This is a genomic window from Agrobacterium cavarae (assembly GCF_004310285.1).
In the GTDB taxonomy this organism is placed as follows: Bacteria; Pseudomonadota; Alphaproteobacteria; order Rhizobiales; family Rhizobiaceae; genus Agrobacterium; species Agrobacterium cavarae.
On the sequence record NZ_SISF01000030.1, the window covers coordinates 1 to 405,477 of the forward strand.

Annotated in this window: 356 protein-coding genes, 3 tRNA genes, 3 pseudogenes and 2 riboswitches; of the genes and pseudogenes, 212 read left to right on the forward strand and 150 right to left on the reverse strand. The window is 58.6% G+C overall.

The features are described 5' to 3' along the window. A pseudogene (locus EYC79_RS11585) lies at nucleotides 1–400 on the reverse strand (catalase/peroxidase HPI); the annotation flags it as partial. Between the two features lie 389 nt (nucleotides 401–789). Between EYC79_RS11585 and EYC79_RS11590 the strand changes: the two are divergent. The 6 genes from EYC79_RS11590 to EYC79_RS11615 all read left to right on the forward strand — a co-directional run bounded on the left by EYC79_RS11590 (nucleotide 790) and on the right by EYC79_RS11615 (nucleotide 8,364). Continuing rightward, on the forward strand, nucleotides 790–1,575 hold the full coding sequence (locus EYC79_RS11590; protein WP_062427612.1) for an amino acid ABC transporter substrate-binding protein: 786 nt from the start codon (nucleotides 790–792) through the stop codon (nucleotides 1,573–1,575). 110 nt (nucleotides 1,576–1,685) lie between these two features. After that, nucleotides 1,686–2,366: an amino acid ABC transporter permease gene (locus EYC79_RS11595; protein WP_130978097.1), complete on the forward strand. Its 681-nt coding sequence runs from the start codon at nucleotides 1,686–1,688 to the stop codon at nucleotides 2,364–2,366. After that, nucleotides 2,363–3,121, forward strand: a complete 759-nt coding sequence (locus tag EYC79_RS11600) for an amino acid ABC transporter ATP-binding protein (RefSeq protein WP_130978098.1) — start codon at nucleotides 2,363–2,365, stop codon at nucleotides 3,119–3,121. The genes EYC79_RS11595 and EYC79_RS11600 overlap by 4 nt, the downstream gene beginning before the upstream one ends. 298 nt (nucleotides 3,122–3,419) lie before the next feature. After that, on the forward strand, nucleotides 3,420–3,977 hold the full coding sequence (locus EYC79_RS11605; protein WP_130978099.1) for a TetR/AcrR family transcriptional regulator: 558 nt from the start codon (nucleotides 3,420–3,422) through the stop codon (nucleotides 3,975–3,977). Between the two features lie 88 nt (nucleotides 3,978–4,065). Next, nucleotides 4,066–5,199, forward strand: coding sequence for an efflux RND transporter periplasmic adaptor subunit (locus EYC79_RS11610; RefSeq protein WP_472240649.1), 1,134 nt, complete (start codon nucleotides 4,066–4,068; stop codon nucleotides 5,197–5,199). 9 nt (nucleotides 5,200–5,208) lie between these two features. After that, nucleotides 5,209–8,364, forward strand: coding sequence for an efflux RND transporter permease subunit (locus EYC79_RS11615; RefSeq protein ID WP_130978101.1), 3,156 nt, complete (start codon nucleotides 5,209–5,211; stop codon nucleotides 8,362–8,364). A gap of 85 nt (nucleotides 8,365–8,449) precedes the next feature. Here the strand turns inward: EYC79_RS11615 and EYC79_RS11620 are convergent, their stop codons facing one another. Continuing rightward, complete coding sequence (locus tag EYC79_RS11620; RefSeq protein WP_112360686.1) at nucleotides 8,450–8,983, reverse strand: gamma-glutamylcyclotransferase; 534 nt, start codon at nucleotides 8,981–8,983, stop codon at nucleotides 8,450–8,452. A 48-nt stretch (nucleotides 8,984–9,031) separates the two neighbouring features. On the opposite strand from EYC79_RS11620, the gene EYC79_RS11625 reads away from it, so the two are divergent. Together EYC79_RS11625 and EYC79_RS11630 are read left to right on the forward strand one after the other, a co-directional pair. After that, a complete protein-coding gene (locus EYC79_RS11625; RefSeq protein WP_130978102.1) occupies nucleotides 9,032–10,033 on the forward strand; it encodes a DUF2125 domain-containing protein in 1,002 nt (333 codons plus the stop codon). A gap of 89 nt (nucleotides 10,034–10,122) precedes the next feature. Then, nucleotides 10,123–11,427, forward strand: coding sequence for a hypothetical protein (locus tag EYC79_RS11630; protein WP_130978103.1), 1,305 nt, complete (start codon nucleotides 10,123–10,125; stop codon nucleotides 11,425–11,427). 22 nt (nucleotides 11,428–11,449) lie between these two features. Here EYC79_RS11630 and EYC79_RS11635 read toward each other — a convergent pair whose 3' ends face one another. From EYC79_RS11635 to EYC79_RS11660, 6 genes are all read right to left on the reverse strand, one after another. Next, the gene (locus EYC79_RS11635; RefSeq protein WP_113326174.1) at nucleotides 11,450–12,028 is read right to left on the reverse strand and encodes a hypothetical protein; all 579 of its coding nucleotides are present in this window, start codon (nucleotides 12,026–12,028) and stop codon (nucleotides 11,450–11,452) included. Continuing rightward, nucleotides 12,018–12,581, reverse strand: coding sequence for a hypothetical protein (locus tag EYC79_RS11640; protein ID WP_113326173.1), 564 nt, complete (start codon nucleotides 12,579–12,581; stop codon nucleotides 12,018–12,020). Before EYC79_RS11640 ends, EYC79_RS11635 begins: the two co-directional genes overlap by 11 nt. Continuing rightward, nucleotides 12,578–13,174, reverse strand: coding sequence for a hypothetical protein (locus tag EYC79_RS11645; RefSeq protein ID WP_130978104.1), 597 nt, complete (start codon nucleotides 13,172–13,174; stop codon nucleotides 12,578–12,580). Before EYC79_RS11645 ends, EYC79_RS11640 begins: the two co-directional genes overlap by 4 nt. A 113-nt stretch (nucleotides 13,175–13,287) precedes the next feature. Further along, a complete protein-coding gene (locus tag EYC79_RS11650) occupies nucleotides 13,288–14,217 on the reverse strand; it encodes a prephenate/arogenate dehydrogenase family protein (RefSeq protein WP_130978105.1) in 930 nt (309 codons plus the stop codon). Continuing rightward, nucleotides 14,217–15,323: a histidinol-phosphate transaminase gene (gene hisC / locus EYC79_RS11655; RefSeq protein ID WP_130978106.1), complete on the reverse strand. Its 1,107-nt coding sequence runs from the start codon at nucleotides 15,321–15,323 to the stop codon at nucleotides 14,217–14,219. Before hisC ends, EYC79_RS11650 begins: the two co-directional genes overlap by 1 nt. Before the next feature lie 83 nt (nucleotides 15,324–15,406). After that, a complete protein-coding gene (locus EYC79_RS11660) occupies nucleotides 15,407–16,180 on the reverse strand; it encodes a class I SAM-dependent methyltransferase (protein ID WP_130978107.1) in 774 nt (257 codons plus the stop codon). A 103-nt stretch (nucleotides 16,181–16,283) separates the two neighbouring features. Here EYC79_RS11660 and gloB point away from each other — a divergent pair, with 103 nt between their 5' ends. Continuing rightward, a complete protein-coding gene (gloB, locus tag EYC79_RS11665) occupies nucleotides 16,284–17,054 on the forward strand; it encodes a hydroxyacylglutathione hydrolase (protein WP_130978108.1) in 771 nt (256 codons plus the stop codon). Then, a complete protein-coding gene (locus EYC79_RS11670) occupies nucleotides 17,054–17,485 on the forward strand; it encodes a cupin domain-containing protein (RefSeq protein ID WP_130978109.1) in 432 nt (143 codons plus the stop codon). The genes gloB and EYC79_RS11670 overlap by 1 nt, the downstream gene beginning before the upstream one ends. An 11-nt stretch (nucleotides 17,486–17,496) precedes the next feature. Here EYC79_RS11670 and EYC79_RS11675 read toward each other — a convergent pair whose 3' ends face one another. Further along, entirely contained in the window at nucleotides 17,497–18,270 is a 774-nt protein-coding gene (locus EYC79_RS11675; protein WP_062427749.1) for a DUF3108 domain-containing protein, read from the reverse strand. Nucleotides 18,271–18,520: 250 nt separating this feature from the next. Here EYC79_RS11675 and rpmB point away from each other — a divergent pair, with 250 nt between their 5' ends. Next, nucleotides 18,521–18,811 carry a 50S ribosomal protein L28 gene (rpmB, locus tag EYC79_RS11680; RefSeq protein WP_062427600.1) on the forward strand — a complete coding sequence of 97 codons (291 nt, stop codon included), beginning with the start codon at nucleotides 18,521–18,523 and terminating at the stop codon, nucleotides 18,809–18,811. Between the two features lie 191 nt (nucleotides 18,812–19,002). After that, nucleotides 19,003–19,638 (forward strand): queuosine precursor transporter, encoded by a 636-nt coding sequence (locus tag EYC79_RS11685; protein WP_113326569.1) that lies wholly within the window; start codon nucleotides 19,003–19,005, stop codon nucleotides 19,636–19,638. A 103-nt stretch (nucleotides 19,639–19,741) separates the two neighbouring features. On the opposite strand, the gene EYC79_RS11690 is transcribed toward EYC79_RS11685, so the two are convergent. Both EYC79_RS11690 and aspS read right to left on the reverse strand, forming a co-directional pair. Further along, nucleotides 19,742–20,185: an FUSC family protein gene (locus EYC79_RS11690; RefSeq protein ID WP_280956475.1), complete on the reverse strand. Its 444-nt coding sequence runs from the start codon at nucleotides 20,183–20,185 to the stop codon at nucleotides 19,742–19,744. Between the two features lie 135 nt (nucleotides 20,186–20,320). Next, nucleotides 20,321–22,108 carry an aspartate--tRNA ligase gene (aspS, locus tag EYC79_RS11695; RefSeq protein WP_062445346.1) on the reverse strand — a complete coding sequence of 596 codons (1,788 nt, stop codon included), beginning with the start codon at nucleotides 22,106–22,108 and terminating at the stop codon, nucleotides 20,321–20,323. Between the two features lie 287 nt (nucleotides 22,109–22,395). On the opposite strand from aspS, the gene rnd reads away from it, so the two are divergent. The 3 genes from rnd (at nucleotide 22,396) to EYC79_RS11710 (ending at nucleotide 26,328) form a co-directional block, all read left to right on the forward strand. Continuing rightward, a complete protein-coding gene (gene rnd, locus EYC79_RS11700; protein ID WP_062600243.1) occupies nucleotides 22,396–23,565 on the forward strand; it encodes a ribonuclease D in 1,170 nt (389 codons plus the stop codon). A 176-nt stretch (nucleotides 23,566–23,741) separates the two neighbouring features. Further along, nucleotides 23,742–24,764, forward strand: a complete 1,023-nt coding sequence (locus EYC79_RS11705; protein WP_111847387.1) for an adenylate/guanylate cyclase domain-containing protein — start codon at nucleotides 23,742–23,744, stop codon at nucleotides 24,762–24,764. A 202-nt stretch (nucleotides 24,765–24,966) separates the two neighbouring features. Further along, nucleotides 24,967–26,328, forward strand: coding sequence for an esterase-like activity of phytase family protein (locus EYC79_RS11710; protein ID WP_130978111.1), 1,362 nt, complete (start codon nucleotides 24,967–24,969; stop codon nucleotides 26,326–26,328). 95 nt (nucleotides 26,329–26,423) lie between these two features. On the opposite strand, the gene ppx is transcribed toward EYC79_RS11710, so the two are convergent. From ppx to EYC79_RS11730, 4 genes are all read right to left on the reverse strand, one after another. Continuing rightward, a complete protein-coding gene (gene ppx, locus EYC79_RS11715; protein ID WP_113179973.1) occupies nucleotides 26,424–27,947 on the reverse strand; it encodes an exopolyphosphatase in 1,524 nt (507 codons plus the stop codon). Beyond that, on the reverse strand, nucleotides 27,944–30,148 hold the full coding sequence (locus EYC79_RS11720) for an RNA degradosome polyphosphate kinase (protein ID WP_062445358.1): 2,205 nt from the start codon (nucleotides 30,146–30,148) through the stop codon (nucleotides 27,944–27,946). The genes ppx and EYC79_RS11720 overlap by 4 nt, the downstream gene beginning before the upstream one ends. Nucleotides 30,149–30,212: 64 nt before the next feature. After that, entirely contained in the window at nucleotides 30,213–30,926 is a 714-nt protein-coding gene (hdaA, locus tag EYC79_RS11725) for a DnaA regulatory inactivator HdaA (RefSeq protein ID WP_113175874.1), read from the reverse strand. After that, entirely contained in the window at nucleotides 30,926–32,080 is a 1,155-nt protein-coding gene (locus EYC79_RS11730; RefSeq protein WP_130978112.1) for an AI-2E family transporter, read from the reverse strand. The genes hdaA and EYC79_RS11730 overlap by 1 nt, the downstream gene beginning before the upstream one ends. A gap of 234 nt (nucleotides 32,081–32,314) precedes the next feature. Here EYC79_RS11730 and purM point away from each other — a divergent pair, with 234 nt between their 5' ends. Both purM and purN read left to right on the forward strand, forming a co-directional pair. Next, nucleotides 32,315–33,388 (forward strand): phosphoribosylformylglycinamidine cyclo-ligase, encoded by a 1,074-nt coding sequence (purM, locus tag EYC79_RS11735; RefSeq protein WP_062427588.1) that lies wholly within the window; start codon nucleotides 32,315–32,317, stop codon nucleotides 33,386–33,388. Further along, on the forward strand, nucleotides 33,385–34,044 hold the full coding sequence (purN, locus tag EYC79_RS11740) for a phosphoribosylglycinamide formyltransferase (protein WP_130978113.1): 660 nt from the start codon (nucleotides 33,385–33,387) through the stop codon (nucleotides 34,042–34,044). The genes purM and purN overlap by 4 nt, the downstream gene beginning before the upstream one ends. A 69-nt stretch (nucleotides 34,045–34,113) precedes the next feature. Here the strand turns inward: purN and EYC79_RS11745 are convergent, their stop codons facing one another. Continuing rightward, nucleotides 34,114–35,052: a phytanoyl-CoA dioxygenase family protein gene (locus tag EYC79_RS11745; protein ID WP_130978114.1), complete on the reverse strand. Its 939-nt coding sequence runs from the start codon at nucleotides 35,050–35,052 to the stop codon at nucleotides 34,114–34,116. A 281-nt stretch (nucleotides 35,053–35,333) separates the two neighbouring features. Between EYC79_RS11745 and EYC79_RS11750 the strand changes: the two genes are divergently transcribed. Continuing rightward, the gene (locus EYC79_RS11750) at nucleotides 35,334–36,035 is read left to right on the forward strand and encodes an AraC family transcriptional regulator (RefSeq protein ID WP_335625469.1); all 702 of its coding nucleotides are present in this window, start codon (nucleotides 35,334–35,336) and stop codon (nucleotides 36,033–36,035) included. A 51-nt stretch (nucleotides 36,036–36,086) separates the two neighbouring features. Here EYC79_RS11750 and EYC79_RS11755 read toward each other — a convergent pair whose 3' ends face one another. Both EYC79_RS11755 and EYC79_RS11760 read right to left on the reverse strand, forming a co-directional pair. After that, nucleotides 36,087–36,701 carry an NUDIX domain-containing protein gene (locus tag EYC79_RS11755; RefSeq protein WP_245495269.1) on the reverse strand — a complete coding sequence of 205 codons (615 nt, stop codon included), beginning with the start codon at nucleotides 36,699–36,701 and terminating at the stop codon, nucleotides 36,087–36,089. A 13-nt stretch (nucleotides 36,702–36,714) separates the two neighbouring features. Continuing rightward, the gene (locus EYC79_RS11760; RefSeq protein WP_165457018.1) at nucleotides 36,715–38,913 is read right to left on the reverse strand and encodes a molybdopterin-containing oxidoreductase family protein; all 2,199 of its coding nucleotides are present in this window, start codon (nucleotides 38,911–38,913) and stop codon (nucleotides 36,715–36,717) included. A gap of 17 nt (nucleotides 38,914–38,930) precedes the next feature. On the opposite strand from EYC79_RS11760, the gene EYC79_RS11765 reads away from it, so the two are divergent. After that, complete coding sequence (locus tag EYC79_RS11765; protein ID WP_062445377.1) at nucleotides 38,931–39,779, forward strand: 23S rRNA (adenine(2030)-N(6))-methyltransferase RlmJ; 849 nt, start codon at nucleotides 38,931–38,933, stop codon at nucleotides 39,777–39,779. Nucleotides 39,780–39,785: 6 nt separating this feature from the next. Here EYC79_RS11765 and EYC79_RS11770 read toward each other — a convergent pair whose 3' ends face one another. Next, on the reverse strand, nucleotides 39,786–40,742 hold the full coding sequence (locus EYC79_RS11770; RefSeq protein WP_111847377.1) for a lysylphosphatidylglycerol synthase domain-containing protein: 957 nt from the start codon (nucleotides 40,740–40,742) through the stop codon (nucleotides 39,786–39,788). Between the two features lie 204 nt (nucleotides 40,743–40,946). Between EYC79_RS11770 and EYC79_RS11775 the strand changes: the two genes are divergently transcribed. Beyond that, the gene (locus EYC79_RS11775) at nucleotides 40,947–41,675 is read left to right on the forward strand and encodes a ribonuclease T2 family protein (RefSeq protein ID WP_130978117.1); all 729 of its coding nucleotides are present in this window, start codon (nucleotides 40,947–40,949) and stop codon (nucleotides 41,673–41,675) included. A gap of 17 nt (nucleotides 41,676–41,692) precedes the next feature. Continuing rightward, nucleotides 41,693–42,286, forward strand: a complete 594-nt coding sequence (locus EYC79_RS11780; protein ID WP_130978118.1) for a glutathione S-transferase family protein — start codon at nucleotides 41,693–41,695, stop codon at nucleotides 42,284–42,286. Between the two features lie 73 nt (nucleotides 42,287–42,359). On the opposite strand, the gene EYC79_RS11785 is transcribed toward EYC79_RS11780, so the two are convergent. Continuing rightward, the gene (locus EYC79_RS11785; protein ID WP_062445385.1) at nucleotides 42,360–43,010 is read right to left on the reverse strand and encodes an outer membrane protein; all 651 of its coding nucleotides are present in this window, start codon (nucleotides 43,008–43,010) and stop codon (nucleotides 42,360–42,362) included. A 369-nt stretch (nucleotides 43,011–43,379) separates the two neighbouring features. Between EYC79_RS11785 and EYC79_RS11790 the strand changes: the two genes are divergently transcribed. The 5 genes from EYC79_RS11790 to EYC79_RS11810 all read left to right on the forward strand — a co-directional run bounded on the left by EYC79_RS11790 (nucleotide 43,380) and on the right by EYC79_RS11810 (nucleotide 47,595). Next, complete coding sequence (locus EYC79_RS11790) at nucleotides 43,380–44,147, forward strand: SDR family oxidoreductase (protein WP_062427577.1); 768 nt, start codon at nucleotides 43,380–43,382, stop codon at nucleotides 44,145–44,147. After that, nucleotides 44,144–46,186 carry an excinuclease ABC subunit UvrC gene (uvrC, locus tag EYC79_RS11795; protein ID WP_165457019.1) on the forward strand — a complete coding sequence of 681 codons (2,043 nt, stop codon included), beginning with the start codon at nucleotides 44,144–44,146 and terminating at the stop codon, nucleotides 46,184–46,186. The genes EYC79_RS11790 and uvrC overlap by 4 nt, the downstream gene beginning before the upstream one ends. Before the next feature lie 102 nt (nucleotides 46,187–46,288). Further along, nucleotides 46,289–46,876, forward strand: a complete 588-nt coding sequence (gene pgsA / locus EYC79_RS11800; protein WP_062427575.1) for a CDP-diacylglycerol--glycerol-3-phosphate 3-phosphatidyltransferase — start codon at nucleotides 46,289–46,291, stop codon at nucleotides 46,874–46,876. After that, complete coding sequence (moaD, locus tag EYC79_RS11805; RefSeq protein WP_062427574.1) at nucleotides 46,876–47,130, forward strand: molybdopterin converting factor subunit 1; 255 nt, start codon at nucleotides 46,876–46,878, stop codon at nucleotides 47,128–47,130. The genes pgsA and moaD overlap by 1 nt, the downstream gene beginning before the upstream one ends. 3 nt (nucleotides 47,131–47,133) lie before the next feature. Beyond that, nucleotides 47,134–47,595, forward strand: a complete 462-nt coding sequence (locus EYC79_RS11810; protein ID WP_130978119.1) for a molybdenum cofactor biosynthesis protein MoaE — start codon at nucleotides 47,134–47,136, stop codon at nucleotides 47,593–47,595. Between the two features lie 93 nt (nucleotides 47,596–47,688). Here the strand turns inward: EYC79_RS11810 and EYC79_RS11815 are convergent, their stop codons facing one another. Continuing rightward, nucleotides 47,689–49,986, reverse strand: a complete 2,298-nt coding sequence (locus tag EYC79_RS11815; protein WP_130978120.1) for a heavy metal translocating P-type ATPase — start codon at nucleotides 49,984–49,986, stop codon at nucleotides 47,689–47,691. A 230-nt stretch (nucleotides 49,987–50,216) separates the two neighbouring features. Here EYC79_RS11815 and EYC79_RS11820 point away from each other — a divergent pair, with 230 nt between their 5' ends. Beyond that, nucleotides 50,217–51,101, forward strand: coding sequence for a DMT family transporter (locus EYC79_RS11820; RefSeq protein WP_130978121.1), 885 nt, complete (start codon nucleotides 50,217–50,219; stop codon nucleotides 51,099–51,101). Here EYC79_RS11820 and EYC79_RS11825 read toward each other — a convergent pair. After that, entirely contained in the window at nucleotides 51,096–52,184 is a 1,089-nt protein-coding gene (locus EYC79_RS11825; protein ID WP_130978122.1) for an ornithine cyclodeaminase, read from the reverse strand. The genes EYC79_RS11820 and EYC79_RS11825 overlap by 6 nt on opposite strands. 13 nt (nucleotides 52,185–52,197) lie before the next feature. Continuing rightward, complete coding sequence (gene rocF, locus EYC79_RS11830; protein WP_130978302.1) at nucleotides 52,198–53,118, reverse strand: arginase; 921 nt, start codon at nucleotides 53,116–53,118, stop codon at nucleotides 52,198–52,200. 129 nt (nucleotides 53,119–53,247) lie between these two features. Here rocF and EYC79_RS11835 point away from each other — a divergent pair, with 129 nt between their 5' ends. Both EYC79_RS11835 and EYC79_RS11840 read left to right on the forward strand, forming a co-directional pair. Further along, complete coding sequence (locus EYC79_RS11835; RefSeq protein WP_130978123.1) at nucleotides 53,248–53,685, forward strand: Lrp/AsnC family transcriptional regulator; 438 nt, start codon at nucleotides 53,248–53,250, stop codon at nucleotides 53,683–53,685. A gap of 108 nt (nucleotides 53,686–53,793) precedes the next feature. Next, a tRNA-Gln gene (locus EYC79_RS11840) sits at nucleotides 53,794–53,867 on the forward strand. A 646-nt stretch (nucleotides 53,868–54,513) separates the two neighbouring features. On the opposite strand, the gene EYC79_RS11850 is transcribed toward EYC79_RS11840, so the two are convergent. Further along, complete coding sequence (locus tag EYC79_RS11850; RefSeq protein WP_165457034.1) at nucleotides 54,514–55,401, reverse strand: GNAT family N-acetyltransferase; 888 nt, start codon at nucleotides 55,399–55,401, stop codon at nucleotides 54,514–54,516. Nucleotides 55,402–55,637: 236 nt separating this feature from the next. Here EYC79_RS11850 and argE point away from each other — a divergent pair, with 236 nt between their 5' ends. From argE to EYC79_RS11880, 6 genes are all read left to right on the forward strand, one after another. Then, on the forward strand, nucleotides 55,638–56,762 hold the full coding sequence (argE, locus tag EYC79_RS11855) for an acetylornithine deacetylase (protein WP_130978125.1): 1,125 nt from the start codon (nucleotides 55,638–55,640) through the stop codon (nucleotides 56,760–56,762). 12 nt (nucleotides 56,763–56,774) lie between these two features. Beyond that, nucleotides 56,775–57,698 (forward strand): 2-hydroxyacid dehydrogenase, encoded by a 924-nt coding sequence (locus EYC79_RS11860; RefSeq protein WP_130978126.1) that lies wholly within the window; start codon nucleotides 56,775–56,777, stop codon nucleotides 57,696–57,698. A gap of 25 nt (nucleotides 57,699–57,723) precedes the next feature. Beyond that, complete coding sequence (locus tag EYC79_RS11865) at nucleotides 57,724–58,077, forward strand: cupin domain-containing protein (protein ID WP_062423758.1); 354 nt, start codon at nucleotides 57,724–57,726, stop codon at nucleotides 58,075–58,077. A gap of 164 nt (nucleotides 58,078–58,241) precedes the next feature. Then, a complete protein-coding gene (locus EYC79_RS11870; RefSeq protein ID WP_130978127.1) occupies nucleotides 58,242–59,705 on the forward strand; it encodes an aldehyde dehydrogenase family protein in 1,464 nt (487 codons plus the stop codon). Nucleotides 59,706–59,715: 10 nt separating this feature from the next. Then, on the forward strand, nucleotides 59,716–60,765 hold the full coding sequence (locus EYC79_RS11875) for a tartrate dehydrogenase (RefSeq protein ID WP_130978128.1): 1,050 nt from the start codon (nucleotides 59,716–59,718) through the stop codon (nucleotides 60,763–60,765). A 9-nt stretch (nucleotides 60,766–60,774) separates the two neighbouring features. Continuing rightward, nucleotides 60,775–62,232: an NAD-dependent succinate-semialdehyde dehydrogenase gene (locus EYC79_RS11880; RefSeq protein ID WP_130978129.1), complete on the forward strand. Its 1,458-nt coding sequence runs from the start codon at nucleotides 60,775–60,777 to the stop codon at nucleotides 62,230–62,232. A gap of 245 nt (nucleotides 62,233–62,477) precedes the next feature. Here the strand turns inward: EYC79_RS11880 and EYC79_RS11885 are convergent, their stop codons facing one another. Together EYC79_RS11885 and EYC79_RS11890 are read right to left on the reverse strand one after the other, a co-directional pair. Then, nucleotides 62,478–63,752 (reverse strand): NAD(P)/FAD-dependent oxidoreductase, encoded by a 1,275-nt coding sequence (locus EYC79_RS11885; RefSeq protein ID WP_130978130.1) that lies wholly within the window; start codon nucleotides 63,750–63,752, stop codon nucleotides 62,478–62,480. 42 nt (nucleotides 63,753–63,794) lie between these two features. Further along, complete coding sequence (locus EYC79_RS11890; protein WP_113175859.1) at nucleotides 63,795–64,463, reverse strand: haloacid dehalogenase type II; 669 nt, start codon at nucleotides 64,461–64,463, stop codon at nucleotides 63,795–63,797. Nucleotides 64,464–64,767: 304 nt separating this feature from the next. Here EYC79_RS11890 and EYC79_RS11895 point away from each other — a divergent pair, with 304 nt between their 5' ends. The 6 genes from EYC79_RS11895 to EYC79_RS11920 all read left to right on the forward strand — a co-directional run bounded on the left by EYC79_RS11895 (nucleotide 64,768) and on the right by EYC79_RS11920 (nucleotide 72,492). Beyond that, nucleotides 64,768–65,610 (forward strand): GNAT family N-acetyltransferase, encoded by an 843-nt coding sequence (locus EYC79_RS11895; protein WP_418122597.1) that lies wholly within the window; start codon nucleotides 64,768–64,770, stop codon nucleotides 65,608–65,610. A gap of 51 nt (nucleotides 65,611–65,661) precedes the next feature. Further along, nucleotides 65,662–67,035 carry an aspartate aminotransferase family protein gene (locus EYC79_RS11900; protein WP_130978131.1) on the forward strand — a complete coding sequence of 458 codons (1,374 nt, stop codon included), beginning with the start codon at nucleotides 65,662–65,664 and terminating at the stop codon, nucleotides 67,033–67,035. Nucleotides 67,036–67,248: 213 nt separating this feature from the next. Beyond that, nucleotides 67,249–68,850, forward strand: coding sequence for an ABC transporter substrate-binding protein (locus EYC79_RS11905; RefSeq protein WP_130978132.1), 1,602 nt, complete (start codon nucleotides 67,249–67,251; stop codon nucleotides 68,848–68,850). A gap of 201 nt (nucleotides 68,851–69,051) precedes the next feature. Beyond that, the gene (locus EYC79_RS11910) at nucleotides 69,052–69,981 is read left to right on the forward strand and encodes an ABC transporter permease (protein WP_376782286.1); all 930 of its coding nucleotides are present in this window, start codon (nucleotides 69,052–69,054) and stop codon (nucleotides 69,979–69,981) included. A gap of 2 nt (nucleotides 69,982–69,983) precedes the next feature. Then, nucleotides 69,984–70,835 carry an ABC transporter permease gene (locus tag EYC79_RS11915; protein WP_130978304.1) on the forward strand — a complete coding sequence of 284 codons (852 nt, stop codon included), beginning with the start codon at nucleotides 69,984–69,986 and terminating at the stop codon, nucleotides 70,833–70,835. A gap of 1 nt (nucleotide 70,836) precedes the next feature. Continuing rightward, a complete protein-coding gene (locus tag EYC79_RS11920; RefSeq protein ID WP_130978133.1) occupies nucleotides 70,837–72,492 on the forward strand; it encodes an ABC transporter ATP-binding protein in 1,656 nt (551 codons plus the stop codon). Between the two features lie 74 nt (nucleotides 72,493–72,566). On the opposite strand, the gene EYC79_RS11925 is transcribed toward EYC79_RS11920, so the two are convergent. Next, nucleotides 72,567–73,043 carry an Lrp/AsnC family transcriptional regulator gene (locus tag EYC79_RS11925; protein WP_062444238.1) on the reverse strand — a complete coding sequence of 159 codons (477 nt, stop codon included), beginning with the start codon at nucleotides 73,041–73,043 and terminating at the stop codon, nucleotides 72,567–72,569. A gap of 226 nt (nucleotides 73,044–73,269) precedes the next feature. Here EYC79_RS11925 and EYC79_RS11930 point away from each other — a divergent pair, with 226 nt between their 5' ends. Beyond that, complete coding sequence (locus tag EYC79_RS11930; protein ID WP_130978134.1) at nucleotides 73,270–74,595, forward strand: NAD(P)/FAD-dependent oxidoreductase; 1,326 nt, start codon at nucleotides 73,270–73,272, stop codon at nucleotides 74,593–74,595. A 129-nt stretch (nucleotides 74,596–74,724) separates the two neighbouring features. Further along, a complete protein-coding gene (locus EYC79_RS11935; RefSeq protein WP_062444006.1) occupies nucleotides 74,725–75,021 on the forward strand; it encodes a PRC-barrel domain-containing protein in 297 nt (98 codons plus the stop codon). A 198-nt stretch (nucleotides 75,022–75,219) separates the two neighbouring features. Here EYC79_RS11935 and EYC79_RS11940 read toward each other — a convergent pair whose 3' ends face one another. After that, nucleotides 75,220–75,474: a hypothetical protein gene (locus EYC79_RS11940; RefSeq protein ID WP_130978135.1), complete on the reverse strand. Its 255-nt coding sequence runs from the start codon at nucleotides 75,472–75,474 to the stop codon at nucleotides 75,220–75,222. Nucleotides 75,475–75,779: 305 nt separating this feature from the next. On the opposite strand from EYC79_RS11940, the gene EYC79_RS11945 reads away from it, so the two are divergent. The 7 genes from EYC79_RS11945 to EYC79_RS11975 all read left to right on the forward strand — a co-directional run bounded on the left by EYC79_RS11945 (nucleotide 75,780) and on the right by EYC79_RS11975 (nucleotide 82,242). Continuing rightward, nucleotides 75,780–76,250: a heme-degrading domain-containing protein gene (locus EYC79_RS11945; RefSeq protein ID WP_245495270.1), complete on the forward strand. Its 471-nt coding sequence runs from the start codon at nucleotides 75,780–75,782 to the stop codon at nucleotides 76,248–76,250. A gap of 145 nt (nucleotides 76,251–76,395) precedes the next feature. Then, nucleotides 76,396–77,232, forward strand: coding sequence for a transporter substrate-binding domain-containing protein (locus EYC79_RS11950; RefSeq protein WP_130978137.1), 837 nt, complete (start codon nucleotides 76,396–76,398; stop codon nucleotides 77,230–77,232). 23 nt (nucleotides 77,233–77,255) lie between these two features. Next, the gene (locus EYC79_RS11955; RefSeq protein ID WP_130978138.1) at nucleotides 77,256–78,002 is read left to right on the forward strand and encodes an amino acid ABC transporter permease; all 747 of its coding nucleotides are present in this window, start codon (nucleotides 77,256–77,258) and stop codon (nucleotides 78,000–78,002) included. Beyond that, a complete protein-coding gene (locus EYC79_RS11960; RefSeq protein ID WP_112520687.1) occupies nucleotides 77,999–78,781 on the forward strand; it encodes an amino acid ABC transporter permease in 783 nt (260 codons plus the stop codon). The genes EYC79_RS11955 and EYC79_RS11960 overlap by 4 nt, the downstream gene beginning before the upstream one ends. Nucleotides 78,782–78,793: 12 nt before the next feature. Beyond that, nucleotides 78,794–79,579 (forward strand): amino acid ABC transporter ATP-binding protein, encoded by a 786-nt coding sequence (locus tag EYC79_RS11965; RefSeq protein ID WP_130978139.1) that lies wholly within the window; start codon nucleotides 78,794–78,796, stop codon nucleotides 79,577–79,579. Continuing rightward, nucleotides 79,576–80,922 carry an MmgE/PrpD family protein gene (locus EYC79_RS11970; RefSeq protein ID WP_418122603.1) on the forward strand — a complete coding sequence of 449 codons (1,347 nt, stop codon included), beginning with the start codon at nucleotides 79,576–79,578 and terminating at the stop codon, nucleotides 80,920–80,922. Before EYC79_RS11965 ends, EYC79_RS11970 begins: the two co-directional genes overlap by 4 nt. 15 nt (nucleotides 80,923–80,937) lie before the next feature. Next, entirely contained in the window at nucleotides 80,938–82,242 is a 1,305-nt protein-coding gene (locus tag EYC79_RS11975) for an LLM class flavin-dependent oxidoreductase (protein WP_130978141.1), read from the forward strand. A 101-nt stretch (nucleotides 82,243–82,343) separates the two neighbouring features. Here EYC79_RS11975 and EYC79_RS11980 read toward each other — a convergent pair whose 3' ends face one another. Genes EYC79_RS11980 through EYC79_RS12015 form a run of 8 tightly spaced genes read right to left on the reverse strand, consistent with a single transcriptional unit; the run spans nucleotide 82,344 to nucleotide 89,373 of the window. After that, nucleotides 82,344–83,288, reverse strand: coding sequence for a LysR family transcriptional regulator (locus EYC79_RS11980; RefSeq protein ID WP_130978142.1), 945 nt, complete (start codon nucleotides 83,286–83,288; stop codon nucleotides 82,344–82,346). Beyond that, nucleotides 83,285–83,956 (reverse strand): aspartate/glutamate racemase family protein, encoded by a 672-nt coding sequence (locus EYC79_RS11985; protein ID WP_130978143.1) that lies wholly within the window; start codon nucleotides 83,954–83,956, stop codon nucleotides 83,285–83,287. Before EYC79_RS11985 ends, EYC79_RS11980 begins: the two co-directional genes overlap by 4 nt. Then, entirely contained in the window at nucleotides 83,956–85,413 is a 1,458-nt protein-coding gene (gene hydA, locus EYC79_RS11990) for a dihydropyrimidinase (protein WP_130978144.1), read from the reverse strand. Before hydA ends, EYC79_RS11985 begins: the two co-directional genes overlap by 1 nt. Nucleotides 85,414–85,427: 14 nt before the next feature. Next, nucleotides 85,428–86,354, reverse strand: coding sequence for an N-carbamoyl-D-amino-acid hydrolase (locus tag EYC79_RS11995; protein WP_130978145.1), 927 nt, complete (start codon nucleotides 86,352–86,354; stop codon nucleotides 85,428–85,430). 27 nt (nucleotides 86,355–86,381) lie between these two features. Then, on the reverse strand, nucleotides 86,382–87,047 hold the full coding sequence (locus EYC79_RS12000; protein ID WP_112953245.1) for an amino acid ABC transporter permease: 666 nt from the start codon (nucleotides 87,045–87,047) through the stop codon (nucleotides 86,382–86,384). A 2-nt stretch (nucleotides 87,048–87,049) separates the two neighbouring features. Continuing rightward, nucleotides 87,050–87,727 (reverse strand): amino acid ABC transporter permease, encoded by a 678-nt coding sequence (locus EYC79_RS12005; RefSeq protein ID WP_130978146.1) that lies wholly within the window; start codon nucleotides 87,725–87,727, stop codon nucleotides 87,050–87,052. Between the two features lie 5 nt (nucleotides 87,728–87,732). Continuing rightward, complete coding sequence (locus tag EYC79_RS12010) at nucleotides 87,733–88,476, reverse strand: amino acid ABC transporter ATP-binding protein (RefSeq protein ID WP_280956471.1); 744 nt, start codon at nucleotides 88,474–88,476, stop codon at nucleotides 87,733–87,735. A 51-nt stretch (nucleotides 88,477–88,527) separates the two neighbouring features. Then, the gene (locus EYC79_RS12015) at nucleotides 88,528–89,373 is read right to left on the reverse strand and encodes a transporter substrate-binding domain-containing protein (protein ID WP_112953249.1); all 846 of its coding nucleotides are present in this window, start codon (nucleotides 89,371–89,373) and stop codon (nucleotides 88,528–88,530) included. Between the two features lie 313 nt (nucleotides 89,374–89,686). Here EYC79_RS12015 and EYC79_RS12020 point away from each other — a divergent pair, with 313 nt between their 5' ends. Continuing rightward, nucleotides 89,687–90,553 carry a D-amino-acid transaminase gene (locus tag EYC79_RS12020; RefSeq protein WP_112953251.1) on the forward strand — a complete coding sequence of 289 codons (867 nt, stop codon included), beginning with the start codon at nucleotides 89,687–89,689 and terminating at the stop codon, nucleotides 90,551–90,553. Here the strand turns inward: EYC79_RS12020 and EYC79_RS12025 are convergent. Continuing rightward, the gene (locus EYC79_RS12025) at nucleotides 90,550–92,064 is read right to left on the reverse strand and encodes a serine hydrolase domain-containing protein (protein WP_130978147.1); all 1,515 of its coding nucleotides are present in this window, start codon (nucleotides 92,062–92,064) and stop codon (nucleotides 90,550–90,552) included. The genes EYC79_RS12020 and EYC79_RS12025 overlap by 4 nt on opposite strands. 110 nt (nucleotides 92,065–92,174) lie before the next feature. On the opposite strand from EYC79_RS12025, the gene EYC79_RS12030 reads away from it, so the two are divergent. The 6 genes from EYC79_RS12030 to EYC79_RS12055 all read left to right on the forward strand — a co-directional run bounded on the left by EYC79_RS12030 (nucleotide 92,175) and on the right by EYC79_RS12055 (nucleotide 101,301). Beyond that, nucleotides 92,175–93,212, forward strand: coding sequence for a dipeptidase (locus EYC79_RS12030; protein ID WP_130978148.1), 1,038 nt, complete (start codon nucleotides 92,175–92,177; stop codon nucleotides 93,210–93,212). Nucleotides 93,213–93,359: 147 nt separating this feature from the next. After that, a complete protein-coding gene (gene mprF / locus EYC79_RS12035) occupies nucleotides 93,360–95,960 on the forward strand; it encodes a bifunctional lysylphosphatidylglycerol flippase/synthetase MprF (RefSeq protein ID WP_113226639.1) in 2,601 nt (866 codons plus the stop codon). Beyond that, a complete protein-coding gene (locus tag EYC79_RS12040) occupies nucleotides 95,957–97,321 on the forward strand; it encodes a virulence factor family protein (RefSeq protein ID WP_130978149.1) in 1,365 nt (454 codons plus the stop codon). Before mprF ends, EYC79_RS12040 begins: the two co-directional genes overlap by 4 nt. 187 nt (nucleotides 97,322–97,508) lie before the next feature. Beyond that, the gene (locus EYC79_RS12045; protein WP_113265557.1) at nucleotides 97,509–98,651 is read left to right on the forward strand and encodes a M24 family metallopeptidase; all 1,143 of its coding nucleotides are present in this window, start codon (nucleotides 97,509–97,511) and stop codon (nucleotides 98,649–98,651) included. Nucleotides 98,652–98,740: 89 nt separating this feature from the next. Then, nucleotides 98,741–100,078 carry a telomere resolvase TelA gene (telA, locus tag EYC79_RS12050; RefSeq protein ID WP_113265558.1) on the forward strand — a complete coding sequence of 446 codons (1,338 nt, stop codon included), beginning with the start codon at nucleotides 98,741–98,743 and terminating at the stop codon, nucleotides 100,076–100,078. Between the two features lie 251 nt (nucleotides 100,079–100,329). Further along, on the forward strand, nucleotides 100,330–101,301 hold the full coding sequence (locus EYC79_RS12055) for a LysR family transcriptional regulator (RefSeq protein WP_113265718.1): 972 nt from the start codon (nucleotides 100,330–100,332) through the stop codon (nucleotides 101,299–101,301). Between the two features lie 155 nt (nucleotides 101,302–101,456). On the opposite strand, the gene EYC79_RS12060 is transcribed toward EYC79_RS12055, so the two are convergent. After that, nucleotides 101,457–102,125, reverse strand: a complete 669-nt coding sequence (locus EYC79_RS12060; protein ID WP_113265559.1) for a CHASE3 domain-containing protein — start codon at nucleotides 102,123–102,125, stop codon at nucleotides 101,457–101,459. 208 nt (nucleotides 102,126–102,333) lie between these two features. Then, nucleotides 102,334–102,436, forward strand: a riboswitch (TPP riboswitch). A gap of 71 nt (nucleotides 102,437–102,507) precedes the next feature. On the opposite strand from EYC79_RS12060, the gene EYC79_RS12065 reads away from it, so the two are divergent. The 3 genes from EYC79_RS12065 to thiD are packed head-to-tail and all read left to right on the forward strand — an operon-like array spanning nucleotide 102,508 to nucleotide 104,688. After that, nucleotides 102,508–103,245, forward strand: coding sequence for a hydroxyethylthiazole kinase (locus tag EYC79_RS12065; RefSeq protein ID WP_418122612.1), 738 nt, complete (start codon nucleotides 102,508–102,510; stop codon nucleotides 103,243–103,245). Beyond that, nucleotides 103,232–103,891, forward strand: a complete 660-nt coding sequence (gene thiE / locus EYC79_RS12070) for a thiamine phosphate synthase (RefSeq protein WP_130978150.1) — start codon at nucleotides 103,232–103,234, stop codon at nucleotides 103,889–103,891. Before EYC79_RS12065 ends, thiE begins: the two co-directional genes overlap by 14 nt. Continuing rightward, on the forward strand, nucleotides 103,888–104,688 hold the full coding sequence (thiD, locus tag EYC79_RS12075; RefSeq protein WP_130978151.1) for a bifunctional hydroxymethylpyrimidine kinase/phosphomethylpyrimidine kinase: 801 nt from the start codon (nucleotides 103,888–103,890) through the stop codon (nucleotides 104,686–104,688). Before thiE ends, thiD begins: the two co-directional genes overlap by 4 nt. 13 nt (nucleotides 104,689–104,701) lie before the next feature. Here the strand turns inward: thiD and EYC79_RS12080 are convergent, their stop codons facing one another. Then, nucleotides 104,702–105,178, reverse strand: coding sequence for an Lrp/AsnC family transcriptional regulator (locus tag EYC79_RS12080; protein ID WP_062423735.1), 477 nt, complete (start codon nucleotides 105,176–105,178; stop codon nucleotides 104,702–104,704). 127 nt (nucleotides 105,179–105,305) lie between these two features. Here EYC79_RS12080 and alr point away from each other — a divergent pair, with 127 nt between their 5' ends. Then, nucleotides 105,306–106,472 carry an alanine racemase gene (alr, locus tag EYC79_RS12085; RefSeq protein WP_130978152.1) on the forward strand — a complete coding sequence of 389 codons (1,167 nt, stop codon included), beginning with the start codon at nucleotides 105,306–105,308 and terminating at the stop codon, nucleotides 106,470–106,472. 7 nt (nucleotides 106,473–106,479) lie between these two features. Next, nucleotides 106,480–107,736 carry a D-amino acid dehydrogenase gene (locus EYC79_RS12090; protein WP_130978153.1) on the forward strand — a complete coding sequence of 419 codons (1,257 nt, stop codon included), beginning with the start codon at nucleotides 106,480–106,482 and terminating at the stop codon, nucleotides 107,734–107,736. A 37-nt stretch (nucleotides 107,737–107,773) separates the two neighbouring features. On the opposite strand, the gene EYC79_RS12095 is transcribed toward EYC79_RS12090, so the two are convergent. Beyond that, entirely contained in the window at nucleotides 107,774–108,484 is a 711-nt protein-coding gene (locus EYC79_RS12095; protein ID WP_112520672.1) for a GntR family transcriptional regulator, read from the reverse strand. Nucleotides 108,485–108,744: 260 nt separating this feature from the next. On the opposite strand from EYC79_RS12095, the gene EYC79_RS12100 reads away from it, so the two are divergent. From EYC79_RS12100 to EYC79_RS12125, 6 genes are all read left to right on the forward strand, one after another. Further along, a complete protein-coding gene (locus EYC79_RS12100) occupies nucleotides 108,745–109,824 on the forward strand; it encodes an ABC transporter ATP-binding protein (RefSeq protein ID WP_112953269.1) in 1,080 nt (359 codons plus the stop codon). 30 nt (nucleotides 109,825–109,854) lie between these two features. Then, nucleotides 109,855–111,144: an ABC transporter substrate-binding protein gene (locus EYC79_RS12105; RefSeq protein WP_130978154.1), complete on the forward strand. Its 1,290-nt coding sequence runs from the start codon at nucleotides 109,855–109,857 to the stop codon at nucleotides 111,142–111,144. 192 nt (nucleotides 111,145–111,336) lie between these two features. Continuing rightward, the gene (locus EYC79_RS12110; RefSeq protein WP_062443958.1) at nucleotides 111,337–112,248 is read left to right on the forward strand and encodes an ABC transporter permease; all 912 of its coding nucleotides are present in this window, start codon (nucleotides 111,337–111,339) and stop codon (nucleotides 112,246–112,248) included. 3 nt (nucleotides 112,249–112,251) lie between these two features. Further along, nucleotides 112,252–113,070, forward strand: a complete 819-nt coding sequence (locus tag EYC79_RS12115) for an ABC transporter permease (RefSeq protein WP_062423729.1) — start codon at nucleotides 112,252–112,254, stop codon at nucleotides 113,068–113,070. Nucleotides 113,071–113,080: 10 nt separating this feature from the next. After that, nucleotides 113,081–113,827 (forward strand): aspartate/glutamate racemase family protein, encoded by a 747-nt coding sequence (locus tag EYC79_RS12120; RefSeq protein ID WP_130978155.1) that lies wholly within the window; start codon nucleotides 113,081–113,083, stop codon nucleotides 113,825–113,827. Nucleotides 113,828–113,938: 111 nt separating this feature from the next. Next, nucleotides 113,939–114,421 carry a BA14K family protein gene (locus EYC79_RS12125; RefSeq protein WP_130978156.1) on the forward strand — a complete coding sequence of 161 codons (483 nt, stop codon included), beginning with the start codon at nucleotides 113,939–113,941 and terminating at the stop codon, nucleotides 114,419–114,421. Between the two features lie 46 nt (nucleotides 114,422–114,467). On the opposite strand, the gene EYC79_RS12130 is transcribed toward EYC79_RS12125, so the two are convergent. Together EYC79_RS12130 and EYC79_RS12135 are read right to left on the reverse strand one after the other, a co-directional pair. Then, nucleotides 114,468–115,823, reverse strand: coding sequence for a sigma-54-dependent transcriptional regulator (locus EYC79_RS12130; protein ID WP_062423726.1), 1,356 nt, complete (start codon nucleotides 115,821–115,823; stop codon nucleotides 114,468–114,470). A 1-nt stretch (nucleotide 115,824) separates the two neighbouring features. Next, entirely contained in the window at nucleotides 115,825–117,645 is a 1,821-nt protein-coding gene (locus EYC79_RS12135; protein WP_245495271.1) for a sensor histidine kinase, read from the reverse strand. Nucleotides 117,646–117,902: 257 nt separating this feature from the next. Between EYC79_RS12135 and EYC79_RS12140 the strand changes: the two genes are divergently transcribed. The 9 genes from EYC79_RS12140 to iolB all read left to right on the forward strand — a co-directional run bounded on the left by EYC79_RS12140 (nucleotide 117,903) and on the right by iolB (nucleotide 129,939). Then, a complete protein-coding gene (locus tag EYC79_RS12140) occupies nucleotides 117,903–119,237 on the forward strand; it encodes a dicarboxylate/amino acid:cation symporter (protein WP_111847345.1) in 1,335 nt (444 codons plus the stop codon). Nucleotides 119,238–119,358: 121 nt separating this feature from the next. After that, entirely contained in the window at nucleotides 119,359–119,796 is a 438-nt protein-coding gene (locus tag EYC79_RS12145) for an EamA family transporter (protein WP_111847519.1), read from the forward strand. A 91-nt stretch (nucleotides 119,797–119,887) separates the two neighbouring features. Continuing rightward, complete coding sequence (locus EYC79_RS12150) at nucleotides 119,888–121,420, forward strand: acyl-CoA carboxylase subunit beta (protein WP_111847344.1); 1,533 nt, start codon at nucleotides 119,888–119,890, stop codon at nucleotides 121,418–121,420. Between the two features lie 11 nt (nucleotides 121,421–121,431). Next, a complete protein-coding gene (locus tag EYC79_RS12155) occupies nucleotides 121,432–123,435 on the forward strand; it encodes an acetyl-CoA carboxylase biotin carboxylase subunit (RefSeq protein WP_130978157.1) in 2,004 nt (667 codons plus the stop codon). Between the two features lie 99 nt (nucleotides 123,436–123,534). Beyond that, the gene (locus EYC79_RS12160) at nucleotides 123,535–124,350 is read left to right on the forward strand and encodes a MurR/RpiR family transcriptional regulator (protein WP_111847343.1); all 816 of its coding nucleotides are present in this window, start codon (nucleotides 123,535–123,537) and stop codon (nucleotides 124,348–124,350) included. 115 nt (nucleotides 124,351–124,465) lie between these two features. Then, the gene (locus tag EYC79_RS12165; RefSeq protein ID WP_205654387.1) at nucleotides 124,466–126,391 is read left to right on the forward strand and encodes a bifunctional 5-dehydro-2-deoxygluconokinase/5-dehydro-2-deoxyphosphogluconate aldolase; all 1,926 of its coding nucleotides are present in this window, start codon (nucleotides 124,466–124,468) and stop codon (nucleotides 126,389–126,391) included. Continuing rightward, nucleotides 126,388–128,211, forward strand: coding sequence for a 3D-(3,5/4)-trihydroxycyclohexane-1,2-dione acylhydrolase (decyclizing) (gene iolD / locus EYC79_RS12170; RefSeq protein WP_111847341.1), 1,824 nt, complete (start codon nucleotides 126,388–126,390; stop codon nucleotides 128,209–128,211). The genes EYC79_RS12165 and iolD overlap by 4 nt, the downstream gene beginning before the upstream one ends. A gap of 2 nt (nucleotides 128,212–128,213) precedes the next feature. Continuing rightward, a complete protein-coding gene (iolE, locus tag EYC79_RS12175) occupies nucleotides 128,214–129,113 on the forward strand; it encodes a myo-inosose-2 dehydratase (RefSeq protein ID WP_130978159.1) in 900 nt (299 codons plus the stop codon). A gap of 16 nt (nucleotides 129,114–129,129) precedes the next feature. Then, nucleotides 129,130–129,939, forward strand: a complete 810-nt coding sequence (gene iolB / locus EYC79_RS12180) for a 5-deoxy-glucuronate isomerase (protein ID WP_130978160.1) — start codon at nucleotides 129,130–129,132, stop codon at nucleotides 129,937–129,939. A gap of 75 nt (nucleotides 129,940–130,014) precedes the next feature. On the opposite strand, the gene iolG is transcribed toward iolB, so the two are convergent. Then, nucleotides 130,015–131,007, reverse strand: a complete 993-nt coding sequence (iolG, locus tag EYC79_RS12185; protein WP_062600298.1) for an inositol 2-dehydrogenase — start codon at nucleotides 131,005–131,007, stop codon at nucleotides 130,015–130,017. Nucleotides 131,008–131,262: 255 nt separating this feature from the next. Then, nucleotides 131,263–131,646 carry a hypothetical protein gene (locus EYC79_RS12190; protein ID WP_130978161.1) on the reverse strand — a complete coding sequence of 128 codons (384 nt, stop codon included), beginning with the start codon at nucleotides 131,644–131,646 and terminating at the stop codon, nucleotides 131,263–131,265. Between the two features lie 159 nt (nucleotides 131,647–131,805). Between EYC79_RS12190 and EYC79_RS12195 the strand changes: the two genes are divergently transcribed. The 3 genes from EYC79_RS12195 (at nucleotide 131,806) to EYC79_RS12205 (ending at nucleotide 133,400) form a co-directional block, all read left to right on the forward strand. Next, nucleotides 131,806–132,024 (forward strand): hypothetical protein, encoded by a 219-nt coding sequence (locus EYC79_RS12195; protein WP_111847331.1) that lies wholly within the window; start codon nucleotides 131,806–131,808, stop codon nucleotides 132,022–132,024. Nucleotides 132,025–132,168: 144 nt separating this feature from the next. After that, the gene (locus EYC79_RS12200) at nucleotides 132,169–132,912 is read left to right on the forward strand and encodes a cytochrome c oxidase assembly protein (protein ID WP_165457021.1); all 744 of its coding nucleotides are present in this window, start codon (nucleotides 132,169–132,171) and stop codon (nucleotides 132,910–132,912) included. Continuing rightward, nucleotides 132,912–133,400, forward strand: a complete 489-nt coding sequence (locus EYC79_RS12205) for a CopD family protein (protein ID WP_245495272.1) — start codon at nucleotides 132,912–132,914, stop codon at nucleotides 133,398–133,400. The genes EYC79_RS12200 and EYC79_RS12205 overlap by 1 nt, the downstream gene beginning before the upstream one ends. Here the strand turns inward: EYC79_RS12205 and EYC79_RS12210 are convergent. After that, on the reverse strand, nucleotides 133,378–133,875 hold the full coding sequence (locus tag EYC79_RS12210) for a DUF2231 domain-containing protein (RefSeq protein WP_062423707.1): 498 nt from the start codon (nucleotides 133,873–133,875) through the stop codon (nucleotides 133,378–133,380). The two genes, EYC79_RS12205 and EYC79_RS12210, sit on opposite strands and share 23 nt — an antisense overlap. Before the next feature lie 81 nt (nucleotides 133,876–133,956). Here EYC79_RS12210 and coxB point away from each other — a divergent pair, with 81 nt between their 5' ends. From coxB to EYC79_RS12230, 4 genes are all read left to right on the forward strand, one after another. Continuing rightward, nucleotides 133,957–134,610, forward strand: a complete 654-nt coding sequence (coxB, locus tag EYC79_RS12215; RefSeq protein ID WP_113265572.1) for a cytochrome c oxidase subunit II — start codon at nucleotides 133,957–133,959, stop codon at nucleotides 134,608–134,610. Further along, nucleotides 134,607–137,102: a cytochrome c oxidase subunit I gene (gene ctaD / locus EYC79_RS12220; RefSeq protein ID WP_205654377.1), complete on the forward strand. Its 2,496-nt coding sequence runs from the start codon at nucleotides 134,607–134,609 to the stop codon at nucleotides 137,100–137,102. The genes coxB and ctaD overlap by 4 nt, the downstream gene beginning before the upstream one ends. Next, the gene (locus EYC79_RS12225; RefSeq protein ID WP_130978164.1) at nucleotides 137,102–137,434 is read left to right on the forward strand and encodes a hypothetical protein; all 333 of its coding nucleotides are present in this window, start codon (nucleotides 137,102–137,104) and stop codon (nucleotides 137,432–137,434) included. The genes ctaD and EYC79_RS12225 overlap by 1 nt, the downstream gene beginning before the upstream one ends. 128 nt (nucleotides 137,435–137,562) lie before the next feature. Next, nucleotides 137,563–138,330: a Crp/Fnr family transcriptional regulator gene (locus EYC79_RS12230; protein WP_130978165.1), complete on the forward strand. Its 768-nt coding sequence runs from the start codon at nucleotides 137,563–137,565 to the stop codon at nucleotides 138,328–138,330. Nucleotides 138,331–138,383: 53 nt separating this feature from the next. On the opposite strand, the gene EYC79_RS12235 is transcribed toward EYC79_RS12230, so the two are convergent. Both EYC79_RS12235 and EYC79_RS12240 read right to left on the reverse strand, forming a co-directional pair. Further along, nucleotides 138,384–138,986, reverse strand: a complete 603-nt coding sequence (locus EYC79_RS12235; protein ID WP_062443908.1) for a hypothetical protein — start codon at nucleotides 138,984–138,986, stop codon at nucleotides 138,384–138,386. Between the two features lie 205 nt (nucleotides 138,987–139,191). Further along, complete coding sequence (locus EYC79_RS12240; RefSeq protein WP_062444216.1) at nucleotides 139,192–139,920, reverse strand: Crp/Fnr family transcriptional regulator; 729 nt, start codon at nucleotides 139,918–139,920, stop codon at nucleotides 139,192–139,194. Between the two features lie 203 nt (nucleotides 139,921–140,123). Between EYC79_RS12240 and EYC79_RS12245 the strand changes: the two genes are divergently transcribed. Next, complete coding sequence (locus EYC79_RS12245; RefSeq protein WP_162236305.1) at nucleotides 140,124–140,864, forward strand: Crp/Fnr family transcriptional regulator; 741 nt, start codon at nucleotides 140,124–140,126, stop codon at nucleotides 140,862–140,864. Between the two features lie 16 nt (nucleotides 140,865–140,880). Here EYC79_RS12245 and EYC79_RS12250 read toward each other — a convergent pair whose 3' ends face one another. Beyond that, complete coding sequence (locus EYC79_RS12250; RefSeq protein WP_062443904.1) at nucleotides 140,881–141,411, reverse strand: DUF4142 domain-containing protein; 531 nt, start codon at nucleotides 141,409–141,411, stop codon at nucleotides 140,881–140,883. 126 nt (nucleotides 141,412–141,537) lie between these two features. Here EYC79_RS12250 and EYC79_RS12255 point away from each other — a divergent pair, with 126 nt between their 5' ends. The 4 genes from EYC79_RS12255 (at nucleotide 141,538) to EYC79_RS12270 (ending at nucleotide 143,228) form a co-directional block, all read left to right on the forward strand. Continuing rightward, on the forward strand, nucleotides 141,538–141,741 hold the full coding sequence (locus EYC79_RS12255) for a hypothetical protein (RefSeq protein ID WP_062600310.1): 204 nt from the start codon (nucleotides 141,538–141,540) through the stop codon (nucleotides 141,739–141,741). 115 nt (nucleotides 141,742–141,856) lie between these two features. Continuing rightward, nucleotides 141,857–142,096: a DUF6894 family protein gene (locus EYC79_RS12260; protein ID WP_111847322.1), complete on the forward strand. Its 240-nt coding sequence runs from the start codon at nucleotides 141,857–141,859 to the stop codon at nucleotides 142,094–142,096. A gap of 188 nt (nucleotides 142,097–142,284) precedes the next feature. Beyond that, entirely contained in the window at nucleotides 142,285–142,524 is a 240-nt protein-coding gene (locus EYC79_RS12265; RefSeq protein WP_111847321.1) for a hypothetical protein, read from the forward strand. An 89-nt stretch (nucleotides 142,525–142,613) separates the two neighbouring features. Further along, entirely contained in the window at nucleotides 142,614–143,228 is a 615-nt protein-coding gene (locus tag EYC79_RS12270; RefSeq protein ID WP_111847320.1) for a cysteine hydrolase family protein, read from the forward strand. Between the two features lie 46 nt (nucleotides 143,229–143,274). On the opposite strand, the gene EYC79_RS12275 is transcribed toward EYC79_RS12270, so the two are convergent. The 5 genes from EYC79_RS12275 to EYC79_RS12295 all read right to left on the reverse strand — a co-directional run bounded on the left by EYC79_RS12275 (nucleotide 143,275) and on the right by EYC79_RS12295 (nucleotide 147,879). Beyond that, a complete protein-coding gene (locus EYC79_RS12275) occupies nucleotides 143,275–143,793 on the reverse strand; it encodes a sigma-70 family RNA polymerase sigma factor (RefSeq protein WP_130978308.1) in 519 nt (172 codons plus the stop codon). Between the two features lie 300 nt (nucleotides 143,794–144,093). Continuing rightward, the gene (locus EYC79_RS12280; RefSeq protein ID WP_205654379.1) at nucleotides 144,094–144,990 is read right to left on the reverse strand and encodes a DMT family transporter; all 897 of its coding nucleotides are present in this window, start codon (nucleotides 144,988–144,990) and stop codon (nucleotides 144,094–144,096) included. A gap of 56 nt (nucleotides 144,991–145,046) precedes the next feature. Continuing rightward, entirely contained in the window at nucleotides 145,047–145,808 is a 762-nt protein-coding gene (locus tag EYC79_RS12285) for an ABC transporter ATP-binding protein (protein WP_130978167.1), read from the reverse strand. Then, complete coding sequence (locus EYC79_RS12290; protein ID WP_112358978.1) at nucleotides 145,805–146,824, reverse strand: FecCD family ABC transporter permease; 1,020 nt, start codon at nucleotides 146,822–146,824, stop codon at nucleotides 145,805–145,807. The genes EYC79_RS12285 and EYC79_RS12290 overlap by 4 nt, the downstream gene beginning before the upstream one ends. A 35-nt stretch (nucleotides 146,825–146,859) precedes the next feature. Continuing rightward, complete coding sequence (locus tag EYC79_RS12295) at nucleotides 146,860–147,879, reverse strand: ABC transporter substrate-binding protein (protein WP_130978168.1); 1,020 nt, start codon at nucleotides 147,877–147,879, stop codon at nucleotides 146,860–146,862. 181 nt (nucleotides 147,880–148,060) lie between these two features. Further along, nucleotides 148,061–148,276: riboswitch (cobalamin riboswitch) on the forward strand. Between the two features lie 303 nt (nucleotides 148,277–148,579). Here EYC79_RS12295 and nrdH point away from each other — a divergent pair. Genes nrdH through nrdF form a run of 4 tightly spaced genes read left to right on the forward strand, consistent with a single transcriptional unit; the run spans nucleotide 148,580 to nucleotide 152,361 of the window. Further along, nucleotides 148,580–148,804 carry a glutaredoxin-like protein NrdH gene (gene nrdH / locus EYC79_RS12300; protein WP_130978169.1) on the forward strand — a complete coding sequence of 75 codons (225 nt, stop codon included), beginning with the start codon at nucleotides 148,580–148,582 and terminating at the stop codon, nucleotides 148,802–148,804. Between the two features lie 8 nt (nucleotides 148,805–148,812). After that, complete coding sequence (gene nrdI, locus EYC79_RS12305) at nucleotides 148,813–149,211, forward strand: class Ib ribonucleoside-diphosphate reductase assembly flavoprotein NrdI (RefSeq protein WP_112520713.1); 399 nt, start codon at nucleotides 148,813–148,815, stop codon at nucleotides 149,209–149,211. Then, nucleotides 149,199–151,355: a class 1b ribonucleoside-diphosphate reductase subunit alpha gene (nrdE, locus tag EYC79_RS12310; RefSeq protein ID WP_130978170.1), complete on the forward strand. Its 2,157-nt coding sequence runs from the start codon at nucleotides 149,199–149,201 to the stop codon at nucleotides 151,353–151,355. The genes nrdI and nrdE overlap by 13 nt, the downstream gene beginning before the upstream one ends. A 16-nt stretch (nucleotides 151,356–151,371) precedes the next feature. Further along, the gene (nrdF, locus tag EYC79_RS12315; RefSeq protein WP_130978171.1) at nucleotides 151,372–152,361 is read left to right on the forward strand and encodes a class 1b ribonucleoside-diphosphate reductase subunit beta; all 990 of its coding nucleotides are present in this window, start codon (nucleotides 151,372–151,374) and stop codon (nucleotides 152,359–152,361) included. Nucleotides 152,362–152,602: 241 nt separating this feature from the next. On the opposite strand, the gene melA (EYC79_RS12320) is transcribed toward nrdF, so the two are convergent. The 6 genes from melA (EYC79_RS12320) to melA (EYC79_RS12345) form a co-directional block, all read right to left on the reverse strand. After that, a complete protein-coding gene (gene melA, locus EYC79_RS12320) occupies nucleotides 152,603–153,955 on the reverse strand; it encodes an alpha-glucosidase/alpha-galactosidase (RefSeq protein WP_130978172.1) in 1,353 nt (450 codons plus the stop codon). A 21-nt stretch (nucleotides 153,956–153,976) separates the two neighbouring features. Further along, nucleotides 153,977–155,632 (reverse strand): ABC transporter ATP-binding protein, encoded by a 1,656-nt coding sequence (locus EYC79_RS12325; protein ID WP_130978173.1) that lies wholly within the window; start codon nucleotides 155,630–155,632, stop codon nucleotides 153,977–153,979. Nucleotides 155,633–155,650: 18 nt separating this feature from the next. Further along, entirely contained in the window at nucleotides 155,651–156,772 is a 1,122-nt protein-coding gene (locus EYC79_RS12330; RefSeq protein WP_062443871.1) for an ABC transporter permease, read from the reverse strand. 2 nt (nucleotides 156,773–156,774) lie between these two features. Next, on the reverse strand, nucleotides 156,775–157,779 hold the full coding sequence (locus EYC79_RS12335) for an ABC transporter permease (RefSeq protein ID WP_130978174.1): 1,005 nt from the start codon (nucleotides 157,777–157,779) through the stop codon (nucleotides 156,775–156,777). 218 nt (nucleotides 157,780–157,997) lie between these two features. Continuing rightward, complete coding sequence (locus tag EYC79_RS12340) at nucleotides 157,998–160,079, reverse strand: ABC transporter substrate-binding protein (protein WP_130978175.1); 2,082 nt, start codon at nucleotides 160,077–160,079, stop codon at nucleotides 157,998–158,000. Between the two features lie 113 nt (nucleotides 160,080–160,192). Continuing rightward, the gene (gene melA, locus EYC79_RS12345) at nucleotides 160,193–161,647 is read right to left on the reverse strand and encodes an alpha-glucosidase/alpha-galactosidase (RefSeq protein WP_130978176.1); all 1,455 of its coding nucleotides are present in this window, start codon (nucleotides 161,645–161,647) and stop codon (nucleotides 160,193–160,195) included. 197 nt (nucleotides 161,648–161,844) lie between these two features. Between melA (EYC79_RS12345) and EYC79_RS12350 the strand changes: the two genes are divergently transcribed. Next, complete coding sequence (locus tag EYC79_RS12350) at nucleotides 161,845–162,732, forward strand: AraC family transcriptional regulator (RefSeq protein ID WP_130978177.1); 888 nt, start codon at nucleotides 161,845–161,847, stop codon at nucleotides 162,730–162,732. 205 nt (nucleotides 162,733–162,937) lie between these two features. After that, a complete protein-coding gene (locus EYC79_RS12355; RefSeq protein ID WP_130978178.1) occupies nucleotides 162,938–164,875 on the forward strand; it encodes a putative bifunctional diguanylate cyclase/phosphodiesterase in 1,938 nt (645 codons plus the stop codon). A gap of 32 nt (nucleotides 164,876–164,907) precedes the next feature. On the opposite strand, the gene EYC79_RS12360 is transcribed toward EYC79_RS12355, so the two are convergent. The 3 genes from EYC79_RS12360 to EYC79_RS12370 form a co-directional block, all read right to left on the reverse strand. Next, the gene (locus tag EYC79_RS12360; protein WP_165457022.1) at nucleotides 164,908–165,966 is read right to left on the reverse strand and encodes a D-alanyl-D-alanine carboxypeptidase family protein; all 1,059 of its coding nucleotides are present in this window, start codon (nucleotides 165,964–165,966) and stop codon (nucleotides 164,908–164,910) included. A gap of 136 nt (nucleotides 165,967–166,102) precedes the next feature. After that, a tRNA-Gly gene (locus EYC79_RS12365) sits at nucleotides 166,103–166,177 on the reverse strand. Nucleotides 166,178–166,394: 217 nt separating this feature from the next. Continuing rightward, nucleotides 166,395–166,469 (reverse strand) — tRNA-Gly (locus EYC79_RS12370). A 254-nt stretch (nucleotides 166,470–166,723) separates the two neighbouring features. Between EYC79_RS12370 and EYC79_RS12375 the strand changes: the two genes are divergently transcribed. From EYC79_RS12375 to EYC79_RS12400, 6 genes are all read left to right on the forward strand, one after another. Next, nucleotides 166,724–167,236, forward strand: a complete 513-nt coding sequence (locus EYC79_RS12375) for a prolyl-tRNA synthetase associated domain-containing protein (RefSeq protein ID WP_062443855.1) — start codon at nucleotides 166,724–166,726, stop codon at nucleotides 167,234–167,236. Between the two features lie 55 nt (nucleotides 167,237–167,291). After that, entirely contained in the window at nucleotides 167,292–168,260 is a 969-nt protein-coding gene (gene trxA, locus EYC79_RS12380; RefSeq protein ID WP_062423685.1) for a thioredoxin, read from the forward strand. 75 nt (nucleotides 168,261–168,335) lie between these two features. Then, on the forward strand, nucleotides 168,336–169,007 hold the full coding sequence (locus EYC79_RS12385; protein WP_062443849.1) for an LON peptidase substrate-binding domain-containing protein: 672 nt from the start codon (nucleotides 168,336–168,338) through the stop codon (nucleotides 169,005–169,007). Nucleotides 169,008–169,016: 9 nt separating this feature from the next. Next, nucleotides 169,017–169,205, forward strand: a complete 189-nt coding sequence (locus tag EYC79_RS12390) for a Trm112 family protein (protein WP_027674673.1) — start codon at nucleotides 169,017–169,019, stop codon at nucleotides 169,203–169,205. 151 nt (nucleotides 169,206–169,356) lie between these two features. Then, on the forward strand, nucleotides 169,357–169,536 hold the full coding sequence (locus EYC79_RS12395; RefSeq protein WP_062423683.1) for a hypothetical protein: 180 nt from the start codon (nucleotides 169,357–169,359) through the stop codon (nucleotides 169,534–169,536). A 305-nt stretch (nucleotides 169,537–169,841) separates the two neighbouring features. Further along, nucleotides 169,842–172,349, forward strand: coding sequence for a methyl-accepting chemotaxis protein (locus tag EYC79_RS12400; protein WP_130978180.1), 2,508 nt, complete (start codon nucleotides 169,842–169,844; stop codon nucleotides 172,347–172,349). Nucleotides 172,350–172,382: 33 nt separating this feature from the next. Here the strand turns inward: EYC79_RS12400 and EYC79_RS12405 are convergent, their stop codons facing one another. The 9 genes from EYC79_RS12405 to rsmI all read right to left on the reverse strand — a co-directional run bounded on the left by EYC79_RS12405 (nucleotide 172,383) and on the right by rsmI (nucleotide 180,024). Next, nucleotides 172,383–172,910 carry a GNAT family N-acetyltransferase gene (locus EYC79_RS12405; RefSeq protein ID WP_130978309.1) on the reverse strand — a complete coding sequence of 176 codons (528 nt, stop codon included), beginning with the start codon at nucleotides 172,908–172,910 and terminating at the stop codon, nucleotides 172,383–172,385. Between the two features lie 11 nt (nucleotides 172,911–172,921). Next, a complete protein-coding gene (locus tag EYC79_RS12410) occupies nucleotides 172,922–173,503 on the reverse strand; it encodes a helix-turn-helix domain-containing protein (protein WP_130978181.1) in 582 nt (193 codons plus the stop codon). A gap of 87 nt (nucleotides 173,504–173,590) precedes the next feature. Then, entirely contained in the window at nucleotides 173,591–174,694 is a 1,104-nt protein-coding gene (locus tag EYC79_RS12415; protein ID WP_062443840.1) for a sn-glycerol-3-phosphate import ATP-binding protein UgpC, read from the reverse strand. A 12-nt stretch (nucleotides 174,695–174,706) separates the two neighbouring features. Continuing rightward, entirely contained in the window at nucleotides 174,707–175,549 is an 843-nt protein-coding gene (gene ugpE / locus EYC79_RS12420) for a sn-glycerol-3-phosphate ABC transporter permease UgpE (protein ID WP_130978182.1), read from the reverse strand. An 11-nt stretch (nucleotides 175,550–175,560) separates the two neighbouring features. Further along, nucleotides 175,561–176,532 (reverse strand): ABC transporter permease subunit, encoded by a 972-nt coding sequence (locus tag EYC79_RS12425; RefSeq protein WP_130978183.1) that lies wholly within the window; start codon nucleotides 176,530–176,532, stop codon nucleotides 175,561–175,563. A 199-nt stretch (nucleotides 176,533–176,731) separates the two neighbouring features. Continuing rightward, nucleotides 176,732–178,030, reverse strand: a complete 1,299-nt coding sequence (locus EYC79_RS12430) for an extracellular solute-binding protein (protein ID WP_130978184.1) — start codon at nucleotides 178,028–178,030, stop codon at nucleotides 176,732–176,734. A gap of 141 nt (nucleotides 178,031–178,171) precedes the next feature. Further along, nucleotides 178,172–178,726 (reverse strand): sugar O-acetyltransferase, encoded by a 555-nt coding sequence (locus EYC79_RS12435; protein ID WP_130978185.1) that lies wholly within the window; start codon nucleotides 178,724–178,726, stop codon nucleotides 178,172–178,174. A 10-nt stretch (nucleotides 178,727–178,736) separates the two neighbouring features. Further along, a complete protein-coding gene (locus EYC79_RS12440) occupies nucleotides 178,737–179,105 on the reverse strand; it encodes a YraN family protein (RefSeq protein ID WP_130978186.1) in 369 nt (122 codons plus the stop codon). Continuing rightward, nucleotides 179,095–180,024 carry a 16S rRNA (cytidine(1402)-2'-O)-methyltransferase gene (rsmI, locus tag EYC79_RS12445; RefSeq protein ID WP_130978187.1) on the reverse strand — a complete coding sequence of 310 codons (930 nt, stop codon included), beginning with the start codon at nucleotides 180,022–180,024 and terminating at the stop codon, nucleotides 179,095–179,097. Before rsmI ends, EYC79_RS12440 begins: the two co-directional genes overlap by 11 nt. 259 nt (nucleotides 180,025–180,283) lie before the next feature. Here rsmI and dnaN point away from each other — a divergent pair, with 259 nt between their 5' ends. From dnaN to guaA, 23 genes are all read left to right on the forward strand, one after another. Then, on the forward strand, nucleotides 180,284–181,402 hold the full coding sequence (dnaN, locus tag EYC79_RS12450; RefSeq protein WP_062423674.1) for a DNA polymerase III subunit beta: 1,119 nt from the start codon (nucleotides 180,284–180,286) through the stop codon (nucleotides 181,400–181,402). 171 nt (nucleotides 181,403–181,573) lie between these two features. Further along, nucleotides 181,574–182,167, forward strand: a complete 594-nt coding sequence (gene pmtA / locus EYC79_RS12455; protein ID WP_062423673.1) for a phospholipid N-methyltransferase PmtA — start codon at nucleotides 181,574–181,576, stop codon at nucleotides 182,165–182,167. A 14-nt stretch (nucleotides 182,168–182,181) separates the two neighbouring features. Beyond that, nucleotides 182,182–182,763, forward strand: a complete 582-nt coding sequence (locus EYC79_RS12460) for a histidine phosphatase family protein (protein WP_130978188.1) — start codon at nucleotides 182,182–182,184, stop codon at nucleotides 182,761–182,763. A gap of 5 nt (nucleotides 182,764–182,768) precedes the next feature. Then, nucleotides 182,769–183,476 carry an orotidine-5'-phosphate decarboxylase gene (gene pyrF, locus EYC79_RS12465; protein ID WP_062600631.1) on the forward strand — a complete coding sequence of 236 codons (708 nt, stop codon included), beginning with the start codon at nucleotides 182,769–182,771 and terminating at the stop codon, nucleotides 183,474–183,476. 10 nt (nucleotides 183,477–183,486) lie between these two features. Beyond that, on the forward strand, nucleotides 183,487–183,774 hold the full coding sequence (locus EYC79_RS12470) for a DUF1330 domain-containing protein (protein ID WP_130978189.1): 288 nt from the start codon (nucleotides 183,487–183,489) through the stop codon (nucleotides 183,772–183,774). Between the two features lie 47 nt (nucleotides 183,775–183,821). Continuing rightward, complete coding sequence (locus EYC79_RS12475; RefSeq protein WP_130978190.1) at nucleotides 183,822–184,304, forward strand: hypothetical protein; 483 nt, start codon at nucleotides 183,822–183,824, stop codon at nucleotides 184,302–184,304. Nucleotides 184,305–184,453: 149 nt separating this feature from the next. Continuing rightward, nucleotides 184,454–185,434 carry a complex I NDUFA9 subunit family protein gene (locus EYC79_RS12480; RefSeq protein ID WP_111847294.1) on the forward strand — a complete coding sequence of 327 codons (981 nt, stop codon included), beginning with the start codon at nucleotides 184,454–184,456 and terminating at the stop codon, nucleotides 185,432–185,434. Nucleotides 185,435–186,303: 869 nt separating this feature from the next. After that, nucleotides 186,304–186,996, forward strand: coding sequence for a glutathione S-transferase family protein (locus tag EYC79_RS12485; RefSeq protein WP_062423668.1), 693 nt, complete (start codon nucleotides 186,304–186,306; stop codon nucleotides 186,994–186,996). An 82-nt stretch (nucleotides 186,997–187,078) separates the two neighbouring features. Beyond that, nucleotides 187,079–188,215, forward strand: coding sequence for a tRNA epoxyqueuosine(34) reductase QueG (queG, locus tag EYC79_RS12490; RefSeq protein ID WP_245495273.1), 1,137 nt, complete (start codon nucleotides 187,079–187,081; stop codon nucleotides 188,213–188,215). Beyond that, entirely contained in the window at nucleotides 188,216–189,094 is an 879-nt protein-coding gene (locus EYC79_RS12495) for an SDR family oxidoreductase (RefSeq protein WP_130978192.1), read from the forward strand. A gap of 380 nt (nucleotides 189,095–189,474) precedes the next feature. Continuing rightward, nucleotides 189,475–189,843 carry a septal ring lytic transglycosylase RlpA family protein gene (locus EYC79_RS12500; RefSeq protein ID WP_112359003.1) on the forward strand — a complete coding sequence of 123 codons (369 nt, stop codon included), beginning with the start codon at nucleotides 189,475–189,477 and terminating at the stop codon, nucleotides 189,841–189,843. Nucleotides 189,844–190,000: 157 nt separating this feature from the next. Next, the gene (locus tag EYC79_RS12505; RefSeq protein WP_130978193.1) at nucleotides 190,001–191,290 is read left to right on the forward strand and encodes an RsmB/NOP family class I SAM-dependent RNA methyltransferase; all 1,290 of its coding nucleotides are present in this window, start codon (nucleotides 190,001–190,003) and stop codon (nucleotides 191,288–191,290) included. Nucleotides 191,291–191,446: 156 nt separating this feature from the next. Further along, entirely contained in the window at nucleotides 191,447–192,724 is a 1,278-nt protein-coding gene (locus EYC79_RS12510) for an imelysin family protein (RefSeq protein ID WP_130978194.1), read from the forward strand. Between the two features lie 96 nt (nucleotides 192,725–192,820). Beyond that, the gene (locus EYC79_RS12515) at nucleotides 192,821–194,335 is read left to right on the forward strand and encodes a di-heme oxidoreductase family protein (protein WP_130978195.1); all 1,515 of its coding nucleotides are present in this window, start codon (nucleotides 192,821–192,823) and stop codon (nucleotides 194,333–194,335) included. Further along, nucleotides 194,335–195,456, forward strand: a complete 1,122-nt coding sequence (locus tag EYC79_RS12520; RefSeq protein WP_130978196.1) for an imelysin family protein — start codon at nucleotides 194,335–194,337, stop codon at nucleotides 195,454–195,456. Before EYC79_RS12515 ends, EYC79_RS12520 begins: the two co-directional genes overlap by 1 nt. Before the next feature lies 1 nt (nucleotide 195,457). After that, nucleotides 195,458–196,549, forward strand: a complete 1,092-nt coding sequence (locus EYC79_RS12525) for a DUF1513 domain-containing protein (RefSeq protein ID WP_130978197.1) — start codon at nucleotides 195,458–195,460, stop codon at nucleotides 196,547–196,549. Nucleotides 196,550–196,599: 50 nt separating this feature from the next. Then, a complete protein-coding gene (locus EYC79_RS12530) occupies nucleotides 196,600–197,055 on the forward strand; it encodes a TspO/MBR family protein (protein ID WP_062443797.1) in 456 nt (151 codons plus the stop codon). Between the two features lie 224 nt (nucleotides 197,056–197,279). Further along, nucleotides 197,280–199,163 carry a sigma-54-dependent Fis family transcriptional regulator gene (locus EYC79_RS12535; RefSeq protein WP_130978198.1) on the forward strand — a complete coding sequence of 628 codons (1,884 nt, stop codon included), beginning with the start codon at nucleotides 197,280–197,282 and terminating at the stop codon, nucleotides 199,161–199,163. A 154-nt stretch (nucleotides 199,164–199,317) separates the two neighbouring features. Then, nucleotides 199,318–200,391, forward strand: coding sequence for a 2,3-butanediol dehydrogenase (locus tag EYC79_RS12540; RefSeq protein ID WP_113326110.1), 1,074 nt, complete (start codon nucleotides 199,318–199,320; stop codon nucleotides 200,389–200,391). A 115-nt stretch (nucleotides 200,392–200,506) separates the two neighbouring features. Continuing rightward, a complete protein-coding gene (locus tag EYC79_RS12545; RefSeq protein ID WP_130978199.1) occupies nucleotides 200,507–202,309 on the forward strand; it encodes an NAD(P)/FAD-dependent oxidoreductase in 1,803 nt (600 codons plus the stop codon). A gap of 111 nt (nucleotides 202,310–202,420) precedes the next feature. Beyond that, nucleotides 202,421–202,879 carry a PaaI family thioesterase gene (locus EYC79_RS12550; protein ID WP_062423657.1) on the forward strand — a complete coding sequence of 153 codons (459 nt, stop codon included), beginning with the start codon at nucleotides 202,421–202,423 and terminating at the stop codon, nucleotides 202,877–202,879. Next, on the forward strand, nucleotides 202,869–203,507 hold the full coding sequence (locus EYC79_RS12555; protein ID WP_130978200.1) for a 5'-methylthioadenosine/S-adenosylhomocysteine nucleosidase: 639 nt from the start codon (nucleotides 202,869–202,871) through the stop codon (nucleotides 203,505–203,507). Before EYC79_RS12550 ends, EYC79_RS12555 begins: the two co-directional genes overlap by 11 nt. Before the next feature lie 82 nt (nucleotides 203,508–203,589). Next, nucleotides 203,590–205,167, forward strand: a complete 1,578-nt coding sequence (gene guaA, locus EYC79_RS12560) for a glutamine-hydrolyzing GMP synthase (RefSeq protein ID WP_062423655.1) — start codon at nucleotides 203,590–203,592, stop codon at nucleotides 205,165–205,167. A gap of 208 nt (nucleotides 205,168–205,375) precedes the next feature. Here the strand turns inward: guaA and EYC79_RS12565 are convergent, their stop codons facing one another. Both EYC79_RS12565 and EYC79_RS12570 read right to left on the reverse strand, forming a co-directional pair. Then, nucleotides 205,376–206,164: an SDR family oxidoreductase gene (locus tag EYC79_RS12565; protein ID WP_130978201.1), complete on the reverse strand. Its 789-nt coding sequence runs from the start codon at nucleotides 206,162–206,164 to the stop codon at nucleotides 205,376–205,378. Beyond that, nucleotides 206,161–206,490: a YybH family protein gene (locus EYC79_RS12570; protein WP_130978202.1), complete on the reverse strand. Its 330-nt coding sequence runs from the start codon at nucleotides 206,488–206,490 to the stop codon at nucleotides 206,161–206,163. The genes EYC79_RS12565 and EYC79_RS12570 overlap by 4 nt, the downstream gene beginning before the upstream one ends. 96 nt (nucleotides 206,491–206,586) lie before the next feature. Here EYC79_RS12570 and EYC79_RS12575 point away from each other — a divergent pair, with 96 nt between their 5' ends. From EYC79_RS12575 to EYC79_RS12585, 3 genes are all read left to right on the forward strand, one after another. Then, the gene (locus EYC79_RS12575; protein ID WP_130978203.1) at nucleotides 206,587–207,498 is read left to right on the forward strand and encodes a LysR family transcriptional regulator; all 912 of its coding nucleotides are present in this window, start codon (nucleotides 206,587–206,589) and stop codon (nucleotides 207,496–207,498) included. 152 nt (nucleotides 207,499–207,650) lie between these two features. Next, complete coding sequence (locus tag EYC79_RS12580) at nucleotides 207,651–208,478, forward strand: DUF1206 domain-containing protein (protein ID WP_130978204.1); 828 nt, start codon at nucleotides 207,651–207,653, stop codon at nucleotides 208,476–208,478. Between the two features lie 54 nt (nucleotides 208,479–208,532). Then, the gene (locus EYC79_RS12585; protein WP_130978205.1) at nucleotides 208,533–208,967 is read left to right on the forward strand and encodes a pyridoxamine 5'-phosphate oxidase family protein; all 435 of its coding nucleotides are present in this window, start codon (nucleotides 208,533–208,535) and stop codon (nucleotides 208,965–208,967) included. Between the two features lie 320 nt (nucleotides 208,968–209,287). Here EYC79_RS12585 and EYC79_RS12590 read toward each other — a convergent pair whose 3' ends face one another. Then, entirely contained in the window at nucleotides 209,288–210,064 is a 777-nt protein-coding gene (locus EYC79_RS12590; protein ID WP_130978206.1) for an IclR family transcriptional regulator, read from the reverse strand. Nucleotides 210,065–210,153: 89 nt separating this feature from the next. Between EYC79_RS12590 and EYC79_RS12595 the strand changes: the two genes are divergently transcribed. Genes EYC79_RS12595 through attM form a run of 3 tightly spaced genes read left to right on the forward strand, consistent with a single transcriptional unit; the run spans nucleotide 210,154 to nucleotide 213,625 of the window. Further along, nucleotides 210,154–211,608: an NAD-dependent succinate-semialdehyde dehydrogenase gene (locus EYC79_RS12595; protein WP_130978207.1), complete on the forward strand. Its 1,455-nt coding sequence runs from the start codon at nucleotides 210,154–210,156 to the stop codon at nucleotides 211,606–211,608. A 20-nt stretch (nucleotides 211,609–211,628) separates the two neighbouring features. Beyond that, entirely contained in the window at nucleotides 211,629–212,789 is a 1,161-nt protein-coding gene (locus tag EYC79_RS12600) for an iron-containing alcohol dehydrogenase (protein WP_130978208.1), read from the forward strand. Nucleotides 212,790–212,833: 44 nt separating this feature from the next. Further along, the gene (gene attM, locus EYC79_RS12605; protein ID WP_165457024.1) at nucleotides 212,834–213,625 is read left to right on the forward strand and encodes an AttM family quorum-quenching N-acyl homoserine lactonase; all 792 of its coding nucleotides are present in this window, start codon (nucleotides 212,834–212,836) and stop codon (nucleotides 213,623–213,625) included. A 152-nt stretch (nucleotides 213,626–213,777) separates the two neighbouring features. On the opposite strand, the gene EYC79_RS23455 is transcribed toward attM, so the two are convergent. Continuing rightward, the gene (locus tag EYC79_RS23455; protein WP_165457025.1) at nucleotides 213,778–213,945 is read right to left on the reverse strand and encodes a hypothetical protein; all 168 of its coding nucleotides are present in this window, start codon (nucleotides 213,943–213,945) and stop codon (nucleotides 213,778–213,780) included. 193 nt (nucleotides 213,946–214,138) lie between these two features. On the opposite strand from EYC79_RS23455, the gene EYC79_RS12610 reads away from it, so the two are divergent. The 4 genes from EYC79_RS12610 (at nucleotide 214,139) to EYC79_RS12625 (ending at nucleotide 218,563) form a co-directional block, all read left to right on the forward strand. Further along, complete coding sequence (locus tag EYC79_RS12610; protein ID WP_130978209.1) at nucleotides 214,139–214,489, forward strand: ArsC family reductase; 351 nt, start codon at nucleotides 214,139–214,141, stop codon at nucleotides 214,487–214,489. Nucleotides 214,490–214,494: 5 nt separating this feature from the next. Beyond that, nucleotides 214,495–214,971, forward strand: coding sequence for a Cys-tRNA(Pro) deacylase (ybaK, locus tag EYC79_RS12615; protein WP_130978210.1), 477 nt, complete (start codon nucleotides 214,495–214,497; stop codon nucleotides 214,969–214,971). Between the two features lie 85 nt (nucleotides 214,972–215,056). Further along, a complete protein-coding gene (locus EYC79_RS12620; protein WP_062443746.1) occupies nucleotides 215,057–216,295 on the forward strand; it encodes an aminopeptidase in 1,239 nt (412 codons plus the stop codon). Nucleotides 216,296–216,676: 381 nt separating this feature from the next. Next, nucleotides 216,677–218,563: an MFS transporter gene (locus EYC79_RS12625; RefSeq protein WP_062443744.1), complete on the forward strand. Its 1,887-nt coding sequence runs from the start codon at nucleotides 216,677–216,679 to the stop codon at nucleotides 218,561–218,563. A gap of 72 nt (nucleotides 218,564–218,635) precedes the next feature. Here the strand turns inward: EYC79_RS12625 and EYC79_RS12630 are convergent, their stop codons facing one another. The 8 genes from EYC79_RS12630 to EYC79_RS12665 all read right to left on the reverse strand — a co-directional run bounded on the left by EYC79_RS12630 (nucleotide 218,636) and on the right by EYC79_RS12665 (nucleotide 227,413). Beyond that, the gene (locus EYC79_RS12630; RefSeq protein ID WP_130978211.1) at nucleotides 218,636–220,042 is read right to left on the reverse strand and encodes a mannitol dehydrogenase family protein; all 1,407 of its coding nucleotides are present in this window, start codon (nucleotides 220,040–220,042) and stop codon (nucleotides 218,636–218,638) included. A gap of 2 nt (nucleotides 220,043–220,044) precedes the next feature. After that, nucleotides 220,045–221,241 carry a mannonate dehydratase gene (uxuA, locus tag EYC79_RS12635; RefSeq protein WP_130978212.1) on the reverse strand — a complete coding sequence of 399 codons (1,197 nt, stop codon included), beginning with the start codon at nucleotides 221,239–221,241 and terminating at the stop codon, nucleotides 220,045–220,047. An 18-nt stretch (nucleotides 221,242–221,259) separates the two neighbouring features. Further along, a complete protein-coding gene (locus tag EYC79_RS12640) occupies nucleotides 221,260–222,309 on the reverse strand; it encodes an L-idonate 5-dehydrogenase (RefSeq protein WP_130978213.1) in 1,050 nt (349 codons plus the stop codon). A gap of 74 nt (nucleotides 222,310–222,383) precedes the next feature. Beyond that, entirely contained in the window at nucleotides 222,384–223,790 is a 1,407-nt protein-coding gene (locus EYC79_RS12645) for a TRAP transporter large permease (RefSeq protein ID WP_062443734.1), read from the reverse strand. A 1-nt stretch (nucleotide 223,791) separates the two neighbouring features. Next, nucleotides 223,792–224,367: a TRAP transporter small permease gene (locus EYC79_RS12650; protein ID WP_113226572.1), complete on the reverse strand. Its 576-nt coding sequence runs from the start codon at nucleotides 224,365–224,367 to the stop codon at nucleotides 223,792–223,794. Between the two features lie 112 nt (nucleotides 224,368–224,479). After that, nucleotides 224,480–225,454: a sialic acid TRAP transporter substrate-binding protein SiaP gene (locus EYC79_RS12655; RefSeq protein WP_113226571.1), complete on the reverse strand. Its 975-nt coding sequence runs from the start codon at nucleotides 225,452–225,454 to the stop codon at nucleotides 224,480–224,482. 76 nt (nucleotides 225,455–225,530) lie between these two features. Continuing rightward, on the reverse strand, nucleotides 225,531–226,229 hold the full coding sequence (locus EYC79_RS12660) for a FadR/GntR family transcriptional regulator (protein WP_130978214.1): 699 nt from the start codon (nucleotides 226,227–226,229) through the stop codon (nucleotides 225,531–225,533). A 116-nt stretch (nucleotides 226,230–226,345) separates the two neighbouring features. After that, nucleotides 226,346–227,413: an Ldh family oxidoreductase gene (locus EYC79_RS12665; RefSeq protein WP_130978215.1), complete on the reverse strand. Its 1,068-nt coding sequence runs from the start codon at nucleotides 227,411–227,413 to the stop codon at nucleotides 226,346–226,348. A 124-nt stretch (nucleotides 227,414–227,537) separates the two neighbouring features. On the opposite strand from EYC79_RS12665, the gene EYC79_RS12670 reads away from it, so the two are divergent. Next, a complete protein-coding gene (locus EYC79_RS12670) occupies nucleotides 227,538–228,539 on the forward strand; it encodes a GntR family transcriptional regulator (RefSeq protein ID WP_113226568.1) in 1,002 nt (333 codons plus the stop codon). 54 nt (nucleotides 228,540–228,593) lie between these two features. Further along, complete coding sequence (locus EYC79_RS12675; RefSeq protein ID WP_130978216.1) at nucleotides 228,594–229,712, forward strand: mandelate racemase/muconate lactonizing enzyme family protein; 1,119 nt, start codon at nucleotides 228,594–228,596, stop codon at nucleotides 229,710–229,712. A gap of 16 nt (nucleotides 229,713–229,728) precedes the next feature. Here EYC79_RS12675 and EYC79_RS12680 read toward each other — a convergent pair whose 3' ends face one another. From EYC79_RS12680 to infC, 8 genes are all read right to left on the reverse strand, one after another. Next, nucleotides 229,729–230,244, reverse strand: coding sequence for a flavin reductase (locus EYC79_RS12680; RefSeq protein WP_130978217.1), 516 nt, complete (start codon nucleotides 230,242–230,244; stop codon nucleotides 229,729–229,731). Between the two features lie 302 nt (nucleotides 230,245–230,546). Further along, complete coding sequence (locus EYC79_RS12685) at nucleotides 230,547–231,536, reverse strand: Bug family tripartite tricarboxylate transporter substrate binding protein (protein ID WP_130978218.1); 990 nt, start codon at nucleotides 231,534–231,536, stop codon at nucleotides 230,547–230,549. A 211-nt stretch (nucleotides 231,537–231,747) separates the two neighbouring features. Continuing rightward, a complete protein-coding gene (pheT, locus tag EYC79_RS12690) occupies nucleotides 231,748–234,171 on the reverse strand; it encodes a phenylalanine--tRNA ligase subunit beta (protein ID WP_130978219.1) in 2,424 nt (807 codons plus the stop codon). A gap of 25 nt (nucleotides 234,172–234,196) precedes the next feature. After that, nucleotides 234,197–235,279 carry a phenylalanine--tRNA ligase subunit alpha gene (gene pheS / locus EYC79_RS12695; RefSeq protein WP_130978220.1) on the reverse strand — a complete coding sequence of 361 codons (1,083 nt, stop codon included), beginning with the start codon at nucleotides 235,277–235,279 and terminating at the stop codon, nucleotides 234,197–234,199. Beyond that, on the reverse strand, nucleotides 235,272–236,144 hold the full coding sequence (locus EYC79_RS12700) for a BUD32 family EKC/KEOPS complex subunit (RefSeq protein WP_113175845.1): 873 nt from the start codon (nucleotides 236,142–236,144) through the stop codon (nucleotides 235,272–235,274). Before EYC79_RS12700 ends, pheS begins: the two co-directional genes overlap by 8 nt. Nucleotides 236,145–236,270: 126 nt before the next feature. Further along, nucleotides 236,271–236,675, reverse strand: coding sequence for a 50S ribosomal protein L20 (gene rplT / locus EYC79_RS12705; protein WP_027674723.1), 405 nt, complete (start codon nucleotides 236,673–236,675; stop codon nucleotides 236,271–236,273). 40 nt (nucleotides 236,676–236,715) lie between these two features. Continuing rightward, nucleotides 236,716–236,919, reverse strand: coding sequence for a 50S ribosomal protein L35 (gene rpmI / locus EYC79_RS12710; RefSeq protein WP_027674722.1), 204 nt, complete (start codon nucleotides 236,917–236,919; stop codon nucleotides 236,716–236,718). A gap of 195 nt (nucleotides 236,920–237,114) precedes the next feature. Continuing rightward, a complete protein-coding gene (gene infC, locus EYC79_RS12715; protein WP_111847509.1) occupies nucleotides 237,115–237,651 on the reverse strand; it encodes a translation initiation factor IF-3 in 537 nt (178 codons plus the stop codon). Between the two features lie 179 nt (nucleotides 237,652–237,830). On the opposite strand from infC, the gene EYC79_RS12720 reads away from it, so the two are divergent. Both EYC79_RS12720 and EYC79_RS12725 read left to right on the forward strand, forming a co-directional pair. Further along, the gene (locus tag EYC79_RS12720; protein WP_130978221.1) at nucleotides 237,831–238,643 is read left to right on the forward strand and encodes an alpha/beta hydrolase; all 813 of its coding nucleotides are present in this window, start codon (nucleotides 237,831–237,833) and stop codon (nucleotides 238,641–238,643) included. A 205-nt stretch (nucleotides 238,644–238,848) separates the two neighbouring features. After that, entirely contained in the window at nucleotides 238,849–239,463 is a 615-nt protein-coding gene (locus tag EYC79_RS12725) for a transglutaminase-like cysteine peptidase (RefSeq protein ID WP_062423626.1), read from the forward strand. Nucleotides 239,464–239,499: 36 nt separating this feature from the next. Here the strand turns inward: EYC79_RS12725 and EYC79_RS12730 are convergent, their stop codons facing one another. Then, nucleotides 239,500–240,423, reverse strand: coding sequence for a DMT family transporter (locus tag EYC79_RS12730; RefSeq protein WP_130978222.1), 924 nt, complete (start codon nucleotides 240,421–240,423; stop codon nucleotides 239,500–239,502). A gap of 134 nt (nucleotides 240,424–240,557) precedes the next feature. Here EYC79_RS12730 and EYC79_RS12735 point away from each other — a divergent pair, with 134 nt between their 5' ends. Beyond that, nucleotides 240,558–240,995 (forward strand): Lrp/AsnC family transcriptional regulator, encoded by a 438-nt coding sequence (locus EYC79_RS12735; RefSeq protein ID WP_062423624.1) that lies wholly within the window; start codon nucleotides 240,558–240,560, stop codon nucleotides 240,993–240,995. 3 nt (nucleotides 240,996–240,998) lie between these two features. Here EYC79_RS12735 and mbfA read toward each other — a convergent pair whose 3' ends face one another. After that, a complete protein-coding gene (mbfA, locus tag EYC79_RS12740) occupies nucleotides 240,999–241,982 on the reverse strand; it encodes an iron exporter MbfA (protein ID WP_130978223.1) in 984 nt (327 codons plus the stop codon). A 389-nt stretch (nucleotides 241,983–242,371) separates the two neighbouring features. Between mbfA and EYC79_RS12745 the strand changes: the two genes are divergently transcribed. Further along, nucleotides 242,372–243,487 carry a Gfo/Idh/MocA family protein gene (locus EYC79_RS12745; protein ID WP_130978224.1) on the forward strand — a complete coding sequence of 372 codons (1,116 nt, stop codon included), beginning with the start codon at nucleotides 242,372–242,374 and terminating at the stop codon, nucleotides 243,485–243,487. A 102-nt stretch (nucleotides 243,488–243,589) separates the two neighbouring features. Continuing rightward, on the forward strand, nucleotides 243,590–244,201 hold the full coding sequence (locus EYC79_RS12750) for a flavodoxin family protein (RefSeq protein WP_130978225.1): 612 nt from the start codon (nucleotides 243,590–243,592) through the stop codon (nucleotides 244,199–244,201). 98 nt (nucleotides 244,202–244,299) lie between these two features. Here the strand turns inward: EYC79_RS12750 and EYC79_RS12755 are convergent, their stop codons facing one another. Then, a complete protein-coding gene (locus EYC79_RS12755; protein WP_130978226.1) occupies nucleotides 244,300–244,848 on the reverse strand; it encodes a cupin domain-containing protein in 549 nt (182 codons plus the stop codon). 148 nt (nucleotides 244,849–244,996) lie between these two features. On the opposite strand from EYC79_RS12755, the gene aptA reads away from it, so the two are divergent. Further along, on the forward strand, nucleotides 244,997–246,331 hold the full coding sequence (gene aptA, locus EYC79_RS12760) for an omega-aminotransferase AptA (protein WP_130978227.1): 1,335 nt from the start codon (nucleotides 244,997–244,999) through the stop codon (nucleotides 246,329–246,331). Nucleotides 246,332–246,461: 130 nt separating this feature from the next. Here the strand turns inward: aptA and EYC79_RS12765 are convergent, their stop codons facing one another. Continuing rightward, a complete protein-coding gene (locus EYC79_RS12765) occupies nucleotides 246,462–247,886 on the reverse strand; it encodes an FAD/NAD(P)-binding protein (RefSeq protein ID WP_130978228.1) in 1,425 nt (474 codons plus the stop codon). A 341-nt stretch (nucleotides 247,887–248,227) separates the two neighbouring features. Here EYC79_RS12765 and repA point away from each other — a divergent pair, with 341 nt between their 5' ends. From repA to EYC79_RS12785, 4 genes are all read left to right on the forward strand, one after another. After that, entirely contained in the window at nucleotides 248,228–249,442 is a 1,215-nt protein-coding gene (repA, locus tag EYC79_RS12770) for a plasmid partitioning protein RepA (protein WP_082479330.1), read from the forward strand. After that, nucleotides 249,439–250,452 carry a plasmid partitioning protein RepB gene (gene repB, locus EYC79_RS12775; protein WP_130978229.1) on the forward strand — a complete coding sequence of 338 codons (1,014 nt, stop codon included), beginning with the start codon at nucleotides 249,439–249,441 and terminating at the stop codon, nucleotides 250,450–250,452. The genes repA and repB overlap by 4 nt, the downstream gene beginning before the upstream one ends. 292 nt (nucleotides 250,453–250,744) lie before the next feature. Further along, complete coding sequence (repC, locus tag EYC79_RS12780; RefSeq protein WP_130978230.1) at nucleotides 250,745–251,998, forward strand: plasmid replication protein RepC; 1,254 nt, start codon at nucleotides 250,745–250,747, stop codon at nucleotides 251,996–251,998. A gap of 149 nt (nucleotides 251,999–252,147) precedes the next feature. After that, nucleotides 252,148–253,521, forward strand: coding sequence for a cytochrome P450 (locus tag EYC79_RS12785; RefSeq protein WP_418122682.1), 1,374 nt, complete (start codon nucleotides 252,148–252,150; stop codon nucleotides 253,519–253,521). A gap of 69 nt (nucleotides 253,522–253,590) precedes the next feature. Here EYC79_RS12785 and EYC79_RS12790 read toward each other — a convergent pair whose 3' ends face one another. Continuing rightward, a complete protein-coding gene (locus tag EYC79_RS12790) occupies nucleotides 253,591–254,073 on the reverse strand; it encodes a pyridoxamine 5'-phosphate oxidase family protein (protein ID WP_130978231.1) in 483 nt (160 codons plus the stop codon). Between the two features lie 120 nt (nucleotides 254,074–254,193). Between EYC79_RS12790 and EYC79_RS12795 the strand changes: the two genes are divergently transcribed. Continuing rightward, entirely contained in the window at nucleotides 254,194–254,637 is a 444-nt protein-coding gene (locus tag EYC79_RS12795) for a PPC domain-containing DNA-binding protein (protein ID WP_062600389.1), read from the forward strand. A gap of 359 nt (nucleotides 254,638–254,996) precedes the next feature. Then, on the forward strand, nucleotides 254,997–257,429 hold the full coding sequence (locus EYC79_RS12800; RefSeq protein WP_130978232.1) for a methyl-accepting chemotaxis protein: 2,433 nt from the start codon (nucleotides 254,997–254,999) through the stop codon (nucleotides 257,427–257,429). A gap of 672 nt (nucleotides 257,430–258,101) precedes the next feature. On the opposite strand, the pseudogene EYC79_RS12805 reads toward EYC79_RS12800, so the two are convergent. From EYC79_RS12805 to EYC79_RS12825, 5 genes and pseudogenes are all read right to left on the reverse strand, one after another. Continuing rightward, nucleotides 258,102–259,247, reverse strand: a pseudogene (locus tag EYC79_RS12805) (ABC transporter ATP-binding protein); the annotation flags it as partial. Nucleotides 259,248–259,346: 99 nt separating this feature from the next. Then, nucleotides 259,347–259,895, reverse strand: coding sequence for a sarcosine oxidase subunit gamma family protein (soxG, locus tag EYC79_RS12810; protein ID WP_130978233.1), 549 nt, complete (start codon nucleotides 259,893–259,895; stop codon nucleotides 259,347–259,349). After that, nucleotides 259,888–262,851 (reverse strand): sarcosine oxidase subunit alpha, encoded by a 2,964-nt coding sequence (locus tag EYC79_RS12815; protein ID WP_130978234.1) that lies wholly within the window; start codon nucleotides 262,849–262,851, stop codon nucleotides 259,888–259,890. Before EYC79_RS12815 ends, soxG begins: the two co-directional genes overlap by 8 nt. Next, nucleotides 262,848–263,123: a sarcosine oxidase subunit delta gene (locus EYC79_RS12820; protein WP_113179842.1), complete on the reverse strand. Its 276-nt coding sequence runs from the start codon at nucleotides 263,121–263,123 to the stop codon at nucleotides 262,848–262,850. Before EYC79_RS12820 ends, EYC79_RS12815 begins: the two co-directional genes overlap by 4 nt. Before the next feature lie 24 nt (nucleotides 263,124–263,147). Beyond that, nucleotides 263,148–264,398 carry a sarcosine oxidase subunit beta family protein gene (locus EYC79_RS12825; RefSeq protein ID WP_130978235.1) on the reverse strand — a complete coding sequence of 417 codons (1,251 nt, stop codon included), beginning with the start codon at nucleotides 264,396–264,398 and terminating at the stop codon, nucleotides 263,148–263,150. An 89-nt stretch (nucleotides 264,399–264,487) separates the two neighbouring features. On the opposite strand from EYC79_RS12825, the gene EYC79_RS12830 reads away from it, so the two are divergent. From EYC79_RS12830 to purU, 7 genes are all read left to right on the forward strand, one after another. After that, nucleotides 264,488–265,462 (forward strand): GlxA family transcriptional regulator, encoded by a 975-nt coding sequence (locus EYC79_RS12830; protein ID WP_130978236.1) that lies wholly within the window; start codon nucleotides 264,488–264,490, stop codon nucleotides 265,460–265,462. A 47-nt stretch (nucleotides 265,463–265,509) separates the two neighbouring features. Next, the gene (locus EYC79_RS12835; protein ID WP_162686492.1) at nucleotides 265,510–266,178 is read left to right on the forward strand and encodes a helix-turn-helix domain-containing protein; all 669 of its coding nucleotides are present in this window, start codon (nucleotides 265,510–265,512) and stop codon (nucleotides 266,176–266,178) included. A gap of 96 nt (nucleotides 266,179–266,274) precedes the next feature. Beyond that, a complete protein-coding gene (locus EYC79_RS12840) occupies nucleotides 266,275–267,180 on the forward strand; it encodes a class II glutamine amidotransferase (RefSeq protein ID WP_130978237.1) in 906 nt (301 codons plus the stop codon). Nucleotides 267,181–267,216: 36 nt separating this feature from the next. Then, entirely contained in the window at nucleotides 267,217–267,903 is a 687-nt protein-coding gene (locus EYC79_RS12845; protein ID WP_062600407.1) for a GltB/FmdC/FwdC-like GXGXG domain-containing protein, read from the forward strand. Between the two features lie 15 nt (nucleotides 267,904–267,918). Further along, nucleotides 267,919–269,247 (forward strand): FMN-binding glutamate synthase family protein, encoded by a 1,329-nt coding sequence (locus EYC79_RS12850; protein ID WP_062600408.1) that lies wholly within the window; start codon nucleotides 267,919–267,921, stop codon nucleotides 269,245–269,247. Between the two features lie 88 nt (nucleotides 269,248–269,335). Continuing rightward, entirely contained in the window at nucleotides 269,336–270,643 is a 1,308-nt protein-coding gene (glnT, locus tag EYC79_RS12855; RefSeq protein WP_130978238.1) for a type III glutamate--ammonia ligase, read from the forward strand. Nucleotides 270,644–270,727: 84 nt separating this feature from the next. Next, nucleotides 270,728–271,612, forward strand: coding sequence for a formyltetrahydrofolate deformylase (purU, locus tag EYC79_RS12860; RefSeq protein WP_130978239.1), 885 nt, complete (start codon nucleotides 270,728–270,730; stop codon nucleotides 271,610–271,612). Nucleotides 271,613–272,043: 431 nt separating this feature from the next. Here purU and EYC79_RS12865 read toward each other — a convergent pair whose 3' ends face one another. The 3 genes from EYC79_RS12865 to EYC79_RS12875 form a co-directional block, all read right to left on the reverse strand. Continuing rightward, nucleotides 272,044–273,168 (reverse strand): siderophore-interacting protein, encoded by a 1,125-nt coding sequence (locus EYC79_RS12865; protein ID WP_130978240.1) that lies wholly within the window; start codon nucleotides 273,166–273,168, stop codon nucleotides 272,044–272,046. A 121-nt stretch (nucleotides 273,169–273,289) separates the two neighbouring features. Then, nucleotides 273,290–274,264, reverse strand: coding sequence for an ABC transporter substrate-binding protein (locus tag EYC79_RS12870; protein ID WP_245495274.1), 975 nt, complete (start codon nucleotides 274,262–274,264; stop codon nucleotides 273,290–273,292). A 155-nt stretch (nucleotides 274,265–274,419) separates the two neighbouring features. After that, complete coding sequence (locus EYC79_RS12875) at nucleotides 274,420–276,564, reverse strand: TonB-dependent siderophore receptor (protein ID WP_130978241.1); 2,145 nt, start codon at nucleotides 276,562–276,564, stop codon at nucleotides 274,420–274,422. A gap of 142 nt (nucleotides 276,565–276,706) precedes the next feature. Here EYC79_RS12875 and EYC79_RS12880 point away from each other — a divergent pair, with 142 nt between their 5' ends. After that, nucleotides 276,707–277,369 carry a TetR/AcrR family transcriptional regulator gene (locus EYC79_RS12880; protein WP_245495275.1) on the forward strand — a complete coding sequence of 221 codons (663 nt, stop codon included), beginning with the start codon at nucleotides 276,707–276,709 and terminating at the stop codon, nucleotides 277,367–277,369. After that, complete coding sequence (locus tag EYC79_RS12885; protein ID WP_130978242.1) at nucleotides 277,339–278,211, forward strand: 4'-phosphopantetheinyl transferase family protein; 873 nt, start codon at nucleotides 277,339–277,341, stop codon at nucleotides 278,209–278,211. The genes EYC79_RS12880 and EYC79_RS12885 overlap by 31 nt, the downstream gene beginning before the upstream one ends. 72 nt (nucleotides 278,212–278,283) lie before the next feature. On the opposite strand, the gene EYC79_RS12890 is transcribed toward EYC79_RS12885, so the two are convergent. The 15 genes from EYC79_RS12890 to EYC79_RS12965 form a co-directional block, all read right to left on the reverse strand. After that, the gene (locus tag EYC79_RS12890; RefSeq protein WP_130978243.1) at nucleotides 278,284–285,429 is read right to left on the reverse strand and encodes a non-ribosomal peptide synthetase; all 7,146 of its coding nucleotides are present in this window, start codon (nucleotides 285,427–285,429) and stop codon (nucleotides 278,284–278,286) included. Between the two features lie 114 nt (nucleotides 285,430–285,543). Further along, complete coding sequence (locus EYC79_RS12895; protein WP_165457027.1) at nucleotides 285,544–287,025, reverse strand: aminotransferase class I/II-fold pyridoxal phosphate-dependent enzyme; 1,482 nt, start codon at nucleotides 287,023–287,025, stop codon at nucleotides 285,544–285,546. After that, nucleotides 287,018–291,181, reverse strand: a complete 4,164-nt coding sequence (locus EYC79_RS12900; protein WP_130978245.1) for a non-ribosomal peptide synthetase — start codon at nucleotides 291,179–291,181, stop codon at nucleotides 287,018–287,020. The genes EYC79_RS12895 and EYC79_RS12900 overlap by 8 nt, the downstream gene beginning before the upstream one ends. Nucleotides 291,182–291,186: 5 nt before the next feature. Beyond that, entirely contained in the window at nucleotides 291,187–292,554 is a 1,368-nt protein-coding gene (locus EYC79_RS12905; RefSeq protein WP_130978246.1) for a condensation domain-containing protein, read from the reverse strand. Then, on the reverse strand, nucleotides 292,551–295,019 hold the full coding sequence (locus tag EYC79_RS12910) for a condensation domain-containing protein (RefSeq protein WP_130978247.1): 2,469 nt from the start codon (nucleotides 295,017–295,019) through the stop codon (nucleotides 292,551–292,553). Before EYC79_RS12910 ends, EYC79_RS12905 begins: the two co-directional genes overlap by 4 nt. Before the next feature lie 19 nt (nucleotides 295,020–295,038). Continuing rightward, nucleotides 295,039–296,631, reverse strand: a complete 1,593-nt coding sequence (locus EYC79_RS12915; protein WP_165457029.1) for an amino acid adenylation domain-containing protein — start codon at nucleotides 296,629–296,631, stop codon at nucleotides 295,039–295,041. A gap of 497 nt (nucleotides 296,632–297,128) precedes the next feature. Beyond that, nucleotides 297,129–298,190 (reverse strand): isochorismate synthase, encoded by a 1,062-nt coding sequence (locus tag EYC79_RS12920; RefSeq protein ID WP_165457030.1) that lies wholly within the window; start codon nucleotides 298,188–298,190, stop codon nucleotides 297,129–297,131. Nucleotides 298,191–298,501: 311 nt separating this feature from the next. Beyond that, complete coding sequence (locus tag EYC79_RS12925) at nucleotides 298,502–300,154, reverse strand: (2,3-dihydroxybenzoyl)adenylate synthase (RefSeq protein ID WP_113273744.1); 1,653 nt, start codon at nucleotides 300,152–300,154, stop codon at nucleotides 298,502–298,504. Between the two features lies 1 nt (nucleotide 300,155). Beyond that, nucleotides 300,156–301,013: an alpha/beta fold hydrolase gene (locus EYC79_RS12930; protein ID WP_130978250.1), complete on the reverse strand. Its 858-nt coding sequence runs from the start codon at nucleotides 301,011–301,013 to the stop codon at nucleotides 300,156–300,158. Then, nucleotides 301,010–302,389 (reverse strand): salicylate synthase, encoded by a 1,380-nt coding sequence (locus EYC79_RS12935; protein ID WP_130978251.1) that lies wholly within the window; start codon nucleotides 302,387–302,389, stop codon nucleotides 301,010–301,012. Before EYC79_RS12935 ends, EYC79_RS12930 begins: the two co-directional genes overlap by 4 nt. 15 nt (nucleotides 302,390–302,404) lie before the next feature. Beyond that, nucleotides 302,405–302,650: an MbtH family protein gene (locus EYC79_RS12940; protein ID WP_113273741.1), complete on the reverse strand. Its 246-nt coding sequence runs from the start codon at nucleotides 302,648–302,650 to the stop codon at nucleotides 302,405–302,407. Then, nucleotides 302,650–304,029: a lysine N(6)-hydroxylase/L-ornithine N(5)-oxygenase family protein gene (locus EYC79_RS12945; protein ID WP_130978252.1), complete on the reverse strand. Its 1,380-nt coding sequence runs from the start codon at nucleotides 304,027–304,029 to the stop codon at nucleotides 302,650–302,652. The genes EYC79_RS12940 and EYC79_RS12945 overlap by 1 nt, the downstream gene beginning before the upstream one ends. Nucleotides 304,030–304,648: 619 nt before the next feature. Beyond that, a complete protein-coding gene (locus EYC79_RS12950; protein WP_130978253.1) occupies nucleotides 304,649–304,915 on the reverse strand; it encodes a DUF1488 family protein in 267 nt (88 codons plus the stop codon). Between the two features lie 957 nt (nucleotides 304,916–305,872). Next, complete coding sequence (locus EYC79_RS12960; RefSeq protein WP_130978254.1) at nucleotides 305,873–306,517, reverse strand: DUF1109 domain-containing protein; 645 nt, start codon at nucleotides 306,515–306,517, stop codon at nucleotides 305,873–305,875. Next, entirely contained in the window at nucleotides 306,501–307,052 is a 552-nt protein-coding gene (locus tag EYC79_RS12965; protein ID WP_130978314.1) for a sigma-70 family RNA polymerase sigma factor, read from the reverse strand. The genes EYC79_RS12960 and EYC79_RS12965 overlap by 17 nt, the downstream gene beginning before the upstream one ends. A 194-nt stretch (nucleotides 307,053–307,246) precedes the next feature. Here EYC79_RS12965 and EYC79_RS12970 point away from each other — a divergent pair, with 194 nt between their 5' ends. From EYC79_RS12970 to EYC79_RS13005, 8 genes are all read left to right on the forward strand, one after another. Beyond that, nucleotides 307,247–307,507, forward strand: coding sequence for a pentapeptide MXKDX repeat protein (locus EYC79_RS12970; RefSeq protein ID WP_113273736.1), 261 nt, complete (start codon nucleotides 307,247–307,249; stop codon nucleotides 307,505–307,507). A 78-nt stretch (nucleotides 307,508–307,585) separates the two neighbouring features. Then, nucleotides 307,586–308,440, forward strand: a complete 855-nt coding sequence (locus EYC79_RS12975) for a cytochrome b/b6 domain-containing protein (protein ID WP_130978255.1) — start codon at nucleotides 307,586–307,588, stop codon at nucleotides 308,438–308,440. Then, nucleotides 308,437–309,213: a molybdopterin-binding protein gene (locus tag EYC79_RS12980; RefSeq protein ID WP_113267670.1), complete on the forward strand. Its 777-nt coding sequence runs from the start codon at nucleotides 308,437–308,439 to the stop codon at nucleotides 309,211–309,213. Before EYC79_RS12975 ends, EYC79_RS12980 begins: the two co-directional genes overlap by 4 nt. A gap of 91 nt (nucleotides 309,214–309,304) precedes the next feature. Further along, the gene (locus EYC79_RS12985) at nucleotides 309,305–309,922 is read left to right on the forward strand and encodes a hypothetical protein (protein ID WP_130978256.1); all 618 of its coding nucleotides are present in this window, start codon (nucleotides 309,305–309,307) and stop codon (nucleotides 309,920–309,922) included. A gap of 871 nt (nucleotides 309,923–310,793) precedes the next feature. Beyond that, nucleotides 310,794–311,336: a sigma-70 family RNA polymerase sigma factor gene (locus EYC79_RS12990; protein WP_130978315.1), complete on the forward strand. Its 543-nt coding sequence runs from the start codon at nucleotides 310,794–310,796 to the stop codon at nucleotides 311,334–311,336. Continuing rightward, complete coding sequence (locus EYC79_RS12995; RefSeq protein WP_130978257.1) at nucleotides 311,333–312,046, forward strand: anti-sigma factor; 714 nt, start codon at nucleotides 311,333–311,335, stop codon at nucleotides 312,044–312,046. Before EYC79_RS12990 ends, EYC79_RS12995 begins: the two co-directional genes overlap by 4 nt. A gap of 72 nt (nucleotides 312,047–312,118) precedes the next feature. After that, a complete protein-coding gene (locus tag EYC79_RS13000; RefSeq protein WP_245495276.1) occupies nucleotides 312,119–312,532 on the forward strand; it encodes a DoxX family protein in 414 nt (137 codons plus the stop codon). A 131-nt stretch (nucleotides 312,533–312,663) separates the two neighbouring features. Then, entirely contained in the window at nucleotides 312,664–313,221 is a 558-nt protein-coding gene (locus EYC79_RS13005; RefSeq protein WP_027676880.1) for a fasciclin domain-containing protein, read from the forward strand. Nucleotides 313,222–313,514: 293 nt separating this feature from the next. Here EYC79_RS13005 and EYC79_RS13010 read toward each other — a convergent pair whose 3' ends face one another. Further along, nucleotides 313,515–314,126 (reverse strand): TetR/AcrR family transcriptional regulator, encoded by a 612-nt coding sequence (locus tag EYC79_RS13010; RefSeq protein WP_130978259.1) that lies wholly within the window; start codon nucleotides 314,124–314,126, stop codon nucleotides 313,515–313,517. Nucleotides 314,127–314,273: 147 nt separating this feature from the next. On the opposite strand from EYC79_RS13010, the gene EYC79_RS13015 reads away from it, so the two are divergent. Further along, a complete protein-coding gene (locus EYC79_RS13015; protein WP_130978260.1) occupies nucleotides 314,274–314,540 on the forward strand; it encodes a hypothetical protein in 267 nt (88 codons plus the stop codon). A gap of 326 nt (nucleotides 314,541–314,866) precedes the next feature. On the opposite strand, the gene EYC79_RS13020 is transcribed toward EYC79_RS13015, so the two are convergent. Beyond that, nucleotides 314,867–317,059 carry a sensor domain-containing phosphodiesterase gene (locus EYC79_RS13020; protein ID WP_130978261.1) on the reverse strand — a complete coding sequence of 731 codons (2,193 nt, stop codon included), beginning with the start codon at nucleotides 317,057–317,059 and terminating at the stop codon, nucleotides 314,867–314,869. 445 nt (nucleotides 317,060–317,504) lie between these two features. Beyond that, nucleotides 317,505–317,684: pseudogene (locus EYC79_RS13025) on the reverse strand (methyl-accepting chemotaxis protein); the annotation flags it as partial. A 220-nt stretch (nucleotides 317,685–317,904) separates the two neighbouring features. On the opposite strand from EYC79_RS13025, the gene ssuD reads away from it, so the two are divergent. The 12 genes from ssuD (at nucleotide 317,905) to EYC79_RS13085 (ending at nucleotide 331,897) form a co-directional block, all read left to right on the forward strand. Further along, nucleotides 317,905–319,071 (forward strand): FMNH2-dependent alkanesulfonate monooxygenase, encoded by a 1,167-nt coding sequence (ssuD, locus tag EYC79_RS13030; RefSeq protein WP_130978263.1) that lies wholly within the window; start codon nucleotides 317,905–317,907, stop codon nucleotides 319,069–319,071. 33 nt (nucleotides 319,072–319,104) lie between these two features. Continuing rightward, nucleotides 319,105–319,662: an FMN reductase gene (msuE, locus tag EYC79_RS13035; protein ID WP_130978264.1), complete on the forward strand. Its 558-nt coding sequence runs from the start codon at nucleotides 319,105–319,107 to the stop codon at nucleotides 319,660–319,662. Continuing rightward, nucleotides 319,659–321,092 carry an FAD/NAD(P)-binding protein gene (locus EYC79_RS13040; RefSeq protein ID WP_165457032.1) on the forward strand — a complete coding sequence of 478 codons (1,434 nt, stop codon included), beginning with the start codon at nucleotides 319,659–319,661 and terminating at the stop codon, nucleotides 321,090–321,092. Before msuE (EYC79_RS13035) ends, EYC79_RS13040 begins: the two co-directional genes overlap by 4 nt. A gap of 1,033 nt (nucleotides 321,093–322,125) precedes the next feature. Next, a complete protein-coding gene (gene msuE, locus EYC79_RS13045) occupies nucleotides 322,126–322,716 on the forward strand; it encodes an FMN reductase (protein ID WP_130978265.1) in 591 nt (196 codons plus the stop codon). Nucleotides 322,717–322,738: 22 nt separating this feature from the next. Continuing rightward, nucleotides 322,739–323,842, forward strand: coding sequence for a dimethylsulfone monooxygenase SfnG (gene sfnG, locus EYC79_RS13050; RefSeq protein ID WP_113227650.1), 1,104 nt, complete (start codon nucleotides 322,739–322,741; stop codon nucleotides 323,840–323,842). A 108-nt stretch (nucleotides 323,843–323,950) separates the two neighbouring features. Further along, a complete protein-coding gene (locus tag EYC79_RS13055; protein WP_130978266.1) occupies nucleotides 323,951–324,868 on the forward strand; it encodes an ABC transporter ATP-binding protein in 918 nt (305 codons plus the stop codon). Continuing rightward, nucleotides 324,868–325,764: a branched-chain amino acid ABC transporter permease gene (locus EYC79_RS13060; protein ID WP_130978267.1), complete on the forward strand. Its 897-nt coding sequence runs from the start codon at nucleotides 324,868–324,870 to the stop codon at nucleotides 325,762–325,764. The genes EYC79_RS13055 and EYC79_RS13060 overlap by 1 nt, the downstream gene beginning before the upstream one ends. Before the next feature lies 1 nt (nucleotide 325,765). Further along, on the forward strand, nucleotides 325,766–326,806 hold the full coding sequence (locus EYC79_RS13065; RefSeq protein ID WP_130978268.1) for a branched-chain amino acid ABC transporter permease: 1,041 nt from the start codon (nucleotides 325,766–325,768) through the stop codon (nucleotides 326,804–326,806). Nucleotides 326,807–326,933: 127 nt separating this feature from the next. Further along, a complete protein-coding gene (locus EYC79_RS13070; RefSeq protein ID WP_162739507.1) occupies nucleotides 326,934–328,268 on the forward strand; it encodes an ABC transporter substrate-binding protein in 1,335 nt (444 codons plus the stop codon). Nucleotides 328,269–328,337: 69 nt separating this feature from the next. Then, the gene (locus EYC79_RS13075) at nucleotides 328,338–329,114 is read left to right on the forward strand and encodes an ABC transporter ATP-binding protein (protein WP_130978269.1); all 777 of its coding nucleotides are present in this window, start codon (nucleotides 328,338–328,340) and stop codon (nucleotides 329,112–329,114) included. A gap of 26 nt (nucleotides 329,115–329,140) precedes the next feature. After that, nucleotides 329,141–330,388, forward strand: coding sequence for an SfnB family sulfur acquisition oxidoreductase (locus tag EYC79_RS13080; RefSeq protein WP_130978270.1), 1,248 nt, complete (start codon nucleotides 329,141–329,143; stop codon nucleotides 330,386–330,388). Between the two features lie 528 nt (nucleotides 330,389–330,916). Further along, nucleotides 330,917–331,897, forward strand: a complete 981-nt coding sequence (locus EYC79_RS13085; RefSeq protein WP_130978271.1) for a substrate-binding domain-containing protein — start codon at nucleotides 330,917–330,919, stop codon at nucleotides 331,895–331,897. Between the two features lie 149 nt (nucleotides 331,898–332,046). On the opposite strand, the gene EYC79_RS13090 is transcribed toward EYC79_RS13085, so the two are convergent. Genes EYC79_RS13090 through EYC79_RS13110 form a run of 5 tightly spaced genes read right to left on the reverse strand, consistent with a single transcriptional unit; the run spans nucleotide 332,047 to nucleotide 337,094 of the window. Next, on the reverse strand, nucleotides 332,047–333,318 hold the full coding sequence (locus tag EYC79_RS13090) for an ABC transporter substrate-binding protein (protein WP_111849725.1): 1,272 nt from the start codon (nucleotides 333,316–333,318) through the stop codon (nucleotides 332,047–332,049). Between the two features lie 30 nt (nucleotides 333,319–333,348). Next, entirely contained in the window at nucleotides 333,349–334,188 is an 840-nt protein-coding gene (locus tag EYC79_RS13095) for a carbohydrate ABC transporter permease (RefSeq protein ID WP_062423848.1), read from the reverse strand. After that, nucleotides 334,185–335,108 (reverse strand): carbohydrate ABC transporter permease, encoded by a 924-nt coding sequence (locus EYC79_RS13100; RefSeq protein ID WP_130978272.1) that lies wholly within the window; start codon nucleotides 335,106–335,108, stop codon nucleotides 334,185–334,187. The genes EYC79_RS13095 and EYC79_RS13100 overlap by 4 nt, the downstream gene beginning before the upstream one ends. After that, on the reverse strand, nucleotides 335,101–336,264 hold the full coding sequence (locus EYC79_RS13105) for an ABC transporter ATP-binding protein (protein WP_130978273.1): 1,164 nt from the start codon (nucleotides 336,262–336,264) through the stop codon (nucleotides 335,101–335,103). Before EYC79_RS13105 ends, EYC79_RS13100 begins: the two co-directional genes overlap by 8 nt. Beyond that, nucleotides 336,261–337,094 (reverse strand): metallophosphoesterase family protein, encoded by an 834-nt coding sequence (locus EYC79_RS13110; protein WP_130978274.1) that lies wholly within the window; start codon nucleotides 337,092–337,094, stop codon nucleotides 336,261–336,263. Before EYC79_RS13110 ends, EYC79_RS13105 begins: the two co-directional genes overlap by 4 nt. Nucleotides 337,095–337,650: 556 nt before the next feature. Here EYC79_RS13110 and EYC79_RS13115 point away from each other — a divergent pair. The 3 genes from EYC79_RS13115 (at nucleotide 337,651) to gshB (ending at nucleotide 341,508) form a co-directional block, all read left to right on the forward strand. Continuing rightward, on the forward strand, nucleotides 337,651–339,414 hold the full coding sequence (locus tag EYC79_RS13115) for a methyl-accepting chemotaxis protein (protein WP_130978275.1): 1,764 nt from the start codon (nucleotides 337,651–337,653) through the stop codon (nucleotides 339,412–339,414). A gap of 371 nt (nucleotides 339,415–339,785) precedes the next feature. Continuing rightward, a complete protein-coding gene (locus EYC79_RS13120) occupies nucleotides 339,786–340,400 on the forward strand; it encodes a biliverdin-producing heme oxygenase (protein WP_111849733.1) in 615 nt (204 codons plus the stop codon). 151 nt (nucleotides 340,401–340,551) lie between these two features. Continuing rightward, a complete protein-coding gene (gshB, locus tag EYC79_RS13125; protein ID WP_062423610.1) occupies nucleotides 340,552–341,508 on the forward strand; it encodes a glutathione synthase in 957 nt (318 codons plus the stop codon). 63 nt (nucleotides 341,509–341,571) lie between these two features. Here gshB and EYC79_RS13130 read toward each other — a convergent pair whose 3' ends face one another. From EYC79_RS13130 to EYC79_RS23615, 3 genes are all read right to left on the reverse strand, one after another. Further along, the gene (locus EYC79_RS13130) at nucleotides 341,572–341,775 is read right to left on the reverse strand and encodes a hypothetical protein (RefSeq protein ID WP_111849923.1); all 204 of its coding nucleotides are present in this window, start codon (nucleotides 341,773–341,775) and stop codon (nucleotides 341,572–341,574) included. A gap of 186 nt (nucleotides 341,776–341,961) precedes the next feature. Further along, the gene (locus EYC79_RS23610) at nucleotides 341,962–342,459 is read right to left on the reverse strand and encodes an AraC family transcriptional regulator (protein ID WP_205654381.1); all 498 of its coding nucleotides are present in this window, start codon (nucleotides 342,457–342,459) and stop codon (nucleotides 341,962–341,964) included. Further along, entirely contained in the window at nucleotides 342,399–342,848 is a 450-nt protein-coding gene (locus EYC79_RS23615) for a cupin domain-containing protein (RefSeq protein ID WP_205654383.1), read from the reverse strand. The genes EYC79_RS23610 and EYC79_RS23615 overlap by 61 nt, the downstream gene beginning before the upstream one ends. 102 nt (nucleotides 342,849–342,950) lie before the next feature. On the opposite strand from EYC79_RS23615, the gene EYC79_RS13140 reads away from it, so the two are divergent. Next, nucleotides 342,951–343,688, forward strand: a complete 738-nt coding sequence (locus EYC79_RS13140) for an SDR family oxidoreductase (RefSeq protein WP_130978276.1) — start codon at nucleotides 342,951–342,953, stop codon at nucleotides 343,686–343,688. 190 nt (nucleotides 343,689–343,878) lie between these two features. Here the strand turns inward: EYC79_RS13140 and EYC79_RS13145 are convergent, their stop codons facing one another. The 6 genes from EYC79_RS13145 to EYC79_RS13170 form a co-directional block, all read right to left on the reverse strand. Beyond that, on the reverse strand, nucleotides 343,879–345,810 hold the full coding sequence (locus tag EYC79_RS13145; protein ID WP_130978277.1) for a HAMP domain-containing methyl-accepting chemotaxis protein: 1,932 nt from the start codon (nucleotides 345,808–345,810) through the stop codon (nucleotides 343,879–343,881). A gap of 1,176 nt (nucleotides 345,811–346,986) precedes the next feature. After that, entirely contained in the window at nucleotides 346,987–347,907 is a 921-nt protein-coding gene (locus tag EYC79_RS13150) for an SMP-30/gluconolactonase/LRE family protein (RefSeq protein WP_130978278.1), read from the reverse strand. 33 nt (nucleotides 347,908–347,940) lie between these two features. Then, complete coding sequence (locus EYC79_RS13155) at nucleotides 347,941–348,888, reverse strand: ABC transporter permease (RefSeq protein ID WP_130978279.1); 948 nt, start codon at nucleotides 348,886–348,888, stop codon at nucleotides 347,941–347,943. Then, nucleotides 348,885–349,826 (reverse strand): ABC transporter permease, encoded by a 942-nt coding sequence (locus tag EYC79_RS13160; protein ID WP_130978280.1) that lies wholly within the window; start codon nucleotides 349,824–349,826, stop codon nucleotides 348,885–348,887. Before EYC79_RS13160 ends, EYC79_RS13155 begins: the two co-directional genes overlap by 4 nt. Further along, on the reverse strand, nucleotides 349,823–351,286 hold the full coding sequence (locus EYC79_RS13165) for an ATP-binding cassette domain-containing protein (RefSeq protein ID WP_130978281.1): 1,464 nt from the start codon (nucleotides 351,284–351,286) through the stop codon (nucleotides 349,823–349,825). The genes EYC79_RS13160 and EYC79_RS13165 overlap by 4 nt, the downstream gene beginning before the upstream one ends. A gap of 90 nt (nucleotides 351,287–351,376) precedes the next feature. Continuing rightward, a complete protein-coding gene (locus tag EYC79_RS13170) occupies nucleotides 351,377–352,390 on the reverse strand; it encodes an ABC transporter substrate-binding protein (RefSeq protein WP_062423601.1) in 1,014 nt (337 codons plus the stop codon). A 293-nt stretch (nucleotides 352,391–352,683) separates the two neighbouring features. Here EYC79_RS13170 and EYC79_RS13175 point away from each other — a divergent pair, with 293 nt between their 5' ends. Both EYC79_RS13175 and EYC79_RS13180 read left to right on the forward strand, forming a co-directional pair. Continuing rightward, nucleotides 352,684–353,922 carry a GAF domain-containing sensor histidine kinase gene (locus EYC79_RS13175; RefSeq protein ID WP_130978282.1) on the forward strand — a complete coding sequence of 413 codons (1,239 nt, stop codon included), beginning with the start codon at nucleotides 352,684–352,686 and terminating at the stop codon, nucleotides 353,920–353,922. A 1-nt stretch (nucleotide 353,923) separates the two neighbouring features. Next, the gene (locus tag EYC79_RS13180) at nucleotides 353,924–354,646 is read left to right on the forward strand and encodes a response regulator transcription factor (protein ID WP_130978283.1); all 723 of its coding nucleotides are present in this window, start codon (nucleotides 353,924–353,926) and stop codon (nucleotides 354,644–354,646) included. 47 nt (nucleotides 354,647–354,693) lie between these two features. Here EYC79_RS13180 and EYC79_RS13185 read toward each other — a convergent pair whose 3' ends face one another. Both EYC79_RS13185 and EYC79_RS13190 read right to left on the reverse strand, forming a co-directional pair. Beyond that, the gene (locus EYC79_RS13185) at nucleotides 354,694–356,130 is read right to left on the reverse strand and encodes an NAD-dependent succinate-semialdehyde dehydrogenase (protein ID WP_111849751.1); all 1,437 of its coding nucleotides are present in this window, start codon (nucleotides 356,128–356,130) and stop codon (nucleotides 354,694–354,696) included. 235 nt (nucleotides 356,131–356,365) lie between these two features. After that, entirely contained in the window at nucleotides 356,366–357,553 is a 1,188-nt protein-coding gene (locus EYC79_RS13190) for an acyl-CoA dehydrogenase (RefSeq protein WP_062423597.1), read from the reverse strand. A 97-nt stretch (nucleotides 357,554–357,650) separates the two neighbouring features. Between EYC79_RS13190 and EYC79_RS13195 the strand changes: the two genes are divergently transcribed. From EYC79_RS13195 to EYC79_RS13255, 12 genes are all read left to right on the forward strand, one after another. Next, on the forward strand, nucleotides 357,651–358,565 hold the full coding sequence (locus EYC79_RS13195) for a LysR family transcriptional regulator (RefSeq protein ID WP_130978284.1): 915 nt from the start codon (nucleotides 357,651–357,653) through the stop codon (nucleotides 358,563–358,565). Nucleotides 358,566–358,796: 231 nt separating this feature from the next. After that, nucleotides 358,797–359,852, forward strand: a complete 1,056-nt coding sequence (locus EYC79_RS13200; RefSeq protein ID WP_130978285.1) for a dipeptidase — start codon at nucleotides 358,797–358,799, stop codon at nucleotides 359,850–359,852. Between the two features lie 34 nt (nucleotides 359,853–359,886). Next, nucleotides 359,887–361,527: an ABC transporter substrate-binding protein gene (locus EYC79_RS13205; protein ID WP_112520580.1), complete on the forward strand. Its 1,641-nt coding sequence runs from the start codon at nucleotides 359,887–359,889 to the stop codon at nucleotides 361,525–361,527. A gap of 18 nt (nucleotides 361,528–361,545) precedes the next feature. Continuing rightward, a complete protein-coding gene (locus tag EYC79_RS13210; RefSeq protein ID WP_130978286.1) occupies nucleotides 361,546–362,613 on the forward strand; it encodes an ABC transporter permease in 1,068 nt (355 codons plus the stop codon). Continuing rightward, nucleotides 362,610–363,542 (forward strand): nickel transporter permease, encoded by a 933-nt coding sequence (gene nikC, locus EYC79_RS13215; RefSeq protein WP_113227237.1) that lies wholly within the window; start codon nucleotides 362,610–362,612, stop codon nucleotides 363,540–363,542. Before EYC79_RS13210 ends, nikC begins: the two co-directional genes overlap by 4 nt. Next, complete coding sequence (locus EYC79_RS13220) at nucleotides 363,539–364,387, forward strand: ABC transporter ATP-binding protein (RefSeq protein ID WP_062443627.1); 849 nt, start codon at nucleotides 363,539–363,541, stop codon at nucleotides 364,385–364,387. Before nikC ends, EYC79_RS13220 begins: the two co-directional genes overlap by 4 nt. Beyond that, nucleotides 364,384–365,133 carry an ABC transporter ATP-binding protein gene (locus EYC79_RS13225; RefSeq protein WP_113267643.1) on the forward strand — a complete coding sequence of 250 codons (750 nt, stop codon included), beginning with the start codon at nucleotides 364,384–364,386 and terminating at the stop codon, nucleotides 365,131–365,133. The genes EYC79_RS13220 and EYC79_RS13225 overlap by 4 nt, the downstream gene beginning before the upstream one ends. Before the next feature lie 94 nt (nucleotides 365,134–365,227). Further along, complete coding sequence (locus EYC79_RS13230; protein ID WP_062443625.1) at nucleotides 365,228–366,133, forward strand: LysR family transcriptional regulator; 906 nt, start codon at nucleotides 365,228–365,230, stop codon at nucleotides 366,131–366,133. A 236-nt stretch (nucleotides 366,134–366,369) separates the two neighbouring features. Continuing rightward, nucleotides 366,370–367,905, forward strand: coding sequence for an ABC transporter substrate-binding protein (locus EYC79_RS13235; protein WP_130978287.1), 1,536 nt, complete (start codon nucleotides 366,370–366,372; stop codon nucleotides 367,903–367,905). Between the two features lie 217 nt (nucleotides 367,906–368,122). After that, the gene (locus EYC79_RS13245) at nucleotides 368,123–369,073 is read left to right on the forward strand and encodes an ABC transporter permease (protein WP_130978288.1); all 951 of its coding nucleotides are present in this window, start codon (nucleotides 368,123–368,125) and stop codon (nucleotides 369,071–369,073) included. Next, the gene (locus EYC79_RS13250; RefSeq protein ID WP_062423587.1) at nucleotides 369,070–369,891 is read left to right on the forward strand and encodes an ABC transporter permease; all 822 of its coding nucleotides are present in this window, start codon (nucleotides 369,070–369,072) and stop codon (nucleotides 369,889–369,891) included. Before EYC79_RS13245 ends, EYC79_RS13250 begins: the two co-directional genes overlap by 4 nt. Nucleotides 369,892–369,945: 54 nt before the next feature. Further along, the gene (locus EYC79_RS13255; RefSeq protein WP_130978289.1) at nucleotides 369,946–371,343 is read left to right on the forward strand and encodes an amidase; all 1,398 of its coding nucleotides are present in this window, start codon (nucleotides 369,946–369,948) and stop codon (nucleotides 371,341–371,343) included. 132 nt (nucleotides 371,344–371,475) lie between these two features. On the opposite strand, the gene EYC79_RS13260 is transcribed toward EYC79_RS13255, so the two are convergent. The 3 genes from EYC79_RS13260 to EYC79_RS13270 all read right to left on the reverse strand — a co-directional run bounded on the left by EYC79_RS13260 (nucleotide 371,476) and on the right by EYC79_RS13270 (nucleotide 375,247). After that, nucleotides 371,476–372,396 carry an ABC transporter permease gene (locus EYC79_RS13260; protein WP_112952856.1) on the reverse strand — a complete coding sequence of 307 codons (921 nt, stop codon included), beginning with the start codon at nucleotides 372,394–372,396 and terminating at the stop codon, nucleotides 371,476–371,478. After that, nucleotides 372,389–373,399 (reverse strand): ABC transporter permease, encoded by a 1,011-nt coding sequence (locus EYC79_RS13265; protein ID WP_130978290.1) that lies wholly within the window; start codon nucleotides 373,397–373,399, stop codon nucleotides 372,389–372,391. The genes EYC79_RS13260 and EYC79_RS13265 overlap by 8 nt, the downstream gene beginning before the upstream one ends. Nucleotides 373,400–373,537: 138 nt before the next feature. Further along, on the reverse strand, nucleotides 373,538–375,247 hold the full coding sequence (locus EYC79_RS13270; protein ID WP_130978291.1) for a peptide ABC transporter substrate-binding protein: 1,710 nt from the start codon (nucleotides 375,245–375,247) through the stop codon (nucleotides 373,538–373,540). A 304-nt stretch (nucleotides 375,248–375,551) separates the two neighbouring features. Between EYC79_RS13270 and EYC79_RS13275 the strand changes: the two genes are divergently transcribed. From EYC79_RS13275 to EYC79_RS13320, 10 genes are all read left to right on the forward strand, one after another. Then, nucleotides 375,552–376,715 carry a M20 aminoacylase family protein gene (locus tag EYC79_RS13275; protein ID WP_130978292.1) on the forward strand — a complete coding sequence of 388 codons (1,164 nt, stop codon included), beginning with the start codon at nucleotides 375,552–375,554 and terminating at the stop codon, nucleotides 376,713–376,715. Nucleotides 376,716–376,762: 47 nt separating this feature from the next. Beyond that, on the forward strand, nucleotides 376,763–378,613 hold the full coding sequence (locus tag EYC79_RS13280; protein WP_130978293.1) for an ABC transporter ATP-binding protein: 1,851 nt from the start codon (nucleotides 376,763–376,765) through the stop codon (nucleotides 378,611–378,613). 104 nt (nucleotides 378,614–378,717) lie between these two features. Continuing rightward, nucleotides 378,718–379,671, forward strand: coding sequence for a sugar-binding transcriptional regulator (locus tag EYC79_RS13285; protein ID WP_062423584.1), 954 nt, complete (start codon nucleotides 378,718–378,720; stop codon nucleotides 379,669–379,671). 141 nt (nucleotides 379,672–379,812) lie between these two features. Beyond that, entirely contained in the window at nucleotides 379,813–381,126 is a 1,314-nt protein-coding gene (locus EYC79_RS13290) for an ABC transporter substrate-binding protein (protein ID WP_062443612.1), read from the forward strand. A 120-nt stretch (nucleotides 381,127–381,246) separates the two neighbouring features. Then, nucleotides 381,247–382,119, forward strand: coding sequence for a carbohydrate ABC transporter permease (locus tag EYC79_RS13295; protein ID WP_062423582.1), 873 nt, complete (start codon nucleotides 381,247–381,249; stop codon nucleotides 382,117–382,119). A gap of 11 nt (nucleotides 382,120–382,130) precedes the next feature. Next, nucleotides 382,131–382,955, forward strand: coding sequence for a carbohydrate ABC transporter permease (locus tag EYC79_RS13300; RefSeq protein WP_062423581.1), 825 nt, complete (start codon nucleotides 382,131–382,133; stop codon nucleotides 382,953–382,955). Between the two features lie 11 nt (nucleotides 382,956–382,966). Continuing rightward, a complete protein-coding gene (locus tag EYC79_RS13305; protein WP_130978294.1) occupies nucleotides 382,967–383,971 on the forward strand; it encodes an ABC transporter ATP-binding protein in 1,005 nt (334 codons plus the stop codon). A 96-nt stretch (nucleotides 383,972–384,067) separates the two neighbouring features. Continuing rightward, nucleotides 384,068–385,552: a mannitol dehydrogenase family protein gene (locus EYC79_RS13310; RefSeq protein WP_130978295.1), complete on the forward strand. Its 1,485-nt coding sequence runs from the start codon at nucleotides 384,068–384,070 to the stop codon at nucleotides 385,550–385,552. Nucleotides 385,553–385,556: 4 nt separating this feature from the next. After that, nucleotides 385,557–386,261, forward strand: coding sequence for an HAD family hydrolase (locus EYC79_RS13315; protein ID WP_130978296.1), 705 nt, complete (start codon nucleotides 385,557–385,559; stop codon nucleotides 386,259–386,261). A gap of 68 nt (nucleotides 386,262–386,329) precedes the next feature. Continuing rightward, complete coding sequence (locus EYC79_RS13320) at nucleotides 386,330–387,904, forward strand: FGGY-family carbohydrate kinase (protein ID WP_130978297.1); 1,575 nt, start codon at nucleotides 386,330–386,332, stop codon at nucleotides 387,902–387,904. Between the two features lie 34 nt (nucleotides 387,905–387,938). Here the strand turns inward: EYC79_RS13320 and EYC79_RS13325 are convergent, their stop codons facing one another. The 8 genes from EYC79_RS13325 to EYC79_RS13360 all read right to left on the reverse strand — a co-directional run bounded on the left by EYC79_RS13325 (nucleotide 387,939) and on the right by EYC79_RS13360 (nucleotide 395,828). Then, on the reverse strand, nucleotides 387,939–388,121 hold the full coding sequence (locus EYC79_RS13325) for a hypothetical protein (protein ID WP_207773752.1): 183 nt from the start codon (nucleotides 388,119–388,121) through the stop codon (nucleotides 387,939–387,941). Between the two features lie 182 nt (nucleotides 388,122–388,303). Further along, a complete protein-coding gene (locus tag EYC79_RS13330; RefSeq protein WP_111849782.1) occupies nucleotides 388,304–389,401 on the reverse strand; it encodes a pyridoxal-phosphate-dependent aminotransferase family protein in 1,098 nt (365 codons plus the stop codon). After that, a complete protein-coding gene (locus tag EYC79_RS13335; RefSeq protein ID WP_111849783.1) occupies nucleotides 389,394–390,179 on the reverse strand; it encodes an ABC transporter ATP-binding protein in 786 nt (261 codons plus the stop codon). Before EYC79_RS13335 ends, EYC79_RS13330 begins: the two co-directional genes overlap by 8 nt. Next, nucleotides 390,179–390,985 (reverse strand): ABC transporter ATP-binding protein, encoded by an 807-nt coding sequence (locus tag EYC79_RS13340; RefSeq protein WP_111849785.1) that lies wholly within the window; start codon nucleotides 390,983–390,985, stop codon nucleotides 390,179–390,181. The genes EYC79_RS13335 and EYC79_RS13340 overlap by 1 nt, the downstream gene beginning before the upstream one ends. Further along, on the reverse strand, nucleotides 390,982–391,812 hold the full coding sequence (locus EYC79_RS13345; RefSeq protein ID WP_111849787.1) for an ABC transporter permease: 831 nt from the start codon (nucleotides 391,810–391,812) through the stop codon (nucleotides 390,982–390,984). The genes EYC79_RS13340 and EYC79_RS13345 overlap by 4 nt, the downstream gene beginning before the upstream one ends. After that, nucleotides 391,809–392,798 carry an ABC transporter permease gene (locus EYC79_RS13350; RefSeq protein WP_111849789.1) on the reverse strand — a complete coding sequence of 330 codons (990 nt, stop codon included), beginning with the start codon at nucleotides 392,796–392,798 and terminating at the stop codon, nucleotides 391,809–391,811. The genes EYC79_RS13345 and EYC79_RS13350 overlap by 4 nt, the downstream gene beginning before the upstream one ends. 1 nt (nucleotide 392,799) lies before the next feature. After that, nucleotides 392,800–394,407: an ABC transporter substrate-binding protein gene (locus EYC79_RS13355; protein WP_111849790.1), complete on the reverse strand. Its 1,608-nt coding sequence runs from the start codon at nucleotides 394,405–394,407 to the stop codon at nucleotides 392,800–392,802. Between the two features lie 215 nt (nucleotides 394,408–394,622). Beyond that, nucleotides 394,623–395,828: an AGE family epimerase/isomerase gene (locus EYC79_RS13360; RefSeq protein ID WP_111849933.1), complete on the reverse strand. Its 1,206-nt coding sequence runs from the start codon at nucleotides 395,826–395,828 to the stop codon at nucleotides 394,623–394,625. 269 nt (nucleotides 395,829–396,097) lie between these two features. Here EYC79_RS13360 and bcsN point away from each other — a divergent pair, with 269 nt between their 5' ends. Next, the gene (gene bcsN, locus EYC79_RS13365; RefSeq protein ID WP_245495277.1) at nucleotides 396,098–397,078 is read left to right on the forward strand and encodes a cellulose biosynthesis protein BcsN; all 981 of its coding nucleotides are present in this window, start codon (nucleotides 396,098–396,100) and stop codon (nucleotides 397,076–397,078) included. Between the two features lie 109 nt (nucleotides 397,079–397,187). Next, nucleotides 397,188–399,380: a UDP-forming cellulose synthase catalytic subunit gene (gene bcsA, locus EYC79_RS13370; protein WP_130978298.1), complete on the forward strand. Its 2,193-nt coding sequence runs from the start codon at nucleotides 397,188–397,190 to the stop codon at nucleotides 399,378–399,380. Between the two features lie 28 nt (nucleotides 399,381–399,408). Here bcsA and EYC79_RS23820 read toward each other — a convergent pair whose 3' ends face one another. Next, nucleotides 399,409–399,546 carry a hypothetical protein gene (locus EYC79_RS23820; protein ID WP_245495278.1) on the reverse strand — a complete coding sequence of 46 codons (138 nt, stop codon included), beginning with the start codon at nucleotides 399,544–399,546 and terminating at the stop codon, nucleotides 399,409–399,411. Between EYC79_RS23820 and EYC79_RS13375 the strand changes: the two genes are divergently transcribed. The 4 genes from EYC79_RS13375 to EYC79_RS13390 form a co-directional block, all read left to right on the forward strand. Beyond that, nucleotides 399,545–401,896: a cellulose biosynthesis cyclic di-GMP-binding regulatory protein BcsB gene (locus tag EYC79_RS13375; protein WP_245495279.1), complete on the forward strand. Its 2,352-nt coding sequence runs from the start codon at nucleotides 399,545–399,547 to the stop codon at nucleotides 401,894–401,896. The genes EYC79_RS23820 and EYC79_RS13375 overlap by 2 nt on opposite strands. Continuing rightward, entirely contained in the window at nucleotides 401,896–402,942 is a 1,047-nt protein-coding gene (locus EYC79_RS13380; RefSeq protein ID WP_130978300.1) for a family 8 glycosyl hydrolase, read from the forward strand. The genes EYC79_RS13375 and EYC79_RS13380 overlap by 1 nt, the downstream gene beginning before the upstream one ends. Further along, complete coding sequence (locus tag EYC79_RS13385; protein ID WP_130978301.1) at nucleotides 402,939–405,203, forward strand: tetratricopeptide repeat protein; 2,265 nt, start codon at nucleotides 402,939–402,941, stop codon at nucleotides 405,201–405,203. Before EYC79_RS13380 ends, EYC79_RS13385 begins: the two co-directional genes overlap by 4 nt. 150 nt (nucleotides 405,204–405,353) lie before the next feature. Continuing rightward, on the forward strand, nucleotides 405,354–405,477 hold a 124-nt coding region (locus tag EYC79_RS13390), incomplete at its 3' end, for an Rrf2 family transcriptional regulator (RefSeq protein ID WP_205654390.1).

Genomic DNA, 405,477 nt, shown 5'->3' on the forward strand with positions numbered 1-405,477 from the left:
GACGCGCCTTGTCGAGGTTGGCATTGTCCGGCCAGCTGTTGAGGGGCGCAAAACGCTGCTGGCCCATGCCGGCACCGCCGCGGCCATCTGTGATGCGATAGGTACCGGCGCTGTGCCAGGCCATACGAACGAAGAGACCGCCGTAATGGCCGAAGTCGGCTGGCCACCAGTCCTGGGAGTCCGTCATCAGCGCATGCAGATCGTTCTTGACGGCATCGAGGTCTAGCGACTTGAACGCTTCGGCATAATCGAAGTCCTTACCCATCGGGTCGGACAGGCTGGAATGCTGGTGAAGCTTCTGGATATCCAGCTGATCGGGCCACCAGTCACGATTGCCTCTTCCACGTGGGGAAGAATGGGCGACGGGACACTTGCCCGCGGCTGCGTTGGGATTGTCCATGATGTTCTCCTGCTTTGCTCAATCAAGTCATCAAATTTAATGAAGCGCGGTTGCGGAAATAATATGAGCCGCTCGCTCGTCGCGCTATGATCCCATCTTCGAAGACGGAAGCAGCGCGGCGCTCCTCGCGGTTCATGTCTTAGCCAATAGATGTGATAGTTTTAAGTTGGATTTACCGATTGCATCGATAGGAAATGATTATCGACATCATCTTCCAGCCTGCTCAGGCGGCATTTCCGAGGGAGACCAGCAACAGAGGAAAGAAGCAGCAAAAATATTCTCCATCACCGCATCTTTTTGAACGTTTCTGCCGTTTAAGGCGTCACGCTTTGTGGGATGACACATCAACCGGAGCGATGTTATCCGGACATAGGGAAAAGGAAATACCAATGGGCTTGCTCAAGACAATCGTAACGACGGCCGCAACCACGATTGCGCTCCACGCCGTGCTGATCTCTCCTTCTGCCGCGGGAGAAAACCTCGATCAGATCAAGTCCGCCGGTGTCATCAAGATCGGCACCGAGGGTACGTACGCCCCTTTCACCTTTCATGATGCCAGCGGCAAGCTTGTCGGCTTCGATGTCGAAATCGGCCAGGCTGTTGCCGAGAAGCTTGGCGTGAAGCCGGAATTCATCGAAGGCAAATGGGATGGCCTGATCGCTGGTCTTGATTCCAAGCGCTATGATGCCGTTATCAACCAGGTTGGCATCACAGAAGCCCGCAAGCAGAAATACGCTTTCTCCGAGCCTTACATTGCTTCGAAAGCAGTGCTGATCGTCAGCGACAAGAACACCGACATCAAGGGCTTTGAAGACCTGAAGGGCAAGAAGTCGGCGCAATCGCTCACCAGCAACTTCGGCAAGCTTGCGACCGAAGCGGGCGCAGAACTCGTCGGCACCGACGGTTTCGACCAGTCGATCCAACTCGTCCTGACCGGCCGCGCCGATGCGACCGTCAATGACAGCCTGTCCTTCCTGGACTTCAAGAAGAAGCAGCCGCAGGCACCGGTGAAGATCGTCGCCGAAAAGCCGGATGCGGACTATTCCGGCATCATCGTTCGCAAGGGCGATGATGCACTGGTTGCCGCCATCAACAAGGCGCTGGAAGAGATCAAGGCCGACGGTACTTACAAGAAGATTTCCGACACCTATTTCGGTCAGGACGTTTCCAAGTAAGTTCTTTCTAAATAGCGAATGCGCCGCATCTGCTATATCCTCTCTTATAGATCATTCGCAGACGAAGTCCGGCAACAGCCGGGCTTCCTTTTTGTTTTGAGGGTTTCTTCGTGCCGCATTGGCTGCAATTGATGATGGATTCGCTCCCCACGCTTCTGTGGGCCGGGGTGAAGTTCACAATACCGCTGACCCTGCTCTCCTTCGTCCTTGGCCTGGCACTCGGGCTGGCGACAGCGGTCGCACGGCTGTTCGGTCCGGCGCCTGTTGTTCTCCTCGCACGCTTTTACGTTTGGGTGATCCGGGGAACGCCTCTTCTCGTCCAACTCTTCGTCATCTTCTACGGACTGCCGAGCATCGGCATTCTTCTCGATGCTTTTCCCGCAGCGCTCATCGGCTTCACGCTGAATGTCGGCGCCTATACATCCGAGATCATTCGCGCCGCCATTTCGTCCGTGCCCAAGGGACAGTGGGAAGCTGCTTTCTCGACGGGAATGAACTGGCGTCAGGCCATGCAGCGCACGATCCTGCCGCAGGCAGGGCGCGTTGCCGTGCCGCCTCTGTCGAACACCTTCATCTCGCTGGTGAAAGATACCTCTCTGGCGGCGGCTATCACCGTGCCGGAACTCTTTCAATCGGCCCAACGCATCGTTGCCACGACATACGAACCCTTGATCCTCTATATCGAAGCCGCTCTCATCTACCTGGCCCTGAGTTCCGTTCTATCGGCCCTTCAGGCGCGACTTGAAACCCGCTTTGCCCGATATGGCGGCATGATGGAGAGCAACCGATGATCGAACTCAACGCCATCGAAAAGCGCTTCGGCGATGCGGTGATCCTTAAAGACATCACGCTCGACTTTCCAGAAGGCAGCGTCACGGCTCTCGTCGGGCCTTCAGGCGGCGGCAAGAGCACGCTTCTGCGCTGCATCAACCTTCTTGAACTGCCAAGCGAAGGCACCGTACGGATCGGCACCGATAGCGTCTCCTTCCATAACGGTCGAAGGGTCGCGTGGCAGGAGATTCAAAAAATTCGCCGCCAGACGGGTATGGTGTTCCAGAACTTCCAGCTGTTCCCGCACAAAACCGCGATCGAGAATGTCATGGAAGGCCTGCTCGTCGTGCAAAAATGGCCGATGGAAAAGGCCCGTGCGAGAGCGATGGAGCTTTTGACGAAGGTCGGCATGGCGCACAAGGCGGATGCCTGGCCTGCAAACCTGTCGGGCGGCCAGCAGCAGCGCGTCGCCATCGCCCGCGCGCTTGCACCCTCGCCCAAGGTGCTGCTTTGCGACGAACCCACCTCGGCGCTCGATCCTGAACTGTCGGCGGAAGTGGTCGACGTCCTGGGCCAACTGGCGCGGGAAGGCACGACCATGGTCATGGCGACACATGATCTGCGCCTTGCGTCAAAGATCGCTGGCCTCGTCGTGTTTCTGGAAGCCGGCAAGGTGGTTGAGACAGGTAGCTCGGACGCGATTTTCCGCAATCCGCAGCAGGAGCGGACACGACGTTTCGTCTCGTCCATTAACGCGGCTCAGACGTTGTCATAAGCCTTCTCGAGCGCTCAGCTTCGCTCGACACGTTCCAGGTAGCAGTTAGACGCTCGAGATAACGCGCGCCCAGCGACAGCCTTGCGCGCCCGCTCGCCGTGTCAAATCTGCGTGAGCAGGACGGGAAGACGGGTGCACAGGCTGTGGTCATATTGCGGGGCAGCATTTTATAAGCATTTATAAAGAAACGCCTATTAGCCATCATTCAAATAATAAGGACCAAATCTGCGCGGGCGCGAGAAAACCGCTTGATTTTAAAAACGAACGTTCGTACTTAAATTCCCACAAAGGACGTTTCATGGCTAGAATCCGCAAGATCAGCACCGACGATATTCTCGACGCCGCCGAGCGCGTTGTCATGCGCGACGGCGCGGCGGGGCTTTCCATCGATGCGGTAGCGCAGGAAGCCGGCGTCAGCAAATCGCGCGTGGTCTATGACCACAAGTCGAAAAGTGCGCTTCTCGAAGCTCTGATCGATCGGCACATGTCCGCAGAGGAGGCCCGTATTCGCGACGCCGTCGGCTCGCACAGCGAGGCTCCTCACCCCGAGCTTTTCGGCCGGATCAGTCTTGCGGAAGAGGCGCCGGACGATATCGACCGCGCCGTTTGCCTTGCCATTTCAGCCGCCATGTCCAGCGAGGAAAATGTTCATGAGCGCATGCGGGCATGGACGAAGGCCGACCTCGAGGCGATGAAAGCCGGGCCGCGCCCGAAAGCAGCCCTTCTCACCTATCTTGCCCTCACGGGTCTTTGTTGCATGGAGCTCTTCGATTTCCACCGCTGGGAGACCAGCGAGCGACACGAGATTCTGGATGGCATCAAAGACATCTACGCTTCCTTACCCGATAAAAAATGACGATCGCTCGATAGCGATGAAGACAAGGATTGAAAAAATGCTGAGCAGAAAAGCTTTGCCCCGCCTTGCGAGCCTGTTCCTTGGTGGCATGATCGTGCTGTCGGGACCGTCGCTGCATGCGCAGGAAGGCGGCATGCAGATGCCCCCGCCCGCCGTTGGCGTTCTCGAGTTGAAGGCACGCGCCGTTCCTGTCGTCAACGAATTGCCAGGCCGCGTCGCCGCAACGCGCGTAGCGGAAGTGCGCGCCCGCGTTTCCGGCATTCTTCTGGAACGTGTCTTCCAGCAGGGCACCTTGGTGCAGAAGGACGACGTTCTCTACCGGATCGATCCGAAGCTCTTCAAGGTGCGGGTGGAGAGCGCGCAGGCCGCGCTGCAGCGCGCGCAGGCAACGCAGGCCAACGCCCGCCAGCAGCTGGAACGCCAGAAGAACCTGCGCGAACGCAATGTCGCGACCGGGATCGAATACGACACCGCCGCGGTAAACCTCGCACAGGCGGATGCCGATGTCGCGCTCCAGCAGGCGGCACTCGATGAAGCCAAGATCAACCTCGATTATACGGAGGTCCGCGCGCCCATTACCGGCATCATCGGTGCGGCACTGGTGACCGAAGGCGCGCTTGTGACAGCGGACGGCACTCAGAACCTCGCGCTGATCCAGCAGATCGACCCAATCTACGCGGATTTCACCCAATCGGCGCAGGACATGCTGGCGTTGAAGCGTGCGGTGGAAGACGGCAAGCTGGCAAGCCCCGCCCCGGATCAGGCGAGTGTCCGTCTCGTCTTCGATGACGGCACCGTCTATACCGATGCCGGCCGCCTGCTCTTTGCCAGCGCCAGCGTCGATGCCACCACCGGCCAAGTGACGCTGCGTGCGGAATTCCCCAATCCGAAGCGCAACCTGTTGCCCGGCATGTATGTGCGCGTGCGCATCGAACAGGCCGTACGCCAGGACGCAATCACCATTCCTCAACGCGCCGTTCTTCGCAACGCCGAGGGCAAGCCGATGGTCTATATCGCCAAGGATGACGGTACCGCCGAAGCCCGCCCGATCGAACTCGGACAGGCTGTCGATACCGAATGGGTTGTCGATAAGGGTCTGTCGGCTGGTGAGAAGATCATCGTCGACGGCGCACAGAAAGTTCAGCCCGGCGGCAAGATCGCAGCAGAACCCTGGCAGCCGCAACAGCCTGCCGATGCCGCAGCGCAACCGCCGAAGCAGTAAGGTCACCTCATGGCACAGCTATTCATCAGACGGCCGATCCTTGCCTGGGTCTTCGCGCTGTTCATCTCGATTGCCGGCATCATCGCCATCCCCTTCCTGCCGATCGCGCAGTATCCGAAGGTGGCGCCGCCGCAGTTGACGATTTCCACCAGCTATCCCGGCGCCTCGCCGCAGGAAATCTATCAGGGCGTGACCCGTCTCATCGAAGACGAGTTGAATGGCGTCGAAGGCCTGATGTATTTCGAATCCACCTCGGATACGGCAGGTCAGGTCTCGATCAACGCCACCTTCCAGGCTGGAACCAACATCAACCAGGCCTCGGTGGATGTGCAGAACGCCATCCGCCGCGTGGAGGCGCGCCTTCCTTCTGCCGTCGCCTCACAGGGCGTGACCGTCGAAGAAGCCTCCTCCGGCTTCCTGATGTTCATTACGCTTACCTCCACCGATGGGACAATGGATGAGGTGGCGCTTGGCGACTATCTCAACCGCAACGTTCTTGGCGAATTGCGCCGTATCGACGGTGTTGGCCGCGCCCAGCTGTTCTCCGCCCAGCGCGCCATGCGTGTCTGGATCGATGCCGACAAACTTGTCGGCCTCAACCTGACAGCCGCCGATATCAACAGCGCAATCACCGCCCAGAACGCCCAGGTGGCCGCAGGCCAGATCGGTGCAGCCCCCAATCCGGTCTCGCAGGATCTGACAGCGACCGTTCTCGTCAAGGGACAGCTGACCGACACGAAAGAGTTCGGCAATATCGTTCTGCGCGCCAACCCGGACGGCAGTTCCGTTCGCTTGAAGGACGTGGCCCGCATCGAACTTGGTGCAGAAACCTACAACTTCTCGAGCCGCCTGAATGGCCAGCCAAGTGCTGCCGTCGGTATCCAGCTTTCCTCCACCGGCAACGCGGTCGCCACCTCGAAAGCGGTGACGGCAAAGCTTGAGGAACTGTCGCGCTTCTTCCCTTCGGGCGTCGCCTACAGCGTTCCCTATGACACCAGCCCCTTCGTTTCCGCATCAATCGAGAAGGTGATGCACACGCTGGTGGAAGCCATCATCCTCGTCTTCGTGGTGATGTTCGTCTTCCTGCAGAACTTCCGCTACACGGTCATCCCGACACTCGTGGTGCCGGTGGCGCTGCTCGGCACCTGCGCCATCATGTATGCGACAGGCTTCTCCATCAACGTGCTGACGATGTTTGCCATGGTGCTTGCCATCGGTATCCTCGTCGATGACGCCATCGTCGTGGTCGAGAATGTCGAACGCATCATGGCCGAGGAAGGTCTGTCTCCCAAGGCCGCGACGCAGAAGGCCATGCGCCAGATCACCGGCGCCATCCTCGGCATTACGCTGGTTCTTTCCTGCGTCTTCATTCCCATGGCCTTCTTCCCCGGATCGACAGGCATCATCTACCGCCAGTTCAGCTTGACCATGGTGGTGTCGATCCTGTTCTCGGCCTTCCTCGCGCTGTCGCTGACGCCTGCGCTCTGCGCGACGTTCCTCAAGCCCATTCCAAAGGGACATCACGAAAAGCGTGGCATCGGCGGCTGGTTCAACCGCAAGTTCGACAGCCTGACAAACGGCTATACGAAGACGGCAACCGGCACGGCCAAGCGAGCAGGCCGGATGATGGTGATCTATCTGGCACTGGTCGCGGGTCTCGGCTATCTCTTCATCAACCTGCCAAGTGCCTTCGTGCCGGATGAAGACCAGGGCTTCCTGATCGTGGACATCCAGGGCCCACCAGAGGCCAGCGCCAACCGCACACTTGCGTCCATCAAGCAGATCGAGACGATCTTCGAGGCCGACCCCGCCGTGAAAGATATTGTCGCGATCCAGGGCTTCAGCTTCTCCGGCAACGGCGCCAATGCTGCTCTCGCCTTCGTGACGCTGAAGGATTGGAGCGAGCGTGGTTCCGGCAACTCGGCGCAGGATATCGCCAACCGTGCCAACATGAAGCTCTTCGGTCTGAAGGATGCGACGACGTTTGCCCTTTCGCCTCCACCGATCGAAGGCTTCGGCACCTCGGGCGGCTTCTCCTTCCGTCTGCAGGACCGTAACGGCATCGGCCAGGCTGCCCTCTCTGCCGCAGCCGCAGAGCTGATGCAGAAGGCCAGCCAAAGCCCGATACTGACGGGCATGCGTATCGAAGGTCTGCCGGACGCGGCCCAGGTGCTGCTGGTGATCGACCGTGAAAAGGCCAACACCTTTGGCGTGACCTTTGCGGATATCAACAACACCATCACCGCCAACCTCGGATCGTCCTATATCAACGACTTTCCGAATGCCGGCCGCATGCAGCGCGTCATCGTGCAGGCGCAGGACCGCGACCGCCTTCAGGTGGAAGACCTGCTGAAGCTGAATGTCCGCAACTCGAGCGGCGGCATGGTGCCTTTGAGCTCCTTTGCCATTGCTCAGTGGCAGAAGGGTTCGCCACAGGTCGTCGGCTATAATGGCTATCCGACGATCCGTATCTCCGGCGCTCCAGCTCCGGGCAACTCCACGGGCGCGGCGATCACCGAAATGGAACGCATCGCTTCGGAGCTTCCGGCCGGTGTCGGTTACGAATGGACGGGCCAGGCACTGGAGGAAATCAAGTCCGGCTCCCAGGCACCCTTCCTCTTCGGCCTCAGCATTCTCTTCGTGTTCCTGCTTCTGGCAGGGCTCTACGAAAGCTGGTCTATTCCGCTTGCGGTCATGCTGGTCGTTCCGCTCGGCATCATCGGCTCGGTCCTGGCGGTCATGGTGCGGGATATGCCGAACGACATCTACTTCAAGGTGGGTCTGATCGCGATCATCGGTCTCTCGGCTAAGAACGCGATCCTGATCGTCGAATTCGCCAAGGACTATTACGCGGAAGGCAAGTCGCTCCTGGATTCTGCGGTTCAGGCCGCACGCGTCCGCTTCCGCCCGATCATCATGACCTCGCTTGCCTTCACGCTTGGCGTGGTACCCCTGGCGATTGCGACAGGACCAAGTGCGGCAAGTCAGAACGCCATCGGCACCGGTGTTCTGGGCGGCATGATCTCGGCCACCATCCTTGCGGTCTTCTTCGTGCCCGCCTTCTTCGTCTTCGTGCTGACGCTGATGCGCACCAAGCGGCCCGTCACGGAGCACGAGGAACACCAGGAGCCACCGCCGCAGGCCACCCAAACCCACTCCTCCTGACGAAGATCGATTGAAACACGAACGCCGCGAATGGAAACATCCGCGGCGTTTTCGTTTGTCAGACAGGATGGATTTCGATGGAGCGCTACTTTGCCCCGGCATCGTCCTCGACATGAGCGGCAATCTTTTCCAGCAGGACATCGCGAATGCCGATGGCCTTGAGATGCTCGACCGTGTTGAAGACATAATCCGAGTTGGGGCCTGAACTGCCCTCCGCATTCCGGATGATCGAGGCGGCATCATCCACCTCCAGACCACCGACATATTGCGGGTGGCAAGGGTCGGCCACATAGGTCAGCGCATTCAGCCGTCGACCGTCCTCAAGGCTCACCATGATCAGGCGTTCCTTGTAGACGTTCGTCACCAGTTCGCGCTCCCGCAGATAATCGAGCACAGGCTTGCGGCCCGATGCCTTGACCCGAAACGCAACGCCAAGGCAGGACCCGCCGCGCTCAAGACCCAGCACCAGCCCGGGCCTTTCCTCCGTACCACGATAATGGTTGGAGCGGATGCAAAGCGCCCGGCGGTAGCCGAATAAGCGCGCCCGTTGACGCTCCTCAAAAGGGAAGCCGGGGTTCCACATCAGCGAACCGTAGCCAAAGACCCAAAAATCGTCCATATCGCACGCCAAATCACTATTATACGCTGCGCAGCATTGGAGATCATCATGGCAACGTCAAGCCAATCCCGTACAGGCAGAAAATTCCTTTTTCTCGGGCTCGGCATCGTGCTTGTCATCGCCATCTACACGGCGGGCTGGTTTTATGCCGCAAACAGGCTGGAAGAAACGGTGATCAAGGCGATTGCGCCCGGCGGCACGTCCAGCATCAAGGGTGAATGCACCGACATGGCCTTCCGCGGTTATCCCTTCCGCATTGGCCTCTTCTGCTCCAAGGTGAATGTGGAAGATACCAAAACCGGCGTGACCACATCCTTCGGCGCTCTACGCTCGGCAGCCCAGGTCTATGCACCGGGCCACATCGTCTGGGAACTGGATTCGCCAGCTGAAATCCGCACACCGCATGGCCTCACGGTCTCGGCGCAATGGGCGAACCTGCAATCGAGCCTTGTCACCAAGCTAAAGGGCATCGATCGCACCTCGCTGGTCATCGACGGATTGAAGGCGCAAGCCGTCTCGTCTGTCACCAACCAGACCATCGACTTCGATTCCGCCAAAACCGAGGTTCATCTGCGCCAGAACGGCGCCGATCTCGATGGCGCAGTAACGCTGAACGACGCCGCCACAGTCGTTCAGGGCTGGCCGGAGATCCTGCCACGCCTCAACGCCATCGCCGACGTCACCCTTGCCGGCAAGGCCGGTATGATCGACGGCAGCGATACGACCGGCCTTTACGGCGCAAGCGGCGAATTGCGCCGGGTGATGCTCGACATTGGCGATGGTCGCATCATGCGCATCAGCGGCCCGTTTGCTTTTGATGATCAGGGCTATCTGTCGGGCAAGTTCAAGTTGGAGATCGAAAAGCTGGGTGACTGGGCCGACAATGCCAAACAGGCATTCCCGCAGCTTCAGTCCACCATCGACACCGCCCGCAAGCTTCTTGGCGCGCTCGCAGGTGGCGGTGATCATACATCCGTCGATCTGGTGGTCGATCGCGGCCGCGCCACCGTCAGCGGCTTCATTCCACTCGGCAAAATTCCGCCGATCTGACAAACCAGCTGAGCACTACCGGCTCCCGTCATGCCGATTGATGGGCGCCGGTCAAAGTGTCCCGTTTTGAACCACACGCTGATAGGCAGATGCAGCAATCTCTAGAGTCGATGAAGCCGTCTGAAACCAACCCGCTGCGTGACTGCGCGGCGGCTCTACATCTCACGCTCGTGCTCTTCGCACGATTCTGGCCGCAACTCATGGCGCTGTGGTTGATCGGCTTCTCGGGAAGCCTCGCGCTGACTGATCTCGCCGCTTTTGTTGGTCGATGGAATGCGCTGGCGGGCCTGTCTCTGTTATCGCTGGTCGTTCTCTTAAAGTTGGTCATCATCGTCGCGCTGTTCGAGACCGTCCGGCGCGGCCTTCCAATGCTCCACGCCGCATCCGCTCAGAATGATCGGGGAGCGACAGAGCCGCGCGCGGCGACGAAGACGAACTTCGTCACCGCGCTGGCACTTACGCTCGTTCCCTTCTTCGCCTTCTATGCCGCCTGGGGTTTCCTCGCCGACACGCTGCGAGACTATGCACGGCTCTCCTTCGACCTCTTGCTTTCAGGCGAAACCGCCAAGCTGCTGGAGGTCACGGGGGGTGCCTGGCTCGTCGTTTCCGTCGCAATTGCCTGGGCCATTCGCCGCTTTGCCAAATTCATGAGCAAGCGATCGATGTCGCCCTTATGGCCGATTGTAATCGTTATCTGCGAAGCGAACTGGGCATTCATCGGTATCTTTGTCATTTCCGCTTGGCAGGACGATATTCGCAACTGGTTCACGCACCTGCCGGACGTCATCGGCAACCTCTTGACGACGCTAGACCCAGTGCCCACCGCCATCGCGCAGGATCTCCCTGCGCCCACTGAGTTTGCCGACGCCTCCTTCAGCCAACGTCTACAATCCGTCTTGCTCTATGCGCTCTATCCGGCTGTCTGGCTGACGCTCGCAGCACTGATCTATGGCTACGATATCAATGGCGAACATCCTCTGCCGGCACGCGGCCTTTCTGCCGCCATCTCCAGATGGCAGGCGCTCCCGAAGTTCTTGCAGGACTTCGTCGCTCACTTCATCGCGGGCACGTTGAAGCGTTACCGAACCCTGGCGGAGGGCGTTGGGCTGGCGCTCAGCTCCGGTTTCGCTTTGACCCTTTGTGCCATTCTCGTCTATCGCCTGCTTGATTTCGGTTCGGCATGGGCATGGTTCGGGATCTCACGATGGATCGGTCCGCAGGAAACGGCACTCTGGCAGGTCATCGCACAAGGGATCTCCTTGCTTTTCGGCACGCCCAGCGATCCCGGAGAGGGACTGCTGGTCTCACCGTTGAAAATCTGCCTGCTTGCCGCCACACTTGAAATCGGCTTTGCGCGGGGCCGCGAATGGCGGGCACGCACAATGGACGTCTAGGCCTGCTTTCGTCTGAGTGTCCCTATCGCGCACCAAGACGAAGCGGAATGGAAAGTGCGGCGGGGCGGGACGGGGCGAAACTGATGCGCGCCGACAACCGACCTGCAACCGGCGCGGGCACCAGGAATTTCTCCTCGATCAAGGTGTTTTCGCCTTTTGAAAGCGGTGTCAGCGAGGCGATGCCGCAGCCATTGATTGGTGTTGCCTTCGGATTGAGTTCGCGACTGACATTGTTAGAGAGTGTCACATCCAGCGGTAACCACCGGTGTCCTTCACCATCGACCAGACTGATCTGGCACTGGGACCAATCTTCCCCGATGTCTTTCACCGCCGTTGCGCTCAGCCGAAGGATGACCAGCCGTCGTTCCCCAGGAAGCCGAAGCGGCGTATCGTTGCCATCGCCCAGCAGACGGGCCGCCTCAACCTGCCATAGCGCTCCGGCGTAGATGCGATCGCCGGCATTGCCGACGATCTCGATTTCAGTACGGCGTTGATATTCCTGAAAGCTGCGCCAGGCGTTCAGCGAGAAAGCCAACACCACCAAGGCAGGCAGGCTGATAAACGAAATCCACCACAATGTGCGTTCGCGATCAGCGCCCATCACTGCCGATCTCCAATACCGCTTGGGAGACAATCTTGTCTGCATCGATCGAGAAATCGAGCTGGTCACTAAGTTGCGGGAAGTATTGCCTGGCCAAGAGTAGCGACATTCGTGAGGTCTCCGCCTCCGGCAACTCGAAAACAAATATCCCCGACGTCGGCAAGCCGGGTTGTATGGTCTTGGTCGACAGGGCGCCCGGCACACCGTCCACCCGCGTAGACTGTCTGTATGAGCGGCCGGATGCGCCGACGATCGTCGCGGCCTGTAGGGGCAAGGTCTCGGTCGATGCAGCAGCGTCCACTGTGACGACAAGCCAGACACCCGAGGTGCTGCGTTCCACCTTTCGTCCGAAGCTCTCATAGGAGAGCACCTTGGCCTTGCGAACCTGCGAAACTTTGCCGCTGAACGCGCGCCCGGAGACAGTCTCCCCCGCGTGTCCGCGTGTGACGATCGGACCTGTCAGCATGGCGTAGGACGGCGCCGTTTCCTTCAGCGCTATTAGGGCGACCACCGAAAGCGCGACGAGAGCGGCGTAGACGACCGCGCGGATCATGGTGCTCCCCCGGCGGATGCGCCAACGGACAGGGGTAGAACGACTTTCGCGACGGGGCCTTTAGGGAACCAACCCGGTGCCGCATAGAGGTTATCCCGCGGACGAAAAGCCTCACCCTGAACCGATAGGTCGAGTGAGGATGGCACCGGAGCATCGGCGGGAAGTTCCCACACGGCTGTAATCGTCTCCGGCATCACCGGCTGCAAGTCGCCCAGCAGATCACGATCGCGGTCGAGAAAGAATGTCGGTCGCGGCGCATCCTTGATGTTGTCGACTTTGATAAGGTCGCCATAGATGTTGGAGCTTTCTGCAGACGCGTTCTCAAGGCGCATTTCGAGAGCAATTGCCCTTTTCCCAAGTGTGACTTTCAGCCCGTTCGGCATAAGCGCGATGATGCTGGCAGATTCCAGCGCCACCTGCCAACGCCCGGCATCGATAGTCTCCCTAGCTTCCACCACCGGAACAAGCTCGCTCTCGCGCCGCTCATACATGGAATAACCAAGCGACAGGCCGGCGGCAACAAGACCGCCCGCCCCTGCAATCAGTTTCCGCAGACGCCCTCTTCGAGACTGTGTTTCAGTGTTCGCTACCATTGTCGATCAGCGATAGCCGCCCTTATGAAATCTACTCCAACAACCGCTGAAGACGCGGTACCCAAAGTCTTCAGCGCAATTTCGGCCCAAGGATGACGCCTAAAATCCAGATCCTATTTCTTCTGGTCCAGCGAATGACGACCAAAGTCCGGCGCGTCCACATCCTGACCCGCCTGAATGATGGAGCGTCGGACCGCACGGGTGCGGGTGAAAAGCTCGAACAGCTTGTCGCCCTCGCCCCAGCGAATTGCCCGCTGCAGATAGGCCAGATCTTCTGAAAACCGTGCCAGCATCTCAAGGATCGCATCCTTGTTGTGCAGGCAGATGTCGCGCCACATGGTCGGGTCGGACGCCGCCAGTCGGGTGAAATCGCGAAAGCCGGAGGCGGAGTATTTGATGACTTCCGATTCCGTTACCGTCGAAAGATCGTCCGCGGTGCCGACGATGTTGTAGGCGATGATATGCGGAAGATGCGAGACGATCGCCAGCACCTTGTCGTGGTGCTCGGGGTCCATCTCATCAACACGCGAACCAAGCGCCAGCCAGAAACCTTTCAGGCGATCGAGAGCGGCAGCATCCGTGCCGGGCAACGGCGTGAAGATGCACCAGCGGTCGCGGAAGAGACCTGCAAACCCGGCATCCGGGCCGGATTTTTCCGTCCCCGCCAAGGGGTGGCCCGGAATGAAATGCACATGTTGCGGCATATGCGGCGCCATCTGAGCAATCACGGATGCCTTGGTGGAACCGACATCGGTGACGATCGCGCCCGCCTTCAAGTGCGGCGCGATCTGCTTGGCCACGTCCTCCGATGCCCCGACGGGAACCGAGACGATGACGAGGTCGGCCTCTCTCACGGCATCGGCCACCGAAGCGGTGTAGGATGTCCCAAGCTCCAGTTCCTCGGCGCGCTTCAGCGTCTCTTCGCTGCGCGTCGAGACGACCACCTCGCGCGCAAGGCCAAGCTCCTTGATATCACGGGCAATGGACGAGCCGATCAGGCCGATACCGATCAGCGCGATGCGTTCAAACAGAATGTCTGCCATCACGCCTGACCCATAAACTCTTTGAGGGCGGCGACGACGCCGAGATTGGCCTCTTCCGAGCCGACCGTCATGCGTAGCGCATTGGCAAAGCCGTAACCCCGCACGGCACGTAAGATATAGCCACGACGGCTCAGGAATTCGTCGGCATCGGCTGCACGCTTTCCGTCCTGATCCGGGAAATGGATGAGAACGAAGTTGGTGACGGACGGCGTGACCTTGAGGCCAAGCTCGGTGAAGACCGAGGTCAGCCGGTCGAGCCAGTGCAGATTATGTGCCACGGCCTGCTGCATGAAGGCCTGATCGCGGATGGCGGCGGCACCCGCAGCAATGGCCGGCGCATTCATGTTGAACGGTCCACGCACGCGGTTCAGCGCATCGATGATGGCAGCCGGTGCATACATCCAGCCAACGCGCAGCGCCGCCAGACCATAGACCTTGGAGAAGGTACGGGTCATGACGACGTTGCCGTTACCGGAAACGAGCTCAAGCCCCGCCTCGTAATCGTTCTTGCGGACATATTCGGCATAGGCCGCATCGAGAACCAGGATAACATTTTTCGGCAAAGTCGCCTGCAGGCGACGAATTTCGGACACGGGAATGTAGGTGCCCGTGGGATTGCCGGGATTGGCAATGAACACCATCTTCGTCCTTGGCGTGACCGCGTCGATGATCGCGTCGACATTGACCGTGCAATCCGTTTCCTTGACGGTGACCGGCGTGGCGCCTGCGCCCATGATCTGGATCTTGTAGACGAGAAAGCCGTGTTCGGTGATGATCGCCTCGTCGCCCGCTCCAAGATAGACATGGCAAAGCAGCCCGAGCAACTCATCCGAACCGTTGCCGCAGATGATGTTGGCCGGGTTCAGGCCGTGAACATCGGCAATCGCCTGACGCAGCGCCACGGCCTGACCGTCCGGATAGATCTCCAGATTGGACGCAGCCGCCTTGAAGGCTTCGATGGCTTTGGGGCTTGGGCCGAGCGGCGTTTCATTGGAGGAGAGCTTATAGACCTTCGCCACACCGTCCACATGCTCCTTGCCCGGAACATAAGCGGCGATATCCAGGATGCCTGGACGTGGAACAGGTTGGTTAAGCTCTGCACTCATTTCATCGACCTTCGGAAAAGCACCGGGAAATCCGGCCTGACAATGCCGAAGGCATTAGACTGGAAGCAGCCCTTTGTCGAGTATCAGCGCGTCTTTTGCTGATCGAGATCATGCGTCAATTTCACCCGAGTGCTTGGCACGCCCTGCGGCGCCAGCACCGGCACGAAGACACGGCGGGACGCGCGCTGCGTCACGGGTAGCCCCTGATAGAGACGCTTTTGGGCTTCTACAATGATCACACCGGAAAAGACCGGCCAGAGCCTTCGCCCCATCGTTTCCAGATAGCGACGGAACTTCAGCACGGAGCGGACCTTGGACGGCGGGAAGAACAGCGCTTCGGAAGAGGCGCCGGGGGTGAAGTTTGTCTCGCGCAAAAGTGCCGTCAACTGGCTGCGGGAATAGGGTCGGCCTGAACCAAATGGCGTGTGCTCCACGCGTGCCCAGACACCGCGCCGGTTCGGCACCACGATGACCAGCCGCCCGCCAGGCGCCAACACTCTCCAGAGTTCCTTCAGCGCCTCACGCGGATTTTCGACGAATTCCAGCGAGTGGATCATCAGCACGCGGTCGATCGAGGAATCAGGCAGCGGCAGCTCCTCATCGAACACCAGCGCGGTGGAGGAAAGCTCACCCGCCGGCCAGTTCACCGCGCCCTGCCCTGCGGGCATGAAGGCAAAGGTGCGCTCGGTATCGTGGCGAAACCGGTCGAGAAACGGCACGGCATAGCCGAGCCCCACCAGCCGCTCATCCGGCAGCGAAGGCCAGAGCGTCGAAAGCGCCATGGTGATCGCCTGTTCGGCAGAACGGCCAAGCGGGGAATGATAGAATTCGCGCAGATCGACGATATCGGTGTTCATGGCTGGAATGTAGCGGCTCGCGAAAGGACTTCAAGCTTGGACTTCAAGCACGCGTCACCTAAATAGAGGAGACTGGTTTTGATACGAATAAAGGGAGCGAACCATGAAGCCGCTGGATATCGAGGTCTTTCCGTGCCGAAGCGACAATTTCGGCGTGCTGTTGCATGACAGCGAAAGCGGCACGACGATTTCCATCGACGCCCCCGAGGAAGCGCCGGTTCTCGACGCGCTTAACCGCCGCGGCTGGCAGTTGACCCACATCTTCACCACTCACCACCATCAGGATCATGTGGACGCCAATCTTGCTTTGAAAGAACGTTTCCACTGCGAAATTCGTGGACCGCATGACGAGGCTATCGCCATTCCCGGTCTCGACAAGACCGCAGCCGACGGCGACGAATTCGAGGTTGCCGGACGCCGCGTGCAGATCATCTCAACGCCCGGTCATACCGCAGGACATATCTGCTACTATCTTCCCGATGATGGCCTTCTCTTTGCCGCCGATACGCTGTTTGCCATGGGCTGCGGTCGCCTGTTCGAGCGCCCCGCCGCGGACATGTGGCACTCCTTCCAGAAGCTGATGGCTCTGCCGGTCGAGACGCAGGTCTATTTCGGCCATGAATACACGCTTTCGAATGCGCGCTTCGCGGTCACCGTTGACCCGGAGAATGAGGCATTGACGCGCCGCCTGAGCGAAGTCGAAGCGCTGCGTAACGAAGGCCACTTCACCATTCCAACGACCATTGCGCTCGAGAAACAAACCAACCCCTATATGCGTGTGGCTGACGCTAGCATTCGCACCCATCTTGGTCTGGAAGGTGCGACAGACGAGGATGTCTTTGCCGAGATCAGAGCCCGCAAGGATAAGTTCTGATGGCAGCAGAACCGTCCGCTGCCGCCATTATCGCCGCACTCAATCTCCAGCCGCATCCCGAAGGTGGCTTTTATCGCCAGACATTTCGCGATCCCGATGGAGAAGAGCGAGGCCATTCGACGGCGATCTATTATCTGCTTGAAAAGGGCCAGCGCTCGCACTGGCACAAGGTGATCGATGCGGTGGAAATCTGGCACTACTATGCCGGCGCGCCGCTATCGCTCCATTTGTCCGAAGACGGCAAGAGTGTCACGACCGTGCGACTTGGGCCTGCGGTGCTCGACGGTGAGCAACCGCAGGCGATCGTTCCGGCAAACTGGTGGCAGGCCGCAGAAAGCCTTGGCGATTTCACGCTCGTCGGCTGCACTGTAGCGCCCGGCTTCGTGTTCGACAGTTTCGTCATGGCCGAACCCGGCTGGGAGCCGGGCTAATCCTCGGCCCATCAGCCACCATATTTCGTGGCGGTGATATAGACCTGGCCGACTTTCGTAGGAATGCGGGCATAGACCGGCGCGTAGAGGTCCATATTGTTGGCCTTGGCAAACCACACTTCCATGGAGATCGACTTCAGATATTCGATATCCTTGCGGCCCTTGCGGAAGCCGGATTTCGGCACATAACGCATATTGCAGACAACGGCGTCGCCTGAATACCCATTGGTCTTGAACGGCTTCGTTCCGCTGGAACTCAACACCAGATCAAGACGCGACTCGCCGTCATAGATCGGCAGGCGGCTCGGGCAGATGCGCCCGCCGACCGGGAAGATCAGGCCGGAAATCGGATCAAGCACGGAGCGCAGGTCACGATCCTTCACATCCACCCAATTGTCCGGCCGGGATTTTGGCGCGGGATCGATGGTCGTGGACGTGACATTGCCGTTGCGGTACTGCACATCATAGGTGCGGGTGCGCTTGCCGTCCTTGTAGACCAGCGAATATTCATTGGCCTGCATGCGATTGCCGCGCTTTGCGCCCGACACGGTGGTCTTGCCGGAAATATCCTTCAGCACGCTGGCGATACCTGCGGAACTGAATGAGCCGGAAATCGAATAGGTCGAGCCATTCATCTTCGTCGAGAAGTTGGCGCGCGCGATCGGCAGCACTCCAAGCGCGATGGAATATTCGCTGTCATGGCGCGATTCGGCAGCGAAGGATGGCGTGAGGCCGCAAAGCACCAGCGCTGCGGCGGCAAAAAGTCTTTGTGCATTGACGATCATGAAGATAAACCTCGGCGGCACCAAAAGCCGCGCACTTCCGGCGATCATATACGCGCACTTGTGGCAATAAAAAAGCGGAAGCCACAGCAAAACCGGTGAAATCGCGCACAAAACGGCGCGAGCGGCTTGACTGCACGGGCAGGTCTGACTATAGAACCGCAACTTTCCAATCATCGGCTGTTGGATTGCAAACCGGATTTTGCCGGAGAGCAGACTGATAGCCATACAGTGACAACGAATAGGTGTACCCATGTCCCGTGTATGCGAATTGACCGGCAAGGGCGTCCAGACGGGCAATAACGTCAGCCACGCCAATAACAGAACCAAGCGCCGGTTCCTCCCGAACCTTTGCCAGGTTACTCTGATTTCCGATTCTCTCGGCCAGCGTTTCCGTCTGCGCGTTTCCGCAGCGGCTCTGCGTTCCGTTGAACATCGTGGCGGCCTCGATGCCTTCCTTCTGAAGTCTGACGAAAACGATCTCTCGATGCGCGCCCGTCTGCTGCGTCGCCAGATCGCAAAGAAGACCGCTGAAGCCGCTTAATCGCAGCTCAGACGTCTATCCTTTTCAAAAGGCTTGAATGGCTCTGCCGCTCAAGCCTTTTGTCTATTTTGGGATTGGCTTTTGCCTCGGCATTCGGCTTGCCCACTTCTCACGCAATGCTGCAAGATCTCTGAGACGCTTGCCGCTTGCATATGTTCGCTCCAACTGGTGGCATCACCCAGGATAAAAAAATGCCTTACCTGCGCCAAACGCTTATCTATGTGATCCTGATGACCCTCGTCGTCGTCGCGTCGAATATCCTCGTTCAGTATCCGCTGTCCGGCACGCTGTTCGGCATCAATCTTGGCGATCTGCTGACGTGGGGTGCTTTCACCTATCCTATCGCCTTTCTGGTGACCGATCTGACCAACCGGCAGTTCGGTCCCTCCATTGCGCGCCGTGTCGTGCTGGCAGGCTTTGTCGTCGGCGTCACGCTGTCCTTCTGGACCTCGCTGCCGCGGATCGCGATTGCATCCGGTACCGCCTATCTGATCGGCCAGCTGCTGGATATTTCCGTCTTCAATCGCCTGCGTCGCCAAAGCTGGTGGCGTGCGCCTCTGGCGGGCTCCATGTTCGGCTCCGTGCTGGATACCGCTCTGTTCTTCTCCATCGCCTTTGCAGCGACCTTCGCCTTCATTGGTCCCAACGATGCCTTCGCCATCGAGAACGCGCCGATCCTCGGCATCTTCTCAGCTGAAGCGCCACGCTGGATCTCCTGGGCGCTCGGCGACCTGTCGGTCAAGGTTCTTGTCGGACTCGTCCTCTTGCTGCCCTACGGCGCTCTGATGAACACGCTGAAGCCCATGCCGCCTGCACGCTCAGTCTAAACCGAGCGCCGCTCCATAAGGTCTGAGGTTGCGAAATGAAGCAGTGAAGGCTGATCGCCTCCGCTGCTTTTTGTGGTTTGCAGTCAGCAGCGCCAGAAATACTCTAAAACTTCAACCGCTCACGCAAGAACACGAGCGCGACAATGAGGCCTGTTGAGGCTCCAATCAGCACGTCGAGAAAACGGGCAAGGCCCGCGACCTGCGGCCCCATCAACAGCACCAGCATGGCCGACGCGCCCGCCTGTATCGGCACCACCGGGGCCACGCCGAAGGCGGCGGCGATCATCATGGCGACGAAGGTGGCTGACGCCATCCGGACCGCCGCAAGGTCTGCCGGAATCATCAGAGCAAGCTCGCCCACCAGAATGCCGACGGTAACGCCAACGATCAGGCCTAAACCCTGACGGATCTGGCTTGGGATGCCCGGTGCCAGGCATATCAGCGCGCTGATCGCAGCAAAAACCGGCTGCTGATGGCCGAGCATATGTCGAGAGGCCCAGAACGCAAAAGCGGCAGCTACAGCATCGGCCCGAAAATCATACTCGATTTTCGGAAAAGCACGATGCGTAGATTTTAAGAGATAGAGCGCCGTGCGTCCAACAGGACGCACGGCGCTCTATGGCTGCCGCAAATGCACGGGTGAAGCTGATCTGAGACGCTCGGCGATCTGCCTGAGCATCGATCAGTCCTTCTTGGACGGAACGACGCGCAGAGCCAGTTCGCGAAGCTGTGTCGGCGTTGCCGGCGACGGCGCGTTCATCAGAAGGTCCTGTGCCTGCTGGTTCATCGGGAACAAGGTGATTTCGCGCAGGTTCTTTGCACCGACCAGCAGCATGACCACACGGTCGATACCGAAAGCGCAACCGCCATGTGGAGGCGCGCCGTACTGGAATGCACGGTAGAGGCCGCCGAAGCGCTCTTCCACGTCTGCTTGGCTGAGACCAACCTTTTCGAACGCCTTGACCATCAGTTCAGGCGACTGGTTACGAATGGAGCCCGACGCAATTTCGAAGCCGTTGCAGACGGCGTCATACTGGTAGGCCTTGATCGACAGCGGGTCCTGGCCTTCAAGCGCTTCCATTCCGCCCTGCGGCATGGAGAAGGGGTTGTGGGCAAAGTCGATCTTCTTGTCTTCTTCGTTGTATTCGAAGAAGGGGAAATCGACGATCCAGCAGAGCTCGAAGCGGTCGCGATCGACGAGATTCAGTTCCTCGCCAGCACGGGTGCGGGCCTCTCCTGCAAACTTGTAGAACTTGGCAGGATCGCCAGCCACGAAGAAGCAGGCATCACCAGCTTCGAGACCAAGCTGCGTGCGCAGCGCCTCGGTGCGCTCCTCGCCGATGTTCTTGGCAAGCGGACCGGAGCCTGCGATCTTGCCGTCTTCTTCCTTCCAGAAGATGTAGCCGAGACCTGGCTGGCCCTGGCCCTGCGCCCAGGCATTCATGCGGTCGCAGAACGCGCGGCTGCCGCCGGTCTTGGCGGGAATGGCCCAGACTTCGACCTTCGGGTTCGACGCGATCATATTGGCAAAGACCTTGAAGCCGGAACCGGCGAAATGCTCGGTCACGGCCTGCATGACGATCGGGTTGCGCAGATCCGGCTTGTCGGAACCATATTTGCGGATCGCCTCGTCGTAAGGAATGCGCGGCCATTCTTTCGTGACCGGCTTGCCTTCGGCAAACTGCTCCAGAACCGACGTCATCATCGGCTCCATGGTTGCCCAGACATCTTCCTGCGTCACGAAGCTCATTTCCACGTCGAGCTGGTAGAATTCGCCCGGCAGACGGTCAGCACGCGGGTCTTCATCGCGGAAGCACGGCGCAATCTGGAAGTAGCGGTCGAAACCGGCAACCATCAGAAGCTGCTTGTATTGCTGCGGGGCCTGCGGAAGGGCAAAGAACTTGCCCTCGTGGATACGGCTCGGCACGAGAAAGTCGCGCGCGCCTTCCGGAGAAGAGGCCGTCAGGATCGGTGTCGTATATTCGGCGAAGCCAGCTTCGGCCATGCCGTTGCGCATGGCGGAGATGATCTGCGTGCGCTTTACGATGTTCTTGTGCAGCGTCTCGCGGCGGAGATCGAGGAAGCGATACTTCAGGCGAACGTCTTCCGGATAGTCCGGCTCGCCGAAGACTGGCAGCGGCAATTCCTTCGCAACGCCCAGCACTTCGATCTCTTGGGCGTAAAGCTCGATCTCACCGGTTGCCATCGCCTTGTTGACGGTGTCTTCCGAACGCGCCTTGACCTTGCCGTCGATGCGGATCACCCATTCGCCGCGCACCGTTTCAGCTGCCTTGAAAGCCGGGCTGTCTGGATCGGCAACCACCTGGGTAATGCCGTAATGATCGCGAAGGTCGATGAAGAGAACGCCGCCATGGTCTCGAACGCGATGCACCCAACCGGAAAGACGAACGGTCTCGCCGACATGAGACTTGCGAAGAGCGGCACAGGTGTGGCTGCGGTAGCGATGCATGATTGTATCCTGAAGAAGCGTGTCATGGCCTCGGGGGCCGACTTACGAAATTTGGCGGAAAAGCGCATGGCTGAACCGATTTGTCAAGGAAAAGCGCCATGCGCGAGGCTTTGCCGTCTAGCCTGGAAATTCTCGCGAAACTCGAAAGAGAGCCGGATCAAGGAGAAAATGCAGAAGAAGATCGACAATTGGAGGGTCAAAGCGCTCAGTAAAGCGGCCTCTCATATTGACATGTGGCCCCCAAAGAGAAAGTAAGACGGAGTGTTTTCCAGGACTGGCCGAACGTAATGATTGAAACGACTGCAGCACTCGCCGACGCCTGCAAGGAGCTGGCGAAATCGGAATTCGTCACCATCGATACGGAGTTTCTCCGCGAAACAACCTTCTGGCCGCAGCTCTGTCTCGTCCAGATGGCAAGCCCCACGCTCGAAGTGCTGGTGGACCCAATGGCGAAGGGTATTGATCTGACGCCGCTCTTCGAACTGATGGCGGATGCGAATGTCGTAAAAGTCTTCCACGCTGCCCGTCAGGATATCGAAATCATCCATCACCTCGGCGGGCTCATCCCCCACCCGATCTTCGACACCCAGGTTGCAGCCATGGTCTGCGGCTTCGGCGATTCGATCTCCTACGATCAGCTGGTGCAGAAGACCAAGAACGTCCAGATCGACAAGTCATCCCGCTTTACCGATTGGAGCCACCGTCCGCTCTCGGAAAAGCAACTGGATTATGCGCTGGCGGACGTCACCCATCTTCGCGATGTCTATCTGGCGCTGAAGGCGCAGCTTGAGCGTGAAGGCCGTTCGTCGTGGCTCAAGGAAGAGATGGATATCCTTGAGGCGCGTGAGACCTATGACATGCATCCCGACGATGCATGGCTGCGATTGAAGTCGCGCCTTCGCAAACCGACCGAACTTGCCATCCTGAAATTCGTCGCCGCCTGGAGAGAGCGCGAGGCGCGCTCGCGCAACGTTCCGCGTTCGCGCGTGCTGAAGGACGACGCGATTTTCGAAATCGCTCAGCAGCAGCCGAAGGACGCGGAAGCGCTATCGCGCCTGCGCACCATCCCGAAAGGTTGGGAACGCTCCACCTCCGGCGCGGCGATCATCGAGACGGTCAATGCAGCGCTCGCCCTTCCCAAGGCCGACATGCCGCAGGCGCCCCGCCACAGCCATTCTCCCGAAGGCTCTGGTGCCGCGGTAGAGTTGTTGAAGGTGCTTTTGAAGTTGACGGCGGATAAGCACGGCGTCGCTGCCAAGGTAATCGCCAATAGCGACGACCTCGACAAGATCGCCTCTGAAGGCGAGAAGGCCGAGGTTCAGGCGCTTTCCGGCTGGCGGCGCGAACTCTTCGGTGAACCTGCTTTGAAGCTCATCCGTGGTGAAGTCGCGCTTCGCTTTGCAGGCAAGAAAGTCGAGGCCGTCGAAATGCCAGCCCAGGATCAGGCCACCGAATAAGTCATCGGTAAAAACCGGGGTCGTGCAAAACTGCCACAACTGCGCCTCTTCCTGAGTGATCGCTTAAACATCCCTTTTGGCGGCACCTGATCCGCATTATTATCCCGCACCGGGAGGAATCGACCTGCTCACTTGGGAGGAAGTGGCACCCCTATCCCCTCAATTAAGGGCAGACGATGAGAAAAATTCTGGCGATGCTGGACTATGTCGTGCTGTTTCTGGCGGTTGCCGGAAGCGGCGTGGTCTATGCATTCCTCGAATATGGCGGCGGTGCATTCATCGGGGCAACCTACGCCCTGTTTGCTTGCGCGCCGATCCTTGCCTTCGAGCGTGGCCATATCCTGCCCGGCCTGTCGAAGAAGATCAGCATGCTGCCAACGCCCGCCTATATCGCGGTCGGCATGGTCGTTTATGTCATTCTCGTCTTTTGTGGCTTCGGTCTCGGCGGTACCATCCTCTGGGCCACCGGCGTTCTTCCCACGAGCTGGGCGCGCGCGGTGCATGCGGAACTGCAGACCATGGTGTTTACGCTCGGCGTGTGCGCCATCATCGTCTTCATCATGCGCGTGCGTGAGCTTTTGGGGCGCGATATTTTCATCGATCTCATCCTGGGGCGCTATCGCAGGCCGGTCAGCGAAGAGCGCGTGTTCCTCTTCATCGATCTCGTCGGCTCCACATCCTTTGCCGAAACCCATGGCGATCTCAAAGCCCAGGAATTTCTGGGCGCGCTCTTTTCCGCCTATGCCGCTCCGGTCAGAAAGCATGGCGGGATCATCGACGACTATATCGGCGATGCGGCCATCATCACCTGGCCCTATCATCTCGCGATCCGGCGTGCCGCCTGCATCAACTGCGTCTTCGACATTCTTTCGGAAATCGAAAGCAGCCGTGCCACCTGGATCACCAGTTTCGGCACTGTCCCGAAGCTCCGCTTTGCCATTCACGGCGGGCCGGTGATCACGGCAGAAATCGGCGTCGATCATCACAAGATCACCTATTTCGGCGATACGGTAAACACGACGGCGCGGCTGGAATCACTGAGCAAGATGCTCGGCCACCCCATTCTGATCTCGTCCGACCTCGCCCATCAACTTCTGCTGCCCAAGGGCATCAGGAGCCAGTATCTCGGCGAACACGCCGTCAAGGGTCGCGGCCAGACGCTCGGCGTTTGCGCGCTCAGCCGCCAGCCGGCCTTGTAAAAGAACACCGTCATCAAAGCTTCAAAGCGGTTTTGCGCGCCTGTCACAAAGCCCGCCTATCGGTCCATTGCTCCTCTACAGCATCGGCCCGAAAATCGGAATCGATTTTCGGAAAGCACGATGCGTAGATCCAAAAAGTTAGAGCGTCCTTTGTGCGTCCTAAAGGACGCAAGGCGCTCTATGCAACAGACAGGTATGTTCCATGAAAAAAATCCTGCTTTCTTCCGCTGTTTTCCTCACGCTCGGCACCCTTCACGCGATTGCCGCTGAGAAGGAGTTTCCGGCAAAGCTCGTCTCTCAAGCAGTTTTGCCAGCCAACACCATCATCCCGGCACCGGCGGATGCACCGGACTTTTTGAAAAGCGCAGGTAAGTTCACTACAGCCGACCGCAAGCGTGCCGAAGGCATCGGCACCGTGCCCGGCAAAGATGGCGTCCGCCCCACCGGCCTCTCCATGCCGTTTAATGGCCAGGCAATGCAGGGCTTTTCCGGCATTAAGGCTATGGAAGACGGCACCTTCTGGAGCCTGTCAGACAACGGCTTCGGCTCGAAGCTGAACTCCAGCGACGCCATGTTGATGCTGCACCATTTGAAGTTCGATTGGGATGCCGGCAAGGTCAACGCTATCGAGACGGTCTTCCTGTCCGATCCCGACAAGAAGGCTCCCTTCCCGATCGTCATGGAAGGCTCGGACAAGCGCTATCTGACCGGCGCGGACTTCGACGTGGAATCGATCCAGCCGGTTGCAGACGGCTTCTGGGTCGGCGAAGAATTCGGCCCTTACATTCTGAAGTTCAGCCGCGACGGCAAGCTGACGGATGTGATTGCGACCAAGGCCGGCGAGAGCGAGGTCAAGTCTCCAGACAATCCCACGCTGACCCTTCCCGGCAATCCCACCCAGAAGCTGCCCGCCTTCAACCTGAAGCGCTCCGGTGGTTTCGAGGGCATGGCGCTCTCCAAGGATGGCACAAAGCTCTACGGCCTGCTGGAAGGCCCGCTCTACACCGCAGATGGTCAGGTCGAAAAGACGCAAGACGGTGCGACGGGCCTGCGTATCATCGAACTCGACGTTGCCTCCAAGGCATGGACGGGCCGGACCTGGCTCTATCCGCTGGCAGAAGGCGGCGAGGCGATCGGCGACTTCAACATGCTGGACGACAGCACTGCGCTGGTGATCGAACGCGACAACGGCGCCGGCACGGCAGACAAGGCCTGCGCCGACCCGAAGAAACCGGAGGCCAACTGCTTTGCAGTTCCTGCCAAGGTGAAGCGCATCTACAAGATCGAGTTCAACGATGCGAATGTCGGCAAGGCTGCCCGCAAGATCGGCTATATCGACCTGATGAAGATTGCTGATCCCGACAAGAAGGCCCGTCAGGGTTCTGAAAACGGCATCTACACGATGCCGTTCGTCACCATTGAAAATGTCGACCGTGTCGATGCCAGCCACATCATCGTCGGCAACGACAACAACCTGCCCTTCTCGGCCGGCCGTGCGCTGGACAAGGCAGACGACAACGAGTTCGTCATCCTCGATGTGAAAGATCTGCTGGACGCAAAGTGATGCAAAGGAGCGTCGCCGTCTCGGCGGCGCTCTTTCCACCACGGCTGGATTATGATCCGTTACTCAACCAAATGACTGGGTCGGCGGTCTCAGACTTATTCGAAAATGAAAGCCAGCCGCTTGCCCGTGAGCTTCGCCAGTTGCTGCAGGCGTCCCTCAAGACGTTCGCCGGCAAAATCGCAGTACTCATGCGGTACCACGAATTCCAGATCGAGATCGGGATTCTCCGACACTCGGAAACGCAAGTGGTCAACGACGCCCGGCATGGAAGCCGAGAAAAGATAGACGACGCGCAGCAGTCCACCGAGAAGCTTTGCAAGTTCGAGCAGGCGGGGCCCGGCCATGTCGGCGAGCGACTGGGTGGTGCCGTTATCGTTCAGGCCTTCGAAGCGGTAGTAATTGGCAAGGGCGATGAAGGCGCGGCCTGGATGGGTGATCGAAACAAAGGATGAGTGGGCAATGACGTTCAGTGCCTGGAGCCCGCGGTAATCCGGATGGGCGCGCCAGCTGATATCTGCCAGGAGACAGGCCGCCTGTCGGTAGCGCCGCTCTTCTTCCGTTTCATCGATACCGAAAACTGGCACGGTTCTGCCGGTCCAATCCGCCAGCTCGCGCGCATGCTCGGGAGACCGGGCGCGCAGAACCGCCAGTTCATCGGCAGCAACCAGCAGCGGATCGGCAGCTTTGTCCGTCTCTGATAGCAGCGAATAGAGATAGCCCTCACGCACGCCTTGGGCCGAAAAAGCAATCTTTGCCGGCTTCATCACCTCGAGAACTTCGCGCATGGCAATCGCGCCGAAGGGAAGAAGCGACCGGCGGTTCTTGGAGACAGCCTGCCACGCCGGGTCCTTGCTGTCCTTCGAGGCAATGACCTCGTTCAGGAAGTTCAGTATCTCCTGCAGAGGAAGCTCATAGCCCTGCATCATATGCAGCGGATAATGGGTGATCTCCATATGGAGCTTGGCGATGTTGCGCCATGTGCCGCCGACGGCATAGAAGGTCCGGCCTTCCCCTGCTGACAGCAAAGCGGCGCTCTTCTTGACCTGCTTTTTGGCAAAAGCCGTGGCCTTTTCGAGCGAACCGCCTGCCTGTTCGGAGAGCCTCAAGCCGCCGAGCGGAAGAGTGATGCCCTTGCCGCAGGCATTGCCCTTGATATCGATCAGTTCAAGAGATCCGCCGCCCAAGTCGCCGGCAATGCCATCGGGGTCGTGGAAACCGCCAATGACGCCGTAAGCCGAGTAAAGTGCCTCGCGCTCGCCGGAAAGAACCTCGATCTCGCAACCGAGGATCGCTTCCGCATCGCGAATGAAGTCCGGACCATTTTCGGCTTCGCGTGCTGCTGCGGTGGCCAGCACATGCACCTGGGTGGCCTGTGCCTGATCGGACAGTGCCCGGAAACGGCGCAGGGTCATCAGCGCTCGCCGCACCCCTTCTTCGTCCATCCGCCCGGTCAGGGCCAGCCCTTTGCCAAGGCCGCAAAGAACCTTTTCGTTGAACAGCACCACAGGCGCGCGCGAGAGACCTTCATAAACGACAAGGCGAACCGAGTTCGAACCGATGTCGATGACGGAAACGGGGGCATGGCCGACGAGCCGCCCCTGTGCTTCTGATCGTGTCATTCAGCCTGTTTCTTGCGGGAAGAAATCAACCCGGCAATCAGTTTTGGCGCACTGGATTTCAAAGCTTCACCACGTCCGGACAGGCTGGGATTGGTCATGAAATAGTGCTGCGCGTTGAACGGTTCCTCGCCCTTGCGCACTTCGATACGCCTGGACGTTCCGTCGGGAAGTATCTCGTAGCTTTGCTGGTTGTCAATGAGATTGCCGAGCATGATCTGTGAAAGAACCTGCTCATGCACAGTCGGATTGACGAGCGGCACAAGGGTTTCGACACGGCGATCAAGGTTTCTCGGCATCATGTCGGCAGAGCCGATATAGACCAGCGCCTTGTCCGATGGCAGGCCGTGACCATTGCCGAAGCAGAAGATGCGGCTGTGTTCCAAGAAGCGACCGACGATCGATTTGACGCGGATATTATCCGAAAGTCCCGGCACCTGCGGGCGAAGGCAGCAGATGCCGCGCACCACAAGATCGATTTCCACGCCTGCGGCACTGGCGCGATAAAGCGCGTCGATGATCTCCGGATCGACCAGAGAATTCATCTTCATCCAGATCGCAGCCGGCGCGCCATTCTTGGCGTGCTCGATTTCATCATTGATGTGCTTGAGGATGCGCGGACGCAGCGTATAGGGCGAGACCGCCAGCTTCATGCCTTCTTCCGGCTCGCCATAGCCGGTGATGAAGTTAAAGATATTGGCCATGTCATGGGCAATCTTCGGATTGCAGGTGAAGAACGAAAGGTCGGTATAAATCTTCGCCGTGACGGGGTGGTAGTTGCCGGTACCAAGATGGCAGTAGGTGCGCAACTTGCCATCTTCACGGCGCACGACCATCGACATCTTCGCGTGGGTCTTGAGTTCGATGAAGCCGAACACGACCTGCACGCCAGCACGCTCAAGGTCGCGCGCCCAGCGGATGTTGGCTTCTTCATCGAAGCGGGCCTTGAGCTCGACCAGTGCCGTCACCGACTTTCCAAGCTCGGCGGCATCGATCAGCGCGCGGACGATCGGGCTGTCATTGGAGGTTCGGTAAAGCGTCTGCTTGATCGCCAGAACGTCGGGATCGCGGGCGGCCTGAATCAGGAACTGCACGACGACGTCGAAGCTTTCATATGGATGGTGAACCACCATGTCCTTTTCGCGAATGGCGGCAAGGCAGTCGCCCATATGTTCGCGAACGCGCTCCGGGAAGCGGGCATTATAGGCTTCGAACTTGAGGTCTTCTCTCGGCGCCTTGGCGAGTTCCGAAATGGTGTTGAGCGCCAAAAGACCAGGAAGAACCGCCACACGATTTTCCGGCACGTCGAGCTCGTGAACCACGAACTGGCGCAAGGAATGCGGCATTTCACTGTCAGTCTCGATGCGTATCACCGAGCCGCGACGACGGCGTTTCAGAGCGCTTTCGAAGTAGCGCACCAGATCTTCCGCCTCTTCCTCCAGCTCGATATCGCTGTCACGGATGATGCGGAAGGTGCCGAAGCCCCGAACGGTGTATCCCGGATAGAGCCTGTGGATGAAGAGACCGACCGAATCTTCCAGTGTGATGTAGCGGATCGCGGTCTTGTCGTCGGGCAGGCGAATGAAGCGGTCGAGCGCCGTCGGAAGACGCAGCAGCGCCGTCATCGGCTCGCGTCCATTGACGCTGTCCAGCTGCAGACCCATCGAGAAACCGAGATTGGGAATGAACGGGAAAGGATGCGCCGGATCGATGGAGAGCGGCGTCAGAACAGGGAAAATCCGTTCCTCGAACTCGTTCTCAAGCCAGGTGCGGTCCTCGTCCGAAAGCGCGCCCGGACGAACAATGTAGATATCTTCCTTGGCGAGATACTGCTGCAGAACGGCAAGCGAAGCCTGCTGCTCCATCTGGAGATTGTCGATTTCCTTGAGAATATCTTCAAGCTGCTCGGCGGGCGTCCTGCCATCCGGTGTCTTGATGGTGACGGACTGGCGTACCTGGCCTTCCAGGCCGGCAACGCGCACCATGAAGAATTCATCCAGGTTGGCGGCGGAAATGGACAGGAAGCGCAGTCGTTCCAGAAGCGGGTGCGCCGGGTTCAGCGTCTCTTCCAGCACGCGGCGGTTGAACTGCAGCCAGGAGAATTCGCGGTTCACAAATCGAGTGGGGCTGTCCCAGAGATTTTCAACCTCCGCTGCCTGTGCCGATTGACCGCCTGCCAATTCTTCCTGTACCGCCGAATCCATCAAGTCGCCCACCCTTTGTCAGTTTCCATGCCCGTATAACAGTTTGACGACGGAACTATGACAGTCAATCGTCCTGCGAAGCGGCACCCAATTCATTCAGCACCTCGGCCGCGAGCGCCCGACTGATGCGCGTCCCACGCGAAAGTGCCAGACGATCCAGCCGTTCCACGATGATCTGCGCCGTGTCCAGCGAACGCTCCATTCTGGCCACGATATAGCTGACAAGTTTGTCATCCATGTAAAGCTGCCGGTCGGCGAAGAGCTTCATCAGCACCTGCGCCAGAAGGTCCTCGTCCGGCTCGCCGATCTCCACCACCGTCGCCGCTTTCAAGCGCGAACGCAGATCCGGAAGCGTGACAGGCCACGCCGCAGGCCATTGCCGTGTCGTGATCAAAAGCGAAGTCCCGTTTTCACGCACGCTGTTGATAACATGGAAAAGCTCGGTGTCGTCGAATCCAACGCGATCGGCATCTTCGAAAAGAACCGACCCTTGCTCGGCAGCACGTGCGGCATCAGATCCCTTCTCAGGTTTGATCTCGACGGCACCGCTGGTGTTCCTCCAGATCGCAGCGAGATGCGACTTGCCCGATCCTGGCGGACCAGCCAGAATGACGACCGGAGACGGCCATTTCGGCCATTCGTCCACAATGCTGACCGCCGCGTCCAGCGGAGCGGCCACCAGCAAATCGTCACGGCCCGTCGCGCTGCTATGGGAGAAGGCAAGCGGCAACTGTTCGGCCTTTGGCCGGAACGGACCGGGCTTATCATTCTCGTTCATCAATCAGCTCTGGAGTCGATCTGCGCATCGATCTTCTGCGGTGGCACGATGTCGGGTTGCCACGGCAGATTGGCGGCGCGACCATGATAGAGATCGCTTTCCAGATATCGCGACAACGCGAAGCGAACCAGAACACCAACCGCGGCCGCGGCCGGCACAGCAACCAACAGGCCGACAAAGCCGAATAGCGCACCGAAGGCAAACAGCGCGAACATCAGCCAGACAGGGTGCAGGCCGACGCTGCTACCGACGAGCTTCGGCTGAAGGATATTGCCCTCGATGAACTGACCGGAGAAGAACACCGCCAGCGTCAGGATCACGTAGATATAGTCCGGCCAGAACTGGACGAGCGCAATCCCGATGGCAAGGACCAGACCTACCATCGAGCCGATATAGGGGATGAAGCTGATGGCACCGGCAAACATGCCGATGAGAAGGCCGAAGTTGAGGCCGACGAGCGAGAGTCCGACCGCGTAATAGACGCCGAGAATGATGCAAAGCGAGCCTTGGCCGCGGATGAAGCCGGCAATGGTCGCATCCATGTCACGCGCGATCTGGCGAACCGTCGCGACATGATCGCGCGGCACCCAGCTGTCGACCTTGTCGATCATCCGATCCCAGTCCAGGAGCAGATAGAAGGCGACAACCGGGGTGACGACAAGAAGCGAAATCACATCGATCAGCGACTTGCCGGAATTCCAGATCTGCGTCAGCAAGGTGCCGATAAAGCCTGCCCCTTCGGCGAGAAGCTTGGAGAAGTTCTCCTTCACCGTGTCGATCTGGGCGCTGACCCAGGCGGGCAGCAGGTTGGTATCCGCTCCGGCAATCAGATTCTGCAGCGACGAGATGTAGGACGGAATGCGGGTGATGAAGTCCGACGCCTGCGCGGCGATCAACGGAATGATGATGATCAACGATAGCGCGAACAGGAGCACGAAGGAAATCAGGATGAAGATGCTCGCCATCATGCGGCTTAAGCCCCAGCGCTCCAGCCAGTCGGCCACAGGATCGAGGAAATAGGCAAGCGCCATGCCTGCAACGAAGGGCAGCAGAATCGAGCTGAACACCATCAGGAAGACGACGAAGACGACAAGCGCGCCCAGCCAGAAGAATATCTGGCGTCTTAGATTGATGCCTCTGATGTGTGGCTGCATCTCATTTCCCTTCGCGGCACGTGACGCCTCATAACGCACTGCAACGAGATAGGATGCGCTGCTAGGAGAGGTCAAGGGTTGCGGCAGGTGGTCAGACACCTCAACAGCGCATTGCTCAATGCTCTGCCGCGGGTAAAATGGTACGAAAATCGGGGGCCGCAACGCTCTTACACTTGCATCAGCACCCATCTCATGCGAATGGCGAGCCCAAGAAAACCAGCGGAGACGAGAGCCATGAGCCAGTCGGGCAAGAACGGTCTTACCTACAGCGATGCAGGCGTGGATATCGATGCCGGAAACCTGATGGTCGAGAAGATCAAGCCAGCCGTTCGCTCCACCCGCCGCCCCGGTGCGGATGGCGAAATCGGCGGCTTCGGTGGCCTGTTCGACCTAAAAGCCGCAGGCTTCACCGATCCGGTTCTGGTTGCCGCCAATGATGGCGTCGGCACCAAGCTGAAGATCGCGATCGACGCCAACTTCCACGACACCGTCGGTATCGACCTTGTTGCCATGTGCGTCAACGATCTGGTCGTCCAAGGTGCAGAACCTCTCTTCTTCCTCGACTATTTTGCCACGGGAAAGCTCGATCCGGATCAGGGTGCAGCCATCGTCAACGGCATTGCCGCGGGTTGCCTGGAATCCGGTTGCGCGCTGATCGGTGGCGAGACGGCTGAAATGCCGGGCATGTATTCCGACGGCGACTATGATCTTGCTGGCTTTGCCGTTGGCGCTGCCGAACGAGGCCAGCTTCTGCCGGCAGGCGACATTGCCGAGGGCGACGTGATCCTCGGTCTTTCTTCGTCGGGCGTCCACTCCAATGGTTTCTCGCTGGTGCGCAAGATCGTGTCGCTCTCCGGCCTCGGCTGGGACGCGCCAGCACCCTTCGCAGACGGCAAGAAGCTCGGCGAAGCGCTGCTGACGCCAACCCGCATCTATGTGAAACCGCTCTTGAAGGCGATCCGCGAGACGGGTGCGTTGAAAGCACTCGCTCATATCACCGGCGGCGGTTTTCCTGAAAATATTCCGCGCGTGCTGCCGAAGCATCTGGCTGCAGAAATCGATCTCGAATCCATCGAGGTGCCTGCGGTATTCTCCTGGCTTGCAAAGACCGGCGGCGTTGCGGCAAACGAGATGCTCCGCACCTTCAACTGCGGCGTCGGCATGATCGTCGTCGTCTCCGCAGAGAATGCCAAGGTCGTCACAGACGCCTTGACGGCGCAAGGCGAGACCGTGTTCCCACTGGGGCGCATGGTTGCCCGTGAAGAGGGCGCGCATGGTACGATCTACAAGGGCACGCTCGCACTATGAGCCACAGCGCTCCCCGCAAGCGCGTCGTCGTCTTCATCTCAGGCGGCGGCTCCAACATGGTGGCGCTGGCGCAAGCCTGCCGTGAGCCGAATTTTCCCGCAGAGGTCGCTTGCGTCATCTCCGACAAGCCGACGGCCGGCGGGCTTACCAAGGCGCAAGGCTTTGGCATTCCGACGCTGGTCTTCGAGCGCAAGAATTATGCGAGCAAGGGTGAGCATGAAGCTGCAATCCTCGCAGCACTCGGAGAACTCGCGCCCGATATCATCTGCCTTGCGGGCTATATGCGCCTGATCTCTGGCGAGTTCATCGCGCCCTATGAGGGACGCATCATCAACATCCACCCCTCGCTTCTGCCACTCTTCCCCGGCCTCCACACCCATCAGCGCGCCATCGAAAGCGGCATGAAGATCACCGGCTGTACCGTGCATTTTGTCACCGAAGGCATGGATGAAGGCCCGATCATCGGCCAGGCCGCCGTTCCTGTTACCGCTGGCGACACGGCCGACAGCCTTGCCGCCCGTGTGCTTACCGTCGAGCACAAGCTCTATCCGCTTGCCCTCCGTTTGCTGGCGGAAGACAAGGTGCGGATGGACGGCGGGAAGGTCGTCCGGAACTCGGACGTCAGTTCCGAACTCCAATCGCTTGTTTCGATCTAATCCAGGACGCTAATCTACAATCCTGATGATCGGGTCGCCATCCTGTATGACGACGACGCTGCATCATCATCACCAGCGTTTCAGCCCGAGAAGCTTCTCCCCAAGGGGATTGAGTTCTGCGGTCTCCGCATTGTGCTTTTCCCACTCGCGAGGATCGCCGGGAAAAGCATCGCGGCGCGGATGATCGCGTTCTTTCCATAGCCGAATGCGCTCCTGGCGCTCAGCCTCGTTGTCGAACTCGGCGGGATGCATCGAGATATATTGCGCCATGCGCACACGATGATCGGAATGGTTCGGTCTGACGCCGTGCGCCAGCAGCGAGTTGAAGATCATCAAGTCACCCGGCTCCATATCGATATTGACGATGGAAAGACCGGCCATGTCCGGATGCATCGGATCACGATCGTCGGGCTGCGTTTTCACCCATTCGTCAAAGTGCTCGAAAAGATACGGCACGCATTGGAAGCCGCCGACGTCGCCATCTTGCTTCTGCAGGCTCAACACACCCTGTACGCCAATTGGCAATGGCCGAATGGAGGTATCGACATCCCAATGGATGAAGCCGTTCGGATTGCCCTTCACCTTCTTCGGCGGATTGAGATTGGCGCGATCGATAGTGACCCAAAGGTCCTCCCGATCCCAGATATCGACGAAGATATCGTAGACACGCTGCTCCATCCGATTGTCCCAGAGGTATTGGTGATTATAGATTTCCAGCATGCCTGTGTTGTTGAGTTCCTTCATCTTGTGTTCGCGTCGCTGCGGCGCGTACCATGTGGACGGGTCCATCGGGTCTTTCTCGTCAAAGCGCCAAAGGAGATCCACAAGCCGCTCTACATTGACCGCGGGCACTGCCTGACGGACAATGATGTAGCCATTCGTGATCCAGTGCTCCCAATCGGCCTTGGACAGAACCCGCAGCGGCAATGTCTTGCTGATCTCCTTGAGTTGCGTCGTGGCATTCGTCGTCGGGTGGCTGTCCCGTTTCATTGCGGCGGTGGATTGCATGTTCGTCTCCCATCGAAATCTCCCTGAACACCAAGGCGATGGGAAAAGAGTAGCCGACGCGACGCCTTCATGTTGTCGAAGGCTGGCAATTTCTGATACTATTCTGGCGTCCACAGCTCTCGGAATGCGCGATGCGATCTTATCTCGAACATCTTACCGTGTCTCCTGGGTGTTCATAGAGCCGGCTGAACAGGCGCCTTGAAGATGAAATTCCATTCGAATGGCATCACCATCCCGAATTCGAACTGACACTGACGCTCAACTCGCGCGGCCAGCGCTTCGTGGGCGATCATGTCGGTCGCTATGACGATGGCGACCTGGTTCTCATTGGGCCGAACCTGCCGCACACCTGGGCATCGAGAGAAAAGGTGCGTGAAGGCGAACCGCATACCGCGCTCGTCTTCTGGTTCAGTCGCGAATGGATCGAACAACTGACGACCGAAACCGCGGAACTGCGTCCTATTCACCGCCTCATCGACCGCGCCGCCAGTGGTCTTGCTTTCGACCGATCCGTTGGATTATCGCTCTCGGCGGATTTCGAAGCGATCTTTTCCAGAGCGCCAGCCCAGAGCCTGTTCAGCCTGCTCGACATTCTGCTGCGCCTATCCGAATTGGAGGCGCAACCACTGTCCGCAACCGCGCCAGCGCAGGCGGAGGCCGGTCGCGAGCGGATCGACCGGGTGTTGCAACACCTGCACCAATCCTATCAAGAGCCGCTGCGGATGGAAGATCTTGCCAAGATCGCCGCACTCAGCGTTTCCGGCCTCCACCGACTGTTCCGCAAACACACGCAGTCCAACGTCTCGGACTATCTGATCGGCTTGCGGATCGGCGAAGCCTGCTCGCGTCTGTCGGCGACCCGGCAGCCTATCCAACACATCGCGGCTGAGGTTGGCTACGCCTCGCTTGCAAACTTCAACCGGCAATTCCGGCGGCTGCGTGGGATGTCACCACGCGCCTACCGCGCTTCGTTTCAACGGTAACGCAGACCGGCGCGAAAGGCGGATCAAAGCCCTCTCGCCACGAACTCCCGATTACAGGCTCGCCCGGTTGAGCATGGCCCATTGCAGCATGATGATCGTCTTGGAATCGGTGATCTCGCCGGATGCGATCATGCCATAGGCGGCGTCGAGGGGAACGGTCAGGACTTCGATGTCCTCCCCCTCGTTTTCAAGGCCGCCACCCTCTCCCGCCTTCACATCGAGATCGACACGAGCGTAGAAGAGGCTGACCTTCTCGGTCAATGTGCCGGGGCTGGCATAAGTGTCGAAGAGATAGCGCGGCGCGCTGACGGCATAGCCGGTTTCTTCCATGGATTCACGGCGAATGGCCTCGTCTGGATGATCGCCGTCGGTCAGACCAGCGGGGATTTCCAGCATGAAGCTTGGGTCGCCATTCACATAGGCGCCGGGGCGGAACTGGCGAACCAGCACGACGTCCCCCCGTTTCGGATCGAAAAGCAGGATAGCAGCAGCGACTCCGTGATCATGCACCTCGCGATGGATGCGAAACGTGCGCCCGTCGCGGGCTTGCTGTTCGAAAATCATCGTCTGCAAGTGGATGAAGTTCTTCCAAACCGTCTGCTTTTCGATGAGCTTGACGCGCGACTCGTCATCGACCTGCGATACTGGACCAGCAGTGGACCGCATCATGAAACTCCCATCAGGCTTTCTTCAGCCACACCTTGTTATCGTGGAACGCCGCGCCGCCATAGGGAGCAACAGCATCGGCTCCCGTCAAGACGTTGATACCCTCACCGTCAAGATGTGCCTTGTTGGGCCAAAGACCTTCGGCAATCAGCACGCCGGGGCGAGCACCCTCGACGATTTTAGCATGAATGCGCACATCGCCGCGCGCATTGCCGATCTGGACCACATCCCCTTCTGCGATGTCGAGGCGCACCGCATCGACGGGGGAAATCATCAGTTCCGGGCGACCTTCCTTCTGAACCGAGGTCTTGGTTTCGGCGAAGGTGGAATTCAGGAAGTTGCGGGCCGGAGACGTGGCAAGCCGGAAAGGATGCTCTGCGTCGGCCGTTTCGATCACATCGACCTGATCCGGGAATTTTGGAAACGCGTCGGCAGGCCCCATAACGCCGACATTTTTAGGCGGCTTGTTGGGTGATGGGCCGTTCTGCCAGTCCGGACTGAAGCGGAACTTGCCGTCGCCATAGCTGAAGCCTTGCAGATAATGCGCGACCTCGAATTCCGGCTGCGCATCGATCCACTTCTCCTCAGCCAGATTGTCGAAGCTGCCCCAACCACTCGCTTGGAGAATCGTCTCGACATGCTCGCGCTCGCTCCTGCCAAAGCCCGGCATGTGATCGACACCAAGGCGCTTTGCGAGCTCCTCGATGACGAAGAGGTTTGTCCGCACCGTCTCCGGTGGCTCGACCAGCTTGGGACCGAGCAGAATATGGTTCTGTCCGCCGGCGCGGTAGAGATCGTCATGCTCGAGAAACATCGTGGCCGGCAGGACGATATCGGCAATCTCTGCCGTCTCCGTCATGAACTGCTCATGCACGGCGACGAACAGATCCTCACGGTGGAAGCCCTGGCTGACCAGCCTCTGCTCCGGGCAGACATTGGCCGGATTGGTGTTCTGGATCAGCATGGCCGTCACCGGTCCGCCGCCGCGCAGCGCCTCGGCATCGCCCGTCAGGATGCGGCCGACCTGCGACTGATCGAGCTGGCGGACATTCGGATCGGCATAGGCCGTTCCCATCAACTCCGCCTTGTTCAGCCGGAAGATATCGCCATTGTTATGAAACGCGCCACCGCCCTCATATTGCCAGGAGCCGAGAACGGTGGCGATCGACAGTGCGGCATGCATGGCGACCGCGCCGTTGCGTTGGCGGGCAAAGCCATAGCCGAGGCGGAAGAAGCTTTTTTTCGTCGTTCCGACGAGCTTTGCGAACGCCTCGATCTCCTCCACCGAAAGCCCGGTGATTTCGGCAGCCCATTGCGGGGTCTTGGACGCAAGATGCGCTTCGAGCCCGGCCGGATCGTCGGCAAATTTTGCCATATAAGCGCGGTCGGCATAACCATCTCGGAACGCGATGTGCATGACGGCGCAGGCAAGTGCAGCATCCGTGCCCGGTCGCACCACCAGCTTCATATCCGCCTGCTTCATCGTCGGATTGTCATAGATATCGACGACAACGATCTTCGCATCGCGTTCCTTGCGGGCCTTGACCGCATGGGTCATGACATTGACCTGCGTGGCAACCGCATTGGTCCCCCAGATGACCACGACATCGGCCTTTGCCATCTCGCGCGGGTCCGGTCCGCGCAAGGCACCTGTCCCCATCACATAGCCGGTCCAGGCCATATTGGTGCAGATGGAGCCGAAGAAGCCGGAATATTTCCTGGCGTGGCGCAGCCGCTCGATACTGTCGCGCTGCACCTGCCCCATCGTTCCGGCATAAAAATAAGGCCACACGGCCTCGGCACCATGCGCCGCTTCCGCCTTGATGAAGGCGTTGGCGATCTCGTCCAGCGCATCGTCCCAGCCGATCTCCTGCCAGTCGCCGGCACCCTTCGCGCCCTTGCGGCGCTTCGGCGTCAGCAACCGGCCTGGATGATAGATCCGCTCCGAATAGCGCGCCACCTTGGCGCAGATCACGCCAGCGGTGTAGGTGTTGGCGTTCGCACCACGCACCCGGCCAATACGGCCATCGGCGTTGATATCGACCTCCAGCGCGCAAGCGCTCGGACAGTCGTGCGGACAGACGGTATGGCCGACGCGGGTGGCATCGGTCACGGCTTTGGCGGAAATCGGGGTCGCAACGTTCATAGATTTTCTATATTGCATGTGCGAGATCGCCAAAAGGGCGAAGTGACGCACATCAAGATAATTCATAAAAGGCATCGCCCCCGATGAACTACCGGCACATCTACCACGCAGGCAACTTTGCCGATGTTCTCAAACATGCGGTCCTGGCCCGGCTCGTTCGCTATCTGCAGAACAAGGACAAGGCGTTTCGCGTGCTTGATACGCATGCCGGTATTGGACTTTACGACCTCTCGTCCGAAGAGGCGCAGAAGACGGGCGAATGGCAGACCGGCATCGGCAAGCTTCTGGAAGCCGATCTTCCGGCAGAGGTCGCTGAACTGATGGAGCCTTATCTCTCAGCCGTTCGGGAATTGAACCCGGAGGGCGGGCTCAAATACTATCCAGGCTCCCCGAAGCTTGCCCGGATGCTGTTTCGCCCGCAGGATCGGCTTTCAGCCATGGAACTGCACCCGGATGATTTTCGCGCGCTCTCACGCCTCTTCGAAGGCGATTATCAGGCGCGCGTCACCGAACTCGATGGCTGGCTTTCGCTTGGCGCCCATCTGCCGCCGAAGGAAAAGCGCGGCCTCGTTCTGGTCGATCCCCCCTTCGAGAAAGAAAACGAATATGAGCGCCTGGCGGACGGTCTGCACAAGGCCTATCGCCGCTTTGCCACCGGAACCTATTGCCTATGGTATCCGCTGAAGAAGAATGCGCCGATCAAGGACTTTCACGAGCGCCTGCAATCCTATGAGATTCCCAAAATGCTCTGTACCGAGCTGTCTGTCAGAAGCGACCGGCTGGAGGGCTTGAGCGGCTCTGGCCTCATCATCGTCAACCCGCCCTACACGCTGAAGGACGAGTTGCACGCGATGCTGCCTGTTCTGAAGGCGATCATGGCGCAGGACCGATACGCGTCGCATCGCGCCTTCTGGCTGCGCGGCGAAGAGTAAGAACGGCTACTTCTGCTGTAGCCGCCTCTCCTCCTGTTCGGCGGCTGCAAGCTGGGAGCGCTCGAAAAACAGGATGATGAACAGGCCGATGACGAACGGGATGATCAGGTAGAACAGGCGGAAGACGAGAAGTGCGGCGATGACGTCTGCGGGGTTCATATCCGGCAGACCCATGACGAAGACGAGCTCGAGCACCCCGAGACCGCCTGGCGCATGCGAAATCAGTGCGGCGGAAAATGAAATCAGGAAAATTCCCAGGATCACCATGAAGCCTGGATTGCCAAGCTCGGGCAGTGCAAAATAGATGATACCGGCCGCGCCGATCAATTCGATCGGACCAATGACCAGCTGCTGCACCACGAGCTTCGGCACCGGGTAGAACAGCGTGAAGGAGCCGATCTTGAGCGGCCTCAGCTTCATCAGACTCCCGAGAACGTAAAGCGCGACGATGGCAAGCAGCAGAATTCCTGTGGTGCGCGAGGCTTCCACCGGCAGAACATCGACAAAACGCTCCGTGATATCCGGCTCATAAACCAGGATGAAGCCGATCAGCATCAGCGTGCCGATGACGAAGGTGAAGGAGCAAAGCGCAACGAGAACGCCGACTTCCGCAGCACTCAACCCCTTGGAGGTGTAGGCACGGTAACGCACCACGGCACCGGAAAACACGGACGCGCCGACATTGTGGGATAGGGCGTAGGTGGTAAACGAGGTCAAGGTGATGAACCACCAGCCGACCTTGCGCTTCAGATGCTGCAATGCGATTCGGTCGTATCCGGCAAGTGCGGCATAGGCGACCAGCGTGCAGAGCCCCGACATCATCCAGTGATGCATGCTGATTGCGCTGAGGCTGTCCCAGACGTCATCGAGCGAGAGATGGCGCAATTCCTTATAGAGCAGCCACACCGAAAAGCAGATCGTCGCAATCCCGATGACGGGCCAGAGATACTTTTTCATTTTCATGCGGACATGCCCAGGCTCGATCCTCCCTCCGGCAAGGCGTCATGCCGGATTCGACAAGCTTATTCGTTATACTAACTCCGGTTCAACACGAAGGATGCCGGAGAGATGATTTTTCGGTGGTCTGTTTGCCATAGGCAGAAGATGGTATAAAACCCGAAGCCTGTTCAACAAATCGTCATCCTTGCCAGAAAGACAGCGCCCTCGATGAAACAGTATTTCGGTTTTATCGCACTCGGCGCACTGTCATTGGCGGCGGCTGGCTGGGTGTTTCTGGGCCAACCCCAGCCGGCGTCCGGTCCTACGGCGCCGCGAACCGGAACCCCTTCAGCGCCAAGCGCACAAGACACTGCTAAAACCTCGGAAACAGGCTTCGATTTCTACGTCCTGTCGCTCTCCTGGTCTCCAGCATTCTGTGCCAGCGACGCCGGACGCAGCAGCCGGCAGCAATGCGGCGCGGATCGAAAGTTCGGTTTCGTGGTTCATGGTCTCTGGCCTCAGAATGACCAAGGCTATCCGGAATTCTGCGGCGCGGACAAAAACGAGCGCGTGCCTGACAACCTTGGACGAAGCATGTTCGACATCATGCCCTCCATGGGGCTGATCGGCCACCAGTGGCGCAAGCATGGCAGTTGCAGTGGCCTGACCCAGAAACAATATTTCGACAAGACACGTGATGCCTATGACCGCATCAAGATACCCGCCGACCTCTCAGTCGGCGATCAGAGCAAGAAGCTTTCCGCCGACGCTATCGAAGCCGCCTTTGTGAGTGCCAATCCTGGCATGACAAAGAGCGGCATCGCTATCAGTTGCGAAGGTCCGCGACTGGAGGAGGTGCGGATCTGCCTGTCCAAGACCTTGTCCTTCCGCGATTGCCCCGAGGTCGATCGCCAGGGTTGCCGGTCGAATGCCGCAGAGATCATTCCCATCCGATAGTGAAACAGGAAAAACCAATGGAACTGCTTTATGCTCCTGCCTCCCCCTATTCCGCCAAGGTGCGCATGGCAGCGCGTTATCTGGATATTGGCATCACCGATGTCCGCGTCGATACCAATGCCGAACCCGCTACGCTGATCGACAACAATCCGCTCGGCAAGATTCCAGTGCTGCTGCATGACGGCGGGTCGGTCTACGACAGCGTCGCCATCATGCATTATCTCGATCGCGTGTCCGGCGGAAAGCTCTACCCGAAAAAGCATGCCAAGCGCACCGAGGCCGAAATCCTCGAAGCACTTTGCGACGGCGTGATGGATTGCCTGCTGGCGATCGTTTACGAAAAGCGCTTCCGCCCGGAGGAAAAGATTCACCAGGAGTGGATCGACAAGCAATGGCGCAAGGTGGTGAAGGCGCTCGATTACCTGAACGACAATCTGCCGAAAACCGGCAAGAAGCTGCATGGCGGCCACTTCGCCCTTGCTGCGATGGTCGGCTATCTCGATTTGCGCTTCAGCGGACAATGGGCGGATGGCCGCAAGCGGCTGGCGGACTGGCCGGAAAAATTCGGCAAGAAGTTCAAGCAGTACACGGAACTGAAATCGGCAGCCTGATCGCGGATTTTACTCGCTGTAGAAACAGAAAAGCCGGGGAGAACCCCGGCTTTTCCGCATATTGTCTGGCAGATTAGAACTTGACGCCGATACCAGCCTTGACGCTGTGGTCGTCGAAGCCGCGCGAGACGTTGCCACCGTTGATGGCGAAGTCCTTGTCCTGGTAATCGGTGTAACGATACTCAAGACGTGCCGTGATGTTGTCGGTGACGAGAGCTTCGACACCGGCACCAACCGTGTAGCCGAGAGCCGTCTTGTCGTCCTTGCTGCCGGTTGCAGTGTCACGAATTTCGTTGTTCGAAACTGCAAGACCACCCGTACCGTAGATCAGGAAGGGGTTCATGTCGTAACCGACGCGAGCGCGCAGCGAGCCGTTCAGCTTCTGCTTGCCTTCGAGGGTGCCGCCAGCGGAGCCCTTCTCATCGCCGTAAGCGAGGTCGGCTTCACCACCGTAAACGATCTGGCCGTTCTGCCAGTTGTAACCACCATAGAGGCCGCCGCCAAAACCGTCAGCGTCGCGACCGTTGTTGCTGCCGCTGAAACGACCCCAGTCGTAGTTCACGGTACCACCGAGATATGCGCCAGACCAATCCTTGATCGGTGCGGGCTGCTCAACTGCGACCGGCGCCTGCGGAACTTCATTTACCGCATCGGCTGCCTGTGCTGCCGAGAAAGCTGCCGCGGCCATGGTAGAAGCCAAAAGTGTTGCAACGATAGTACGCATGCCATTCTCCTTTTCAAACCCGCGGGGGCACTCAAACACTCGGTCCCAACGCGGTACAAAACAGTTAGTTCCCTGCCCGTCTGGAAATGCAAAATGATGGGGGAATGAGGAAATCACAGAGCCAAAATGTGAATTGATTGAGGCACAGCCGTGACGGAAATTGGACGTTGCCAAAAGGACACAGAAATCTATTAAGGATAATGGATCGTTAATTTAAGCAAAGTGCGTTTTTACTTGTGTTTACATCTAATTAAGCTGGCAAAACTTGTGCCTGATAAATCTGTATAACGCCATTCCGATGTGGGCAAACCTCACGGTTTCGATTTATATCTACAGGTAAATGTGGAATAAGCAGAGCACGGGTCCGCTTTGACAGAGACTATACCGAAGACCGTCTTGATCACGGGTGCAGCGCGCCGCATCGGCAAAGCCATCGCCGATTACCTTGCTTGCGAAGGGTTTGCGGTGGCGATCCACGCACGCTCTTCTTTGGCCGAAGCCGAAGAGTTCGCTAACGATTTACGGCAAAAAGGTGGCAAGGCGGTCGTCTTACAGGCCGACCTCATGGATTGCGCCTCCACCGCCGAATTGATGGAAAAGGCAACAAAAGCCCTTGGACCCGTGGGTGTTCTCGTCAATAACGCCTCTGTTTTTCATAAAGACGAGGCCGAAACCTTCGACGCCGAGACCTTCGATGCGCATTTTGCAGTGCATGTGCGCGCGCCGTCCATCCTCTCAGCCGCATTTGCAAAGCAACTGCCGCAAGAGCATTCCGGCCTGATCGTCAACATCATCGACCAACGCGTGTTGGCGCTCAATCCGCGCTTCTATTCCTACACATTGTCCAAGGCAGCGCTTTGGGCCGCAACGCAGACACTCGCGCAAAGTTTTGCGCCACGCATCCGGGTCAATGCCATCGGCCCTGGTCCGACGTTTAAAAACGAGAGACAGAGCCCCGAGGACTTTCAGGCGCAGGTCGACGCCCTTATATTGAAGAGAGGTCCGAAGCCCGATGAGTTTGGGCGGACGATTCGCTTTCTTTACGATACCCCCTCGATGACCGGCCAGATGATCGCACTCGACGGGGGCCAGCATCTTGGCTGGGAAACCCCGGACGTGGCGGAGATTAATGAATGAACGGAAAGAAGCTGCCGGATGGCGGTGTTCTCTTCGATGAAACCGACGACGATGAAGACGATGTTGCACTCTCCACCACCGATGTGGCCGTAGAGCGGGACAGCGCCGGCATCGACTGGAACGCCGGCTGGAAGAACGAGTCCGGCCTGAAGGGCATGGATCTGATTGGCGAATTTGTCAAACACCTGCCCAACAATCCCGGCGTCTATCGCATGTTCAACGAGGCTGGCGACGTTCTTTATGTCGGCAAGGCGCGCTCGCTGAAGAAGCGTGTCAGCAACTATGCTCAGGGACGTGTGCATTCCAACCGCATCGGCCAGATGGTGCGGCTGACGACTCATATGGAGTTCGTTACCACCCGCACCGAAACGGAAGCGCTGCTGCTGGAAGCCAACCTCATCAAACGCTTCCGCCCACGCTTCAACGTGCTGTTGCGCGATGACAAGTCGTTTCCTTATATTCTGATCACGGCCGACAACCGAGCGCCGGCGATCTTCAAGCATCGCGGTGCAAGAGCGCGCAAGGGCGCCTATTTCGGTCCCTTCGCCTCTGCCGGTGCGGTCGGTCGAACCATCAATTCGCTGCAGCGCGCCTTCCTGATCCGCACTTGTACCGATAGCGTGTTCGAGAGCCGCACACGGCCCTGCCTGCTCTATCAAATCAAGCGCTGTTCAGGCCCCTGCACCCATGAGGTGAGCGACGAGGCCTATGCAGAGCTGGTGCAGGAAGCCAAGGACTTCCTTTCCGGCAAAAGCCAGAGCGTGAAGTCGACGATTGCCCGGCAGATGAACGAGGCCTCGGAAGATCTCGATTTCGAGCGCGCCGCGATCTATCGCGATCGTCTTGCCGCGCTCTCGCACGTTCAGAGTCACCAGGGCATCAACCCTGCCGGGATCGATGAGGCAGACGTCTTTGCCATCCATCACGAAGGTGGCGTGTCGTGCATTCAGGTCTTCTTCTTCCGCACCGGCCAGAACTGGGGCAACCGCGCCTATTTCCCCAAGGCCGATCCATCCCTCCCGGGCTCGGAAATTCTCAACGCCTTCCTGGCGCAGTTCTACGATGACAAGCCGGTGCCGAGGCAGATTCTCTTGTCTGAAACTGTGGACGAGCAGGAATTGCTTGCTGCAGCCTTTAGCGAAAAGGCCGGTCACAAGGTCGTCCTTTCGGTGCCGCAGCGCGGCGAAAAGAAGGATATTGTCGATCATGTGCTGGGCAATGCTCGCGAAGCCCATGGTCGCAAGCTGGCCGAAACCTCTTCCCAGGCCCGGCTGCTGAAAGGCTTCGCCGAGACCTTCGGTATGCCTTACATCCCGCGCCGCATCGAGATCTACGATAACTCCCACATCATGGGCACCAATGCGGTGGGCGGCATGGTGGTGGCAGGGCCGGATGGCTTCGTCAAAAACCAGTATCGCAAGTTCAACATCAAATCGACGGACATCACCCCCGGCGACGACTTCGGCATGATGCGCGAGGTGATGACGCGTCGGTTTTCCCGACTGCTGAAAGAAGAAGGCAGGCCTGACCGGAGCCAGCCGGTGTCTCCGGAAGATGCCGCAGATATGCCGTTTCCGGCCTGGCCCGATGTGATCCTGATCGACGGCGGTCAAGGCCAGATGACGGCGGTGCGTGCCATTCTCGATGAACTTGGCATTCGTGATTGCGTCACCGCGATTGGCGTTGCCAAAGGTGTTGACCGAGATGCCGGTCGCGAGCGCTTCTTCACCGATACGCGCAGCGACTTTTCGCTGCCGCCGCGCGATCCCGTTCTTTACTTCGTCCAGCGCCTGCGCGACGAAGCGCACCGCTTTGCCATCGGCTCGCATCGGGCGCGGCGTAAGAAGGAGATGATCAAGAATCCTCTCGATGAAGTAAGCGGCATCGGGCCGGGCAGAAAGCGCGCGCTTCTGCAGCATTTCGGCACGGCGAAAGCCGTGTCGCGTGCAGCGCTCAGCGACCTGATGGCTGTGGGCGGCATTTCAGAAACTGTCGCAAAACAGATATACAATCACTTCCATGAGAGCGGCCGCGAGTGACGCGGCGGCTTTTACCGCCGCCCGCTAAAAAAACACAAAGAAGTGTTGACGCTTCCACCTCGGAGCGTCATCAACGCTCTGATATCGATAGACAGGTTTTCCATGGCTTCGCGCGCATACAACATCCCGAATCTTCTGACCTATGGCCGGATCTTGGCCGTACCGGTCATCGTTTTGTGTTTCTTCGTTGAAGGAAAACTCGAAAGTTCGGATTTTGCGCGATGGACCGCGCTCTGGCTGTTCATCATCGCCTCCATCACCGATTTTCTCGATGGCTATCTGGCACGCATCTGGAACCAGACCTCCAATATCGGCCGCATGCTTGACCCCATTGCCGACAAGCTGTTGATCGCCTCGATCCTGCTGCTTCTGGCGGCCGACGGCACGATTGCAGGCTGGTCGCTCTGGGCAGCCATCACCATCCTTTGCCGTGAAATTCTCGTCTCGGGCCTGCGCGAGTATCTCGCGGCCTTGAAGGTGTCCGTGCCTGTAACGCGGATTGCCAAGTGGAAAACCACGATCCAGATGGTAGCAATCGCTTTCCTTCTGGCCGGACCGGCGGGCGACACGATCCTGCCTTACACCACCGAGATCGGCATCGGCCTTCTATGGATCGCAGCAGCGCTGACGATCTATACCGGCTATGACTACTTCAAGGCTGGCCTGCGCCACATCGTGGATGAAGAGTGATGACCCATATCGTTTACTTCGCCTGGGTGCGCGAAAAGATTGGCAAGTCGGAGGAGGATATCGACCTTCCCGCGAATGTAAAAACGGCGCGAGAACTGATCCTTTACCTGAAAGGTCTTGGCGAAGAATACGAGGCGGCCTTCGAATATCCGAATGTCATTCGCGTTGCGGTCAATCAAGAGCATATCGAGCATCACGAAAGCATCGTCGGCGCGCGGGAGATCGGCATTTTCCCGCCCATGACAGGCGGCTGACCGATGGGCGTGACCCCGACCATCCGCGTGCAGGCGCAAGACTTCGACGCTGCCGCAGAAGCCAGGCTTTTAACGCAAGAGGACGCAGGGATTGGTGCTCTCGTCACCTTCACCGGCCTCTGCCGTGATGAAGGCGGCGCCCTTTCTGCACTGGAGCTTGAGCATTATCCCGGCATGGCAGAAGCGGAAATGACGCGGATCGCCAGGCTTGCCATCGAGCGCTTCGACCTTCGTGGCCTGACTGCGATCCATCGCTATGGCAAGATCGCCACCGGCGACAACATCGTCCTCGTCATCGCCGCCTCATCCCACCGCCAAGCTGCCTTCGATGGCGCGAACTTCGTCATGGACTATTTGAAGACCGCCGCCCCCTTCTGGAAGAAGGAGCACGGGACAAATGGAACTGCGGGCGGTTGGGTATCGGCCAAAGATGCCGATGAGAGCGCCAAGGAAAAGTGGCGCTGAGGATCTCGATCGTCTTCGCGTGACCACATGACCGGTCTCAGACTTCGCCGAAGTGAAGCCAGAGACACCGTCGCTGGTTGGTTGAGCTGCTCCCTATTTCGCCACCCTCAGCAAGCGCAGCGCATTCATGGTGACGAGTACCGTAGCGCCGGTATCGGCAAGGATTGCCGGCCACAGACCCGTGACGCCGATAATGGTGGTGACGAGGAAGATGGCCTTCAGACCGAGCGAGATCGCAATGTTCTGATAAATATTGCGCATCGTCCGCTTGGAAAGATCGATCATCCGGGCGACATCGCCCACGCGCCCATGCAGGATGGCGGCATCGGCCGTTTCCAACGCCACATCCGTTCCGCCACCCATCGCAATGCCGACATCGGCAGCGGCAAGTGCCGGTGCATCGTTGATGCCGTCGCCCACCTTGCCGACGACGAGACCCTGCTGCTTGAGTTCACCGACGATGCGCTGCTTGTCCTCCGGCAGAAGGTCTGCGCGCACCTCGATGCCCAGCGTCTTGCCGATGGCGCTTGCCGTGCGGGCATTATCGCCCGTCAGCATGACGATCCTGACACCCGCATCCTTCAGCGCCTTCAAACCATCTGCGGCATCGGCACGCGGCTCATCGCGCATGGCAATCGCACCGGCCAGCCTGCCGTCCACCACGAGGACAGAAACCGTCTTGCCTTCATCATTCAGCGCACTGATGACGGTCTGATCCGCAGCCGGAATATCCACCAACCCCGAGGCCGCTTTCGCCGAGCCAAGAAAAACCGACTGCCCTTCCACGGTAGCCGACACGCCCTTGCCGCCAAGCGCCTTGGCACCGCTTACCGCTGGAAGGGCGATCTGGTTCTCCGTGGCCCTTTCCAAAATAGCGATAGCAAGCGGATGGCTGGAGCCGGTCTCAAGAGCTGCTGCCAGACGCAAGGTTTCCGGTTCCGACAGCCCGAAAGATATAATATCCGTGACCTTCGGCTTGCCTTCCGTCAGCGTGCCCGTCTTGTCGAGGGCCACCGCCGTCAGACGACCGAGACCTTCCAATACAGCGCCACCCTTCAACAACAAGCCTCTGCGTGCACCTGCCGAAAGCGAGGCGGCGATGGCGGCGGGGGTGGAGATGACCAGCGCGCAAGGGCAGCCGATCAGCAGGATGGCAAGCCCCTTGTAGATCCACTCATCCCAGTTCGCCCCCCAGAGAAGCGGCGGTACAAGCGCAACCAGCGCGGCAACGACCACGACGCCTGGCGTATAATATTTCGAGAAGCGATCGATGAAGCGCTCGGTCGGCGCCTTGCTTTCCTGTGCCTCCTCAACCAGCTTCACCACGCGCGCGATCGTGTTGTCGGCTGCGGCCGCGGTAACGCGGACCCGCAATGCAGCGTCACCGTTGACAGTGCCGGCAAATACGCTGTCGCCAGCGCTCTTTTGAGTAGGTACGCTCTCCCCTGTCACCGGCGCTTCGTTGATCGCGCTTTCGCCGGACACGATGACGCCGTCTGCCGATATACGATCACCCGGGCGAACAAGAATGATGGAGCCGATCTCAAGGCTTTCTGCCGGCACCTCGCTGGTTTTGCCTGCCTCTTCCAACAGCGCGGTCTTCGGAACAAGCGCGGCGAGCGACTTGATGCTGTCACGCGCCTTGCCAGCGGCCACGCCCTCCAGCAACTCGCCCACCAAAAACAGGAAGACGACGGCAGCGGCTTCCTCCGTCGCGTTGATGGCGAGGGCGCCAACGGCTGCAATGGTCATCAGCATTTCGATAGAGAAAGGCGTGCCGGCGAGTGCTGCCATGAAGGCCCGGCGCGCAATCGGCACCAGACCCACCAGCATGGCGATGGCGAAGGCATAAAGCTGGATGGACGGCACAAGGTGGCCGATCACATAGGCCACCACCAGGGCTGCACCCGCAAACAGCGTTGCACGCCCCTTCCTGCTTTTCCACCAGGGGCCGTCACTCGGCCCATGGTCATGGCCATGCAATCCCTCGACAGCGGCGGCACGGTCGCGTCGGTCCTGTTTGCCATGTTCGTGGCTATCGTGGTGGTGGGCATCGTGATCGTGGGCCGGGCCGGAATGCGTGTGGCTGTCGCCATCCGCATGATCATGCGCATGACCGCCACAGCAGGCCGCACCATGGTTCGCCGATGTCGGGTTATCGACTTGGCGCCCAGCCAATCGCTCGACCGAATAGCCAAGGCCCCGAACCTTCTTTCCTATGGCATCGAGATCGCTCGTCTGATCGTGACGGATGCTCATCGTTCCCGCGGTAACGGAGACCGACACGTCTTCCACGCCCGGCATGCGCCGAACGGCAGTGTCGATCTTGCTGGCGCAAGAGGCGCAATCCATGCCGCCAACCCGAAATCTGGTCTGTAAATCCGTGCTCATCTCGTCGGTCCTCATTTTGCTGAACACGTCTTACGACCTCTAGCCACTAGAGCTACAAGAGCAAAATAAGATTTCTCGCGAAATTCAACGCGGCATGCGAGGCATATAAATTGGTGAAGGGAACGGAAGAGATTTGATCCGGCCTTTCGCTTCCCCCATTTTTCGCTAGATTGTTAGGTGATCAGACTATCGGCATATCCTCCCTCCCGCCGATATGCCGAGAGAGAGCGATGCCCAGCCAGTCAACCGGACTTCTTTACGCCCTTGGGGCGTTTTCGATATTTGCCGTGCAGGATGGCATTTCCAAGCATCTCGGCCAGTACTACCCGCCCGTCTTCGTCGTGATGCTACGCTATTGGGCCTTTGCGGTCTTCGCCGTGATTCTGGCCGCACGCTCTCACGATGGCCTGATGGCCACGATGCGCTCCAAGCGGCTGTTGCTGCAGATCAGCCGTGGCGTGCTGCTTGCCGCGCAGATCGTTCTGTCCATTTTCTCGTTCAAGCTCGTGGGCCTGGCGCACACGCATTCCATCTTCGCCTGCATCCCGTTGATCGTCGCAGCACTTTCCGTGCCGATGCTGGGCGAAAAGGTCGGCTGGCGGCGCTGGTGCGCCATTCTGGTCGGCTTCATCGGCGTGCTGATCATCATCAACCCCGGCGAAACGGGCTTCGATCTGACCTTCCTGTTGACCTTCGTCGCCGCCTTCATGCTGGCGCTCTATGGCGTGATGACCAGGCTTGCCAGCCGCACGGATACGGCCATGACCAGCTTCTTTTACACCGGCGTTGCTGGCGCCGCAGCGCTGACGCTGGTCGGTCCTTTTTACTGGGTGAACATGGCCCCGCATGACTGGCTGTGGATGGTTGCGCTCTGCATCACCGGCATGAGCGGCCATTACCTTTTGATCCGCGCTTTCGAACTGGCGGATGCGGCCTCGGTGCAGCCCTTCTCTTACTATCAGCTCGTGCTGGTCTCGATCGTCGGCGTCACGATCTATGGGGAAGTGCTGACCGCCCATATGGTTTTCGGCGCGGCGATCGTGATTGCAGCCGGCCTCTTCACCATTTGGCGCGAGCAACTGACCGCCAGAAGACGCCGACTTCAAGGACTATGAAAGCGCAGGCTGCTTCTGTGTGTCGGCAGCGGACATCGCCGCCTCGCATCGAAGCAACATGCCATAAAGATCGCGCGGCTCGTCGGGATCGGCGAGAAGATCGAGTTCTTCGAACAGACCCGTTTCCATCAGCTTGGAACGCACATAGCGCAGCGCTGAAAAATCCTCGATGGCAAAGCCGACACTGTCGAATAGCGTGATCTGCCGCTCGCTCGTGCGACCCACCGTCTTGCCCGCCATGACCTGCCACAGCTCGACGACCGGATGATCGGCATCCAGCTGCTGGATCTCCCCTTCGATACGGGTCTGCGGCGGGTATTCGACGAAGATATCCGAGCGCAGCAGGATATCGCGGTGCAGTTCCGTCTTGCCGGGGCAATCGCCACCAATCGCATTGATGTGGACGCCTGGGCCAACCATGTTGTCGGTCAGGATCGTGGCATATTGCTTGTCTGCGGTAACGGTGGTGATGATGTCTGCACCTTCGACAGCCTGCTCGGCGCTGTCGCATATCGTGATCGAAAAACCGAGCCCGCGTAAGTTTGCCTCGCATTTGCGGCTCGCTCCCGGGTCGATATCGTAAAGCCGCAAGTGATCGACGCCGAGAATTGCCTTGAAAGCGCGGGCCTGGAACTCGCTCTGCGCACCATTGCCGATGATCGCCATGGAACGTGCATCCGCCCGCGCCAGGTGTTTTGCCGCAACGGCAGAGGTGGCGGCGGTTCTAAGTGCTGTCAGGATCGTCATTTCGGACAGCAGCATCGGGTAGCCATTGCCGACATCGGATAGGACGCCGAATGCCGTCACCGTTTGCCGGCCGTCGCGCGTATTTTTGGGATGCCCGTTGACATATTTGAAGCCGTAAAGCGTGCCGTCACTCGTCGGCATCAACTCGATCACCCCTTCCTGCGAGTGGGAGGCCACCCGCGGCGTCTTGTCGAAGGACTCCCAGCGCAGAAAATCCTCTTCGATCACGTCGGCCAGTTCACGCAGGAAAGTGTCGATGCCAACCTTCAGCACCAGCTTCATCATATGATCGACGCTGACGAAGGGAACGATATTCAGTTTCGCAATGGCTGTCATGGTAAGTTCCCCCTCAACCTGCTCGTGTCGGACGGTCGAGAACGCGCTTGCCCATCAGGCTTGCGGTCAGATCTACCATCAGGGTCGCGGTGCGCCCACGTTCATCCAGAAACGGGTTCAACTCCACCAGATCGAGGCTGCTGACGAGACCGCTGTCATGCAGCATCTCCATCACCAGATGCGCCTCACGGAAAGAGGCGCCGCCCGGCACCGTCGTACCGACCGCGGGCGCAATCGACGGATCAAGAAAATCGACATCGAAGCTGACATGCAGCAACCCATTGGCAGCCTCGACCTTCGCCAGGAACGCCCGCAGCAGTGCGGCCACGCCATGCTCATCGATCATGCGCATGTCATGCACGGTGATCCCGGAATCCTTTAGCGCCGCACGCTCTGCCGGATCGACGCTTCGAATACCGATCATGCAGACATTGTTCGGATCGACGGGATGTGCGAGCGGCGGGAAGTAACCTGCAAAGCCATGTCTCCCTGTGTAATAGGCGACCGGCGTGCCATGCAAATTGCCGCTCTTCGTCGTCTCAAGCGTGTGAAAATCAGTGTGCGCGTCCAGCCAAAGCACGAAAAGTGGTCGCCCCTGCTCGGCAGCCCGGCGCGACAGCCCGGCAACCGTGCCGGCGGAGAGAGCGTGGTCTCCGCCAAGGAAGATCGGCATGGCATTCGCACTTTCGAGATACGCTGTCTCGATCAAGGCCTCGGTCCAGGCGACCGTTTCGGGAAGGTGATGCACCGCGGCGTTCGGATGCTGGAGATCGCGAAAAGGCGCCGGCGACACATTACCGAGATCGCTGACATGATGTCCCAGCTCTTCAAGCGCCACCTTCAGCCCCGCGACCCGAAGAGCGCTGGGCCCCATCTCGCATCCGAGCTGCCCTGCCCCGATCTGTAGCGGAACACCGATCAACTTGCAGTCCATCATGTCATCTCCAGTTCCCAATTTTTGATCATGAAACCACATTAAGATGGCAGATTGAATAGTACCGATTGGCAAGTTTCCTGATCAGGCTTATCATTCTGATCAATAGTCCTGCCAAAATGGTTTGCCATGGATCAACTTGACGAAAAGCTCATCACGCTTCTGCGCCACAACGGACGACGAAGCATATCGGATCTGGCAATTGAAACCGGCGCCTCCCGCGCTACGATCCGCACGCGCATGGAAAAACTGGAGCAAAACGGCACAATCATCGGCTACACCGTCATCCTGCGCGCCGACGCAGTGGAAAACGCAATACGCGGCACCATGATGATCGAGATCGAAGGCCACGTCACCGACCGCGTTATCCGCGCCCTCGGCGGCATTTCGGAGGTCTCCGAAATCCACTCCACCAACGGCCGCTGGGACCTGATCGTCGAACTGAGCGCCGCAACGCTCACCGAATTCGACGCAGTTCTCCGCCGCATCCGCCTCGTCCCCGGCATCACCGGCAGCGAAACCAGCCTGATCCTCTCGACACAGAGATCCACCAAAGCAAGGCTTTGACCCGAACCGAAAAACAAGCTTTGAAAAAATGCATTTTTCAGCTTGCATAGCCGACCAAATCATCTATATGACGACCCACCAAACGAAAGCGCCCGGCGCTTCTCGGATTGGGGAATAGTTCAATGGTAGAACAGCGGACTCTGACTCCGTCGATCTTGGTTCGAATCCAGGTTCCCCAGCCAATTCTCCGTAAATACCCTTAATTCCTTGATTTTCCAGTCGTGCCGGATATCGTTTTGGCATATTTGGCGACCTGATGCCCGGAACTGGCGCCAAGATGATGTCCATTCGACATAGGCTGAGGTTCATCTAACGCTAAGGCATGGTCAGTTCGTCACGAGCTTGAGAATCTTATGCGCAGGGAAAACATCTTTTATTGGCGAGCGCGCGTCCCAACAGCATTCGTTCTCCGCTTGCCCGGCAGGCGGTCTTCATTCAGCCCTCACCGTCAGGATCACAGAACGGCAGAGATCGCCAGGCGTAAGCTCAGTACGCGGCTGGCCGAACTAAAAACGCATCCGATAGAAAAGATGTCTGAGCGGCAGCTTCAGAAACTCAGAGCCCGCGCTGGCACCGAAACACTTCCACAGCCGCATCGACAAGGAGCGCTCCTCGCTTCCCTGGCAGGACCCCATAGCGCACCGCTTGAGGATGAGCGCTGTAGGCCAGAACTCCCTCCCATCGCTGAGAAACACTTCGAGTAATCGTCCTCGTAGACGATCCATATCGTCGACGGGTGCGCGCCTTTTGGAAAAGGATGCAAAGGTCATTGCTGAACGAAGAACAGTCATCACGATGGGTGAACTGCCGGCGAGGCCAGTCCCACCTCTAGCCGAGCGTCTGGCTGACGAGCGAATATGTGACAGGTGCATTCGCGTCACCGCAGGCGAAGTCCTTTAGCGTCTTGCCGTGCGACATTGTCAACACGGTATCGAACACCGAAAGCCCGCAGCGCGATACGACGGCTGCAAAATCGCCCGTCTCGAAATGGGTGTCGAGGCGGAGGAAACCGCCCTCGTGATCGCGGATATGCGGTGAGACCACTGCAATGGCGTCCTCGTCGGTCGCGGCGACAATGGGACCTACGACATGGCCACGCCCGAAGCGGCGGCAAAGTGCGAAGGCAGCAAGACGACCGTCACGGAAAACGCCGTAGCCGCGCGAAAGCTGGAAGAGTTTTCCCATGAGAGCTGACCGCCCGACGCCGAAGGCGACGGCATCCAGTGCGGTCACCGCAGTGAGATCATCATCCGTGAGTGGGCGCATTTCGCCGGAAACGGGATCTCCGGCGTGGGGCCCCGTGACGATGCCCTGACACTGATAGACCGTCTTCTCCGGGCGAAAACCCAGCGAAAGGTAAAGCCGCTGGGCGGCTCGTGTGGCATTGAGACGCAGATTGACGCCTTCAAGGTCCTTCAGCGCATATTCCATCAGCCAGAGACCCGTGCCCTGCGTCTGCAGGCGCGGCGAGGTGATGACCATGCCGATGGTAGCAAGTTCGGCCGACTGTCGAAACCACATGGCCGAACTCATGATACGGCCGATGTCGTCAAAGGCCACGACGCCCTTCCCGACCTCGCACAGGAATTGCCAGTCGACGCCCCGGTGCGGCCAACCCACGGAAATCGATAGCGCATGAAGCTGGTCAAGGTCGGCAGCGGCGACATCGCCGACCCGCATTGCAAAGGCGTCAATCTGAAGGCTTTCGCGCGGCATAACTGTCTTGGTCACCGATCAATCCTAGAAATGTTTGCGGTTCCTTTGCTGCGACAATGACGGGCAGCAGAACCAGCATAGCGCGGCGTCGCCGCAGATTTTGCTCGAAAATTCATACAAAGCGCAACATTCGGCCGAATGAACCGCAGGTTCGGCATCGAATCCCGCTCGAAACAACCATCCTGAAAACCTGCAGGACCATGTCACAAACGGCCGGAGGCCGCACCGGGGAATTCATGAACGCCACCGAAATTCTGGAAAAGCTGGTGTCATTCGACAGCGTCGTCGGTCGACCTAACGGCGCCATCGTCTCATGGATCTGCGACTACCTCGCCGCCCACGGTATCGAAGCACAGGTCATTGCCGGCCCTGAAGGCGATCGCAGTAATCTCTTCGCCACCATCGGACCGGCAGATGCAGGAGGCTATATCCTCTCCGGTCACATGGATGTCGTGCCGGCAGACGTCAGCGAATGGACCTCCAGCCCGTTTAGCCTCCGCCGTGAGGGCGATAAGCTTTTCGGGCGAGGCACCACGGACATGAAAGGCTACCTCGCCGCCGCACTTGCTGCCGTGCCCGAGCTTGCCGGGGCGAAGCTCAGGCGCCCGATCCATCTGGCCTTTTCCTATGACGAGGAAGCCGGCTGCCGAGGCGTGCCGCATCTGATCGCCCGCCTGCCGGCGCTCTGTGCGCCGCCTCAAGGCGCGATCATCGGCGAGCCGAGCAACATGCGCGCCGTGCTCGCCCATAAGGGCAAGGCGGCGGTGCGGGTCACGATCCGCGGTAGAGCCGGCCATTCCTCGCGCCCCGACCTTGGGCTTAATGCGATCCACGCGATGGCGGGCGTGCTCAATTCGGCGATCGGGGAAGCGACGCGCCTGACGCAAGGCCCGTTCGACACAGCTTTCGAGCCAGCCTATTCGTCGCTGCAGGCCGGCGTGATTTCCGGCGGCAAGGCGATCAATATCGTGCCGGACCTCTGCACGCTGGAGCTGGAGGCGCGGGCCATTTCCGGCATCGATCCCAGCGCTCTGCTGTGGCCGATCCGCGAGACGGCGGAGGGGTTGCGCGCAGCGGGCTTTGCAGTCGAGTGGGACGAAATGAGCGCCTATCCGGCGCTGGCGCTGTCGGCGCAGAGCCCGCTTGTCCATCTCGTTGCGGACCTGACTGGCAAGACCCCGCTCAGCGCGGTGAGCTATGGTACCGAAGCCGGTCTCTATCAGGCCGCCGGCATAGACGCGTTGATCTGCGGTCCCGGCGATATCAGCCGCGCTCACAAGCCGGACGAATTCATCCTGGAGAGCGAACTCGTCGCCTGCCAGCGCTTCATCGAAGCGCTCGGCGCTCACTGCGCGGTATAAGGACAAACTTCAATGACCTTTCTCTTCAATTCCGATGCGCGCCGTGGTGCAATTTTTGCCGATGCCTTCGCGAAGGCCCTGCCCGGTCTACCCTTCAGTATGGATGCAACACAGGTCGATCCGGACGCGGTGCGCTATCTCATCACCTGGACGGCGCCAGCCGATCTGGCGCGTTACCGCAATCTCGAAATCCTCTTTTCGATCGGCGCTGGCGTCGATCAGCTCAATCTGGCGGCCATTCCCGACCATGTGAAGGTCGTGCGCATGGTCGAGGACGGGACCGTGCGGATGATGCAGGAATATGTGCTGCTTGCCACGCTTGCCTTGCATCGCAATCTGCCCGCCTATCTCCACCAGCAGCGGCAGGGCATCTGGTCGCCCATGCCGCAAAAGCAGGCGGAGCAACGACGTATCGGCGTTCTTGGGCTCGGCATGCTGGCCCAGGCGGTTCTCGACCGGCTGAAGCCACTCGGTTTTCCGCTTGCCGGCTGGAGCCGCAGCCCGCGCGACCTCAATGGCGTCACCTGCCATCACGGCGAGGCCGGACTTCGCGCCATGCTGTCCGCGACCGACATTCTCGTCTGCCTGCTGCCGCTGACGCCGGAAACACGCGGCTTTCTCGACCGCGATCTTTTCGCCGCACTGCCGCAGGGTGCGGCGCTCGTCCATGTCGGACGCGGGCCGCAACTCGATCAGGCCGCATTGCTCGAAGCGCTCGACAGCGGGCACCTCTCGTCCGCCATGATCGACGTCACCGATCCGGAGCCGCTGCCGGCAGAGCATGCCTTCTGGACCCATCCGAAGATCATTCTCACCCCGCATATCGCCAGCGTCACCCAGCCGGAAAGTGCGGCCCAAGCTGTCATCGAAAATATCCGGCTGCATCTGTCCGGCCGCGACCCTATCGGCCTTGTCGACCGCACACGCGGCTATTGAACGGTAACCCCTCGAAAGGAACGCCATGTCTCTTCTCAAAACACTCGATCCGAACCCGACCTCACCCCCACGCGAATCCGGCCCGATGCCGGAGCGGCTGATTGCCGGTGCGCCCGCCTTCAAGACCTGGGCCATGGATGAGGCAAAGGACGGTCTTGTTCTTTCCGGCGTCTGGGAAGCGACGCCCGGCGAAACGAAGTCGATCAAGGGCGAGGTCTTCGAATTCTGCCACATCCTCTCAGGCGTTGTTGAAATCACGCCCGATGGCGGTGATCCTGTCATCTACAAGGCCGGCGATAGCTTCGTCATGAAGCCGGGCTTTGTCGGCGTCTGGAAGACGATCGAGACGGTGCGCAAGATCTATGTAGTCGTCAACTGAGGCGGCAGTTTCTCCGCCGGAATATCGCGCGGGTGGCACGGCAAAAGATTTGTCTGCAACCCCCTTCGAAAACGCAAGAAACGTCGGAGGAGCGGGGCTCGCGCAACCATTCGTGCTCGCCATTCCCTGTTAGTGTCCTGACGAGACTGAAAGGACCCGCCCTCATGAGCCCGAGCTTCGACCCAGATACGCTTGCCCTGCCGATCGGCCATTTCATCGGCGGCGCGCTGATCGAAGCAAAAGACGGGCTCGACATGCACCGCCCCTCGGACAGCAAGGCTTATGCACATTGCCCCATCGCCGATGCCGATCTGGTAGACCACGCGGTCGAGAACGCCAAGGCGGCGCTGAAATCCAGCAATTGGGGTGGCGTTCGCCCCCGCGAGCGCACCAAGGCGCTTCAGGCCTGGGCAGACCTGATCGAGGCCGAAGCCGAGACGCTGGCGAAGATCGAGGCGCTGTCCTCGACGCGGCCCGTCAGCCAGCTCGTCCTCGGCGATATCGCCGTAACCGCCGAGCAGATCCGTTTCTTTGCCGAATTTGCCGACAAGGAAGGCAGCGATGTCGTTCCAACCGACGACCAGACCTTCGGCATGACAATCAGCGAGCCCTATGGTGTCGTCGGCGCGATCACGCCTTGGAACTTTCCCATTTCCATGGCCGGATGGAAACTCGGACCGGCTCTTGCCGCCGGCAATGCGGTCGTTATCAAGCCCTCCGAAATGACGCCGTTTTCAACCGTCTACATGGCGCAACTGGCGATCAAAGCCGGCATTCCGGAGGGCCTCGTCAATGTTGTTCTCGGCGATGGCCTGACGACCGGCAATGCGCTGACGGGCCACGCTGATATCGCCAAGGTGAGCTTCACCGGCTCGACGCGCGCGGGCTCGGCCATCATGGGAAACATTGCCCGCACCGGCGTCAAGCCGATGACGCTGGAGCTGGGCGGCAAGAGCCCGCAGATCGTCTTCGCCGATGCAGATCTCGACAAGGCCGCCGCTGCGATTGCCGGCAGCGTCATCTTCAATGCCGGCCAGGCCTGTGTCGCTGGCACGCGGCTGATCGTTGAGAAATGCATCGCCGACCAACTCATTGCCTCGATCATCCTCCGCATGCAAGCCGCGCGTCCCGGCCCCACCTGGGACGCGGCCACACAGTATTCCCCGATCATTTCCGAGGGCCAACGCGGCCGTATCGCCAGCATCGTTGACGCAGCGAAAGCGGCCGGTGGCGAATGCCTCACGGGCGGCGACGACATGGAAGGCGCGGGCTATTTCTACGCGCCGACACTGATCGCTGGGGTAACCCAGGATAATCCGGCCATTGTTGAGGAAATCTTCGGACCCGTTCTGACCGTCCAGACCTTCGAGACGGAAGAGGAAGCGCTCGCTCTTTCGACCCACCCGGTCTACGGGCTTGCGTCCGGTCTTTTCACCTCCGACCTCTCCCGTACCCTGCGCTTTGCCCGCGCATTGGAGGCTGGCACGGTTTGGGTCAATCGCTACAGCCGCTCGCGCGACCACATCCTTCCCACTGGCGGCTACAAGCGTTCCGGCATCGGTAAGGACCTCGGCCGCGAGGCCTATGAGGCCAATCGCAAGACGAAAAGCGTCTTGATCAGTCTTTGAGGATAAGCAGATGAAAACCCACGAGATTGCCTTGATCCCTGGCGACGGCATCGGCAGCGATGTCACCGACGCCGCCTGGAGCGTGCTTCAGAAGGCGGCCGCACAGTCCGGCTGCGCGCTTTCCGGCACAGAATTCCCCTGGTCCTGCGCCTTCTATAAAGAAACCGGCAGGATGATGCCGGAAGACGGGATCGAGACGCTACGCAGCTTCGACGCCATTCTTCTCGGCGCCGTCGGGTGGCCGGCGGAGGTGCCGGATGCCGTTTCGCTACACGGACTGCTGCTGCCCATCCGCAAGGCCTTCGTGCAATATGCCAATATCCGACCGCACCGGTTGCTGCCCGGTGTGCAGGGCCCGCTGAAGGCGGAAGGCTTCGACATTCTCTGCATTCGCGAGAATACCGAGGGCGAATATTCGGGCGCCGGAGGGCGCGTCCATCAGGGGCTCGACAATGAAGTCGCCGTGGAAACCTCGATCTTCACCCGCAAGGGCGTCGAACGCATCATCCGCTTTGGCTTCGAACAGGCACGCGCGCGCCGCGGCAAGCTTGCTTCGGTCACCAAATCCAATGCGCAGAAATATTCCATGGTCTTCTGGGACGAGATCACCAAGGCACTCGCAGCCGAATATCCCGACGTCGAGGTCACGAGCTACCATGTCGATGCGCTTGCCGCGCGCATGGTGATGGCGCCGGAAAGCCTCGACGTTATCGTCGCATCTAACCTCTTCGGCGATATCCTCACCGATCTTGGTGCCGCCATTCAGGGCGGGCTCGGCTTTGCCGCCTCCGCCAATATCAACCCGGACCGCTCCGCCCCATCCATGTTCGAGCCCGTCCATGGCTCAGCCCCGGACATTGCCGGCAAGGGAATCGCAAACCCCATGGCCACGATCTGGTCCGGCGCGATGATGCTTGATCATCTGGGCGAAAAGGACGCCGCCGCCCGCGTGATGGCGGCGCTTTCCGCTGTCACCGCAAAGGGCATCGGCACGGTTGCGGGCAAGGACTCGACCGACACGATTACCGCTGCGGTCATCGCAGCACTCACCTCTGAATAGGACAAAGCAATGCTGAACCTCAAGGACCCGAGCCTTCTCCGCCAGGCCGGCCTCATCAACGGCGAATGGACTGCCGCCTGCTCGGGCAAGACCATCAATGTCATCGATCCGGCAACGCAGGGCACCATCGGCACCGTACCGGACATGGGCGGCGAGGAAACCCGTGCAGCCATCGTCGCGGCAGAGGCCGCCTTCAAGACCTGGAAGGCAAAGACGAATGCCGAGCGCGCGCTGATCATCGAAAAGTGGTTCGATCTGATGATCGAAAACCTCGAGGATCTGGCGCTGATCCTGACCTCCGAACAAGGCAAGCCATTGGACGAGGCGCGCGGTGAAATCCGCTATGGCGCCTCCTTCGTCAAATGGTTTGCCGAGGAAGCCCGCCGCATCAACGGCCACACGATCCCGGCGCCGTCGCGCGACCGCCGCATCATCGTCTTGAAGGAGGCGGTCGGCGTCTGCGGCATCATTACGCCCTGGAACTTCCCCAATGCGATGATCACCCGCAAAGTGGCACCGGCGCTCGCCGCAGGCTGCACGGTCGTCATCAAGCCCTCCGAATTCACCCCCTATTCGGCGCTGGCGCTCGGCGTGCTCGCCGAACGCGCTGGCATTCCGGCAGGCGTGATCAATATCGTCACCGGAATGCCCACCAAGATCGGCAACGAATTGATGGCCAGCGAGACGGTGCGCAAGATTTCCTTCACCGGTTCGACCCGCGTCGGCTCGCTGCTGATGCGCGGGGCGGCCGACAGCGTCAAGCGGCTTAGCCTCGAGCTTGGCGGCAATGCACCCTTTATCGTCTTCGACGATGCCGATCTCGACCTTGCCATTGAAGGCGCGCTTGCGTCCAAATTCCGCAATGGCGGCCAAACCTGCGTCTGCGCCAACCGCATTCTCGTGCAGTCGGGCGTCTACGACGCCTTCGCTGCCAAGCTGAAGGCCCGCGTCGATGCGATGAAGGTGGGTCCGGGAACAGAAGCCGGCGTCTCTATCGGGCCGATGATCAATGCCGCCGCCATCGACAAGATTAAACGCCATGTCGCGGACGCGCTTTCAAAGGGTGCAAAGATCATCACCGAAACGCCTGCCATGCCGAACGGCGGCCAGTATACGGCCCCGCTCGTGCTCACGGGCGCGACGACCGACATGGAACTCGCAACCGAAGAGACCTTCGGACCCGTCGCGCCGCTCTTCCGCTTCGAGACGGAGGAAGAGGCGATCGCGATTGCCAACGGCACGCCCTTCGGTCTTGCCTCCTATTTCTACACCGAAAGCATGAAGCGCGCCTGGCGCGTCGGTGAAGCGCTGGAATTCGGCATGGTGGCGCTGAACACCGGCCTCATCTCCATGGAAGTTGCCCCCTTTGGCGGCGTCAAGCAATCCGGCCTCGGCCGCGAGGGCGCGCAAGTGGGCATCGAGGAATATCTGGAAACCAAGAGTTTCCATATGGGCGGGCTTGTGTAAGGAAAGACTGGGGCAGTCGGTAGGCTGCCCCTTTTTATTTGACTACGGCAAGCACGGTCGCGAAGGCGTATACCAAATCTCTCTGTCACGCCGGGCTTGACCCGGTCTCCAATGTGCGATTGTCCGTCGCGTTGCAGGCTGTCTATAAGCCGAAGAACTCGAGACCTTTTCAGCCCGCAGATGCGGGCTGACGACATCCTGGCTGGAGGCCGGATGACGGGAAGCGGGGATGCCCCGCCGATCGCTCACTGAAACCTGTCGAGCATCTTGTAATACTGCCCCACCAGCGGCAGGAACCAGGGTTTGCCGAAATGGCCGGGGACGGCGGGCCACGGGTAGTCGCGCATTGGGTTGCGGTCCGCCTTGCCAAGAATGGCGTCGGCCACCATCATGCCGACATGGGTGGAAAGCTGAGCACCGTGGCCGGAATAGCCCATGGCATACCAGAGACCGTCATGGAAGCCGGCGCGCGGGTAGCGGTCGGCCGTCATGTCGACGAGGCCACCCCAGCAGTAGTCGATCTCGACGCCCTTCAACTGCGGAAAGATGCGCTCCATGCTCTCGCGCAGGATCGCGCCGCTTTTCTCGTCCGAGCGCTGGTCCGAGGTCGCGGAGAAGCGTGCGCGTCCGCCAAAGATCAGGCGGTTGTCGGGTGCCAACCGCCAGTAATTGCCGATATTCATCGTGTTCACGCAGGTGCGGTTGCCGGGCATGACGGCGGCAACTTCAGTGTCCGTCAGCGGTCGCGTGGCAATCAGGAAGCTGCCGACGGCAATGATGCGGCGGCGGAACCAGGTGAAGTTCTGCGTCGTGTAAGCACCGGTCGCCATGACGACATTGGCAGCGGTGACGCTACCGTGCGACGTTTGCAGCGCATGTATCCCATTCGTCTCGCGATGTTCGGTAACGGTCGTGCCTTCAAAGATCGTTGCGCCGTGGCGCGCAGCGGCCGTCGCCAATCCTGCGACATAGCGGCCCATATGCATCATGGCGCTCTTCTTCGACAGCATCGCGCCATAAAAGGGGGAGCCGACTTCTTTCCTCAGCTCCGCCGGCGACAGCAGCGCGGTGTCCGGATCGCATTCCTTGTTCAGCGACTCGAAATTGCGGGCAATGGCCTCGAAATGCTTGGGCTTGGAGGCGAGCTTCAGCTTGCCGGAGCGGCGGAAATTGCAGTCGATGCCCTCTTCGGCGATGAGCGCCTCGATGGTATCGATGGAATCGTCCAGCGCATGATAGAGCGCGATGGCGCGCTCTTTGCCGAGTTCCGCCTTGGCACCGAGGTAGCTATGTGCGAGCCCGTTGTTCAGATGCCCGCCATTGCGGCCGGACGCACCGAAACCGATGCGTTCCGCCTCCAGCACGACGACCCTAGCCCCCGCGCGTGCCAGCTGCCGCGCGGCTGCGAGCCCCGTAAAGCCCGCGCCGATGACGGCAACATCGTAATGTCCGCTGACCGGGCCCTGAACCGCACCGGTGAAGACCGGCGCCGTGTCATGCCAATAGGAGACGAATTTCATCGGCCTTGCCTCTGCTTGCATTGATCTGCGGCTTAAGCCTGGTCAGAGACCCACAACACCGGGAAGACCGGAAATGTCGGCGATTTCGGTATAGCCGTAATAGGGGTTGGCCGGCTCGTGGCCGCGATTGACCCAGACCTTGTTCTTGATGCCGAGATCGTGCGCCGACATCAGGTCATAGCGGAAGGAAGAGGAGACGTGCAGCATGTCTTCCGGGCCGCAACCAAGCATGTCGAACATGTATTCGAACGCCTGGAAGCGCGGCTTGTAGGCCTGCGCCTGTTCGGCGGTATAGACCTTGTGGAACGGCGCGCCGAGCTTTTCGACATTCGACATGATCTGCGCGTTCATGGCGTTGGACAGAATGACGAGCGGAATTTCCTTCGCGACCTTGGCAAGCCCTGCGGGGACGTCCGCGTGCGGGCCCCAGGTCGGCACGCGCTCATAGACCATCTGCGCATCTTCATCCTTGAAGGTCACCCCATTGGCCTTGCAAGCACGCGACAGCGAATTGTGCACGACGTCCGCATATGGCTTCCAGGCGCCCATGATCTCGTCGAGGCGATAGGCGGAAAAGTTGCGGATGAACTTGTCCATGGCCTGCGCATCGAGACGGTCGCCATAAAGGTCGCGGGCGGCACCCGCCATGTCGAAATTGATCAGCGTGCCATAGCAGTCGAAGGAGATGTATTTCGGGCGGATGGGAGCCATGATGTTCTTCCTCTGGCTTTCATGTTTCGTTGCCCCGATCATAAGCCGGTTTATCCCACCTCGATTGCGTGAATTCACCCATGTGGGAAGCACAAAGTTTCTAATCTGCCGTCCCGTTTGGCACACTATTGCACGGCGGAGCTTTGCCGCGTCCCTTTCCGGCGCCCTGCAAACGTCGCTCTGACCGGGCCGCAGCATAAGATGCGGCGCCGGCATTGCGCTTCGGCGAAAGATAGTGTCGCGACCTTGCCATTCAGACGAATAGCGTTCGCGTCCTCGCCGACATTTCATATCAGGAAAAGGAATGACCATGCAGAACCAGATCGACATCGTCGCCTTCGGGCCTGAACACATCGACGGAGCCGTGGAGCTGTCGCGCGCAGAAAGCTGGCCACATCGCCGCGAGGATTGGCAGCTGGTGCAACAACTGAGTGCCGGAATTGCTGCCGTGGATGCAGACCGCCGCCTCACGGGGACGACCCTGTTGACGCCTTATGGTCAGGATTGCGCCACCATCAACATGGTGATCGTTGACAAATCAATGCGCGGACTGGGGGTAGGGCGCAAGCTCATGGAGCGCGCCATGGCGCTGGCCGAAGGCCGACCGCTGCGCCTCGTTGCCACGAAGGAAGGGCTGCCGCTTTATGAGAAGCTTGGTTTCGTGACCACTGGCGAGATTCGTCAGCATCAGGGCGAGGTTCGCCCCCTCGACCGGCCGGACGGTGTCGAGGACATGCAAGCCGGCGATCTGGGGTCGCTGAAGGCGCTCGACAGGGAAGCCTATGGCGCGGATCGATCTGCGCTGATTGACGCTCTCGTCCGACACGGCAAGATCGCGGTTATCCGCAAAGGGGAAACAATCGAGGCCTGGGCGGCGATCCGCCCCTTCGGCCGTGGCGAGGTCATCGGTCCGGTAATTGCACCCGACGCCAAGACCGCCTGCGCACTGATTGCCTTTCACGCCGCATCACGCCCGGGCGCGTTCCTGCGTGTCGATACCGGAAGCGAAACGGGCATTGCCCCCTGGCTTTCCGAAATCGGACTCCCCCATGTGGGTGGCGGCATCGCCATGCGTCGCCCATCCAAGGACAATGCCGAACAGGCCCGCCGCAAAGTCTATGCACTGGCCAATCAGGCGCTGGGCTGACGCTGAACCCGCACCCCGATCTGGCTCACGAACTCATACCGGAGACCACCCATGCTCGCCAACTCCCTGATCGAACTCGATCGCGCCCACCTGATCCACCCTGTCGCGTCCTATCGCGGCCACGAGCGGCAGGGTGTGCGCGTGCTCAAATCCGCCTTCGGCGCGACTGTCACCGAGGCCAACGGTCACCAATTGATCGACGGGTTCGCTGGGCTATGGTGCGTCAATGCCGGCTACGGCCATGAGAGCATTGTCGAGGCGGCGGCGAAGCAGTTGCGCGAATTGCCCTATGCGACCGGTTACTTCGACCTCGGTTCGGAACCGGCGATCCGGCTGGCGGCGGAACTTGCCGAGCGCGCGCCGGGCGATCTGAACCGCGTCTATTTTACCCTCGGCGGATCGGATGCCGTGGACTCCACCATTCGCTTCGTCCGCTATTACTGGAATGCGAAGGGTGAGCCGCAGCGCGATCAGTTCATCTCTATCCAGCAAGGCTATCACGGTTCGTCAACGGTCGGTGCAGGCTTGACCGCCCTTCCAGCCTTCCATGCCGGTTTCGGTCTGCCTTTTGACTGGCAGCACAAGATTCCCTCCCCCTACCCATACCGCAACCCGGTCGGCGAGGACGACGTTGCCATCACGGTGGCCTCTCTCGCCAGCCTGAAGGCCAAGATCGAGGAGATCGGCGCCGATCGCGTGGCAGCATTTTATGCCGAACCGATCCAGGGCTCCGGCGGGGTCATCGTCCCGCCAAAGGGTTGGATCAAGGCCATGCGCGATCTGTGCAAATCCTATGGCATTCTCTTTATCGCCGACGAAGTGATCACCGGCTTCGGCCGCACCGGCCCGCTTTTTGCCTGTGCCGATGAAGACATCGTGCCCGACATGATGACGGTCGCCAAAGGGCTTACCTCGGGCTATGTGCCGATGGGTGCCGTCTTCATGGCCGATCATGTCTATGACGTGATTGCCGACGGGGCCGGCGACGCGGCCGTCGGCCACGGCTTTACCTATTCCGCCCATCCGGTCAGCGCCGCCGTCGCGCTGGAAGTGCTCAAACTCTACGAAGGCGGGTTGCTGGAAAACGGCATCAAAGCTGGCGCGCGTCTGCTGGCGGGTCTCGAAAGCCTGCGTGATCACCCTCTGGTCGGCGATGTCCGTGGCCGCGGGATGCTCTATGGCGTCGAACTCGTGACGGACAAGGCGAAGAAGACACCGCTTCCGGCAGCTAGCCAGCCAGCACGCCGTATCTTCGACCGGGCCTGGGGGAACGGTCTCGTTATCCGCGCTTTCCCGCAGGGCGTACTGGGCTATGCGCCGCCGCTTTGCTGCACGGACTCCGATATCGACGCCATCGTCGAGCGCACCCGCAAAACGCTTGATGAGACTCTGCAGGACCCGGAAATCCGGCAGGCCATGGCCTGAGGAAAAGACGGGAGCCGGCGGCATTTCACCGAAATGTCGCAGGGGAAGAAAGTTCGCAATTTTATGCCGTGGCCGGAGGCCAAATCGGACGATACGCCCCGGCAGGCATGCGACACTGCTAAGTAGAAAAGGCCGGAGACGCCACTATCCAACCAGGTCGGAAAATCCGCACGAGACGGATACCCACCGAGAGCAAAGCAAAAGGGGAATGACATGACCGATACTGTGACCAACTGGACGAACCGTGACGCCGCACAAGTCGAGGACGCCATCCGCCGCGGCGCTTCCCGCCGTGATCTTCTGAAGCTGATGCTGGCAAGCGGCGTCGCCCTTTCCGCTGGTGGTGCCCTTCTCGGCCGCGCCGAGAGCGCCGTGGCCGCAACGCCGGTTTCCGGTGGACATATGAAAGTGGCCGGCGTTTCTTCTTCCAACGCCGACACGCTCGACCCCGCCAAGGCTTCGGTGGCGACGGACTATATACGCTGCTGCTCGCTCTACAATCGTCTGACCTTCATTGACTCGCACGGCGTTCCGCAGATGGAACTTGCCGAAAAGCTCGACACCAAGGATGCCAAGACCTGGACCGTAACGCTGCGCAAGGGCGTGACTTTCCATGACGGCAAGGCCTTGACTGCTGACGATGTGGTCTTCTCCCTGAAGCGCCATCTCGATCCGGCCGTCGGCTCCAAAGTCGCGAAGATCGCGGCCCAGATCTCCGAAGTTAAGGCCACTGATGCCGGCACGGTTGAAATCGTGCTGAAAGCGGCCAATGCCGACCTGCCTTATATCCTGGGGCTCCACCACTTCATGATCGTACAGGATGGCACGACTGATTTCTCGAAGGGCATCGGCACCGGCGCTTTCGCGCTCGAAACCTTCGAGCCCGGCGTTCGCTCCATCGTCAAGAAGAACAAGAACTACTGGAAGCCAGGCCTGCCGCATCTCGACAGCTTCGAATTCTTCGCAATCGGTGACGACAACGCCCGGGTTAACGCACTTCTGGCCGGTGACGTCCAGTTCGCCTATGCGATCAACCCACGTTCAGCGAAGCTGGTAGAAGCTCAGCAGGGCTTCCAGATTTCGAAGTCGACGTCCGGCAACTATACAAACCTCAATATCCGACTTGACATGAACAAGGCCGACTTCGTGACCGGCATGAAACACCTCGTCGACCGCGAGCAGATCGTAACGGCGGCACTGCGCGGTTTTGGCGAGGTTGGCAACGACCAGCCGATTTCCCCGGCCAACTTCTTTCATGATGCCAACCTCAAGCCGAAAGCCTTCGATCCCGACAAGGCAAAGCATTACTTCGAAAAAGCAGGCGTTCTCGGCCAGTCGATCCCGGTCATTGCCTCGGATGCCGCCAACAACTCGATCGACATGGCCATGATCATGCAGGCATCGGGCGCCGATATCGGCCTGAAACTCGATGTCCAGCGCGTGCCCGCCGACGGCTACTGGGACAAGTACTGGCTAAAGGCGCCGATCCACTTCGGCAATATCAACCCGCGCCCGACGCCCGATATCTACTTCTCGCTGCTCTATTCGTCCGACGCGCCATGGAACGAAAGCCAGTACAAGTCGCCAAAGTTCGATTCCATGCTGCTCGAAGCCCGCGGCATGCTGGACCAAAACAAGCGCCGCGAGATCTATAACGAGATGCAGACCATGATCGCCGACGAAGCCGGCACGATCATACCTGCCTACATTACCAATGCCGACGCCGTATCCTCCAAGGTCAAGGGCCTTGAGACCAACCCGCTCGGCGGTATGATGGGCTTCGCAATGGCCGAATATATCTGGCTGGAAGCTTGAGCGGAGCGATCCGTGTCCGGGAGCGTCAGCCCCGGACCCCACGGCCGTTTTCAGAATGCCCCTTGGAACCCGGTACGCAGGAATTTCTGCGCACCGGTGACAGATTGATCTTATTTCCTAGGGCTTTTGATAAAAATCGGCATTATTGCCATCATCATACAAAGCTGCCGGAGGTCTCTCGTGAACTCTGAAATCGCACGCATGGTTGCAAAGCGGCTCGTGATCGCCGTCATCACATTGCTCATCGTCTCTTTCGCGGTCTTCTTCGCAACCGCCATGCTGCCAGGCGACACGGCCTCGATTCTGCTTGGTCAGTCGGCAACGCCTGAGGCAGTCGCCGGGCTGCGCCAGGCCATGCATCTCGACGATCCTGCGATGCTGCGCTTCCTGCGCTGGGGGCTTGGCTTCCTCACCGGCGATCTTGGCAAGTCCTACGCCAACGATATGCCCATCTCGGTGCTTGTCAGCGGACGCTTCGTCAATACGATGCAGCTTGCTGGAATTACGGCGCTGATCTCCATTCCCTTCGCGCTGACGCTTGGCATCACTTCTGCAGTCATGCAGGGTTCGCTCTACGACCGCATCGTCACCATCGTCACCATCGGCGTGATTTCCGTTCCGGAATTCATGGTTGCCTCCACTGCCGTGCTCGTCTTCGCCGTCTATCTGAAATGGTTGCCTGCCATATCCCTGGTCAATGAGGTCCACTCGCTCTACGACCTGTTGCGCATGTATGCCATGCCGGTCATGACGTTGACCTTCGTCGTCTCGGCACAGATCATCCGCATGACGCGGGCGGCCGTGATCGAGACGCTATCGACTCCTTACGTCGAAATGGCACGGCTGAAAGGTGCCTCCCGCAGCCGCATCGTCCTTCGCCACGCGCTGCCCAACGCGCTTGGCCCCATCGTCAACGCGCTGGCGCTTTCGCTCTCCTATCTTATCGGCGGCGTCATCATCATCGAGACGATCTTCAACTATCCCGGCATTGCCAAGCTCATGGTCGATGCGGTCGCTACCCGCGACCTGCCGCTGATCCAGACCTGCGCAGTGATCTTTTGCGCCGGCTACCTGATCCTGATCACGATTGCCGACATCATCGCCATCATTTCCAATCCGAGGCTCCGCTGATGATGCAAGGCGCTCCGTCGATCTCCGCCGCAACCGGCTTCTTCGGCTACAGGTTCAACCCTGTCGGCGTGCTTGCCTTCCTGGTCATCCTGTTGTGGACCGTCGTCGCCCTCTTCGCACCGCATATCGCTCCCCATCCGGTCGGCAAGATCGTCGACATGGACTATTTCGGCCCGATGAGTTCCAAGCTCTGGCTCGGCTCGGACTATCTCGGTCGTGACGTGCTGTCCCGCATCATCTACGGCGCACGTTATACGCTTGGCATTGCGCTTGCCGGCGTGCTGATCGCCTCCTCCTGCGGTGTGATCTTCGGCATGGCGGCCGCCGTCATCGGCGGCTGGTTCGATGCGGCGCTCAGCCGCTTCATGGATGCCATGATTTCCATTCCCAGCAAGCTTTTCGGCCTCGTCATCGTCGCCGCCGTCGGTTCCTCGCTGCCGGCGCTGATCCTGACACTCGCCTTTATCTATACGCCGGGTTCCTATCGCTTCGCCCGCGCGCTTGCCGTCAATGTCAACACGATGGATTTCATCACCGTCGCCCGCGTTCGCGGTGAAAACACGCTCTATCTCGCCGTCTCGGAAATCCTGCCCAACATCATTCGGCCGGTTCTGGCCGATTTCGGCATCCGTTTCGTCTTCATCGTGCTGCTGCTCTCCGGCCTGTCTTTCCTCGGCCTGGGCGTGCAGCCTCCGCTCGCCGACTGGGGCGCGCTGGTGCATGAAAATATTCAGGGCCTGTCCTTCGGCGCGGCGGCGGTGATTGCGCCATCGCTCGCCATCGCCAGCCTCACGATCAGCGTCAACCTGCTGATCGACAACCTGCCCCGCAAGATCCGCGATCGGAGCGCCTGACATGAGCAAGCTTGTCGAAATCAAGAACCTGCATGTCGAGGCGACCACCGATTCCGGCCGGCGCATCGAGATCATCAAAGGCGTCGATATCGAGATTGCCAAGGGCGAGATCGTCGCCCTCATCGGTGAAAGTGGTTCGGGCAAGACGACGATTGCGCTGACGCTGATGGGCTATACCCGCCCCGGCTGCCGCATTTCCGAGGGCGCGCTGCTGATCGATGGCAAGGACATGGCGACGCTTTCCGAGCGCGAACGGACCAAGGTGCGCGGCACCGAGGTCGCCTATGTGCCGCAAAGTGCCGCCGCCGCCTTCAACCCCTCGCAAACGATCATGGATCAGGTCATCGAAGTGACCCGCATCCACGGCCTGATTACCCCGGACAAGGCGCGTCAACGCGCCATCGAACTGTTCAAGGCATTGTCGCTCCCCTCGCCTGAAACCATTGGCGAACGTTATCCGCATCAGGTTTCCGGCGGGCAGCTGCAGCGGCTTGCCGCCGCTATGGCGCTGATCGGCGGCCCCAAGCTCGTGATCTTTGACGAACCGACAACAGCGCTCGATGTCACGACCCAGATCGACGTGCTGAAGGCGTTCAAGTCGGTCATGAAGGCCGGCGGCATTACCGGCGTCTATGTCTCGCATGACCTTGCCGTGGTTGCCCAGATCGCCGACCGCATTGTCGTCCTCAAGGGCGGCGAGGTGCAGGAAGAGGGCACGACGCAAGCCATCCTGTCGACGCCCGCGCATCCCTACACGCAGGAACTGCTCTCTGCATTCGAACCGCAGGAAACGCAATTTGCCGGCAAACGAACGGACAAGGCACAACCGCTCCTGGTCATCGAGAACGTCACCGCCGGTTACGGAAGGGTGCAGGAAGATGGCCTGCCTCTCGTCAAGGCCGTCCGTTCCGTCAGCCTCTCGGTGGAAAAGGGCCGCAATCTGGGCATCATCGGCGAATCCGGCTGCGGGAAATCGACGCTTGCCCGTTGTATCGCCGGCATCTTGCCAGCCAGCGCTGGTAACATCATATTCAACGGTAAGGAACTCGACCACGACGCCCGTCGCCGCTTCCGCGAGGCGTTGCGCGAAATGCAAATCGTTTTCCAGTATGCCGATACCGCGCTGAACCCCGCCAAGCCTATTGAAGACATTCTCGGCCGGCCGTTGACCTTCTATCACGGCCTGAACGGATCTGCCCGTAGTGCCCGTATCGATGAACTCCTCGACATGGTGCGTCTGCCGAAGGCGTTGCGCTATCGCCACCCGTCCGAACTCTCCGGCGGACAGAAGCAGCGCATCAACTTCGCTCGCGCACTCGCCGCCAATCCGAAGCTGATCATCTGTGACGAGATCACCTCAGCGCTTGATACCGTCGTCGCCGCCGCGATCATCGAACTACTGAAGGACTTGCAGCGCGAACTCGACCTCTCCTACATCTTCATCAGCCACGACCTCTCGGTGGTCGAGGCGATCTGCGACGAGGTCATGGTCATGTATCGCGGCGAGAAGGTGGAGCATCTGACGCGTGAAGATATGAAATCGCCCGCGCATCCCTATTCGAAGCTGCTCTTCTCCTCCGTGCCGAAACTCGACCCGACCTGGCTTGACACTCTAGTGCTGGAGCCGGAGTTGGTGCGGCAATATGGCCGGGCTTGAGGGCTGGTTGGCCGTTCGATGGGCTAAGCGCCTGTCCCGAAGGGGAAAGCGATACCAAACCCGCGGGACCAAAATCACACCGGAAACAAACTCGTCAGCGGCAGGTGCGACTTCACGATCGGTGATTTCAGCACGACGAAACTGAAATATTTGTCGATACCGATATCCATGTCGGTCAGTCGCTCCATGATTGTCTGGTATTCACCGATCCCGGCAGTGACGAATTTCATCAAATAATCGTAGCCGCCGGAGACCAGGTGGCATTCGATCACCTGATCGATCTTGTCCACGACGGCAAGGAAGCGGGCGAAATCGACCTGACGGTGGTTCTTGAGCGTGATTTCGGTGAAGACGGTCAATGTCTGGCCAAGCTTGCCGAGATTGATCTGGGCCGAATAGCCCTCAATATAGCCCTCCGCCTGCAAACGCTTGACACGCATCAGACAGGGGCTCGGCGACAAATGCACCAGATCGGCCAGTTCCACATTGGTGATGCGGCCATTCTTCTGCAACTCGTAGAGGATCTTGATATCCGTCCGGTCGAGTTTCATCATAGCTTGCCGCCTCCCCCGTTCTCGTCCAGCATAATATGCTGCTGGACAGCCGAAACAACGTTAGCACAGACTGATGCGTTGTCCATCAAGCCGGTAAATCGGAATTGGCGCAGAAGATTTCGATGCTTGTGCCGGGTCCGGAATTTTCTGCCGTCGTGAACGAAACTGCGGTTCCGCAGACGCGCGCTAAGCGCATACTGTCGTGGCAGAACTGGAGATTGCCATGCCCGCGCCGCTTGCCCTCATCGACACCCCCTCCGACCTGCCGCAGACCGCCGATGTCGTCGTGATCGGCGGTGGCATTGTCGGCGTCTTTGCGGCCTACTACCTGACGCAGCGCGGTCTGAAAACAGTGCTGATAGAAAAGGGCCGCATCGGCGCGGAGCAATCGAGCCGCAACTGGGGCTGGTGCCGCCAGCAGAACCGCGACGCACGCGAATTGCCGATCTCCACGAAAAGCCTCGATCTCTGGGAGCGGTTCGCCGCCGAGACGGGTGAAAATACCGGTTTCCGCCGTTGCGGTCTCCTTTATCTCTCCAACAACGAAGCCGAGATTGCCGGCTGGGCGCGCTGGCGCGATTTCGCCAAAACCGTCGGCGTGACGACGCACGTGCTCTCAGCCGCTGAGGCCACCGAAAAGGGCCGCGCGACGGGGCAATCGTGGAAGGGCGGCGTCTTTTCGCCGACCGACGGCATTGCCCACCCGGCAAGTGCTGCACCCGCCGTTGCCCGCGCCATCATCAAGCTGGGCGGTGCTGTCATCCAGAATTGCGCGGCGCGTGGAGTCGAAACGGAAGCAGGGCGCCTGAGCGCCGTCGTCACGGAAAAGGGCACCATCCGCACGAAGACGGCAATCCTTGCCGGCGGAGCATGGGCCTCGTCCTTCTGCCGGCAACTGGGCATCCGCTTTCCGCAGGCCTCGATCCGCTCGTCCATCCTGTCCGTTTCGGGCGGCGCGCAAGGCATTCCGCCAGCACTCCACACGGCCGGAATTTCTCTCACCGCCCGCGGCGATGGCGGCCATACGTTGGCGATCAGCGGGCGCGGGCGTGTCGATGTTACACCGCAGCAATTGCGCTTCTCACCGCAATTCCTCCCCATGTTTGCCAAGCGCTGGAAAAGCCTCGCGCCAGGCGGGTTCGAAGGTGTGAAGAGCGGCCATGAAACGCTGGCCCGCTGGCGCCTGGACCGGCCAACGCCGATGGAGCGGATGCGCATTCTCGATCCTCGACCCGATCAGGCCACCATCACACAGACACATGAACGCGCGCTGGCGTTGCTGCCTGAACTGAGGAAGACGAAGATCACCGCAAGCTGGGCCGGCTATATTGATTCCACGCCGGATGGCGTGCCGGCTATCGGCGAGGTCGAGAGCCTGCCGGGCTTCATCCTCGCCGCCGGATTTTCCGGCCACGGCTTCGGCATCGGTCCCGGGGCGGGTCATCTCATTGCCGATATCGCGACGGGGGCTGATCCGATCGTCGATCCAAAACCCTACCACCCCTCCCGCTTCAAGGCTTCGGCCTGGGGCAAGGTGGCCGACTTCTGAGGGTGGGGTCTACGCACCGACCTGTGTCATAAGATGCACCCTGTTTCCTGATCTGCCGCCCGCTTGAATTTCCTCGGAACAGGAGCGGAATCCATGAGTTATCTTGGTGCCAACAACAGGAGAAACATCATGGATCATAGCAATCACATCCGCCTCACCGTTGATGAACTGAGACCCTCCGTGCTCGCAGGAGCCGCGGTCTACGGAGCAGACGATCACAAGGTCGGGAAGGTTGACCACGTCCATGGCATCGGCGAGAGCAGCAGCGTCATTATCGATGTCGGTGGCTTTCTCGGGATCGGCGCGAAGCCAGTTGCGGTTTCCATCTCCGATCTGGACTTCATGCGTGACGAGGACGGCGATGTGCATGCCGTGACCTCCTGGACCAAGGATCAGCTCAAGGAGATGCCAGAGCATCGCGACTGATCTTTCGAAAAGTGGAGGCGGCCTCAGGGGCCGCCTCTCGCTTCGGCGCCGTGGCGACCTCATGTCTGCGGACTACAGCAAACTTTAAGCGCCATAAACTTTACAAAGACCGTGTCACTGGTGGCGGTGTTTTCATCTCCCGCCGTGTCGCTGTCCCATACCCACGATTGTATGAAAGCGTATCTCGACAGGCTCGTCTCACTTCAACTGGTTGAGCAGAGCCGAAATCTTGTCCGATTCCGGCAGGTGCGGCGCGTGCTCCAATTTGGATTTGTGCCGATAGCTCGGGCTGGTCGCATACCATTCGATAAGCGCCGAGGCGACTTCCTGTGCTCTTCCGTCAGTCTTGTCGACACCGTTTTCTTCGCACCAGGCGTTGAGGAAACGGTTGACCTCTTCCAGGTCATCTGACGAAAGGGGGACGGTGGAATAAGATGGAGACTGTGTGTTCATGGTGGCACCACGCATTAATTATATATGTTACAACTTCCGAATAAATTGTTTTGTTCCCATAAGTATTTGGGGCAGCTGATGATATTGCAAAAGCGGCCTCACTTTCAATATTTGCAGTAGAGGGTCGCGCCTTTTGCATGACGTGGAGCAAGCAGAAATATATGTGCTCCTCCTCATCCCGCACTCACCGAATTCTCAGGACAATCCTCCCGCCCGCGGTCGTCGAAAAGACTTGTGTGATGTGGTTGCTCCTCCTATTCAATCCCCCATCTTGAGCGCGAAAGCGTCGACCCGAGGACGTGATGATGCACAATAGCAAGCCGACGATCGAGAGCGTGAAGGCCGAAGAAGCGGCCCTGCAGGTTCCAACATTTCACTACGACTTTGCCTGGACGCTCGGAAGCCTGATCCGGCAGAAGGCGGCGGAGGAAAATCACCCTGTGGCCGTCGAGGTCAGGCACGGAAACGACGTGGTGTTTGCAACGCTTTTGCCCGGCGCAACCATCGATAATTTCGGCTGGACCCGGCGCAAATGCGCTGTCGTGCACCGCTTCCATCGCAGCTCTCTTCGCGTGCGGCTCGAGGCTGAGACCAAGGGCTATGACTTCAATGCGAAATTCGGCTTGCCCGTGACTGATTATGTGGCAAGCGGCGGCGGCTTTCCGCTGATCCTGCAGGGCGGCACGCTCGTCGGGTCCGTTGCCGTCAGTGGACTCCCCGATATAGAGGATCACGCCCTGATCGTGGAGAGCCTTCGCGAACTGCTGAGTATCTGACGGCAGCCGCTTGATTGGGGCAGCGTTGCCAAAGGCGCCGTACGAAGAAAGAACGCTTTTCTGCATTCTTGCTAAAATGAAGAATGGCGTTCCTCGTGAGGCCTTGGCCGTTCGATTATGTTTCGCGGCGAAATAGGAGCCTCCCATGTTCGTCAAAGCCTTAACCAAAGCTGTCTTCGCCATTTCCATCTCACTTGCGACACTGGCAGCAACTGAGGCTTCCGCGGATGCCACGCTTGATCGCATCAAGGGCCGCGGCAAGCTGACTGTCGGCGTCATCTTGTCCGGCGCGCCATTTGGCTACATCGATCCGGCCTCGCAGGAGCAGAAGGGGTACAATGTCGATCTCGCCAAGGCCCTGGCGGCCGATCTCGGCGTCGAGCTCGAAACCGTGACGGTGACACCGCCGAACCGCGTTCAGTTCCTGCAGCAGGGCAAGGTCGATATTCTGATCGCCAACATGCAGTACACGGAAGATCGCGCGAAGATCCTCGACTACGTTCCGACCCCTTATGATCGCGCTGGCGGCGCAGCGGTGGTGCGTAAGGATAGCGGATTGAAGGACTGGGCCGATTTGAAGGGCAAGCCGGTTTGCATTTCGCAGGGATCCAACTACGCACAGCCATTGGCGGAAGAATACGGCGCAATCGTCAAGGGCCTGCCAAGCCAGCCGGAATCGCTTCTGGCACTTCAGGGCGGCAACTGCGTTGCCGCCGTGCATGTGGGCGCAACCGTCGGCCTTCTTCTCGTGGACCGCGCCGATGAATGGAAGGATTACGCCATCCCCTTCCCAACCGAGCTCATCCCTTCCGACTCCGTTATCTGGCTGCGCAAGGGCGAAAGCGACACGCAGGCAGCTCTCGACAACAGCGTCAAGAAGCTTCACGCGTCCGGCAAGCTGCTTGAAATGGCCAAGGCGAACCGCCTACTGAACACCAAGTATCTCGAGGAAGAAAAGACCAAGCTTTCTGCCGCGCAGTAAGCGGAAGGCAGCGGTAGCGCTCCATGCAAGACATGAACCCGACCAGCCTGTTCGTCGATCTGACCGGCAGGCTGGGTCTCAATTACGAATTTCTCCTGACCGGCTATGAAGCGCAGATCTGGCGCGACGGCTTTCTGACGACCCTCTATCTCGTCGCCATCACTATTCCGGTCAGCCTGTTCTTCGGTGTTATCTTTGCCGCCTGCCTGACCTCTGGCAGGTCGTGGCTCTCGACGCCTGTGCGCGCCTTCGTGGAGCTTACCCGCAACACGCCGACGCTGGTGCAGTTGATGTTCAGCTTCCTCGTGCTCAACACCGTCGTGTCCAACTTGGTCGGCGGTGCGGTCAACAATCCTCTGTCACCATTCTTCTGGGTGGTTGCTGTGGTTGGACTGCATGTCGCCGCCCTGCACGCGGAAGCGATCCGAGGCGGTATCGAGGCGGTTCCCGCATCAATGATCGAAGCCGCGCGCGGCATGGGTTTCAGCCAGTTCGAAATTCTCCGCTTTGTCCAAATCCCGCTCGCGCTCCGCTCTTCACTGCCAGCGATCGTCAATGGCCTGATCAGCCTCGTCAAATCGACGACTGTCGGTAACGCGATCGCGGTCAGCGAAATCACCTACGCCTCCATCATGGTGTGGACGCAGCGCGACAATGTGGTCGAACTGATGATCGTGCTGCTGGCTTTCTTCAGCCTGATAAACTTCCTCATCGCCCGCCTCGGCACATGGGTAGAACGCAAGCTGGCGGTTCCGGGGTATGGGCTATGAGTGCAATCACCTCACAACAAACAAGCTCCAGCGGCGGCATTCTGCGCTATATCGGCTTCGTCGCCATGCCGCTTCTGGTGGTCATCTGGTCGCTGATCGATCCCACACTTGGTGCCGAGCTGGTGAAGTGGGTGCCCTATCTCGCTTCCGGCTTCTGGATGAACATCGTCATCACGTTCTCTGCTGTGACGCTGGGGACAATTGCGGGTGTGCTTCTTGGCCTCATGCAACTGGCGCCGCTTTGGCTCATCCGCTGGCCTGCGGCGATCTATGTGCAGATTTTCCGCAATGCGCCGGCACTCGTGCTGATCTTCGCTACCACCTACATCTTTCCCTTCGAGATCGTCGCCTTCGGCCACTACCTGCCCTTTCCAGATTGGATCAAGGCGGTGATCGGCCTCGGCATCCTGGCTAGTGCCTACATTGCCGAGATTACGCGCGGGGCAGTGCTTTCCATTCCGACAACGCAGTGGGAGGCAACCAAGGGGCTCGGCTTCTCGAGGTTACAGGCGCTGCGCTTCGTCATCCTGCCACAATGCATCAGACGGTCTCTGCCGCCCTGGATGAATGTCGCCTCTTCGATTGCCATGGGGACATCACTTGCGTCGCTCGTCGGTGTTCACGAACTCATGCACGCCGCGACCGATGCCAGCACCGCCGTGCGCCGGCTGGACTTCACCGTCATCGCCTATGTCGTGGTCATGGCCGCCTTTTTCACGCTTTGCTACCCGCTTTCTCGACTGACGCGCCGCCTCGAGCAGCGCTTCAATGCGGGTTGAAGGATTTCGATCATGACCACATCCACCGACACCGCGATCGTAAAACTGGAGGACGTTCATCTCGCCTTCGGACAGACCGAGGTTCTCAAGGGCATCGATCTCACCGTCAACAAGGGCGATGCCGTCTCGATCATCGGCCCCTCGGGCTCGGGAAAGTCGACGCTTCTTCGCTGCATCAACGCGCTCGTCACGCCGCAGAAGGGCCGCATCACCGTCGCTGGCACGCGCGTGGATGAGCTGACGAAGGAAAGCGAACGCATCGCGCTACGCAAGCGCGTCGGCATCGTCTTCCAGCAGTACAATCTCTTCCCGCATCTGACTGTGCTCGACAACATCGTGCTGGCACCTACCCGCATCTTAGGCGCGGACCGCGGAGCGACCGTCAAGCTTGCACGCGAGTTGCTGGAAAAGGTGCGACTTTCGGAAAAGGCCGACGCCTATCCAGGCCAGTTGTCGGGAGGCCAGCAGCAGCGTGTGGCGATCGCCAGGGCTTTGGCGATGAAGCCTGAGCTTGTGCTCTTCGACGAGGTAACATCGGCGCTCGATCCGGAAACGGTGGGCGAAGTTCTCTGGGTCATCCGCGACCTGATCCGCGATGGGATGACCAGCATTCTGGTTACGCATGAGATGCGTTTTGCCGAAGAAATCAGCGATACGGTCATCTTCACTGAAAATGGCCGGGTGGTGGACCAAGGCTCGCCGAAGCACATTTTCCACCAGTCGCAAAATCCCCGCATCCGTCAATTTGTTGGCGGTCTTTCCGGCGGGCGATCCGTTCGCGATGGCGAGGGCATTTGATCATGTCCAAGGCCCCCATCACCACAGCCTTTGCCACGGCAATCAGCGACGCCGATCCCCGCCAGGATAGTGCGGCCATGGAAGCCGCGCGGGTAGCGATTATCGATTTTCTGGCCTGTGCCATCGCCGGCGCCAATGACCCTACGACGGATATCCTCGCCAAGGCAGTGGGCGTCGATCTTCCAGGCAACGCGATCCTCATCGGCCGAGCCGCAAAGACGGACCCTCTCACGGCTGCGGTCATCAATGGTTACGCTGGCCACGTACTGGACTATGACGATGTTCATTCCAGCGTGCGCGGCCATCCGACCACCGTCATTCTACCAGCTCTGCTGGCATTCGCCGCCGATGAGAGCGTAAGGGCAGACGCCCTTGTTGCGTCTTACATCGTCGGGCTGGAAGCAATGGCGCGGCTCGGACTGTCTCTCGGTTCCAGGCACTACGAAAATGGCTTCCACGCAACCGCTACGCTTGGACCGATCGGTGTTGCCGCCGCCATCAGCCATCTCACCGGCGCGACCGCCGAAAAGACCGCGATCGCACTTGGGCTTGCCGCAACCCAGGCCTCCGGCCTGCGCCTGCAATTCGGCTTCGATGCCAAGCCCTACCATGCCGGAATGGCGGCGCGCTCCGGCCTGCTTGCTGCCCGGCTGGCGGCGGCTGGCTTCAGCGGCGCGCCGGATTTTCTCGACAACCCAACCGGCTTTTACTCCGCTTACGGCTTCGGAGCCTCTCGGCCGGAACTGGCGAGCGAAAACTGGGGCGCTCCGTGGCAGATCGCATCGCCCGGCCTGACGCTGAAAGCCTATCCATGCTGCACGGCAAGTCATCCGGTGGCATCCCTCGGCATCGAGCTTCACCGCGAAGGTCTGGTTGCGGATCAGGTGGAAGCCGTCACGTTCACCTATCCCCCAGGCGCGGACGCCGCTCTTGTGGTCACAAAGCCGGAAAACGGTATCGAAGCCCGTTTCAGTCCGGAATATGTGTTTGCTGCCGCCCTGCTGGATGGGGCGCTGAGACTTGATCATTTCGACGAAAGACCGGTCGAAGATCGCATTATGGCGCTTGCTGCCAAGGCCAGCCGCCGCCACGACAATACCGCGCCGCGTATGTCGAGCGATCCGAGCACGCGCTTCGTGCTTCTGGATGTCGCGCTCAAGGATGGCACGAAGATCCACCGTCGTTTCGACGGCTTGCCAAGCCTCACCGATCTCGAACAAAAATTCAAGAATGCGACTTCAGGGAGCTCGGCTTTCGCCGATATTCCCGAACTCGTTCGCAGCATGGAAAGCGAGGCCGATCTCGCCCGCCTTCTGTCCCTGCTCAACCAGACCTCCCTCTGACGAAAGACGTATGCCATGACTGCCAAGCGACAAATCCACCTCGGCCTGTTTCTCCAGGGCGCAGGCCATCACGTCTCCGGCTGGCGGCACCCGAAAGCGGAAGCAGGAAGCGAGAATTTCGACCTGCTTCGCCGCGTCACGCAAGCCGCCGAACAGGCGAAGTTCGACATGGTGTTTCTAGCGGATGGATTGACCAGTGGCGTCGATGCCCATCCGTCCACGATCGCCCGTTTCGAACCTCTGACGCTGCTTGCAGCACTTGCCCTCGTCACCGACAAGATCGGTCTTGCCGCAACATCCTCCACCACCTACGGCGAACCCTACCATACAGCTCGGGCCTTCTCCTCGATCGATCATCTGAGCCACGGGCGCGCCGCATGGAATATCGTCACGACCTCCTATGCCCGCACGGCCAACAACTTCTCGAAGTCGCATCCCGAGCATGATGAGCGCTATGCGGTGGCGGAAGAGTTCGTCGATGTGGTTCGCGGTCTATGGGACAGCTGGGATGATGACGCCTTCATCAAGGACAAGCAGAGCGGCATCTATGCCGATCCGAACAAGGTACATATGCTGGACCACCAGGGTAAATATTACTCGGTCAAAGGCCCTCTCAACATTCCCCGATCGCCACAGGGCCACCCTATCCTGATCCAGGCCGGCTCGTCGGGCCCAGGCCAGGATCTTGCGGCGCGCACTGCTGATGTCGTGTTTACGGCGCAGCAAAGCCTTGCGGAGGCGCAGGGGTTTTACAAGAGCCTGAAATCGCGCGTCGAGAAATTCGGCCGTCCTGCAGATGCCGTTGCCGTCATGCCGGGCTTTCTGCCGGTGATTGGGCGCACGTCGAAAGAAGCGGCGGAAAAACTGGCAGAGCTCGACCAGTGGACGGAGCTGAAAAGCGCCATGCCGCTTCTCGAAGAGCGCATCGGTCACAGCCTCGCAGACTATGATCCAGACGGTCCCTTGCCGGATCTGCCCATTTCCGATCAGTTGCGCAGCCGGGCCGAGCTTTTGACGGCACTGGCCAGACGCGAGAACCTGACGATCCGCCAGTTGGCCCTTCGCGTGGCTGCCGGACGTGGGCACCATATCGTGCTCGGCACGCCGGTCGATGTCGCGGACCGGATGCAGGAATGGTTCGAAACCCGGGCCGCCGACGGCTTTAACGTTATGCCGCCCTTCTTCCCGGAGGGCCTGGAAGACTTCACGCAATTGGTTGTGCCCATTCTGCAGGAGCGCGGGCTGTTCCGAACCGAATATACAGGCTCGACCCTGCGCGACCATCTTGGTCTGGCGCGTCCGGCACTCACCTCACAGTAACAGCAAGAGAAAGCGGATGAGGGCGTGAGCGGGGGGCCATATCCACCAAGCGGGCATAGCGGCTAAAACTGCCTCGCCCGCTCGGCATTGCATGGCAAGGATTACCGTGCGCCGAAGATCGCCTGCATGCCGCCTGCGCCGAAATCTGTCAGGGCTTTGCGCATTTCCGAGATGAAGGCATGCTGCAAGCGGGAGCGTGGAACACCTTTGCGGGTTATCATCACCGCCGGCACTTCGATGGGTGGGAGAAAATCACACTCCACCATACCCAGCCCTGCGTTGAAGGCGGCGGTATAGGGATCGATGATGGCGCACCCGATGCCAGCACTTGCCAGAACCGCTGCCGTGGCGCAGTAGCGGACTTCCACGCGAGGCTTGTACGGCACGCCGTCCCGGTCGAACGCGGCGCGTATCTCACGACCAAGGGTGGAGTCGATCTCAAGCCCGACGAAATCTCTTTTTGCCAGCGTTTCGGCATTGATCACGTTGCCAGAAACCGCCTCCCCTTTCGGCAGCACTGCCACCATATGGGTGCGCGCCAGGATTTCGATATGGACGGCGGGATGCCGCTCAAGGGCAAGCGCCAGACCGATATCCGCATTTCCACTTTGCACCGCTTCGACGACATGTTCCAGGCGCCGCACATCATAGGCGATGGAGACGTCTTTGCGCTCCTTGAGGAACCGGCGCATAGCAAGCGGCGCGACCGTGTGTCCGAGCGGCGGCGTTGCGATGACCCGCAATCGCCCGGATACGCCTTGACGCATGTCCTGCGCCCGCGATGCGAACCCTCTGAGAAGACCGAAGACAGGCTTGATATCCTCATGCAGCGCAACGGCTTCTTCCGTGGGCTGAAGGCGGCGGTGCAGGCGTTCAAAAAGCGTGACACCCGTCTGCGCTTCCAACTGGCGGATACCGTTGGAGACGGCGGGCTGGGAGATGCCAAGCTGCTCTGCAGCCTCCACCGTCGTCCCGCAACGCATGATCGCGTCGAAAATTTCCAGCAGACGCAGCGAAAGATCGGGCTTGCCGGAGGGATCGCTCATGGGCTCGCCGTTGCCAGCATGCCGAAGGCCATGGCAACCGCAGCCTGGGTCGGATCGATGACGGGGCAGCCGACCTCCTCCTCAAGCCTTTTGCGGTGTCCCGACATACCGGCGCATCCAAGCACGATCGCGCCAGCGCCAAGGTTCCTCAGCTTGGCTGCGGAGCGGATCAGCAGACCATAGCTTTCCTCGCCGTGACCGCTATCGGCAACACTGACGTCACCCTCCAGCGCAACTTCCCCTGCCAACCGGTGATCGACACCCAGACGACGCAGATTGCTCAGATGCCGCGGGATGGATGCTTCCGCAACGGCGATGACGCCGAACAGGTCGGCAAGCACCATAGCGGAAAGGACGCCTGCGTCCTGAATGCCGAAGACCGGGCTTTTGGTGATCGAGCGCGCAAGATCGAGACCGGGCTGCGAATAACAGGCCAGAACATAGGCCGCGGCATCGGGACGGGCATCGATCACCGCCGCCGTGTTAATCGCTGCTTCCGCGACATCTCTCTGGGTCGCCACGCCGGGCGGTCCGTGCTCGATGGTGACGCATTCTATGACCGGTCCACCGATCGACGAAAAGCCAGCAAGCGCCGATCTCAACCCTTGCGTGACCGATTCGGAACTGTTGGGGTTGATGACCAGGATGGTGCGGGATGCTGCATTCATCAGGGAGCCACCTCATGACCATAGCGGGCTGCGACTTCGAACTCCACGGCGCGGTGGCCGGGCATGGCGCCGGTATCGACCGGCTTTCTGGCAATGAACCGGCCTTCTCCTCGGCCGGCCTTGAGCACGCCCTTTTCAACGATCGTCCGGCCATTATTCATGACGAGTTCCGGCCACCCACGAATATCCATTCCCTCGAAGGGTGTATAATCCATATTGTCATGCTGCATGTGAAGATCGACCTTGCGGCTCTCTTCCGGGTTCCAGATCGCAATGTCGGCGTCGAAGCCTGGCGCTATCGCACCCTTCCGGTCGAGGCCAAAGACCCTGGCGGCGTTCGAACTCGACAGCCTGACGAAATCGCCAAGCGTGATCTTCCCTTTCCCCACACCTTCCGAGAAGAGATAGGGCAGGCGCATCGCAATACCCGGCATCCCGTTGGCAATTTTGGGGTATGGCGCGTCCAGACCGTTGAGGAACTTGCCGGACGCGTCTGCCCTGTAGGGCGCGTGATCGGAGGAGACACTTTCGAACGTGCCGGAACGGATATGTTGCCAGAGCGCATCCTGCGTCTCGTGGTCACGCAACGGCGGCGAGCAGATATATTTGGCGCCTTCCGTCCCCGGTCGATCAAGATCGGCGCGGGTGAGTGCCAGATATTGCGGGCATGTCTCTGCAAAGATCTTGCTGCCCGCGAATTTTTCCCGGCGAACGATCTCCGCCCCACCTCTGGTGGAAACGTGAACTATGAACAGCGCGGCATCCACGAGCTTGGCGAGCGAAATGGCGCGGTTGATCGCTTCTTCTTCCGCCAGTTCCGGCCTGCTCAGCGCGTGATAGCGCGGCTCGGTGAGACCCGCCTGCGCGAAGCGGCGGTTCATCCACTTCACCATCTCGTTGTTTTCAGCATGAACCATGGTCAGCGCGCCATGGGTCTTGGCAACCGTCAGGATGTCCAGCATGCCGGCATCGCCGATATTCATCAGGTCATAGGTCATGAAGACCTTGAACGAGGTGATACCCCTGGCGAAAACACCCGGCAGTTCGTCGAGGACCGCCGGCGAAGGATCGGAGATGATCAGATGGTAGGAGTAATCGATGACGGAGTTTGGGGCGGCACGTCCGTCATAGGTGGCGATGACATCGGCGATTGATTGACCACGATGTTGCGCGGCAAAAGGCACGAAACAGGAATTGGCGCCGAAGGCTGCCGAGACGGAACCGGAATAGTAATCATCCGCCGTCATGACGCCGGATGAACTTTCCTGGGCGATGTGGCAGTGCGCTTCGATACCGCCCGGCAAAACGAGCCGCCCACCGGCGTCGATGCGGCGCTCCCCACCAGGAATATGCTCCGCGACCGCGACGATCTTACCACCGGCGATCCCGACATCCGCCTTGAAGGTCTCGTGAGGCGTGACGACCGTACCGCCGTGAATAACCGTATCGTACTGCATCGTGCTTCCTATGCTCAAACGGCGATCACTGCGCCTGTCTGCGAGGTGATCCGGCCATAATGCTCTACGCGGCGATGGCGCGCAAAGTCGAAGATCGTCGACTTTCCGAAGGCGCATTTGGCAAAATCGCAATCGGCGAAGATCAACTCGTCCTCCTCCGTTTCGGCACGCGCAAGTACAAAGCCATCCGGATCGACGATGATGGAGCCGCCCATAAGTGGATGGCCGTCCTCGACGCCTGCCTTGGCGACGCCAACCACATAGGTGGCGTTCTGATAGGCACCAGACTGAAGCGAAAGGTCCGAGTGGAAGAGACGCTTCTCCAAGCCTTCGGCACTCATCTGGCTGTTCACAGACGGGGTGTTGTAGCCAATGGTGATCAACTCCACACCCTGCAGGCCCATGCAGCGATAGGTCTCAGGCCAGCGGCGATCGTTGCAGATCGCCATGCCCATGATCGCACCCTCGTTGCGCCAGACATTGAAGCCAAGATCGCCCGGTTCGAAGTAGCGCTTTTCCAGATGCTGGAAGGCGCGCTCCGTATCATATTCGACATGGCCCGGGAGATGAACCTTGCGGTACTTCCCGACGATCTCGCCCTTGCGGTTCGTCAGGATGGACGTGTTGAAGCGCCGGCCTTCCGGGGTCAATTCCGCGTAGCCGAAGGTCATCGCCATGCCCAGTTCCCGGGCGCGGTCGAACAACGGCATGGTCGCGCCGTTGGGCATTTCACGCTCGAACCAGGTATCCACCTCGTTCCAGTCCGGCATGTACCAGCGGGGAAAGAACGTGGTCAGCGCAAGCTCCGGATAGACGATCATTTGAGCGCCCTTTGCCGCCGCCTGCTCCATCAGGTCCACCATGCGGGCCACCACGACCTCACGGCTGTCGCTTTTCTGGATGGCGCCGAGCTGGGCGCCTGCAATGATCATTCGTGTCATGAGATTATCCTTCCTTAAAGTCACGCATCAGGCTGCAAGGCGACGTTGGAAGCGGCTGACCAGCCGAACCACGGGCCACAGGATGACGAGATATATGAGAGCCGCCAGAACCAGCGGCGAAGCGTTGTAGGTGATCGAACGCGCCATATTGGCGGCATAAAGCAGTTCCGAGAGAGACACGACCGAGGCGAGCGATGTGAGCTTCACCACTTCGATCGTATTGGACAAGAGATCGGGCAGCACGTTACGCACTGCCTGCGGCAGCACGACGTTCGTCAGCGTCTGTGTCTGACTAAGACCGGTAGACCGCGCCGCCTCCCATTGCCCCTTGCCGATGGAGAGGATGCCGGCCCGATAGACTTCCGCATAATAGGCGGAGTTATTGAGCAGGAAGGCCAGAACCACCGCGGCGAAGGGCGAGATTTCGATGCCGGCGAAGGGCAATCCGGAATAGATGAAGATCAGAAGAACCAGCGGCGGCAGCGCACGGAAAATATCGGTGAAGAGAATGGCAGGCACACGCAGCCATCCCCGTGGGCTCAGATTGGCGAGCGACAGAAGCAGCCCGCCGATCAGTCCAAGCAGAATGACTGCGGCGCACAGTTTGGCTGTCATCCACAGTCCCGACAGCATCAACGGCAGGGACTTGGACATGATCGCAATGTTGAAAAACTGGTCGATGAGGTTCTGCATGATCAGCGCCCCTGACTTTTGTCGCGACGGCTCTCGAATGTGCGCGCAGCCAGCACGAGCGGCATGAAGAGAACAAGATAGGCGATGGCTGCAAGCGTCAGCGGCGTCGCGCTCCCAGAAAAGCTCTGAGCCGTGGTTGCCTGCGACAGGATCTCCGAAACACCGATGACAGAACCGAGAGCCGTCATCTTGGTGATGGCAAGCACCCTGTTCACCAGCGGAGGAATGGCAAGCCGTACGGCTTGCGGCAGAGCGACGTAAAGCAGGGTGCCGTTAACCCCGAGCCCGGTGGAGATTCCGGCCTCCCACTGGCCACGCTCCACAGAGAGAAAACCTGCCCAGAAGATTTCTTCGGCAAAGGCAGCCAATGTCAGAGACAAAACGATGAACAGGACCATGGGTCCGGAAAGCTGCACGCCGACGCCTGGCAGGCCGAAGTACAAAAGCAGGATCAGCACCAGCGGCGGCAGCGCTCGAAATATATCGGCAAAACAGATGATCAGGACGTTCCAGAACCGCAGTCCATAGGTTCGAAGGCACGCGAGCGCGAGCCCGGTGAGAACCCCCGCAACGACGACCGCAGTACCGATCAAAACCGCGACCACCATTCCAGACAGGATATCCGGAAGATACCGCACCATGACGTCGACATTGAAGAAGGTGGTGAGGAAGCCGCTCATCGCTGTCACCGCGTCACGCGTGAGAGAAAGGCCTTGGTGCGCTCGGCCTTGGGAGCACCGAAAATCTCTTCCGGCGTGCCTTCCTCGACCACGACACCGCCATCCATGAAGATTACCCGGTCGGCCGTTTCGCGGGCAAAACCCATCTCATGACTAACGACCAGCATGGTCATGTCCTTGGTCTTCAGATCCTTCATGACCGCAAGCACGGAGCCGACCAGCTCCGGATCGAGTGCGGAGGTCGGTTCATCGAAAAGCATGACGAGCGGATCGAGAGCCAGTGCGCGTGCGATCGCGACCCGCTGCTGCTGTCCACCGGACAGCTCAGCCGGCATGGCGTCGGCCTTATGGGCGAGACCCACCCGGTCCAGCATATCGATCGAGCGAGCCCTCGCCTCCTCCGCTGAACGGTTCAATGCCTTGCGCTGCGCCAGCATGACGTTCTTTACCACGCTCATATGCGGATAGAGGTGAAAGCCTTGAAACACCATTCCCACCTTCAACCGCATTCGGTCGAGGTCGCGGCTCGTGCCGCTCATGATGTTGCGCCCATCGATGATGATATCGCCGCTGGAGGGCTGCTCCAGCCGGTTGCAGCACCGTAACATGGTGCTTTTGCCTGAGCCGGACGGGCCGATGATGAAAACCAGCTCACCCTTCGCCACCTTCAAATTGATATCGCGAAGGACGATGTTGTCGCCAAAGCGCTTCTGTAGCGAAACGATCTCCAGCATCGGACGATTTTTCATGGGGCGGCTCCTGCATGGGTGCGGCAGGCATAGACCTGCCGCCGGTCGCTATTATTTCAGGTCGCAGGACGGCGTATGATCATCATCCACATATCCCTCGAAGCCGGGGACGCCATAGCCCTTCGTCGGCGTGACGATCGTGGTGCCAGGCTGCGGCACGACGCCGAACCATTTCTCCGAAAGCTTCGCCAGCGAACCATCGATCTTCAGGCATTCGATGACCTTATCGACCTGATTTCTGCCCTCGACATCATCCTTGCGGAAGGCCAGCGACCAGACGAGGCCGGTCGGGTATTCATAAGAGAGCTTGACCTTGGGATTCTGCTTGACCGCCCATGCCGCCACCGTCGCGCCGGCGAGGTTTGCATCGGCGCGGCCCGCAACCACGGCTGCCACCGCATCGGTGTTGGTGCCGTAGCTCTCGATCTTCCAGCCATATTCGGCCTGATGCTCGCGCAGGAAGCTGTCATAGGCGGAGCCCTTGTTGACAGCGATTGTCTTGCCCTTGAAGTCATCAAGCGACTTGTACTCCGGCCCGTTGGCGGGAATGACAAAGGCGAAGTTGGTGTCCATGAAGCCTTCGGTGAACAGAAGGTTGGCGGCCCTCTCCTTATTGACGGTCACGGGTGCGGCCAGAAAATCATAGGTCTTGGCCTGCAATGCGGGAATGAGGCCGGAAAACTGCGCCGATGTCAGCTCCACCTTCTTACCGAGGCGCTCCCCGATGAGATTGACCAGATCGACATTGAAGCCCTCCACCTTACCGTCGAGCGTCGGCATGGCGTGGGGAGCAAAGGTACCATCAAGAGCAGTCTTGATCGTTCCTTCGGCGTGAGCACAGGAAAAGGCAAACAGAAGCGATAACCCGGCAAGGCCGGATTTCTTGAAAATAACCATCATCGTTCTCCACTGGAAGTGCCGTTATCGGCTTGTTATGGGGGCGATGATTCCACGCTGCCTGCTGCGCCGCAATATAATTTTTGATTATTATACGAATTGAATTATTCGATTTTCAAATACGAAACCTCCGCGATCGCCGCGAGCTTTGCGTCAATGTCGTAGTGAAATCAAAGCACTGCAAAGGGATGGCAACTCGCCCTTCGGAACAGGCTCTCTCTCCCCAGCGCGCCCATCTGAGGCTTGCATCCTGATAACGGCGGTGCAAGACAAGAGTGGGTTTGCAAGGCATATGACAGACAGAGGCAGGATTATGGACAGAACGGTTTATCTCAATGGCGCATGGGTTGCGGAAGGCGACGCGAAAGTATCGGTCTTCGATCGTGGCTTCCTTTTTGCCGACGCGATCTATGAAGTGACGGCGATTATTCACGGCAAGCTCGTCGATTATCCCGGCCACCTCGCCCGTCTGAAACGATCGCTCGATGCGCTCGGCATTGCCATGCCGGTGGCGGAAGCCGAATTGCTGGACCTGCACAAGGAAATCGCAAGACGGAACGGCATCGAGGACGGCCTGATTTATTTGCAGGTTTCCCGCGGCGTTCAGGATCGCGACTTCGTCTTTCCTGAAGCCATGGAGCCGACCTTCGTGATGTTCACCCAGACCAAGAAGGTACTGGACAATCCGAAGTGGAAGACCGGTCTTTCCGTCAAGACAGTGCCTGAGGGCCGCTGGTCGGACCGGCAGATCAAGACCGTCCAGCTTCTTTATTCATCGCTTCGCAAGACGGAAGCCAATCGCCAAGGTTATGACGACGTTCTGTTTGTCGAAAACGGTCACATCACCGAGGCAAGTTCTGCGAATTTCCATATCGTCACGCAGGAAGGCGTGCTGGTCACACGCGATCTGTCGAACGCACTGCTGCACGGCATCACCCGCGGCTCCATTCTTCATCTCGCTAGGCAGGCGGATCTCAAGGTGGAAGAGCGCGCTTTCACCCCGGAAGAAGCCAAAGCCGCTTCTGAGGCTTTCGTGACATCTGCAACGAGCTTCGTCACGCCCGTGGTCAAGATGGATGGCGTCACAATCGGCAATGGCGAAGTTGGCCCGATCAGCCGCCGTCTGCTGGATATCTATATTCGCGAGCAGCTCTCAGCCGGTATTCCTGTCGCTGATTAAAACCTGTCTCGCCGATACTCGATCATCCGGGCGCGGCTTGTCACAAGCTCCACATGGTCATCGCCGAGCATGTGGAGGCAGACGCGCTTCGTCCATGGGCCATCTTGGAGGGTGAAGAGATAGCGCCCGTTTCCGAGAGCCGTCAGCGGCATGCGTCGGCGAAGGGGCCCAATGCCCATGATAAGGGCGCCTTTGGCGATCTCGAACTCCGCACTCTCCTCTGAACGCCAGCGTCCATCAAGCGTTGGCGGAACGTCTCTGCCAGGCACGACGGGTAGAAACCGTCGCGGCGCATGGCCGACTTGGCCAGCAAGCGTTTCTCCATCAAGGCGAAGACGAACGGGCGAGGACGCTGAGCGGGACGAGACCCAGCCATCACCCTCGTCATAGAGCGTGTCTTCCGCATCGAGAAAGCTGCAGGTGCTGCCCTTGATCTCCAGCCACCAGGGACCCGTCTCTGTGACGTAGAGACCATCCGGCAGGAATGCTGCAGGTCTCGGCAGCGGCAAGCCCGTCAGTGCCGCCATGCTCTCAAGTGCAATCTTGAACCCGTTCGTGTCCTCCCGATTGGAGAGGACCACAAAGCCCGTACCACTCTGTGGATCGAGCAGGAAATAGCTCTTGTAGCCGGGATGCGATCCGCCGTGGCCGACGAAACGTCTTTTGCCGAGATGCGTCCACCGAAGACCCAGACCATACTCGCTCATCCTGCCATCGGCGAGCGGACGCGGAGCCGACAGTTGATCGAGCACGCCGGTGAAACCATGCTCGCCCTTCAACAGGCATTGCAGCCATGCGACGAGCGCCTCGGCACTTCCGGCAAGGCTTCCGGAGGCGGAGAGATGCAGACCGGCGGCGGACAATTGCCAGCCCTCATCGGATTTCCAATAGCCGGGTGCCAGACCGACAACAGGATCGTTCCAGACATCCGGCGCGAACAAGGGAAGTCTTACTTGCTTGGCGATCTCCTGCACGAAGTCGTCGAAACGCAAACCCTTTCGCGCCAGTGCAGCCTCGACCAGTCGGTAGCCGGTATTAGAGTAGGACACTTCCGTACCGGCGGGGAAATTCAGCCTCGTCTGGCGCGCAATATAGTCCAGTAAGGGCTGAGCCTTTGTCTCGCTGTAGACCGACAGGCCAAGCAGCGAGAGGCACTCACGCACATCGGGCAGACCTCCGCTCATGTCCAGCGCTTGACCAACCGTGACATCGCGTAACGGGGACTGCAGCTCCGGTAGGTGCTCACCGAGCGGATCATCGAGACCCATCACATCGCTATGGGCAAGAACCATGGCGCAGAACACATGTTTGGTCAGCGACGCATAGCGAGCCACGGTCCTGGATGAGAACGGCGCAAGGGTGGAGAGACTTTCAACGCCGCCAGCATGAGCGAAGCGAATGCCGGAAAGATCGAAGCCGACCACACAGCCGCCCGGCTCATCGTCGCGCCAATGCGAGACGAAATCTCCAGCTGTTTTCGAAGCGCCAGTCCAGTCCATCGTCGTTGTCATCACCCACGTCCTCTTTGTTCCACCAGGCGGCGGAAACCATTCTTGCATTGCATTTGCCCTGCTCTCGGGGATAGAGCAAAGACGCGATGACATCAGTTGGAAGCAATCCTATGACCGATCAAACCGTCCTGCCCGTCTTCGATGGGCATAATGATGTTCTGCTGCGATTGAAACTCTCCGGTTATTCAAACCCGGAAGAGCGTTTCATCGAAGGAGACAGCCTCGGCCATATCGACCTTCCCAAGGCCAAGAAAGGCGGATTGGCCGGCGGGCTTTGTGCCGTCTACATTCCCTCGCCGCGCGGAACCGATGCCAATGGCGATTTCCTGGCCCCGACCCAGCAGACAGCACTTGCCACCACGCTTGCAATGGCTGGTCTGCTGTTTCGCATCGAAGCGCAGTCGAAGGGCGGGCTTACGGTCTGCCGCAGCGCTGCGGATATCCGCAACGCCATGGCACGCGGCTCCTTCGCCTCCGTCTTCCACATCGAAGGTGTCGAAGCCTTCGACGCCGACTTGGAGGCGCTCTATGTTCTGCATCAGGCTGGCCTTCGCACGCTTGGTCCCGTCTGGAGCAGGCCCAATATCTTTGCCTATGGTGTTCCCTTCCGCTTTCCTTCCTCACCCGATATCGGCCCGGGGCTGACGGAGGCGGGGCAGCGCCTCGTCAAGACCTGCAATGAGCTGAAGGTCATGATCGATCTGTCGCACATGAACGAGCAGGGTTTCTGGGATATCGCCAAATTGTCCGATGCGCCGCTGGTCGCCTCGCACTCCAACGCCCATGCGCTCTGCAACCACAGCCGCAACCTGACCGACCGCCAGCTCGATGCCATTCGCGACACGGGTGGTCTGGTGGGCATAAACTTCGGCGTTCTTTTCCTGCGTCAGGATGGCATCAAGAACCCGGATACCGATATTCGCGAACTGGTCCGTCATGTGGATTACATCGTCGATCGTATCGGCATCGACCATGTGGCGCTCGGCTCCGACTTCGACGGCACGACCATTCCGGCTGCCATGCGTGACGCTTCCGATCTGCCGCTTCTTGTCGATGAACTGCGCAAGGCTGGATACGATCAGGCGTCGCTGGAAAAGATCGGTCACGGCAACTGGCTAAGAGTTCTGGAACGCACGTGGGGTGCGTAAGCCAATATTCTACCCAGCATTTCAGACGAACGACATATTGTAGATAATCTCAGAAAGATTATGAATTTTCGTATTTGTGAAACCACAACGAATTACTGTCATAATCCTGTGGTTGGCAAACTGCGCCTCGCTTTCGTGGAACATTAAATGACAGAGAAGAACGACGTGACGCCGATTGAAGAGGCCGAAGATGGCCTGAGCGGCTTTTTCGAACGTTACAAACCTCATCTGACATCGCTTGCGGTTATTGCCGTCTTCGTCATGATGACGGTGACGATCTATCGCCTCACCTCCGAGGTCCGCTACGATGACATCGTCGTCGCCCTTCTCGACACCAGCTGGAAGTCGGCGTTTCTGGCCGTCCTCTTCACGGCGCTGAGCTTCGCTGCACTGATCTGCTACGATCTGAACGCGCTCGAATTTATCGGCAAGCGCCTCAAAAAGCCTTCCGTCATCGCCACGGCCTTCATCGCCTATGCTGTTGGCAACACTGCAGGCTTCGGTCCCTTGAGCGGCGGCGCGATCCGCTTCCGCGCCTATTCGCGCATGGGACTGACGCCATCCGACATCGCCCGCGTCATCGCCTTCGTCACCCTGTCCTTCGGCCTCGGACTTCTGTCCGTCAGTGCGTTGGCAACCTTGATCGTTGCGCCGCGTGTCGCCAGCATCATGGGCGTGGACGCCATCTGGCTTCGCGGTGCCGCAGTCATCGTCATTCTCGTTCTGGCGACGCTGATCTATGTCGGTCGCAATGGGCGCGTCGTTCAGATCCGTCAGCTGAAACTGCGCCTTCCCGATAGCCGCACCTCGTCGCGCCAGTTCCTGGTGTCAGCGCTCGATATCGCGGCATCGGCTTCGGTGCTCTATGTGCTCTTGCCGGAAACCAATGTCGGCTGGCCAAGCTTCTTTGCCATCTACGCCACCGCCGTCGGCCTTGGCGTTCTCAGCCACGTGCCGGCAGGTCTTGGCGTTTTCGAAGCGGTGATGGTGGCGGGTCTCGGCAACGCGATCAGCCTCGATCAGCTTCTCGGTGGCCTTGTTCTTTACCGCGTCATCTATCACGTGCTGCCGCTTCTCTTCGCCATCATCCTGATGCTGATCACCGAGATGAAGCAGTTCGCCGCAAAGCCGGTGATGGCTGATATCGGCAATCTTGCCGGTCGGCTGGCGCCCTCGCTTCTCTCGGCCTTTGCCCTGATCCTGGGCGCGATGCTGATCTTCTCCTCCGTGACGCCGACGCCGAACAGCAACCTGGATTTCCTGTCCAACTTCGTGCCGCTTCCCATCATCGAAGCTGCGCACTTTCTCTCCAGTATCCTGGGTCTCGGCCTCGTCGTCGCATCCCGCGGCTTGAGCCAGCGTCTGGATGGCGCATGGTGGGTGGCACTGGTGGCGGCTGCAGGCGGCCTGTTCCTCTCGCTCATCAAGGCGATCGCCATCTTCGAGGCGATCTTCCTTGGTATCTTCATCGTCGCGCTCTTCTTCAACATGCGCGCCTTTACCCGCCACGCCTCGCTTCTGCGTCAGGCTCTTGGTCCCACCTGGATTGCCGCGATGGCGGTCATCGTCGCCGGTGCGGCCACCATTCTGCTGTTCGTCTATCGCGATACCGATTACAGCCAGACTCTGTGGTGGCAGTTCGAGTTTTCCGAGGAAGCGCCGCGCGGGCTTCGCGCCGTCCTTGGTCTGGTTCTCGCCTCTTCGACCATCGCCATCTTCAGCCTCTTGCGGCCTGTCACCTACCGGCCGGAAGAGATCCAGCCCGAAGACATCGAGAAGGCCACCGATATCGTCGCCAAGCAGGACGTGGCAGACGCCAATCTGGTGCGCATGGGCGACAAGCACATCATGTTCTCGGAAAAGGGCAATGCCTTCATCATGTATGGCATTCGCGGCCGCTCGTGGATCGCGCTGGCCGATCCTGTCGGGGACGAAAGCGAATTTTCCGATCTGATCTGGCAGTTCGTCGAGACCGTGCGTGCCAATGGTGGACGCGCCGTCTTCTACCAGATTTCCTCCGCGTCGCTTCCCTATTGCACAGATGCGGGTCTTCGCGCCTTCAAGCTTGGTGAGCTCGCAATGATCGATCTCAAGCGCTTCGAACTGAAGGGCGGCAAGCTCGCCAATCTGCGTCAATCGCTGAGCCGCGGCGCGCGTGACGGGCTGACCTTTTCTGTGGTCGATACGCCGGACGTCCCGGCCATCTATGACGAGTTGAAGCAAGTCTCCGATTCCTGGCTGGAGCATCACAATACGCGCGAAAAGACCTTTTCGCTCGGCTCCTTCGAGCGCGACTACATCCTGTCTCAGCCGGTCGCGGTTCTGCACAAGGACGGCAAGATCACTGCCTTTGCCAACCTGTTGATGACCGACACCAAGAGCCAGGTGACGGTGGATTTGATGCGCTTTGCACCGGATGCACCGCGTGGCTCCATGGACTTTCTCTTCGTCAGCATCATCGAACATATGCGTGAACAGGGTTATGCCCAGTTCAACCTCGGCATGGCGCCGCTGTCCGGCATGTCGAAACGCGATGCCGCCCCCGTTTGGGACCGTATCGGCGGCACATTGTTCGAGCACGGCGAGCGGTTTTACAATTTCAAAGGCCTGCGCGCCTTCAAGTCTAAATTTCATCCCAAATGGGAGCCACGTTACGTTGCCGTCTCGAACGGCACCAGCGCCGCGCTGGCTTTGATGGACACAACGGTTCTCATCAGCGGCGGCGTGAGAGGAGTGATCGGTAAATGAGATTTTTGAAACGGCTCACAGGCGCTTTGCTCACGGCAGCGGTCTTGCTGCCTTCACATGCGCCGGCGCAGGACGCTCAAAAATACGAAACTGGCATGATCCCGGCCGATCACATTCTGCTTCCCGATGGCGACATCACCTCGACTGTGTTCCTGGTGTCGGACGGCAATGGCTGGGATGAGACCGAACAGAAGGAGGCCGATGCCCTTCTCGAAAAAGGCGCTGCCGTCGTCGGCATCGATTTTCCAGAATACATCAAGTCGCTCGAGAAAGACGACGACGACTGCGTCTATATGATCTCCGACATCGAACAGCTTGCGCAGGAAATCCAGCGCAAAGCGGGTGTTTCCAATTACAGCCTTCCGATCATTGCCGGAACGGGCGATGGCGGCGCGCTGGTCCTGGCGATGATCGCACAAAGCCCGGCGGCAACCATTGGCGAGGCTGTCGCGGTCGATCCGGTGGCGAGCATTCCCCTGAAGAAGGTGCTCTGCACACCCGCAACCAAGGATAAGGACGGCGACCGCACCATCTACGGCCTAACGGACGGTGCACTTCCGGCACCCGTCACGGTGCTGTTCACGCCGAAGGCTGACCCGAAAGGCCGGGAACATGTCGACGCGCTTTTGAAGGCGCATGCGGACATCGACGTCAAGGATGTGACGGATGATGCGCAGCCCGCGCTTATTCAGGTACTGCAGGACCGGATCGATGCGGCCGCCAATTCCGACAGCCCGCTCGGCCTGCCGCTTACCATTCTCGAAGCCAAGCCGACCATGGATACGATGGCGGTCGTCTATTCCGGCGATGGTGGCTGGCGCGATATCGACAAGGATGTCGGCGACTATCTGCAAAAAGACGGTATCCCCGTCGTCGGGGTCGATTCACTGCGCTACTTCTGGTCCGAGAGGAAACCTCAGGACGTGTCCGACGACCTCGCGCGGATCATCGACACCTATCGCAAGGAATGGAAGGTCAACAACGTTCTTCTGATCGGCTATTCCTTCGGCGCCGATATTCTGCCTGCGACTTATAACGGGTTGCCGGAGAAGGATAAGGGGCGCGTGGTGCAGATGAGCCTTCTGTCGCTTTCCCACCAGGTGTCCTACGAGATTTCCGTCGGCGGATGGCTCGGGGTCTCCTCGGATGGAGCGGAGGATCCTGTCAACGATCTCGCCAAGATCAATCCAAAGATCGTCCAATGCGTCTACGGCACGGATGATGATGAAAGCGCCTGCCCTGCTCTCAAAGACAAGGGCATGGAACTGATCGGCATTGAGGGCGGCCACCATTTCGATGAGGACTATGAGGCGCTGACCCGCAAGATCGTCGCTTCGCTGAAACAGCGACTGCAAAAATAACGCCGTCTCAGGCGCTACCGTCATCTTGAATACAGTCTGCAGCCTTTGTACTGCTTCTGACGCTGCGTCGCGCGCAAGGATTTACCCCCAGCGCGCGACACCGCTCAAGAACAATGACCTGAAGCGTGACGCGCATCTGTAAGACATCGCGGACATGCTTTGGGTGTAACCACCAAAGTGTGTGACGATGCAATTTCCAGCCAAGCCCGCTGCCATTTCCGATGCCGAACGCCAGGAGAGGCTTCAGCGCTTGCGAGTGAAGATGGGCGAGCAAGGCTTAAGCGCCGTGCTTCTCGGCTCAACGGAAAGCCTGCGCTATTTCACAGGCCTTGTCTGGCACCAGAGCGAACGGCTGCTTGGCGCGGTCGTCACCCTGGATGCTCTTCACTACATCGTGCCAGGCTTCGAACAGAGCCGCGTTGACACACTTCCCCATATCGAGGGAGAGGTTCATCTCTGGCAGGAGGAGGAAAGCCCTTCGGCCCTCGTCGCAAGCCTTGCAGGCTCATCCGGCCTGATCGCTCTGGACGACGCCCTACCCCTCTTTGTCTATCACAGCCTTGCCGCCAAGGTCGGGCCTGATCGTCTGGTCGATGGCGGCCCAGTGATCCGCGGCCTTCGGCTTCTCAAATCCAGCGCTGAAATTGCCATCATCCAGTATGCGATGAACCTGACGCTGGACGTGCACAAACGCGCCCATGCGATGATGAAGCCAGGCGTGCTGGCGTCCGATGTCGTCTGCTTCATCGACGAGCAGCACCGCGAGTTGGGCGGCGAGGGTGGCTCTTCCTTCTGCATCGTCTCCTTCGGCGAAGCGACATCGTTGCCCCATGGCGCCGACGGGGAACAGACTTTACAGGCTGGCGACGTCATTCTGGTCGATACAGGAACGCGCATCGATGGCTATCACTCCGACCTGACGCGCACCTATGTGATGGACGAGCCAAGCGCTGATTTTGCTCGCGCCTGGGCTATCGAGCGCGAGGCACAGCAGGCGGTGTTCGATGCCGCACAGCTTGGGGCGCCATGCGAAAATCTCGATGCGGCAGCCCGCGCGGTCATGGCTCGACATGGGCTCGGACCGGATTACGCTCTTCCCGGCCTGCCGCATAGGGCGGGCCATGGTCTTGGACTGGAAATCCACGAAGGACCTTACATCGTGCGCGGCAACACGCAGCCGCTCGTGGCCGGCATGTGCTTCTCCAACGAACCCATGCTGGTCTATCCGCAAAAATTCGGCATCCGTCTTGAGGATCACATCTACATGGCCGCCGATGGCCCACGCTGGTTCACACAGCCTGCCAACTCACCCGTCCACCCTTTCGGTTAAATTCAGAAATCCCGCCCCTGTCGCCCCTACATTAGCCCTTGCGTAAAATTTATATATTTTCTATCCCAAGAGAACTTGAGGAGGAATCGATGTCCGTCGCGGAAAAAAGAAAAACAAAAACGCCCATTCTGGCCGATCGCATCGCCGACTTCGTTGAGAAGATCAAGACAACGCGCAAGGACGACGGCAGCTTCGACACGAAAGCAATCGGACGTCTTTGGGACGACGAGGTCCGTTTCCATTTCGAAAACGGCAGAACCGCCAAGACGCTTGAGCTTTACATCGTTAAGTACCGCTATGCGCTGAAAGACGCCTTCGGGCCGAAGACGACACCGCTTGCCATCTGCAACATGAAAAAGCTGCGCGAGCGTCTCGATACCTACATAGCGCGAGGCGATTACCCGCAAAGCGGGGTGGCGATGTCGATCGTGGAGAAGATCGAAAGAGCGGAGCACAATACGGCGGGCCGCAAACCCCGTTTCCTGCTGCGCGTTTCGGACTTCATCTCCGCTATCAATGGCGTCAGCACCAAGGGAGAGATGCAGGCGCTGTGGGACCGGGAAATGGACGCCATGACCGGCAGAACGCAGGCGACGGTCATCTCCTACATCACGAAATATCGCAATGCCATTCGCGAGGCATTTGGCGAGCAGCATCCCATGCTGCGCATTGCCGCCGGCACGCCGCAGCTCTACGATGACGCGCGCAAAGCCAAAATGGCGAAGATCGCCACCAAGCACGGCTCGCTGATCACCTTCGCACATTATTCCGAGGTGATGCGACGCTGCCGGCGCTTCCTTCACTCTGAGGACCCTTTGACGATCGGCATCGGCCTGATCGGCACCACCGGTCGGCGTCCCTTCGAAGTCTTTACCCAGGCCGAGTTCACGCCAGCGCCCTATGGCAATGGCGTCTCCAAATGGAGCGTGCTGTTCAACGGGCAGGCGAAGACGAAGCAGGGCGAAGGGACGAAATACGGCATCACCTATGAAATTCCGGTTCTAGAGCAAGCCAAGATCGTGCTCGAGGCCTATCGACGCCTGAGAAACAGCAGCGATGGCAAGCTCTGGCTCGGCATGAATGTGGACGAGTTTTCCACCGATGCGAGACTGCCGCTGCGCGATGCAATGATCGCGAAATTCGAGGACATCTGGCCGAAAGAAGAGCCGCCGAAGCCATATGGGTTACGTCACCTCTATGCCGAAATCGCTTATCGCAACTTCGCGCCCGCCAATGTCACGAAGAACAGCTATTTCGCCGCCATCCTCGGCCATAACAACAATGATCTGGAAACGTCGCTCTCATACATGACCTATGCTTTTCCTGAGGACGAGCATGAATCGAAAGCGCGGGCGGAGCGTGTGGCGGATCGCACGATACGGCAGATGATCACCGTCAATCAGATCCCCGGCATGGCGGGCGAGTAGGCCGCAGTAAGCCGCTTGGACTACGACGATCCCGCGTGTAAAGCGCTGTGTGTCCTATTGCACGCGTAGGACACTTTACCTTTTTGAATTGACGCATTGTGCTTTCCGAAAATCGGGTCCGATTTTAGCGCCGGTGCAGTTGCACGCGAGGTTGTAGGACTATTGTCCTTGCCACTTATAGCGTCATGACCTACCACTTGAAGAGCGCTTGCTGAGGGATGCTCAAGCGGGTTTGTCTTGTTGGGCCAATCATGATCGACAGCTATCTCGATACAAGGCAGTTGGAAGCCTTCGTGGCGGTGATCTCGATTGGCAGCATGACGGGAGCCGCCAAGGCGCTTGGAAAATCCCAGCCTGTCATCAGCCGGCTGATCCAGGATCTTGAAAAAGACATCGGATTTACGCTTCTTCATCGCAACGGCCCGAGGATTTCTCCGACGGCACAGGGCATCGCCTTTTTCTCCAAGGTCGAGCTTCTGCTGGGCGGTCTGCGCACCATCAGCCAAAGCTGCAGACATATCGAGACGGCAGCAGGCCGCGCGATGGAGATCACGGCGGTGCCGGAGCTTGCGGCAAGCCTTGCACCCCTGGCGCTGGCACGACTGCCGGAGCCGCTCTTTCCGAACGAGGTGCATATTCGCAGTACCAGCTGCGAGAACGTCATCGCCGCGGTGCTGGCCCGTACTGCCGATATTGGTTTGGTCACCCTGCCGGTCGATCATGCCGGACTGGAAACGCATTGGATCGGCGAGGTTTCTCACGTCGCCGTTCTAAGGCACGACGATCCGCTTGTTCATGCCGGACTCCTCACCCCGCAGCACCTTGCCGGCCGTAGCGTCATCGCACCCCCTCGCCCTCATCCGCTACGCGTCGAACTCGAACAATCCATGGGTGCCGAAAGCGTCGAGATCGGCGGCATCCTCAACAGTAATTCCGCCTATACGTCCATCGCCATGGCACGGGCGGGCCTGGGAATTGCGATAGTGGAATCGACGTCCATCCGAGCGCTTCCCATCAAAGACATCGCCGTGCTGCCTCTGTCCTTCCACATCCCGTTCCGATGGGCGGTCGTCACGGCACCGGGTCATCCGCTTCACACAAACGTGCTTCAACTCATCAACGCATTGGAGCAAGCGGCCTTCGCTTTGCCGGACTTCCGAAAGCTGGACGCTACTACACAGCACCGGCCCGAAAAATCGGAACCGGCCTTCGAAGAAGCATGAGGCGTCGGTTCGAAAAGGGAGACGCGTTCTTTGTAAGTCCAAATAGGAGCGCTTCGCGATCTTTCAGATGTGCTCTTGCGCTTTACGGTCCTGTTGTTCGCATGTCGTCGTCGGACCACCGCTGCACGGTTCTGCTTAGACCATGCTTTGGCGGCTCATGACCGGATCAGACGATACCGGCGAGCCAGGTACATCTCGACGCCAGCACGTGTGAGGAACGAAGCCAGGCCCACGATGATCGCCACAACCCTGATGCGGAATTCATCGGCCTCGACCTCAGCATGGCGGGTATCCAGCAATGTGTGTTCCGTAACGGTGATCTCCCCAATGATATCGCGGATGCGATCCATCGTTCCGACAGCCATGTAGCCAATTTCATTCGTGCGGGCGGCATCGGCACCGACGTCATCATAGAGCGATATGGAATGCTTCAGCTCTTCAAGCTTCTTCTCGATCAGTGCGTCGAGCGCTTTCACACGGGCGACCTGCCCGGAATTGTCCGATATCCTGGTCATCAAATCGTTCTGAAGCAGGTGAAGGCGCTCCATCGCCTTCTCATACGGCGCGAGATAGCGCTTGTCGCCGCTGACGAGATAGCCCCTCTGTCCCGTCTCGGCATCATCAAGCGCGATCAAGACGTCCTTGGTGGTATCGATCGCTTCATAGGTATGCACCACCATATCATAGTGGTCGCTTAAAAGGTCATGCGTCCATGAGGTGGCAAGGATACCGGCAGCCAAAACGACCCCGACCGGTATCGATCGCAGCAGTGTCGGGAATGTCAGATACTTGTGGCGCAGCGACGTTAAAGACCAGTCAGACATTTACGGGATCATCCAAGCAAGCGCAGTTCAACGTCTTATATCCGTCCGATGGCAAAAGCGCGAACAGGTTGGCATACACCGTGCCAGGCAGTTCAACGCAACAACAATCAGGAAGTTCAAAGTCGTTCGCCGAATTCGATTGCAGCCATGTGACGTGAACTGGTCTGTCAAACGCCTTGACACGAGGTGCTATTTCTCATTTAGAGTCAGCCATTCCGAGGGGAGCATCGAACGATGCTGAGATGGCGGTGAGCCGGACCCTTGAACCTGATCCGGCTCATACCGGCGTAGGAACGGAACGTTCGCCGTCAGGCACAGCTTTCTTTTCCATGCGTCATGCTTATCCGGGTCCGCTAACCGCGTGTCTGGAGATAAACAGCTGATGGCAAGCTTTCCCACCGCAGAAAAAGCGGCAGACCTTCTGGCTCTCGTGCGAGGGCGACGACCGCGTGTCCACTGCCTGATGAATACGGTGGTACAGAAGTTTACCGCTGACGGCATCACCGCAATCGGCGGCATTCCCTCGATGACATCGTCGGAAGAAGAGATCGAAAGCTTCGTGACGAAGACGGATGCGCTGACGATCAACCTAGGGACGCTGGACGAAGCGCGCCGCAAGGTCATCCGCATCGCCGTCACTATCGCCAATCGCCAAGGCAAACCCTGGATCGTCGATCCGGTCCATTGCGACTACTCCCCTTCACGGCTAGAATTCGCCCATGAATTGAGCCGGCTGCACCCCTCGATCGTACGTGGGAACGCGGCAGAAATGGCGGTTATCGGCGACGTCGGTGGTGCATTGCGCATTCAGACGGGAGCGGTGGATAGCTTGAGTGATGTCGACCGCAAGGTCCGGATCGTCAACGGCCATGCCCTGATGGCAAAGGTGACGGGAACCGGATGCCTTTCCGGCGGTATCATTGCCGCCTTCATGGCTGTCGAGCCGGATGCGATGCTGGCTGCAGCATCGGCTCTGACTGTTACCGGCGTTTCCGCAGAGATCGCGGCCAGACATGCCAGCGGGCCAGGATCGTTCGAAGTCGCCTTTCTGGACGCCCTCTTCAACCTGAAGAGCGAAGACATTCTCTCCCATGCGAGGATCGAACATGACGAAGATTGATTACCGGCTGAATGCCATTGTCGACGCCTCCCTCAGCGATATCGCGCCGCTTGCCGAACTTGCAGCTCTTGCAGCACATGACGGTGCAACGATCATCCAATATCGCGACAAGACCGCCTCCACACGCCAGATGATCGACCAGGCAAGAACCATCGTTGAAGCCCTGAAAGGCACCGGCGTGCCGCTGCTGATCAACGACCGGGTCGATGTCGCGATGGCAACGGGCGCAGATGGCGTGCATCTCGGCGCAGACGATATGGATGCAGAAACGGCAAGGCGGCTTCTCGGCCCGGACGCGATCATCGGGCTCACCGTCAAATCCATGGCTGATGCCCGACACGTCGCGCAAGCACCGGCCGATTATGCCTGCATTGGCGGGGTGTTCGAAACCACCTCCAAGGTCAATCCGGATACGCCTGTCGGCCTTGCAGGGCTAAAGCAAATCAGGACATACCTGCGCAACGAGCGACCAGACCTGCCGGTTGGCGCGATTGCCGGCATCACGCTTGAGCGCGTTCCCGACGTGATTGCAGCAGGTGCCGATGGCGTAGCGCTGATCTCCGCCCTATTCCGCACCGACGATATCGCGGCCACGGCCAGAGCGTTTCGCGATGCCGTGGACAATGCGATGGGAGCACGCCCATGACCGCCATTGCTTTGACCATCGCCGGTTCCGATAGTGGCGGCGGTGCCGGCATCCAGGCCGACCTCAAGACATTCTCCGCTCTTGGTGTCTATGGTGCGAGCGTCATCACCGCCATCACCGCACAGAACACCAAGGGCGTGACCGCGGTTGAAGATATTTCCGCCACGATCATTGCTGCGCAGATGGATGCGGTGTTTTCCGACCTCGATATCAAGGCGATAAAGATCGGCATGGTCTCGCGTATCGACACGATACGAACCATTGCCGAGAGACTGCGCAGCCAGCCCCAACCGGTCGTCCTCGACCCCGTGATGGTGGCGACCTCCGGTGACAGGTTGCTTCAGGAGGAAGCACTCGAAACGCTTCGAAGCGAATTGCTGCCGCAGGCGATACTTGCCACGCCGAACCTTCCTGAGGCGGCACTGCTGACCGGGACCGGCATCGCCACCGATCGTGCCGCGATGCTGAAACAGGCCGAGACGATCCTGGCGCTTGGTGCGAAGGCTGTCCTGATCAAAGGCGGCCACGGCACCGGATCAAAGAGCGTCGATCTTTTGATGGACGGCGAGAGGCACCAAGAATTTTCCATGCCGCGCATCGAGACGAAGAACGACCATGGTACCGGCTGCACGCTCGCGGCAGCAATTGCGGCCCATCTGGCGCTTGGCCTACCGCTGACGGATTCCGTCGGCCTGTCCAAAGACTATCTCCAGGGTGCGTTGGCCGCAGGCCGCGACCTCAAGGTCGGCCATGGTCACGGGCCGGTTCATCATTTTTACCGCTGGTGGGCTCCCTGACGGGCCTGCCCGATCAAGATTTGCGCTCCGTCGCCCGAGGCTTGGGGGCGGCGAGCGCATTGCGGATGGCGAAGCTCGAATGGATGCGTGAGACGCCCGGAAGCTTGGAGAGAATATCCTTGTGGACCCGCTCGAAATCGCCCGCCGTTTCCACTTCGACGCGTAGAAAATAATCCGAGCCGCCGGTCATGAGATAGCATTCTCGCACTTCCGGATAGCGTCGCACGGCATTTTCAAAGCGATTGAGAAAATCCTCCGTCTGCCGATCGAGGGTGATCTGGACGATGACCGAAATCACCTCTCCACCGGCAGCACTTCCGGTGATGGCCGTATAGCCGCGAATGACGCCTTCCCTCTCCAGAATATCCACACGACGCAGACAGGCGGACGGCGATAGCCCCACCTCAGCGGCAAGTTTGGCATTGCTGATGCGGGCATTCAGCCGAAGCAGGCGGATGATATGACGATCGGTGGCGTCGAGAGCAGACATGATTTCATTCCGATTGATCGCATGAAATTGCAAGAAAAACGAATTTATCGAATTTTCTTCGCCTCACCCTGCTTAAATTCAAGGATCATTGCAATACTCTGTTGCCAAAAGAACAAAGGGAACGACAATGGACATGACCCTCCAGCAGCAGAAAGCTCAAGGTGGCGCAAGCGGCTATCTGACGATCGATCTTGCAGCCCTTCGCGACAACTATCTGACGCTTGCCGCCAAGGCGCCGCATGCGCTGACGAGTGCCGTGGTGAAGGCAGATGCCTATGGTCTCGGTGCCGATATCGTCGCGCCCGTCCTTTACGACGCGGGATGCCGGCACTTCTTCGTCGCTCATATTGATGAGGCGCTGTCTCTTCGTCTGCACATAGCGCCCGATGCAAAAATCTTTGTTCTCAATGGCCTCCAGCCTGGAAACGAAACCTCCTGCTCTGCACTGAACATCATTCCTGTTCTCAACTCGCTGGAGCAGGTCGCCCAATGGTCGGCGCAAGCCGCCGTCCTTGGCAAGACACTGCCCGCTGCCCTGCAAATCGACACTGGCATGTCGCGGCTCGGACTGGCGCCATACGAGGTCGAAAGGCTGCTGGCGACACCAGCCATGCTCAAAGGCATCGATCTTGCCTGCATCATGAGCCATCTCGCCTGCGCCGACGAGCCGGACCACGAGGCCAATGCGCTGCAGCTTAACGTCATGCGCAAAACCACCGAGCAGTTTCCCGGCGTGCCGGTCTGCTTTGCCAATTCCGGCGGCATCTTTCTCGGCACGGACTATCACAACGCCCTGATGCGACCGGGCATCGCGCTTTATGGTGGCGCGCCATCGGCAGTTCATCCCAATCCGATGAAGCCAGTCGTCAGCTTGAGCGTTGCAGTGGTTCAAACCCGTACAGTGCCGGCTGAAAGCTTCGTCGGCTACGGCGCCTCGCTGCGCACAACGGCAGAAACCCGGCTAGCAACGATTGCCGCAGGCTACGCCGATGGCCTGCCGCGCTCTTTGAGCAGCCGAGGAGCCGCTTATTTCAACGGCGTTCGGCTTCCTATTGCCGGGCGCGTTTCGATGGACAGCATCACGCTCGATATTTCCGCCCTTCCCGAAGGCACGTTCACCCATGGCAGCCTCGTCGAAATCATCGGGCCGAACCAGACGCTCGAGGCGATTGCCGAGGACGCAGGCACGATCGCCTATGAGATACTGACGCGGCTGGGCCAGCGCTATCGCCGTCGCTATATCTATCCGGAAAAGCAGGCTGCCGCTTCTTCCACTATTGCTCGAAACCTGTGAGGCCAGCATGAACATCACCATTCTTGGAGCCGGCGTCATTGGCGTCACCTCAGCCTGGTACCTCGCCAAGGCCGGACATTCCGTGACCGTGATCGACCGGCAGCCGGCAGCGGCACTGGAGACCAGCTTCGCCAATGCCGGCGAAGTATCGCCGGGCTATTCCTCTCCCTGGGCAGCACCCGGCATTCCGATGAAGGCGCTGAAGTGGCTCTTCATGGAGCACGCGCCGCTGATCATTCGCCCCACCGCAGATCCCGCCGCCTGGCGCTGGATGATCCAGATGCTGAGCAACTGCACGGCTGCACGCTACAACGTCAACAAGAGCCGCATGGTGCGTATCGCCGAATACAGCCGCGACTGCCTGATGACGCTTCGTGACGAGACCGGCATTCAGTACGATCAGCGCATGCAGGGGACGCTGGAAGTCTTCCGCACCCAGAAGCAGTTTGATGGTATCGGCAAGGACGTAGAGGTTCTCAAAGCCGGTGGCGTGCCTTACGAAATTCTCGATCGTAGTGCCTGCGTTGCGGTAGAGCCTGGCCTTTCCTCCTCGCGGGACAAGATCGTCGGTGGCCTGCGGCTGCCAGGCGATGAGACGGGCGACTGCTTCATGTTCACCTCGGAACTGGCGAAACTGGCGGAGCAGGCCGACGTCAAGTTCATCTATGACACCGGCATCATGCGCCCTATCGTCGACGGCAACCGCCTCAAGGCCGTTGAGACGAGCAAGGGGCTGATCGAAGCGGATGTTTTTGTTGGCGCGCTTGGCAGCTACACGCCACGTTTTCTCAAGCATCTCGGTCTCGACCTGCCGGTCTATCCGGTCAAGGGCTACTCGATCACCGTGCCGATCGTCGATGCGGCCACGGCGCCGATCTCCACGGTCATGGATGAGGCGCACAAGGTGGCGATTACCCGCCTCGGCGATCGCATCCGCGTGGGCGGCATGGCGGAAATTGCCGGTTTCAACAAGGATCTGCCCGCCAAACGTCAGGCGACCTTGAGGCATTCGGTGGAAGACCTGTTCGGTGGTGCCGGTGATCAATCCCAGGCGAAATTCTGGTGCGGACTGCGCCCGATGACGCCGGATGGCACGCCGGTGATTGGCGCGACGCGCTATGCGAACCTTTACCTGAACACCGGACACGGAACGCTTGGCTGGACCATGGCCTGCGGCTCGGCGCGCGTGCTGGCGGATCTGGTGTCGGGCAACAAGCCGGACATCGACACCGCCGACCTCGGAATCAGCCGCTACGCGGCATAACACAACGGCCGTGCGGCGCTTGCGCGCACGGCTTTTGTTACAGCGCCAGCGCTTCCTTCAGCGCCAGGCCTTCCTTCACACGCAGATCGAGGTCGGCCTCGATGTGATCGATGTGATGCATCATCAGGCGATGGGCCTTTTCTCCATCGCGGGCTTCCAGCGCATCGAGAATGGCAGAGTGATCGCCATGGCCGCAGCTTGAAATTCCGGATCGGCCATAAAGGGCGATGACTAGCGAGGAGCGGGCGACGAGCTCGCCCATGAATTTTTCGAGAATGGCGTTACCGGCATGTGAGGCCAGGAGCAGGTGAAAATCGCCTGAAGCCTTGATCTCCGCTCGACGGGCGGAAGGCCCCCTCTCGAGCTGATATCGCGTTTCCTCTTGCAGATGAGCGCGCAGGCTGGCGATGCCCTCGGGTGTAATCCGTTCCACCGCTGCGGCAACGATGCCCTGTTCTATGAGGCGGCGAGAGGCAAAGACCTGACGAGCCTCATCCGGCGATGGATTGGATACGAAAGCGCCCCTATTTCGCTCCGTTCTCACCAGTCCCTCAAAGCTCAGCATCTGCAAGGCAGCGCGTACGACCGTGCGGCTGACATCGAAGAGCGCGCCGACTTCGGCCTCTGATAACTTCGTTCCCGGCGTGAGACGGCGATCTGCGATCGCATCGCGCAAGGTATCGCGGATCGCTTGCGCGCGATCCTCCGGCGCGTTGTCCATGTCGGGTTCGAGTTGCGAAAGTGTCATTGCTTTTTCCCGATTTATTTTCTTACTATCGCGAAAGTCGCGACGTGGAAACATCAAAGCGGCCATCCATCCCGCAAAATTGCATACAATCCTGCCCGCTATTGAAAACAATAGCTGCTTTTTTGTGCATGCAAGTGGCAGAGGCTGATCAAAGTCGCGCCAGCTAAAATAAAAGCGATGCCGTTTCAATCGGTTAGACATGCAAGCCTGAAATTGGCACGGCTTATGCAAGTTCATCTGCAACAAGCAGGGGAACATGCATGAGCAAAGCTGCCGAGATAGACATCGCCGCCGTTACCAAGGTCTATGGAAGCACCACGGCCGTTCACGCCATTAGCCTGAAAATACCGGCGGGCAGCTATTGCTGTCTGTTGGGTCCGTCCGGCTGTGGCAAGACCTCGACGCTGCGCATGATCGCAGGCCACGAGACCATTTCCAGCGGCGATGTTCGGCTCGGCAATACGGTCGTCACCGATCTGCCACCGGCCCAGCGCGGCACGGCAATGATGTTTCAATCCTATGCGCTTTTCCCGCATCTCGATCTCGTCGACAATGTTGCCTTCAGCCTCAAGATGAAGGGCGCAGACAAGGAGACCCGGCGGGCCAAGGCGCTCGAAATGCTGAAGCTGATGCAGCTTGAGCCCTATGCGACCCGCCGTCCTGCGCAGCTTTCAGGCGGCCAGCAGCAGCGCGTCGCGCTTGCCCGCGCGCTCATCACCGACCCGGAAGCGCTGCTTTTGGATGAGCCGCTCTCGGCGCTCGACCCCTTCCTCAAGATCCGCATGCGCGCGGAGCTTAAAAAACTTCAGACCTCGCTTGGCATTACCTTCGTGCATGTGACCCACAGCCAGGAAGAGGCCATGGCGCTGGCCGATATCATTGTCGTCATGAATGACGGACGCATCGAGCAGGCCGCCGCACCCCGCGAGGTTTTCGAGCGCCCCGCAACGGCTTTCGTCGCTCGCTTCATGGGCGATCACAACGTCATTTCCGGTCGCCTGAAAGAGGTTGAGGGCGAGACGGTGACGCTGGAAGTGGCAGGCGGTGGCATCTTCAAGGCCAGCGGCAAGACACCGCCGGATGATGCGGTCGATATTGCCGTGCGTACCGACCGCGTGCGCATCGGCGAAGGGGAGCCTGGCCTTGGTTTCACCGGCATCGTCTCCAACGTCGAATATCGCGGCGCCAGCGTCAAGCTCGCCGTCAACGGTGCCGGCATCGACGATTTCAACGTGATTTTGACCGACGCGGTCTTCTTCGAAAATCCCATCAAGGTTGGCGATGCCATACCTCTTTCCTGGAATGCGGACGATGCCATCGTGCTCGGACGGGTAGAATAACGACCATAAAACAACCAGAGGAGAACTGAAATGACCGATTCCAACAAGACGAAAAAGGGCCTGACCCGCCGCGGTCTCCTGAAGGCGGGCGCTGCCGCCACGGGTGCTGCCGTCGGCTCCGGCCTGATCACCGGCTTCCCCACCATCTGGGCGCAGAACCCGATCACGCTGCGCCAGTTCGGCACGGGCGTGTCCAACATCAATGCGATTGCCGAAAAGTGCAAGGCGGACCTCGGCATCACGCTTGAAATGACGGCAACGGATTCGGATGCAGCAGCACAGCGCGCCGTCACCCAGCCGAACTCCTACGACATCGCAGACATCGAATACTGGATCCTGAAGAAGGTCTATCCGGCCGGTGTGATCCAGCCGATGGAAATCAAGAAACTGAAATATTACGACAAGATCGTGCCGCTGTTCAAAACCGGCAAGCTGACGCCTGACAGCGTCATTGCCCAGGGCACGGCACCCCACACGGTGGGTTATGTCGAAAAGCCCAGCGACAAGAAGTTTGCCAAGAGCGAAACCGAATACTTCACCATGGTTCCGACGATCTACAATGCCGATACGCTCGGCATTCGCCCGGATCTCGTCGGCCGTGAGATCACCACCTGGGCCGATATCATGGACCCGAAGTTCAAGGGCAAGACCTCCATCCTGAACATTCCATCGATCGGCATCATGGATGCTGCAATGATCATGGAAGCCATGGGCAACATCAAATATGCCGACAAGGGCAATATGACGAAGGCGGAAATCGACAAGACCATCGATTTCCTCATCAAGGCCAAGAAGGACGGCCAGTTCCGCGCCTTCTGGAAAAGCTTCGACGAGAGCGTCAACCTCATGGCGTCGGGCGAAGTCGTCATCCAGTCCATGTGGTCGCCGGCGGTTGCCGCCGTTCGCTCCAAGGGCATCGCCTGCAAATACCAGCCGCTGAAGGAAGGCTATCGTTCTTGGGGCGGCGGTCTCGGTCTCGCCAAGCACCTGAGCGGCGCGAAGCTCGACGCGGCCTATGAATATATCAACTGGTACACTTCCGGCTGGGTTGGCGCTTACCTCAACCGCCAGGGCTACTACTCCGCTGCCATGGGTACCGCGAAGAACTACATGACCGCCGACGAGTGGGGTTACTGGGTGGAAGGCAAGCCTGCCCAGGGCGATATCATCGCTCCGGACGGCAAGGTCATGGAAAAGGCTGGCGCTGTGCGCGATGGCGGCTCTTTCGAAGAGCGCATGGGCAAGGTCGCCTGCTGGAACTCCGTCATGGACGAAGACCGCTACATGGTCCGTCGCTGGAACGAGTTCATCGCTGCTTGATGAGAACAAGAAGGCTGGCGGTTCAACGCCGCCGGTCTTCGGTTGCCGATACCTTCGGCACTTGCTTTTCGTCATCCTCGGACTTGATCCGGGGGCCGACCATGACGACGGGGAGGTTTCAATCCGTCGTTATCGCACCAGGACCGGCAGCGCGAAGCTGCCGATCATGACAACAATAAAGGGCTCCATTGAATGGCGACGGTCAGATTTATAGGCGTTGGCGAAAAGAAAGAAAAAGCGGGCAAGCCCTTCACCCTGCCGAAGGGACTTGTGTCTTACATCGAGGCAACGCCGTTGGCGCTGATCCTAGGCTTCTTTCTTCTCCTGCCGATCCTGATGATCGTGGTGGTGAGCTTCTGGGATTATGACTTTGCCCAGATGTATCCCGACTTCGTCACCTTCAACTATACCGAAACGCTCGGCTCCTGGGTGACCTGGCAGACATATCTCAATACGTTGAAATATGCCTTCCTTGTCTGGGCGATCACGCTGTTCCTCGGCTTCTGGGTGGCCTATTTCCTGGCCTTCCATATTCGCACCACCACCATGCAGATGGTCCTGTTCCTCATCTGCACCGTGCCCTTCCTGACCTCCAACATCATCCGCATGATTTCATGGATCCCGGTCCTCGGCCGCAACGGCCTGATCAACAGTGCGCTGGTGAATTTGGGAATTGTTCCGGCGCCCATCGAATGGCTGCTCTATTCCGACTTCGCCGTGGTGCTGGCCATGGTGCATCTATACACGCTCTTCATGGTGACGCCGATCTTCAACACGCTGATGCGCATCGACAAGTCGCTGGTGGAGGCCGCGCGCGATGCGGGCGCGTCCAGCTGGCAGGTGCTGTGGAACGTCATCATTCCCTTGGCGAAGCCCGGAATGGCCATCGGGACCATTTTCGTCGTAACGCTGGTCATGGCGGATTTTTCCACCGTGCAGGTCATGTCCGGCGGACAGAGTGCCTCTGTTGCCCTGATGATGAAGAACCAGATGTCGCTCCTACAATATCCGGCGGCGGCTGCAAATGCTGTCGTCCTTCTCGCCCTCGTTCTCCTGATGGTCGCAGGCATTCTGCGGGTCGTCGATATCCGTAAGGAGCTCTGATCCATGCATTCGGAAAAACGCGGTCGCGAATTCTACATCCTTGCCATCTTCTTCGCCCTCTTCGTGCTGTTTCTCTATGGCCCGCTCTCGGCCATCCTGATCCTGGCCTTTCAGGGACCGAATGGCGGCCTGACATTCCCGCTAAACGGCGTCTCTCTGCACTGGTTCGCCAACCTCTTCGAACAGCAGGCGGTCGGCGACTTTGGCGGCTCCTTCCGACGTTCCTTCATGCTGGGCGTGATGGTGATGATCGTCACCGTGCTTGTCTCGCTTCTGGCGGGCCTTGCCTTCCGCCGCAAATTCGTCGGCGCCACCCCGCTCTTCTATCTCTCGGTTGCAAGCCTTGTGGTGCCATCGATCATCATCTCGCTCGGCATCGGCGTGCTTTTCCAGCAGCTTGGCCTGGAGCCTGCGTGGTACAGCTCCGCCTTCGGCGCACAGCTGACGTGGACCCTGCCTTTCGGCGTCCTCATCATGTTTGCGGTCTTCAACCGCTTCTCGCCATCCTACGAAGAAGCTGCGCGCGATCTAGGTGCAAATTCCTGGCAGACCTTCAGCAACGTGGTGCTGCCGATGATTGCGCCAAGCCTGATTGGCGTCGGCCTGTTCGGCTTCACGCTTTCCTATGACGAGTTTGCCCGAACCCTGATGACGTCCGGCACATATAATACGCTGCCGCTCGAAATTTACGGCATGACGACGAACGTCACCACGCCGGTGCTCTATGCCCTTGGTGCCGTTACCACTTTCTTCTCTCTCATCGTCATCGGCGCAACGCTCGGCATCATTGCCGCCATGAACCGCCGCCGCTCGAAAGGCTGACCCGCACATCATGCGCATTCTCGTCGTCAATCCCAATACCACGCAATCGATGACTCAGACGATCGAGGCGGCGGCCAAGGCGGTCGCTTCCACCTCGACGGAGATCGTCGCTGTGACGTCGTCGATGGGACCGGTCTCGATCGAGGGTTATTATGACGAGGTCTTCGCCATACCGGGGCTTCTCCTGGAGATCGCCAAGGCGGAAAAGGGCGGGGCACAGGCCGCGGTCATCGCCTGCTTTGACGATACGGGCCTCGATGCGGCGCGCGCGCTTGCGACCATCCCCGTCATCGGCATCTGCGAGGCGGCCGTCGCGACCGCGGCTTTCATCGCGCAACGCTTCACCGTCGTCACCACCATGGAACGCTCCCGCCTGCCGCTCGAACATCTGGTGCATCGCTACGGCATGGGCGCTCGCGCCAAGGTGCGGGCCGCCGACATTCCGGTCCTGTCGCTGGAAGACCCGAGCTCAGACGCTCTGCCGCGGCTACGGGCACAGATCACAGCGGCGCTTCACGAAGACAAGGCGGAGGCCATCGTGCTTGGCTGCGCCGGCATGGCGGATCTTGCGGCAGAGCTGTCACATGAATTTGGCGTTCCCGTTATCGATGGTGTTTCGGCAGCGGTAAAACATGCCGAGACATTGATCTCGCTTGGGCTCACCACGGCCAAGCGCGGTGCCTATGCAAGCCCCGTCGAAAAGCCCTATCTAGGGCTGATGGAAGTGTTTTCGCCTACCCATATGGCGGCAGGTTAAGCGCTTCGATCCTGCCACAATTCATTCAGCGCCCGTTCAGCCTGCGGAATCTATTTTCTTAACCATCGGACAACAACTGGCGGGCAACTGCCGTTTTGATGGAAAATGAACATGGCTTCGATTGCAGCTAAATCTCTCCTGGCCCTTGCGGTATCTGCAACCGTCATGGCACCCTTGAACACGGCATCTGCTGGCGACTGGCGTCACAGAAATCGCGACGCAGCCATCATCGGCGGTGTTCTTGGCCTCGCAGCAGGTGTCGCCGTCGGCTCTGCCCTGTCGCAGCCGCGCTATGAGGAAGAGCCGGTCTATGCCGAGCCTCCTCCGGTTCGCCACTATCAGACCTATCAGCCCAGCTACACATATGATGATCCGGACTATCGCGAGTATCGTCCCGCACCTCGCCCGGTCTATCGCGCCCAGCCGGTTTACGAGCCCCGCCCCGTCTACAGACAGCGTCAGGTTTACCGCACGATCGAACCGTGGTCCCAGTCCTGGTATAACTATTGCTCGCAGCGTTACCGCAGCTTCAATCCGAACAGCGGTACCTATATCGGCAATGATGGAAACAGCCACTTCTGCGTCGCAGGCTGACCGCTAGAGCCTTGATTTTTAAGAACTTGAACCGCTCGGATCACCCTCATTTGGGGACGTAATCCGAGCGGTTTATGTTATGGCGCTGCAACTTGTCGTAAAAGGTCTTGCGCGCAATTCCTAGCGCCGCGATGGTTTCGGCAACGTCACCCTGATGCTTCTCCAGTGTTTCGCGAATGATGTCGGCTTCCTGCCGATCCATGCGTTCGGAAAGCGTCCCTGATCCACTCGATATCGCAGCCGGGCTGGAAATCTGCGGCTGCCCGCCCTCCAGTCCCAGCACCACGCGCTCGGCGAAATGTCCGAGTTCACGCACATTGCCCGGCCATTGATGTTCGTTGAGGTAGCGCGACACGGAGGCGCCGATCTGCGGCACCGGCATGCCGAAGCGGCTGGAAGCCTTGCTGACGAAATGGGAAAAAAGCAGCGGTATGTCGGCACGCCGCTCGCGCAATGGCGGGATGGAGAGCGTCACCACATTCAAACGGTAATAGAGATCCTCGCGAAAATCCTTACGCTGCTCTGGATCCCCGAGATCCACCTTGGCGGCGGCAACGACGCGAATATCGACTGAACGCTCCTCGTTTGAGCCGACTGGGGAAACCTCGCGCATTTCCAGAACACGCAGCATCTTCACCTGGAGAGCAGGCGGCATGCTTTCGATCTCGTCCAGAAACAGCGTGCCGCCGCTTGAATATTCGATGCGGCCGATACGCTTCTTCTGCGCGCCGGTAAAGGCGCCGGCCTCATGGCCGAAGAGCTCGCTTTCGATCACGGTTTCCGGCAAGGCACCGCAGTTCAACGCCACGAAGTTTCCGTGGCTGCGCTTCTTGCTCCAGCGGTGCAGGGCTGTTGCCACCACTTCCTTGCCGCTGCCGGTCTCTCCCGCCACCAGCACATCCACATCCGTATCGGCGATGTGGCGCAAGGTATTGCGCAGGCGCTCCATCGCAGGCGTCTGGCCAAGCAGCGGCATGTCGTCGATCGACTGATCAGCCGCCTGCTTCAACGCCCTGTTTTCCATCACCAGCCGGCGCTTCTCCAGCGCACGGCGCACACTTTCCACCATGCGCTCGGCGGGAAAGGGCTTGGCGATAAAATCATAAGCACCGTTTTGAAGCGCGCTGACGGCCATCGGCACATCGCCATGGCCGGTGATCAGAATGACCGGCAGATCCGCGTCGATCTTCCGAACATGCTCGAAAAACTGCAGGCCATCCATGCCGGGCATGCGCACATCGGTAACGATCACACCGTCGAAATTCTCCTCCAGAGCATCGAGCGCCAGCTCTGCCTTGGGGAAAGGCATCACTGTCATGCCTTCGAGTTCCAGCGTCTGCCGCATCGCCTTGCGAAGCTGCGAGTCGTCATCCACCAGATAGACCGTTCCCATCACCGTCATGTCATGCCCGCTTCAAATAGACTGAGAAACATGTGCCGCTTTCGCCGGTATCGACCTCGATCCGGCCACCATAATCCGAGGCGATATCGCTGGAGATGACGAGGCCGAGGCCAAGGCCCCCTTCCTTCGACGTGTTGAAGGGCGAGAAAAGCTGCTCGAGAATCGGCGCAGCGATGCCGGGTCCGTTATCGCGAACCCTTAGCACAACGTCGTCCTTGTCCTCCTCGACCCGCACGTCGACGCGACCGTCAGTCTTCTCCTCGACGGCTTCAAGCGCGTTCTGCAGGAGATTGATGACGATCTGCTCCAGGCGGATGCGGCTTCCCATCACCTTGACGCTCTCATCGGGAAGATCGAGATCGAGAATGTCCATGCGACCGGAAAAGCGGCTGCGCAACAACACCACCGCCCCTTCCACGACCAGACGAAGGCTGACGGGCTCGGCTGCGGTCCTTCCCTTGCGGGCGAGGATTTTGAGATCGCTGGTGATGACGCCAATGCGCTCGGTCAGTGCGGCGATATTCTCTAGGTTCTCATCCGCCTCTTCGGCGCGCTTTCGCTTCAAAAGTACACGCGCATTGTCGGCATAGGCGCGAATGGTCGCCACGGGCTGATTGATCTCATGCGCGACGCCCGCCGCCACCTGGCCAAGGATCGAGAGCCGGTTTGCCTGGACAAGATCGTGCTGAACGCTCTGCAGTTCCTTGCCCGTCTGTTCGTGTCGCAGAATTTCGGCCTGAAGCTTGTCGCGCGCCATGGTCAGATCGACGGTGCGCTCCTGCACGCGGCGCTCCAACTCTGCCCGCGCCCGCTCTGCAGCAGCCTGTGCCTGCTCCGCCTTTAACCGACGCCGAAGCCAGATTGCCGAGAGCGCAAAGAACGGCATGAGGGCGGCGAGAGCAATGATCCGGCTTTCGCGTATCGCGGCATTGGTCGTTGGCGTCACGGGCTGAAGATAATGCAATGACCATCTGGTCGTCGGGACGGGAAGTTCGAGACGAAGATAATCTCCTCTCAGCGCTGGCGGGGAGTTCACCTCCACCAGCGCCACATCCGGACCGAGTTTGGATCGCACAGTCACCGGCAAGGGAGAGAGCGCTTCCTCTCCGAATTGGAGACTAGCGGAAATCATCCGCCGTTTGGCTTCGTCGATCGGCGCCACCGTCTTGAACCGCCATTCGGGTATGCTTGTCATCAGCACCACGCCATTGGAATCGACGATATAAACGGGACGCCCGCCGATATTCCAGTCGGTCTCGAGCCGGTTGAATTCCACCTTGGCAATGACCACCCCGAGCGGCCTTCCATCTGCGCCATCGATCCGCCGCGAAATATAGAGCCCCGGCCGGCGGCTGACATTGCCAAGCGCGTAATGCTCCGCCATGCCCGTTTCCATGGCTCTGCGAAAATAGTCCCGGAAGGCATAATTGGAGCCGACGAAACTCTCGGGCGTCTGCCAATTGCTGGACGCGATGGTGACGCCCTTTGCATCCGTCACATAGATGACCGAGGCCTGCGTGCCCTCGATCAGCCCCTCCAGCTTTTCATCCAGACGCTGGACGGCCGCGCCGCCATTCTCCAATGCTTCGGTGATATCCCTGTCGCGGGAGAGGACGAGTGGCAGGACGCGCGGGCGCTCCAGTGCCACATTCAGCAAAGCCGTTTTCAGCTCGGCGTCCGTGGTGGAATCGGCAATCAACCGCTTCGTCGCTTGGACGCGCCCGATCTTGTCGGCAGCGACGAAGGCGCCGAAGCCAATGATGACCCACATCAGCGCAAAGGCCATCCAGCGGAAGCGGCTACTATTTAAGAAAGTGGACATTGTATTGCTCGAAACCCATCGCCCCAATGTGCGGGAATCCACACAAAAGACAAGAGATGTTGAGCGGGAAAACACACTTGTGAAAACGGTTGCTGATTCGACTCAAAATAAAATCCATGTTTTTCAGTCATTTAATTCTCCAAGATCGAACTGGCACGCTATTTGCTCTTGTATTTCCGAACGGCAGAGGGCCGGGCAAAACGCAAAGGCAAACCCGGGAGGCCGTCAGGGCAGGGTTAAGCCGAGGAGGAACTACAATGATTGACAGCACAGCCGTGGCCGAAAGCCACGCCAGACTGCCTTTTTACCGGCATCTCTATTTCCAGGTCATCGTCGCCATCGCCGCAGGTATTGCGCTCGGCCACTTTTACCCCGCTCTCGGCGAACAGCTGAAGCCGCTCGGCGATGGCTTCATCCGCCTGGTCAAGATGATCATCGCACCCGTGATCTTCCTCACAGTCGCAACTGGCATTGCCGGCATGAACGACATGAAGAAGGTCGGCCGCGTTGCCGGCAAGGCGATGATCTACTTCATAACCTTCTCCACCCTGGCGCTCATTGTTGGCATGATCGTTGCCAACGTCGTTCAGCCGGGTGCCGGCATGAACATCGATCCGTCCACGCTGGACGGCAAGGCCGTTGCCACCTATGCCGCCAAGGCGCATGAGCAGTCCATCACCGGCTTCCTGATGAACATCATCCCGACGACGATCGTCGGCGCTTTCGCAGAAGGCGATATTCTTCAGGTGCTGTTCTTCTCGGTTCTGTTCGGCATTTCGCTCGGCATCGTCGGAGAGCGTGGCAAGCCTGTCGTCGACTTCATGCATGCCCTGATGTATCCGATCTTCAAGCTGGTCGCGATCCTGATGAAGGCTGCTCCGATCGGTGCGTTTGGCGCCATGGCCTTCACCATCGGCAAATACGGCATTGCATCGGTCACCAACCTCGCCATGCTGATTGGCACCTTCTACCTGACGTCGCTGATCTTCGTGCTCGTCATTCTGGGTGCTGTCTGCCGCTATAACGGCTTCTCCATCCTGGCGCTGATCCGCTACATCAAGGAAGAGCTGCTGCTCGTTCTCGGCACATCCTCTTCGGAAGCAGCCCTTCCGGGCCTGATGAGCAAGATGGAAAAGGCTGGCTGCAAGCGCTCCGTCGTCGGTCTCGTCATTCCGACCGGCTACTCCTTCAACCTCGATGGCACGAACATCTACATGACGCTCGCTGCCCTCTTCATCGCACAGGCAACGGGTATCCACCTGTCCTTCGGTGAACAGGTTCTTCTGCTGCTCGTTGCCATGCTGAGCTCCAAGGGTGCTGCAGGCATCACCGGTGCTGGCTTCATCACGCTCGCGGCCACACTCTCGGTCGTGCCATCCGTGCCGGTTGCCGGCATGGCGCTGATCCTCGGCATCGACCGCTTCATGTCGGAATGCCGCGCGCTGACCAACTTCGTCGGCAACGCGGTCGCAACCATCGTCGTTGCCCGTTGGGAAGGCGAACTCGACCAGGAACAACTGGCGGCAGTGCTGAGAGGCGACGAGCCCAAAGTCGTTGACGATCCGACCGCGCTCGGGGTTCCGGCAGAGTAAGAAACGCCCTTAAAAGCAATGCACACAGAGGCCCGCTTCGATCATTCGAGGCGGGCCTCTTCTTTTCCGGCCCCGGCTTGGTAAGGATGAATACCACTCCTCTCCTCAACGGTGCTTGATGATGAAAAACCTGTTTCTGTCCTGGCAAGTCTGGGCTCTTCTTTCGGCCGCTTTCGCCGCGCTGACCGCCATCTTCGCCAAGATCGGCATCGAAAACGTCAACTCCGATTTCGCCACCTTCATCCGAACCATCGTCATTCTTCTGGCTGCAGGCTTGATGGTCTACGTTACAGGGAACTGGCAGAGCCCGGCGACGATCACACCGCGCACCTGGCTGTTCCTCGTCCTCTCCGGGCTGGCAACCGGTGCATCCTGGATCTGCTATTTCCGTGCCCTGAAGATCGGCGATGCCGCGCGCGTTGCGCCAATCGACAAGCTCAGCGTGGTCTTCGTCGCGGTGTTTGCGGTTCTCTTTCTGGGCGAACGGCTCTCTCTTCCCAACTGGCTCGGCGTGATCCTAATTGCCTGCGGGGCGGTGCTCGTCGCCTATCGCGGCTAGCTGGTGTATGTTCCGTCTGCGACGAAGGCCGACATTTCCATTTTGCGAATAAGGCTTTAAGACTTGTCGGCGAATGCGACAGGGAGGTCTTATGCGTTCAGTCCTTCAAGAACTGGAAAGCCGCCGCGCCGAGGCTCGTCTGGGCGGCGGGCAAAAACGTATCGATACGCAGCACGCCAAAGGCAAGCTGACGGCGCGCGAACGCCTCGACGTGCTGCTGGATGAAGGCTCCTTCGAAGAATACGACATGTATGTGACCCACCGGGCGGTGGATTTCGGCATGGCGGATCAGAAGGTGGCTGGCGATGGCGTCGTGACCGGCTGGGGCACGATCAACGGACGGCAGGTCTATGTGTTCAGCCAGGATTTTACCGTGCTTGGCGGCTCCTTGTCGGAAACCCACGCACAAAAAATCTGCAAGATCATGGATATGGCGGTGCGCGTCGGTGCCCCTGTGATCGGCTTGAACGATTCCGGCGGTGCGCGCATCCAGGAAGGCGTCTCGTCGCTTGCGGGCTATGCGGAAGTCTTCCGTCGCAACGCGGAAGTCTCCGGCGTGGTGCCGCAGATCTCCGTCATCATGGGACCTTGCGCGGGCGGCGCGGTCTATTCGCCCGCCATGACCGACTTCATCTTCATGGTGCGCGATACTTCCTATATGTTCGTCACCGGTCCGGACGTTGTGAAGACCGTCACCAATGAGATTGTCACCGCCGAGGAGCTGGGTGGCGCCACCACCCACACGAAAAAATCTTCTGTTGCCGATGGCGCCTATGAGAACGACATCGAGGCACTTGAAGCGGTGCGTGCGCTGTTCGATTTTCTCCCCACCAACAACCGGGAGAAGTCGCCGACGCGACCGTTCCATGACGACCCGGCCCGCCTTGAGGCGAAGCTCGATACCTTGATCCCGGACAGTTCCAACAAGCCCTATGACATGAAGGAGTTGATCCACGCGATTGCCGACGAAGGCGATTTCTTTGAATTGCAGGAGGCCTTTGCCAGAAACATCATCACCGGCTTCATCCGCCTTGAAGGCGAGACCGTCGGCGTCGTCGCCAACCAGCCCATGGTGCTGGCCGGATGCCTGGATATCGACAGCTCCCGCAAGGCGGCAAAGTTCGTCCGCTTCTGCGACGCCTTCAACATTCCGATCCTGACCCTGGTGGATGTGCCGGGCTTCTTGCCGGGTGTCGCGCAGGAATATGGCGGCGTCATCAAGCACGGCGCCAAGCTGCTCTTCGCTTATTCCGAAGCAACGGTACCGATGGTGACGCTGATTACCCGCAAGGCCTATGGCGGCGCCTATGATGTTATGGCGTCGAAACATATCGGCGCCGATATCAACTATGCCTGGCCAACGGCGGAGATTGCCGTGATGGGCGCCAAGGGTGCGGCTGAAATTCTCTACCGCTCTGAACTGTCGGACCCCGACAAGATCTCGGAACGGACGCGCGAGTATGAGGAGCGTTTCGCCAATCCCTTCGTCGCTGCCGAACGCGGCTTCATCGATGAAGTCATCATGCCGCATTCCTCGCGCCGCCGGATTGCCCGCGCCTTTGCGTCCCTGCGCAACAAGCAGGTGACGACGCATTGGAAGAAACACGATACGATTCCATTGTGAGGATGAAGCCTATGTTCAAGAAAATCCTCATTGCCAATCGCGGCGAAATCGCCTGCCGCGTCATTCGCACCGCAAAGAAGATGGGCATCGCAACGGTCGCGGTGTATTCCGATGCGGATGCCAATGCGCTGCATGTGCGCGAGGCCGACGAAGCGGTGCATATCGGCCCCGCACCCTCCAACCAGTCCTATATCGTGATCGACAAGATCCTCGAGGCCATTCGCAAAACGGGTGCTGACGCGGTGCATCCGGGCTATGGCTTTCTCTCTGAGAATCCGGCTTTCGCGGCGGCTCTGGAAAAGGAAGGCGTTGCCTTCATCGGCCCGCCGGTCAAAGCCATCGAAGCAATGGGAGACAAGATCACCTCCAAGAAACTTGCCGCCGAGGCAGGTGTCTCCACCGTTCCCGGCCATATGGGGCTGATCGAGACTGCCGATGAGGCTGTCCGCATTGCAGCCGAGATCGGCTACCCGGTGATGATCAAGGCATCGGCCGGCGGCGGCGGCAAGGGCATGCGCATTGCCTGGAACGATGCGGAAGCCCGCGAGGGTTTCCAGTCATCACGCAACGAAGCAAAAGCATCTTTCGGTGACGATCGGATTTTCATCGAAAAATTCGTCACACAGCCGCGTCACATCGAAATCCAGGTTCTCGGTGATCAGCACGGCAAGGTGCTCTATCTCGGCGAGCGGGAATGCTCCATTCAACGCCGAAATCAAAAGGTGATCGAGGAAGCGCCATCTCCGTTTCTGGATGAGGCAACGCGCAAGGCGATGGGCGAGCAGGCTGTCGCGCTTGCCAAGGCGGTCGGTTATTTCTCCGCTGGCACGGTGGAATTCATCGTCGATGGCGACCGCAACTTCTACTTCCTGGAAATGAACACCCGGCTTCAGGTGGAGCACCCCGTCACCGAACTTGTGACCCGCATCGATCTCGTGGAGCAGATGATCCGTGTTGCGGCAGGCGAGAAACTGTCTCTTTCCCAACCGGACATCAAGCTCAATGGCTGGGCCATCGAGAGCCGCCTTTATGCGGAGGACCCTTATCGCAACTTCCTTCCCTCCATCGGTCGATTGACCCGCTACCGTCCCCCAGAAGAGGGCCGACAGGAGAATGGCACGATCCTACGCAATGATACCGGCGTCTTTGAGGGCGGCGAAATCTCGATGTATTACGATCCGATGATCGCCAAGCTCTGTAGTTGGGGCGAGACACGGCTCTCCGCTATCGATGCCATGGGCGAGGCGCTCGATCGATTCGAGGTCGAGGGCATCGGGCATAACCTGCCCTTCCTCTCGGCGGTCATGCAGCATCCTCGTTTCCGTTCCGGTAATCTGACCACAGGCTTTATTGCCGAGGAATTTCCAGACGGTTTTTCCGGAGTGGAGCCCGAGACGCAAGCCGCTGAACGACTGGCGGCGATTGCTGCGGTCATTCACCATCAGGTGCAGAGCCGCGCAGCGCAAATCTCCGGCACCATCGGCAACCATCGCCGCATTGTCGGCAAGGACTGGGTGGTTCAACTCGGTAAAACCGAGCACCGGATTTCCCTTGATCTTGAGGGCGATCATATTGTCACTCAAGTCGAGGGCGGCGAGAGGCTGGCTGTCGAAACGGACTGGCTGCCGGGCCGCAGCCTCGGCATTTTCCGGCTGGGCGATGCGGTTCTGGCGGTAAAGATCGATCTTTCGCCATCCGCCATCCGATTGCGTTGGCATGGCATGGACATCGTCGCCCAGGTGCGCAGCCCTCGCGTCGCCGAACTTGCGTGTCTCATGCCGGAAAAGCTGCCGCCGGACACATCGAAGATGCTGCTTTGCCCCATGCCGGGCGTCATCACCTCGATCTCGGTCGCGGAGGGGGATGAGGTCGAGGCCGGACAGGCGCTGGCAACCGTAGAGGCGATGAAGATGGAAAACATTCTTCGCGCAGAGCGCAGGGGCCGCGTTGCCAGGGTTTGCGTGAAGGCTGGTGAAAGTCTTGCCGTCGATGAGGTGATCCTGCAATTCGATTGACGAGGGTGCCCCCGAGATTCCGCTTCCCTGTCCTGCCTTTTCTGGAATAGATATTCCAATCCAGGAGAGACGATTTCATTTTTGGGGGAGTGAAACGAGATGCAGGATCTTGCTGCACCGGCAACGGTGAAGGAGTTTGAGGAGAGACTTGTCGAGGTTGCGCCGAAACTGCCGAAGAGATTGCGGCAGTGCGCGGATTATGTGGCAGCCAATACCGACCGGATCGCCGTTTCCACTGTCGCGGAGATGGCGGAAGCGGCAGGAGTCCAGCCTTCCGCCTTCATGCGCTTCTGCCAGATCTTAGGCTTTTCCGGCTTCTCCGAAATGCAGCGACTGTTCAAGGAAAGCTATTCCGGCCGTTGGCCGGATTACGATACCCGGCTCACCAACTTGCGCGACAAGGGCGAAGACAGTGGTGGACGGCTTCTGGCAGAATTTGTCGAAGCCGGGCGTGCATCGCTGGAAAACCTGCTGAAAACTGTCGATCAGTCTGCTTTCGAAGCCGCAATCCAGGTGCTGGCCGAAGCGCAGATGATCCATATCGTCGGCTTGCGCCGCTCCTTCCCGGTCGCAAGCTATCTCGCCTACGCTTTCGAGAAGATGCAAGTGCCCTCCATGCTGCATGCCTCTGTCGGCCAGCTGCAGAGCGCCAATGCAATCCGCCAGGGCGATGTGGTTCTCGCCATCACCTTTGCGCCCTATTCGGCTGAAACGATGGAGATTGTTTCCTCAAGCCGTGCCCGCAAGATTCCGGTCGTGGCGATCACCGATACGGCCGTCAATCCGCTACGACAATTCGATGCCACAGTACTGACCGTGTCAGAGGTCGATTTCGGTGCATTCCGTTCTCTGTCGGCGACCCTCTGCATCGCGATTGCGCTGGCGGTGGGTGTGGGGACGCACCGACAAAACTGAATATTCGTGTTGAAAACCGAAAAAATAGAATTTATAGTCCAAATATAAATGAGGGAGAAAAGTGACGGATACTCAGCTCCGTCCTTTATAGCGCGTGACAGCGCGGAGGAGACAGATCGTGAAGACACTCGATCTCATCACGATCGGCCGCTCGTCGGTCGATCTTTACGGCGCGCAGATCGGCGGACGTCTGGAGGACATGTCCTCCTTCAACAAATACATCGGTGGCTCTCCCACCAACATTGCAGCAGGTGCCGCACGGCTTGGGCTGAAAAGTGCCGTCATTACCCGCGTCGGCGACGAGCACATGGGTCGCTTCATCCGCGAACAGCTGGTGCGCGAAGGCGTCGATATTCGCGGCGTGCAGACCGACAAGGAGCGCCTGACCGCACTCGTCATTCTCGGCATCCGCGACCAGCAGCAGTTCCCCTTGATCTTCTATCGCGAGAACTGCGCCGATATGGCGCTGAGCGAAGACGACATCGACCCTGCCTTCATCGCCGAAGCGAACTGCGTCTGCGCCACCGGCACGCATCTTTCGCATCCGCGCACGGAAGCGGCGGTCTTGAAGGCGCTGCGCCTGGCACGCGACAGCGGCGCGAAGACGGCGCTCGACATCGATTACCGCCCGAACCTCTGGGGTGTGGCTGGCCATGGTGACGGTGAAAGCCGCTTCGTAGAATCGGCGAAGGTGACGCAGAAGCTGCAATCCACCCTCAACCTCTTCGACCTGATCGTCGGCACCGAGGAAGAGTTTCACATCGCCGGTGGCTCCACCGATACTCTGGAAGCGCTGCGCGCCGTGCGGGCTGTCTCCAACGCGACGCTCGTCTGCAAGCGCGGACCGATGGGCGCAGTGGTCTTTCCAGGCGACATTCCAGGCAGTCTCGACGATGGCGAAAGCGGCGAAGGCTTCCCCATCGAAGTCTTCAACGTGCTGGGTGCTGGTGATGGCTTCATGGCAGGCCTCTTCCGCGGATGGCTGCGCGGCGAAGACTGGCCGACGACATTGAAATACGCCAATGCCTGCGGCGCTTTCGCCGTGTCGCGCCATGGCTGCACGCCGGCCTATCCAAGCTGGGAAGAGCTGCAATATTTCTTCCGCACGGGCATTCGCAACAAGGCGCTGCGCAAGGACGACGCGCTGGAACAGGTGCATTGGGCCACCAATCGCAAAGGCGACTGGAGCACCATGCGCGTCTTTGCCTTCGATCACCGCATGCAACTGGAAGCCATCGCAAAGGACGTCGGCGTTGACGACAAGAAGATCGGCTCCTTCAAGGAGCTTTGCCTGAAGGCTGCCCACCAGGTTGCCGATGGAAAGGCCGGTTACGGCATTCTCTGCGATGGTCGTCTTGGCCGCGATGCTCTCTATCAGGCCGCAGGCTCAGGCCTGTGGATCGGCCGCCCCGCGGAATGGCCGGGCTCGCGCCCATTGACTTTGGAACCGGATCTTGGACCCGATTGCGGCGGTCTGAACGAATGGCCGGCCGAACATGTGGTCAAGGTGCTATGCTTCTACCATCCGGACGATGACGAGGCGATGCGCGCCGAGCAGGAAGAGACGGTCTCGCGTCTCTTCACCGCCGCGCGCCGCAACCGGCTGGAATTTCTGCTGGAGGTCATCCCTTCCAAGGTGGCACCGATCGATGATGAAACGACTGCCCGCATCATAGACCGCTTCTACGAGATCGGCGTCTATCCAGACTGGTGGAAGCTTGAGCCTTTGAAGAGCGAGGAAGCCTGGCGTCAGGCGACCGATGCGGTAAAACGTCATGATCCTTACGTTCGTGGCATCGTGGTTCTCGGCCTGGAGGCGCCGCAGAGCGAGTTGGAGGAGAGTTTCAGGCTGGCGGCAGGCTTCGATCTGGTAAAAGGATTTGCCGTGGGTCGCACGATTTTTGCCGAGGCCGCACGCAACTGGCTTGCGGGCAAGGTGAGTGATGAGGAGGCGGTTGCCGACATGGCAGCCCGTTATGATGCGCTTTGCCAGATTTGGGACAAGGCGCGCGCCGCGCATGTAAAGGGAGAGGCAGCGTGAAGACGGTACGATTGACGGCGGCACAGGCGCTTGTGCGTTACCTGGCAGCCCAAATGAATGAGGATGGCGAGCCTTACATCGCCGGCGTCTGGGCGATCTTCGGCCACGGCAACGTTGCCGGCATGGGGGAGGCCCTTTACGGCATCCGCGAGGAACTGCCGACCTATCGCGGCCAGAACGAGCAATCCATGGCGCATGCGGCGATTGCCTACACCAAGCAACTTGGCCGCCGCCGGACGATGGCGGTTACCTCTTCCATCGGTCCCGGCGCATTGAACATGGTAACGGCTGCCGCCCTTGCGCATGTGAACCGTCTGCCCGTCCTGCTGATCCCCGGCGATGTCTTCGCCAATCGTGGGCCGGATCCGGTGCTTCAGCAGATCGAAGACTTCAACGACGGTACGGTCTCGGCCAATGACTGCTTCAAGCCCGTCAGCCGCTATTTCGACCGGATCATGCGCCCCGAACAGCTTCTGACCGCATTGCCACGCGCCTTCCGCACCATGACGGACCCCGCCGATTGCGGTCCTGTGACACTCTCTTTCTGCCAGGATGTGCAGGCGGAAGCCTATGATTATCCGGAAAGCTTCTTCGACAAAAAGGTCTGGCGCCAGCGCCGCCCCGAGCCCGACAAAGCCGAACTCAAAGAAGCGATCGTAGCCCTTAAGGCCGCGAAGAACCCGATCATCGTCGCAGGCGGCGGCGTGCATTTTTCCGGCGCGACAGAGGCTCTGAAAAGCTTCGCCGAGCGTCACTCCATTCCCGTCATCGAAACCCAGGCGGGCAAATCCGCGCTTGCCTGGGATCACGAGATGAATTTCGGTCCCGCCGGTGTGACGGGCGCGTCGAGCGCCAATGCGATTGCCGAAAAGGCCGATCTCGTCTTCGGTGTCGGAACCCGTTTTCAGGATTTCACCACCGGCTCCTGGGCGCTTTTCAAGAACCCGGCGCGCAAACTGCTCGCACTCAACGTCCAAGCCTATGACAGCGCCAAGCACGATGCGATCAGCCTGACGGCCGATGCGAAAGTCGGCCTGGAAAAACTGACCGAAGCCTTGGGCAGCCACCGCTTTTCCGCACCCGATGTAAGCCTGAAACAGGACTGGTTCGCCAAGGCCGACGCCGTGACCGCGGCACCGAAGGAGGCCAACAGCCAGCCGACGGATATGCAGGTGATCGGCGCGGTACAGCGCGCCTCGCGCGACAATACCGTCGTCATGTGTGCGGCAGGCACCATGCCTGGAGAGCTGCACCAGCTGTGGAAGGCGAAGCTGCCGCTTTCCTACCACATGGAATATGGCTTCTCCTGCATGGGTTACGAGATTGCCGGTGGCCTCGGCATCAAGATGGCAGAGCCCGAGCGCGACGTGATCGTCATGGTGGGCGATGGCTCCTACATGATGATGAATTCGGAGCTTGCCACTGCCGTTGCCATGGGCGTGAAGATCACCGTCGTCATCACCGACAATCGCGGCTATGGCTGCATCAACCGGCTGCAGATGGGCACCGGCGGGGCAGAGTTCAACAATCTCTACGCCCACACCAACCAGAAGAACCCGATCGCCATCGATTTCACCGCGCATGCAGCCAGTATGGGCGCGGATGCGCACAAGGTCTCGACAATCGCCGAACTCGAAACGGCACTCGATGCAGCCCGCAGCGCGGATGTTCCGACCGTGATCGTCATCGATACCGATCCCTATCCGACACCGGATGCCGGGGGATACTGGTGGGATGTCGCCGTGCCGGAAGTCTCCGAACGCAATGAAGTCAAACAGGCTCGTGTAGCCTATGAATCCGCACTGAAAGAAAGACGCTGATCATGATCCTTTACGGTACAAATCCCATCGCCTGGAGCAATGACGACGACCGCACGCTCGGCGCTCATATCAGCCTCGAGCAGTGCCTGGACGAAACCTCCAAGATCGGCTTCGACGGCATCGAGAAAGGCCACAAGTTCCCGCAGGAACCGGAAGGCCTCAAGGCCGTGCTGGAGCCCCGCAAGCTGCGCTACGTCTCCGGCTGGCATTCGCTCAACCTTCTGACCAATTCCATCGAAGACGAGAAGGCCGCCATGCAGCCCGCCCTCGACCTTTTGAAGGCGATGGGCTCCAAGGTCATCATCGTCTGCGAAACCTCCAACGCCATCCACGGCGAGGATGCAAAGCCGGTCAACGACCGCCCGACGCTCGCCGACAGCGAATGGAAGCGCTTTGGCGAAGGCGTGGAAGCGCTGGCGAAACACGCGGCCGATCAGGGCGTCGCGCTCGTCTATCACCATCACATGGGCACGATCGTCGAGAGCGAAGACGAGATCGACCGGCTGATGGAGAACACTGGCCCGCACGCCAAGCTGCTGCTCGATACCGGCCATTGCCTTTTTGGTGGCGGCAATCCGGAGCGGCTGGCGAAGAAACATATGGGTCGCGTCGGCCATATCCACGCCAAGAACGTGCGTCCGGTCATCGCCAAGCAGGTTCGCGACGAAAGCCTCTCCTTCCTCGAAGGTGTGCGCCGTGGCGTCTTCACCGTTCCCGGCGATAGCGAGGGTGGCGTCGATTTCCTTCCCGTTCTCAAGATTGCTGCAGAGCATGGCTACAGCGGCTGGCTGGTTATCGAGGCCGAGCAGGATCCGGATGTCCGCAATCCTTTTGAATATCAGAGCCTTGGCCTGAAATCGTTGCGCGCCTTCGCACGCGAAGCAGGCCTGGATAAAGGCTGAACAGAAAGGTCAAGACATGGCAGATCTGCTGCGCAAACCCACCGGCCCATCCGGCAAGGTTCATGACATCACGCCGGAAAGCGCCAATTGGGGCTATGTGGGCTTCGGGCTCTACCACCTGAAGCCTGGCGAAACCGCAACCGAACAAACCGGCGAGACGGAGGTCATTCTCGTTCTCGTCGAGGGCAAGGCGGAAATCTCGTCGGAAGACAAGAATTTCGGCGAACTCGGCGACCGCATGAATGTCTTCGAGCGCAAGCCGCCGCATTGCGTCTATATCCCGGCGGGCTCTTCCTGGACCGTTACGGCAACCACTGACTGCACGCTTGGTGTGTGCACGGCACCCGCAAAGCCAGGCCGTGAGGCGCAAGTCATTGGACCGGCGGGAATTACTCTGGCGGAGCGCGGCAAGGGCGGGAACACGCGTTACATCTTCCCTATCGCCATGGAAGATCGCGACGTGGCCGACAGCCTGCTGGTCACGGAAGTCTTCACCCCATCCGGCCACTGGTCCTCCTACCCGCCGCACCGGCACGACGAGGACAACTATCCGGAAATGACCTATCTGGAGGAGACCTACTACCACCGCCTCAATCCGGAGCGGGGCTTCGGCTTCCAGCGTGTCTTCACCGAAGACGGCTCGCTGGACGAGACCATGGCCGTCTCAAGCGGCGATGTGGTGCTGGTACCGAAGGGGCATCACCCCTGCGGCTCTCCCTATGGCTATGAGATGTATTATCTAAACGTCATGGCTGGCCCGATGCGCAAATGGCGCTTCCAGAACCACCCGGATCACGACTGGATTTTCAAGCGCGACAATCCATAAACGCGCAATCTCTGCCTGAAAAAAAACGCTCGCACCGAGACAACGATGCGAGCGTTTTTATTGGTCAAAATCCGATCAGACGATTTGAACAGGCTTGCCTGTTTGCCAGCTTTCGGTGGCGGCATCCGCCAATTTCTGCGCCTGCAGACCGTCGAAACCGCTGGGACGCGGCGCGGTATTGCCAGCATCGACCGCGTCGATGAAGGTGTTGATCTCGTTGGCATAGGCCTGGGCGTAGCGCTCGATGAAGAAGTTCTGCACCGGATCGCCGGCAATGCCGTTGGCGTTCCACAATTCGACGCTCGAATTCTGGATGTTGCGGGCCGAGAGCATGCCGGTCGAGCCATGCACTTCGATGCGCTGGTCGTAGCCGTAAGTGGCGCGGCGGGAATTGGTGATCACTGCGATCCGTCCCGATGCCGTCTGCATCTGCACGGCCGCGGTATCCACATCGCCTTCTTCGCCGATCGCCTTGTCCACCAGCGCGGAGCCGAGCGCGTTGACGACCACGAACTCTTCACCCATCAGGAAGCGGGCCATATCGAAGTCGTGGATCATCATGTCACGGAAGAGACCGCCGGAGGACTTCACATAGCTTGCTGGCGGCGGGTTGGGATCGCGGCTGATGATGGTGACGATCTCGATCTCTCCGACATCGCCATTGCGCAGGCGCTGCTCGACCATCGAGAAGTTGGTATCGAAGCGGCGATTGAAGCCGATCATCAGCGTGGATTTGTTCTGCTCGACCACATCCAGGCACTGATGGATGCGATCGACCGAAAGCGATACCGGCTTTTCGCACAGGATATGCTTGCCAGCTTTGGATGCCGCCTCGATCAGATCGGCATGGCTTGGCGTCGGAGTGGCGATCAGCACGGCATCGACATCCGATGCGGCGATAATCTCTTCAACGGATGCGACCCGCGCGCCCGTCTGTAGCGCCAGTTGCTCCGCCGCCGCAGGAAAGGCATCCGCGACATAGGCAAGCTTTGCCTTGGGATTGGCGGCAATCGTTGCCGCATGGACCTTGCCAATACGGCCCGCACCCAGCACACCGAACCTGATCATTTCATTTGCTCCACGCTAAACTCCTCCTTGGGACGGCCACTTCCGAAGAAGCAGGTCGCGCCCTGTCACCATCCGATCTTCTGTCGATGACGATCGATGAGACCCTAGCTCAAGCCAAGGCGAAATCAAGTGGAAATTCCATTAGAATCCTCAGTGAAATATTTATTCTATTCCTGCTTGGCTCGTGGTGTGTCGGACACTTATCGGATCACATGGAGAGCGCTGACTTGAGGGATCTAGGCACTCTATAGCGCCTCAATGTGTGGAGCCGCGGCTCTGGGCCGCAAGCGCGGAAACGATGTGCCTGATTTCAGCTTTAGCGTCCGAGAGCACAAACGAACCATGGTGGTGAGTGAGGGCGCTGGGGGGAACGAAAAAAATGTAAGGGATTGCTCTGCTGTCCAAGTCCGCCATCAAAGGCAGCATCAATTCGGCTCCGTATCGCGCATCAATGACTGCGCCGCTGAAATGCCAATCATGATCATGGACTGACGTCGCGGCGTAAGGACCTTGCAAAACCATCGACGCTTCAGACCATGCAGACTTGATTGCGGGCGTGAGCGTGTCGCTTTTGCCGAAGACGGCTATCGTCAAACGTCCGTTCGTCCCCAAGCGCTGCTCCGCGGTCGTTTTGGTCATATAGCAGTCCCTTGCATCCACCGATAATCGACTCGCCCTTCCGGCCCGTGGACGATCGTCATGTCCATCCGTCTTCCCGTCCCTTGAGGAACCGAACTGCGCAAACACGGTTTGGGCACATCACAAAATTGAATGTGAGCCTATCGGGAGGAAAAAATCATGAGCAATGACACGGTATTGATGCCCCATGAGCGCGGTTGGGCTGTGCTGCACAATGGCATGCTGACGAAGGTCTATCCAAGCCGTCATCTGGCAATGCAGAAGCTCAAGGACGAGATGAGCCGGCGCTCACTCAAGAACCAAAGGACGAATCAGAGCGAGCCCACCCATACCCCGCGGCGACAGGAAAGCGCCGTGCAAAGACGCGATCAAGCATAGAGCTTCTGATTGACCCTCCGTTCCAGGATGAGGACGAAAGCATTCCCTCATCTTAAAAAACAACGCCGGAACCTCATCCGCCCTCCAGCGTTCGACCCCTGATGCCTCTGCATCGCTTCAATGGAGGGCGGACGGATTTTTGGGGTGAACCAACCAGTTCCTTATTGCGGTCCTGCACCGCTGCCATCGCAAGTCTGGGGTGCTTGGAACTTAGACCCCTTTGCTCTGGCGGTCGTTGTCGCGCTGACGATGCTGTCGGCGCTTTCGCTTCATAGACACCGAATATGGATTGCGACGGCCGTTTTCGCCGTATCCACCCTTCTTTTGATTTCACCGCTTTGCGCTCTGACCACCGCGCTGTTTTCCGTGCGGGTGACCCATCACTTCATCTTGATGACAGTGCTTGCTCCGCTTCTCACCACGGTCTTCCGGACGAGAAGCGCTGTTTCCAGCCGCCTGCCACCGGAGATGGCGTTCATCTTTCACACTTTGATCTTCTGGTTCTGGCATATTCCGCCGGGCTATGCCTTCGCGCTGAATGGCATGATCCCCTATTGGATCATGCAGGCAGGCCTTCTTGCCAGTGCCATCTGGCTATGGGCGATCCTGCTGTCTCCGAGAACCAGTGTCTTCACTGCCGTTGCCCTGGCTCTTGCGACCGTTGCGCAGATGGGCATGCTTGCGGCGATCCTGACGCTCTCGCGCGCGCCGCTTTTCGCCGCACATCTCGATACGACACAAGCCTTCGGCCTCGAGCCGCTTCAGGACCAGCAGCTTGCCGGCGTCATCATGTGGACGGTGGGCCTGCTACCCTATCTCATTGTGGCATTGATCCGCCTTTATCGCGGTGTCGCTAGCCGGGATGGCAAGGGCAGCTGGCAATGGTGATGCTGCTGAAATTCATCCACATCGCAGCGATCTCCATCTGGGCCGCGACACTTCTCAGTCTGCCTGCTCTTTACGTCCAGCGCGCCCATGTCGGCAATCGACCCGCTCTTTACGCGCTCCAGCGCCTCGTGCGCTTCTGCTACGTCGTCGTCGCCTCGCCAGCGGCCTTCGTCTCGATCCTGACCGGAACGGCCCTGATTTTCTTTCAGCACACTTTCACGCTCTGGTTCACCATCAAGCTTGGGCTTATCGGCGTGATGGTGACAGTGCACATCGTCACTGGGCTCGTTATCATTCGTCTTTTCAACGAGGGAGAGGTCTATCCCGTGTGGCGCTTCATCGGCGCCACCGTGCTGACCGCCGCGACCGTGCTCGGCATCTTTTTCGTCGTTCTCGCCAAACCGGAGTGGAGCCTCGACATTATCCCGATCGAGGCTGGCGGGTTAAAAGAGATCGCGCGGTCGATCAGTCCTTGGGCGATACCATGAGACCGACGCCATGATCGAAAATCAACTTGCCGCCATGCCAGCCAGCCAGCCCCGTCAACCCCGACGCGATCAGCGACAGGACAAGGCCATGGGGCAGGACCTCGATGCTGGAAAAATAGCGACCGCCCCAATTGGCCCCGCAGACCGCAATCAGCGACATGCCAGCCACTGCATGCGCCCAGCTTGCAACACGCGCGCGGATGCCTGGAACGAGAAAGAGCTCGGCCGAGCCGATCAAACCGGCCGCAATGGCGCTGAAGAACGCAATGCCCGTCGTCCACAGCCCGACACGCAGCCAGAATGGATCAGCGCCCCACCAGTACATGATGTCCGCGCCGAGCGTCCCGAAGACAAGCGCAATCGGGAAATGCACCGTCATTGCATGAAGGGGATGGCCAGCAACGGCAACGGCCGAACTCGCATCCTTTTCCTCGAGCTTGGAGATGACCGGGTTTTTCTTCGGCGGTGTATCCAAAACACGTCTCCTCTTTCTCCGACAACCAGCGGGCCCGGGCAGAGGTTCCGCGCAATCGCGACGACGACCACCCTACCATTGATGCTGGCCGGCTGTTCCGGCGATCTTTCCACACTCGATCCGGCAGGGCCTGCATCCAGCGCCGTGGCGCAACTGTGGTGGATCATGCTCTTCGGATCGGCCGTCCTATTCGCTCTTGTGCTCGGCCTTTTCTTCCTGAGCCTCTTCTCTCGAAGGCTGGCGCACGTCCCTGCCTCGCGCTGGATTATTGGCGGCGGGATCATCATGCCCATCCCCGTTTTGACGGCACTTCTGGGTGTAGCCTTCCTCCAGGGCGAAGCTCTCTTCGGCGCAAGGGCAGATGCACCCGCCGACGTCATTCGCGTCCAGGCCAGCATGTGGAATTGGGATATTCGCTATGGTCCGGAAAACACCGGTCCTGGTAGTCGCAATATCCTTCACATCCCGGCTGGACAGACAGTCGAGATCGTCGTTTCCAGCACCGACGTGATCCACAGTTTCTGGGTGCCGCGCCTTGCCGGCAAGATCGATGCTATTCCAGGCCATGAGACGCGCATACGGCTGAAGGCGGACAAGGCCGGCACGTTTGGCGGGATCTGCGCCGAATATTGCGGCAACGGCCATAGCGCCATGACTTTCAGCGTGATCGCCCATGAACCGGAAGAATACCGGCGGGTGATCGAGACACTTCCAGATGCACAGGGATCGACGTGACGCAAAAGATTTCACCCATTCGCCTGCATCGGGAACTGGAAGCCGTCTGGGGTACAGGCAAGGGTTGGCGCCGCCTTGCCGCCGTCAATCACAACATCATCGGCGCGCGTTTCATGCTCACCGCCCTGGTCTTCTTCGGGATCGGCGGCTTTCTCGGCATGCTGATCCGCACACAACTTGCGACATCCGAAAGCCGCTTTCTCGATGCGGCAGAGTATGCGCAAGTCTTCACCATGCATGGGACTATCATGATGTTCCTCTTCGCCATCCCGTTTTTCGAGGGATTGGCGATCTATCTGCTGCCCAAACTGCTCGGCGCCCGCGACCTCGCCTTTCCGCGTCTCTCCGCTTACGGATACTGGTGCTACCTCTTTGGCGGCAGTATGCTGATCATCGCGCTCGTGGCCGGCGTCGCGCCGAATGGCGGCTGGTTCATGTATACGCCGCTCAGTTCCTCCACCTACAGCCCCGGCATCAACGCCGATGTCTGGTTGCTCGGCATCACCTTCGTCGAGATATCGGCGATGACGGCCGCGATCGAGATTGTCGTGACGATCCTCAAGATGCGCGCGCCCGGCATGTCGCTCGACCGGATGCCGATCTTTGCCTGGTACATGCTGGTGGTGGCGGGCATGATGGTGATTGGCTTTCCGCCGCTGATCCTGGGCTCGATCCTGCTGGAAGCGGAACGCGCCTTCGGCCTGCCCTTCTTCGACCCGACCCGCGGGGGCGATCCGCTCTTGTGGCAGCACCTGTTTTGGCTGTTCGGCCACCCGGAAGTCTATATCATCTTTCTGCCTGCAGCCGGCGTCATCTCCACCATCCTGCCCGTGCTCGCCCGCACGCCGCTTACCGGATACAAGATCATCATCGCCGGCATCCTGTCGATGGCCTTCCTGTCCTTCGGGCTTTGGGTCCATCACATGTATACGACGGGCATCCCGCATGTGGCCTTGTCGTTCTTCTCCGCGGCGAGTGCCCTCGTTGCTGTGCCAACGGCAACCCAGATCTTTGCGTGGATCGCAACGCTGAGCCAAGGCCGGCCATCCTTCACCATCCCGATGCTCCACATTTTCGGATTCTTCTTCGTCTTCGTCATCGGCGGCTTGACCGGCGTGATGCTGGCGATGGTGCCCTTCGATCAGCAGGCGCATGACACGCATTTCGTCGTCGCCCACCTCCACTACGTGCTTGTCGGCGGCTTCCTGTTCCCGATGCTGGCAGGCGCCTATTACTGGGTGCCTCATATCTCCGGTCGCCAGCCTATTCAGCACATGTCGCACGCAGCCTTCTGGATGATCTTTATCGGCTTCAACCTGACCTTCTTCACGATGCACCTGACAGGTCTCCTCGGCATGCCGCGCAGGGTCGATACCTACCCGGCGGAGTCGCCGTGGGAATGGCTGAACCTGATGTCGTCCATCGGCAGCTTCATTATGGCGATGGGCTTCGTACTGGCCGCAATCGATCTCTTTCTGGTGTTTTTCTTTGGCCGTCCGTTCCGGCGCAATCCCTGGAACGCCAGCACACTTGAATGGGCTATGCCGACACCGCCGCCATCCTACAACTTCGCCGCCCTGCCATCTGTCGACACACGGGCAGACAGGCTCGACATCAACCGCCTTGGCTCAAGCCTTGCGGCAGGCGATGGCTATCTCGGCTTCACCCGCAATGGCTGGATGGAAACGCTCGGGGTAAGCGCCGTTCATGCCAGGCCCAACCAGATCATTATCCTGCCACGCCAAACCTATCTTCCGCTCATCACGGCCCTGGTGACAGGGCTGTTCTTCGTCTCCCTGCTTGCAAAGCTCTACGTGATAGCGCCCTTGGCGCTTCTGGCGGTGATCGGTCTCTTCCTGAAATGGACGCCGAATGAGGCCGTGCAGACCACAGGCAGTGAACTTTACGCGGGCAAGGGGCTGGTCTTGCCACCGCATTTTGAAAGTGGAGATCCCCCGTCGCTCATGGCGATGCGCCTGACATTGCTGGTCACCGCCACACTCTTCACTTCACTTCTCTTTGGGGGCCTGTTCCTCTGGGTGTCGGCGCCTGGTTGGGAGAACCTTGCCCCCTCTTCCGTTTCATCCCTCTGGACGCTGTTAGCCTGCGCTGTCGCGATAGCAGCGGCAGTGCTTGGCTCACTGCCCGCGAAAGCTATGCTGCGCACGCCATTCCTGCGCCTTGCAAGCATGGCGCTATACGGCATCGCGATGGCGTTGCTCTTGGTGGACCTCGTCAGAACGTATGGAACGGAGTTTCACGCATCGGATGCCGTGATTTACGCCGTCAATATTTACGGGCTCATTCACATGGGTATCGGCGGGCTTTTGTCTGCGTTTTGCATCTGGAGAATCCAAACCGGCTACGTCACAGAAAACAGGCTGGTCGATCTGCTGATCATGGGACTTTGGAACAGATATGTGGCCGCAACGACTGCGATCGTGGCAGCCTATCCCTATCTTCTGTCGCTTCTGCAGGGTGGAGGAAGCTGATGCGATATGCGCTGGCCATCGCCCTTCTGCTGCCCTTCACGGGCTGGAGCCTCGGCTTTCTCCTTCTATATGGCGCTCAGGCCACCGGCTGCTCGCTGGGATGGCAGGACATGGCGATCGGCCCAATCTCTTCGCTGAGAGCGCTTCTCATTTTATTGTTCGCTGCCACGACCATCATCATAGCGACGACCGTCTTCGTTGCGCTGAGTTCTGAGAAAATCTCCTCGTCCATGAGCGGAACGATGCTCGCCGTAGCGCGCTACACGGCGGGTGCTGCGCTCTTCAGCACGGCTTACGTGTTTTCAGGCATTTTATGGCTGGACCTCTGCTGAAGCGTTTTGGCTGACCGCGAATACGAAGAGTCGCGAAGACAGAACTTTTCTTCCGCTCACGCATTCCCACACTGGTGGCTTGAAAATCTGCGCCATTGCCAAACAACTGTGCCGCGAGAGGAAGCAGAATGACTGAGGAACACGAGAAGCTTGCAGGCCAGAACCAATTGATCTCGTTCCTGCCGGATGACATTCGCTCAGAGCTCCTGAGGCGTGCCGTGGCTGTCGATCTGCCTGCCGGCGAAATCCTCATCAAAGCAGGCGAGAAGATTGAGAAGGTCTTTTTCATCTGTAGCGGCATCGCCTCGGTCCTCGTTCAATCGCGCTCCGGCAAGGTGACGGAATCCGGCATTGTCGGGCGGGAAGGTTATGTGCCGTCGGGCGCACTGGTCGATGCGGAGACAAGCTTTACGGAAGTCATCATGCAGGTCCCAGGGCAGGCGATGGTTTTGGAGATCACCGCGTTCCAGGCTCTGCGCAATCGTCATCGAATTCTTGAGCAACTCCTGACCTGCGCATCGCATGCGCTGCGCACTCAGATCGAGTGCACCCTGCTATCCAATACCACGCAGCCCGTCAGTCAACGGCTGGCCCGGTGGATTCTCGTCTGCCACAACCGGGTGGACGGCAACCAGCTTCATTTGACCCACGAATTTTTGTCTCTGATGCTGGCAGTCCGGCGACCGAGCGTGACAGATGCCCTGCATTTTCTCGAAGGCAGGGGGTTCATTCGCTCCGAAAGAGCCAAGATCACCATTCGCAATCGGGACGCCCTGGAAGAATATGCCGGCGATATTTACGGCCTGTCCGAGGAAGAGCATGACCGTGTCTTTGCCCGCTTTCGCGCGTCGGCACTTTTGCGCCCTGCGACGGCCGACACCCGCTCTGCGGGTTGAGCAAGAGCGCGGGGGCCGCCTCGATTGCGGACGGCCCCTTTCGCGACTTTGCTTTACCGCGAGGCGGTGCGGATGATCCGACAGAGCTTCACGAGATCTGCCTCATAGCCGCCTTTCATGATATCGACGCAACGCTTTGCCAAACGGAGCTGCTCCGTACGCGACATATCGTTGTAGGCACGTATGATGCCATTGGCCGGCAGTGACGGGTTGGTGCCGGGGTTGACGGTTCCAGGGTTCGGTCTTCCAGGACCGGTGCCGACACCGATACCAAGATCGACGTCAAGGGCTCTCGCGCCTCCGACAGTCGCTCCGACCGAAGCATTCAGTCCCCGGCTTCCGCCGACAGACGCATTCACGTCCGCATTTGCAATGCTCCGGCCTCCGACCGTCGCACTGGTATTGGCGTTCACGCCTCTGCTTCCACCCACCGAAGCGTTGACGTCTGCGCCAAGGCCACCTCCCGAACGGCCGCCGACGCTGGCTCCGGCATTGATCCCGCCGCTTCCTCCGACAGAAGCGCCAACACCCAAGCCGCCGCTACCATTGCTGCCGACACTCGCGCTAACTCCCCCCACACTGACGTCCAAGGCATGCGCATTGATCGGAAGCGCCAGACACGCGCTCACCAACAAAACAGTATTCAGTCTTGTCATGATTTTTCCTCCTTACACACGATACTCACTCCACATCAGCATCAAAGATGCCATTTAAGAGTGTATATTAGAGGATGCTGCTTTGAAACAAATATGTATAAGCGAGATCTAATATAGGAGAAAAATGACGTCACATTTTTGTGAAATCGGCAGTTTGTCTCATTTTGATACAAGTAATTTGCATAGGCGCGAAAGCAATGTGGTACTAAGATACTTGCCTTGCGAGTATATCTGTCATTAGGCGATTGTATTCGCTCTCTGCTTGGCCATATGAGCCACCGGCTTCCAACTCCAGCCCTTGCCGATTGATGATGGTAATCTGCCCCCGAGAGGCCCGTATCAGGCCTTTTCCTTCAAGAATATGAAGCGCGACAGTAACGCCAGGGCGTCTCACTCCAAGAACGAGGGCAAGGAACTCGTGGGTCATCGCCACCGTTGCGCCATCGATCCGATCGTGGATCATCAGCAACCAGCGCGCGAGACGTTTGTCGAGTTTTGATAGACCATTGGCGACGACCGTCGACGCAGTCTGTGTGAGCAATGTGTGGATGTAGGTCAGAAATACATCACGCAAGGTATCGCTGACTCTCATGGCATCGACGATAGCGGAAGACGGAACGGCGATCCCGTAGCCGCCCACTTGAACAAGGGTGCGGTGGGTTGCTTCTGTACTGCCGAGTACGATGGCGGAGCCCGACATGCCTTCACGACCCGTCAGCCCGACCTCGATGCTTTTTCCACTGGACAGATGACCGATGACGGAAGCGAGACCCGTTTCGAAAAAAATGACCCGTCCGATCGGGACATGCGGCTGCTCTATCACTTCATGGACGTTAAGCTTGACGATCTGCATGCTCGGCCGCAGCAGTTCGTAGTCATCCGGACGCAGAGCTTTTAACAGTTTATTGCGTACAGAGTTCTGTTCGGTATCCATTGACGTCGTCATTCCCTTCGATCGTCCACAGGACGTTTGAGGGACACTAAACTGTTGAAACCTTTGAGCAATACAATGTCATCTACCGTACAGAAATTGACCCACGGCAAACGCCCTATTCATATGATAATTATCTAATTAGTATACAGTGTACCCAGATGGGCTCACGTCATCAAAAGATGTTGGTGTTCAGGGAGTTGACGATGACATCCGCGGGATACCTCATTCGAAACACGCTTCTCAATGCCGCGAGCGAGTCAAGCTTCGGTTCTTTACGCGGCGCCCTGCAGCAGGTTAACCTCCCCTCAGGAACCGTGCTCATCAGGGCTGGCGAAAAGACCACCCATGTTTTCTTTATCGAGACGGGAATAGCGTCAAACCTTCTCAGAATGACGGACGGACGTGATGTAGAGATTCTGCAAACCGGCTTTGAAGGATTGATCGGAGGCCATGCGGTCTCAGCGGCAGCCTCCACGCCGTACAGGACCGTGATGGCAACGGACGGCGCGGCACTGAGACTGTCAGTCCGTGAGTTCCACGCCGTCGTGAACCACCACCGCACCCTCCAGCAAATGCTAGAGCGCTACGCCTATTGCCGTGAGCTTCAACTTGCGCAGCTTTCAGTATCCTGTCTCAGCCATCGTTTAAACGTGCGGGTTGCCCGATGGCTGTTGATGTGCCGCGACCGCATGCCGTCTGGTGTGCTTCCTTTCACCCATGACTTCATTGCGAGCTGTCTCGGAACACGTCGCGCCGGCGTGACAAACGAACTTCATATTCTGGAGGGGATGCATGCGATAAAGGCGTCCCGAGGAGTGATCGAAATTCGGGATGCGCAGCCTATCAGACGTGTTGCGGGAAACAGCTATGGACTGCCGGAAAAGGAATATCGACGCCTGATCCTGCCGCTGGCAAAAGCCAGCCGCAAGATCAGCGTCAACTGAAGCCGAGGGTGTCTCTCTACTTCTGCATTCCCTTGACCATCTCAAGGTGATGCTGAAGGGCTGGAAGCGTGCTCGCCGCCCAGGTCTTCAACTCACCATGATCGCCGCCTTCGGAATAACGCTTGAACAGGTCGACAGCATTCTCATGCGCCGTCACCTGATCATCGATATACTGCTCATCAAATTCGGCACCATTCAGTTCCTTCAAACCTTCCAACATATCCGCTTGTGACGACGCGAGCGTCGTTGATGGCGTGGCCTTTACCTTGCCTGACTCAATCATCTGCTTCATTTCCAGCGAGGTCTTTTCGTGATCGTTGATCATCTGCTGGGCAAAGCCCTTGGTCTTGTCGTTGCCTCTCTGAAGCGCAAGCTTGCTGGACTCGATTTCGAACATATCGCTTGCTGACGCCTGCTGAACGAAATCCTCTGTCGACGGCGCCACACCCATGACCGAGTTAATACCCGTCTTCTCGGCCGCGGATTGCGCCGCTGCGGGGCCTGCAATGGCGGCTGTTACGGCGAGTGCTGCAATGAGAAACTTCATCTCTTCGATCTCCTTTTGTCGGGACCGCCCTAACCGTAACTGCCACGGCATGTTCCCCGATTGGAAAAGGCAAACTGCGGAACCCTCTTGGCGCACCCCGGTTGGGCAGTCTGAAAGGAGAATGACATGACCAAAGACACACCCTCCACCGGCCCGGCCGGTACGACCGACCAGTGGCCACGCTGGGAAGGCCCCACACCCCAAAAGCCACGAGGCTACATGCCAGCGACAGATGACCCGGAAACCGACAGGGATGCCGTTGGCGAAAATTTGAGGGATCCTGAAAAGCGCAATATCGGTGACGCGCTGAAGACAAAAGATAATCAATAACAGCATGAAGGGGAGGATCTTCAATACCAGAGGCGACCCGACCGGACGGCAGCGGCGTAATTACGTAAACGCTAACATAAATCGTGAGACACCAATCCGCTGCCGGACCGGAAGAATGCCGAAATATTACTTCCATGTGCTGACGTCTGAGGGGCGCGTTATCGATCCCGAGGGCACCGAATTGAACGGCATGGACGCCGCCTATGTCTCTGCGATCGAAGATGCGCGTGCTTTGATGAGCGAAGCTATTTTGGAAGGAAAGGATATTTCGTCGCGGCGAATCGAGATTTGCGATGAGATAGGCAGACCGCTGCAGGTCGTTCCGTTCCGCTCTGCCCTGACTATTCTGGACTAATCAAGACATGATGCTGAACAGGCAAGCACTTATCATCGACGACTACCTGTGGTCGCGTTCAAATCGCGCCATAAATCGCTCTATTGGGTACGCTTCCAGACGTTTACTGCCTTCCGGTACCGCCCTATACTTCGAGGCATTCTTCTTTCCTCAAGCATGGGCCGGGTTGGTACTGCTCGGAAGATATAATGTGTTTTCAATATGAACATCAAAGCCAGGGCGTTTTTTCAAACGAGGACATGCGCGTCATTCAAACCGCGTATAATGGCGTGCTGTCCGAGCAGTGGGAGCCGCTCGGTCCCGATACCGCTGACGTGGCCCGCTATGTGCTTCAGATGTATGATAGGGGAATCGTCGAGGCGGATAAATTGACCCGTTTGGCGTCGCTGCACTTTCGCTATCGCCTTGATATGCTTCGCTACGGTTGACGCGATCCGCCGCTTCAAAATCCGGAACCTCGCCCGTCCCCTGAGGTTAGCAGCCGCAAAGAAGACGATGTATCTGGGGCGGTCGGACAATGGCTTACATCTATACGAATACTGACAATTGGCGGCACCTGTGCATCGACATGCAGCGGATGTTTTTGGAAGAGACACCGTGGCAGGTGGACTGGATGCCGAAGATCCTGGGTAATGTGGGCCGGCTGGTTGAGCAGTGGCCACAACAGACCATCTTCACCCGCTTCGTTCCGCCAGCCAATGCGAAAGTTGCCCCCGGTCAATGGCAGTCCTATTACCGCAAATGGTGGATGATGACGGGCGATCATATTCGCCGTGAATTGACCGAAGTTATTCCGGAGCTTGCGGCCTTCATGCCGCCGGCCGTAGACTTTAGCAAATATACGTATTCTCCGTGGACCGACGGGAGACTGCACCACTATCTGAGCAAACGGGATGTCGACACTGTCGTTATCTCGGGTGGAGAAACCGATGTGTGCGTCCTCGCGGCGGTTCTGGGCGCAATCGATCTCGGCTACCGCGTCTTCCTGATCGAAGATGCGGTCTGCAGCGGGCAGGACGAAACACACGATGCATCGCTGGCACTGCTGCGAGGCCGTTTCGCGGTCCAGCTGACGCTTGTGAAAACCGAGAAGATGATTGAAAGCCTACATGAAATTTTGGCCCACCCCTGAGATGCAGGAATGGGCCATGAAAGACATGGCAACGTGGCGGAACGCGTTAGTAAAGGTCGCGGCGCAAAGCTTCGCGAGCGCGGCTAACACGGCTCTTGATGGTGCCGATACGGCAGCCGCATAGATCCGCGGCGTCGGAGTAGCTGGTACCGTCCGCGATCAAGAGCAGCGCCTTCTTCTGGTCCGAGTCCAGATCGCCTATAGCACGCATGACCTGTTGATGCTCGAGGCGCCATTCTTGGCTCGGGGGCGTGGACATCATTTTCTCCACGCCCGAAGGCAGGCCGATGCGCTCTCGCTGAGCGACCTTATAACGGGTGCAGAATGTGTTGCGCATAATGGTGAACAGCCACGACTTTAACGCTGTCCCAGGCGTGAAACGATGAACGGCGCGAAGCGCCCTTAGAATCGTTTCCTGAACGAGATCGTCGACCTCTCCTTCCGTCCGAACAAAACGGCGGGCGAAAGCAGAAAGCGCCGGGCTGAGATCGGCAATGCCCATTCTCAATTCGGCAAGCTGGTCCTCGGTGACAACCAATTCGGATGCGGTGCTGGCGTTTTGCATGTCCATATTCCCCTCCGTGGATACAGTTCATAATGCAGGGGGAAGGTCATCGTTGCTGTACGCCAGCGTACACACAGTGGTTGAATTAGAGAAAACTTAATGAACGGAACAGGAATCTGACGGTTCGAAGCATCTTTTATGGCAGGATCACCGATGGGGAAAAGAGCCCTTCTATTGCCGGAATTAGAGCACGGCCCAGGCAAAACTGTGCATCGGTTTTGCGATAACGACATGCATCCCGAAGACCCTTCACCGCACGCCCTCGATCAGAGTCAATAACGCAAGATGGCGACGCACAATCTATGATTGAGTTCGCCTGCGCCTTCCTTCCAAGGCAGCCAGCGCTGCACCGGCGAGGATCAGCGGCAGGGCGGTGATGAAAGTGCTGGAGAGCGGCGACTTGAAGATCAGCAAGTCCGCCAGGACCGGCCACAGGATGGCGAGATATTCGAAGGGCGCCAGCAAGGATGCTTCGGCGTGTCGAAAGGCCATCGTCATGGCAATGTGCGCAAAGCCACCGAAAAGGCCGGCGAGAATGAGAAGTGAGAAACCTATGGGGTCCGGCATCACCCAGCCGAAAGGCACGGTGAAGAGACCGCCAATCATCGAGGCAATGACGAAGTAGAAGGCGATCGCGCCCGGATGTTCCGTTCTGCTGAGACTGCGCACCATGATCAGGGCGAAGGAGGTCAGCACCCCCATCAGTAGACCGAGGATATAACCCCACATTCGCGCGTCATCCATGACGCCGTGACCGATCTCTGGCCACACCAGCGTCACCACCCCGGCAAGCCCGAAAAGCACACCACCCACACGCCACTTGGTCAGCCGTTCGGAGAGAAGCACCACACCAGCAACACTGGTGAAGGTCGGCGAGAGGTAGGTGAGAAGCGTTGCCTCCGCCAGGGGCAGGCGCGCAATGGAGGCGAAGGACGCAAACATCGCAGCAGCCCCAAGACTGGAGCGCAGCAAATGGCCAAAAGGGCGTCGCGTCGCTAACCCACGCGGAAATTCGTTGCGCCACCATAGAAAGATCACGAGCGGGATCAGCGCAAATGCCGAGCGGAAGAAGACGATCTGGCCGACAGGCACCTCACCCGAGGTCGCCTTGATGCAGATTGACATGGCTGCAAAAAGAAATCCCGAGAGAACCCGAAGGCCAATGCCAAGCGTCTGGTTTTCGCTGATGGTTTTCACAAGAGTCCCCTGGACCGTAGATGGGTGGTTGCTGCCACCCATTCAGACGCGATGTTCTATCGAAGAAACTGGATATGTGGCTTGGCGTGGAAGCGTGAGGCCTCGACGACGGCTTCAACCGAAAAGACGTCCCGCAAGAGATCCTGCGTCATCACCTCCTCCGGCGTTCCTGACGCCACGATCTTGCCGGTCTGCAGCACGATCAGGTGATCGCAGTACATGGCAGCATGGTTGAGATCGTGGAGCGCGATGATGCTGGTGACCGGAAGCTGAGACACGAGACGCAAAAGGCTGATCTGATGGTGGACATCCAGGTGATTGGTGGGCTCATCGAGAATGAGTTCCTTCGGCGACTGCGCCAAGGCGCGGGCAAGATGAGCACGCTGCTTCTCGCCGCCCGAGAGGCTTTGCCAGGCGTCGTTGCGTTTGGCGGTCATCTCTGTGCGCTCAAGCGCTTCACTCACAGCCGCATCGTCTTCCCGCGTCCAACCGGAGAACATTGACTTGTGGGGAAAGCGTCCCAGCTTGACGACGTCGATGACCTTCAGATTGACGTTCGTCGTGGCGTGCTGCTCGATGAAGGCGATACGCTGCGCAAGAGACTTGCGGCGGATCGTCCTGATATCCTTGCCGTCTAGCAGCACCTGGCCTGAATGGGGTTTCTTCAACCCGCTGAGCAGTCGAAGCAGCGATGTCTTGCCGGAGCCATTTGGCCCAAGAAGTCCAAGCATCTTGCCGGGCTCGACCGTAAAGGAAATGCCATCCACGATCGTTTTGGCGCCGACCTTCCACACCAGATTGTCCGCTGTGATACTCATGACGCGCGTTGCAGCCTGTAGAGGATGACGGAGAAGAATGGCACTCCGACCAGAGCCGTCACCACGCCGATGGGCAGAACCTGCTGCGGCACAAGCGTGCGCGAGGCGATATCGGCGAGCACCATGAAGATCGCCCCGGTGATGGCGCAGGCCGGCAAGAGCCGTGCGTGCAGCGGCCCGACGACGAAACGTGCTGCATGCGGAACCACCAGACCGACGAAGCCGATCGTCCCCACCATACTGACGATGGTGGCGGTGATGACCGCGGTCAGCGCAAAGAGGATGATGCGCGTGCGCCCGACATTGACACCAAGTGAGGCGGCCGCCTCATCGCCGAAGGCAAAGGCATCCAGCACGCGCGCATGGAACAGGCAGCAGATCAGACCGAGACCGACGACGATGGACACGAGACCGACATCCGGCCAACGCACGCCACCGAAGCTGCCGAGAAGCCAGAACATCACGTCGCGGGCCTGCTGGGCATTGCCGGAAGTGGTGACCACATAGGATGTGGCGGCGTTGAAAAGCTGAGCGGCTGCAACACCCGCCAAGATCGTTCTGTCTGCGCCGCCGCGCGCACCATTGGACAGAATAGCGACCAGGAAGAATGCTGCAAAGGCGCCGACGAAGGCACCGAGAGACAGCGACACTGCGCCGGCACCGATCCCGAGAATGACGACGGCTACGGCACCGGTCGAAGCGCCAGCGGAAATGCCGAGAACATACGGCTCAGCCAGCGGATTGCGCAGCATGGCCTGCATGATCGCCCCGCACATGGCCAGGCCCGCGCCGCAGAAGACCGCCACGAGCGCGCGGCTCAGCCTGTACTCCCAGATCACCGCCTCATGGATGCGACTGATCTCGACCGACGTCCAGCCGAGCTTGTTGGTGATGGCGGCATAGGTGGTCGAGAGCGGAATTGGTAGATCGCCAATTCCGACACTGATGCCGACCACGAGGGCAATCGTCGCGAAACACGCAAGATAGAGCGCTACGGATGCAACAAGCCGCCGCATCCCGCTACCTGATCGATCCTTCGCCGCCACCGAACTCACTTCAGGCCGAGGGTCTTCAACTGCTGAGCAATCTGCTCGGCGCCGTAGATCGTCTGAACGCTCGGGTTCATCGCCTGCGCCGGCATGATGACGAGCGCCTTGTTCTTGACGGCATTCATCTGGCTGGTGGCAGGGTCGCTATTCAGGAACTTGATCTTGGAATCTGCCTTGTCGAGTTCCCAGCGATTGCGGTCGACCTGCGTCACGACGATGACATCGGGATTGGCGGCGATGATCGTTTCCCAACCAATGGCCGGAGATTCGGTTTCGGTGGTAATGGCATTGGTGCCGCCCAACAGATCGGCGATATAGCCCGATGGGCTGTTCTTGCCGCCGAGATAGGCGTCAGCCGATGGCGACGGACTGGAGAACCAGAAGACATAGGAAAGCTTCTTGCCATCCTTCGGCGCATCAGCACGCAATGCAGCCTCGCGCTTCTTCAGGTCGGCGATGACGGCCTGGCCCTTGTCGGCCACGTCAAAGATCTGCGAGAGATCGTCGATCTCCTTATACAGCGTTTCCATGTTCCAGAGTTTGGAGCGATTGCCATAACCGGACTTGTCTTTGGACATGTCGTCCAGCGCGCACATGCTGGGCGAAAGATAGGTGGAGATGCCAAGCTTGTCGAAATCTTCGCGCTTCGCCACCTTGCTGGTGGGGCCGACGAGTGTCGGCAAAGCGGCGGTCACAAAATCCGGGTTCTGTGCCAGGATGGATTCGAAGGTCGGAAACTCGACGGTCAGAACCTTTACTTTGGCGTTAGCCTCGGCGACCTGCGGCAGAACCTTGTTCGGCCAGAAGGCAGTGCCGACCATCTTGTCCTGAAGGCCAAGCAGCAGCATGATCTCGGCGTTGTTCTGACCGAGTGCCACGGCACGCTCAGGCGCCTTGTTGAAAGTGACCGTGGCGCCGCAGTTTTCGATCGTCAGAGGATAGGTCGTCGCAGCCGTCGCCGGGGTTGCCGCAAACCCCGCAAATGCACAAAATCCCACAGCCGCAAAAAGACGCTTCATCATCACCCAAAATCCCGTTGAACGCGGCTCCCGCCGCACAATGCCTGCGCCTATAATCACCTCTCCTAGTACAAAACAAGACCGTTTGCTTCATATTATGGTGTCGCCATTTTTCCTGTTGATATCAAGATCAGCCCAGTTCGCATCGTTGCAACAGCCTATTGACGCATTGAATGAAATGCATACTATATCTGGTATTCGAGGTTCTTCCGATTCTGTCGGAAGCGAAGATGGGAATACGGTGCGCGAAGCCAGCGATGGTGGAGCAATGCCGCAGCTGCCCCCGCAACTGTAAGCGGCGAGCATTCTCTCAGCAGCCACTGAAACATAAGGTTTCGGGAAGGCGAGATGAATGTGACGACCCGCGAGCCAGGAGACCTGCCTTGAGTCAGTACGTCCACCGGCGGGGTGCCCGGAAGGTCGCGAATGCGTACGGGATGACCCTGTGCGTCTCGCTTCCCCCATGCCTTCGCGTAGAGCCACTTCGGGGTGAAGTCTTATGATTACGAGTTCAGTCTTTTATCCGTTGGAGTAACCGGCGTCTGAGGCATGGTGCACATAAGCGTTCAGCGCTTTTGCTACCAAGCCATACCACAGCACCGTCCGGCAGACCTCGGCTTTGCGTTCAACCCTGTTTTTAAACCGTCACGCGCTTCACGGCGCGAGAGCGATTTCCCATGCCTTTTTTCCAACGAGGATCAAAATGAGCATCACCGTCTACAGCAAGCCCGCTTGCGTCCAATGCACTGCGACCACCCGCGCGCTCGATCGTCAGGGTCTCGACTACACAATCGTCGATGTCTCGACCGACGAGCAAGCCTATCAGCGGGTGCTCGGTCTTGGTTATCGCCAGGTGCCGGTCGTCATTGCCGGCGAAACGCATTGGGGAGGCTTTCGGCCCGACATGATCAGCACCCTTGCATCGTGACGCAGACCATGGCGGGGGAGATCGTCTACTTCTCGACGCGCTCGGAAAACACACATCGCTTCGTGACCAAGCTCGACACCCCCGCTCGCCGCATCCCGATCAGCGCTGCTGAAACTCTCCATGTTCCAAGCCCATTCGTCCTCATCGTCCCGACCTATAGCGGCGAGAACGGCAAGGGCGCGGTTCCCAAACAGGTCATTCGCTTCCTCAACGATGCGAATAATCGAGCAAACCTTCGCGGCGTGATCGCTGCGGGCAACAGCAATTTCGGCGCAACCTTCGGGATCGCCGGCGACATCATCTCCGCCAAATGCGGCGTGCCCTATCTCTATCGCTTCGAGCTGATGGGGACGGGTGAGGACGTCGTCAATGTCAGACAGGGATTGGAACGATTTTGGACACGTTGACACTCGAGAGGCCTCTGAAGCAGTCGGACGCAGCAGTGCTGGATTACCATGCGCTGAATGCGATGCTGAACCTTTACGATGAGGATGGCCGGATTCAGCTGGACAGGGACAGGCTGGCTGCTCGCCAGTACTTTCTTCAGCACGTGAACCAGAACACGGTGTTCTTTCACAATCTGCGCGAAAAGCTCGATTATCTTTTGAGTGAAGGCTATTACGAGCAGACGGTGCTGGACCAGTATGCCTTCAACTTCGTCCGCGATCTCTTCGACCATGCCTATGCGAAGAAATTTCGCTTCCCGACATTCCTCGGGGCTTTCAAATACTACACGTCCTACACGCTGAAGACCTTTGACGGGAAAAGGTATCTGGAGCGGTATGAGGACCGCGTCTGTATGGTAGCGCTGGCACTGGCGCGCGGCGACGAGACCCTGGCGCGCGGCCTGGTGGATGAGATGATCTCCGGCAGGTTCCAGCCGGCAACTCCGACTTTTCTCAATGCGGGCAAGAAGCAGCGTGGAGAGCTCGTGTCATGCTTCCTGCTGCGCATGGAAGACAATATGGAATCGATCGCCCGTGGTATCAACTCGGCCTTGCAACTCTCGAAGCGCGGCGGCGGGGTGGCCCTTTCACTGACCAATCTTCGTGAAGCGGGTGCGCCGATCAAACAGATCGAAAACCAGTCCTCCGGTGTCATTCCGGTGATGAAGCTCCTGGAGGATTCCTTCTCCTACGCCAACCAGCTTGGCGCGCGCCAGGGTGCAGGCGCCGTCTATCTCAACGCCCATCACCCGGACATCATGCGTTTCCTCGACACCAAGCGCGAAAATGCCGACGAAAAAATCCGCATCAAGACGCTGTCGCTCGGCGTCGTCGTTCCGGATATCACCTTCGAACTCGCCAAGAACAATGAGGATATGTACCTCTTCTCACCCTATGATGTGGAACGCATCTATGGCGTTGCCTTCAGCGAAATTTCGGTGACGGAAAAGTACCGCGAGATGGTTGCCGATAGCCGGATCCGCAAAAAGAAAATCAAGGCGCGCGAGTTCTTTCAGGTGCTGGCCGAAATCCAGTTCGAAAGCGGCTATCCCTACATCATGTTCGAGGACACGGTGAACCGCGAGAACCCGATTGCCGGGCGTATCACCATGAGCAATCTCTGCTCGGAAATTCTTCAGGTCAGTGAACCCAGCACCTATGAGGCCGACCTGTCCTATGAAACGACGGGTAAGGACATTTCCTGCAATCTTGGCTCGCTCAACATCGCAGCGGCGATGGATTCGGACGATTTCGGCAGGACCGTCGAGACCGCAATCCGTGCTTTGACGGCCGTCTCGGACATGAGCCATATCGCCTCCGTGCCATCCATTGCCAAGGGCAATGCAGAGAGCCACGCGATCGGCCTCGGTCAGATGAACCTGCATGGCTATCTGGCACGCGAGCGGATTTTCTATGGCTCCGAAGAAGGTGTGGATTTCACCAATATCTATTTCTACACGGTCACCTATCACGCACTGAAGGCTTCCAATCGCCTGGCAGTAGAGCGTGACCAGCGCTTCAAGGGCTTCGAACAGTCCAAATATGCGAGCGGCGACTACTTCGACAAATACACGCAACAGGAATGGAAGCCGTCAACGGCGCGCGTTGCCGATCTGTTCGAAAGGGCCGGCATTCACATCCCGACACAGGAAGACTGGCTGGAACTGAAGCAGGCTGTGATGGAGGGTGGACTGTACAATCAGAACCTTCAGGCGGTGCCGCCGACCGGCTCGATTTCCTATATCAACCACTCGACCTCTTCCATTCACCCGATCGTTTCGAAGATCGAAATCCGCAAGGAAGGCAAGATCGGTCGCGTCTATTATCCGGCTGCTTTCATGACCAACGACAATCTCGAATACTACCAGGACGCCTACGAGATCGGGCCTGAGAAGATCATCGATACCTATGCCGCAGCCACGCAGCACGTGGATCAGGGATTGTCGCTGACCTTGTTCTTCCGCGACACCGCCACGACACGCGATATCAACCGCGCCCAGATCTATGCCTGGAAAAAGGGCATCAAGACCATCTACTACATCCGCCTTCGCCAAATGGCGCTGACCGGCACGGAAGTGCAAGGTTGCGTCTCCTGCGCCCTCTGATCATTCGGTAACAACCATGAACATCCAACTGAAGACCACGGCGCCAAAGGCTGCCACCGCGATCCGCGCGATCAACTGGAACCGCCTTGAGGACGATAAGGACCTCGAGGTGTGGAACAGACTGACGGGCAATTTCTGGCTGCCGGAAAAGGTGCCGCTCTCCAACGACATCCCGTCCTGGGCAACGCTGAAGGCCGAAGAGCAGCAATTGACGATCCGCGTCTTCACCGGACTGACACTGCTCGACACGATCCAGAACGGCGTCGGGTCAGTCCGTCTGATGGAAGATGTGGCGACGCCGCATGAAGAAGCGGTGCTTTCCAACATCTCCTTCATGGAGGCCGTGCATGCCCGCTCCTATTCGTCGATCTTCTCGACGCTATGCTCCACGCCGGATGTGGACGATGCTTATCGATGGTCGGAAGAAAACGAGTTCCTCCAGCTCAAATCGTCCCTGATCCTGGAGCAATATGCCTCAGACGATCCATTGAAGAAAAAGGTGGCGTCGGTCTTCCTCGAAAGCTTCCTGTTCTATTCGGGCTTTTATCTGCCGATGTACTGGTCTAGCCGCGCCAAGCTCACCAACACGGCAGACATGATCCGCCTCATCATTCGCGACGAGGCGGTGCACGGCTACTATATCGGCTACAAATTCCAGCGCGCGGTCGAACGTTTGCCAGAGTCAGCGCGCCAGGAGATCAAGGATTTCGCCTTTGATCTGCTGCTGGAGCTCTATGACAACGAAGCGCGATACACCGAAGCGCTTTACGATGGCGTCGGCCTGACCGAGGACGTCAAGAAGTTCCTGCACTACAATGCCAACAAGGCGCTGATGAATCTCGGCTACGAGGCACTGTTTCCGCCGGAGGCCTGTAAGGTCAATCCGGCCATCCTTTCGGCGCTGTCACCCAATGCCGACGAGAACCACGACTTCTTCTCCGGCTCCGGCTCTTCCTATGTCATAGGTAAAGCAGTCGCCACAGAGGATGAGGACTGGGATTTCTGAAGCGCCGCGCGTCCTATTGGACCCAGGAAGGACGCCTTACCGTTTGAATCAACACATCGGCCGGAAAATCGAGCTCGATTTTCGGACCGATGCTGTAGGTACAGTCAGTCCCGCAGCCTCAGGCACCTCCAATCTACTTGAAAGAGTGCCTGAGACGTAGAGTAGCGTGTCCCAACCGCGAACGGTCGCGGCGATCATACTGGCGGAAAGTGTGAGAAAAGCGCCGCCAAGCCTTGTTGGATCAGCGTGCCTGTGTCCACTCCGGCAACCAGTCGCGGTGCGCGACGAGAAGGTCATCCACCATCGACCAGATCTGATCGAGGTCGAGTTCCGCCGCCGTATGCGGATCCATCATCGCCGCGTGATAGATGTGATCGCGGTTTTCGCTCATCATCGCCCGGACCGTCAGCTCCTGAACGTTGATGTTGGTGCGCATCAGCGCCGTCAGTTGCGGTGGCAATTCGCCGATAAAGGTTGGCTGCACGCCGTTATGATCGACGAGGCAGGGCACTTCTGCGGCGCAGTTATAAGGCAATGAGGTGATGCAGCCATTGTTGCGCTGGTTTCCGTAGATTACCGAAGGCTCGCCGGTCCACACCGAGTTGATGATCGAGGAGGCATATTCCTTCGATTGCTTGACCTCGATCTTGTTCGCGGATCGATAGGCGGCCGCCTCACCCTTCCAGCGTTCGATCTGCTCGATACAGCGCTTCGGATATTCATCGAGCGGAATGCCGAATTTCTCGATCAGGTCCTCACGGCCTTCCTTGATGAAATAGGGCGTGTATTCCGCGAAGTGCTCGGAGCTTTCGGTGACGAAGTAACCAAGGCGCGTCAGCATCTCGTAGCGGACCTTGTTGGGGCAGCGCGGGTTCCAGCCGGGCTTCGGGGCGCGGCCTTCGCGGTAGCCGCGCACCAGATCCGGGTACAGGTTCTTATAGCTGCCATCCGGCTGGCGGTGTTCGAATTCAAGGAAGAACGCCATGTGGTTGATGCCAGCGGAGCGGTAGCGAATTTCCTCGTAGGGAATATCAAGATCGAGCGCCAGTTCCATCGCCGTTCCCTGAACGGAGTGGCAGAGACCCACCTGGCGGATTGTCGGATATTTCTCCGCGATCGCCCAGGTGTTGATGGCCATCGGGTTCACATATTGCAGCATGATGGCGTTCGGGCAGACCGCCAGCATGTCCTCGCAGATCTTCCACAGATGCGGCACGGTGCGCAGACCACGCATGATGCCGCCCACACCAAGCGTATCGGCAATCGTCTGGCGCAGACCATATTTGCGCGGCACCTCGAAGTCGGTGACGGTACAAGGCTCATAGCCGCCGATCTGGAAGGCGACGACGACAAAATCGGCATCCGTCAGCGCCTTTCTCTGATCGGTGAAAGTTTCCGCCTTGGCGCTGACGCCGAGCGTCGAGATCAGCTTGTTGACGACGATGGCGCTCTCGTCCAGCCGCTGCTGGTTGATGTCCATCAGCGCAATGCGGGCGCCGGACAAGGCGGGGCGCTGCAACACGTCGCCGATGATATTTTTCATGAACACCGTGGACCCTGCCCCGATGAAAGCGATCTTGGGATTTCTTGTCATTTCTTTCTCCACTCTCGGAAATTATGCGATTTCGAACGCAGCCCGGACCAGCCGCTGCGTGTATTCGGTCTTGGGATTGGAGAGGACCTCCTCGACGGACCCCTGCTCCACGATCTGCCCGCGCTGCATGACGATGACGCGGTGGCAAAGAGCCCGCACGACCTTCAGGTCGTGCGAGATGAAGAGGTAGCTCAAGCCCTTCTCATCCTGCAGCTTGCGCAAGAGATCGATGATCTGCGCCTGTACAGAGAGGTCGAGCGCCGATGTCGGCTCGTCCAGCAGCAGGAACTCGGGCTCCAGCGCGATCGCGCGTGCGATCGCGATACGCTGGCGTTGCCCGCCGGAGAACTCATGCGGAAAGCGATTGGTGACATTGTCGGGAAGTCCCGCATCTCTGAGCGCCGCTCGCACGCGATCCAGCCGCTCGGCGCTGTTGGCGCCGATATTGTTGACGACCAACCCCTCACCGATGATCTGACCGACCGTCATGCGTGGATTGAGCGATGAAAATGGATCCTGAAACACCACCTGCATGCGTGAACGTAAGGGACGCATGCCATCGCGATCCTTGTTGTGGATCGGCTGCTTGTCGAAGAAGATTTCCCCGCCCTCATTGCTGATCAGTCTTGTCAGTGCCTGCCCGAAGGTCGTCTTGCCGGAGCCGGATTCGCCGACGAGCCCGAGGGTTTCATGCCGCCTGAGGTCAAGCGACAGGCCATCCACCGCAACGAGATCGTGAAACACCGGGCGGAAAAAGCCGCCGCTGCGCAGACCAAACGATACCCGGACATTCTTGCCTTCGAGCAGAATGGGTTGGTCGTCCGACAGTGGCTTGGCGCGGCCGCGTGGCTCTGAGCCGAGAAGATGGCGCGTGTAAGGGTGTTGCGGCGCCTCGAAGAGCGCGGCTGTGGTATTGTGCTCCTGCAGCAGACCCCTCTGCATGACATAGACATAGTCGGAGAAGCGCCGCACCACCGTCAGATCATGCGTGATGAGGACGACGGCCATGCCGTGCTTCTGCTGCAAATCGCGCAGCAGGTTGAGGATCTGCGCCTGCACGGTGACGTCGAGCGCGGTCGTCGGCTCATCGGCGATCAGCAGGTCCGGATTGTTGGCAAGCGCCATGGCAATCATCACGCGCTGGCGTTGTCCGCCCGACAACTGGTGGGGATACTGGTCGATCCTGAGTTCTGGATCAGGGATGCGCACTTCGGCCAGAAGTGCGATGGCCTGCTTGCGCGCCTCCGACTTGCTGACCCGGCGATGCGCGCGGATGGCTTCGGCAATCTGCGTGCCGATGGAGTAGAGCGGATTGAGCGAGCTCATCGGCTCCTGGAAGATCATCGATATCCGGCTACCGCGTAGCAGGCGGCGTTTGTCGCGCGAATATTTCAGAATGTCTTCGCCGCGAAACTTCACCCGCGTATCGGGACTGACCGTGGCGCGCTTGGACAAGAGCCCCATGACCAGACGTGCCGTGACCGATTTTCCCGAACCGGATTCACCGACGATCGCAATCGTCTCGCCGCGGTATAGCTGGAACGAAATATCCTGAACGGCAGAGACTTGGCCATGCTCGGTCTTGAAGTTGACGCCGGCGTGGCGAACATCGAGAAGCGGCTCGTCGGTATGAAGCGCTGCGTCGAGACGAAGTTCGGGGATGAGGTTTTGTGTCATCGTGATCTCTTTCTCGGCTCAATAGGGATCGATCGCATCGCGAAGACCATCGCCCAGCGCATTGAAAGCGAAGACTGTGACCAGCACGAAGCCGACAGGTGCAAGGATCCAAGGGTAGGAACCGATGACCGAATAATTGGCCGTATCCTGAAGCATCAAACCCCAGGATATCAGCGGCGGCTTCACCGCAAAGCCAAGGAAGCCAAGGAAGGACTCCAGAAGCACGATCGTCGGAATGTTCAGTGTCACCGCCACGATCACATGGCTCATCACATTGGGGAAAATGTGCTGGAAGATGATGCGCCGGTCGGTCGCCCCGATCGCAATCGCCGCCTTCACATATTCGATGCGGGCAAGTGCGAGCGTCTTGCCACGCACTTCACGCGACATCTGCGCCCAGCCGAGCGCCGACATGACGACGATGACGAAGCCGAGAAAGACATTGGTGGGTGCAGTAACCGGGATCAGCGATGTCAGCGCCAGATAAAGCGGCAGTTGCGGGAAGGCGAGCACGAGTTCGACAAATCGCTGCGTCCATGTGTCGAAGGCACCGCCAAGATAGCCGGAGACCATGCCGACGGTCGTGCCGATCGCAGTGACGATGGTGACGACGGTCAACGCAATCATCAGCGAGATGCGAGAGCCGTAGATCGCGCGGGAGAGAATGTCTCGACCAAGCTTGTCCGTCCCGAGGAAGTGAATGGGCTTGCCATCCGTCGAGCCGAAGAAGTGGATCGTGGACGGAATGATGCCGAAGAGCTTGTATTCGAAGCCGGTCACAAAGAAGCCGAGGACCCGGGGGTTCTCATAATCCGGTCCGCTGATGGGCTGGAACGTGATGGGATCGAGCTTTTCGGAATCGACGATCGGATAGACGCGGGGCATGACCAGATTGCCTTTCTGGTCATGGATCGAAATCGATTCCGGTGGCATGAAGGAATCTTCCGACAGCATCGGATCGACGGGGGCCAGGAAGCCCGCGAAGACCGCCATGATGAGAAGAACGCAGACGAGCACGAGGCCAAGCATGCCGGTGAAGGACCGCCGGAAGCGGCGCCAGACCAGAGCCTGATAGCTTTCGTTGCCTGCTGGTGCAGTCGTTACGGTCGGCTCAATTGTGGTTTCGGCTGGAACCAACATGGTCACGCTCCTCCCAGTTTGATACGTGGATCAAGCGCTGCCAGCAGCATGTCGGCGATGATGTTGCCGACGATCAGTGTGGTGGCCAGCACCAGCATGAAGGTGGCTGTCACATAGACATCGCCCACATGCATGGAACCAACGATGGCTGGTCCGACGGTCGGCAGCGCGAAAATGATCGCCACCTCGATTTCGCCGGTCAGCATGTAGGGCAGAACCACGCCCTGATACATGATGAGCGGATGGAGCGCATTGGGCACGGCATGGCGCATGACGACGGCACTTTCGCGCAGGCCCTTGGCCCGTGCCGTCTCGATATATTGCGCATTCAGCGTATCGAGCAGATTGCCGCGCATGACGCGCATATTGTAGGCAAGCCCGCCAAAGGTAGCGATGGCGACCACGGGCCAGACATGCTTCACCAGATCGACGAACTTGCCCCAGGACCAGGGAGCGCCGCCATAGCGGGGCGAGAAGAAGTTGCCGATCTCGCTGATGTTGAAATGAAAGACCAGGAGATAGACCATGATCAGTGCCATCAAAAAGCGCGGAATGGTCATGCCGAGAAAGGCGATGCCGGACAGGATCGTATCCACCCAGCTATATTGGCGTGTCGCGGCAAGAATACCGAAGCTGATGCCGAGGATGGATGCCAGGATGTGGCAGACAAGCGCGAGGATCAGCGTGCGCGGCAGGCGTTCGGCAACAATCTCGCCGACCGGGCGGTTGTAGTACATGCTGTAGCCGAAATCGCCCTTCGACACCATATTCCAGATCCAGTTGAAATACTGGATGACGAGCGGCTTATCGAGACCGTGGGCGACGGCATAGGCCTTAGCCTGAGCATCGGCCTGCTCGAAGGACGCGCCCCCGAGATTCATAAGCTGCGACCGGATATAATCTGCATAGTTGCCGGGCGGCGCCTGGATGATCGCAAATGTCACGATGCTCAGGATCAGAAGCAACGGGATTGCGGACAGAAGGCGGGTAACCAGAAACCTCAACATAAGAACTTCTCCTCGAGGGGACGGTGGCGGTCCGCAGCGTTAAAGCCGCCAGACCGCCACCACTTAGAGCGCCGTGCGTCCTTTAGGACGCACAAAGGACGCTCTAACTTTTTGAATCTACGCGTCGGGCTTTCCGAAAATCGGAATCGATTTTCGGGCCGTGCTGTAGGTTCCACGCCCCGCCTGATGCTGCGGGGCGCAGAGCCGGGAGGAAACGCTTACTTCTGCGGACCGTCACCGCCAGGCTTGCCTGGCAACATGTCCTTGAAGAGCTGGTAGTCACCCTGATCGGCTGCCGGAACATAGAGGCGTTCGCGGATGATCGAGTCTTCGGCCCAGTTGAACATGTAGATCGGCGCACCGTTCGGCACGTTCTTGAAGCGCTTGTTGATGATCAGAGCACCTGGATATTCCACAAGACCGACCGTGTTGACATTGGTCGTGTAGATTTTCTGATACTGCTTGATCAGTTCGGCCTGCTCCTTCGGGTCGCTTGAGATGACGAACTTGTTGATCGTATCAGCCAGCTCCTTCTCGAATGGCATCAGATCGAGCTCATTCTTGTTGTTGGCGCGGTGGAACCAGCTGGTGCGCGGACCGGTAGGAGCGAGCTGCGGCGTGTTCTGCACGACGGACGCGAGTTCTGCCTGGGTGCGGTGTAGCGACCAGTCGAACTTGCCACCAAAGTTTGCCGCATCGCGATCCTTGCTGGCCTGGGCGTTCAGCACCACACGAATGCCGAGCTTCTGCATCTGAGCGATGACGCCTTCGCCAAGACTCTTGTCTGTCGTGTAGTCATTGCTGACGAGCATCGAGATTTCGACATCCTTGCCGCCGGCAGTCCCTGCCGGGAAGTTGACGATGCCATTGCCATCGGTGTCCTTCAGACCGGCTGCAGCAAGCTCCTTCTTGGCGCCTTCAAGATCGAAGGGGTAGTAGAGGGTCGACTGCCGATCGTAGAAGTTCGAGCCGGAAAGGATACCACCGGCATAGGTCGCGACGAACGGTCCCTTGACGAGAGAATCGCCCAGTTCCTTGCGGTTGGTCGCCATGGTGATGGCTCGACGGAAGTGCTCGTTTCGGTTCAGTTCGCGAATGGCCTGTTGGCGGGCATCCGGATCGCCCCAGCCGTTGGCGGAGAAGTTCATCTCGATATTGTAGCCGATCAGACGCGGTCCGAAGGCAAGTCTCGCGGGAGCGTCCTTCTGGGCGGAGCGCTTGAGCGACTCCACGAAGTTTTCCGGCTGCTCCAGGTTGGAAATGTCGCCGGAGCCTGCAACTGCCTGAACGTCACGGTCGGCCCAGGTCGAGAGCTTGTAGTGCGTCTCGTCCAGGTAAGGGAGCTGGTTGCCCTTTTCGTCAACCTTCCAGTAATAGGGGTTGCGGCGCATGACGATGATGTCGTCCGGGCGATACTCGACCGGAACCCACGCGCCCATGACCGGGAAGTTCATGTAACTTGGCGGGAACGCGTTCTTGTACTGCTCGTAGGTGTTCTTCGAATACTTAGGATGCTGCGGCTTCAGCATATGGGCAGGGCCTGGGCAGAAGGTGCCATAGGCCATGTTGTAGATGAACTGCTTCGGAAAAGCGTCCTTGAAGGTCCACTCGATCGTGTATTTGTCGATGGCTTTCAGCGTCGTGCCGGCGCCGAAGGTTTCCTGTGTGGCGCCATTCAATGGCGAGACGTTCGGATCGAGGACGTTATCGTCCCAGTAGAACATCACGTCGTCGGAGGTGAAATCCTGGCCGTCGGACCACTTCGCACCCTCGATGAGCTTCATGGTCAGCTTGTGGCCGTCCTTGGACCATTCCCAGCTTTTTGCGAGGTTTGGCAGTGGCTGAAGGTCGTCCGCCTTGACCTGGAAAAGCGGGCCGGTGCGCGTCAGGCACTCGAAGAGACCGATATCGATGCCGCCCCATCCCTGGTTCTGACCGGCCCAATAGTTCCAGCCCTCCGGACGACCACCGATGACATGACGCAGCGTATCGCCATAAACGCCCACACCATCCGGCATGTTGCCGGTCTTGTAGACCATCGGCTCTTTCGGCAGGCGATCCTTGACGGGAGGCAACTTCTTCTGGTCGACGAACTGCTTCGTCACCCAGGAAGGCTCGTGATATTCCGGCAGCGCCTTATATTCGAGGATGGCCGAGCCATCCACATATTGCACCTTGGTCTGCGCCGGAAAATCCGGCGGCTGCGGCACGACGGTCAGTTCCGACGCCATGGCGCCATATGCCAACGCGGACACGCCAACAAGAAGGGCGGCCGTTTTCACAAGATATCGGTTTGTCATCCTCACTCCCCTTTTTGAACAACGGGCAATACCCGCCGTGGCTCTTAGAACCGGGCCTCCCGCCCGGTCTTATCGACGGCCCTCCTCAGGGCCGTCTGATCTCTCTGCGGCGATCAGCTCGCCTGCTTGATGGCGCGCAGTTCCTCGACGGAGCGAACGGCGCGACGCGCTGACCCTTCCCAATCGCGGGCCTTGACCGTTGCGTTCTTCAAGCGCTCGCGCGCGGCTGGAACGGCATCGGCATATTGCGGTAGCCACTGGGCCTGCGCCACGACCATTTCGTCGACCATCTGCCAAACCTCTTCCGGGGTGGATATCGCACCCACCAGCGGATCATGCAGCACGGCAAGCTTCAAGAGGTCGATATCGCCGGTCACCGCCGCATGCACCGACATACGCTGAACATTGATGGACGCCATGCAGGTCGCCGCACAGGCTTCCGGCAAAGTGATCCCTGAGACCATGTTGATACCGAAGCGATCGACGAAGCCGGGCGATTCGATGATGGCATCCGAAGGTAGATTGCTGATGACACCATTGTTCTTGACGTTGAAGTGGCCGCGATAGACGCGTCCGGTTTCCAGCGCCTCCAGAATATGGCTGGCATGTTCATTGGAGCGCTTGGCCGGATCGATCGGCTTGTCGGCAGCGGCCAGGAACTGCGGGAACTCGGTCTCGAACCAGTTGCGCGTTTCCGTCGAGTAACGGAGATAACCGCCGGTTTCGCCATGGATCCAGTCCGACATGTCGATCCAGCGGGAGATTTCTTCCGGCCGCTTACGATACCATGGCAGATATTCCGACAGATGACCGTTGCTTTCGGTGGAATAGACGCCGAACCGCTTCAAGACGTCGATGCGAAGCTTTTCCTGCTGCGAGAAAACCGGATGAGCTTCAAACGCAGCAATCAGCTCCTCCTTGCCGATCTTGCGACCATTGAGGCGCAGGTCGACAAACCATGTCTGGTGGTTGATGCCGGAGCAGATGTAGTCAAGTTCGGAAAGCGATTTTGCGCCCAGAACTTCGGCAATCTGTTCGGCGCCATGCTGGACACCGTGGCAAAGACCGACAGTGTCGACCTTGCCATATTCGATGGCCGCCCATGTGTTCATTGCCATCGGGTTTGCGTAGTTCAGGAACTTCGCATTCGGGGCAGCCACTTCGCGAATGTCGCGGCAGAAATCGAGAATGACGGGAATATTGCGCTGGCCATAGAGAATGCCGCCTGCGCAGATCGTATCGCCGACACACTGGTCGATACCGTATTTGAGCGGAATGCGAATATCCTCGGCATAAGCTTCCAGACCACCGACGCGCACGCAGCTGATGATGTACTTGGCGCCTTCCAGCGCACGTTTACGATCCGTGTGCGCGGTGACCTTGACCTTGAGGCAGTTGGCTTCAACGATCTTGTCGAGAATGGCCTTGATCATATCGAGATTGTGCTGGCTGATATCCGTCAGCGCCACCTCGATATCGTGAAACTCCGGTACGCACAGAACATCGGTAAAGAGCTTTTTTGTGAAGCCGACGCTCCCCGCCCCGATTATAGCGATTTTGAAACTCATAACGCCACCTCTTTTTCAAATGGAAAGGGTGAAACGGGCCAAAGGATTCTCGCGTCACAAAAACTCAGATGACCTTCCATCTTATTGGAAAATCAGAATTATTGACTATATCGTTTTTAAAAAATCCTGCTGGCTGTCTCCTCTGCGGGCGATTATGCGTATAAAGATGGTCAATGCCAGAGAAGGATTATGCTTTAATGGGTAATTTTGTGCTGCAAGATTTGATCGACCAAGGCCCTTGCATGCGCGCCGTATCCCTGCCGCGCGGCCGCCAGACGCTTCATACGATGCCGACCAGCAGCGGGTACGAAATCCGCCGCGGCGGAAATTACGACTGGGATGGGCGAAAGCGTGGACAGACGCCGTTCACAGTCCTGCAATATTGCATCAGCGGTTCGGGCAATCTGCGCTACGACAATCGTCGCTACCTAGTGAAGCCCGGTGAGACGTTGCTGCTTCTTATTCCCCACAATCACCGTTACTGGTTGGAAGAAGGCCAGGAATGGGAGTTTTTCTGGATCTCCATGAATGGCGAGGAGGCGCTGCGTATTCACCGCAACATCCTCGCCGTCACCGGCCCGGTCCTCAAGTTGAAGACGCAGACGATCGATCAACTGGCAAGCTGCTGCTCTCGCCTCGTCAACGGCGCAGAAACGCCCGGAGCGGCGTCCGCAGCCGCCTACGAGGCGGCGATGACGCTTTATGATGATGTCTTCGGTTCGCATCCCTCTTTCGGGGGCGAATATCGCACCATGCAGCAGGTGCTCAGCTATATCGACGGGCATCTCAATGAACGCCTCTCGGTCAATGATCTCGCAGCCGTTGCTGGTCTGAGCCGCGCGCATTTTTCGCGGATATTCACGGCGAATGAAGGGGTCCCGCCGGCGGAATTCGTTCTGCAGAGGCGGCTGCGTCGCGCTGCAAAACTTTTGACATCGGCGGCGGACATTCCCATCAAGGAAGTCTCCGTGCTCTGCGGCTTCGAAGACCCGAACTATTTTTCGAAGGTATTCCGCAGGCTCTATGGCACCAATCCCAGCGAGTTCCGCACCAGTGGGATGTATCCGGGCCCACCACAGAATTAGAGCCTTCGCTTTGGCGGCAAGACTTACTCGATGTACCCATGCGGCTGGAAAACGTCTGCAGTGGTTGCAATATCGCAGATGCAGTTCTTCTCAAGCATGTTTTCGATGTAAAACAGTTATGATGTATTAACTTCGATCGTAAGACCGGACTTTACTCTTCTGCGTTATCAGTCTCACCATAGACGATCAACATGCGGATGGTGAGATGAGCGACGGCTTTGCAAATGCACGGACTGTAGAGCAGGCGAGATATCATGCCTTGGCCAGAACCTGGCCGGCGCTCTACATCGCGCTGTGCGCCGACATCGTTGCTGTGGCGTTTGTCCATTCCGCCCTCGCACCCTGGTGGGCCTGGGGCATTCTACCGGCGGTGCTGGTGCCGAAGTCGCTGATCTGGGCCTATCTCTGGCATCGCAAGCGCAACGTGATCCCACCATCCGAAGAATGCACCCGCGCGGTGCGCATTCTCGGTATCGAGATCACCGTCTGGATGGCGATGATCGTCGCCTGGCAGGTCTGGCTCTCCCATTGGGGAACGGGCGAGTCGCTGCTGCTTTTGGCGCTTTGCATGGGCGGACAGATGGTCTTCCTGCTGTTTGGCCTCTTGCACCTGCGCACCTCTTCCATTCTGTCGGCCACATTTTGCGTTCTCGGCATGCTCTATATCGGTGCCCATTCCGGCTCTGCGCTGATCGGCATCGTCGTTCTTCTGGTCGGCGGAGTTGCGGGCCTCGCCTATGTCGCTCAGGGCTATTATCGCGACTTCACCAGCCTCGTCTCTTCACGGCTTTCGATCGAGACCAAGACGCGCGAAATCGAAGCGCTAAGCGAAGACAACTTCCGCATCGCCAATACCGACATGCTGACCGACATTGGCAACAGACGCCGCTTCTTTCGTGACCTGGAGCAGGCACTCGATCACGCCCGCCAAGCAGACAAACCGCTTGCGCTCGCTATCGTCGATCTCGATGGATTCAAGGCCATCAATGACAGCAATGGCCACCTCGTGGGTGACAGGCTGCTGAAGGCCATGGCGCAACGCTTGCAGGACATTCTCTTAGCCCATGCCGAGGTTTATCGACTGGGTGGTGACGAATTCGCCTTCTTCCTGCGGGATGAAAGCAATCCTAAGCAACTGATCAGCCTTGGCGACGGACTGATCGAGTCCGTGAAAGCGCCGATCTTCGTCGACGACCTGCGTCTGTCGCTTGGCTGCTCAGTTGGATTCTCGACGTTCCCGCAGGCGGGAACGAACTCGACAGAACTCTATGATCGCGCCGACTACGCGCTCTTCCACGCCAAGAAAACCGGCAAACAGCAAACTGTCCTGTTCAGCGCCGAGCATGAGGAAACGGTGCGCGAAGCCGCCCTGATCGAGCGCAGCCTGCGCGCCGCGGACCTTGAGAAGGAACTGTTCCTGACCTTCCAGCCGATCGTCGATTCCGGGCGCAACGAAACCATCCTTCTGGAATGCCTTGCCCGCTGGCAAAGCCCGGCCCTCGGACTCGTCTCCCCCGCGCGGTTCATCCCAGTCGCAGAGCAGTCCGGTCTCATCTCCACCCTGACCCCGATCTTGCTGCGCAAGGCCTTGGACGCGGTGCGAAACTGGCCGGACACCATCGGAATTTCCTTCAATCTTTCTGGTCACGACATCACCGCTCCGGACAAAATCCTTGGCTTGATGTCAATCCTGGAAAAGAGCGGAGTATCTGCACGCCGTGTCGAGTTCGAGGTGACTGAGACGGCCTTGATGATGAACCTGGACCAGGGCATTGCCAGTCTCAACGCACTCAAAGCCACAGGCGCCCGCATCTCGCTGGATGACTTTGGAACCGGCTACTCAAGTCTTAGCCAAATCCAGCGCCTGCCGCTGGACAAGATCAAGGTCGATGCCAGCTTCATTCGCAACCTCATCGACAGCGAGGCCAGTCAGAAGATCGTCCGGTCGGTTAGCTCTCTGTCGCGCGATCTGTCACTCGATTGCGTCGTCGAAGGCGTGGAGACCGAAGACCAGCTCAATATGCTGACCGAAATGGGCTGCAACCTGATCCAGGGCTACGTCTACTCCCGCCCGCTGAAAGCCATCGACGTTCAACCCTTCCTGGACCAGCAGGTCCGGACGGATGTTGTGGCCGTCGGCTAACGAAGCCAAAGCATGGTGTAGCTCAAGAGGTCTCAGTTCCGCGGTGCGTTATTCTCGACCGGTCGCGGTGATGGCAACGGAACATCGGCAGCAGCGGCCTCATTCTGCCAGGTCGTGATGCGGTGAACGATGCCAGGTATCTCATCATTGAGATAGCTTGGCTGGCCGGGAAGCCCCATCGGATACATGGCCTCGCGCGACGCTTCATATTGAACGCTTTGATTGGTGCAAAGCCGCACTCTCATATCCTCCGGCTTAACCTCGGGCCTGTTGGCGATCGACTCCACCGTCCCGAAGCTCGAGGGAAGCCGTCCTTCAAAACCCTCGTCCAGATATTTTGCAGAGCGTTCGTTGCGCTCGCGCTCGGTGGTCGCCCCCATCACCACCACCATGAGGCGGCGGTTGTCGCGCCTGGCGACGCCGACGAAGTTGCGCCCAGATGCGCAGAGAAACCCGGTCTTCATACCGGTGGTGCCGCGGTAGCGGGTCAGGAGCAAATTGTTGGATGGGATTTCCTTGCCGTTGATCGATACGGCAGAGACCTGGAAGAAGTTCTGGAACTGCGGGAATTGCTTTTCGATGGCCAGCCCCAGGATCGCGAGATCGCGTGCGGTGGTGTAGTTGTTCTTGTCGAACAATCCGTTCGGATTGGAAAAATGCGTCCCCGTCATGCCGAGGCGCCGGGCTGCTTCATTCATCTTCTCAACGAAAGGTGCCTCGCCATGGCCTACCCGTTCCGCGACGGCCATCGCAACATCATTGGCTGAGGCGACGATCATGGCATAAAGGGCGTCTTCCAGTGTCATGGCCTGACCTTGAGACAGACCGGACTCCAGAAACGCCTCGCTGACGGATTTCTTCGTCATGGTGAGAGGCGTGGAGAGCGAAATCTCGCCATCACGCAACGCCTCGAACGTCAGAAACGCCGTCATCAACTTGGTTGTCGACGCGGGATACCAGGGAACGCCGGCATCTTCCTGAACGAGCACCTGATGGGTATCGGCATCCAGCACAAGCACCGGAGTTGCATTTGCAGCAATCGGCGCGGCAAACAAGGATCCCAACAAAACGGAGCCGATCAGTCTTTTCATCTTACTGCACATCCAATGTCTTGCAAAAGCGGTTCCCATATCAGCTAAACGATCCGGATGCCACCTGAGCAAAGATGGCCGAGCATGTGAGCTGATATGCAATAAAGACATATCGAAAGTTTTGATTTTGAGAATTTGGAGCGGGCGAAGGGATTTGAACCCTCGACCCCAACCTTGGCAAGGTTGTGCTCTACCCCTGAGCTACACCCGCTCAACGTCCGCCGGTTCGGGGTAGATCGCTGAACCGCGGGTCGCCGTCATGCGGCAACGGGCGCTATATCGCTCAACCGACTTTCAAATGCAAGAGATAAATGCAGTACGGGTGCGATATATATTTTGCACGCCAGCGGCCAGCCGTCTGCGCCACAAACGCGGATTGCGCCATGGTCTATGGCGAAGAACGAGAATGAACATTGAAAAGAGAGATTTGGAGCGGGCGAAGGGATTTGAACCCTCGACCCCAACCTTGGCAAGGTTGTGCTCTACCCCTGAGCTACACCCGCTCAAAAATCCAACGGTTCGGGGTAGATCGCTGAACCGTGGGCGCCGTCTTGCGGCGACGGGCGCTATATCGCTCAACCGATTTTCAAATGCAACAGGGAAATGACGAAAACCGGGAGAAAAATTTACGCCTCATCGCAAGCATCGGAAAAGGCTGCTCTTTTGCGGGCTTCACGGCAGAATGGATTGCAAAAGCGGTGTGTCGGGCCTATTCACTTTGTCAAAGACAGACGAAATCCGGCAGAGGCACGCAGTGATGGTTGCAGAGCATTCCCCCAAGACGGCGCAGGATCTTTTCAGCTTTCTCGATGGCCTTGGCATAAAACACACGACCACGCAGCATCAGCCGGTCTTCACAGTCGCTGAATCGGAATCCCTGCGCGATTTGATCCCCGGTGGCCACACGAAGAACCTTTTCGTCAAGGACAAGAAGGACCAGTATTTCGTTCTGACCGTCGAAGAAAACGCGACGGTAGACCTGAAGACGGTTCACAAGACCATCGATGCCGCCAGCAAGGTGTCCTTCGGCAAGCCGGAAAAGATGCTGGACTATCTGGGCGTCGTTCCCGGTTCGGTCACCGTCTTCGGTGCGATCAACGATACCGACAATCAAGTGACCTTCGTTCTTGATAGCGAGTTGATGAAATCCGACCTGATCAATGGCCACCCGCTGACCAACGACGCGACGACGACGATCGGCCGTGACGATCTCGTGCGCTTCCTGGAGGCGACGGGGCACACGCCGCTGATCTTGAAAGTCACGGAATAAACCACGATCTGTGCGGTATGAGCGCACCGGCACGAGATGATATGGGAGACAAGATATGAGCGGAATGGATAACCCTTACGGAGCTTCGCTCGGAGGTCAGATGACGGGTTCGGCAAGCTTCGGCGGCGGACAATCCGGCGCTCAAGGCTCCTATATCAAGGATACGACAACCGCGAACTTCTCCAAGGACGTGATGGATGAATCGCGCCGGCAGCCGGTGTTGGTGGATTTCTGGGCGCCGTGGTGCGGCCCGTGCAAGCAGCTGACGCCCGTTCTGGAAAAGGTGGTCAATGAAGCGGGCGGACGCGTCAAGCTGGTCAAGCTCAATATCGACGATCACCCCGCCATCCCTGGACAGCTCGGCATTCAGTCCATCCCCGCGATCGTCGCATTCGTCGACGGCAGACCGGTCGATGGCTTCATGGGTGCGGTTCCGGAAAGCCAGATCCTGCAGTTCATCGAGAAGCTCGCAGGACCGGCAGGCGATGATCAGGAGGCCGAAATCGAAGCGGCGCTCGCCGAGGCAAAACAGCTGCTGGAGGCCGGCGATTTCCAGAATGCCGCCCAGCTCTTCGGCGCCGTGATGCAGGCTGATCCTGAAAATGCCGCCGCTGTCGCCGGCATCGCCGAGTGCATGATCGCGGTCGGCCAATATGAGCGCGCCAGCGAGCTTCTGTCGGCCCTGACCGAAGAACTCACCAAGGACCCAGCCGTGCAGGCGGCATCGAAAAAGCTGGCGCAGTTCGAAGAAGCCCGCAAGCTCGGCGATCCGTTGGCCTTGCAGCAGGCCCTGCAATTGAACCCGGACGATCACGCATCAAGGCTGAAGCTCGCCAAAATCCTGAACGCGCAGGGCAAACGGGAAGAGGCCGTTGAAGAGTTGCTGACCATCATGCGCAAGGACCGGACCTTCGAAGACGACGGCGCGCGTAAGCAGCTGGTGGAGTTTTTCGAGACCTGGGGTTTCAAGGATCCGGCCAGTATTTCCGGTCGCAGAAAGCTCTCCTCCATACTCTTTTCCTAAAACCGTCTTGCGCTTTGCCGACCCGCTCCTCATCTAGATTGGAGCGGGAACGATGAGACATAAGGAATCCCTCCGATGCATGTCGGAAATGCGAGATATCTGAAAGAAAGCGATCTACCCGAGACCATTCCTGTTTTTCCCTTGTCGGGTGCCTTGCTGCTGCCGGAAGGGCACCTGCCGCTGAATATCTTCGAGCCACGCTATCTGGCGATGTTCGACGCGGCCATTGCAAGCCACCGACTAATCGGCATGGTCCAGCCCGCCCTGCAAGCTCTTGAAGCCGGAACCGAGGGTGGCGCACTGAGCCCCATCGGCTGCATCGGTCGCATCACTTCATTTTCCGAGACCGGCGACGGCCGCTACGTCGTGTCGCTGACAGGCGTGTGCCGCTTCAGGCTGCTGGAGGAGATCGAAGAGAAGACGCCTTACCGCGTGTTCAAGCAAGCTCCGTTCATTGCCGATCTCTCCGGTGAAGATGGGGAGGAAGATATCGATCGCGCCAATCTCTTGCGCATCTTCCGCAATTTCCTTGAATCGAACCAGTTGGAAGCGGATTGGGACAGCGTCGAGCGCGCGGGAAATCGTGTATTGGTCAATTCGTTGTCGATGATGTCCCCCTTTGGACCGGCAGAAAAGCAGGCTCTCCTGGAGGCTCCTGATCTGAAATCCCGCGCGGACGCACTGATCGCCATCATGGAGATCGTGCTGGCTCAGGGCGGGGCAGAGGGTGGTGTCATCCTGCAATGAGCCACAACCATGGATGAAAAGCTGAGCAAGGTCGATCCGAAGCTTCTGGATCTTCTCGTCTGCCCTTTGACCAAGGGCAGGCTCACCTATGATCGAGAACATCACGAATTGATTTCCGAGCGCGCCAAGCTGGCCTACCCGATCCGCGACGGCGTGCCGATCATGCTGATTTCGGAAGCGCGGAAGATCGAAGACTGACGACCTCGAGTCGCCCCCCTAGATAGACAGCACGCATCCAATAAACGTCGCGGCACACAACACCCGCTTGCCTCGTGTCTGGGAACCGGCATTCCCCCCATGCGTTCGATCTTTGACGACAATCGTCACATTGCGATGAGGAGTTCGAACGATGGAAGACAAAAACGCCCGCGAGGCGATCGAAGAAAAAAACGTGAAGACCGAGCGCAATGAAGATATTCCCGCTGCCGGTCCGCACGCCAAAAAGCATCTGACCGACAACAGCAAGACGCCAGGTGCCGGCTCCCTCCCGGACGAGGACGACAACGAGGTCAATCCCGGGGCGGGCTAACCTCCAGGTAAAGTATTGGTGTGGCTTCTGGCCGCGGCGATCACAAATTTTATGAACGTTGCGGCCATAACAGTGATGGGTCAACAAGCGGCCTATCGCATCTGCTCGAAGACCGGGCACGAATTTCCAATATCGCGCACATCGCTCTGGTCGTCCATTTAATGGGCAGCCACTGATCGCTCATGGCACCAGCAAAAAATACGGTCTTTTTTTAACGCTTTTTCAAAGCTTGATTGCAAAAGTCTCCTCTGCCGGAAAACCGATAATAATCAACGGCATAATAATAATAGAGGCTCTGGGACAGCATGTTTATTGATAGAGTTCTGGCACGGTTTAAGATCCAGACAAAGGTTATTGTCTTCATTGCACCATTCATTCTTAGTATTCTTGCGGTTGGTCTCTCGGGTCTTTACACCTCAAAGCTGCTTCAAGGTCGCATGGATATTTCCAACACGACCCTCCAATCCTTGACCGGCTTCAAGCAGGTCTATGAAAGCATGACCTCGTTTCTTCACAACACCACCGAAGAGACGCGAAATACGCTTCATCATCAAATCGATGAGCAGATCACCTTTCTCAAGATGACGGGTGACGGAAGCGATCCGGCCATTCAGGACGCGATTAAAAGCACCTCGCTGATCGGCGTTCAGGTGGATGAGCTGTGGTCCTTTTACCAGAAAGAGCAGGCGCTCAGATCGCAAATGAATGGCGATATGGCTGGCGTGACGAAAGAGCTTAATGGCCTTTTGGCAAACGCCACCAACATCCGCAGCACGCTCGAAACCGACGAGACGAAGGCCAAGGAGATGTTGCGCGAGGCCGACAGGCTGGTTCGCGGCGCGACACTGATCGCAACCGTCGTTACTGAATTCAACAAGCGTACAGTTCCGGAAGAAAAGATTGCGGTCATTCGCGATTCGATTGGCGGGCTTGAGGCTACGGCAAAGTCGCTGTCTGCCATCGCGAGTGCCGACCAGAAGCTGGTCATTGACCAGATTTCCGAAAATGTGAAACAGATCCGCCAGCAGGTCGATGTCGGCGTCGTCAACGACATGACGGTTGGAACGATCGATCAGGCGATCAACATGATGCGCCCGGCAACCATCCGCCTTCAAGGATTTGCAACGGTAAAGTCGCGCCAGGCCACCGAGGTGTTCGGACAGTTGGATGGCAAGATCGAGCCCGCCGTCAATTTCCTGACGATGGCGCGCCAGATCGGCGACGACGCCAAGAACATGCAGCTTGAGATGGCCGGCTTTGCTGCAGCCCCGACGAAAGACGGGTTGGAACGGTTCCGCGATATGGCCTTCCGTCTGAGCGTCTCGGCGGGTGCCGTGATGTCCGACAAGACGATGTCGGAAAGCGCCATTAAAAGCGCGACCCTGATTGATGCGCTGTCCACAAAGCTCGACAAGAACGCCACCGATCTCCTGACCATGTTCAACCAGCGCAAGGCGGCCTTCGCAAAGGCGACAGAAGAAATCGGCCATATTTGGGAGCAGCTGACAGGCTTTGCCGAATCCCAGCGTCTTGCGGCTGATAGTGAACGCAGCAAGGCCGATGGTATCTCTATCTCTGCCATGCTTACCGGCATCCTGATCGCGATTTTCGCCGGCATCGGTCTGGTCATGACCTTCAAGGGCCCAATCCTGACGATCGTCAGCGCCATGAAGCGTCTTGCTACCGGGGACGTCAACGTACCGCTCAACGGCAACACCCGTCATGACGAGATCGGCGATATGGCGCGCGCGTTGGAAGTCTTCAAGGAAAATGCCGCTCAACGCCTGCGCCTCGAAGCGCAGACGGAAGAGCAGCGTTCTGCCGCCGAAGCGGAGCGGCAGATGAACGAAGCGGAGCGCCGGGAACTCGACCGTCAGATCCAGTTTGCGGTGTCCGCACTGGGCGATGGCCTGGAACGGCTGTCGGCCGGGGACATTTCCACGATGATCGATACGCCCTTTACGGGACACCTGGAGGAACTGCGCCTCAACTTCAACCAGTCCATGCAGCGGCTGCGCCAAACGATCGGCGGCATTCAGGACAATGTCGGAGCGATCCGCGTCAATGTGCAACAGATGTCGGCATCGACGCTTGATCTATCCCGGCGCACCGAGCGCCAGGCAGCCTCGCTGGAAGAAACCGCAGCAGCCGTGGATGAGGTCAACTCCAACATGCGCAATGCGGTGGAGCGTGCGCGCCAGGCCAACAGTATCGTCGACAATACGCGCCGCCACACAGACGAGTCCCTCGCTATCGTCAGAAACGCAATAGCGGCGATGGAGAGGATCGAGGCGGCTTCGCAGACGATCGGCAACATCATCGAGGTGATCGACTCCATCTCCTTCCAGACCAATCTTCTGGCGCTCAATGCCGGCGTGGAAGCGGCCCGCGCGGGCGAAGCCGGCAAGGGCTTTGCAGTCGTTGCCCATGAGGTACGGGAACTGGCGCAACGTTCCGCCTCTGCCGCGAAGGAAATCCGCCAGCTGGTTGCCGTCTCGACGCAAGAGGTCTCGGCAGGCTCAAGCCTCGTCAACCAGACCGGCGACGCCCTGGCGGAAATCGGCGTTCAGATTTCCAAGGTCAGCGATCAGGTGCACCAGATCACCCAGGCGACCCAGGATCAGGCGGTCGTACTGCAGCAGATCAACGGCTCCGTCGGAGAAGTCGATGTGCTCACCCAGCAGAATGCCGCCATGGTGGAAGAGACGAGTGCCGCGACGCAGCAACTCAACACCGAGACAGACCAGTTGCTGCAATTGCTGCAGCAGTTCCGCCTGACGAAGGATAGTGCTGCAACCCGTCACGCAGCCTGACTTAAAAGAGCAGGCCTTCTACAACAGGTCCGGTCATTCGGCCGGACCTATGCGTTTGTAAAAGAAGGTCGTGTCGCAGTAACGCCCATCGGGGAAGAGCGCGAAATCCGGGATGACGCCGGCGCGTTGCCAGCCGAAGCGCGGATAGATGGCTTCGGCCTCACTGCCTGTTGCCGTATCCAGCACGAGAAGCGTCCGACCAAGGCCTGCCGCCTCGGCTTCCACATGCGCCATCAATCGGCGTGACAAACCAAGACCACGGGCTGTTCGATGGATCAGCAGCTTCATCACGTCACCCCGGTGAGGCTGGTTGGGCTTGGTGGCAAGACCCACCTGAACCGTGCCAACCACCTTGCCATCGCGTTCCGCCACCGCATGGAGTGTCGTGCCACGGCCCACCGCTTCTGCAACATCCTGCCAGAAGCTGCATGCGTCGTCTGGCCCGAAGGGCAGCATGAAGCCGACGGACGCCCCACCATTGACGCAGTCCGACAGGACGTCGCAAAGATCCGGCAGGGCATTCAGTGTCTCCTGGCGGTCTAAAAGCCGGATGTTTATAATGTTCTCTTCCATCATATGCGCTTTCTCTGGTCCAGCACGACGGCATAGCGAGCGGGACTATCGGACGGATTGTGAAAAATGTGGCCCTCGCCAACGGGCATGAAAAGGCAGTCACCCTGCTCTAGCGGGTAGGTCTGCTCTCCAAGCGTCATGTGGAGCACGCCCTCAAACAGCCAGACATATTGGGTCATGCCCTTGCTGGCCGGGTGGGGCGGGAAGCTGACGCGCGCGGATGCGGGCAACGAAACTTCGACGATGTCGACATCCGAGCCCATGCGGGGTGGCGAAATGGCGCGGCGGACATAACCGGTTTCCGGATCTTTCCACGTCGGTTGATCGCTTCGTTTTACCAGCGGCGATGGCGGCGCCTCACCTTCGGCGAAAAACTGTGACAACGAAAGGCCGAGTGCGGCGCAGATGCGCGCAAGCAATGATGCGGTGGGGCTCGCCTCGCCTCTTTCGATGCGGGATATCATGGCGCGGCTCACGCCGGACGCGGTTGCAAGTCCATCGAGCGTTAGTCCACTTTGCTCTCGCAGAAGCTTCAGCCTTGCGGCGATTACCGGTTCAAGCGGGTCACTTTGATTTTCCATGATAAGAGAATATTCGATCTTATAATGGAGTCAATGGACAAAAAGGAAGCCGGGACGTGTCGCGCACTCCGGCTTCCTCACCTTTGATCAGACGCTTGCCCGTTCGACTTGCGGCTGCGCACTTTCCTCGTTGAGCCTGACATCGATCCGCTTGCCGGTCTCCTTGTCGAAAAAATGCAGCCTGCCGGGATTGATGGTGAGCGCGAAGATTTCCGGAAGCTCCAGTTCGGCGGAAAGCGCCACCGTCAGTGGCTGATCGCCAACGACGCCATGTACCAGTCGCTGCGAGCCGAGCTCTTCGACATAATCGAGACGGAACGGCAAGGCTGGCTCATCACCATTTGCAATGCGCAAATCTTCCGCCCGTATGCCGACCGTTACCGGGCCGGAGGTCGGCGCAACACCGTTCAGCGACAGGACAGCAGGGCCGATCGCCAGACGATCACCATGCAGTTCGCCAGACAGAAGGTTCATTGCTGGAGAACCGATGAAGCTTGCCACAAAGGTGGAGGCAGGCGTGTGGTAGACATCGAGCGGCGCGCCGATCTGTTCGATCCGTCCCGCATTCAGCACCACGAGACGATCCGCCAGCGTCATGGCTTCCAACTGGTCATGCGTAACATAGATGGAGGTGGTGCCAAGGCGGCGTTGCAGCCGCTTGATCTCACCGCGCATGGAGACGCGCAGCTTGGCATCGAGGTTGGACAGCGGCTCGTCGAAAAGAAAGGCTGCGGGCTTGCGCACGATGGCACGGCCCATGGCAACGCGCTGGCGCTGACCACCGGAAAGCGCCCGCGGCTTGCGCTCCAGATAGGGCTCGAGCTGGAGCATGCGTGCGGCCTCGGCCACACGCGCATCGATCTCCGCCTTTGGCGTCTTGCGGTTCTTCAGACCATATTCGAGATTTTCGCGTACCGACATATGTGGGTAAAGCGCGTAATTCTGAAACACCATCGCGATGTCGCGCTCGGCAGGCTCCACATCATTGACGATGCGATTGCCGATGCTGACGGTGCCTTCGGAGATTTCCTCCAGGCCAGCAACCATGCGCAGAAGCGTGGACTTGCCACAGCCGGACGGGCCGACGAGCACGATGAACTCCCCATCCTTGATGGAGATATCCACATCATGAACGGCGCGCATGCCGTTGGAGTAATCCTTGCAGACCTGACTGATTTCGATCTCGGCCATTGTTGGTATCCTTTACTTATCGCTTTCGGTGAGGCCCTTGATGAACCAGCTCTGGAAGATGATGACGATCATCACCGGGGGCAGCATGGCGAGAACCGCAAGCGCGAAAGCCTCGTTATAATCGGGAAGTTGCGAACCGACCCAGACCTGCAGGATCGACTTGATGCCGCGCATCAGTGTGAAGAAGCTCTCATCATTGGTCATCAGCATGGGCCAGAGATACTGGTTCCAGCCATAGACAAACATGATGATGAAGATCGCTGCCACCATGGTGCGCGACAGCGGGATCAACACGTCAATAAAGAACTTGATGGGGCCTGCGCCATCGATGCGCCCCGCCTCCAGCAACTCGTCCGGCACCGATTTGAAGAACTGGCGGAAATAGAAGGTGCCGGTGGCAGAGGCCAGAAGCGGGACGATGAGGCCGGTATAGGAGTTCAAAAGCCCCAATTTGCTCATCACCTCGTAGGACGGCATGATGCGCACCTCGAGCGGCAATAGCAGCGTGGTGAAAATGATCCAGAAGGCGAGCGTTGCGAAGCGAAAGCGGAAATAGACAATGGCGTATGCCGCCATCATCGACAGTACGATCTTGCCGACGGCAAAGCCGATGCCGAGGATCAGCGAGTTCATCACCATGCTGAAGCCGGTGACCTGGCCGGTGAAACCGCCCTTTTGTGTCAGCACCTTCTCATAGGTGGCGACGAAATTATTGCCTGGCGTCAGAGCCAGTCCATTCATGTGGATTTCGGCTGCGGTATGCGTCGAGGTCATGAAGGCAACGATGACCGGCAGGACCAGAAACAGCGAGCCGATGATCAGCACCAGATGGTCGAGAGGCTTTGTCTTGTACATGGGTCAACACCTCAACCGTAATGGATGCGTTTTTCGAGAAAGCGGAACTGCATGACGGTCAGCACGAAGACCACGACCATCAGGATCACGGATTGCGCCGAGGAGCCGCCGATATCGTTTCCACGGAAACCATCGAGGAACACCTTGTAGACCAGCGTGATCGGATTGTTCGCCGCCTTGTCCTTCACCATCACGTCGATGATGCCGAAGGTATCGAACAGGGCATAGGTAACGTTGATGATCAGCAGGAAGAAAGCAGTCGGCGCCAGAAGTGGCATGATGACGGTCCAGAAACGGCGAACGCCGGAGCGGCAATCAAGATAGGCCGCCTCGCGCACCGAGACCGGCACACTCTGCAGGCCCGACAGGAAGAAAATGAAATTATACGGGATCTGCTTCCAGACCGAAACAAACACCATGGCGAAAGCCGTGTCGAAATAATTGACACCCACCTGCATGTGCCAGCCGAAGAAGGCGGCGATCTTGACGAAGGGGCCGATATGCTGGTCGAAGAACATCATGCCGATCAGGCCCGCAACCGGCGGCGCGATCGCATAGACCGAGATCAGCAACGTCTTGTAGGCTGAAGAACCGCGGATGACCGCGTCGGCCTTCACGGCCAGCAGCAGCCCTATCGCCAGCGAAAACACCGTAACGAGAATGGTGAATATGCCCGTAAACTTGGCGATGCTGAGATATTCGGCGCTGAAAAGCGCATCTGAGTAATTCGAAAAGCCGACGAAGGTCGAGCCGAAGCCGAAGGGATCCTCGATATAGAAGGAGGATTGGACTGCCTGGACGGACGGCCAGTAGAAGAACACGAAAATGACCAGAAGCTGGGGCGCGAGAAAGAGATAGGGCAGCAACGAAGGGGAAAACTGGACGCGCTTGGCCGTCTCTGCCGCCACGACAGGCTTCTTCGCTTTCGCGGCAAGACCGGGAAGAACCTGTGTGGCACTCGGTTGGGAGGGAACGTAGGTCACGTCCGCAAACCTTCCTTGGTTATGGACCAGACATCTTGTGAAGGTGTCGGTCCCTGAATTTTGAGAGAGCGCTGCTTGTGTGCTGTGCGTCATGCTCTGCCATTGAGGCGAGGATGACGGAGCCTTGGAAGCGCCTTGCAATTGGAACGGACCTCCCCTCGATTATGAGGAGAGGTCCTTCGATAGGGTGACGGTATGATCAGCCAGCGGTCTTGGCGAAACGAGCCAGAAGGTCGTTGCCTTCCTTCTCGATGATGTTGAAGGCGTCCTTGACGGAGACTTCGCCGGAGAAGATGCGGCCATACTCACGTTCCATGATGGCGCGGATCTGCGGGTAGAAGCCGAGGCGGTAACCCTTGGACCATTCGCCGCCTGGCAGCGAAAGCTGCTTGATGCCGACTTCGGCAACAGGCTGCTTCTCGTAGTAGCCTTCCTTCTTCGCCAGCTCGTAGGCTGCCTTGGTGATGGCCACGTAGCCGGTCGCTTCATGGTAGAACTTCTGAACTTCAGGCGAGGTGAGGAACTGGAAGAAGTCCGCTACGCACTTGTTTTCAGGCTCAGGCTTGCCGGACATGGCAAACAGGGCCGCGCCGCCGATGAAGGAGTTGGTGCCAGCGCCCTTGATTGCGCCCCAGTATGGCAGGAAGGTTGCCGAGAATGGCATCTGTGCTGTCTTCTGCAGACCGCCGAAGGAACCCGAAGAACCGATCCAGAGAGCGACCTTGTTTTCTTCGAATGGCTTCTGGTTGTCGTTCCAGCCGGCACCGTAGTAAGCGAAGTAGCCCTGGTCCTTCCACGACTTCAGCTTTTCGAACATCATGATGAGGTTCGGGTCGGTGACCTTGAGCTTGGTGTCGACGACGCTGTCATAACCGTTGTTGTTAGTTGCGAACTGGACGTTGTTACGCGAGAAGAAGTTCTCTGTGAACTGCCAGGTCAGCTGCGACTGAACGAGCGGGATGAAACCGGCTTCCTTCAGCTTGGGCGCAATTGTCTCAAACTCTTCCCAGGTCTTCGGCGCTTCGACACCGGCCTTCTTCAGGGCGTCGGTGTTGATATACATGATCGGAGCGGAGGAGTTGAACGGCATGCCGACGAACTTGCCATCAGCTGCAGCGTAGAAGTAGCGAACGCCAGGAATAAAGGCTTCGCGATCGAACGTGTAGCCGGCCTTGGTGATGATGTCTTCTGCCGGGATGACGGCACCCTTGGCGTTGATGATGGTGGCGGCACCGGCATCGAAGACCTGGAGAATGTTCGGCTGCTCGCCGGAGCGGAAGGCGGCGATGCCGCTTGCCAGCGCTTCCTCATAGGAGCCCTTGGAAACGGGCGTCAACGCGCATGCGCTCTGCGCAGCGTTGAACTTCTGCGCGACCTCATTGATGACTTCGCCGTTACGGCCGCCCATGCCATGCCAGAAGGTGATGTTGGTTGCCGCCATGGAAGATGTTGCGGAAACGCTGAGGGCCATCGCGGCCATGGAAATTTTCTTGATCATCTTTCGATCCTCTACCGCCCTTGTTGGGTGAGGATGCGAATAGGGACGTTCCGTGACGGGGATTTTACAGTTTCATGTCAGATTTGTTACGTGAGAAGCTTCGAAATTGCAGGCCGATCGCGCCGGGCAATCGCAGGTAGATCATTTATGTCCCGTCGAGCGCGCCGGGTTGCCGACGACGATGTCACCTGGCGCGACGCTCTTCGTCACAACCGAACCGGCACCGACGATGGCTCCATCGCCAATTGTCACGCCCGGCAGTATGATGGCGCCGCCGCCGATCCAGACATCGTTGCCGATCAATACCGACCGTGCCCTTTCGATCCCCTGCCCGCGCAACGTGATGTCGCGATGGTGATCGGCACAATAGATGTGAACTCCGGGACCCAGCATGGAGCCCGCACCAATCTCGACCCTGCCAGAGTCGAGGATGATGCAGCCTGCATTGAGATAGACCCTTTCCCCCAGGCTGATATTGAGGCCGTAGCTGCAATGGAACGGCGCTTCGATGAAAGCGCTTCCCGCGGCCGATTTTAGAAGCTTGCCAAGCAGCGGGCCAATCGATCCACGCTCGTCCGGCGGCAGTATATTGTGCTGATGAACGGCAGAACGCGCCTTGACCCGAAGCGCGTCCAGCTCGTCATCGAGACAGCAATACCAGTCCCCAGCAGCCATCTTTTCACGTTCGCTCGACATGGAATCGTCCTCAAAAAGCATCGATGAAATGGACTGGCAGACGCCGCGGCAAGACAGCGACGATGTCAAAACGCAAAGACAACAGATGCGCATCTTTACGTCGTGCCAGCCAGAGATCGGCAGACGCGCGAATGCGCCGTTGCGATTGCGAGCTGACAGCATCAACCGCGCCATTTTCCGATCGACGGGCCTTCACCTCGATAAAGGCGATGAGATCCTTGCGCCGGGCAATGAGATCGATCTCGCCAAGCGGCGTGCGATAGCGCAGCGCCAGGATGCGATAGCCTTTCAGCATGAGATAAAGCGCCGCCCAATATTCGGCAGCGTGGCCGCGTTTTTCCGCACGGCGTCTTTTCACATGCCGCGCATTAGCCGCCATGGCTGTCCTTCATGTCGAGCAGTCTCTGATAGAGTTCCTTGCGTGGCAAGCCGGTAAGCTTTGCCGCCTCGGCAGCCGCCTTGGCCGCCGGCATGGTGGAGACCAAATCCTTCAACAGCTTTTCGACATCCTCAATATCGGGGATGTCATCATAGGATGGCGGCTCGACGAGAAGCACGATCTCACCCTTCACCGTGCGGTCTTCGTCATAATAGTCCGCAAGCTCGCCCAAGGTCCCGCGACGGAACTCCTCGAAAGTCTTGGTCAGCTCACGGCAAACAACGGCGCGGCGATCGCGCCCAAGCACCTCGGCGGCGACACGCACGGATGCACCGATGCGGTGCGGGGATTCGAAAAAGATGAGCGTTGCCGGAATTTTCGAAAGCTCGGCAAAGCGGTCGCGCTTGCCCCGATCTTTTACAGGCAGGAACCCTGCAAACAGGAAGGCGTCGCTCGGCATGCCCGATCCGACGAGTGCTGCAAGCGGCGCGGAAGCGCCTGGAATGGGTACGACGCGATAGCCCGCGTCCAGCGCGAGCTGGCCGAGCCGGTAACCTGGATCGGACACGAGCGGCGTGCCTGCATCGGAAACGAGTGCCACCGACTTGCCCGCCTCTAGAGCCGCAATCAATCTCGGCCCTACCTCTTGGGCATTATGCTCATGATAGGCATAGGGGCGATTGCGGATGCCGTAGCGCTCCAGAAGGATGCGGGTAACGCGCGTATCCTCGCAGGCCAGAACATCGGCGGAGCTTAGCGTTTCGAGCGCGCGCAATGTGATGTCGCCAAGATTGCCGATGGGCGTCGCCACGAGATAGAGGGCATTCTCGAGCGGACGTGCCGGAACCGAAACGCCCGCGATGCGAAAGCTCTTGCCCGAAGACGTCTCCGTCTGGTCGTGGTTGGTTTCGTCTGTCACGGGTCAGTCCAATCTATTTTGCCATTCCAAGGAAGCACTTATGGGCAATCGGACGCGGCTGAACAAGCGCAAGATGTCACTCTTATCTGTGGATCACGCGCGTTAGCGGGGAATAGCAACGGCTAGCGGATGCTGGCCTCTTGCATTTCACACGATAACTCTGCCATTTTGCCTGTCCCATTATCCGGCATCAGGCCGGGAAAGACTATCTTGCCGATCCGGCACCGCCGGGTCGCAACGGTTGAAAGCGGTAGCGTCCATGCGTATTACTCTTGAGCGGTCCAACCTTTTGAAGTCGCTGAACCACGTGCATCGCGTGGTCGAACGGCGCAACACTATTCCGATCCTGTCGAATATTCTGCTGCGCGCATCCGGCGCCAATCTGGACATGAAGGCGACCGACCTCGATCTGGAAGTGACAGAAGCGACACCGGCCATGGTGGAACAGGCGGGTGCGACGACCGTGCCGGCCCATCTGCTTTATGAAATCGTCCGCAAGCTGCCGGACGGGTCGGAAGTGCTGCTCGCGACCAATCCCGACGGTTCTTCGATGACGGTGGCGTCCGGGCGCTCCAAGTTCTCGCTGCAGTGCCTGCCGGAAACGGATTTCCCTGACTTGACCGCGGGCACCTTCAGCCACAGCTTCAAGCTGAAGGCCACCGATCTCAAGATGCTGATCGATCGCACGCAGTTCGCCATTTCCACCGAAGAAACCCGCTATTACCTCAACGGCATCTTCTTCCACACGATCGAAAGCGGCGGCGATTTGAAGCTGCGCGCTGTCGCGACAGACGGCCACCGGCTCGCGCGCGCCGATGTCGATGCGCCTTCCGGCTCCGAAGGCATGCCTGGCATCATCATTCCGCGCAAGACGGTCGGCGAATTGCAGAAGCTGGTCGACAATCCTGAGCTGGAAGTCGCTGTCGAAGTGTCCGACGCCAAGATCCGTCTGACCATCGGCGACATCGTCATGACCTCCAAGCTCATCGACGGCACCTTCCCCGACTATCAGCGCGTCATCCCGACGGGCAACGACAAGGAAATGCGCGTCGATTGCAGCAGCTTCGCCAAGGCCGTGGATCGCGTCTCCACCATTTCCTCGGAACGCGGGCGTGCCGTCAAGCTCGCCTTGACCGACGGGCAGTTGACGCTGACCGTTAACAACCCGGATTCGGGAAGTGCGACGGAAGAAGTGGCTGTTGGCTATGAGAACGATCCGATGGAGATCGGCTTCAACGCCAAATATCTCCTCGACATCACGGCGCAATTGTCCGGCGAAGATGCGATCTTCCTGCTGGCCGACGCAGGCTCGCCGACGCTGGTACGTGATACGGCGGGGGATGATGCGCTCTACGTGCTGATGCCGATGCGCGTGTAAAACAACAATCTTGGAAAAAAGCCGGCGGAATTTTCCTCCGGCTTTTTTTGGCTCCAGCATTGCGATAAGTTTTTCCACTTGCGACATTTTGCTTTTGATTTGCGCCATACGAGACAAGATGTCGCCACAGTTTCAACAAATGGTGTTTGACGACAACTAAGGGGACAAAAAATGGGACTGAGCCTGAAAGAACGCTTCGGCCGAAAATTCGAAGAAGAAATCCGCTTCTTCAAGGGGATGGTCAATCAGCCGAAAAAAGTCGGTGCGATCGTTCCCACCTCCGGCATTACCGCGCGGCGGATGGCAAGCGTCATCAACCCTCATTCAGGCCTTCCCGTTCTCGAACTTGGACCCGGAACCGGCGTTATCACCAAAGCCATCCTCGGCCGCGGTCTTCGGCCCGATCAGGTGACGGCAATCGAATATTCGACGGATTTCTATCAGCAGCTTCTGCGCAGCTATCCCGGCGTGAACTTCATCAATGGCGACGCCTTCGATCTGGACAAGACGCTGGGCGAGCAGAAGGACCAGATGTTCGACTGCGTCATTTCCGCCGTTCCCATGCTGAATTTTCCGATGGCTGCGCGAATCAAGCTACTGGATGAGCTGCTGAACCGCGTCCCGCACGGCCGTCCCGTCGTTCAGATTTCCTATGGCCCGGTCTCGCCGATCGTGGCGCAGCCTCACCTCTATCATATCCGCCATTTCGACTTCGTGGTGCGCAACATTCCGCCTGCGCAGCTGTGGACCTACACCCGCACCTAGTCTAATCTTTGGGGATGTACGTTCTCTACATAACCCATCCGCAGGTCCGCATCGATCCGAACGTTCCCGTTCCCGAGTGGGGACTATCGGATATAGGGGCAGAAAGAGCCCGAAGGGCGTTTTCGCAGCCCTGGGCCCGCGACTTGCGCCGTATCGTCAGCAGCACCGAGACGAAAGCGATCGAAACGGCGCAATATCTTGCCCGAGCCAGCGGTCTCGACGCCGAAACTGTTGAGGACATGCACGAGAACGACCGAAGCGCGACCGGCTTTCTTCCGCCTGACCTCTTCGAAAAGGCAGCCGACTGGTTCTTCGCCCATCCGCATGCAAGCTACAAAGGCTGGGAGACCGCAGCCGACGCACAGGCTCGCATTGTAAAATCGGTCGAAACCATCCTCGCCGCCCACGATCCCAGCCAGCCCATTGCCTTCATCGGTCATGGCGCGGTCGGAACTCTTCTTAAAAGTCACCTCAGCCACGATGTCATCCGACGCAGCACCGACCAGTCGCCCGGCGGTGGCAATCTTTTCAGATTCGATCTTGCGGACCGGAAAGTGACATGCGACTGGACGCCCATCGAAAATTGGCAGGGGTGAAGATGATGACCACGAACGAGCGCCTGATCGTTGGCCTGGATGTTCCAACCGTCAAGGAGGCCGAGGCGATCGTCACCGCCATTGGCGACGATGTTATCTTCTACAAGATCGGTTATCAGCTGGTCTTCGCCGGTGGGCTGGAGTTCGCCCGCGAGCTTGCGCAGAGCGGCAAGAAAATCTTTCTCGACATGAAGCTCTTGGATATCGACAACACCGTCGCCTCCGGCGTGGAAAACATCGCCAAGATGGGCATGTCGATGCTGACCCTGCACGCTTATCCAAAGGCCATGCGTGCTGCTGTTGCTGCAGCCAAGGGATCGGATCTTACGCTTCTCGGCGTCACGGTTTTGACCTCCATGGACGATGCCGATCTGGTGGAGGCAGGCTATCAGGGTGACGCGCGGTCGCTGGTGCTCAAGCGCGCCGAACAGGCGAGAGAAGCAGGCATGGGCGGGATCGTCTGCTCGGCTGAAGAATCCTCAGCCGTCCGCGACATCCTTGGACCCGACATGGCGGTGGTCACCCCCGGCATTCGCCCGACCGGTGCAGACGCCGGAGACCAGAAGCGCGTCGTCACACCTTTCGACGCCATTCAGGGCGGTTCGAGCCATCTGGTCGTTGGCCGTCCCATCGTCAAGGCGGCAGACCCGAAGGCTGCGGCACGCGCCATTCTGGACGAAATGCTGCGGGCCAGCTTCCCAGCCAATCGATAGGACGAAAGCCATGACCAAAGCCTATTGGATCGCCCGCGTGGATGTTCGCGATGCCGAGCGCTACAAGGATTATGTCGCGACAGCCAAGCCGGCTTTCGAACGGTATGGTGCAAAGTTTATCGCTCGCGGCGGTGCCTTCACAGAACTGGAAGGCCAGGCACGCGCCCGCAACGTCATCATCGAGTTCCCTTCGATGCAGCACGCCGTCGATTGCTATAACTCCGACGAGTACCAAGCCGCTGCTAAAATTCGCCAGGAAGTGGCCGATGCGGAAATGGTGGTTGTCGAGGGAGTTTGAGGCACGGCGGACGGATTTGCTGTTAAGCTCACGCGGAATGGCCTATCATGATGTTTTTCTTCATCCGATTTTTGATCTTCGTCTGCGTGACATGGCTGCCAATCGTTTATTCACAAGGCTTTGAGTTCGTCAAAGCCAACGACTTTTTCATATTCGCTGTGGTGTTCCTGGGTATCGCGGGCCTGATCGCTTATTTCCTGGTGTTATTTTCCGCGTCAGTGGTGATGAGTATGCTTACCTCAAGCAATCAGTTCCCCATCAATTTCCGCACCGTTGCGGTTGCGGACACAATTTTCTCTTACGGTCTCATAATGGTGACGTCGGCGATGTTCTTAACGGAAACTCGACTTCCTGTTTCCGTGGCTGTCGCTCGGGGACCATTGGTTGTAGATGGCATCAATACACTTCTTGGTTGGCAGGTGGCGGCGGAAAACACGAAGACCGCGATTTTCTGCATCATCGCAATTCATGCTTTGTTTCTCATTCATAACTTCATAGCTACGAGGCGGCAGCCAGTCGCAGACTCTTGACGCTACTCGCATCGTCTTTCGCAACTTTTCCCGTCCTTCAGCCAAGAGTCCAATCCCAAGGATCCTTCATGCTGTTCGCTCTTCCCGTGCGCCGAGCTTTCAGCTAAGACACCAGAATATATCCATTAACGCTTCGCAGGAGCCGTCCCATGCCCTTGGCCAACCTTCCTCCTCTCGTCACCGTTTTTGGCGGCTCGGGCTTTGTCGGGCGGCATGTGGTTCGCACGCTCGCAAAGCGCGGCTATCGCATCCGCGTTGCGGTGCGCCGACCGGATCTCGCAGGCTTCCTGCAGCCGCTCGGTAATGTCGGCCAAATCTCCTTTGCCCAGGCGAACTTGCGCTACAAGGACTCGATCGTCCGTGCTGTCGAAGATGCCGATCACGTCGTCAATTGCGTCGGGCTGCTGTTCGAAAACGGCCGCAACACCTTTGACGCCGTGCAGGAGTTTGGTGCGCGCGCCGTCGCTGAAGCTGCAAAAGCGGCAGGCGCGACGCTGACCCATATTTCGGCAATCGGCGCCGATGCGGATTCTTCGATCGGATATGCCCGCACCAAGGGCCGCGCAGAAGCCGCGATCCGCTCCATCCTGCCAGACGCCATCGTTCTGCGCCCATCCATCGTCTTCGGCCCTGAGGACGACTTTTTCAACAAGTTCGCCGGCATGGCCCGCACGCTTCCCTTCCTGCCGTTGATCGGTGGTGGAAAGACGAAGTTCCAGCCCGTTTATGTCGAAGATGTCGCAGAAGCCGTTGCCCGCAGCGTCGATGGTCAGTTGAAGCCCGGCGCCACCTATGAGCTTGGCGGCCAGGACGTTTTGACCTTCCGTCAATGTCTCGAGGCGGTACTGGAAGCAACCTACCGCGAACGCCCGATGATCAACCTGCCGTTCGGCATTGCCTCGTTGATGGGTTCGGTGGCGTCCCTCATTCCGCTGATCAAGCCTCCCTTTACCTCCGACCAGATTGCCCTTTTGAAGAATGACAATGTGGTATCAGCTGAGGCTGAGAAGGCGGGTCTGACGTTGGAAGGTATGGGGATCACCCCCGTTCGCATCACCTCGGTGCTGTCGTCCTATCTGGTCAGCTATCGCCCGCACGGCCAGTTCAGCAATGCGGGAAAAGCCGCTTAAAGCACAATTCTTCCTCTTCTCAGCACGAACGGCGCTTCAACTCTCTGAGTTGACGCACCGCGTGCTTTGATGAAGTCGATTGCGACTGCCGCACGATGCCTGCGGTTTTTTTCAAAACGCGCTGCAACCAAAGATTACTCCACCCGTTATGACCCCAACGAGCGTCCGGCAATGAATTCGTCGCTACGTTCAAGGGGTGGGAATGTCGCGGAAACGCGTGGGGAATGCCGCAAGCGTGGCGCAAGGGCAACGGTGGAAAAGTCTTCACGTTAACCCGGTGTTCAGCAACGTCAGTTATTGGTAAACGCCACAATCACGACACATCCTCCATCGAACAACCAAGCAGCGGCGTGACCGCTCGTATTTTAATTTTGAAAGGCAATGAGAAATGGGCAGGTCTATCGCACTCTTTTTTGCGTGTGCGGCGTTGGTTGTTCTGGCAGGTTCGTTCATGGCTCCGGGCACGGTTGCCGCGGGCAAGACCGGTTGCTCTCCTGCCTATGGGGTTGACCCATGCGCAACGAGCTCCATCTCTGCGCAGTGAGGTCGATGGCCCTGACGGCCGTTGCGTGAAAAGGCTAAGCGTCCGGAGGGAAAATCCAGGGCGCTTTTTTATTGCAGCCGCTCAAGGCCGTCACGAAAGAGAAAGAGTCCCGTGCATCCTTGGATGCACAAGGGACGCTCCATCTTATTCGAGCCTCCATTGCGTTTTCCGAAAATCGTCTCGATTTTCGCGCCCATGCTGTGGTGCAACGCAGCATTAAAGTTACGTTAAAAAAACTTCGTCTATTATTTCGTGCCGAAGCCGCACTTTGAGCTTTTTTCCACCACAGATAAGCAACCGCAAGAAACACAAACTCTGAGCGCAAATGCCAACTCTTTATCATTCCTCCATGTCGACAGCATCACGGTTCGTCCGGCTGATCCTTGCCGAATATGGCTTCCAGATCGATCTTGTCGAGGAGCAGCCTTGGGAAAAGAGGCGGGAATTTCTAGCGCTCAATCCGGCCGGTACCTTGCCCGTCTATCTCGACGACAACATGCGCTCGCTCTGTGGGCCTTATGTGCTGGCGGAGTTTCTGGATGAGGCGCATGGCGTGCTGAAGCGCGATCGTCGTCTTCTGGCGGAAGAACCGTTTCAACGCGCTGAAATCCGTCGTCTGACCGAGTGGTTTCTTCAGAAGATGGAAAACGACGTCACCAAGCCCTTGGTGCGCGAGCGTGTCTACAAATTGCAGATGACGGCCGCCCAAGGTGGCGGACCGCCGGACTCGAAACTTCTGCGGACCGCCCGGTCGAACATCCGCCAGCATATGAAATATCTCGAATGGCTTGCGGGTTCGCGTACCTGGATCGCCGGTGATCGCTTGAGCTATGCCGATCTCGCGGCCGCAGCGTCAGTCTCCATCCTTGACTATCTCGGGGAGATCAACTGGCTGGAAGCGCCGATTGCCAAGGAATGGTACCAGCGGGTGAAGTCGCGCCCGTCCTTCCGTCCGCTGCTGGCAGAACGCGTGCCGCGTCTGGCACCCTCTTCCCATTATGCCGATCTCGATTTCTAATCCTGTCACCACGCATTATATATAGCGTCTCAGTCGGCGCAGTGCCGGCAGGCGTCCCAGGAGAGAAGCAATCGACACGGTCTTGCAGAAGCAGGAGCTGCGCGCCCGCAAGCTGACGGATTTCGTCAAAGCGGAAGCAACGGCGCTTGGCTTCGACCTCTGTCGGATCACCTCACCGGACGCTATTCCGCTGGCGCCGGACCGATTGCGTGAATTTCTCGACAGTGGCTTCCACGGCACCATGGGCTGGATGGCGGAAACGCAGGAGCGGCGGGCCTCCCCCAAGACCCTGTGGGGCGATGTCCGCTCGATCGTGATGTTCGGCCTGAATTACGGACCGGATGAAGACCCGCGCACAATCCTTGAACAGCCGGACAAGGCCGCAATCTCCGTTTACGCCCGCAACCGCGATTATCATGACGTCATCAAAGGACGGCTAAAGGAGATTGCAACACGCTTTGCGGCGCGTGCCGAAGAGGACGTGAAGGTCTTCGTCGATACTGCGCCGGTGATGGAAAAGCCGCTGGCTGCCGCTGCCGGTCTTGGTTGGCAGGGCAAGCACACCAATCTCGTCAGCCGCTCCTTCGGCTCATGGCTCTTTCTCGGCAGCATGTTCACCACGGCCGAACTCTGTCTCGATGAGGCTGAGAGGGATCATTGCGGCTCCTGTCGCGCCTGCCTGGAGACATGCCCGACCAATGCCTTTCCGGCGCCCTACAAGCTCGATGCACGGCGCTGCATTTCCTATCTGACGATTGAGCATAAAGGGCCTATACCGCACGAATTCAGACCGATGATCGGCAACCGCATCTATGGCTGCGACGATTGTCTTGCTGCGTGCCCCTGGAACAAGTTCGCCGCCAGCGCATCGGAAATGAAGTTGCAGGCGCGAGAGGATCTCAAGGAACCCTCCATCGACTTTCTTCTTGGGCTCGATGACGCTGCATTCCGAACCTTCTTCAGCGGATCACCAGTCAAGCGGATTGGTCGCAATCGTTTCATCCGTAACGTTCTGATCGCGGCCGGCAATTCAAAGGATCAACGCTTGGTCGAACAGTGCAAGCGTCTGGCAAGTGATGCATCACCGGAGGTGCGCGGCATGGCCGTCTGGGCACTCTCACAGTTGATGGACAGCCATAGCTTCCATGCTTACGCTGCGGCGCACACGACCGAAGACGATTCGGATGTGCAGGAAGAGTGGCGTATCGCAGGAGCATAGATGTCGCAGCTGATGATTTTCGGTGCCGGATATTCCGGCAAAGCAATCGCCAAAAGTCTTCAGGACAGCATGGACCGGGTGTGTGGTACCACGCGAAGCGCGGACCAGGCCGACAGGCTGCAATCGCTCGGCATCACCCCCTTCATCTTCGATGGTGAAATGCTCAATGACGATTTGCGCGCGGCACTCTCAACCGTCACCCATCTCGTCCAATCGATTGCTCCTGGCAAGACGGGCGATCCATTGTTGCGCCTGTGCGGTGGGAATCTGCAATCGCTCATGCCGCAGCTGAAATGGGCTGCCTATCTCTCCACCGTCGGCGTTTACGGCAATCACGATGGCGCATGGGTCGATGAGGCAACGCCTTGCAAGCCCGTTTCGGCGCGCTCGCTGGAGCGCGTGGAGGCTGAGCAGGCGTGGATCAAAGCGGCGAACGACGCCTCGGTGCCGCTCTGTATTCTGCGTCTGTCGGGCATTTATGGACCGGGCCGCAACGGATTCATGAACCTGGAAAAGGGGACTGCCCGGCGCCTGATCAAGCAGGATCAAGTCTTTAATCGCATCCGCGTCGAGGACATCGGGGCAGTGAGCGCTTTCCTTGTGTCGCACAACGCCAACGGCATCTTCAACGTGACGGATGACGAGCCGGCACCACCGCAAGATGTCGTGACATTCGCCGCGGATCTGATGGCGATCGACCCTCCTCCCGAACAATCCTTCGAGACGGCGGAACTCAGCCCCATGGCCCGGTCCTTCTATGGCGAGAACAAAAGGGTCTCGAACGGCAAGCTCCGCCACATGGGCTTTTCGTTTCGCTACCCCGATTACCGCGGATCGCTGCGCCAATTGTGGGAAAGCGGCACCTGGAAAGATGAATGAACGTTCATCTTCAAAGGGTGAAAAATCCATCCAAGTGGCGTTTTGAGAATGTTTATCATCGTCAAATTTGTCTTTAACCTTTTATTAATGTGCAAATTTAGAGGATTTTTTCAGCTTTTAGAAAATTATTTCACTCGACTTTTGTGAAGTCATGACTCGGAGGCTGGTGCCGCAATCCTTTTGCGCTTGTGGTTTGATTCTAAAGAAATTTTTCCGAAACCATAGACGGCTATCTAAAATTGACTTTCACGCTATCGATCACGAATGTTACAGTCTGTAACAGTTCGTGATTGGAAGAAGGCAAGTTTTTGCCATTTTTCCGCGTCCCTAAACTCTCCGCAATTCATTCGGCGCGGGGCCGAGTATCAGGGAAGCACAGTTTGACGACTATCCGACGCATGACTATCGCGGCAGCAACTATTGCCGCCTGCTGTTTTATCGCTCCTCTTCAAGCCAGTGCCGCAAATGGTTGCGGCGGCGCATCTTGGTATGCTCTCACTTCCAAGACTGCTTCCGGCGAAAGGATGAATCCTTCCAATCTGACCGCAGCGCATCGCTCCTTGCGGTTCGGCACCAAGGTCAAGGTGACCAATGCACGCAATGGCAAAGCGGTTGTCGTTCGCATCAATGACCGTGGCCCGTTCATCAAGGGTCGTGTTCTCGACCTGTCCAAGGCTGCAGCCAAGAACCTCGGCATGGTTAGCTCCGGTACGGCGAAAGTCTGCTACGAGATCGTCGCCGCCAAGTAAGACTTGTTTTGCCGCATGTCGTTCTCGCGAGGCCGTTTAGGCGCTTGACGTGAACCATGCTTTGATTTCCGAAGCGCTTGTTCGGGAATTCCAGCCTAAGCCTTGCCCTCGCCGCCATTCGCGTCTACCAACCGGGCATCACAGAATGAGGTAGACAATGCGTTTGGGCGGGCGTTTGGCCGGAGCAATCGAAGTGTTGGCAGATATCGAGGCGCGCAGACGCCCGGTCGCCGACGCACTGAAAGACTGGGGACTGGCGCATCGTTTCGCTGGTTCCGGCGACAGGGCCGCCATCGGCAACATCGTCTACGATGCCCTTCGCATGAAACTGTCCCACGCATGGTTGATGGATGACGATAGCGCCACCGCGCTGGGCTACGCCGTCATGCTGCGCCAATGGGGCAAAACGCCTGAGCAACTGGCGCAAGAGTTCGATGGCGATAAGTTCGCACCCCCGCCTCTTTCCGAAGATTCAATCAACGCACTGAAAAGCCGCTCGCTGGCCGACGCGCCTCTGTACATCCAGGGCGATATTCCGGAATGGGTTCAGCCATCGCTTGTGGCGGCATTTGAAGACGACTGGCTCCGACAGGCAAAAGCACTGAATGAACGCCCGACGCTCGACCTTCGTGCCAACACGCTGAAGGCAAACCGCGACAAGGTGCTCAAGGCGCTGGAAGAGACCGGCGCCGTCGCGACCCGCATCGCGCGTCAAGGTATACGCATTCCAGCGGGCGAAGGTCCGTCGCGCCTACCCAACGTCACAGCCGAGCTTTCCTTCCAGAAGGGTTGGTTCGAGGTGCAGGACGAAGGCTCGCAGATCGTCGCCGATCTGGCAGGTGCCACGGAAGGTGAGCAGATCCTCGATTATTGCGCCGGTGGCGGTGGCAAGACGCTGGCCATGGCCGCGTCCATGAACAACAAGGGCCAGGTTCACGCATTCGATGCCGATCGCAAACGCTTGGCACCGATCATCGAGCGTCTGAAACGTGCCGGCACCCGAAACGTTCAGGTGCATGACAGGCCGGCCGGACTGAACGCGTTCCGCGACAAGTTCGACCGCGTTCTCGTGGACGCACCGTGCACGGGCACCGGCACATGGCGCAGGCGGCCCGACACAAAATGGCGCATCACGCAACGCAATCTTGAAGAGCGCGTCGGTCAACAGGCCGAAGCTCTGGATCAGGCAAAGGCCTTTGTGCGTCCGGGTGGTGAACTTCTCTATGTCACCTGCTCCGTGCTGCCGGAAGAAAACGAGCGTCAGGTTCGTCGCTTCTGCGCCAAAAACCCGGAATTCTCCATCACGTCGGCACTTGACCGGTGGACGAAGACGTTCGGACCGGCCGCTACCAGGCACCATTCCGCAGATGGTGAAACGGTAACTCTGACGCCAGCGACGACGGATACGGATGGCTTCTTCTTCTGCGCCATGACTCGCAAGGGCTAGAAAGGATTTCCTCATATAAACGCTGCTGCAAGGCAATAAGACCGTGTTAGTCCGTTTGTTGGAAATCTTCTAAACTAGAATATTTGACACCAGTTTATGATTGGTTCAGAACTCGCCTTCACAGCCTCGTTACCGCAGTGCTGGACAGGAGAGAGCATGTTTCGCAAAACCGTTCTGAGCGCCAGCATGGCGCTTTTCGCTGCATCGTCAGCCTTCACCGCGGCTCCCGCAAGAGCAGCGACCGATCCCGCCGCCGTGGTCAAGCATTATGCCGAGTTGGCTGAGGCGAAGTATCAGGATTCACTGACCACCGCACAAGCGCTGGACAAGGCGATCGACGCGCTGATTGCAGCGCCGAGTGACGCGACGTTGAAAGCTGCCCGCGAAGCATGGATCAAGGCGCGTGTTCCCTACCAGCAGTCTGAAGTCTATCGCTTCGGCAACCCGATCGTTGATGAGTGGGAAGGCAAGGTCAATGCATGGCCGCTCGATGAAGGCCTGATCGACTATGTCGATAGTTCCTACGGCACTGAGAGCGACGAGAACGAACTCTACACGGCCAACATCATCGCCAACAAGAAACTGACCGTTGGCGGAGAAGTGGTCGATGCATCCAAGATCACGCCCGAGCTGATCAGAAGCCTTGCAGAAGCCGGCGAAGTGGAAGCCAACGTCACCACGGGCTATCACGCGATCGAGTTTCTGCTGTGGGGTCAGGATTTGAACGGCACCGGCCCGGGAGCGGGCAACCGCCCCTACACCGACTACGACACGAAGAACTGCACGGGCGGCAATTGCGACCGCCGCGCCGATTATCTGAAAGCCGCCTCGACCCTGCTGGTCTCCGATCTGAAGGAAATGGCCGCGAACTGGGCGCCGGACGGCGAGGCGACGAAGAACGTCGAAGCCGATCCCAAGAAGGGCTTGTCCGCGATCCTCACCGGCATGGGCTCGCTGTCCTATGGCGAGCTTGCGGGCGAGCGCATGAAGCTTGGCCTGCTGCTGCACGATCCGGAAGAAGAGCATGATTGCTTCTCCGACAACACCTATAATTCGCATCTCAACGACGCGATAGGCATCGCTTCGGCCTATACCGGCGAATACACCCGCGCCGACGGCACCAAGATGACCGGACCTTCGCTCTCCGAACTCGTTGCCGCCAGCGACAAGAAGCTGGACGACGAGATGAAAGCGAAGCTCAACAAGACGCTCGATGCCATGCACGCGATGGAAAAGCGCGCCCAGACCGTTGAGGCCTACGACCAGATGATTGGCGAAGGCAACAAGGAGGGTAACGCCGTGGTGCAGGCCGCCATCGACGGGCTTCTCGACCAGACCAAGACGATCGAACGCGTGATTGCGGCTCTCGACCTCGGCAAGATCGAGCTTGAGGGGTCCCAGAGCCTCGACAATCCAAACGCCGTCTTCAAGTAAGATAGATTGATCCGAAAAATAGATGAGGCTGCCATCCAGGACGGCCTCATCACTTCGTTTCCATTTCTCCAAGCCGGGTCATCGTGAGCCGAGGACATGAAGCGCACTGATCTCGTTCGGCTTGTCACGCCCACCCTCGCCCTTCTCATATGCGGCCTGCCGTCACTGGCTGCCGATGCGACACGCCGTGACATCTCCCAAAGCGATCTCGATCGCGTTCGCGCCGTCACTAGGCCTACGACCGATTTCTCCAAGGCCGAGCCTTTCGAAGCCATGTCCGCCGGTGCGGCAACAACGAGGGTTGCGCCGGGCAATACGTCCTTCTCCCAACCCTCCGCCAACATCGCCCTGGAGCAGGACTTCAAGCTCGGCCATGCGCTGTTCCAGAAGCTGTGGGTGTCCTCACCTTCATCGACGCAGGCCTCCGATGGATTGGGGCCGCTCTATAACGCCCGCTCCTGTCAGACCTGTCATATCAATGACGGACGCGGGCGCCCGCCGCGTGAGGGCGAGGATGCCGTCTCGATGATCGCCCGCCTTGCACGCGCTCCACGCACGCCTGACGAGGACAAGCTTCTCCAGGATCATCGGGTCCTCAACTTTCCCGACGTGACCTACGGCGCGCAACTGCAAAACCTCGCCGTGCCGGGTTTGCAGGCGGAGGGCAAATTGACCGTTTCCTATGAGGAGCGGACGGTTACGCTTGGCGACGCCGAAATCGTGTCACTGCGCAAGCCGACCTATCGCGTCGATGGCTTGGTCGATGGACCTTTCGAAGCCACAACCTCCATCTCACCCCGGATTGCGCAACCGACGCTTGGCTTGGGCTTGATCGAAGCGATCGCTCAAGAAGACATTCTCGCCAACGCCGATCCTGAGGATAAAAACGGCGATGGATTTTCCGGCAAGCCCGCCTTCGTTCGCGACCATCGTTCAGGCACGTTGTCGCTCGGTCGTTTCGGCTGGAAAGCCCAGAACGTAACGGTGCGGGATCAGGCCGCGATGGCCTTTTCGCATGATCTGGGCATATCGACACCCGACTCGCCCAATGCCTATGGGGATTGCACGGAAAGGCAGACGGACTGTCTTGCCATGCCGACCGGCGTGCAAAAGCGGTTGGGCGACACCGAAGCACCCTCTCCTGTCCTCGATCTCGTGACGGTCTATACCGAAAACCTGAGCGTTCCTGCTCGACGCAATGTGGATGCCCCCGACGTTCTGCGCGGCAAACAAATGTTCTACGACAGCGGCTGCGCGACCTGTCACACGCCAAAATTTGTCACAAGACGAAACGCCGACGATCCCCTTCACTCTTTCCAACTGATCTGGCCCTATTCGGATTTTCTTCTGCATGACATGGGCGACGGTCTGGCGGATGGGCAGCAGGTTGGTGACGCGACAGGCAGGGAATGGCGCACGCAGCCGCTCTGGGGTATTGGCTTGACGGGCGCCGTCAACGGCAACGAATTCTACCTGCATGACGGGCGGGCCCGCAGCCCGACCGAAGCCATTCTCTGGCATGGGGGTGAGGCACAAAAAGCGCGCGACGCCTTTGCCGCCTTGCAAAAATCCGACCGGCAGGCATTGCTGACATTTCTGGAGTCTCTTTGATGGACATTTCGATGCGTAAACTTCTGGCAAGCCTGCCGCTGACGATCCTTCTCTTCATGGGTACGGCTAAGGCCCAGGATGTCGAATTGATGCCACCGCCGCCGCTCGACCCCGTCAAGGTGCGTGCGACGATGGAAAAGGCCGTCGACGGGTTTATCCGCCCTGGCTATGAGACGTTCCGAGACAAGGCACGCGCGCTGGAAAGCAAGATGCAGGCGCTCTGTGCCGATCCATCCGCCAGTAAGATGAACGATGCAAAGCAAGGTTTTGCCGATACGGTGGACGCCTGGTCGCATATCGAAATCGTCCGCGTCGGTCCGGTCACCGAACAGAACCGTTTCGAGCGCATTCTCTATTATCCAGACAAGAAGGGTCTGGGCTTGAAGCAGGTGCAGCGCTATCTCGCCGACAAGGATGAGAGCGTGACGACGGCAGAAGGATTGAAGACAAAGAGCGTCGCAGCACAGGGGCTCGGCGCTCTTGAATTCGTGCTCTACGGCACTGGCGCCGAGGCTTTGACTAGCCAGAAGAACGATTTCCGCTGCCGCTACGGCGCGGCGATCGCCGGCAATCTTGCCAATATCGGAAATGAACTGGTGACGATCTGGACGGCACCGGATGGGACAGCAAAGAACTGGAAAGAGCCGGGCCCGGACAACCCCGTCTTTCGCGATGAGCGGGAGGCACTCGTTGCCCTTCTCGGCGTGCTCGTTCATGCGTCTGAAGCGATCCGCGACCAGCGCGTCGAGACCTTCTACAAGGGGCCGGACAATGTGAAATTTCCGCGCACCGCTATCTACTGGCGCTCCGGTCTCACCTGGAAGAGCATCGGCGACAACATCGCCGCCGTCCAGGACCTGTTGCATACCGCCCATATTGGCGATCTCCTGCCACCGGATCAGCGCTCGATCATCGGCTCCATCGACTTCATCGCCAAATCCATGGTCCGCGTCTCCGGCACCATAAATCCCGATGTCGAAAAAGCCTTGGCTGACGACAAGGAGCGCGCCAAGGTCGACTACCTGCTGTTGAACGGCAAGGACCTGATCTACCGCATCAACGACCAGTATGGCGGCGCCATCGGTCTGAGCTCCGGTTTTTCGTTCTCGGACGGAGACTGACGTGGACAAGGACCGGCGGCTTCTTATCGACAGACGCAGCTTCATCAAGGCTGCCGGCGTCCCCTTTCTGGCTTCGCTTGCGCCGCGCTCGCTCTTCGCGCTCGAGCGCACCGACGCCGTCTTCGCCTCCGCCTTCCGCGGTCGCGACGGCGCCTATGGCGTGGCGACGCTCAGCGAGGCGGGAGAGATCATCGACAGGGTCGCCTTGCCGGCACGCGCGCATGGTATGGCTTTCAGCCCGGAGACGGGTATGACGGTCGCTTTCGCCCGCAGGCCGGGCACCTTCTTCGTCGCCTTCGATGCACGCGATCGTCGCGCTCCAGTGGTGATCAACACACCCGAGGGGCGGCACTTTTACGGTCATGGACAGTTTTCGCCGGATGGTACGATCCTCTATGCCAGCGAGAACGACTTCGACGGCAATCGTGGCGTCATCGGCCTTTACGATGCCCGCGACGGCTTCCGCCGCTTCGGCGAATATGACGCCCACGGGATCGGCACCCACGACATGACGGTGAGCGCCGACGGCGCGATGATCGTGATTGCCAATGGCGGTATCGAGACACACCCGGATTTTGGCCGCACCAAACTCAATATCGATCGCATGGAGCCCTCGCTGGTGCTTCTGGAGGCTGCGACCGGCAACCTGATCCAGAAACACACACTTCCGGAGCAGCTGAAACAGCTTTCCACCCGCCACGTCGATCTCGGTAATGACGGTCGGATCTGGTTCGCCTGCCAATATGAAGGACCGCGCAATGACCTGCCCCCACTGGCAGGCTATTTTTCCGAGGGCGACGATCTGCGTTTCGTTGACTTGCCCGATGAAACAACCGGCCGGCTAGCCAACTATGTCGGGGCCATCGCGGTCAACCGCGAGGCGGGTGTGGTCGGGTTGACGTCTCCCAACGGCAACGCCTTCGTAACGCTCGACGAGAAGCGCGGCACGGTGCTGACGCAGACCACATTGCGCGAAGCGGCAGGCGTCGCCGCATCGAACAGTGGCGTCATTGCCTCCTCCTATGACGGAGATTTTGCGGGCCGGATGAATGCTGTTTCATGGGACCAGCACATCGCACGCACCTCTCGCTAATTTGTTGAAATAGCGCGGGAACCAAAGCCTGTCGCCACCATTCATGCGGCATGAAGAACGCGCTCGTCGTCTATCTCGTTTTTATTGCTGTCGTCGTGACCTGTGGCGCGTTGATCGGCATCAACAACGTTCCCGGCGACTGGTACCAGTCCCTGAACAAGCCGCCATTCAATCCTCCCAACTGGATTTTCGGCCCCGTCTGGACGACGCTCTACGTGATGATCGCCATTGCTGGCGCGCGCACATGGTTGCGAAGCCGTATGGGCGGACGGATGCAGCTTTGGGGCAGCCAGATGCTGCTGAACTTCCTCTGGTCGCCGATGTTCTTCGGCATGCAGAGCCCGGCCGCGGGCCTGATCATCATCGTTCCGATGCTGATCTGCATCATCGCCTTCATCATTCTGACCTCCCGCCGCGACCGGCTGTCGATGTTGCTCTTCATCCCCTACGCGGCCTGGGTCGGCTTTGCCACGCTTCTGAATGCCAGCATTCTCTATTTGAACTAAAGCGCCGTGCGTCCTGCTGGACGCACAAAGGATGCCTGACCTTTTTGAATCGACACATTGTACTTTCCGAACATCGAGGCCGATTTTTGCAAAGCACGATGCTGTAGTCGCAAGTCTGCTCCGCTTCCGGCAACCATTGGGAGCACCGGAGTGGAAACCCAAACCGAAACTGGTTAAGCTCTCTGCGAGAGCCATGGGAGGCGGCGATCGAAAGCCGGCAGTCTATGAATGTTTCGGATCACATCAAAGAAATCGAGCATGTCGCAGATGGCAGGAACACCGGTCGCGATGCCGTCGTCCTGGAATCCTGGAGACGCTGCCTCGATACCTACCAGTTGGACCCGGCAAAAGCGCGGGAAGCGGTGATCGTTTCGGACACGCGGCTGCGCGAACATCGGCAGCGATCCGGAGATCTGGTGCACATTGCCCGTTCCGCCCTGGAAGCGCTCTACCGCCAGGTGGCGGAGCAGAATTACGTTCTCCTTCTCTCCGATCGGCAGGGCGTGACGGTGGAATTCCTGGGGGATCCCTCCTTCAACAACAATCTGCGCAAGGCAGGACTTTACCTCGGATCGGAGTGGTCCGAGCCCCGCGCTGGCACCTGCGCTGTAGGGGCCTGTATTGCGACGGGCGAAGCGCTGACCATTCACCAGACCGACCATTTCGATGTCACGCATACGCCGCTCTCCTGCACGGCCGCACCCATCTACGATACGCAAGGTGCTCTCGCGGCCGTGTTGGATATCTCGCTTCTGAGTTCTCCCATTCTCAAGACAAGCCAGAACATGGCCCGCCATCTCGTGTCTTCGACGGTCCGACGCATAGAACTGGCAAACCTGATGGCGAGCAGCCGACATGATCTCGTCCTGCGCTTTGCCAGCGCACCGGAGTTTCTGGATGTCGATCCAGAGGCGGCCCTTTCAGTCGATGGCGCCGGCCGGATCACGGGCATGACCCATGGCGCTGCCCGCTTCCTTGCCGCATCACGAGGTTTGGACTGGCGAAAGCCGGACGAACTTCTCGGACAGCGCGTCGAGGCGTTTTTCGAAGCTGACCTTGATGAGCTTGCTTCCCATACCCGCTCCAGCCTTCCGCAGGAAAGGCGGATCGTGGTGAAAGGCGGGACCATCCTTTACGCGCATGCAATCGAGCCGCAGCAGACCAGATCCACCGTGCCGCTCGCGAGGTCGAAACCTGAGGCGACGGTTTCCAGAATTGGCGAGAGCGGACCGGCGATCCAGAACCTCCAGCGGAAGGTGAAGAGGCTTGCACCTTCGAAACTCCCGATCCTGCTGCAGGGCGAGACCGGCACCGGCAAGGAGCATCTGGCGCGCATCATTCACGATTTAAGCGGGCTCTCCGGCCGCTTCGTCACGATCAATTGCGCAGCCATTCCCGAACAGCTGATCGAAAGCGAGTTGTTCGGCTATCTTCCAGGCGCCTTCACCGGCGCTTTGCCGAAGGGACGCAAAGGGCTCGTGGAGGAAGCGGATGGGGGCACGCTTTTCCTGGATGAGATTGGCGATATGCCGCTTGTCGCACAGAACCGGCTGCTGCGTGTTCTCGCCGAGGGAGAGGTTCTGCCGGTCGGCGGCTCGACCCCGCAGAAGGTTGATTTCAGGGTCATCTCCGCGTCGCACCGCCCTTTGAGGGACATGGTCCTTACCGGAGACTTCCGCGAGGACCTGTATTATCGGCTGAATACCGCCGTCATGACGTTGCCGCCGTTGAGAGAGCGGGAGGACTTTTTGTGGCTGCTTGAGAGGACCTTGGAGAAGCACAGCGTGCCGGGCCGCCTACTTTCTCTCTCCGACGCCGCGCGGTTGACGCTCGCGCATCATCGCTGGCCGGGCAATATTCGCGAACTGGACAATGCGATAGCCTTCGCGGCAGCGCTCTGCGACGACGGATTCATCACGGTGGACGATCTCCCAGAGCATCTGGTTTTCGCCTCGACAACGCCTGTGGCCGATGAACGGGAACTCGATCTCCGTACGCTGCTTGCCGCATGCGACGGCAATGTCTCCGAGGCGGCCAGAAGGCTTGGTATTGATCGCACCACGCTCCATCGTCGGATGCGCAGGCTCGGCATCGGCAAGCCTCACTGAGTGAGGCACGCGCCACAGCTGTAGCACCACAGCTGTGGCGGAATGCAAAACCGGCCTGTCGCGAAACCCCAGCAATCTCCGGCGTCTTAGCCTAGGAACGCGTCTGGCATGGGCATTGCACCTTCTCTGGCATCAGACGCCATGGAGGAAAAAAATGCGCGCCCTTAGATTTCATGCGGCCAAGGATCTGCGGATCGAGGATGTTCCAGATCCGAAACATCCCGGACCGGGCCAGGTGCTCGTCCGTAACCGCTTCGTCGGCATCTGCGGTACCGATCTCCACGAATACAGCTACGGTCCGATCTTCGTGCCCACCGAGCCGCACCCGTTCACCGGCGCGCATGGTCCGCAGATCCTCGGCCATGAATTCGGCGGTGTGGTCGAGGCCATCGGAGAGGGCGTGACCTCTGTGCGCGTCGGTGACCGCGTATCGATCCAGCCGCTGGTCATGCCGCGATCCGGCGATTACTTTGCCGATCGCGGTCTCTTCCATCTGAGCCCGCAACTGGCGCTCGTCGGACTGAGCTGGGACGGCGGCGGCATGGCCGAGGCAGCGCTGGTCAATGAATACAACGTCCAGAAAATTCCGGACGACATGACCGATGAGGAAGCAGCGCTGGTCGAACCGACGGCCGTTGCCGTCTATGCCTGCGACCGCGGTGGTGTAACCGCTGGTAACAGCGTCCTGGTGACGGGTGCCGGCCCGATCGGCATGCTGACGCTTCTCGCCGCCCGCGCCGCCGGTGCCGCACAGCTTTTCGTCTCCGATCTCAACGATGCGCGCCTCGAACTTGCTCGCAACGTCATCCCCGACGTGATCACCATCAACCCGAAGCGCGATCATGTCGGCGATGTGGTGCGCTCGGCCACCGAAGGGCTTGTCGGCTGCGATGTCGCGATCGAATGCGTCGGCAACGAACATGCACTCAAGGCCTGTGCCGATGCGGTACGCAAGCAGGGCGTCGTGGTCCAGACCGGCCTCCACCCCCACGAAAATCCGCTCGATTGGTTCCAGGTCACTTTCCGGGACCTGGAAATCAAGGGCTCCTGGGCCTACCCGACCCATTACTGGCCCCGCGTGATCCGTTTGATTGCCTCCGGGCTGTTACCCGCCACGAAGATCGTCACCAAGCGCATAACGCTCGATACCGCCGTGTCTGAGGGCTTCGATACCTTGCTGGACCCGGCCGGCACGCATCTGAAGATCCTCATCGATCTTTCCAAATAGCCCATCCCTGTCGCAACCCGGGAAGAGGAGCCCGGAATGCGGCAGGTCAATAGGCTGGCAAGGGGAGAGACCGCCGCTTGCCACGAGACCCAAGCAACCAATGGAGGAGATGAATATGCTTGACGTCAGTCCCGCCACCAAAATCGACACTGTTCTATCCAAGCTCGGCACAGCGCTTGAAGCTGGCGACATAGATGCTGCCATCCACCTGTTTCAGGCCGATTGCCACTGGCGCGATCTGGTGACCTTCACCTGGAACCTGAAGACGCTGGAAGGCCGCGAAGAGATCCGCGACATGCTGCAGAGCCAGCTTGCCGCAATTAAGCCTTCGGGCTTTGTGCAAGACGGTAAAGAGCCGGCCTCGGAAGGCGGTGGCGTCACCGAAGGCTGGTTTGAGTTCGAGACTGCGACAGCGCGTGGATACGGCCATATCCGCCTGAAGGACGGACTGATCTGGACCTTGCTGACCACGATGAGCGAGCTAAAGGGTCACGAAGAGCCGAAGGGCATGCGCCGTCCCATGGGCGCCGAGCACGGACACGACCGCAACCGCCGGACCTGGAAAGAAAAGCGCGAGGCCGAAGCCAGCGAACTCGGTTACTCCGAGCAGCCCTATGTCGTCATTATTGGCGGCGGCCAGGGTGGCATCGCGCTTGGTGCGCGCCTTCGTCAACTCGGCGTTCCGACGATCATCATCGAAAAGAACGAGCGGCCGGGCGACAGCTGGCGCAAGCGCTACAAGTCGCTCTGCCTGCACGATCCCGTCTGGTACGATCACCTCCCCTATATCCCCTTTCCGGAAAACTGGCCGGTCTTCACCCCCAAGGACAAGGTGGGCGATTGGCTGGAGATGTATACCAGGGTCATGGAGCTGAATTACTGGGGCTCAACGACGTGCAAATCTGCGCAGTATGACGAGGCCAAAGGCGAATGGACGGTTGTCGTAAACCGAGCCGGTGAGGACGTCGTGCTGCGGCCGAAACAGCTGGTCCTGGCAACCGGCATGTCGGGCAAGCCAAACGTGCCGAAAATTCAAGGGCAGGATATCTTCAAGGGTGAACAGCAGCACTCGTCGCAACATCCTGGCCCGGATGCATATGCGGACAAAAAGGTCGTGGTGATCGGCTCCAACAACTCGGCCCATGATATTTGCGCCGCCCTTTGGGAGGCCGGCGCAGACGTGACCATGCTGCAGCGGTCGTCCACCCACATCGTCAAATCGGACTCGCTGATGGAAATCGGTCTTGGCGATCTCTATTCCGAACGCGCGGTTGCGAGTGGGATGACGACGCGCAAGGCCGATCTCATCTTCGCCTCGCTCCCCTACAGGATCATGCATGAGTTCCAGATCCCGATTTACGACAGGATCCGCGAAAAGGATGCAGATTTCTACGCGGCACTGGAGAAAGCCGGCTTCATGCTGGACTTCGGCGACGACGAATCCGGTCTCTTCATGAAGTATCTGCGTCGCGGCTCCGGCTACTACATTGACGTCGGCGCGTGCGATCTGGTGATCGACGGCTCGATCAAGCTGAAATCCGGCGTGGATGTCTCGCATCTCACGGAAAATGCAGTGGTGTTGAAGGACGGCACCGAGCTGCCGGCGGATCTGGTGGTCTACGCAACCGGCTACGGCTCGATGAATGGCTGGGCCGCAGATCTTATCTCCCGCGAGGTGGCAGACAAGGTCGGCAAGTGCTGGGGTCTCGGCTCCAACACGACGAAGGACCCCGGCCCGTGGGAGGGGGAGCAACGCAACATGTGGAAACCGACCCAGCAACAGGCGCTGTGGTTTCATGGCGGCAACCTGCACCAGTCGCGCCACTACTCGCAATATCTGTCGCTTCAGCTGAAGGCGCGCCACGTCGGGCTTGAAACCCCGGTCTATGGTCTGCAACAGCCCCATCATCTGGCATGATGTGAAACTGGCCTCGATCCGTCGGTTGGCAACAACCGACGGATCAGCCACCCTTGTCTTGCGCGTGAACGGACGCCATGTCATTTTTGCGTAAAAATGAAAGGCAGGGGAATGGCATTCACCGATCCTGGCGATTTTCGCCAGCGCATTGAAAAGAGCTTTGCACGTCAGGGCGTCGTACAGGCGATCAAAGCCGAGCTCTCGCGTATCGAGCACAGGCTGGTCGAAATCGAACTGCCCTTTCATCCCAAGCTGACCCAGCAACACGGTATTTTGCATGCAGGCGTCATCGCCGCAGCGCTCGACACCGCCTGCACCTATGCCGCCTACACCATCGTAGAGCCTGAAGCGTCTCTGTTGACGATCGAGTTCAAGGTCAATCTGATGTCTCCTGGGCGTGGTGAGCGTTTTCTCTTCCGCGGCGAAATCACCAAGCCTGGCAGCAACATCATCGTTGCCGACGGGCGCGCCTATGCAATCTCCGACGGACCAGCCAAACTGATCGCCTCGATGACCGGCACGATGATGGTTCTCAAGGGCCGCGAGGGGTTCAACGAAAATGAGCTATGAACTGGTCGATATCGACGGCAAGCGGCTTCTCTTCGTCATGGCGGCAGATGCCGAGTATGGCCCGCATCTGAAAGCCCGCTTCCGGCCGCTGATGACCGGCGTTGGCCCGGTGGAGGCTGCCGTCTCCTTGACCGCGGCACTAAGCGACCTCAACGGCCAGGCGCGCCTGCCGCATCTCGTCGTGTCTCTCGGCTCCGCCGGTTCGCGAAAGCTGGAACAGGCGGACGTCTACCAGGCGGCGAGCGTCTCCTACCGCGATATGGACGCCTCCGCCTTCGGCTTCGAAAGAGGGCGCACGCCCTTTCTCGATCTGCCGGCAGAGGTGCCGCTCCCATTCGTCATCCGTGAGATCCCCACTGCCCGGGTTTCAACCGGCGCTAACGTCGTATCCGGAAGTGCCTACGAGGCGATCGACGCCGACTTGGTGGAGATGGAGACCTTCGCGGTTCTGCGGGCTTGTCAGCGTTTCGGCGTTCCGCTGATCGGCTTGCGCGGCATCTCGGATGGCAAGGCCGACGTGCACCATATCGGTGATTGGACCGAATATCTGCACGTCATCGACGAGAGGCTGGCAGAGGCCGTCGACAGGCTGAAGGACGCCATAAAGGCTGGAGAGATTCCGCTCTAAAGCTTGCACTGAAGCCCATTTTCTGGCTTTTCAAGGCATCTGCCGGGTTGCCTTACGCCCGGCAATTCTTTAAAGGCTCGCCATGACCCAGATAGCCCATCCCGACAGCATCCTCATCATCGATTTCGGCAGCCAGGTGACGCAGCTGATTGCGCGCCGTATCCGCGAAGCCGGGGTCTATTGCGAAATTCACCCGTTCCAGAACGCCGCCGAGGCATTCGAGAAGATGCAGCCGAAGGGCGTCATCTTCTCCGGCGGCCCCGCATCTGTCACGGCAGAAGGAAGCCCGCGCGCACCGCAGGCGGTGTTCGATGCAGGCATCCCGATCCTCGGCATCTGCTACGGCCAGCAGACACTCTGCACCCAGCTGGGCGGCACGGTCGAAGGCGGCCATGCGGCGGAATTCGGCAGAGCCGATATCGAGATCAAGAAGGCAAGCCCGCTCTTCGACGGTTTCTGGGAGCTCGGCGGCCGTTACCCGGTCTGGATGAGCCACGGCGACCGCGTCACGCAATTGCCCGCCGGTTTCGAAGTGGCAGCGACCTCCGAGAACGCGCCATTCGCCATCGCAGTCAATGAAGAGCGCCGTTACTACACCACCATGTTCCACCCGGAAGTGGTTCACACCCCGGATGGCGCAAAGCTGCTTTCCAACTTCGTTCACAAGATCGTCGGCCTGAAATCAGACTGGACCATGGCCGCCTATCGCGCCGAGATGATCCGCAAGATCCGCGAGCAAGTCGGCGATGGTCGCGTGCTCTGCGCACTTTCCGGCGGCGTCGATTCTTCCGTTGCAGCGATCCTCATCCATGAGGCGATCGGCGATCAGCTGACATGCGTTTACGTCGATCATGGCCTGATGCGTCTGGCTGAAAGCGAGCAGGTCGTCGGCATGTTCCGCGATCATTACAATATCCCGCTCGTCCATGTGGATGCCTCCGACCTTTTCCTCACGGAACTGGCTGGCGTTTCCGACCCGGAAGTCAAGCGCAAGACCATCGGTCGCCTGTTCATCGAAACCTTCGAAGCCGAAGCTGCCAAGATCGCAGCCGACGGCAAGGGTGCTCCGGCGTTCCTGGCCCAGGGCACGCTCTATCCTGACGTCATCGAAAGCGTGTCCTTCTCTGGCGGCCCGTCCGTCACGATCAAGAGCCACCACAATGTCGGCGGCCTTCCCGAGCGCATGAACATGAAGCTGGTCGAGCCGCTTCGTGAACTGTTCAAGGACGAAGTCCGCGCCCTTGGCCGAGAACTCGGCCTACCGGAAAGCTTCATCGGACGTCACCCCTTCCCGGGCCCAGGTCTAGCGATCCGTTGCCCTGGCGTCGTGACGCGCGAGAAGCTCGATATTCTGCGCAAGGCGGATGCAATCTATCTCGACGAAATTCGCAAAGCGGGTCTCTATGACACCATCTGGCAGGCCTTTGCGGTTCTGCTGCCGGTCCAGACCGTGGGTGTTATGGGTGACTACCGCACCTATGACTTCGTCTGCGCATTGCGCGCGGTCACCTCGGTCGACGGCATGACGGCGGATTTCTATCCTTACGACATGAACTTCCTCGGTCGTGCGGCCACCCGCATCATCAACGAGGTCAAGGGCATCAACCGCGTGGTCTACGACGTGACGTCGAAGCCACCCGGCACGATCGAGTGGGAATAATCCCGCTTCCGCTGTGAACCGGCAGCAAGTTGCGAGAAAATGCTGAAAGCCCGCTTATTGCGGGCTTTCAGGTTTCTAGATATGGCGCATTGACCCGGCGTTACGCGATTGAATGACTGGCCATGAGGCTCTCTTTGCCCTGCTGGTCAGTACCTTGCCGTCGATGACCTCGTGACACTCTCTCGCCGCGGAGGGTTTGCGGGCCGCTTCAGACTGTCTTGATCGTACCGCCATCGATGACAAACTCGGCACCGTGGATCGCAGCGGCCCGGTCGGAGGCAAGGTAGGCAATAAGGTCGGCAACCTCTTCCGGTTCGGCTCCGCGCCCGATCGAGATCCCGCCCAGCGCATCGAGCACGGACTGACGCGCGTCTTCGATCGTGCCGCCATTGGCATTGCGCAGCATGTCGAGGAAGTCGCCCGCGGCATCGGTCATGATCCAGCCGGGAGAGACGGAATTGACCCGCACACCTTTGGGCCCGAGTTCTTTCGAAATCGACTTGCTGTAGGTTCTCAGCGCCGCTTTCGCAGCGGCATAGGCTGTCGTGGATTCGGGCAGCGGCAGCACGGACTGGATGGAGGTAACGTGCACGACGGTTCCCTGACCGCGCTCCAGCATCTGCGGGATTAACAGTCGGTCGAGCCGAACCGTTGCTAGCAGGTTGAGGTTCAGTTCGGCAAGCCAGTGCTCATCCGTCAGCGCAGCGAAGCCGCCCGCCGGTGAAGCAGAACCACCGATAACGTGAGCGAGGATATCGATACCGCCAAGCCGCTCGATTGCCGCTTTGGCCACCGCTTCGCTACCCTCAGCAGTGGTCAGGTCCGCCTGAACATATTCAACGCCTTCAACCGGATCTTTGATCGTGCGGGCAGCCGTGACGACACGAGCGCCGCCGGCGAGGAAGCGTTTCACCGTGGCGCGGCCGAGACCTTTGGTACCGCCGCTGACGAGCACACGCTTGCCGGCAAATTCATGGGGAAGTACCTGGACACTCATATCGTGGTCTCCAGGGTCTTGATGGCATTGTGCGCCAGCGTGAATCGATAGGTGAAGCGGAGTGGGCTGCCGGGGAAATCTCCGTGAGCAGGACCTTCGAGAACAACGTCGCCGTTTTCTTCCCGAACACTATCGGGCTCGAAGATCGCTTTGACCGCGATCGCTTCCTCCTCAAGCAGCTGGCGGATTTTAGCCTGGCCCACGTAATGCTTGCCGTTATCTATGAAGACCGCATCATTCGTGAATTGCTTCATCATGCCTTCCAGATCGAGACGCGCATTTGCCTCGATGTAATCGGCAATCGGTCGAGGTAGGTTCAGTGACATGTTCATCTCCTTCTAAGTGGTGCGGCTAATTTAGCGCTGGACTTTTCTCCCGATAAGCGAGATGAAACCGCATGAGGTGTAACGGAAATCGGGACAATGGCGCGCCACTCTCTCATAGAACTTGAGGCGGTCTTGGCCATTGTTCGGTGCGGTTCGTTTCGAGCAGCGGCTCTCGAACTCGGCATGTCGACCACGGCGATCAGCAGCGCTGTCGGCAAGCTTGAGCGGGAGCTTGCCGTTCGTTTGTTCAATCGCACCACGCGCAGCCTCTCGCTCACCTATGCGGGACGCATCTTCGTTGCACAGATCAAGCCGGCGCTGGAAAACATCCAGAAGGCGATGAACACAGCACGCTCCCAGCAGGAGACACCGTCCGGTACGTTGCGCATCAATACTTTCGCGACGGCGGCGCGCGAGATCATGGCGCCGCTGGTCCTGAACTATCTGCAGCGCTATCCCCAGGTGCATATCGACATCGTGACTGAGGGGCGGCTTGTCGACGTGGTGGCAGCGGGCTTCGATCTGGCAGTGCGCAGCGCCGATCTCGTGCCCGGCGACGCGATCGCAATACCGCTGGGCCAGATGCGGCGCATGGCCGTCGTCGCATCTCCTGCCTTTTTCCAAAACCAGGCTGTTCCCAAAGTGCCGCAGGATCTGCTGAACCACCCGTGTGTTCGGGCGCGGCTTCCCGATGGCACATTGCTCCGGTGGCGGTTCGAGAAGGGTGGCGAAAGCCTGCAACTCGACGTCGATGGGCCGATCACGCTCGACGAAGCCTCCCTTGCGCGGATCGCGGTGACGAGCGGTTTAGGTATCGGCTATTTCATGGAAATGGATGTCCGCGAAGACATCGCTGCAGGACGGCTTGTGCGCATCCTCGAAGACTGGACGCCGCCGCTCGTACCGCTGTGCCTCTATTATTATAATCGGCGCAATTCCTCGGCTGCCTTCCAGGCCTTCATCGCATTGGCGCGCGACTATGCCGCCGGACGGCTCGCGCAGCCCTGAGCTTTTATCTTTGCAGCCGCTGAAAATCGGTCTCGAAGACCCCACCTCTCCGAAAAGGTGACGAAGACTTCGGCACTTTTTTTACTCCCGGCTCAACCATTCATCCGCGCGGCGCGTTAGGGACCCATTGTTCCAAGCACTGCGGACCCGTCATGCCCTCAACCTTTCGATTCGATCTGCTCGCCAAGAGTGGTTACGCCGCACGCGGTATCGTCTTCATGCTCGTTGGCGGGCTGGCGCTGCTGTCCGGTGTCGCGGGTGAGAAAGCCGAGACGAAGTCGGCACTCTCGACGCTTCTGAACCAGCCGTTCGGACGCATCTGGGTCGGCGCCATCGGCATCGGGCTTCTCGGTTTCGTCTGTTGGCGGTTGGCGCAAGCCATTGCCGATACGGACGATCACGGCACCAGCGCAAAAGGGCTTGTCATTCGTACCGCTCTCATCGGAAGTGCGATTACCTATTTGGGTCTTGCCGGCTTTGCGCTCGGTCATAGCTTTCTTGCCGGTGGTGGCAATGAAGGATCTGGCGAGAAAGATCTTGCTCAATGGATCATGTCCCAGCCCTTCGGATCTTATCTGCTGATTGTGGTTGGAGCGGGCTTCGTCGTTGGCGGCGGTGTGACTGCTGCGAAGGGACTGACGCGAAAGTTCGAGCGCTATCTTCGCATCCCGGATCAGAACGCCATCGCCACCTGGATTTGCATCTACGGGCTCGTCGCGCGCGGCTTGGTGTTTGCCATGATGGGCATCCTGTTCATCACGGCGGGAATGAAGGTCGATCCGCAAGAGGCTGGCAGTATGGGCGATGCGATGCAGTGGCTGAGGCAGATGCCATTCGGCAGCGCTCTTTACATCTGCGTTGCGGCAGGGCTTGCCGCCTTCGGCATCTACAATCTCATCGAGGCCCGCTACCGTACGATCCCGAGCCCTTCCTTAAGCGCAGTCACGCGATCCGTGCGCTCCGCTTTGCCCGGGCGGTGATAGCGACGTTCCAAGACCTTCTGACGATCCAACGCTCAAGAAAAGGAGCCTTCCATGGCCAGTAAGACAATCGAAGACATTGCCTCAACGATGAAGAAGATCGACTTCTGCATGATGGCGACGCACGGCTCATCCGGCGCCATCACCAACCGCCCAATGAGCAACAATGGCGATGTCGCTTATGATGGCGATTCCTGGTTTTTCTCGATGAAGGATACCCACAAGGTCTCCCACATCAATCGCAATTCTCAGGTAACGCTTTCCTTCACCGAGTCGCCAAGCCTGCTTGGCAAACCCGGCATGTTCATTTCGATCGAGGGCGCGGCAGAACTCATAGAGGACAAGGCCGCCTTCGAGCGCCACTGGGTGTCCGACCTTGATCGCTGGTTCACGGAAGGCGTCGATACTCCCGGTTTGGTCCTGATCAAGGTGCGCGGCGTTCGCGTGCAGTACTGGGACGGGGAAGAAAACGGCACGATCGAACTCTAGAGCGCCGTGCGTCCTGTCGGACGCACAAAGGACGCTCTATCTTTTTTGATCTACGCATCGTGCTTTTTGGAAAGTCGATTCCGATTTTCGGGCCGGCGCTGTCACGCGTCTCGCGAACTTTCAGATTCGCTCCAAATGCTGTGGGTACTTCTCCTGCCGCATGTCGTTATCGCAAAGCCGTCACGCAGTTTTGCGCGGCATGCGGCAGGCTGGCATCGCGCAGAACTCGGCGGGTGGATTGACAATAGTGGGTCTGATCACAACCGCCCTTGCTTTGAGCCCCGTTGTTTCACATTCGGTCGACCGTCGAATCGATATCTTCAGGCTCCGCCGAGTCCTTCGGACATTCCCTTCGCGATCACCTGCAATTGCGCTCCGAGTTCAGATATTCTGTCGTCGCTTGCTTCGCTGCGCAACATACTGATCGCAATTCCTGCAACCGCGGAACCTGAGTGATCTCGAAGTGCTGCCCCAATACAGATCATCCCCTCACGGATTTGCCCATCGTCAATGGAAAAACCACGTTCTCGCGTGAGCTCGAGCTCCTTCTCAAGCTCTTCGACGGTGCGGACGCTCCGTTGCGTCAGGGGCTTGGGAAAATCGGCCAGCAGATGATCGAGTTCTTCACGTTTGAGATCCGACAACAGTATTTTGCCAGTGGCAGTAAACGGTGCCGCCAGTCTCATGCCGATGCGGAATGTCTGGCCTAAAGGCTGATCTGAGTTACGACAGCCAACATAGACGACCTCTGCGCCTTCGCGTACCGTCAGCGTAACAGTGTAGGGGTCAAGTTTTCGGTCCCGTGCAAGCACTTCCTGAAATGTCGTGACGATGTCGAGCTGCGACAAAAAGGCGTTCGCCCATCTGAGTGGATGAGGTCCAATCTTCAACGTTCCATCCTGCGACCTCGCCACAAGATCGAGCTCATTCATCACCGCCAGGAGTCCGTGGGCCGTGCTCTTCGGCAGACCAAGTGCGCGGGCGATTTCAGCAGCCGTCAGATTTTTGCCAGAGGCGAGAATATCGAGAATGCCAACTGCCCGGCGCAGGGCCGGTACCGTTTGCGCGGACGAAGAGTCGGGCTCGTCATTTTGCATTTCGTCTCCTTGACAGGATCGGCAACAGCGATCATAGTTCAATACACGGACCGCGGTTCAATTAGATGAACTTATCTGGAGATCGCACAGTGCTCAAGTTGAGAAATCCTCGCCTTCTTACAGATGCATGTTTGATCAACGGAGAATGGATTCAATCGGATAGTTCCCAAACGATCAAGGTTGAAAATCCGGCGACCGGGAAGGTCATCGCTGAAGTTCCGTCGCTGACGTCCAGCCAGGTAGCGCACGCTGTCGAGGCAGCTGAACGGGCTTTGGTCGGTTGGAGAACCCGCTCCGCCAAGGAGCGCGCATCCATACTGAGGCGCTGGTTCGATCTGATGGTAGCAAACGCCGACGATCTCGCAGCGCTGATGACGGCAGAACAGGGCAAGCCGCTCGCCGAAGCCAAGGGTGAAGCGCTTTATGCCGCCTCCTTCGTGGAGTGGTTTGCAGAGGAAGCAAAACGGGTCTACGGTGAAACCATTCCTGCGCCCACCACCGACAAACGCATCACCATCCTAAAACAGCCGATCGGTGTTTGCGCTGCCATCACGCCCTGGAATTTTCCGGCGGCGATGATCACCCGCAAGGCCGCGCCAGCGCTTGCCGCAGGCTGCACGATGATCGTCAAACCTGCAGAGCAGACGCCGCTTACAGCATTGGCGCTTGGCGTTCTTGCTGAGGAAGCCGGCATTCCCGCCGGTGTGCTGCAGGTGGTGACAGGCGAGGCACGGGAGATCGGAAAGATCTTTACCGAAAGCGACACGGTGAGGAAGATATCCTTCACCGGATCGACCGAAGTTGGACGCGTTCTAATGGCGCAATCGGCCCCGACGATCAAGAAACTCTCTCTCGAACTTGGCGGCAACGCACCGTTCATCGTCTTTGACGATGCCAATATCGATGCGGCAGTCGAAGGCGCGATTGCATCGAAGTATCGTAATGCCGGGCAGACATGCGTGTGCAGCAATCGCATCTATGTCCAGTCAGCAATCTTCGACATCTTTGCGCAGAAATTGGCCACAAAAGTGAAGGCGATGAAGGTCGGCATGGGTACCGAAGAGGGCGTGACGATCGGTCCGTTGATCGACGAGGACGCTGTCAAGAAGGTCGAGGAACATGTGGCCGACGCTCTGGCGAAAGGTGCTGCTATCATCACTGGCGGAGGAAGACATGCACTTGGCGGAACCTTCTTCGAGCCGACCGTTATTGCGGGCGCGACACAGACCATGAGGGTCGCGCGCGAGGAGACGTTTGGACCGGTTGCGCCACTCTTTCGCTTCGAGACGGAAGAAGAGGCGATTGCCATGGCCAACGACACCGAGTTTGGTCTGGCGGCGTATTTCTACACAGAAAACTTCAGCCGCACATGGCGCGTCGCGGAAGCGCTGGATTACGGCATGGTCGGTCACAACACCGGCCTGATCTCCAACGAGGTTGCCCCCTTCGGTGGCGTCAAGCAATCCGGCCTTGGCCGAGAGGGCTCCCACTTCGGCATCGATGAATATCTTGAAATCAAATATCTCTGCTCGGCTCTCAGCTGAGACGTGATCGGGAGGATACTATGACCATCAATCCGTTCGAGTTTCGAACCGTCCCCTCCATGCAGGTCGCCTGGGGCGGGGCAGCAAAGCTCGGTGAAATTCTGGCTGGCCGTTTCGTACAGCGAAAAGCGCTTCTCATAACCGACAGCGGTCTGGTAAAGGCAGGGCTCATCCAACCGATTGCCGAAGCGCTGTCTGTCAGCGGCTTTTCCGTCGAGACCTTCGACAAGGTGGTTGCCGATCCGCCCGAACATGTGGTTGCGGAATGCGTCGCCTCCGCCAAAGCCTTCGGCGCGGATATCGTCATCGGTCTTGGCGGCGGTTCGTCGCTCGATATCGCGAAGCTTGTGGCTGTGCTTCTGGTTTCCGATCAGTCACTCTCGGACATGTACGGCATCGGCAACGTCAAAGGTTCGCGTGCGCCTCTGGTACTGGTTCCGACCACGGCAGGAACGGGCTCCGAGGTCACCAATATCTCGATCATCACCACCGGCGAGACCACCAAGATGGGCGTCGTTTCGCCTCAGCTTTATGCGGATTTCGTGCTGCTTGACGCAGAGTTGACGGTGGGCCTGCCGCAAGTCCACACCGCTGCCACAGGCATTGATGCAATGGTTCACGCGATCGAAGCCTATACCAGCAAGCACAAGAAAAACCCGCTCTCCGATTGCTTGGCACGCGAAGCCCTGCGTCTCTTGGGAGACAATCTGGTCGCAGCCTGCAAGGATGGCAAAAACCGTCACGCAAGAGAGGCCATGTTGCTCGGCGCCACGCTGGCCGGTCAAGCCTTCGCCAACTCGCCGGTAGCGGCCGTGCATGCTCTCGCTTATCCGCTTGGCGGACACTACCACATTCCCCACGGCCTCTCTAATGCTCTTATGCTCGGCCCCATCCTTCGTTTTAACGCCGCTGCAGCAGCACCGCTTTATGCTGAGCTTGCCGACGTATTGAAGGTGCCGGGCGAAGGTGACGCGACCACGCGATCCACCGCATTCGTTCAGCACATGGAAAAGCTGATGGACGAGAGCGGTGCGCCGCGCCGTTTGAGAGATGTCGGCGTTACCGACAACAGCCTCGCAATGTTGGCATTGGACGCCATGAAGCAGACGCGTCTGCTCGTCAACAACCCCGTCGAGGTGCGCGAGGAGGATGCGCTGGCGCTTTATCGGGAAGCGTTCTGATCACCGAAACCATTCAGAAATCTACTCTCAGGGAGGAAACGTTTATGACCGATATCAGGCTTTATATGCTTCAATCCGGAACCTTGAAGTGCAAGGTGCACAACATCAAGATGAACCAGGGAGACGGCGCGGACTACGAAATTCCCGTTCCTTTCTTCCTGATCACCCACCCGGACGGGCATACGGTCATCGATGGCGGCAACGCGATCGAAGTGGCGACCGACCCGCGCGGCCATTGGGGCGGCGTGTGCGATGTCTATTGGCCGGTTCTGGACAAGGATCAGGGCTGCGTCGATCAGATAAAGGCGCTCGGCTTCGACCCTGCTGACGTCAAATACGTCGTCCAGTCCCACTTGCATCTCGATCACACTGGCGCCATCGGTCGCTTTCCCAATGCCACCCATATCGTCCAACGCCGGGAGTATGAATACGCCTTCACGCCGGACTGGTTTGCGGCAGGCGGCTATATCCGAAAGGACTTCGATAAGCCGGGCCTGAAATGGCAGTTCCTCAACGGCGCGGATGACGATCTGTACGACATCTACGGCGATGGCACCCTGACGACCATATTCACCCCCGGACACGCTCCGGGTCACCAGTCCTTCCTGGTGCGAGTGCCGGATAGCAAGCCGTTGTTGCTCACCATCGACGCTGCCTACACGCTCGATCACTGGGAAGAAAAGGCATTGCCAGGCTTCCTCGCCTCCACTGTGGACACCGTGCGTTCCGTACAGAAACTCAGAACAATTGCCGATAAGATAGATGCGATCGTGGTGACGGGGCATGACCCCGACGCTTGGTCGACCTTCAAAAAAGCTCCCGAATATTACGGCTGATATGCCGTTCTCATCGGCGGCGAGGCTCCATCCCCGTCGCAAAGGTTGAACTCAGTTTCAAAAACGGAAAAACCGGGCTCTGCATCAAGCAGAGCCCGGCCTTTTTGATTGAGCTTTACGGTGCGCAGCACTTCAAGGCGCGCGACTAAATGTTACAGCTGAACCTTGTCGAAAGCCTTGGGATCGATGCCAAGCGCATCGAGATCAGAACCGGCAGGCTTGCGGTGCGCACGCACAGCGGCGGAAACCGAAACGGCGGCGCCGAAAACAGCAAGGGTTTCACTGAAAAACTTACGCGATGTCTTTGCAACCGAACGCATTTCTTTCTCCTTTTGGGTTAACCTGAATATGGGTAAATCCACCCGTTTCTACAACTCGTGATATAGCGGGGGAGCCATGCGGCAGAGCTCGAACTCCTTTGGATGACAGCTACGGCAAATTTGCATGGGTAATGGCGCTTTGACTGCGGCCCGGATTTTGTTAATCCGTGGACATGAAGGGAGACTAAAAATCATGGCGACGGTCATTTACGGCATCAAGAACTGCGACACGATGAAGAAGGCGCGCAGCTGGCTGGAAGCGCATGGCATCGATGCCGCCTTTCATGATTACAAGACGCAAGGGGTTGATCGCGCCCGTCTGGAAGCCTGGTGCGAGGCGGCGGGATGGGAAACCGTTCTGAACCGGGCGGGCACCACTTTCAAGAAACTGGACGATGCGCAGAAAGCCGATCTGACGCAGGAAAAGGCGATCGGGCTCATGCTGGAGCAGCCGTCGATGATCAAGCGCCCGGTTCTGGAAAGCGAAGACAAAATCACCGTCGGCTTCAAGCCGGATACTTACGCTTCGATTTTCGGCAAGTAGGCTCCATGTCCAAGACGACCCGTGCAACGCAGATGCTGACCAAGGCCGGCGTGGCTTTTACCACCGTATCCTATGAGTACGATCCGAATGCCGAGCGCATCGGTCTTCAGGCAGCGGAGTCCATTGGCGAGCCGCCGCATCTGGTGCTGAAGACGCTGATGGCCGATGTGGACGGCAGGGCCGTCTGCGTTGCCGTCCCATCGGACCGGGAGGTCAGCATGAAAAAGCTGGCGGCAGCCTTTGGCGGAAAGTCCGCCCATATGATGAAGCCGGCCGATGCCGAGCGAGCAACCGGTTACCATGTGGGCGGCATCAGCCCGTTCGGGCAGAAGAAGATGGTTCCAACGGCGATCGAGGTTCAGTCGATGGAACATGCATACGTCTATATGAATGGCGGCCAGCGCGGGCTGCAGGTGCGCCTTTCGCCCAAAGATGCACTCGCTGCCTTGAAGGCGAAGGCTGCATCGCTTGTCGCAGACTGAGCATTGCCGTCTGGGAAGGTGGTTGGCTTTCCCGATGGATGGTCTATTGTCCAAACCCATTCAAGCAGACATGTGAAGGCAGATCATGAGCGTTTCTCCTATCGATCCCGTCAAACTCGAAAAGCTGGCCGAAGTCGCCGTCAAGATTGGACTTCAGCTCCAGAAGGATCAGGATCTGGTGATCACGGCACCGCTGGCGGCCTTGCCGCTGGTCCGTTTCTTGACCAAGCACGCCTATATGGCAGGCAGCGGCCTGGTCACCACCTTCTATTCCGATGAGGAAACGACGCTGGCGCGCTATCGCCATGCAAGTGACGCCAATTTCGACAAGGCGTCCAGCTGGCTCTACGAAGGCATGGCAAAGGCTTACGCCAACGGCGCAGCAAGACTGGCGATTTCCGGCGACAACCCCATGCTTCTGTCCGAACAGGACCCGACCAAAGTCGCGCGCGCCAACAAGGCCAACTCAACGGCCTACAAGCCGGCGCTTGAGAAGATTTCCAACTTCGACATCAACTGGAACATCATCTCCTACCCCAACCCATCCTGGGCCAAGCAGGTCTTCCCGGATGTCAGCGAAGACGACGCCGTTCATAAGCTCGCGGATGCGATCTTCGCAGCATCGCGTGTGGATGTTGCCGATCCGGTGGCAGCCTGGGTGGAGCACAATGCCAATCTTGCCAAGCGCTCCAAGTGGCTGAATGGCGAGCGTTTCGCCTCGCTGCGCTTCACAGGTCCCGGCACCGATGTCACCATCGGCCTTGCAGACGGCCATGAATGGCACGGCGGCGCCTCGATGGCGAAGAACGGTGTTACCTGCAATCCGAACATCCCGACCGAGGAAGTTTTCACCACACCCCATGCGCTGCGTGTGGACGGTTATGTCTCCAGCACCAAGCCGCTCTCCCATCAGGGCACGCTGATCGACAATATCCAGGTGAAGTTCGAGGCCGGCCGCATCGTTGAGGCCAAGGCCTCGAAGGGTGAATCGGTGCTGAACAAGGTGCTCGACACCGACGAGGGTGCGCGGCGCCTCGGCGAAGTGGCGCTGGTGCCGCATTCCTCGCCGATTTCAGCGAGCGGTATTCTGTTCTACAACACGCTGTTCGACGAAAACGCCTCCTGCCATATCGCGCTCGGCCAGTGCTATTCCAAGTGCTTCATCGACGGGGCGACGCTCAGCCAGGATCAGATCAAGGCACAAGGCGGCAATTCCAGCCTGATTCACATCGACTGGATGATCGGCTCCGACAAGGTCGATATCGACGGCATCAAGCCCGATGGCTCCGTCGTGCCCGTTATGCGCAAGGGTGAGTGGGCCTGATCTCCGCACAGGCCTCCTAGAGCGCCGTGCTTCCTTTTGGACGCACGGACGCTCTACCTTTTGAATCGACGCACCGTGCTTTCCGAAAATCGACTCCGATTTTTCGGGCCGACGCTGCAGGATGAGAGGCCCGGCCCGCCACTGCGGTAGAGCGATTGGCGACAGCGATCGTAACGGATCGCTGCTCCTACCCGCTAATCCCTGTCGATCGGTCCTGAAGAGCGTGCGTCTATTAGACTAAAGTCATAAGCCAAAAGCATCGCTCTTCCTTTCGTTAAAATTCTGTCACTTTGCAATCAGGTGCATCGCGCCCGGAAGGGCCAGTTCGAGGGGAGTCGAGCTGTTGCGATGCGTCTTCTTGATTTCTGTGGAGGACAGCCAATGGCAAATATAGCAGCGACGGGCGTGGAAAAGGCCCGCCCCATGACGGGGGAGGAGAAGAAGGTCATTTTCGCCTCTTCTCTCGGTACGGTTTTTGAGTGGTACGACTTTTATCTCTATGGTTCGCTCGCCATCTATATCGGCGCGAACTTCTTCAGCCAGTATCCGGAAACGACGCGCAACATTTTCGCGCTTCTGGCCTTTGCGGCAGGCTTTCTCGTTCGTCCCTTCGGCGCTCTGGTCTTCGGCCGTCTCGGTGATATCGTCGGACGTAAATACACCTTCCTCATCACCATTCTGATCATGGGCTTCTCGACCTTTGTGGTCGGTATTCTGCCAGGTGCCGCACAGATCGGTATTGCAGCGCCCATCATCCTGATTTTGCTGCGCATGCTTCAAGGTCTGGCGCTGGGCGGTGAGTACGGCGGTGCTGCAACCTACGTGGCAGAGCACGCGCCGAATGGTCGTCGCGGCTATTATACCTCGTGGATCCAAACCACCGCGACACTCGGACTCTTCCTGTCGCTGGTCGTCATTCTCGGCGTACAGTTCAGCCTCGGCAAGGAAGCCTTTGCAGCCTGGGGCTGGCGCATTCCATTCCTGCTCTCCGTCATTCTGCTCGGCGTATCGGTCTGGATCCGTCTGAAAATGAATGAATCCCCTGCCTTCAAGAAGATGAAGGAAGAGGGTAAGACCTCCAAGGCCCCGCTCAGCGAAGCCTTCGGTCAATGGAAAAACGCCAAGATCGCCATCATCGCACTTCTCGGTGCGGTCGTCGGTCAGGCAGTCGTCTGGTATACGGGCCAGTTCTACGCCCTCTTCTTCCTCCAGAGCATTCTGAAGGTGGATGGCCAGTCGGCAAACATCATGGTCGCCTGCGCTCTTCTGCTCGGCACCGGCTTCTTCGTTCTCTTCGGTTGGCTCTCCGATAAGGTCGGCCGCAAGCCCATCATCATGGCTGGCCTCGTTCTGGCGATGCTGACCTACTTCCCGCTGTTTAAAGCGCTCACATGGGCGGGCAACCCGGCCCTTGCCGAGGCCCAGGCGACCGTTCGGGCAACCGTGACGGCTGCTCCCGGCGACTGCAAGTTCCAGTTCAACCCAACGGGCACGGCAAAGTTCACGACATCCTGCGATATCGCAACCTCGTTCCTGACCCGTAACTCCGTTCCTTATGATGTGGTGGAAGGTCCGGCCGGACAACCCGCCACCGTCAAGATCGGCAACACCACCGTAAACAGCTACGACGCTGTTGCAGCAGGTGCAGACGCAGCCGCCAAGGATCGCGCTTTCCAGAAGCAGATCAACATTGCCCTGCATGACGGCGGTTATCCGCTGGTTCGTGGCGCCGCTCAGGTTCCAGCCGCAAAGCTCGACGCTTTTGTTGCTGCAAACCCTGAATTGGCGCTCAACGCCGATGCCATCCGGGCAACGCCTTCCAAAACCGTACCCGTCGACAAGCTTGTCACCGACAAGCTGCTGACGCCGGCGGAAGCCAATGGCGCAACCGACATGGCCGTCTATACGGTTCCGGGCGGCGGTGCCTTCAGCATGGTTGCCGATCCGGCAGCCGTAAACTGGGTGGTCATCATCGCGGTTCTGACCGTACTCGTCATCTATGTGACGATGGTCTACGGCCCGATCGCAGCGCTTCTGGTCGAGCTCTTCCCGACCCGCATCCGCTACTCCGGCATGTCCCTGCCCTACCACATCGGTAACGGCTGGTTCGGTGGTCTGCTACCTGCAACGGCTTTTGCGATGAGCGCTGCCAAGGGCGATATCTACTACGGACTCTGGTACCCGATCGTCTTTGCCGGCATCACGCTTGTGATCGGTCTGCTCTTCCTGCCGGAAACGAAGGACCGCGACATCCACAAGATGGATTGAGGATCTCTCATATCCAAAAGAAGAACCCGGCGAGACGATCGCCGGGTTTTTTGTTGCTCGAAAATGGGAAGCTTAGGCCTTCAGGCCCTGCAGTTCGGCATTGACGCGATCGCGCCAGGGGCGGTTCTGAACGAGTGCTGGCGGGAACAGTCCGTCGATAGCAAAGAAGGACGCCGACGGGTCGCTCGGATCGACATTGCCCGCGGCGACAAGGATTTCCTCGCGACGCGGATCGTCGAGATTTCCGCGCTTGTGGATCGAGGCGATCCAGAGCGCGATCACATAGGCAAACTCCGCAGCATCTCGTCCCGCCTCCAGCGTTTCCACGGTTGCCGCCAGAACGCGCTGCGGCAGCTTCTGGCTGGTGTCCATGGCGATCTGGATATTCTTGTGGGCAATCGTCGGATTGGCAAAGCGCTCGACGAGCTCATCCATATAGGCAGGCAGCTCAATGCCCGGCACCGGATCGAGTGTCTTGACCGCGGCCTGCATGTGCCGCCTGACCTTCTCGACGAATTCCGGCACAGCCATCACGTCGCGCACGAACTCCAGATCGTTGAGAATGCCAAGATGGGCAATCATCGTGTGCGGACCGTTCAGCAGACGCAGCTTCATCTTCTCATAGGGTTCGACGGCCTTGGCGAAGACGGCACCGCCCGCTTCCCAAGCGGGTCGACCAGAGACGAAATTCTCTTCGATGACCCACTGCATGAAAGGCTCTGTCTCGATCGACAGCGTGTCTTCAACACCGAGCAGAGCTTGCGCGCGTGCGCGGCTTTCGGCCGTTGCCGCTGGAACGATGCGGTCGACCATGCTGCACGGGAATGCACCATTTTCGGCAATCCAGCGCGCCAGTTCGGGATCGCGACGCTCCGCCATGTCGAGGACGAGGTGACGAACCACGTGACCGTTGGAGGGGAGGTTGTCGCAGCAGAGAACGGTGTAAGGAGCGATCCCCTTCTCACGACGCTTCGCAAGACCCTCAACGAGGAAACCGACCGCACCGACCGGCGCGTGAGGATTGGCAAGATCGGCCGCGACGGAAGGATGCTTCAGGTCCAGACCACCCGTGACGGGGTCAAGACCATAGGCCTTCTCGCTGACCGTCAGTGTGACGATCTTGATGGTTTCGTTGGCAAGATAATCGAGCACATCCGTGCCGCGTTCTGCAGCGCAAAGCCAATCAACCGTGGCGCCGATGACTTCCGCCGTGTCGCCCTCTGCGTTACGAACGATGATCGAGTAGAGACCATCCTGCTCGGCAAGCGCTTCCACCGGATCAGGGGACCGTAGATTGACTGCAACGATGCCCCAGCCGCCGAACTGTTCCGACAAAGCCCGCTGCGTATAGACGGCCTGATGTGCGCGGTGGAAAGCGCCGAGCCCCATGTGGATGATGCCGGGCTGCAAATTCGCGCGGTCATAGGAAGGCTGTGCAACGACATCAGGCAATAGGGTTGAAGAAGACAATCTGCTCATAATCAAATGATTCCATAGTTGGGATGAGAAAGGGTACGTTCGATACCGCGAAGTTCCGCGAGACCCTTCAGCCGGCCGATAGCCGGATAACCGGGCTGGGCGCCGCGGGTCACATCATCCAGGATTTCCTGTCCGTGATCCGGTCGCATGGGTATTTGATGATCGGAAAGACCGGCATCCAGGCGGCGCTTCTCTTCTGCGAGAAGGGCAGCAATCACCGCAACCATATCCGTTCCACCTTCCAGATGCTCGTCCTCAAAGAAGGAGCACGGCACGGTATCGGTGTCGCGGGTGACGTTGCGCAGGTGAACGAAGTGGATGCGATCGGCAAAGCGCTTGGCGATGAAAGGCAGGTCGTTATCCTGTCGCGCACCAAGAGAGCCGGTGCAAAGGGTCACGCCGTTCGCGCGGCTATCGACCGCTTTGAGCATATGTGCGTAATCCTCTTCCGTCGAGAGAATGCGCGGCAGACCGAGCAACGGCCACGGCGGGTCGTCGCCATGGGCGCAGAGATTGATGCCGACCTCTTCGGCCACCGGTACGACCTCGGAGAGAAAATCGATGAGATTCTGCTGCAGCCTTGCCCGATCAATACCGTGATAGCTGCGCAACTTCTCCAGAAGCTGATCAAGCGTGTAGCCATCGGCGGAGCCGGGAAGGCCAGCGCCGATGTTCCTGCCAAGTGCCGCAATCTTCGCGTCCGGCATATCGGCAAAGCGGCGCGCCGCCTCGTCCACCAGCCAATCGGGATAATCGGCAGCGGCATTCGGGCGCTTGAGAATATGGATATCGAAAGCAGCAAAATCGGTCAGGTCGAAGCGCATTGCTCTCGCCCCGTGGCGGGTTTCCCATCTGAGATCGGTTCGTGTCCAATCCAGCACCGGCATAAAATTGTAGCAGACGGTGCGGATACCGCTCGCTGAAAGTCGGCGAAGCGTTTCCTGCCAGTTAGTGATGTGCTGCTTCCAGTTGCCTGTCTGGGTCTTGATGTCTTCCGACATCCAGACGCTTTCCACCACATCCCAATAGAGCCCGCCCGCCTTAATCTCCGCATGACGCTTCTGGATTTCGTCGACAGGCCAGACATTGCCGGTTGGAATGTGATGCAACGCGCTGACGATACCGACGGCACCGGCCTGTGCGGCGTCCTGAACCGTTACTCTGTCCACTGGCCCGAACCAGCGCCATGTGTGTCTCATGATCCTATCCTCTGAATTTTAACTCTGGTCGCTGAAGGTGATCTGCACCTTGCAGGCCACCTGGCGGTCACCGGCCTGTTCGAAGGCCGCAACCGCCTGTTCAAGCGGAAAATGATGCGAAATGATCGGCCGCACATCAATGGCGCGAGACGAGATCAGCGAGACGGCCTCACCAAACTCTGCGTCGAAACGTTGCGACCCGCGCCAGTTGATTTCCTTGCCAACCAAAAGGTTGAGCGGGATGGTGATGTCTCCCGCCACGCCCACCTGCACAAGTGTCCCGCGCGGCTTGATGGCACTGAAGGCGGATCGAAGCGCAGGCGCGGCGGCCGAGCAATCGAAGACCACGTCGAAGCTACCCTTGTTTTCCTGATAAGGCGCTAGCGCCTCTGGGTTACTGGCAACGTTGATTGTTCCTGTCGCCCCCATGGCCGGTGCGCGGGCGATGGCAGCATCTGTAAGGTCGGTCACGATGATCTCGGCCGCACCGGCATGTTTTGCCGCGGCGACGGTCAGAAGCCCGATCGGCCCCGCTCCGGTGACGAGCACGCTTTGGCCGGAAAGATCGCCCGCTTGCGCAACGGCATGCAGGCAAACGGCGAGCGGTTCGGCACAGGCGGCCTCATGCGCGCTCACGCCCTCGGCGAGGGCAAAACATTGCTTCGCAGGCACGACCAGATGATCACGAAACATGCCCTGCTCATGCGGCAGTCGCATGGCGCTTCCCATGAAACGCATGTCGAGGCAATGGATGGGTTGTCCCTTGAGGCAATAAGCGCATTGGCCACAGGGCTGCGATGGATTGACGGCTACCAGCGCACCGATCGCAAGACCGCTGACACCCGCGCCGAGTTGCTCGACATAGCCTGAGGCTTCATGGCCGGAAATGATCGGCTCGCGCACCTGTACAGGCCCGAAACCGCCATCCTGATAATAATGCAGGTCCGATCCGCAGATGCCTCCGGATGCCATGCGCAGAAGGACTTCGCCTTCACCCGGTGCGGAATATTCCTGCGTTTCGACCCTAAGATCTCTTTTGCTGTAAAGACGCGCCACGCGTGTCAGCATTTCCAGTCGACTTTCCTTGTCGTGACAGAGGAGGTCCGCGCGAGCCTAAACCCGCGCGGACCGATTTCATAACCCTATCGGATCAGACCCATTTCCGTTGGCAGCCACAGCGTGATTGCCGGAATGAAGGTGATCAGGATCAGCGCCACGAAGAGCGGAACGAGCCATGGCAGAATGGCCATCGTCGTGCGCTCCACCGAGAGCTTTGCCACACGGGACAGAACGAAGAGCACCATGCCGAGTGGCGGATGCAGGAGACCGATCATCAGGTTCAACGTCATGATCAGACCGAAATGCACCGGATCGATATGGAACTGCAAGACCAGCGGCAACAGGATCGGCACCAGAATGGTGATGGCCGCGATCGTGTCGAGGAAGCAGCCGACGAACAGCATCAACAGGTTGACCAGCAAGAGGAAGATCCATTTGCTGTCGGTCAGAGTCAGGATCGCTGCGGAGAGCAGTTGGGCCGCCTGGCTGACTGTCAGAAGCCATGCAAAGACCGAAGCCGCCGCCACGATGAATAGAACCGATGCCGTGGTTTCGATCGTGTCGAATGTCGCCTTCGCCAGCGTTTTGAACGTCATCGTGCGATAACGAACAAGACCGAGAAAAAGCGACCAGAGGACGGCCGCGACCGCCGCTTCCGTCGGCGTGAACCAGCCCATCGTCATGCCGCCGATGAGAATGACAGGCGTCATCAGCGCCATCACGGCGGAGAAGTCGAAGTACCAGTCACAGAAGATCAGCACCGCCAGCACGATCAGGATGGAGAGGTTCAGCGACATGCCGAATAGGGTCAGCACGTAGATGCTGGCGGGAACGAGCATGACGATGAAGACTTCCAGCGAGGCACCGAAGATGGTGCGCAGGCTGAAGGGTGTGTCCGAGCCCCATTGCTTGACGTAGGCGAAGACCGCAACCGTGATCATCATCAACAACGTCATGACGACACCGGGCACGATGCCCGCCATGAACAACGCGCCGATGGAAACGTTGGCCATCATCCCGTAAATGACGAAAGGCAACGAGGGCGGGAAGATAGGCCCAAGCGTTGCCGAAGCGGCGGTGACGCCGACAGCGGCTTCCACCGGGTAGCCGTGATCCTTCATCGCCTTGATTTCGATGGTGCCGATGCCGGCGGCGTCTGCCAGTGCGGTGCCGGACATGCCGGAGAAGATCACCGAGCCGATGATATTGACCTGTGCCAGGCCACCCTTCATCCAGCCGACGAGGGCGACGGCGAAGGAATAGATGCGCCCCGTCACGCCGGCGGAGTTCATCAGGTTTCCGGCCAGAATGAAGAACGGCACTGCGAGAAGCGGAAAGCTTTCAACGCCCGCGATCATGCGTTGCGCCGCGATGATATCCGGCGCGACATTATAGAAAACGATGTAAAGCAACGACGACGTCGCCATCGAGATAGCCACCGGCAGGCCGACGACCATCAGAAGGAGGAAAGAACCGATCAGCAGCAGCATCTCAAATCTCCTCGCTCGTCTGGAATTCTTCCGGCCGCTCGAGAACCGAATAGCCGCGACGCTGATTGGCCACGAAGACCTGGATCGCGCGCAGGAACATCAGCACGAAGGCGCCGAAGACGGTGTAGAAAACGATGTTGCGCGGCAGCGCCACGGTAACCATTTCCTCATCGGCGACGATCTCTAGATAACGCCACATCAGCCATGAGCCGTAAGCGAAGAAACCGATGCGGATGATATCGACCGCGATCGCCATGATGCGCGTCACATGCGGCGGCAGGTAATGGTAGAGAACATCGACCTGGATGTGGCGCGACATGCGCACGCACATGACCGAGCCAAGGAAGACGACCCCGATCAGGCAGTTGACGGCGATTTCTTCCGTCCAGGCATAGCTGTCATTGAGGACGTAACGGGTGAAGAACTGGAGAAAGACGCATCCCGTCATCATCCAGAAAAGAGCGAGCGTCAGCCAGTCCTCGAAGGCATAAACGGAAAGGTCGGTATCGGGAGGTGCCTCGTCAAAGGTGTGGGCAAGCTCCTCGGGCGTAACCTGAGTATGGATTTCCTGCGTCATTGAAATGTTCCGGTTGGAGCATCGGCGCGAGCAGCAGATTCACAATGCGCTCGTCTGCCGGTGCTGAAAACGACAAGGACGGCGCGGAGACGAGCCCCGCGCCAGGCGCAATTTACTGAACGGCGCGGATCGCTTCCCAATCGGCCTTGTTGTATCCAAAGTCTTCGAACTTCACCTTGTCGAGCACATTCTTTTCGAAGTCGGCCTTATCGACCTCGGTCACCGTCAGGCCACGCTTCTTGAAGTCGTCCACGAGTGCCACTTCACGCTCCTCGATGATCTTGGTCGTCTTGGTCGCAGCCTCCTGCATCACGTCGACGAAGATTTTCTTGTCTTCGTCTGACAGGCTCGCCCAGCGAGACTTGGAGATCACCGTATTGAGATGGTCGACAATGTGGCCGGTCAGAACGATGTTCTTCTGCACTTCGAAGAACTTCTTTGCCTCAATGGTCGTCAGCGGATTTTCCTGCGCGTCGACCGTGCCGTTTTGCAGCGCGAGGTAGACTTCGGCGAAAGCGATCGGCGTGGTGTTGGCGCCGCAGGCGCGCGGCATGGCAAGATAGGCCGGCACATCCGGAACGCGCATCTTCACGCCGTTCAAGTCGCTGCACTTCTCGATCGGCTTGTTCGATGTCGTGTGACGCGTCCCGTAGTAGCTGACCGCCGTAATGACGTTGCCGGTCTTGTCCTCGTAACCCTTGGCAAGACGCTTGAAGACATCGCTCTTGGTGTAGGCGATCAGGTGCTCCGGATTGCGGAAGATGTAAGGGAAGTAGGTGACGCCAATTGGCTTGGAATCGCGCGCTGCGAAGCTGGAACCGGAAATGATGATATCGACCGTGCCGAGTTTCAGGCCCTGGTTGATATCGGCTTCCTTGCCGAGCTGCGATGCCGGGAACACGTCGATCTTGTAGCGACCCTCCGTGCGCTTCTCGATCTCCTTCGCCGCCCACACCGATTCCGTGTGAAACGGTTCTGTGGTCTCGTAAACATGGGCCCATTTCAGCACGGTCTGCGCCTGCGAAGACAGCGCAGAGGCCATGATGATGGCTGTGGCACCCAGCAGGCTTCTCAATCTGAACGTCATTTCTGTCTCCTCCCGAAATTGTGTCAGATGTTGCTTCTCTACCGCCGCGTCGAACGCGGCAGCACCTTACCTCCCCTCAAGCCTCCTCTCCGAAGCTTTGAGAAAATCTCTTTTGCGACTGGTTGAGATGTCGCTGCATGGCAGCTTTCGCCGCCTCCGGATCGTTCGCGGCAATCGCATCACGGATAACCACATGCTCCTCAAGCGCCAGGCGCCAGGTCCGCGGCCCTTCGAAATGGCTGGCAAGACGCTCGAAGTAAGGGGTCATGCGGCGGTCGAAGATATGTCCGGTGAAGCGATGGAGTGTGACATTGCCGATGATGTCGGCGATCGCCAGATGAAACGCCCGGTCGTGAACCAGCATCTTTACCGCGTCGCCGATGGCATCTTCCATCCGCTTCAAATTCCCATCCAGCAGAGCGACATGCGAGGCATTGGCGCGCTTTGCCGCCTCTTCGGCAATGCCACCTTCAATGATGCTGCGCGCCTGGAGAATTTCGAAAGGCCCGTCGCTGTCGTCCGCAGGCAAGATCGAGTGCGCTTTCGGACGTTGGCTTACATAGACCCCTGAGCCCATGCGGATCTGGATGTAGCCTTCAACTTCCAGCACGATCAACGCTTCGCGAACGGTCGGCCTTGAAACGGCAAACCGTTCGGCAAGATCGCGTTCTGCCGGAAGCTTGGCTCCGTCCGCGATTTCACCTGCCTCTATCAACCTCCTGATTTGATCCGCCACCTGCCTGTGGAGGCGACGCGGCTCAAGCGCCACAAACATGATATCCCCTCCCGCTGCGGCATCTGGTAAAGTGGTCTTACCAATCATCTCCATTAAGGCTGTTTCGCCGATGAAGTCAATTGGCAAACGTGGATCGCGCCTCCGACCCCGTCACATCAGGCAAATGGCTGCGTAATACCCAACCGATTTGCCAGATCTGCGAATGACTGCCGCGTCGCCGGGTCCAGGACGACACCTTGACGCTCCCTTTCGGCCGCGACTTCCCATTCGCGGTCCCCTGGCGCCATCACCCGCGCGCCCTCACGTGCTGGCGAGTTTCGCAACGAGTCCAGATAACGCGTCATCGCTCCCTCGAAGACGCTTTTCTCCAGAAATGCCTCAGGCTTCAGCGCAAGAACGAAGGCACCCATACCGCGTGGCGTGGAAAAATCCGGGCCACCCATGGATGCGATGTCGAAGCTGAGCTTCATCCCGGTCAACACCGCGCTGAAGATTTCCGCCACACCGCCAAGTGCTGCGCCTTTGAAGCCGAATTCGCCACCAAGCGGCGCAAGCATCGCCGCGGCATACGGATCCTTGGTATCATGGCCGCCTTCGTCCGAAGCGGTCGCATCGGGCAAAGGCTGACCAAGGCTCCGATAGAGCAGCACACGGTTATAGGGGATGGAGCTCGTCGCCATATCGAGAAGCCACGGATTGTCTCCGGTGGACGGAACACCAACCGCAATCGGATTTGTGCCGTGAAAACGCTGCGCGCCGTCGTGCAAACGCACGAAGCTATCGGAGTTGCAGAAGGTGATGCCGATAAACCCTCGCTTCGCCGCTTCCAGCGAATAGGCCCCAGCGGGACCAAAGTGAGAGGTGTTGCGAATGGCAACCGCCCCGATGCCGAACTGCGTCGCAAGCTCGGTGGCGTGGGTCATCGCCGTATAGGCAGCCAGCGCTCCATGCGCATCATCTGCATCCAACGTTTCGACAGCGCCCAGCCCAGCCACCTTGCGAAGGCGGGGTGTGCGGTTGATGCGTCCACCCTGCATGGCAGTCACGTAATGGTCGAGCAAACGGACGCCGTGGCTGTCCACGCCATAGCGTGTTCCATGCATCATGGCACGCGTCGCCGCATCCGCCGTTGGGGCGTCCGCACCACAGGCGGCGAAGACCGCGCGGCAGAACCGGTCCAGCAATATCAACGGGACATGGGCGCGCGCCTCGTCTTGCAGCATCCTGGCTTCTCCTCTTCAAAATGTCTTATGCATACACTAGACATTGTTTTTTGGCCGTGCAATCCCTGTAGCGCTAAAAACGATCGCTGGTCGGCCACGAGACCGAGAGTGAGAGAGGAGAACGATGAAGAGCGCTACGACTGGAATCGCGCCCCGCCTGTACCGCAGAGCCTGCGACCTTCTGGCTGCAGACATCGCCAATGGCGTCATCGTTCACGGTACGAGGCTGACCGAAACCATGGTTGCCAACCGCTTCGGCATCAGCCGCGCACCCGCACGCCAGGCGCTGGCGGAACTGGAGCGTCTTCATCTCGTGCGCAAGGCCGAGAGCCGCGGCTATGATGTCGTGGCAAAAAGCAGATCGGTGCCGGAGATAGGCACAACCGGTGAGAGTTCGGCCCCCACGACCGACACGATGCGCATGCAGCCGAGATCCAGTTGGGAACTTATCTACGACAATATCGAGATCGAGATCGTCTCGCGCACATCGCTCGCAGATTGGCGGATCAATGAGGCGATGCTGGCCAAGCATTATGGCGTCAGCAGAACCGTGGGGCGCGATGTCGTTGCGCGTCTGCAGCAGCGCGGTATCGTTCACAAGGACGAGAGCGGGCGATGGTATGCACCGGCGCTCACGGCCAAGCATATCGACGAACTCTATGAGCTTCGCTGGATTCTTGAGCCGATCGCGCTGGAAAAGGCGGCCGCCAATTTTCCGGACGGACTGCTGCTCTCCTTGCGCAAAAACGTCGCGGACGCAATCCAGTCGGTCGACAAGATCGACGGCGAGATGCTTGATGCGCTCGAACAACAGTTGCATGTCGAGCTTCTCGGCTACTGCGAAAACGCATCGCTGATGCGTGCCATCAGCCTGCCGCAGGCGCTGCTCGTCGCCCACCATTTTCTCTACCACTGGACCATAGGGCTCTTCGACACCGAGCCCTTCCTGCCGGAACACCTGGCGATTTTCGACAGCCTTCTGGCAGGCGATATCGAAGGGGCGAAAGCCGGGCTGACACGCCACCTGCAAATCTCCAGAAGCCGCGCGATGATGCGCATCAAAGCCGTCGCGGAGGTCATTTCGCCTGACGAGCTGCCCTATCTCGAGAAGATGGAAGGCGGCTGAGCAGCAGAATTCCACAAGACATACCACCCGATAACCGGAGGAGGGTTATCCGTCATGAGAATCGCATCTATCCACCCCTTCATTCTTCATTTGCCACTGACGTCCGATTCCATTTCGGACTCGACCCATTCCATCACCCATTGGGGCGTCGTCGGCACGAAGATCGTCACAACGGATGGGTTGGAGGGTTACGGCTTTACCGGCACGCACGCACATCTCGCCTCGGACCGGCTGATCACTGCCTGCATTCGCGATTGCTATGCGCCTCTTCTGATTGGCGAAGATGCCAATGACCATTCGCGGCTCTGGATGAAGCTTGCCCGCTATCCATCGCTGCAATGGGTGGGCCGTGCAGGCATCACCCATCTGGCACTCGCCGCGGTCGACGTCGCGCTCTGGGACATGAAGGCGAAGAAGGCGGGCCTTCCGCTGTGGAGCTATCTGGGCGGAGCCCGCACGGACAAGCTGGAAGCTTACAATACCGATATCGGCTGGCTCTCATTTACAAAGGACGCTTTGATCGAGGGGGCGACAAGAGCCGTCGAACAGGATGGTTTTACCCGGCTAAAGATTAAGGTCGGTCACGACGATCCGAATGTGGATATCGATCGGCTGACGGCGGTTCGCAAGCGTCTTGGCGGGTCAGTGCGCATCGCCATCGACGGAAATGGCAAATGGGATCTGCCGACCTGCCAGCGTTTCTGCGCGCTCGCACGGGATCTGGATATCTACTGGTTTGAAGAGCCACTCTGGTATGACGATGTCGGCAGCCACGCAGCCCTCGCCCGCAACACAGCAATTCCGATCGCGCTCGGTGAACAACTCTATACGGTCGATGCCTTCCGCTCCTTCATATCAGCGGGCGCGGTCGCTTATGTTCAGCCGGACGTGACCCGGCTTGGCGGCATTACCGAATATATTCAGGTGGCGGATCTGGCCCTGGCGCATCGCCTGCCTGTCGTGCCGCATGCAGGCGAGATGAGCCAGGTCCATGTCCACTTGAGCTACTGGCACCCCGCATCAACTATCCTCGAATACATTCCCTGGATCAAGGATCACTTCGAGGAGCCGGCAGATGTTCAGGGCGGCGTCTACAATCGGCCGCAACGCCCCGGCGCGGGCACGACGGTGCTGGAAGAAAGCTTCTCCCGTTTTGGCAAAAGCATAGGCTGAAGCGCCAGTGGCGCGTTTAGAGCGTGCGATAAGCCCGCTTGAAATAAAGCAGCGCCTCTTCCCCTTCTCCTACGGCAGTATCGACCACATCGCATATGATGATGTCGTGGGTACTGCCATCATGGATTGCGCGAACACGGCAATCGAAGGAGGCGAGTGCGCCTTTCAGAACCGGTGCACCGGTTTCGAGCGACGACCACTCCCCACCTGCAAAACGCTCCTCCATCGGGGTCTTGCCTCCGAAGAGCTGGCTCAATGGCTGCTGATCTGCCGAGAGCGTGTTGACGCACACGACGGCGTTCTCAAACAACATCCGGTACGCCGATGAACTGCGATTGATGCAGACGAGAAGGGTTGGGGGATTGTCCGATACGCTACAGACGGCGGTGGCGGAAAACCCCGCCCTGCCTGCCGGTCCATCTGTGGTGACGATATTGACGGCGCCGGCAAGCTGCGACATCGCGTTTCTGTAGTCCAGGCTGCGTTCTTCCGCAGTCTTGATCCCCATTTCGGCTTCCTTCTTCAAAGACATGGCTTTGCATCTAAGCCCTGCTTTCCTAACAAGTTATCTAACCAAGCATACAGAGAGACACTTTCGCAGCAATAGCAGGTTTTGGAATGACCGCTGCATCGGCGGAGATTTCGCGCATAGCAGACATGCCTATGATGCAAAGCGAAGACTACACCGTTGGGCCGACTTCCTGGACAAGCCGCGATTTGCGCCCTGCTCGCTCGATATTTCCGTTTGGGTCTCGCACGGGAGTAACCTAAGCCGATGAAACGCAAAACGCCGCGCCTACAAGGAGACGCGGCGTTTGCTTCACCCAAAATGGATCAGTCCATCTGGACGTTGGCTTCCTTCACCACTGGACCCCACTTGGCGATTTCTTCCGAAACGTGGGTCTTCAGCTCTTCCGGTGAAGAGCCTACGATCTTGGCGCTGAAATCTGCCATGCGCTTTGCAACGGCAGGATCGGCCAGTGCCGTCTTGGCAGCTTCGTTCAATTTGGCAATTGCCTCGGGCGGCGTTCCGGCCGGTGCAAAAAGCGCATTCCAGGTGTAGGTCTCATACCCCGGCACGGTTTCGGCAATGGTCGGCACATCCGGGAAGGAGGACGCCCGCTCCGCCGTCGTCACACCCAGCGCCTTCAGGGTGCCGGATTTGATATGTGCGGATGAGGACGGCAGGTTGTCGAACATGATCGAAATCTGATTGCCCAGCAGATCGTTCAATGCCGGGCCGGAGCCCTTATAGGGCACGTGCTGCATATCGACGCCGGCCATGCTCTTGAACAGCTCACCAGAAAGGTGAAGCGGCGTGCCGTTACCGGATGAGGCATAGGCATGCTTATCCGGCTCTTTTTTCAGGAGCGCGATCAGCTCGGCAACATTGTTGACCGGCAGCTGCGGATTGACAACCAGCACGTTCGGCACGACCACCAGCAGCGAAATCGGTGCGAAATCCTTTTCAGGATCATAAGGCTTCGTCTTGAGAATCAACGGGTTGAGGGCATGTGTCGCCACCGTACCCATGAGGATCGTGTATCCATCGGGCTCGGCGCGCGCAACGCGGTCGGCACCGAGATTTCCGCCGGCACCGGCGACATTCTCGACGATGATCTGCTGGCCAAGCGTGTCACCCATCTTTTGGGCAATGACGCGCGCAACGACGTCGGTGGAGCCGCCTGCCGCAAAAGGCACGACGAGCGTGATCGTGCGCTCGGGAAAAGCCTGCGCATGAGCGCCTGTGTTGAACGTTAATAAAGCTGCCGCCGATGCAGCAAGCATCAATGCTGCACGGCGTTTCAAATACCCAATTGCCATAAAATCTCCTCCTCACGGCCCAACGGCCTGGGAGGCATAGTACTAAAAGCGACGACCGTAGCAACCTCTACATGCGATCTCAGCTTTTCCAGGAGTCAATTTGTTATGAAATACACGCATGACGCGTTTCTTATATTTGGATGGCTATTCTGAGCAATAAAAAACCCGCCGTGAAAGCGGGTTTTTCAGCATCATGACATGGAGTAAAGGATTACGCGCGAAGCACGCCGCCCGTTGTCTTCTCGACATTACCGACGATCTTTGCAGTCAAGGCTTCAAAGTCCTCGTCCGTCAGGGTCTTGTCCATCGGCTGGATCTGAACTTCGATCGCAATCGACTTCTTATTCTCACCGAGCGACGCGCCTTCGAAGACGTCGAAAACATTCACGCCGGTGACGAGCTTGCGATCGGCGCTGGTTGCCGCCTTGATGATGGCGCCCGCCTCGACCGACTTGTCGACCACGAAAGCAAAGTCGCGTTTCACCACTTGGAACGGTGAAAGCTCCAGCGCCGGCTTGGTGCGCGTTGCCTTCTTCTTCGGTTCTGGCATGGCGTCGAGATAAATCTCGAAGCCGCAATAGGCACCGGAGACATCCAGAGCGCCGAGCGTCTTCGGATGGAATTCGCCGAAGTAACCAAGAACGACCTTCGGACCCATCTTGATCGTGCCGGAACGGCCAGGATGGTACCAGGACGGAGCACCGGCCTCGATCTGCACATTCGCCATCGGCAAACCGCAGGCCTCGATCACGGCAAGCGCGTCCGCCTTGGCATCGTAGACGTCAACGGGCTTTACGCCGCCCTTTGCTGTGTTCGACCACATGCGGCCTGCACCGGCAAGCGATGCGGTGCCGCGGCGAACGCCACCGGCGACGCGCCGCTGGCCTTCCGGCGTATCGCCCTCATAGGTTCCCGACACTTCGAAGATCGCCACATCGCCATAGCCCTTGTCAGCATTGCGCTGGGCTGCGGTCAGAAGACCGGGAAGCAGGGAAGGCCGCATGTCGGACATATCGGCAGCGATCGGGTTGGCGAGCTTGAGCGCGGAGGAGCCGCCGCCGAAGAGCTTCGCCTGCGCTTCCGGAATGAAAGACCAGGTGACGGCCTCCAGCATGCCGCGGCTTGCAAGTGCACGGCGAGCCGTGCGCGTGCGGATCTGCAGCGTCGTCAAAATGCGTCCGTTGATGGCGCCAAGGCTCTCAAGCGGCTCTGGCTTGATGTTATCGACGCCGTGGATACGCATGACCTCTTCCACCAGATCCGCCTTGCCATCGACGTCTGGACGCCATGAAGGCACCGACACGGAAACACGCTCGCCGGAGCCCTCGATGCCGAAACCGAGACCTTTGAGGATCGCAAGGCTTTCTTCCGCCGAAACCTCGAGACCCGTCAGGCGCTTTACCTCGGAGAGTGGGAAATCGATCCACTTCGGCTCGAAGCCCTTGTAGCCGACGACCTTTGCTTCTCCAGCCAAACCACCGCAAAGCTCGAGCACCAGTTCCGTCGTGCGCTCGAGGCCCGGCACCATATATTCCGGATCGACGCCGCGTTCGAAACGATAGCGCGCATCGGTGATGATGCCGAGAGAACGTCCGGTCTTGGCAATGTTGATCGGATCCCAGAGTGCCGACTCGATCAGTACATCGACGGTATTCTCGTCGCAGCCGGAATGTTCGCCGCCCATGACACCACCGATGGACTCGAGCCCGTTGTCGTCGGCAATCACCACATTGTTTGGACCGAGCTTGTATTCACGCTGATCGAGGGCAAGGATCGTTTCACCTTCTTTCGCGCGCCGCACGACGAGATCACCCTTGACCTTCGCCGCATCGAAGACGTGCATTGGACGGCCCTGATCGAAGGTCATGTAGTTGGTGATGTCGACCAGTGCGTTGATCGGGCGCAGGCCGATTGCCAGCAGGCGCTGCTGCATCCACTTCGGGCTGGGGCCATTCTTCACGCCGCGCACGATGCGAAGCGAGAAGCCCGGGCAGAGAGCCGCATCATCAAGCTCCAGCTTGACATCGACCGGCGTAGCGCCCTCGACCTTGAAGCTCGGTGCAGGCCGCGTCTTCAACCTGCCGAGACCGGAGGCCGCCAGATCACGTGCGATGCCATAGATCGAGGTGCAATCCGGACGGTTCGGCGTGAGGTTGATCTCGATGACCGGATCGTCAAGCCCGGCATAGGACGCGAAAGACGTGCCGACCGGCGCATCTTCCGGCAGATCGATGATGCCATCATGATTGTCGGACATGTTGAGTTCCTTTTCGGAACACATCATGCCGTGGCTTTCGACACCGCGGATCTTGCCGACGGAGAGCGTAACATCGATGCCCGGAACATAGGTCCCCGGACGCGCCAAAGCGCCAACGAGGCCGGCGCGCGCATTCGGAGCCCCGCAAACGATCTGCACCGGCTTACCGTCACCGGCATCCACCGACAGCACCTTCAGGCGATCCGCTTCCGGATGCTTTTCCGCCGACAGAACCTTGGCGATGACGAAGGGCTTGTAAGCCGCCTTGTCATCGACATCTTCGACCTCGAGACCGATTGCCGTCAGGCGTTCGCAGATCTGCTCCAGAGAGGCATCCGTATCGAGATGCTCTTTTAGCCAGGAGAGCGTGAATTTCATACTATATACTCCTCGACTTGACCGATCAGACGCTCAGACCGCCGAACAGCGTCGGCATGTCGAGCGGGCGGAAGCCGTAATGATTCATCCAGCGAACATCGGCGTTGAAGAAATCGCGCAGGTCCGGCATGCCGTATTTCAGCATGGCGATGCGGTCGAGACCCATGCCCCAGGCAAAGCCCTGATACTCGTCCGGATCGAGCCCACCAGCGCGCAGCACATTGGGGTGCACCATGCCGCAGCCGAGGATCTCCATCCAGTCCTTGCCTTCGCCGAACTTGATGATCGGGCCGGAGCGGTCGCACTGGATGTCCACTTCGAAGCTCGGCTCCGTGAAGGGAAAGAAGGACGGGCGGAAGCGCATGACGACGCTATCGACCTCGAAGAAGGTCTTGCAGAACTCCTCGAGAATCCAGCGAAGGTTTCCGACATGCGCTTTCTTGTCGATCACCAGACCTTCGACCTGGTGGAACATCGGCGAATGGGTGGCATCGGAATCCTGGCGGTAGGTCTTGCCGGGGATGACGATACGGATCGGCGGTTTCTGCGCTTCCATGGTGCGCACCTGAACCGGCGAGGTGTGCGTGCGCAGAACCTTGCGCTCACCCTTCTCATCCGGCTGGAAGAAGAAGGTGTCGTGCATTTCGCGGGCGGGGTGGCCTTCCGGGAAGTTCAGCGCCGTGAAGTTATAATAGTCGGTTTCGATATCCGGGCCTTCGGCAATGGAGAAGCCCATATCGGCAAAGATCGCCGTGATCTCATCGACGATCTGGCTGATCGGATGAATGCGGCCGCGTTCTGCAGGAGACTGACGGACGGGTAAGCTGACGTCGAGCGTCTCGGCCTTCAGCCGCGCTTCGATGGCTGCATCCTTCAACTCGCTCTTGCGAGCGGTAAGAAAGTCCGTCACTTCATTTTTCAGCTGGTTGATGGCCGCGCCGCGTGTCTGGCGCTCTTGCGGCGTCATGGTGCCCAGCGTTTTCAGAAGCTCGGAAACCGAGCCCTTCTTGCCAAGCGCCGACAGGCGCACGGCCTCGATGGCCGCCTCGTCTGCCGCCGCAGCGATCTCCGACATCAGTTGCGATTTCAAAGTGTCCAGTTCAGTCATCTTTTCCTGCCCTGCCGGAGGTCTTGGCCCCGACATCGGTTTCAACAGCATTCTTTAGAAAGTCGGTCGCCACGATAAAGCGTTGCAGATCACTACCCATCTGTACGCGGCCAATCAACCGGGCGAGCGGCAAAAATCGGCCAAGCACACGCACCAGGCGACGCAATTCATCGATGGTCGCCTGTGGTGCATGGGCAGACCATCCGCGATAGGCAGCGCCGAGCGTTGCATCGGTGTTTTCGGCAAAGGCGCTCAGTGGCAAGAACAGCAGCCACAGGTCACGCGCCTGAGCGCTGGCAAGCGGCATGACCGCCTGCGGCTCTTCCTCGAAATCCATGAAGCCGATACGGCCGCCTTTAAGAAAGAAGTCGCGAATATGCGGGCGCCCATGGCAAAGACCGGCGGCGTGAAGCTCGCCAAGCTCGATCGCCGATTGAACCAGCAACCGATCGGGATGTCCTTCGCTTGCCTTGCGCGCCACGATGCCCTGGATAGTCGGCCCCACGTCTTCCAGCACGATGGCGGTATCGGAGGAATAGATGATCGCCGGAACGGTGAAGCCTGCATTGCCGAACTCGATCATCCGGCGCTTTTCACGCGCCATCATCTCGACAGGCGAAAGCACCGGGGAGGGTCTGAGGAACGCGTATGGAAGAAGGCGGGCGGCGAAGCCCTGCAACTTGCTCCACCACCGTGGTTCTTCCGTTCCCTGACGCTTGATCCAGACGGCGCCGGAACTCAGCTCCAGCCGCTGGATGCGCTTTTCGCTCATCAACAGGGTCTGCATGAGCGCAGCAATATCGGCATCTTCCAGATGAACATGGAAGCCCTTTTCCCTCTCGCTCGCATTGGCAGCCTGAAGCATGATAGTCCCGTCGGCGCCAAAGCGCCCAGAGGGCTTCCTTCTGGAAAGGAAGCATTTTCAAACGTAAAACCCGCCCCGGTTGCCCGGCGCGGGTTTCAAATGAACAACAATTTGTCCGCGCCGTAATTACTTTACAGCGGATTCAAACTCGTTGGCCGTACCTGCATCCTTGAGGTACTCAAGAGCCTTCTTCGCGGCGTCGACGAGCGCGCCGAAAGCTGCCGGCTCATGGATAGCCATGTCGGACAGAACCTTACGGTCGACTTCGATGCCAGCCTTGTTCAGGCCGTCGATGAAGCGGCCATAGGTCAGGCCGAATTCGCGGACAGCAGCGTTGATACGCTGGATCCACAGAGCGCGGAAGTTACGCTTGTTGACCTTGCGGTCGCGGTAAGCGTACTGCTTGGAACGGTCAACCGCTGCCTTTGCTGCGCGGATGGTGTTCTTGCGACGGCCGTAGAAGCCCTTGGCTGCCTTGAGTGTCTTGGTGTGCTTGGCGCGGGAAGTTACGCCACGTTTTACGCGTGCCATGTCATGATCTCCTTAAAGTGTCCAAAAATGCGGAAAAGTCTTAGAGACCGTTCGGCAGGTAGTTCTTGACGACTTTTTTGCCGTCAGCTTCGGCCAGAACCATGGTTCCGCGCGCGTCGCGAATGAACTTGTTGGAACGCTTGATCATGCCGTGGCGCTTACCGGCGGCGGCTGCGAGAACCTTGCCGGTGCCAGTGATCTTGAACCGCTTTTTTGCAGCGGATTTCGTCTTCATCTTGGGCATTTTGCTACTCCGTTATTTTGTATCGAAACAGGCAGACGAAGCCCGTTTCAAGCTATTCAAGAACGGCCACGGCATGCCCTGCCGGACCGTTCGGACGCGCGCTTATAACCGCAGTTATGGAAAAGCGCAACGGGGAAGCCAAACTTCCCCTGCGAGAGTGGAAAACGCCGACCTCGATGCCAGCGCGCCCAAGCATTACTTCGGTGCAAGCACCATCATCATCTGGCGGCCTTCGAGCTTCGGCTCGGCTTCCACCTTGGCGATTGTCAAGGTATCTTCCTTCACCTGCTGAAGCAGCTTCATGCCAAGTTCCTGGTGAGCCATTTCGCGGCCACGGAACTTCAGCGTTACCTTCACCTTGTCGCCTTCTTCAAAGAAACGGTTCATTGCCTTCATCTTCACCTCATAGTCATGGGTGTCGATGTTCGGACGCATCTTGATTTCTTTGACCTCGACGATCTTCTGCTTCTTGCGCGCTTCGGCCGCCTTCTTCTGCGTCGAATACTTCAGCTTACCGAGATCGAGAATTTTGCAAACAGGCGGTTCTGCATTCGGCGAAATCTCGACAAGATCAAGACCGGCCTCTTCCGCCATCTTCAACGCCTGGTCCGTCGGCATCACGCCGAGGTTCTGGCCTTCTTCATCAATCAGCTGAATTTTGGGAATGCGAATTTCCCTGTTGGAGCGCGGGCCTTCCTTGACGGGGGCATCGGCTTTGAACGGTCTGCGAATGGTCGTATTCTCCTGATCTGTTTCGATATCGCGTCGGCAAAAACAGCTTGTCGGTGCAAATGGCTGAAATGTCGTGAACGCCTCTGGGAAGTCAATAGCATGGCTTTGCAAAAAAATCACCTCCTGTCGTGGTTTTTACGAATCTGGTCTACAGGGGAAAGAAACGTATGGAGAATAAGATGACGCAGGCACACGAAGCCCCACAGTATATTGTCGTCGGTGAAGGGGACGCCCCGCGCGAGATCGCCATCCTGTCTCGATCGGCGCAAGCGTCGGATCATCGCCCTGCCCTCGTATGGCTCGGCGGCTACCGCTCCGACATGACAGGCACGAAGGCTGTCGAGCTCGATCGCTTTGCGCAACAGGAGGGGCTCGCCTGCGTCCGCTTCGATTATTCCGGTCATGGCGCATCGAAAGGCGAGTTCAGAGACGGCACCATTTCACGATGGCTGGAGGAATCTCTTGCCGTTCTGGACGACAAGGCACCTGAAAGCGTCATTCTGATCGGTTCATCCATGGGTGGATGGATTGCGCTCAGACTGATTGAGGAACTGCGCAAGCGCGGCAAAGGCCCGAACGTCGCAGGTCTTGTCCTTATTGCGCCAGCGCCGGACTTTACTGCGGAATTGATTGAGCCCAATCTGACGGAAGCTGAAAAGGCGTCGCTCACCGAGCGCGGCTATTTCGAAGAGCCATCGGAATACAGCCCCGAGCCCAACATCTTCACCCGCGATCTGATGGAGGACGGCCGCAAAAATCTGGTTTTGAAGGGCGTGATCGATACCGGCTGCCCCGTTCATATTCTGCAGGGCATGCGTGATGAAGACGTTCCGTACCAACATGCCCTGCGACTGATGGAACACCTGCCTGCCGACGACGTGGTCTTGAGCCTTATCCGTGATGGCGACCATCGGCTTTCGCGTCCCCAGGACATCGAAAGAATGCTCAGTGCGGTCAAAAGCCTCGTAGCTTCGGGCACCGCGCGTCTTTAAGGGCGCACAAAGAATGCTCTACTCCTTTGAATCGATGCGCCGTTCTTTCCGAAAATCGATTTCGATTTTCGGGCGGATGCTTTGAGCATTTCGGCAACGCTCTTAACCATAATATTCATCTTGCGTTCATAGAGGGCCCGCTTCCGATTGACACTTACCCCTGATCTCTCTTAACACTTTATTAAGACTTCAAGGGACGGGTTTGATGATGAATGCATCGCAGGCACGGGCGCTGCTCATTGCAGTGGCGGCCGGACTACTTTCTGCGGCCTCCGTGCAGGCTGAAAACAAAGGCAGCCCGGCCATGGTGACGGGCGGCATTACATCGCAGCCGATCGGCCATTACGAATTCTGCCAGAGATACGCATCCGAATGCGATATTCGCAGCAAGCTGACACCCGCTCCTCGCGTGACGGATTATGGCTGGACTGTCATTCGCGACATCAACACCGAGGTGAACACCACCATCGTCGCCATGACCGACCAGGAAGTCTATGGCAAGGACGAGTATTGGGAATATCCCAAGACCGCAGGTGACTGCGAGGACTTCGTGCTGTTGAAGCGCAAGAAGCTGATCGAGAAGGGCTTTGCCGTCTCCGATCTTCTCATCACCGTCGTGCGCAAGCCGGATGGCGAAGGCCATGCGGTATTGACCGTGCGAACCAATGACGGCGACTTCATCCTCGACAATTTGTCGAACGAGGTGAAGCTGTGGACCGACACCAACTACACCTATTTGAAGCGTCAGGCTTCCTTCAACACCGGTCGCTGGGTCTCCATCGAAGATGGCCGTGATGTTCTGGTTGGCGCACTGCGCTAAACAGACAGCATTGGCAAACGCCGCTTAAGTATTCAGTCACCGAAGCGCAGAACGCGATGTCTCACCTGAGGCGTCGCGCTTTGCTTTCAAGCGGGGAACAACAGACCAGCCCAATGTCGAGCCTGCTGCGGCCGCAAGAATGGCAACCACGCCGATGATCTGCAGTGGCTGCAGGTGATGGCCGAAGGCAATACGATCAATCATGATCGCCGCCACCGGATAGATGAAGGACAGGGAGCCGGTGAGGTTGGTCGGCAATTTCTGGATTGCGCCATAGAGCAGAATATACATCAGTCCGGTGTGAACGACGCCAAGCGTCACCAACATCATCCAAGCCTGCGCCTCGATGCGAGGACCCTCTGCCGAAAATGGCATGAGCAGAAAAATGCCGGTGACCACCTGAATGAGCGCGATCAGTTGCGGCGGAACGCCCTTCAATGTCTTGGCGATGATGGCGGCCACCGCATAGAAGAAGGCGGCGGCGAGAGCGAGCGCAATTCCGGCGAGATAGTTTTCACCAGAATATCCGGCACCGGGCTTCGCATAGATGATGGCCAGCGTGCCGACCAACGAGATGGCAAGCCACGCTATCTTATTGAGCGTCAGCCGCTCTGACAGGAAGACAGCGCCCATGGCCACCAGCATAAAGGGTTGGGTATTGTAGACAGCAGTTGCAATCGAAATCGAAGCGCGTGGATAGGCGGCGAATAATAGCAGCCAGTTCGTGACGATCGCCATTCCGCCGAGCACTGCGAAACCCAACTGTTTGCGCGACATGATACCGAGCCGGAAAAATCCCATTGCTGCGCAGATCGGCAGCAGGATCGCCGCGCCGAAAACGCAGCGCCAAAATACGACGCTCGTCACCGGTTGGCCGGACACGACAACAAACAGGCCGATGGTGCCGGAAATCACCATCGCGCTTGCCATTTCAATTACGCCGCGCATCTTTTCAGTCATGGTCAGGCCCTCATTGTGATGCAGGGATCCTAATGGACTTGATTGGAGATTGCCTTGAATTTTAAAAGGCTTTACCTCAAGAATTCCTATCAAAAGAAGGCTGGGATTGGCCTTCGCTTTAAAGGACAAAGCCTATGCTCGACGATGTCGATAAGCGCATTCTGGAGCTTCTGTCGAATGACGGGAGAATGTCTGTCAAGGATCTTGCGCAGCATGTGGGACTGTCGGCGCCGAGTACATCCGAGCGGATCAAGCGGCTGGAAGAGCGGGGCGTCATCCGCGGCTTTACAGTGGAAATCGACCCGGCGAGCATCGGGTTCATGCTCCAGGCCATCATTCGTGTTCGCCCCTTGCCTGGCAAGCTGCATGTTGTTCAGCAACTCATCGAGGCAATCCCTGAGATTTCGGAATGCGACAAGGTGACGGGAGACGATTGCTTCATTGCCCGTCTGCATGTCCGCTCGATCGAGGAGCTGGACACCATCCTCGACCGGATCGCCGACAAGGCGGAAACCAACACATCGATCGTGAAGCTGCAGCCGGTCAAACGCCGGCTGCTTCCTCTATCCTGAAATTTATCCGTGGCCGATGATGATGCCGGCCGCCAGAACCAGCGAGCCGCCGAGGACCACCTGAAACACGGCGCGCAGGAACGGTGTTTCCATGAACCTGTTCTGGATGAAGGCAATCGCCCACAACTCGATGAAGACGACCACGGCGGCAATCGCCGTTGCCGTCCAGAAGTGCGGAATGAGGTAGGGAAGTGCGTGACCGAGACCGCCGACAGCCGTCATGATACCGGACGCCAGGCCGCGCTTTATCGGCGATCCGCGTCCTGAGAGCTTGCCGTCATCATGAGCGGCTTCGGTAAAGCCCATGGAAATGCCCGCTCCGACAGAGGCGGAAAGACCGATCAGAAAGGTTTGCCACGTATCCTGGGTGGCGAAAGCTGCGGCGAAAATCGGTGCGAGCGTCGAGACCGAGCCGTCCATCAGGCCCGCAAGGCCCGGCTGCACATAGGTCAGCAAGAACTGGCGCTTGGAGGTCTCATCTTCTTCCGATCGCGCATCTTCGGGAAGATGCTTGTCGCTCAGCATGCCGGCAATGTCTTTATGTCCCCGCTCCGCTTCGGCCAGATCGCCGAGAAGCTTGCGGGTTTCTGCATCGGTCACGTGGCGAATTGCCTCGTCGTAGAAGCGAATGGCTTGCTGCTCCATCTCTTCGGCCTGCTCGCGGATATGGTCTAGCGACAGCGTATTGATCAACCAGTCCGGCTTGCGCTCATAAAAGCCGCGCACATGCTCGCGCCGAATAAGCGGAATGACATCGCCAAAGCGGCGCTTGTGCATGTCGATCAGGACATTGCGGTGCGCGTGCTCCACTTCAGCCATGTCGTCGAAAATCTTGGCGGATTGCGGATATTGAGCGCGCAAATGATCGGCATAGGACCGGTAGATCCGTGAATCATCCTCTTCCGACGAGATGGCCAGGGCAAGGATCTCCTGCTCGTTGAGAGAGGAGAAGGGACGTTTGGAGGAAGAGAAGAGAGTGCGGAACATCGTGCCATCCTTTTAGAATGATTCTAATTACTCCTGCGATCGGTGCTTCGCAAGTCGTTTTAGAATAATTCTAATAAGGTCTTCTTGCATAGCCGGAAAGCTGAAGGACATGTCTCGCACACCAATGGACCGCCAGTATTCGACCAATGATGGCATGCGAGCAAAGCGCCACAAAACACAAGCGTAGGCAGCGCGCTGACCCAACAGCCATCAACCCATTCGTAGCACCCCGTTTATTGAACAGACTGCCAAACGGAATCCGGATCCGACACGCTTGGGGCAGACCATCATGTCCTTGATCCGGAACATTGCTGAAGGTTCGGCATTCCTCATTGGCAATGCCGCATCCGGCTGTGTTGCTCCCCAATCAAGCGAGTTTCGAGAGCGCAATGCCATCACCAGAAAAGAAAATCCGTTACGCCGTCGTCGCCGGAGGCCAAATCTCACAGCAGGCCTTCATGCCCGGCATCAAGCAAACCAACAATTCCGAGCTGGCAGCGCTTGTAACCGGTGATCCGGTGAAAGCGGACAAGCTTGCAAAACTTTACGGAATAAAACCCTGGTCGTACGAGCAATATGATGAGCTGCTGAAGTCCGGCGAAATCGACGCCGTTTATGTTGCCACCCCAAACTTCCGTCACGCCCCATTCGCCGTTGCCGCTCTCGAGGCTGGCATTCACGTGCTTCTGGAAAAGCCGATGGCGTCGAGTGTCGAGGAGGCTGAACAGATCCTGGCAGCACAAAAGAAAAGTGGCGCCAAGCTGATGATTGCCTATCGTCTTCATCACGAGCCCGGCAATGTCGAGCTTTTCACACGCGCTCGCAATGGCGACTTTGGTGATCTTCGCAGCTTCTCCTCAACCTTCGCCCAGAATGTCGCAGAAGAAAACTCTCGTGGTCATAACGGCTATTGGGGCGGCCCTGTGCCAGACATGGGTGCCTATCCGCTCAATGCAGTGCGCAACCTCTTTGGCAGCGAGCCCGTCGCGGTTCACGCGGTTGGAACCAAGGCCAAAGATCGCGGCTTCAACTTTCATGATACGGTCGCGGTCACCTTGCTGTTTCCGCAAGAGCGCACCGCGCAGTTTACCGTGAGTTACGCAACCGCATCGGCCGAAAACTTCACACTGGTCGGAACAAAGGCGACGGTCGAGGCTTCGCCCTGCTACATGTTCGCGCCTTCCATGGGGATCGCTTACCGCGAAATCACTGACGAGGGGGAGAAGGAACACGTCTTCGAGCCGGTAGACCAGTTTGGTAACGAGACACAGTATTTTTCTGACTGCATTCTGAACGACCGCGATCCAGAAGCCAATGGCGAGGAAGGCTTGATGGACATGCGTGTCCTGGCTGCAGTTGAGCGTTCGCTTGAGACTGGGGAGACCATCACGTTACCCGCAGCTTCACGATCTCGCAGGGTCGAAGCCGACCAGGCGCTTCACTTGGACCCCGCTGAGCAACCATCGGAAGACGAGATGATCAGCATCATTCCCCAATCGAAGTAAATAAGATCCACGCGCCTCCATGCGTCACGAGCAATCTGCGAAACGGGAACAAGCCTTTCGTGTCGCGGTTACGAGACGATGTTCACCTTGGAGGAGACGACAATGGCTTTGAAAGCAATCGCGCTTAATGCAACCTTGAAGGCATCTGGCAGCGAGCCATCATCGACGGATCGCATGCTCGCACTCATTGCGTCGGCGATGTCAAAAGACGGCGTAGAGACCGAAACTATCCGCCTTGCGGATTTTAACATAAAGCCCGGCGTGTCCTCTGATGAGGGCGACGGAGATGATTGGCCGGCGATTCGTCAAAAGGTTGTCGACGCAGATATTCTCATCCTCGGCACACCGATATGGCTTGGACAGCCCAGCAGCGTGTCGAAGCGTGCGTTGGAGCGAATGGACGCGTTTCTTGAAGAAACAGATGACGCGGGCAGAATGGTATCCTATGGGCGGGTGGCTGCCGTAGCCGTTGTCGGCAATGAAGATGGCGCCCATCATGTTTGTGCCGAACTCTATCAGGCCCTGAACGATGTCGGCTTTACGATCGCCGCGAACGCGGTGGCCTATTGGGTGGGCGAAGCGATGGGTAGCACAAACTTTTCCGACCTGGAGCACATCCCAGAAACAGTGGCGAAGGCCGTCGACATGCTGGCCCGAAACACCGTGCATTTGGCGAAGCTGACCAAAGAAAACCCCTATCCAGGTGAAGCGTGAGAACGGGTATTCATATCTTCCTCCACCAAGCGGGCGGCGCCCCTGGTGTCAATCAGGCCATTGATTAGCCGGCTAATGAAAGCGCCTTGATCGGTTTGTTAAAAGCTCGGAGGCGTGCAGGCACTGATCACCTCGCAGGGCACAGGCCCAACGCAGCGAAAAACATGGGGACGCCTGCTTTCGAAATAATAGGCGTCACCCGGCCCAAGAATGCGGCGTTCGTCATCGACGGTGACCTCCAGCCGGCCAGACAGCACGATGCCACCCTCCTCCCCCTCATGCACCAGAGGCACACGTCCTGTACTGGCGCCGGGTTGATAGCACTCTTTAAGAATCTGCAGGCTCCTGCCGAACAGGTTATCTCCGATTTGCCGGTAGGAAATCGGCCCCTTGCCGATCTCGACCAACTCTTCCGCAGCGTAGAACGCCTTGCGCGGCTTGTCCGGCTCGAAGGCGAAAAACTCTGCAAGGCCAATCGGGATGCCTTCCAGGATCCGCTTCAGCGCACCAACGGACGGATTGGCCGAATTTGACTCGATCAGCGAAATCGTCGAGTTGGTCACGCCTGCCCTGCGGGCCAACTCGCGTTGCGACAACTTGTGCATCGACCGAAGATGACGCAATCTGTTGCCAATATCGACGCTCATTGAAATCTCCGCGTTTCACATGTTCGGTATAGCGCAAACATACACCCTTCTACTCAGTTAAAACAATAGGTTAGTACTGAATAGAAAAGGACTTGTTTACAGCCATAAAGTCGCGGATGGATGCATCATCCAAGTCAAGGGGACCCTCATGGACCATCAAACCAAAGCCAACATGCCAAACCTCGCCAATTTCTGGATGCCGTTCACGGCGAACCGCCAGTTCAAGGCGTCACCCCGTCTGCTGGCAAGTGCCGAGGGCATGTACTACACCGATATTGACGGCAACCGGATCCTCGACGGCACAGCTGGCTTGTGGTGCGTGAATGCGGGCCACGGCCGCAAGCGGATTTCGACGGCTGTCGAGCGACAGCTCTCCACGATGGATTTTGCGCCCACCTTCCAGATGGGCCATCCCATCGCTTTCGAATTTGCCGAAAAGCTCGCCGCACATGCGCCGGGCGGTGCCGCTGCCGAACTCGATCGCGTCTTTTTCACAGGTTCTGGTTCTGAATCTGTAGACACAGCGCTCAAGATTGCGATCGCCTATCAGCGCGCCATCGGCCAGGGAACACGCACACGCATCATCGGCCGTGAGAAGGGTTATCACGGCGTTGGCTTCGGCGGCATCTCGGTTGGCGGTCTCGTCAACAACCGCCGCGTTTTCCCGCAGATCCCCGCCGACCATATGCGCCACACACTCGACTTGGAGCGCAACGCGTTCAGCAAGGGTCTACCACAGCATGGTTTGGAGCTTGCGGAAGATCTGGAGCGTCTCGTCGCCCTTCACGGCGCAGAGACGATTGCCGCGGTGATTGTCGAACCGATGTCGGGTTCGGCCGGCGTGATCCTGCCACCCAAGGGCTATCTGGAAAGGCTTCGCGCCATTGCCGACAAGCATGGCATCCTGGTGATCTTCGATGAGGTCATCACCGGTTTCGGTCGTCTTGGTCAGCCATTCGCAACCGATTACTTCGGCGTCGTTCCGGATCTGGTCACGACCGCCAAGGGTATCACCAACGGCTCGATCCCGATGGGCGCGGTGTTCGCGAAGCGCTACGTCTATGATGCGCTGATGCACGGCCCGGAAAACCAGATCGAGCTCTTCCACGGTTACACCTATTCAGGTCACCCGGTTGCCTGCGCCGCCGGCATCGCCACGCTCGAGATCTATGAAGAGGAGGGCCTTCTGACACGCGCGGCATCTCTGGCGCAGAAATGGGAAGATGCCCTCCACGGATTGAAGGGCGCACCGCATGTGGTCGATATCCGCAATCTCGGCCTCGTCGGCGCCATCGAACTTGCCCCGCGTGACGGTGCTCCAGGAACACGCGCTTACGACGTCTTTGTCGATTGCTTCAAGAAGGGCCTTCTTGTCCGCGTTACGGGAGACATCGTAGCGCTCTCTCCTCCACTGATCATCGAGGAAGACCAGATCGATACGATCGTCTCCATGATTGGGGATGCACTTCAGCGAGCTGCGTGATCGCTCAAGCTCTGAAGAAGGTCCGGGGTGAGGAACCCGCCCCGGACCGTATTCGACCAGATTTAGTCAAAATTTAAGAATTTTCATCCCGTTGTAATATAACGACAAAAATCCCCATATCAAAGCAAAGTCACGCTTTGCTTTCTGCACTTCGTATAGCTGTTTTTGCTGGATCTTGATCGCTTTGCGATGCCTCGACTTGAACACGTTGTTCGATCGATTCGGCGACTTTGCGAGTCTGCACGCGTATGTCAGGCACAGCAGTAATTTCCCAAAACTGCCCCGCTGTCAAGGCACCCACAGCGAATAGGTCAGACTGCGGATGCCCGTCGGGCTTGAGAACATGGTTCTGCGCATCGACCCTGATGCCTAGTCCAAGTGGGTCGGTATCGATCATGTTATCTGTGACCATCTGCTGCAGAAGCGGAGAGTGGGAAATGCCAGCTCGCTCCATGCCGGTACAATTTACCAGCCAGTCGAAGGGCAAACAAACCTGGCCCGTTTCACCTCGTTTACGGTAGGTCAGGAAAGGCCCCTCCTCCGCCCTGGCAATACTTTGTACGAAACCAGCGTGAACTTCGACCACATCCTGCTTCAGCAATCCAGCGAAGACCTCATGCACTTGCGGCGCGACCCGGTGCCGGTGAATATTCCACCAGGCAAGGGCATGGCGAAGGAACCGCGCCCGCTTCGGTTCATCCAGGGACTGCCAGAGCTTTTGGGTCTGTGGACGCAAACCATCCATGACAGCACGCCACTCCGCGCCCGCTCTTACAACGCGCCGAAGGTCGGCCATGATCTGACTGATTTCGCTGCATCCTGGATTGAGCTTCGGGTCTACAGGGGTAACAGGCGATGTGCTGTGGCCATGAGGGACAAGGCCTCGGCGCGAGATCACATGGATCTTTCCGCGATGCCCCATATTCCGGAGCGACAAAACCTGATCGATCATCGTCAAGCCGGACCCCAAGATACAGATCGTGTCATCGGGCTGAACCCTGGAGAGCCAGTTGAGACGCCATGGGTTTCGGACGACGCGGCGCAGCAGCGCCATATCGGCCTCTCGAGTTAGCCGCGGTAAACTTGCCGTCCCAACGCCAAGACACAGGACCCCCCTTTTAGCAATCAGCGACGTTCCGTCACTAAGACGAAAGGCGACACGGCCCTCACCAATGGCTGAACACGACATCGCCTTGGCCTTGATGAAGTCAACTCGAATCCGTTGCCTTTGATCTCGAAGAAGGGCGGCGAGCGTATCGCGCAAATAAAGTCCGTAGTCATTTCGGCTGGCAAAGCCAGACCCGTCTACGTCCCGTCCTCGGCTACTCAGCCAATTGAGAAAGTCATCGGAACGATCGACAAAAGCGCTCATTCGCGCTGCTGGTACATTTAACCGATGAAGATGCAGCTCAGTGCGATATGCCGTTCCTCTTCCGAAGCTCGCATCATCGCCGACGATGGCAATCGATGTGCCTGCGGGAAGCAATTGCAAAAGATTGGTTACCAGACTGATCGCTGAAAATCCGGATCCCACCACCGCGACGTCATAGATCATATTGGCCTCCTTGGTATTGCATGATCAACAAAGCTCACGCCAACTCAAAAAGCAAATGAAAGCATCGACACACGCTGAACTGAGATACCGATAGGCAGCGTTGCGGAAATCGGTTAGCCGCGGCTAACACGATGAAGAGGCGATCCGCCTCACGCCTTTGCCAAGCAACCAAACTCTATTTCTGATTCAAAATGCCGTTGTATGACGCTGAAAAGATTCATGTTTGGCTTAAGAAATGCCTATTGCGTCAAAAAGAGAATCGGCGCTTATATCCCAGTTGCGGAAAAATCCGATTTCGACGGAAAAAACCGCAACTGATCTAACGAGCGGAAAAGAGAGAAATGACACCTGGTGCTGACCCCAACATTGCTGAGAGAGCGCCCGATCTCACGAGCCTCATCTTACAGCATTCGGCAGCTTTGTCTGCACAGCTTCAGGCGCACAATGCTCACACATTTGCGCCGTTGTCCGAAAAGACCATGCGCACATTCTCTCCTTCCGAGACAGCAAAGCTGATCGGCATTGGTGAGGCCTATCTTCGCCAGATCGCCGCCGAGATGCCGGACCTCAGCGCATCGCAGAGCGGCGGTCGCCGCAGCTATTCCGTCGACGACATCCACGCGATCCGCAAACACCTAGATCAGGGTGCCCGCGGTACACGCCGCTATCTGCCGCATCGCCGTGAAGGTGAGGCGCTCCAGGTCGTCGCAGTCATGAATTTCAAGGGCGGCTCAGGCAAGACGACCACCTCCGCGCATCTCGCTCAATATCTGGCGTTGCGCGGCTATCGCGTTCTCGCCATCGACCTTGACCCGCAGGCCAGTCTGTCCGCCCTCTTCGGTCACCAGCCTGAATTGGATGTCGGTCCAAACGAAACACTATACGGTGCTATCCGCTACGACGATGAACAGCGTCCTGTCGCAGAAATTGTCAGAGGCACCTACATCCCTGACCTCCACATCATTCCCGGCAATCTGGAACTCATGGAGTTCGAGCACGATACGCCTCGTGCTTTGATGCGCCGCGCGCCTGGCGACACGTTGTTCTTCGCCCGCATCGGTCAGGCAATCGCTCAGGTGCAGAACTTCTACGACGTCGTTGTCATCGATTGCCCTCCACAGCTCGGCTATCTGACACTGTCTGCCCTGACGGCAGCGACCTCGGTTCTCGTTACCGTTCATCCGCAAATGCTCGACGTGATGTCGATGAATCAGTTTCTGGCAATGACCGGCGATCTTCTCTCTGAAATCGGCCGTGCCGGTGCGCGCTCGGATTATCATTGGATGCGTTATCTGGTGACGCGCTTCGAACCGAGCGACGGACCACAGAACCAGATGGTGGCGTTCCTCCGTTCCATCTTCGGTGAGAACGTTCTGAACCATCCAATGCTGAAGAGCACGGCGATCTCCGACGCCGGTTTGACCAATCAGACCCTGTTTGAAGTTGAACGGACCCTCTTCACACGGTCGACCTATGACCGTGCCTTGGAAGCCATGACTAACGTAAATGCCGAAATTGAAGGCCTGATAAAAAAAGCGTGGGGTAGAACCGCATGAGCAGAAAGCAAATCTTCGCCAATCTCGGTGGCACCGGTGCCGATAACAACGAAGCCGCTGCGGACCGTCCGCGCCCACGTATTCGGCCTATTCTCGGCTCGCCGGATCTGGTTACCGATACGGTCAACTCGCCCGTTGGAATGATCGGTCAGTCTCTCAACGAAGTTTCCGAACGCAGCAAGCGTGCCGAGGAAATCGAAAAGAAGCTGGCTGAAGGCCTGGCGATCGTTGCGCTTGATCCTGCCGATATCGATCCGTCCTTTATCCCAGACCGCATGCCGGCATCGCGTGAGGCAGATGTGGGTCTGGTCGAAGCCATTCGTGAGCAGGGCCAACAGGTCCCGATCCTGGTTCGCCCGCATCCAGATAGGCCCGGCCGCTATCAGGTCGCCTTCGGACATCGTCGTCTGCGTGCTGTCGCGGAAATCGGTATTCCTGTTCGTGCCGTCGTTCGTGATCTGACAGACGAGCAGCTTGTCGTCGCACAGGGTCAGGAAAACAACGAGCGCCGAGATCTCAGCTACATCGAGAAGGCGCGCTTTGCACAGAAGCTGCAGCTCAGGTTTTCGCGTGAGACCATCATGGCGGCGATGTCTCTCTACAAGAGCGATCTTTCCAACATGCTCTCGGTCGTAGGCCGCATTCCCGATGACATCGTGGACAAGGTTGGTCCTGCTCCTGGCGTTGGCCGTCGTAACTGGATGGATCTCGCTGATCAGCTGACGTCATCCAAGGTGAATGATGTCGCACGGTCCTTCCTTGAAGACGATCGCATCGAAAGGCTCGCCTCGGAAGAACGTTTCAAGGCTCTGCTGGAGTATCTCAAGCCGAAGGTGGAACCCAAGCGCAGCGGTGTTCTCGCGTCGAAGAGCGGTCAAAAACTCGCGAAGATCGTCGAGACGGACCGTAAGATCGATATCTCCATCGACCGTAAGGAAGCTCCTGAGTTCGCGTCTTTCGTTCTGGAGCATCTGCAGGCTCTGTTTGAGGAGCACCGGTCTAAACAATAGTGCCCGTCTGCGCGAGGTCAACCGAGGCTTTGCGATAGCGACGGGTTCGAACACGACATCCAAGCGCGAGACGGCTTTCTCAAGATTCGACGCGCTTTAACGAAACCAACGAGTGAAACAGAAACAGGAGCATCTGGCCCAAAAGAAAAAAGCCCCCGAACGTTGCCGCGCGGAAGCCTTTCTTTGATTTAAGCACCCGAAGAATCTCATTTCCGCGAATCATAGTCAAGAGTCTTGGCATCGAATTCTTTTCGGTGAGCGATTTTCTTTTGCCTTTTTGAAGGTGAAAGACATGAATAGCGATACTGTAACGACGCCCTTTGGGCGGCGAGGGGTTAGTTATGCCCAACTCGCACATCAATTTGCGTCTCAACGCATCAATACGGAACATTCCATCGACAAGTGGAAACTCTTCCGTCGCATCTGTGAAGCAAGAACCGTCCTAGGCGTTTCGGACCGGTCTCTGGCCGTTCTCAACGCACTTCTCAGCTTCTATCCGAAAACGGAACTGTCCGACGAACATGGTTTGGTGGTCTTCCCATCCAACGACCAACTGTCACTGCGGGCCCATGGAATGTCAGAGCAGACATTGCGCCGGCATCTTGCAGCACTCGTCGACGCTGGTCTCATTCTGCGCAAGGATAGTCCAAACGGAAAACGCTATGCCAGAAAGAACCGCGCGGGCAGTATCAGCGATGCTTTCGGATTCTCGCTCGCACCTCTCATAGCACGCTCCGACGAGATCGAAGCCATTGCGGGCATGCTGGCCGAGGAGCGCCTTCAGCTCCAGCGCATGCGTGAAAAGATCAGCCTGTGCCGGCGTGACATTGTCAAACTCATCGAACTTCTTGCCGACTGCACCGACCAAGAACGACTGGATGTCTTTCACGCACGTCAAATCGTCATCACTGCGAAGATGGATCGCAAGACAAAGGCACCGCAGCTCAACCTAATTCTCGATGAACTGAGCGAAATCCGGGCTGATATTGCTAAGCTTTTGGAAAAACAGCTAGAAATCGAAAAAATAAGCGCCAATGCCTATCAAAATGAGCGGCTTATACAGAGTTCAGAATCCGAATCCTATTTTGAAGATGGCAGCCCTGTGGAAAACGCGGACGCTCCGGACGCGGAAACTGTGGAGGCATATCCATTGGCGATCAACGCAAACCAATCCTCGAAAAGCGAGGGAACCCTCAGAGAAGAGAAATATGATCTCCAGACGGTGCTACGAGCATGCCCTGAGATCGCGCTTTACGGCCCCAATGGCACTGTGAGGAGTTGGATGGACCTCAAAACTGCAGCCAATGTGGTGAAAACCATGCTCTCTATCAGTCAATCGGCTTATGATGAAGCAGAGAGACAGGTAGGCCCACAAGCCACCAGTGCAATCATAGCGTGTATTCTAGAGAGATCTGGACAGATCAATTCCGCCGGTGGCTATCTACGAAGCCTGATCAAAAAGAGGCATAGCAACAGCTTCAGTGTGAAACCGATGCTAATGGCGCTTCTTCGTTCGAAAATGTCAGCTAACCTGGCTCCAGCATGACTTCGTTGCTGAAAACACCTCCTATGCCGCATATTCGGCCTGCTGAACCAAAAGGGCGAAGACAACGACCGAGATCAAAACCAGTACCGTAGACACACCATCCCTTCGCAATCTGCATTGGGCTTCCCATATCAGAAACAAGAAGAGCAATGACACGGAGCAGCCCATTGAACGACCAGAGCGTATCACTGAAGCCCATGGGACCTGTAACGGAAGCGTCGACGGCCAGAGCGCTGCTGGCGCTTATCCGCAACCCACTCGAAGCATTGCCACCGGCAGTCTTCACCGAACCGCTGGTGTTTTCAAAAGTCGCCGGGCGGGTCAGCATCTACATCTGCGACCCAACGCTGATCCATGAGGCGCTTGTGAAGAATGCGGATGTGTTGGGAAAGGGCGATCAGGTTCGTCGTGCACTTGGCCCCGCGCTTGGGTCAGGACTATTGACGGCCGACGGGGCACACTGGAAATGGCAACGCCAGTCAGTCGCCAGCGCGTTTCGCCCATCTTCGTTGACGGCACTTCAACCTGCCATGCTCGACGCTGCAAGACAAACGCGCGACCGATTGTTGGGCCACCAAGGTGAAACGGTCGATGTCGGCCACGAGATGATGAAGACGACCTTCGATATCATTGTCGAAACGATGATGTCCGGTGGTCATGGCATTGATGTTGAACGGGTTGAACGCAGCATCACCGACTATCTTCGCCCTAGCGGCTGGACCTTTGCACTTGGTGTCGTCGGTGCACCGGACTGGACTCCCTATCCGGGAAGACAGCGGGCCATGAGGGCGGTGGAATTTTTGCGCTCGAGCCTGATGAGCGTCTTGGAAGAGCGCCGGCGCAACCCGTCAGATCGTCAGGATCTCGTGTCCATGCTGATCTCCGCGAGCGATCCCGAAACCGGGCGTATGATGACCGATGTCGAGATCATCGATAATCTCATGACCTTCATCACGGCCGGCCATGAAACGACAGCTCTTGGTCTCGCCTGGACCTTCGATCTTCTGGCGCGGAATCCCGAATGCGAGGCCCGGCTGTTGGCGGAAATCGAAGAGGTCACGCGAGGCGGGGAGGTGAGGCCGGAGCACATCGGGGAGTTTAATTACACGAGGCAGGTGTTTTCCGAAGCAATGCGGCTTTATCCACCAGCGCCGATCATTACGCGAACGGCGCTAAAGGACTTCAAGCTTGGAGATTATCTTGTGCCGGAAGGCACCGTCATGTTCGTTCCGATCTATGCCGTCCATCACCACGCCGCGATCTGGAATGAACCGGAGAAATTCGATCCCGACAGGTTCCTGACTGACGCGACGAAGGCCCGGCACCGTTATGCCTATATGCCTTTTGGGGCAGGCCCGCGCGTGTGCATCGGCAACGCTTTCGCCGTGATGGAAGCCGTCGCGGTTTTGGCTGTTATCTTGCAGAAGCTGCGATTGAGAACAGACGGCATCACGCCCGAGCCGCTGATGAAGGTAACGCTGAGACCGAAAACCAGCCTGAAGATGAAGGTTGCATCAGCGTGATACTGGGCTGAGAGCCATGTGCAGGCTTGCAAGAAAATGGCCAGCGGATCGTCGCTGGCCATAATGGTTTCACATATCGACTTTGGCGTTTTCGCCCATATCTGGACGAGTGTTGCTGACGGCTGCGGCGGCCATCTTGATGTAGCTAATGACGGTGCCGGGGCTGTCCCAGTACTCAGCGGAGGAAGGCATGACTTTCAGGACACGAATGGACGGGTCTTCTGCACTGTCCCACCAGGCTTTCGCCGGCGTCGACCACAAGTCTCGGATCCGCTCAAGGTCGTTTTGAACCTCAGCGGTACCGGAAATCGAAACGTATTTCTGTCCCTTCGAGTCGGCGAAGGCGAGGCAGACATTTGGGTGTCGGGCGATCTCCTCATCCTTGTGACTAGCAACATCGGTGAGGAAGTAAAAAGCATTCTCCAATCGCTCTGCATGCGCTGCCATGGGACGTGCGCGAAGATCGGAACCGGTCTGCGTTGTCAGCATGCAAAAGCCTATCTTTTCAGCCAGATCCCAAACCTTGGTGGTGTCGTCTTCGATATGTGCCATCTGGCCCTCCTCTGATCGATCCCCCTTCAACGAGCTTCGCTATGACATCGTTCCTCTCAAGGAACTTCGAACGCACATGGCCATTTTTCCTTCAGGTCCTATCGGCAGAGAGACAATCACATGCAAAGCAAAGAACTGGGTAAAAGCGATCCATGGAGCGAACGCAACTTCGTGCTCGTCCTGGACGATGGCGAAGAGGCGTTTGGCGCCATCACCAAATTCTGCGAGGAGCAGAACATCACCGGAGCCTCACTCACCGCAATCGGTGCTTTTAAACGCGCTAAGCTCGGCTTTTTCGACTTCGCTCAGAAACGCTATATCGACATTCCGGTCGATACCCAATCGGAAGTTCTAAGCGCCATCGGGGATGTGGCCGTCGATGACGAAGGAAAGGCCAGCGTCCACATGCATGCTGTTCTCGGTTTTGCCGATGGCTCAACCAAAGGAGGGCATTTCATCAGTGGCATCGTTCATCCGACATTGGAAATCATCATCCGCGAAAGTGCTGTCGCTTTGCGTCGACGCAAACGGCCTGATCTGGGGATCGCGCTTCTCGATGTGTGAGGGGGGTGCTTCGGATCGCGTGCCCCGGCGATGTCTCGTCTAGCGCTTGTTCAAAGCTCAATATAAGAAATCATTAAATAAACCTTGGCGTTTAACCACCGTTGTGAATCATCTAATGATTTCAGATAGACAATGTCTTCTAAAAAGAAGCGCAGATGCCGATATAACAATTATCAAATTTTTATAAAATACTTTCCCTGTAAAAGACGCAATTGTGAGACGAACAGACGATCATTTTAGCAATGTAATGATTTTTATATTGAATTTCTATTTATGGAATTCACCGTTGATATTCGACGTTAACCATTCATCAGACGTTTCGCTGGGAATTTATCTCGAATTCAACGAGAGGAAATCCTATGCAGTTCCGTTCCCTGAAAAGTAAAATAGCAGTCTTATCCGCCTTCAGTGTTCTCGCGGCCGTCGGTGGACTGTTGACCTACAGCCTTATAGCAACGCAGAACAGTCAAGCGGTGGTCGCAGAGAGCGTGTCGGAGTTGACGCGCGACTTGACGAAGGAAAGCCTGCAGCGCCTTGCCACAGCACAGGCTAGTAAGATCCAGGGGTCGCTCAACGAAGCTTTCGATGCCGCCCGTAACATGGCGCGTAGTTTCGAAGCCTTGACGAACGGCGATGCATCTATTCCCCCAGAGACGCGCAGAGGTCGCCTCAATCAGATCCTGCTGAATGTGCTGAAGGACAATCCAGCGTTCAACGGCACCTATAGTGCATGGGAACCGGGTGCTCTGGATGGGATGGACGAGCGTTTCAAGGACAATCGCAAGGCTGGCTCAGACGCGACGGGCCGTTTTCTGCCCTACTGGACGCGAAACGCCGCGGGTCAGATCGATATCCAGCCTCTGGTGGAATATGACAGCCGGGATCTACATCCCAATGGCGTCACGAAAGGGGGCTGGTATCTCGGTCCCCAGAGCGGTGGGGGCGAGAGCATTCTCGATCCATTGCCCTATGTCGTTCAAGGCAAGAATGTCTATCTTGCCACCATGTCGGTGCCGATGACGGTCAACGGCCGCTTCGCGGGCGTAGCCGGCGCAGATTTTGACCTGTCTTTCGTTCAGGAACTGGCACAGTCCGTAAAAGCCGGAATCTACAGTGGCCGGGCCGTCGTGGAAATTATCAGCCACAAGGGCCTGATCGTCGCCTCCAGCCGCAATCCTGACCTCATCGGTCAACTATTTGACCGCAACGATCCTGAACTTCGCGCCGTCCTTCAAAAAATCCAGGCCGGTGAAGCCAATGTCTATAACGACGAAAAGGAACTGCGCGCCATCGCGCCGATCATGATCGGACGGACAAAAACGCCCTGGTCCGTCATGATCGAGGTTCCCGTCGAGGTGGCGCTCGCCAAAGCTGCCGACCTCGATCATACGCTTGCGCAGATAAGTACGCGTGACGGCTGGATGCTGGCGGCCGTGGGTCTTGCGGTCCTGCTCTTCGGTGTTGCCACAATGTGGTATGTGGCCCGCTCCATCGCGGCCCCGATCAGCGCCATGACATCGGCGATGAGCAGTCTTGCAAATGACAATTTCGAGGCCGTCATTCCCGGTATTGGACGACCCGACGAGATCGGAAAGATGGCCGCAGCCGTGCAGGTCTTCAAGGAAAATGGCCTGCGCGCACGCACGCTGGAAAGGGAGACTGAAAGCAATCGTCGTGAAACCGAGGAGGAGCGGCGTCGCAGTGCAGAGCGTGATGCCAAGCGGAACGACGAGATGCGTCACGCCACCGAAAATCTGGCTAAGGGTCTCAAGCGGGTTGCCGAGGGCGATCTGACTTTCAGCTTCGACGAGGCCTTCGCCGATGAATACGAAAGCTTGCGGCGAGATTTCAATGCAGCGGTGACACAGTTGAGGCAGGCGATGGTTTCCGTCGCGGCGGCCACCACCGCCATCGACGATGGATCGCGTGAACTCAGCCAGGCTGCCAACGATCTTTCCAGGAGGACGGAACAACAGGCTGCCGCGCTTGAGCAAACCGCTGCGGCTCTTGACGAGATTACGGCGAACGTCTCGAGCTCAACCAAGCGAGCGCAGGAAGCGCGTACCGTTGCGATCGATGCGAATGAGGCGGCGCGCAAATCCGGGATCGTGGTGGCAGACGCCGTGGATGCCATGAAGCGCATTGAGACGTCGTCGAGCCAGATATCCAATATCATCGGTGTGATCGACGAAATCGCCTTCCAGACCAATCTCCTGGCTCTTAACGCCGGTGTAGAGGCGGCTCGTGCCGGCGACGCAGGCAAGGGTTTCGCTGTGGTTGCGCAGGAGGTCCGGGAACTCGCCCAGCGTTCTGCGCAGGCGGCGAAAGAAATAAAAGGGCTGATCCGCAACTCATCGATGGAAGTGGAGGGCGGTGTGAGATTGGTTCAGGAAACCGGGTCCGCTTTGAAAGCGATCGAAGACTATGTGGCGACCGTCAATCACCACATGGACGCCATCGCAACCTCTGCACAGGAACAGTCCCTCGGTCTCTCAGAGGTCAATGCCGCCGTCAATCAGATGGACCAGACGACCCAGCAGAATGCCGCGATGGTGGAGGAGGCAAGCGCGTCCAGTACCTCGCTTGCCAACGAAGCAGATAAGCTGCGCCGGCTGGTCGCGCAGTTCGAGACCGGCGGAACGCTATCCCGACAGACCGCCGCAGCCCGGCCCGAGGCAGTCCGCTATGACCACAGGGCAACGCAATCGCCAGCGCGGCGTCTCCTCGCCAAAGTGGCAGGTGGTGTCGGGTTGCGCGGGGAGGCTGCCGCTGAAAGCTGGGAAGAATTCTAGGGTATGTCGCGCAAAACTGTGCCGGGGTTTTGCAACAACGACATGAGATAAAACAAAGAACCAAAGCGTAATGAGCGAATTGAAAGATCGCGACAGGCTTTAAGGGAACTAGACGACGTTCATTCTGTGCCCAGGGACGGTGTTTCGACTCGTCTCTGGGCAGCACCGTTCGATAGAGACGATTGCCTGGGAAAGGCTCTGTCGCTGCAAGATAGAATGGTGCGGTGTACGTCTCTACCGGCGGACCACCGATACTCCGGGATTTTTTATTTTTAGCGCAAATAGGCGACGTGGTTGTCCTCGAAGCTCTCGCGGTTCACAAGAGCACTAAGGCGGCATAGGCATCGAAAGAACGGGCACTTGGTTCCTGTTCCTGCTGCCTTACAGCCCCGATCTCAATCCCACTGAGATGGCTTTCTCCAAGATCACGGCCACCTGCGCGCCGCAGCCGCAAGAATGTTCAAGACCCTTTCAAATGTTCTCGGATCAATCTGCAATCTCTTCAAGAGAACCACGTGCTAAAACTATCTCAAAGCAGCGGGGCTATGCATCCGATTAAACGCATAGTGGTTTGAGTAGATACTGTGAGCTGACTGTAGCGAGCCGACCCCTTGCCGTTCAGGCGATGGGTTCGTTCGTGAATAGGTGGCAAGCGGTTCTATCGCGTGAACCTCAGCTCCAGTCTCCCGACCAAACCTGGACAACGTGCCCGGGCGAGACTTCCTGATAGGTGCGTGCAGGAGGGTTGAAATCCTTGTTGCGGATGGGGCTTTTCAGCTCGCCGATCGTCAGTTTGCGGCGCAATCGCCTGCGCGACGGGTCTGGTACGGGAACGGCCGATAGGAGCCGGCGCGTATAGGGGTGTTGCGGGTTGGAAAAGACCGCTTCGCGAGGTCCGGTTTCTACAATTTCTCCCAGATACATGACTGCCACGCGGTGGCTGATGCGTTCTACCACGGCCATGTCATGGGAAATGAAGAGAAAGCCGAGCTTCAGTCTTTCCTGCAAATCGAGCATCAGGTTCACGACCTGCGCCTTAACAGAAACATCGAGTGCCGAAACCGCTTCGTCGGCAATGATGAGCCCGGGCTCAAGTGCCAGGGCTCTGGCAATGCAGATACGCTGGCGCTGCCCACCGGAGAATTCATGCGGGTAGCGGCTTCCCATATCCGCCGAAAGCCCGACTTCACCAAGCAAATCGCGTGCAAGCTTGCGCGCATTCCTCGGTGTTTCCAGTCCGTGGATGAGAAGGGGTTCCGCAATTGCATTCTCAACCGTTAGCCGCGGATTGAGGCTCGCAAACGGGTCCTGAAAAATCATCTGCACCTGGCGGGACAGATCGGCACGGCGAAAGGATTTAACCTCGTTGCCATTGATCCGGATCGAGCCGGAATGCGGGCTGTTCAATCCGGCGAGCAGGCGTCCCGTCGTCGATTTTCCACAACCCGACTCTCCAACGATGGCAAGTGTTTCCCCTCGTGCCAAAGAAAAGCTGACATTTTCCACGGCGTGAACACGCGCCTGCACCATGCGGGTATAGGGAGAGCGTATTTCGAAGCGACCGGACAGCTTCTCGACTTCAAGCAGCGGGGGACCCGATGTATCGACCGTATCTGCCCGACTTGGGACCGGCAGAGCAAGACCTGTCTCCATATCGATGATGGGGAAGGGTCGCGGCCCGCCTTCACCGGCGGAGCCCAACTGCGGCACGGCCGACAACAGGGCTCGGGTGTAGGGGCGCTTGGGCGCAGCGAAGACATCGGACGTCGCGCCCGCCTCGATCTGATCGCCGCGATACAAGACCAATCCAGTATTGGCTTTAAAGAACTTCCCATAGTGTGCAGCGCTCTTGCGATGCCGACAGGCTGGCGAATCTCGAAGACTGCGACGGGCATTAGTCGCAGCGCCGTGAATGGATCAGGCGAATTCCGCGCTCATTCTAAAGAGATCTTCCCATAGGCTTTCGGCAAAGCCACGCAGCATGATGATCTCGAAGGCGCTCTCTTCCAAACGGGTCAGGTGGGCGGTGATGTGGCCGATCAGTGTCGTGACAGAACTGCCCACAGGGAAGGCCGTAAGAGAAAGATCGACCGCCGTCCCCTTGGCCAGAAGGCGTTCGACCATCTTGCCTTCGATACGGATGCGAACCCGACCCTGACTTTGGTCCACACCCGTCGCCTGCGGCTCTAGCGCGTCGAGCAGAGCCTTCAACTCGCCGTGAGACAGACCTTCATCGCTGACGATAAACCATTGCCCCGGCGATACAGTGCGAACATTACCCTTGCCCATTGCGTGCAGGCGATCTTCCACCGCAGGCGCGGATGGTTCTGCCAATACGTGGATGATGGTGCCTTCTTGCAAGGCGGACAGGGTAATCATGTTGGAGACGAAAGCTCTCTTCGCGCCAAGCACGGGGCGTAATGTCGGCTGAAAGCCGGATTTGAAATCAAGCTTTTGATCAGGCATGGAGCTTCTCGTTCTTGGGATCGAGGAAAACCGGATCGCACAGGCGCGCGGCGGTGTATTCGTTGCGAATGCCATTCCACACGATGACCTCCTCGCCATGCCTATGTGACCCCCTCTTCACGAGGGCAAGGCCGATGGTCGATCCGAGATGGGGAGAGAAAGCGCTGGAGGTGACGTAACCCTGATCGTTCTCCAGTGTCGCAGCGGCGTCCTTCGCCAGAATATGGGAGCCGGTGCGGAAGCTATGGTTTTTATCGATCGGGACAACGCCGACCAGATTTGGCCGGTCGCTGGCTGACAGCCCTTCGCGCTGCAGCATCGCCTTGCCGATGAAATCCACCTTGGTGGCGGACACCATCTTGCCGAAGCCGAGATCGGCCGGCACGACCGTGCCGTTGATCTCATTATGGGTGACGTGACCCTTTTCAACGCGCAGGACGCTCAGCGCCTCGACGCCATAGGGCATGATACCCTCCGGCTTGCCTGCCTCCATCAGCGCATCCGCAACGCTCTCGCCATAGCCTGCGGGAACGGCAAGCTCATAGGCGAGCTCGCCCGAGAAGGAGATGCGGAACAGGCGCCCTTGCAACTGGCCGCCGAACAGCGAGACCTCTTTCGCGGCAAGGAAGGCAAAGGCGTCATTCGAAAGGTCGTCATCGACGATCTTCTCAAGAATGGTTCTCGATTTGGGTCCGGCAATCGCCATCTGCGCCCATTGATCGGTGACGGAGGCTAGGCGCACATCGAGATCCGGCCACAGCGCCTGGGCGCAGAATTCCAGATGGTTCATCACGCCTGCGGCATAGGCCGTGGTCGTCGTCATGAAGTAGCGGTTTTCGTCCAGCCTGCTGGTTGTGCCGTCATCATAGATCATCCCATCCTCGCGCAGCATCAGGCCGTAACGCGCCTTGCCGACGGCAAGCTTGAGGAAGCCATTGCAATAGACCCGGTTGAGGAATTCCGCGGCATCGCGCCCGCAAACCTCGATCTTGCCGAGCATGGAAACGTCGCAGAGCCCTGCATTCTTTCGCACATTAAGAACTTCGCGATCGACGCTTTCGCGCCAACCGTTTTCGCCCTTGCGAGGAAACCAGGATGAGCGATACCAGAGCCCGGTTTCGACAAACACCGCGCCATTCTTCTCGGCCCATCCATGCAGCGGCGACTTGCGCACCGGCTGGAAATGGTGGCCGTGATAGCCACCGGTCAGCGTGCCGAAGGAAACCGGCGTATAGAAAGGTCGGAAGGTGGTGGTGCCGACCTCTGCCGGAGACACGCCACGCGCCTCAGCCAAAAGACCAATGGCATTGACGTTGGAAAGTTTGCCCTGGTCCGTTGCCATGCCATTGGTCGTATAGCGCTTGGCAAGCTCCACATGGGCATAGCCTTCGGCCACCGCCAGGCCGAGATCCTTGCGATGCACATCGTTCTGGTAATCGACGAAAGCCTTGGCTTTCACGCCAGGAATGGACCAGAGCGGCTTTGCCGCGGCTGCAACGACATCGTGTTCGACCGGTCCGAAGGACGGCGCGCTCGCGGCAAAGCCGAGGGCTTGTGCAAACTCCGCACCCTTGTTTGCACCGTCTTCAAGGCATGCGGCGAGGCCATGCGTGGCAGAGACCGCACCGGCGAGATCCAGCCCTTCGAGACAGCCGGGCGCGAGGAAGGCCGCCTCTTCGTCCGACCATACGGGTTTTCCGCCCCGGTGGCAGGCGAGGTGAATGACTGGGCTGAACCCGCCAGACATAGCAAGCGCATCGACATCCAGATGCTCGGTGTTGCCGTTTCTGTAGACTTCGACGCCGGTGAGCGCCTTGCTGCCCCGGGTGTTGGCAACGACGCCGCCTTTGATGACGCGCGCCTTTCCGCCATAGGAGAGATTTCCCTCATTGCGGCTATCGATAATGGCGACGAGCGATACACCTTTCGCTTCCAGGTCACGCGCCAGCGCATAGCCGCTGTCATTGGTGGTGAAAATCGCCGTCGCTTTGCCTGGGCTGACGGCATAGCGGTTGAGATAGCTGCGCATTGCGCCCGCCATCATCACGCCTGGAACATCATTGCCGCCGAAAACCAGGGGCCGTTCTTCCGCACCGGTCGCCAGAAGCGCACGTTTCGCCACGATGCGCCACAACCGTTCCACAGGCACATGAGGCTTGGGAGCGGCTAGATGTTTCTGCACGCGCTCCACCGCGCCGAACACATTGCCATCATACCAGCCGAATGCGGTTGTTCTGGTGAGGACGGTGACACTCGGCAGGGATTCGAGCTCGGCAATACAGGTTGCGGCAAAATCCGGTGCGCTGGCGCCGCCAATGGTCGCTGTTTCTGAAAGCAGCCCGCCGCCCGCGACGGGATGTTCGTCAACAAGGATGACGCGCGCGCCAGCGCGTCCGGCGGTGAGAGCCGCTGCAAGTCCGGCAGCACCGGCGCCGATTACCAGCAGATCGCAATGCGCCCAGCATTTGTCATAGGCGTCGGGGTCTGCTTCATAGCTTGCTTTGCCGAGGCCTGCTGCGCGGCGGATGAAGGGCTCGTAGAGCTTTTCCCAGAAGGCGGCGGGCCACATAAAGGTCTTGTAGTAAAAGCCCGCGCTAAGAAAGGGCGAGATCAGGCCGGTCATCGCGCCGATGTCGAAGTCGAGAGACGGCCAGCGGTTCTGGCTTCGCGCCTCCAAACCGGCATAAAGCTCCTGCATTGTGGCGCGGGTATTGGGCTCGGTTCTGCCGCCGTTGCCGATCGTCATCAGGGCGTTCGGTTCTGCCGCACCCGCGGTCAGGATGCCGCGGGGACGATGGTATTTGAAGCTGCGGCCGACGAGTTGCTGACCATTGGCAAGCAGGGCAGAGGCGAGGCTGTCGCCTTGGAAACCCTGCATCGTCTTGCCATCGAAGGTAAAGGAGAGCAGCTTGGCACGGTCGATCAGACCGCCAGTGGGCAGTCGGTATGAGGTCATGCGCTTTTCACCTTTGTCTTGTCGGCTGCGTCTTCGCAGGCGCTGATCTCGTGCGTTGCCGTATTGCGGGTCACCACAAGCCACCGGCGGCAGCCTGCCGTGTGGTGCCAATATTCCTCATAATCGCCACGCGGATTGTCGCGCAGATAGACATAGTCAAACCATGCCTCCGCACTGGCGTCCGGTGCGGGTCGCTGAAGAACGGCACCCTTGATGGTGAACTCTTCCTTTGGTCTTGGCCCGCAATGCGGGCAGGGCACGAGACTTGCCATTTCGAACGTCCTTGATCCGCTTTGTCAGTGAAGATTGGGCTGGGCGCCCTGGCCCTTTTCGTCAATAAGATAGCCGCGTTGAAAGCGATCCAGGCGGAACGCGGTGGCGGTTTCCTGCGGCGCTTCGCGCGCCAGAAGATGAGCAAAGCAGAAGCCTGAGGCAGGCGTTGCCTTGAAGCCGCCGTAGCACCAGCCGGCATTCAGATAGAGATTGTCGATGGACGTGCGGTCTATGATCGGCGACCCATCCATCGACATATCCATGATGCCGCCCCAGGAACGAAGCACGCGGACCCGGGAAAGCGCCGGGATCATTGCCTTGCCGGCTTCCGCGACATGTTCGACGGTCGCGAGATTGCCGCGCTGTGCGTAGGAGTTATAGCCATCGATATCGCCGCCGAAGACGAGACCGCCCTTGTCGGATTGTGAGACGTAGAAATGTCCGGCACCAAAGGTGACGACGCCATCGATGAAGGGCTTCAGTCCTTCCGAAACGAAAGCTTGCAGCACGTGGCTTTCGATCGGTAGCCGAAGCCCGGCCATAGCAGCGACCTGGGAGGAATTGCCGGCCGCTGCGAGCGCCAGCTTGCCGCAGCCGATAAAGCCGCGGCTCGTTTCGACGCCGACCACCTTGCCTTTGTCGCGGCGAATGCCTGTCACTTCGCAGCCCTGGATGATGTCGACGCCGCGTTGATCGGCCCCGCGGGCATAGCCCCAGGCAACCGCATCGTGACGTACTGTGCCGCCGCGCCGCTGTAACAACCCGCCCTGAATGGGAAAGCGCGCATTGTCGAAATCGAGAAACGGCAGCATGGACTTGACGGCAGCCCGATCCAGCAATTCGGCATCGACGCCATGCAGCCGCATGGCATTCCCGCGTCTGGTATAGGCGTCACGCTGCGCATCGGAATGGTAGAGATTGAGAACGCCGCGTTGGGAAACCATGGCGTTGAAGTTGAAATCCTGTTCCAGACCTTCCCACAGCTTCATCGAGAGTTCGTAGAATGGATTGTTGCCCGGCAGCAGGTAGTTGGATCGAATGATCGTGGTATTGCGCCCGACATTGCCGGAGCCGATATAATTCTTTTCCAGCACCGCCACATTGGTGATGCCGAATTCCTTGGCAAGATAATAGGCGGTCGCCAACCCATGTCCGCCGCCGCCCACGATGATGATGTCGTAATGGGGTTTGGGGGCGGGGTCCCGCCAGGCAGGCTTCCATGCCTTGTTGCCACGAAGGCCGTTCATCAAAATGGAGAGGGCGGAATAGCGCATGGCAATACCTCGACGGATGTCCGACCAGAGTAATCGTGCAATCCGTCACACGATTGCATAAACAGGACGTTTCAATATAAGAATGGGACATGTCACATCCCGATCAAAAAAATGTCCAGCGTATCGGCTTCGTTCTCATCCCGAACTTTGCATTGATGTCCTACGCCTCTGCAGCCGAGCCATTGCGCGCAGCCAATCTGATTGCCGGCACGGATATCTATGACGCCGTCCCCCTATCCTTCGATGGCGAGGCGGTGAGAAGTTCGTCTGGCATCATTGTGGAGTGTCAGCCGCTGATAAGCTTTGGCGAAGGGTGCAGCACGATTTTTGTCTGTGCAGGTGGCACGCCGCAGGATTGGGCTTTATCGGAGGGTTCACTTGCGCTTTTGCGCCGTCTTGCACGGCAGGGTGTCAGGATCGGCGGCATTTCCAGCGGCGCCTATGTTCTGGCGGCGTCAGGCTTGCTCGATCATCGCGACTTCACCATTCACTGGGAACATGCGCCCGTGCTGCGAGAAGCCTTCAACCATCTGGCGCCGCGGCAGGCGCGCTTCGTGTTCGATGGCGACCGGATCACCTGTGCGGGCGGGGTTGCACCGCTCGATATGATGCATGCAATGATTTCACAGCGCATGGGCGCCCATTTTGCAAGGCGCGTCAGCGATTGGTACCTGCATACAGCGGTGGCCGAACCGGGCGCGCCGCAGCGTGGCTCGATCGCCGAACGCTATGGCACCCATCATCCCGCCTTGCTCACCGTACTGGAGAAGATGGAGGCGACGATTGAGAACCCGCTCGATCGCAACACCATGGCGAAACTTGCCAGAACCAGCATACGCCATCTCGACCGGCTTTTCGCCGATCAACTTGGGGCGTCATTTCTGGAAACCTATCGTGCCATCAGGCTTGATCACGCCCGAAGGCTGCTGGAACAAAGCCCACTGTCCATAGCGGAAGTGGCCTTCGCCACCGGCTTTTCCAGCGCGGGTCATTTTTCAGGAAGCTTCAAGGCTCATTTTGGAAAGACGCCGGGCGCTGTCCGACAAAGATTTCCTGCGAATTAAAATCTTCTTCCTTTAAAGAAGAGTGACCATACCGTGCCGGAGGCTCCATGGCGAAACAATCCATCAGCATAGAAGCCGCGCAACAGGTCCTGTCGCAGGATCCGCATGCCGTTCGCGAACCGAGGGTCAACAATCTGGAGATGGCCATCGGTCACGAGGTGAGAGCCTATCGCAAGAAACTTGGCATCACCGTCACCGACCTTGCTTCCGCGACCGGCGTGTCGGTTGGCATGTTGTCGAAGATCGAGAACGGTAACATCTCGCCGTCGCTGACGACATTGCAGACGCTCTCCAAGGCGCTGGGCGTGCCGATCACTGCCTTCTTCCGAGGTTTTGAGGAGCCGCGCAGCGCCACCTTCGTCAAGGCCGGGCAAGGCGTCAATATCGACCGCAGAGGCACGCGCGCAGGCCACCAGTACAGCCTGCTAGGGCATATCGACAACAACACCAGCGGGGTGACGGTCGAACCCTATCTCATCACGCTCACGACCGATTCCGACGTTTTTCCCACCTTCCAGCACGAGGGCATGGAGTTTCTCTACATGCTGGAGGGCGAGGTCGTCTATCGCCACGGAGAGCAGCTTTTTACCATGCAGGCGGGGGATAGCCTGTTTTTCGATGCCGATGCGCCGCACGGACCAGAGGTGTTGGTGCAGCTTCCCGCACGCTACCTGTCGATCATCTCCTACCCTCAACGACGAGTCACGGGTGATTAATGTATTGCTTTAAAGGAAAAAAATATTCCTCATAGTTGACGTCTTGAAATTTCGTGTGATACGCCTTTGTTCACAAACGAACGGAGGTGCCTGTCGATGTGCGGCATTGTTGGACTATTCCTGAAAGACAAAAGCCTGGAACCGCAGTTGGGTCAGCTGCTCTCTGACATGCTGATCACCATGACCGATCGTGGACCGGACTCGGCAGGTATCGCGATCTACGGTGGCGCTGCCGCAGGACGCGCCAAGGTAACGATTCAGTCCGCCGATCCTGATGCAGACTTTACAGGACTTGCAGAGGCGCTGAAGGAAAAGGGCGTTGCGGCTGCGGTGACCGTCAAGAGCACGCACGCGGTTCTGGACATCCCGGCGGACAAGCTTGATGGCATCCGCGCCGTTCTTTCCGCTCTCCGCCCCAATGTCCGCGTCATGGGCTCCGGTGGCAGCGTCGAGATTTACAAGGAAACCGGCCTGCCGAAGGATGTGGTGGCCCGCTTTGACGTGCGCTCCATGGCTGGCACCCATGGCATCGGCCACACCCGCATGGCAACGGAATCGGCGGTGACGACGCTTGGCGCGCATCCCTTCTCCACCGGCTCGGATCAGTGCCTCGTGCATAATGGTTCGCTCTCCAACCATAACAATCTGCGCCGCGAACTGGTTCGTGAAGGGATGAGTTTCGAAACCCAGAACGACTCAGAAGTGGCTGCTGCTTACCTCACGGCAGAAATGGCCAAGGGGAAGGATCTGGGTGAGGCGCTGACCGGTGCACTCGACGATCTCGACGGCTTCTTCACCTTCGTTGTCGGCACCAAGTCCGGTTTCGGCGTCGTGCGCGATCCGATTGCCTGCAAACCCGCTGTCATGGCCGAAACCGATCAATATGTCGCTTTCGGCTCGGAGTATCGTGCCTTGGTCAATCTGCCGGGCATTGAGACCGCCCGCGTCTGGGAGCCGGAGCCGGCGACCGTCTACTTCTGGGACCACGAAAAAGCAGCCTGATGCCGTCATCGGCCTATCCGTGTGAAAGTCATATCCATGCCAGTCTTCGATCTCTCTCATACGCCGCTGCGTGACCTCAACAAGGCGCTGCACGGCCTTTCGGCGGGTGTAAACGACACCGAATTTGAAGTCGTCAATCCGCGCGGCCATCACGCCGTTGCCGTTGGCATCGACAGTCCCGTAACCGTCGATGTGCACGGTTCTGTCGGCTATTATTGCGCCGGCATGAATGATGGTGGCACCGTCACCGTTCATGGCTCTGCCGGTCCGGGTGTCGCCGAGAACATGATGTCCGGTACCGTCGTCATTGAAGGGGATGCCTCTCAATATGCGGGTGCCACCGGTCGCGGCGGGCTTCTCGTCATCAAGGGCAATGCCGCATCCCGTTGCGGGATTTCGATGAAAGGCATCGATATCGTCGTGCAGGGCAATATCGGCCATATGTCGGCCTTCATGGGCCAGTCCGGCCATCTCGTCGTCTGCGGAGATGCGGGCGATGCACTGGGCGACAGTCTTTACGAGGCAAAGCTTTTCGTGCGCGGCTCGGTCAAAAGCCTCGGCGCCGACTGCATCGAAAAAGAAATGCGGCCCGAGCATCTGGAAAAGCTGGCGGAGCTTCTCGACAAGGCCGGCATCACCGATGTCAAGCCTGGCGAGTTCAAGCGCTACGGCTCTGCCCGCACGCTCTACACCTTCAACATCGACAACGCCGATGCATATTGAGGCAGGGATTTACCGATGAGCTATCACAACCCATTCACCCCGCCGCGCAAGTCCGCAACCTTCGACGACCATACGCTGGCGGAAATCCGCCGCGCTGCGGCAACCGGCATTTACGATATTCGCGGTGCGGGCACGAAGCGCAAGGTTCCGCATTTTGACGACCTGCTGTTTCTTGGCGCTTCCATTTCGCGCTATCCGCTCGAAGGCTATCGCGAGAAATGCGATACGAGCGTCACGCTTGGAACCCGATTTGCCAAGAAGCCGATTACGCTCAAAACGCCGATCACGATTGCGGGCATGAGCTTCGGCGCGCTATCCGGGAATGCCAAGGAGGCTCTTGGCCGCGGCGCCACGATTGCCGGCACCTCCACGACGACAGGCGACGGTGGCATGACGGATGAGGAGCGCGGTCACAGCCAAACCCTGGTCTATCAGTATCTGCCCTCGCGCTACGGCATGAACCCGAAGGATCTGCGCCGTGCAGACGCCATCGAGGTGGTTGTGGGCCAGGGCGCCAAGCCTGGTGGTGGCGGCATGCTGCTCGGCCAGAAGATTTCCGACCGCGTTGCCACTATGCGTAATCTGCCGAAGGGGATCGATCAGCGCTCGGCCTGCCGCCATCCCGACTGGACCGGCCCGGATGATTTGGAAATCAAGATCCTCGAACTGCGTGAAATCACCGACTGGGAAAAGCCGATCTATATCAAGGTCGGTGGCGCGCGCCCCTATTACGACACGGCGCTTGCGGTAAAGGCCGGTGCCGATGTGGTGGTGCTGGACGGTATGCAGGGCGGCACGGCTGCAACGCAGGACGTCTTTATCGAAAATGTCGGCATGCCAACGCTTGCCTGCATTCGCCCCGCAGTCCAGGCCCTTCAGGATCTCGGCATGCATCGCAAGGTGCAATTGATCGTGTCGGGCGGGATTCGCTCCGGCGCCGATGTGGCGAAGGCTCTGGCGCTTGGCGCCGATGCGGTGGCGATTGGCACCGCGGCACTCGTGGCGCTTGGCGACAACGACCCGAAGTGGGAAGAGGAATACCAGAAGCTCGGCACCACCGCTGGCGCTTATGATGACTGGCACGAAGGCAAAGACCCGGCTGGCATCACGACCCAGGATCCGGAGCTTGCCGCGCGTCTCGACCCGGTCGCCGCCGGTCGTCGCCTTGCCAATTATTTGAAGGTGATGACGCTTGAAGCGCAGACCATCGCGCGCGCCTGCGGCAAGAACCACCTCCACAATCTGGAGCCGGAAGATCTCGTGGCGTTGACCATGGAGGCCGCAGCCATGGCGCAGGTTCCGCTGGCGGGAACGAACTGGTTCCCCGGCAAAGGTGGCTTCTGAAAAAGCATGCATTAAGGACGGGCGCGTTTGGGAGGATGCGGCCGTCTTTCTAAAATCAAGTGTCTGATACCAAAAAAAGGGGAATGACGTGACACTGGACCTCTCCGCATATGCAGCCGAAAAGGGCATCAAATATTTTATGATCAGTTACACCGATCTCTTCGGTGGGCAGCGCGCCAAGCTGGTGCCTGCCGAAGCGATCGCTGACATGCAAAAGGACGGCGCGGGCTTTGCAGGCTTTGCCACCTGGTTCGATTTGACACCCGCTCATCCTGATCTTTTTGCCGTGCCAGACGCCTCCTCGGTCATCCAGCTTCCATGGAAGAAGGATGTCGCCTGGGTCGCCGCCGATTGCGTGATGGAAGACCAGCCGGTCGAACAGGCGCCGCGTGTGGTCTTGAAGAAACTGATTGCCGAAGCCGCAAGCGAAGGCTTGCGGGTGAAGACCGGTGTCGAGCCGGAATTCTTCCTGATTTCGGCTGACGGCAGCAAAATCTCTGACGAATATGATACCGCCGAAAAGCCCTGCTACGATCAGCAGGCGGTGATGCGCCGTTACGATGTGATTGCCGAAATTTGCGACTACATGCTGGAGCTGGGTTGGAAGCCGTACCAGAACGACCATGAAGACGCGAACGGCCAGTTTGAAATGAACTGGGAATATGACGACGCGCTTCAAACGGCCGACAAGCATTCCTTTTTCAAATTCATGGTGAAATCCGTTGCAGAAAAGCATGGGCTTCGCGCCACCTTCATGCCGAAGCCCTTCAAGGGCCTGACCGGCAATGGCTGCCATGCGCATATTTCCGTGTGGGATCTGGACGGCGAGGTCAATGCCTTTGCTGACAAGGCGATGCCATTCGGCCTTTCCGCCAAGGGCAAGACCTTTCTTGGCGGTATCATGAAACATGCCTCTGCGCTGGCGGCTGTCACCAATCCGACCGTCAATTCCTACAAGCGCATCAATGCGCCGCGCACCATATCCGGCGCCACATGGGCACCCAACACGGTGACATGGACCGGCAACAACCGCACCCATATGGTGCGCGTGCCGGGGCCCGGGCGGTTCGAGCTTCGTCTGCCGGACGGTGCGGTGAACCCCTATCTGCTCCAGGCCATCATAATCGCAGCCGGCCTTTCCGGCGTTCGCGCTCAGGCCGATCCAGGTCCACATCACGATATCGACATGTATCGCGAAGGCCATACGGTCACCAATGCGCCGAAACTGCCGCTCAATCTTCTCGATGCGTTGCGCGAATATGAGAAGGATGAAGCGTTGCAGCAGGCGCTCGGCGTCGAGTTCTCCAAGGCCTATTTGAAGCTTAAGCATGGTGAGTGGGACAGCTACTGCTCGCAGTTCACCGCCTGGGAGCACCAGACCACGCTCGACGTTTGACAACGTTTCCCCGCCGCCTTGCGGCTTTTCCCGCGCTCCTTGCATAGCGCGGGTTTTTTCCATCGATGACAGAGAGGGCGCCAGATGACGACCTATGTATTGACCGTAGCTTGCAAATCCACACGCGGCATCGTCGCCGCCATTTCGGGTTATCTCGCGGACAAGGGTTGCAACATCGTTGACTCTTCGCAATTCGACGACCTCGAAACCGGCAAGTTCTTCATGCGCGTCTCCTTCATTTCGGAAGAAGGCGTGTCGCTTTCAGACATCAAGGAAGGCTTCAAGCCGGTTGCCGACCGCTTCAAGATGGAAGCCGAGATCTTCAGCGATGGCGAACGCACCAAGACGCTGCTGATGGTGTCGCGTTTCGGTCATTGTCTCAACGATCTGCTCTACCGCTGGAAGATCGGCGCGCTGCCGATCGATATCGTCGGCGTCGTCTCCAACCACTTCGATTACCAGAAGGTTGTCGTCAACCACGACATTCCTTTCCACCACATCAAGGTGACGAAGGAAAACAAGCCGAAGGCCGAAGCGCAGCTGAACGACCTGATCGAAAGCACCGGCACCGAACTCGTGGTCCTGGCACGCTATATGCAGGTTCTTTCCGACGACATGTGCCGCAAAATGTCCGGCAAGATCATCAACATTCACCACTCCTTCCTGCCAAGCTTCAAGGGCGCTAACCCTTACAAGCAGGCCTATGAGCGTGGCGTGAAGCTGATTGGCGCCACCGCCCATTACGTCACCGCCGATCTCGACGAAGGCCCGATCATCGAGCAGGACACCGTGCGCATCACCCACGCACAGTCGGCAGATGATTACGTCTCGCTTGGCCGCGATGTGGAAAGCCAGGTTCTGGCCCGTGCCATCCATGCGCATATCCACCACCGCACCTTCATCAACGGCAACCGCACCGTGGTCTTCCCGCCAAGCCCGGGGTCCTACGCGTCGGAACGGATGGGGTAAGTTGCTGCATGCGCCAAACGCCACCGCCGGAGTTCGGGCCATAGCAATGGATGCGCTACTCTGCGGATAGTTGTCTTTTCAACAACATTAGCAGCGCACGAGGTAAATGGAGAATCCAATGAAAGAGGCGCAATAGCGCTCCATGCGGTGCCGCTGCGCGCGATATAACAAGCTCACGAATAAAGAGGCTCCAGAGACTTATCGCCTCGCGGTCCGCAGCAGGCCAAGGTTATCGCGGAGCAGAGCGAGCGCTTCTTCCGGGGGCCGGTGAGAAGACACGGGCGAAAAGCCCTTCTGTAAACTGACCGGTTGAATTCTTGACATCGGAAGCAGGGAACGAAGCAGCGCATGCCATCAAAATTCTCCGGTGGATTTGGAAGCAACATAGCTACTCCACCAGACACTCGTTCTAGCCGTGGCAATCAAGCGTTTCATTCAGGCAAATATTCGCTCGATCCTCGCGCAATTATGTCTTCTTCACTCAGAGACTTATTCCAGTGAGAATAAAATATCATCCTTTCCTTGGGCAAACCGATTTCGCGCCTTAGATGACGATAAATCTTGGCGAACGTTTTATGTTCACATCCTCCCCAAAAGAATGGTTCATCTCGATTCTCGGGCCACGCAACTGATCTGACAGCGTCAGGCAACAAAGTGGTAGTTGCGGGTGCCGCATCTTGCCGGTGGAGCCATTTCATCGTCATGCCCTTGGGCTTTTGAAGCGGCAGTTCATCCTCCGCAGTCGCAATTTCAATGAACGCTATACCCGTCGCGTCATCATCCAACGTTTCTAAAATCCTTGCTATACCTGGCAGGGCTGTTTCATCGCCGGCGAGAACGTAGAACTTTGCAGGTTTGGGTCCGTTAGCGGCAGGACCAAGAATTCCAACCAGATCGCCAATCTGCGCCGCCAACGCCCAGCGCGTTGCCGGTCCGGGGTTTTCGTGCAATGCGAAATCTATGATAATCTGGCCTTTCGAAACGTCGATGCCCCTTATCGTGTAAACACGTGTGGGTACTGCCCCTTCCGGGGGCCATACGACGTGGCCGCGGTGATCCAGCCTAGGCCAGACAGGGTTGCCGATACCTCGCGGTTGGAAGATTAATCGACAGTGAAGCTGGTCGTCACGGTCGTAGCGCTCAAGGTTTTCGCCATGGAAAACGATTCTGCGGAAGGTGGGTGAAATATCGTTGATGGACACCACATGCAAAAAGCGAAGATCATCGGGAAGAGCCGGTTCGGCATAATCTCCCACCCAATCGATGTCCAATTTTTCGCGGGAGGCAATGAAGCATATCGGACCGACGAGCGCATGTTTCAGGCGGTTCAAACTGCTCGGATCATCAGCTTCGGCAGTGAGTTTGAATCCATCTTCGAAAGGCTCAAATGTAGCTTTACCAAAGGGCGATTCTAAATCCTGCAGCGTTCCACGCTTGCTCACTATCATGTCGTGACTTGCCAAAGCCTCTATAAAGGGCTCGACATAAGTGTCGATAGAGGCAAGCTTCACAGTGGCATGCGCTTGAAAGAGGCGCTTGGTGGTGGTGGAGGACATGGCGAGACCTATGCGCTGCTACAGTCCGTCTCAGGTTCATTCTGAACCAGTCAGACTTTCGATTGTTTTGGTGTCGTTTGTCTTTTCGGGATAACCGGTTTCCACTTATCCCGGGCAAACTTTAAAGCGACACCCAGAGAGGACCCTCGATCGCGAATGCTGCAAATTCCGTGTTGATCTTCGTCAGGATTGCTTCCGGCTCGAGGTCGGAGCAAAGCTCTGGATGGAGCCATTTTGCCGTGAGCACGACGAAAAGCACGTTCAGCGGAAGGTTGGAGATCAGCCCCGTCCAAATCCCGTAAACACGTTTGTTGACCGCGCTCGGCAATTGAGCAAAACCTGATCTGCTTTCGACCAGTTTCTCCAAACTTTCCCTAGCCGCCTCCCGGTCCAAACCTGGCCCAATCGCAGGCCGATTGCCGGCTGCCCAGCCGCCGCCCGAGGCGATGTACACGTCATGTGGGGTGGTCAGGACATATTCCAGCGATAGCTTCTCAAAATAGGGTGCTTTCACTCCGGGTAGAGGTTGGCCTCCCGCCAAGGCTAGCAGTTCACCCCAGACCTTTCGGCCTGCCGCCCAACAACAATCATCTGGTGTAGACTGAACTTCCAGATATGTCGTTACCCGTGGAGCCTTTGATACTCGTGTGGTAACCGACGCCAAACCATCTTCGACAACTGACAAAAAGGCCTCAGCTTTTTGCGGAACGCCTAGTATCTTGCCCCACATGCGCATGTAGGCCTTCACCAATGCTACTGGATCGGTGTTTTGACTGTCGGTCAACGCGTTGCTTGAAATATCACTGTACACGACCGGTATCTTCAGATCGTTCAATCGACTTACAATCGGATCCGCCCCGCCCTGCGGGCTCATGAAGGCGGTTGTGACCACAAGATCCGGCGCCAAACTTATCAATTGCTCAAGCGAAACGCTGTCCGGCGTCTGTTTGCCGATAACGGTTATCTGGTGACCATTCGATAATGACTTTATAAGAGCAGGACTATCGATACGATCGATGGCCGCCCAGCCCGCAACGATCGAAGCCGGATCTGGATGAAGCAGCGACATCGTGAGAAGATCATGCGCTTCAAGCAAGATGATCCTCTTCGGAGCGCCAGGGAGGCTGACCTGGCGCCCTGCCATATCCGTAACTGTTATCAACGATTGTGCCTGGGTCGGTCCCGTAAAAGAGACGACCCCGGCAGCCAAGGTGGACGTGCAAAAGCTTCTACGTGTCAAAGTCACGGAGATCACCACTTATATCTCAGTCCGGCCAGCACAGTCCGGCCATTGCCATACTGGCAGTAGTATTCCGAACTGCAGGAAGAGTAGTATTCCGTGTCCAGTAGATTGGTAACATTGAGTGTCGCCTGTAACCCTTTAAGGCTCGGGTTCTTTACGCCGAGATCATAGCGAAGAGCTGCGTCAAGTAGGGTGTAACCGCGGGCTTTGACAGTATTATCGTCATTGCTGTAGCTCGATCCGACAAACCGTATACCGCCTCCAACGCTCAAACCCTCGAGCGCGCCGGAATCGATGGTGTAATTTGCCCACAAGGACCCATAATACCGCGGTACGGCTTGGGGCCGCTTACCGACTACGAAGGGCATGCTGGATTCCGAGACTTCCGTATCGAGCAAGGAAATCGCGGCAATGAGTTCAAGATTGTTCGTGACGTTTCCTCTCGCCTCGAACTCGAGCCCACGTGAATGGATTTCACCTTGCTGTTCATTGAAGCGGGATTGCGCGTTGAAGTAAGCGACATTCTGCTGGCGAATATCGAAGGCGGAGAGCGTGAACAAAGCGTCCATACCGGCGGGCTGATACTTCACCCCAACTTCATATTGTTCGGCCTCTGTTGGTTTGAACGGAATCCCGCTTCTGTTGGTAAGGGTTGATGGTTCAAAAGATGTTGAGTAACTGGCGTAAGGTGCAACGCCATTATCAAACATGTAGAGCAAACCTGCGCGATAGGTCGTAGCACTATCAGATCTTTCGGCTGATGATCCCGCCAAGAGATTGTCGGTGTCCTGAGTGGACCAGTCATGCCGCACACCGAAAACCCCTCGCAAGCCGCCGGCTTCTATCTGGTCTTGCAAATAAATTCCCGTCTGGCGAAGCGTCTGGTTATTGTTGATGACGGGTCCAAGAGGGCCGACCGGTTGGCCGTATTGTGGATTTGTCACATCGAGAGAGTCAGCGCCCCCGAGCAAATACTCCCAGCTACTGTCTGAACGTTGAATGTCTATGCCGGCAAGAAATGTATGTTGAAGTGCGCCGGTACGGGTCTGAAATTCCATCTGGTTGTCATATGAGAACCCCCTGGCATCCTCGATGGAATGTACCGCCCATCGAGGTATCTTGCCCGATCCGTCTAGTTTGCCATTCATCTGAAGCGAGCGCATGTCCGTATCGATACCGGAATACCGGAAATTGGACCGGTATGTGATGCCTTCATCGAAGGTGTGTTCGAACTGATAGCCAAGACCATATTGTGTTCGCGCGAAGCTGTCATAGTTCGGATCACCGATATTCAAATCACGACCCAGGAAGCCGGAATAGGCTGACGGGTCGAGGAACTTGGGATAAATGGAGTTGAAGTATCCACCTTCAGGATCTCGCTGATAATAGCCGGAGATTGTCAGCGTGGTGTCCGCGTCTGGCTGCCACTTGATTGAGGGTGCAACGCCGAGACGTTTTTCGTCAACGTCGTCATAGCGCGTGCCAGAAGACCTCCCGATGATGCCAATTCCATACTGGACGTTTCCGTCAGAGGTTACCGGACCGGTGGAGTAGAGCCCACTTTGAACTCTTCCATCCGTACCCACTTCCAGCCTGACTTCATGGGATGGTATGTCCGAAGGCTGGCGGCTGACCTGATTCACAAGTCCACCAGGGCTTACCTGACCGTATAAGAGCGCTGACGGTCCTTTCAAGACATCCACACGATCAAGCAAGAAGGGATCGATTGAAGGTGTAGCGAAAGCTTGGCCTCGCTGAAGCTTGAGCCCGTCAAGATAATTCACGTAGTTGGTTGCCGTCCCAAACGCGCCAAAGCCACGTAGAAAAACCGAGTCGTAGCGGGAGTTCGAATCCCGGTCGGCCAGAACGCCGGCTGTGTAGCGAAGTGCTTCGCTGACCGTCTGTGGACTTTGATCATCTAGCTGCTTGCGCGTAATCGTTGAAATTGACTGTGGCGTTTCGATAATCGGTGTGGAAGTTTTGGTGGCAGAACGTGCAGTCTTCACATTGATAGTGTTGGAACTGCCATCGGTATCCGTGCCATGGATTATGATCGGCTTAAGTTGTGTTGCCGTTTCCTGTGCGGATGCAGAACCGACGGACACGAAAGAGGACAGCAAAAAAATATGCGTTAAGGAGTTCCTGTGCTTCACAAACAATCCCCTGAAAGAAGCCGGCAGACAATGGGGATTTCAATAATCAAACGGAACCGTCCTGTCCAGTTAATATGACGACGACGGTCATGTTTTGTGTTAATTGGTGCGCAAGCGTCAGAGAGCGAAAACCAGATGCGAAATGACGGAGAAGGTGACGATGGTTTCTGTAGGCACTAGCGAAGTTGCCAGAGTTGGTCGCCCGCCCAAAGCGGCGCGGGATATGGCCAGGGAGAGGATAATTGCCGTCGCGACTGAGCTTTTTTCAGGGAGAGGTTTTGCCGGGACCTCGATGGAGCAGGTGGCGTCCAAGTGCGGAGCGGGGAAAGATACGGTTTACCGACGTTTCCCATCAAAGGTGGCGCTGTTCGAGTCTGTTGTCGAGGATGCTCACAAGAACGCGGTCGCAAGGCTGGAACTCATGCCGACTGTGACCGGCGATCCTCTGACGCGGCTCGAATCCCTTGTTCGTCAACTTTTACGAGTTAACATGGAGCCTGACATGATTGCTTTGAAGCGCATCGCGTTCAGTGAGGCCGTCGTCTTTGAAAAGGGTGGTCCCATACCGCCTCAGCCTGATCCGATCATGGCAAAGTTGGTCGAAGCCGTGGAAAGTGCTCAGGAAGACGGCGCGCTCTGTCCTGGAAACGCTTCCGAAATTGCCGGACATCTCATCCACTGTATGGTCGCGATGCCGACGGGTGCGGCGATGATGGGAAGTAACGAGTTTGGGTCCCCAGCTGCTGTTGACGCCCATTTCGATAAGACGTGGACGTGGCTGATGAATGGTTTGAAACAGCTTTAAGAGCTAGAAGGCTTGCGAGATTCGACTGTGCTTCAGAGGATATTTTTGACGGAAGACCGTCTCCACGCACATCTGGTCATGAGGCCAAATGTGCCGCTCGATCCGGTATTGCCTGTATGAGTGCTGATGCGACAGGGGTTCGCCAACCGTTCCTCAGCGATATTGTCACCGTGCTTGATCATTGCGGGCACCACATCGGATTGCAGACGCAGTATTCGATCGATGCCTTCTCTCGATCTCTATTTGATATTTATGAGGTCGATTTCCCGACGAGATTGGGCAATGCCGTCCCCAAACGCCGAGGCGAATTCCTGGCCGGACGGGTGCTTGCTGGCGCAGCGTTGAAATCGCTCGGCATCATCGAAAGTTTGGTTGGCATTGGCGAGCGGGGCGCCCCTCTATGGCCAAAGGGCTCTGTTGGCTCGATCAGTCATTCCCATGGCAGATGCGCGTGCCTCGTCGCCCGTGGCGAAAACATGCTGATTGGCATTGATGTGGAGAAAGTCGCAACGGGTAATTCGCTCGAAGCCATTATGAAAGAAGCACTGTCGGCTAGGGAGTGCAATCGCCTTGCTCACCAGACATGTCTTGATCAGGCCATCCTAGCGACCACGATTTTTTCCGCCAAGGAGACCATTTTCAAAGCTCTGTATCCAGTCGTTCAAGATTTCTTCGGTTTTGATGCCGTGAGTTTCAACGGGATTGAAGATGAAGATACCTTGTCATTTTCAACCGAGCAGACGCTACATCCGACAATACCGATAGATACAAAGATGCTGATCAAGTTCGAAACCGATAATGAGTTCACAAGGACGTGGACAATAATTGACAGGACGATGTGAGCGTCATCTTTAGCGTGATGATGATAGTGGCCTGCCGCTGTCGATCCGACGGCGGCAGGCCACTGGTTGTGGTTATCGCTTTACATCGAGACCCGTTTCCGGTGGTGGGAAGAAGCCGACCTCGATAAAGTGTTGAACGTACCTATCAAGCACCGCGTCGGTAATCGGGGGCGGCGTTATCCCTGTGCCAGCCAACGCAGTCTCTATATGCTGCTGCCCGAGTGCTGATTCTGTTTGAGATCCATCGTACTTTTCAAGATGCCCCGCAAGCAGGAGTATCGATGCGAAAGAGTTGTCGCCCTGCTTTGCGCGTCCTTCAGCGGTCTGTATCAATCGCTCGCGCCATGCCTCGAACGACATGACCTCTAGTCGATAGCCCGCACGTCGAACCGCGTTGAGGATATCACTGATACTCGTCTGCATTACGTTGGATAGATGATAGGTCGCCCCAGGCTCTCCCCGCTCGATCAGCGCTACCAAGGCTCGCGCCACATAATCGACCGGAGCCAAGGTGAGGTGATCCGAGCGCAAATTAGGCGCTGCCTGGAGAACCAGCATTGACCGGATAAAATGCCAGAAGCCAATACTCGTGCTGCAAAAGCCGGTGAGACTATGGCCGCTGACGCGCCCCGGGCGGTGAATTGTAACCGGTAGGCCTCGCGCCGCAGCGCTATGCATCAGCTCCTCCGCCACCCATTTGCTCTGGACGTAGCCCGTGTCTTCCACCGCATCGATCGAAAGGCGGGTTTTTTCCAATATGATGGGAGGGTTGAATCCGCGGCTCGCCACGACCGACGCCGTCGAGACAAAATGGACCGGCGTTACGCGACTTCCGCTTGCTGCAAGCTGCAGGATTTGTTTCGCGCCACCGACGTTAATCGGGGCAAGGCGTGAATAGGGGTCGAATTCGTTCGTCGCACCTCCATTGTGGATGATGACATCGAGCTTATCGGCAAGGAGATCGAACGTTTTTGCAGTTAAGCCCAGACGTGGGTGCGAAAGTTCACCGGCAAGTCCGATGATCCGGTGCTGGAAAGCATCGTCCCACAAATCATATGCGGTCAGAGACCTGCGGACCCGCTCGGCCGCCGCCGCGTCGTCCTTCGCGCGCACCAGGCAATAGACGCTGGCATTGCCGTTCCGCAGAAGCTCCGCCAGAGCGAAAGAGCCGATGAAGCCTGCTGCACCCGTCAGCAGAACGGCATTAATGGTTGCAAGTGTCGGTCGCGGGGCGACTACTGCGTCTGCGGGAACCACGATGTCGGCAGGTAAAACCAGATCCGAACGCATGAGGCTTCTCTCGTGATCCGGGTCGCTGAGCTTTGGCGGTTTCGTTGTGATCTCCTCGACGGACCCTAGAGACGCCGCAAGGGCCGCCGGCGTCGGATGATCGTAGATCTGCCGGACATTGATGCCAGGGCCAAGGGTCTCGCGAAGCAGGCCAACCAGACGTACCGTCAGCAGGGAGTGCCCGCCTGACTCGAAGAAATCGTCAAACCGACCAATTACCTGACGCTCCAGAACTGAGGCGAAAATGTCGCAAATGACGCGTTCAGTTTCGTTCACCGGCTGTGCGATTTGTGTGTCTGTCACGGATGGATCTGGCAGCGAAGCAACGTCGAGCTTGCCGTTGATCGTTCTTGGGAGATCATCGACAAACATGATGGCGGCCGGAACCATGTAGGAGGGTAGGTGCAGGCGCAAAAGCTCGCGCAAGCTATCCGCATCAGTCGATAAACCGTCTCCGACAACATAGGCGACGAGTCGCACCGAGCCATCCTGCGCGGCCCTGCCCACGACTGCCGCGCGCTTCACACCTTCTTGCGCGACGAGAGCATTTTCAATTTCAGCGGGTTCAATGCGATAGCCACGAATTTTCAGCTGATTGTCCGAGCGGCCAAGATAGTCGATGCCGCCATCGGCGCGCCATCTTGCTAGGTCGCCGGTGCGATAAATTCGCTCGCCGGGACGTCCGAACGGATTTGCGACAAAACGCTCCGCCGTGGTTGCAGGTCGTCCAACATAACCGCGTGCCAATCCCACGCCGCCGAGGTAGAGCTCGCCCGTTACACCCACCGGTGCCGGTTGGAGGCCAGGACCAAGGATGTAGGCATCCGTGTTGGCAATCGGCCTGCCAACGGTCGGCTCGGCATTCTCCGCAAGATCTGCTCCGAGAGCGTTGATCGTGTATTCGGTCGGACCATAAAGATTGTAACCACTGACACCCTTTGCTTCGCGAAGGCGGGTCCACAGATCCTGGCCGACCGCCTCCCCCCCAAGAGAGACGAATACGACACCGGTACCAGGTCTTCCCTGCGGCCGATCTCGTTCGAGAAGTCCGTGTTCGACCAGATAGCTGCCATAGGTCGGTGTGACGTCGAAGGCATCGACTTCTTCACGATCGAATAGCGGAAGCAGCCGATCCGGATCTCGGCGCAGTTCGTCATCGATGACATGAACCTCGTGGCCGGCCAACAACCAGAGGAGTTGTTCCCAGGAGGCATCGAAGGCGAAGGAGGTCGTGTGAGCGATCTTTAGCCTGCGACCGCCTTGAGAGGCCAAAACCGGTGCAAAAATCTCCTGTCTGTGATTGATGAACATGTTGGTCAGGCCGAGATAGGGTACGGCAACGCCCTTGGGTTCACCCGTCGAACCGGACGTGAAGATAATATAGGCGAGATGCCTCAAGCCTGCCGGTCGCTCGATCTGCGGTAGGGTTTTCGGCAAGCTCTTGAGCTCGGTCTGCGTTTCTGGTGCGTCAAGAAGCACCAAGCGGGTATCTTTTTGGTATTCCGGCGGGAGAAGCCCGGCCAGTGTACTGACGCTGAGGATAACAGTCGGTTGCGATTGATCGAGCATCGAGCGGATTCTGTTGACAGGTGTTTCCAGATCGATCGGGACATAAGCGGCATGCGCTGCAAATACCCCGAAGAGGGCTATGATCATCAGTTCCGAGCGGGGGAGGAGCAACGCGACGCGGTGTTCGGGCTTTGCCCCGCGCGAATGAAGCAGGTGAGCCAGTTGATGCGCAGCCGTTGCCAATTGTTCGAATGTGAGCTTGGTGTCGCCTGCCGTGACGGCGTTGTTGTCCGGTGTAGCCAAGGCCTGTTTGAGGAGGAGATCTGCTACCGAGAGTGAGCCAATCTCCATCTCTTCGCCTGAAATTGTCTTCGGCAATAATGTGCTGGTGTCGGGCAGCGCGTTCAGGGCCAACAGAGGCAGGTCGGCGTCACTGCAAAAGCGTTCCAGGATATGCCCATAGGCTTCGATGAGAGCTTTCGCCTGATCTCCCGTGACGAGATCGCTGCGGAACATCAGCCGCAGATCGATGGCGTCTCCTTTCGGCGTCACGGACATGCTGAGTGGATAGTGGGTCGCATCGCGGACTTCAGCATTGCCGATCCGGATTCCGTCCTCGTCAGCAACGTCGAACACGGGCAGGTTCTGGACCGAAAACAACGTATCGAACAGAGGACTATGCCCGGCAATCTGCTGCAGCCGCGTCAGATTGACATGGGAATGCCGCAGGGAAACGGCTTTTTGCGCGTGCAGGGCGCCGAGTGCTGCCTTGACTGATTGCCGCCCATGGGCCTGAACGCGCACCGGCACCGTGTTGAACAGGAGGCCGATGATCTCGTTCACCTGCTCGATGTCGTTCGGCCTGCCGGAGACAACGTTTCCAAATACGACGTTTGCGTTTCCGCTCAATCGCATAAGAAGCGTACCCCATGCTAGCTCAAGGACAGTGCTTAATGTGGTCGATGCTGAACGTGCCAGCTGCGACAGCGCCGCAGTGGTGTTGGCGGCAATGGAGAGCGAGAGCTCATCACTATGCTCGATGCTTGCCTCCAGGCCGCGTGCGCCGGGATAGAGAATTGTCGCCTCGCTGCCGGCAAGTACTTCGCCCCAGACGGTTTCTGCCTCGACCACGTTCTGCTGCTTGAACCATCTCAGATATCGGCTGAAAGGTGGTGGGGCTGCCGTACCCGCCGGATCGCGGTAGAGCTGGACGACGAGGCGATAGAGCAGGCGGATGGACCAGCCATCCAGCAGGATGTGGTGAGCGGTCAGCAAAAGCCGATGGCGAATGGCGGCTGCATCGTCGGGCACGCGTATCAGCGCGAAACGGATCAATGGCGGATGGGCGGCATCAAAGCGCGCAGCATATTCTTCATCCGCGATCAGGCGAGCCTCGATCTCGCTTGCTACGCGTTCCGAGCGCCAGGGAACCTCGACATCGGCAGGGACCACCTGCACCATTTGCCCACCGATCTCGGCGAAACCTGCGGCAAGGGTCGGCGTTAGTTCTATCGCTCTCTTTATTGCACCATGAAGCCGATCGGCATCGACCTCGCCAAACAGATCGAGCGACGTCTGTGATATGTAGACCTCGCTTGAGCCCTCGGCCGCACCAACAGCGTGAAAGCGCAGCCCTTCCTGGAGTGGCGAGAGCGGTAGTGCTTCACGGACTGCGCCGAACGATTCTTCAAGGCGCCGCCGATCCCAGTGCGATATCTCGACAAGCTCATCGTCGATCGGCTGCTTTCCAGTGTGAGCTGGCTCGACCGCGGCAAAGAACTCTGCAAAGACGCTGTGCCAGGCCTCGATCAGCCTCTCGGTCTCAGACACGCTGCACCGCGCGTTGATGGCGAGCAGCGCCCGGCCACGCCGTGGGTCAAAACGCACAGTCCATCGCTCGTGTCCATCATGAGAGCCTTGCTCGCGCAGGATGGGCTCATCTCCATCATCGGTGATGACCATAGAGAGGGTGATATCCGGTCGGGGCACGTCATCGAGCGCGCCGGCGACATCCGGATTAACGTCACGTGCCAAAAGATAGGTCGCGGCGAAATCACCGCTTATCTCCCCGTCGCGATCGAGGCCAAGAACCTGGCGTGCAGCTCGCAGAAAACTGTCGGTCAGCTGCGGTGTAAACCGTGCGCCTTCCAATCCCTGCGGCGGGGCGACCAGCATCGGGAAGCTGCGTCTGCACCAACCGACGGCGTTTACCAGCGCACCTTTCGCCGCGCGATCGCGGTCTGGCTCATCGATTTCAAGCAGGAGCGGCGCGGTTGAATGACGTTTTACCCAAAGCAGGGCGGCAATAGCCGCTGTCCTGAGTTTTACTTTGTCGAGTTGATGGTCGAGGCCGGGAAGTGCAAGTTCGCGTGCGCTTGTCGTGAACGCATCCTGCGAAATGGCTTTGACGGCAGTCCGCCCCGCTGCCTGATCCAGCATATCCAACCAAGCTTCGGTATTGGCGACCATATCGTCCTGCACCCCCAACTTGGCGGTGCGGTTCAACCAATCCGCATAAGACCCGACAGCCTGCGGTACGATTGGGATCGTGTCAAAGCGCAGGTGCGAAAGCTCCGCAAGCAAAATGCCCCAAGACTCTTCGTCGACCCAGCCTGCGGGCGCCTGCAGAGTCAACATCCGCGGCGATGTCGCGATTTTGTCGCCGGGTTGTATCTCCAACCAAGCGGCAAACCGCTCGGAATCGGGAGCAGCGGCCGTTTGCCCCAAGAAGATGGGGGTTTCCCATAGCTCACCCGGGCCGGCAAAGTTCCACTGCCCGCTCGCGCGGTCGTGCTGCAGACGAAGGGCGTCATGACGTTCCAGCATCCGGACCAATGCGGCAACGATGTCGGCTTCATGTGCATCATCGGAAAGACGGATGGCACGCATCATGGCGAGCGGGCCTCCGCGGCGCTCCGCCACTATAGTCGCTAGTGATGCGGCTTCAGGGCTGAGGGGCTTATGCGCCAACTCTGCGAACTGTGACAATCGCAATTGCGGATGATGCGCTGACTGTCCGAGAATGCCAATGACAAGTTCGAGCAGATGCCGTGCTGTGGACTCTTCGAAGAGATCGCACGCATAAAGCAACGAAACGCCAATGCGTCCGCTCGTACCCTCGTCATGGATCACGAAAGTCAGATCGAACTTCGCCTGCGTCTGCCGGGGCTCCTCAAGCAGCATGGTCGTATCGCCGAATTGCAATTCGGGCCATGGTTTCGTTGCGGTGACCATGACCCCGAACAGCGGATTTCGCGCGGCGGCACGTGGCGGGTTAATATGCTCGACGACGCTCTCGAACGGCGCGTCGCGGTTGTCGAGAGCCTCGAGACTCGTCTCATGCACACGGCGAAACAGCGTAGCAAAATCGGGATCTCCGTTGGCATCGACGCGGACGACCACCGTGTTGCTGAAGAAGCCGACGAGCCGGTCGAGCGCTGAATCATGGCGTAGGTCGACGGGCATGCCCAACGGTATGTCAGAGCCGGCACCAACGCGCCCAAGCGCCACGGCGACGGCCGACTGAAGCGCGACGAGTGGCGTGCCACCATTTGTTTTCGCCATGCTCCGCAGGGCCGCGGACAAGCCGTCGCCGCACCAATATCTGATCTGACTGCCTGAAAAGCTCGGTGACTTCGGGCGCGGGCGGTCGAAGGGAAGGGCGATTTCTACAGGGAGATCCGCCAGCTGCCTTTCCCAGAATGCCAATTGCTTGGCATGCAGGCTGCTGGCATTCTTGGCATCGCCAAGATGTCGTTGCTCCCATACAGCGTAGTCAGAGTAGCGGATACTGGACGCCGGCGGCAGCGCATCAGAGTGTGCACCATCTCCATAGGCTCGCTCCAAATCCGCAAGGACGATGCCGAACGATCCGCCGTCTCCGGCAATATGAGGCAGCACGAGGATGACGGCGGCGACGATCGAACCGTTGCGAACGACCAACGCCCGCAAAGGCGTGTCTGTTTCAAGGTTGAAAGGCTCATCGCGAGCCTGGCATGCCACCTCGTCAAGCACATCTTCCAAGCGATCGGTTGCTGACAGTTCCAGATCGACCTCGGTGATACGAGGTGAAAGATAGGTCTCGATTATTTGCTCGGGGACCCCGGCCGGGCCGGCCCGATATCGAGTGCGCAGGATCTCGTGTCGGTCAACGACCTGATCGAGTGCGCGCCTCAAGGCGGTGAGGGAAAAATTGAGGTCGGTCGCCGGCCGGAGGATGATGCAGAAGTTGTATGCAGCGGATCCTTCAGAAAGATGCGAATGGTACCACATGCGACGTTGGGCCGAGGAGAGGACAGAAGGACCTTCATGCTCTTCGCGTCGCGGACGATCGTTCGCGACGGATCGCTCCGATTGGAGCAGGCCCGCGCCGCCGAGCCGCTTCGCGAGAAGCTGTTGCTTACGATCCGAAAACGTCATCTATCTTCTCCTGTCTGATGGCGGTGAGCTCCTTCGAAGGGCGCTCGAAACACCGGTATTTATTCGCTTAAGCAGACGCGCTCAGCGGGGTAATTGATGCTGAGCGTTGTGCGGTCATGCGTGCTCGTCTTCGGCGGAAGGGTTGAGAACGGCGCCGACCGAAATTTCGTCGGAGGATGTCGCGCGTCGCGTGCTTCCACCTGCAGCCAAGCGATAAATCTCCGCTCCCCTTGCTCTCTCTTGGGCAAGTGCCATGGCATGACGCTCCGTCCAGAGTTCCCCCGGCCGTGCCAGCGGCACGCCAGGAGGATAGGGGATGATATATTCCCGGCTGCACGAGCCTATCGAAGGCTCGAAGTCCTGCAGGCCAGTTGGCGGTAGGATGTTGCTCTGTGAACCGAAACCGGATTCCAGCAACGATAGGCCCTTCATTAAGGCCTGAAGATCATGATCGGTGACACCGAAATGCAGCCGGACCACAAGCTGGTCGCCAGCGATTGTGACAAGCACATGGTGCTCCCGCAGAAGCCAATCTCTGATGTCGCGTGAGCGCGACCCAACATGCAGGCGCAACACCATGGGATCGAAATCGTAATAAGCGTCGCCTGTTGAGGAGACGAGCATGCGTGCCGTCAGCGGCTCGGCGCGAAGCATGGATTCGAGTTTCACTTTGAGCGAAATCGTGCGCGAGAACTCTCTAGCGCCGAACTGAGCCGCGTGGGCGCGCGCAAGATCGAGTGATGTCAGGATGGGCCATGATGGCGACGTGGTGTGAATACGATAGCGCGCCAGCCGCACTCTTTCGATATCCGAGGCGGAGCCCAGCACGTGAAGATATGAACCCTGCCGAAGTGCTGCCATGGTCTTGTGTGCCGAGTGTGTCACCAGAACGGGCGCGCGCAACGGCAGGCTGGAGGCGACAGCAAGCGCCGTCTTGTCGGCCAGCGACGGAACAAAGGCATGCATTGCCGACCACGCCTCGTCGATGACGATCGCGGTTGTTGGGGACGACGTCACCAGTAATGGCAAAACTCGATCCAGGCGCAGCTTCCGGCCATCATATCCTGTCGCCGAAAGCACCAGGATGTCGAAAGGTCGGCCTTCGGCTGCACGCCGAGCAAGCAATCTGGCTGTTGCTTCGACGTCAACTCGGGGATTTTCCACGGAGCCAGCACAAGGTGTCGGCACAACCGTCATGGCCTCGGCCGCAAACAGCAATGATTGATGAGCCGCGCAGTCCATCAGGACTTCAGCGCCGGGAAACCGAAGGGATTCCAGGGCGATTTGATTGCTTGCGCTCGTGCCGCTGGTCCCGAAGAATGTCGCATCGGCGCCGAAGGCGGCGGCGGTTTTCTGCTGGGCGTCCGCCAGGGGTCCATGTGGCGTAAAAAATGAATCCACTGCGCTGCCGGACCAACTCGCGTCGATCCGCGAGAGATCTGCACCCAAAAGCGCACGATAGTGTTGCGCAAATTCCGACGACGCGGCGTCAAGAACCGCCGGCCACGGAACGGCATGAAAATTGTGGCAGCGTCCGCTACGCGTGAAATTCGTAAGATGCGTTGCGAGGGGTGCATCGAGATAGTGGCTATGCATCGACTGCATCCCCCGCTTGGATCGCCGCAATCCAGGCGTTGAGCAACTCCTGTGCAATAGCGGCATTGCCGGCTGCGATTTCCAATTCGGTTCGATCATCGAACGCCTGCCAGGAGGCGACAATCCGATAAAGACGATCAGTACCCCGAAGGGCAACGACGCCGTTCAATGCTTGAGGAGTTACCGTGCGCCGGACAAGCAAACCCGGACCTCCGGCAACCGGGCGGTGGCGAGCCAGATAATCAAGATAGGAGCGGGCAGTCCCAATGACCTCGCTGATCCCCACCTGAGCGAGGACAGGGACGGCAAGAAGCGGACTAACCTCAACGGGCTCAACTTCGACATCGGCAACGACAAGATCGGATTTTGCGATATCGCGCGCAGCCCGCAGCAGTGCGTAGGTAATTGGTGTTTTGCCGGAGGCAGCGATCGTCCCTCTTACCGTAACTTTCGTTTCTTCTGAGAGATGTTCGTCCGGCCCGACCCACCATGGGCTTTTCGGACCCGCGTCGAGAACCGACTGCCAGTCGTGGGCTGCAACCGTCGAAGTCCCCTCGATCAATCGGAAGACCTCGGTCATCTTACCGTCTTCGATCTCCGTGGCGATGCGCGCCAGAGACAATCCATCGACTACCGCTGCGTGCGCGATCAGCAGAGCATCACGCGGCGTCACGATGGCGGCGATGACGTCACCTTTTGCAATATCGATGGCAGACTGTGCCGCGGCCAGAATTTCTCCTGGGTCAGATTTTTGAAGCTCGATCACGTTCGCTGCGCGCGCCGGTGCGGGCAGCCGAGTGGCGCGCCATAGACGCCCTCTGACTGTAATCGCCTGCTGAAATGTCTCATACCTTGCAATGACGTCCGCAAGCGCCCGACGCAATTGCTCCGGGTTTGTGGAATTTCGTATCGGCTGCCAGGTGAGAAATTCAGAGATCGAGGCACCGGATAGCCGCAACCGATGAAGCTGTGGTGGGAGAATGACTGATTTTGGTTTTTCTTCGATGGGTGGGGGAAGTTGCTCCACCAGTTGCGCAACCGTCGGGTATTGAAACACGGCCGCTGCTGGAAAGTTGAATCCGGCCGCGTTGGCACGGGCGGCGAAGGATACGGCCGTCAGTGAATCCCCGCCCAGAGCAAAGAAGTTATCGTCAATGCCGAGGGGCTTGCCACCGAGAAGCTCGCTGAGCAAGCCAGCAAGACGTTCTTCTCGTTCGTTGCGGGGTGCGCGAGACGGCGTCTCCGCGATGACGGCAACAGTCTTTGGCAGTGCCTGACGATCAATCTTACCACCGACGAGCCGAGGCAGTGACGGCAGTACAATTATTTCGGATGGGACAAGCGGTCCTGGCAAGCGGTCTGCCAGTTGCGCCCGAAGCTTCGGGCCATCGGGTATTTCCAGGCCATTGCCGGAGACGTAGGCGACAAGCTCCGTGGTTGAATCCACGGAGCGTGGAAGGACGATCGCCTCCTTCACATCCGGTAACGAGTAGAGTTCCGCAATCGTCTCGTCCGGCTCCACGCGATGACCACGAATGTTTACCTGATCGTCGATGCGGCCGACAAGCTCGAGCCGGCCTTCCTCTCGCCAGCGAACGAGATCGCCAGTTCGATATAATCGGCCACCTCTGTTGAAGGGGTTTGCGACGAAGCGTGCGCTCGTCAATGCCGGCTGCGCCAGATAGCCGCGGGCGAGCTGCTGCCCCTCCACATAGAGTTCACCAAGAGCCCCTGGCGGTGACAACGTCAGATCCGCGGACAGCACGTAGCATCGTGATCCCGGCAAAGGCTGACCGATCGATATCGAGCCGCTTTCGGCATCGCGGCGGCTCACCCTTCCGGCGGTTACGTCACCTGTCGTCTCGGTGCATCCATAGGAATTGTGCAATTGCACGTTTTCTGCTGCCCGATAAATCGAGGCGGCGACACCGGCAAGGAGGGGTTCTCCGGTCGACAGCACGCGATCTCTGTCTGAGACAATGTCGGGAGATGCGATCGTGACAGCCTCGACCAGCCCTGGCACCGCCATGAGATGGCCGATGCCGTGCGTCGTGAGAAGGCGCCCGATCGCCGCAGCATCCCGTGCCTCGTCGTCGGTGGCCAGCACGATGTATTCGCCGGTGACGAAGGCCTCGCAAAGTTCGGCCGTCGCGTCGATTGCTGTCGGCGCACTTTTGGCAAGCCTGGCGCCACCCGAGCCCCCCGGCCAATGCTCGCAAACCCAGCTGGTGCGGGCTGTCAGGGAGGCATGAGTGGTCACGACACCCTTCGGTTGCCCTGTCGATCCCGAGGTGAAGCCGATATGCGCCGCTTCCAACGGGTGCGGGTTGTAGCCGGTGTCAGTCGGCTGATCGTGGGGCGCTTGCAGGACGCTGGCGACGGAAATAACGAACGCATCGCCGCCTGCAAGTTCCCTATCGCAAATCACGAGTTTGGCGCCGGCGGTCTGAATGAGCCTCTGCAAGCGGGATTGCGGGTGGTTAGGATCGAGTGGCAGATAGATTGCGCCGCATTTCCAGATTGCCAGGGGAGCAACGACAGTGATCAATCCGCGGCCAGCGGCCACGGCAACAACGTCCTGCTGCCGGATACCGCGTTGCAAAAGATGGGCAGCCAACCGATTGGCATGCTCATCAATCTCAGCGAAACGATAGCGGTCGGTGGCATGCACGAGCGCGATATCGGACGGTTTGACTTTGACGTGATGGCGCCAATGCTCGATAACGGAGGTCCTCTGGTCTTCGACCTCGGCACCACAGGAAAGTTGCATCAGGCGGTCGCGCTGTTGCGTCGGCAAGTCGCTGACAAGGGCGCATGACCGCTCAGGGCTGGCCGTTCCCTGAGAGAGGATCGATTCCAGATGCTCAAGCATCTCGAGCACCGTTTTCGGAGCGAAGAGCTCTGTGCGGAAGGTCGCTTCCACCTGCAAAACGTCGCCGGTCAGGAATCCCTGAAATGTCAGTGCGAAGGGCGACGACCCGTTGAAGATGTTGGTCCATCGAACATCGACATCGGGCAAAGCCGGACCCTCAATGTCGCGGTCGAGAAACAGGCCAAGCGTGTCGGTGAAGAAGCCGTGACCCGCTTCGCGCGGGGGAGAAAGCTCGCTGACGAGGCGCTCAAAGGAAACATCGCCATTGCTGACGGCATCGGTAACGATCTGGGCCGTCTGCGCGAGGAGCTCACGAAAACTTGCCTCAGCCGAGATGTAAATCCGTAGCAGGACCGTGTTTCCGAAATTGCCGATAAGGTCGCGGCTTCCCGGCTGATGGCGGTTGGCGACCATCGTGCCGATGGTGATATCGGATACCCCGGTCCAGCGATAAAGGAGGAGAGCATAGGCTGCGATGAACACCGCAAAAGGGGTTGTTCGCAAGGTGGCGGCGACCGTGCGCAGACCTGTGGCGCAAGCGGTCGGCATGACTCTGTCCAGTCGCGTCGCTTGCTCGCTGATGCGCGGGCCGCGCCCATATATGGTGGGCAATGGCAGCGCCGGAGGCGGAGGCGTCAGCACCTGGCGCCAGTAATCCATCTGCGTGTCGAGATTTGCCGCGGATCTCGCGTCGGGCGACTTCAGATGCGTCGCTAAATCTGCATACTGGACCGGTAGAGGCTCGAGCTCCGAACCACGATAGGCAAGGCTGAGGTCGCGGCTGAAGTTTCCGAAACATCCGCCATCCCATACGATATGGTGAACGGTCATGATGAGAGACCATTCTGTCGCGCTCACCTTGACCAAATGGGCGCGTAGCGGACTGGAGGACCCTATATCAAACGGCGCGCCAGCGGTCTCGCGCGCGACGCGTACGGGCTCGACGTGCTCCACAATCTCTATCGCCGGCCGCAAGTGCGCATGAATTTGCTGATAGGGTTCGCCGTCCTCTCCCGTTGAATAGGTCGTGCGCAGAACCTCGTGCCGATCAACGACCGCGGCTAGAGCATCGATCAGGCGCGATTCGTCGAGAGCGCCGGAAAGGTCAATACGAATGCAGACGTTATAGGCGCCGCTTGCGGGATGTAGCTTCTGATGCAGCCACATGCGATGCTGAGCGTCTGACAGGGGCGCTATATCTCCTTTTTGGCGCTTTTGAACGCCGGATCGAGCTACACCGGTCTGATCAAGTCGTCGGCGTAAAAGTTCAACTCGCGAATTCATGGATGTTACCAGGCCTCGTGGATTGCATCGTGGATGGTGGCGTCCAGGCAGGACAGCAGTTCGGCGACAATGGCGCGATCGAAGGCATTGCGGGCATAGGTTGCCTCAATGTCGATGACGGTGTGTGCGCCGCGCCCGCGCACGAATATCTCCAATCCCAAAGGGACGAGAGGAAACTGGATCGCCTCATTATGGAGCCTCTGCCAGCGCGTTGTCGCTCCGGGCAGGCGAGGACCCTCCGTTCCACTGGGAATGAAGACGACCAGTGAATCGAAAAGAGCTGGGGGCTCGGCGACATCGCATCTTCCAAGTGCCTCGATCAGGCTCTCGTAAGGAAGACTTCGATGGGCGAAGCCCGCATCGAATTCCGTCGCCGTCGCGGGAATGAGTGCTTCGGCGCTCTTACATTTGCCGACGGGTAGGCGAAGAACGATGTGGTTTGCGAAATTGCCGATGAGATGCTCGGTCTCTGGCTGATCGCGAGTCAACACCGTCGTGCCGACCATCACCTCATCTGCGCCGTTCCTGCCCAAGACCTTTGCCCAGCAGGCCATGAACGCGACGAATGGCGTTACCCTGTGCCTGGCGGCCAGACCTAGCAACGCGGCGGACGCTGCCAGCCGATAGTCGACGCGACCCGCTGCCTCTGGATGGGCCGCCTTGTCGCCGCCTTCGACAGGCAATGACTTCACCGGTGGCGAAATGCCGAGGCGTTGCTTCCAGTAATCCATGTCGGCGGAGTGGGTCCCGGTCGCTTGGTCGTGCTGCCACTCGGCGACATCGGCATATTGAATGGCAGGCTCCGACGACATGGCCGGGCCTGCCTCATAAGCGCTTTCAAGCTCCTTTGAGAGCAGGGCAAATGTAGCGCCATCCCAGACGATGTGGTTGACAATCAGCGCAAGCATCAGTTCGTCTGGACCCGTGCGAAAGAACATGAGCTTCAGAGGCGCATCGGTCTCCAGATCGAACGGGATTTGCAACTCGGCCTTTGCCAATTGCGTCCCCCTTTCGGCGGATGCGTGGTCGAATGATCTTGGAACATGCATGGACTTGCGTATTCGCTGAAAAGGAACGCCATCCGTGTCGAGATGGTAGGTCGTCCGCAAGATTTCATGGCGCTCGACGATGCGATCAACCGCTCTAGCGATCGCATGCTCATCCACCTTGCCGGTGAAGGTGATGAGAAGGCCGAGATTGTTGCTGACACTATCGGGAAAGGCCTGCTGATATCGCCATGTATGCTGTTGCGCAAACGATAGGCGTGCCGTTTCAGGATTGCTGCGAACCGGAATACGTCCGATTTTTGCGGCACCCGCCAGTCCGGCCGATGCGAGCCGCTGGCGCAGCAGCGATTGGCGATCCACGATCATGCTGCCGTTCCAGCCTGCGTGGCCCCGGTCGCCATCTCGCCAAGATGGCTCGCGACCTCATCATCCGACATGGCACGAATTTCGAGGACAATCGCTGCCACCTCATCCAGCCTGGCAGGATCGTCATCCTTGCGCAGCTGCTCGGCCAGCTCCGCGACGGTGGGAGAACGGAAGAGAGAACGCAGCGTCACCGCATTCGTATCGAGCTCCTCCTGCAATCGGGAAACCACGCGTGCAGCGAGCAGGGAATCGCCACCGAGCGCAATGAATTCCTCATTTACCCCGACGTCCTCGATGCCGAGAATCTCTTCCCAGACACCGGCGATGACAAGCTCCAGATCCGTGCGCGGTGCAACATGATCGGATATTCCCGATTGTGCGGCGATCAATTGATGGATGGTCTCAAGCGTCGGCCTGTCGTCCGCGTCACGGGGTATCTGGTCGACGATCACGATCTGGCCCGGCAGAAGATGAGATGGGATTTGCCGTGCAAGTTGCGCCCGAAGCGCCTTGCCGTTGGATGCGGCGTCGGGCTCGTCTATTGACTCAAGGACGACCGCGGCGACGAAGCTGTTGTCATGAGGTACGACCACCGTGTCCCTCACACGTCTATCGGACATCACCGCTTCTTCTACTTCGATCGGCCAGACAGATACGCCGTGGACATCCAGCCGCTCGCTGTCGTCACCGAGCAACGTCACTTCACCATTCCCGTCGGCACGGCCCCATAAGTGCGTTTGTTCGTCCTCAAACAGCAATCGTCCGGCAACATGATCGGGGCGATCTCTACCCATCGCATCGACAACACGGACATCGCGGTCACCGAGCCTGCGGGCTGGCGCGTTTTCGGCTGAAAGTTCGATTGGCCGCGCCCAGCTTTCAGGATCGTCGATAAGGTTACCCAGCACATCGCCAAACAGCTTGAACATGGCATCGACCACGCCTGGAACAAGAGCATCTTCTCTCGTATCCCAGTTCACCAGGAGGCCACCTTCGAATTCGGTCACCTGGGCGTCAAGAAGAACCTGCGGTCCTTGCGAGATGACCCAGACCGGTCGGCCAACGACCGAAGTCACCTTCGGCGCGAACAGTTCGCCAAGACCAAGTGCGCTGGTGAATACCACAGGCGCCAGCACAGTTTCGCCGCGCTGTCGGCTAATCTCGCGCAGGACATCAAGACCGGTATAGGATGCATGTGCGGCATCGGCATGCATGCGGTTTTGTAGAGAGCGGACCCTTTCCACGAATGCGAGTGGCTTTCGAAGGTCTATCTCGAGCATCACGGAGCTGGAGAAGTCACCAACGATCCGGTCGACATCGGGATGATCTGCGCTCCGATTGAACATCGGAACATTGAGCAGGAAGTGATCTGTCGCGCTCCAGTGCCCGACAATCTTGGAGAGCACGGTCGCGACCGTCATCGCGACGGTCACGCCATTCTGGCGGGCAATCTCGGTCAGCCGTCGCTTTCGCTCCGGCGAGAGCCAAAGGTGCCGTCTGGCAACTCTCGGAACCTCGCTTGTAGCCGATGCGTCGATCACTTGCGGCAGGATCGGTGCGCCCGGCAGCGACGTCATACGCTTTTGCCAGGCTTCCGCTGCAAGGCGTGTGCGCTCCTCTTGGCCGGATTTGCTGCTTGCGAGATAATCCCGATAGGTCAGCCCGAGAGGTGGAAGCTGTGCCGAGGGCGATGCATAAAAAGCCGCAAAATCGTCGAGCAAAATGCGGTAGCTAACGGCATCTGCCGCGATCATATCGACATCGAGATGAAGACGTGTCGCACCCTCGGGAAGCAGAGTGAGTGCAACCGCTATCACCTCGCCATTCTCGATATCAAGTGCCTGGTGCGAGAAGGCGCTGCGTATCTGATCCAGGTGTTCTTCAACGGCGGCGGAGGACTGAGCGCGCATATCATACACGACAAGCGGCGCAGGCAGCTTCGGCAATATGTCCTGCTTGCCATCCGAGGTGATACGGGTCCGCAGGGTCTCATGGCGTTCCAGTAGTCGTTCCAGGGCAAGCTTGAGCTTGGTCGGATCGATGGCGGGAGCCGTTCCCGTAGCGGCATGGTCGAACTCCGCGTAGAGATGCGCCGCGACACCGCCAAGTCTCTGGCCGTCGCCGCGACCTACCCAGTAGGCGTGCTGCATGACACCCAACTGACCGGGCTCATTATCGACCGACTTCGGGCTGTTGGTGGCCGCGACTGATTTGGCTGCAGGTTCGGCCTGTACGGTGTCTACGTTGTCGACCAGCCTGTCCCAGGCCGCAATCGTTGGCTCGCGTGCGAGATCGGCGAAGGTCACCTGCAATCCGCTTCGCCGCAGTCGATTGACGAGGCGTAGCAACGCCACCGAGTCCAAACCGGCTTCGAACAGGTTTTCCTCATCGCTGACTGTGGCCGGCTCCTCGCCGAGAATTTCGACAACGGCATCACGCAGCCACCGCTCGTTGCTCATGTTCATCTCTCGTTTCCTCTGGTCATTATCGGGGGCGGTTGACGAGGCGTTGTCGCAGCAGTTCCTCGCGGAGATTTGCTTTGCCCGTTTTGCGCGGCGGCGGCGCCGCCAGGGCACCACGGTCCAGTTTTCGATTGGGTGTGAGCGGAAGCGCTGCGAGTGCAATCACATGGCTAGGGACCAGGTGAGCCGGTAAAAGACGCGCCAGATGGTTACGCAGATCGCGCTCGTCGAGCTTGCCATTTGCCATCACAACATAGGCAACGAGGCATTCATCGCCATCCTTTCCATCCGGGTCTGGTTTGACGGCAACTGCGCTCGCGGTCACGCCCTCATAGGCATCGAGCGTTGCTTCGACCTCGTTTGGCTCGATACGGAATCCTCTCAAGGATAGCTGCGTATCGGCACGACCGATGAAATTAAGATTGTCACCGAAGCATCGCACCAGATCGCCGGTTCGATACAGTCGCTCACCATGCTTGTCAGGGTCCGCGACGAAGCGAGTGGCGGTCAATCCGGGGCGGTCGAGATACCCCCGAGAGACTTGTGCGCCGCCAAGATAAAGCTCTCCGATCTGGTCGTCGCCAACTGTCTCCAGTTGGTTGTCCAGAACATGGTGGTGGAAGCCCGGCAACGGTCGGCCGATCGGGCTTTCGCTGGAAGCGAGGATCATTTTCGGCAGAATGTCGATCGCCGTGACGTGCACGGTGGTCTCTGTGATCCCGTACATGTTCACCATGCGAGGGCGCGTCGGACGGCGGCCAAACCAGGCCGACAATCGAGCGGGATCCAGAGCCTCGCCACCGAAGATGACGAGCCTCAGCGCGGCAAGCGCATGCGAGCCGTTGGCATCAGCACGCTCCAGTGATGCGAATGAAGACGGAGTCTGATTAAGGATTGTGACACTTTCGGCTTCCAGCAAGTCCAGAAGCTCATCGCCCGACCATGTTGCTTCCGACGGGACGACGACTGTTCGACCGCCCGTCAGCAGCGGCGCCCAGATTTCCCACACAGAAAAGTCGAAGGCATAGGAGTGAAACGCTGTCCACACATCGGTAGCGCTGAGATCGAACAGCGGCACGGTTGCATCGAGCAGGGTCAGGACATTGCGATGTGAAACGACGACACCTTTTGGTCTGCCTGTAGAGCCGGAGGTGTAGATAACATAGGCCGGATGATCCGGTTCGAGCCTGGAAATCCGATCGGAATTTTCGATCGCGGTCGCGGCCCAGTTTTCTTCGCCGTCCTTCTCGGACAGCTCGATCCTCGCAAGACCGCTATCCGGGATATGGATGTCGGACGCGGTGATGATCGTCACTGGCTTCGCATCCGAGAGGAGATATTGAAGACGTGCGAAGGGGTAGGTCGGATCCAGCGGTAGGTAGGCTGCGCCGGACTTCAATACCGCCAGAAGTGCGACGATCAGATCAGCGGAGCGGGATAGCGAAACGCCAACAATACGATCAGGTCCTGCGCCGGCGGCGATGAGCCGCCGCGCCAGTCGGTTCGATCTGGTATCCAGCTCGGTATAGCTGAGTGAGTAGCCATTATACGTAACCGCATTCGCGTGGGGCGACCTGGTGGCGAAGTGCATGAAGCGATCGGGGAGAGTGTTCATGTCCGATCTCTCCAAGACCATGGCAAGTACAGGATCTGCGTCATCAACACATTTATGGGCTTTGCCTGTTTGTGGAATTTTTTGGACTCAAACCATTGTCGTATCGTTGGCATGGATAGCCTCTTTGATGCCTTGAAATGACTGTTTCCCGACGCTGTCTTATGGACACGGCATTTGGAGCGGCTCCCAGCTGCATGCCGGGAGTCGGTGAGGGTGTTTGAATTTTGGATGCAAAGATGCTGATTGGGATCTTTGCGATTGCCTTGGCATATCAGGCGGTGAGCGCTGAAGCTTCGACAACAACCATAACCAAACGGGACTGTCCTGTCCATATATTCTTGACTCATTTTATCATGTTATATCTTACCCGTATGAAGTGCTGTCGCTGAAATGCGAGATATCGTTGATGGCGAACGAAGCTCTTGGAACGCGGGAAATTGCACTCGCTAGTTCAAAGAGTAGCGGCGGCTCCGGTGCGTCCAGGAACGCAAAGCGCTCTATCCGAGAGCGTTGATGAACGTTCTCAGCTTTGTTCCTGTCTCCGTATGCTCTTTTTCCGGATCGGAGCCTGCCACGATACCCGCACCTGCAAAAACGGTTGCAGTGTTTCCACTGACGATGCCGCATCGAAGTGTCAGGACCCACTCTCCGTTTCCTTCATCGTCCATCCACCCGATCAATCCTGCATAGAAACCACGGTCGAAACCTTCGAGCTCTGCGATCGCTTTCCGGGCGGCCTCTTTCGGCCAGCCACCAACGGCTGGTGTCGGGTGAAGGGCGTATGCGAGAGCGATGGGGGAGACATTTTCTCGCAGCATGCCGGTGATGTCGGTTCCAAGGTGCCAGATGACGGGCGTCTCTACCAACTGAGGCTTACTGGGAACCTCGACCCCATCGGCAAATTGGCGGAATGTCTCACCAACAGCCTGAACCACGAGCGAATGTTCGACCAAATCTTTCTTCGAGTTCAGGAGCGTGCGGGCCACGTCCTCGTCTGCGACCGCGTCGGCGGCCCTTGGTATGGAACCCGCCAAAGGCGTGCTGCGGATCTTGCCGTTTTCGCTTCTCAGCACCAGTTCCGGACTTGCCCCCAGCAGCACCGCCGGTCGTTCGTCATGACCATTTGGAAGATCGATGCGATAAACATAAGCGTTCCCGTTCCGTGCGCACAAACGCGCATAGACTGCGTCGACATTGATTGGAGTGTTGAAATCGACGGTCACGCTGCGGGCAAGAACCACCTTATCCAGATCACCTGACTCGATGCGCTTCAGCGCTTCCGCGACGTTTTTCCTGTAGGCGGGAGAATCGTCCCCGTGGATTTCGAAGACATTGTGCCGTTCGTCCTTCGGAGTTGATACCTTCGGGTAGTCCGTACTGAATTCAACGTCCTCGGGCATATAGAAAACCGCCTCAGCGTCGACATCGAAGGGTACCAGACCAACCACGATCTTTTTTGTTCCATTGCGCGTCTTTTCGCCGACCGCAGCCATCGCGGCACTGACCGCAGTCGCAACCGAAGCGCCGTCGAAGCCCTCTGGATAAATCCGTTGTGCCACTCCACGGGTTCGCAGCTGATATGCGGGCGTTGTCAAATCAAACCGGGCATTCATGTACCTATCTCCGTTTCATCATCAGGAAGACACGTCACTTTCGTTCAAACGGGCTCTCTCAATCCTTGAATCTGTGCGTCGGGCTTTCCGAAAATCGATGCCGATTTCGGGCCGATGCCGTCGCAATTGCTCCCATTGGTTCACCTCGACCGATGCTTGAAACATGGCGCGCAATCTCCCTGGAGCCGGGATGCCGATGGCACCGCACGTCACGAAGAGTGTGCAATTTGCGTTTTGGTTGTGGGACGCCCGGTGCGCTATGCCGGCGAAGCCACGGGACCGCTCACATCCTCTGTGCAAGATTCGGCAAGAAGACGCTTACGGTCGATCTTGCCGAAACGGGTCAAGGGGATTTCATCGACAATGCGAATTCGATCGGGGAACTTGTAGGTCGCGACGCCGCGGCTTCTCAGAAAATCCTTCAGATCGCGCAGGCTAGGCGGTGCATCGACTGGCCGCACGACCGCGCAGGATGCCTGACCAAGACTTGCATCGGGTACGCCGATGACGGCAATTTCCCTTACGGCTGGATGATCAAGCAGATATTCTTCGATTTCGACGGACGAGAATTTCTCGGCGCCCCGATTGATCTGATCCCCGGCGCGGCCTTCGACCACCAGATGACCGCTTGGCAGGCGCCGCACCAGATCGCCGGTACGATAGAAACCGTCGGCGGTGAAGGAGCGTTGGTTCGCCTCCGGTGCTGCCACATAGCCGCGGATCGTGTAAGGACCGCGCGTCCAAAGTTCGCCGACCTCTTGATCGGCAACATCGGCGCCCATGTCATCGACCAGGCGGATCTCGTCATGTGGCGATAGCGGACGACCTTGTGTCGTCTCCACGAGATCGATCGGATCGCCATCGCGGGTGAAATTCAGCAAGCCTTCGGCCATGCCGAAAACCTGCTGGACACGCACGCCGAGAAAGCTATGGATTCTGGCGGCAACGGATGGCGCAAGCTTGGCTCCGCCAACCTGGATAACCCGCAAACTGGAGAGGTCAGCGTCGTCGAACTCCCGCGCCTCCAGCCAGAGTGATGCAAGCGTTGGTACGGCTGCCGTCACTGTCACCCTATGCTTCGCGATCAGCCCAAATACGGAATCCGGGCTGGGCTCCCGAGCAAGAACAACCGTGCCACCGACGATGAATGTGCCGAGTATGCCGGGGCAGGCGAGGGGAAAATTATGGGCCGCCGAGAGGCTTGCGAGGTAAATAGTGGCATCGTCAAAACCGCAGACCTCAGCGCTGGCACGGGCATTGTATTCGTAGTCATTATGGGTGCGTGGGATAAGCTTGGGTAGGCCCCCTGTCCCTCCCGAATGGAGGAAGAGCGCCACTGAGGTCGCATCCAGATCGGTGACTACAGCTGCATCCCTTGCGGCCCCGACGAGCTCGCTGTAGCTCGTCAGTGTGGGGTCGCCGCCAGTCTCGCCGACCACGAGGAGCTTTTGCAAGGATGGCACCGCTTGGCGAACACGTTTCGCGAGCGAACGGAAATCGTAACTCGCTTCGATGTCGGTGACCGCATAGGCAACGGCGCCCGATCCCCTGGCAAGATGGCTGACTTCCTGCTCCCGATGCGTTGGCAGAACCATGACGGGGATAATGCCGGCTCGAATCGAACCGAACAGGAGCGTGACGAGTTCAGTGATATTGGGCAGTTGCAGGATGATGCGATCGCCGCGCTTCAAGCCCCATGCCAGCAATGACGAGGCTACACGATCTGCAGCGCCGTCGAGTTCCGCATAGGACAGGCTCTTCCCGGCCGAATCAATGAGCGCGAGCTTGTTTGGATTGAGCTTGGCTTGATCGCGGATCGGGGCGGTGAGTTCTCGTCCCCGCCAGTAACCTAGTTCGCTATATCGTTGGGCGAATTCGCTTGGCCACATCCGTAAAGTCGGTTCTGACATATTACACCATGGTAACTGCTGGCATCTTACGCACCCTTGCGGTGGCAAGCGGCCGCTTGAGATAGTCTATGATAAGGCGGTTGGCCTCTGCGGGTTGTTCGAGGTATCCGAAGTGACCGGCATCGGCGATTTCGACATATTCCGCGCCTGGAACGACATCTGCCACTTCGCGGCTCAATCGAGGCGGAATGGCAGCGTCGTCGGCAAAGCCGATGATCAACATGGGAACGGAGATGTCTCGATAGGCGGAGCGTCGATCACTAAGGACCTGCGATATCTGTAACTGAGCCCTATGGCCGGCGCTGATGCGCCCGTCGTCAAACGCGAACATGTCCAGCCAATCTCGCGCCTGATCTTCGTTACGAAGCGTCGCTGGCGACAAATATTGCAACGCCATGACGGCGGCGCGATAGTCTGGTGGTGGCGGGTTACCATAGTCCGCCAGCGCGATCTCCCCACGCGTCATGGCCTGCTGCACAGGTTCCAGCCGGGCATGTGCGGCAAGGGCGATGACGCGGGACAAAAGGTCCGGCCTGGCGAGGGCTGTTTCGGTGACGATCCTGGCGCCAAGAGACGTGCCGATCAAAGTGACGTCCTCGCAGCCGAGATGGTCAATCAAGCCGATCACGTCGTTGACCATGTCATCCATGGTAAATCCGCCTGGGCATTCATCTGTTGGCGGAATACCGCGATTGTTCATGGAGATCACGCGGAAGCCCGCTGCTTTCAGCGCAGGTATCTGATGCACCTCCCAAACACGGGCGGGGCTTCCCGTTCCCATGACGAGCAGAACCGTAGCGCCAGATCCGCCCGTATCCTCGTAAGCGATACGAATGCCGTTGATGTGAGCCGTGATCACGCATTGTCTCCGGATTTAGGGACGAGAAACCGGCTGACGCTGCGCATCTTTTCCCGCGTCTCTTCAAGTTCGCGCTCCGGGTCGGACTGAGATATTAGCCCTGCGCCGGCGCGAAGCCAAGTTGCACCAGCGACCTGGTAGACGGAACGAAGCACAAGCGCCGCATCAAGGTTGCCCTTCGCGTCAAGCGAGAGGACCGCGCCACTGTACAGGCCGCGAGGGGAACCCTCGCGAATGCGGATCTCGCGGCATGCCTCGCGCTTTGGGATTCCCGATGCCGTGACGGAGGGAAAGAGCGCTCCGAAGGCGTCCCAGCAGCTAGCGCCAGGCCGCAACTGGCCACGGACATGAGATGCCAGATGCTGAACGCTGCCTCTGGAAACGACATCCATGAAGTTTTCGACGAAGACGGTTCCGGGCTCGCTGACGTCGGCAATTTCATCCTGAGCAAGTTTCACTGAGAGGGCATGCTCGTAAATTTCCTTGGGGTCACTCAAAAGGTCTTCGCGAAGGGCTGCGTCGCGCTCCGGCTGATTTGTATAGGCGCGAGTTCCCGCGAGAGGCTGCGCGACAACGGCGCCACTTGTCGACACCTCGACGATCGCGCCAGGGCTGACGCCTGCGGCTGCAATTCCCCCAAGCCTCATCAGGAAAGACCGTGCCGGCGTGTTATTGCGGCGAAGCGTCTGATAGCTCGCAATCAGATCGATCTCCTGTTGGACGAAAACGGAGCGCGAAAGGATCAGTTTACGGAGCTTCCTGCCGTCGATCGATTGAATGGCGTCACGTGCTGCATCGACGTAGCCGGTCGTATCCTCGATTTCATCGACGTGGACGCGTGCCGACCGGAGGCTGGCTCTGGCATTCTGCAATGCCCCATGCCAGCGCTCGGCGATTTCTGGATCTGAGACGATTAGCTTTGCGTCACCCGATCGGATTTGCGCGACATGTTGGGGTACGAACAGATAGAGCAGGGTACCGGCGTCATCGGCGATCGGAAGACCCTGCAGTAAATAGGAGAGCTCGAACGCCGCCCAGCCGAAGACGCGCGAATCGCTTGCTCCGTGAGTAGGAAGGATGCCTGCCAGCATCGAGTCCAATTGCTCAAACGGGCGGTCGCCGAGGGGTTCGGTTCGTGATCCGGTCGGAGCGATCAGGTGAAGACCGTTCCGATCAAGCCGGATTTCTATCGCGCAGCCCGCTGCAAATGTGATCTCATCGGCCTTCTCGTACAAAATATAGGGTGTGGGCTGTTCGTCGGCTTGCGGGGCTTCGGTGGCCGATGCAAGCGCCGCTGCGGCGGTCACAATATCAACGGTTAACGGGACTATATGCTCTGAATTGTCTTGCACTATGCCTGAGGTAAACACGGTCATACGGATGCTCCTCCGTCAGATGCTGCCAGTGGTCGAAGTGATGGAAGCCATCTGGCTGCGCAGGGATTTGGGCCGCATATCCGTCCAGGTATTCTCGATCCAATCGAGTACCTGCTGCCGCGGAGCGCCACCGGGCGCGCCGTAGGCGATGTTCCAACCCTCAGGTACGTCCTTAAATGTCGGCCAGAGGGAATATTGCTCTTCGTCGTTTACCAGAGCAAAAAAAACGCCGTTTGGATCATCGAATGGATTGATGGTCATTAGATCGCTCCAACAGTAGTGTGCTTGGCATGTGATTGTTCATAGGCTTCGTGATGAGCGTCCGCGGTGATCGCTTCCAGAATCTCAGAGGATCGAATTGCGACATTGGACAATAGGTTGGAGGTCAGCCCATGGCTGTGCTGAACACCGCCATTCAAATAGATGCGTCCGCTAATGTTAGGGAGATCAATCGAGTAGTCTCGATTGACGACTGGCAAGTCTCGTTTAAAGCCACTGCCGATATCTATGCTTGCGCCCAGCAGATCTCGCAGGTCGAACGGGGTGAAACCTGTCGCGAATATGATGGCGTCGAATGTGAGCTCAGATTTGTGCCGGCCGCCTATGTCAGAGATTGTTGCCGAAACACCGTCGACGTGATCGCTTATGTTCTCAACTACCGTCGTGCGATGGATGTGAAGACGTCTTTTGCCAGACACTGTCTCGTCATACTCGAGCCGATAGAGGTCATTGATCAAGTCCGCATCAACGGCTGAATAGTTGGTTGGCCAGTGGTAATGCAGCAAGCGTTCTTTCAGCTCTGCGGGAGCCGTATAGAATTCATCGACAGATTGCGGATCAAAAATGCGATTGACAAATGGGGTGTCATCCGAGGGCGAATAGCCGAACCGTCTAAGCGATGCATGGACATCTGAGTCGGAAAATCTCTCATGCAGATATGCTACGACTTCCGCTGCGCTTTGCCCCGCGCCGACAACCAAAAACCGCTTGTTTTCTCTATTTGGGACAGCTTCTAGATTCGAGACAAGATGTTGATTATGAAATACTCTTTTGCTTGGGACAATATTTTCCGGTAACGCGGCGCGATATCCCAACCCTAAGACGACATTCCGGGCAAAGAGTGTTTCAGACCGCGAGGCTTCGGTGACATCGCGTGAGGTCTCAAGAGCGAAACGGCCATTTTGCCATTCAATTTTTTGAGCGCTCACACCGTAAGATACCGGAACGGAAACGCGCTTCGAGGCCCATTCAAGATAATCGTGGAACTCACGTCGAGAAGGGAAAAATGTTTTCAAGTTGATGAAGTCGGACAAACGTCCTCGTTCGTGGAGATAATTGACGAAACTATAGCAGCTTGTAGGATTTCTAAGGGAGACCAAGTCTTTTAAGAAACTGATCTGCATAGTGGAATCGGGCAATAACATACCCGTGTGCCAACTAAACTCTTTTTTTAGATCTATGAATTTAGCGGATAACCTGTCCTCGACGGGGCGTGTCTCATTATATTCTTCGATAGCGATCGCTAAGGCCAAATTCGTCGGACCAAAGCCTACTCCTACGATGTCCAGTTCCTGAGCCGATCGAGAAGTCAACTGGTCCGTCAGTTTTGCGTCGAGGGAATATACATCTTTTCCTGGCATGATAGCCTTTCCTAAGCCCATATAGATGAGTTCGGGTTGTTTCAGCGTTCCAACCGATCCTGCCCTCGGTCCAGGCGTTCCTCTGATCGAGGAACCCTCGTGGACCCGCAGTGAAATGCAGTTGCCCGATGGCTATAAACAAACTGGACGTTCCCGTCCAGATAAAACATGATAAATTAACTCATGTATTTTTCGCGGGTGAGTTTTCATATGCGGCCGCTATCGGTCGCGTTCACGCCATTGACCTGCTAATGAAGTCTCACCCGGTCGCGTTTGGAGCCGGAGCGGTTTCTGACATGCCAGACTCGATCATCCCGGCATAGTCCGCCGGGGTCTCGTCCGAGCGATGAGTGCGGCGGGAAATTGTTGTAATCGTTGTCCATTCCGCAATGGCGCTGCGGTAAGACCGACCCAAAGACCATTTGTCCGTCCTCAATGGGCTGGACCCTCATCAGTTCTGCGGACATTCTCAGAGGCAGGTCGTTTCTCCTCTGCTTGACCCAGACGAAACTCTTTCGCGAACTCGCTCACACGCATAGTTTTCGCTGCCACCGTTGCAGCGGTGGCGCTGGCTTGGTTGGATGATGAACGATCGTATCCTTTAAGGACCACGATATGCTCAACGAAAATGTGCGAGATCCAGCGTAATCACGCTGGATCGAACTTTGGAGTAAGCGGAGGTCGCCGCTTGCAGAATTCTTGGGCGCAAAGCATCGAACGCCATCAAATAATCTGCCTCGGTGACATTTCGGGACGATTTCCCGTGGGCTAATACTTCGGTCGGCAGATAGAATTTGATCTCGAACATCCCGTCGTATCCGGTGAAACGGACACAGCGCTTTCTGTCGTCAAAACTACGAGCTTTGTTTGGAAAGGAGATACCCATCAGCGCCCACCGTCATCTTGCCAACGATCACCAGCGCTACTCTTTGGTTGGGGATCGGGACTTGCTCGTATCGACGACTGTTTCTGGCTGACGAGAGGTCCAAGGAGAGCCGATTTGGTTCTAACACCCCTGCCTGACACGGCTGAGAGGAGGGGCGAGGCGTCACGTTTCATGTCGGAACGCGCGTTCGACTGAGATTCCCGATGGCCGGCGGACTTTAAGACTTCCCTCACCACCTTAGAGCCGGCGAGGTCGATAGACGAGGCTGCTGGATTGGAAGACATTCCGTCCTCCTTTGTTGGGGCAAGGTTTTGCACCCTTGATGACAGCGCCCTGAAGACGAGCCGTCACTGCTATCTTAAGTCGTGCTTGAACACCGGATTACAAGGGGAGGCTGGGCCAAAGCGTAGAGTGCTGGATCATGAGGGCCTGTCCTACTGGCATTCGATGCTGATGGCGGGAAACCGATAGATTGAGACAGTCGGTGCTTACCGCACGCATGAAGACGCCATGCAGATCGTGCCAAGTCGATCGGCCAGGTCGAACATCCACTTGGAGGCCCCCTCGTCTTGCCGGGTTGCCGTTGAGATGGAGCGCTTCATCACATGGTTCAACCAATCCGGCCCCTATGGCCAAACGCCGCTTCGAGCTTAGACACACGCCGCCGTCGGTCAGCTTTAGTTTGAAAGCAAACATCCATTCGAGGACGGCAACGGCTGAATAGGCCGCGCGCTCGCTTCAGCAGCTCGTGGAAATCGGTGGGATGACATGTACAGGAAAACGTCGGCATAGCCGGTACTGGCTGTCATCGCAGGCATAAATTGCTGCTCTTCTAAAAGACTCCGCCAACGTCATCAGCGAGGTGAGCGATTGCTCTCTGCCGCCCAGGAGCTTTCAGGGACCGCTCTGGACGGTCCGAGGTTGGGGAAAAAAAGCTCGGCCGCCTCAATGATCGCGCTACCAGCGCAAGAGACGCGGGCCGAGCGCCATGCCGATCAGGCCGCATAGAGCAATACCGAGGGAATACCAGAGCGCCACGAAGGGGAGCCCGTTTTCGATACATCCCCAGGAATAGGTCCATGCCCCTATGGCTCCTGCCATCATGCCAGCGGTAAATCCCGCGAGCCGATACCGCGTCGGTGCGCAACGTCGCAAGAACCAGATATTGGCGGCGAAGACGGGAGCGGCGGACGCGACAATGATCAGTGGGCAGAACCAGTAGGAGACGCCGAAAATCAACTTCGGATAGTCCATAGCTGGCGATGCATGCAACTGCCAGAGCCCCAGCATTGCTAGCAACATATAGATGCCGATCGAGGCCAAGCCTGCCGATTTCGGCAGTCCACCGGGGCGCGCGACCATCAACGCGGCGCAGATACCATTGATCGCCAGCGCCAGCGGATAGAATGATTTTGCCCAGAAGGCGGGAAGAGACATTGCCGAGATTATGTCTGGACGCAAACCATGCACGAACAGGATAAATGCACCAGACAGCAAGACACCAGGTAGCAGCGCCTTTGTTAGTAAGCGGAGAAGAGCATGCGGCCGTACCGGCTGCAGTCCTCTTGCCAGGCTGTCGATCAGATCATCCGTTTTCGCCACGTTCGCCTCTCAATCTCGCAGCCAGTGCCTTGATGCCGCGATGAACGCTGACCTTGACCATTGCTTCCGTCTTGCCACTGGCAGCTGCCGTCTCGGCGACCGAACGACCCTCCAACCTGACGCGCCGGATCAATTCGCTTTGCCACGCCGGAATGCCAGAGAGCAATCGCTCCACATCCATGCTCGCGAGGATCGCGTCTTCGGAATAGCCGTCCGCGACGCCCTCGACCAGTTCCAGGCTGACAACCGATCGCCCGCCTCGTCGCCGGTGATCGACCAGCTTGTGGCGTGCGATGGTAAAGAACCAGGCCGTGAACGGTCGCTCGCGATCGTAGGTGATCCGGCGCTGATGCAGCGCCAGAAGCGTATCCTGGATCAGATCGTCCGTGTCCTGCGCGTTCGACGCCAGCCGTCGCTTGAAATAGCTCTCCAGCAGATGCCGCAAAATACCGAGCAGACAGCGATAGGCATTCTCGTCCCCGTCAAGGGACAGAAGCATCAACGCCTTCAGCTCGAATTCGCTCATCGCCATCATGTCTTCCAGCTTCATACGGCCCTATGGCGAAACGGTTACACAGCATCGCTGGTAAAATCGAGAAAAGTTCAGCCCGACCGAGTTTGCGATCACAACCGCGTGATGACTGTTACCAATTCCCGCCTTCCGCGAATGAGCCTGATGTGAACCTTCGGCGCAAACACGCGGCGAGCACATCAAACGGGAGACGCATCATGACTATTCGTTCCTTCACTGTCGCCATCGGCGCCGTCATTCTTGGTCTTTCCTTTGCGGCAGGCACCGCCGAGGCTCAGTCCTCCGACGCAATGAAAAAGACCGATACCATGAAGATGGATACGATGAAGAAAGACACCATGAAGACCGATAGCATGAAGATGGCCGGCAACAAGACCGACTGTATGCACAAGGCCGGCATGGAAAAGGACTCGATGAAAAAGTCCAACATGATGAAGAAATGCGACGCGATGAAATGATCCTGTCCGCCCCCGCGAAACGCAACTTTTGCGGGGGCGGTTTCGTATCGACGATAACGCTGGCGCTCGAGGGAAATTATGGATGCGACCGCACAACCCGTCACTGGAAAACGAATTCTCATCAGGCGACACAGTCTGACCGTGCGCCTGTCGCACTGGTTGAACGTTCTGTGCATGACCGTGCTGCTGTTTAGCGGACTGCAAATCTTCAACGCGCATCCGGCTCTCTATTGGGGTCAATATGGCGCCGATGACGACCCGGCCTTCATTGCCATGGACGCGGTGCAGGACGGCGACCGGGTCAAGGGCGTGACCCGCATCGGCGACGTCTCCTTTGAGACGACCGGTTTCCTGGGCGTGTCCAATGTCGATGGGGAGCTTACGGCCCGCGGCTTTCCCGCCTGGCTGACGCTGCCGAGCTATCAGGATCTCGCCACCGGTCGGCGCTGGCACTTTTTCTTTGCCTGGCTCTTCGTCATCAACGGACTGATTTATGTTGCCTATGGTTTCATTGCCCGTCATTTCCATCGGGACCTTTTGCCTAGGCGCGGTGAACTAGCGGCATCGCACCTCGTCCAGGAGGTGGCTGATCATGCTCGTTTGCGCTTTCCGAAGGGCGAGAAAGCGCGTCACTACAATGCTCTGCAGAAGCTCACCTATCTTCTGGTTATCTTTCTTCTGCTTCCCTTGATGATTGCAACCGGGTTGACAATGTCACCGGGTTTTAATGCCTTCGCGCCCTGGCTACTGGATCTGTTCGGCGGTCGACAGTCGGCCCGGACACTGCATTTCATCACAGCCAGCGCACTGATCGCTTTTGTCGTCATTCACATCGTGATGGTTCTGGTCTCCGGCGTATTGAACAATATGCGCTCGATGATCACCGGACGTTATGTCATCATCGAAAAGCCGGAAGGGGAGTTCAAGCCATGAGCCGCCTCATGACCCGTCGCCGTTTCCTGATCGGATCAACGCTCACCGCATCCGCACTCGGCCTGAGTGGCTGCGACGCGCTCGTCCAGAACGATAAGGTCCAGACAACCCTGAAACTCGCCGAGGGCCTGACGAAGCGTGCGCAGCGCTTGCTGATCGGCGACAACACCCTGGCGCGCGAGTATACGCTCGCGGACATCTCGCCAAGTTTTCGCGCCAACGGCACAAGCATGCCCGATGGCGCGCAATATCAGCAATTGTTGTCGACGCAATTTTCGCAGTGGCAGTTGGAGGTCGGTGGCCTCGTCGAGCGCCCAACCAAATTCCCCCTTGCAACCCTGAAGGCAATGCCGGCACGCAGCCAGATCACCCGTCACGACTGCGTCGAAGGCTGGAGCGCGATCGGCCAGTGGACAGGTGTGCCGCTCGCTGCCGTTCTGGATAAGGTCGGCCTCAAGCCGGAAGCGCGTTATATCGTCTTTCACTGTGCCGACGAATACGAGAAGACCCTGGATGGCAGCGGCTGGTATTACGAGAGCATCGATCTCGTCGATGCTTTTCATCCTCAAACCATTCTCGCCCATTCCATGAATGGGAGAGATCTCGAAGTCGCGCATGGCGCGCCGCTACGGCTGAGGGTCGAGCGGCAGCTTGGTTACAAGCAGGCAAAATATCTGATGCGCATCGAGGCCGTCGCAGATTTCTCCAATCTCTACGGCGGAAATGGCGGCTTCTGGGAGGATCGCGGCTACGAGTGGTACGCCGGAATATAGGTCGAAGTCCAGATTTCCATAGCCAGCGGATTTTTCAGCCCGCCTCCGCCGGTCCTTCAACAGACAGGGTTTGAAACACAAAGGAAGCACAATGTTCTCAACCTCGAAGACAGGTTTTAGCCTTTTCGCCGGCGCGCTGGTCGCGTTGACGCTCGGCGGTGGCGCCAAAGCCGCCGATCAGGTTCGTGTCCGTGGCACCGTCGAAAGCCTTCAGGGCAACATGTTGTCCGTCAAAACGCGTGAAGGCAGCAGCGCAAAGATCATGCTGAAGGATGGCTGGAAGGTCTCCGGCGTCGCCAAGGCATCGGTTGACGATATCAAGCCAGGTGACTTCGTCGGTATCGCATCACTGCCAACAGCGAGCGGCGGCGATGGCGCTTTGGAAGTGCTGATCTTTCCTGCAGCGATGAAAGGCACAGGCGAGGGGAGCTATGCCTGGGACCTGAAGCCAAACAGCTCTATGACCAATGCGACAGTTGCCGACGCCGTAAAGTCTGTTGACGGTCATGCGGTGACCGTGAGCTACAAGGGGAAGGAGAAGAAGATCACCATTCCGGATGGCACGCCGGTTGTCACTTTTGCCGATGCTGCGGAAACCGACATTAAGCCTGGTGCAACCGTTTTCGTACCCTCCGAAAAGGCCGATGACGGTTCGATGTCGAGCGGTCGCGTAGTTGTCGGCACGAATGGTGTCGTTCCGCCGATGTGAGCGGAGGAAACCGCTTAAGGGAGACAGAGACCGTCGGGCGATAAAGGCCGGCGGTCGAAACATGCGCACTTGGCTCGATATTCAAGTAAGGTTGGCAAGCTTCGCCGTCCGGAGAGTGATTAAGACTGACGTGACTGGTCCTCGCCGAACCGCCGTCGGCAAAGCGCGCGCAGAAGCGACCGCCTGACCCGACCATAAGCGGCCGTATATCGCCTCGCTTCGGCCATGCGAAAGACCGTCTATCGGCGAGTCGGCGCGGGCCGTGGAAGAATTTATAGAAACCAAAGGGAAAATTGAGGAAGCCAAGAGGATTGCTGAAACTAATGGTTTGCCGCGTTCGTAACTCGTCAGAACGCCAGGCCTGAAAGTGGGAGCGAAAGGTCGCGCAAGGCGCTCAGGATGAAAGTGCGCTTCTGAACTCGCGGGATTGCTCTGCTTCGGAATCGCATAGGGCAGTATCTGCTGGAGGCCTTGGCAATGTCGGAGTTGACCACATGATGACCTGTCCCATTGCCCATCTTGCCACGCTCATGGTGTTCGTCGCGATTGGCTTCTTCCGGTTAAGCAGCATGGAGAACCGCCTTCGCTGCTTGCCGTTGGATCGATCGGGCGACACTCAGGAGCCATTATACGATGCTGACCCCCGGGGGCTGATCGGGAGAACTCTTCTCTCGACAGTTACGGCAGGATCCGGTTTCTGGCTCATCCGACGCCAGTTGAGAACCTTGGATGCGTCGCGATGAACGATATTCGGGCCAATGGCCGATCGTGGACTGGCAGAAACAGCGTCTTTGTCGGGTTTACCGCCCGTCGCTCCTTGTTTTTTCCAGAAGCCACCCCCTATAAGGTTGGGGTGGCAAGGTTTTCTTCAATGCAAAGCAACGACATCGAAGTTTTGATCAATCGTGTCGCGATGGGAGACCGCGCCGCCTTTGTCGCACTTTACCAGGCGACTAGCCCAAAATTGATGGGCGTATGTTTGCGCATCCTCAAAAATCGCAGCGATGCTGAAGAGGCGCTGCAAGAAATATACATCAAGATCTGGCAACGCGCGAAAACCTTCGCGACCGGACATAGCGGTCCGTTTGCATGGCTTGCGACAATCGCGCGCAACCACGCGATCGATACGATCCGCGCCCGCAAACCTGTTTCCGATGATCTCGACGCAGCATATGATCTTGCCGATGACAGAACCCCGAACCCAGAGCAGCGCATGGGCATCGTCGATGAAGGCCGCAGGATCGACAGATGCATGGCAGAGCTCGATCCGGCACATGCCAGCGCAGTTCGTCGCGCCTATGTCGAGGGCCTGAGCTATATCGAACTTGCAGACGATCTGCGGGTGCCGCTGAATACGGTGCGCACCTGGCTGCGCCGTAGTCTCCTCAAGCTTAAGGAGTGCATCCAGCGATGACGCGTGATCCTGGCTCAAGCGAGCACTCAAGAGATGAAATCCGGGCAGGCGAATATGTCTTGGGTGTTCTGTCCATCGAAGGAAGAAGGATGGTCGAGCGCCGCATGGCCGGCGATGAGGCGTTTTCGCAAATCGTTGCGCGCTGGCAGGCCGACATGGAGGCCTTCAATCAGGACTATGACGAGATCACGCCTCGCGCCGCCGTGCTGGAACAGCTTGAACAGCGCCTCTTCGCAGCACCGCTGACGAGTAAGGTGAACGTCACCCTTTGGAATTCAATGGCTTTCTGGCGTTGGCTTTCACTCGGCACCTCCGTAGCCGCTGCTGCGGCCCTGATCTATGCATCGGGTATCGCATCGCCTCCTTCTCAGGACGGTAAGCTTGTTGCTGAACTCTCGGCACCCAGTAATTCCGTCAACATGCTGGCGTCCTACGATGCCGAAAGCGGGCGAATGCGCATCGTACCTGTCGCGGCAGGGCGCGCGCAGGAGAAATCGCTGGAGCTCTGGCTGGTCCCTGGGCAAGGAGATCCCTTCTCGCTCGGCATATTGCCGGCAGATACGGGCGGAGAACTGGTCATTCCATCGGACCTGCGTGATCGTCTGAGTGGCGGCGCAACGCTTGCAGTATCGCTGGAACCGTTCGGCGGCTCGCCCACAGGCAAGCCGACCGGAGCGATCGTGGCGAGCGGCACGGCAAGAAGTCTCTGAACTTTCGCTTTCCGGAGCGATGCGCTGCGCGATGGCACAAGGCACCTATTTGGAGATGAGATGGGATACTCCGTGGCTGCCTATCTGAGGACGGAAGCTTGGCGGCGCAAATGCGCGACAGGGCTCGCCTGCCTGTATGGCTTCGTCGGCACGATGCACCTTGTGTGGCCGACGCCATTTCTGAAAATCACGCCGGATTGGGTTCCGTCGCCACATTTGGTGATTTTGCTGACAGGTCTTTGCGAAATCGCTGGTGCGGTGGGGATCGTAACCGCACGACTTCAGCGGGCCGCAGGCATTGGTCTGGCGCTTTATGCGGTCTGCGTTTTTCCGGCGAATATCAAACACGCGATCGATGCGCTTTCTGGTGACCCGTCGGTGTGGGAGTGGATCTACCACCTTTTGCGCTTACCCCTCCAGCCCGTCCTGATATGGTTGCCTTTGTTTGCTGGCCGCGTGGTGAGGTGGCCACAACAAGCGAGATGACCGTGTAAAATAATTCGACGGCCCTGAAACTTCTTCTCAAGCCGTTCCGTAACCTTCTTGTCCCAGAAGAGGGAAGCCGACCCTTAGGAGATGCAGCCTTGCATCTGGGTGATCGGCCAGGAGGAATCACCATGTTCAAGCTCGCAATCCGTTTCGCAGCCTGCGCCACCGCAATCGCGATCGCTGCTGGCAGCGCGTACGCAGCCAATCCCAAGGTCGGCGGCGCCGCGATGTACGAAGACAAGAACATCGTGGAAAACGCGATGAACTCGAAGGACCACACGACGCTTGTGGCCGCCGTCAAGGCAGCCGGCCTGGTCGAGACGCTGCAAGGAAAGGGGCCATTTACCGTGTTCGCCCCGACGAATGAAGCGTTCGCAGCTCTTCCCAAGGGAACCGTCGACACACTCCTGAAGCCTGAGAATAAGGCGCAGTTGACCAAGGTCCTGACCTGCCACGTCGTCGCAGCCAATGCCATGTCAACGGCGATCGAGAAGATGATCAAGGACGACAAGGGCACGCATGACGTCAAGACCGTCGGCGGCTGCGTTTTGAAGGCCAAGGAAAGCATGGGCAAGATTACGCTGACCGATGAAAACGGCAATGTCGCGCATGTCACGATCGCCGACGTGAAGCAGTCGAACGGCGTCATTCACGTCATCGATAAGGTGCTTCTGCCAAAGATGTAATTTGCATCTTTCAATTGAGATAAAGCCGGACAACAAACCGGCTTTATTTTCATTGAGCCAGTCCTCGGAGCGGCAGCCCAAGGGGAGATCTGGAGCTTCGCAACGCTAGCGATTTCTCGATCTAACTCTTTGATTTTCATATCGGGCTTCAACTAAAGCGCTTTCGCGCCCTTCACCCTGCCCAGGGCAGTTCTTCGGCTTATTTCCTATAGAGAGTGGCCTGGTAAAAGGCGCCGGAGATCAGCGATCCATCCCGATGCTTTCGGTTCCGTTTTCTGGCGCTTCAACGGAACTTACGACAAAGCGCCGGCACCAAGGCCAAACGCCACCATCGCCGCTTCACACGCGCGCGTAAACCGCATCGACGGGCCTTCTTTTCCAGTTGCCAGCTTGCTGACGCGCGCTCCCTCCAGCAGCATGGAAAGCGTATCAGCCAAAAGTTCCGGATCGCTCGCACCCGTTGAACGACAGAGATCGGCAAGGCGGGAATGCTGCTGCATCTTCAGGGATTCGATGACCGCGTGTGCCGGGTGTCCCTGCTCTTTCAACTCCACGGCGGCATTGGCTAGATCGCATCCATATGGCTCACTTGAGAGACACTGAGCGCGCGCTTTTACCCATGCAGCAAGCTGAGCCCTCGGGTCGCCGGGGTTGTCTGTCTCGAGGTCTTTCCAAGCTTTCTCCAATGTCTGAGAGCTGTGCTTGAGCGCCTCGCACACCAGATCGTCCTTCGAGCCGAAATGTCGATACAATGTCATCTTGTTGGTAGCTGCGGCTTCTGCGATGGCATCGACGCCTATGCCGCGTATCCCATGTTCACGAAACAGTTGACAGGCCGTTGAGACGATACGGTCACGAGGCGGAATTTTCTGTTCGGAGGAGCGATCAGATTTCACGGATTTCATGATTTTTGATTTTTATCCTGAAGTGACGTTGACACGGGTGTGACTGGTCGGTAACTATCCAGTTGTTACTTACCGGTAACACCATGCGGGGTGGCCGTCAAGTAACTGCCGCCCTCTGGATTTAAAACTCGTCGAAAGGAGACTGTCATGACCGTTACGACAGGGGAGATGACGCTCGCTGAAATGTATAGAGATCCACTGATCCTTTCAGTAATGCGCGCGGATGGTATCGCTCTGAATGAGTTCAAAGAGATGATGGCTGCGGCTACCGCGTCTCTGAAGACACGGGACGCAACATTGCCAGAGCTGCGATTCCGGACGACTGAACCCGCAGCGTCTTCGAGACGTCCGCAGGTGGCGACGATGCAGCCGTTGTTCGCACGTTTATTTCAATCGTGCTGTGCAAATTTGTAACGTCTGATCAGTGGTTCGGCGTCTGTCAGGTCGAACGCACCCGATGTGACGTAGGAGTATTGGTTGAATTTTAGCGGCACGCCAGAATGGAAGCTGAGGTCTGTTTGGTGATAAGTTCATCGTAAATTCAGACAGCACGGTCCCTAATCTCCAGGCAGCAAGAGCGTCCCCGCAAGGAGGCGGAAGTCAACGTGCATTGGGCTGTGCAAAGCGCAGTCCGATTAGGGGGCAGAGGTTCGTATCCTCTCAAGAGCTTGCGATCGCTACCTCAGCCCATCTGAATTTCCGGGCGCCACAGCCATGTCAGTTTTTTGGCCGCTTTGACTTTAAACTCCTGCTGAAATCCGGTTCGTAGCGCTTGTCATATAAAGACGTGTGAAATCGATCGCCTTCATAGGGCGCCCGTATAGATAGCCCTGTCCTTCATCGCATGCGTATTGCTGCATCAGGTGTTCTTGTTCGACCGTCTCAATGCCTTCGGCAATCACTTCGAGGTCAAATCCCACAGCAAGTTTGGCGACCGCTTCAACGATGGCCTCGTCTTTCTTATTGCGCTCACTGCCGCTGACGAACGACCGGTCGATCTTCAAGCGCGTAACAGGATAGTCCTTTAAAAGGCTGAGCGACGCGAAGCCGGTTCCGAAGTCATCGAAAGCAATTCCTACGCCGAGTGAGCGAAGGTAATGAAGGGGCTCCATGAGCCGGTGTTCATTTCGCAGGATGATGTTTTCCGTTATCTCTAATTCCAGCGCCGTTGCAGGCAAATGACTGTCGGCAAGCGCTGCCTCGACGGATTTTGCAAAATCCCTTGCCCTGAACTGGGCTGCAAACAGATTGACACCGATCCTGAAATTTTTGCAACCGGCCTGCCGCCAATGTGCTGCCTGCGCACATGCTGTGCGCAATATCCATTCGCCCACGGGAACAGCAAGAAGGCTTGCCTCCAGTACAGGCAGAAAAGCGCCAGGCGAGACGACGCCAAGCTGTGGATGGTTCCACCTTATCAGCGCTTCCGCGCCCGCTAGGCTGCCATCGCTGAGTTTGATCTGAGGCTGGTAATAGAGCTCAAATTCCTGATTTTCCCAGGCTTGACGGATCGAGGAACTCATGGCTCCCTTCTTCAAAGCCGTTTGGCGAAGCTCAGGCGTGAATATGCGCACGAGATGGCGACCATCTGCCTTGGCCTGATAAAGCGCCAGATCGGCGTTCCCCAGCATCTGCTCACTGTCGTCTTCCGGGCCTGATTTCAAGGAAATGCCGATACTCGCCCCGATGTGAATGGGCTCGTTGTCGAATTCTATAGGTTCCTCAATAATAGAGATGAGCCTCGAAGCAAGCTCACTGGTCTTTATGGGATCGACCGTCTCAGAGATCACGATGACAAACTCATCCCCGCCCAACCGGGCCACCATGTGGTGGTCAGGGACGCTTTCTCTCAGACGCTGTGCAACAATCTTGAGGACAACATCCCCCGCGGAGTGCCCCAACGTATCATTCACGTCTTTAAAACCGTCCAAATCAAGAAGGAGGAGCGCCAAAGGCTCATGGCTTTCGCAAGCCTGCCGAATACGCCGCTTCAAACTTGACCTGTTTGCAAGGCCGGTAAGATCATCGTATTCAGCAGCATGTTTTAGTCGCTTAACAGCTTCCAAACGGCTGGTTATGTCCCGGATGATGGCCCCGAACTGTGGCTCGCCCGCCTCGTTCCACTGTGAAAGGGAGAGCTCTATCGGAACGTCGGAGCCGTCGCGACGCTTCGCCGTCAAATTGACAGAGGTTCCTATGATGCGAGCGGTTCCACCGGACGCGACTCTGGCAAGACCCGCACCGTGCCTTGCACGCATTGAGTCCGGCATGATGATGTCGAGAGGTTTGCCAAGCGCTTCTTCCTTGGAATACCCAAAAATCTCTTCTGCAGAAGCATTCCAAGACGTGATCTGGTTTTTGCTGTTTGCGCAGATGATGGCGTCTGGAGATGTCGATGTGATATTGATGAATTTGTTACGGCTAGTCTCGCTCTCCCGTTCCAACCGGCGCAATTCCATTCTTTCGAGGACCATCGCTGCCAGATCCTCAAGTATTCGCTGGTCACGATCCGAGAACGTCAATCTCGGTTTCGGGTCGATCAAGCAGAGGCTTCCAAGTGCGTGTCCTTCGGACGTGATGAGAGGTGCGCCAGCATAGAACCGAATGTTCGGATACCCTGTAACCAACGCATTCGTTCGAAAGCGCTCATCTTTGGTTGCATCCGGGATTACAAAAACTCTGGATTCCATCATTGCGTAGGTACAAAACGAGACATCTCGTCCGGTCTCACATACGTCCAGGCCGATACGGGCTTTGAAAAATTGTCGATTACGATGCACTAAGGAAATCAGAACAGTTGGGACATCGAAGATTCGTGACGCCATCTGTATGATATGGTCATACTCCTGCTCGGGCGCCGTATCCATCAGCGCGAAGCTATCCAGCACCTCTATTCGTTTTTCGTCATCGCTGGGAATCGGGTAGAGGCTCATCACAGTCGCTCGCTGGTTTATATCACATATGAGCAAAAGCGAAAAAGCTTAACGCACAGTAATTCCGAGACGAAAGGTTCGGCCAGCACGTTAAACCGTGCGATTAGCCTTTATGATTTCTAAATAAACTTAAGTCGGTACCAACTGAATTACAAAATGACAGCAATGCAAACAGACATGGGCAGCCTGCCTACGCCGCCCAGAACGAAGACACTCGCACATCATCGTCGTCTCAGTGTCCGATAATCCGCGCAAAAATCTTTGAGCGGACATTCTATCTGCAATCTTCGTCGAGCTCTTCACAGCGTGCTTGTACCGCTGCAGTAGCTAAGGCATTTGCCGTCCGACGAGGAGCCACGGCTCCGGATGGGCGTTGTCCTACCGAGCGGGAAACGGCCCACGTTGCGCTTTTTGTCGTTGGCTAGTTCGTGGCCGCTGCTGTCTACTCTTCCACCATGGCAGCGTTTTGCTGCGTGCTTTTGGTCGCTGTATTGATGGCGCGGTTAATTGCGCTAAGTGCAGTAGACTGCTCACGCGACGCCTCAACGATCGCTGTAATGTCGCTGGTTGTATCCTCCACGTGTGAGGCGAGATCTTGGAGCGCCGTACCCGCTTTCGTCACCAGAGGCTTGTTCCGTCTGGGCGACTTCAATGGTTCCCGCTTCTGTTTCACCGAGGCCGCGATCGACGCCATGAGCCTCGCCTAAGCCCTCTCGTCTTACGAATATAATTTCTATAAATATTATAGATAATAAAACACCGTTCCTCCCGTCCCGACCTGCGCTCTCGTAATGTTTGGTCATGACAAGGCTGTGCTGGCGGCCTGACAATGGCTGGAGACATGCATGAGTTCTGCACCCGACAAGATCAATGTCCTGTGGTTCCTACCGACCCATGGCGACAGCCGCTATCTTGGCACCTCCCTCGGGGGTCGCCATGTCGATCTCGGCTATTTAAAGCAGGTGGCGCAGGCGGCCGATACGCTTGGTTATTACGGCGTCTTGATCCCGACGGGTCGAAGTTGCGAAGATAGCTGGGTGGTCGCTTCGGCGCTTGCGCCTTTGACCGAGCGGCTGCGCTATCTGATCGCAGTTCGTCCCGGCCTGCTGTCGCCGACCTTCGCGGCGCGGATGACGGCAACGCTCGACCGGCTTTCGAACGGTCGGCTTCTGATCAATGTCGTCACTGGCGGAGATCCGATCGAAAACAAGGGCGATGGCATCCATGTTTCGCATGAGGGGCGGTACGAGGTGACGGAGGAGTTCCTGCACATCTACAAGGCGCTGCTGCGGGGCGAAACCGTCAACCACAAAGGCAAGCACTTCGACATCGAAGATGGCAAGGTTCTCTTCCCCTCTTATCAAAACCCGCATCCGCCGCTTTATTTCGGCGGTTCGTCGGGCGTCGGGCAACAGGTTGCGGCTCGCACGATCGACAAATATCTGACCTGGGGCGAGCCTCCGGAAGATGTCGCCAAGAAGATCGCCGAGGTGAAGGCGCTCGCCGACGCCGAAGGGCGTGAGGTTAGTTTCGGCATCCGTCTGCATGTGATCGTACGCGAAACCAGCGAGGCGGCATGGAAGGCGGCCGACGAACTGATCCAGTATCTCGATGATGAAACGATTGCTTCTGCACAAAAGGTCTTCGAGCGGATGGATTCGGTCGGCCAGAGCCGGATGAGCAAGCTGCATGGCGGACGGCGCGACAAGCTCGAAGTCAGTCCCAATCTTTGGGCGGGCGTCGGGCTGGTGCGCGGCGGCGCAGGCACCGCGCTTGTCGGCAACCCCGACGAGGTCAAGGCTCGCATCGAGGAGTATCGCGAGCTCGGCATCGATACCTTCATCATGTCCGGCTATCCACATCTCGAAGAGGCCTATCGCTTCGGCGAGCTTGTGCTGCCAAATCTGCCGCTCGCCCATCCGATTCGTCAGGCGGACACCGCGGTCAATACCGGTCCCTTCGGCGAGACGATCGCCGGCGATCACCGTCCGCGCCTGAAAGCCGTTCGTTAAGGCGTCCCATCGACTATTGATCAGGAGAGATCCATGCCCCCTCGCATCGTCGGCATTGCCGGAAGCTTCAATCGCCCGTCGAAGACGCGCGCACTCGTGGAGCACGTCGCAGCCATTGCAGCCGACCGCTATGGTTTTTCCGCCAATATCCACGATTTGCAGGATGTCGGTCCGTCGCTCGGCACAGCGCTCTGGCGCAACGAACTCGACGAGCAGGCGAAGGGAGTGATCGACGAGATCGTCCATGCCGATGCGTTAATCGTCGGCTCGCCGACATTCAAGGGCTCTTATCCCGGCCTCTTCAAGCATCTAATCGACCTGATCGAACCAAACGAGCTGCGAGGCAAGCCGATCATCATCACCGCGACCGGCGGCGGCGATCGTCATGCCCTGATGGTCGAGCATCAGCTGCGGCCGCTTTTCGGCTTCTTCACGGCGCATACGCTGCCGACTGCCGTCTATGCCTCCGACCGCGATTTTGTCGATTACCGTGTGAACTCTGAGCCGCTTGCCGCACGCATCGACGCCGTCATCGACGAGTTCTCTGCCTTCTTTCCTCCAGCGCGCGTCCGCCTTAAGGCTGCCCTGTGACATTGGCCGCTCGGACCCTGCAGGCTCAGCGCCGTCAGCGCGTCGCTATCCTCGGCGGCGGCTTTTCTGGAGCCGCGGTCGCGCTGCATCTCGCCGACGCAATTCCGGGGGGCAGCGTGGAAATCGTCGTCTTCGAGCCGCGCGCCGAACTGGGGCGCGGGCTCGCTTATGATAGCCTCGATCCGGCCCATCGGATCAATGTGCCGGCAGCGCGCATGAGTCTTTTTCCGGATCGGCCGTTGGATTTCGAGGATTGGCTTGCCGAACACGACGCGGTGGCCAATGATCCGGCTGCGCGTCGTCCTGACGGAAGCCTCTTTCCGCAGAGGCGCGTTTTCGGAACTTATGTCGCGAGCCGCCTGAAGCCGCATCTCGACGCAGGCCGTATCGTTCACCGCCGAACCATGGTCGCTGGCGTCCGGTGCTCGGGCGATGGCTGGATGATCACCGACGAGAATGGCGACGAAATGTGCGCCGATTTCGTCGTGATCGCCACGACACATCCCGCGCCGCAGCCGCCACGTCATCTGCAGGAGCGTCTTGCCGGCCATCCACGCTATGTCGCCGATCCGACGCTGCCGAACGCACTGGCGGCGATCCGTCCCGACGACCGGGTGCTGATCGTCGGCAATGGCCTGACGGCTGCGGACGTGGTGGCCTCATTGGCTTTGACGGGCTATCGCGGTTCGATCTTCTCGCTGTCGCGTCGCGGCTTGCGGTCACGAGGACATGCGCCAGATCCTCAGGAGCCGTTCGGTGATTTCGCAATCTCGCCGGCAAAGAGCGCTGCAGCGCTGCTTCATCATGTCCGCCGAACGCTTACGCAGGCTGAAACAGCCGGCATCGGCTGGCATGCGGTGCTTGATCAGGTTCGGGCGCAGGGGCGGACAATATGGCAGGCGCTTCCAATCGCCGAGCGGCGCAGGATCGTCCGGCATTTGCGACCCTTTTGGGACGCACATCGTTTCCGTGTCGCGCCGCAGGTCGAGGATGTCCTTGATCGGGCGATCGCTGAAAACCGTTTGAAAATCCTCGCCGGCTCGATCGAAGAGGTGACCCGCGATGGCGACGATATTCTCGCGACCTTTAGGCCGCGCGGCTGCGCTCCTCAAACGGCGCGGTTCGACGCCGTCGTCGTCACCACCGGGCCGGCACATGGTGCGATTCTGAACAGCCAGCCCTGGCTCATTCAACTGGCGCGCGACGGCTGGCTGACGGCCGATCCCGCCGGTCTCGGCATCGCGTGCAACGAGCAATCGGAAGCGCTGGGCCGAGGTCGCGCAGCTGAAGCTACGCTTCTCATCGCCGGGCCTCTGGCGCGCGGGACCTTCGGCGAACTGATGGGATTACCCCAAGTCTCCGAGCACGCGGTCTTCGTAGCGGGACAACTGCAATCGAAGCTCGTCGCGCACCAGATTTGCAAGCTCTGAAGCAGGTCGCGCAAGAGGGCTCACGGGTTGCGAGAAGAAAACACTCTAGCACCGCGCAGCAAATCGCGTGAGATTTGCACGAGGTGCGGAAAACACTTTTCGATGTCTACAGAGCCCATCAGCTACACTGGGTCAATTGACGCCTGGAGCTGCCCATGGACCGAGCCAAAACCATCATGACATCCCAGCATTATGTCGACATCCCTCGACCGCAGCTAAACGGTGCTTCCTCGACTGACACCATGGTCCGTTCGCGCTGTTTTTGAATGCAGCCCACACCTACAAAGACGGTTGGGGGATCCGCGAAAATTGTCTCGGCCCCATTAGCGAAGCCCCGTCTCCCGCGTCGCGACCGCTCACGGGCTCGGCAAAAGGCCTGCCAAATGCCCTAGCGGTAATATCGAAGGCCACCTGGGAGATCACCTTTTCCGTGTGACGTTCGAGTGATAGCCAGACGGCAGAAGGACCTGGCGTTATGCGGACGGGCTCGCCGGAAGCGACGTCGTCAGCTTTAACCTTTTAGCCCGCAGACGAGTGCTAAAACCCTGCGAAGTTCCCGCCGCAAAGTCATTGACCGTCGCTCTCGGCTTTTACACTACCACCCAATCCACTCCCTCTCGCGTGTGATCCCGCTGAGAACGACTGTGGTGTAATGCTACGATGCACTGGGATCGGTCGTGAGTAAGCCACATCGAGATCTATGGTGGTCACCCCATCCATCACCTTTCGCGGGTCTATCGCGGCAAATGATGCCGACGACGTCGATCGGTGGCTTCACCCCATCCTGTCAAACCATCCATGAGCTGCGACCACCTTCGACCTTGCTGGCCGCGTCGGTTCGGCAAAACCGATAATCGCAAAGATGCAGCGGTGCGCGAGGTCAGCCAGTGGCTTTCCGATTCTGAAGAAATGGGCGCTGCGTCGCTTCCCGGCTGAACGAGATTGCATTCTCCAAACGGTACCCACATTGGAACATCGATCTTTGATAATCTATAAAAATAATAGAAATTATAAAGAAGAAAGGAAGCGAGCCATGAACGTACTGGGCATAAGCGGCAGCGTGAAACAACCGTCCCGCACGGCGCGCATCGTATCGGATGTTCTCGCCTCTATCGAGACACGAACAGGCCTATCTGCGGAGACGATTGATCTGGCCGTGGCGGCGCCAATCCTGTTCAGGGCACTTCGCGCTGATCAACTGGATGAGGCAGGCCGCAGGATTATCGACACGGTGGAAGGTGCTGATGTGCTTGTCGTTGGTTCGCCCGTCTACCGGGCATCCTACACCGGCGCGTTGAAGCATCTCTTCGATCTCGTCGATTTTCGTGCACTCCAGGGCAAGCGGGTGGTCCTTGCGGCAACCGGTGGTACGCCGTTGCATGGCCTCATGCTGGAGCATCAGTTCCGGCCGCTATTCGGCTTCTTTGGCGCCGTTACCGTGCCAACGACGATCTATGCCGTTGAGGCAGACTTCACCGACTACACGCTTTCGAACCCGGCCGTCGAAGCACGTATCGAGCGTGCCGTCGCAGAATTGTTCGACCTTTTGCCGGCCGCGGCCGTCGCTGCCAACAATCATCATCAGGCCCCGCGTGCCGTTTTGCGCGAAGCGGTCGTCAACTGACATCGGGAAAGAGGAGATTTACATGACTGACCACCACGCCGAGCCGGTGAAATTTGCCTATTGGGTGCCGAATGTGTCTGGCGGACTCGTCATCTCGAATATCGAGCAGCGTACCAGCTGGACCATCGATTACAACCGCAAGCTCGCGCAGATCGCTGAAGCAAGCGGCTTCGATTACGCGTTGAGTCAGATACGCTTCACTGCAGGCTACGGCGCGGAGTTCCAGCATGAATCCGTGTCCTTCAGCCATGCTCTTCTAGAATCCACGACGACGCTGAAGGTTATTGCCGCCATCCTGCCTGGCCCATGGAATCCGGCGCTCGCCGCCAAGCAGATCGCCACGATCAATCACCTTACCAACGGTCGTGTCGCGGTGAACATCGTGAGCGGCTGGTTCCGTGGAGAGTTCCACGCGATCGGCGAACCGTGGTTCGATCACGACGAGCGATACCGTCGTTCGGAAGAGTTCATCCGGGCGCTGCGTGGTATCTGGACGGAAGACAATTTCACCTTCCGGGGCGATTTCTACCGCTTCAACAATTACTCGTTGAAGCCGAAGCCGATCGATCCGCAGCCCGAAATCTTCCAGGGCGGGTCCTCCCGCGCGGCCCGCGACATGGCGGCCCGCGTGTCCGACTGGTACTTCACCAATGGCAACACGCCGGAGGAAATCGCCAAGCAGGTCGAGGATATCCGGGTCAAGGCCAAGGAAAACAACCACTCGGTCAAAGTTGGCGTGAATGCCTTCGCGATCGTGCGCGAGACCGAGGAAGAGGCTAAGGCCGTGCTCGCCGAGATCATCGAAAAGGCCAATCCGGAAGCGGTCAACGCTTTCGGCCATGAGGTGAAAAACGCCGGCAAGTCTTCCCCCGAAGGCGAGGGCAACTGGGCAAAGTCCAGTTTCGAGGACCTCGTCCAATACAATGATGGCTTCCGCTCCAATCTTATCGGGACCCCACGGCAGGTGGCCGAGCGCATCGTGAACCTGAAGCGCGCCGGCGCCGACCTCATCCTTCTGGGCTTCCTGCATTTCCAGGAAGAGGTCGAATATTTCGGCAAGCACGTCATACCGCTCGTACGCGAGCTGGAAGAGGCGGAAGCAGGCGCGGCAATCGCCGCCGAGTAAGTCTTGCAAATCTGAGGGGCCGCGGCTTCGGCTGCTGCCCGCAACGCGGGCGTGATGGCGTCCGCGATCGACAACCTGTGCCCGTTTGGGCGAAGTATGGATCGAACGATGTCGGGATCGAATTTTCTGTTTGCAAGTCTCGGCGCCGAGGTGGCCGTGCCGACGGACATTCGTGAACACATCGCGCTTCATCGCGAGCGCGTCGAACACGGCCGTAGCGCGCCGCTTCCGGCTCAAGGGCTTGCGCTACAGCTTCGTGGTATCGACCTTTCCTTCGGAGGGGTCGTTGCTCTGCAGGATGTCGACCTTGCCGTGCGGCATGGCGAAATTCGGGCCATCATCGGCCCGAACGGCGCTGGCAAGAGTTCGCTGATCAACGTCATTTCCGGCATCTATCGCCCGGATCGCGGCCATGTCGCGATCGAGGGAACAGCCTATCGAACCGTGCCGACACAAAAGCTCGCCCGACTCGGCGTGGCGCGGACGTTCCAGAATCTCGCCCTGTTCAAAGGTCTCAGTGTTCTCGACAACGTCGCGACCGGACGGGCCTATGTCGGGCGGGCGAATTTCCTCAGCCAGATTGCAGGTCTAGCGCGTGCGCGTCGGGAACAGGCCGATGCCCGTGAGCGGGCGCAACGCATCATCGATTTCCTGCACCTGACCGCTTACGTCGACCGGCTTGCCGGCACGCTGCCCTATGGCCTGCAAAAGCGGGTCGAGCTTGCACGCGCCCTTGCCGCCGAGCCGCGCATCCTGTTGCTCGACGAGCCCATGGCCGGCATGACGGCAACGGAGAAAAACGAACTTGCCGCATATGTGCGGCTTGCGCGCGACGAATACGCAATCACCGTTGTCCTGATCGAGCATGACATCGGCGTGGTGATGGGGCTTTCCGACCGGATCGCGGTGCTCGACTACGGGCGCAAGATTGCCGACGGCACGCCTTCGGAGATTGCCAGCGATCAGCGCGTCATCGATGCCTATCTCGGTGTTGTGCCGGAAAATGAAGACGGGGAGGGTATATGATGGCCGAGTTTGATTGGTTGTTCTTTACCGAGGTTCTGGTCGGCGGGTTGCTTTCCGGGGTCATGTATTCGCTCGTCGCAATCGGTTTCGTGCTGATCTACAAGACATCGGGTGTCTTGAACTTTTCGCAGGGCGCGCTTCTCCTGTTTGCGGCGCTGACATTCGTGAGCCTAGTTGAGCGTGGCGTGCCGTTCGCGGTAGCCTTTGTCATCACCTTTGCAATCATGGTGGTCCTCGGCATCACGATTGAGCGCGCGGTGCTTCGTCCACTCACGAACAAGCCGCCGATCACGCTGTTCATGGCAACGCTCGGCCTGTCTTATATTATCGAAGGAGCGGCCCAGCTTCTCTGGGGCACGCAGGTTCATGGGCTTGATCTTGGTATCGAGGACATTCCCTTCGACGTGGGCGGCGTCTTCATCAGCCAGTTCGATATTTTCGCCGCTCTCGTCGCGGCCGGCATGGTGGCGATCCTGTCGGCCTTCTTCCGCTACACCCGCATTGGCCTCGGCTTTCGTGCTGTCGCAGATGACCAGTTCGCGGCGCTGGCCGTCGGTCTCAAGCTGCCCTGGATTTGGGCGAGCGTCTGGGCGGCGGCAGGCCTTGTTGCTCTGGTCGCCGGGCTGCTCTGGGGCGCGCGGCTCGGGGTGCAATTCTCGCTGTCGCTGGTGGTGCTCAAAGCGTTGCCGGTGCTCGTTCTCGGCGGCTTCGATTCTATTGTCGGAGCGATCATCGGAGGCTTGGTCATCGGCGCTTCTGAAAAGCTCGCCGAGGTCTATATCGGCGAGTATTTCGGCGGCGGTATCGAGGGCTGGTTCGCCTATGTTGTCGCGCTCGCTTTCCTGCTGATCCGCCCATCCGGCCTGTTCGGTCAAAAGCTCGTGGAAAGGGTCTGATATGTCCGCCGTTACAGCTGATCTCTCGCCGACGTTTTCCCTGCCGCGCCATGCCGGCACAGCCGCGGTGCTCGCCATTGCTTATCTCGTCGTTCCGTTCATCGGCACCAGCTACCTCTTCGAGGCGATCCTTTTGCCGTTTCTTGCGCTCAGTCTTGCCGGGGTCGGTCTTAACCTTTTGACTGGCTATGCGGGTCAGGTGTCGCTTGGTTCGGCTGCATTCATGGCCGTCGGTGCCTTCGCCGCCTATAATTTCAATCTGCGGGTCGATGGGTTGCCGCTTGTCGGTTCGATTGTGCTCGGTGGTCTTTCCGCAGCAGCCATTGGGATCTTCTTTGGCTTGCCGAGCCTGCGACTGCGTGGTTTCTACCTCGCAGTTTCTACTCTCGCGGCGCAGTTCTTCGTGCAATGGGCGCTAACGAAATTCAGCTGGTTTTCGAACGACTCCGCATCCGGCGTGATCGATGCGCCGGCGCTTTCGCTGGCCGGGGTTTCCTTCGAAGGGCCGGTCGGGCGTTATCTCTTCGCGCTGACCATCGTCGCAGTCCTCACCTTCCTAGCGTACCGCCTCGTGTCGTCGCAGACCGGTCGCAACTTCATCGCCGTGCGCGACAACGAGACCGCCGCGCGCATCATCGGCATTCCGGTGCTTCGCACCAAGCTGCTCGCCTTTGCGATCTCATCCTTCATCATCGGCGTTGCCGGGGTAATTTGGGCCTTTGCATACCTGCGAACGGTGGAGCCAGCCGGCTTCAATCTCGACCGTTCGTTTCAGATACTCTTCATCGTCATCATCGGCGGGCTTGCCTCGATCCGGGGCGCCTTCTTCGGTGCGGCTTTGATCGTTGTCTTCCCGCTCGTCCTCTCACGGCTTGGCTCTTTGCTGTTGGGCGATGTCTTTAATTCCGGCGTGCTCGATATGACGCAGCGAATTGTTCTCGGCACCTTGATCATTCTCTTTCTGATCCTGGAACCTGACGGCGTCGTGTCATTGTGGGACCGCTTGAGGTCACGCGTGACGGCCGCCGTCAGCCGGGCATAGGCCACGCGAAGACCCGCACCGAGGGCGGGGGGCTTCCAACACGAAAACCCAAACAAGAAACGCGCATGAATTCCTGAAATCAGACCGGATGGCAGAGCGCCAGCCGACAGACGGAGTGTGTCCAGATATGACCTTCTACACGAAAATCAAAGCCGCAGCCTTCGCTGCCGGCATCAGCCTCGCATCCATCGCCTTCCCGGCCATGGCCGATGAACAGTACTTCCCCCTACAGAGCTACCGCGTTGGGCCATATGCAGCGGGCGGCACGGGCTTTTTCGGTGGTTTCATCGATTATCTCAATCTCATCAATATCAGAGACGGCGGTGTCAACGGCGTCAAGCTGACTTGGTCCGAAGCCGAAACGCAGTACGAGGTCGAGCGCGGGGTCGAAGCTTATGAACGGCTGAAGAGCAATCCCGGCGTTGCTGCCTGGAACCCGCTGTCGGTCGGCATCGCCTATGCCATGATCGATCGCATCACGAAGGACAAGGTGCCGCTCATCACCATCAATCACGGTCGCACGGATTCGACAGATGGCCGCGTTTTTCCCTATGTTTTCCCGCTGCTGCTCAACCCGTACAGCGAAACCTCCGGCATCGTGAACTACATCGCCTCCAAGGAAGGCGGGCTTGAGGGACTGAAGGGCAAGAAGATCGTGGTGCTCTATCACGGCTCGCCCTATGGCAAGGAAACGATCCCGATCTACGAGCTTCTGTCTAAAAAGTATGGCTTCGACCTCCAGCAGATCGAAGTCCCACATCCGGGCAACGAGCAGCAGTCTCAATGGCTGACGATACGCCGTGCCAAGCCGGATTACGTGGTGCTGCGCGGTTGGGGCGTCATGAACCCAGTGGCGTTGAAGACGGCGGCGAAGACCGGTTTCCCGGTCGATCACATCATCGGTAATGTCTGGTCCAACTCGGAAGAGGACGTCATTCCCGCTGGCGATGCCGCCAAGGGTTATACCGCCATCACGACCCAGGCATCGGGCGCCGCCTACCCGGTGGTCAAGGAAATCGTGAAAACGGTCTACGATGCCGGCAAGGGCAACCTTGATGACAAGAGCCGCATTGGCTCCGTCTACCACAATCTCGGGATCGTCAACGGTATCCTGAATGTCGAGGCCGTGCGGATCGCCCAGGAGAAATTCGGCAAGCGCACATTGACCGGCGATGAGGTTCGCTGGGGCTTCGAGCATCTGCAGCTCGACCCGGCCCGTGTGGAGGCATTGGGCGCCAAGGATCTCTTCCACTCGATCAACGTCACCTGGGACAACCATGAGGGCAACGGCTACGTGACGTTCCAGCAGTGGGACGGCAAGAAGTGGAATGTGGTTTCCGATTGGATTGCACCGGACTGGGCTCTGCTGCGCCCGATCATCGAGAAGTCCTCCGAGGCCTATGCGGCGGAAAAAGGCATCAAGCTTCGGACCTCGGAAGATGCGAATTCCGTGACGAACTGATGTTCGCGTGGCCGGGCAAGGGTTCCCCTGGTTCGGCCACAACATTCGAAACGCGCCAAGGAGATGCTGATGACGAACGGGAACAGGCTGCTCGCTGTGGAGGGTCTCCATGCGACCTACAATCATGCCATCACCGCATTGCAAGGGGTCACGCTCTCGTTGGGGCGCGGGGAAATTCTTGCGCTGCTGGGCGCGAACGGTGCCGGCAAGTCGACGACGCTGAAGGCCGTTTCCAATCTCCTTGCGGCCGAACGGGGGCAGGTGCTTGCTGGCCATATTCTGTTCGAAGGGCGTGATGTCACGCGCGAAACTCCGGCAAGCCTTGTGCGTCTCGGTCTCGTACAGGTGCTCGAAGGTCGCCACTGCTTCAGAACGCTGACGGTCGAGGAGAATTTGATCTCCGGCGGTCTTGGCCGATCCGCCACGCGCACCGAAATTGCGACCGATCTTGAGAAAATCTACGCGCATTTCCCGAGGCTTAAGGAGAAGCGCCGCTTGCTTTCCGGCCTCACCTCGGGCGGCGAGCAGCAGATGACGGCCATCGGCCGGGCGCTCATGTCGCGACCCCGACTGCTGGTGCTCGACGAACCGTCGATGGGGCTGGCACCCCTCGTCGTGCAGGATATTTTCCGCACGCTGAAGCGCCTCAATCGCGAAGAGGGCCTGTCGATCCTGGTCGCCGAGCAAAATTCAGCAGTCGCGCTGACCTATGCCGACCGTGCCATTGTTTTGGAGAACGGCGTGAGCGTGCTGTCTGGCACGGCTGCCGAGCTCAAGGTGCGGGATGACGTGAAAGCTTTTTATTTGGGCCAGAAACCGGCCGCGCCTGTCGCGCACATTCACTGAAAATCAAAGGAAAGAGGAGACGTAGCATGACCATTTCCAACATCAAGACCAAAGATGCAGCTCAAGGCGTTCCGGCCGTGTCGCGGCCGAGCGAGCCGGCACACATCATCAAGAGCGACGTCGAGGCGATCGAAATCGCCAAGAAACTGGCCGCCGAAATAGCCCCGGGTGCGGCCCTTCGCGATCGCGACCGCATCTGGCCAGTGAAGGAACTCGATGCTTTCTCGCAGAGCGGTCTCTGGTCGATCAACGTGCCAAAGGCGTTCGGCGGTCCGGAAGTCTCCTACGCGACGCTCGCCAAGGTGATCGAGATCGTCTCTGCAGCCGATTCCTCCATCGGCCAGATCGCGCAGAACCATCTCGGCGTCGTCGCGGCAATCCGCACGGTTTCGAGCGAGGCGCAGCAGACGCTGCTGTTCGCCGAGGTACTGAAGGGAACACGCTTCGGAAATGCCTTCTCCGAATTCGGCTCCAAACGGGCGGCCGATTTCGAAACAAAGTTCGTCGATGCGGGCGATCATGTGATCGTCAATGGCCAGAAATTCTATTCTTCCGGTGCGCTTCTCGCCCATCTCGTACCGATCGTTGCTCTCGATGATCAGGGCCGCGCCTGGTATGCGATTGCCGAGCGGGATGCGCCCGGATTGACCGTCATCGATGACTGGTCGTCCTTCGGGCAGCGGACAACATTGTCGGGCACCGTGATCCTGAACAATGTCAAAGTGCCCAAGACCCATCTGGTTCCCGGCTACAAGGGATATGCGGAACCCACCGCCGATGGTGCAATTTTCCAGATTATCCAGGTCGCGGTCGATACGGGGATTGCACAGGCGGCGATCGATGAGACCGTCTCCTTCGTGCGCACCAAGAGCCGCGCCTGGGTAGACAGCGGCGTAGACAACGCCTGGGATGATCCCTACACGATCCAGGCTGTCGGCGATTTGACACTGCGCCTGCATGCGGCGCAGGCGTTGCTTGAGAAAGCCGGTTACGCCATCGACCGGGCTATCCAGAACCCGAACGCAGAAACGGTCGCCGAGGCGCAGATCGTCACTGCCGAGGCAAAAATCCTCTCGACCGAAATCGCCATTACGGCGACCAACAAGCTCTTCGAACTCGCCGGGACACGCTCCACACTTGCGGAGCACCACCTCGATCGCCATTGGCGCAATGCCCGCACCCACACGCTGCACGATCCGGTCCGGTGGAAATACTCGATCCTGGGCAAGTACTTCCTCAACGGCGAGAAACCCCCGCTTCACGCCTGGAGCTGAGGCCCTCTATGACAAGTGGGCGCTCCAAAGGGCGCCCCCTTCACCTCCCATAGAGCACACACGTTGACGGAAGCGGAAACTCGATACGTCGCGATTTACGCTAGCTTGCCATTCCGAGCCTAAGAGTGCGGTCACTAATGCATCTCGCGGCGTTTCCCGCTCACCTGCCACTGAGAATTTCCTCGGTGCGAGGTCACCGCACCAATTGTACCCGTCGAATAGAGCCAGAGCCAAACCGATTAGCGCCGGTATTGTGTTGATCGTTGAGAGCGCCTCGATATGTAAGTAATTCTTCGAGGCTTACCCGCTCTGCATCGGGCAGTTCGTGGGTTTTCCGCTTATTGTCGCTATAGATATCTCTGCGTCGCTCTCGAGCATTCTACGCGCGAATCAACCGCCGTTCTCAAATCAGGTGAACGACAGCTTGGAGGATAGGGGCATATCCTCAGCGCGCAAATTTCTCTTTAACTTCATCACGCGTCTGTCACTATCCAGAGTTAGACCAGCCTTCACATAGGATCATCGGTCATGGCGAATTTGGAAGATGTAGCGAAGAGGGCGGGCTGCTCAATCGCAACCGCCAGCCGTGCTCTGGGTGCGCGCGGTCCCGTGAGCGATGCGGTGAAGGCGCGCGTTCGGGTAGCGGCAGCGGAGCTTGGTTATCGCCCTGGAGTGGCGCTGCTTTCTCGTGGAGGCCGGAGGCCGCTGGTGGGGGTGCTAATTCCGAGCATTACCAATCCAGTTTTTGCGGCCTCGCTGTCGCAAATCCAGAACCGTATGCGGGTGGGTGGTCATGCAGTCGTGCTGGCCCAATCCAACTATGATCCTGCGCAGGAAGCTGATGCGATCGAGGCGCTCCTTTGCGAGCGTCCCACCGGACTTATCCTGACGCTTTGCAATGCGGAGAATGGCGTTCCGCAAGCAAGCCGATTGCCGCCTACGGTGTTGCTCAACAACCGTCCTACCTCTCTTTTTCGCGCAGCCGTCACAGTCGATAATTTTGAGGCTGGCCGCCGGATCACACAGCATCTGATCGATCGCGGACATCGCCGCATTCTCTTCGTGTCGGGCAGTTTCGCTGCGTCCGATCGAGCCCTGTTGCGCTACGAGGGATACCGAAAAGCGCTCGCAGACATCGAGGTTGCTCCGTTGGCCGCGCTGCAGATTCCGTTTGTCGAGAACCAAGAGCAACCAGATATTTTTGTCGCTGTCATGGAATTGAGGCCGACGGCCATCATTGCCTCGAACGATCTTCTGGCCTGCGGCGTGATCGGCGCTTTGCGTCGCGAAGGGCTTTCGGTTCCGCAGGACGTATCGGTCGCTGGGTTCGACGGTATCGCCATTGGTCAGTTGATGACACCACCGCTGACGACCATCGCAATGCCCGATGCGAGTATGGGAGCGGTCGCAGCCTCCCTTTTGCTGGATATTGCAGAAAAGGGCGTTGCGCCACGGCATCTTCAGGTGGATTTTGCCCTCAGAGCGGGGGGATCGGTCCGCTCCATCTGATTGTGGCCCGCCGCAGTCGATGCGGCGGGTATTGTTTCATCTAACGCATGTCACGCAAAAGTGCGTATCGGTTTTGCAATAAGAACATGCGGCAAAACTAAAACTTGGAGCGTGAGGAGCGGATCTGAAAGATCGCGCCACGCTCGAGTTCAGTTCGTGCGCGGCAGAAGGCGTTTTACTTCCTTGGCGGCATCGTCGAGCGCCTCTTGCGGAGACGCCGATTGGTCGACGACGCGCGAGATGTTGTCGACGATGGTTTGCGTCACACGTACACCATTGGCGCCGGGGAAGGCGTACCAGGGGATCATCCGCGGCATCTGGTTAAGGCCAGCCAGAAACAAGGGGTTTTTCTTGTAGAAGTCGCCGAGGTATTCCGGGGACTTTGCAGCCAATTCATTGTTCGGCACATAGCCGGTGCCGGGGACGACGACGGATGCGCCGTAAGGGCCTGCCGCGAACTTGGCGAACTTCCAGGCTGCAGCCTGCTTGGTTTCATCATGGGTGAGGATGACGACGGCATTGCCGCCGGTGGGAAGCTTGCCCTTGACGGGATCGATCAGCGGGATCGGTGCCGTGCGTAGATCAAACTTGTCGCCAACATTCTTGATGGTGTTGCGCAACGCGCCGGTTGTCTGGAAGGCAAAGCCGACTTTTCCTGCCACGAAGGCCTGCTCGCCGGCCGCCTTGGTGAAAACGGGCATGCCTGCTTCCTTGACCAGGCGGTCGATCATTCCCATGGCCTTCTGGCCTTCCGGACCGTTGAAGGCGACTTGCGTTTCGTCGGCACTCAGCATTGTGCCGCCAGCGCCGAAGAGAAGGGCGGAGAACATCCAGTCGTCGCCCTGCCAGCGGAAGTCGATGGAATCCACGCCGTTTCCAAGCGCCTTTATCTTCTTACCAAGCGTGATGACCTCGTCCCAGGTCTTCGGCGGCTGGTCAGGATCGCCGCCGGCGGCCTTCACCAGATCGGCGTTGTAGTACATGATCGGGTTTGAGGTTGCGAAAGCAAGACCAACCTGTTTGCCATTGACCTGGGCGAGCTTCAGGATCGTGTCCGAGAAGCCTTGATCCGCCATGCTCTGCTTGTCCTTGGCGATCATCGGTCCCATGTCGACAGGAATGTTGCGCTCATCGGCCATGCGCAGACGATTGAGACCGATGAAGGTCACGTCAGGCATTTCGGCGGTGCCCACCTGGCGCATGATTGTCTGGATGCCCTCTTCATAGGTCGCGGAAGGGTTGGCGAACTGGATCTTGATATCCGGGTTCTCTTCCATGAACTTCTTCGAAATCGTGTCCATCACATCCTTGAAGAAACCTGGCATAGGGTAGTGGACCGTAATGGTCGTTTCGGCATGGGCCGGTAGAGCCACCATCATGGAGACGGCGGCGGCAGTGAGTATCTTGGTGAAATGCTTCATGGCATGTCTCCTTGTGTGAGAGGTAACCGGTCAGCCCTTGAGACCGGTCATGGTAATGCCCTCGACGAAGCGCTTTTGGGCGAACAAAAACGCCAGGACGAGAGGAAGGGTGATGATGAGGGTTGCGGCCATAAGCGCGCCGTAGTCGTCGCCTGCCTCTGCTGCACGGAAATAGAGCAGACCGAGCGGAGGGGTGGCGTAGGTTTGGTTAGAGACGACGATCAGTGGCCAGTAGAGATCGTTCCAGTGAGCCACCACCGAGAAAATGGCGAAGGCTGTAATGGCCGGCCAGGCGTTAGGCACGATAACCCGGGCGACGATGCCCATCTCCGACATTCCATCCAGCCTTGCGGCATGAATGAGATCATCCGGCATGGCGCGGAAGAACTGCAGAAAAAGGAAGATGCCGAACACCGAGATGGAGAAGGGCGCGACGAGCGCGGTGTAGCTGTTGAGCACCGCCAGATTGTTGAAGGCCACATAGAGTGGAAGCGCTGTCGCGTGAATGGGGACCAGCAGGCCCAACATAACAAGCGCCATCATCAGCCTTGCCGCACGGAAGTTCAGCTTGGCAAGCGCATAGGCGCAAGGAACCGCAATCAGAACCTGGAAGAAGAGGATAAGACAGCAGACCACGACGCCGTTGAACAGCAGGCCGAGCATATTCACGCGCGTGAAGGCCTTCATGAAATTCTGCAGGAAGAAGGAGTGTTGCGGAATGAGGGAGAGCGACGAGGTGAAGATCTCGCTCTGGCCCTTGCCGGCAGTCGACAGCATAAACACGTAGGGTGCCAGGAACATCAGCGCGCCGAGGCAGAGCAGGCCAAGACGCAAGGCCCGACCGAAAGTGAAAGTGGCTTGCGGGTTCATGTGTAGTGCACCTCGCGGTCGAGCAGGCGGTATTGGATGAACATCATGACGACGAGGACGGCGAGGAAGATAACCGTCATGGCGGAAGCGTAGCCGACCCGCAGATAGACGAAGCCCTCCTGGTAGATGGTGAAGAGAAGCACCTCGGAGGACTTGTTGGGCCCGCCTTCAGTCAGCGTCTTCACTGTCTCGAACACCTTGACGGCGTTGATGACGCTGATTGTGATGACGAAGAGCGTGGTGGGTCCCAACATAGGCCATGTCACGAGGAAGAAGCGATCGAGACCGGATTTTGCCCCATCGACATTTGCCGCGGCATAGAGGTCCCGTGGGATCGCGGTCAGGCCCGCCAGAAAGAGGACCATGTTGAAGCCGGCGCTCTGCCAGATACCGATGATCGCCAAGCTGTAGAGCACGGTGCTCGATGAGCCGAGCCAATTCGGGCCGGTGATCCCGACCAGCTGCAGGGCGGCGTTGATCGGTCCGATGGTCGGATGAAACAGGTATTGCCAGACGGTGGCCATGGCGACCAGCAGCGAAGCGACAGGCAAGAAATAGGCGGTGCGGAAGAAGGACTGACCGATCTTTTCGCTTTCGATCAAAAGCGCGATGCCAAGTCCCAGGAACAGTGAGACGGGTGCCACGATGGCGCTGTAGATCGCCGTGTTCCACAGAGACTGCCGGAACGTGCGATCAAGGAAGAGCTCGGCATAGTTTTCGAAGCCGACGAAGCGGAAGCTGCCGTAGCCAAGCTCGAAATCCGTAAATCCAAGGAAGACCACAGCGGCAAGCGGGGCGAGAATGAAGGCGATCATCAGTATGACAGCCGGCAGTGCGAGCAACCAGGCGGTTCTTGCCTGCCGCGCAGCGCCGAGATCCGGCAGGGCGAGGGGCGTTGCGGGATAGGTTGCCTCAACCATGAGCAACCTCCAGTGCGTCCGCCGTCACGGGCTGAGAAGACAGGCGTTTGCCATCCTGTGCGAAAAGGAGCGCGCGGCCCGGTTCTGCAAGGATGGAGACCGGCATGCTCGCGGACATGCCTTTGGCTTCAGCAGGTGTCAGCTTCGCGACAATCGGCTGGTTCAGTCCATCGATCACCACATAGACGATGACCTCGGAGCCGAGGAACTCCAAGCGCTCCACATGGGCGGCAACGCCGCTTGGATTAGGGGGTGACACGCGTAGATGTTCCGGCCTGATTGCGATGGTAACTTCGTCCCCTTCGCGTGCAGCACCACTCACCGTCAGACAGATGTTCCCGAGCTTCACTGTCCTGTCCGACGTTACCCGCGTCGTGAGTGTGTTGATCCGAGGTTGACCAAGAAAACGGGCGACCTCGATATGGGCCGGATCGTCATAGATGGCCTGGGGTGAGGCGAGCTGGAGAAGATTGCCGGCAATCATCACGGCAACCCGGTCCGCCATCGACAGGGCCTCCGCCTGGTCGTGAGTAACGTAAAGGGTCGGCACGCCTGCGCGTCGATGCAGATCGACGATTTCTCCGCGGGCATGCACACGCAGATTGGCGTCGAGGTTGGAAAGCGGCTCGTCCATCAGGAACAGGGCCGGACGCCGTACCATCGCCCGTGCCAATGCCACGCGCTGACGCTGACCGCCGGACATCTGGCCGGGCTTGCGATCGAGCAAATGCTCGATCTTCAGGGATTGCGCCATGTCCTGAACCTGCCGTTGGATGGCGCTGCGGGCTTCTTTTTGACCGGGTAGCAGATTGCCAAGGATCGGCAGCCGCTGAACACTTGTCAGTTTGCGCATCGCCAGCGGAACGGCGATGTTTTGTGCAGCGGTTAAATGGGGATAGAGCGCGTATGACTGGAAGACCATCGCGACATTTCGCTCGGCCGGCGCGAGCGCCGTCAGTTCACGGCCGTCCGCCACGACGCTGCCCGAGGTGGGATGCTCAAGGCCCGCCACGATGCGTAGAAGCGTGCTCTTGCCGCAGCCGGAAGGGCCGACCAGCGCGATGAATTCGCCAGGCTCCGCCTCCAGGCTGATGCCTTTGAGGATGGCGTTGTCGCCGAAGGATTTGGTAATACCGGAAAGACGAAGCGCGTTCATTCAGCAGCCTCCCCGGCCGGTTGCGGCTTCGGGTAGACCTCGTCGATGACATCGTCGATGTAGTAGGACGTCATGCCTGGAACGGCGACGATCTCGCTCGACACTGTGGCACCCTCGAAGGTATGAATGACGGCGCCGATGAGGCGCTCCCCTGGCATTTCACGCTCCAGCGTGTCGATGAGGAAGGCGGACGACGGTCCCCAGACAAGACTGGTCTGGTTCAGCGTACCTTGCCAAGCCCAGTGCAGGTGACCGGTGGCAACGAGACCGACATCGTGCTGGCGCATCAAGTCGTAGAGCCGCGCGCGCGGCGCGGGGCGGATGCCCCAGTAACCTGTGTCGCCTTCCAGGGGTTCGTCCACAAATATTGGCTTGTGGGTAAAGAGAGCGATACGACGATCGCCCGCAGCGGCGAAGGCCTGCTCCAGCCAAGCGAGCTGAGCGTCCTCATTCTCGTCTTCCATGCCAAGCAGGAGAGAGTTGAAGCCGATCAGCCGCCAGCCGTCGATATCGCAAGTGAAACGATCTGGACCGACGAGGCTGAGCCAGCGATCAAGACGTGTTTGTGTAACCGGCTGTGGTGATCCCCGCAGGTGGCCGACATCATGATTTCCCGGAACAATCAGAACCGGCGCCGGAGCCTGACGCATCAGCTCCATGCAAAATGTCATGTCGTCGGCGTGATCGGCACCGTCGACGGTGAGATCGCCGGTATGAATGATCAAATCCGGCTTCTCTGTCTCAAGCCAGGCCAGCAGAGGCGCCCAATTGCTGTTGAAATGCGTCTTGGACGGGCTAAAGTGGGTATCTGTGATCTGGATGACCTTCACGGGCAAAACTCCGATGCGTGGGATGAAGGCAATCTGCCTCACCGTCTTCGGGCCCTGATAGAGGCTGAGCTTGTCAGGCGCGTTACAGCGCTTTCCAGTTCCTTTCCATTTTTGTCATCAAACGGTTACAAGCGCCTTTGGTTATGGTGCTCTGGGCCTGCGCAAATTTTTGTGGTCACCCCGATGTTGACCAAACCTCGTGAAATTCGCTCCCATTTAGCTGAGGGCAGCCATGCCCTAGCTCAGGAAAGGCGTCGGCTTTACGCTTGCGCGTCTCTTCGGCCTGCAAAGGTGAGCAAGCATGAAAATGCAGAGGCTCACGGGATCACCTCAGTCTACTTGATAGCTGCGACGAGCCTAGCAAAGTGGGTGGTGGTATCTCAATAACGACATTTGAAGGGAAAAAGCCTGAAAGTACAAGGAGGCAATCTGAAGCTTCGCGACATGCTTTAGGCTGAAGTGCTGATCTAAATTAGTAGGCGCCAATTTTTTCACGACTAAATTATTAACTTCAATATGAGAGGTTCGTCCAAACCGCACTTCAGGAACAAAGACCATGGCGCTTTTCTTCAATTCCGATGCCGCAAAAATATTGAATGCACTGGACCTTTCCTTTGCAGTCATCGAATTTGATGTGGATGGCAACATCCTTAGAGCCAACAAAAACTTCTGTGACCTGATGGGATACTCGCAAGCGGAGCTTCGAAGGAAGCATCACAGTATTTTCCTGGACAATGACTATGCGCGGTCTGCCGACTACAAGACCTTCTGGAACAAGCTTCGTGGCGGAGAATTCGTCTGCAGCGAGTTCACCCGACTTGCCAAGGACGGGACCGAGATCTTCATTCGCGGCAACTACAATCCGATCAAGAACAGTTCCGGCAAAGTGCTGAAAATCATCAAGTTTGCCAACGACATCACGCAAACCAAGATGCATGGCATCGACACGGGTGCGAAGATCGAGGCGATCTCAAGAGCGCAGGCGGTGATCGAGTTCAAGACGGACGGCACGATCCTTTCTGCCAACCAGAACTTCCTGCAGGCGCTTGGCTACACGGCCTCGGAGATTGTGGGCAAGCATCACAGCATGTTCGTTGATCCAGCCTTTGCGGCAAGCCCTGACTACGCAGAGATGTGGCGTAAGCTCAACGCTGGAGAGTTCATCGCCGACGAGTTCATGCGCGTGGGCAAAGGTGGCCGCCACGTCCACATTCAGGCATCCTATAATCCGGTTTTCGACTTCAAGGGGCGGGTCATCAAAGTCGTCAAGTTCGCAACGGATGTGACGGACCGCGTCGAAAACGTCGAGAGACTTGCCAATGCTCTGACGAGCCTGGCGCATGGCGATCTGTCGCAAACAATCGATAAGCCCTTCATGGCGGCACTCGACCGACTGCGCCGTGACTTCAATGCCGCATCGGCCAGGCTGCGGGATGCCATGGCGACCGTGCGCAATAATGCCGAGACGATTTCCGCCGGCGCCCATCAAGTCCGCATCTCCGCTGACGATTTGGCAAAGCGGACGGAGCAACAGGCGGCTTCGGTGGAAGAGACAGCCGCAGCGCTTGAGGAAATCACCACGACGGTGAAGGATTCGAGCCAACGCGCGGAAGACTCCGGCCAGCTGGTCGGTCGTGCGAAGGCTCATGCAGACCGTTCCGGTGAGATCGTCAACGAAGCCATGGTGGCGATGGACAGGATCAACCAGTCTTCGAATGAGATTTCCAATATCATCGGCGTCATCGACCAGATTGCCTTCCAGACGAACCTGCTTGCCCTGAATGCAGGCGTGGAAGCCGCGCGTGCCGGAGAAGCCGGAAAGGGCTTTGCCGTCGTCGCCCAGGAAGTCAGAGAATTGGCGCAACGTTCGGCCTCGGCGGCGAAAGAAATCAAGACGCTGATTACTGCTTCCGGTGCACAGGTTGCCAATGGCGTCACGCTGGTTGGCAAGGCAGGTGAAGCGCTGCAGGAAATCGCTGGCAATGTTCAGGACATCAACAAGGATATCGGTGCCATCATCGAGTCCGCCCGTGAGCAGTCGACCGCTCTCAACGATATCAACCGCGCCATCAATCTGGTCGATCAGGGCACGCAGCAAAATGCGGCCATGGTCGAAGAACAGACGGCAGCAAGCCACGGGCTTGCAACGGAAGCAAAGGCTCTCTTCGCCTTGCTGGAGCAGTTCCGTTTCGATGACCGCCCGCCGGCAAACCCGGTGACGTCCAAACCCGTTCAGGCCAGACCGCCGGTCCAGCGCGCCAGCCCGAAATTCGCCTCGCATGGCAATGCTGCGGTGAAGGCTGAATGGACGGAGTTCTGATACGGCCATCTCAGGTCTGGCGCTATCAGTTCCCACAGTTCCGATCGTCTAGAGCGCCGTGCGTCCTGTTGGACGCGCGGCGCTCTATCTTCTTTGAATCGACGCATCGTGCTTTTCCAGAAGCGATTCCGGTTTCCGAGCTGGTGCTGTGGGGATCATAAAAAGTGCCCGGCCTCAGGAGAAACGCCGCTCTTGACGCTGGAGCTTGACTTTGCACGGGATTGTCTCACCAATCGCGAAGGAGCGTCCGCGGGCTCTGCCGCCTCACGACCGTGTATATGGCGTATTTAAATCTGACTTTAAAAGGAAAGATTTTTATGTGCAAAAACGCTGATGAAAGCGCAAATCTATAAACAGGACGACCACAGAATATGAACAGCGTGAGCCCCATCGTGGATGAGAGCCAAATCGAACCCAGCCGCACGAAGCGTCTGAAAGCGGGCACGCGTGATGCGCATGGTGCGCTCGACAGCTTCATCATGACCGCGAAGCCGTTCGAAAGCCGCGAAAACTTCGGCAAGTTCGTGAAGACGCAATATCTCTTTCACAAAGATCTCGACGCGCTCTTCTTCAATGCGACGCTCGACGGTCTTCTGCCGGATCTGAAAGGACGCCGTCGCATAGGGCTGATCGAACAGGACCTTCAAGATTTGTCCCTCGATGCCCCGGAAAATCAGAGTGCTCGCTTCCAGCAGGGTGACCAAAATTTTGATCTGCCGGAAGCGATGGGGTGGCTCTACGTGGTGGAGGGTTCCAATCTCGGTGCTGCTTTTCTGCTGAAAGACGCTGCCAAACTCGGACTTGGAGAAGAGTTCGGGGCACGCCATCTTGCCGGTGCTCCGGAAGGCAGGGGCTTGCATTGGCGTACGTTTACCGCAGCGCTTGATGAGATCGAGCTGACGGAAGAGGAGGAGCGCCGTGTCGTTTCCGGTGCGCAAGACGCCTTCGTCGCGGTTCACAATTACGCCCGTCAGATGATGGCTTAAATTGCTTCGATCACCGTGAGAATATCTTGCCAAACGTCTGAGTGATGGAGCAGACCTGTGTGAATAAAACTCACAGATCCCGCTTGCAGCGCTGGTTGTCTTTAAAGGTGCTCTATCCTACATCAGACGGGCTTTTGAAAAGGAATTGCGCATGGCGAAGATCAAGAACGTTGCGATCCAGATGGATCATGTTTCCGGCATCAACATTGCCGGGGATTCAACATTCGCCATCAGCCTTGAAGCCCAGGCGAGGGGATATCGCCTTTTCCACTACACGCCAGACCGCCTGTCGATGCGCGATGGAAAGATCTACGCCACCGTCGAGCAGATGGAACTGCGCGATATCAATGGCGACCATTTTTCGCTGTCTGAGCCTGAGCGGGTCGATCTATCGACAATGGATGTGATCCATCTGCGCCAGGATCCGCCCTTCGACATGGCCTATATCACCTCCACCCACCTCTTGGAGCGCATTCACCCAAAGACTCTTGTCGTCAACGATCCGGCCTGGGTGAGAAACTCGCCTGAAAAGATTTTCGTCACGGAGTTTGCGGATTTGATGCCCGCAACCCTGATCACCAAGGACGTTGCCGAAATTGCCCGCTTCCGTCAGGAGATGGGCGATATCATCCTTAAGCCCCTCTACGGAAACGGTGGGGCAGGGGTGTTCCACTCCACCCGTGACGACCGCAATTTCTCCTCGCTCTTGGAGATGTTTGGCCAGATGTTCCGCGAGCCCTATATCGCGCAGCAATATCTGCCGGACGTGCGCAAGGGCGATAAGCGTATCCTGCTGGTAGATGGCGAACCCGTTGGCGCCATCAACCGCGTGCCAGCGGAAAACGATGCGCGCTCCAACATGCATGCCGGCGGTCGACCCGAGCCGACTGAACTGACGGCGCGCGAAAAGGAAATCTGCGAGCGCATTGGTCCGGCCCTGCGTGAACGTGGCTTCCTCTTCGTCGGCATCGACGTTATCGGCACCTATATGACGGAAATCAACGTCACCTCTCCGACCGGCATTCGCGAAGTGAAGAAGTTCGGTGGCGCCGATGTCGCCAGCCTTCTTTGGGATGCTATCGAGCGCAAGCGCGACGCTCAGGGCTGAAGCCACCACCACAACGCAACTGCCATCAGACCGCCTCAGCCGGTCCGATGGGCCTATTGTATCTTAGCGCCTCAATCCCAGAAGGATGAGCAAGAAGGCGGCCGCAAGCGGCAGCCATAAGTGCATGAGGCCGATCGCGCTGAAGACGGGAAACTCTTGCCTGCAACCTGTCGGGTTCATGCCGCAGCCAAGCGGGACGAAAAAGAAGAACCAGACGAAGGTCAGGCAGACGAGTAGCGCCCCCGCGATCAGCAAGATTATCTTCACCTCACTCTCCTTTCGGCTACCCGCTTCCGGCAGTTTGTGAAAGCGCACTGCGGGACGTGCTGAAGCGTTTGGTTGGTATCATTACCACGTCCAGCATAGACCGCTAACATACAAACAAACCAAAGCGCCATCGATTGATCGCGTCGATCATGTGATGCTTCCATCCAGTATGGAGGGCCATAGCCGCTATACCCCTCTTGGCGTATGTCCTGTGACGCGCTTGAAGGCGTGGGCGAAGGCGCTTTGCGAGCTGTAGCCGACGGCAAGTGCCACGTCCGAGACGCTGCCCCCATTCGCCAAGTGTCGCTGCGCCAGAACCATGCGCCAGCGTGTCAGATAGTCTATCGGAGCGCGGCCGACGCGCTGTGAGAAGCGAAGTGTCAGGGCGGAGCGCGACATGCCGATTTCTCTTGCGAGAGCATCGATCGTCCACCGGCGGGCCACATCGGCATGCATAAGCGTGATCGCCTTTGCAACACGAGCGTCCCCAAGCGCCGTAATCCAACCGACATTCGCAACCGGAGCGCTGGAGATATAGGAACGGACGGCCTCAATAATAAGGATTTCGGCGAGTTTCCCCGCTACCAGATCTCCGCCGATCTGACCGGCATCGGCCTCTTCTTTCAGCGTAGACAGGGTCCGCGCGATTGATCGAGCCCCTGGTGAGCCAGGATCGATCCGCAAAATGCTGGAAGTGCATCGAGGAGGAAAGACGCGTTCACACTGGCAAACCCGCTGCCGCCGCCGAGCAGCATCGTGTCGCAACAATCTCCCAGACGAACTGTGTTGTGGCCGGGAGGAGCATAGAGCGCCATACCATCGGAGGGCTCAATGTCGGGGTGGCTTGCCACCGTGTAGGAGATGTTGCTGAGCAGGATGACATCTCCCTCAACCAGCGCTTCCGGATCACGATCAGGCAGCACAAGCCAGCAACGTCCCGTCAGGACGGCGACGAATTTCAAGCGCTGCCTTCCGTCGAACGATAAGGCCCAGGTGCCACCCGCCTCAAGGCTCGTTCCACGCACACTGCGCGGTTCCAGGACGGTCAGAACATCGGAGAGAGGATCATTCATTTCGATTTTGGCCGATTGCGACAAAGATTGAGCCTATCACGCATAGAGCGTCCAAGAACGCCACCCTATCCTGACGGCTCTCAAGTCAGGAAGGAGAATCTCATGACCATTCAGGGCAAGGTTGTCGCGATCACGGGTGCCGGACGCGGAATTGGGCGGGCGACGGCGATTTATCTGGCCGCACGCGGCGCGCGCGTGGTGCTTGGGGCGCGTAGCGAGACAGAACTCCTCGACGTAGCAAAGGAGATCGAAAGAGCGGGTGGTGACGCGGCGTTGCGCAGCACCGATGTGACGAGGAGAACTGACCTTGAATCGCTCATCCGTCTTGGCCGCGACCGTTTCGGCAGCGTCGACGTTATCGTCAACAATGCCGGCATCGGTCCGATCTCCCGCTTCGATGCGTTGCGGGTGGAGGACTGGGACGCGATGATCGACGTCAACCTCCGCGGAGCTCTCTATGGAATTGCCGCTGCGCTCCCAGTCTTTGCGCAGCAAGGGAAAGGCCATGTGATCAACGTGATTTCCACGGCGGGTCTGAAAATCGTGCCGACCATGGGCGTTTACGCCGCTACCAAGAACGCGCTACGCACCGCCACCGAAGCCCTGAGGCAGGAGGCCGGCGCAAAGCTGCGGGTCACGGAAGTCTCTCCCGGCTTCATCGACACGAGCTTTGCCGATTCATCAATCACCGATCCGGACGTAAAAGCCATGATCAACCAGCAGAAGGAGCGGTTGGCGATCTCGCCGAACGCCATTGCGCGTGCCATCGCCTTTGCCATCGAGCAACCCGAGGATGTCGAGATTGGCAGCGTCGTTGTCCGTCCGACCGCACAAGATTAGGGCCGGTTATGGTTCTGCTCACTGCTACGGACTGCTCGCCATGGCTATACGAACGTGACATCGCTCAAAACGTCATTGCGCCTGCATCCGGGGCTTCCGGATGCAGGCGCAAGTGCGGGTTCGTCTCAAGACAATGGCTTTGAGGCCGTAGTGATCCTCGAAAATCATTTACGGCTCAAGCGCTTGCCGATCAGACGACTTGTCGGAATTCCTCGTCTGCACCGTCCGGGCCGCCCATCGACATGTCGAGTGCGAAGCCGTTGGCGCGGGCCTGCTGGGCGTGGACGGGTTGCGATGGGGCAGGGCGACGAACCGGGGCAGCAGATTTTGCCGCAGGACGGTGCGCGACCGATGGCGCTGCTGCGCGAGCCGGGGCGGGGCGACCATTTGTATTGGCACGCTCGACCTTGAAGAAGGCGATGCTGGCCTGAAGTTCTTCGGCCTGTGCAGCCAGCTCTTCGGATGTTGCCGACATCTCTTCGGAAGCACCGGAGTTCTGCTGCGTCACCTTGTCGAGCTGCTGGATCGCCTCGTTGATCTGGCTTGCACCAATGTCCTGCTCGCGGCAGGCTGCAGAGATTTCCGAGACCAGTTCCGCGGTCTTCCGGATGTCCGGAACCAGGCGGTTCAGCATTTCGCCGGCTTCGGTTGCCACCTGAACCGTCTCGCCGGAAAGCGAAGAGATTTCAGCGGCGGCCGCCTGGCTGCGTTCTGCGAGCTTGCGCACTTCAGAAGCAACGACGGCAAAGCCCTTGCCGTGTTCACCGGCACGCGCGGCTTCGACAGCGGCATTGAGTGCCAGAAGGTCGGTCTGACGTGCGATTTCCTGAACAATGGAAATCTTCTGCGCAATCGTCCGCATGGCAACGACAGCACGGCCCACAGCTTCACCGCTGGCCTCGGCATCCTTGGAGGACTGGCGAGCGATCTTCTCGGTCTGGGCCGCATTGTCGGCGTTCTGCTTGATGTTGGCGGCCATCTCTTCCATCGAAGCGGAGGCTTCTTCGGCAGACGATGCCTGTTCGGTTGCACCCTGAGAGAGTTGTTCGGACGACGAAGAGAGTTCCTGGCTGCCGGAGGAGACGTTATCGGCTGCGGCCAGCGCATCGCCGACGACGCCGCGCAGGCGCTCAACCATCGACTGAAGAGCAATGCCGAGCGTGTCACGCTCCGACAGTGGCTTCGGAGTGACGGTTAGATCACCGTTCGAAATCTTGTCCGCGACACTAGCGGTTTCGCGCAGATTGGTCACCATGTTCAGCATGGCGATGCCAAGTGCGTCCTTGTCAGAAAGCGGTTTTACATCCTTGGACAGATCACCAGCGGCGATCGTGTTGGCAACCTCAGCCGTTCCACGAAGATTCGTGGTCATGCTATTGACGGTCTCGACGAGGTCCTTGATTTCATCGTTGGTTTTGACCACCACGTCATTATCCAGATTGCCAATTGCGACGCTCTTCAATACGTCTTTGATCTTGCTGAGGCCTTTGCTGATGCCGATTGCAATCCATCCAGCGATAATCAGGCTGATGAGGACAGCAACGCCGACGACACCGATCAGGGTCATGCGGACCTGCTCGTAGAGCCTGTTGGAGTCGGAGAGCATCGACGCTACGCGCTCTTCCTGGATCTTGACGAGCTGTTGTGTCCCCTTGCCGACTTCCTTTGCCAGAATTCGCATTTCACCATTGGAGAAGGCGGTGGCGCCAGCCGCGTCACCTGCAAGAAGCATTTGGTCGTGCTTGGCTGACGCCACATCGAACTTCTCGAAGTCCGCGGCCGTTTGGATCCAGTAAGGCTTGCCCTCCGGTGAAACCTCATCGAGGCCGGTTTTGATAATGCCTGTGGTGTCTCGCATGAGATCGGTCACGACTTTCAGGAAGCTATTCGCTTCCTCGGTAGAGCGTGCCATGACAGCGTTCTTCTGCTGCCGAATAATTTCCGAAAGGTTGCGGTCAATCTGAAGCGCTATTTGCAGACGCTTTTCAGGCCCGCTTACCACATCACTTAGAGCCTGATTGACTGTTCCAAGGCTCAAGATGCTGTAGGTCGATATCCCGACGAGAACGAGCAGGATGAAGGCAAATGCCAGGATCAGTTTTAACTTTATCGTAAACCGCATATCAATGTCCCTCGCGCGCTTTATGATGGTGCGGCCGCCGACGCGCACGGTCGAGTTCGCATCGACTGGCTGGCCGCGATGAGAGCGCCCTGCATCCTATTGGACGCACAAGGAACGCTCTATGTTCTTTGATCTACGCATCGCGCTTTCCGACACTCGATTCCGATTGCCGGGCCCATGCTGTAGAGACGTGGAATGTCTAGGATCTGCCCAGAAGCGTCGATATGAGGAACGCTCACCATGTTAGGCGGCAGCATCGTAGATGCGGCCGGAAGAGACATGTGGGAGCGCCGCTAGAGGGCAAAGTCGACTAGGTTAGAGGTAAGACCAAGCGAGTCGCGATCTTTCAGATCGCCCATGCGCTTTAGGTCCGTGTTATCGCATGTCGTTATCGCAAACCGCCGCACGCTTTCGCGCGGACCATGGTCTAAGTGCTCTCGATGGAAACGCGGATATGAAGAGTTGATGGTTGTAACGTGTCGGTCGCAGGGTTTAACGCGGCGCGAGGCGCAACTGTTTTACTTATAGCGACCAATTCGATTCGCATGATTTTCTCATCAGCACAGTTTTGGGAATGCCCGATCACCTCATCCAAACAGGTTGGGTGTGGTCCGGTGGAACGACATTTTTCGTGGAGACCCGCGCATCATGCGATGGGAAAGGAAGAAGCTTTTTCAAGCTCGAGATCGAAGCTTTGATGGAACACAGGATAAAGTTATATGGTAAAAATAATGTTACTGATTTTGACAGAAGACAATTATCGGAAGGTGAGAATTTCGGAACGACTATATGACGCTTAGACGTGAACGTGCCTAACCTTACGTGAGGTCGGATTCATGGCGTTTACATCTGTCCGAAATCGTACTGTTCCTCAAATATAGTTCCAGAACGTCACCATTCAAAACAGTATTTCCCTGGTTGGTACAGGATCATCACGGCGGAACCGGATCCTATGACAGCAAGCTCCGCCTTGCACGCCGCGTTTAGGAGCAACTATGTTGCAGTCCGCTCCATCAAGTAATGGAGCGAGGCTCGTATATGCTCTCTTTGTTTGCTAATGGCACTCACGTGCGGTCAAGAAAATCTGGCCACTCTCTGACAGTGTTATGGTTTACTTATCTTCCGGTTTCGCCAGCTTATGAAGCGATCATATGCATGATCGCCTCGTAACCGTCATCACGGCGTCTGCGCGCCACGCGTCGCAAGATAGACCGAGTAGAGCGACTTGGTCGCTGTAATGAACAGGCGGTTTTTCTTCGGGCCGCCGAAGGTGAGGTTGGCCACCGTCTGCGGCACTTTGATCTTGCCGAGAAGCGTGCCTTCCGGTGAAAAGCAATGGACGCCGTCGCCAGCGCTGGTCCAAAGGTTTCCTGTTGTGTCGAGACGAAAGCCGTCGGGCAGGCCACTATCCAGGTGGCAGAACTCTTTGCCATTCGTCAGCGTCTTACCATCGACCACGTCGAACACCCTGATGTGACGCGGACGTGAGACATCATGGCTGAAGGAGCTGTCGGCAACGTAGAGTTTTGTTTCGTCAGGCGAAAACGCCAACCCGTTCGGCTGCACGAAGTCGTCGACGGCGATCTCCACCTCGCCGGATGCAGGATCGATCCTGTAAACGTTGCGGGTCTTCTGTTCCGGCTCGGATTTATAGCCTTCATAGTCGGAAAGAATGCCGTAGGTCGGATCGGTGAACCAGATGCTGCCATCGGATTTGACGACGACATCATTAGGTGAGTTCAGCCGCTTGCCATTATAGCTGTCCGCCAGCACCGTGATCGAGCCGTCGTTTTCTGTCCGCGTCACGCGACGGCCGCCATGCTCGCAGGAGATCAGCCGGCCCTGACGGTCACGCGTATTGCCATTGGCGAAATTGGACGGCTGACGGAAAACGGAAACTCCGCCATCCGGCACCCAGCGAAGGATGCGCTGGTTGGGAATGTCGCTGAAGAGCAGGCAGTTGAGGTCGGCGAACCAGACCGGTCCCTCGCTCCAGCGGCAGCCGGAATAGAGTTCTTCCAGTTCGGCGTTGCCGACGATCAGATGTCGGAAGCGGTCGTCGCGAATGTCATAAACGGAGCTTTGATCTTTGGTCATGGGCGTCAATCGGCTTGAAAGTGTTGCGTTGGTTCAGCGGGTGGCCTTGGGGCCGCTCGCCAGAAAAATCACGGAGATAATAATGAGGCCAGTGAGGATAAGGCGCGCACCCGCACCGAACCCATAAGTGTTCAGCATTGAGACCACAAGGAACATAAAGAGCGATGCGCCCCAGATGCCAGGCACGTTGGAATCGCCCCCGGCGACGGCTGTGCCGCCGATGACGACAACGGCAATCGACATCAGGAGATATTCCGACCCCATGTTGAGCGCTGCACCGCCGGAAAAGCTTGCCAGAAGATATCCGGCGATGGCGGCGAGGACGGAGCAGAAGACATAGGTCGCGAAGCGCGCGCCATCGACGGGAATGCCGGTCATGCGGGCCGCAAAGGTGCTCTGGCCTATGGCCGAAATCCAGCGCCCGTAGAACGACCGGTCAAGCAGCACCCAGGCGATGACCGAAAGGAAAAGTGCAACGAGCGCCACATTCGGTATGCCAAAAGTACTGGAGATAGCGAAGTTAGCCAGTGTTTCAGGTGGTCTGATGCGCAGCCCACGATTGGACCAGATCGCAATCGACTGAACGATGAAGCTCATCGACAGCGTTGCGATGATGGGCGGGATTCGTAACAGCTTGATCAAGGTGTAGTTGCCGATACCCACCGCAATTCCGATGAGGATGGCGATGAGCAGTCCGGGAAGGATAAGACTGTCGGACACGTCCATGAACTTCAGCGCCAGCGTGCCGGACAGCGTCATGGTGGCGGGGACGCAGAGATCGATATTGCCTGGCCCAAGCGTGATGACGAACATCTGGCCGATGCCGACGATGACCGAGAAGGCCGCGAATGTCAGCGCCGCATGGGAAAGCCCGAAGGAGCTTGCGCCGCCGGTGAACATCACGGTGATGACCCAGACAGCAACCGTCGCGGCAAAGGACCAAATCCACGGTTTTTTGGTGAAGGCAGCGAGGCGGCTCATTGGTTTTTCTCCCGCTTCTCGAGACGGTTGAGCAGAATGCGCAGGGCGAGCACGATGATGAGGATCGCGCCCTGTGCGCCGATCTGCCAGTCTGGCGAAATGCGCATGAAGGACAGGAAAGAGCCCGCGAGCGTCAGCGTCAGAGCGCCGATCACCGCACCGATCGGGGAAACACGCCCGCCGACGAATTCACCACCGCCGAGAATGACGCCAGCAATCGATAGAAGCGTGTAGCGCAGGGCAATGTTGGCATCGGCCGACGTCGTCAGTCCCACGAGCGCTATCCCGGAGAGGACAGCAAAGAAGCCTGCCAGCGCAAAGGTTGCGGCACGAATGCCGACCACCGACCAACCGGACCGCTCGACCGAGCGCAGATTGCCGCCGACGCCGCGCATCAGAACGCCAAAGGATGAGCGCATGACGATGTAATGGGCGACCACTGCGATCACGATGCTGGCAATGATGGCGACCGGGACGAATGGCGACTTTGCCGTCATCAAGGCGCGCACGAAGGCCGGTGCCTGTCCACCGGGGGACGGCAGGATCAGAACGGCAAGACCACCCCAGACGAAGCTCATTCCGAGTGTTACGACAATGGAAGGCAGGGCACGCAGGTGAATGACGGCGCCAAGCACCGCATAGACGCCGATCGCCGCTGCAAAAATACCGATTCCGATGACGGGAGAATCCTGAAGAAACGTTGCGGTCACGCAGGCGCAGAAGCTGACGAAGGTGCCCATCGACAGGTCAAGATCATTGACAGACATGATCAGCATCTGCGCGATGGTTGCTAGTGCGATCGGCACCGCCAGATTGAATAGCAGGTTCATGCCGGTATAGCTCATGGCCCGCGGCTGCATGTAGAAGACTGCAATCAGCAGGAAGGCGAGCGACGCGGCGGGAATGACAAGGCGAAGGGTGTTGGCGGAAACTTTCATGGCTGCGCCTCCCCTGAAAAGGATGCTGCCAGCACATTCTGTTCGGTAATGTCTTCGCCGACAAGTTCTGCCTGTATTGCCCCATCGCGGAATACGTAGACGCGGTCACACAAGCGAATCTCGTCCATCTCCGTCGAGTACCAGATGAAGGTCCGACCGTGCGCGGCTTCCGTTCTCAAGATGTCATAGACCTCCTGTTTGGTGCCGATATCGACGCCGCGCATCGGGTCGTCCATCAGCACGGTGCTGGCGGTTGTCGCCAGCGCCCGGGCAAAGAGCACCTTCTGCTGGTTGCCGCCGGAGAGTGAGAGAATCTTGTTGCCCATGTCGGGGGTACGAATTTCGATCCGCTTCTTCCACTCGGCGCCAAGTTCGCTCTCACGTGACCTGTCCACCAATCCACCGGACGAAATGTCCCGCAGTGATGCGACCGACAGATTTTTAAGAATGCTCCAAAGTGAGAAGGTGCCGTTCAGGCTACGGTCCCCGGCAACGAAGGCGAGGTCGGCCTTGCGGTTGGGCAGCCAGCTGCTGTTCTTTGCCAGATAAAGATCGAGCAGCGCTTCCGTCTGGCCATGACCGCCAAGGCCGGCAAGACCAATGATCTCGCCGCGATAGGCCTCAAACGCGATCTCTGAACCGCGGCGTTGCGCCATGGAGAGAACTTTTTCACTAGACCGGACGCGGGCAGTCTTCTGCCTGTCCTGATCCTTGACGACACTGCCCATGGCTTCGACCAGCGTCCGTGTGGTGAATTCGCTTGCAATCCGATTGGCGACGACGCGGCCATCCTTCATCACGACAATGCGGGTGGCGGTCGACAGGATCTCACCAAGAATATGGGAGATCAGCAGCACCGAGCCGCCCTCGCGCACAAAACGGCGCACATAGGCCATGAGTTGCTCCGCAAGGCCGGCATCGAGCGAAGAGGTCGGTTCGTCGAGGATGACGAGCCGGGGCGCATCCGGCGTGCGGCAGAAATTGATTGCGATTTCCACCATTTGGCGTTCTGCGATGGAAAGGTCGGAAATCGTCGCTTCGCAATCGATCCCGTGGCCTGGAAAGATGTCGTCGATGGTCTGGCGTATCGCGGAAAGCGCGCGTCCGCGCCAGTTCCGGCCGCTCATGCCCGGATGCATGATCCGCACATTCTCACTGATCGTCAGGTTCGGGCAGAGGGATAGTTCCTGGAATACGCAGCGGACACCACCTGCGCGCGCTGCCGAAATGCCCTGTCGACCCGGTGCTCCGCCATAGGAGATCGTGCCCTCATGCGGTGTCAGGCCACCATTGATGACATTGACGATGGTGGATTTGCCTGCGCCATTGTGGCCAACCAGGCCAAGACATTCGCCTGCGCGGATGATGAGATCGGCGCCGTCCAGCGCCTTGACGGCGCCGAAGACGACTTTGACGCCGCGTGCGGCGACGACTTCTTCCGTCTCGATGATGTCATTCATGAGCAAAACGCCAACGATCTGAAATGATGAAAAAAGGATGGCCGCTGCGGCGCCACGTCAGCCGCAGCGGATAGAAGGCGATGTCCGGCCTTACTTGCCGGCAATCACCTTCTGCGCATCAGCCTGGGAGTAATCCACATTGGCAACGCCACCCTTCTGGGTGTTTTTCAGGTTCTCTTCGAGATTGTCCTGATCGATCCGCAGGAAGGGAACGGTGAGATCCTTCTTCACATCCTTGCCGTCGAGAATCTGCTGTGCCACCCAGAAGGCGAGCGTCGAGACGCCGGGCGCAATCGAGACCGACATGGTCTTGTAGCCGCTGGCATCCTTCTGCTGCTTCCACCATTGCAGCTCATCCTCACGGTTACCCATGATGATGGTCGGGGTCGGGCGCTTGGCAGCGGCAAAAGCCTGGGCAGCACCGTAACCGTCACCGCCCTGGGTCACGACAGCCGCGATTTCAGGCAGGCTCGGCAGGATGCCGGCGACGGCGCGCTGTGCGACGTCCTGAGCCCAATCGCCATTGACCGAACCGGCGATCTTGAACTGCGGGTTCTTGGCAACGCCTGCGGCGATGCCCGCATGGATCTCGTCATCGACGGAGACACCAGCGAGGCCGCGGATTTCGAGCAGGTTGCCGCCCTTCGGCATGGCCTTTGCAAGATAATCGATCTGGCTTTCGCCCATGGCCTTGAAGTCTACGGCGATGCGCCATGCGCAAGGCTCGGTGACGATCCCGTCGAAGGACACGACGATGATGCCGGCATCACAGGCTTCCTTGACCGCGCCGTTCAGCGCTGTCGGAGAAGCGGCGTTGATGACGATCGCATCATAACCCTGGAGGATGAGGTTCTGGATCTGGGCTGCCTGCTCCGTTGCCTGGTTTTCGGCAGTTGTGAAGGCGTCCGCGGCTGCGACCTGCTTGTCGGCAACCGCCTGCTTGGTGATCTTGTCCCAGCTCGTCAGCATCGCCTGACGCCAGGAGTTGCCGGCATAATTGTTGGAGAGCGCGATTTTCTTCGCCGATGTATCGGCGTGAGCGGTGATGGGCATCGCGGCGCATAGGACAGCCGCCGATGCGAGAAGCATCTTTCTAAAAGCCATTGATTTTCCTCCCTGTGGCTTGCTCTTTCGGAGCCTGGAATATGTTTCGCCGCAAACCTTCCCCACGGCGGAAACGCAATTCCGTTGCACTGGAGCTCCTTTCCCCAGTAAGAGCTAAAATGACGAAGAAGGGCTGCCTTGTATAGGCGCATCACGGCAATCTTCGTGCGGACTTACGCACAAAGCTTGCGGGTTCCCGCAAGACGAAGAGCGTTGAGGAGCGCAGAATGCGAAACGGGCGCTTTCAACAGATCGCCGCCCGTCAGGTAAGATGCTTGGGAGGGCATCGGCACATGCTGGATAAACCGAGCAGCACGCTTTTTCACCACTATATGGGCATATCGCGTCTGCTCGCCGGGCAGCTTGAGTTCAACGCGATCATCCAGGCCGTGGCGACCGAGATCAGCCATATCATCCCGCATGACCACATGGATGTCTGCATCAAGCAGCTCGATGACAAATATCATATTGCCTATGAAAGCGGTCTTGCCAGTGCTTGGAGCCTCCAGCCGCCAGCGCTTCTGACAGGTAGCCCCATTCGCTCGGTTCTGTCAGGGGAGGTCGATTATCTCCTGAGCGGGGACGCCTGCGCCGACCCACGCTTTCATTTCGACGGTGCGTTCTCCAGCCCGATCCACGAACTCGATCTGCACAGCCGTCTGCATGTGCCGATGAAGGTGCATGGCGATATCATCGGGGCACTCAGCTGCTCGTGCCATCAGTCCAATGCCTATACGATGGAGGATGTCGCCAATGCGCGTGCCGTTGCCGACCTTCTTGCGCCCTACTTCTATGCGATCCGGGCGGCCGAGCAGGCCAAGCGCTCGGCCATCGAAGAGGCGCAGGCCAATGCCCGGGAGGAGGGCTTGCGCCTCGGTGCGCTGCAACTGACCGAGGCACTGGAGGCCGAGCGTCAGCGGATCGGCATGGATTTGCACGATCAGACGCTGGCGGATCTGACACGGCTTGTACGTCGCGTCGAACGCATGAGCCACGCGACCGAAGTGTCGGGCGAGATGCTTGAGCCGGTGATGCGCAGCCTGCAGCAATGCATGCAGGATCTGCGCGGCATCATCGAGGAAGCCAAGCCATCCATCCTGCAGCTTTTCGGCCTGGTTCAAGCGATCGAAACCTATCTCGACAGGTCGGTGAGGGACAGCGGATCGCCGATCGACTGGTCTGTCTCCGATACCACGGACGGGCTTGTCGACAACTTGGATAACTCTGTCGCCGTCTCATTGCTGCGCATCGTCCAGGAGGCGGTCAACAACGCCATCCGCCATGCACAGCCGACCATGATAGAGGTGGAGCTATCGCAGGCGGATGATGCGCTGCGTGTCACGGTGTCGGACGATGGTTGCGGCGTTCCCGACGATAGCGGCTCCGGTGGAGGCCTTGGCATCGGCAACATGAAGACGCGTGCGCGACTGATTTCGGCGCATTTTCATCTCGGCCCCAACGCTCGGGGGACCGGCACCCGCATCACCCTGACCTTACCGACCGGGCTCGGCGAAAAGCCTGAGGAGGCATAAGATGGACGTTTTGATCATCGAGGACGACGTTCTGCATCGCGCCTATCTCAACGAAGCGGTGAGGGCGGCTCTGCCGGAATGTGGCACGGTACTGGAGGCGGAGAACGGGCGGGCAGGTGAAAAGCTGGCGCGAGAAAATCGCGCCGCCCATATCGTTATGGATTTACAGATGAACGAGCGAAACGGCATCGAGGCCGCCCGCACCATCTGGAAAGAGAGGCCTGATACCCGCATCCTCTTCTGGTCCAACTATTCAGATGAAGCATATGTGCGCGGCGTCTCCCGCATCGTGCCCGAAGGTGCCGCCTATGGTTACGTGCTGAAATCCGCCTCGGACGACCGCTTGAGGCTGGCGCTACGCAGCATCTTCATCGAGGCGCAATGCGTCATCGATCGCGAAGTCCGGGGGCTGCAGGAAAAGAGCCTCGGCAAGGCGCACGGCTTTTCCGATGCGGAATATGAAATCCTGATCGATATGGCGTTGGGATTGACGGACAAGGCCATTGCACGGCGCCGGAACCTGTCGCTGCGCAGTGTGCAGAACCGCTTGCAGAGCCTCTATGAGAAGCTGAACGTGCATCAGTCGACGGGTGAGGACGAGGCGGAAGGGCGATACAATCTGCGCACCCGCGCCATCACCGTCGCCTACCTGCGCAAGCTTCTGAATTACAGCGCGTTGGAGAGAGCCGAACGCGAGTTGGCCGAGTGGCATGGTGGAAAATGACAAAGGCCCGGCTTTTTGGCCAGGCCTTCGAATTTCGATCAATATGATCAGTTCATCTGGCTGACGAAGCGGGTTTCGAGATAGGCCTCGACCGCTTCCGAACCGCCTTCCGTGCCGTAACCGGAATCCTTGACGCCGCCGAAAGGCACTTCCGGAATGGCAAGGCCATTGTGGTTGATCGTCAGCATACCGGCTTCGACGCGCTGGCCGAGAGCGTGCGCCGTCTTGACCGAACCGGTAAAGGCATAGGACGCCAGGCCGAAGGGCAGGCGGTTTGCTTCCTCGATCGCATCTTCCATCGTGGAGAAGCGGTTGACGATCGCCACTGGACCGAAAGGCTCTTCGTTCATGATCTTGGCGCTTGTCGGCACGTCGGTCAGAACCGTCGGCTCGAAGAAGTTACCCTTGTTGCCGATGCGCTTGCCGCCGGTCTTCAGCGTGGCACCATGCGAAACGGCGTCCTGAATCAGCGCTTCCATCGCCGGAATGCGGCGTTCATTGGCCAAGGGTCCCATGCCGGTGTCGGCATCCAGACCGTTGCCGATCTTCAGGCCTTCGGCATATTTAACGATGCCGTCGATGAATTTGTCGGCAATGCTATCCTGGATGAGGAAGCGGGTGGGTGCGACGCAGACCTGTCCGGCGTTACGGAACTTGGCCGCAGCCGAGACTTCGACTGCCTTGTCGAGATCGGCATCCTCAAACACCAGCACAGGTGCGTGGCCGCCGAGTTCCATCGTGGCGCGCTTCATGTGCTTGCCGGCGAGTGCTGCAAGATGCTTGCCGACCGGGGTCGAGCCGGTAAACGAAATCTTGCGGATGACCGGGTGCGGAATGAGATATTCCGAAATTTCGGCGGGAACACCATAGACGAGGTTGACGACGCCAGCCGGAACGCCCGCATCGGCGAAAGCGCGAATGAGTTCTGCCGGCGAAGCAGGTGTTTCTTCCGGTGCCTTCACGATGATCGAACAACCGGTTGCGACCGCTGCCGAAAGCTTGCGGACCACCTGGTTGATCGGGAAGTTCCACGGCGTGAAAGCCGCGACCGGGCCAACAGGGAACTTGATCGCCAAGTTGGAGACGCCGCCGAAACGAGCGGGAATGACCTGACCATAGGTGCGGCGTGCCTCTTCGGCGAACCAGTCGATGGTGTCCGCGGCGTTGTTGATTTCGCCCTTGGACTGGGCGATCGGCTTGCCCTGTTCGCGGGTCATCAGCCAGGCGATGTAATCGATCCGCTCACGCAGAAGATCGGCGGCCTTGCGCATGATCTTCGAACGTTCGAAGGCGGAAGTGTCACGCCAGACCTTGAAGCCCTTGTCGGCGGCGGAAAGTGCCAGGTCCAGATCTTCCTTTTCCGCATGCGCGATCGAGCCGATGATCTCATCGGTCGCTGGATCGGAAACGGCGATCGTTTTGCCGGAGAGCGCGTCGCGCCACTCGCCATTGATGAAGAGTTTAACGTCGGGGTAGCTGTGCATGTGAAGACCTTCGCGATTTTACCGACCGGCAGGGCGCCGGTGCATTTCGTTCAATCAGCAAATCGATTGCCGCCTGAAGCGGAACGGGATGTCTTCGGTAAAACCGAAGACGGTGGTGAGCCTCTTATATTATTTCGCCCGGTCGCGGTTTCAACCGGTAACTTCTAAAAGTATGATTTATTTCGCAGTGCAAAAGACCCGGTTCGGCGGCCGGGTCTTGGTGTGAGCGGGTGGCTTAAAAGAACGCCTGAAGGCCTGTCTGGGCCCGGCCGAGGATCAGCGCATGCACGTCATGCGTTCCCTCGTAGGTGTTGACCGTTTCCAGGTTTTGCGCATGGCGCATGACGTGATATTCGATCTGAATCCCGTTGCCGCCATGCATGTCTCGGGCTTGCCGCGCGATATCGAGCGCCTTGCCGCAATTGTTGCGCTTGATGATGGAGATCATCTCCGGCGCCATGCGATGCTCGTCGAAGAGACGACCGACGCGCAGCGATGCCTGAAGGCCAAGCGCGATTTCGGTCTGCATGTCGGCAAGCTTCTTTTGATAGAGCTGCATGCCGGCGAGCGGCTTGCCAAACTGCTTGCGGTCAAGCCCGTATTGCAGCGCCCGGAACCAGCAATCTTCCGCCGCACCCATCACGCCCCAGGAAATGCCGTAGCGTGCGCGGTTGAGGCAGCCGAACGGGCCTTTGAGCCCGGAAACGTTTGGCAGCAGCGCGTCTTCGCCCACCTCCACGCCATCCATGACGATTTCGCCTGTGATGGAGGCGCGCAGCGACAGCTTGCCACCGATCTTCGGTGCGGAAAGGCCCTTCATGCCCTTCTCCAGAACGAAGCCGCGGATTTCGTTGTTATGCGCTTCGGATTTTGCCCAGACGACGAAGACGTCGGCGATCGGTGCGTTGGAAATCCACATCTTCGAACCGCGCAGCCGATAGCCGCCCTCGATCTTCTCAGCGCGCGTCTTCATGCCGCCGGGATCAGAGCCGGCATCCGGCTCGGTCAGGCCGAAGCAGCCGATGAGCTCGCCTGAAACCAGACCCGGCAGATACTTGTCCTTCTGCTCCTCAGAGCCATAGGCAAAGATCGGGTAGATGACGAGCGAGGACTGGACGCTCATCATCGAGCGATAACCGCTGTCGATGCGCTCCACTTCACGCGCAACGAGACCGTAAGCGACGTAGCTGGCATCGGCTGCGCCGTATTTTTCTGGCAGCGTCACGCCGAGCAGACCGGCCTGACCCATCAGGCGGAAGAGTTCCGGTTCCGATGTTTCGGAGAGATAAGCGTCCTGAATGCGCGGAAGAAGTTCGGCTTTGGCGAAGGCGGCGGCGGAGTCGCGGATCATCCGCTCGTCGTCGTTCAGTTGATCCTCAAGCAGAAATGGGTCCTGCCAGTTGAATGATGCACGTTCGCTCACGATGAAGTCTCCACTTTTGTTGCCGCGATTATTGGCAATCGATCGTCGCCGGGCAAGCCATGTTTACTCATCCGGCTATTACCGATAGGAATGCGCCATGACGTCACTCAGCCGCAAACTCCTGCCCTCGACCAGCGCGCTCGCCGCCTTTGATTCCGTGGCGCGGCTTGGCAGTTTTTCGCTGGCTGCGGACGAGCTTTCCTTGACCCAAGGGGCGATCAGCAGGCAGGTCATGTCGCTGGAAGAGCAACTTGGGGTCAGGCTTTTCGAGCGTGGAGCGCGGGGCGTTTCGCTGACGCGAGAGGGCGAAACTTACGCGAAAGCGATCGGTATTGCGCTTGGCGATATTCGCTCCGCCTCGCTTCAGGTCATGACCAAAACGCATGCAAATACGCTCAATCTCGCCGTGCTGCCCACCTTCGGCACACGGTGGCTGTTGCCGCGCATTCCAAAATTCGTCGCTGCCCATCCGGAGATCACGCTGAATTTTGCCACGCGGATCGGTCAGTTCGATTTCGAAAAGGAAGGGCTGGATATGGCAATCCATATCGGCCAGCCGGATTGGCCCGCGGCAGAGAGCGTCTTTCTGATGGACGAGATGGTCGCTCCTGTCTGCAGCCCGGCTTTCCTCGCCAGCCATCCGATCGCCAGGGCTGACGACATTGCCGGTCTTGCGCTGCTGCATATGGCCTCACGGCCCGGTGCGTGGGATCACTGGTTCAAGAGTGTCGGTATCGTCGCGCACCAGACGCCCGCCATGCGCTTCGAGCAGTTTTCCAGTGTTGCCCAAGCCTGTATCGCAGGTCTCGGCGTTGCCCTGATGCCGCTGTTTCTGATCGAAAGCGAGCTCAAGTCAGGGCAACTCGTCCAGGCCTTCGATCACCCGGTCAAAAGCCCCAGCTCCTATTATGCCGTCGCTCCGCTGTCGCGCATCAACCACGGTCCCGTCGTCCTCTTCAGGCGCTGGCTGCTCAGTGAAAGTGAAACGTTTCGCGCGCAGACAGCTGGCTAGTTCTCGCTCTGTTTGCAGAGTTTCAAGGCCAAGCCGATGCTTGTGGCGAGAATTTCATCCTGCATCAATTTTAAGCTTGCGAAGACCTGGATTATGGTCCTAGATCGCCTGCGACGAGGACTGGTTGAATTGCGGCACGACGCCGATCACCCTTTGCTCGCATCACCCATCCGTCGATAAGCCTCTGGTTTATAACGATAAAAGTCTGCGTCAATCCTGGAATAACTTGAAATGCAATTGGTTTTCGACGGTCATAACGATGTGTTGCTGCGTCTGTGGCACAACGGCAAAAAAGGCGGGGACCCAGTCGCAGAATTCATCGACGGAACGTCGCAAGGCCATATCGATGTGCCGCGTGCCAAAGCTGGCGGTCTGGCTGGCGGTCTGTGTGCCGTCTACATCCCTTCCGGCGATCTGATTTTGCAAGAGCCGGACGAGAACGGCCATTATGTCACGCCGCTCGCCGCACCTCTTCAGCGGCAGCCCTCTCTCGATATCGCCATGGAAAAGATGGCGATCGCTTATCGCGTGGAGCGCGCCGGCGGTTGGAAAATCTGCCGCTCGACAGCCGATATCCGCAAGGCCATGAACGAGGACATTTTTGCTGCGGTTCTTCATATGGAAGGCTGCGAGCCGATCGATGAAGATCTGGATGCGCTGGAGGTTTTCTACGCCGCCGGTCTTCGCTCGCTCGGACCCGTCTGGAGCCGCCATAACGCCTTCGGCCATGGTGTGCCCTTCGCCTTTCCCATGTCGCCGGATAGCGCTCCCGGCCTGACCGATGCCGGTTTCGAGCTCGTCAGGCGCTGCAACCAGCTCGGCATTCTGATCGATCTGGCTCACATCACTGAAAAGGGTTTCTGGGATGTGGCAAAGACAAGCGATCAGCCGCTGATCGCCAGCCATTCCAACGCGCATGCCCTGACCGGTGTTGCCCGCAATTTGACCGACGTCCAGATGGACGCGATCAAGGAAAGAAACGGGCTCGTCGGTCTGAATTACGCCGTGACCATGCTGCGTCCGGATGCGCGCGACGATGCGAAGACACCGCTCTCCGACATGGTCCGCCACATCGACTACATGGTCGAGCGCATGGGCATTGATTGCGTTGCGCTCGGTTCCGATTTCGACGGTGCGACCGTGCCGGCGGACATCGCCGATGCGGCGGGCAATCAGAATCTGGTTGCCGCTCTCAAGGCTGCTGGCTACTCTGATGTAGAGCTTGCTAAAATTTGCCGGGAAAACTGGCTGCGTGTTCTGGCTCAAGCTTGGCATGAGCCGACCTGATCAAGAGTGATATGAACCTATAAAGGGGAGAACAATGACGAAGTCGCTCAATAAAATGGCCCGCATTCTGGCAACCAGCGCCGCGCTGTCGCTGATTGCGCTGTCCGCGCCTCAGGCCTTTGCCGCCACGCCTGCCGATACGTTGGTGGAAGGTTTTGCCATCGATGACATCATCACGCTCGATCCGGGTGAGGCGTTCGAGCTGTCGGCCGCGGAAGTCACCGGCAACACTTACTCCAAGCTGGTCTCGATCGACCTCAACGACACCTCCAAGGTCGTGGGCGATCTGGCCGAAAGCTGGACGACGTCGGACGATGGTCTGACCTACACCTTCAAGCTGAAGCCCGGCCTCAAATTCGCATCCGGTAATCCGGTAACGGCGGAAGACGTGGCGTTTTCTTTCGAGCGCGCCGTCAAGCTCGACAAGTCGCCCGCCTTCCTTCTCACGCAGTTCGGCCTGAAGGGCGACAATGTCAACGAAAAGGCCAAGGCGACCGCGCCTGATACCTTCACGCTGACGGTGGACAAGCCCTATGCGCCGAGCTTTGTCCTGAACGTTCTGACCGCGACCGTCGCCTCGGTCGTCGACAAGAAGCTCGTCATGGAAAAGGCCAAGGCGATGACGCCAACCGCCGACTACAAATACGACACCGATTTCGGCAATGAATTCCTGAAGACCGGCTATGCGGGCTCCGGTCCGTACAAGATCCTTGGCTGGAAGGCCAACGAAGCCGTCATCCTTGAAGCCAACCCGAACTACTACGGCGAGAAGCCGAAGCTGAAGCGTGTCGTCTATCGCCACATGAAGGAAAGCTCCGGTCAGCGCCTGGCGCTGGAAAACGGCGACATCGACGTGGCGCGTAACCTTGAGCCGGGCGACATGGAGGCCGTTTCCAAGAAGGAAGGTCTTTCCGTCACCTCTGCTCCTAAGGGCACCGTCTATTACTTCAGCCTCAACCAGAAGAACGAATATCTGAAGAAGCCGGAAGTTGTCGAAGCCTTCAAATATCTTGTCGATTACGATGGTATCGGTGCGACCCTGATCAAGGGTATCGGCGAAATCCACCAGACCTTCCTGCCGAAGGGCCAGCTGGGCGCGCTCGACGAGAACCCCTACAAGTTGGATGTCGCCAAGGCGAAGGAACTGCTGGCCAAGGCTGGTCTGAAAGACGGCTTTACCGTGACCATGGACGTGCGCAACACCCAGCCCGTGACCGGTATTGCCGAGAACGTCCAGCAAACGCTGGCGCAGGCCGGCATCAAGCTGGAAATCATCCCGGGCGATGGCAAGCAGACGCTGACCAAGTACCGTGCACGCACGCACGACATCTATATCGGTCAGTGGGGCTCGGACTATTTCGACCCGAACTCGAATGCCGAAACCTTTACGATCAACTACGACAATTCTGACGAAGGTAAGAACAAGACGCTCGCCTGGCGCAATGCCTGGGACGTTCCAGAGCTGACGAAGGAAACGCAATCTGCACTTCTGGAAAAGGACAGTGCCAAGCGCGCCAAGATTTATGAGGACCTGCAGAAGAAAGTTCTCGAAACCGGACCTTTCGTCATCATCTTCCAGCAGACGGAAGTTGCGGGTTACTCAAGCAAGCTCAAGGGTCTAAAGCTCGGCCCGAGCTTCGATACCAACTATGTCTACAACATCTCCAAGGAATGATCCGGCAGGATCGGTCCATTGAGTATCGTTGAAACCCCCTCAAGCCTGAGGCACGGCAAACGCCGTGCCAACAGGCGCCGCATGGCCGTTCTCGGCTTCGTCGTTACTGTCGTCACGACCTTTTTAGGCTTGCTGGCGGTAACCTTCTTCATTGGTCGCGTCATCCCCATCGATCCGGCGCTGGCGATCGTCGGCGATCGCGCGCCTGCCCATGTGGTGGAGCGCGTGCGCGAGGAGCTTGGCCTGAACCTGCCGCTCTGGCAGCAGTTCTTCATCTATCTGAAGCAGGCGCTGACCGGTAATTTCGGCACATCGGTGCTGACAAGCAATCCGGTGATGGACGACATCAAGCGCGTCTTCCCGGCCACCATCGAGCTTGCGACGCTTGGTACATTGATCGGAGCGCTCTTCGGCGTTCCGCTTGGCGTACTGGCAGCCGTCAAGCGCGGTAGCATCATCGACCAGATCGTTCGCGTCATCGGGTTGATCGGCTATTCCGTGCCTATCTTCTGGCTCGGCCTTCTGGCGCTTTTGGTGTTTTATGCCAAGTTGAACTGGGTCGCCTATCCCGGTCGTATGGATATCGTCTACGAGTTTACCTTTACACCAACCACCGGTTTCTATCTCTTCGATGCCCTTTGGCAGGGCCAGTGGGATGTGTTCTGGGATCTCTTCCGCCACATTATTCTTCCCGCAGGTCTGCTCGGCTATTTCTCGCTCGCCTATATCAGCCGCATGACGCGCTCCTTTATGCTGAACGAACTGGCGCAGGAATATATCGTCGCCGCACGCGCCAAGGGCCTGTCGGAGACGCGCATCATCTGGTTCCACGCTCTGCGTAACGCCGCAGTCCCTCTGCTCACTGTGATCGTGCTCTCCTACGCCGGTCTCTTGGAAGGCTCGGTTCTGACGGAAACGATCTTCTCCTGGCCGGGCCTTGGCCTCTACATCACCAATTCCCTGCAGAATGCGGACATGAATGCCGTTCTCGGCGGCACCATCGTTATCGGCGCCGTCTTCATCGGCATCAATCTCCTGTCCGATCTGCTCTACCGGACGCTCGATCCAAGGACGCGCAGCCGATGACGGATACCATGTCCATTGTGAAACCCTACAGCCGCGAGTGGCTGCTGTCCGACCGCCCGACTTCGCGCAAGCAGGCGCGGCTCGGGCGCGCCTATGTCATCTGGCGGCGCTTTTCCGAAAATCGTCTGGCGCTAGCAGGGCTCGGCATCATCCTGGCGCTGGTGTTCGTCGCAATCTTCGCCAATGTCCTGGCGCCGCATTCCCCGGTTCAGGGCGATCTTCGCAATGCCCGCTTATTGCCACCGGGGACGGACGGATATTGGCTCGGCACCGATGATCAGGGGCGAGATATTCTGTCCCGCCTGATCTACGGCTCTCGTTTGACGCTTTTCGTGGTCGTGCTGGTGGCTATCATCGCCGCTCCGATCGGCCTCATCGTCGGCACCGTCGCCGGTTATGCCGGTGGATGGATCGATGCGGTGCTGATGCGGATCACCGATATTTTCCTCGCCTTTCCCAAGCTCGTTCTCGCGCTTGCGCTCGTGGCAGCACTTGGTCCTGGCATTGAGAATGCGGTGCTGGCGATCGCCGTCACCTCTTGGCCGCCCTACGCCCGTATTGCACGCGCCGAAACCATGACGTTTCGAAATTCCGACTTCATCGCCGCGGTGAAGCTGATGGGGGCATCTCCCTGGCGCATCGTGCTCAAACATGTGATCCCGCTGTGTTTCTCCTCGCTCATCGTGCGTGTGACACTCGATATGGCCGGTATCATCCTGACCGCCGCCGGTCTCGGCTTCCTAGGTCTCGGCGCGCAGCCGCCACTCCCAGAATGGGGCGCGATGATTGCCTCTGGCCGTCGCTTCATCCTCGATCAGTGGTGGGTTGCTGCGATGCCAGGGGTCGCCATCCTGATCGTCAGCCTCGGCTTTAACCTCTTGGGCGATGGGCTTCGCGATGCGCTCGATCCGAAGGAGGCTGGCCAGTGACTTCATCTTCCACCACGCCTCTTTTGACGGTCGAAAATCTGCGCGTCAGCTTTCCGACCAGAACCGGCCTTGTCGAAGCCGTGAGAGGGGTATCCTTTACGCTCGGCAAGGAACGTCTCGGCATTGTCGGCGAGTCGGGTTCCGGCAAATCTCAGACCGGTCGCGCCATCATGGGGCTGACACCAGGGCACGCGAAGATTACGGCCGATGCACTTCGCTTTGGCGATATCGATCTCCTGACGGCACCGGCAAAGCAGCGTCGCACGATCCGCGGCAAGCGGATCGCGATGATCCTGCAGGACCCGAAATATTCGCTCAATCCGGTCATGACCATCGGTCGCCAGATCGTCGAAACGTTGAAGACGCATGAGCGGATCGGCTATTCCGAGGCGAAGAAGCGCGCGCTCGACATGCTCGAGGCTGTGCAGATCCGCGATCCCGAACGTGTCTTCAATCTCTATCCGCACGAAGTTTCCGGTGGCATGGGGCAGCGCGTCATGATCGCCATGATGCTGGTCTGCGGTCCGGAACTCCTGATCGCCGACGAGCCGACATCGGCACTTGACGTCACGGTGCAATTGGAAGTGCTGGATATTCTCGACAAGCTGGTGCGCGAACGCGGCATGGGACTGATCTTCGTCTCGCACGACCTGCGCCTCGTCTCGTCCTTCTGCGACCGGGTGCTCGTCATGTATGCGGGGCGCGTGGTGGAAGAGCTTCCATCCGCCGATCTGCAAAATGCGAAACATCCCTATACGCAAGGGCTTCTCAACTGTCTGCCGAAAATCGGCGAGCACCGGCATCCGCTGCCGGTACTTCAACGCCAAGCGGAGTGGCGTCTATGACGGTCGTATTGTCTGCCAAGGATATCGTCGTAGACTTCGACGGTTATCTGGCCCTAGACCGCGTCAGCATCGAGGTGGCGAAGGGCGAATCCTTCGGGCTCGTGGGTGAATCCGGGTCCGGCAAGTCGACGCTTTTGCGTGCAATCGCCGGCCTCAACCATTTTGAAGAAGGCGCTCTTATGGTGGACGGGCGGACCTATAGCCGCAAGTCACGTGACAAAAGCTTCTATCGCGATGTCCAGATGGTGTTTCAGGACCCCTATGGCTCGCTCCATCCGCGCCAGACGGTGGATGCCATTTTGCTGGAGCCGCTCGTCATTCATGGGGTGGACAACAAGGAAGCACGGATCGCCCGCGCGCTCGATGAGGTCGGTCTTGGCACGGGTTTCCGCTTCCGCTACTCGCACCAGCTTTCGGGCGGCCAGCGCCAGCGTATCGCCATTGCCCGCGCACTGATCCTCGAGCCGAAGATCCTGCTCCTCGACGAGCCGACATCGGCGCTTGACGCATCGATCCAAGCTGAAATCCTCAATCTGCTGGAACAGGCGCGCAAGGACAGAAACCTGACCTTCGTCATGGTCAGCCATGATCTCGGCGTGATTAGCCACATGTGTGACCGGCTGGCGGTGATGAAAAGCGGCAAGATCGTCGAGTCGATGGATGTCCATCAGCTGGAAACGAGAGAGTTTTCCGCCGATTACACGAGACAGCTGATGGTGGCGAGCGAAGGTTTCAGGCGCGATTGAGGCCAGCTTACACCTGGTGTATGACCGCAGCAGTGAGGGCCGCTGGTTGAGCCTGTCCACCAGCCTTTGATCGAACATCGAGGATGATCGCTCCATGCAATTGCGCGCATTGATGTATTTCGATGAACTCGTCCGCACCAATTCCATGCGCGCGGCGGCCGAGAATTTGAATGTTGCACCGACCGCGGTCAGCCGTCAGATCGAAAATCTCGAATATTATTTCGGCACGCCGCTGGTCGAGCGCTCCAGCCGAGGCGTGAAGCTGACGGCAGCGGGCGAGCTCCTTGCCGCACGTGCCGGCAAGACGCTGCGGGAGCTGGACCATGTCAACCAGCTGATCGATGATCTGAAGGGTCTGCAGCGCGGCCGCGTCACGATCTATGCCAATGGTGCCACGGTGGCCAATCTGCTGGCACCCGTCCTGGCGCAATTCAGCCTCAAATATCCAAAGCTGCGTTTCGAGGTCAACATCACCAGCGCGCGCCAGGCCATGGAGGCGTTGGGAACCGCGGAAGCCGACCTCGTCGTCAGCCTGTTTGCGCCTAAGCTCTCCGGCGTCAAGGTGCGATCGCGCACGCGTATCAGCTACGATGCCATCTTCCCGGCGGGACATGCACTTGCCGGCCAGGCCGAAGTGACATTGAAGGAACTGGCCGGGCTCCCGCTTGCCCTGCCGGACAAGACCTTTGCCGCGCGTCAGGCCTTTGATGCCCTCTTTGCGGATGCCGGCATCGAACTCGATCCGGTCTTTATCACCAGCTCGCTGGAGATGCTGAAGGAACTGGTGCTGGGGAACGCTGCGGCGACGCTTTTGCCCGCCCTTTCGGTGGCGCGCGAATTGCGCAGCGGCCAGATGGTCGCCGTGCCTCTGGCCGGCAAGAAGGGCATCCACACACAGATCGACCTCTGCGTTGCGCCTGATCGGCAACTTTCCTTCGCAGCCTCCAAACTCGCCGACTTCATCGAACGTTTCATGCGTGAGGCAACGACCTCACCATAAGGCGCATCGCGATCTTTCAGATTCGCTCCCGATGCTTTACGTCTTTCTTATGTCGCCTATCGCCCATTCGATCACCGTCTATCGGTTGATTTTCCTCCCAAAGACCGTGTAGCGTTTTCCGCTACGCGGAGCACACAAAAATGCAGATTGTGTGTGCGCCGTCACCGTGCCACTCTTTTTGCAACAGATGGTCTTTCAAAGGGCAAAAAGCCCGGGCCGTCCGACAGGGGATAATGATGCCACGCACTTATTTTTCGCAGGCGGCGAAGCTTTCTCGCCGCACCGCCTTGACCCTTGCCTTGGGCACCGCACTTTGGCTGCCATTCTCGGCTGTCGAGGCTGAGGCCGCACCCAAGACGGCGTTGACACTTGGCATGGCGATCGAGCCGACCGGCCTCGACCCGACGATCGCAGCCCCCGTCGCCATCGGTCAGGTCACGTGGCAGAACATTTTTGAAGGCCTTGTCACCATTGACAGCAAGGGGCAAGTCAAGCCGCAGCTCGCCGAAAGCTGGCAGATCTCTCCGGACGGCAAGACCTATACGTTCAAGCTGCGCAAGGACGTGACCTTCCACGATGGCGAGGCCTTTGATTCCTCGGTTGCGAAATTTTCGCTGGATCGTGCCCGAGGCGAAGGCTCGGTCAATCCGCAAAAGCGCTTCTTTGCTTCCATCGACACCATCGAGACGCCGGACCCTGAAACGCTGGTGCTGAAACTGAAGCAGCCCGCCGGCAGCCTCATCTATTGGCTCGGCTGGCCAGCCTCCGTCATGGTCGCGCCGAAGAGCGCAGAAAACAACCGCACGATGCCGATCGGCACCGGGCCGTTCAAATTTGTCAGCTGGGCAAAGGGTGACAAGGTCGAGCTTGAAAAGAACCCCTCCTATTGGGACAAGAACGTTGCGGTAAAGCTGGAAAAGGCCACTTTCCGCTTCGTCGCCGATGCGCAGGCCCAGGCGGCCGCTTTGAAAGCCGGCGATATCGACGCATTCCCGGAATTTGGCGCGCCCGAGCTCATGTCCTCCTTCGAGGGCGACGCACGTCTTGGTACCTTCATCGGCAACACCGAACTCAAGGTGGTTGCGGGCATGAACAATGCCCGCAAGCCCTTCGACGACAAGCGTGTGCGCGAGGCCCTGATGATGGCCGTGGATCGTCCGACCGTCATCGAAGGCGCGTGGTCCGGTCTCGGCACCGCCATCGGTAGCCACTATACGCCCAACGACCGCGGCTACATCGATACGACCGGTGTGCACCCTTACGATGTCGAGAAAGCCAAGGCGTTGCTGGCCGAAGCCGGTTATCCGAATGGTTTCAGCTTCACCATCAAGGCCCCGCAAATGGCCTATGCGCAACGCACCTCGCAGGTCCTCCAGGCCATGCTGGCTGAAATCGGCGTGACGATGACGATCGAGACGACCGAGTTTCCGGCCAAGTGGGTCGCGGATGTCTTCAAGGGCGGCAATTACGACATGACCATCGTTGCCCATGCCGAGCCGATGGACATCGATATCTATTCCCGTAATCCCTATTACTTCAATTACAAGAACCCGACCTTCAACGAGGTCATCGCCAGTGTCGAGAAGACGGCCGACGCCGGTGAACAGGAAAAGCTCTACGGAGAGGCTCAAAAGATTCTCGCCGAAGACGTGCCGGCGCTCTTTCTCTTCGTGATGCCGAAGCTCGGTGTCTGGGACAAGAAGGTCAAGGGACTTTGGCAGGATGAACCTATACCGTCGAACGTGTTGACGGACGTTCATTGGGAAGAATGAACATCATGGAGCGAGGCGTACCCATAACCCACTTTGTCCCGTCGCACGTCTCCCCCTCAAGGGGGAAGATCGATTGGTGTTCACCCTCTCGCCTTTCGCGGATGGTCGAGGTGCGGCATGGGCATGCCTCTTTCCAATCTCCCCCCTCGAGGGGGAGATGTCCGGCAGGACAGAGCGGTGCGCGCGACTCGCAACGCGTCACCAGTGATTGCAGATCATGACGACCCTGATCCTCAAACGCATCCTTGGTCTGTTCGTCACGCTCCTGGCGGTCTCCTGCCTGATCTTCTTCATCATGGGTCTGCTGCCGGGTGATCCGGCGGCCATCATGCTTGGCACCTCTGCGAGCCCCGATACGCTCGCGGCATTGCAGAAACAGATGGGCCTCGATCAGCCGCTGCCGCTTCGGTATGTCCACTGGCTGATAGGCGTGCTGCATGGCGATCTCGGACAGTCCTATACTTACGGTGTGCCAGTGGCAGGGCTGATCGTCGAGCGACTGGCCGTTACCCTCCCGCTTGCTCTCCTTGCCGTGTGCCTTTCGGTCGCCATCGCCATTCCACTCGGTGTGGCGGCGGCGAGAAACCGCAATGGCGCGCTGGATTTCGCCGCCGGGCTGTTTTCCCATGTGGGCATTGCCGTGCCTGGCTTCTGGGTCGGGTTGCTGCTCATCATTCTCTTCTCCACAACGCTCGGCTGGATGCCGGCTGGCGGTTTTCCCGGCTGGACGCCAAGCCTTTCCGCCGGTCTCATGGCGCTCCTTATGCCAGCCATCGCGCTCGCCGTCTCACAGGCCGGTGTTCTGACCCGCGTCTGCCGCTCTGCGGTGCTGGAGGTCATGAATGAGGATTTCGTTCGCACCGCCCGGGCGAAGGGTTTGAGCGAGCGGGTCGCGCTGTGGCGGCATGCGGTGCCAAATGCGATGATCCCGGTCGTCACCATGATCGGTCTGCAATTCACTTTTCTGATTGCCGGCGCGGTGCTGGTGGAGAATGTCTTCAACCTGCCAGGCCTGGGACGGCTTGCCTATCAGGCGCTGACCCAGCGGGATATCGTCGTCATGCAGTCCGTCGTGCTGTTCTTCTCAGCACTCGTCATCACCATGAATTTCCTGGTCGATATCGCCTATCTCTTCATCGATCCAAGATTGCGGACGGGTGCGCGATGATGCGACTGCTCCGCCGCCGCCCGGCATTCGTCATCGGTATTGCTGTTACGAGCTTTCTGATCGCCGTCGCATTGCTGTCCCTGGTCTGGACGCCACTGTCTCCCACCAAAATGCAGATCGTTCAGAAGCTGAAGTCGCCCTTCGTCTATGGTGGGCTCGGCACGGATCACTTCGGCCGCGATGTACTCTCCATGCTGATGGCGGGCGCGTGGAACTCACTGTCGACGGCGATTGCTGCCGTTGCCATCGGTGCCTTCATCGGCACCGCCATCGGCGTCACGGTCGCAGCCGTCAGAGGGTTTACCGAAACCGTGGTGATGCGCATCTGCGACATCATTTTCGCCGTACCGCCCATCCTGTCAGCGATGATGCTCGGTGCCTTTATCGGCACCGGCCGGTTTACCGCCATCATCGCCATCGCCACCTTCATGATACCGGTCTTTGCCCGGCTGACGCTGGGTGCCGCGCTGCAGATATGGGCGAGAGAATATATTACCGCAGCAACCAGCATCGGTCAGAACCGCGCCAAGATCACGCTTCTTCACGTTGTCCCGAATATCTCCAACCAGATCATCGTGCAGGTGACGATCCAGCTTGGCCTTGCGATCCTCACGGAAGCCGGGCTCTCCTTCCTCGGTCTCGGCATGCCGCCACCCGCCGCCACCTGGGGACGAATGCTCGCCGATGCCCAGACCTATCTCGGCGTCGCCCCCTGGCTTGCCATCATGCCGGGCCTTGCCATCGCGCTTGCCGTCTTCGGCCTCAACCTGCTCGGCGATGGCCTTCGCGATCTCCTAGACCCGCGCGACACGAGCTGATCGCCCGAAGCCGATATCACCCTCATCTCCTGTTATTTTTGACGAGACGATTCCATGACCGATCTCATAGACCTCAACACGCTCGAAATTCTGGCGCTTTACCGCGACAAGACACTGTCCCCACTGGAATATTGGCAGGCAGTGGAGGCACGCATCGAGGCATTCGAGCCGATCGTCAACGCGCTTTACGCCTATGATCCGGAAAGCGCCCGTGCCCAAGCGGAAGCGTCGACGCAGCGCTGGCTCAAGGGAGAAATGCTCGGTCCGCTTGATGGTCTTCCAGTCTCGCTCAAGGAACTCATCGCCACCAAGGGCCAGCCGGTGCCGCTTGGCACAAAGGCGGTCGAACTGGTTCCAGCCGGTGAGGATGCACCTGTGGCGGCGCGCTGCCGCGAAGACGGAGCGATCCTCTATGCCAAGACGACCTGCCCGGATTACGGCATGCTTTCGTCGGGCCTTTCCAGCTTCCATAAGCTCAGCCGCAACCCTTGGGATCCGACACAGAACCCCGGCGGCTCCAGCGCCGGTGCGGCCTCCGCGGGGGCCGCCGGTTACGGTACGCTGCATATCGGCACGGATATCGGCGGCTCCGTGCGTCTTCCCGCCGGATGGACCGGCCTGTTCGGTTTCAAGCCCAGCCAGGGCCGTATTCCGGTCGATCCCTTTTACACGGGTCGCTGCGCCGGGCCGATGGCACGCACCGTCACCGATGCCGCTTATGCGATGGCGACGCTGTCGCGACCGGACTGGCGCGACGGCACATCGCTTCCTCCCAACGAAATCGATTGGCTCGACCTGAACGCCGATGTGAAGGGCCTGAAGATCGGCTTGATGCTGGATGCAGGCTGCGGCCTCCCTCTGGATGACGAGGTACGTGACGCTGTCCTCTCTGCTGCCAAGCTCTTCGAAGCGGCGGGCGCCATCATCGTTCCCGTCGAGCCGGTGCTGACGCGCGACATGTTGGATGGGCTGGATGATTTCTGGCGGGCGAAATTCTGGGGCGACATGGTGGCGCTCAGCGAGGAACGCCGGGACCTGATCCTTCCCTATATTCTGGAATGGGCAAGCAAGGGTGCGGACGTGTCAGGGTCGCGCGCCGTCTTCGGCTTCAACCAGACCATGGAAATGCGCAAGAGCTGCGGCCGGCTGATGCAGAGGGTGGATGCCGTCATCTCGCCGACCAATCCGATCGTATCCTATCCGGCAGACTGGGCCTCTCCCACCAATGACCCGCAACTGCCCTTCGAACACATTGCCTTCACGGTGCCGTGGAACATGTCGGAGCAACCGGCCTCCTCGATCAATTGCGGCTTCTCGAAATCCGGCATGCCGATCGGCCTGCAGATCGTCGGCCCGCGCTTTGAGGATCTCTTTGTCTTGAAGTTGTCCAAGGCCTTCGAGGACTGGAGCGGCGGTGTGAAACAGTGGCCGCAGCCGCCAGCGCGAGGCTGATCACTTTCCTTAGACTCCTTTCGCCGGTAGCAACGCCGACGCTGGTTCCAGGCGTCCGTCATATCATGACGAACCCAGACGGCTCATCATGAGCCGGCTGGGTATTTACAATAGGCGGTGATGTTTCCTGCCTCAGTTCTTCAGCGCTCTCGGGTCCAGAGCATCACGCACGGCGTCCCCGATGTAGTTGACGCTCAGCACAGTCAGCGAAATGGCAAGCCCCGGCCACAGCACGCGTGACGGCGTCAACTGCAGGAAGTTTGCACCATCGAACAGCAACCGCCCCCAGGTCGGAAAATCGGACGGGAAGCCGAGTCCGAGGAAGGAGAGGGCCGACTCCGTGATAATGGCGGAGGCGATCCCGAGCGTTGCCGAAACCATGATCGAGCTCAAGACGTTTGGCAGAATATGTTTGATGATGATGCGGTGTTCGCGCATGCCACTCGATTTCGCCGCCTCGATGAATTCCTGGTTTTTCATTGCCAGAACATCGCCGCGCACGATGCGGGCCGTATGCATCCAACTCGTGATCCCGATCACGAAGACGATGAGGATAAAAATGCCGGTTTCCGGCCCGAAAGCGGCGCGGAGTGTGTCGCGAAACAGCAGCAAAATGACGAGCAGCAGCGGCAGGAGCGGCAGAGCGAGAAACAGGTCGGTCAGCCGCATCAACGGTCCATCCAGCCGCCGGAAATATCCGGACAACACGCCGATCAGCGTGCCGAGAAACAGTGCCAGCAGCATGGCCGTGATGCCGACGGCGAGCGAGATGCGCCCTCCCGCCAGCACCTGCGCCAGCATATCCTTGCCAAGATTATCCGTGCCGAAGGGATGGGCAAGCGAAGGCCACTGGTTGCGCGCCTTCACATTGAGAGCGTTCGGAGCAACGGTGTGGATGTAGGGGCCGACATAGACGGCGAGCAGGATGAAGATGAAGACGACAAGCCCCGCGACGCCACCCTTATGACGGCGGAACTGTTTCCAGATATCGGCAAAGGCGGATAGTGCCGGGTTTTTTGCAGCCGTCGGCTCGGTGATGGTCGCGTCAGTCATAGCGGATCCTCGGGTCGAGAATGCCGTACAGCACGTCGGCGATCAGGTTGAAAAGCACGATCAGCACCGCAAAAATGAAGGTCAGCGTCTGCACCAGCGGAATATCTGCACCTTGGACGGCGGTGATCATCAGTTGTCCCAACCCGTTCACGCGGAATATCTGCTCGGTGATGATAGCGCCGGAAAAGATCGTCGGCACCCCAAGAGCGATGACGGTGACGACGGGGATCAGGCTGTTGCGCAGCACGTGACTGAGCACCACGGTTTTTTCTTTGACGCCTTTGGCCCGCGCCGTGCGCACATAGTCCTGGTGTAGATTGTCCAGCATGGAGGCACGCACGAAGCGGCTGATCTGAGACACGTTATAGAGCGTCAACACCATAACCGGCAGGAACATCTGCTTCACCTGCGCCACAAAGCTTGCCCAGTCGGTGACGCGGAGATTGGTGTCGTAGACGGAAGGAAACCATTGCAGGTTTGAGCTGAAGATGACCACCAGCAGAACGCCGGTGAAGAAGGTCGGAACCGAATAGCCGACCATCGATACGAACGTGCCGATCTGATCGAAAAGCGAATATTGCTTATAGGCGGAGATTACCCCGATCGGGATCGCCAGCAGGGCTCCGAAGAGGTAGGCAAGGCCCACCACCCACAGTGTCTGCGGCATGCGCTGGACGACGAGATCGACCACCGGGCTGCGCGTCGCCCAGGACAGAATGCGGACACGATCGCCGTCGCCAATTTGCCAGCCGGTCAGGGTTTCAATCAGGTTCAGCGGCTCGTTGATGAAGAATTGCTGCAACCACATGAGATAGCGGATGAAGAAGGGCTGATCGAGACCAAGCGAGGCACGAATCTGCGCTCGCACTTCCGGCGGAATGGTCAGCGGCAGATCACCCGTTGGGTCATTGGGCGCGAGATCGAGAAGCGCAAAGATAACGAAGCTGATGACGAGCAGGGTGGGTACGGCGAAGGCAAGCCGTCGGAGTGTAAAGGTAAACATCTGAAACTCTCCAGACGCAGAGCGCGGCATGGCGAAAGTTGGAAGTCTTTACGCCGTGACGCGGCAAATGTGTCTTCAGATCATGGTCCAGGGGCATGCAAAAGGCCGGCCTCTATGAGGAGGCCGGCCATCTGCGTGTTACTTCTTGCGGGACCAGTCCGCGATATTCCAAAGCTCCGAATCCCAGCCGTTGATCTTGACGCCTTCCAGCGTAAGCGAATGCGAGGAGACGTTGCCTCGGTGGATAAGCGGGATATGCGCGCCCTCCTCGGTGAGCATGTCGTTCAGCTGCTTGGAGATTTCTTCGCGCTTGGCAGGCTCCGCCGTCTTGGAGAGAACAGCCAGCAGTTCATCGAATTTCGGGTTGCAATAACGGGGAATATTCTGCCCCTGCCAACCATTTGCCGGAGCGGGAACGTTGTTGCACATCCATTCGGCCAGATATTTTTCCGGGTCGGTGCCGCTGAAATTATTGGTGTACATTTCGACGTCGGCATAGAATTTCTGGAACGTGTCAGGGCTTGCGGGATCGCCGCCGAAGAAGACGGAGGCGCTGATATTGCGCAGCTCCGCGCCAACGCCGATCTGCGACCACATGTCTTTCACAAGTTCCTGAACGGCCTGACGAACAGAGTTGGTGGAGGTCTGGTAGAGGAAGGATAGCTTCACGCCATTCTTGGCGCGGATGCCATCCGCTCCCTTGACCCAACCCGCCTCGTCCAACAGCTTGTTGGCGCCCTCGATATCCTGCTTCAGGCACCAGCTGTCATTCTTGGTGGAGTTGAATGCTTCAGGCGCAGGCACGATGTTGCAGGTCGGTTTGCCCGCCTCTCCGTAACCGGCCTCATCGATAATGTCGCGGTCGATGGCAAGCGAAAGTGCCCGGCGCACGGCAGGGTCGGACAGGGCGGGGTGAGGGCCAGCTTCCTTGGTGGAGCGTTTGTCGCCCAGCGCTGGATCGGGATTGTACCAGTTGAGAACGATACGCTCGACATTGGTACCGAAGGCGGTGACCAGCTTACCCTTTCCGGCGGCAACCATGGTCGCCAGAACTTCCGGCTCGACCTGCATGTTCCAGGCATAATCGAACTCGCCGGTTTCAAGCACGGCGCGCGCAGCCGAGGCCGCATCACCGCCACCCTTCAGCGTCACCGTCGCGAAGGCTGGCTTTGCCGGATCGCGATAATTGGGGTTGGCGACGTAGGTGATCACGTCGTTCGCCTTGAAGTCCTTGACCACGAAGGGTCCCGTACCGATGGGCCCGAAATTGGCGGATGTGCAGCCGGGGGCGGCCGGTCCGACGCAGTTTTCGAACTGCTTTTTCTGGATGACGGGAGATTGCGCACCGATAAAGGCGGAATAGGGATAAGGCTTCGGCTCGGTAAAGGTGATCTTGACCGTGTGCGGGTCGATCGCCTCGACATTTTTCACGCCTTCATACTGTGCCCGCTGCGCACAGCCTCCATCAGGGGCGGTGCAATACTTCCAGGTAAACACCACGTCGTCTGCGGTAAAGGGCGTGCCGTCCGACCATTTGACATCGGTCTTCAGCTTCCAGGTCATGCTCAGCAGGTCTTTGGCGACACCGCCATTTTCGAGCGTGGGGATCTCGGTGACCAGCGTCGGGACCAACTCGCCCTTTTCATTGTAACGCGCCAGGGGCTCGATGATCATGGAGGAACTGTATTCCTCCTTTGTGCCGCCGGACAGATAGGGATTGAGAGTGGATACAGCCTGCCAGAACAGGATTTTCAGTTCGCCGTCACTGCCGCGTTCGGCATGGGCGGCGGAGCCTGCCAAGACGGCCGCCGCCATGGTGCCTGCGTAAAGAACACTGCGCTTTATCATCGTTATTTCCCCTTTTTTCGGATTGATTCCGTTTTCGTTTTTGACCGTCCTACCACGCGAAATATCTGCGGACTGTTATCTAATTATTTGATATTTATGAAGAAAAATTTATTTCTATATTGATGCTATGGTCTGTTTTCCTGAAAAGCAAGACACTTTCTGCGTTCGATGACCAAAAATTGAGCTAGCAAAAGTCAGGCCTATTTTTCGTTCAAATACTGAAATTCGCGCTTGCAAAAGCGAAAGTTCCAATCGCAATATGACGCTCAGCGGCCGGGCAGAAAATAAATAAGGGAACGCAAGAATGCCGATATTGAACCGTGCGGTTGAGATGCAGGATGAAGTCGCGGGTTGGCGGCGATACCTGCACGAACATCCTGAATTGCTCTACGACGTCTTCGAAACATCCGCCTTTGTGGCTGAGAAATTGAGGTCTTTCGGCTGCGATGTGGTTGAAACCGGCATCGGTAAGACGGGCGTGGTGGGCATCATCAAGGGACGGCATGGCGATGGCCCAACCATCGGCTTTCGATCCGATATGGACGCTCTTCCGATCCTCGAAACCAGCGGCAGGCCATGGGCATCGAAGACCCCTGGCAAGGCCCATTCCTGTGGCCATGACGGACACACGGCCATGCTTCTCGGCGCTGCGCAATATCTGGCGGAGACCCGCAATTTCAAGGGTTCGGTCGCGGTCATTTTTCAGCCCGCCGAGGAAGGTGGAGCCGGTGCGCTCGCCATGCTGGATGACGGCATGATGGAGAAGTTCGGCATCTCGCAGGTCTATGGCATGCACAACGAACCCGGCATTCCCGTCGGGCAATTTGCCATCCGTAAAGGCTCGACCATGGCGGCAGCCGACAGCTTCGAAATCGTCATCACAGGCAAGGGCAGCCATGCTGCCGCACCGCATCTGTCCGTCGATCCGGTACTGGCATCAGCGCATGTCGTCATCGCGCTGCAATCCATCGTCTCGCGCGAGACGGATCCTTTGAAATCGCTTGTCGTCACGGTCGCCACGACCCATGGCGGCACGGCCTCCAACGTCATTCCTGGAGCAGTGACGTTGACCGGAACGGTGCGGACCCTGCTGCCTGAAACGCGAGATTTCGCCGAAAAGCGTTTGACCGAAGTGGCGACCACCACGGCTATGGCCTTTGGCGCGACCGCGCAGGTCAAATATGATCGCGGCTATCCGGTGACGTTCAACCACGCTGACGAAACGGAGTTCGCAGCCGCTGTCGCCAAGGGCGTCGCCGGTGCGGCGGCGGTCAACACCAATCCGAACCCGCATATGGGTGCCGAAGATTTCTCCTACATGCTGGAAGCGCGCCCAGGCGCATTCATCTTCATCGGCAATGGCGATACTGCCGGTCTGCATAATGCCGCCTATGATTTCAACGACGACGCATTGCCCTACGGCATCAGCTATTGGGTTTCGATGGCCGAAACCGCGCTGGCTGCGTGACGACATCGCGGCCTGTCCGGCCGCCTTCCGCTTTTTTGGAGATCAGCATGCTTTTGGCCGGAACGTCCATGGAAGAAACCGGCGGGTCTGTGACCCCGGTCCTGTCGGTTCAAAATCTCACCACGTCCTTTCGCGTGGATGGCGGATGGAAATCCGTGGTGCGAAATATGAGTTTCGAGATCGCACCGCGCGAGACGGTGGCAATCGTGGGGGAAAGCGGCTCGGGCAAGAGTGTGACGTCGCTCTCCATCATGCGGCTTCTGGATAAAAAGATGAGCCGCATCGAAGGGGAGGTCATGCTCGGCGGGCGCAATCTTTTGAGCCTGCCGGAAGACGAGATGCGCAAGGTTCGCGGCAAGGAGATCTCGATGATCTTCCAGGAGCCGATGACCAGCCTCAATCCGATCTTTCCGATCGGTAAGCAGATCGCCGAAGCGCTGACCGTGCATCAGAACATCTCCTCATCCGCCGCCAAGGCAGAGGTCATCCGCCTTCTGGAAAAAGTGCGCATTCCCAATGCGACAAGCCGCTTTAATGATTATCCGCATCAGTTTTCGGGCGGCATGCGCCAGCGCGTGATGATTGCCATGGCACTTGCCTCCCGGCCGAAGCTCCTGATTGCCGACGAGCCGACGACGGCACTTGATGTCACGATTCAAGGTCAGATCCTCGACCTCATCAAGCAGTTGCAGGAAGAGGAGGGCATGTCGGTGCTGTTCATCACCCATGATATGGGTGTCGTGGCCGAAGTGGCGGATCGCACCATCGTCATGTTCCGCGGCGATGTGGTCGAGACCGGTACCACGGATGATATCTTCCACCGCGGACAGCACCCCTATACGCGTGCGCTTCTTTCTGCGGTCCCCAAGCTTGGTTCGATGAAGGAGCGCGTGCTTCCCGCCCGTTTCCCGATCATTGATATCAAGACGGGCGAGAGCCAGCCTGCGGTGGAGGTCAAGGACACGGTTTCGGGTGGCAAGACGCCCATCCTCTCGGTCAAGGATCTGACGACCCGCTTCGATATCCACTCTGGTCTTCTCGGTCGCAAATCCGGTGCCGTGCACGCGGTGGAAAAGGTGTCCTTCGATCTCTCCGAGGGAGAAACGCTTTCACTCGTTGGCGAGTCGGGTTGCGGTAAATCCACCACCGGCCGCTCGATCATGCGGCTGATCGAGCCAACCTCCGGCAATGTGATGCTCGATGGCTATGAGGTGATGCAGCTCGACAAGGTCACGTTGCGTGCTATGCGCCGCAGTGTGCAAATGATTTTCCAGGACCCTTTCGCCAGTCTCGACCCGCGCATGAGCGTGGGTGCGGCCATCATGGAACCATTCATCGAGCACCGCCTCGGCAGCAAGCAGCAGGCGCGTGACAAGGCTGCGGATCTGCTGGAGAAAGTGGGCCTTAACCCGGATATGATGCGGCGTTTCCCGCATGAATTTTCCGGCGGCCAGCGTCAGCGCGTCGCCATTGCCCGCTCCTTGATGCTCGACCCCAAGGTGATTGTCGCCGACGAGGCGGTCTCGGCACTCGATGTCTCGATCAAGGCGCAGGTGTGCAACCTTCTCCTCGATCTACAACAGAGCCTCAATCTGGCCTTCCTGTTCATCTCGCACGATATGGCCGTGGTGGAGCGGGTCAGCCATCGTGTGGCGGTGATGTATCTCGGTGAGATTGTCGAGATTGGTCCGCGCGCCGCCGTCTTCGATAATCCTCAGCATCCTTACACGAAGAAGCTGATGTCCGCCGTTCCGGTGCCGGACCCTTCACGACGGCATATTCGGCGCAACATGGCGACCGACGAGATCAAAAGCCCGATCCGCCCTGTCGGTTACGTGCCGCCGCCGCGCCATTACCGCGAGGTTTCCGCCGGGCATCTCGTACAGGAAGCAAGCTGAGGGATCGCCTACGCTGCTCAACAGCCGTCTGCCGTGTCTGATGGTTTGACTTTTTACTGCAAAAAATGCCAGCACTTGGGGAGCAGACAAGTTAGGGCAGAGACATGGCCAGGCGATCCGATAGCGGTGGACGGTTAGACGATGCGGCGCGCGCCGGCTGGCTCTATTATGTGGCCGGTCGCACGCAGGACGAGATTGCCGCTGCCATGGGAATTTCGCGCCAGTCTGCGCAGCGTCTCGTCTCGCTGGCGGTGGCCGAGCGTCTGATCAAGGTGCGGCTCGATCACCCGATTGCCGCCTGTCTGGAGAAGGCCGAGGCGCTGCGCGAACGCTTTTCGCTAAAGCATGTCGAGGTCGTCCCGAGCGATCCGGCAGGAACCTCCTCCACCGTTGGAATTGCCGAGGCGGGTGCGGCGGAAATCGAGCGCTGGTTGCGCCAGCCAGATCCGATTGTGCTCGCTGTCGGAACGGGGCGCACACTGAAAGCGGCGGTCGATCAACTGCCGCCGATGGACTGTCCGCAGCATCGCATCGTCTCACTCACCGGCAATATCGGCCCGGATGGCTCGGCCGCCTATTACAACGTCATCTTCTCCATGGCGGATGCGATCAAGGCTCGCCACTTTCCCATGCCGCTGCCGGTTCTTTGCTCATCGTCTGAAGAGCGCGTCTTGCTGCATGACCAACCCATGGTTCGCTCAACGCTGGCTTTGGGTGCTGCCGCGAATGTGACCTTCGTCGGAGTTGGCGAGTTGGGAGAAAACGCGCCGCTCTGTCTCGATGGGTTCCTCGCCGTTGACGAGATGAAAAAACTGATCGCCGAGGGTGCCGCAGGCGAAATCTGCGGCTGGTTCTTCGATGGGGATGGGCAGATCATGAACAATCCCATCAATGATCGCGTCGCCTCCGTTCCCGTGCCGCCGAGGGAGACTTGCACCGTGGTCGGTATCGCTCAGGGACGAAAGAAATCGCCCGCCATTTTGGCCGCTTTGCGCGGTGGGTTGCTCAACGGCGTCATCACCGATGAGCAATCGGCTGAATATCTGCTCACGCACTGAGCAAAAATATCTCATTTAAATCAGTATATTAGCTCCTTCTTTCGCGCTGCAGCGCAGGAGGATGCTTGACTTTGCGTCGGGATAAGTGAGTAATTGCCCTCGAGCAAAGCGAATGCTCATTTTTCTTCTGGGAGGAAGATCATGACATTGAAGACACTTCTGCTGGGCGCATGCTCGGCTCTCGCCCTTTCCGGCCTCGCGTCTGCAGAAACATTGACCATTGCCACCGTCAACAACGGTGACATGATCCGCATGCAGGGACTGACGAAGGAATTTACCGACAAGAACCCGGACATCCAGATCGAGTGGGTCACACTGGAAGAGAACGTCCTGCGCGAACGCGTCACGACGGATATCGCCACCAATGGCGGCCAGTACGACATCATGACTATCGGCAACTACGAAGTTCCGATCTGGGCCAAGCAAGGCTGGCTGCTGCCGCTGGAAAAGCTCGGCGACAAGTATGATGTCAACGACATGCTGCCATCCATTCGTGGTGGCTTGACGGTTGAAGGCAAGCTTTATGCGGCGCCTTTTTATGGCGAATCTGCCATGATCATGTATCGCAAGGACCTGTTTGAAAAAGCCGGCCTGAAAATGCCTGAAAACCCGACCTGGGAATTCATCGGCGATGCGGCCCGCAAGATCACCGACCGCAAGGCCGACGTCAACGGCATCTGCCTGCGCGGCAAGGCTGGTTGGGGCGAAAACATGGCCTTCATCACCGCGCTCACCAACTCCTTCGGTGGCCGCTGGTTCGATGAAAACTGGAAGCCGCAATTCGATCAGCCCGAGTGGAAGAACTCCCTGCAGTTCTACGTCGATCTGATGAAGGATGCCGGCCCATCGGGCGCTGCTTCCAACGGCTTCAACGAAAACCTGACGCTCTTCCAGCAAGGCAAGTGCGGCATGTGGATCGACGCTACCGTTGCCGCCTCCTTCGTGTCGAACCCGAAGGACTCCAAGGTTGCGGACAAGGTTGGCTACGCGCTCTTCCCGACGCATGGCGAATTGAAGAACCATGGCAACTGGCTGTGGTCCTGGAACCTTGCGATCCCGAAGAGCTCGCAGAAGGCTGAATCGGCAGAGAAGTTCATCGCCTGGGCAACCAGCAAGGACTATTCCGATCTCGTCGCCTCCAAGGAAGGCTGGGCCAACGTTCCTCCGGGCACGCGTACCTCGCTCTACAAGAACGCTGATTACGAGAAGGCGGCACCTTTCGCCAAGACGACGCTTGCAGCCATGAATGCAGCCGACATCACCAAGCCGACGGTCAAGCCTGTGCCTTACACCGGTGGCCAGTTCGTGGCGATCCCCGAGTTCCAGTCGCTCGGTACCACGGTCGGCCAGCTCTTCTCGGCGGTCGTTGCAGGTCAGTCCTCGGTTGATGATGCGCTCGCAGGCGCTCAGTCCACCGCGACGCGCGAAATGACCCGCGCCGGTTACATCAAGTAATCCTCCCGAAGCCTGCCGCCCGGCCATTGCCGGGCGGCGGATCTTCTCGATCGTCTTCATAATCAAAAGAATGCACCGCCTGCGGTATTATTCCCGCGCGCGATACTGGGAGGACAGCGAATGGCAACGCAGAACACCAGGAACCTGGCGCGCGTGATGATGGCGCCATCCGTTTTCCTGCTTCTCATCTGGATGATCGTGCCACTGGCGATGACGCTGTGGTTTTCCTTCCAGAACTACAATCTGCTGAACCCGGCCAATGTCAGTTTTGCCGGCCTGTTCAATTACAAATTCTTCTATACCGATCCGGCATTCTTCCAGTCCATCTGGAACACGCTGGTCATCGTCGGCGGTGTGCTGCTGATCACCATTATCGGCGGCGTTGCGATTGCGCTTCTGCTCGATCAGCCAATCTTCGGCCAGGGCATCGTTCGCATTCTGGTGATCTCGCCCTTTTTCGTCATGCCGCCCGTCGCGGCACTGATCTGGAAGAACATGATCATGCACCCCGGTTACGGTGTGCTTGCGGACCTGAACAGGTTCTTCGGCTTTCAACCTATCGACTGGTTCTCGCGCTTTCCGCTTTTGTCCATCGTCATCATCGTGGCCTGGCAATGGCTTCCCTTTGCGACGCTGATCTTGCTGACTGCCCTTCAGTCTCTCGATGGCGAACAGAGAGAAGCCGCCGAAATGGATGGCGCGAACTTCTTTAACCGCTTCATCTACCTGACGCTGCCGCATCTGGCGCGCGCCATGACGGTGGTCATCCTCATTCAGACCATCTTTCTTCTGGGCGTCTATGCGGAAATTCTCGTCACCACCAATGGCGGACCCGGCTATGCCTCTACCAACCTGCCGTTCCTGATCTACCGGACCGCGCTGCTTGGTTATGACGTGGGTGGTGCTTCGGCCGGCGGTATCATCGCCATCGTACTCGCCAACATCGTCGCCATCTTCCTGATGCGCGCGGTCGGCAAGAACCTCGATCGTTAAGGAGACGTCCCATGGCTCGTAAAGTCTCTACCCGTTCGAAGATCGGCTTTACCATCGCGGCATGGGTGGTTGCGCTCATTCTGTTCTTCCCGATCCTCTATGCCTTCCTCACCTCCATCAAGACGGAGCCGGAAGCGATTGCAGGCTTCAGCCTCTGGCCGTCGGGGACGCTGGAAAACTATGTGACGGTGAACACGCAGCGCGACTACTTCAAGCCTTTCATGAACTCGGTCGTTCTATCGGTCGGCTCCACGATCCTGGCACTGCTCATCGCCATTCCGGCAGCCTGGGCCATGGCCTTTTCGCCGACGAAGCGCACGAAAGACATCCTGATGTGGATGCTCTCCACCAAGATGATGCCGGCCGTTGCCGTGCTGGTGCCGTTCTATCTGATGTTCCGCAATGCCGGCCTTCTCGACACCCGCTTTGGCCTGACGCTGATGCTGACCATGATCAATCTGCCGATCGTGGTGTGGATGCTCTACACCTACTTCCGTGAAATTCCGGGCGAAATCCTGGAAGCTGCCCGGATGGATGGCGCGTCGCTGTGGAACGAGATCGTCTATGTGCTGACACCGATGGCTGTCCCCGGCATTGCCTCGACACTGCTCCTCAACATCATTCTGGCCTGGAACGAGTCGTTCTGGACCATTCGCCTGACGACCACAAACGCGGCACCGCTAACGGCGTTCATCGCCTCCTTCTCGTCGCCGCAGGGCCTGTTCTGGGCAAAGCTATCGGCTGCCTCGATGATGGCGATCGCGCCAATCCTGGTGCTCGGCTGGTTCAGCCAGAAACAACTCGTGCGCGGCCTGACCTTCGGCGCTGTGAAATAAGGATCATAACAATGGGCAGCATTTCGCTTAAAAATGTTTCGAAGGTCTTTGGCGAAGCCAAGGTCATCCCATCCATCGATCTCGACATTCAGAACGGTGAGTTCGTCGTCTTCGTTGGCCCATCCGGCTGTGGCAAGTCCACGCTGTTGCGTCTGATTGCCGGGCTTGAGGATGTCAGCGGCGGCCAGATCATCATCGATGGCAAGGACGTGACCGAAAAGGCACCGGCCGAGCGCGGCCTTGCCATGGTGTTCCAGTCCTACGCGCTTTATCCGCATATGAGCGTGCGCAACAATATCGGCTTCCCGCTGAAGATGGCGAAGATGGAAAAATCCGCCATCGACAAGAAGGTGAATGACGCCGCAGCCATCCTCAACCTGACCGATTATCTCGATCGCCGTCCCTCGCAGCTCTCCGGCGGTCAGCGCCAGCGTGTTGCCATCGGTCGCGCCATTGTCCGCGAGCCCTCCGCGTTCCTCTTCGACGAACCGCTGTCGAACCTCGATGCGGCACTGCGTGGCACGATGCGGTTGGAGATCTCCGAGCTGCACAACACGCTGAAGACGACGATGATCTATGTGACCCACGACCAGGTGGAAGCCATGACCATGGCCGACAAGATCGTGGTTCTCAACCGCGGCAATATCGAGCAGGTCGGCTCGCCGCTCGATCTCTATCGCAGCCCGGCCAATCTCTTCGTCGCCGGCTTCATCGGCTCTCCGCGCATGAACCTTGTCAAGGGTGCCTATGCCTTTGGCAAGTCAGCCGAGACGGTCGGGATCCGGCCTGAACATCTGCTGCTGTCGAAGGACAGCGGCTTGTGGAAGGGCAAGGTCAACGTGGCCGAGCATCTTGGTTCGGATACCTTCCTCCACATCGACGTCGAGGATATCGGCATGATCACCGCGCGCGCCGGCGGCGAGTTCGCCTGCCAGCACGGCGATATCGTCTTCATCACGCCGGATGAAACCAAGGTCCACAGGTTCGACACCAAGGGTCTGGCAATCCGGGCGTAGTGCCTGGATGTCGCCATTCGGCGAAAGCCATCACGACATGAACCTTGAGCGCGTTTTGCGCGCCGGTTCGATTGCGACTTATTCGAGGATTGTCTCATGACCTGCAAACTCTCGCTTGCAACGCTTGATCAGGCAAAGGCCACCGCCCAGGTTCCCTCCTATATGAGGAGCGACCTTTCGGCCGGCATCGTTCACTTCGGCGTCGGCAACTTTCACCGTGCGCATCAGGCGATCTATCTCGACGATCTCTTCAATACCGGTGCCGATCATGATTTTGCGATCATCGGGGCTGGCGTGCTGCCGTCGGATGCCGTCATGCGCGAAAAACTCGCCGACCAGGATTTCCTGACGACCGTCGTCGAGCAGGACAATAATCGCACAGGTGCCCGCGTTACCGGACCGATGATCGACATCTTGCCGGTCGGCGACGCCAAAGCGATTATCGAGGCCCTCGCCGATCCGAAGATCCGCATCGTCTCGATGACCATCACCGAGGGCGGCTACTTCATCGATGCGTCCGGCGCGTTCAATCCGCAGCATCCAGCCATTGCCGAGGACGGTAAGAGCCCGGCAGCGCCGAAGACGGTGTTCGGCCTCATCGTTGCGGGGCTTCGAGCACGCCGCGACAGAGGCATCCCGGCCTTCACGGTCATGTCCTGCGACAACATCCCTCACAACGGCAAGGTCACGAAGAATGCCGTCGTCGGCCTCGCAGCCCTGTCCGATCCAGCCTTCGCCACCTGGATCGGTGAGAATGTGTCCTTCCCCAATTCCATGGTGGACCGCATCACGCCAGCCACCGGCGATCGCGAGCGCTCCATTGCCCGCGACGACTTTGGCATCGAGGACAACTGGCCGGTCTTCTGCGAAGAGTTCAAGCAATGGGTCATGGAAGACAATTTCCCCGCCGGTCGCCCGGCGCTGGAGAAAGTCGGCGTTCAGTTCGTGTCCGATGTCGCACCTTATGAACACATGAAGATCCGCATCCTGAACGGCGGCCATGCTGCGATTGCCTATCCCGCAGCACTTCTCGATGTTCACTTCGTCCATGAGGCGATGGAGCATCCGTTGATCCGCGCCTTCCTCGCGAAGCTGGAAAAGGAAGAGATCATCCCGATCATTCCGCCGGTGCCGGACACCAATCTCAACGAATATTTCGAGCTGATCGAGCGCCGTTTCCTCAACCCGAAGATTGGCGACACCATTCCGCGCCTGGCGCAAGACGGCTCCAACCGCCAACCGAAATTCATCCTGCCTTCGACTTCGGATCGTCTCGCCCAAGGCCTCGATATTGTCGGTCTGTCGCTCGTGTCGGCATTGTGGTGCCGCTACTTCTACGGCACCTCGGACAGCGGCAAGCAGATCGTCTTCAATGATGCGAGTGCCGAGCGCCTACAGGCGGCAGCGATCAAGGCAAAGGACGACCCGATGGCGTTCCTTGCACTGAGCGACATTTTCGGCGACGTTGCCGACTCCGACCTCTTCCGCAAGCGCTTTGCCCATGCTCTAAAGACATTGTGGCATCAGGGAACGGCAAAGACGCTGCAGCTCTATCTGGACGATAAACTCATCGAAAGCTGACATCATGCCAACCGGAACCGGCCCCTTGGTGATCTTCGACTGCGATGGCGTTCTCGTCGATAGTGAGCCGGTTTCAGTTGCCGTGCTGATCGACATGCTGGCGCATCTGGGTGTTCAGATGACCGAGGAAGAGGCCTATCAACGGTTTCTCGGCCGCAGCCTCGCCAACATGACTGCAACGCTTTGGGAAGAATACGGTATCGAGACCGATATCGACTTCCTCGAACATATGAGAAGCGCGCTTTTCGAACGCTTTCGCCTCGAATTAAAGGCCATTGAAGGCATTGCCGAAACGTTGGACCGGCTCGACGTGCCTCGCTGCGTGGCCTCGTCCAGTCAGCCGGAACGCATCCGCTACTCATTGGGCCTGACGGGACTCATCGAAAAATTCGAGCCGCATATTTTCAGCGCGACCATGGTGAAGAACGGCAAGCCGGCACCCGATCTCTTCCTGCATGCCGCGCACGAAATGGGCGCGGAGCCCGCCAATTGCATCGTCATTGAAGACAGTCCGGCCGGTATTGTGGCAGCTAAGGCTGCTGGCATGTGCGTTTTTGCTTTTACAGGAGGCTCTCACGCACGCTTCCCCGCATTTCGCCAACAGATCGAAGCGCTTGAGCCCGATCTCGTGTTTGACGCGATGCCGGATTTGGTCCACCTTGTGCGCGACCGAAAGGGCCGCCAAGGCTCAAGAGCAGAGGCTGGTTGACGTGCAGGTGAAGACACGGAACGGTTCTCTCCCGGTTTTCGGCAAAACAGGGATGGGAAACTAGCTTCATGCGCCAATATCTCGTTGCGGTCGATGTCGGAACAGGCAGCGCGCGCGCCGGGGTGTTCGATCGTCATGGTGCAATGCTGTCTCGCGCCACTCATCCCATCCTGATGCAAAGGCCGAGGGAAAACCACGCCGAGCACGATTCCGAGAACATATGGAAGGCGGTCTGCCTTTCGGTGCGGTCTGCCATGGCGGACGCGGCGATCGATCCGGCGCGTGTGGCTGCTATCGGGTTTGATGCCACATGTTCGCTGGTTGCGCGCGGCAAGTCTGGCGAGCAGGTGTCGGTCTCGACCACCGGCGAAGACCGGTTCGACACGGTGGTTTGGCTTGATCATCGCGCCATCAACGAGGCGGATTTTCTCACCGCGTCGCATCATCCGGTTCTGGATTTCGCCGGCGGATCGATATCTCCCGAAATGCAGATACCGAAGCTGATGTGGCTGAAGAAACATCTGCCTCAAAGCTGGTCGAGAGCCGCTTATTTCTTCGACCTTGCCGACTTCCTCACATGGAAGGCAAGCGGCAGTGCTGCGCGCTCCAACTGCACATTGACGGCAAAATGGAATTTTCTGGCGCATGAACAGCAAGGCTGGCGCAACGACTATCTTGAACTTGCCGGGATCGGCGATCTGAAAGAACGCGCCGCGCTTCCTGCAAGCACCGTAGCGCCAGGTCAAGCCGTTGGTACCCTCTCGGCCAAGGCTGCCGATGAATTGGGGCTTGATACGCAGTGCCGGGTCGCGACCGGCATGATCGATGCCTATGCGGGCGCGCTTGGTGCGCTTGGCGGAAGCCTCGACAACCATGTGGAAAAAAACGTTGCGCTTATCGCTGGCACATCCAGTTGCCTTGTGGCGCTGACGCCCAATCGCATTCATGGTCGCAGCCTGTGGGGACCCTACTGGCAAGCTGTTTTGCCGGATCACTGGCTGGTCGAGGGCGGACAATCGGCAACGGGTGCGCTGCTCGACCATATCGTGCGCATGCATGCCGCGGGGGGAGAGCCGGATGCGGCACTTCACCGTCGCATCGTCGACCGCGTCATGGTGTTGCGGGCAGGGGAGGGAGAGGGATTTGCCAGCCGTCTGCATGTCCTACCGGATTTTCATGGCAACAGATCGCCGCTTGCCGATCCGCATGCCAGAGGTGTGATCAGTGGCCTGACACTCGATACCTCGTTCGACAGCCTCTGTGCACTGTACTGGCGCACGGCTGTGTCGATCGCGCTCAGCACGCGCCACGTTCTGGATGCGATGGAAGGGTTCGGATATCGCACCACCACGCTTCACGTCGCGGGTGGGCACATCCACAATCCGCTGCTGATGGAACTCTATGCCGACGCGACAGGCAAACGGGTCGTGGTGCCACAGACCAGCGATGCTGTTCTTCTCGGAACGGCCATGACCGCTGCTGCAGCGGGCGGCGTCTATGACAGCCTGGCGAAGGCGGGTGCTGCCATGTATCCCGGCTGTGAGGAGCGCCAGCCGGATCGATCACGCGCATCCGTCTATGAGCGCGATTACAATAAATTCCTCGCAATGTATCGACATCGCGAGGAACTGGATCGCCTTTGAGGGACGTGAGACTGCGCGGTTTTGGACGCGTCCCTCAGATCACCGGATAGAGCGACCAGAAGAACAGATCATGTTCCTGATCGCGATCGCGCTGCTCGGACTCGTCGCGCGTGACCTGGTCCTTTTTCGATCCGCTCTCACGCTTGAGCTTTTCTTCCTGTGCCCGACGGCCAAGGCCGAAGAGATCGAAGGAAAGCATGTTGAAACCAGCAACCATTTTCATTCCTCCTGTCACCAAACTTAACAATGTGTAAAGTTTCGCGCTTTGCCACGATTTCGTCAAGATTGCGGGAGGGATTCCTGTGTCACTGCTGTGGACGGGAGGGAAAGATCCTTCCAATAGCAGCGTTTCAGTGAGAGCATTTTTTCACGGGTCTGAAAGGCGGTTCAATCATCGCCTCACAAAGAATAGATGGCATCCAGCGCCTTAAAGGCTTTTTCGACCGGTCTTGAGTGGCCCTGGAATTGCAGGGCGTGGGCGAAGGCTTTGATGTTGGCACGCACCGCCTCCTTGCTGGCACGCTGGCCGGTATGGTTGAGGCGGACCAGTCGATCTGAGCCCGGTCCGACCGCTGCGCCAATATCTGCCCCATTTAGCCTCGCGGCCTGGAGAAAATTGCTATGGTCGATGTTCGCCGGAAGCTTGACGGCCGTCACCAGTGCCGAAGCCTGAGTGTCGTCGACCCAAAGCTCGGCACCCAGCGCGCGCAAAGCGTCGCGCGTCGCTTTCGCCGCCAGACGATGACGCGCTTCAACCGCGTCGATGCCTTCGGCTTCCAGACGGTCAAGTGCCGCTTCAAGCGCGAAGAATTCGAGCGGCGCAGGCGTACCGGGCAAAGCACCTCTACCGGCGTCGAGCCATTGCTCTTTCTGGTCGAGGAGGGAGAGTATCGAGTTGCGCGGGGCGCTCTCATGCTGGAGCAGCGCCCAGGCGCGGTCGCTGACCGAGATTGCCGAGACGCCCGCCGGCCCTGCAAGCGATTTTTGCGGACCGATCACGACGATATCGATGCCGTCTGCATCCACATTCAAAGCATGGCCGCCAATCGATGCGACCGCATCCACGATGGTAAGCACCCTTCTTTCTCTTGCAAGCCGAATGATGTCTTCCAATGGATTGAGAATGCCGGTGGCGGATTCGGCATGGACCAGTGACAGCACAGAGATATCGGGATGGTCGTCCAGTTGCTGTCGCACAGCCTCTATCGCGACCGGTCGTCCTGGCTCCGCCACGAGATTGATGACATCGCTGCCCCCGCGCTTCAGCCAGTCACCGAACCATGCACCATAGGGGCTGGTCACGATATTCAGCGCTTTCAGGCCAGGTCGTGCGAGGCTGGTGGCGACGGCTTCCAGCGCCAAGACCGCCTCGGCCTGAATGAGAAGCACATCGTTACGTGTCTTCATCAGGGCCGCCAATCGGTCTGCAAGCTTTGCGTAACGCTCCGAAGGAAAGGCGGGCACGTCGAGCAGATGGCTCCAGTTGCGATCAGGCATGGCTTTGGTCCTTACGAAGTGTTGGAACGGCGGCGATCAGTCGTTTTGCTGTATCCGACTGTGGGTTCGAGATCACGCTGTCCGTCTCTCCCTGTTCGACGACACGCCCCATCTCCATGATGGCAACGCGATGGCAGACGGCGCGAATGACCGCCAGATCATGCGAGACGAACAGACAGGAAAGGCCGGTCTCGCTTTGAAGGGATACCAGCAATTCGAGGATCTGGGCGCGGACGGAAACGTCGAGCGCGGAAACGGCCTCATCCATCACCAACAGGGACGGGCGGCAGGCGATGGCCCGGGCGATTGCGACGCGCTGTCGCTGGCCGCCCGACAGTTGGAGAACAGGACGTGCAGCGTAGTCCGCGCCAAGCCCGACCCGCTCCAGCAGGCGGGCGATCTCGGCTTGCCGATCGCGGGGCGCGACGATCCTGTGGATTCGCAACGGTTCACCGATCGCATCTGCCACCGTGGCGCGCGGATTGAACGCGCCATAGGTATCCTGAAACACCATCTGCACATGGCGACGGGCGGCTCTCAGGTCCTGACCCGAAAGGGCCAGCCAGTTCCGGCCCTGAAAGCGCACCTCGCCGCCATCTGCGGGCGATAGCCGCATGATAATGCGCGCCAGCGTCGATTTCCCGCACCCCGACGGGCCTGCCAGCCCAAGCGTTTCGCCGCGCGCCAGCGTAAAGGAAACATCGTCGAGCGCCTGCACTGTCCGCCCCTGCGATTGGTATCGCTTGGAAAGGTGGTTGACGGAGAAAAAGGGCTCCATCAACTGACCCTCCGGATCAACGGTGGAGTGGTGAGATCAAGGTGCGAAGAAAAGAGACGTTTGGTGTCGTCGCTTGCTGGATTCAAAAGCACATCCTGCGCCTTGCCGGACTCCACCAGTCGGCCTGATTGGAACACCGCGATCTCGTCCGCAAGGCTGGAGGCCAGCGCGATATCGTGGGTAATGAAAATCAGCGTCATGCCATTGGCGCTGACAAGGCGGTCGAGAAGCCGGGCGATCGCCGCTTGCGTGATTGTGTCGAGCGCGCTGGTGGCCTCATCGGCAATCAGGATTTTGGGCGCTGCGGAGATGGCGGCCGCAATCGCCACACGTTGCCGCTGCCCGCCGGAGATTTGATGCGGATAGGCCGACAGCAAGGCATCGGGGTTCGGCAATTGTACCTCTATCAGCAAATCCCGGGCGTGAGTCCGCGCCTGTTTTCGGGTAAGGCGAAGATGACGAATGGCGGCCTCCGCCACCTGTTCGCCAATCGTCAGTACCGGGTTGAGGCTGGCGCTCGGGTCTTGAAACACATAGGCGATATCGCGGCCTGGCGTTGGAAATCGTGTTTGGTGGCTCTTGTCCGGATGTCCATTCCAGACGATCCGACCGTCGGTCTTCGCCCCGTGCGGCAACAAGCCGGCGATGCAGCGTGCCAGCGTGCTTTTGCCCGACCCGCTTTCGCCGATGATTGCCAGGCGCTGTCTTTCCTGAAGCTGAAGCGATACGTTGCGCAAGGAAGGTTGCGCGGCGCCGTGGTAGGTGACGCTGAGCCCTTCGATTTTCAGAAGCGGGGCAAGGCTCATCGCACAGCCTCTTGACCGGCGAGCGTCTTGTTGATGCCCTCACCCAGCAGATAGACCCCGAGGACCGTAGCGAGCAGAGCCATGCCGGGGATAATGGAGAGGTAAGCCGCTGAGCGAAGTACGTTTCTCCCTTCGGCAATCATCCCACCCCAGGTCACGATGTTCGGGTCTCCAAGGCCGAGAAAGGAGAGGGCGGCTTCGGTCAGGATCGCCGCAGCGACGATGATGGCGGCGAGCGCCATAACCGGCGGCAAGGCGTTGGGGAGAATTTGGCGGAAGGCAATTTCCATCGGGTGCATGCCGATGGTGCGGGCGGAGGCCACATAGTCGCGCTCACGGATCGACAGCACCTGCGCGCGCGTCAATCGCGCCGGGTCGGCCCAGGCGCCGAGCGCGATGGCAATGACCACGATGGGCAGCGATGGACCGATGGTGCTGACAAAGGCAAGTGCCAGAAGGAAGCTCGGCACGATCTGGAAGGCATCGGTGATCCGCATCAGCGCCTCATCGATGATACCACCAGCGAAGCCCGCAAGCGTTCCCATGACGGTGCCGATCAGAAGGGCTGCGGCGGCAGCGCAGAGACCGACGAGCAGCGAACTGCGCGCAGCGTGGAACAGGCAGGCCATCACATCGCGTCCAAGCGTATCGGTTCCGAGCGGCAGGGCGCGCTCGGTGAATGGCGGAATGAGTGGCGCTGCGACGATGGAAAGCGGATCGTTGGGAAAGACAAAAGGCGCCGAAAGGCCAGCGATCGCCACGACGAGAAGGATTGCGAGACCGACGAGGCCTTCGCGACTACGGAACACTCGGCCAAGAACCGTCACGCCGTTTCCTCCCCGGCGCCGATACGTGGATCGAGAAGCGAGTAGACCAAGTCGACGATCAGATTGACGAGGATGACGAAAACGGCGCTGACGAGGATGATTCCCATCAGCAGGGGTGTATCCCGGCCTGCAACTGCCTCTTGCGCCAGCCTCCCGAAGCCCGGAATAGCAAAGACGCTCTCGATCACAACGGAGCCGCCCAGCATCATGGCGGATTGAAGGCCAAGCACGGTGAGAAGGGGAAGGGCGGCATTACGGGCAACATGGCGCAGCACCACCCGCGCACGCGACAGTCCTTTCGATTGGGCGAAAGTGACGAACTCCATCCGCCAGATTTCGCCCATGGCGCTGCGCATCACGCGCAGGAAAAGAGCGAGATAGATCAGGCCAAGGCTCGCAACGGGAAGAACGAGATGCCGCGCAATGTCGAGGGCGCGTGCGAAACCTTGCTTACCGGAAGCGATGGTTTCCAGACCGGACGTGGGGAGCCAGCGAAGCTTTACCGCGAAGACGAGCACGAGGACGAGGCCGAGCCAGAACCCCGGAACGGCATACAGTGCCAGCGACAGTGACGACAGCGCCCGGTCCAGCAGGCTTCCAGGCTTTGCTCCAGCGACAATCCCCAGAGCAGTGCCGAGAATGAAGGACAGGAGCGTCGCGCTCCCCATTAAAAGCAGCGTGTTGGGCAAACGCTCCATAATCAGCGACAGCACAGGGCGGTCGAAGGCGACTGACCAGCCGAGATCGAGTTTCAGGACGGAGGTGGCGTAAAGCCACAGCCGCCATAGCGCCGAGTGATCCAGCCCATATTGCGCCCGCAGGCTGTCTCGCAGGCTGGCATCTCCGCCACCGATCGACACCAGATAGGCGTCGACTGCGTCGCCCGACGCATTTTCCAGCAGCAGGAAGGTGAAGAGAAGCACGATGATCAGCACCGGAATGGCGCTGATCAGCCTACGACGCAGAATGCGGCCTGCGCCTCCCACCTCACTCCTCGATGGCGGTGTCCGCCCAGTTTGAAACCGCCCATCTTGGATTGCTGGCGACGTTCTTCACCGTGTCGCGGGCCACGGTGATGAAGCCCCACTCGGCCACGTTGATGATCGGCAGGTCCTCTTTGACCTTCTGCTGGAAGGTCTTGTAGAGTTCGGTACGCTGCTTTTCGTCCACCGTTTGCGCCGCCTTGTCGATGATGGCGTCCAGTTCCTTGTTCTCGTAACCGCCCTGGTTGGAGAAGGGCACGCCGGCGGGTGTTCCCGATTTCACCAGGATGGTGGTGGAAATGGCGGGATCGCCGCGGAAGACGGTGGGTGCTACGGCGAGATCGAAGGCGTGATCCGTATAGACCGCCTTCTGATGCGCGGCCGCATCGTTGTTCACCAGCTGCGCATCGATGCCGATGGCAGACAGTGCTTGGCGCAGATAGGCGCCGAACTGCTTGGTTTCGTTGAAATATGGTGCAGGCAACAGTTTGAGCGAGAAGCGGTTGCCATCGGCACCGCGCGGATAGCCGGCCTCATCGAGAAGAGCATTGGCTTTGTCGACGTTGAAGTCGTAGATTTTTACGTCAGGCGTATAGAACTGCGGCGCGTTCTTCGGCACGGGACCGGTGGAATTGGTGGCGTAGCCCAGGAACACCGTATCAACGACGAGTTTCTTGTCGATCGCGTGCGCAATGGCCTGCCGAACCTTGAGATCGGCAAGCTCCTTGCGGCGGTGGTTGATCTCCACCACGAGCTGGTAGGTCAGTGCCTCATAGCCATCGGCGATGACCTTGATACCGGGTTCCTTGGAAATGCGGGCAAGATCCGTCAGCGGCACAGCGGAGAAGGCCGCGAGCTGGATCTCGCCGGCTTCCAGCGCGGTTGCGGCACCTGCTCGGTCCGGAAGCACGCGATAGATGATCTCGTCCAGTTTCGGCTGACCCTTGCCCCAGTATTTTTCGTTGCGCGTCAGCCGGTAATATTCGCCGGGTTTGTACTCGGCAAAAACAAAAGGCCCGGTGCCTACCGGCTTGGTGTTCAATGGGTTGGTGGCAATATCGGTGCCGTCATACAGGTGTTTCGGCAGCACACTGCTCACCACCGGAAGCGCGTTGCGGATCAACTGGAACGGCGTCGGCTTGGAGAAGCGGAAGATGGCCGTGTGCTCATCCGGCGTATCGACACTCTCCAGATTGGCAAAGACCAGACGCCCGAGGTTCTGAAGCGGCTTCCAGACGGAGAGGGCCGAGAAGGCCACATCGGCCGAGGTGAAGGGCTTGCCGTCGTGCCAGGTCACGCCCTCGCGCAGTCTGAAGGTCGCGCTCAAACCGTCCTGCGATCCTTCCCAGGACGTCGCAAGACGTGGTTCCAGACCGTTCCTGCCGCTGAACGATGCTTCCGCCAAGGGCTCCACGATCTTGCTGGAGATGTAGAACACGCCGTTGGAGGCAACGATCGCCGGATTGAGGTTCTTAGGCTCCGAATCTGCCGCCACGACCAGTCGTTCGCCGCTGCGCGCCGCCCAGGCCAGATCGGTCCGCATCAGCGTGGTGGAGGCTGCGAGCAAGGCTGCAGTCTTGAGAAGTGAGCGGCGCGAAAGGGGGGACGGCATGAAGGACTCCGGGTTCGGATTGTGGGCGGCGTCATGGTGCCATTTAGGACCATGACGGCTTCAGTGTCCATGGGAAGTCATTGCATTGACAGCAATGTTTTCACGCCGCCTCGAATGCGCGAGGCAAATCTTTTCACCACCATCCAAGAGGTCGCGAAAATCGTTCGCGGCATCAAAGAGGCATGGGGTGGTCGATGGCCGAAGGGGCCGACGCCTTATCGCGGTCCCGCTGTCTTGGTTGTCAGTGCTTTCAGCACGCTGTCGGCTTCGTAAATCGCGCAGACGATATGATAGAAGGTGCTGGCCGGTGCCGGTTCGTCGATCATAGGTGCATCGGCGGGCCACTTGTCGAACCAGAGACCTTTAACCGGCGTGTCGAGGAAGGGCTGGATCGCCATCACCGCCCGCGAGGCGGAGGTGATATAGCGATGCCGCTCTTCGCCTTCGGTGGCACTGGCCAGGCGAGCGGCGGCCTTCAGCCATTCGGTTTGCGGCCAGAAACGAGCCAGGCGATCATGCATGCTGAAATCGTCGAGAAGGCTCATCACCGCGACTTTGCGGCGTGGGCAGATGCCATGGTTCTCCCCGATGTCGAACATCCGCTTTGCCTTTTGAATGGCATCGAAGCTGTTACGCAAAAGCCCCCATCTGACCAGAAGCCAGGCCCATTCGAACTGATGGCCAGGCTCCATGATGCGGCCTTTTTCGCCGGGTGCTGGAGTCCAATCCTTGTCGAAGAATTCGCGCAGACCGCCATTCTCCTGATCGATGAAACGCGTCATCGCGAGATTTGCGATCTCATCGGCGACAGTGGTCCAGGGGCCGGTTGGATCGACTGTCTCCCAGGCCAGCATGGCCTCGAAAAGATGCATATGCGGGTTGGAGCAGAGTGGATAGCGAGACGGACTGTCTTCCTCGAAGCCCTGTTCGGAGTGGGCATAACGCTCTTTGAGGAGCGAGAGGATGCCGAGCGCGCGCTCGCGCATCTCGTGCTTCCTCTCCGGCAACGCCATCGCCGTCTGGGCCGCAGCAAAGAGGGCGAAAGCCTGATTGTAAAGATCGAAGGATGGATCGATCAGCTTTCCGGATGCATCGGCAAGATTGCCGTAGAGTCCGCTTTCAAGAAGATAGACTTTGTCGAACCAGTCGAGACCGTGATTGATGGCGCGCTGCCAGTCACCGGTCCATCCGTTTTCGCCGGCTGCCGCGTAGCAGTAGGCCTGGCGGGGCTGCACGCGGGCGCGACGATTATCGCCAAGAACCGGCTTTCCGTCCTGATCGACCCTTTCATGAAAGCCGCCGTCGGGTTTTGCCGCTCCGGCCTCCCACCACAGCGGCAAAGCAGCCTCCTCCAGCCATCGACGCAATGCGGTGATTTCGTCCGTCAGTTGTGTTGTGGCGCTCAAGGTCTGCTCTTCCATACTGTTTCTCTTTCCGTATTTTGATTCCCTCGCGCCGTCCGTCAAGTCGTCATAGCGGCCGTCGCCCAAGTAGAGAACCATCCGCCCAATCTTGGTCAGACGATAAAGTTCCCGTGAGCGGATCGAGGATCGCGCCGCGACTTGCGGCATCACTCTATGCCATCGACAATTCGGATTGCTAATTCATGGCGCTCACGTATTTCGTAACTATGATTGTGCCACATGTGATTCGCGATGTTCGATCCCCGTCAAAGGGGCGTGGTGGTGTGATGAACACCGCCACTGCGACAGCATTGGCATGTGGCATGGCGCTGACGCTTTCAGGTTGCAATACGCCGGCCGGCGTGCAGCAATCCGGTGGGCCGAAGATGTTGGCGCCGGAAGAAGCACTGATCTTTCCGCCGCCCGGCGGCCCGGAAGTCCTCACCGTTATCAACCGCAATTATGCCAATGCCGTTCAGCAGGACGTGATCCTGCGCTCGGATGCGGCGACCCCTGGTCAGAACTATTTGAAGGTGCAGCTTTTCGGGCCGCAAAAGGCAGAGGATACCGGACGGGGTGGGCTGTCGGAGAGCAGTCTGCGTGTTTCTTCGATCTCGCGGGAGATCAGGAGCGCATTTCCCGGTGTGGCGATGGCGACGTCTGCCGAATATTTGCAGAACAATTACGGCACGTTTTCTTATGCGTCAGGCAGAGGTTATGGCAACGATGCCTGCATTTACGGATGGCAGCAGATCAGGTCGCCGGAAAGCGCCCGCCAGAGCTTCAAGAATCTCGGTCGCATCAATGTGACGCTGCGGCTCTGCCAGTCGGGTGTCACGACGCGCGATCTCCTGGCCGTGATGTACAACTACACGATTACCGGCAATTATCTGTCCACCAACTGGAACCCTTACGGAACCGCACAGGACCCAGACAAGGGCCTTGGACGGGCCGGCAATCCTATCTATCCCGTATCGGGCGCCGTGCTCATGCAGCCTGGAACGCAGACGCCCATCTCGGCTCCGGTTCGTTCGCAGCCACGACCTGCGGTGACGGCCTCGCCCACCGCAGCGCCGGTCGTTGTGCAGCCACAGCCCACCGCATCCTCCAGGCCGGCTGTCCTCATCCCGTCCCCGGCAGCGCCAAGGGCGGCTGGCAGCAGACCGGCAGACGTGCCCCCGCCAGCGCGGCGTATCGAAACGAAACAGGTCGCCATTCCTTCGCCCGCCTGCGTTGCCGGTCAGGCGAACGGACAAACCTGCAATTAACTGTTTCAGGTGTAACTGATCCACTTGGTCTCTTCGTCGCAGTCAGGGGCCAGTGGCATGAGGCCAGGAAGCGGTCCGCTTCTTATCGACTTGATGTAAAGGTTTGCTGATGAGCAAGGTCATCGCTTTCACCCTCTGGCTGTTCGTGTCAGCCTGTGTCTTGCTGATAATCACATTGCCCGTCAGCTTACAGACGCATCTCATCGCGACGGCGATTTCGCTGGCCTTGCTTGCCACCATCAAGTCTCTGAACGGCAAAGGCGCCTGGCGGCTCATCGGTCTTGGCTTCGGTACGGCGATCGTTCTGCGCTACGTGTATTGGCGCACGACCAGCACCTTGCCGCCCGTCAACCAACTCGAGAACTTCATTCCGGGCTTCCTGCTCTATCTCGCCGAAATGTACAGCGTGGTGATGCTGGCGCTCAGCCTTGTCATCGTCTCTATGCCGTTGCCGTCGCGAAAGGGCCGTCCCGGTTCGCCAGGCTATGTCCCGACTGTCGATGTGTTCGTGCCGACCTACAATGAGGATGCGGAACTTCTCGCCAACACGCTGGCGGCCGCGAAGAACATGGATTATCCGGCGGACAGGTTCACCGTCTGGCTGCTGGACGATGGCGGCACGGTGCAGAAACGCAATGCGCCGAACGGGCTGGAAGCGCAGGCCGCGACCCGGCGGCACGCGGAATTGCAAAAGCTCTGCGCCGATCTCGGCGTCAACTATCTGACGCGTGAGCGAAACGTCCATGCCAAGGCTGGCAATCTGAACAATGGTCTGGATCATTCGACGGGCGAACTGGTCACCGTTTTCGATGCCGACCATGCGCCCGCGCGCGATTTTCTTCTCGAAACGGTTGGCTATTTCGAGGAAGATCCAAGGCTCTTTCTCGTCCAGACGCCGCATTTCTTCGTCAATCCGGACCCAATCGAGCGCAATCTGCGCACCTTCGAAACCATGCCGAGCGAGAATGAAATGTTCTACGGCATCATCCAGCGCGGCTTGGATAAATGGAACGGTGCCTTCTTCTGCGGATCGGCAGCGGTTCTGCGGCGCGAGGCGCTCAAAGAAACCGATGGCTTCAGCGGCGTCAGCATTACCGAGGATTGCGAGACGGCACTTGCGCTTCATTCGCGCGGCTGGAACAGCCTTTATGTCGATAAGCCCCTGATTGCCGGTCTGCAGCCGGCGACCTTCACCAGCTTCATCGGCCAGCGAAGCCGCTGGGCGCAAGGCATGATGCAGATCCTGATCTTCCGCCAGCCGCTTTTCCGCCGAGGGCTCTCCTTCCCCCAGCGGCTCTGCTACATGTCTTCGACATTGTTCTGGCTCTTCCCGTTCCCGCGCACCATCTTCCTCTTTGCGCCGCTCTTCTATCTCTTCTTCGACCTGCAGATCTTCGTTGCATCCGGCGGTGAGTTCCTTGCCTATACGGCCGCCTACATGCTGGTAAACCTGATGATACAGAACTTCCTCTATGGAAGTTTCCGCTGGCCGTGGATTTCCGAGCTTTATGAGTATGTGCAGACGGTGCATCTCTTGCCTGCCGTGGTCTCGGTGCTGTTCAACCCCAGCAAGCCGACCTTCAAGGTGACGGCGAAGGACGAGTCCATCAGCGAAGCCCGCCTGTCGGAAATCAGCCGACCGTTCTTCGTCATCTTCTTCGTGCTGGTCATCGCCATGATCTTTGCGATCTATCGCATCTATGCCGAGCCCTATAAAGCGGACGTCACACTTGTCGTTGGTGGCTGGAACCTGCTCAACATCATCTTTGCCGGCTGTGCTCTCGGCGTCGTGTCCGAACGCGGAGAGAAATCCGCGTCGCGGCGCATCACCGTCAAGCGCCGATGCGAATTGCAGTTGCAGGAAGACGGCCCCTGGTTGCCGGCAACGGTTCAGAACGTGTCCGTCCACGGCATGCTGATCAACATTTTCGAAAAGGATCTGGATGTCGTCGAGAAGGGCCGCCCCGCGATTATTCGCGTAGACCCGTATAGCCCTGGGGCGCCCTCGTCGATGACGATCGATATCGTCCGGACCGTCAAGCAGCAGGGCTTTACCTCGGTCGGCTGTACCTTTGCGCCAAAGGAAAATATCGAACACCGCCTGATAGCGGATCTGATCTTCGCCAATTCAGAGCAATGGACCGAATTTCAGCGCGCACGCAGGGGTAATCCCGGCCTGATCCGGGGCACGATCACCTTCATGGGCATCGCGCTTTTTCAGACACAACGCGGCCTGTTTTATTTCATGCGTTCTTTCCGAACGAGAGCGCGACAGAAGGCTGCGGCAGGAGTGGCCAAGTGATGAAAAAGCCGCTCCTCCTCATAAGCTTTTACGCCATGTTGTCGGCAAGCGCATTTGGGCAAAGCGCACCGTTTGACATGTCTCCAGAGCGCCCGGCAAACCCGCCTGCGGCAAGGCCGGTTCCGGTGCAGCCCGCGACAAAGCCAGTGCCACAGGCGCCGTCCATGCCGCAAATCCCGGCTGCGCCGCCCAGTGTATCGCCGCCTGCAATGGTGCCTCCTGCACAGCAGCCGGCACCGGCACGGCCTTCGCCCGTTCCCGTCGCTCCTGCGCCATCTCCACCATCTTATCCCCAAGGCGCGCCATCACAACCGCAGACCCAGGCTCAGCCGACGCAGGCACCGCCGCTACCCGTCCAGACATCCGTCGATCCGCGCCGCCGTTACATATTGCCGTTCAGCGAACTCAGCCTGTCGGGTGAGATCGATCAGCGGCAATGGACGATCTACCTGACAGAGCAGCAGGCGCAGGCAGCGCAGGCCGTCACGATCGCGTATCAAAACGCCGTGGTGGTTGCGCCGGAAAGCTCGAGCCTGGAGATCGCGATCAACAATGTGCCGCTGGAGAAAAAGAGCATCGCATCTCCCGATGCGGAGGGGAGTGTCTCGATTCCCATCCCGCCAGGCACGCTTCAGGCGGGCGCCAATGTCGTGACACTTGGCGTCAAGCAGCGTCACAGAACCGACTGCACGGTCGAATCCACCTATGATCTGTGGACCGATATCAATCCTGCCGGCACCTTCATCACGCTCAACGCCGATGTTGCCAACCGTTTCGAGACGATCGAGGACATCCAGGCGATCGGCGCTGGCAGCGAAGGCCTCACCTCCATCGATATCGTGGCTCCCGGCCTGGCGAACCCGGTGATGGCGGAGTCGTTGCTGAAGCTGTCGCAGGCGCTGGCGCTGCGCACGCAGATGCCCAATCAGCAAATCGCCTTCCACACGACGGTGCCGAAGGAGCGTAAGGCGGGCTCGCTGGTCGTGCTGGCCGGCACATCGCGCGAGATCGCCGCCGTTGCAAGTTCGGTTCCGCCGGAAGTCCTGGCTGGCCCTTATGCCGGTTTTGAGAGCAACATCGTCAGCAATCTTTCAGCGTTGATCGTCGGAGGCCCGACACCTCAAGCGCTACAAACGGCGATCGACAGTCTCGTTGCCTCGGCCGAGCGTCCGGCCGGATCGGTGCGTTCGTTTCTGTCTACACGCAACTGGCACACACCCGATGCGCCACTGGTTGTCGGAAACCGCCGCCTGGTGCTCTCGTCGCTTGGCGTCAAAAGTGCGGAATTTTCAGGACGGCGCTTCCGCACCGATTTCACCATCGGCATTCCGGCTGATTTCTACGCTGCCGCCTATGGTGAAGCGACGCTGCTTCTGGACGCGGCCTATGCCAGCGACGTGCTTCCTGGCAGCCATATCGATGTCTATGTGAACGGCAATATTGCCTCCACCGTGCCGATTTCGAACCGCGGCGGTGGCATCTTCCGACACCTGCCGATCAAGGTCACGTTGCGACATTTCGTGCCGGGCGCCAACACGGTTGCCATTGAGGCCGTCATACAGACGCAGGCGGATTCGGATTGCTTGCCGGGAACGACGGCAAGCGGGGCACCGCGTTTTGCGCTATTCGACACGTCCGAATTCCACATGCCCAATTTCGCAAGAATTGGTCGCGCCCCGGATTTGGCCGCCAATCGTGGTGTGATACAGCCCTATCACGCCTCGCAGCAGCCCGTTGCGGTCTATATGGAGCGGATCGATCCGGACGTCATGTCGTCAGCGGCGACGCTTCTCGGCCGTATGTCACTTGCCGCCGGTCAGCCACTTGCAATCGATCTCGTCAGTTCCATTGCCGCCGTGGGAGACAGAGACGCCGTCTTCATCGGCACGCTGGCCCAGATACCGCCAGCACTGGCTGCCCAATTCAACATTGCTCTTGCCAGCCAGACGAGCTGGGGTGAGGGAGGACGCGCAACGCCACCCGTCGAGCAGACCGATCAGTTGTTTGAAAACTGGCGCGAGCGCGTGGATGGCGGTGTCTGGCAAGGGCAGATATCCTCCTTCGAGGAGTGGATCAGGCGCAACTTCGATATCAGCAGGGAGACCCTCAGGTTTCTTCCAGGCGCGGAACAAGTCTACACACCGCCAGGAAATGTCAGCTTCATGCTGGCGCAGGGGTTGAGCCCCGGTGGCGAGGGTGTGTGGACGCTTGCCACGGCACCGGCCATCGACACTTTGAGGTCCGGCGTCAAATCGATGACGGAATTGAAGCGATGGAGCGGGCTCTCTGGACGTATCGCCACCTTTGATCCTGCCGCCGACAAGGTTGAGACGATCGTTGCCCAACAGCAGACTTTCTTCGACACCGGGCCGGCGACGTTCTCCAACTGGCGGCTGATTGCAGCCAACTGGCTGTCCAGCAACACGCTTTCCTACGCGCTGGTGTTCATCGGCTTTTTGTCAGTGCTCGGATGGGTTACCTTCATCCTGCTGAGGCTGTTGGGACGCAAGCCGTGATGACATTTGCCAGATCACTGACAAGAATGGTGTTGTTGCTGGGGGTGCTGATGATCCCGCTGAGCGTCAAGGCAGCCTCCATCAACGCGGCGGACTGGCAGAGCTATCGAGCCGCCTTTCTCGACGCGTCCGGGCGTATCATCGATACAGGCAATAACGGGATCAGCCACAGCGAAGGCCAGGGTTACGGCATGTGGCTCGCCGTTCTTGCCGACGACCAGGCGAATTTCGAGCTGATCTGGTCCTTCACCAAGACCGAACTTCTGGTGCGAGACGATGGTCTTGCTGCCTGGAAATGGGATCCGCAATCGACGCCCCATGTCTCGGACATCAACAATGCCACGGATGGCGATATTCTGATCGCGCAGGCGCTGGCGCTCGCTGCCCGACAATGGGGACGCCAGGACCTTGCAGACGCCGGTCGCGCGATCGCCAAGGCGGTGCTCGACAAGGCGGTGGTGGAACGCGGCGGTCGAACCCTGCTTCTCCCAGCCGCCTCCGGCTTTGCCGATAACGACCGGCCGGATGGGCCTGTCGTCAATCCATCCTACTATATTTTTGAAGCCTTTCCGCTTCTCAACGAGCTTTCGCCGTCACCTCTATGGGGCAAGCTTGTGGCCGATGGTCTCGTCGCGATCAACGGCTTTGCCTTCGGCCCGCGAAAGCTACCGGCGGACTGGGTATCCGTGCGCACCAAGCCGCGTCCGGCCGATGGCTTTGCGCAGGAGTTCGGCTACAACTCCGTTCGCATTCCGCTCTATCTGGTCAGAGGGGCGGCAGGCTCTCCCGATCTCTACACCAGGATGGCAGCTGGCATGTCGCTCGAGGACGGCAATATCGCGACCTTCGATCTGAAGTCCGGTGCAGCCAAGGATGTGCTTTCGGATGCGGGTTATCGCATCATGGCCGCACTTCTGGCCTGCAAAGCCAGCAAAAAACCCATTCCACAGGAACTGAGAACCTACGCGTCAACACTTTATTATCCATCTACGTTGCATCTCTTGGCTTTGTCTTTCGTAGCGCAGGCGAATCAGGAGTGCCTATGAACAAGAAGCCACTGTTGCTGTCCGCTGCCGTCCTGGCACTGTGCGCCGCTGGCATCTTCCAGTCGCGCGATGCGCTTCTCGGCCACGTCAGCGCCGTTCATTCCGCCCCGATGCAGGCAGTCGGAACGCATGCGTTCGCTGCGGGCATGAACAATGCCGACGTCCAGAAGGGTGACAGCCCGCTTTCTCTCGGCACCAGAGAGCCGCAATCGCGCGCTGCCCCCTCGACCAATCTTTCGCAGGCACCGAGAACACCGCAGCAGACGCCTCAAAACACAACTCCGGCCCCTCCGGCTGGCACGGGCGATGCCGCACCGGTCGTCGATGAAAGCGCTCTTCGTTACTTCGCCACACGCGGCGACACGGTGCGTCTTCAGGCTGAGATCGCACGGCTGAAAGCGCTTTATCCAAATTGGACACCGCCTGCTGATCCTACCGCTGCCGCACCCACCGGTGATCCACAGTTGGACGGGATCTGGCAACTTTATGCCACCGGTCGCTATTCGGAGGCGCGCAAGGCCATTGCCGATCGTCAGGCTGCGGAAGCCGGATGGCAGCCGCCCGCGAATCTGACCGAGATGCTGGATCTTGCCGAAGCGCGCCAGCGTCTGGTGAACGCCTCTGATCTGAAACAGTATAATGCTGTGCTCGGCGTCGCGGCCGAAAACCCGGGCCTGCTGACCTGCAGCGAAGTCGATGTTCTCTGGCGCGTGGCGGAAGCCTTCGCGCGGACGGAGAAGCCTGCGCGTGCACGCGATGCCTATGGCTACGTGCTGACCAATTGCCAGAATCCGGCGGAACGTCTGGCAACCGTGCAAAAGGCCTCGACGCTTCTGCCGATCGAGATCATGGAAGACCTCCTCTCGCGGGAAAAACCCGGACCGGATGGCCAACTAGAGTTCGAGCCCGTCAAGGACGATCTCGCGCGTCAATTCGTTGCAAAGGCGGGTGAAGACCCCAAGGTCACAGTACCGCCTGCCTATCTCTCCCGCATGGAACGGCTGGCGGAAACCAACAAGCTCGCAAGCGATGCGCTCCTGCTTGGGTGGTACAATGTCGGGCGTGAGAAGATGGACGACGCGGAAAAGTGGTTCCGCCGCGCAAGGGATGTGGAGGATTCTGCCTCCGCCTCGGAAGGCTTAGCGCTTGCGCTGGTTGCGCGTGGAGAACCCCGCGAAGCCGAAGACATCATGTTCAAGTGGCGTAATTCCTCCGATGGTGCGCGCGCGACCTATCTCGCTGCAGCCGCCAACCTCCTGGCACTTGATCCGCCTGTCGCGCTGGAGCCCGATATTCTTCAGCGCATTGCAACAGAGACCGTAGCGCAGAAGGATGCCGCGACAGCACAGGAATTTGGCTGGTATTCTCGCGCCTTCCAGCAGCCGCAGATGGCGCAGCAATGGTTCTCCACCGCATTGCAGTGGAAGCCGGAGGATGAGCCATCCGCCTATGGTCTGGCTCTCACCTACCAGGAGCTCAACAATCTGGCGGAGGTTCGTCGGCTCCAGAGCCAATGGGGTAACCAGTCGCAGCGTATCTTGGAGATCGGCCGACCGACCGCTCAGGCGGGCGTGATCGCTGCCGCGCCCGCAGTCACGACACCTGCGCCCGTACAGCCTCAATCTCGCGCAATGACCACCGCACCGCGCATGGTCTCGCCGCAAGCGACCGCCGTCGCTTACGAGCCTTCACCGCCGCGCCAAGCGGGCGCCGTTCGGGGTGCGCGCCAGTCCGGCCGTTGCTCTGTGAGCCTTAATCCGGAAGCGCTTTCTGCGCAGAGTGCACTCCAGCAAGGCTGGTGTCTGATGGAGGCTAACCGGCCTGCCGAGGCGGTGAAAGCCTTCTCCGCAGCGCTCAAGAACGGCGATTCGACAGTTCGCAGCGATGCGGCCTATGGCCAGAGCCTTGCTTATCTTCGCATGGGTCTGACGGACAATGCGGCCGTTTCCGCAACAAAATCTTCGATGGATCGCCAGAAGGCAACCGAGCTTCAAGTGGCAATCCTCACCGACCGCGCGCTGGCGGCCTATGAGAGCAAGCACTACGAAGAGGCGCTGATCCTTCTTGATCAGCGGGCGAGATATGCCACCGAGCGTATCGATCTCATGGTCATCCGCGGCTACGCTTATCTCAACATGAAGCGTTACGGCGAAGCCGTACAGGTCTTCGAGGCTTCTGCCGCAACCGGCAATGCGGATGCGATCCGGGGCCTCGCCACGGCGCAAAATGCCCGGCCGAGCCGCGGCCCGCAGGGCGGCTAGCCGTTTGGCTCGAATAGACCATTTCCGAGTTACCGGGGCCGATCTATTCGATAATTTTCATGGAATTCATTGAAAGTTCAGGTGCCGAGCAGTATGTCGGGTCAAGCTACTGCTTGATGAAACGCGACCTGCTGGATGTGAAAGACGCCGATGCTGACGAAAAAGGGTAAATACGGTCTCAAAGCCATGATCGACCTCGCGAGCCTCGATAAGGGGCAGACCGCGTTCGTCAGCGACATTGCCGCGCGCAACAATATCCCGAAGAAGTTTCTCG

Bases quoted from the DNA above. Each gene is read 5' to 3' on its own strand.
- EYC79_RS11590 (WP_062427612.1), top strand. From the start codon at position 790: ATGGGCTTGCTCAAGACAATCGTAACGACGGCCGCAACCACGATTGCG.
- EYC79_RS11600 (WP_130978098.1), top strand. From the start codon at position 2,363: ATGATCGAACTCAACGCCATCGAAAAGCGCTTCGGCGATGCGGTGATC.
- EYC79_RS11605 (WP_130978099.1), top strand. From the start codon at position 3,420: ATGGCTAGAATCCGCAAGATCAGCACCGACGATATTCTCGACGCCGCC.
- EYC79_RS11610 (WP_472240649.1), top strand. From the start codon at position 4,066: ATGATCGTGCTGTCGGGACCGTCGCTGCATGCGCAGGAAGGCGGCATG.
- EYC79_RS11615 (WP_130978101.1), top strand. From the start codon at position 5,209: ATGGCACAGCTATTCATCAGACGGCCGATCCTTGCCTGGGTCTTCGCG.
- EYC79_RS11620 (WP_112360686.1), bottom strand. From the start codon at position 8,983: ATGGACGATTTTTGGGTCTTTGGCTACGGTTCGCTGATGTGGAACCCC.
- EYC79_RS11625 (WP_130978102.1), top strand. From the start codon at position 9,032: ATGGCAACGTCAAGCCAATCCCGTACAGGCAGAAAATTCCTTTTTCTC.
- EYC79_RS11630 (WP_130978103.1), top strand. From the start codon at position 10,123: ATGCAGCAATCTCTAGAGTCGATGAAGCCGTCTGAAACCAACCCGCTG.
- EYC79_RS11635 (WP_113326174.1), bottom strand. From the start codon at position 12,028: ATGGGCGCTGATCGCGAACGCACATTGTGGTGGATTTCGTTTATCAGC.
- EYC79_RS11640 (WP_113326173.1), bottom strand. From the start codon at position 12,581: ATGATCCGCGCGGTCGTCTACGCCGCTCTCGTCGCGCTTTCGGTGGTC.
- EYC79_RS11645 (WP_130978104.1), bottom strand. From the start codon at position 13,174: ATGGTAGCGAACACTGAAACACAGTCTCGAAGAGGGCGTCTGCGGAAA.
- EYC79_RS11650 (WP_130978105.1), bottom strand. From the start codon at position 14,217: ATGGCAGACATTCTGTTTGAACGCATCGCGCTGATCGGTATCGGCCTG.
- hisC (WP_130978106.1), bottom strand. From the start codon at position 15,323: ATGAGTGCAGAGCTTAACCAACCTGTTCCACGTCCAGGCATCCTGGAT.
- EYC79_RS11660 (WP_130978107.1), bottom strand. From the start codon at position 16,180: ATGAACACCGATATCGTCGATCTGCGCGAATTCTATCATTCCCCGCTT.
- gloB (WP_130978108.1), top strand. From the start codon at position 16,284: ATGAAGCCGCTGGATATCGAGGTCTTTCCGTGCCGAAGCGACAATTTC.
- EYC79_RS11670 (WP_130978109.1), top strand. From the start codon at position 17,054: ATGGCAGCAGAACCGTCCGCTGCCGCCATTATCGCCGCACTCAATCTC.
- EYC79_RS11675 (WP_062427749.1), bottom strand. From the start codon at position 18,270: ATGATCGTCAATGCACAAAGACTTTTTGCCGCCGCAGCGCTGGTGCTT.
- rpmB (WP_062427600.1), top strand. From the start codon at position 18,521: ATGTCCCGTGTATGCGAATTGACCGGCAAGGGCGTCCAGACGGGCAAT.
- EYC79_RS11685 (WP_113326569.1), top strand. From the start codon at position 19,003: ATGCCTTACCTGCGCCAAACGCTTATCTATGTGATCCTGATGACCCTC.
- aspS (WP_062445346.1), bottom strand. From the start codon at position 22,108: ATGCATCGCTACCGCAGCCACACCTGTGCCGCTCTTCGCAAGTCTCAT.
- rnd (WP_062600243.1), top strand. From the start codon at position 22,396: ATGATTGAAACGACTGCAGCACTCGCCGACGCCTGCAAGGAGCTGGCG.
- EYC79_RS11705 (WP_111847387.1), top strand. From the start codon at position 23,742: ATGAGAAAAATTCTGGCGATGCTGGACTATGTCGTGCTGTTTCTGGCG.
- EYC79_RS11710 (WP_130978111.1), top strand. From the start codon at position 24,967: ATGAAAAAAATCCTGCTTTCTTCCGCTGTTTTCCTCACGCTCGGCACC.
- ppx (WP_113179973.1), bottom strand. From the start codon at position 27,947: ATGACACGATCAGAAGCACAGGGGCGGCTCGTCGGCCATGCCCCCGTT.
- EYC79_RS11720 (WP_062445358.1), bottom strand. From the start codon at position 30,148: ATGGATTCGGCGGTACAGGAAGAATTGGCAGGCGGTCAATCGGCACAG.
- hdaA (WP_113175874.1), bottom strand. From the start codon at position 30,926: ATGAACGAGAATGATAAGCCCGGTCCGTTCCGGCCAAAGGCCGAACAG.
- EYC79_RS11730 (WP_130978112.1), bottom strand. From the start codon at position 32,080: ATGCAGCCACACATCAGAGGCATCAATCTAAGACGCCAGATATTCTTC.
- purM (WP_062427588.1), top strand. From the start codon at position 32,315: ATGAGCCAGTCGGGCAAGAACGGTCTTACCTACAGCGATGCAGGCGTG.
- purN (WP_130978113.1), top strand. From the start codon at position 33,385: ATGAGCCACAGCGCTCCCCGCAAGCGCGTCGTCGTCTTCATCTCAGGC.
- EYC79_RS11745 (WP_130978114.1), bottom strand. From the start codon at position 35,052: ATGCAATCCACCGCCGCAATGAAACGGGACAGCCACCCGACGACGAAT.
- EYC79_RS11755 (WP_245495269.1), bottom strand. From the start codon at position 36,701: ATGCGGTCCACTGCTGGTCCAGTATCGCAGGTCGATGACGAGTCGCGC.
- EYC79_RS11760 (WP_165457018.1), bottom strand. From the start codon at position 38,913: ATGAATTATCTTGATGTGCGTCACTTCGCCCTTTTGGCGATCTCGCAC.
- EYC79_RS11765 (WP_062445377.1), top strand. From the start codon at position 38,931: ATGAACTACCGGCACATCTACCACGCAGGCAACTTTGCCGATGTTCTC.
- EYC79_RS11770 (WP_111847377.1), bottom strand. From the start codon at position 40,742: ATGAAAATGAAAAAGTATCTCTGGCCCGTCATCGGGATTGCGACGATC.
- EYC79_RS11775 (WP_130978117.1), top strand. From the start codon at position 40,947: ATGAAACAGTATTTCGGTTTTATCGCACTCGGCGCACTGTCATTGGCG.
- EYC79_RS11780 (WP_130978118.1), top strand. From the start codon at position 41,693: ATGGAACTGCTTTATGCTCCTGCCTCCCCCTATTCCGCCAAGGTGCGC.
- EYC79_RS11785 (WP_062445385.1), bottom strand. From the start codon at position 43,010: ATGCGTACTATCGTTGCAACACTTTTGGCTTCTACCATGGCCGCGGCA.
- uvrC (WP_165457019.1), top strand. From the start codon at position 44,144: ATGAACGGAAAGAAGCTGCCGGATGGCGGTGTTCTCTTCGATGAAACC.
- pgsA (WP_062427575.1), top strand. From the start codon at position 46,289: ATGGCTTCGCGCGCATACAACATCCCGAATCTTCTGACCTATGGCCGG.
- moaD (WP_062427574.1), top strand. From the start codon at position 46,876: ATGACCCATATCGTTTACTTCGCCTGGGTGCGCGAAAAGATTGGCAAG.
- EYC79_RS11810 (WP_130978119.1), top strand. From the start codon at position 47,134: ATGGGCGTGACCCCGACCATCCGCGTGCAGGCGCAAGACTTCGACGCT.
- EYC79_RS11815 (WP_130978120.1), bottom strand. From the start codon at position 49,986: ATGAGCACGGATTTACAGACCAGATTTCGGGTTGGCGGCATGGATTGC.
- EYC79_RS11820 (WP_130978121.1), top strand. From the start codon at position 50,217: ATGCCCAGCCAGTCAACCGGACTTCTTTACGCCCTTGGGGCGTTTTCG.
- EYC79_RS11825 (WP_130978122.1), bottom strand. From the start codon at position 52,184: ATGACAGCCATTGCGAAACTGAATATCGTTCCCTTCGTCAGCGTCGAT.
- rocF (WP_130978302.1), bottom strand. From the start codon at position 53,118: ATGGACTGCAAGTTGATCGGTGTTCCGCTACAGATCGGGGCAGGGCAG.
- EYC79_RS11835 (WP_130978123.1), top strand. From the start codon at position 53,248: ATGGATCAACTTGACGAAAAGCTCATCACGCTTCTGCGCCACAACGGA.
- EYC79_RS11850 (WP_165457034.1), bottom strand. From the start codon at position 55,401: ATGCCGCGCGAAAGCCTTCAGATTGACGCCTTTGCAATGCGGGTCGGC.
- argE (WP_130978125.1), top strand. From the start codon at position 55,638: ATGAACGCCACCGAAATTCTGGAAAAGCTGGTGTCATTCGACAGCGTC.
- EYC79_RS11860 (WP_130978126.1), top strand. From the start codon at position 56,775: ATGACCTTTCTCTTCAATTCCGATGCGCGCCGTGGTGCAATTTTTGCC.
- EYC79_RS11865 (WP_062423758.1), top strand. From the start codon at position 57,724: ATGTCTCTTCTCAAAACACTCGATCCGAACCCGACCTCACCCCCACGC.
- EYC79_RS11870 (WP_130978127.1), top strand. From the start codon at position 58,242: ATGAGCCCGAGCTTCGACCCAGATACGCTTGCCCTGCCGATCGGCCAT.
- EYC79_RS11875 (WP_130978128.1), top strand. From the start codon at position 59,716: ATGAAAACCCACGAGATTGCCTTGATCCCTGGCGACGGCATCGGCAGC.
- EYC79_RS11880 (WP_130978129.1), top strand. From the start codon at position 60,775: ATGCTGAACCTCAAGGACCCGAGCCTTCTCCGCCAGGCCGGCCTCATC.
- EYC79_RS11885 (WP_130978130.1), bottom strand. From the start codon at position 63,752: ATGAAATTCGTCTCCTATTGGCATGACACGGCGCCGGTCTTCACCGGT.
- EYC79_RS11890 (WP_113175859.1), bottom strand. From the start codon at position 64,463: ATGGCTCCCATCCGCCCGAAATACATCTCCTTCGACTGCTATGGCACG.
- EYC79_RS11895 (WP_418122597.1), top strand. From the start codon at position 64,768: ATGACCATGCAGAACCAGATCGACATCGTCGCCTTCGGGCCTGAACAC.
- EYC79_RS11900 (WP_130978131.1), top strand. From the start codon at position 65,662: ATGCTCGCCAACTCCCTGATCGAACTCGATCGCGCCCACCTGATCCAC.
- EYC79_RS11905 (WP_130978132.1), top strand. From the start codon at position 67,249: ATGACCGATACTGTGACCAACTGGACGAACCGTGACGCCGCACAAGTC.
- EYC79_RS11910 (WP_376782286.1), top strand. From the start codon at position 69,052: ATGGTTGCAAAGCGGCTCGTGATCGCCGTCATCACATTGCTCATCGTC.
- EYC79_RS11915 (WP_130978304.1), top strand. From the start codon at position 69,984: ATGCAAGGCGCTCCGTCGATCTCCGCCGCAACCGGCTTCTTCGGCTAC.
- EYC79_RS11920 (WP_130978133.1), top strand. From the start codon at position 70,837: ATGAGCAAGCTTGTCGAAATCAAGAACCTGCATGTCGAGGCGACCACC.
- EYC79_RS11925 (WP_062444238.1), bottom strand. From the start codon at position 73,043: ATGAAACTCGACCGGACGGATATCAAGATCCTCTACGAGTTGCAGAAG.
- EYC79_RS11930 (WP_130978134.1), top strand. From the start codon at position 73,270: ATGCCCGCGCCGCTTGCCCTCATCGACACCCCCTCCGACCTGCCGCAG.
- EYC79_RS11935 (WP_062444006.1), top strand. From the start codon at position 74,725: ATGGATCATAGCAATCACATCCGCCTCACCGTTGATGAACTGAGACCC.
- EYC79_RS11940 (WP_130978135.1), bottom strand. From the start codon at position 75,474: ATGAACACACAGTCTCCATCTTATTCCACCGTCCCCCTTTCGTCAGAT.
- EYC79_RS11945 (WP_245495270.1), top strand. From the start codon at position 75,780: ATGCACAATAGCAAGCCGACGATCGAGAGCGTGAAGGCCGAAGAAGCG.
- EYC79_RS11950 (WP_130978137.1), top strand. From the start codon at position 76,396: ATGTTCGTCAAAGCCTTAACCAAAGCTGTCTTCGCCATTTCCATCTCA.
- EYC79_RS11955 (WP_130978138.1), top strand. From the start codon at position 77,256: ATGCAAGACATGAACCCGACCAGCCTGTTCGTCGATCTGACCGGCAGG.
- EYC79_RS11960 (WP_112520687.1), top strand. From the start codon at position 77,999: ATGAGTGCAATCACCTCACAACAAACAAGCTCCAGCGGCGGCATTCTG.
- EYC79_RS11965 (WP_130978139.1), top strand. From the start codon at position 78,794: ATGACCACATCCACCGACACCGCGATCGTAAAACTGGAGGACGTTCAT.
- EYC79_RS11975 (WP_130978141.1), top strand. From the start codon at position 80,938: ATGACTGCCAAGCGACAAATCCACCTCGGCCTGTTTCTCCAGGGCGCA.
- EYC79_RS11980 (WP_130978142.1), bottom strand. From the start codon at position 83,288: ATGAGCGATCCCTCCGGCAAGCCCGATCTTTCGCTGCGTCTGCTGGAA.
- EYC79_RS11985 (WP_130978143.1), bottom strand. From the start codon at position 83,956: ATGAATGCAGCATCCCGCACCATCCTGGTCATCAACCCCAACAGTTCC.
- hydA (WP_130978144.1), bottom strand. From the start codon at position 85,413: ATGCAGTACGATACGGTTATTCACGGCGGTACGGTCGTCACGCCTCAC.
- EYC79_RS11995 (WP_130978145.1), bottom strand. From the start codon at position 86,354: ATGACACGAATGATCATTGCAGGCGCCCAGCTCGGCGCCATCCAGAAA.
- EYC79_RS12000 (WP_112953245.1), bottom strand. From the start codon at position 87,047: ATGCAGAACCTCATCGACCAGTTTTTCAACATTGCGATCATGTCCAAG.
- EYC79_RS12005 (WP_130978146.1), bottom strand. From the start codon at position 87,727: ATGAGCGGCTTCCTCACCACCTTCTTCAATGTCGACGTCATGGTGCGG.
- EYC79_RS12010 (WP_280956471.1), bottom strand. From the start codon at position 88,476: ATGAAAAATCGTCCGATGCTGGAGATCGTTTCGCTACAGAAGCGCTTT.
- EYC79_RS12015 (WP_112953249.1), bottom strand. From the start codon at position 89,373: ATGGTTATTTTCAAGAAATCCGGCCTTGCCGGGTTATCGCTTCTGTTT.
- EYC79_RS12020 (WP_112953251.1), top strand. From the start codon at position 89,687: ATGGACAGAACGGTTTATCTCAATGGCGCATGGGTTGCGGAAGGCGAC.
- EYC79_RS12025 (WP_130978147.1), bottom strand. From the start codon at position 92,064: ATGACAACGACGATGGACTGGACTGGCGCTTCGAAAACAGCTGGAGAT.
- EYC79_RS12030 (WP_130978148.1), top strand. From the start codon at position 92,175: ATGACCGATCAAACCGTCCTGCCCGTCTTCGATGGGCATAATGATGTT.
- mprF (WP_113226639.1), top strand. From the start codon at position 93,360: ATGACAGAGAAGAACGACGTGACGCCGATTGAAGAGGCCGAAGATGGC.
- EYC79_RS12040 (WP_130978149.1), top strand. From the start codon at position 95,957: ATGAGATTTTTGAAACGGCTCACAGGCGCTTTGCTCACGGCAGCGGTC.
- EYC79_RS12045 (WP_113265557.1), top strand. From the start codon at position 97,509: ATGCAATTTCCAGCCAAGCCCGCTGCCATTTCCGATGCCGAACGCCAG.
- telA (WP_113265558.1), top strand. From the start codon at position 98,741: ATGTCCGTCGCGGAAAAAAGAAAAACAAAAACGCCCATTCTGGCCGAT.
- EYC79_RS12055 (WP_113265718.1), top strand. From the start codon at position 100,330: ATGATCGACAGCTATCTCGATACAAGGCAGTTGGAAGCCTTCGTGGCG.
- EYC79_RS12060 (WP_113265559.1), bottom strand. From the start codon at position 102,125: ATGTCTGACTGGTCTTTAACGTCGCTGCGCCACAAGTATCTGACATTC.
- EYC79_RS12065 (WP_418122612.1), top strand. From the start codon at position 102,508: ATGGCAAGCTTTCCCACCGCAGAAAAAGCGGCAGACCTTCTGGCTCTC.
- thiE (WP_130978150.1), top strand. From the start codon at position 103,232: ATGACGAAGATTGATTACCGGCTGAATGCCATTGTCGACGCCTCCCTC.
- thiD (WP_130978151.1), top strand. From the start codon at position 103,888: ATGACCGCCATTGCTTTGACCATCGCCGGTTCCGATAGTGGCGGCGGT.
- EYC79_RS12080 (WP_062423735.1), bottom strand. From the start codon at position 105,178: ATGTCTGCTCTCGACGCCACCGATCGTCATATCATCCGCCTGCTTCGG.
- alr (WP_130978152.1), top strand. From the start codon at position 105,306: ATGGACATGACCCTCCAGCAGCAGAAAGCTCAAGGTGGCGCAAGCGGC.
- EYC79_RS12090 (WP_130978153.1), top strand. From the start codon at position 106,480: ATGAACATCACCATTCTTGGAGCCGGCGTCATTGGCGTCACCTCAGCC.
- EYC79_RS12095 (WP_112520672.1), bottom strand. From the start codon at position 108,484: ATGACACTTTCGCAACTCGAACCCGACATGGACAACGCGCCGGAGGAT.
- EYC79_RS12100 (WP_112953269.1), top strand. From the start codon at position 108,745: ATGAGCAAAGCTGCCGAGATAGACATCGCCGCCGTTACCAAGGTCTAT.
- EYC79_RS12105 (WP_130978154.1), top strand. From the start codon at position 109,855: ATGACCGATTCCAACAAGACGAAAAAGGGCCTGACCCGCCGCGGTCTC.
- EYC79_RS12110 (WP_062443958.1), top strand. From the start codon at position 111,337: ATGGCGACGGTCAGATTTATAGGCGTTGGCGAAAAGAAAGAAAAAGCG.
- EYC79_RS12115 (WP_062423729.1), top strand. From the start codon at position 112,252: ATGCATTCGGAAAAACGCGGTCGCGAATTCTACATCCTTGCCATCTTC.
- EYC79_RS12120 (WP_130978155.1), top strand. From the start codon at position 113,081: ATGCGCATTCTCGTCGTCAATCCCAATACCACGCAATCGATGACTCAG.
- EYC79_RS12125 (WP_130978156.1), top strand. From the start codon at position 113,939: ATGGCTTCGATTGCAGCTAAATCTCTCCTGGCCCTTGCGGTATCTGCA.
- EYC79_RS12130 (WP_062423726.1), bottom strand. From the start codon at position 115,823: ATGACGGTGATGGGAACGGTCTATCTGGTGGATGACGACTCGCAGCTT.
- EYC79_RS12135 (WP_245495271.1), bottom strand. From the start codon at position 117,645: ATGTCCACTTTCTTAAATAGTAGCCGCTTCCGCTGGATGGCCTTTGCG.
- EYC79_RS12140 (WP_111847345.1), top strand. From the start codon at position 117,903: ATGATTGACAGCACAGCCGTGGCCGAAAGCCACGCCAGACTGCCTTTT.
- EYC79_RS12145 (WP_111847519.1), top strand. From the start codon at position 119,359: ATGAAAAACCTGTTTCTGTCCTGGCAAGTCTGGGCTCTTCTTTCGGCC.
- EYC79_RS12150 (WP_111847344.1), top strand. From the start codon at position 119,888: ATGCGTTCAGTCCTTCAAGAACTGGAAAGCCGCCGCGCCGAGGCTCGT.
- EYC79_RS12155 (WP_130978157.1), top strand. From the start codon at position 121,432: ATGTTCAAGAAAATCCTCATTGCCAATCGCGGCGAAATCGCCTGCCGC.
- EYC79_RS12160 (WP_111847343.1), top strand. From the start codon at position 123,535: ATGCAGGATCTTGCTGCACCGGCAACGGTGAAGGAGTTTGAGGAGAGA.
- iolE (WP_130978159.1), top strand. From the start codon at position 128,214: ATGATCCTTTACGGTACAAATCCCATCGCCTGGAGCAATGACGACGAC.
- iolB (WP_130978160.1), top strand. From the start codon at position 129,130: ATGGCAGATCTGCTGCGCAAACCCACCGGCCCATCCGGCAAGGTTCAT.
- iolG (WP_062600298.1), bottom strand. From the start codon at position 131,007: ATGATCAGGTTCGGTGTGCTGGGTGCGGGCCGTATTGGCAAGGTCCAT.
- EYC79_RS12190 (WP_130978161.1), bottom strand. From the start codon at position 131,646: ATGACCAAAACGACCGCGGAGCAGCGCTTGGGGACGAACGGACGTTTG.
- EYC79_RS12195 (WP_111847331.1), top strand. From the start codon at position 131,806: ATGAGCAATGACACGGTATTGATGCCCCATGAGCGCGGTTGGGCTGTG.
- EYC79_RS12205 (WP_245495272.1), top strand. From the start codon at position 132,912: ATGCTGCTGAAATTCATCCACATCGCAGCGATCTCCATCTGGGCCGCG.
- coxB (WP_113265572.1), top strand. From the start codon at position 133,957: ATGCTGGCCGGCTGTTCCGGCGATCTTTCCACACTCGATCCGGCAGGG.
- EYC79_RS12225 (WP_130978164.1), top strand. From the start codon at position 137,102: ATGCGATATGCGCTGGCCATCGCCCTTCTGCTGCCCTTCACGGGCTGG.
- EYC79_RS12230 (WP_130978165.1), top strand. From the start codon at position 137,563: ATGACTGAGGAACACGAGAAGCTTGCAGGCCAGAACCAATTGATCTCG.
- EYC79_RS12235 (WP_062443908.1), bottom strand. From the start codon at position 138,986: ATGACAAGACTGAATACTGTTTTGTTGGTGAGCGCGTGTCTGGCGCTT.
- EYC79_RS12240 (WP_062444216.1), bottom strand. From the start codon at position 139,920: ATGGATACCGAACAGAACTCTGTACGCAATAAACTGTTAAAAGCTCTG.
- EYC79_RS12245 (WP_162236305.1), top strand. From the start codon at position 140,124: ATGACATCCGCGGGATACCTCATTCGAAACACGCTTCTCAATGCCGCG.
- EYC79_RS12250 (WP_062443904.1), bottom strand. From the start codon at position 141,411: ATGAAGTTTCTCATTGCAGCACTCGCCGTAACAGCCGCCATTGCAGGC.
- EYC79_RS12255 (WP_062600310.1), top strand. From the start codon at position 141,538: ATGACCAAAGACACACCCTCCACCGGCCCGGCCGGTACGACCGACCAG.
- EYC79_RS12260 (WP_111847322.1), top strand. From the start codon at position 141,857: ATGCCGAAATATTACTTCCATGTGCTGACGTCTGAGGGGCGCGTTATC.
- EYC79_RS12265 (WP_111847321.1), top strand. From the start codon at position 142,285: ATGTGTTTTCAATATGAACATCAAAGCCAGGGCGTTTTTTCAAACGAG.
- EYC79_RS12270 (WP_111847320.1), top strand. From the start codon at position 142,614: ATGGCTTACATCTATACGAATACTGACAATTGGCGGCACCTGTGCATC.
- EYC79_RS12275 (WP_130978308.1), bottom strand. From the start codon at position 143,793: ATGCAAAACGCCAGCACCGCATCCGAATTGGTTGTCACCGAGGACCAG.
- EYC79_RS12285 (WP_130978167.1), bottom strand. From the start codon at position 145,808: ATGAGTATCACAGCGGACAATCTGGTGTGGAAGGTCGGCGCCAAAACG.
- EYC79_RS12290 (WP_112358978.1), bottom strand. From the start codon at position 146,824: ATGCGGCGGCTTGTTGCATCCGTAGCGCTCTATCTTGCGTGTTTCGCG.
- EYC79_RS12295 (WP_130978168.1), bottom strand. From the start codon at position 147,879: ATGATGAAGCGTCTTTTTGCGGCTGTGGGATTTTGTGCATTTGCGGGG.
- nrdH (WP_130978169.1), top strand. From the start codon at position 148,580: ATGAGCATCACCGTCTACAGCAAGCCCGCTTGCGTCCAATGCACTGCG.
- nrdI (WP_112520713.1), top strand. From the start codon at position 148,813: ATGGCGGGGGAGATCGTCTACTTCTCGACGCGCTCGGAAAACACACAT.
- nrdF (WP_130978171.1), top strand. From the start codon at position 151,372: ATGAACATCCAACTGAAGACCACGGCGCCAAAGGCTGCCACCGCGATC.
- melA (WP_130978172.1), bottom strand. From the start codon at position 153,955: ATGACAAGAAATCCCAAGATCGCTTTCATCGGGGCAGGGTCCACGGTG.
- EYC79_RS12325 (WP_130978173.1), bottom strand. From the start codon at position 155,632: ATGACACAAAACCTCATCCCCGAACTTCGTCTCGACGCAGCGCTTCAT.
- EYC79_RS12330 (WP_062443871.1), bottom strand. From the start codon at position 156,772: ATGTTGGTTCCAGCCGAAACCACAATTGAGCCGACCGTAACGACTGCA.
- EYC79_RS12335 (WP_130978174.1), bottom strand. From the start codon at position 157,779: ATGTTGAGGTTTCTGGTTACCCGCCTTCTGTCCGCAATCCCGTTGCTT.
- EYC79_RS12340 (WP_130978175.1), bottom strand. From the start codon at position 160,079: ATGACAAACCGATATCTTGTGAAAACGGCCGCCCTTCTTGTTGGCGTG.
- melA (WP_130978176.1), bottom strand. From the start codon at position 161,647: ATGAGTTTCAAAATCGCTATAATCGGGGCGGGGAGCGTCGGCTTCACA.
- EYC79_RS12350 (WP_130978177.1), top strand. From the start codon at position 161,845: ATGGGTAATTTTGTGCTGCAAGATTTGATCGACCAAGGCCCTTGCATG.
- EYC79_RS12355 (WP_130978178.1), top strand. From the start codon at position 162,938: ATGAGCGACGGCTTTGCAAATGCACGGACTGTAGAGCAGGCGAGATAT.
- EYC79_RS12360 (WP_165457022.1), bottom strand. From the start codon at position 165,966: ATGAAAAGACTGATCGGCTCCGTTTTGTTGGGATCCTTGTTTGCCGCG.
- EYC79_RS12375 (WP_062443855.1), top strand. From the start codon at position 166,724: ATGGTTGCAGAGCATTCCCCCAAGACGGCGCAGGATCTTTTCAGCTTT.
- trxA (WP_062423685.1), top strand. From the start codon at position 167,292: ATGAGCGGAATGGATAACCCTTACGGAGCTTCGCTCGGAGGTCAGATG.
- EYC79_RS12385 (WP_062443849.1), top strand. From the start codon at position 168,336: ATGCATGTCGGAAATGCGAGATATCTGAAAGAAAGCGATCTACCCGAG.
- EYC79_RS12390 (WP_027674673.1), top strand. From the start codon at position 169,017: ATGGATGAAAAGCTGAGCAAGGTCGATCCGAAGCTTCTGGATCTTCTC.
- EYC79_RS12395 (WP_062423683.1), top strand. From the start codon at position 169,357: ATGGAAGACAAAAACGCCCGCGAGGCGATCGAAGAAAAAAACGTGAAG.
- EYC79_RS12400 (WP_130978180.1), top strand. From the start codon at position 169,842: ATGTTTATTGATAGAGTTCTGGCACGGTTTAAGATCCAGACAAAGGTT.
- EYC79_RS12410 (WP_130978181.1), bottom strand. From the start codon at position 173,503: ATGGAAAATCAAAGTGACCCGCTTGAACCGGTAATCGCCGCAAGGCTG.
- EYC79_RS12415 (WP_062443840.1), bottom strand. From the start codon at position 174,694: ATGGCCGAGATCGAAATCAGTCAGGTCTGCAAGGATTACTCCAACGGC.
- ugpE (WP_130978182.1), bottom strand. From the start codon at position 175,549: ATGTACAAGACAAAGCCTCTCGACCATCTGGTGCTGATCATCGGCTCG.
- EYC79_RS12430 (WP_130978184.1), bottom strand. From the start codon at position 178,030: ATGATCAAGAAAATTTCCATGGCCGCGATGGCCCTCAGCGTTTCCGCA.
- EYC79_RS12435 (WP_130978185.1), bottom strand. From the start codon at position 178,726: ATGTCGAGCGAACGTGAAAAGATGGCTGCTGGGGACTGGTATTGCTGT.
- EYC79_RS12440 (WP_130978186.1), bottom strand. From the start codon at position 179,105: ATGGCGGCTAATGCGCGGCATGTGAAAAGACGCCGTGCGGAAAAACGC.
- dnaN (WP_062423674.1), top strand. From the start codon at position 180,284: ATGCGTATTACTCTTGAGCGGTCCAACCTTTTGAAGTCGCTGAACCAC.
- pmtA (WP_062423673.1), top strand. From the start codon at position 181,574: ATGGGACTGAGCCTGAAAGAACGCTTCGGCCGAAAATTCGAAGAAGAA.
- EYC79_RS12460 (WP_130978188.1), top strand. From the start codon at position 182,182: ATGTACGTTCTCTACATAACCCATCCGCAGGTCCGCATCGATCCGAAC.
- pyrF (WP_062600631.1), top strand. From the start codon at position 182,769: ATGACCACGAACGAGCGCCTGATCGTTGGCCTGGATGTTCCAACCGTC.
- EYC79_RS12470 (WP_130978189.1), top strand. From the start codon at position 183,487: ATGACCAAAGCCTATTGGATCGCCCGCGTGGATGTTCGCGATGCCGAG.
- EYC79_RS12475 (WP_130978190.1), top strand. From the start codon at position 183,822: ATGATGTTTTTCTTCATCCGATTTTTGATCTTCGTCTGCGTGACATGG.
- EYC79_RS12480 (WP_111847294.1), top strand. From the start codon at position 184,454: ATGCCCTTGGCCAACCTTCCTCCTCTCGTCACCGTTTTTGGCGGCTCG.
- EYC79_RS12485 (WP_062423668.1), top strand. From the start codon at position 186,304: ATGCCAACTCTTTATCATTCCTCCATGTCGACAGCATCACGGTTCGTC.
- EYC79_RS12495 (WP_130978192.1), top strand. From the start codon at position 188,216: ATGTCGCAGCTGATGATTTTCGGTGCCGGATATTCCGGCAAAGCAATC.
- EYC79_RS12505 (WP_130978193.1), top strand. From the start codon at position 190,001: ATGCGTTTGGGCGGGCGTTTGGCCGGAGCAATCGAAGTGTTGGCAGAT.
- EYC79_RS12510 (WP_130978194.1), top strand. From the start codon at position 191,447: ATGTTTCGCAAAACCGTTCTGAGCGCCAGCATGGCGCTTTTCGCTGCA.
- EYC79_RS12515 (WP_130978195.1), top strand. From the start codon at position 192,821: ATGAAGCGCACTGATCTCGTTCGGCTTGTCACGCCCACCCTCGCCCTT.
- EYC79_RS12520 (WP_130978196.1), top strand. From the start codon at position 194,335: ATGGACATTTCGATGCGTAAACTTCTGGCAAGCCTGCCGCTGACGATC.
- EYC79_RS12530 (WP_062443797.1), top strand. From the start codon at position 196,600: ATGAAGAACGCGCTCGTCGTCTATCTCGTTTTTATTGCTGTCGTCGTG.
- EYC79_RS12535 (WP_130978198.1), top strand. From the start codon at position 197,280: ATGAATGTTTCGGATCACATCAAAGAAATCGAGCATGTCGCAGATGGC.
- EYC79_RS12540 (WP_113326110.1), top strand. From the start codon at position 199,318: ATGCGCGCCCTTAGATTTCATGCGGCCAAGGATCTGCGGATCGAGGAT.
- EYC79_RS12545 (WP_130978199.1), top strand. From the start codon at position 200,507: ATGCTTGACGTCAGTCCCGCCACCAAAATCGACACTGTTCTATCCAAG.
- EYC79_RS12550 (WP_062423657.1), top strand. From the start codon at position 202,421: ATGGCATTCACCGATCCTGGCGATTTTCGCCAGCGCATTGAAAAGAGC.
- EYC79_RS12555 (WP_130978200.1), top strand. From the start codon at position 202,869: ATGAGCTATGAACTGGTCGATATCGACGGCAAGCGGCTTCTCTTCGTC.
- guaA (WP_062423655.1), top strand. From the start codon at position 203,590: ATGACCCAGATAGCCCATCCCGACAGCATCCTCATCATCGATTTCGGC.
- EYC79_RS12565 (WP_130978201.1), bottom strand. From the start codon at position 206,164: ATGAGTGTCCAGGTACTTCCCCATGAATTTGCCGGCAAGCGTGTGCTC.
- EYC79_RS12570 (WP_130978202.1), bottom strand. From the start codon at position 206,490: ATGTCACTGAACCTACCTCGACCGATTGCCGATTACATCGAGGCAAAT.
- EYC79_RS12575 (WP_130978203.1), top strand. From the start codon at position 206,587: ATGGCGCGCCACTCTCTCATAGAACTTGAGGCGGTCTTGGCCATTGTT.
- EYC79_RS12580 (WP_130978204.1), top strand. From the start codon at position 207,651: ATGCCCTCAACCTTTCGATTCGATCTGCTCGCCAAGAGTGGTTACGCC.
- EYC79_RS12585 (WP_130978205.1), top strand. From the start codon at position 208,533: ATGGCCAGTAAGACAATCGAAGACATTGCCTCAACGATGAAGAAGATC.
- EYC79_RS12590 (WP_130978206.1), bottom strand. From the start codon at position 210,064: ATGCAAAATGACGAGCCCGACTCTTCGTCCGCGCAAACGGTACCGGCC.
- EYC79_RS12600 (WP_130978208.1), top strand. From the start codon at position 211,629: ATGACCATCAATCCGTTCGAGTTTCGAACCGTCCCCTCCATGCAGGTC.
- attM (WP_165457024.1), top strand. From the start codon at position 212,834: ATGACCGATATCAGGCTTTATATGCTTCAATCCGGAACCTTGAAGTGC.
- EYC79_RS23455 (WP_165457025.1), bottom strand. From the start codon at position 213,945: ATGCGTTCGGTTGCAAAGACATCGCGTAAGTTTTTCAGTGAAACCCTT.
- EYC79_RS12610 (WP_130978209.1), top strand. From the start codon at position 214,139: ATGGCGACGGTCATTTACGGCATCAAGAACTGCGACACGATGAAGAAG.
- ybaK (WP_130978210.1), top strand. From the start codon at position 214,495: ATGTCCAAGACGACCCGTGCAACGCAGATGCTGACCAAGGCCGGCGTG.
- EYC79_RS12620 (WP_062443746.1), top strand. From the start codon at position 215,057: ATGAGCGTTTCTCCTATCGATCCCGTCAAACTCGAAAAGCTGGCCGAA.
- EYC79_RS12625 (WP_062443744.1), top strand. From the start codon at position 216,677: ATGGCAAATATAGCAGCGACGGGCGTGGAAAAGGCCCGCCCCATGACG.
- EYC79_RS12630 (WP_130978211.1), bottom strand. From the start codon at position 220,042: ATGAGCAGATTGTCTTCTTCAACCCTATTGCCTGATGTCGTTGCACAG.
- uxuA (WP_130978212.1), bottom strand. From the start codon at position 221,241: ATGAGACACACATGGCGCTGGTTCGGGCCAGTGGACAGAGTAACGGTT.
- EYC79_RS12640 (WP_130978213.1), bottom strand. From the start codon at position 222,309: ATGCTGACACGCGTGGCGCGTCTTTACAGCAAAAGAGATCTTAGGGTC.
- EYC79_RS12645 (WP_062443734.1), bottom strand. From the start codon at position 223,790: ATGCTGCTGCTGATCGGTTCTTTCCTCCTTCTGATGGTCGTCGGCCTG.
- EYC79_RS12650 (WP_113226572.1), bottom strand. From the start codon at position 224,367: ATGACGCAGGAAATCCATACTCAGGTTACGCCCGAGGAGCTTGCCCAC.
- EYC79_RS12655 (WP_113226571.1), bottom strand. From the start codon at position 225,454: ATGACGTTCAGATTGAGAAGCCTGCTGGGTGCCACAGCCATCATCATG.
- EYC79_RS12660 (WP_130978214.1), bottom strand. From the start codon at position 226,229: ATGTTTGTGGCGCTTGAGCCGCGTCGCCTCCACAGGCAGGTGGCGGAT.
- EYC79_RS12665 (WP_130978215.1), bottom strand. From the start codon at position 227,413: ATGCTGCAAGACGAGGCGCGCGCCCATGTCCCGTTGATATTGCTGGAC.
- EYC79_RS12670 (WP_113226568.1), top strand. From the start codon at position 227,538: ATGAAGAGCGCTACGACTGGAATCGCGCCCCGCCTGTACCGCAGAGCC.
- EYC79_RS12675 (WP_130978216.1), top strand. From the start codon at position 228,594: ATGAGAATCGCATCTATCCACCCCTTCATTCTTCATTTGCCACTGACG.
- EYC79_RS12680 (WP_130978217.1), bottom strand. From the start codon at position 230,244: ATGTCTTTGAAGAAGGAAGCCGAAATGGGGATCAAGACTGCGGAAGAA.
- EYC79_RS12685 (WP_130978218.1), bottom strand. From the start codon at position 231,536: ATGGCAATTGGGTATTTGAAACGCCGTGCAGCATTGATGCTTGCTGCA.
- pheT (WP_130978219.1), bottom strand. From the start codon at position 234,171: ATGAAATTCACGCTCTCCTGGCTAAAAGAGCATCTCGATACGGATGCC.
- pheS (WP_130978220.1), bottom strand. From the start codon at position 235,279: ATGACTGAACTGGACACTTTGAAATCGCAACTGATGTCGGAGATCGCT.
- EYC79_RS12700 (WP_113175845.1), bottom strand. From the start codon at position 236,144: ATGCTTCAGGCTGCCAATGCGAGCGAGAGGGAAAAGGGCTTCCATGTT.
- rplT (WP_027674723.1), bottom strand. From the start codon at position 236,675: ATGGCACGCGTAAAACGTGGCGTAACTTCCCGCGCCAAGCACACCAAG.
- rpmI (WP_027674722.1), bottom strand. From the start codon at position 236,919: ATGCCCAAGATGAAGACGAAATCCGCTGCAAAAAAGCGGTTCAAGATC.
- EYC79_RS12720 (WP_130978221.1), top strand. From the start codon at position 237,831: ATGACGCAGGCACACGAAGCCCCACAGTATATTGTCGTCGGTGAAGGG.
- EYC79_RS12725 (WP_062423626.1), top strand. From the start codon at position 238,849: ATGATGAATGCATCGCAGGCACGGGCGCTGCTCATTGCAGTGGCGGCC.
- EYC79_RS12730 (WP_130978222.1), bottom strand. From the start codon at position 240,423: ATGACTGAAAAGATGCGCGGCGTAATTGAAATGGCAAGCGCGATGGTG.
- EYC79_RS12735 (WP_062423624.1), top strand. From the start codon at position 240,558: ATGCTCGACGATGTCGATAAGCGCATTCTGGAGCTTCTGTCGAATGAC.
- mbfA (WP_130978223.1), bottom strand. From the start codon at position 241,982: ATGTTCCGCACTCTCTTCTCTTCCTCCAAACGTCCCTTCTCCTCTCTC.
- EYC79_RS12745 (WP_130978224.1), top strand. From the start codon at position 242,372: ATGCCATCACCAGAAAAGAAAATCCGTTACGCCGTCGTCGCCGGAGGC.
- EYC79_RS12750 (WP_130978225.1), top strand. From the start codon at position 243,590: ATGGCTTTGAAAGCAATCGCGCTTAATGCAACCTTGAAGGCATCTGGC.
- EYC79_RS12755 (WP_130978226.1), bottom strand. From the start codon at position 244,848: ATGAGCGTCGATATTGGCAACAGATTGCGTCATCTTCGGTCGATGCAC.
- aptA (WP_130978227.1), top strand. From the start codon at position 244,997: ATGGACCATCAAACCAAAGCCAACATGCCAAACCTCGCCAATTTCTGG.
- EYC79_RS12765 (WP_130978228.1), bottom strand. From the start codon at position 247,886: ATGATCTATGACGTCGCGGTGGTGGGATCCGGATTTTCAGCGATCAGT.
- repA (WP_082479330.1), top strand. From the start codon at position 248,228: ATGACACCTGGTGCTGACCCCAACATTGCTGAGAGAGCGCCCGATCTC.
- repB (WP_130978229.1), top strand. From the start codon at position 249,439: ATGAGCAGAAAGCAAATCTTCGCCAATCTCGGTGGCACCGGTGCCGAT.
- repC (WP_130978230.1), top strand. From the start codon at position 250,745: ATGAATAGCGATACTGTAACGACGCCCTTTGGGCGGCGAGGGGTTAGT.
- EYC79_RS12785 (WP_418122682.1), top strand. From the start codon at position 252,148: ATGACACGGAGCAGCCCATTGAACGACCAGAGCGTATCACTGAAGCCC.
- EYC79_RS12790 (WP_130978231.1), bottom strand. From the start codon at position 254,073: ATGGCACATATCGAAGACGACACCACCAAGGTTTGGGATCTGGCTGAA.
- EYC79_RS12795 (WP_062600389.1), top strand. From the start codon at position 254,194: ATGCAAAGCAAAGAACTGGGTAAAAGCGATCCATGGAGCGAACGCAAC.
- EYC79_RS12800 (WP_130978232.1), top strand. From the start codon at position 254,997: ATGCAGTTCCGTTCCCTGAAAAGTAAAATAGCAGTCTTATCCGCCTTC.
- soxG (WP_130978233.1), bottom strand. From the start codon at position 259,895: ATGCCTGATCAAAAGCTTGATTTCAAATCCGGCTTTCAGCCGACATTA.
- EYC79_RS12815 (WP_130978234.1), bottom strand. From the start codon at position 262,851: ATGACCTCATACCGACTGCCCACTGGCGGTCTGATCGACCGTGCCAAG.
- EYC79_RS12820 (WP_113179842.1), bottom strand. From the start codon at position 263,123: ATGGCAAGTCTCGTGCCCTGCCCGCATTGCGGGCCAAGACCAAAGGAA.
- EYC79_RS12825 (WP_130978235.1), bottom strand. From the start codon at position 264,398: ATGCGCTATTCCGCCCTCTCCATTTTGATGAACGGCCTTCGTGGCAAC.
- EYC79_RS12830 (WP_130978236.1), top strand. From the start codon at position 264,488: ATGTCACATCCCGATCAAAAAAATGTCCAGCGTATCGGCTTCGTTCTC.
- EYC79_RS12835 (WP_162686492.1), top strand. From the start codon at position 265,510: ATGGCGAAACAATCCATCAGCATAGAAGCCGCGCAACAGGTCCTGTCG.
- EYC79_RS12840 (WP_130978237.1), top strand. From the start codon at position 266,275: ATGTGCGGCATTGTTGGACTATTCCTGAAAGACAAAAGCCTGGAACCG.
- EYC79_RS12845 (WP_062600407.1), top strand. From the start codon at position 267,217: ATGCCAGTCTTCGATCTCTCTCATACGCCGCTGCGTGACCTCAACAAG.
- EYC79_RS12850 (WP_062600408.1), top strand. From the start codon at position 267,919: ATGAGCTATCACAACCCATTCACCCCGCCGCGCAAGTCCGCAACCTTC.
- purU (WP_130978239.1), top strand. From the start codon at position 270,728: ATGACGACCTATGTATTGACCGTAGCTTGCAAATCCACACGCGGCATC.
- EYC79_RS12865 (WP_130978240.1), bottom strand. From the start codon at position 273,168: ATGTCCTCCACCACCACCAAGCGCCTCTTTCAAGCGCATGCCACTGTG.
- EYC79_RS12880 (WP_245495275.1), top strand. From the start codon at position 276,707: ATGACGGAGAAGGTGACGATGGTTTCTGTAGGCACTAGCGAAGTTGCC.
- EYC79_RS12890 (WP_130978243.1), bottom strand. From the start codon at position 285,429: ATGACGTTTTCGGATCGTAAGCAACAGCTTCTCGCGAAGCGGCTCGGC.
- EYC79_RS12895 (WP_165457027.1), bottom strand. From the start codon at position 287,025: ATGCATAGCCACTATCTCGATGCACCCCTCGCAACGCATCTTACGAAT.
- EYC79_RS12900 (WP_130978245.1), bottom strand. From the start codon at position 291,181: ATGAATTCGCGAGTTGAACTTTTACGCCGACGACTTGATCAGACCGGT.
- EYC79_RS12905 (WP_130978246.1), bottom strand. From the start codon at position 292,554: ATGATCGTGGATCGCCAATCGCTGCTGCGCCAGCGGCTCGCATCGGCC.
- EYC79_RS12910 (WP_130978247.1), bottom strand. From the start codon at position 295,019: ATGAACATGAGCAACGAGCGGTGGCTGCGTGATGCCGTTGTCGAAATT.
- EYC79_RS12915 (WP_165457029.1), bottom strand. From the start codon at position 296,631: ATGAACACTCTCCCCGATCGCTTCATGCACTTCGCCACCAGGTCGCCC.
- EYC79_RS12925 (WP_113273744.1), bottom strand. From the start codon at position 300,154: ATGTCAGAACCGACTTTACGGATGTGGCCAAGCGAATTCGCCCAACGA.
- EYC79_RS12935 (WP_130978251.1), bottom strand. From the start codon at position 302,389: ATGACCGTGTTTACCTCAGGCATAGTGCAAGACAATTCAGAGCATATA.
- EYC79_RS12940 (WP_113273741.1), bottom strand. From the start codon at position 302,650: ATGACCATCAATCCATTCGATGATCCAAACGGCGTTTTTTTTGCTCTG.
- EYC79_RS12945 (WP_130978252.1), bottom strand. From the start codon at position 304,029: ATGCCAGGAAAAGATGTATATTCCCTCGACGCAAAACTGACGGACCAG.
- EYC79_RS12950 (WP_130978253.1), bottom strand. From the start codon at position 304,915: ATGGGTATCTCCTTTCCAAACAAAGCTCGTAGTTTTGACGACAGAAAG.
- EYC79_RS12965 (WP_130978314.1), bottom strand. From the start codon at position 307,052: ATGATGGCGATGAGCGAATTCGAGCTGAAGGCGTTGATGCTTCTGTCC.
- EYC79_RS12970 (WP_113273736.1), top strand. From the start codon at position 307,247: ATGACTATTCGTTCCTTCACTGTCGCCATCGGCGCCGTCATTCTTGGT.
- EYC79_RS12975 (WP_130978255.1), top strand. From the start codon at position 307,586: ATGGATGCGACCGCACAACCCGTCACTGGAAAACGAATTCTCATCAGG.
- EYC79_RS12980 (WP_113267670.1), top strand. From the start codon at position 308,437: ATGAGCCGCCTCATGACCCGTCGCCGTTTCCTGATCGGATCAACGCTC.
- EYC79_RS12985 (WP_130978256.1), top strand. From the start codon at position 309,305: ATGTTCTCAACCTCGAAGACAGGTTTTAGCCTTTTCGCCGGCGCGCTG.
- EYC79_RS12990 (WP_130978315.1), top strand. From the start codon at position 310,794: ATGCAAAGCAACGACATCGAAGTTTTGATCAATCGTGTCGCGATGGGA.
- EYC79_RS12995 (WP_130978257.1), top strand. From the start codon at position 311,333: ATGACGCGTGATCCTGGCTCAAGCGAGCACTCAAGAGATGAAATCCGG.
- EYC79_RS13005 (WP_027676880.1), top strand. From the start codon at position 312,664: ATGTTCAAGCTCGCAATCCGTTTCGCAGCCTGCGCCACCGCAATCGCG.
- EYC79_RS13010 (WP_130978259.1), bottom strand. From the start codon at position 314,126: ATGAAATCCGTGAAATCTGATCGCTCCTCCGAACAGAAAATTCCGCCT.
- EYC79_RS13015 (WP_130978260.1), top strand. From the start codon at position 314,274: ATGACCGTTACGACAGGGGAGATGACGCTCGCTGAAATGTATAGAGAT.
- EYC79_RS13020 (WP_130978261.1), bottom strand. From the start codon at position 317,059: ATGAGCCTCTACCCGATTCCCAGCGATGACGAAAAACGAATAGAGGTG.
- ssuD (WP_130978263.1), top strand. From the start codon at position 317,905: ATGAGTTCTGCACCCGACAAGATCAATGTCCTGTGGTTCCTACCGACC.
- msuE (WP_130978264.1), top strand. From the start codon at position 319,105: ATGCCCCCTCGCATCGTCGGCATTGCCGGAAGCTTCAATCGCCCGTCG.
- msuE (WP_130978265.1), top strand. From the start codon at position 322,126: ATGAACGTACTGGGCATAAGCGGCAGCGTGAAACAACCGTCCCGCACG.
- sfnG (WP_113227650.1), top strand. From the start codon at position 322,739: ATGACTGACCACCACGCCGAGCCGGTGAAATTTGCCTATTGGGTGCCG.
- EYC79_RS13055 (WP_130978266.1), top strand. From the start codon at position 323,951: ATGTCGGGATCGAATTTTCTGTTTGCAAGTCTCGGCGCCGAGGTGGCC.
- EYC79_RS13060 (WP_130978267.1), top strand. From the start codon at position 324,868: ATGGCCGAGTTTGATTGGTTGTTCTTTACCGAGGTTCTGGTCGGCGGG.
- EYC79_RS13065 (WP_130978268.1), top strand. From the start codon at position 325,766: ATGTCCGCCGTTACAGCTGATCTCTCGCCGACGTTTTCCCTGCCGCGC.
- EYC79_RS13070 (WP_162739507.1), top strand. From the start codon at position 326,934: ATGACCTTCTACACGAAAATCAAAGCCGCAGCCTTCGCTGCCGGCATC.
- EYC79_RS13075 (WP_130978269.1), top strand. From the start codon at position 328,338: ATGACGAACGGGAACAGGCTGCTCGCTGTGGAGGGTCTCCATGCGACC.
- EYC79_RS13080 (WP_130978270.1), top strand. From the start codon at position 329,141: ATGACCATTTCCAACATCAAGACCAAAGATGCAGCTCAAGGCGTTCCG.
- EYC79_RS13085 (WP_130978271.1), top strand. From the start codon at position 330,917: ATGGCGAATTTGGAAGATGTAGCGAAGAGGGCGGGCTGCTCAATCGCA.
- EYC79_RS13090 (WP_111849725.1), bottom strand. From the start codon at position 333,318: ATGAAGCATTTCACCAAGATACTCACTGCCGCCGCCGTCTCCATGATG.
- EYC79_RS13095 (WP_062423848.1), bottom strand. From the start codon at position 334,188: ATGAACCCGCAAGCCACTTTCACTTTCGGTCGGGCCTTGCGTCTTGGC.
- EYC79_RS13100 (WP_130978272.1), bottom strand. From the start codon at position 335,108: ATGGTTGAGGCAACCTATCCCGCAACGCCCCTCGCCCTGCCGGATCTC.
- EYC79_RS13105 (WP_130978273.1), bottom strand. From the start codon at position 336,264: ATGAACGCGCTTCGTCTTTCCGGTATTACCAAATCCTTCGGCGACAAC.
- EYC79_RS13115 (WP_130978275.1), top strand. From the start codon at position 337,651: ATGGCGCTTTTCTTCAATTCCGATGCCGCAAAAATATTGAATGCACTG.
- EYC79_RS13120 (WP_111849733.1), top strand. From the start codon at position 339,786: ATGAACAGCGTGAGCCCCATCGTGGATGAGAGCCAAATCGAACCCAGC.
- gshB (WP_062423610.1), top strand. From the start codon at position 340,552: ATGGCGAAGATCAAGAACGTTGCGATCCAGATGGATCATGTTTCCGGC.
- EYC79_RS23615 (WP_205654383.1), bottom strand. From the start codon at position 342,848: ATGAATGATCCTCTCTCCGATGTTCTGACCGTCCTGGAACCGCGCAGT.
- EYC79_RS13140 (WP_130978276.1), top strand. From the start codon at position 342,951: ATGACCATTCAGGGCAAGGTTGTCGCGATCACGGGTGCCGGACGCGGA.
- EYC79_RS13145 (WP_130978277.1), bottom strand. From the start codon at position 345,810: ATGCGGTTTACGATAAAGTTAAAACTGATCCTGGCATTTGCCTTCATC.
- EYC79_RS13150 (WP_130978278.1), bottom strand. From the start codon at position 347,907: ATGACCAAAGATCAAAGCTCCGTTTATGACATTCGCGACGACCGCTTC.
- EYC79_RS13155 (WP_130978279.1), bottom strand. From the start codon at position 348,888: ATGAGCCGCCTCGCTGCCTTCACCAAAAAACCGTGGATTTGGTCCTTT.
- EYC79_RS13160 (WP_130978280.1), bottom strand. From the start codon at position 349,826: ATGAAAGTTTCCGCCAACACCCTTCGCCTTGTCATTCCCGCCGCGTCG.
- EYC79_RS13165 (WP_130978281.1), bottom strand. From the start codon at position 351,286: ATGAATGACATCATCGAGACGGAAGAAGTCGTCGCCGCACGCGGCGTC.
- EYC79_RS13170 (WP_062423601.1), bottom strand. From the start codon at position 352,390: ATGGCTTTTAGAAAGATGCTTCTCGCATCGGCGGCTGTCCTATGCGCC.
- EYC79_RS13175 (WP_130978282.1), top strand. From the start codon at position 352,684: ATGCTGGATAAACCGAGCAGCACGCTTTTTCACCACTATATGGGCATA.
- EYC79_RS13180 (WP_130978283.1), top strand. From the start codon at position 353,924: ATGGACGTTTTGATCATCGAGGACGACGTTCTGCATCGCGCCTATCTC.
- EYC79_RS13185 (WP_111849751.1), bottom strand. From the start codon at position 356,130: ATGCACAGCTACCCCGACGTTAAACTCTTCATCAATGGCGAGTGGCGC.
- EYC79_RS13195 (WP_130978284.1), top strand. From the start codon at position 357,651: ATGACGTCACTCAGCCGCAAACTCCTGCCCTCGACCAGCGCGCTCGCC.
- EYC79_RS13200 (WP_130978285.1), top strand. From the start codon at position 358,797: ATGCAATTGGTTTTCGACGGTCATAACGATGTGTTGCTGCGTCTGTGG.
- EYC79_RS13205 (WP_112520580.1), top strand. From the start codon at position 359,887: ATGACGAAGTCGCTCAATAAAATGGCCCGCATTCTGGCAACCAGCGCC.
- nikC (WP_113227237.1), top strand. From the start codon at position 362,610: ATGACGGATACCATGTCCATTGTGAAACCCTACAGCCGCGAGTGGCTG.
- EYC79_RS13225 (WP_113267643.1), top strand. From the start codon at position 364,384: ATGACGGTCGTATTGTCTGCCAAGGATATCGTCGTAGACTTCGACGGT.
- EYC79_RS13230 (WP_062443625.1), top strand. From the start codon at position 365,228: ATGCAATTGCGCGCATTGATGTATTTCGATGAACTCGTCCGCACCAAT.
- EYC79_RS13235 (WP_130978287.1), top strand. From the start codon at position 366,370: ATGCCACGCACTTATTTTTCGCAGGCGGCGAAGCTTTCTCGCCGCACC.
- EYC79_RS13245 (WP_130978288.1), top strand. From the start codon at position 368,123: ATGACGACCCTGATCCTCAAACGCATCCTTGGTCTGTTCGTCACGCTC.
- EYC79_RS13250 (WP_062423587.1), top strand. From the start codon at position 369,070: ATGATGCGACTGCTCCGCCGCCGCCCGGCATTCGTCATCGGTATTGCT.
- EYC79_RS13255 (WP_130978289.1), top strand. From the start codon at position 369,946: ATGACCGATCTCATAGACCTCAACACGCTCGAAATTCTGGCGCTTTAC.
- EYC79_RS13260 (WP_112952856.1), bottom strand. From the start codon at position 372,396: ATGACTGACGCGACCATCACCGAGCCGACGGCTGCAAAAAACCCGGCA.
- EYC79_RS13265 (WP_130978290.1), bottom strand. From the start codon at position 373,399: ATGTTTACCTTTACACTCCGACGGCTTGCCTTCGCCGTACCCACCCTG.
- EYC79_RS13270 (WP_130978291.1), bottom strand. From the start codon at position 375,247: ATGATAAAGCGCAGTGTTCTTTACGCAGGCACCATGGCGGCGGCCGTC.
- EYC79_RS13275 (WP_130978292.1), top strand. From the start codon at position 375,552: ATGCCGATATTGAACCGTGCGGTTGAGATGCAGGATGAAGTCGCGGGT.
- EYC79_RS13280 (WP_130978293.1), top strand. From the start codon at position 376,763: ATGCTTTTGGCCGGAACGTCCATGGAAGAAACCGGCGGGTCTGTGACC.
- EYC79_RS13285 (WP_062423584.1), top strand. From the start codon at position 378,718: ATGGCCAGGCGATCCGATAGCGGTGGACGGTTAGACGATGCGGCGCGC.
- EYC79_RS13290 (WP_062443612.1), top strand. From the start codon at position 379,813: ATGACATTGAAGACACTTCTGCTGGGCGCATGCTCGGCTCTCGCCCTT.
- EYC79_RS13295 (WP_062423582.1), top strand. From the start codon at position 381,247: ATGGCAACGCAGAACACCAGGAACCTGGCGCGCGTGATGATGGCGCCA.
- EYC79_RS13300 (WP_062423581.1), top strand. From the start codon at position 382,131: ATGGCTCGTAAAGTCTCTACCCGTTCGAAGATCGGCTTTACCATCGCG.
- EYC79_RS13305 (WP_130978294.1), top strand. From the start codon at position 382,967: ATGGGCAGCATTTCGCTTAAAAATGTTTCGAAGGTCTTTGGCGAAGCC.
- EYC79_RS13310 (WP_130978295.1), top strand. From the start codon at position 384,068: ATGACCTGCAAACTCTCGCTTGCAACGCTTGATCAGGCAAAGGCCACC.
- EYC79_RS13315 (WP_130978296.1), top strand. From the start codon at position 385,557: ATGCCAACCGGAACCGGCCCCTTGGTGATCTTCGACTGCGATGGCGTT.
- EYC79_RS13320 (WP_130978297.1), top strand. From the start codon at position 386,330: ATGCGCCAATATCTCGTTGCGGTCGATGTCGGAACAGGCAGCGCGCGC.
- EYC79_RS13325 (WP_207773752.1), bottom strand. From the start codon at position 388,121: ATGGTTGCTGGTTTCAACATGCTTTCCTTCGATCTCTTCGGCCTTGGC.
- EYC79_RS13330 (WP_111849782.1), bottom strand. From the start codon at position 389,401: ATGCCTGATCGCAACTGGAGCCATCTGCTCGACGTGCCCGCCTTTCCT.
- EYC79_RS13335 (WP_111849783.1), bottom strand. From the start codon at position 390,179: ATGGAGCCCTTTTTCTCCGTCAACCACCTTTCCAAGCGATACCAATCG.
- EYC79_RS13340 (WP_111849785.1), bottom strand. From the start codon at position 390,985: ATGAGCCTTGCCCCGCTTCTGAAAATCGAAGGGCTCAGCGTCACCTAC.
- EYC79_RS13355 (WP_111849790.1), bottom strand. From the start codon at position 394,407: ATGCCGTCCCCCCTTTCGCGCCGCTCACTTCTCAAGACTGCAGCCTTG.
- EYC79_RS13360 (WP_111849933.1), bottom strand. From the start codon at position 395,828: ATGGAAGAGCAGACCTTGAGCGCCACAACACAACTGACGGACGAAATC.
- bcsN (WP_245495277.1), top strand. From the start codon at position 396,098: ATGAACACCGCCACTGCGACAGCATTGGCATGTGGCATGGCGCTGACG.
- bcsA (WP_130978298.1), top strand. From the start codon at position 397,188: ATGAGCAAGGTCATCGCTTTCACCCTCTGGCTGTTCGTGTCAGCCTGT.
- EYC79_RS13375 (WP_245495279.1), top strand. From the start codon at position 399,545: ATGCCGCAAATCCCGGCTGCGCCGCCCAGTGTATCGCCGCCTGCAATG.
- EYC79_RS23820 (WP_245495278.1), bottom strand. From the start codon at position 399,546: ATGGACGGCGCCTGTGGCACTGGCTTTGTCGCGGGCTGCACCGGAACC.
- EYC79_RS13380 (WP_130978300.1), top strand. From the start codon at position 401,896: ATGACATTTGCCAGATCACTGACAAGAATGGTGTTGTTGCTGGGGGTG.
- EYC79_RS13385 (WP_130978301.1), top strand. From the start codon at position 402,939: ATGAACAAGAAGCCACTGTTGCTGTCCGCTGCCGTCCTGGCACTGTGC.